At 40.3% G+C, this 461,373-nt stretch carries 433 protein-coding genes, 1 tRNA gene, 3 pseudogenes, 1 riboswitch and 1 other annotated feature (2 of these 439 only partly in view); of the genes and pseudogenes, 317 read left to right on the top strand and 120 right to left on the bottom strand.

All coding sequences use genetic code 11. From position 1 onward, the window contains the following. The 3 genes from HED61_RS12975 to HED61_RS12965 form a co-directional block, all read left to right on the top strand. Positions 1-1,593, top strand: the 3' portion of a protein-coding gene (locus tag HED61_RS12975) for a heavy metal translocating P-type ATPase (RefSeq protein ID WP_138372088.1). Its footprint begins 240 nt before the window's first position; the window shows 1,593 of its 1,833 coding nt (coding positions 241-1,833); its start codon lies beyond the left edge, outside the window; the stop codon is at positions 1,591-1,593. A gap of 356 nt (positions 1,594-1,949) precedes the next feature. Continuing rightward, positions 1,950-2,339: a DUF7006 family protein gene (locus HED61_RS12970; protein WP_003126117.1), complete on the top strand. Its 390-nt coding sequence runs from the start codon at positions 1,950-1,952 to the stop codon at positions 2,337-2,339. Between the two features lie 249 nt (positions 2,340-2,588). After that, on the top strand, positions 2,589-2,966 hold the full coding sequence (locus HED61_RS12965) for a hypothetical protein (protein ID WP_021149994.1): 378 nt from the start codon (positions 2,589-2,591) through the stop codon (positions 2,964-2,966). A gap of 109 nt (positions 2,967-3,075) precedes the next feature. Here HED61_RS12965 and HED61_RS12960 read toward each other — a convergent pair whose 3' ends face one another. Together HED61_RS12960 and HED61_RS12955 are read right to left on the bottom strand one after the other, a co-directional pair. After that, the gene (locus tag HED61_RS12960; RefSeq protein WP_003126119.1) at positions 3,076-3,507 is read right to left on the bottom strand and encodes a MarR family winged helix-turn-helix transcriptional regulator; all 432 of its coding nucleotides are present in this window, start codon (positions 3,505-3,507) and stop codon (positions 3,076-3,078) included. A gap of 57 nt (positions 3,508-3,564) precedes the next feature. Beyond that, a complete protein-coding gene (locus HED61_RS12955; protein ID WP_219644980.1) occupies positions 3,565-3,975 on the bottom strand; it encodes an Ohr family peroxiredoxin in 411 nt (136 codons plus the stop codon). Positions 3,976-4,209: 234 nt separating this feature from the next. Here HED61_RS12955 and HED61_RS12950 point away from each other — a divergent pair, with 234 nt between their 5' ends. Both HED61_RS12950 and HED61_RS12945 read left to right on the top strand, forming a co-directional pair. After that, complete coding sequence (locus HED61_RS12950) at positions 4,210-4,422, top strand: hypothetical protein (RefSeq protein WP_060814083.1); 213 nt, start codon at positions 4,210-4,212, stop codon at positions 4,420-4,422. Beyond that, positions 4,419-5,375: an SPFH domain-containing protein gene (locus HED61_RS12945; RefSeq protein WP_060814082.1), complete on the top strand. Its 957-nt coding sequence runs from the start codon at positions 4,419-4,421 to the stop codon at positions 5,373-5,375. The genes HED61_RS12950 and HED61_RS12945 overlap by 4 nt, the downstream gene beginning before the upstream one ends. A gap of 145 nt (positions 5,376-5,520) precedes the next feature. On the opposite strand, the gene mprF is transcribed toward HED61_RS12945, so the two are convergent. Beyond that, on the bottom strand, positions 5,521-8,067 hold the full coding sequence (gene mprF / locus HED61_RS12940; RefSeq protein WP_003126123.1) for a bifunctional lysylphosphatidylglycerol flippase/synthetase MprF: 2,547 nt from the start codon (positions 8,065-8,067) through the stop codon (positions 5,521-5,523). A gap of 1 nt (position 8,068) precedes the next feature. Beyond that, a complete protein-coding gene (locus HED61_RS12935; RefSeq protein WP_003126124.1) occupies positions 8,069-8,794 on the bottom strand; it encodes an alpha/beta fold hydrolase in 726 nt (241 codons plus the stop codon). Between the two features lie 625 nt (positions 8,795-9,419). Here HED61_RS12935 and HED61_RS12930 point away from each other — a divergent pair. Continuing rightward, positions 9,420-10,289, top strand: a complete 870-nt coding sequence (locus HED61_RS12930) for a cation diffusion facilitator family transporter (RefSeq protein WP_021149989.1) — start codon at positions 9,420-9,422, stop codon at positions 10,287-10,289. Positions 10,290-10,441: 152 nt separating this feature from the next. Beyond that, on the top strand, positions 10,442-10,606 hold the full coding sequence (locus HED61_RS12925) for a hypothetical protein (RefSeq protein ID WP_003126127.1): 165 nt from the start codon (positions 10,442-10,444) through the stop codon (positions 10,604-10,606). Positions 10,607-10,859: 253 nt separating this feature from the next. Here the strand turns inward: HED61_RS12925 and HED61_RS12920 are convergent, their stop codons facing one another. Beyond that, on the bottom strand, positions 10,860-11,180 hold the full coding sequence (locus HED61_RS12920; RefSeq protein WP_081131659.1) for a DMT family transporter: 321 nt from the start codon (positions 11,178-11,180) through the stop codon (positions 10,860-10,862). 439 nt (positions 11,181-11,619) lie between these two features. On the opposite strand from HED61_RS12920, the gene HED61_RS12915 reads away from it, so the two are divergent. The 8 genes from HED61_RS12915 to HED61_RS12880 all read left to right on the top strand — a co-directional run bounded on the left by HED61_RS12915 (position 11,620) and on the right by HED61_RS12880 (position 19,136). Then, a complete protein-coding gene (locus HED61_RS12915) occupies positions 11,620-12,111 on the top strand; it encodes a GNAT family N-acetyltransferase (protein ID WP_219644981.1) in 492 nt (163 codons plus the stop codon). Between the two features lie 135 nt (positions 12,112-12,246). Further along, positions 12,247-13,545, top strand: coding sequence for a PTS sugar transporter subunit IIC (locus tag HED61_RS12910; RefSeq protein WP_081131657.1), 1,299 nt, complete (start codon positions 12,247-12,249; stop codon positions 13,543-13,545). 271 nt (positions 13,546-13,816) lie between these two features. Continuing rightward, the gene (locus HED61_RS12905) at positions 13,817-14,068 is read left to right on the top strand and encodes a hypothetical protein (RefSeq protein ID WP_216661509.1); all 252 of its coding nucleotides are present in this window, start codon (positions 13,817-13,819) and stop codon (positions 14,066-14,068) included. After that, entirely contained in the window at positions 14,065-15,159 is a 1,095-nt protein-coding gene (locus HED61_RS12900) for a DUF871 domain-containing protein (protein WP_219644982.1), read from the top strand. Before HED61_RS12905 ends, HED61_RS12900 begins: the two co-directional genes overlap by 4 nt. A gap of 1 nt (position 15,160) precedes the next feature. Beyond that, positions 15,161-16,276, top strand: a complete 1,116-nt coding sequence (locus HED61_RS12895; protein WP_103299626.1) for an amidohydrolase/deacetylase family metallohydrolase — start codon at positions 15,161-15,163, stop codon at positions 16,274-16,276. Beyond that, positions 16,257-17,369, top strand: coding sequence for a DgaE family pyridoxal phosphate-dependent ammonia lyase (locus HED61_RS12890; RefSeq protein WP_113849549.1), 1,113 nt, complete (start codon positions 16,257-16,259; stop codon positions 17,367-17,369). Before HED61_RS12895 ends, HED61_RS12890 begins: the two co-directional genes overlap by 20 nt. Next, the gene (dagF, locus tag HED61_RS12885; RefSeq protein WP_021149981.1) at positions 17,366-18,106 is read left to right on the top strand and encodes a 2-dehydro-3-deoxy-phosphogluconate aldolase; all 741 of its coding nucleotides are present in this window, start codon (positions 17,366-17,368) and stop codon (positions 18,104-18,106) included. Before HED61_RS12890 ends, dagF begins: the two co-directional genes overlap by 4 nt. Positions 18,107-18,122: 16 nt before the next feature. Next, entirely contained in the window at positions 18,123-19,136 is a 1,014-nt protein-coding gene (locus HED61_RS12880; RefSeq protein ID WP_208774089.1) for a sugar kinase, read from the top strand. A gap of 194 nt (positions 19,137-19,330) precedes the next feature. Here the strand turns inward: HED61_RS12880 and HED61_RS12875 are convergent, their stop codons facing one another. The 7 genes from HED61_RS12875 to HED61_RS12845 all read right to left on the bottom strand — a co-directional run bounded on the left by HED61_RS12875 (position 19,331) and on the right by HED61_RS12845 (position 25,110). Continuing rightward, positions 19,331-19,909 (bottom strand): TMEM175 family protein, encoded by a 579-nt coding sequence (locus HED61_RS12875; protein WP_081131650.1) that lies wholly within the window; start codon positions 19,907-19,909, stop codon positions 19,331-19,333. Positions 19,910-20,110: 201 nt separating this feature from the next. Beyond that, the gene (locus tag HED61_RS12870; RefSeq protein ID WP_081131649.1) at positions 20,111-20,359 is read right to left on the bottom strand and encodes a hypothetical protein; all 249 of its coding nucleotides are present in this window, start codon (positions 20,357-20,359) and stop codon (positions 20,111-20,113) included. Between the two features lie 46 nt (positions 20,360-20,405). Beyond that, a complete protein-coding gene (locus HED61_RS12865; protein ID WP_005471088.1) occupies positions 20,406-20,954 on the bottom strand; it encodes a TetR/AcrR family transcriptional regulator in 549 nt (182 codons plus the stop codon). Further along, on the bottom strand, positions 20,944-21,834 hold the full coding sequence (locus HED61_RS12860) for a phytoene/squalene synthase family protein (RefSeq protein ID WP_003126141.1): 891 nt from the start codon (positions 21,832-21,834) through the stop codon (positions 20,944-20,946). Before HED61_RS12860 ends, HED61_RS12865 begins: the two co-directional genes overlap by 11 nt. Then, a complete protein-coding gene (locus HED61_RS12855) occupies positions 21,824-23,311 on the bottom strand; it encodes a phytoene desaturase family protein (protein WP_219644983.1) in 1,488 nt (495 codons plus the stop codon). Before HED61_RS12855 ends, HED61_RS12860 begins: the two co-directional genes overlap by 11 nt. A gap of 34 nt (positions 23,312-23,345) precedes the next feature. Next, a complete protein-coding gene (locus HED61_RS12850; protein ID WP_219644984.1) occupies positions 23,346-24,035 on the bottom strand; it encodes an ABC transporter ATP-binding protein in 690 nt (229 codons plus the stop codon). 10 nt (positions 24,036-24,045) lie between these two features. After that, entirely contained in the window at positions 24,046-25,110 is a 1,065-nt protein-coding gene (locus tag HED61_RS12845; RefSeq protein WP_103299638.1) for an ABC transporter permease, read from the bottom strand. A gap of 310 nt (positions 25,111-25,420) precedes the next feature. Between HED61_RS12845 and HED61_RS12840 the strand changes: the two genes are divergently transcribed. Then, positions 25,421-25,867, top strand: a complete 447-nt coding sequence (locus HED61_RS12840) for a DUF305 domain-containing protein (RefSeq protein WP_003126146.1) — start codon at positions 25,421-25,423, stop codon at positions 25,865-25,867. Positions 25,868-25,889: 22 nt separating this feature from the next. On the opposite strand, the gene HED61_RS12835 is transcribed toward HED61_RS12840, so the two are convergent. Further along, positions 25,890-26,531 carry an HD domain-containing protein gene (locus HED61_RS12835; RefSeq protein WP_113849554.1) on the bottom strand — a complete coding sequence of 214 codons (642 nt, stop codon included), beginning with the start codon at positions 26,529-26,531 and terminating at the stop codon, positions 25,890-25,892. A 160-nt stretch (positions 26,532-26,691) separates the two neighbouring features. Continuing rightward, positions 26,692-28,305, bottom strand: coding sequence for an ABC transporter ATP-binding protein (locus tag HED61_RS12830; protein WP_219644985.1), 1,614 nt, complete (start codon positions 28,303-28,305; stop codon positions 26,692-26,694). A gap of 101 nt (positions 28,306-28,406) precedes the next feature. Between HED61_RS12830 and HED61_RS12825 the strand changes: the two genes are divergently transcribed. The 5 genes from HED61_RS12825 (at position 28,407) to HED61_RS12805 (ending at position 32,251) form a co-directional block, all read left to right on the top strand. After that, positions 28,407-29,309: an Rgg/GadR/MutR family transcriptional regulator gene (locus HED61_RS12825; protein WP_103299642.1), complete on the top strand. Its 903-nt coding sequence runs from the start codon at positions 28,407-28,409 to the stop codon at positions 29,307-29,309. A gap of 67 nt (positions 29,310-29,376) precedes the next feature. Next, complete coding sequence (locus HED61_RS12820) at positions 29,377-30,357, top strand: aldo/keto reductase (RefSeq protein WP_021149965.1); 981 nt, start codon at positions 29,377-29,379, stop codon at positions 30,355-30,357. 42 nt (positions 30,358-30,399) lie between these two features. Next, positions 30,400-30,792, top strand: coding sequence for a MerR family transcriptional regulator (locus HED61_RS12815; protein ID WP_003126151.1), 393 nt, complete (start codon positions 30,400-30,402; stop codon positions 30,790-30,792). Between the two features lie 40 nt (positions 30,793-30,832). Beyond that, positions 30,833-31,441 carry an NAD(P)H-binding protein gene (locus tag HED61_RS12810; protein WP_333473823.1) on the top strand — a complete coding sequence of 203 codons (609 nt, stop codon included), beginning with the start codon at positions 30,833-30,835 and terminating at the stop codon, positions 31,439-31,441. Between the two features lie 168 nt (positions 31,442-31,609). Then, a complete protein-coding gene (locus HED61_RS12805; protein ID WP_219644987.1) occupies positions 31,610-32,251 on the top strand; it encodes a YitT family protein in 642 nt (213 codons plus the stop codon). Between the two features lie 163 nt (positions 32,252-32,414). Here HED61_RS12805 and HED61_RS12800 read toward each other — a convergent pair whose 3' ends face one another. The 4 genes from HED61_RS12800 to HED61_RS12785 are packed head-to-tail and all read right to left on the bottom strand — an operon-like array spanning position 32,415 to position 35,492. Then, positions 32,415-33,179, bottom strand: a complete 765-nt coding sequence (locus HED61_RS12800; RefSeq protein WP_219644988.1) for an ABC transporter permease subunit — start codon at positions 33,177-33,179, stop codon at positions 32,415-32,417. Then, a complete protein-coding gene (locus HED61_RS12795; protein ID WP_219644989.1) occupies positions 33,176-34,084 on the bottom strand; it encodes an ABC transporter ATP-binding protein in 909 nt (302 codons plus the stop codon). The genes HED61_RS12800 and HED61_RS12795 overlap by 4 nt, the downstream gene beginning before the upstream one ends. Further along, positions 34,081-34,302, bottom strand: a complete 222-nt coding sequence (locus tag HED61_RS12790; protein ID WP_003126159.1) for a PLD nuclease N-terminal domain-containing protein — start codon at positions 34,300-34,302, stop codon at positions 34,081-34,083. Before HED61_RS12790 ends, HED61_RS12795 begins: the two co-directional genes overlap by 4 nt. Continuing rightward, a complete protein-coding gene (locus HED61_RS12785) occupies positions 34,299-35,492 on the bottom strand; it encodes a helix-turn-helix domain-containing protein (RefSeq protein ID WP_219644990.1) in 1,194 nt (397 codons plus the stop codon). Before HED61_RS12785 ends, HED61_RS12790 begins: the two co-directional genes overlap by 4 nt. A 184-nt stretch (positions 35,493-35,676) precedes the next feature. Between HED61_RS12785 and HED61_RS12780 the strand changes: the two genes are divergently transcribed. Beyond that, on the top strand, positions 35,677-36,837 hold the full coding sequence (locus tag HED61_RS12780) for a glycerate kinase family protein (protein ID WP_219644991.1): 1,161 nt from the start codon (positions 35,677-35,679) through the stop codon (positions 36,835-36,837). A 124-nt stretch (positions 36,838-36,961) separates the two neighbouring features. After that, positions 36,962-39,526, top strand: a complete 2,565-nt coding sequence (locus HED61_RS12775) for an HAD-IC family P-type ATPase (RefSeq protein ID WP_081131640.1) — start codon at positions 36,962-36,964, stop codon at positions 39,524-39,526. A gap of 1 nt (position 39,527) precedes the next feature. On the opposite strand, the pseudogene HED61_RS12770 reads toward HED61_RS12775, so the two are convergent. Both HED61_RS12770 and HED61_RS12765 read right to left on the bottom strand, forming a co-directional pair. Continuing rightward, positions 39,528-40,982: pseudogene (locus HED61_RS12770) on the bottom strand (helix-turn-helix domain-containing protein). A gap of 204 nt (positions 40,983-41,186) precedes the next feature. Next, complete coding sequence (locus tag HED61_RS12765) at positions 41,187-42,059, bottom strand: helix-turn-helix domain-containing protein (RefSeq protein ID WP_113849560.1); 873 nt, start codon at positions 42,057-42,059, stop codon at positions 41,187-41,189. A 270-nt stretch (positions 42,060-42,329) separates the two neighbouring features. Here HED61_RS12765 and bsh point away from each other — a divergent pair, with 270 nt between their 5' ends. Beyond that, on the top strand, positions 42,330-43,304 hold the full coding sequence (gene bsh, locus HED61_RS12760) for a choloylglycine hydrolase (protein ID WP_081131637.1): 975 nt from the start codon (positions 42,330-42,332) through the stop codon (positions 43,302-43,304). 395 nt (positions 43,305-43,699) lie between these two features. Here the strand turns inward: bsh and HED61_RS12755 are convergent, their stop codons facing one another. The 4 genes from HED61_RS12755 to HED61_RS12740 form a co-directional block, all read right to left on the bottom strand. Then, positions 43,700-44,176, bottom strand: a complete 477-nt coding sequence (locus HED61_RS12755; protein WP_219644992.1) for a DUF3139 domain-containing protein — start codon at positions 44,174-44,176, stop codon at positions 43,700-43,702. A gap of 14 nt (positions 44,177-44,190) precedes the next feature. Then, a complete protein-coding gene (locus tag HED61_RS12750) occupies positions 44,191-45,309 on the bottom strand; it encodes a hypothetical protein (RefSeq protein ID WP_219644993.1) in 1,119 nt (372 codons plus the stop codon). A 508-nt stretch (positions 45,310-45,817) separates the two neighbouring features. Next, a tRNA-Arg gene (locus HED61_RS12745) sits at positions 45,818-45,891 on the bottom strand. An 89-nt stretch (positions 45,892-45,980) separates the two neighbouring features. Further along, positions 45,981-46,676 (bottom strand): O-methyltransferase, encoded by a 696-nt coding sequence (locus HED61_RS12740; RefSeq protein WP_003126170.1) that lies wholly within the window; start codon positions 46,674-46,676, stop codon positions 45,981-45,983. A gap of 618 nt (positions 46,677-47,294) precedes the next feature. On the opposite strand from HED61_RS12740, the gene HED61_RS12735 reads away from it, so the two are divergent. Genes HED61_RS12735 through leuD form a run of 4 tightly spaced genes read left to right on the top strand, consistent with a single transcriptional unit; the run spans position 47,295 to position 51,819 of the window. Further along, positions 47,295-48,815: a 2-isopropylmalate synthase gene (locus HED61_RS12735; protein ID WP_219644994.1), complete on the top strand. Its 1,521-nt coding sequence runs from the start codon at positions 47,295-47,297 to the stop codon at positions 48,813-48,815. Further along, on the top strand, positions 48,812-49,849 hold the full coding sequence (leuB, locus tag HED61_RS12730) for a 3-isopropylmalate dehydrogenase (RefSeq protein ID WP_103299661.1): 1,038 nt from the start codon (positions 48,812-48,814) through the stop codon (positions 49,847-49,849). Before HED61_RS12735 ends, leuB begins: the two co-directional genes overlap by 4 nt. Further along, positions 49,850-51,229, top strand: a complete 1,380-nt coding sequence (gene leuC / locus HED61_RS12725) for a 3-isopropylmalate dehydratase large subunit (protein ID WP_113849564.1) — start codon at positions 49,850-49,852, stop codon at positions 51,227-51,229. It begins immediately after the preceding gene. Continuing rightward, a complete protein-coding gene (gene leuD, locus HED61_RS12720) occupies positions 51,229-51,819 on the top strand; it encodes a 3-isopropylmalate dehydratase small subunit (protein WP_138372066.1) in 591 nt (196 codons plus the stop codon). Before leuC ends, leuD begins: the two co-directional genes overlap by 1 nt. A 19-nt stretch (positions 51,820-51,838) precedes the next feature. Here the strand turns inward: leuD and HED61_RS12715 are convergent, their stop codons facing one another. Beyond that, entirely contained in the window at positions 51,839-52,486 is a 648-nt protein-coding gene (locus HED61_RS12715) for a uracil-DNA glycosylase (protein ID WP_003126176.1), read from the bottom strand. Between the two features lie 145 nt (positions 52,487-52,631). Further along, positions 52,632-52,703 (top strand) — a sequence feature (ribosomal protein L21 leader region). Between the two features lie 19 nt (positions 52,704-52,722). Here HED61_RS12715 and rplU point away from each other — a divergent pair. The 43 genes from rplU to HED61_RS12500 all read left to right on the top strand — a co-directional run bounded on the left by rplU (position 52,723) and on the right by HED61_RS12500 (position 96,655). Further along, complete coding sequence (gene rplU, locus HED61_RS12710) at positions 52,723-53,031, top strand: 50S ribosomal protein L21 (protein WP_005225751.1); 309 nt, start codon at positions 52,723-52,725, stop codon at positions 53,029-53,031. A gap of 26 nt (positions 53,032-53,057) precedes the next feature. After that, on the top strand, positions 53,058-53,402 hold the full coding sequence (locus HED61_RS12705; RefSeq protein WP_003126178.1) for a ribosomal-processing cysteine protease Prp: 345 nt from the start codon (positions 53,058-53,060) through the stop codon (positions 53,400-53,402). Between the two features lie 12 nt (positions 53,403-53,414). Further along, positions 53,415-53,708: a 50S ribosomal protein L27 gene (gene rpmA, locus HED61_RS12700; RefSeq protein WP_003126181.1), complete on the top strand. Its 294-nt coding sequence runs from the start codon at positions 53,415-53,417 to the stop codon at positions 53,706-53,708. A 90-nt stretch (positions 53,709-53,798) separates the two neighbouring features. Further along, complete coding sequence (locus HED61_RS12695) at positions 53,799-54,251, top strand: GNAT family N-acetyltransferase (RefSeq protein WP_003126182.1); 453 nt, start codon at positions 53,799-53,801, stop codon at positions 54,249-54,251. 524 nt (positions 54,252-54,775) lie between these two features. Beyond that, positions 54,776-55,702, top strand: a complete 927-nt coding sequence (locus HED61_RS12690) for a phosphate/phosphite/phosphonate ABC transporter substrate-binding protein (protein ID WP_003126183.1) — start codon at positions 54,776-54,778, stop codon at positions 55,700-55,702. Positions 55,703-55,783: 81 nt separating this feature from the next. Beyond that, positions 55,784-56,572, top strand: coding sequence for a phosphonate ABC transporter ATP-binding protein (phnC, locus tag HED61_RS12685; protein ID WP_005471132.1), 789 nt, complete (start codon positions 55,784-55,786; stop codon positions 56,570-56,572). Further along, positions 56,569-57,351: a phosphonate ABC transporter, permease protein PhnE gene (gene phnE / locus HED61_RS12680; protein ID WP_081131634.1), complete on the top strand. Its 783-nt coding sequence runs from the start codon at positions 56,569-56,571 to the stop codon at positions 57,349-57,351. The genes phnC and phnE (HED61_RS12680) overlap by 4 nt, the downstream gene beginning before the upstream one ends. Beyond that, entirely contained in the window at positions 57,348-58,133 is a 786-nt protein-coding gene (gene phnE, locus HED61_RS12675; RefSeq protein WP_171917336.1) for a phosphonate ABC transporter, permease protein PhnE, read from the top strand. Before phnE (HED61_RS12680) ends, phnE (HED61_RS12675) begins: the two co-directional genes overlap by 4 nt. Before the next feature lie 151 nt (positions 58,134-58,284). Next, positions 58,285-59,193, top strand: coding sequence for a diacylglycerol/lipid kinase family protein (locus tag HED61_RS12670; RefSeq protein WP_081131633.1), 909 nt, complete (start codon positions 58,285-58,287; stop codon positions 59,191-59,193). A 96-nt stretch (positions 59,194-59,289) separates the two neighbouring features. Beyond that, complete coding sequence (locus HED61_RS12665) at positions 59,290-59,826, top strand: GNAT family N-acetyltransferase (protein ID WP_219644995.1); 537 nt, start codon at positions 59,290-59,292, stop codon at positions 59,824-59,826. A 231-nt stretch (positions 59,827-60,057) separates the two neighbouring features. After that, positions 60,058-62,883: a sigma-54-dependent transcriptional regulator gene (locus tag HED61_RS12660; protein WP_005471136.1), complete on the top strand. Its 2,826-nt coding sequence runs from the start codon at positions 60,058-60,060 to the stop codon at positions 62,881-62,883. A gap of 227 nt (positions 62,884-63,110) precedes the next feature. After that, the gene (locus HED61_RS12655; protein ID WP_029486684.1) at positions 63,111-63,605 is read left to right on the top strand and encodes a PTS system mannose/fructose/N-acetylgalactosamine-transporter subunit IIB; all 495 of its coding nucleotides are present in this window, start codon (positions 63,111-63,113) and stop codon (positions 63,603-63,605) included. Positions 63,606-63,675: 70 nt separating this feature from the next. Next, positions 63,676-64,665 carry a mannose/fructose/sorbose PTS transporter subunit IIB gene (locus tag HED61_RS12650; protein WP_003126193.1) on the top strand — a complete coding sequence of 330 codons (990 nt, stop codon included), beginning with the start codon at positions 63,676-63,678 and terminating at the stop codon, positions 64,663-64,665. A 29-nt stretch (positions 64,666-64,694) separates the two neighbouring features. Next, positions 64,695-65,498, top strand: a complete 804-nt coding sequence (locus HED61_RS12645) for a PTS mannose/fructose/sorbose transporter subunit IIC (RefSeq protein ID WP_003126194.1) — start codon at positions 64,695-64,697, stop codon at positions 65,496-65,498. 20 nt (positions 65,499-65,518) lie between these two features. Beyond that, positions 65,519-66,430, top strand: coding sequence for a PTS system mannose/fructose/sorbose family transporter subunit IID (locus HED61_RS12640; protein ID WP_003126195.1), 912 nt, complete (start codon positions 65,519-65,521; stop codon positions 66,428-66,430). Between the two features lie 113 nt (positions 66,431-66,543). Continuing rightward, positions 66,544-66,909: a DUF956 family protein gene (locus HED61_RS12635; protein ID WP_005471141.1), complete on the top strand. Its 366-nt coding sequence runs from the start codon at positions 66,544-66,546 to the stop codon at positions 66,907-66,909. A gap of 72 nt (positions 66,910-66,981) precedes the next feature. Further along, positions 66,982-67,221, top strand: coding sequence for a GlsB/YeaQ/YmgE family stress response membrane protein (locus tag HED61_RS12630; RefSeq protein WP_005471142.1), 240 nt, complete (start codon positions 66,982-66,984; stop codon positions 67,219-67,221). Between the two features lie 80 nt (positions 67,222-67,301). Next, entirely contained in the window at positions 67,302-67,814 is a 513-nt protein-coding gene (locus HED61_RS12625) for an RNA polymerase sigma factor (RefSeq protein WP_005471145.1), read from the top strand. Further along, positions 67,807-68,865, top strand: a complete 1,059-nt coding sequence (locus HED61_RS12620) for an anti sigma factor C-terminal domain-containing protein (RefSeq protein ID WP_219644996.1) — start codon at positions 67,807-67,809, stop codon at positions 68,863-68,865. The genes HED61_RS12625 and HED61_RS12620 overlap by 8 nt, the downstream gene beginning before the upstream one ends. A gap of 108 nt (positions 68,866-68,973) precedes the next feature. Then, a complete protein-coding gene (locus HED61_RS12615) occupies positions 68,974-70,038 on the top strand; it encodes a M24 family metallopeptidase (protein ID WP_138372060.1) in 1,065 nt (354 codons plus the stop codon). 202 nt (positions 70,039-70,240) lie between these two features. Continuing rightward, positions 70,241-70,666 (top strand): Asp23/Gls24 family envelope stress response protein, encoded by a 426-nt coding sequence (locus tag HED61_RS12610; protein ID WP_003126202.1) that lies wholly within the window; start codon positions 70,241-70,243, stop codon positions 70,664-70,666. Next, on the top strand, positions 70,659-71,111 hold the full coding sequence (nusB, locus tag HED61_RS12605; RefSeq protein ID WP_003126203.1) for a transcription antitermination factor NusB: 453 nt from the start codon (positions 70,659-70,661) through the stop codon (positions 71,109-71,111). The genes HED61_RS12610 and nusB overlap by 8 nt, the downstream gene beginning before the upstream one ends. 250 nt (positions 71,112-71,361) lie before the next feature. Beyond that, a complete protein-coding gene (locus HED61_RS12600) occupies positions 71,362-71,679 on the top strand; it encodes a cupin domain-containing protein (protein ID WP_113849571.1) in 318 nt (105 codons plus the stop codon). Positions 71,680-71,693: 14 nt separating this feature from the next. Continuing rightward, positions 71,694-73,334 (top strand): peptide ABC transporter substrate-binding protein, encoded by a 1,641-nt coding sequence (locus tag HED61_RS12595; RefSeq protein WP_138372059.1) that lies wholly within the window; start codon positions 71,694-71,696, stop codon positions 73,332-73,334. A gap of 261 nt (positions 73,335-73,595) precedes the next feature. Beyond that, positions 73,596-74,447, top strand: a complete 852-nt coding sequence (locus HED61_RS12590) for a bifunctional methylenetetrahydrofolate dehydrogenase/methenyltetrahydrofolate cyclohydrolase (protein WP_005471160.1) — start codon at positions 73,596-73,598, stop codon at positions 74,445-74,447. A 1-nt stretch (position 74,448) separates the two neighbouring features. Then, on the top strand, positions 74,449-75,801 hold the full coding sequence (gene xseA / locus HED61_RS12585) for an exodeoxyribonuclease VII large subunit (protein ID WP_003126207.1): 1,353 nt from the start codon (positions 74,449-74,451) through the stop codon (positions 75,799-75,801). After that, on the top strand, positions 75,782-76,000 hold the full coding sequence (locus HED61_RS12580) for an exodeoxyribonuclease VII small subunit (RefSeq protein WP_003126209.1): 219 nt from the start codon (positions 75,782-75,784) through the stop codon (positions 75,998-76,000). The genes xseA and HED61_RS12580 overlap by 20 nt, the downstream gene beginning before the upstream one ends. Before the next feature lie 8 nt (positions 76,001-76,008). Then, positions 76,009-76,893, top strand: coding sequence for a polyprenyl synthetase family protein (locus tag HED61_RS12575; protein WP_175413577.1), 885 nt, complete (start codon positions 76,009-76,011; stop codon positions 76,891-76,893). Continuing rightward, positions 76,893-77,723 (top strand): TlyA family RNA methyltransferase, encoded by an 831-nt coding sequence (locus HED61_RS12570; protein ID WP_003126211.1) that lies wholly within the window; start codon positions 76,893-76,895, stop codon positions 77,721-77,723. The genes HED61_RS12575 and HED61_RS12570 overlap by 1 nt, the downstream gene beginning before the upstream one ends. A gap of 93 nt (positions 77,724-77,816) precedes the next feature. Next, positions 77,817-78,266 (top strand): arginine repressor, encoded by a 450-nt coding sequence (gene argR / locus HED61_RS12565; RefSeq protein ID WP_003126212.1) that lies wholly within the window; start codon positions 77,817-77,819, stop codon positions 78,264-78,266. A 12-nt stretch (positions 78,267-78,278) separates the two neighbouring features. Beyond that, the gene (recN, locus tag HED61_RS12560; RefSeq protein ID WP_219644997.1) at positions 78,279-79,949 is read left to right on the top strand and encodes a DNA repair protein RecN; all 1,671 of its coding nucleotides are present in this window, start codon (positions 78,279-78,281) and stop codon (positions 79,947-79,949) included. A gap of 122 nt (positions 79,950-80,071) precedes the next feature. Continuing rightward, entirely contained in the window at positions 80,072-80,800 is a 729-nt protein-coding gene (locus HED61_RS12555) for an alpha/beta hydrolase (protein ID WP_138372056.1), read from the top strand. Between the two features lie 410 nt (positions 80,801-81,210). Then, positions 81,211-82,065, top strand: a complete 855-nt coding sequence (locus HED61_RS12550; protein ID WP_003126216.1) for a phosphate ABC transporter substrate-binding protein PstS — start codon at positions 81,211-81,213, stop codon at positions 82,063-82,065. Positions 82,066-82,183: 118 nt separating this feature from the next. Continuing rightward, complete coding sequence (pstC, locus tag HED61_RS12545; protein WP_003126217.1) at positions 82,184-83,104, top strand: phosphate ABC transporter permease subunit PstC; 921 nt, start codon at positions 82,184-82,186, stop codon at positions 83,102-83,104. Continuing rightward, positions 83,104-83,988, top strand: a complete 885-nt coding sequence (gene pstA / locus HED61_RS12540; protein ID WP_003126218.1) for a phosphate ABC transporter permease PstA — start codon at positions 83,104-83,106, stop codon at positions 83,986-83,988. Before pstC ends, pstA begins: the two co-directional genes overlap by 1 nt. 13 nt (positions 83,989-84,001) lie before the next feature. After that, the gene (gene pstB / locus HED61_RS12535) at positions 84,002-84,808 is read left to right on the top strand and encodes a phosphate ABC transporter ATP-binding protein PstB (RefSeq protein ID WP_003126219.1); all 807 of its coding nucleotides are present in this window, start codon (positions 84,002-84,004) and stop codon (positions 84,806-84,808) included. 31 nt (positions 84,809-84,839) lie between these two features. Further along, positions 84,840-85,598, top strand: coding sequence for a phosphate ABC transporter ATP-binding protein PstB (gene pstB, locus HED61_RS12530; RefSeq protein WP_003126221.1), 759 nt, complete (start codon positions 84,840-84,842; stop codon positions 85,596-85,598). 12 nt (positions 85,599-85,610) lie between these two features. Then, positions 85,611-86,288: a phosphate signaling complex protein PhoU gene (gene phoU / locus HED61_RS12525; RefSeq protein WP_003126222.1), complete on the top strand. Its 678-nt coding sequence runs from the start codon at positions 85,611-85,613 to the stop codon at positions 86,286-86,288. A 408-nt stretch (positions 86,289-86,696) separates the two neighbouring features. Then, on the top strand, positions 86,697-88,265 hold the full coding sequence (gene liaX / locus HED61_RS12520) for a daptomycin-sensing surface protein LiaX (protein WP_005471173.1): 1,569 nt from the start codon (positions 86,697-86,699) through the stop codon (positions 88,263-88,265). Between the two features lie 51 nt (positions 88,266-88,316). Beyond that, positions 88,317-88,622, top strand: a complete 306-nt coding sequence (locus HED61_RS12515; RefSeq protein WP_003126224.1) for a PspC domain-containing protein — start codon at positions 88,317-88,319, stop codon at positions 88,620-88,622. Next, positions 88,622-88,981 (top strand): phage holin family protein, encoded by a 360-nt coding sequence (locus tag HED61_RS12510; RefSeq protein ID WP_003126225.1) that lies wholly within the window; start codon positions 88,622-88,624, stop codon positions 88,979-88,981. The genes HED61_RS12515 and HED61_RS12510 overlap by 1 nt, the downstream gene beginning before the upstream one ends. A 602-nt stretch (positions 88,982-89,583) precedes the next feature. Continuing rightward, complete coding sequence (locus tag HED61_RS12505) at positions 89,584-90,309, top strand: LytTR family transcriptional regulator DNA-binding domain-containing protein (protein WP_081131622.1); 726 nt, start codon at positions 89,584-89,586, stop codon at positions 90,307-90,309. 28 nt (positions 90,310-90,337) lie between these two features. Further along, a complete protein-coding gene (locus tag HED61_RS12500) occupies positions 90,338-96,655 on the top strand; it encodes a bacterial Ig-like domain-containing protein (RefSeq protein ID WP_234981393.1) in 6,318 nt (2,105 codons plus the stop codon). Positions 96,656-96,882: 227 nt separating this feature from the next. Here the strand turns inward: HED61_RS12500 and HED61_RS12495 are convergent, their stop codons facing one another. Further along, a complete protein-coding gene (locus HED61_RS12495; protein WP_103299684.1) occupies positions 96,883-98,583 on the bottom strand; it encodes a M3 family oligoendopeptidase in 1,701 nt (566 codons plus the stop codon). 161 nt (positions 98,584-98,744) lie between these two features. Between HED61_RS12495 and hprK the strand changes: the two genes are divergently transcribed. The 6 genes from hprK to HED61_RS12465 all read left to right on the top strand — a co-directional run bounded on the left by hprK (position 98,745) and on the right by HED61_RS12465 (position 103,856). Next, positions 98,745-99,680 carry an HPr(Ser) kinase/phosphatase gene (gene hprK, locus HED61_RS12490; RefSeq protein WP_003126230.1) on the top strand — a complete coding sequence of 312 codons (936 nt, stop codon included), beginning with the start codon at positions 98,745-98,747 and terminating at the stop codon, positions 99,678-99,680. Positions 99,681-99,695: 15 nt separating this feature from the next. Continuing rightward, a complete protein-coding gene (gene lgt, locus HED61_RS12485) occupies positions 99,696-100,526 on the top strand; it encodes a prolipoprotein diacylglyceryl transferase (RefSeq protein ID WP_103299686.1) in 831 nt (276 codons plus the stop codon). Positions 100,527-100,600: 74 nt separating this feature from the next. Beyond that, the gene (locus HED61_RS12480; protein ID WP_113849577.1) at positions 100,601-101,623 is read left to right on the top strand and encodes an NAD(P)H-dependent glycerol-3-phosphate dehydrogenase; all 1,023 of its coding nucleotides are present in this window, start codon (positions 100,601-100,603) and stop codon (positions 101,621-101,623) included. A gap of 18 nt (positions 101,624-101,641) precedes the next feature. Continuing rightward, positions 101,642-102,562: a UTP--glucose-1-phosphate uridylyltransferase GalU gene (gene galU / locus HED61_RS12475; protein ID WP_003126234.1), complete on the top strand. Its 921-nt coding sequence runs from the start codon at positions 101,642-101,644 to the stop codon at positions 102,560-102,562. Positions 102,563-102,735: 173 nt separating this feature from the next. After that, complete coding sequence (locus tag HED61_RS12470; protein ID WP_113849578.1) at positions 102,736-103,161, top strand: DUF948 domain-containing protein; 426 nt, start codon at positions 102,736-102,738, stop codon at positions 103,159-103,161. Between the two features lie 14 nt (positions 103,162-103,175). Beyond that, a complete protein-coding gene (locus HED61_RS12465; RefSeq protein WP_003126236.1) occupies positions 103,176-103,856 on the top strand; it encodes a YtxH domain-containing protein in 681 nt (226 codons plus the stop codon). A 166-nt stretch (positions 103,857-104,022) separates the two neighbouring features. On the opposite strand, the gene HED61_RS12460 is transcribed toward HED61_RS12465, so the two are convergent. Both HED61_RS12460 and HED61_RS12455 read right to left on the bottom strand, forming a co-directional pair. After that, positions 104,023-104,889, bottom strand: coding sequence for an NAD-dependent epimerase/dehydratase family protein (locus HED61_RS12460; RefSeq protein ID WP_219644998.1), 867 nt, complete (start codon positions 104,887-104,889; stop codon positions 104,023-104,025). Positions 104,890-104,904: 15 nt separating this feature from the next. Then, positions 104,905-106,005, bottom strand: coding sequence for an aminopeptidase P family protein (locus HED61_RS12455; protein ID WP_156247409.1), 1,101 nt, complete (start codon positions 106,003-106,005; stop codon positions 104,905-104,907). Positions 106,006-106,200: 195 nt separating this feature from the next. Between HED61_RS12455 and ccpA the strand changes: the two genes are divergently transcribed. After that, the gene (gene ccpA, locus HED61_RS12450) at positions 106,201-107,199 is read left to right on the top strand and encodes a catabolite control protein A (protein ID WP_060815299.1); all 999 of its coding nucleotides are present in this window, start codon (positions 106,201-106,203) and stop codon (positions 107,197-107,199) included. A 134-nt stretch (positions 107,200-107,333) separates the two neighbouring features. Here ccpA and HED61_RS12445 read toward each other — a convergent pair whose 3' ends face one another. Next, entirely contained in the window at positions 107,334-109,793 is a 2,460-nt protein-coding gene (locus HED61_RS12445; protein ID WP_219644999.1) for a transglycosylase domain-containing protein, read from the bottom strand. 193 nt (positions 109,794-109,986) lie between these two features. On the opposite strand from HED61_RS12445, the gene tyrS reads away from it, so the two are divergent. From tyrS to HED61_RS12425, 4 genes are all read left to right on the top strand, one after another. Then, positions 109,987-111,249, top strand: coding sequence for a tyrosine--tRNA ligase (tyrS, locus tag HED61_RS12440; protein ID WP_081131618.1), 1,263 nt, complete (start codon positions 109,987-109,989; stop codon positions 111,247-111,249). A gap of 89 nt (positions 111,250-111,338) precedes the next feature. Beyond that, on the top strand, positions 111,339-112,250 hold the full coding sequence (locus HED61_RS12435) for an AEC family transporter (RefSeq protein ID WP_219645000.1): 912 nt from the start codon (positions 111,339-111,341) through the stop codon (positions 112,248-112,250). Positions 112,251-112,351: 101 nt separating this feature from the next. Beyond that, positions 112,352-113,242 carry a deoxyribonuclease IV gene (locus tag HED61_RS12430; protein WP_219645001.1) on the top strand — a complete coding sequence of 297 codons (891 nt, stop codon included), beginning with the start codon at positions 112,352-112,354 and terminating at the stop codon, positions 113,240-113,242. Positions 113,243-113,332: 90 nt separating this feature from the next. After that, positions 113,333-113,719, top strand: a complete 387-nt coding sequence (locus HED61_RS12425; RefSeq protein ID WP_029486697.1) for a cytidine deaminase family protein — start codon at positions 113,333-113,335, stop codon at positions 113,717-113,719. A 93-nt stretch (positions 113,720-113,812) separates the two neighbouring features. Here the strand turns inward: HED61_RS12425 and HED61_RS12420 are convergent, their stop codons facing one another. Continuing rightward, positions 113,813-114,430, bottom strand: a complete 618-nt coding sequence (locus HED61_RS12420) for an FMN-dependent NADH-azoreductase (RefSeq protein ID WP_005471177.1) — start codon at positions 114,428-114,430, stop codon at positions 113,813-113,815. A gap of 158 nt (positions 114,431-114,588) precedes the next feature. Here HED61_RS12420 and HED61_RS12415 point away from each other — a divergent pair, with 158 nt between their 5' ends. From HED61_RS12415 to HED61_RS12350, 14 genes are all read left to right on the top strand, one after another. Further along, complete coding sequence (locus tag HED61_RS12415) at positions 114,589-115,284, top strand: response regulator transcription factor (RefSeq protein ID WP_003126248.1); 696 nt, start codon at positions 114,589-114,591, stop codon at positions 115,282-115,284. After that, positions 115,281-116,228, top strand: a complete 948-nt coding sequence (locus HED61_RS12410; RefSeq protein WP_219645002.1) for a sensor histidine kinase — start codon at positions 115,281-115,283, stop codon at positions 116,226-116,228. The genes HED61_RS12415 and HED61_RS12410 overlap by 4 nt, the downstream gene beginning before the upstream one ends. A gap of 90 nt (positions 116,229-116,318) precedes the next feature. Further along, a complete protein-coding gene (locus HED61_RS12405; RefSeq protein WP_003126250.1) occupies positions 116,319-117,092 on the top strand; it encodes an ABC transporter ATP-binding protein in 774 nt (257 codons plus the stop codon). Continuing rightward, the gene (locus HED61_RS12400; RefSeq protein ID WP_219645003.1) at positions 117,064-119,148 is read left to right on the top strand and encodes an FtsX-like permease family protein; all 2,085 of its coding nucleotides are present in this window, start codon (positions 117,064-117,066) and stop codon (positions 119,146-119,148) included. Before HED61_RS12405 ends, HED61_RS12400 begins: the two co-directional genes overlap by 29 nt. A gap of 187 nt (positions 119,149-119,335) precedes the next feature. Next, positions 119,336-120,796 carry an LPXTG cell wall anchor domain-containing protein gene (locus HED61_RS12395; RefSeq protein WP_219645004.1) on the top strand — a complete coding sequence of 487 codons (1,461 nt, stop codon included), beginning with the start codon at positions 119,336-119,338 and terminating at the stop codon, positions 120,794-120,796. Positions 120,797-121,106: 310 nt separating this feature from the next. Next, a complete protein-coding gene (locus HED61_RS12390; RefSeq protein ID WP_081131612.1) occupies positions 121,107-121,640 on the top strand; it encodes an adhesin in 534 nt (177 codons plus the stop codon). Positions 121,641-122,052: 412 nt separating this feature from the next. After that, positions 122,053-123,576 (top strand): helix-turn-helix domain-containing protein, encoded by a 1,524-nt coding sequence (locus tag HED61_RS12385; RefSeq protein ID WP_175413559.1) that lies wholly within the window; start codon positions 122,053-122,055, stop codon positions 123,574-123,576. Positions 123,577-123,882: 306 nt separating this feature from the next. Next, positions 123,883-124,791, top strand: a complete 909-nt coding sequence (locus HED61_RS12380; RefSeq protein ID WP_113849585.1) for an ABC transporter ATP-binding protein — start codon at positions 123,883-123,885, stop codon at positions 124,789-124,791. Position 124,792: 1 nt separating this feature from the next. Continuing rightward, positions 124,793-125,596, top strand: a complete 804-nt coding sequence (locus HED61_RS12375; protein ID WP_219645005.1) for an ABC transporter permease — start codon at positions 124,793-124,795, stop codon at positions 125,594-125,596. Between the two features lie 107 nt (positions 125,597-125,703). Continuing rightward, a complete protein-coding gene (locus tag HED61_RS12370; RefSeq protein WP_029486708.1) occupies positions 125,704-125,922 on the top strand; it encodes a YneF family protein in 219 nt (72 codons plus the stop codon). A 529-nt stretch (positions 125,923-126,451) separates the two neighbouring features. Next, positions 126,452-128,203 carry an ABC transporter ATP-binding protein gene (locus tag HED61_RS12365; RefSeq protein WP_081131609.1) on the top strand — a complete coding sequence of 584 codons (1,752 nt, stop codon included), beginning with the start codon at positions 126,452-126,454 and terminating at the stop codon, positions 128,201-128,203. Then, positions 128,203-129,984, top strand: a complete 1,782-nt coding sequence (locus HED61_RS12360) for an ABC transporter ATP-binding protein (RefSeq protein WP_003126260.1) — start codon at positions 128,203-128,205, stop codon at positions 129,982-129,984. The genes HED61_RS12365 and HED61_RS12360 overlap by 1 nt, the downstream gene beginning before the upstream one ends. Before the next feature lie 415 nt (positions 129,985-130,399). Next, the gene (gene licT, locus HED61_RS12355; RefSeq protein WP_003126263.1) at positions 130,400-131,242 is read left to right on the top strand and encodes a BglG family transcription antiterminator LicT; all 843 of its coding nucleotides are present in this window, start codon (positions 130,400-130,402) and stop codon (positions 131,240-131,242) included. 114 nt (positions 131,243-131,356) lie between these two features. Next, complete coding sequence (locus tag HED61_RS12350) at positions 131,357-133,276, top strand: beta-glucoside-specific PTS transporter subunit IIABC (protein WP_003126264.1); 1,920 nt, start codon at positions 131,357-131,359, stop codon at positions 133,274-133,276. A 75-nt stretch (positions 133,277-133,351) separates the two neighbouring features. Here HED61_RS12350 and HED61_RS12345 read toward each other — a convergent pair whose 3' ends face one another. Further along, positions 133,352-134,272 (bottom strand): MurR/RpiR family transcriptional regulator, encoded by a 921-nt coding sequence (locus HED61_RS12345; RefSeq protein ID WP_003126265.1) that lies wholly within the window; start codon positions 134,270-134,272, stop codon positions 133,352-133,354. A gap of 260 nt (positions 134,273-134,532) precedes the next feature. Here HED61_RS12345 and HED61_RS12340 point away from each other — a divergent pair, with 260 nt between their 5' ends. The 3 genes from HED61_RS12340 (at position 134,533) to HED61_RS12330 (ending at position 138,907) form a co-directional block, all read left to right on the top strand. Continuing rightward, on the top strand, positions 134,533-135,909 hold the full coding sequence (locus tag HED61_RS12340; protein ID WP_003126266.1) for a 6-phospho-beta-glucosidase: 1,377 nt from the start codon (positions 134,533-134,535) through the stop codon (positions 135,907-135,909). Between the two features lie 33 nt (positions 135,910-135,942). After that, the gene (locus HED61_RS12335) at positions 135,943-137,376 is read left to right on the top strand and encodes a 6-phospho-beta-glucosidase (protein ID WP_060815317.1); all 1,434 of its coding nucleotides are present in this window, start codon (positions 135,943-135,945) and stop codon (positions 137,374-137,376) included. A 73-nt stretch (positions 137,377-137,449) separates the two neighbouring features. Continuing rightward, positions 137,450-138,907 carry a family 1 glycosylhydrolase gene (locus HED61_RS12330; protein WP_219645006.1) on the top strand — a complete coding sequence of 486 codons (1,458 nt, stop codon included), beginning with the start codon at positions 137,450-137,452 and terminating at the stop codon, positions 138,905-138,907. Positions 138,908-139,011: 104 nt separating this feature from the next. Here the strand turns inward: HED61_RS12330 and HED61_RS12325 are convergent, their stop codons facing one another. Then, a complete protein-coding gene (locus HED61_RS12325) occupies positions 139,012-139,485 on the bottom strand; it encodes a glutathione peroxidase (RefSeq protein WP_103299715.1) in 474 nt (157 codons plus the stop codon). Between the two features lie 380 nt (positions 139,486-139,865). Next, the gene (locus tag HED61_RS12320; protein WP_103299717.1) at positions 139,866-141,251 is read right to left on the bottom strand and encodes an MATE family efflux transporter; all 1,386 of its coding nucleotides are present in this window, start codon (positions 141,249-141,251) and stop codon (positions 139,866-139,868) included. A gap of 186 nt (positions 141,252-141,437) precedes the next feature. Between HED61_RS12320 and trxB the strand changes: the two genes are divergently transcribed. From trxB to thrB, 6 genes are all read left to right on the top strand, one after another. After that, the gene (gene trxB, locus HED61_RS12315; RefSeq protein WP_003126271.1) at positions 141,438-142,370 is read left to right on the top strand and encodes a thioredoxin-disulfide reductase; all 933 of its coding nucleotides are present in this window, start codon (positions 141,438-141,440) and stop codon (positions 142,368-142,370) included. A 146-nt stretch (positions 142,371-142,516) separates the two neighbouring features. Beyond that, positions 142,517-144,244: a phospho-sugar mutase gene (locus tag HED61_RS12310; RefSeq protein WP_005471201.1), complete on the top strand. Its 1,728-nt coding sequence runs from the start codon at positions 142,517-142,519 to the stop codon at positions 144,242-144,244. Positions 144,245-144,474: 230 nt separating this feature from the next. Continuing rightward, a complete protein-coding gene (locus tag HED61_RS12305) occupies positions 144,475-144,768 on the top strand; it encodes an ArsR/SmtB family transcription factor (RefSeq protein ID WP_003126275.1) in 294 nt (97 codons plus the stop codon). Between the two features lie 116 nt (positions 144,769-144,884). Beyond that, positions 144,885-146,120, top strand: coding sequence for a homoserine dehydrogenase (locus HED61_RS12300; RefSeq protein ID WP_219645007.1), 1,236 nt, complete (start codon positions 144,885-144,887; stop codon positions 146,118-146,120). A gap of 3 nt (positions 146,121-146,123) precedes the next feature. Continuing rightward, positions 146,124-147,182: a threonine synthase gene (gene thrC / locus HED61_RS12295; RefSeq protein ID WP_219645008.1), complete on the top strand. Its 1,059-nt coding sequence runs from the start codon at positions 146,124-146,126 to the stop codon at positions 147,180-147,182. Continuing rightward, the gene (gene thrB / locus HED61_RS12290) at positions 147,179-148,048 is read left to right on the top strand and encodes a homoserine kinase (RefSeq protein WP_219645009.1); all 870 of its coding nucleotides are present in this window, start codon (positions 147,179-147,181) and stop codon (positions 148,046-148,048) included. Before thrC ends, thrB begins: the two co-directional genes overlap by 4 nt. 99 nt (positions 148,049-148,147) lie before the next feature. On the opposite strand, the gene HED61_RS12285 is transcribed toward thrB, so the two are convergent. Further along, positions 148,148-148,996, bottom strand: a complete 849-nt coding sequence (locus HED61_RS12285; protein ID WP_003126279.1) for a pyruvate, water dikinase regulatory protein — start codon at positions 148,994-148,996, stop codon at positions 148,148-148,150. Positions 148,997-149,089: 93 nt separating this feature from the next. Here HED61_RS12285 and HED61_RS12280 point away from each other — a divergent pair, with 93 nt between their 5' ends. The 9 genes from HED61_RS12280 (at position 149,090) to recO (ending at position 156,426) form a co-directional block, all read left to right on the top strand. Next, a complete protein-coding gene (locus HED61_RS12280; RefSeq protein ID WP_003126280.1) occupies positions 149,090-149,521 on the top strand; it encodes a Fur family transcriptional regulator in 432 nt (143 codons plus the stop codon). A 168-nt stretch (positions 149,522-149,689) separates the two neighbouring features. Beyond that, positions 149,690-149,866 (top strand): 30S ribosomal protein S21, encoded by a 177-nt coding sequence (rpsU, locus tag HED61_RS12275; RefSeq protein ID WP_002356740.1) that lies wholly within the window; start codon positions 149,690-149,692, stop codon positions 149,864-149,866. A 33-nt stretch (positions 149,867-149,899) separates the two neighbouring features. After that, positions 149,900-150,349 (top strand): GatB/YqeY domain-containing protein, encoded by a 450-nt coding sequence (locus HED61_RS12270; RefSeq protein ID WP_003126298.1) that lies wholly within the window; start codon positions 149,900-149,902, stop codon positions 150,347-150,349. Between the two features lie 211 nt (positions 150,350-150,560). Next, positions 150,561-151,535 (top strand): PhoH family protein, encoded by a 975-nt coding sequence (locus HED61_RS12265; RefSeq protein ID WP_003126299.1) that lies wholly within the window; start codon positions 150,561-150,563, stop codon positions 151,533-151,535. A 21-nt stretch (positions 151,536-151,556) separates the two neighbouring features. After that, the gene (locus tag HED61_RS12260; protein ID WP_003126300.1) at positions 151,557-153,758 is read left to right on the top strand and encodes an HD family phosphohydrolase; all 2,202 of its coding nucleotides are present in this window, start codon (positions 151,557-151,559) and stop codon (positions 153,756-153,758) included. Then, the gene (ybeY, locus tag HED61_RS12255) at positions 153,758-154,234 is read left to right on the top strand and encodes an rRNA maturation RNase YbeY (RefSeq protein ID WP_219645010.1); all 477 of its coding nucleotides are present in this window, start codon (positions 153,758-153,760) and stop codon (positions 154,232-154,234) included. Before HED61_RS12260 ends, ybeY begins: the two co-directional genes overlap by 1 nt. Beyond that, positions 154,218-154,607, top strand: a complete 390-nt coding sequence (locus HED61_RS12250) for a diacylglycerol kinase family protein (RefSeq protein WP_029486721.1) — start codon at positions 154,218-154,220, stop codon at positions 154,605-154,607. The genes ybeY and HED61_RS12250 overlap by 17 nt, the downstream gene beginning before the upstream one ends. A gap of 27 nt (positions 154,608-154,634) precedes the next feature. After that, positions 154,635-155,534, top strand: coding sequence for a GTPase Era (gene era / locus HED61_RS12245; RefSeq protein ID WP_219645011.1), 900 nt, complete (start codon positions 154,635-154,637; stop codon positions 155,532-155,534). A 115-nt stretch (positions 155,535-155,649) separates the two neighbouring features. Then, a complete protein-coding gene (gene recO, locus HED61_RS12240; RefSeq protein ID WP_219645012.1) occupies positions 155,650-156,426 on the top strand; it encodes a DNA repair protein RecO in 777 nt (258 codons plus the stop codon). Here the strand turns inward: recO and HED61_RS12235 are convergent. Further along, positions 156,417-157,223: an AraC family transcriptional regulator gene (locus tag HED61_RS12235; RefSeq protein ID WP_081131598.1), complete on the bottom strand. Its 807-nt coding sequence runs from the start codon at positions 157,221-157,223 to the stop codon at positions 156,417-156,419. The genes recO and HED61_RS12235 overlap by 10 nt on opposite strands. Before the next feature lie 110 nt (positions 157,224-157,333). On the opposite strand from HED61_RS12235, the gene HED61_RS12230 reads away from it, so the two are divergent. From HED61_RS12230 to glyS, 5 genes are all read left to right on the top strand, one after another. Then, positions 157,334-159,346, top strand: coding sequence for a beta-galactosidase (locus HED61_RS12230; protein ID WP_219645013.1), 2,013 nt, complete (start codon positions 157,334-157,336; stop codon positions 159,344-159,346). Then, positions 159,343-161,097 carry a glycoside hydrolase family 35 protein gene (locus tag HED61_RS12225; RefSeq protein WP_219645014.1) on the top strand — a complete coding sequence of 585 codons (1,755 nt, stop codon included), beginning with the start codon at positions 159,343-159,345 and terminating at the stop codon, positions 161,095-161,097. The genes HED61_RS12230 and HED61_RS12225 overlap by 4 nt, the downstream gene beginning before the upstream one ends. A gap of 484 nt (positions 161,098-161,581) precedes the next feature. After that, positions 161,582-161,821: a hypothetical protein gene (locus HED61_RS12220; RefSeq protein WP_003126309.1), complete on the top strand. Its 240-nt coding sequence runs from the start codon at positions 161,582-161,584 to the stop codon at positions 161,819-161,821. 12 nt (positions 161,822-161,833) lie between these two features. Continuing rightward, positions 161,834-162,748, top strand: a complete 915-nt coding sequence (gene glyQ, locus HED61_RS12215; RefSeq protein WP_162787489.1) for a glycine--tRNA ligase subunit alpha — start codon at positions 161,834-161,836, stop codon at positions 162,746-162,748. Position 162,749: 1 nt separating this feature from the next. Beyond that, positions 162,750-164,822, top strand: a complete 2,073-nt coding sequence (gene glyS / locus HED61_RS12210) for a glycine--tRNA ligase subunit beta (RefSeq protein ID WP_219645015.1) — start codon at positions 162,750-162,752, stop codon at positions 164,820-164,822. 99 nt (positions 164,823-164,921) lie between these two features. Here the strand turns inward: glyS and rlmD are convergent, their stop codons facing one another. Continuing rightward, positions 164,922-166,298, bottom strand: a complete 1,377-nt coding sequence (rlmD, locus tag HED61_RS12205) for a 23S rRNA (uracil(1939)-C(5))-methyltransferase RlmD (protein WP_003126313.1) — start codon at positions 166,296-166,298, stop codon at positions 164,922-164,924. 115 nt (positions 166,299-166,413) lie between these two features. Between rlmD and recX the strand changes: the two genes are divergently transcribed. The 3 genes from recX (at position 166,414) to ntdP (ending at position 168,973) form a co-directional block, all read left to right on the top strand. Beyond that, positions 166,414-167,208 carry a recombination regulator RecX gene (gene recX / locus HED61_RS12200; protein WP_219645016.1) on the top strand — a complete coding sequence of 265 codons (795 nt, stop codon included), beginning with the start codon at positions 166,414-166,416 and terminating at the stop codon, positions 167,206-167,208. Continuing rightward, the gene (gene mutY / locus HED61_RS12195) at positions 167,201-168,346 is read left to right on the top strand and encodes an A/G-specific adenine glycosylase (protein ID WP_219645017.1); all 1,146 of its coding nucleotides are present in this window, start codon (positions 167,201-167,203) and stop codon (positions 168,344-168,346) included. The genes recX and mutY overlap by 8 nt, the downstream gene beginning before the upstream one ends. Positions 168,347-168,439: 93 nt before the next feature. Then, positions 168,440-168,973, top strand: coding sequence for a nucleoside tri-diphosphate phosphatase (gene ntdP / locus HED61_RS12190; RefSeq protein ID WP_003126316.1), 534 nt, complete (start codon positions 168,440-168,442; stop codon positions 168,971-168,973). Positions 168,974-169,180: 207 nt separating this feature from the next. Here ntdP and HED61_RS12185 read toward each other — a convergent pair whose 3' ends face one another. Next, a complete protein-coding gene (locus HED61_RS12185) occupies positions 169,181-169,621 on the bottom strand; it encodes a GNAT family N-acetyltransferase (protein ID WP_003126317.1) in 441 nt (146 codons plus the stop codon). Between the two features lie 139 nt (positions 169,622-169,760). On the opposite strand from HED61_RS12185, the gene HED61_RS12180 reads away from it, so the two are divergent. From HED61_RS12180 to HED61_RS12145, 8 genes are all read left to right on the top strand, one after another. After that, a complete protein-coding gene (locus HED61_RS12180) occupies positions 169,761-170,885 on the top strand; it encodes an AI-2E family transporter (protein WP_003126318.1) in 1,125 nt (374 codons plus the stop codon). A 101-nt stretch (positions 170,886-170,986) separates the two neighbouring features. Next, positions 170,987-172,363 (top strand): hemolysin family protein, encoded by a 1,377-nt coding sequence (locus HED61_RS12175; RefSeq protein WP_103299734.1) that lies wholly within the window; start codon positions 170,987-170,989, stop codon positions 172,361-172,363. A gap of 192 nt (positions 172,364-172,555) precedes the next feature. Then, on the top strand, positions 172,556-173,569 hold the full coding sequence (locus HED61_RS12170) for a lipoate--protein ligase (protein WP_003126320.1): 1,014 nt from the start codon (positions 172,556-172,558) through the stop codon (positions 173,567-173,569). A 32-nt stretch (positions 173,570-173,601) separates the two neighbouring features. After that, positions 173,602-174,324 (top strand): methionine ABC transporter ATP-binding protein, encoded by a 723-nt coding sequence (locus HED61_RS12165; protein ID WP_219645018.1) that lies wholly within the window; start codon positions 173,602-173,604, stop codon positions 174,322-174,324. Beyond that, positions 174,311-174,979 (top strand): methionine ABC transporter permease, encoded by a 669-nt coding sequence (locus HED61_RS12160; protein ID WP_219645019.1) that lies wholly within the window; start codon positions 174,311-174,313, stop codon positions 174,977-174,979. The genes HED61_RS12165 and HED61_RS12160 overlap by 14 nt, the downstream gene beginning before the upstream one ends. Before the next feature lie 8 nt (positions 174,980-174,987). Continuing rightward, positions 174,988-175,794, top strand: a complete 807-nt coding sequence (locus HED61_RS12155; RefSeq protein ID WP_003126324.1) for a MetQ/NlpA family ABC transporter substrate-binding protein — start codon at positions 174,988-174,990, stop codon at positions 175,792-175,794. 226 nt (positions 175,795-176,020) lie between these two features. Beyond that, entirely contained in the window at positions 176,021-177,601 is a 1,581-nt protein-coding gene (locus HED61_RS12150; protein ID WP_081132170.1) for a peptide chain release factor 3, read from the top strand. A gap of 221 nt (positions 177,602-177,822) precedes the next feature. Continuing rightward, entirely contained in the window at positions 177,823-178,365 is a 543-nt protein-coding gene (locus HED61_RS12145; protein WP_081132171.1) for a DUF3267 domain-containing protein, read from the top strand. A gap of 71 nt (positions 178,366-178,436) precedes the next feature. Here HED61_RS12145 and HED61_RS12140 read toward each other — a convergent pair whose 3' ends face one another. Then, positions 178,437-179,054, bottom strand: a complete 618-nt coding sequence (locus HED61_RS12140) for a GNAT family N-acetyltransferase (RefSeq protein WP_081132172.1) — start codon at positions 179,052-179,054, stop codon at positions 178,437-178,439. A gap of 141 nt (positions 179,055-179,195) precedes the next feature. Between HED61_RS12140 and HED61_RS12135 the strand changes: the two genes are divergently transcribed. From HED61_RS12135 to HED61_RS12115, 5 genes are all read left to right on the top strand, one after another. After that, complete coding sequence (locus HED61_RS12135; RefSeq protein WP_081132173.1) at positions 179,196-179,756, top strand: TetR/AcrR family transcriptional regulator; 561 nt, start codon at positions 179,196-179,198, stop codon at positions 179,754-179,756. Positions 179,757-180,101: 345 nt separating this feature from the next. Next, complete coding sequence (locus tag HED61_RS12130) at positions 180,102-180,539, top strand: hypothetical protein (RefSeq protein ID WP_103299739.1); 438 nt, start codon at positions 180,102-180,104, stop codon at positions 180,537-180,539. A 912-nt stretch (positions 180,540-181,451) separates the two neighbouring features. Continuing rightward, positions 181,452-181,910 (top strand): hypothetical protein, encoded by a 459-nt coding sequence (locus HED61_RS12125; protein ID WP_113849597.1) that lies wholly within the window; start codon positions 181,452-181,454, stop codon positions 181,908-181,910. A gap of 55 nt (positions 181,911-181,965) precedes the next feature. Further along, positions 181,966-182,955, top strand: a complete 990-nt coding sequence (locus tag HED61_RS12120) for a DUF916 domain-containing protein (RefSeq protein ID WP_176333519.1) — start codon at positions 181,966-181,968, stop codon at positions 182,953-182,955. 466 nt (positions 182,956-183,421) lie between these two features. Further along, positions 183,422-184,891 carry a helix-turn-helix domain-containing protein gene (locus tag HED61_RS12115; RefSeq protein WP_219645020.1) on the top strand — a complete coding sequence of 490 codons (1,470 nt, stop codon included), beginning with the start codon at positions 183,422-183,424 and terminating at the stop codon, positions 184,889-184,891. A gap of 155 nt (positions 184,892-185,046) precedes the next feature. Here the strand turns inward: HED61_RS12115 and HED61_RS12110 are convergent, their stop codons facing one another. Both HED61_RS12110 and HED61_RS12105 read right to left on the bottom strand, forming a co-directional pair. Further along, the gene (locus HED61_RS12110; protein WP_029486733.1) at positions 185,047-185,358 is read right to left on the bottom strand and encodes a DUF1827 family protein; all 312 of its coding nucleotides are present in this window, start codon (positions 185,356-185,358) and stop codon (positions 185,047-185,049) included. Positions 185,359-185,521: 163 nt separating this feature from the next. Then, positions 185,522-187,774, bottom strand: a complete 2,253-nt coding sequence (locus HED61_RS12105; protein WP_219645021.1) for an ATP-dependent Clp protease ATP-binding subunit — start codon at positions 187,772-187,774, stop codon at positions 185,522-185,524. Between the two features lie 250 nt (positions 187,775-188,024). Between HED61_RS12105 and HED61_RS12100 the strand changes: the two genes are divergently transcribed. The 7 genes from HED61_RS12100 to HED61_RS12070 all read left to right on the top strand — a co-directional run bounded on the left by HED61_RS12100 (position 188,025) and on the right by HED61_RS12070 (position 194,118). Continuing rightward, on the top strand, positions 188,025-188,207 hold the full coding sequence (locus HED61_RS12100) for a hypothetical protein (protein ID WP_156233465.1): 183 nt from the start codon (positions 188,025-188,027) through the stop codon (positions 188,205-188,207). Between the two features lie 171 nt (positions 188,208-188,378). Further along, entirely contained in the window at positions 188,379-188,645 is a 267-nt protein-coding gene (locus HED61_RS12095) for a phosphocarrier protein HPr (protein WP_003126335.1), read from the top strand. Then, a complete protein-coding gene (gene ptsP, locus HED61_RS12090; protein WP_003126336.1) occupies positions 188,645-190,372 on the top strand; it encodes a phosphoenolpyruvate--protein phosphotransferase in 1,728 nt (575 codons plus the stop codon). The genes HED61_RS12095 and ptsP overlap by 1 nt, the downstream gene beginning before the upstream one ends. A gap of 206 nt (positions 190,373-190,578) precedes the next feature. Then, complete coding sequence (locus HED61_RS12085) at positions 190,579-191,598, top strand: glycosyltransferase family 4 protein (RefSeq protein ID WP_208774014.1); 1,020 nt, start codon at positions 190,579-190,581, stop codon at positions 191,596-191,598. A gap of 22 nt (positions 191,599-191,620) precedes the next feature. Further along, positions 191,621-192,853 (top strand): glycosyltransferase family 4 protein, encoded by a 1,233-nt coding sequence (locus HED61_RS12080; protein ID WP_021149858.1) that lies wholly within the window; start codon positions 191,621-191,623, stop codon positions 192,851-192,853. 74 nt (positions 192,854-192,927) lie between these two features. After that, on the top strand, positions 192,928-193,803 hold the full coding sequence (locus tag HED61_RS12075; RefSeq protein ID WP_219645022.1) for an NAD(P)-dependent oxidoreductase: 876 nt from the start codon (positions 192,928-192,930) through the stop codon (positions 193,801-193,803). 84 nt (positions 193,804-193,887) lie between these two features. Further along, positions 193,888-194,118, top strand: a complete 231-nt coding sequence (locus HED61_RS12070; RefSeq protein WP_003126341.1) for a YkuJ family protein — start codon at positions 193,888-193,890, stop codon at positions 194,116-194,118. Between the two features lie 90 nt (positions 194,119-194,208). Here HED61_RS12070 and HED61_RS12065 read toward each other — a convergent pair whose 3' ends face one another. Further along, positions 194,209-195,165, bottom strand: coding sequence for a GIY-YIG nuclease family protein (locus HED61_RS12065; protein WP_219645023.1), 957 nt, complete (start codon positions 195,163-195,165; stop codon positions 194,209-194,211). Between the two features lie 302 nt (positions 195,166-195,467). Here HED61_RS12065 and fabT point away from each other — a divergent pair, with 302 nt between their 5' ends. From fabT to HED61_RS11945, 24 genes are all read left to right on the top strand, one after another. Continuing rightward, a complete protein-coding gene (fabT, locus tag HED61_RS12060; protein WP_005471259.1) occupies positions 195,468-195,908 on the top strand; it encodes a fatty acid biosynthesis transcriptional regulator FabT in 441 nt (146 codons plus the stop codon). 9 nt (positions 195,909-195,917) lie between these two features. Next, a complete protein-coding gene (locus HED61_RS12055) occupies positions 195,918-196,880 on the top strand; it encodes a beta-ketoacyl-ACP synthase III (protein WP_029486739.1) in 963 nt (320 codons plus the stop codon). Positions 196,881-196,927: 47 nt separating this feature from the next. Continuing rightward, positions 196,928-197,152 carry an acyl carrier protein gene (locus HED61_RS12050; RefSeq protein ID WP_003126345.1) on the top strand — a complete coding sequence of 75 codons (225 nt, stop codon included), beginning with the start codon at positions 196,928-196,930 and terminating at the stop codon, positions 197,150-197,152. A 125-nt stretch (positions 197,153-197,277) separates the two neighbouring features. After that, positions 197,278-198,201 (top strand): ACP S-malonyltransferase, encoded by a 924-nt coding sequence (gene fabD, locus HED61_RS12045; RefSeq protein ID WP_113849601.1) that lies wholly within the window; start codon positions 197,278-197,280, stop codon positions 198,199-198,201. 9 nt (positions 198,202-198,210) lie between these two features. Continuing rightward, a complete protein-coding gene (gene fabG / locus HED61_RS12040; RefSeq protein WP_003126347.1) occupies positions 198,211-198,948 on the top strand; it encodes a 3-oxoacyl-[acyl-carrier-protein] reductase in 738 nt (245 codons plus the stop codon). A gap of 13 nt (positions 198,949-198,961) precedes the next feature. Beyond that, positions 198,962-200,200 (top strand): beta-ketoacyl-ACP synthase II, encoded by a 1,239-nt coding sequence (gene fabF / locus HED61_RS12035; RefSeq protein ID WP_003126348.1) that lies wholly within the window; start codon positions 198,962-198,964, stop codon positions 200,198-200,200. Continuing rightward, positions 200,201-200,680, top strand: a complete 480-nt coding sequence (gene accB / locus HED61_RS12030; RefSeq protein WP_113849602.1) for an acetyl-CoA carboxylase biotin carboxyl carrier protein — start codon at positions 200,201-200,203, stop codon at positions 200,678-200,680. A gap of 12 nt (positions 200,681-200,692) precedes the next feature. After that, positions 200,693-201,112: a 3-hydroxyacyl-ACP dehydratase FabZ gene (gene fabZ, locus HED61_RS12025; RefSeq protein WP_029486743.1), complete on the top strand. Its 420-nt coding sequence runs from the start codon at positions 200,693-200,695 to the stop codon at positions 201,110-201,112. 7 nt (positions 201,113-201,119) lie between these two features. Continuing rightward, complete coding sequence (locus tag HED61_RS12020; RefSeq protein WP_113849603.1) at positions 201,120-202,484, top strand: acetyl-CoA carboxylase biotin carboxylase subunit; 1,365 nt, start codon at positions 201,120-201,122, stop codon at positions 202,482-202,484. Between the two features lie 11 nt (positions 202,485-202,495). Next, on the top strand, positions 202,496-203,365 hold the full coding sequence (accD, locus tag HED61_RS12015; RefSeq protein ID WP_081132187.1) for an acetyl-CoA carboxylase, carboxyltransferase subunit beta: 870 nt from the start codon (positions 202,496-202,498) through the stop codon (positions 203,363-203,365). Beyond that, positions 203,358-204,143, top strand: a complete 786-nt coding sequence (locus HED61_RS12010; protein WP_113849604.1) for an acetyl-CoA carboxylase carboxyl transferase subunit alpha — start codon at positions 203,358-203,360, stop codon at positions 204,141-204,143. The genes accD and HED61_RS12010 overlap by 8 nt, the downstream gene beginning before the upstream one ends. 200 nt (positions 204,144-204,343) lie before the next feature. Then, complete coding sequence (locus tag HED61_RS12005; RefSeq protein ID WP_005471269.1) at positions 204,344-205,183, top strand: transporter substrate-binding domain-containing protein; 840 nt, start codon at positions 204,344-204,346, stop codon at positions 205,181-205,183. Between the two features lie 17 nt (positions 205,184-205,200). Beyond that, positions 205,201-205,890 carry an amino acid ABC transporter permease gene (locus tag HED61_RS12000; RefSeq protein ID WP_005471270.1) on the top strand — a complete coding sequence of 230 codons (690 nt, stop codon included), beginning with the start codon at positions 205,201-205,203 and terminating at the stop codon, positions 205,888-205,890. Positions 205,891-205,901: 11 nt separating this feature from the next. Then, complete coding sequence (locus HED61_RS11995) at positions 205,902-206,633, top strand: amino acid ABC transporter ATP-binding protein (RefSeq protein ID WP_003126356.1); 732 nt, start codon at positions 205,902-205,904, stop codon at positions 206,631-206,633. A 422-nt stretch (positions 206,634-207,055) separates the two neighbouring features. Then, complete coding sequence (locus HED61_RS11990; protein WP_003126357.1) at positions 207,056-207,580, top strand: YqeG family HAD IIIA-type phosphatase; 525 nt, start codon at positions 207,056-207,058, stop codon at positions 207,578-207,580. 2 nt (positions 207,581-207,582) lie between these two features. Continuing rightward, positions 207,583-208,695 (top strand): ribosome biogenesis GTPase YqeH, encoded by a 1,113-nt coding sequence (gene yqeH / locus HED61_RS11985; protein WP_003126358.1) that lies wholly within the window; start codon positions 207,583-207,585, stop codon positions 208,693-208,695. A gap of 16 nt (positions 208,696-208,711) precedes the next feature. Next, on the top strand, positions 208,712-209,023 hold the full coding sequence (gene yhbY, locus HED61_RS11980; RefSeq protein WP_060813376.1) for a ribosome assembly RNA-binding protein YhbY: 312 nt from the start codon (positions 208,712-208,714) through the stop codon (positions 209,021-209,023). 12 nt (positions 209,024-209,035) lie between these two features. Next, on the top strand, positions 209,036-209,674 hold the full coding sequence (locus HED61_RS11975) for a nicotinate-nucleotide adenylyltransferase (RefSeq protein ID WP_003126360.1): 639 nt from the start codon (positions 209,036-209,038) through the stop codon (positions 209,672-209,674). After that, entirely contained in the window at positions 209,667-210,251 is a 585-nt protein-coding gene (yqeK, locus tag HED61_RS11970; protein ID WP_003126361.1) for a bis(5'-nucleosyl)-tetraphosphatase (symmetrical) YqeK, read from the top strand. The genes HED61_RS11975 and yqeK overlap by 8 nt, the downstream gene beginning before the upstream one ends. Positions 210,252-210,278: 27 nt before the next feature. Continuing rightward, complete coding sequence (gene rsfS / locus HED61_RS11965; protein WP_071870132.1) at positions 210,279-210,620, top strand: ribosome silencing factor; 342 nt, start codon at positions 210,279-210,281, stop codon at positions 210,618-210,620. 2 nt (positions 210,621-210,622) lie between these two features. Beyond that, positions 210,623-211,354 (top strand): class I SAM-dependent DNA methyltransferase, encoded by a 732-nt coding sequence (locus HED61_RS11960; protein ID WP_021149847.1) that lies wholly within the window; start codon positions 210,623-210,625, stop codon positions 211,352-211,354. Between the two features lie 69 nt (positions 211,355-211,423). Then, positions 211,424-212,587, top strand: a complete 1,164-nt coding sequence (locus HED61_RS11955; RefSeq protein ID WP_156247440.1) for a nucleotidyltransferase — start codon at positions 211,424-211,426, stop codon at positions 212,585-212,587. Between the two features lie 80 nt (positions 212,588-212,667). Continuing rightward, on the top strand, positions 212,668-213,393 hold the full coding sequence (locus tag HED61_RS11950) for a YebC/PmpR family DNA-binding transcriptional regulator (RefSeq protein WP_003126366.1): 726 nt from the start codon (positions 212,668-212,670) through the stop codon (positions 213,391-213,393). A 162-nt stretch (positions 213,394-213,555) separates the two neighbouring features. Further along, complete coding sequence (locus HED61_RS11945; RefSeq protein WP_081132191.1) at positions 213,556-214,215, top strand: hypothetical protein; 660 nt, start codon at positions 213,556-213,558, stop codon at positions 214,213-214,215. 153 nt (positions 214,216-214,368) lie between these two features. Here the strand turns inward: HED61_RS11945 and helD are convergent, their stop codons facing one another. Further along, positions 214,369-216,633, bottom strand: a complete 2,265-nt coding sequence (helD, locus tag HED61_RS11940) for an RNA polymerase recycling motor HelD (protein WP_195957176.1) — start codon at positions 216,631-216,633, stop codon at positions 214,369-214,371. A gap of 136 nt (positions 216,634-216,769) precedes the next feature. Between helD and HED61_RS11935 the strand changes: the two genes are divergently transcribed. From HED61_RS11935 to rbfA, 11 genes are all read left to right on the top strand, one after another. After that, positions 216,770-217,633: an aminoglycoside 6-adenylyltransferase gene (locus HED61_RS11935; protein WP_195957177.1), complete on the top strand. Its 864-nt coding sequence runs from the start codon at positions 216,770-216,772 to the stop codon at positions 217,631-217,633. Positions 217,634-217,758: 125 nt separating this feature from the next. After that, the gene (locus tag HED61_RS11930) at positions 217,759-217,935 is read left to right on the top strand and encodes a 2-hydroxymuconate tautomerase (protein ID WP_005471289.1); all 177 of its coding nucleotides are present in this window, start codon (positions 217,759-217,761) and stop codon (positions 217,933-217,935) included. A 322-nt stretch (positions 217,936-218,257) separates the two neighbouring features. Then, complete coding sequence (gene thrS, locus HED61_RS11925) at positions 218,258-220,198, top strand: threonine--tRNA ligase (RefSeq protein WP_195957178.1); 1,941 nt, start codon at positions 218,258-218,260, stop codon at positions 220,196-220,198. Between the two features lie 307 nt (positions 220,199-220,505). Beyond that, positions 220,506-220,922 (top strand): DUF4234 domain-containing protein, encoded by a 417-nt coding sequence (locus HED61_RS11920; protein ID WP_003126374.1) that lies wholly within the window; start codon positions 220,506-220,508, stop codon positions 220,920-220,922. Further along, entirely contained in the window at positions 220,907-221,260 is a 354-nt protein-coding gene (locus tag HED61_RS11915; protein WP_034704326.1) for a DUF2752 domain-containing protein, read from the top strand. The genes HED61_RS11920 and HED61_RS11915 overlap by 16 nt, the downstream gene beginning before the upstream one ends. 246 nt (positions 221,261-221,506) lie before the next feature. Continuing rightward, positions 221,507-221,980, top strand: a complete 474-nt coding sequence (gene rimP / locus HED61_RS11910; RefSeq protein WP_003126376.1) for a ribosome maturation factor RimP — start codon at positions 221,507-221,509, stop codon at positions 221,978-221,980. 21 nt (positions 221,981-222,001) lie between these two features. Further along, a complete protein-coding gene (nusA, locus tag HED61_RS11905; protein WP_003126377.1) occupies positions 222,002-223,198 on the top strand; it encodes a transcription termination factor NusA in 1,197 nt (398 codons plus the stop codon). A 17-nt stretch (positions 223,199-223,215) separates the two neighbouring features. Beyond that, on the top strand, positions 223,216-223,512 hold the full coding sequence (gene rnpM, locus HED61_RS11900; RefSeq protein WP_003126378.1) for an RNase P modulator RnpM: 297 nt from the start codon (positions 223,216-223,218) through the stop codon (positions 223,510-223,512). Beyond that, positions 223,505-223,807: a YlxQ-related RNA-binding protein gene (locus tag HED61_RS11895; RefSeq protein ID WP_005471295.1), complete on the top strand. Its 303-nt coding sequence runs from the start codon at positions 223,505-223,507 to the stop codon at positions 223,805-223,807. Before rnpM ends, HED61_RS11895 begins: the two co-directional genes overlap by 8 nt. 12 nt (positions 223,808-223,819) lie before the next feature. Beyond that, a complete protein-coding gene (infB, locus tag HED61_RS11890) occupies positions 223,820-226,486 on the top strand; it encodes a translation initiation factor IF-2 (RefSeq protein WP_219645024.1) in 2,667 nt (888 codons plus the stop codon). A 28-nt stretch (positions 226,487-226,514) separates the two neighbouring features. Beyond that, positions 226,515-226,865, top strand: coding sequence for a 30S ribosome-binding factor RbfA (gene rbfA / locus HED61_RS11885; RefSeq protein WP_005471299.1), 351 nt, complete (start codon positions 226,515-226,517; stop codon positions 226,863-226,865). A 101-nt stretch (positions 226,866-226,966) separates the two neighbouring features. Here rbfA and HED61_RS11880 read toward each other — a convergent pair whose 3' ends face one another. Then, entirely contained in the window at positions 226,967-227,536 is a 570-nt protein-coding gene (locus HED61_RS11880) for a phosphatase PAP2 family protein (protein WP_219645025.1), read from the bottom strand. A gap of 124 nt (positions 227,537-227,660) precedes the next feature. On the opposite strand from HED61_RS11880, the gene truB reads away from it, so the two are divergent. The 5 genes from truB (at position 227,661) to iadA (ending at position 234,788) form a co-directional block, all read left to right on the top strand. Further along, positions 227,661-228,590, top strand: a complete 930-nt coding sequence (gene truB / locus HED61_RS11875) for a tRNA pseudouridine(55) synthase TruB (protein ID WP_219645026.1) — start codon at positions 227,661-227,663, stop codon at positions 228,588-228,590. Between the two features lie 2 nt (positions 228,591-228,592). Then, positions 228,593-229,528, top strand: coding sequence for a riboflavin biosynthesis protein RibF (gene ribF, locus HED61_RS11870; RefSeq protein ID WP_103299759.1), 936 nt, complete (start codon positions 228,593-228,595; stop codon positions 229,526-229,528). A 692-nt stretch (positions 229,529-230,220) separates the two neighbouring features. Then, positions 230,221-231,645: an APC family permease gene (locus HED61_RS11865; RefSeq protein ID WP_003126386.1), complete on the top strand. Its 1,425-nt coding sequence runs from the start codon at positions 230,221-230,223 to the stop codon at positions 231,643-231,645. 250 nt (positions 231,646-231,895) lie between these two features. Beyond that, positions 231,896-233,587, top strand: coding sequence for a putative basic amino acid antiporter YfcC (gene yfcC, locus HED61_RS11860; protein ID WP_227760841.1), 1,692 nt, complete (start codon positions 231,896-231,898; stop codon positions 233,585-233,587). 16 nt (positions 233,588-233,603) lie between these two features. Further along, complete coding sequence (gene iadA / locus HED61_RS11855) at positions 233,604-234,788, top strand: beta-aspartyl-peptidase (protein WP_003126388.1); 1,185 nt, start codon at positions 233,604-233,606, stop codon at positions 234,786-234,788. A 70-nt stretch (positions 234,789-234,858) separates the two neighbouring features. Here the strand turns inward: iadA and HED61_RS11850 are convergent, their stop codons facing one another. Beyond that, positions 234,859-235,677 (bottom strand): aldo/keto reductase, encoded by an 819-nt coding sequence (locus HED61_RS11850; protein ID WP_029486755.1) that lies wholly within the window; start codon positions 235,675-235,677, stop codon positions 234,859-234,861. A gap of 187 nt (positions 235,678-235,864) precedes the next feature. Here HED61_RS11850 and HED61_RS11845 point away from each other — a divergent pair, with 187 nt between their 5' ends. Continuing rightward, complete coding sequence (locus HED61_RS11845; RefSeq protein ID WP_029486756.1) at positions 235,865-236,515, top strand: hypothetical protein; 651 nt, start codon at positions 235,865-235,867, stop codon at positions 236,513-236,515. A gap of 217 nt (positions 236,516-236,732) precedes the next feature. On the opposite strand, the gene HED61_RS11840 is transcribed toward HED61_RS11845, so the two are convergent. Further along, positions 236,733-237,926: an AraC family transcriptional regulator gene (locus tag HED61_RS11840; protein WP_219645027.1), complete on the bottom strand. Its 1,194-nt coding sequence runs from the start codon at positions 237,924-237,926 to the stop codon at positions 236,733-236,735. Positions 237,927-238,091: 165 nt separating this feature from the next. On the opposite strand from HED61_RS11840, the gene HED61_RS11835 reads away from it, so the two are divergent. From HED61_RS11835 to HED61_RS11760, 16 genes are all read left to right on the top strand, one after another. Further along, on the top strand, positions 238,092-239,258 hold the full coding sequence (locus tag HED61_RS11835) for a beta-galactosidase (protein WP_234981392.1): 1,167 nt from the start codon (positions 238,092-238,094) through the stop codon (positions 239,256-239,258). Beyond that, complete coding sequence (locus HED61_RS11830) at positions 239,251-239,547, top strand: DUF5597 domain-containing protein (RefSeq protein ID WP_234981391.1); 297 nt, start codon at positions 239,251-239,253, stop codon at positions 239,545-239,547. Before HED61_RS11835 ends, HED61_RS11830 begins: the two co-directional genes overlap by 8 nt. A gap of 175 nt (positions 239,548-239,722) precedes the next feature. Next, positions 239,723-240,889, top strand: coding sequence for a radical SAM family heme chaperone HemW (gene hemW / locus HED61_RS11825; protein WP_430993120.1), 1,167 nt, complete (start codon positions 239,723-239,725; stop codon positions 240,887-240,889). A 191-nt stretch (positions 240,890-241,080) separates the two neighbouring features. After that, entirely contained in the window at positions 241,081-242,124 is a 1,044-nt protein-coding gene (gene hrcA, locus HED61_RS11820) for a heat-inducible transcriptional repressor HrcA (protein WP_003126395.1), read from the top strand. A gap of 34 nt (positions 242,125-242,158) precedes the next feature. Beyond that, the gene (gene grpE, locus HED61_RS11815; protein ID WP_003126396.1) at positions 242,159-242,725 is read left to right on the top strand and encodes a nucleotide exchange factor GrpE; all 567 of its coding nucleotides are present in this window, start codon (positions 242,159-242,161) and stop codon (positions 242,723-242,725) included. Positions 242,726-242,761: 36 nt separating this feature from the next. Beyond that, positions 242,762-244,591 (top strand): molecular chaperone DnaK, encoded by a 1,830-nt coding sequence (gene dnaK, locus HED61_RS11810; protein ID WP_003126397.1) that lies wholly within the window; start codon positions 242,762-242,764, stop codon positions 244,589-244,591. 126 nt (positions 244,592-244,717) lie between these two features. Next, positions 244,718-245,884, top strand: a complete 1,167-nt coding sequence (gene dnaJ / locus HED61_RS11805) for a molecular chaperone DnaJ (RefSeq protein ID WP_060813350.1) — start codon at positions 244,718-244,720, stop codon at positions 245,882-245,884. A 109-nt stretch (positions 245,885-245,993) separates the two neighbouring features. Continuing rightward, positions 245,994-247,103, top strand: a complete 1,110-nt coding sequence (locus HED61_RS11800) for a glycerol dehydrogenase (RefSeq protein ID WP_219645029.1) — start codon at positions 245,994-245,996, stop codon at positions 247,101-247,103. A 407-nt stretch (positions 247,104-247,510) separates the two neighbouring features. After that, on the top strand, positions 247,511-248,443 hold the full coding sequence (locus HED61_RS11795) for a PLP-dependent cysteine synthase family protein (RefSeq protein ID WP_096711058.1): 933 nt from the start codon (positions 247,511-247,513) through the stop codon (positions 248,441-248,443). 2 nt (positions 248,444-248,445) lie between these two features. After that, positions 248,446-249,609, top strand: a complete 1,164-nt coding sequence (locus HED61_RS11790) for a cystathionine gamma-synthase (RefSeq protein WP_029486761.1) — start codon at positions 248,446-248,448, stop codon at positions 249,607-249,609. Next, the gene (locus HED61_RS11785) at positions 249,599-250,249 is read left to right on the top strand and encodes a class I SAM-dependent methyltransferase (RefSeq protein ID WP_113849621.1); all 651 of its coding nucleotides are present in this window, start codon (positions 249,599-249,601) and stop codon (positions 250,247-250,249) included. Before HED61_RS11790 ends, HED61_RS11785 begins: the two co-directional genes overlap by 11 nt. Further along, complete coding sequence (locus tag HED61_RS11780; protein WP_003126404.1) at positions 250,246-250,701, top strand: S-ribosylhomocysteine lyase; 456 nt, start codon at positions 250,246-250,248, stop codon at positions 250,699-250,701. The genes HED61_RS11785 and HED61_RS11780 overlap by 4 nt, the downstream gene beginning before the upstream one ends. 181 nt (positions 250,702-250,882) lie before the next feature. After that, on the top strand, positions 250,883-251,347 hold the full coding sequence (locus HED61_RS11775) for an RNA polymerase sigma factor (RefSeq protein WP_003126405.1): 465 nt from the start codon (positions 250,883-250,885) through the stop codon (positions 251,345-251,347). After that, positions 251,340-252,365, top strand: coding sequence for a hypothetical protein (locus tag HED61_RS11770; protein WP_219645030.1), 1,026 nt, complete (start codon positions 251,340-251,342; stop codon positions 252,363-252,365). The genes HED61_RS11775 and HED61_RS11770 overlap by 8 nt, the downstream gene beginning before the upstream one ends. Before the next feature lie 3 nt (positions 252,366-252,368). After that, entirely contained in the window at positions 252,369-252,686 is a 318-nt protein-coding gene (locus tag HED61_RS11765; protein ID WP_219645031.1) for a hypothetical protein, read from the top strand. A gap of 17 nt (positions 252,687-252,703) precedes the next feature. Further along, positions 252,704-252,970, top strand: coding sequence for a hypothetical protein (locus HED61_RS11760; RefSeq protein ID WP_003126408.1), 267 nt, complete (start codon positions 252,704-252,706; stop codon positions 252,968-252,970). Positions 252,971-253,011: 41 nt separating this feature from the next. Here HED61_RS11760 and HED61_RS11755 read toward each other — a convergent pair whose 3' ends face one another. Both HED61_RS11755 and HED61_RS11750 read right to left on the bottom strand, forming a co-directional pair. Beyond that, positions 253,012-253,749 carry an amino acid ABC transporter ATP-binding protein gene (locus HED61_RS11755; protein ID WP_003126409.1) on the bottom strand — a complete coding sequence of 246 codons (738 nt, stop codon included), beginning with the start codon at positions 253,747-253,749 and terminating at the stop codon, positions 253,012-253,014. Then, positions 253,750-255,906 carry an amino acid ABC transporter substrate-binding protein/permease gene (locus tag HED61_RS11750; RefSeq protein ID WP_103299776.1) on the bottom strand — a complete coding sequence of 719 codons (2,157 nt, stop codon included), beginning with the start codon at positions 255,904-255,906 and terminating at the stop codon, positions 253,750-253,752. A 273-nt stretch (positions 255,907-256,179) separates the two neighbouring features. Here HED61_RS11750 and uvrB point away from each other — a divergent pair, with 273 nt between their 5' ends. From uvrB to whiA, 7 genes are all read left to right on the top strand, one after another. Then, complete coding sequence (gene uvrB, locus HED61_RS11745; RefSeq protein ID WP_005471338.1) at positions 256,180-258,171, top strand: excinuclease ABC subunit UvrB; 1,992 nt, start codon at positions 256,180-256,182, stop codon at positions 258,169-258,171. 14 nt (positions 258,172-258,185) lie between these two features. Next, positions 258,186-261,002: an excinuclease ABC subunit UvrA gene (gene uvrA, locus HED61_RS11740; RefSeq protein ID WP_003126412.1), complete on the top strand. Its 2,817-nt coding sequence runs from the start codon at positions 258,186-258,188 to the stop codon at positions 261,000-261,002. A 299-nt stretch (positions 261,003-261,301) separates the two neighbouring features. Beyond that, complete coding sequence (locus HED61_RS11735) at positions 261,302-262,555, top strand: carboxylate--amine ligase (RefSeq protein ID WP_103299778.1); 1,254 nt, start codon at positions 261,302-261,304, stop codon at positions 262,553-262,555. 3 nt (positions 262,556-262,558) lie between these two features. After that, complete coding sequence (locus HED61_RS11730; protein WP_021149805.1) at positions 262,559-263,263, top strand: amino acid racemase; 705 nt, start codon at positions 262,559-262,561, stop codon at positions 263,261-263,263. Between the two features lie 113 nt (positions 263,264-263,376). Further along, positions 263,377-264,267, top strand: coding sequence for an RNase adapter RapZ (gene rapZ / locus HED61_RS11725; RefSeq protein ID WP_003126416.1), 891 nt, complete (start codon positions 263,377-263,379; stop codon positions 264,265-264,267). After that, positions 264,264-265,265 carry a gluconeogenesis factor YvcK family protein gene (locus HED61_RS11720; protein WP_005471344.1) on the top strand — a complete coding sequence of 334 codons (1,002 nt, stop codon included), beginning with the start codon at positions 264,264-264,266 and terminating at the stop codon, positions 265,263-265,265. Before rapZ ends, HED61_RS11720 begins: the two co-directional genes overlap by 4 nt. A 15-nt stretch (positions 265,266-265,280) precedes the next feature. After that, entirely contained in the window at positions 265,281-266,216 is a 936-nt protein-coding gene (whiA, locus tag HED61_RS11715) for a DNA-binding protein WhiA (protein WP_060813334.1), read from the top strand. Between the two features lie 155 nt (positions 266,217-266,371). On the opposite strand, the gene HED61_RS11710 is transcribed toward whiA, so the two are convergent. Next, positions 266,372-266,887, bottom strand: coding sequence for a DsbA family protein (locus HED61_RS11710; protein WP_003126419.1), 516 nt, complete (start codon positions 266,885-266,887; stop codon positions 266,372-266,374). A 226-nt stretch (positions 266,888-267,113) separates the two neighbouring features. On the opposite strand from HED61_RS11710, the gene nifJ reads away from it, so the two are divergent. From nifJ to HED61_RS11685, 5 genes are all read left to right on the top strand, one after another. Next, positions 267,114-270,809 (top strand): pyruvate:ferredoxin (flavodoxin) oxidoreductase, encoded by a 3,696-nt coding sequence (nifJ, locus tag HED61_RS11705; protein ID WP_195957195.1) that lies wholly within the window; start codon positions 267,114-267,116, stop codon positions 270,807-270,809. Positions 270,810-271,021: 212 nt separating this feature from the next. Further along, the gene (gene cdaA, locus HED61_RS11700) at positions 271,022-271,903 is read left to right on the top strand and encodes a diadenylate cyclase CdaA (RefSeq protein WP_005471347.1); all 882 of its coding nucleotides are present in this window, start codon (positions 271,022-271,024) and stop codon (positions 271,901-271,903) included. Next, on the top strand, positions 271,900-272,991 hold the full coding sequence (locus HED61_RS11695) for a CdaR family protein (RefSeq protein ID WP_156247455.1): 1,092 nt from the start codon (positions 271,900-271,902) through the stop codon (positions 272,989-272,991). Before cdaA ends, HED61_RS11695 begins: the two co-directional genes overlap by 4 nt. A gap of 16 nt (positions 272,992-273,007) precedes the next feature. Next, a complete protein-coding gene (gene glmM / locus HED61_RS11690; RefSeq protein ID WP_003126423.1) occupies positions 273,008-274,363 on the top strand; it encodes a phosphoglucosamine mutase in 1,356 nt (451 codons plus the stop codon). Positions 274,364-274,536: 173 nt separating this feature from the next. Continuing rightward, entirely contained in the window at positions 274,537-274,848 is a 312-nt protein-coding gene (locus tag HED61_RS11685) for a DUF3784 domain-containing protein (RefSeq protein WP_230322252.1), read from the top strand. A 248-nt stretch (positions 274,849-275,096) separates the two neighbouring features. Here HED61_RS11685 and glmS read toward each other — a convergent pair whose 3' ends face one another. Continuing rightward, entirely contained in the window at positions 275,097-276,899 is a 1,803-nt protein-coding gene (gene glmS / locus HED61_RS11680; RefSeq protein ID WP_219645032.1) for a glutamine--fructose-6-phosphate transaminase (isomerizing), read from the bottom strand. A gap of 447 nt (positions 276,900-277,346) precedes the next feature. On the opposite strand from glmS, the gene HED61_RS11675 reads away from it, so the two are divergent. From HED61_RS11675 to yihA, 7 genes are all read left to right on the top strand, one after another. Next, on the top strand, positions 277,347-277,637 hold the full coding sequence (locus tag HED61_RS11675) for a hypothetical protein (RefSeq protein WP_060813438.1): 291 nt from the start codon (positions 277,347-277,349) through the stop codon (positions 277,635-277,637). 14 nt (positions 277,638-277,651) lie between these two features. Continuing rightward, on the top strand, positions 277,652-278,677 hold the full coding sequence (gene sppA, locus HED61_RS11670; RefSeq protein WP_195957198.1) for a signal peptide peptidase SppA: 1,026 nt from the start codon (positions 277,652-277,654) through the stop codon (positions 278,675-278,677). Between the two features lie 2 nt (positions 278,678-278,679). Then, positions 278,680-279,465, top strand: a complete 786-nt coding sequence (locus HED61_RS11665) for an RDD family protein (protein WP_219645033.1) — start codon at positions 278,680-278,682, stop codon at positions 279,463-279,465. 149 nt (positions 279,466-279,614) lie between these two features. Further along, positions 279,615-280,559: a tetratricopeptide repeat protein gene (locus tag HED61_RS11660; protein ID WP_219645034.1), complete on the top strand. Its 945-nt coding sequence runs from the start codon at positions 279,615-279,617 to the stop codon at positions 280,557-280,559. Between the two features lie 141 nt (positions 280,560-280,700). Further along, on the top strand, positions 280,701-281,984 hold the full coding sequence (gene tig, locus HED61_RS11655; RefSeq protein WP_219645035.1) for a trigger factor: 1,284 nt from the start codon (positions 280,701-280,703) through the stop codon (positions 281,982-281,984). A gap of 287 nt (positions 281,985-282,271) precedes the next feature. Next, the gene (gene clpX, locus HED61_RS11650; RefSeq protein WP_219645036.1) at positions 282,272-283,516 is read left to right on the top strand and encodes an ATP-dependent Clp protease ATP-binding subunit ClpX; all 1,245 of its coding nucleotides are present in this window, start codon (positions 282,272-282,274) and stop codon (positions 283,514-283,516) included. Positions 283,517-283,597: 81 nt separating this feature from the next. Further along, entirely contained in the window at positions 283,598-284,185 is a 588-nt protein-coding gene (gene yihA, locus HED61_RS11645) for a ribosome biogenesis GTP-binding protein YihA/YsxC (protein ID WP_003126435.1), read from the top strand. 114 nt (positions 284,186-284,299) lie between these two features. Here the strand turns inward: yihA and HED61_RS11640 are convergent, their stop codons facing one another. Then, on the bottom strand, positions 284,300-284,482 hold the full coding sequence (locus tag HED61_RS11640; protein WP_029486767.1) for an SPJ_0845 family protein: 183 nt from the start codon (positions 284,480-284,482) through the stop codon (positions 284,300-284,302). 131 nt (positions 284,483-284,613) lie between these two features. Between HED61_RS11640 and HED61_RS11635 the strand changes: the two genes are divergently transcribed. Beyond that, positions 284,614-285,945, top strand: a complete 1,332-nt coding sequence (locus HED61_RS11635) for a hypothetical protein (RefSeq protein WP_219645037.1) — start codon at positions 284,614-284,616, stop codon at positions 285,943-285,945. Positions 285,946-286,067: 122 nt separating this feature from the next. Here the strand turns inward: HED61_RS11635 and HED61_RS11630 are convergent, their stop codons facing one another. From HED61_RS11630 to HED61_RS11620, 3 genes are read right to left on the bottom strand one after another with little or no spacing between them, the layout of a single operon-like run. Continuing rightward, entirely contained in the window at positions 286,068-287,972 is a 1,905-nt protein-coding gene (locus tag HED61_RS11630) for a PTS fructose transporter subunit IIABC (protein WP_103299792.1), read from the bottom strand. A gap of 22 nt (positions 287,973-287,994) precedes the next feature. Further along, the gene (pfkB, locus tag HED61_RS11625) at positions 287,995-288,909 is read right to left on the bottom strand and encodes a 1-phosphofructokinase (protein ID WP_219645038.1); all 915 of its coding nucleotides are present in this window, start codon (positions 288,907-288,909) and stop codon (positions 287,995-287,997) included. Continuing rightward, positions 288,906-289,661, bottom strand: coding sequence for a DeoR/GlpR family DNA-binding transcription regulator (locus tag HED61_RS11620; protein WP_003126440.1), 756 nt, complete (start codon positions 289,659-289,661; stop codon positions 288,906-288,908). Before HED61_RS11620 ends, pfkB begins: the two co-directional genes overlap by 4 nt. A 203-nt stretch (positions 289,662-289,864) precedes the next feature. Between HED61_RS11620 and HED61_RS11615 the strand changes: the two genes are divergently transcribed. Beyond that, positions 289,865-291,331, top strand: coding sequence for an alpha-amylase (locus HED61_RS11615; RefSeq protein WP_081132025.1), 1,467 nt, complete (start codon positions 289,865-289,867; stop codon positions 291,329-291,331). Between the two features lie 175 nt (positions 291,332-291,506). Here the strand turns inward: HED61_RS11615 and HED61_RS11610 are convergent, their stop codons facing one another. After that, positions 291,507-293,054 carry a ClC family H(+)/Cl(-) exchange transporter gene (locus HED61_RS11610; RefSeq protein ID WP_176333551.1) on the bottom strand — a complete coding sequence of 516 codons (1,548 nt, stop codon included), beginning with the start codon at positions 293,052-293,054 and terminating at the stop codon, positions 291,507-291,509. A 167-nt stretch (positions 293,055-293,221) separates the two neighbouring features. Between HED61_RS11610 and pcrA the strand changes: the two genes are divergently transcribed. The 27 genes from pcrA to coaE all read left to right on the top strand — a co-directional run bounded on the left by pcrA (position 293,222) and on the right by coaE (position 324,438). Continuing rightward, positions 293,222-295,462, top strand: coding sequence for a DNA helicase PcrA (pcrA, locus tag HED61_RS11605; RefSeq protein ID WP_113849634.1), 2,241 nt, complete (start codon positions 293,222-293,224; stop codon positions 295,460-295,462). A 12-nt stretch (positions 295,463-295,474) separates the two neighbouring features. Beyond that, entirely contained in the window at positions 295,475-297,505 is a 2,031-nt protein-coding gene (ligA, locus tag HED61_RS11600; protein WP_103299797.1) for an NAD-dependent DNA ligase LigA, read from the top strand. Then, the gene (locus HED61_RS11595) at positions 297,495-298,592 is read left to right on the top strand and encodes a CamS family sex pheromone protein (protein ID WP_103299798.1); all 1,098 of its coding nucleotides are present in this window, start codon (positions 297,495-297,497) and stop codon (positions 298,590-298,592) included. Before ligA ends, HED61_RS11595 begins: the two co-directional genes overlap by 11 nt. Before the next feature lie 105 nt (positions 298,593-298,697). Beyond that, positions 298,698-299,003 carry an Asp-tRNA(Asn)/Glu-tRNA(Gln) amidotransferase subunit GatC gene (gene gatC, locus HED61_RS11590; RefSeq protein ID WP_003126448.1) on the top strand — a complete coding sequence of 102 codons (306 nt, stop codon included), beginning with the start codon at positions 298,698-298,700 and terminating at the stop codon, positions 299,001-299,003. Continuing rightward, positions 299,003-300,475 carry an Asp-tRNA(Asn)/Glu-tRNA(Gln) amidotransferase subunit GatA gene (gene gatA, locus HED61_RS11585; RefSeq protein WP_003126450.1) on the top strand — a complete coding sequence of 491 codons (1,473 nt, stop codon included), beginning with the start codon at positions 299,003-299,005 and terminating at the stop codon, positions 300,473-300,475. The genes gatC and gatA overlap by 1 nt, the downstream gene beginning before the upstream one ends. Next, positions 300,472-301,902 carry an Asp-tRNA(Asn)/Glu-tRNA(Gln) amidotransferase subunit GatB gene (gatB, locus tag HED61_RS11580; RefSeq protein ID WP_003126451.1) on the top strand — a complete coding sequence of 477 codons (1,431 nt, stop codon included), beginning with the start codon at positions 300,472-300,474 and terminating at the stop codon, positions 301,900-301,902. Before gatA ends, gatB begins: the two co-directional genes overlap by 4 nt. A 10-nt stretch (positions 301,903-301,912) precedes the next feature. Continuing rightward, positions 301,913-302,947: a diacylglycerol kinase gene (locus tag HED61_RS11575; protein ID WP_003126452.1), complete on the top strand. Its 1,035-nt coding sequence runs from the start codon at positions 301,913-301,915 to the stop codon at positions 302,945-302,947. Positions 302,948-303,323: 376 nt separating this feature from the next. Beyond that, positions 303,324-303,623 (top strand): YlaN family protein, encoded by a 300-nt coding sequence (locus HED61_RS11570; protein WP_003126453.1) that lies wholly within the window; start codon positions 303,324-303,326, stop codon positions 303,621-303,623. A gap of 2 nt (positions 303,624-303,625) precedes the next feature. Further along, positions 303,626-304,789: an FtsW/RodA/SpoVE family cell cycle protein gene (locus HED61_RS11565; RefSeq protein WP_003126454.1), complete on the top strand. Its 1,164-nt coding sequence runs from the start codon at positions 303,626-303,628 to the stop codon at positions 304,787-304,789. A gap of 21 nt (positions 304,790-304,810) precedes the next feature. Then, a complete protein-coding gene (locus HED61_RS11560) occupies positions 304,811-308,239 on the top strand; it encodes a pyruvate carboxylase (protein WP_219645039.1) in 3,429 nt (1,142 codons plus the stop codon). Positions 308,240-308,255: 16 nt separating this feature from the next. Continuing rightward, the gene (locus HED61_RS11555) at positions 308,256-309,386 is read left to right on the top strand and encodes a CAP-associated domain-containing protein (RefSeq protein WP_003126457.1); all 1,131 of its coding nucleotides are present in this window, start codon (positions 308,256-308,258) and stop codon (positions 309,384-309,386) included. Next, the gene (locus HED61_RS11550) at positions 309,376-309,819 is read left to right on the top strand and encodes a YlbF family regulator (RefSeq protein WP_219645040.1); all 444 of its coding nucleotides are present in this window, start codon (positions 309,376-309,378) and stop codon (positions 309,817-309,819) included. Before HED61_RS11555 ends, HED61_RS11550 begins: the two co-directional genes overlap by 11 nt. After that, positions 309,791-310,138 carry a YlbG family protein gene (locus HED61_RS11545; RefSeq protein WP_003126468.1) on the top strand — a complete coding sequence of 116 codons (348 nt, stop codon included), beginning with the start codon at positions 309,791-309,793 and terminating at the stop codon, positions 310,136-310,138. The genes HED61_RS11550 and HED61_RS11545 overlap by 29 nt, the downstream gene beginning before the upstream one ends. A gap of 100 nt (positions 310,139-310,238) precedes the next feature. Beyond that, the gene (gene rsmD, locus HED61_RS11540; RefSeq protein ID WP_219645041.1) at positions 310,239-310,793 is read left to right on the top strand and encodes a 16S rRNA (guanine(966)-N(2))-methyltransferase RsmD; all 555 of its coding nucleotides are present in this window, start codon (positions 310,239-310,241) and stop codon (positions 310,791-310,793) included. A gap of 1 nt (position 310,794) precedes the next feature. Further along, positions 310,795-311,289, top strand: a complete 495-nt coding sequence (coaD, locus tag HED61_RS11535) for a pantetheine-phosphate adenylyltransferase (protein ID WP_003126473.1) — start codon at positions 310,795-310,797, stop codon at positions 311,287-311,289. Next, positions 311,279-312,322, top strand: a complete 1,044-nt coding sequence (locus HED61_RS11530; RefSeq protein ID WP_021149767.1) for a SepM family pheromone-processing serine protease — start codon at positions 311,279-311,281, stop codon at positions 312,320-312,322. Before coaD ends, HED61_RS11530 begins: the two co-directional genes overlap by 11 nt. 210 nt (positions 312,323-312,532) lie before the next feature. Then, entirely contained in the window at positions 312,533-312,952 is a 420-nt protein-coding gene (locus HED61_RS11525; RefSeq protein WP_005471385.1) for a DUF1149 family protein, read from the top strand. Between the two features lie 5 nt (positions 312,953-312,957). Further along, on the top strand, positions 312,958-313,329 hold the full coding sequence (locus HED61_RS11520; RefSeq protein WP_103299805.1) for a VOC family protein: 372 nt from the start codon (positions 312,958-312,960) through the stop codon (positions 313,327-313,329). Positions 313,330-313,597: 268 nt separating this feature from the next. After that, a complete protein-coding gene (locus tag HED61_RS11515) occupies positions 313,598-314,332 on the top strand; it encodes a metallophosphoesterase family protein (RefSeq protein WP_138371996.1) in 735 nt (244 codons plus the stop codon). Between the two features lie 382 nt (positions 314,333-314,714). Then, a complete protein-coding gene (locus HED61_RS11510) occupies positions 314,715-316,898 on the top strand; it encodes a Tex family protein (protein WP_219645042.1) in 2,184 nt (727 codons plus the stop codon). Beyond that, the gene (locus HED61_RS11505; protein WP_176333557.1) at positions 316,895-317,335 is read left to right on the top strand and encodes a SprT family protein; all 441 of its coding nucleotides are present in this window, start codon (positions 316,895-316,897) and stop codon (positions 317,333-317,335) included. The genes HED61_RS11510 and HED61_RS11505 overlap by 4 nt, the downstream gene beginning before the upstream one ends. Positions 317,336-317,473: 138 nt before the next feature. Then, entirely contained in the window at positions 317,474-318,808 is a 1,335-nt protein-coding gene (gene murC / locus HED61_RS11500) for a UDP-N-acetylmuramate--L-alanine ligase (protein ID WP_003126484.1), read from the top strand. A 269-nt stretch (positions 318,809-319,077) separates the two neighbouring features. Next, positions 319,078-319,545, top strand: a complete 468-nt coding sequence (locus HED61_RS11495) for a MaoC family dehydratase (RefSeq protein ID WP_003126486.1) — start codon at positions 319,078-319,080, stop codon at positions 319,543-319,545. Next, positions 319,526-320,218, top strand: a complete 693-nt coding sequence (locus HED61_RS11490; RefSeq protein ID WP_219645043.1) for a Bax inhibitor-1/YccA family protein — start codon at positions 319,526-319,528, stop codon at positions 320,216-320,218. Before HED61_RS11495 ends, HED61_RS11490 begins: the two co-directional genes overlap by 20 nt. A 126-nt stretch (positions 320,219-320,344) precedes the next feature. Further along, positions 320,345-322,990, top strand: coding sequence for a DNA polymerase I (gene polA / locus HED61_RS11485; protein ID WP_219645044.1), 2,646 nt, complete (start codon positions 320,345-320,347; stop codon positions 322,988-322,990). A gap of 15 nt (positions 322,991-323,005) precedes the next feature. Beyond that, complete coding sequence (gene mutM / locus HED61_RS11480) at positions 323,006-323,848, top strand: DNA-formamidopyrimidine glycosylase (protein WP_113849642.1); 843 nt, start codon at positions 323,006-323,008, stop codon at positions 323,846-323,848. Further along, positions 323,845-324,438 carry a dephospho-CoA kinase gene (gene coaE, locus HED61_RS11475; RefSeq protein WP_103299815.1) on the top strand — a complete coding sequence of 198 codons (594 nt, stop codon included), beginning with the start codon at positions 323,845-323,847 and terminating at the stop codon, positions 324,436-324,438. The genes mutM and coaE overlap by 4 nt, the downstream gene beginning before the upstream one ends. Before the next feature lie 140 nt (positions 324,439-324,578). Here coaE and HED61_RS11470 read toward each other — a convergent pair whose 3' ends face one another. Then, the gene (locus tag HED61_RS11470) at positions 324,579-325,376 is read right to left on the bottom strand and encodes an ABC transporter ATP-binding protein (RefSeq protein ID WP_113849643.1); all 798 of its coding nucleotides are present in this window, start codon (positions 325,374-325,376) and stop codon (positions 324,579-324,581) included. Between the two features lie 128 nt (positions 325,377-325,504). On the opposite strand from HED61_RS11470, the gene HED61_RS11465 reads away from it, so the two are divergent. The 12 genes from HED61_RS11465 to HED61_RS11410 all read left to right on the top strand — a co-directional run bounded on the left by HED61_RS11465 (position 325,505) and on the right by HED61_RS11410 (position 336,050). After that, positions 325,505-325,837 carry a CsbD family protein gene (locus HED61_RS11465; protein ID WP_135172123.1) on the top strand — a complete coding sequence of 111 codons (333 nt, stop codon included), beginning with the start codon at positions 325,505-325,507 and terminating at the stop codon, positions 325,835-325,837. 306 nt (positions 325,838-326,143) lie between these two features. Then, positions 326,144-326,785: a FusB/FusC family EF-G-binding protein gene (locus HED61_RS11460; protein ID WP_113849644.1), complete on the top strand. Its 642-nt coding sequence runs from the start codon at positions 326,144-326,146 to the stop codon at positions 326,783-326,785. A 200-nt stretch (positions 326,786-326,985) separates the two neighbouring features. After that, positions 326,986-327,486 carry a transcriptional regulator NrdR gene (nrdR, locus tag HED61_RS11455; protein ID WP_003126495.1) on the top strand — a complete coding sequence of 167 codons (501 nt, stop codon included), beginning with the start codon at positions 326,986-326,988 and terminating at the stop codon, positions 327,484-327,486. A gap of 14 nt (positions 327,487-327,500) precedes the next feature. After that, complete coding sequence (locus HED61_RS11450) at positions 327,501-328,862, top strand: replication initiation and membrane attachment family protein (RefSeq protein ID WP_219645049.1); 1,362 nt, start codon at positions 327,501-327,503, stop codon at positions 328,860-328,862. Next, positions 328,862-329,794 carry a primosomal protein DnaI gene (dnaI, locus tag HED61_RS11445; RefSeq protein ID WP_138371988.1) on the top strand — a complete coding sequence of 311 codons (933 nt, stop codon included), beginning with the start codon at positions 328,862-328,864 and terminating at the stop codon, positions 329,792-329,794. Before HED61_RS11450 ends, dnaI begins: the two co-directional genes overlap by 1 nt. Before the next feature lie 18 nt (positions 329,795-329,812). After that, on the top strand, positions 329,813-330,247 hold the full coding sequence (locus tag HED61_RS11440) for a hypothetical protein (protein ID WP_003126500.1): 435 nt from the start codon (positions 329,813-329,815) through the stop codon (positions 330,245-330,247). Positions 330,248-330,616: 369 nt separating this feature from the next. Further along, positions 330,617-331,312, top strand: coding sequence for a tRNA (adenine(22)-N(1))-methyltransferase (locus tag HED61_RS11435; protein WP_103300798.1), 696 nt, complete (start codon positions 330,617-330,619; stop codon positions 331,310-331,312). Then, complete coding sequence (locus tag HED61_RS11430) at positions 331,312-332,427, top strand: Nif3-like dinuclear metal center hexameric protein (RefSeq protein ID WP_103300799.1); 1,116 nt, start codon at positions 331,312-331,314, stop codon at positions 332,425-332,427. Before HED61_RS11435 ends, HED61_RS11430 begins: the two co-directional genes overlap by 1 nt. Positions 332,428-332,439: 12 nt before the next feature. Then, the gene (pepT, locus tag HED61_RS11425) at positions 332,440-333,669 is read left to right on the top strand and encodes a peptidase T (RefSeq protein WP_003126503.1); all 1,230 of its coding nucleotides are present in this window, start codon (positions 332,440-332,442) and stop codon (positions 333,667-333,669) included. Positions 333,670-333,800: 131 nt separating this feature from the next. After that, positions 333,801-334,709, top strand: a complete 909-nt coding sequence (locus HED61_RS11420; RefSeq protein ID WP_103300801.1) for a diacylglycerol/lipid kinase family protein — start codon at positions 333,801-333,803, stop codon at positions 334,707-334,709. Positions 334,710-334,729: 20 nt separating this feature from the next. Beyond that, positions 334,730-335,002 carry a DUF1294 domain-containing protein gene (locus tag HED61_RS11415; RefSeq protein WP_005471409.1) on the top strand — a complete coding sequence of 91 codons (273 nt, stop codon included), beginning with the start codon at positions 334,730-334,732 and terminating at the stop codon, positions 335,000-335,002. A 10-nt stretch (positions 335,003-335,012) separates the two neighbouring features. Continuing rightward, entirely contained in the window at positions 335,013-336,050 is a 1,038-nt protein-coding gene (locus tag HED61_RS11410; RefSeq protein WP_219645045.1) for a lysylphosphatidylglycerol synthase transmembrane domain-containing protein, read from the top strand. A 115-nt stretch (positions 336,051-336,165) separates the two neighbouring features. Here the strand turns inward: HED61_RS11410 and HED61_RS11405 are convergent, their stop codons facing one another. Next, a complete protein-coding gene (locus HED61_RS11405) occupies positions 336,166-337,689 on the bottom strand; it encodes an ABC-F family ATP-binding cassette domain-containing protein (protein ID WP_005471413.1) in 1,524 nt (507 codons plus the stop codon). Positions 337,690-338,096: 407 nt separating this feature from the next. On the opposite strand from HED61_RS11405, the gene clpB reads away from it, so the two are divergent. Both clpB and lepB read left to right on the top strand, forming a co-directional pair. After that, on the top strand, positions 338,097-340,700 hold the full coding sequence (gene clpB / locus HED61_RS11400; protein ID WP_219645046.1) for an ATP-dependent chaperone ClpB: 2,604 nt from the start codon (positions 338,097-338,099) through the stop codon (positions 340,698-340,700). A 360-nt stretch (positions 340,701-341,060) separates the two neighbouring features. Next, positions 341,061-341,630, top strand: coding sequence for a signal peptidase I (lepB, locus tag HED61_RS11395; RefSeq protein ID WP_113849647.1), 570 nt, complete (start codon positions 341,061-341,063; stop codon positions 341,628-341,630). Positions 341,631-341,696: 66 nt separating this feature from the next. Here the strand turns inward: lepB and HED61_RS11390 are convergent, their stop codons facing one another. The 4 genes from HED61_RS11390 to HED61_RS11375 form a co-directional block, all read right to left on the bottom strand. Next, on the bottom strand, positions 341,697-341,882 hold the full coding sequence (locus HED61_RS11390; RefSeq protein ID WP_003126511.1) for a hypothetical protein: 186 nt from the start codon (positions 341,880-341,882) through the stop codon (positions 341,697-341,699). A 302-nt stretch (positions 341,883-342,184) separates the two neighbouring features. Further along, positions 342,185-342,853 (bottom strand): hypothetical protein, encoded by a 669-nt coding sequence (locus tag HED61_RS11385; RefSeq protein WP_219645047.1) that lies wholly within the window; start codon positions 342,851-342,853, stop codon positions 342,185-342,187. Beyond that, positions 342,854-343,339 (bottom strand): nucleoside 2-deoxyribosyltransferase, encoded by a 486-nt coding sequence (locus HED61_RS11380; RefSeq protein ID WP_113849648.1) that lies wholly within the window; start codon positions 343,337-343,339, stop codon positions 342,854-342,856. It abuts the gene before it with no gap. 29 nt (positions 343,340-343,368) lie between these two features. Continuing rightward, entirely contained in the window at positions 343,369-344,583 is a 1,215-nt protein-coding gene (locus tag HED61_RS11375; protein WP_005471423.1) for a GNAT family N-acetyltransferase, read from the bottom strand. A 145-nt stretch (positions 344,584-344,728) separates the two neighbouring features. Here HED61_RS11375 and lepA point away from each other — a divergent pair, with 145 nt between their 5' ends. Further along, a complete protein-coding gene (lepA, locus tag HED61_RS11370) occupies positions 344,729-346,564 on the top strand; it encodes a translation elongation factor 4 (RefSeq protein WP_003126516.1) in 1,836 nt (611 codons plus the stop codon). Between the two features lie 515 nt (positions 346,565-347,079). On the opposite strand, the gene HED61_RS11360 is transcribed toward lepA, so the two are convergent. Next, positions 347,080-347,964, bottom strand: a complete 885-nt coding sequence (locus tag HED61_RS11360; RefSeq protein WP_176333566.1) for a hypothetical protein — start codon at positions 347,962-347,964, stop codon at positions 347,080-347,082. A 128-nt stretch (positions 347,965-348,092) separates the two neighbouring features. Here HED61_RS11360 and HED61_RS17015 point away from each other — a divergent pair, with 128 nt between their 5' ends. The 3 genes from HED61_RS17015 to HED61_RS11345 all read left to right on the top strand — a co-directional run bounded on the left by HED61_RS17015 (position 348,093) and on the right by HED61_RS11345 (position 349,021). Beyond that, complete coding sequence (locus tag HED61_RS17015; protein WP_176333567.1) at positions 348,093-348,245, top strand: peptidoglycan amidohydrolase family protein; 153 nt, start codon at positions 348,093-348,095, stop codon at positions 348,243-348,245. After that, complete coding sequence (locus HED61_RS11350; protein ID WP_176333568.1) at positions 348,242-348,682, top strand: peptidoglycan-binding domain-containing protein; 441 nt, start codon at positions 348,242-348,244, stop codon at positions 348,680-348,682. Before HED61_RS17015 ends, HED61_RS11350 begins: the two co-directional genes overlap by 4 nt. A gap of 156 nt (positions 348,683-348,838) precedes the next feature. Continuing rightward, positions 348,839-349,021: a hypothetical protein gene (locus tag HED61_RS11345; protein WP_103300809.1), complete on the top strand. Its 183-nt coding sequence runs from the start codon at positions 348,839-348,841 to the stop codon at positions 349,019-349,021. A 26-nt stretch (positions 349,022-349,047) separates the two neighbouring features. Here HED61_RS11345 and HED61_RS11340 read toward each other — a convergent pair whose 3' ends face one another. Together HED61_RS11340 and HED61_RS11335 are read right to left on the bottom strand one after the other, a co-directional pair. Continuing rightward, entirely contained in the window at positions 349,048-349,602 is a 555-nt protein-coding gene (locus HED61_RS11340; protein ID WP_176333569.1) for a hypothetical protein, read from the bottom strand. 793 nt (positions 349,603-350,395) lie between these two features. Further along, positions 350,396-350,527: a hypothetical protein gene (locus HED61_RS11335; RefSeq protein ID WP_230322254.1), complete on the bottom strand. Its 132-nt coding sequence runs from the start codon at positions 350,525-350,527 to the stop codon at positions 350,396-350,398. Between the two features lie 124 nt (positions 350,528-350,651). On the opposite strand from HED61_RS11335, the pseudogene HED61_RS11330 reads away from it, so the two are divergent. Beyond that, positions 350,652-350,771, top strand: a pseudogene (locus HED61_RS11330) (site-specific recombinase); the annotation flags it as partial. A 448-nt stretch (positions 350,772-351,219) separates the two neighbouring features. Further along, entirely contained in the window at positions 351,220-351,810 is a 591-nt protein-coding gene (locus HED61_RS17055; RefSeq protein ID WP_234981389.1) for a peptidoglycan-binding domain-containing protein, read from the top strand. A 113-nt stretch (positions 351,811-351,923) separates the two neighbouring features. On the opposite strand, the gene HED61_RS11320 is transcribed toward HED61_RS17055, so the two are convergent. Both HED61_RS11320 and HED61_RS11315 read right to left on the bottom strand, forming a co-directional pair. Then, positions 351,924-352,418 carry a hypothetical protein gene (locus HED61_RS11320; protein ID WP_113849652.1) on the bottom strand — a complete coding sequence of 165 codons (495 nt, stop codon included), beginning with the start codon at positions 352,416-352,418 and terminating at the stop codon, positions 351,924-351,926. Between the two features lie 20 nt (positions 352,419-352,438). Then, a complete protein-coding gene (locus HED61_RS11315) occupies positions 352,439-353,557 on the bottom strand; it encodes a hypothetical protein (protein ID WP_219645360.1) in 1,119 nt (372 codons plus the stop codon). A gap of 970 nt (positions 353,558-354,527) precedes the next feature. Between HED61_RS11315 and HED61_RS11310 the strand changes: the two genes are divergently transcribed. From HED61_RS11310 to HED61_RS11220, 19 genes are all read left to right on the top strand, one after another. After that, the gene (locus HED61_RS11310; protein WP_234981388.1) at positions 354,528-354,929 is read left to right on the top strand and encodes a YoaK family protein; all 402 of its coding nucleotides are present in this window, start codon (positions 354,528-354,530) and stop codon (positions 354,927-354,929) included. Beyond that, a complete protein-coding gene (locus tag HED61_RS11305) occupies positions 354,916-355,215 on the top strand; it encodes a DUF1275 family protein (RefSeq protein WP_234981387.1) in 300 nt (99 codons plus the stop codon). The genes HED61_RS11310 and HED61_RS11305 overlap by 14 nt, the downstream gene beginning before the upstream one ends. Positions 355,216-356,291: 1,076 nt before the next feature. Continuing rightward, positions 356,292-357,164, top strand: a complete 873-nt coding sequence (locus HED61_RS11300; RefSeq protein ID WP_113849654.1) for a lytic exoenzyme target recognition domain-containing protein — start codon at positions 356,292-356,294, stop codon at positions 357,162-357,164. Next, the gene (locus tag HED61_RS11295) at positions 357,151-358,098 is read left to right on the top strand and encodes a Cof-type HAD-IIB family hydrolase (RefSeq protein WP_234981386.1); all 948 of its coding nucleotides are present in this window, start codon (positions 357,151-357,153) and stop codon (positions 358,096-358,098) included. Before HED61_RS11300 ends, HED61_RS11295 begins: the two co-directional genes overlap by 14 nt. Positions 358,099-358,332: 234 nt before the next feature. Continuing rightward, positions 358,333-358,749: a PTS sugar transporter subunit IIA domain-containing protein gene (locus HED61_RS11290; RefSeq protein WP_219645359.1), complete on the top strand. Its 417-nt coding sequence runs from the start codon at positions 358,333-358,335 to the stop codon at positions 358,747-358,749. 32 nt (positions 358,750-358,781) lie between these two features. Further along, positions 358,782-359,273 carry a PTS system mannose/fructose/N-acetylgalactosamine-transporter subunit IIB gene (locus HED61_RS11285; protein ID WP_138371924.1) on the top strand — a complete coding sequence of 164 codons (492 nt, stop codon included), beginning with the start codon at positions 358,782-358,784 and terminating at the stop codon, positions 359,271-359,273. A 12-nt stretch (positions 359,274-359,285) separates the two neighbouring features. Further along, positions 359,286-360,095: a PTS mannose/fructose/sorbose/N-acetylgalactosamine transporter subunit IIC gene (locus tag HED61_RS11280; protein WP_113849656.1), complete on the top strand. Its 810-nt coding sequence runs from the start codon at positions 359,286-359,288 to the stop codon at positions 360,093-360,095. Further along, complete coding sequence (locus HED61_RS11275) at positions 360,092-360,919, top strand: PTS system mannose/fructose/sorbose family transporter subunit IID (protein WP_060814759.1); 828 nt, start codon at positions 360,092-360,094, stop codon at positions 360,917-360,919. The genes HED61_RS11280 and HED61_RS11275 overlap by 4 nt, the downstream gene beginning before the upstream one ends. Next, a complete protein-coding gene (locus tag HED61_RS11270) occupies positions 360,913-361,617 on the top strand; it encodes an HAD family hydrolase (RefSeq protein ID WP_103300815.1) in 705 nt (234 codons plus the stop codon). Before HED61_RS11275 ends, HED61_RS11270 begins: the two co-directional genes overlap by 7 nt. Before the next feature lie 142 nt (positions 361,618-361,759). Then, positions 361,760-364,270, top strand: a complete 2,511-nt coding sequence (locus HED61_RS11265) for a sigma 54-interacting transcriptional regulator (protein ID WP_219645358.1) — start codon at positions 361,760-361,762, stop codon at positions 364,268-364,270. Positions 364,271-364,806: 536 nt separating this feature from the next. Continuing rightward, positions 364,807-365,883: an Ig-like domain-containing protein gene (locus HED61_RS11260; protein WP_219645357.1), complete on the top strand. Its 1,077-nt coding sequence runs from the start codon at positions 364,807-364,809 to the stop codon at positions 365,881-365,883. Between the two features lie 116 nt (positions 365,884-365,999). Continuing rightward, positions 366,000-366,983, top strand: a complete 984-nt coding sequence (locus HED61_RS11255; protein WP_219645356.1) for an alcohol dehydrogenase catalytic domain-containing protein — start codon at positions 366,000-366,002, stop codon at positions 366,981-366,983. A 607-nt stretch (positions 366,984-367,590) separates the two neighbouring features. Then, entirely contained in the window at positions 367,591-368,409 is an 819-nt protein-coding gene (locus tag HED61_RS11250; protein ID WP_195957220.1) for an ABC transporter ATP-binding protein, read from the top strand. Positions 368,410-368,424: 15 nt separating this feature from the next. Continuing rightward, positions 368,425-369,126, top strand: a complete 702-nt coding sequence (locus HED61_RS11245; protein ID WP_195957221.1) for a hypothetical protein — start codon at positions 368,425-368,427, stop codon at positions 369,124-369,126. Positions 369,127-369,360: 234 nt separating this feature from the next. After that, positions 369,361-370,836, top strand: a complete 1,476-nt coding sequence (locus HED61_RS11240) for a helix-turn-helix domain-containing protein (protein ID WP_176333400.1) — start codon at positions 369,361-369,363, stop codon at positions 370,834-370,836. A 134-nt stretch (positions 370,837-370,970) separates the two neighbouring features. Continuing rightward, on the top strand, positions 370,971-371,642 hold the full coding sequence (locus HED61_RS11235; RefSeq protein WP_138371919.1) for a WxL domain-containing protein: 672 nt from the start codon (positions 370,971-370,973) through the stop codon (positions 371,640-371,642). Beyond that, positions 371,629-372,675, top strand: a complete 1,047-nt coding sequence (locus tag HED61_RS11230) for a DUF916 and DUF3324 domain-containing protein (protein ID WP_103300823.1) — start codon at positions 371,629-371,631, stop codon at positions 372,673-372,675. The genes HED61_RS11235 and HED61_RS11230 overlap by 14 nt, the downstream gene beginning before the upstream one ends. 15 nt (positions 372,676-372,690) lie before the next feature. Next, positions 372,691-372,999: an LPXTG cell wall anchor domain-containing protein gene (locus HED61_RS11225; protein WP_103300824.1), complete on the top strand. Its 309-nt coding sequence runs from the start codon at positions 372,691-372,693 to the stop codon at positions 372,997-372,999. Further along, the gene (locus tag HED61_RS11220; protein ID WP_219645355.1) at positions 372,996-375,098 is read left to right on the top strand and encodes a hypothetical protein; all 2,103 of its coding nucleotides are present in this window, start codon (positions 372,996-372,998) and stop codon (positions 375,096-375,098) included. Before HED61_RS11225 ends, HED61_RS11220 begins: the two co-directional genes overlap by 4 nt. 615 nt (positions 375,099-375,713) lie before the next feature. Here HED61_RS11220 and HED61_RS11215 read toward each other — a convergent pair. The 3 genes from HED61_RS11215 to HED61_RS11205 all read right to left on the bottom strand — a co-directional run bounded on the left by HED61_RS11215 (position 375,714) and on the right by HED61_RS11205 (position 377,383). Next, a complete protein-coding gene (locus tag HED61_RS11215) occupies positions 375,714-376,196 on the bottom strand; it encodes a tetratricopeptide repeat protein (protein ID WP_113850305.1) in 483 nt (160 codons plus the stop codon). Between the two features lie 43 nt (positions 376,197-376,239). After that, on the bottom strand, positions 376,240-376,644 hold the full coding sequence (locus HED61_RS11210; RefSeq protein ID WP_138371916.1) for a cytidine deaminase: 405 nt from the start codon (positions 376,642-376,644) through the stop codon (positions 376,240-376,242). Between the two features lie 196 nt (positions 376,645-376,840). Further along, on the bottom strand, positions 376,841-377,383 hold the full coding sequence (locus tag HED61_RS11205; RefSeq protein ID WP_230322257.1) for a hypothetical protein: 543 nt from the start codon (positions 377,381-377,383) through the stop codon (positions 376,841-376,843). A 230-nt stretch (positions 377,384-377,613) separates the two neighbouring features. Here HED61_RS11205 and HED61_RS11200 point away from each other — a divergent pair, with 230 nt between their 5' ends. Beyond that, positions 377,614-377,925 (top strand): hypothetical protein, encoded by a 312-nt coding sequence (locus tag HED61_RS11200; RefSeq protein ID WP_219645354.1) that lies wholly within the window; start codon positions 377,614-377,616, stop codon positions 377,923-377,925. A 124-nt stretch (positions 377,926-378,049) separates the two neighbouring features. Here HED61_RS11200 and HED61_RS11195 read toward each other — a convergent pair whose 3' ends face one another. Then, a complete protein-coding gene (locus HED61_RS11195) occupies positions 378,050-378,904 on the bottom strand; it encodes a LysR family transcriptional regulator (RefSeq protein ID WP_138371914.1) in 855 nt (284 codons plus the stop codon). Between the two features lie 116 nt (positions 378,905-379,020). Here HED61_RS11195 and HED61_RS11190 point away from each other — a divergent pair, with 116 nt between their 5' ends. The 12 genes from HED61_RS11190 to HED61_RS11135 all read left to right on the top strand — a co-directional run bounded on the left by HED61_RS11190 (position 379,021) and on the right by HED61_RS11135 (position 391,106). After that, positions 379,021-379,932: an ACP S-malonyltransferase gene (locus HED61_RS11190; RefSeq protein WP_219645353.1), complete on the top strand. Its 912-nt coding sequence runs from the start codon at positions 379,021-379,023 to the stop codon at positions 379,930-379,932. Positions 379,933-379,937: 5 nt separating this feature from the next. Further along, positions 379,938-381,584, top strand: a complete 1,647-nt coding sequence (gene mdcA / locus HED61_RS11185; protein WP_219645352.1) for a malonate decarboxylase subunit alpha — start codon at positions 379,938-379,940, stop codon at positions 381,582-381,584. 16 nt (positions 381,585-381,600) lie between these two features. Beyond that, positions 381,601-381,900 (top strand): malonate decarboxylase subunit delta, encoded by a 300-nt coding sequence (locus HED61_RS11180; protein ID WP_219645351.1) that lies wholly within the window; start codon positions 381,601-381,603, stop codon positions 381,898-381,900. Next, a complete protein-coding gene (gene mdcD, locus HED61_RS11175) occupies positions 381,890-383,566 on the top strand; it encodes a biotin-independent malonate decarboxylase subunit beta (RefSeq protein WP_219645350.1) in 1,677 nt (558 codons plus the stop codon). Before HED61_RS11180 ends, mdcD begins: the two co-directional genes overlap by 11 nt. A 3-nt stretch (positions 383,567-383,569) precedes the next feature. Further along, on the top strand, positions 383,570-384,163 hold the full coding sequence (locus tag HED61_RS11170) for a malonate decarboxylase holo-ACP synthase (protein ID WP_103300832.1): 594 nt from the start codon (positions 383,570-383,572) through the stop codon (positions 384,161-384,163). A gap of 24 nt (positions 384,164-384,187) precedes the next feature. Next, positions 384,188-385,273 carry an acyltransferase family protein gene (locus tag HED61_RS11165; protein ID WP_103300833.1) on the top strand — a complete coding sequence of 362 codons (1,086 nt, stop codon included), beginning with the start codon at positions 384,188-384,190 and terminating at the stop codon, positions 385,271-385,273. A gap of 21 nt (positions 385,274-385,294) precedes the next feature. Next, positions 385,295-386,155, top strand: a complete 861-nt coding sequence (locus HED61_RS11160; RefSeq protein ID WP_219645349.1) for a triphosphoribosyl-dephospho-CoA synthase — start codon at positions 385,295-385,297, stop codon at positions 386,153-386,155. Between the two features lie 310 nt (positions 386,156-386,465). Beyond that, positions 386,466-386,600: riboswitch (FMN riboswitch) on the top strand. A 120-nt stretch (positions 386,601-386,720) separates the two neighbouring features. Beyond that, positions 386,721-387,800, top strand: a complete 1,080-nt coding sequence (ribD, locus tag HED61_RS11155; protein WP_219645348.1) for a bifunctional diaminohydroxyphosphoribosylaminopyrimidine deaminase/5-amino-6-(5-phosphoribosylamino)uracil reductase RibD — start codon at positions 386,721-386,723, stop codon at positions 387,798-387,800. Beyond that, a complete protein-coding gene (locus tag HED61_RS11150) occupies positions 387,769-388,389 on the top strand; it encodes a riboflavin synthase (RefSeq protein WP_219645347.1) in 621 nt (206 codons plus the stop codon). Before ribD ends, HED61_RS11150 begins: the two co-directional genes overlap by 32 nt. Next, the gene (ribA, locus tag HED61_RS11145; RefSeq protein ID WP_195957228.1) at positions 388,382-389,560 is read left to right on the top strand and encodes a GTP cyclohydrolase II; all 1,179 of its coding nucleotides are present in this window, start codon (positions 388,382-388,384) and stop codon (positions 389,558-389,560) included. Before HED61_RS11150 ends, ribA begins: the two co-directional genes overlap by 8 nt. Positions 389,561-389,579: 19 nt before the next feature. Continuing rightward, complete coding sequence (ribH, locus tag HED61_RS11140) at positions 389,580-390,041, top strand: 6,7-dimethyl-8-ribityllumazine synthase (RefSeq protein ID WP_003126533.1); 462 nt, start codon at positions 389,580-389,582, stop codon at positions 390,039-390,041. Between the two features lie 114 nt (positions 390,042-390,155). Continuing rightward, the gene (locus tag HED61_RS11135) at positions 390,156-391,106 is read left to right on the top strand and encodes an FAD:protein FMN transferase (protein ID WP_219645346.1); all 951 of its coding nucleotides are present in this window, start codon (positions 390,156-390,158) and stop codon (positions 391,104-391,106) included. Between the two features lie 241 nt (positions 391,107-391,347). Here HED61_RS11135 and HED61_RS11130 read toward each other — a convergent pair whose 3' ends face one another. Then, positions 391,348-392,262, bottom strand: coding sequence for a LysR family transcriptional regulator (locus HED61_RS11130; RefSeq protein WP_041120131.1), 915 nt, complete (start codon positions 392,260-392,262; stop codon positions 391,348-391,350). 299 nt (positions 392,263-392,561) lie between these two features. Between HED61_RS11130 and HED61_RS11125 the strand changes: the two genes are divergently transcribed. From HED61_RS11125 to HED61_RS11115, 3 genes are all read left to right on the top strand, one after another. Then, positions 392,562-393,167 carry an NADPH-dependent FMN reductase gene (locus HED61_RS11125; RefSeq protein WP_219645345.1) on the top strand — a complete coding sequence of 202 codons (606 nt, stop codon included), beginning with the start codon at positions 392,562-392,564 and terminating at the stop codon, positions 393,165-393,167. Between the two features lie 18 nt (positions 393,168-393,185). Then, positions 393,186-395,609 carry a flavocytochrome c gene (locus tag HED61_RS11120; protein WP_219645344.1) on the top strand — a complete coding sequence of 808 codons (2,424 nt, stop codon included), beginning with the start codon at positions 393,186-393,188 and terminating at the stop codon, positions 395,607-395,609. A 125-nt stretch (positions 395,610-395,734) separates the two neighbouring features. Next, positions 395,735-396,961: an L-lactate MFS transporter gene (locus HED61_RS11115; protein ID WP_219645343.1), complete on the top strand. Its 1,227-nt coding sequence runs from the start codon at positions 395,735-395,737 to the stop codon at positions 396,959-396,961. A 574-nt stretch (positions 396,962-397,535) separates the two neighbouring features. On the opposite strand, the gene HED61_RS11110 is transcribed toward HED61_RS11115, so the two are convergent. Beyond that, positions 397,536-398,117 carry a hypothetical protein gene (locus tag HED61_RS11110; RefSeq protein ID WP_113849682.1) on the bottom strand — a complete coding sequence of 194 codons (582 nt, stop codon included), beginning with the start codon at positions 398,115-398,117 and terminating at the stop codon, positions 397,536-397,538. 170 nt (positions 398,118-398,287) lie between these two features. On the opposite strand from HED61_RS11110, the gene HED61_RS11105 reads away from it, so the two are divergent. The 9 genes from HED61_RS11105 (at position 398,288) to HED61_RS11065 (ending at position 410,224) form a co-directional block, all read left to right on the top strand. Beyond that, positions 398,288-399,823 carry an ABC transporter permease/substrate-binding protein gene (locus HED61_RS11105; RefSeq protein WP_103300842.1) on the top strand — a complete coding sequence of 512 codons (1,536 nt, stop codon included), beginning with the start codon at positions 398,288-398,290 and terminating at the stop codon, positions 399,821-399,823. After that, positions 399,824-400,786 carry an ABC transporter ATP-binding protein gene (locus tag HED61_RS11100; RefSeq protein ID WP_103300843.1) on the top strand — a complete coding sequence of 321 codons (963 nt, stop codon included), beginning with the start codon at positions 399,824-399,826 and terminating at the stop codon, positions 400,784-400,786. Continuing rightward, the gene (locus tag HED61_RS11095; RefSeq protein ID WP_176333389.1) at positions 400,773-402,101 is read left to right on the top strand and encodes a dihydrolipoyl dehydrogenase family protein; all 1,329 of its coding nucleotides are present in this window, start codon (positions 400,773-400,775) and stop codon (positions 402,099-402,101) included. Before HED61_RS11100 ends, HED61_RS11095 begins: the two co-directional genes overlap by 14 nt. Positions 402,102-402,324: 223 nt before the next feature. Next, positions 402,325-404,079 carry a 1-deoxy-D-xylulose-5-phosphate synthase gene (locus HED61_RS11090; protein WP_219645342.1) on the top strand — a complete coding sequence of 585 codons (1,755 nt, stop codon included), beginning with the start codon at positions 402,325-402,327 and terminating at the stop codon, positions 404,077-404,079. A 464-nt stretch (positions 404,080-404,543) separates the two neighbouring features. Continuing rightward, complete coding sequence (locus tag HED61_RS11085; protein ID WP_219645341.1) at positions 404,544-405,596, top strand: AI-2E family transporter; 1,053 nt, start codon at positions 404,544-404,546, stop codon at positions 405,594-405,596. Positions 405,597-405,725: 129 nt separating this feature from the next. After that, positions 405,726-406,418: a response regulator transcription factor gene (locus tag HED61_RS11080; RefSeq protein ID WP_103300846.1), complete on the top strand. Its 693-nt coding sequence runs from the start codon at positions 405,726-405,728 to the stop codon at positions 406,416-406,418. Then, positions 406,411-407,394, top strand: a complete 984-nt coding sequence (locus HED61_RS11075; RefSeq protein WP_219645340.1) for a sensor histidine kinase — start codon at positions 406,411-406,413, stop codon at positions 407,392-407,394. The genes HED61_RS11080 and HED61_RS11075 overlap by 8 nt, the downstream gene beginning before the upstream one ends. A 94-nt stretch (positions 407,395-407,488) precedes the next feature. Then, complete coding sequence (locus HED61_RS11070; protein WP_219645339.1) at positions 407,489-408,247, top strand: ABC transporter ATP-binding protein; 759 nt, start codon at positions 407,489-407,491, stop codon at positions 408,245-408,247. A 3-nt stretch (positions 408,248-408,250) separates the two neighbouring features. Next, positions 408,251-410,224 carry an ABC transporter permease gene (locus HED61_RS11065; RefSeq protein ID WP_156247505.1) on the top strand — a complete coding sequence of 658 codons (1,974 nt, stop codon included), beginning with the start codon at positions 408,251-408,253 and terminating at the stop codon, positions 410,222-410,224. 201 nt (positions 410,225-410,425) lie between these two features. Here the strand turns inward: HED61_RS11065 and HED61_RS11060 are convergent, their stop codons facing one another. The 9 genes from HED61_RS11060 to HED61_RS11020 form a co-directional block, all read right to left on the bottom strand. Continuing rightward, entirely contained in the window at positions 410,426-410,677 is a 252-nt protein-coding gene (locus HED61_RS11060; RefSeq protein ID WP_003126551.1) for a hypothetical protein, read from the bottom strand. 33 nt (positions 410,678-410,710) lie between these two features. Continuing rightward, a complete protein-coding gene (locus tag HED61_RS11055) occupies positions 410,711-410,893 on the bottom strand; it encodes a hypothetical protein (protein ID WP_003126552.1) in 183 nt (60 codons plus the stop codon). Positions 410,894-410,980: 87 nt separating this feature from the next. Continuing rightward, entirely contained in the window at positions 410,981-411,631 is a 651-nt protein-coding gene (locus HED61_RS11050) for a hypothetical protein (RefSeq protein ID WP_176333386.1), read from the bottom strand. Positions 411,632-411,679: 48 nt separating this feature from the next. After that, on the bottom strand, positions 411,680-412,462 hold the full coding sequence (locus HED61_RS11045; RefSeq protein ID WP_103300850.1) for a hypothetical protein: 783 nt from the start codon (positions 412,460-412,462) through the stop codon (positions 411,680-411,682). Continuing rightward, on the bottom strand, positions 412,452-412,994 hold the full coding sequence (locus HED61_RS11040; protein WP_103300851.1) for a sigma-70 family RNA polymerase sigma factor: 543 nt from the start codon (positions 412,992-412,994) through the stop codon (positions 412,452-412,454). Before HED61_RS11040 ends, HED61_RS11045 begins: the two co-directional genes overlap by 11 nt. 100 nt (positions 412,995-413,094) lie before the next feature. Beyond that, positions 413,095-413,556, bottom strand: a complete 462-nt coding sequence (locus HED61_RS11035; protein ID WP_103300852.1) for an HIT family protein — start codon at positions 413,554-413,556, stop codon at positions 413,095-413,097. Positions 413,557-413,570: 14 nt separating this feature from the next. Next, on the bottom strand, positions 413,571-413,936 hold the full coding sequence (locus HED61_RS11030; RefSeq protein WP_103300853.1) for a hypothetical protein: 366 nt from the start codon (positions 413,934-413,936) through the stop codon (positions 413,571-413,573). A 353-nt stretch (positions 413,937-414,289) separates the two neighbouring features. Next, entirely contained in the window at positions 414,290-414,769 is a 480-nt protein-coding gene (locus HED61_RS11025) for a GNAT family N-acetyltransferase (RefSeq protein ID WP_219645338.1), read from the bottom strand. A 49-nt stretch (positions 414,770-414,818) separates the two neighbouring features. Then, positions 414,819-415,184, bottom strand: coding sequence for an HIT family protein (locus tag HED61_RS11020; RefSeq protein WP_103300855.1), 366 nt, complete (start codon positions 415,182-415,184; stop codon positions 414,819-414,821). Between the two features lie 172 nt (positions 415,185-415,356). Between HED61_RS11020 and HED61_RS11015 the strand changes: the two genes are divergently transcribed. Further along, complete coding sequence (locus tag HED61_RS11015; RefSeq protein ID WP_003126561.1) at positions 415,357-416,379, top strand: Gfo/Idh/MocA family oxidoreductase; 1,023 nt, start codon at positions 415,357-415,359, stop codon at positions 416,377-416,379. Positions 416,380-416,461: 82 nt separating this feature from the next. Here the strand turns inward: HED61_RS11015 and HED61_RS11010 are convergent, their stop codons facing one another. Beyond that, positions 416,462-416,794 (bottom strand): helix-turn-helix domain-containing protein, encoded by a 333-nt coding sequence (locus HED61_RS11010; RefSeq protein WP_138371894.1) that lies wholly within the window; start codon positions 416,792-416,794, stop codon positions 416,462-416,464. A gap of 194 nt (positions 416,795-416,988) precedes the next feature. Between HED61_RS11010 and HED61_RS11005 the strand changes: the two genes are divergently transcribed. Continuing rightward, positions 416,989-417,246, top strand: coding sequence for a LexA family protein (locus tag HED61_RS11005; protein WP_103300856.1), 258 nt, complete (start codon positions 416,989-416,991; stop codon positions 417,244-417,246). 52 nt (positions 417,247-417,298) lie between these two features. Here HED61_RS11005 and HED61_RS11000 read toward each other — a convergent pair whose 3' ends face one another. Beyond that, positions 417,299-418,291 (bottom strand): DNA/RNA non-specific endonuclease, encoded by a 993-nt coding sequence (locus tag HED61_RS11000; protein ID WP_219645337.1) that lies wholly within the window; start codon positions 418,289-418,291, stop codon positions 417,299-417,301. 697 nt (positions 418,292-418,988) lie between these two features. On the opposite strand from HED61_RS11000, the gene rsgA reads away from it, so the two are divergent. Further along, positions 418,989-419,942 carry a ribosome small subunit-dependent GTPase A gene (rsgA, locus tag HED61_RS10995; protein WP_219645336.1) on the top strand — a complete coding sequence of 318 codons (954 nt, stop codon included), beginning with the start codon at positions 418,989-418,991 and terminating at the stop codon, positions 419,940-419,942. 258 nt (positions 419,943-420,200) lie between these two features. Here the strand turns inward: rsgA and HED61_RS10990 are convergent, their stop codons facing one another. The 4 genes from HED61_RS10990 to HED61_RS10975 form a co-directional block, all read right to left on the bottom strand. After that, complete coding sequence (locus HED61_RS10990; RefSeq protein ID WP_103300859.1) at positions 420,201-420,551, bottom strand: DUF2200 domain-containing protein; 351 nt, start codon at positions 420,549-420,551, stop codon at positions 420,201-420,203. An 89-nt stretch (positions 420,552-420,640) separates the two neighbouring features. Continuing rightward, positions 420,641-420,925 carry a hypothetical protein gene (locus HED61_RS10985; protein ID WP_005473131.1) on the bottom strand — a complete coding sequence of 95 codons (285 nt, stop codon included), beginning with the start codon at positions 420,923-420,925 and terminating at the stop codon, positions 420,641-420,643. Further along, entirely contained in the window at positions 420,922-421,200 is a 279-nt protein-coding gene (locus HED61_RS10980; protein WP_005473132.1) for a hypothetical protein, read from the bottom strand. Before HED61_RS10980 ends, HED61_RS10985 begins: the two co-directional genes overlap by 4 nt. A gap of 87 nt (positions 421,201-421,287) precedes the next feature. Then, positions 421,288-421,650, bottom strand: a complete 363-nt coding sequence (locus HED61_RS10975) for a hypothetical protein (RefSeq protein WP_029486803.1) — start codon at positions 421,648-421,650, stop codon at positions 421,288-421,290. Between the two features lie 369 nt (positions 421,651-422,019). Here HED61_RS10975 and HED61_RS10970 point away from each other — a divergent pair, with 369 nt between their 5' ends. Beyond that, a complete protein-coding gene (locus HED61_RS10970) occupies positions 422,020-422,256 on the top strand; it encodes a glutaredoxin domain-containing protein (RefSeq protein ID WP_103300860.1) in 237 nt (78 codons plus the stop codon). Positions 422,257-423,071: 815 nt separating this feature from the next. Here HED61_RS10970 and HED61_RS10965 read toward each other — a convergent pair. The 21 genes from HED61_RS10965 to HED61_RS10865 form a co-directional block, all read right to left on the bottom strand. Beyond that, complete coding sequence (locus tag HED61_RS10965) at positions 423,072-423,926, bottom strand: sce7725 family protein (RefSeq protein ID WP_219645335.1); 855 nt, start codon at positions 423,924-423,926, stop codon at positions 423,072-423,074. Positions 423,927-423,930: 4 nt separating this feature from the next. Beyond that, positions 423,931-424,605, bottom strand: a complete 675-nt coding sequence (locus tag HED61_RS10960; RefSeq protein WP_219645334.1) for a hypothetical protein — start codon at positions 424,603-424,605, stop codon at positions 423,931-423,933. 92 nt (positions 424,606-424,697) lie between these two features. Beyond that, complete coding sequence (locus HED61_RS10955) at positions 424,698-426,332, bottom strand: hypothetical protein (protein ID WP_041120117.1); 1,635 nt, start codon at positions 426,330-426,332, stop codon at positions 424,698-424,700. Beyond that, a complete protein-coding gene (locus HED61_RS10950; RefSeq protein ID WP_219645333.1) occupies positions 426,316-427,035 on the bottom strand; it encodes an ABC transporter ATP-binding protein in 720 nt (239 codons plus the stop codon). The genes HED61_RS10955 and HED61_RS10950 overlap by 17 nt, the downstream gene beginning before the upstream one ends. A gap of 958 nt (positions 427,036-427,993) precedes the next feature. Further along, positions 427,994-430,264 (bottom strand): AAA family ATPase, encoded by a 2,271-nt coding sequence (locus tag HED61_RS10945; protein WP_219645332.1) that lies wholly within the window; start codon positions 430,262-430,264, stop codon positions 427,994-427,996. A 16-nt stretch (positions 430,265-430,280) separates the two neighbouring features. Next, positions 430,281-430,760, bottom strand: coding sequence for a DUF6530 family protein (locus tag HED61_RS10940; RefSeq protein WP_003126580.1), 480 nt, complete (start codon positions 430,758-430,760; stop codon positions 430,281-430,283). Between the two features lie 211 nt (positions 430,761-430,971). Beyond that, positions 430,972-431,820, bottom strand: a complete 849-nt coding sequence (locus HED61_RS10935; RefSeq protein WP_005473140.1) for a DegV family protein — start codon at positions 431,818-431,820, stop codon at positions 430,972-430,974. A 96-nt stretch (positions 431,821-431,916) separates the two neighbouring features. Continuing rightward, positions 431,917-433,173 carry an LCP family protein gene (locus HED61_RS10930; RefSeq protein ID WP_219645331.1) on the bottom strand — a complete coding sequence of 419 codons (1,257 nt, stop codon included), beginning with the start codon at positions 433,171-433,173 and terminating at the stop codon, positions 431,917-431,919. 131 nt (positions 433,174-433,304) lie between these two features. Continuing rightward, positions 433,305-433,769 carry a GNAT family N-acetyltransferase gene (locus HED61_RS10925; RefSeq protein WP_195957246.1) on the bottom strand — a complete coding sequence of 155 codons (465 nt, stop codon included), beginning with the start codon at positions 433,767-433,769 and terminating at the stop codon, positions 433,305-433,307. Then, positions 433,732-434,607: a prephenate dehydratase gene (pheA, locus tag HED61_RS10920; protein ID WP_219645330.1), complete on the bottom strand. Its 876-nt coding sequence runs from the start codon at positions 434,605-434,607 to the stop codon at positions 433,732-433,734. Before pheA ends, HED61_RS10925 begins: the two co-directional genes overlap by 38 nt. After that, complete coding sequence (locus HED61_RS10915) at positions 434,608-435,114, bottom strand: shikimate kinase (protein WP_219645329.1); 507 nt, start codon at positions 435,112-435,114, stop codon at positions 434,608-434,610. It lies immediately after the preceding gene. Next, positions 435,111-436,397, bottom strand: coding sequence for a 3-phosphoshikimate 1-carboxyvinyltransferase (gene aroA, locus HED61_RS10910; RefSeq protein ID WP_219645328.1), 1,287 nt, complete (start codon positions 436,395-436,397; stop codon positions 435,111-435,113). Before aroA ends, HED61_RS10915 begins: the two co-directional genes overlap by 4 nt. A gap of 10 nt (positions 436,398-436,407) precedes the next feature. Further along, a complete protein-coding gene (locus HED61_RS10905) occupies positions 436,408-437,493 on the bottom strand; it encodes a prephenate dehydrogenase (protein ID WP_003126587.1) in 1,086 nt (361 codons plus the stop codon). A 78-nt stretch (positions 437,494-437,571) separates the two neighbouring features. Then, positions 437,572-438,738 carry a chorismate synthase gene (gene aroC, locus HED61_RS10900; protein WP_219645362.1) on the bottom strand — a complete coding sequence of 389 codons (1,167 nt, stop codon included), beginning with the start codon at positions 438,736-438,738 and terminating at the stop codon, positions 437,572-437,574. 22 nt (positions 438,739-438,760) lie between these two features. After that, the gene (aroB, locus tag HED61_RS10895; RefSeq protein ID WP_103300870.1) at positions 438,761-439,813 is read right to left on the bottom strand and encodes a 3-dehydroquinate synthase; all 1,053 of its coding nucleotides are present in this window, start codon (positions 439,811-439,813) and stop codon (positions 438,761-438,763) included. An 83-nt stretch (positions 439,814-439,896) separates the two neighbouring features. Continuing rightward, positions 439,897-440,922, bottom strand: a complete 1,026-nt coding sequence (gene aroF / locus HED61_RS10890; protein WP_003126590.1) for a 3-deoxy-7-phosphoheptulonate synthase — start codon at positions 440,920-440,922, stop codon at positions 439,897-439,899. Positions 440,923-440,955: 33 nt separating this feature from the next. Beyond that, positions 440,956-441,825 carry a shikimate dehydrogenase gene (aroE, locus tag HED61_RS10885; protein ID WP_113849704.1) on the bottom strand — a complete coding sequence of 290 codons (870 nt, stop codon included), beginning with the start codon at positions 441,823-441,825 and terminating at the stop codon, positions 440,956-440,958. A 418-nt stretch (positions 441,826-442,243) separates the two neighbouring features. Beyond that, the gene (locus tag HED61_RS10880; RefSeq protein WP_103300872.1) at positions 442,244-443,002 is read right to left on the bottom strand and encodes an ABC transporter ATP-binding protein; all 759 of its coding nucleotides are present in this window, start codon (positions 443,000-443,002) and stop codon (positions 442,244-442,246) included. Further along, complete coding sequence (locus HED61_RS10875) at positions 443,002-443,886, bottom strand: ABC transporter permease (protein WP_219645327.1); 885 nt, start codon at positions 443,884-443,886, stop codon at positions 443,002-443,004. The genes HED61_RS10880 and HED61_RS10875 overlap by 1 nt, the downstream gene beginning before the upstream one ends. A gap of 173 nt (positions 443,887-444,059) precedes the next feature. Further along, the gene (trpX, locus tag HED61_RS10870; RefSeq protein ID WP_219645326.1) at positions 444,060-445,118 is read right to left on the bottom strand and encodes a tryptophan ABC transporter substrate-binding protein; all 1,059 of its coding nucleotides are present in this window, start codon (positions 445,116-445,118) and stop codon (positions 444,060-444,062) included. Between the two features lie 352 nt (positions 445,119-445,470). Next, entirely contained in the window at positions 445,471-446,043 is a 573-nt protein-coding gene (locus HED61_RS10865) for a hypothetical protein (RefSeq protein ID WP_103300875.1), read from the bottom strand. Positions 446,044-446,184: 141 nt separating this feature from the next. Here HED61_RS10865 and HED61_RS10860 point away from each other — a divergent pair, with 141 nt between their 5' ends. Together HED61_RS10860 and efbA are read left to right on the top strand one after the other, a co-directional pair. Beyond that, complete coding sequence (locus HED61_RS10860) at positions 446,185-446,574, top strand: DUF1622 domain-containing protein (protein WP_003126597.1); 390 nt, start codon at positions 446,185-446,187, stop codon at positions 446,572-446,574. A gap of 200 nt (positions 446,575-446,774) precedes the next feature. Then, positions 446,775-448,472, top strand: a complete 1,698-nt coding sequence (gene efbA, locus HED61_RS10855) for a fibronectin-binding protein EfbA (RefSeq protein WP_103300876.1) — start codon at positions 446,775-446,777, stop codon at positions 448,470-448,472. Positions 448,473-448,723: 251 nt separating this feature from the next. Here the strand turns inward: efbA and HED61_RS10850 are convergent, their stop codons facing one another. From HED61_RS10850 to HED61_RS10790, 13 genes and pseudogenes are all read right to left on the bottom strand, one after another. Continuing rightward, positions 448,724-449,212: a pyridoxamine 5'-phosphate oxidase family protein gene (locus HED61_RS10850; protein WP_138371873.1), complete on the bottom strand. Its 489-nt coding sequence runs from the start codon at positions 449,210-449,212 to the stop codon at positions 448,724-448,726. Further along, positions 449,199-450,143, bottom strand: coding sequence for an AraC family transcriptional regulator (locus tag HED61_RS10845; protein ID WP_005473157.1), 945 nt, complete (start codon positions 450,141-450,143; stop codon positions 449,199-449,201). The genes HED61_RS10850 and HED61_RS10845 overlap by 14 nt, the downstream gene beginning before the upstream one ends. A 253-nt stretch (positions 450,144-450,396) precedes the next feature. Continuing rightward, positions 450,397-450,765 (bottom strand): iron chaperone, encoded by a 369-nt coding sequence (locus HED61_RS10840; protein ID WP_003126601.1) that lies wholly within the window; start codon positions 450,763-450,765, stop codon positions 450,397-450,399. 30 nt (positions 450,766-450,795) lie between these two features. Continuing rightward, complete coding sequence (locus tag HED61_RS10835) at positions 450,796-451,473, bottom strand: carbonic anhydrase family protein (RefSeq protein WP_034704506.1); 678 nt, start codon at positions 451,471-451,473, stop codon at positions 450,796-450,798. 149 nt (positions 451,474-451,622) lie between these two features. Next, positions 451,623-452,258, bottom strand: a complete 636-nt coding sequence (gene pyrE / locus HED61_RS10830; protein ID WP_005473159.1) for an orotate phosphoribosyltransferase — start codon at positions 452,256-452,258, stop codon at positions 451,623-451,625. Continuing rightward, positions 452,255-452,974 (bottom strand): orotidine-5'-phosphate decarboxylase, encoded by a 720-nt coding sequence (gene pyrF, locus HED61_RS10825; RefSeq protein WP_005473160.1) that lies wholly within the window; start codon positions 452,972-452,974, stop codon positions 452,255-452,257. Before pyrF ends, pyrE begins: the two co-directional genes overlap by 4 nt. Before the next feature lies 1 nt (position 452,975). Next, positions 452,976-453,896, bottom strand: a complete 921-nt coding sequence (locus tag HED61_RS10820; protein ID WP_071870113.1) for a dihydroorotate dehydrogenase — start codon at positions 453,894-453,896, stop codon at positions 452,976-452,978. Continuing rightward, positions 453,897-454,685: pseudogene (locus HED61_RS10815) on the bottom strand (dihydroorotate dehydrogenase electron transfer subunit); the annotation flags it as partial. Between the two features lie 10 nt (positions 454,686-454,695). Further along, a complete protein-coding gene (gene carB / locus HED61_RS10810; RefSeq protein ID WP_219645325.1) occupies positions 454,696-457,878 on the bottom strand; it encodes a carbamoyl-phosphate synthase large subunit in 3,183 nt (1,060 codons plus the stop codon). Continuing rightward, entirely contained in the window at positions 457,879-458,958 is a 1,080-nt protein-coding gene (locus HED61_RS10805; RefSeq protein ID WP_219645324.1) for a carbamoyl phosphate synthase small subunit, read from the bottom strand. It lies immediately after the preceding gene. Next, the gene (locus HED61_RS10800) at positions 458,955-460,244 is read right to left on the bottom strand and encodes a dihydroorotase (RefSeq protein WP_005473168.1); all 1,290 of its coding nucleotides are present in this window, start codon (positions 460,242-460,244) and stop codon (positions 458,955-458,957) included. Before HED61_RS10800 ends, HED61_RS10805 begins: the two co-directional genes overlap by 4 nt. A gap of 41 nt (positions 460,245-460,285) precedes the next feature. Further along, complete coding sequence (locus HED61_RS10795; protein WP_003126612.1) at positions 460,286-461,212, bottom strand: aspartate carbamoyltransferase catalytic subunit; 927 nt, start codon at positions 461,210-461,212, stop codon at positions 460,286-460,288. Between the two features lie 41 nt (positions 461,213-461,253). Continuing rightward, on the bottom strand, positions 461,254-461,373 hold the 3' portion of the coding sequence (locus HED61_RS10790) for a solute carrier family 23 protein (protein ID WP_003126613.1). Its footprint extends 1,161 nt past the window's final position; 120 of the gene's 1,281 nt are visible here — the last part of the coding sequence; its start codon lies beyond the right edge, outside the window — the gene reads right to left on this strand; the stop codon is at positions 461,254-461,256.

Below are 461,373 nucleotides of genomic sequence, written 5' to 3'. Positions count from 1 at the left end.
TTGATGGTTTTGATCATGCTGACAGGCGGCGATAGTTTGGAAGAATACGCCAGCAAACAAGCCAGCCGAGAACTTCGGCAACTGTTGCAACGTTCTCCACAGACCGCCCATCGGCTAAATGATAAAAAAGATGTTCCGGTTGAAGAACTAGCTATTGGTGATCTGGTCATCGTCCGCCCGGGAGAAATCGTTCCCGTAGACGGCTGTGTCACTGAAGGAAATACCCTTGTCGATGAATCATCCTTGACTGGTGAGTCACGACCTGTAGAGAAAAATCCTGGTGATGAATTGATGTCTGGCTCAGTCAATGGGGAAACTGCGATTACTTTTGAAGTGACGAAAAAAGCAGCAGATAGCCAATATCAAATTCTTGTTCGTTTAGTCAAAGAATCTGAAGCAAAACCTGCGCGCTTTGTTCGTTTAGCGGATCAGTATGCCGTACCATTTACGTTGGCAGCCTATGTGATTGCGGGGATTGCTTGGTTTGTATCAAAAGATCCTGTCCGCTTTGCGGAAGTCCTAGTAGTGGCGTCACCTTGTCCATTAATCTTGGCAGCACCAGTAGCTTTAGTAGCAGGCATGAGTCGCTCAAGCCGCAATGGGATTGTCATGAAAAACGGCACCACGATCGAAAAATTAGCCAAAGCAAAAACGATCGCTTTTGACAAAACAGGCACATTGACAGAGGGAAAGTTGCACGTTGAAAAAATAACTGTGACTGCTGATCAACTATCGGTCGAAGAGCTTTTGCGCATTGCGGCTAGTGCTGAGCAGGATTCCACTCATATTCTCGCCCGCTCTCTGGTTGCTTCTGCTATGGAACGAAAGCTGACTTTGCTGCCAGTCACCAACTTGAAAGAAGTGGTAGGGCAAGGGATCGAAGCAACAGTTGCTGGACACAAGATCAAAATCGGTAAACCTGAATTTGTTGGAGCAGTTGGTGTAGATGAAGCTAAAACCAATGTTTGTGTTGGGAAAGATGACCAATGGATAGGAACGATCTTTTTTGAAGATACATTACGCAAGGAAGCCAAACAAACGGTTGAGCAGTTGCGTCATCAAGGATTGAAAAAGACGATCATGTTGACAGGTGACCAAGCATTCGTTGCTCGGAAGATCGCAGCTGAATCAGGGATCGAAACCGTTCTAGCAGACTGCTTGCCGGCAAAAAAAATTGCCGTTATAAAAGAAACAGAACCAGCTGAACGCCCGATCATCATGGTGGGGGATGGGGTCAATGATGCCCCAGCTTTAGCAGCAGCTGATATAGGCATTGCTATGGGAGCCCATGGTACTAGTGCTGCAACAGAAGCAGCAGATGCGGTAATACTACAAGATGATCTCAGCAAGGTCTCTCAAGCCGTACAGATTTCTCAAGACACGATGAGAATCGCCCGCCAATCCGTGTTGCTAGGAATCTTCATTTGTATCGTTTTAATGTTGATTGCCAGCACGGGTGTGATCCCAGCGTTGTTTGGCGCTTTGTTACAAGAAGTGATCGATACAGTATCCATTCTATCTGCACTTCGTGCTAAGAATGATCATTCTACTAGCACAGCATCATCTCTTTCAGTCAATCATCAGGCACATTAATAGGTGCAGGTCCGTGACTAAGAGCAAACAAACCCGATAACTGTGATTTTTGTGATAGCAGATGCAAGACACTTAGATTATCTGGCTATGTTTGCCTTATAAGTTACGGGCCTTTTTGATTCTTAAAGCAGGTCCGTAAAAATCCTCCTTTTTTTTAATAATACTACCGTTATATATAACAAATTTTTCTTAGCTAAAATCATTGTTTTGTTGAGTATAATTCAGCTTCACTCATACTTTGTGATGTTATTCTCATTTTTTTCTTCGTTATTCCCTCAAAATGAGAATAATTTTAGCCGATTTTATGATATATATATACGTAGGAAGTTTCAGTAGATTGACTGTGAACTGTCCGCATGAAAGGATTGATAATTCGCGTGATTGATTTAATGCTCTATAAAGAAACAGCCGACTATTTGGAGAAAGTGATCGATAAAGAGGTGCTTGACCTTGTGGAAGTAGAGTACCCTAAGGTATATACTTACATCCACCAATTGATTGATTCTTTCAAATGTGCTGTCCAACAAATAGATGGTTCAAATTTTTGGGAACTTTTTCCAGAAATACTTGGGTATGATTCACGGTTTGTTTTATTGAACTCATTGATTCTAGTAAGAGATGAATTCTTGACAGAAGAAGAAATCATCCAAATGATCGAAACCGATTATACTCATTTAAATAAAGAATCTTGCGGTTATTCTTTGAAAGATCAGGAACATGAAAGCCTTATCTTCAATATCAAATAAATGATTTCCTAAAATCGCAAGGAGCAGCCGACCAGCATCAGTGGTCGGCTGTTTATTTGTTTAAATTTACGCTTAATTTATTCAATAATCTTAAAAATATTTTGAAAAAATGGTAAATATAGATTATCATTGATGTATGAATAAAGAATAACTGAAAAATCTTTTCAATTCAGCGTTACAGTTAGACTGGATTCAGGAAATTAGCTATATAACATTGTTCATGGAATGAGCAAAGAGAAAGGGGCATATATGGATTATTTGAATTTTTCAAAAAAAGAGTGGGAGATTCTGATTTGTTTTTGGAATGCTCAGGAACCACTATGTTGCAGTGATTTTAGTGAGCGTTTTAACTTGAATCGCAACACTTCGTTATCAGTCATCAGAAAATTAGTCAATAAAGGCATACTGGAAGTTGCGAGCATCAAAATGAGCGGTTCGGTTTTAGCACGTCGTTTTCAACCCAAAGTGACTGAATTAGAAGTACTGCAGTCGATTCTTAATCAAGATCAGATTTTTGCTATGCTTCAGGTGGCGATTGGTCGTCTCGAAGAAAAGCAGTTAGCGATGTTAATGGACAAAATTACTGCCAAAAAACAAGAGCTTTCAATGCCAAAAGACCATCAGTGATCTTGCTTGTCCAAAGAGAGCCAACAAAAAAAGATCTGACTTATGGACTGCGCTTAAGAAGTTAGTTTTTCGGCTAACGTTTCGAGCAATCCGGTAAGTCGGATCTTTTTTAGCTAGTTTTCTGAAACTGATGCAGCATTTTTGTCGTCAAGCGATGTAAATCAGCTAGTTCTGTAGGAGACAATGGCAGGAAGTCTTTGACTTTACTGGGAATATTCACCGCAGAATCATGGAGCAGCTGCCCTTTTCCTGTCAATGACACATTTAAAGAACGTTCGTCCTCTTGATTGCGAGTTCTTGAAAGATAACCTTTCATTTCGAGTTTCTTTAAAACCGGAGTCAAAGTTCCAGAGTCCAGACACAGAGAATCGCCCAATTCTTTTACTGTCAATGTTCCTTGCTCCCATAAGACGAGCATCACGAGATATTGCGTATAGGTCAAGTCCAGAGGGTCCAGTAATCCTTTATAATGCTTGATAATTTCTTTCGAAGCGGCGTATAGAGGAAAACATAGTTGGTTTTCAAGTGCTAAGTCATTCATGTCCTCACTCCTTTTTATACTGACGCTTCTTATCATAGCTTTTTTGTATCGGAAAGTCTACTCACTAACAGCTTTGACGGTTACTTCAATATTGCCGACTGTTGCTTTTGAATAAGGACATACGGTATGAGCAATTTCTAGTAATTCTTGTGTTTCATCTAATGAAAGACCTTCTATAAATCCCTCAATCTCTACTCCTAGAACAAAACTACTTTCATTTTCGGCATAAAGTGAAACTTGTGCACTTACGGTTGATGCGCCCTCAATTCCTTTACTTTGCTTTACAAGTTCAAGAGCACTGTTGAAACAAGCACTAAAACCAGCGGCAAAAAGTTGTTCTGGGTTAGTGGCATTTTCGACCCGTTTACCAGGTGCTGCGATGGATAATTCGAAGGAATGATCAGGACTATGAACTTCTCCTGAACGGCCACCTGTGTTGATCATCTTTGTAGAATACATTTTTTTCATCTAACTTCACTCCTGTTTTTTTGATTTTGTACAATTAGATTGTACGCAATTTAATTGTGGAAAGCAATTAAGTTGCTTGCAAAAGCAGGTTTTTTTATTTTTACTTGTTTTTACATTAAATTGAAAGTAAAAGTTTAAATAATTACTGTGTAGCAAGGCAAAACATGATATGATGATAGCACAGAATCTAAGGATAGTTGGTTAGTGAAGAGGGTGACTAAAATCGTAGAATATATGGAAAACCGCGCAGTCGGGAAATATTTTCGTTCCGCGACAGATCATTATGCCGGATTCATTCGAATCTTTGGTACGTATACTGAATATCGGGTTGTTGCCGGTATTCCAGCAGAGAATGTGATGCTGGAGATCATCGGCGTTGAAAATGGGATCTTGCTGACACAAGTGAACAATACATTATTTGAAAATGGAAGAGGGTATATTCAATGATCATCGTACAAATTATCTTAATCGTTCTTGTCATAGCGATCGTGATTTGGCTGTTGGCAAGCACTGCTGTTATCGTTCGACAAGGTGAAGTAAAAGTAGTTGAGAGTTTTGGGAAGTATGTTAAGACACTTGAACCAGGTCTACACTTTTTAGTCCCTATTTTATATACAGTCAGAGAACGAGTATCACTTAAACAGATTCCTTTAGAAATTGAACCACAAAGTGCTATCACGAAGGATAATGTTATCGTTCAAATTGATGAAGCCATCAAATACCATGTCACAGATGTCCGGGCGTTTGTTTATGATAATGAAAACTCGGTCGTTTCTATGATCCAAGATGCGCAATCCAATTTGCGAGGAATCATTGGGAAAATGGATCTAAATGAAGTTCTCAACGGAACAGAAGAAATCAACGTGGCGTTGTTTACTTCCATTAAAGATATCACAGCGGGGTATGGGTTGGCGATCGACCGAATCAATATTGGTGAGATCAAAGTTTCGCAAGAAATCATTGAATCAATGAACAAACTGATCACTGCTTCACGGGATAAAGAATCCATGATCACGCGGGCACAAGGGGAGAAATCTTCTGCTGTCTTAAGTGCGGAAGCCAAAGCTTCTCAAATGACGATCGATGCCCAAGCCAGAGCGGAACAAACTCAGATTGATGCGGAAGCTCGTGCTAAACGTGTACGGATCGATGCAGACGCCGAAGCAGAACGAATTGCTAAAATTACTGAAGCAGAACGTAAACGGATCTTAGCCATCAATGAAGCAATCAAAGAAAGTCAATTAGACGAACGTTCACTCTCTTACTTGGGCATTGAAGCCTTTAAAGATATTGTCAACAGTAAGACGAATACAGTCATTCTACCATCAAACATGACAGAATTAGGCAATATTCCAGTTGTGAAACAACTCTGGGAACAAACAGACAAAACCAGCGAATAACAAACTAACTGAATCAACCAACATAAATGAGCTTCACCCATTGTTTGATAAACATGGGTGGAGCTCGTTTTTGATTTGTTGAACAATAGTTTGATTACTGGATAGTTGTTGTCTTATTGGTACTTGTGGCGCAGTCTTTTTTATCCTAAAGAGAAGACGTAGTAATAGTTCGATTGTCTACTATCAACAATGCGATCATCACATAACCGATCCAACTATCTCTGGAATAGAGAATATAACGAGGAGACCAATAAGCTGCATACTTGCTCTTGTACTCCCGCAATCCCTCAAAGGAATAAAAGTGAGAACCAAAGTTATAGATCAAATAGGCGATCCGTTCTTGAATGAAACTGCTTCTGAACGTCCCTACATTCGCCAGCGGGGCCATCCCTAAGTCGAACTGTTCGAATCCTTGGTTTTTAAAATAATCGAAGAGATTGATGAACAAAAAGTCCATTGTGCCATTAGGTGCTTTTTCAGGATCATGACGCATTAAGTCGATTGACCCACAACCTGTCTGATAAGTAGGCATAAAAGAAGCAAATGCCACAATTTCTTGCTGTTGGTTCTTGACGACAGCGATTGGGACGGTGCTCAAGTAATCTTCAGAGAAAAATCCTAATGAGAAACCTTTCTCTTTGCGACCATCTAGCCAGCGATCAGAAATATCTCGTAGCTTGGCAAATGTTTCCGCATTGTACGGTGGTTGTAGGACATCGAAAGTAAAGCCTTCTTTATTGATTTTGTTGTTTAATGCCCGTTGACCCTTCATTTTTTTGCCAGACAAGGTGAAATTCTGTAGGTCCACGAAGGCTTTCTCACCAAATTTGATGAAGTCATAGCCGAATTCATGAAGCAGCATGACCATTTCTTCACTGCTTTCATAGAAGACAGGCAAATAATTCCACTGATCCATTTCTGTGATAAAGGCTTCTAGTGCAGCAGCAAAATCCTCTTGCTTACCAGCTGGGTCCCCCATGACCAAACATTTATTGTTATAGGTCGTAAACTGGAAAAAGACGGTAGGATCGGTCTCGTTCGGATAGAAATAGACTTCTTTATCTTTCAAAAAGACAAGATGGCTATCACTAGTACCACCGTAGGTCTCTAAAAGAGTCAAGATTTTTTCATTCTCAGGTCTCTGTCCAATTTGATGTTTGGGTCCCATTAAATAGCGTGAGAAAAGCAAGACCGCGATAGCGACGATCATGATAGCCAGAAAGCCTTGCAACCATAACTTTTCAGAAGGAAACAAAAGAAAATCAATGGAACGATGGGCGGGATGACGATTTAAATGGGGCATGTTATAGACCCCAATAATCACATAAAGGACAGTCAAAGATCCCATCAAAAGGCCATCGATCGTCAGCCATTCCCAAGAATAAACCAGTTGCTTACGAAATAGTTCACTTTTGGAAAGGACCATAATCGCCAATAAGAAGAGCAAGAAACACATGGTTGAAAAGCGGAAACCGGCTAAGACCGCATAGCCGATCGTTGCTGCAATCAACAGCAATGTTGGAAAATAAGCGCGCGAAACACGAGCTGAAACCCCACGACCAGCAATGATGAAAAGATAACCTAAGAAAATACTTGGGTATTGCATGACAAAGTTCAAGCGAATCGGATTAAGATGTGCTAACCATTGAATGTGGTCAAATGCTTCCGGAATCGTTGCTGACAAAACCAGCATCGTACCAGTCAAATAGAGCAACAGTACTTCAATCTTATGGAATACTTCTAAAAGCAATCCTTTAGGAATACCAGAAAAGCGTGTGTTGAGCGTTACACTGACATTTTTAGAGAACAAAAGCACCCCAATCAAAAACGGAATGATGTAATAGAATAGCCGGAATAGCAGAAGCCACGCTACGACGCTTTCTCGGGGAATATTCAATGAACCCATTCCCATGATCATCATGACATCAAAGGTTCCTAATTCTCCGGGAATCATTGATACGATCCCTATCACAGATGCAGCAATAAATAATGGCAGTATTTGAAAAATATCCACAGAAATCCCCATCAGCATACCGGTGGTGATAAAGGCCGTAAATACCCCTACCCATTCCAATAATGAAACCAAAATCAGTTGACCGCGGTCAGAAGGGGTCAGACCGCCTAAATAGCCGTTCTTCTTCGACAAACTTAAGACATAGACCACTGGAAAGTACAAACTTCCTCCCAATAGCCAAATCCAATATTGCTGCAGATAATCAGTTGTTGGTCCAAAGACGACGAACCCTAATGCCAGTAATGACAAAAGCGATAACCCAGACATCAGATAAATAAAAATTTTCGAAATTGCTTGAGCAACATCTTTGCCATTTTTTTCTTTGCCATAGAATTCGGAGCGAAGACCAATGCTGATAAAACCGCCGAAACCTACAAGATTATTCATGGTATTGATGATCCAGCTTGTTTCACTTAAATAACGGGCAGAAAGCTTTTGTCCTAAGAGCCGATTTAAGATAATGTCATAACCAATCATTGGCGCAATACAAAGCAAACTAATCAAAAGCATCAATGCAACGCGCCAAACCGCTAATTCGGAAAACAGTGTCGTCAATTGATCGACGGAAATCGTCTTGCTTAAGGAAAGCAATTCACCTAAAACGATCACTGCTACAGCGATCAAAAAGAGTCCTTTGAACAAGGAGAGATGGTTACGAATCCATGTAAAAAGTTTCATTTTATTGTCCCACCTTATCTAAGAAAGAAAGAACTTTCTGATTGAATATATTTGGATTTTTGCGAGCAAAACTATGTCCTTGTCCCTTTACTACCATGAAATTGGCATTCGGAATATGATTGGCTAAATAAAATGAATGAGACAATTTGATTGAATCTCTTTTTCCTACCAAAATCAGTGTTGGGACAGTAATTTTTTTTAAATCGGTGGCTGATAAACCGATGTTACGAAAGAGTAGTGCAAGAATCGGTAAAAAACCACGCATGCCTTTATCGAAAGGCGCGCAAAGCCAAACGACTGCATATTGGATCAGACTGCCGATCCGTGCAAACAGCCGAACCCCTTTAGGATCCGTATTGCCGGAATTTAAAATCAGACAACTCACTAATTCCGGATATTTAAAACAAAACACCATAGCTAAATTAGCGCCATCACTAAATCCTAGAAGAGCCACCTTTGACAGGTGTTCTTTTTGAATAATGGCATACAAGTCATCAGCCATCAAGAAAAAATCAATTTTTTTGCGGGTATTCGTTGATTTGCCATGCCCACGGCTGTCTATCAAGTACAGCTGATGTTTCTGACTTAATTCAGCTATCTGATTAGCAAAGTAAGCACTGCTCCCGCCATTGCCGTGCAATAAGAATAATGGCTTGCCTTTTCCAATTTTCTCATAGTAAAGGACCGAGCCATCTTGCATTTTGGCATAACACTTTTCAGATTCCATTTTTTCACCTACTTTCTTTGAGTATACCTTGAAGCTCGCGATTGATAAAATCAAATGGTGATTTTTCACTAGAAATAATCATCGTTTATTCATTTTTGTCTTAGAAAACTGCTATCTTATTATATTAAGAAATCAGACAGATGCTGCTCTTTAGATTCATTTCTAGCCATATCTTAGGAGATCACTTCGAAATGGAACAGAAAACTTTGCCAAAATAGAAAATTTTCACATTTTCCCCCGTATTTTTCCTTCTTATTTCTTTAGAAGGAAACTATAGAAGAAAACCATAGAAGAAAACTATAGAAGAGAACTATAGAAGAGAACTATAGAAGAGAACTAAGCAAAGCAGCAAGGATACCCCATAGTGTCTCCCATTCAGTGACAATGGTTTTCATTAAACGGGGAAACAATGAATGATTTAAAGCTTGTTTAACATGTCTAAATGAAATCAACAAGGTGCCTTCTGAATTTTTTTTCATTCAGTTTGACCTGCAAGATGCATTCGTGGCGCAGAAAGCAAATGTTTGTTATTCCTAAAAGATTATATCTCTCCAATAATTACTGCAAAGTTTCAGGAATTCAGTTATTATTTTCAAGTTGTTATCTTGATGCTGGAGGGAAATAAATGAGAGAGACTAGATATGAAGAATTGAAGCGAGCAGAAAAGGGCGCTCTGCTTAGTATCATCGCCTATCTATTGATTTCATTCGTTAAATTATTGATCGGTAAAATAGCTGGGTCGGAAGCTTTATGGGCAGATGGTTTAAATAATGCCACCGATATAATCGCTTCAGTGGCTGTTTTGATAGGTCTACGCTTAGCTCAAAAACCGGCTGATGAAGAACATAAGTATGGACATTGGAAAGCAGAGAATGTAGCAAGTTTGATTACGTCATTGATCATGCTTGCTGTAGGGCTGCAAGTACTTTATTCCTCTGTCTGGTCCTTGATCCAAGGGGAGACAGAAAGTCCTGATATGCTTGCGGCAATTATAGGTGTGGTCTCGGCTATTCTCATGTATGGTGTGTATACCTTTAATCGAAGATTGGCTGCACAAGTAAAAAGTTCCGCACTGCTTGCTGCTGCCAAAGACAATCGCAGCGATGCTTGGACCAGTATCGGAACCGCCATTGCCATTTTTGCCGCTTCTTTTGGCTGGGGGTGGCTTGATAGTCTAACAGCGATCGTTGTCGCTGTTCTGATCCTAAAAACGGCCATTGATATTTTTAAAGAAAGTGCCTTCTCATTGTCAGATGGTTTTGATCAAACATTGGTCAACGAGTACGAACAAGTCGTAGCCGATTTTCCGGAAGTAAAATCTGTCAAGAGTATTCGCGGCAGAATGTATGGCGCAAATGTGTTTCTTGATATTGTTATTACGATGGACAAATATTTGACAGTTGAAAAAAGTCATGCAGTAGCTGATGCCATAGAAGCATTGCTGTCTGATCGTTTCAATGTCTATGATACAGATATTCATATTGAACCAGATTAATCGCCGATTTATTTTTAAGGGTCATTTTGTGTTGTGTAAGTTAAAAAAAACAGTGTAAACACCACGTTTCTAGCATGTAAACATCCCGTTGCTTCTTTTTTTATTGAAAGAATGGCAAACTATTCTTATCAGAAAAAGAAAGTAGGGATCGTATGGAGACGATAAATATCACTGACCTTCAAGCAAAGAAAATTAATGAAGTGGGACAACCTGTCCTTTTAGAAATTTGTAAAAATTATATTTTATCAGTAGAAGATAGACAGATATTAGCTCTTCTTCAGAAACAAATTACAGAAAAAAAAGCTGAACTCGTTTGAGATTCAACTCGTCTTAGTCAAGTACAAAAAGAAAAGCAGCAGTTTGATCCATCAATGATCAAGCTGCTGCTTTTTTAGCCTTTGAGAAAAGAAAGAATGAAGGTAATCCAACTTTTCTTTTGTAAGAGAAGATCAGTAGTCTGAGGATATCCTAGAGGAAAGCAAAAGTAGAAATAAGAAAGATCTCGGTAGAAAGAAGTGATTCGATTTTTATAAAAGTCTTTTAAAAGACTTCAAAAAAACTTTTTTGAGGTTAGTGACCGCTAGTCATTTTAATGCCTACAATACTGATCAATAATAATCCAACAAAAAGCCAAGTGGCTGGGTTTATCTTGTCATGGAACAATACCACACCAATGATGACTGAACCCACCGCACCGATCCCAGTCCAGATAGGGTAGGATAAACTCATTGGCAGTTGTTTGATTGCTTGCGACAAAAAGAAAAAACTGGCGATCATACCAATAATGGTGTAAATCGTAAAATTGATTTTTGTAAATCCTTCACTCCATTTCATCGTTGTGGACCAGAATACTTCCAGTACGCCAGCTAATAATAGTTCGAGCCAAGCCATTCTATTTCCCTCCTTTTTGATTATTTAGAAAACAAAAAGAGGAAGACCATTCCTTCTAAGACCTACTGGAATGATCGTCCTCTTTTAACTACCCGGTGGCAGTCTCTATTTTCTTGTAACCAGTATAGCACACTCGGATTTTTTGGGGGAATGAAAAAAACTTATCGAAAAAATGAGGGGTAGCACTTTCGGATAAAAATTGAAAGAAAGAGAAACTGTTCCAGAAAATGAGCTGGTCCTGTTTCTCGTCATCGCATCTAATTTTTCCTAACAAACTTGATGCGATCAGCAGAACTTTCTGATGGTGCTAAATCTTTCTTTCAATTGCGGATAGACAACATTATCAATAGTTAAGACAAAGAAAGACTTTTCTATTTATTTAAAAAACATTCCGATATAATAAAGATATGTAGGGATACATCTTTGAAAGGAGTCCACCATGAAAATTACATTTCAACCAGTCCGATCTTTAGAGGAGATTCAAGAATTAGAGCTTGTCGTTAAGGAGATTTGGTCAGAAGTCTTTACACCTATCATCGGGTCTGCTCAAGTCAGCTATATGCTAGAAACTTATCAATCTCCAGAAACGATCCAACAAGAAATCAAAGAAGGCGCCGCTTATTTTATTCTTCGATTAGAAGATGAGATTATTGGCTACACAGCTTACGAAGAAGAGACAGACCGTCTGTATTTGAGTAAACTTTATTTAACACCTGCTATGCGAGGAAAAGGCGTCTCCAGCAAAGTATTTGATTGGGTTGAATCTTTAGCCGCTGGCAAAACACTCTTTTTGAACGTCAATAAAGGCAATCAACAAGCGATTGCCGTCTACGAACACCGGGGTTTTGTCCGGGTCGGGGAACGAAAGGTTGATATCGGTCAAGGTTTTGTAATGGATGACTATATCTACGAAAAAACATTCAAACAATGAAAGACATAAGCTTTTTTCCATCGCTCAGTTTGTGGGAAGAAAGCTTATTTCCTATTAAAAAAACGTTTACACACCTTTTTAACTGTGTTATATTGTCCTTGTAAAGATTATAATGTTATAATTAGGAGGGCTAAAATGAATGGATTTGTAGGGTTTATTGAACAAAAGTTAATGCCAGTGGCAAATAAGGTAGGTATGCAGCGACATATGGTGGCCATACGTAAAGGAATCATTGCCACATTACCATTGACGATCGTCGGTTCCTTTTTCACGATATTATTGAATTTTCCTATTGAGTCAGTTGCAGCATTTATTGAACCATATCGTGAAGTTCTAGACATTCCGTTTCGCTATACTGTTGGTCTACTTGCACTTTATGCGACCTTTGGTATCGCATCTTCATTGGCAAAAAGTTACAAACTAGACTCATTGACAGCAGGTATTTTGGCAACAATGTCCTTTTTGATCACGGCAGCACCACCAATTCGGGTTCTTGAATCGGTAGAAGGTGTGATCGATGCTGGACGTTTCATCAATGTTGCTAACCTTGGTTCTGGATCACTATTTGGTGCAATTGTCACAGCTATTTTGTCAGTGGAAATCTATCGCTTCTTTATTGTCAAAAATATCACGATCAAAATGCCTGATGGTGTACCCCCTGAAGTGACCAATTCCTTCATGGCATTGATTCCCGGGGGAGCGATTCTTGTTTTGTTTTGGGTCATTCGTCATATCATCGGTTTTGATATCAATGGCTTCTTAAGTAACCTTTTGATGCCGCTGAAAGATGTTTTAGCAGGAAACAGTTTGTTTGGCGGCTTATTGACAGTTTTCTTGATTTGTTTCTTTTGGGTTCTTGGAATTCATGGACCAGCAATCATGGGTCCGGTGATCCGTCCTTTCTGGGATATCTCGATTGCAGAAAATATGGAAGTTTTTCAATCATCCGGCAATGCGCATGAATTACCAAACATCTTTACAGAACAATTTCTGCAATGGTTTGTTTGGATTGGTGGGGCAGGAACGACGCTTGCGCTGGTTGTCTTGTTTTTATTCTCAAAATCAAACTATTTGAAACAATTAGGACGTCTTTCGATTTTGCCAGGTATTTTCAATATCAATGAACCGGTCATCTTTGGAGCTCCGATTGTGATGAATCCGATTCTTGGGATTCCGTTTCTTGTAGCACCTTTGATTACAACGACAATTTCGTACTTTGCTACGACGACAGGGATCGTTCCAATGATGGCTGCCCGTCTAGGATTTGCCATTCCAGCACCCATTGCTGCTTGGATGAGTACAAATTGGAGTGTTGCCGCTGGAATCTTAGTTGTGGTGAACTTTTTGATTACATTGGCGATCTATTACCCATTCTTTAAAGTCTTTGAAAAACAACAATTAGAACGTGAAGAAGAACAAGCAACTCAAGAATGAAGGGTCTCTTTATCAAGAAGTCAAACGAGACGATGGGATAGGAGCAAAGAACGATCCATAAATGACAACCAAATGAGCTCTCTGGGAAATACCGAGTTCTTCTAGGTGAACAGAAACAATTCTACGGGATCATCCCAGTAAACACCTCAATCCCAGAGTGCTTTCTAGATGGTTCTTTTGAGTGAAGCAATTAGGGTTCATTTGTTGCTTAAACAGTGGTGCATGCGCGAGGATCTGCGTTTGATGATCGAAAGGAGACTAAGTGCATAAAATGATGCTGATGTATGCATGTTTATTATTTATCGGATTACAAATTTGGCTAACCAGACATGGAGCATTTATCCAGCAGATTCGCTTCCGCACACTGATAGCCGGATCCTTATTAGTATTAGTCATTGCCGTTATGCTATTTGGCAGGACAACGATTGCCCCGGTGATCTTGACAACACTGACTGTTGGTTGCAGTACGTTGCTGATCACAAAATTTTCTCAAATTGGTGCGCAGAAGGAGTGGACAAAATGAAAAGACAACTAGGAATCTCTATTTATCCAGACCACAGCAGTAATGACGAAGACAAAGCTTATTTAGAATTGGCTCAACGCTATGGATTTAGTCGAATTTTTATGAGCATGTTAGAAGTGACAGAAGGCAAAGAAATTGTTCGCAAGAAATTCTCAGAATTATTAAGATTTGCCAAATCACTTGGCTACGAAACGATTTTGGATGTTGCACCGGCAATTTTTGAAGAGCTGGAAATTTCTTATGATGATTTGACGTTTTTCCACGAATTGGGTGCGGATGGCATCCGCTTGGATTTAGGTTTTGACGGCAGCAAAGAAGCAATGCTGACTTATAATCCGTTTGGATTGGCGATCGAGCTAAATATGAGCAACGACGTCGCTTATTTAGACAATATTTTGACGTATCAAGCAAACTTGCCTTTCTTAAATGGCTGTCACAATTTTTATCCTCAGGAAGGTACCGCACTACCTTATGAGTTCTTCGAAAAATGCAGCCAGCGTTTTAAAGCCAAAGGAATTCGAACTGCCGCTTTTATCACTTCACAGTCTGGAACGATCGGTCCATGGGATATCAATGACGGATTACCGACATTAGAGATGCATCGGCATTTACCTGTAGAGATCGCAGCAAAACATCTCTTTGCAACAGGATTGATCGATGATGTAATCATTGGGAATGCCTATGCCTCAGAAGCAGAACTTGCAGCACTTGGCGCAATCAATCGTTACCAAACAGAATTTTCGGTGACTTTTACACCGGAGAGCACTTCATGCGAACGAAAGATCGTTCTGAAAGAGCAGCATTACCGTCGAGGGGACATTACTGATCGGATGATTCGATCAACAGAAGTCCGAAAAAAATACAAGCAATTTGATAACCCAGCCCACGATAATCTGGAGGAATTCCAACCTGGAGATATTGTGATCGGCAACGATGATTTTGGCAAGTACAAAAACGAATTACAGGTGGTGTTGACCCCTCATTGCGATCCGCGAAAAAATAAAGTTGGATCAATTGTCGCAGAAGAACGGCTGTTGTTGTCGTATATTCATCCGTGGACCAAATTTAAATTTACCGAGAGGAATGATTAACATGTTGGATATGATTATCCGCCAGGCACGTACACTCAATGAAGAGATTTTCGATATCGGGATCCAGCAAGGGAAAATTTGCCAGATCGCAAAAACGATCGAAGAATCCGCACAAAAGGAGTGGACACTTCTTCCGAATCAGTATCTTTCGGCAGGCTGGATTGATGATCATGTCCATTGTTTTGAAGAAATGAGCTTGTACTATGATTATCCCGATCAGATCGGTGTGGCAAAAGGTGTAACGACAGTAATCGATGCGGGGACTACTGGCGCCGAAAATATTCATCGTTTCTACGAATTTGCACAAGCAGCCAAAACGAATGTCTTTGCGCTTGTCAATATTTCAAAATGGGGCATCGTCGAACAAGATGAATTAGCCGATCTTTCTAAGATCAAGGGGGATCTGATCACAAAGGCCCTAAATGAATTTCCTGACTTCATCGTGGGGTTAAAAGCGAGAATGAGCAGGACAGTGATTGGCGAAAATGGCATCACTCCATTGAAATTAGCCAAAAATATCCAAAAAGAACACCCAGGCCTACCATTGATGGTTCATATTGGTTCAGCACCACCAGATTTGGCTGACATTTTGTCTTGTTTAGAGAAAGGCGACGTTCTGACCCACTGTTTCAATGGCAAGGAAAATGGTATTTTAGATCGTCAGTCAAATACCATCAAATCGTTTGTTTTTGATGCTTATGGCAAAGGTGTTGCTTTTGATATTGGTCATGGTACAGATAGTTTCAATTTTTCGGTGGCAGAAAAAGCCTATGCCGCCAATTTGAAAGCTGCTTCTATCAGCACCGATATTTATATACGTAACCGTATGAAGGGTCCGGTATATGATTTGGCTACTACTATGGAGAAATTAGCCGTTGTCGGTTATAGTTGGCAAGAAATCATCGAGAAAGTAACATTGGCACCAGCTCGTCAGTTTCAACTAAAAGGAAAAGGTGCGATCGAAGAAGAAATGGATGCTGATTTCACGATCTTTGAATTCAAAGAAGCAGCCAAAGTACTGATTGATTCAAATGGGAACAAGCGAAGTATTGATCGACAGATCATTCCGCTAAAGACTATAATTGGAGGACAAGTATATGACATTGAATCTGACTAAACTTGGCTTGAAGCAAGTCATCAATGCTTCTGGTAAAATGACGATTCTCGGTGTTTCTAAAGTGAGCGAAGGTGTCTTAACAGCCCAACGCTTTGGTGGGGAACACTTTTTTGAGATGAGCGAGTTAGCAGTCAAAACAGGGGCCTATTTGGCCAAACTACTTCAAGTTGAAGATGCTCAAATCGTCTCTTCAGCTTCTGCTGGAATTGCTCAATCTGTGGCAGCAGTCATTGGACAAGGCTCATCATTCCATCTTTACCATCCTTATTCAGAAAAGATTCAGCGTCGAGAGATCATCTTGCCGAAGGGACACAATGTGGATTATGGCACACCTGTTGAAGTGATGGTTCAACAAGGTGGAGGCCAAGTTGTTGAGGCAGGCTATGCCAATATGTGCTCTGTTGACCATATTGCTCAGATGATCAGTCCCCAGACAGCTGCGATTCTCTATATCAAAAGTCATCATACAGTACAAAAAAGCATGCTTTCAGTAAAGGAAGCTGCTCAAGTCGCAAAACAGTCGGGCATCCCTTTGATCGTGGATGCGGCAGCGGAAGAGGATCTTTTCAGGTACATTCAGGAGGGTGCCGATTTAGTGATCTACTCCGGAGCCAAGGCTTTGTCTGGGCCAAGTGCTGGTTTAGTGATCGGTCGTAAAGAACTAATAGAATGGGTGAGACTGCAATCCAAAGGCATCGGGCGTTCCATGAAGATCGGTAAAGAAAATATGATGGGGCTTACGCAAGCAGTAGAAGAGTATCTGGCTGAAGGAAGTGAGTCTGGCGCTTCCATGAAGCATCGTTTGGAACCCTTCATCGCAGCGCTCAATCAAATTACTGGCTTGTCTGCAGATATCGTCCAAGATGGTGCAGGGCGAGACATTTATCGCGCCCGGGTTCGGGTCCAAAATGGGCCATCGGCGATGGAAGTGATCCAGAAATTAAAAGTAGAAGAACCAGCCATCTACACGAGAGAATATCAAGCAAATCACGGCATTATTGAATTTGATATTCGGGCAGTCACAGAAACTGAAATGCATGTGATTGTCAATCGATTAAAAGAAATCATGAATCCGGAGGAACCAAAAGAATGAAAAAATCCCCGACTTATTTAGAAGATCGAATTTGTTTAAACGTTTTAGCTAACTCAGTGGAAAACGCCAAAGAATGTTTTGAAGCAGCCGAAGGGAAAATCTTATTAGGCGTTCTTTCCAAAAATTATTCCACGGATGAAGCAGCGATTGAAGACATGAAAAAATACCAAGCAGAAATAGAAAATGCATTATCAGTTGGTCTCGGTGCCGGTGATCCGAATCAGAGCGAGATGGTCTCTCGAATTTCTGCTGTGTTGCAGCCGCAACATGTCAATCAAGTATTCACGGGAGCTGCAACGTCTCGGGCGTTGTTAGGACAAGAAGAAACTATTGTTAATGCATTAGTTTCTCCGACAGGCAAAGTCGGCTTTGTCAATATTGCCACTGGCCCGTTAAGTTCACAGGAAGAACCCACTGAGGTTCCTCTTGAAACGGCGATTGCATTACTCAAGGATATGGGCGCTAGTTCAATCAAATATTTCCCTATGAAAGGATTGGCGCACAAAGAAGAATATCAAGCGGTGGCAAAAGCTTGTGCAGCTCATGACTTTTATCTTGAACCGACCGGTGGGATTGATTTGGATAACTTTGCAGAAATCTTGCAGATTGCTGTGGATGCAGGAGTCAAGAAAATCATTCCTCACGTGTATAGCTCGATCATTGATTCAGAGACGGGCGATACCCGTCCGGAAGATGTGAGACGATTACTGAAGATGATGAAAGATTCATTGAAGTAAGAGTGAAGGAGGAATTGTGATGCGAATCGGTGCATACGGTGAAGTCATGCTGCGCTTGACACCGCCTGAATATCGGACATTAGAACAAACCCATTCGCTGCGGATGGATTTTACAGGAACGGGCGTAAATATTTTAGGAAATCTGGCGCACTTCAATCTTTCAGCATCCTTATTGACGAAAGTACCAAAAAACCGTTTGGGTGATGCGGCCAAAGCGAATTTGCAAACTTATGGTATCAAGACAGAATTTATTGGTCAGGCACACAATCATATCGGCAGTTATTTTGCTGAAGTTGGTTTTGGCGCTCGCCCCACCTATGTGACGTATCAGAACCGCCGCGGTAGTTCATTTGGGGTTTCCGGACCTGCAACTTATCCCATCGCTGAATATTTAGAAACGATCGATCTTTTGCATATTTGTGGTATTTCGTTGAGCTTGACCGAAGAAACGTGGCAAACCGCGATAACATTGGCAAAACAAGCTACTTTGAAGAACATCAAAGTTTGCTTCGATTTTAATTTTCGTCCCAGTCTGAATTTGGAAGAAGGACAGCGAGAAATCTTAAAAAAACGTTACGAAGCGATTCTGCCTTATTGTGATTTGGTATTTGGGTCTGTACGAGATTTGCACGGTCTTTTGGGATTTGGTGAGCAGCTGCCTATTGATGGACTAGAGGAACAGCAAATCGTTCAGGCCTTTATGGCGCAGTACGGGATTGAATGGTTTACAGGAACCAGACGGATAGCCAGTGAAGACAAACAGTTTATCAGCGGGATGATCTACACTAAAGAAGAAACTGTTGAAACTGCACCTCAATTGTTACAAGTGCTAGATCGAATCGGTGCAGGGGATGCATATGCAGCAGGTATTCTTTTAGGATATGCCGAGAAATGGCCACTAAAAAAAACCGCGGATTTTGCTATCACCAATGCTGTATTGGCCCATACGATGTTAGGAGATGTTCCCTTGATTACACGGGAACAAGTAGAGCAAGTGCTAAAGAATCCTGGGGTAGATTTATTTCGTTGAGTATTATTCGCTAGGATATACAAAGCACGCGTAAACAATAATAAATCATCCAACAAAGAGCGTTTGATGGCGAATCAGTGACTGCCGTCAAAAGGGCTCTTTGTTGGATGATTTTTGTTTTATTCGACAGGTAAGAAGACGAACAACAAGTGAATGGATTGTCGAGGGGGATATCAAGCAGTCGTTTTCATTGATTATTGATTCAGGTAGCGTTCGGCTTTCTTTTCAGGAATCACCCAAAGAAGTAGAACGAGACTATCGAGACTGATCACAAAAAGCGGATGAATCAACCAGCCAAGGAGCAATGCCACAATGTTGACAAAAAGAGTAAAGGTTAATTTCTGATAGCGTTGAAATAGTTTCCTAATGGTTGGATTATTTTGGCTTTCCCGGCTTAATGCTCGTCCTAACAAATAATAGCTAAAATCAGTCAAGAAAATCACAGCACCATAGAGCATTTGAGGAGCGAGGGACAGCGGGTATTGACTGACCCACGAAGTAACAAAAGGAAAAAGCGACAACGAGAGTATCAGCAAATGATTGGCCCATAATGTCCATCCATCAATATGTTCTGCAACTTGAAAGAGATGATGATGATTGTTCCAATAAATGGCCAGCATCACAAAACTGATCAAATAAATGATAAACTGATGTTCAATGCCTAGAAACGCTTGAAAGGTATCGTTTTTTGGTTGGTGAAGTTCTAAGACCAGCAAAGTCATCACGATAGCAATCACTGCATCTGTAAAGGCCTCGATTCGGTTCTTTGACATAACATGCTCCTTTCAGAATAGTAAATCAGTGTTAGTTTACGTCAATAGATACGATTCGTCTATCAAAGAGAATTGCAATAAAAAAAGGACAGTGATATAAGATCAAAGCTAACTCAAAAGGCAACGGTGAGTATGCCTTTGTGTCTGAAACTTCTCATTGCGAGAAGCATTAGCAGTATCTTATTTCATCGTCCTAATGGATTATTGTTTGACAGTGAATGTCAAATCAAATTGAGAAGGGTGGATGTAACGAAATTTTGGTCCTTGGCTATCGTCGATGATCAATTCGATCAATTCGCTGTTGATTTTTTTGACCTCAGTGATTTGATGCCCTTGGTCGTCACAAAGTTCAATCACCGCTTCTGGATAAGTTGATTTGAGCTGATTGTATTTTGTGATAAAGGCGTTGACGATAGCAGCAGACGCAGTCAAGTCAGTATATTCTGGCATATTCTTCCTCCTTATTTAGTAATCAAGAATGAGTGGATACGTTTGTCTAGTTAGACTCTTTATCTAAAACACCATATAAAAATAAATCAATGGCCTGATAGAGTTCAGTTTCTTTCTCTGCTGAATCTAAGTATGAAGCAATGAGAATAAACATTTGGCTGACAATAAACTGATAGGAAAGTTCGTTTCGTAATCGTAGTTCACTTGTTTGAAAAAGGCGAATAAATGGTTGCTGATAGTTTTCTTTCCAAATCAAGTAGAGTTTTCTGGCGGTTTCTTCAGAGACGGTATGTTTGATATCATCCATCATTAAGTAGAAATTGAAAGGGTGACGTTTTTGCAGAAATCGAGCCATCCGTTGCAGTTTCTCTGCTAAGGAGTCATTGGGATCATTAACGATCTGATATAAGTTTTCAGATACATCTATCGCTAACCGCGCAAGAACACCGTAATAAATATCTTCTTTTCTTTTGAAATGATAATACAAATTAGGCTGAGTAATGCCTAACAACTCCGCGATTTGTCTTGTTGAAGTTCCTTTATACCCTTGTTGCATGAACAACTGTTCAGCCACGTCTAAAATCTCATCTTGCATTATTTTCACTCCGGTTGGTTTTTATCTGCTGTTTTACAGAACGTAATAAAAAAGCTTTTCTTTGGATAGAGACAGCATTTTTTTTGAGAAAAACCTGGTAATTTTTCTCACGAATGACCGTCAATAGTTCGCGATAGATCAATAAAGCAGCCATAAGCGCTTCCTGGCAGTCTTCATCGATCTGAGGCATCATGGACAAGGCTTCATCGTACAGTTTTTCTGCTAGCAGAGCTTCAAACTCCCAAAGCTGGATAAAGGATTCAGTGACCTTTTTTTGTCTGAGGTGTTGAATGGTAATCTCAAACCGCTGCATCGTTTCTTTTGGTAAATAAATTCGATTCATCGCAAGATCTTCCCCAATATCCCGGAGAATATTCGTTCGCTGCATAGCTTCCCCTAGCTTCTTGGCCGGTTCTTGGATCTTGCCTGCCTGACTAGATAAAATCGGCAGCAACATCAACCCGACACTTCCAGCAACAAAGTAGCTGTAGCTACTCAAATCAGCCTCCGTTTCAGGTGGCTGAAAATTTAGATCCATCCTCTGTCCTGCGAGCATATCATAAAATGGCTGGAACTGTAAATCATATTTCGCAAAGACAACAGAAAGAGCCCGCCATAAAGGGGTATCCAGAACCTTTCCGCAAGCCATTTGTCGTAACCCGTGTTCTAGTTCATTTAATTTAACGATGTCTTGATAACGATCGATGGCATCATCTGCTTGCCGACAAAAGGCATAGACGGCAAATACGGAACGTGCTTTTTCTGGGGGTAATTGCGAAAAAGCACTGTAGAAACTTTTCGAATGTTTTTTGATGATTTGCTCGCAATAAGCAAAGTCTTCCTTATATCGTTCAAAAAGCGTGCTTTCCTTATTGATCATCTTTTAGTAACTCCTCTACGGCAAGCTTTGCACTTTGCATCACGATTGGAACACCGGCTCCTGGGTGAGTGCTGCTGCCACAAAAATACAAACCTTCTGCGTAAGCAAACTTATTATGAGGACGATAGTAATTGCTTTGAGATAATGTCGGTTTCAATCCGAAAGTCGCCCCGTTATAAGCGTTGTAGTGGTCTTTGAAATCTTGTGGTGTATAGTAGGTTTCAAAAACGATATGCTCATCGATATCATTGAAAATTGTTTTTTCTTTTAGCGTGTGGATAATTTTGTTGCGGTAATTCGTGATTGTATTAGGTTGCCAATCATTAAACTTGGACAGCTCGGGAACTGGCACCAACACATACAAGCCTTCGTGACCCTCGGGTGCTAGTGAGGCATCTTTCAATGTGGGACGATAGAGATAAAAGGAAGGATCTTCTGGCAAAACACCATACTTAAAAAGGTCATCGACATTTTTTTTGAAGTCTTCGGCAAAGTAGATGCTATGCAAGCCATTGGCTTCATATTTTTTATCCAGCCCTAGGTACAAGAGAAAACACGAACAAGAATAGGCCATTCGGCTGATTTTTTTATTGGTGTATTTGCCCCGATTTTTTTCATTAGGAATCAATTCTTGCATCGCATAAGGAAAATCAGCCGCACAGACAATCGCATCTGCTGAATGGATGTGCCCATTTAGACGAATCCCTGTTGCTCGCTTGTTTTCAATGATCAATTCTTCGATCGGTGAGTCATAATGAATCACGCCGCCTAATTCTTCAAATAAGCGAGCCAGCGAAGTCGCTAATGTATACATACCTCCTTTGATGAAATAGACGCCATAGAACAACTCGATCATAGGGATGATCGTATAAAGAGAGGGCCCTTGATAGGGAGAAACCCCGATATACAATGTTTGAAAGGCTAGCGACTTGCGCAAGCGGTCATCTTTAACAAACTTTGAGATCGAAGTGTAGGCATCGTTGAATGTTTTCAATTTCATTCCTGCCCAAAGGGATTGAGGATTATAAAAATCCCAGAATCCTCGAAACGATTTAGTGATGAAAGCTTCTTTTGCAATCACGTAGCGTTTATAAATATCTGCCAGAAAGGCGAAATAACCTTGGGCATCTTCTTCAGAAATCCCTTCTAATGTTTTAGTGAGTTCAATCAGATCATTGGAAAAGGTGAGAGGTGCTTCATCAGCAAAGTAGAGCTGCAGCATAGGATCAACCTTTTCCATCGGGATATAGTCATCTGGATCGACACCGCATAGTTCAAAAATCTCGCGATAAATCTCCGGCATCATAACAATGGTCGGGCCGACATCAAATGTAAAACCAGCTTGCTTGATTTGGTTCATTTTGCCACCGGGCTGGCTTTCTTTTTCGTATAGTGTGACCGCATAACCTGCTTGTTGCAATCTGACAGCGGCGGATAGTCCTGCGACACCGCCGCCGACAACGATAATTTTTTTCATGAGAACTCCTTATCAAATATTTCTTGGCTTCAGATTAATCGTGTTGTGTTTTTGTGTGTTCTTTTTCCTTTAAGACACCGTCTTCCATTACAAGCACCCGATCACAATAATCAGTTAGTCGGGTATCATGGGTCACCATAATCGTCGCTTTATTTTTTTCCTTTGTTTCTTGCGCAAGAATTTTGACTACTTCATAGGCTTTTTCGGAATCCAGACTGGCTGTTGGTTCATCCGCCAAAATAATTGTTGGGTCATGATACAAAGCTCTAGCGATCGCCACCCGTTGACGTTCACCACCGGAGAGATCTTCGGGGTATTTGTTTTGCAATTTATCGATTCCTAATTGGGTAAATAAATCTTGGGCAGATTGGGTTTTATTCTTTTTGCTGACTTTGTCGACTAGTTTCAGTTGCTTTTTAACGGTCAAGAATGGGACAAGATTGGAAGCTTGAAGAATAAAACCGATCTCTTTGAATCGTAATTTGGCCCGATTTTTTTCTTTCTGGTCACTAAAAGGCTGATCGTTGATCAAAACTTCACCAGCTGTAGGTGCTTGTAATCCTCCCGCAATAGTTAAAAAAGTACTTTTACCTGAACCAGAGGGTCCAATGATGGCGACAAATTCTCCTTTTTCAACGGAAAAGTTTGTCTCTTTCAAAGCCTCAATCATCGTATCTCCATCTTTGAAGGTTTTCTTCACATCTTTAAATTCAATGGCACTCATTTATATCCTCCTATCCAATAGCTTTCAATGGGTCAATCTTAACAATCGTTCTTACTGAGAAGAAAGCACCGACAATCGCAATCAAAATCATCAACACACTAATACCTGCAAAAAAGAGGCTGTTTACTTGAAAGGGCACAGCTTGCGGCAAGACCAACGCCGTTCCGATCGTCGCCGCTAATCCTACCAATACGCCCACCGTTGCTAAAAGGAAAGTTTGTGCGATGACAGAAAATGCGATGTAACGACTAGAAATTCCTTGTGCCTTCATGACACCAAAAATATCAGATTTCTGCATAGTCAAGACATAAATAAAGATCCCAATAACGATGGCAGCAATGACGATCAAGAAGCCGATCATAAACCCAAAGGTTAGCACTTGAGCACTATAACCAGGCAATTCATTGATGAAATCACTAATTTTGGTTGCTGTTAATTCATCCGGTACTTCTTCAACTGTTCCTCGCGTAACGATGGCATTGATGCGGGCTTTATCGCTGGTATCTTTTGTTTCAAAGCGAATTTCTTGATAGGCACCAATCGTCGTGTAGAGAACAGGTGCGACATTGAAGCGAGCATTTTCTGTAAAGCCGACGATCTTCAGTTTCTTTTCATTGCCAGCTAATTTGACGGTATCGCCGATCTTAATGTCGTATTCCTCTTTCAAACTGCTGTCAGCAACTGCCTCATCGTCGTTCGCGAAAAGTTCGCCTTCCGTGAGTTTAGGAGCCAAGAATTGATCTGGTTCGATCCCAAAAAAGCTGACATCAACTTTTTCACCACCGGAATCCTTGGTGATCACACCCGCAGTTTGAGCCAATACAGCTTTCTCATCTGCTTTGACTTCATCATAGAGATTACGAGGGATCATGGACATATTCAAATTGTTATTCGCTTCCTCGGCTAATAAAATCTCTGATGCCGACCATTTATCGACAGCAGTTCGGTTTTCTTGGGCAAGACCATAGGCTAGCCCCGTCAAGAAAAAAACTAAGTAAGCGATCAAAAACATGACACCGGTAACCAGTGCATACCGCAATTTAGAATGGCGGATTTCATTTATTGCTAAAAACATACAACTTCCTCCTAGAAATTTTATCAGGTGATAAAATCAAGTTACCACATTCTTATTCAGCTGCAAAATTTATTGCTTTGGCATGGATTCTTCCTTCCTGCAAAGATCTGACAGAAAAGCTGAAAAAAAGCCTAGGAAAAGCGATAGAACAAAAATCCTGATACCTGGCAATCCATAGAGGAAACAGGAAAAAACTTGCAAGAGTGAACAATGCTTCGTCTCCTAATCACAATTAAGCGTTTCGTTTGAGTAGGAACAATCAATCCTGATAGACTAATAGTGGATATTTTTATGGAAAGAGGAGATAGAAATGAAACAGTATGTGCGTTTTGGTGTGATGATTTTAGTATCGACGGTCGTGATGTTTGGGATGATGTACCTGAATGTTTTTCAATGGGATCATATCTTTTATAGTCAGACTCGATTATTTATGGCGTTGATGATGGGGGCCGTGATGGCGATGATCATGCTCTTATTTATGTGGAAAATGTACGAAAATAAGAAATGGAATCTAGCGATTTTAGCTGTCAGTGTACTCGTATTCTGTGGTTCACTTTTCATGGTGCGCTCCCAAACGGCTGTTGATGATGTGAAATGGATGAAAGCAATGATTCCTCATCATTCGATTGCCATTTTAACCAGTACCAATGCTGCCATCAAAGATCCTGAGGTCAAAGAACTAGCGGATGATATTATCCAAACTCAAAAAGAAGAAATTGAAAAGATGAAAGAAATGATCGAACGACTAGAAAAATGAAACAAAGCCGGATCTTGACGTCTTAGCTCAAGAAGTCGGCTTTTTTCATTCGTTGTTCATAGCAATCAGAAAAAGCGCTGTTAAATTTGATCGGATCTGTGAGCATTTCATGGATCTCTGCTAAGCCTGCGATATTTTTTGAATAGCCGAGCCAAAAGGTCAAGTGATGGTGGGGACCGTATTTTTGCTGAATGTATTCAAATGCCTCTTGGCAAAGATTATCAGGATCAGAAAGACTCTTTTTTTCGATGGCAAAGTAAATCGTGCGTTCGAGAATCCGATAAAAATCAAGATCACGATCAGCTTCTGAAATGATTTTGCCATAGATGGATCGTGGCTCATAGGAGAGGGAAGCACGATGGTCTTCGACGGCTTCTCCGATTATTTTACGCTGTTCTTTGGTAAAGTAATCCGCCAAAAAAGCATCTGATTCTACCATAGATCTTGAAGCGCGTTCATGATTTTTTCGTCCTTTTAATAGACCAAGATCATGAAAGACAGCAACAGTAGAGACAATGTCTAAGTCAACCGATAATGGGGCAGCGATTTCTATACTGTTTTCGAGCACTTGATAGACGTGCTCAGGGGAGTGACTTGTGTCTAATTGCTTGTATTGTGGAATGATTGTTGTTTCTAAATAATGCATTAGCTGTGGGTTGACCATCAAAAACCTCCATTGGCTCATTTCTTGTTTAGCAGACAAAAAGTCATCACAACAAAAGTCAATGCTTTATTAAGAATCAAAGCATTGATTTTTGTTGAATCAGCTACTTTCAGTATAGCAAATAGGACCTATTGATAAAAGAGTCATCGCGATCAATTTGCTAGGAGGGGGTAAGTGAGAGAACACCATCTAACTTTTGGACGATTTCGTCTCGAAGGTGGTGGGTAATAAACAGGACGGTTTGCGGTTGTTGCAACAGTAATTTCTCGATCTTTTTAGCATTTTCTTGATCAAGATTAGAGGTTCCTTCATCAACTAACAAAATAGGTTTTTTCCATAGGAAGCCTCTAGCTAGTGCAAGACGCTGCAATTGTCCCCCTGAAAGATTACCGCCTGTTTCGGTAAGAACTGTGTCTAACTGCTCAGGTAGTTGTTCAATAACTGCAAAGAGTTCCGCTTTTTTTAGCGCTTGCTCGATTTCTTCATCGGGAAAAAATTGTCCTAATGTCAGATTCTCGCGAATCGATGCTTGATAGACAAAGGGACGTTGATCAATAACTGTCACATTGTCTTGCAATTCTTCTAAAGGGAATTCTTTTATTTCCGTTTCTCCCAAGCGGATCGATCCGCTATAGTCTTTGCGCCGTCCAGTCAACAAACTGAATAATGTTGACTTGCCTGAGCCGCTTTCCCCCACGATGGCATACTTTTGTCCAGCTTTAAAAGTGGTTGAGAGATTGAACAACATTCGTTGCGGTTTTCCATCGGTCGTTTGATAACAATAAGAAGCTTGTGCCAACACAAGATCTTTTGCATCGTTTGTTTTTTTGCTGGGTAGCGAAATCTCATGCGTTGGCTTCTCATAAGCAAATGCATCGAATAAAGGGAATGTGCCTTGTATTTTTGACAGATAGGAACTGATATTTCCTAATGTATTAAAGATTGTCGAAGCAAGATTTCCTGTTGCTGTAATCGCTCCGATGGGAACGATTTGCAGAAAAGCCAAGTAGCCAGTAAAACCTAAGACACTCAATTGACCAGTCACATTACCAACTCCGCCAGTTACAGAGACAGCAGCCATCACTTGTGCTTGTTTTAGCTTTGCAGACTGGATCCTTTGTGCGGAACCCAAGAGTTTATTTCTAAGAAAATCAAGACGCTGGAAATTTAGGAAAGTATCAAATCCAGCTAACAGTTCGTTGGTTTTACTCAAAAAAGCTTCATTTGCCTGAGCGGTAGCGACAGCAGATTGTTTCATCTTTTTTTGGAAGATTTTCGGCAACAAAAGCAACAAACAGGACTGACCTAAGGTGAGCACGATCAATGACCAATGAAATTGGGCTAATGCGATAACGGCAAATAGTGAAGACAATACACCTTGCATGACCTGATAGATATTGGCGAAGCCATCTGTTTCGATCATGGTTATATCGTTACTCAATTTTGAGGCATAGTTGCCTACGGTAACTTTGTGGAATGTCTGATAATCACTGTATCGTAGCCGAGTCAATAATTGATCTCGCAAATAAAGGGACATCTTCTGAGATGTATAGGCTGTATAACGGATTTGCAGATAAATAAACATCAGAAAACAACTATAGGCTAAGACCATCCCTACAACACCTTGGATAAATCCTTTTTGATCGAATTGGATGAGACTGTTTAGAACCTGCACATTTTGCAAGCTGGCTATCGTTTGTGAAAGTGCGACTCCTGCCATTAAAAGCAGGACGACCCCCTGATTTTTCCAATGTACCAATAACACCTTTTTCATTATTTTTTGCTCCTTTCTTATTACCTTTCTTGATACCTTTATTGTAAAAGGGTAAAGTAAAAGCGAAGGAATAATTACATATATGTAAAGAGGTGCTGTGAATGGACTATGGAGCGACATTTAAGAAACTGCGTTTAGAAAAAGGGATTACTTTGAAGGAAGCATGTCAGCAAGGGATATCAAGTGCACAACTTTCACGTTTTGAAAATGGAAAATCAATGTTGACAGTCGATCAGTTTTTTACATGCTTGCAAAATATCAATGTGACGATCGAGGAGTTTCAATTTGTTGGGAAACAGACTTTTAAAGACCGTTTTGAAAAGTCTATCGAGCAGATGCAGGAGTATCTTAATACGAATCAAGAAGAGGCGGCTCGTTCGTTGGCACAACGTTTTTTTGCTGAAAGTCAGAGTCCGTATGATTGGCCGCAGTTTTTAGGCTGTTTCATTGAAGATGTACTCAATGCAGGAAATAATCGTCCATTCATTCATTCTCAAAAAGTACTCAGCTATCTCCAGCAAGTCAATAATTGGGGTGAGATGGAGTTGCGTTTGATCAGTATTTTTACCTTTGCATTGGACACAGAACAGATGGATCTATTACTGAAAAGCATTTTGAAAAAAGCCAAGCTGTACCAAAGTGTTCCGCAAACCAATGCCCTTTATTATGATCTGTTGGAGAACTTTTTTTCTAAATATGTGTTTCACCGCAATCTTCCAGCAGCCAGAAAGATCCAGAAACTGTATCGGCAGAGTCTGGACGAACGCACAATTTTATTGCGCCCCAGAATCACCTATATTTTTAACCAAGGAATTCTTTTTTATCTGGAAAAACAACCAGAACAGGGCAATGGATGCTTTGACCAAGCAATTTCTTTAGCGAGAATTTTTTATCAGAAGGAAACCGAACACTATTTTGAGAAGCGGGCCAAGAATTGGCGGGAAAATTATCAAGATACGAATTATCGTGAGCTGACGATCAATCTGAATTTTTTTAATTATTAAAAAGGGGTTGACTTGGAGTTCACTCGAAGGCGTATGCTAGAAGTATCAATCTTAAGGAGGAACGACAATGGATTATGTAAAATTTGGACATACTGGATTAGAAGTCTCCCCCCTTTGTTTAGGGGCAATGGGCTTTGGTGATCCGAAAAGCGGCTTTCATGAATGGGTATTGGAAGAAACGGAAAGTCGAGAAGTCATCAAAAAAGCCCTTGATCTAGGAATCAATTTTTTTGACACAGCGAATATCTATTCCTATGGTGCCAGCGAAGAAATATTGGGAAAAGCGTTGAATGATTTTGCCCCACGAGATGAAATCGTCGTCGCAACCAAGCTCTATTCTAAAATGAAAAAAGCCCCCAATAGCGGTGGGCTTTCGCGCAAAGCGATCTTTTTTGAAATTGAACAAAGTTTAGAACGATTACAAATGGACTATGTAGACCTCTACATTATTCATCGCTGGGATTATACAACACCGATCGAAGAAACGATGGAAGCACTTCACGATTTAGTGAAAACAGGGAAAGTTCGCTATATTGGTGCTTCAGCAATGTACGCTTGGCAATTTGCCAAAGCACAGGCGGTTGCAGATAAACATGGCTGGACCAAATTTGTTTCCATGCAAAATCATTTGAATTTATTGTATCGAGAAGAAGAGCGGGAAATGCTCCCCCTTTGTGATGATCAAAAAATTGCGGTCACACCCTACAGTCCATTAGCTGCCGGTCGTTTGACTCGTGATTGGGATGCACAAACGAAACGTTTTGCGACAGATAAAACAGCACAATCAAAATATGATCAGACTAAAGAACAAGATCAATTGATCGTTCGCCGTGTGGCAGAGATTGCTGAGACACGTCAAGTCAAACGAGCACAAGTGGCCTTGGCATGGCTATTGCAAAAAGAATCAGTCGTGGCACCAATCATTGGGGCGACAAAAGAAAGTCATTTACTGGATGCTTTGCCAGCCATTGAGTTGAAGCTATCCACAGAAGAAGTTGCTTACTTAGAAGAACCTTATCTTCCGCATGCGGTTGTAGGCGCCAATTGATTTTACTAGAGAAATATCGTAGGAATAGCAGGAGGAATCTATGTGAATATCAAAAAAATAAGTGAACTTAGCGGTCTTTCTGCAGATACGATCCGCTACTATGAAAAGATTGCCCTTCTACCACCAGTCAAACGCAATGCTCATGGTGTTCGAGTCTTTGATGAAGAAGATCTCAAGTGGATCGAGTTTACCAGTAAGATGAGAAAAGCAGGACTTTCGATTGAGGCTTTGTCAACCTATTTGGCGTTATTTCGTGAAGGGAGTCAGACAGTTCCTCAAAGAAAACAATTGCTAGCAGAGCAAATCGCAGCGTTGCATGAACGAATTGCAACCATGACAGAAGCGGTAGAACGATTGGAATACAAATTGGAACATTATGATGACCACATCATTCCTGCTGAAGCTCGGTTACGCAAAGAAACGTTTACGAATTAATTTTGCAATTACACGCAATCCCTTTTAGGATACAGCCGAAATAGGAAAGGAATCGTATGACAAAAGTAATGATTTTCGGTACCCAAGATCTTCTTCTGTTATCAGAAAACAATTATTAGCGAGAGACGAGACGCTTGTTTTGTACGTGCCAAAAAAGAATCAGACGACATTGCTTGATCCTCAACGAGAAAGCATGTTTCAAGGTGATTTACTAGATCTAGGCAGGATCTTGCGAGGAATGATTGGTTGTGAAATCGTTTGCCTTTGTGAGATGCCTGAGCCACAAGTCACCTGGCGAATCATAGAAGCGATGAAACTACTTGACTTAACCCGAATCGTTTGCCTGGTGAAACCAGAGGAAAGCTTCCTGTCAGATCAAATTCCGGAAACAAAAACGACGCACAAGAAAGCTCGAAGCAGTCAAATGACATTATCTATTCGGATGATTGAAGAAGCGATGTGTGACTATACGATTTTGCATCTTCCTGCTTTTTTGCATGAGTGTTCACCTGAATCTGATCTGGAAACGAGCAAGGACAATCAGCTAAGAGCAGTCGAATTACAAGTAGCAGATCTACTTGCGCAAATCAGTGAGCAGCCAACCTTCTTGGCTAAGAGAACTTTGTTTATTTCGAATCATTTGTTATAAAAAAATCCGGTGAATTAAATAAAGGTTGTCGTTTTAGCGATTACCAGAAGAGTCAAATTTTTCATAGCGACATGAAAAATTTGACTCTTCTTTCTGCTGCTTTTTTTGTTAAAATGGCAGCAATATCAAGAAGATCGATAGATTGAAATACAGAAAGGAAATAGGTGGATGACTATCAAACGAATAGGCTTGATTTCATTAGGGGTGTTATGGATCTGTATTGCATTGAACTTCTTTCTTTTACCTCACAGCATTGCCTCGGCCGGGGTGGGCTCAATCGGGTATCTTATAGAAACAGGATTAGCCATTGATCGCCATCTGATTGTCTGGGGAATCAACTTGATTATGTTAGGACTAGCGTTTCTTTTTTTAGAGCGGAAAGTCTTTATCAATACCGTCTTTGGAAGCCTGTTGTTTCCTGTCATATTAGCATGGATTCCTGAATGGATGGTTTGGGAATTTTACCCAGCCTCTTTGATTCTAGGAAGCTTCTTCTTTAGCTTAGTGATATTTACCCTTTACTGTATCGGTGCATCCAATGGGGGAGTCACGATCCCACCGTTGATTTTTGAAAAATATTTCGGCATAAAAAAAGCAGTCGGGATCTTCTTGACCAATACAACGATCATTGTTTTGAACTTTCTGGTCTTTGGACTGAGAGAAGCGATCATTTCTGCTTGCTCGATCTATCTCATTGCTTTCTTTATGAATATCTTGCTCAAAGGGCAGCGTCAATTTGTCAAAAGAAAGGAAGCAAAGGAGTCCACACTTGCATCCGCTCCTGTCAAAGAAAAAAGAACGGCTGGATGAGGGAACCTCTCTTCGATTCCCTTTGTTGATAATCGCGTTCGCGAAGAGAAATTGAGATTACTGTCGGGACTAAAAAATATCACTTATTCAAAATAACAGCCTCTCTGACATCAATTGTCAGAGAGGCTGTTATTTACTACTTCCCAGAAATAATCAAATTAGTCTAAAGCTTTCTTTTTTGAAAAATCGAACGACTAATGATTAATGACAGAAACGATCCGACTACAGCTATCAGAACAGCTGGTAAGAAGTCCATCAGCTCTGAATTTCCTTGAATATAAGCAATTGTCTGGCTGGACAATGAAAAAGGATTGATCTTTTGGAGAGATTCAAAGAGACTACCCAATACGCCAATACCATAAAAAGCAGCTAAAAAGAGTAAGACTTGGTAAACATTTTTAGCAAATGCGGAGCTTAACAGCAGTAAGCTGATTGACAATAGCCCAAATAACCAATAACTAAAACCCGCACTGATAAGATGATGGGTCAAAGAGTCATTGAAATAAATTCTTGTATAAAGAAGACAAATGAGAAAAGCGGCAGCATAGAAAAGTGTCCAAAGGAAATAAAGATAAAGTGTTTTTGCTAAAAGAATCGTTTGTCTTGGCAATCCCTTTGTGATTAGATTGATCAGAGTTCCTTGCTCAATTTCCGCACAAATCGTATCTGCAAAGAGTATCACAAAAACCAAGAGACCCAATGAACCGATATTGCCATAAAATTGCATCCACGAATCGACAGATGTCGGCGTGGAAACAGTGATTTGGATCCCATCTGTCACCATGGAAGAAAAGATATCCGGCATTATTTTTGCCAAAAAAGGCGAGAGCATGCCCACCATCAGAAAAATCACTCCACAAATGATGATCTTTTTATTCCGCCAGCCGCCTAATACTTCTTTTCTTAAAAAAACTGTTAGCTGCGTCATTTAACTACCTCCAAATAGATTTTTTCTAGCGAGGATTCATTTTTTTGGAAGAGTAAGGGGACCAATTCATTTTCAGCCATGAGTTGCAGCACTTTTTGGCCTTGTTGAAAAGTTTGATTTTCTGGAATAATCAGTTGATGTTTTTCCCTCGTCCAATTAATCGCCGCACCTTTCGCGAGCTGACAGAAATGCTCTGTTTCTTGTGAGGTGGCAAATTGAAGAAGATAATCTTCTTGGCGAAATTGTGTCTTTAATTCCTCTATTTCACCAAAGAGTTTGATCTTTCCCTGATGTAAAATCGCCACGTAATCCGAAATTTGTTCAACATCCGATAAAATATGTGAAGAAAAAAGAACTGTCGTTTCTTGTTTGATGGCAAGTAAAAGATCTAGAAAGGCTTTGCGTCCCAGCGGGTCCAGCGCAGAAGTCGGCTCATCACAAATCAATATTTCTGGTTTTGACAATAAAGCTTGTGCTAGACCCAGCCGTTGCTTCATCCCCCGTGAGTAGCTGCTGATTTTTTTGGTATTTTTTTCAAGATTGACCAGCTGAAGAATCTCATCGATTCGGCTAGTCAGCTGTTTGCCAAGACCGCTTATTTTTCCGCAAAAATGCAGGTATTCTGTTGCGGTCATGAAAGAATAGAATTGGGGAACATCCGGTAAGTAGCCTATCTTACGGTTTGTTTGAGCATTTCCATAGACAACCGGCTCATCGCAGACCGTGATCTGCCCACTATCTGACTTTAGCAAGCCTAAAATCAGCTTCATCGTTGTTGTTTTACCAGCACCATTTTCCCCGACAAAGCCGACAACACTCCCTTTGGGAACGACAAAAGAAATGGCATCTAGAATTCTTCTTTCGCCAAAAGACTTAGATAATTGATTGATCTCAATGACGTTCATTCTTTTTCTCCTTTCCCAAAAGTGAAATACAAAATTGGTCCGATAATACTAATCAAACAAGAAACAAGTATCCATAACGTGCGGTTGCCGAATTTAAAGTGTTTCTGTTTAACGATATCTAAAACAGCAACAAGTATCAACCCGAATTGCAAAAGTGCTAATGGGATCAGAATGGGTAGATAGTCACCAATATTTTCTGGAATGCTCGTGGTCATCATCGTGTTTCCTCCTTTCCATGAGTGTCATCTGCAGTATGGGCGGCTACTGCTTGCAAGCGCTGGAATAATTCTGTAAATGATTGTTGATCTTTGAAGGGCTGCAATAGGGGTGATTCAAGAATCAGCCCTATCAATTGTTTTTTTACCATATTAGAACTACGGGGCATCTGATTTCCAAGTTCCAACTCATCAATCCAACTTTCGATCTGATCAAAGTACGCATCACCATGAAGGAGATAAGGATCTTCTGTTTTTTCCAGCAATGAGACATAACGAGTCAAAGCGCAAAGCAAGCGGGCACTATTGCCTTGTACAGCAAAAGTGGTCAAACAGGCAGCCAAAAAATTGAGCATAATGACTGGATGTAGTCTGGATAAGTCAAATGTTTCACAAAAGGCCAGCCCTCGTTGGTAAGTTGCTTCCATAGCTTGGGGTTTTTTGGTCAGCAAAAGCGTGTAGTTAGTCAACAGACTGAGTAAAACTGTGACATATTGATAAATGGCACTTTGAAGAACAGTTTCTGCGGCTGAGCCATCTGCCATTTGTTGGTGCGCAGCTGCAATCAAAGATTCCACAGGCAAGAAAACGGGTGTCTTATTTCCTAATACACCTAAAACGTTCTCTGCCTGACCAAGCATAAGCATTGAATAGGCTTCATAATAGCTAGCTTGTTGCAGGAGGTCAGCGGAACCGTTAGTTTTGACTAATTCAAATAATTTAACCGCCTCTTGTAAGTAATACTTTCGTTGATCCTCAACAATTTTCTCATTATTTGGTACTTGTTCTGTCCTAGTAACTTGAGCTGGAATAGGCAACAGATCCCAATGATTCAGATAAAAAAGTCCCATCTGCAGCAGAAATGGATAGCAGGAATAATAACGGCGAATGAGTCCTCTCAGCATAAGTAACACGTCATCAGCGGATTTAGTTTCAAACGAGTCTTTCAACAACTGGTAAATCCGCTTGATTTCTTGAGTTGTTAGCTGAGAATTGATCACTAAAAGATCATCGACGCTGCAATCAAAGAAAGCAGCCAAGAGTGGCAACAAGGTAATATCTGGATAAGATTGGCCCGTCTCCCATTTAGAAACCGAGGCCTTAGAAACACTCATAAAATCAGCTAGCTCTGTTTGAGTGATTTGTTTGTCCTTTCTTCTCTTGGCTATTTCCTGTCCAATTGGTAATTCCATGACGCACCTCCATTGAATTGGCTAGCTTTATTGTAGAACAGGAAAGAGAGGAGCACAATGGAGAACAAGTTAACTTTTGATTGATAAAGTTAACCATGGGTTGATAAAGAGTAGCAACACTCTTTTTTCTTGTTGTAAGACGTATTTCAGTGTTTAATGAAAGAAAACGAGGTGAGGGTTCGATATGAAAGTGATAGCAATGATTGACTCATTTAAAGGGAGTGCTACCTCGGAAGAATTAAATCAGGCAGCACTTAAAGGGTTTCCAGTACAATGGGAAAAAGAATCAATCCCCATCGCAGATGGTGGAGAAGGAACAATGGCTGCGTTATTTGCTGCCTATGGAGGACAGTATAAATCCGTAACAAGTGTCGGTCCCCTAGGAGAAGAACGAGTAGTTTCGTATTTACTGACAACAATCAATCAAAAGCGAATAGCGATTATTGAATGTGCAGCAATCATCGGTATCCAATTACTTGATCCTTCAGATCAAACAACCAGACAGGCTAGTTCCTACGGGCTAGGTCTTTTGATCGCAGATGCAATCAATGAAAAAGTAGCACAGATCTATGTAACGTTAGGTGGCAGTGCAACAACAGATGGCGGACTGGGTTTACTGGAAGCATTAGGTGCGGAACTAATGTATCAACCTGCGGCAGATGCGCGCAATCCTTTGTTGACCATAAATTATTTTTCGATAACAGCAGTGCAGAAACTGCTTTCTGGTATCGAACTGTTGGTTTTAGCAGATGTAACTAATCCTTATACTGGAGCTGAAGGATTTGCAACTACTTTCGGACCTCAGAAAGGTGCTTTACCTCAAACGGTACAGGTATTGGAGCAGCAAGCAAAAAAAGTAGCGTATTTCGTGCAGCAAGAATACCAAATTGATTTAAATGGGATCGCTGGAACGGGTGCTGCTGGAGGTATCGGCGGTGCGATGGTCTTACTAGGGGGACAGATCTGTTCTGGATTTATGACCATTGCGAAACTGTTGAAATTAGAGACTAGAATCAGTGATGCTACGTTGATCATCACCGGTGAAGGCCGTTTTGACCGTCAAACTGCAGCCGGAAAAGTGCCATTAGGTGTGGCCAAAATCGCACAGCCCCATGCTATTCCAGTTGTTGCATTGTGTGGGCAAAGGGAGCCTGATCTAGGAGAGATCGGTCAGTATTTTGCTGGTATTTTCAGTATTCAACCAGGCCCACTTCTCCTTGATGAAGCAATGAAAAAAAGTGTAACGCTCGCAAATATGGCAGAAACCGCACAGGCTATCGCGATGTTTCATGAAAAAATCATAAGAGCGAATCCTGGTGATGGTGGAGGAAATGGATCTTTCTAATAGAACGTTTTTTTTAATGGGCATTTTTTTCATATTAGACTGAAATAATCGACCGTTTATTTTTAAGAATCCCCCCTATACTTATAGACAAGCGAAAGCTAAAAAGACATTAGGGGGAATGACAATGAAGTGGTATCAAATTTCAAAAGAACAATTGATGAAGCAGCTACAGTCCGATCGTCAGGGACTTTCAAATAAAGAACGTCAGGCACGGTTAGAAGCAGATGGTGCAAATCGCATTGCAGAAAAAGTTCAAATCAAAACTTGGCAAAAAATCGCAAAACATTTTACGGATCTGTTGATGATCGTGTTGATGGTTGCTGCAGCTTTAAAGGCTGTTACAGGTGATTATGTAGAAAGTGGCATCATTCTTCTAGTTGTTATCATCAACGGCATTGTGGGTTACTGGCAGGAACGAAAAGCGGAAGAATCTTTGGACGGCTTAAAACAAATGATGGGCCAAGAAGCCGTAGTCATTGTGGAAGGACTGCAGCAAACTGTTGCCGCAGAGTCGATCGTTCAAGGAGATTTAGTCTCATTGAAGGCGGGCGATGTCGTACCAGCGGATATGCGATTGATCGAAAATCATGGATTGGTCGTAGAAGAGTCGATCTTAACTGGAGAATCTGAGCCAGTCAAGAAAACAGAACACGTCATCACAGAAAACAGTATTATTGGAGATCAAAAGAACATGGTCTTCTCTGGTACACTTGTTCAAAGTGGGTCAGCTATCGGTGTGGTAGTAGCAACTGGCGACGAGACAGAAATCGGTAAGATCAATCAAGCTTTGCAGTCAGTGAAATCACAAGAGACACCGTTGGTAAAGAAAATGCATCAGTTAAACAAGCAGATTTTTCGCGGTATTGTCGCGCTGATTCTCTTCTTAATTTTCTTTACCGCATTCCGGTATGGTCTAGAACTAAACGTGTTGTTTTCCTCAGTGATCGCGTTAATCGTAGCAATGGTTCCGGAAGGATTACCAGCTGTTTTAACCATGATTTTGTCAATGGGTGTCAAAGAAATGGCAGATCAGCAAGCAATCATCAAGACGATGCCGTCGGTGGAAACGCTTGGTGCAATGACAGTCATTTGTTCGGACAAAACAGGAACATTGACAAAAAATGAAATGACCGTTGTAGATACTGTCACTGTAACCGAAAAAGAGCAAGCGCTCATGTACGATATCATGGCAAATTGTCAAGATCTGAAACAAGATAGTTCTCAGCGGGCAGCAGATTTGCAAGGTAATCCTACTGAGCGGGCGCTGCTGCAGTTTGTGGAGACTCAGGAATTACCCTTGCAACAAGTTGCAGCAAAAATTCCTTTTAGCTCTACTTACAAGTACATGGCAACTTTGCATCCTTTGCAAGAGGATCAATCAATCTTATATGTAAAAGGCGCTCCAGAAGTTTTGCTAAATAAAAGTCAGCTATCAGAAGATCAAGTATCCTATTGGCAGCAAGCGGCTTCTGAGCTAGCACAGAAAGGACAGCGGGTCTTAGGGTTCGCATACAAGACAGTTCCAGCATCCAGTCAAGTTGCTCATGAAGAAGTCACTGATTTAGTCTTCATAGGTCTTGCAGGAATCATTGATCCGCCAAAAGACAGTGCAATCAAAGCAGTGAGAGAGTCCTTACAAGCGGGGATCAGAGTCAAAATGATCACAGGAGACCACAAAGAAACGGCGCAAGCCATCGGCGAGCAAGTCGGGTTGAAACATACGAAGAAAGTTCTTGAAGGATTAGATATCGACCAAATGACCGATGAGGAGTTGGCACAGCAAGTCAATCACGTGGATGTTTTTGCTCGGACGACGCCAGAGCACAAGCTACGAATTGTGACCGCTCTACAAAATAATGGTGAGATCGTAGGCATGACCGGAGACGGTGTCAATGATGCTCCCGCATTGAAAAAAGCAGATATCGGGATCGCTATGGGGATCAAAGGAAGTGAAGTAAGCAAGCAAGCAGCCGATATGGTTTTGGCAGATGATAACTTCCATACAATCGCGAATGCAGTCAAAGAAGGGCGACGGATCTTTGACAATCTGAAAAAAACTATCAACTTCTTTTTGCCAACAGCATTAGCGCAAGGATTGATTGTCATTTTTGCTCTCTTGTTAAATCGTCCATTACCTTTGACTCCAGTTCAGATCCTCTGGGTCAATATGGTAACAACAATTACATTGTCTTATGCACTAGGATTCGAAAAAGCGAGTAAAGATGTGATGGATCGGCCGCCACGTCCAGTCAATGAAGGAATTCTTTCCATGTACAGCATGTTCCGAATCGTCTATGTTTCTCTACTGATCATGATTCCTGCTTACTTTTTGTCCATGCAATTTGAAGGGCAAGCAGTCCAGCAAACGATTCTCCTGCAGAACATCGTATTAGGACAAGCAGTATACATGTTGAATTGTCGGGAGCTTTTAGAGCCAGCATTGAACAAGAGTATGTTCCAAAATCGGGCACTGTTCATTTCTCTAGGAATCTTGGTGATCTTGCAAGGAATGGTTCTGGTGTTGCCAGTTGCGCAGCAACTGATTGGGACAACTACATTGACGCTTGTACAGCATCTTAGTATCGCAGCAAATGGCTTCTTACTCTTTGCGGTGGTTGAAGTTGAAAAGCATCTAATGAAGCGGCGCGCCAATCGGCAAAATACAAAAACAACCAATGAACTAAGCTAAGTCATTGGTTGATCAGATAATATGTTTGGATGAGCTCAGTCAATTGATTGAGCTCATTTTTAGTTGGCAGCATTGAAAGTTAGAAGACTGGTAATTTGGGATCATCCAAAGGGACGTTCGAAATAATGAAGTCGTCATTTCGAGTAGTCATCCCTGCGAATTCAGCTGGTTCGACTGGGACTAATTCGATCCTAGAACCCAAATAATCACTTATTTCCTGTTGCAAGAAAACTTTCCATGCTGGTTCTCCTTGAAAGAAGAAGAAAGCTCGGGTCGTTACTGGTCGTGCCTGAAGCACAGCTTGTTGTACGAGGAGTGAAGCCATATTCAAGATATACTTAGGTTCATCGGTTACAATGGCAAATTTTGGATCTAAGATAAATTTCCGTAATCGTTCAAAAATTGCTTGATAGTTGTGTTGACGAATGTGCATCATTTCTTGATACTCTAATTGAAATTGTTCAGACAGTTTTGCGGATTCATTGAATTTTAAGACCAAAAGCAGCAAATTGTCCGCTAACTGGGTTTCAGAAAGTAGGGGAATCGCCAATTCTTGCCCAAGTTCTTGAACAAATCGCTGGACGGATTGTTTGATTTCCTGATAGGCATCTAGTGTGACAGCAATTTTGCTTGTCCACTGATTGTTGTAATTCCAACTTTCCAGAAAACAATAGAAACTAAAGAAACACTCCTCCTGATTCAAATAGACGCCTTCTTTTTGATAAACTTGCTGGAGCGACTGCTGATATTGTAAAAAAAGCGGATCTAAAGGATCAAAAGCGAGTGCATTGACCCGACAATTGGCTTTGATTCGGATTGTATTGATGAAGAACCAGCAAGTGCCAAAAATTTCTTCAGAAAGAACGTCCAACTCTTGACGTTTCAGTGACTGTAAAAAGATAAGATAATGTGATTCATGAATAGCATAATCTTCAAAGAAATAATTATTGTGGGTAAAAGGCAGCAGCAGACGATGGAAGAAAACTCGAATGCTGATCTCACTACCTGACAGTTTGGCTTGCTTGGCGTTCAACTGAATTCGAATATTGTATGGTTTAATGCCACGGTTGATTTTTGTAACATGACGTTTCAATGTTTCAAAAGAGATACCACTGTCATGCAAGAAAGATTGTGTTGAGATTCCTTTTGCAAAGAATAACTGTTTGATCAACATAGCGCCAATTGAAAGCGGCAAGAAGCTTTCCCATAATTGATTGGTTAGTTGGGAATCTTTTTTAAGTAAAGAAAAGCCATTACTTGTCGCTTCGATTTCCCATCCGTCAGGCAATTGCTCTCGAATATACTGAATATCTGTAAAGACAGTCCGCTCTGTAGTTTGAATCGAAGCAGCCAATGCCTTTGCCGTAATCGTTTTGTGATTGGATAACTCTTCGAGAAGCAGGATCTGCCGTAATAAATCTTTTTCTGTAATGATACTTTTCATCATTGTATCCATAGAAAGCTTCCTCTCCGATTCAGAATAAGCTGATTGGTAAAAAGTTTTCTTTTATTTTACCTCGCATTGATTCAGAATGCTATTTCTTTTTCGTATAAGAAAAGGAGGGGAGCAGGATTTTTGCTTGGATCCTTCAAGCACAGTAGTATTCCATAAGGTCTTGTGGCATCTTGAATTCTACTGTAGCTCATTTATTAACTTTTCTTATTCCGAAAACGACAAGTTTTGGGGTTCCGTTGGGTAATACTGGTCACTATTAAATTCGGTTGTTTGAATATCATTGGGAACGATTTCTAAACAAAAATCATCAGCCCACAAAGTGCCTTTTCCCTGCAACAAAAACCCAAAATTTAAAACTTCAGCTTCCTGTGAGACATCTAAGACAGAAGAATAATAATTCCAATCATTTGTGCCTGTTACTGGACGATTCTGCATATTATCGAACGCTAATTGTTCAAAATTCTTGCCATCAATTCTCAACCAAATTCCTCCCCAACCTTCAATTGATTCTGATTTTAGGTATGCGCTTAATCGCACACGTTGATTAATGTAATTTTTTGCACTCACTTGTTGCATAACAGTTGCAAAATTCTCTGTGTATAAGCTCTCTGTTTGGCTCATTTTTACTGACTGATTTCCACTATGAAAATTCATTTGATCAATTGTCACTTCATATTTGTCAAAATTATTTCCAGAAAGCAACCAGCCATTTATTTTTGTCTCACTCATTTTTTGATTCCCCCTAAAAAAATTTTTAAATTGGATTCTATATTGTCGAGGAGGGAGTTGATAATAGGACTTAAAAACTCTGGAAAACGCCTCTTGTGAGGAAAAACCGCTGATCAGAGCAATTTCGATAATCTTCAATTCGCTCTTCAAAAGTAGTAGGGAAGCATGGGCCATACGTCTTTTTTGAAGATATTTATATACTCCCATGCCCAGTTGTTTTTTAAATACACGCTGAAAATGAAATTCTGACATGCCGGCTTTTTTTGCAATTTCTTTTGAGGAGAGATCGCCAGTCAAATTATTTTCAATGTAGAGTAATGCCAGTTGAATGTCTTTTGTATAATCCATAAATCACCTCACTGCCTCCTTGTATGTAGAATACATCTTTTATTGGAAGGTTTTTTGATAATTAATGCTTTTTTACGATAGGTATGAAATCTAGTGTAACAACGATAAGTTTTATTGAAAAGTACGAATAGAGTACTTGTTAACGTTCATTTTCCTAGAGATGATTATAACCAATAAAAGAACTGAGTTCGAGACACAATCATTTCTTTTGAAAAAAAAGTGAATAGGAGTAAAATATAAGTGAAAAAATGAACATTAGGAGGAAAAAATATGTGTACATCAATTACTTATTCAACGCGAGATCACTATTTTGGTAGAAACTTTGATTATGAGCTGTCTTATGAAGAAGTAGTCACGATTACTCCTAGGAACTATAGGCTGTCTTTTCGAAAAGTTGGTGAGTTATCACAGCATTATGCGATGATCGGGATTGCTGCTGGTATAGCGGATTATCCGCTGTATTATGATGCTACCAATGAAAAAGGTTTAAGCATGGCTGGGTTAAATTTTGCTGGTTTTGCAGATTACAAAGAACCGGTTGAGAATAAAGACAATGTCACACCATTTGAATTCATTCCCTGGATATTAGGGCAATGCAGCACAGTAGCTGAAGCAAAAGAATTGTTGAATAAAATCAATTTGGTTAATATCAATTTTAGCGAAAATCTTCCGCTATCGCCTTTACACTGGTTATTAGCGGATAAAGAATCTTCAATCGTTGTAGAAAGTATGAAAGACGGACTTCATATCTATGATAATCCTGTTGGTGTCCTAACGAACAATCCTTCTTTTGACTATCATTTGTTCAATTTAAATAACTATCGTTCTTTATCTAGTAAAACGCCAACCAATACCTTCTCAGATGCAATCGAATTGAATGAGTATAGTCGAGGAATGGGCGGAATTGGGTTGCCTGGGGATTTGTCCTCGATGTCTCGATTTGTGAAGGCTGCATTCACGAAACTGAATTCTGTATCTGGTGATTCAGAATCAGAAAGTATCAGCCAATTTTTCCATATTTTAGGGTCTGTCGAACAGCAAAAAGGATTATGTGATGTGGGAGACGGGAAATATGAATATACCATTTATTCTTCTTGCTGCAATGTCGACAAAGGAATTTATTACTATCGGACCTATGAAAATAGTCAAATTGTCGCTGTAGATATGCATAAAGAAGACTTAGACAGTGAAAAACTGATTAGTTATCCGTTAGTTGAACAACAGCAAATACACGTTGCTAATTAATCGGTAAATAACTTTCAGAGAAGAACGGTAGCGTACGTATCGCTTGGATGAAGTGATCGAAAGAGAAGGTGGTTTTTATTGCTAAGAAATACGACAGAAGATGATTGATGACTAGCAACAATGACCAACACCTTTAGATAATTGATTTATGAATCCATGTGTTACAGTTTTTTCGCGATAACTCGGACATTCGTGAGATGAAAAATAAAAGAACTTGCTAGTTTGATAAGATGCACTTTTTGGTTGAACAAAGAGTGCATCTTTGATTTATATTTGGCACAGATTGGGTACAAAGCAAAACAAAAACCGCTAAGGTCAAGGGTCCTTAGCGGTAAAATAACGTTTTTTGAATATGGGTTCACCTAAGTAATTTCGATCAAGGAAGTTCATGAGTTTTATTCTTCTGGATAATCGAAAGGGATATCAGGATAGGCAAAATTTTCTTTGATTACTTTTTTACTGTTTATATAACCAGTTCCAGTGATCACGTAAGTAAATTCAACTTTTTTAACTGGGAGACGACACACAAAATTATAAATTAATTCACAATCTTCTACTTTCGGTAAATAGTTTTTAGGTAGGCGATCTCCATTATAAAATTTTCCATTTTTTTTAATTTCTTTTTTCCATTTTTCAAAATCTTTTTTAGTAGTGATTTTTTTTGAAAAATTTGTTTCCTGTTTGGTTGATTGTCGATAAGTATCTTTTACCAATAGGATTTCTTTTTTAGGAATTTTATCTATTCGGGCTATAAAGTCATCAATCTTTTTGTCAGATGTATATTCATGATATTTAAAATAACTGACATATAACAATAATCCAACTATTACAAAAAGAACAAACCCTATTAAAAAGAACCTAATTTTTTTCATAAATAAACACTCCTTCAATAGGTTCCAACTTTATAGGGTTTGTAGGAACTAGTAAATAAATTAGGCAAAGCACTCGGAGCAATGAAAGTAAGTCCTGAAGCAAAGCTTTGCATGACTGGAGATGAACCACTACCATACCAAAAAGCATGAAAGACCAATTTTGAACAGTAAGTTGGATTCATAGACAACGTGTTAGGTCCAATGAAATAGTCATAGTAACGATTCTTTTTGTATCCACCAGATGAGTTCCAAAATGTTTTATCGGCATAATTTGCACACTGATTAGCCATTCCTTTATTAGGGATACGCCAGATTTGTATCCACTTATCTATATTTTTGCTAGGACTCACACCTTCTTGATCCTCATTTCCCCACAGCCAATTATGCTTTGAATATTGATGGTTATTATTTTTCATGACTCCAGTAGGCCATTTATCTATTACTTTTCCCCCAGTCATTTCCAAGATATAGTTATCACTAGTGGCGATTGCTGCATGCCCCATACCACCACTGACAACAATAATATCTCCTTTACGAAGATCACGTTTGAAACGGTCTGCGTTTTGTTTTTGGGTTGCACGTTTTTGCCGTTGATTATTGCGAGGAGAATGTCCTTCTCCATCCGGGAAGGCACTGTAATTTAATATTTCTCCAAACCAGTTATCATAGGTTAATCCAGCGCCAACAACTTCTTTCATTTCTTCATAAGTTGTTTTATTTACTTGATAATTCTCTTGAAAAGCTTCATAGGAGTATAATTCTCGATTAACTTTTCCTTCAGCGATTCCTTTTTCATATAATTCTTTGATTTTCGTTGCTTCTTGATCTGTTAGTTCTGGAGAATTTGTTTGATCAGAATCATATTTTACTTTGTTTTCGTCTTCAATATCCCAAAGAGATGTTCGAGATTCTTGCTCTGATGAAGTGGCTGCAGTAGGTGCTGTTTCTTTTTCAAGTGAGTTTGTTAGTATTGGATCAGAAATATCAGTTGATGAAACAGTTATGAAGGTGTTGTTTGTATCGGTGGTAGTAGTTGAAAGCGTTGAGTGTTCTTCTGAATAAGCGTTTCCAATGCAGCTTAGACCAATGAATAACAAAGAGAGAATGGAGAGGACGATAAATAATCTTTTCATTTAATTCACGCCTTTCTGTAGTGTTTTTAATTGTATAGATATTATATTTAAGTGGAGATTAACATTAACAATGTAAAAAAACAACTTACGCTTTTGTCACGTGCTTATTGAACAAGCGAAAAAGGTTTTTGCACTAAGACTTTTTTACTTAAAATCGAGGAGGAGATTTTTTCTTTAATGATGGTTAGTTTCAATTTTTTTTAACCTACAAGCTTAGTAGGATAGTGAATAAAAGATAGGCTACATGAGATGAGCGCTTCTCCTATAGATATTTTTAGCGTCACCTTAGCTCAGAAAAATTTATGATTTCACGTGACAAAAAGTTCAAATTCTTGTCGCCCGATAAATACAAGATTTGACAAGCTTAATTTCGATAGATTCGTGTAATCTGTGTGCTTATAAAACTAGTATGACGTAAAAAGGTCCCGGGATGTCCATAAACGGTAAACAAAAACCGCTAGGAATTCATATTCCTAACGGTTTGTATATAGAACGTATGATAATATAACGTCACAGGAGGGATTCGAACCCCCGACCGTCCGCTTAGAAGGCGGATGCTCTATCCAGCTGAGCTACTATGACAAGTCAGCAACAAATAACATTATAGAAAAAGGAGCGCCTAATGTCAATCGCTTTTCGCTATTTTTGCCAACTTTCTTTAAAATGACTCGTTACTCGCTGGTTGTAGCCACGTCCACATGATCTGCTTCTTTCGTAATAAGAATAACGCCATCTCCTAAGGGAATTAAGCTAGAAGTCAGTTGGGGATGATCCATCACTGTATTGAGGAAAAGGTTTAGTTTACGGTGGATGGCCCGTTGTCCTCGTGGAATGTCTTCTATAGGATCTAAAATCGTTCCTGCCTGAAAGACGTCATCGACCATTAACACGCCGCCTTTACGTAAAAGTCGTAAGCATTCCGGTAAAAATTCGATGTATTTAGACTTTGCACTATCCATGAAAATAAAATCGTAAGGGCCATCAAGTGTCGGCAAAACGTCTGCTGCCTGTCCCTCTAAAAGAGTGACTTTATCCTCAAGGCCCAATTGTTTGTAAGTTTCTCTGGCTTTTTTGATCATGACATCATAGCGATCGATGGTAGTTACGTGACCATCACCTACATACTGTGCCATCAAACTTGAAGAAAAGCCGATTGCTGTACCGATTTCTAATATTTGCTTGGGCTTCATTTGTCCTAATAAAAATTGCAGGAACACCACTGTCTCATGCGGAATAATAGGAACTTCTTTTTCATGAGCTGCCTGTTCGATTTGACCTAATTTCCCAGTTAATTGCTTTTGTTTTTCCCGCATAAACGCCACTAGTTCTTTTTTTACTACTGGACGATGCATCATTTCGTTACGCATCCTGATCCTCCTAAATAATTTCTGTTACTTATTATACGGATAACTCTCTTTGAGTTCAATCCTTTCTACTTGGGAAAAGAACAGATCTTTTGCTCAGTAAGACAAAAAAACCAGTCGAATGACTGGTAGGGGAGAAAGGTTGAAAAATAATTTTTGGTATACAATGATACTAACAGAGCAATGTTTAAATTGTGTTAAGAGTCTGTGAAGATATAACCAGTATTCGCTGAAAAAAATCTGTTTTAAAGGAACGTATTTCAAAATAATTTCTTACTTCTAAGAGATATGAAGAGAGAAAAGGACACTTTTATTTCTTTTTCTCTAATATTATCTATCTAAATATTCAGAAAATTCAATTAAAAGCATTGACAGATGCAGTGTCTTTCGGTATCTTCTTATATAAGGTAACGAGAAGCAGAAAGTGACAGGTGAATAAAATGAATAGAAATAGGCCGATGAACACTAGCAACTTATTATTACCGTGAGGACTCTTTTTTGTATTTCATGATCTGATGACGTGAAACAGAAGAGTCCTATTCGCATTGCATAAAGGGAAGACCTTTATGGAGTGCTTTTTTTATACCCTAAAAGAATAAATGAGCCAGAGGAGGAATTAGTTTGAGACAGATCCAGTTTTTTGACACCACACTTCGAGATGGAGAACAGACTCCAGGAGTGAATTTCAATATGAAAGAAAAGGTACAGCTTGCTTTACAGCTGGAAAAATGGGGAATTGATACAATTGAGGCAGGTTTTCCAATTGCTTCGGAAGGAGACTTTGCAGCGGTTCAAGCAATCGCAACTGCTGTATCCACGATGACAGTGGCAGGTCTGGCACGCTGTCAAATTAAAGATATTGATCGCGCTTATGAGGCATTAAAGCAAGCAGTAAGTCCCCAGATCCATGTGTTTTTGGCAACCAGTGAAGTCCATCGCCGTTATAAATTAGCCATGACTAAAGAAGAAGTAATCCGAGCAATCAAAGAACATGTTACCTATGCTAGAACCTTATTTGACAAGGTTCAATTTTCTCCAGAAGATGCGACCCGCACAGAAAAAGATTTTCTGTTAGAAGCGGTCCAAACAGCGATCGATGCCGGGGCGACCATCATCAATATTCCAGATACCGTTGGCTATAGTAATCCCACTGCCTATGGCGAATTATTTGCCTATTTGATTGCCAATACCAAAAGCAAGGAACCGATTATGTTTTCCTCCCACTGTCACGATGATCTGGGAATGGCAACGGCGAATGCTCTGGCAGCTATTGAGAACGGAGCCACTCGTGTGGAAGGAACGATCAATGGCATTGGTGAACGGGCCGGAAACACGGCGTTGGAAGAGGTGGCATTAGCATTGCATGTGCGTCAAGATTTCTATGACTGCATAACGAATATTCAGTTAGGCGAAACCAAACGAACCAGTGACCTAGTCGCTCGACTATCAGGGATCGCTGTTCCTAAGAATAAAGCGATCGTTGGAGGAAACGCCTATGCACATGAATCGGGCATCCATCAAGACGGCGTCTTGAAGAATCCTGAGACATACGAGATCATTACGCCGCAATTAGTCGGTGTTCAAACAAATTCGCTACCGCTGGGAAAATTATCTGGTCGGCATGCGTTTATAGAAAAGATGAATCAATTAGGCTATCAGTTTGACTCTGAGGAAACAAATGCATTGTTCAAACGATTCAAAGAACTGGCAGACAAAAAGAAACAAGTAACGGAGCAGGATTTGCTGGCGTTAGCAGCGGATCAAGGTCGCACGCAAACAGAGGGCGTTGAATTAGAGGCTGTTCAGCTACAATATGTCTCCAATGGTCATCAAGGTGCCGTGGTATCGATCACAAAAGATCATCAATCTTATGTTGCCTCAGCAATTGGCGCTGGGAGCATTCAAGCAATCTATAATTCGATCGACCAGATTTTTGATCAGCAACCGCGACTGCTAAATTATGAAATCACGGCTCTTACGAGTGGAGAAGATGCGCAAGCAGAAGTTCATGTAGCTATCGAATGCGCAGAGACAAACCGACAAATCAGTGGGATCGGTGTTGATTTTGATGTGTTGCAAGCTTCTGCAAAAGCCTATGTACAAGCCAGCGCTGCTTTGAAGAATCGAGGCGAGAATAAATGAAGAAAATCGTCGTTCTTGCTGGTGATGGCATTGGACCGGAGATCATGACCAGTGCATTGCAAATTGTAAAGGCGTGTTTGCCAAGCAACCCGTATTTCTCTTTTGAGTCTTATGCATTTGGCGGACAAGCCATTGAGCAGTATGGCACACCACTGCCAAAAAAAACATTGCAAGCTTGTCAGCAAGCGGATGCCATTTTGCTCGGAGCCATTGGAGATCCCAAGTGGGAAAATGCAGCTTATACACCGGAAAAAGGTTTATTGGACTTGCGGCGCGCGCTTGATCTTTATGCCAACATTCGCCCCATCAAAGTAACGGATGCTTTTTTACCCTTTTCTCCTTTGAAAGAGCAGATCGTTAAAGGAACCGATCTGGTACTGGTAAGAGAATTGACGAGCGGCATCTATTTTGGAGAAAAAAAGCTATCGGCAACAGAGGCTTCGGATCTGAATTATTACCATAGGGAAGAGATTCGCCGTATCTTACGAAAGGCGTTTCAGATCGCACGAACTAGACAACGGCGAGTAGTGTCCGTGGACAAGGCCAATGTTTTGGCAACAAGCAAATTATGGCGAAAGGTGGCGAATGAAGTAGCGCAAGAATTTCCCGATTGTCAGTTAACACACCAATATGTTGATTCTGCCGCTATGAAGATCTTGCAACAGCCAACTGCATTCGATGTGATTGTGACTGAAAATCTTTTTGGCGATATTCTCAGCGATGAGGCGTCAGTCCTACCAGGATCATTAGGTGTTTTGGCTAGTGCAAGTCATAGTCTTTCTGGGGTTTCACTGTATGAACCGATTCACGGTTCAGCACCGGATATTGCCGGCAAAGATATTGCTAATCCCATTTCAATGATTCTGTCTGTGGGGATGATGCTAACTTCTTTTGGGATGAAATCAATTGCTGATCAGATGGAGCAGGCGTGCTATCAAGTGATGGAAGATGGGGTCGTGACTTGTGATCTTGGAGGGAATACTACTACAACAGAATTTACGGATGCGGTAATCAAAAAATTAGGGGGCTACTGAATGGGGAAAACATTATTTGACAAACTCTGGGAACGTCATGTAGTGCTGGAAGAAGGTGAGGCACAGCTGTTATATATCGATCTGCATCTGATCCATGAAGTGACTTCTCCTCAAGCTTTTGAAGGACTGAGGCAAGCTGGCCGGCGTGTTCGGTGCCCTGAAAAGACCTTTGCAACGATGGACCACAATATCCCGACTAAAGATATTTTTACGATCACGGATTTGGTTGCGAAGAAACAGATTGATACACTGCGCAACAACTGCCAAGCATTTGGGATACAGTTATGTGACAATGGCTCAGCCCGACAAGGAATCGTACACATGGTTGGCCCGGAAACCGGTCTGACACAACCGGGGAAGACGATCGTTTGTGGAGACTCACATACAGCCACACATGGCGCGTTTGGAGCTATCGCTTTTGGTATTGGCACAAGTGAGGTGGAGCATGTTTTTGCAACTCAAACGATTTGGCAAACGAAACCAAAACGTATGGGGATTGAGATCAAGGGAACTTTGCAACCAGGCGTCTACGCTAAAGATATCATTCTTGCCCTGATCGCCACTCACGGTACGGATTTTGGAGTAGGTCATGCCATTGAATTTTATGGAGAAACAATCCGGAATCTGTCAATGGAGGAGCGCATGACGATTTGTAATATGTCGATTGAAGGTGGGGCGAAGATAGGGCTGATTGCCCCTGATGAAACAACCTTTGCTTATGTCGCGGGTCGGGAATATGCACCCAAAGAGCTCGCTGACGCAATTGCAGACTGGCAAACGCTAAAAACCGACGAAGATGCTGTTTTTGATACCCAACTGACACTTGATGCCTCTCAGCTGGAACCTTATATTACGTGGGGAACCAATCCTGAGATGGGAGTGCCTATCAGTGGAGTCTTTCCTGAAATTCGTGACCATAATGATGAACAAGCTTATCAATATATGGCATTGCACCCTGGACAGCGAGCCGAAGATATTCCAATTGAATATATTTTTATCGGTTCCTGCACAAATGGTCGACTCTCTGACTTGCAAGAAGCCGCAACTATTTTGGAAGGAAAAAAAATCAAAGATGGGGTCACTGGCATCGTGGTTCCAGGATCACGTCCAGTTAGAAAAGCGGCAGAAAAACTGGGGTTAGATCAGATCTTTAAAGATGCAGGTTTCGAATGGCGAGAGCCTGGTTGTTCCATGTGCCTAGGCATGAATCCAGATAAAGTACCAGCGGGCGTCCATTGTGCTTCTACATCAAATCGGAACTTCGTTGGACGTCAAGGTAAGAATGCCCGTACCCATTTATGCAGTCCAGCAATGGCTGCGGCTGCCGCTGTTTATGGCCGCTTTGTAGATGTTCGAGAAATCGTCGGGAGGAAAAATTAATGGAAGCCTTCACTTACTATCAAGGGAAAACGATCCCATTAATGAATGATAATATTGATACGGATCAAATTTTACCGAAAAATTATTTAAAACGGGTTGAAAAGACAGGATTTGGTCAATACCTTTTTGATGACTGGCGCTATTTACCAAATCGCCGTTCAAATCCTGAATTTATTTTGAACTTTCCAGAATACAAAGAAGCATCTATCCTCATTTCTGGAGATAATTTTGGTTCTGGTTCTTCGCGTGAACATGCGGCTTGGGCGCTGATGGACTACGGCTTTCGTGCAGTGATTGCCGGCAGTTTTAGCGATATTTTTTATATGAATGCAACGAAAAACGGCTTGCTGCCTATCGTTTTATCGCTTTCTGCTCGTCAAGTATTGGCAGCATTGGCTCCTGATGAGAGGATCGCTATTGATCTTCCCAAACAGCAAGTAACTGTCAAACAAACGGTCTATCCTTTTGAGATCGATGCAACATGGAAGCATAAACTGGTCAATGGATTAGATGAGATTGGCATCACGTTGCAAGAAGAAGAAAAAATCACTGCTTATGAAAAAACAATCCCTCATTATCGCCGCAACTAAAAGACAGAATTGCGAGATGTTAGTGCAAGCCATGCTCTCTGATGCGATTCAAGCCAGACCAATCTTGATGGATCCGCTCAGCCAATGTTCGATTATAAAAAATGGCAGCGGGATGATACATTGGAACAATCAGGTATTGTTTGTCAGACCACGTATAACCATTTTTTTCAGCATTCAACTGTTGGATCGCACTTCTGATTGGCTGCCCATGAACATTTGTAATGGAATAGCGATTGCCTAATAATCTTTGTAACCCGATGTTTCCAACCGTAGCAATCAAAGGCGGATCCACCTTTTGGATTTCGTAATCCAATAAAGGCGCATGCAACAAGACTTCTTTTTTTGTTGGCGTTCGATTGGGGTGCACTACTTCATGTGCGCCACTTCGTTTGTTGATTCGTTCTTTGATCGAATAGGGACGGCTCCGTACTGCACTCGTGATATATACCTCTTCACGTGTCAGTCCGACTAACGCCAAAGAGGCCATCAGTTCTTTGCCCGCTTGGCCACTGAAAGGAATAAAATTCTCGATTTCGGTCCGTCCAGGTGCTTCACCAACGATCATTAATTTGGGATGAAGCGGTCCTTGACCAGGAACAAAACCTTCAAGCTGATAGGCTTTTGATTGTTCAATGATTGGCTCAGCTAGTTTTTTTGGGTAGTTCATTTTAACACCTCATTTGTTTCTTTCTTCTATAGTAAAACAACTTACTTAAAAAAAATAGTAAAGCGGCATGACGAAAATAAATCATTATTTTTCATTGACTTTACGGAAACATTTTGATAAAGTTAATCTGTTGTAATTGTGGACTCCACAGCTACAACCGCACAGAACAAGTTATTAAGTACGAAAGTCACTTGGGATGGCGAGTCTAAGTATAATAGAAGGAGGTGCTTTAGAGCATGTACGCAATTATCAAAACTGGTGGTAAACAAGTAAAAGTTGAAGTGGGTCAAGCAATCTATGTTGAAAAATTAGATGTAGAAGCTGGACAAAAAGTTACTTTTGATGAAGTGATCTTAGTAGGTGGCGAATCAACAAAAGTAGGTGCCCCAATCGTTGCTGGTGCAACTGTTGAAGGAACTGTAGAAAAACACGGCAAACAAAAGAAAGTCGTAACTTTCAAATACAAACCTAAAAAACATTCACACCGCAAACAAGGTCACCGTCAACCTTACACAAAAGTTGTTATTGACGCAATCAATGCATAATTCTTACGAAAAGTAGGGTAACGAATATGATCAAAGGGACATTCAAGCGTAATGACTCTGGTCGGATTGTTTCTTTTGAACTTACCGGTCACGCGCAAGCAGGAGAATATGGCAAAGACATCGTCTGCGCAGCTGCTTCAGCATTAGCGATCAGTGCGGTAAATGGGATCGATGCTTTGGCTGGTGTAACACCAATCGTTGAAGCGAACAATGAAGAAGGTGGCTACCTTCTTGTTAAACTTGTTCCTCGTTTGACCCAAGAGCAGTCGAATATCTCTCAGATTCTTTTAGAGAATCTATTGATTGGTCTGCAATCTGTTCAAGAAGAATACAGCGATTATATCCAAATCAAAACAATCAAAGAAAACTAGGAGGTGCATCTCATGTTGATGAAAATGAATTTGCAATTCTTCGCTCACAAAAAAGGGGGCGGTTCTACTTCTAACGGACGCGACTCTCAATCAAAACGTTTAGGTGCTAAACGTGCTGATGGTCAAACTGTTTCAGGTGGATCAATCCTTTATCGCCAACGCGGTACTAAAATTTACCCAGGAGTAAACGTAGGTATCGGTGGAGATGATACATTATTTGCAAAAGTTGACGGTGTTGTTCGTTTCGAACGTAAAGGCCGCGACAAAAAGCAAGTTTCTGTATACCCAGTAGCGCAAGAAGCTTAATAATACAGTTAGATGATTTACTATATCCTTAGTAAGTCATCTTTTTTTATTCGGTTTGTTTGAAAGCGATTTAATTAGAGGAGGTCTGAAATGATCCGGTTAAAACCAATCACAAAAGAGAATTATCGTGGTTGTATTGAACTAAAAACAACCAAAGAACAAGAAAAATTTGTTGCGCCTAATTGGTATTCTTTGCTGGAAGCTGTATATGAAGAAGCTCGGCAGGCTTTTGCGATTTATCATCAAGAAGAAATGATCGGTTTCTTATTGTTTAGTTATTACGAAGCGGATGAAGATTATGCAAAAGAATCATGGTGGATCGAGCGTTTTATGATTGATCATCGCTTTCAGCAAAAAGGATATGGATCACAGGCAATGGAAGCAGCGATTGAATGGTTCCGGCAGGCGATCCAAGCAAAAGAACTACGAATTTCTTCCGTTAAAGAAAATACGATCGCTAAACAAATGTACGAAGGTTTTGGATTTGTTGCAACTGGAGAGTTTGTAAATGATGAGACCGTGTTGTTGAAAGAATGGAGATAATCTAGTTGAAAATAAACTCATGGTGGTGTTGGATGTGAGGAGCCGACAGCCATGAGTTTTTTTGCACTTGAAAGACTGCTGTTGTAAGTCCGGGGAAGAAAAGGCGATCATCTTTTCGATCTGTCTCTTCAAACTTTTGTTTTGGTAATCTTGGTCAAACTAGTTACCGGTAGATGTGAAGAGAGAATTGTAGCCTCAAAAGTAGAGAATTTCCTGATTGATGACATGTCCAATAGATCACAACTATCTTCGAGAGGATTAACAGAAACTTTACGTGTTGTAAATACAAACAATAAATTGCTTTGGTACTCTTTTTAAAGTAGAGCAAAGCAATTGACAGACTGTGAAATACTCTTTGATTGAGAAAAGGCACACAAGTTAATGTTCGTGATTAGATTGATTTTACTAAAAAAATATCCATTTATAGCGAAAAATAGTTGTAATTAAATGTACGTTTTTCTATAATCAAAAAGGTAAAGTTCGTTAATTGGTTGTTCTGATTTTTAACACAAAGGAGAAGAAGAATGAAGCTTTGGAAAAAGGTAGGAATCGTTGGATTAGGGTTAGCAACTGGATTGGCATTAGCAGCTTGCGGAGCGGGAGAATCTAGTTCGAGTGCAGAGGAACAATATGTTCCAGAAAAGTTGACAGTTCAATTTGTGCCCTCGCAAGCAGCAGAAACGTTAGAGGCTAAAGCGAAACCGCTTGAAAAGCTGCTAAGTGATAAATTAGGAATTCCAGTTACCGTAAGTGTTTCAACAGATTACAATACGATCGTCGAAGCAATGGCTTCTAAGCAAGTGGATGTAGGCTTTTTGCCTCCAAATGCTTATGTTTTGGCTCATGAACAAAGCAATGTAAAAGTATTACTGCAGGCACAGCGATATGGAATCAAGCAGCCTGGTGGTGAAGCGACAGATGAATTGGTGGATAGCTATCGATCAATGGTTGTGGTCAAGAGCGGCAGCGATATCAAGGAATTAGCTGATTTGAAAGGGAAAACGATCGCTACACAAGATGTAACCTCTTCGGCTGGGTATGTTTGGCCAGTTGCGGAACTTCAAAAAGAAGGGATAGACATCAATAAGGATGTAACGACAGTTCAAGTCAAAGGTCATGACCAAGCAGTTTTGGCTGTCTTAAACGGAGATGTAGATGCGGCTTTCGTTTTTGAAGATGCGCGAAATACAGTGAAGAAAGATTATCCTAAAATCATGAATGACGTGGAACCTATGTATTTCACAGAACCAATCCCGAATGACACCATTAGTGTTCGCAGTGATATGAGTGAGGAATGGGACAAAAAAATCCAAGATGCCTTTATCGAAATTGGTAAAGATGAAGAAGGTCATCAAATCATTTCAGATATCTACTCTCATGAAGGCTATGTAGTCTCCCAAGACAGTAATTTTGATATCGTTCGTGAATATGCAGAACAAGTAGGACAATAAGCGGCAGAGAAAGGGTATCGTATCAGCAGATACCCTTTTCAATTTTATAAAAGTAGTTTAATGAGAGAAAGTAGGAGAACCATGGCGTTAGCAAATAAAAAGATCATTTCGTTTAGAAATGTGACAAAAGAATATCCAAACGGTGTGCTGGGGTTAAAAGATTTGAATATTGACATCGATCAAGGGGAGTTTGTGATCGTTGTTGGGTTGTCTGGTGCGGGGAAATCAACCATGCTGCGTTCCATCAACCGCTTGCACGAAATCACCAGTGGCGAAATTTTGATCGATAATCGCTCCATTACAAAAGCAAAGGGCAAAGAATTACGTTTGATTCGCCGAGACATTGGCATGATTTTCCAAAGCTTCAATTTGGTAAAACGTTCGAGTGTCTTAAGGAATGTTCTCACTGGAAGAGTCGCTTATCACCCCACTCTTCAGATGCTTTTGGGATTGTTTCCGCAAGCGGATAAGGAACTAGCTTATCAATCGCTACAAAGAGTGAATCTAGCCGAAAAAGTTTATTCAAGAGCCGATCAATTGTCTGGTGGGCAGCAACAACGGGTCTCGATTGCACGGGCATTGACTCAGGAACCAAAAATCATTTTAGCGGATGAGCCGGTAGCTTCTCTGGATCCTATGACAACGGAGAAGGTCATGAGTGATTTAAAGCGGATCAATCAAGAGTTAGGTATTACGATCGTTGTCAATTTGCATTCCGTGCAATTAGCGCGAGAGTATGGTACACGGATCATTGGGTTACGTGATGGTTGCCTTGTTTTTGATGGACCAGTTAGCGAAGCCACTGACCGAAAATTAAAAGAAATCTACGGCAGTGAGATTATCGAAGAGCAAGGAGGCACAGAAAAATGACCACTCAATTGTTGCCTAAACGAAGCGGACTATGGAAGAATATTCTTTGGTTGGTGCTTTTTTTGCTCGTTTTGATTTTGAGTGGATCGATTACGGGAGTCGATCTTCGCCGTTTTTTTGAAAATGCGGATCAAATGAACGTGATACTGATAAAAATGCTGCGACCAGATTGGTCGTATAGTACGATCATTGTGGAGCCTCTTCTTCAAACCATTCAAATGGCAATTGTCGGAACAACGTTTGGGGCGCTCATTGCTTTGCCTTTTTCTTTGCTGGCAGCCAGAAATATCCTAACAATTCCTTGGCTATCGGGGATTTTTCGCTTTCTTTTGAATATCGTGCGAACGATTCCTGATTTGATGTTGGCGGCGCTGTTCGTAGCAGTTGTCGGTATTGGTCCGGTAGCTGGTGTGATTTCAATTTCCATCTTTTCTTTTGGGATGATCACGAAATTATTTTATGAGTCGATCGAAACAATTGATGCGGGACCGATCGAGGCTGTCACCGCTTCAGGGGGATCAAAACTGGCGATTATCCGTTACGCAGTACTTCCGCAGGTAACGAGTCATTTTTTAAGTTATCTTTTGTACGCCTTTGAGATCAATGTTCGCGCCTCAACGATCTTAGGGTATATCGGCGCGGGAGGAATCGGTGTCTTTTTGCAACGATCATTGAGTCAATTTCGCTACGACCAAACGGCAATTATCGTTTTGGCGATTTTTATCGTTGTTCTTCTTATAGATACCATCAGTAATAGAGTAAGGGAGCGATTGCTATGATGTTGCCAACGGAACCCCAGAAAAAAAGAAAATGGCTTTTCGTGCTCGTTCTGGTTGCTATTTATATTTGGGCATTTGCAGGAATCCCCTTAGCTGCTATCAAAGAAAACGTTGGTCAAATCTTAGGGGCAATTTTCTACGGATTGATCCATCCAGATTGGAGTTATGTCTATACCGGGGATGGCGAAGATTTGTTCAGTTTAATGATTGAAACGGTAGCCATCGCTTTTGTTGGTACATTTATTTCTTCTTTATTAAGTATTCCTTTTGCGTTTTGGGCAGCTCGAAGCAAAAATACACCTAGATTCTTGTCGAGCACAGGAAAAGTCGTCTTAACAGCGATTCGCACGTTTCCTGAGATTGTTCTAGCCATCATGTTTATTAAAACTGTTGGTCCAGGATCTTTTGCGGGCGTTTTAGCCGTCAGTGTCCATTCCATAGGTATGTTGGCCAAGTTATATAGTGAAGCGATCGAAAATATGGATCAGGGACCTTCTGAATCTGTTGTGAGTGCTGGCGGAAATCGCTGGGCGGTTTTGGGATTTGCGACTTTACCGCAGTTGATTCCAGAATTTTTGTCGTTTACTTTATATCGTTTTGAATTAGCTGTTCGCTCTGCATCGATTCTGGGAATAGTGGGAGCAGGAGGGATTGGTACACCGATGATTTTTGCTATCAATGCACGATCTTGGAGTCGTGTGGGCATCATTTTGCTTGGTATTATTTTGACAGTTACCTGTATTGATTTTATTTCGGGGCGTTTACGCAAACGATTGGTCTAAGAATAAGAAATACGGCAATTACACACAGCCCTATTCGATTCAATTGGAGATTCGGTCAGAGTTATTCGCGGTGGTTTGCAAAAAAGACAAATCTGGTGGCTCTTTGTTATACTAAAATGTGAAACGAAGTAGCATTAAGGAGGCAGAGGAGATGAAAGCACTATTGATCGTCAATCCTAGTTCAGGAGGCGAAAAAGCTGCAGAATACGAGGAATTAGCAACAAAAAAATTGCAGGAACTATTTGATGAAGTGGCTGTTGCACACACAGAAAAAGCGGGTGATGCCGAGCGGTTCGCATCTGAAGCTGTCGGCTCCGTGGATAGCGTGTTTGCAATGGGAGGTGATGGTACAGTTAATGAGGCGATCAGCGGAATTGCTAGTCATGAGGAGCGTCCGCGTTTTGGCTTTTTCCCTCTAGGTACAGTCAATGATTTGGCTCGTGCATTGGCCATTCCTCTTGATCCTGAAGAAGCAATCGAATCATTTTCGTTGAATCATTCTCGCAAAATCGATATTGGGAAAATCAATGACGATTATTTCATGAATGTAGTGGCGATCGGCATCATTCCAGCAGCTATCAACAATGTTGAAGTTGAAGAAAAAACGAAACTTGGAAAAATGGCTTATTTCCTTTCCGGGTTACGGGAAGTACGCAAAAATGAAAGCCATCAATTTGAAATTATCACTAGTGGTCAGGAAGCAACAGAAACCAAAATTGAAAGCAGCACACTGATCGTAGGATCGTCGAATACGATCGGTGGTTTTGAATCGCTGTTACCAGAAGCGAGTACGAATGATGGGAAATTGCATCTTATCTACATTAAAGACAGCAATCTTTGGGAAACCATCAAGAGTATTCCCGAACTGCTAAAAGGAGTGACGGAATCCAACGAATCCCTTGGATATCTAACGTTTGAAAAAGCGCAGATCAAACTACTGGATGATACAACGATCGAAACCAATGTCGATGGAGACCCTGGTCCAAGTCTGCCGGTTGAGATCCAAGTATTACCACAACATATTACTGTGTTTTGCGGGCAAGAAAAAAATCAAGCATAAGCTAGTGGGTAAAGATGATCCTTGTTTTTAGACAAGGATTGTCTTTTTTTTATTAGAAAGGTATACTGATAAAAATTTGAAGAAAGAAGGGAATATATGAACATTCGAAAGGCTGCTGTTGCAGATACCAAATCATTGTTAAAAATTTATGCGCCTTATGTAGATCATACGGCTATTACTTTTGAAACAGAGATACCAACTGAGGAAGAGTTTGCGCACCGGATCACTCAAACGCTTCAGCGTTATCCATACTTGATTGCTGAAGAAAATGGTGTCATTCTTGGCTATGCTTATGCCACCACTTACAAAATACGAGCTGCCTATGACTGGACGGCGGAAGTGACGGTTTACATCGATCGAGAAGTAAAAGCAAAAGGGATAGGAACGATGCTTTATCATCATTTGGAGTCAGAGTTGAAAAAACAAAATATCGTAAATTTGACCGCTTGTATCACGGCTGGGAATGAAAGCAGTGTGAGGTTCCATCAAAAATTTGGTTACAAAGAAGTTGCATATTACCCACAAATTGGCTATAAGTTTGAGCAGTGGCACGATGTTTTATGGATGCAAAAAGAGTTGCAGCAGTTTGATGGTGACGTGCCAAAATTTATTCCCTACCCATTGACACAATAATCATAGCATTAGATTGTCTTTTTTTTGCTAAATGCTTTATTCTTAAGTTAATCAAAAGGTGCTATGAAAAAATGGTTAGTGCTGTATGCTGCAAGATTTTTCAAGGGGCGTGTTTAAGGGTGGCTAGGTTATTGGCTGGTTTGAGTAGGGAAAGTATTCAGAAAAGATTTGCAATTTTTATTCAAACCCATTAAAGTATTCAAGGATAAAACTTTCAAGGAGGCGGAGCTGTTGGGGAAACGGATTGAGCGTATTTATCAATTTTTATTGGAAAATACAGAAAATGGCTTGAATGAAAAGGGAACGACGACATCAGAGGTCGCTGATCAATTGATGATCCAACGAAGCAATGCCAGCAAAGATTTGAATCAACTTGTCAAAGAAGGCCGCGTTCAAAAGAGTGATACCCGGCCAGTGAGGTATTGGGTAGCTCAAGATGCACGGTCTGGGCCTGAGAAATATGTTCCAAGTTATAAAGAGAACCGCCCCCAAAGAGAGAAAGCTACGCCGCAGCGAGTGGATGTCAAATTGGGAAACCGTGATATTTTTTCAACGATCATTGGTGTGAACGGCAGCATGAAAAATGCTGTCGAACAAGCCAAAGCGGCAATTCTGTATCCTCCTAAGGGGCTGAATTGTTTGATCACTGGACCAACAGGTTCAGGGAAGACGTATTTTGCTCACGCCATGTTTCAGTTTGCGAAAAGCAATCAGGTGATCGAAGAGGAAAAAGAGTTGATCGTTTTCAACTGTGCCGATTATGCCAATAATCCAGAGTTGCTTATGAGCCATTTGTTCGGTTATGTTCGCGGTGCTTTTACCGGAGCGGATCAGGAGAAAACTGGAATCATTGATCAGGCGGATGAAAGTATGCTATTTCTAGATGAAATACATCGATTGCCGCCTGAAGGACAAGAAATGATTTTTTACTTTATGGATCATGGAACCTTTAGTCGATTAGGTGAGACTGGTAAAAATCATCAAGCCAATGTTCGCATCGTCGGAGCAACTACTGAGGATCCCAATTCGACATTGTTGGACACTTTTACTCGGAGAATTCCGATCAATATCCAACTGCCGTTTTTTGAAAAACGACCTGCCTCAGAAAAAGTGGATCTTGTTCGGGTACTTGTAGGACAAGAAGCAACACGAATCCAACGCACGATCACATTGACTGAAGATGTCGTTAAAGCGTTGATTGGCAGTGTCAGCTTCGGAAATATTGGTCAATTGAAGTCCAACGTTCAGTTGGTCTGTGCACGAGGGTTCTTGAATCATATGCAACAAGATGAAATCGAGATTGATTTGGACGAACTTCCCGAAGGAATCCGCTCAGGATTAATGGTCTTGGGGAATCGCCGAGATGAGTTAGCAGAGCTGTCCAAAATTCTTGAGCCGACTGTGCGTGTTCAACCAAACCAAAATCTTAATAATATTCAATCCGATTCTTATGAATTACCGTATAATCTTTACGATATTATCGGCGATAAAGCTGCTTTATTAAAAGCGGATGGGCTGGATCAAGAAGCCATCAATCATTTCATATCTACAGATATCAATGTTCATTTGAAATCATTTTACAAAGATCACGGCTTTTCTTTCAATTCAGAAAACAAATTGAGCGAGTTTGTGGATCAAAAAGTGATCACAGTGACAAATCGTATTTATGATCTGGTACGCACAAGGCTGAACTATGAATTTCAGCAAAATTTTGTGTATGCGATGAGCTTACACATTAGTTCTTTTTTGAAAAAAATTCATCTGGGAGAAGAACGGCATACCAATGACAATATTCGTCAAATGGTCGCCGACTATCCGAAAGAGTTTGAAGTTGCTAAAGAAATTCGTACATTTATTGGTGATAGTTTCAAAGTATCGATTCCTGAAAGTGAAACCTATTATTTGGCTGTTTTACTCGTATCTTTGCGGACTGCCCATTCCTCTGGAAAAATTGGTGTAGTTGTAGCAGCCCATGGGAACAGCACGGCAAGCAGTATGGTTCAAGTGGTTCAACAACTTTTAGAAGTGGATCAAGTGGCAGCAGTAGACATGCCTTTGGACATGCCGCCTACCGTTGCATTGAAAAAGATCGAAGAAAGTGTTCAAGCAGTTAATGATGGTAGCGGCGTGATTTTATTAGTAGATATGGGATCTTTAGCTACCTTCAACAATGAGATTCAGAGGGAAACAGGTGTGATTGTACGGACTGTCGATATGGTGACGACATCAATCGTTTTGGAAACAGTCCGAAAAGCCTCAGTTATCGGCACGGACATCGATAGTTTGTATGAATCGCTTAGAAAATTTCGCGGCTATGGTTCCGTTGAACAGCCGGAGGGTCACTTAAGCAATCATCATCGCAAAGCCATCTTAGCCATCTGTGCCTCGGGTAAAGGAACGGCTCAGAGGATCAAAGAACTAATTCAAAGTTCCCTCTCGAAACGTCAAAATCAGAATGTAGAGGTTGTGACACTTTCAGTGGCTGATTTAAAGACTGAGTTAGAACCCATACAAAGACAGTATCAACTGATCGCCACGACAGGGATCATAGATCCAAAAATCGATGCGCCTTTTATTTCTCTGGAACGATTCATTGATCAAGATGTAGATCAATTGTTGGAAGAAATTTTGTTAGAGAATGATCTGAGTTTTGAACAAGATGTTGAACTTGGTGAAGAACAAGCAGAAGAAATTTGTTTTAAATATATGGAGCAAAACCTGACTTTTGTCAATCCGCGAAAAGTTATCGAGCCATTGTGGCAATTTGGCCATCAATTGATCAATGATTTAGAATTGACGGATGCAATACCAGGGTTTCAAATCAATTTTGTGCTCCACTCTGCTGGAATGATCGAACGGATCGTATTAAAGCAACCTTTAACTGTCGATGAACCCCTTGTTTCTGAACTGAAGCAAGAGCCGATGTACAAAAAACTTCACATCCATGTTCGCTCGTTCTCGCGCTTGTTAAATGTAGAAATACCAGAAAGCGAAGAATATTACTTAGCAGAGTTGATTAAAAATCATCAAGAAAAAACGGTTTTGGCTGATCAATAATACATTAAGAATAGAATACACTAAAAAAGATACACTGTTTTTCAGTGTATCTTTTTTAGTGTATCATCAAGAGGCCGATTCTTAAGCCTTTCCAAAGATTAGTGTATTGTATAAAAGTTGGCACGCTTCTTGCTTCTATATAAGTGGATACAGGAGGTGAATGAAAAAAGTAAGGGATCCACAAATAGCCAGCGGATCGATGGATGTAGGAGGTTTTTACGATGGGAATGGATATACGTCTTGCTCGGATCGATGATCGTTTGATTCATGGTCAAGTAGCAACAGCCTGGTCGAAAATGACTGGTATTAACCGAATCATCGTTGTCAGTGACGAAGTCGCAAATGATCAGCTTCGCAAATTTCTTTTGAAAGAAGCCGCTCCGCCAGGAATCAAATCCAATGTCGTCACAGTGGCGAAAATGCTTGAGGTTGCACATAACGCATTATTTGATACCCAAAAAGTCATGTTATTATTTACCAATCCTCAAGATGTTGTCACACTAGTCAAAGGCGGATTACCGATTCATTCAATCAATATTGGAGGAATGAGCTTTTCGATAGGAAAGCGGATGATCACTAATTTTGTTTCTGTCAATGATCAAGACCTCGAATCACTGCTTTATTTGCAGAAACAGGGCATTGAAGTCGAGATTCGAAAAGTTCCTGCTGATCGTAAAATCTATTTGATGGATATTTTGGAAAAAGAGGGTAGTCACACTTGATTTTTCGTCGTTGCTTTTTTTCTTTCATTTAAGTGTCACATTTATCAATTTTGAAATAGGAGGTAAAAAGATGGTAGGAATTATCCTAGCAAGTCATGGAGAATTTGCAAACGGCATTTTGCAATCTGGTTCAATGATTTTCGGCGAACAAGAAAATGTTAAAGCTGTAACATTGATGCCAAGTGAAGGCCCAGATGATATCAAAGCAAAAATGCAAGAAGCAATCGCCACATTCGACGATCAAGAAGAAGTGTTATTCTTAGTTGATCTTTGGGGCGGTACACCTTTCAACCAAGCAAACAGCTTGTTTGAAGACCACAAAGACAAATGGGCAATCGTAGCTGGTATGAATTTACCGATGGTCATCGAGGCTTACGCTTCACGTTTTTCAATGAATACAGCACATGAGATTGCTGCACATATCATTGAAACAGCTAAAGAAGGGGTCAAGGTGAAACCAGAAGAACTTGAACCGGCAGAAGCTGCTGCTCCAGTTGTGGCTGACGATCAACCTAAAGGATCACTTCCTCCAGGTACTGTACTGGGCGATGGCAAGATCAAAATTGTATTGGCTCGTGTTGACTCTCGTTTGCTTCACGGACAAGTAGCTACAGCATGGACAAAATCAGTGAATCCATCACGGATCATCGTAGTATCAGATGCAGTTGCAAAAGACGACTTGCGTAAAAAATTGATCGAACAAGCAGCTCCTCCAGGAGTAAAAGCCAATGTTATTCCAGTAGAAAAAATGATCGAAGTGTCAAAAGACCCTCGTTTTGGTAATACGAAAGCATTGCTATTGTTTGAAAATCCAGAAGATGTATTGCGAGTAGTAGAAGGCGGCGTAGACATTCAAGAAGTCAACGTTGGTTCAATGGCTCACTCAGTCGGAAAAGTTGTTGTAAGTAAAGTATTGTCTATGGGTACTGAAGACGTTGAAACGTTCGAAGAACTAAAATCACGGGGCATCAAATTTGATGTGCGTAAAGTACCAAACGATTCACGCGACAACATGGATGAAATTTTGCGTAAAGCGAAAAACGAATTGTCGAACAAGTAAAAAGTATACAACTAAATAGGAGGTCTATCATGTCTATTATATCTATGGTATTAGTAGTAGTCGTTGCCTTTTTAGCTGGTATGGAAGGGATCTTGGATGAATTCCAATTCCACCAACCGCTAGTGGCATGTACATTGATCGGTCTAGTGACCGGTAACTTAGAAGCATGTATTATTTTAGGTGGATCATTACAAATGATCGCGTTAGGTTGGGCAAACATTGGTGCCGCTGTCGCACCGGATGCTGCATTGGCATCTGTTGCATCTGCAATTATTTTAGTTTTAGGTGGACAAGGACGTGGCGGTGTTGACACAGCCATTGCCGTTGCGATTCCTTTGGCTGTAGCTGGTTTGTTCTTAACAATGATCGTACGTACATTAGCTGTACCAATCGTTCACTTTATGGATGCAGCTGCTGAAGAAGGTAATATCCGCAAAATCGAAATGTGGCATGTGATTGCCGTATGTATGCAAGGGATCCGTATTGCGATTCCAGCAGCAGCATTGCTAGCAATTCCAGCTGCAACTGTTCAAAACTTCCTAGAATCTATGCCAGCTTGGTTAACAGATGGTATGGCTATCGGTGGTGGTATGGTTGTTGCCGTAGGTTACGCAATGGTTATCAACATGATGGCAACTCGTGAAGTATGGCCATTCTTCATCATTGGTTTTGTGATTGCAGCGATTTCTGAATTGACATTGATTGCGATCGGTGCATTGGCAGTAGCTATTGCATTGATTTACTTGAACATCACCAAAATGGGCGGATCATCAAATGGAGGCGGCGGCAGCAACACTGGCGACCCTCTAGGCGATATCTTGAATGACTATTAGAATCGAAGGAGGAGAAAAAAATGGCAGAAAAAATTCAATTAAGTAAAAAAGATCGTTTAGCCGTAGCATGGCGCTCTACCTTCATTCAAGGTTCATGGAACTATGAACGTATGCAAAATGGTGGTTGGGCATTCTCAATGATTCCAGCAATCAAAAAATTATACAAAACAAAAGAAGACCGTGCCGCTGCTTTGAAGCGTCATTTGGAATTCTTTAACACTCACCCATATATTGCTTCACCAATTCTAGGGGTAACTTTAGCATTGGAAGAAGAACGTGCCAATGGAGCCGCTGTCGATGATGTAGCGATCCAAGGGGTAAAAGTTGGTATGATGGGTCCTTTGGCTGGTGTCGGTGACCCTGTATTCTGGTTTACTGTTCGTCCGATGTTAGGAGCTCTAGGTGCTTCTCTAGCGTTAGGAGGAAACATCTTAGGCCCAATCATCTTCTTCTTGGCTTGGAATATCATTCGTTGGGCATTTATGTGGTATACACAAGAATTTGGCTACCGTGCCGGATCAAAAATCACAGATGACCTTTCAGGTGGTTTGCTGCAAGACGTAACAAAAGGTGCTTCAATCCTAGGGATGTTCGTATTAGGATCGCTTGTTCAACGTTGGGTATCAATTTCATTTGCACCAGTTGTATCTCGTGTCCCTCTTGATGAAGGAGCATATGTGGATTGGGCAAAATTGCCATCAGGTCCAGAAGGGTTACAACAAGCATTCCAACAAGTCGCTGAAGGCCGTGCATTAACAGATACGAAAGTAACAACCTTGCAAAACAACTTGGATCAATTGATTCCTGGGTTGGCTGCACTATTACTTACTTTGTTATGTATGTGGTTATTGAAGAAAAAAGTTTCTCCAATCATCATCATTATCGGTTTGTTCTTAGTCGGTATCGGTGGACACTTGATCGGATTGTTCTAATCTTTCAACTAAAAGTGCTTGGGGAAACCCAAGCACTTTTTATCTATTCGCCAAAAATCATCAGAACAAGTATAATAAGAAACAATAAGACGTAGAAATGGAGCAAACAAATTATGGTACAATCCCTGAACACCAAAGTTGATTTGACGATCGATGCGACCTCATTTTTGGGTATCAACGAATATGGCAAAATTATGATCGGCGACAAGGCTTTTGAATTTTACAACGACCGTGACCAGCGGAAGTTTATCCAGATTCCTTGGGAAGATGTAGATTACGTGATTGCCTCTGTCATGTTCAAAGGTCGTTGGATCCCAAGGTACGCTATTCGGACGAAAAAAAATGGCACCTATACTTTTTCTTCGAAAGAGCCCAAGAAAGTTTTGCGGGCGATTCGCGTCTATGTTGATCCGGATCATATGGTTCATTCTCTTGGCTTTTTCGATGTGCTAAAGCGGGCGTTCACTCGCAGAAAATAACATGCAGGCATATTTTTGTTCAAACCATAATTGATATGGTACCCTTTTATTAGAAAGTTTAGGAGGGGTATTATGCATTTTTTATGGACATTGATCGTAGGTGCGGTTATCGGATCAATCGGAGGCGCAATCGCTGGTGAGAAACGCGGTTGTATCTTTGATATCGTAGCCGGGCTAGTTGGGGCATCGATTGGTCAAGCACTATTTGGAACATGGGGACCACAGATTGCTGGAATGGCAATTGTTCCTGCCATTATCGGAGCGGTCATTTTTGTCGCTGTTGTTTCGTTCTTCTTGGGACGTAGAAAATAACTTACAGCCATTCATTTTTTAATGAATGGCTTTTTTTTTGTGACTTTTTCTCTGTGAGTTCGTATAGTAGGTATGGAGGGGTGACTGAGTTGGGAGATGAACTGTTAGCAAAAATATATAAAGATTACTCGCAAGACTGTTATTTGTATGCGTTTTATTTTACAAAAAATAAAGAGCAGGCCCAAGATTTAGTCAGTGAGGCGTTTCTCGTCATAGCGGAATCTCTCGATGAGCTAAACGAAAAGCAAATCAACTATTTTTTACTAAAAATAATCAAAAATCGCTTCATTGACTGGACGCGTAAACAAACGGTGGCACATCGATGGCGAAAGTTTCCTTCACACGTTTTTCAAGCAGAAAGCCAACAGTTGTCTACCCCATTGGAAGAAATAATAGGACAAGAGAGAAAAAGAGCATTGTATCGCAGTATTGAGAAATTACCTAAAGATACGCGAGAAGTGATTTTACTATACTATTTTTTGGAGTGGCGAATTGAGGAAATTGCAACGTATAAAGAATGGAGCTACACGCAAGCGAAGAATCGTTTGTATCGAGGAAGACAATTACTTAAGGAGGAATTAACAAATGAATGAACCATTTCACTTTGAACAATTGCAAAGGAAAATCAAACAACAACGTTACAAACGAGGGATTTTCTTTCTTTTTTCAGCTGTTGTACTGACAATTGCAGTTTTACTTGTAATGCCAAAATTTGTTGACCTCTTTTTCTATGATCCTCGGCAAAGTAGTCTACAAGTAAATCAAGATAGTTACATCATGAATCGTCAAATCAATAACGAGTTAACGACGCAAAATCATTTTCTTTCGAAGTATGAAATACGTTCATTAGGTTTTGGCAGTTATGAGGTGACAGAAGTTTATCAAAATCTCGATCAGAATCATTCTACGATTCAGACAGTAACGATCGATAAAAATCACTTGCTGAAGAATTATCAATCTAATTCGCAAAAAAAAGATTTTCTTTTTGAATCATGTATGCGAGATTCATCGAGTCTTGAATTCTCTGAGAATCAGACAATGAAGCAGAACCTTTTGAACAATTTAAAAAAATTGCCCAAAAGCACTTCATTGATCACCACATTAATTTTTGAGAAAGACTTATCTTTGGAAGAATTGAGAGACTGGCAGATGTATCAAATACCCAAAGGAGAAATTCTCTGGACAGCTGTTCGAACAGGGGGGGCAACTGGAAATCAAGATTTTCAGCCGCTTGGGTTTTCCAATAGTTTTTCTCGTGTAGTCCCAGAAGAAAAGACACTTGAAGAGAGTTTTTTAAAAGACTTTCCTTTTCTGGATTTATCTGAAGCAACTAGCAAACAACAATCAGACTATTCAGAAACAGAACAATCCGCTGCGCATTTTGAATCGATGTTGAAATACTTACTAACCCAGAAAGACTTTTTAGCCTTGGAATCGAATGACGCGCGTGATATTTTATCTGTTGAACAAATTGAAACAGCGTTGACCTACATTCAAAAAAACGGTGTACAAACCTATGGAATTTCAGCACGCATGTCCGTAGATGCACTGATTACCCTTCTAGAAGACGGTGAAAACATTTTAACAGCGCGTGTGATGGAGACGAATTTGTTTTCTTTGATAGACCAGATTAACGAGGATTAAAGAATGTCTAAAAGCAATCTGTCTTTTTTTGTATAAATTTTTTTCATTCTTTTCGCTTTTCTGGGAAGTTTGCTATAATAATACAGAACAAGAAAGTGGGGAGAAAGAATGTTAAGAGTTGAAAAATTAAGAGAAGCAATGAGAAAAGATGCCATTGATGGCTTTTTGATCACGAGCCCATACAATTTGCGTTATTTGACCAATTTTACCGGCACGACTGGTTTAGCTGTCATTACATTGGACAAAGCTTTTTTCGTTACTGATTTTCGTTATACAGAGCAAGCGGCTGCTCAAGCACAAGGATTTGAAATCGTAAAAAATAGCGGACCGATTTTTGAAGAAGTTGCGGCTATTTGCGAAAAAGAAGAGATCAATGTTTTGGCTTTCGAAGAAAGTTACGTCAGCTTTTCTGATTATTCGGTCTTGGAGGAGATTATTGAAGAATCTTCATTGGCTCCTGTTTCAGGTATGATCGAAGCATTGCGGGAAGTCAAAGATGAGTCAGAAATCGCGTTGATTCAACAAGCTTGCCATATTGCGGATCAAGGATTTGAACATATTTTGAAAATGATCCGTCCCGGAATGTCAGAAATAGAAGTAGCCAATCAACTTGACTTTTTCATGCGTTCTTTGGGCGCTACAAGCGTTTCTTTTGATACAATCGTTGCCAGTGGATTACGTTCAGCTATGCCCCATGGGGTAGCTAGTGAAAAAGTAATTGAACAAGGAGATTTGATCACTCTGGATTTTGGTTGCTACTATCAAGGATATGTTTCTGATATGACTCGGACGTTCGCCGTAGGTGATCCCGGAGACAAATTAAAAGAAATTTATCAAATCGTCCTTGAAGCTCAAGAAAAAGTTTTAGCTGCAGCCAAACCGGGCATGACAGGAATTGAATTAGATGCAATCGCACGTGATCATATTGCTTCATTCGGCTATGGAGAAGCTTTCGGACATTCAACGGGTCACGGAATCGGTCTAGAGATCCATGAAGGACCAAACGTCTCTTTCCGAGCAGACAAAGCATTTGTTACGGGCAACGTCATTACAGACGAACCGGGAATTTATCTTCCAGGTATCGGCGGCGTTCGAATCGAAGATGATTTGTTGATCACAGAAACTGGTAATCAAGTTTTGACGCATTCTCCTAAAGAATTGATCATCTTGTAAATCAACATCCTCGTTTATTTCAGAAAATTCATTGAGAATAGTGGGTTATTATAGATTCTCAGTGCAGAAAATGATAAACTTAGAGCGAGAAGAAACCTCTATACAAATGAAACTGTCTATCCAAGTCATGACTTATTGAGACGAAACATATCGTGAAGGGATAGATAACAATGTGTGGAAGTTTAGAATGGAGGCAAAACTTATGAATGAAGATAAAAATCTAGTCTTAGACGCAAGTCCTGAATTAGGCGAAATCGTGATCGCACCAGAAGTCATCGAGATCATTATTGGTATCGCAGCATCTAAAGTGGAAGGTGTCTATGGGATGCGGGGGACATTAGCCAATAGTGTGACTGAATTGCTTGGACGCTCCGCGCATGGCAAAGGGGTCTACTTGACAATCGATGAAACTGGGATCAAGGTTGATCTTTATTGCTATCTAAGCTATGGCGTTTCAGTGCCTAAAGTAGCAATGGAAATTCAAGATCGAGTGAAACAGCAAGTATTGTTCATGACAGATGTTCACTTAGCGGAAGTCAATGTCCATGTGGTAGCTGTAGTACCAGAAAAGATTGAGCAACCTGATATTGAAGAATTATTCGGAAACGACGAGGAAGAAAATGAGTAAAGAATTATCACGTCACGAGATTCGGAAAATGGCTCTGCAAGCCTTATTTCCTTTAGATTTTAATAAAGATTTAACGAAACAAGATGCGATCATGCATGCAATTGAGTTGGAACACCATGAGCTGATTGATGAAGAACAGGAACACTTCGTTCCAGCGTATTTGGATCAACTTGTAGCAGGGGTATGTCAGTACAAAGAAGCGTTGGATGAAGTGATCCAGTCCCATTTAAAATCCGGTTGGAAGATCCAACGATTATCAAAAATGGATGTAACGATTTTACGAATTGCATTATATGAAATGGTGTATGTTGACAATGTTCCTAATCGAGTCGCGTTAAATGAAGCCATTGAATTAGCCAAAACATTCAGTGATGACCAATCAAGAAAATTTGTGAATGGTATTTTGTCTAATGTGAACAGTGAAATTGAAAGTAAGAATGACTAGTTAATCAAAACAGCCTCAGCTAAAAGCTGAGGCTGTTTTTTGGTTATTTGCGATACAATGCCATAGTTGTTATTAAGTTGGTTGAGGTGAAAAAACTGGATCTTTCTACAGAGAGAAGTGTTAATAAAAGTAATTTTTTCAAAAAAACAGCTGAAAAATAAAAATAAAAGCGATATTTTGAATAAAAGTATTGACTTTAGAATATTCTGACGATTTAATTGAAAGTAATAATTGAAAGGAGTCAGAAAAAATGAAAATTATTTCAGTGGATAATGGGAAAGAATTTGAAACGATATTTGATTCATTGAATCAAACCAACGGAAAGGTTCAAATGGGAGTGGTTCGGTTAGCTCCAGGTGAGAAAAGACCATTAGAGGGATTTGCACGTCACACACAAGATGAATTTTCCTATGTGATCAAAGGAAGCGCTCATACAGTTTTAGAAGACGGAACAGATCTCACTGGAAATCCGGGAGACTGTCAATGGATCGAAGCCGGAGAAGGGCATATCAACTACAATGATGGCACAGAAACGGCTGAGGTTGTGTGGTTTTTGGTGGAACGATAAAAAGGAGGAAAAGAATGAGAAAAGGATTTAACAGATTGTTGGGGTTGATAGTAGCAATGATATTTTTGACTGGATGTACAGCAGGTACAACAACAAAGCAGAAAGAAGATTCAGCCTCTCAAGTGATTCGACTAATGTCTATGACAGAGCTAACTTCATTGGATCCGGCTGCCATGTTGGACTTCCCAGATGCAATTATTCAAACAGCCACTTTTGAAGGCTTATATCTATTGGATGAAAAGGATGAAGTGCAGCCGGGTGTAGCAGTTGATTTACCGGAAATTTCGTCTGACGGCAAAACTTATCGCTTTAGGTTACGCGAAAATGCACAATGGAGCAATGGGGATCCGGTGACAGCGAATGACTTTGAATATGCTTGGAAACGGATGATTGATCCTGAAAATGCATTTCAGTATAGTTTCTTGATGAATGGATTGATCGAAAATGCGGAAGAAATTGCCCGTGGCGATCAGTCGGCGGATACGCTAGGTGTTGAAGCAAAGGATGACTATACATTAGAAGTCCGTCTTACACAACCAGCTCCGTATTTTACTTCCTTGATGGTTTTTCCGATTTTCTTTCCTCAAAATCAATCGGTTGTCGAAAAATTTGGACAGGAATATGGGACAGCCAGCGACAAAATTGTTTATAATGGACCATTTGTTGTAAAAAACTGGCAGCAAACTGAAATGAATTGGGATTTAGCCAAGAATGAATCTTATTGGGATCAAGAAGCTATTCTGGCAGAAGAGATCCATTATGATGTGGTAAAAGAATCTGCAACCGCGCTAAATCTTTATGAAGATGGACAGTTGGATGTCGCGATCATCAGTGGAGAGATCGCCAAACAAATGCAGTCAAGTGACCAATTTGCCTCTTATCCTTCGGCAACGATGAATTATATCCGGTTAAATCAAGAAAGAAAGGGACAACCGACACCTTTACAAAATGAAAATTTACGAAAAGCTCTCGCATTGGCCATTGATAAAGAGAATCTTGTCAATAATATTATGGCAGATGGATCCAAACCCTTGAATGGCGCGATCACAGAAGGCTTTGTCGCTAATCCTGATACTGGCGTGGACTTTCGTGAGGAAGCTGGTGATTTGATGGCCTATGATAAAGAAAAAGCGCTAGCCTATTGGGAACAGGCAAAAGCAGAATTAGGCGATGAAATCGAGCTTGATCTGTTAACGACTGATGATGGTTCCTACAAAAAAATGGGTGAGAGTATCCAATGGAGTTTGGAGGACCTCTTTACTGGTTTGAAGGTCAATATGCGCTCGCTGCCAGCCGAAACAGCGTTGAATCTTGCTAGTGAAAGCGACTATGATTTGTTCCTAATTTATTGGACTCCCGATTATCAAGATCCTTATTCTACACTTAAGATGATGTATAGCGGAAACAATCGCCATTACTCGAATCCTGTTTATGACCGCTTATTGGATGATGCCAGCACTACCTATGCTCTTGATAAGAACAAGCGATGGGAAACGATGATTGCAGCCGAAAAAGAACTGATGGAAACAACTGCCGGTATGATCGTTATCAGCCAAAATCAAAACTCAGTGTTACAAAATCCTTCAATCTCAGGATTAAACTATCACACTTTTGCGGCACCGATGACTCTCAGAAACCTTGTGAAAAATGAGTGAAGAATAGCTGATCAATCAGACTCATTATATCAAAACTGCGGATTTTGAATTGATTAGGTTTCTACAAACAAATAGTGAAAACTAGGCAGTCCTTTTGCAAAAGAGGCTGCCTTTATTGTTCTGTGTGAGTCTTTGGTTAAGCAGTTGCAATGAGAAAATGCTATGATACTAGAGATGGGAAACTATGATTTTCCTACCAGAAATCATTTTTCTTCAAAGCGAACTATGCTAGAATAGAAAAAAGTCAGAGGAGTTGTCAAGATGGGTATTTTGATTAATGGAAAAGAATTAGCAGAAAAAATGCAAGCAGATCTTACTGCAGAAACCGCCCTTTTAAAAGAACAAGGAATTGTTCCCGGCTTAGTTGTTTTACTGGTAGGGGAAGATAAAGCAAGTCAAACGTATGTGCGAAACAAAGAACTGGCTGCGGCAAGAATCGGCATACGATCTAAAGTTGAACATTATCCCGAGTCGATAACTGAAGAAGAACTACTTAGTGAAATCGACAAGTACAATCAGGACCCAGACTTTCATGGTATCTTAGTCCAGCTGCCACTGCCAAAACAAATCGATGAAGAGAAAGTGTTGCTAGCTATCCGACCTGAAAAAGATGTCGATGGTTTCCATCCTATCAACCTTGGTAAATTGTTTGCTGGTGTTCCCGATCGAATCCCTTGCACCCCTTACGGTATTATGAAAATGTTTGAAGCGTATGATATTCCACTTGAAGGTAAAAATGCATTAGTGATCGGCCGAAGCAATATCGTAGGCAAACCGATGGCACATTTGCTTCTCGGTAAAAATGCTACCGTCACGATCGCACATTCAAAAACACAGAATTTACCAGCATTGGCTAGACAAGCCGATATCTTAGTGGTTGCGATTGGACGCGGTCATTTTGTAACTAAAGAATTTGTGAAAGAAGGAGCAGTCGTTATTGATGTAGGAATGAATCGTGATGAGGCAGGAAAATTGATTGGGGATGTGAAATTTGCTGAAGTTGAACCTATCGCAAGCTATATCACGCCAGTTCCACGAGGCGTCGGACCAATGACGATCACGATGCTGATGGCACAAACCTTAGCAGCGGCAAAGGAGACTGTAAAGAGATAACATGGCACAACAATATTTAACTGTGACCGCATTGACCAAATACTTGAAACGCAAGTTTGATGCTGATCCTTACTTGGAACGAGTCTATTTGACTGGAGAAATCTCCAATTTTCGCAGACGGCCAAACCATCAATATTTTAGCTTGAAAGACGATGGCGCAAAAATTTCGACAGTCATGTTCAAGGGAGCTTTTGACAAGCTGCGATTTCAGCCGGAAGAAGGAATGAAAGTGTTGGCTGTTGGCCGCATTTCACTCTATGAGGCCAGCGGAAATTATCAGATGTACATTGAACACATGGAACCTGACGGAGTGGGGGCGTTGTATCAAGCCTACGAACAACTTAAGAAAAAATTAGCAGAAGAAGGGCTATTTTCAGCTCCCAAAAAAATCCTTCCACGATTTCCAAAACGAATCGCGGTACTTACAAGTCCCAGTGGCGCAGTGATTCGGGATATTATCACCACTGCGCAGCGGCGCTATCCGATTGCCGAAATCGTCTTGTTTCCAACCGTAGTCCAAGGAGACAAGGCAGCAGATGATGTAGTAAAAAATATCCAACGAGTAGAAGCAGATGGCACCTTCGATACAATGATTATTGGCCGCGGCGGAGGTTCTATCGAAGATCTCTGGCCATTTAATGAAGAACGCGTTGCACGTGCCATATTCGCTGCCGAGACACCAGTCATTTCTTCTGTGGGACATGAGACAGATACCACCATCGCTGATTTAGTGGCTGATGTACGAGCAGCCACACCAACTGCTGCTGCTGAATTAGCAGTGCCAGTTCTTTCAGAAGAAATTTTACGGATCGAAGAGAAGCAAACAAGGCTTGAACAAGCATTTATGTATCAAATCCAGCGGAAACAAGAACGTTTCCAACGGGCAGTAGGTTCTTATATTTTTCGTCAACCAGAGCGCTTATATGAGGCCCAAGCGATTAAGCTGGATCAGTTGCAGCAACGAATGAATCAATCGTTGCAAACACAGCTCTATGATAAAGAGAAGGTGGCCAGTCAGTTGATTCATCGTTTGGAACAACAGCTACCTAAGGCACGGCTATCAGCTGCAGGACAAGAAGTTACTTATTTAACGCAACGACTAGAAAAAGCCATTCAACTTAGCGTTGAAAAAAAAGAACAGCGATTTTTAAGTGCTCTCCAATCGTTAGATCTTTTGAGCCCTCTAAAAATCATGGGACGAGGCTACAGTTTTACGACGAAAGACGAGCAAGTCGTTAAAACCATCGCAGATATTGAAGCTGGTGATGAGTTGAACGTCCATTATCAAGATGGTCAAGCGCTTGTTAAAGTTATTGCAACAGAAGGAGAAGATCATGGCAAATCCAACATTTGAAGAATCATTACAAGAATTAGAACAAATCGTTACTCGGCTGGAACAAGGCGATGTACCATTAGAAGAAGCTCTTGACGCTTTTCAAAAGGGAATGGTGTTAAGCAAACAGTGCAAAGATACATTGGCTAAAGCAGAAAAATCATTAACAAAAATGATGACTGAAAACAATGAAGAAGTTCTTTTTGATGAGGAAGACTAATGGATAACATGCAACAATTTCAAGAAAAATATCTTTCGGAGATCGAAGCTGTGATTGTTCGATTTCTAGAAGAGCATACAAGTGATCAAACGTTGAAAGATAGTATGCTCTACTCCATTCATGCTGGCGGTAAACGAATTCGTCCATTGCTGTTGACAGCGACCGTTGCTTCTTTCTATAAGTCAATGACTTTGGGAGTATACCAGACTGCAGCAGCCCTAGAGATGATTCATACCTATTCACTGATTCATGATGATTTGCCGGCGATGGACGATGACGCCTTGCGACGAGGCAAACCAACAAACCATAAAGTCTATGGAGAAGCACTAGCGATCCTTGCTGGGGACGGTCTATTGACTGCTGCGTTTCAGTTGTTATCGTTAGCTGATCTTGAACCAGATAAGAAAATCTTGCTTTTGCAGCAGCTTAGTCATACGGCAGGCACAGCAGGGATGGTGGCTGGACAGGCAGCAGATATCCAAGGGGAAAATCAGCAACTCACACTTGATGAGCTGATCAGCATTCACGAACGCAAAACAGGTGAACTGATTCGTTTTGCAGTGATTGCAGGTGGTATTTTAGCGGATCAGACAGAAGAAGTTATCCAGCTGCTCGATCAATTTGCTCGTCATATGGGCTTAGCCTTCCAAATCCGCGATGATCTTTTAGATGTCACCAGTACAACAGAAGTATTGGGCAAGATTGTCCATCGAGATGATGCACTAGCTAAAAGTACTTATCCGGCTTTGCTAGGACTTGATGGCGCTAGTGAAGCGTTGAAGGATGAATTGAATCAAGCGTATGCTGTGTTAGATGAACTGAGCAGTTATGGTCATTTCGATCAACGATTGCTCGCATCCGTTGTCAAACAATTCGAGATTAGAGGAAAGTAATGAAAAAAGAACGAGTAGATGTTTTAGCGGTCCAACAAGGACTTTTTGAAACCAGAGAACAAGCGAAACGCGGTGTCATGGCTGGATTAGTTTACACAGAGAAAAATGAACGTTTAGACAAACCAGGTGAAAAAATCAGCGGGGAGACACAGTTGCAAATCAAAGGCAAAAAGCTGCCTTATGTTTCCCGTGGTGGCTTAAAACTTGAAAAAGCTTTGAAAATCTTTGACTTTGAGGTGAAAGACCAAATTCTGCTGGATATTGGTGCGTCTACCGGCGGCTTTACTGATGCAGCTCTGCAGAATGGGGCAAAAATGAGTTATGCCTTAGACGTTGGCTACAATCAGTTGGCGTGGAAACTACGTCAAGATCCGCGAGTAGTCGTGATGGAACGTGTGAATTTTCGTTATGCCAAACCTACTGATTTTTTAGAAGGATTACCAGAAAGAGCAACCATCGATGTGTCATTTATCTCTTTGAAGTTGATCTTGCCGCCGTTACATGAAATTCTCGTAGACCAAGGAGAAGTCATAGCGCTGATCAAGCCCCAATTCGAAGCAGGGAAAGCATCTGTCGGAAAAAACGGCATTGTTCGTGATCCTGCAGTCCATCAAAGGGTTCTCGAAGAAATCTTGGACTTTGCCCAATCGAATGGCTTTAATATTCTTGATCTTAGTTTTTCACCGATCACGGGCGGTGAAGGCAACATTGAATTTTTGGTTCATCTACAGAAAGTGCAGAATGGTGATGGCACAAGGAAAGCCGAAATCTCTGTCCCTCAGATCGTTGCTGAAGCACATGAAACCTTTCATCATCCAAAAACTTACTGATTTTGCAGAGCTGGTATTTTACATGCCGGCTCTCTTTCTTTCTGTCTAAAAATAGGATAAAATTAGTAGGAATTCAATCAGGAGGAACGAGAGATGAGAAAAAAAGAGCGTCATCGTTTGATAACACGATTGCTTAGTGAGCAAGATATTCAAAAACAGGAAGAATTTGTCGAATTGCTTCAGGAAAAAGGGGTGTCGGTCACACAAGCGACAATTTCCCGCGATATCAAAGAAATGAAGCTAGTCAAAGTCCCTTCACAAAAAGGTGGCTACCGCTACAGCATTCCTCAAGAAACGTCAGAAGATGTCATTGCCAAATTAGAAAAGATTTTGAAAGCTGCCTTTGTTTCTGTTGATCGAATGGATAAATTTGTTATTTTACGCACATTGCCGGGAAATGCTTCCGCTTTGGCAAATTTGATCGATAAACAATATGCAAAGGAACTGTTTGGTACCTTAAATGATGATGACAATGTATTGATGATCACTAAAACAGAAGCAGATGCAGAAACTTTGTTTAAAGATTTTCAACGATTTATGTAGAGGAGGCAATCCATGCTTTTAGAGTTGACCATTCAAAATTTCGCAATTATTTCCCACTTACACCTTTCTTTTCATGAAGGAATGACAGCTTTGACAGGTGAAACAGGTGCCGGGAAATCAATCATTATTGATGCGATGGGCTTGTTAGCCGGCGGACGCGGATCTACTGACTACTTGCGTCAAGGAGCAGAGAAATGCCGACTGGAAGGCCTTTTTGAATGGCCGCAGCAGCCTGAGTTTCAAGAACTGACAGAAGAATTAGGCATTGATCAAGAAGATGTGCTGATCGTCCAACGGGATATCACACAAGCAGGAAAAACAATCTGTCGTGTCAATGGACGTACGGTCACCTTGGCAAGTCTGCGAAAGATTGGTCTTTTTTTAGTTGATATTCAAGGACAAAACGAACATCAAGAGTTATTACAGCCGGAAAGGCATCTTAGCTTGGTAGATGGGTTTGGCGATGATGGTTTCAAAGCAGAACTGCTGCACTATCAGGATGCCTATCAGGAATACCGCAATTTAGAAAAACAGGTTCGCAATATTCAGGAAAATGAACAATTATATGTTCAACGGATGGATATGCTGCGATTCCAACAAGAAGAAATCGCACAGGCTGAATTAATCGAGGGCGAAGAAGAAAATCTGATCGAAGAACGTGAGAAGTTAACCAACTATCAGAAAATCGTCGATGCACTGGGGCAAAGTTATGGTGCGCTCTCTTCAGAAGAAATGAGCAGTGTCGACGGTGTAAGTGTGGCACTGTCCGAGATCCAATCTATCGCCCACTTAGATCAAGCCTATGAAAAAATCACTGAAACGATCCAGAGCGCTTATTATTTGTTGCAGGATGCTGCTTCTGATATTTCACGACAATTAGATAACCTTGAACTTGATGAAGGACGTCTAGAAGAAGTTGTCAACCGACTGGAAACGATTCGTCAATTGAAGCGCAAATATGGCGAGTCCATCTCCGTCATCCTAGCTTATTATGAAGAAATTAGTAAGGAGATCTCTGAATCTGCCTATACTGAAGGCCAGCTGGAACAGTTAGAAGAGCAATTGACAGCTAAGGCCGATGCTGTTTGGGCTCTTGCTGAACAACTCCATGTCAAGCGGCGAGAAATCGCACATCGATTAGAAAAAGAAATTGTGCAAGAATTGAACGACCTCTATATGGAACATGCACAGTTTGAAGTTCGTTTTGCAAATGGCAAGCAGTTGACAGCTACTGGATTTGATAGTGTGGCTTTTTATCTCACGACCAATCCTGGGGAAGGCATGAAGCCGTTGGTTCGGGTAGCATCTGGTGGTGAGCTGTCTCGTATCTTATTAGCATTGAAATCGATTTTTTCACGGAAACAAGGGATCACGAGTATTGTTTTTGACGAAGTAGATACCGGAGTCAGTGGCCGCGTGGCGCAAGCAATTGCTGAAAAGATCTCAAAAATTGCGTTGAATTCCCAAGTATTGTGTATCACTCATTTGCCGCAAGTAGCCGCAGTAGCTGATTATCAATATTTTATTGAAAAAGCGATCCAAGAAGGACGGACGGAGACTCGAGTTCGTCAGTTATCCTATGAAGAACGAGTGACTGAGATTGCTCGTATGTTATCAGGAGCAGAAATCACAGAACTGACAGTAGAGCATGCGCGTGAATTGTTAGCCTTGGCTCATCAGTAAATGCTTGAAAGAAGTTACCCACAAAATGGAAACGCGAACGCAAGTGCCGCTCCCTTCAAACTAGTTAAGAAGCGACTGCTTGGTTCAGGCGGTTCCATTTTGTTGATTTTGGAGGATGGAAAATGAAAAAATATCAAAAAATACTACTTGGTCTAGTGATCGGCCTACTGTTGATCGGAGCAGGTGGATGGTTGGGCTGGCAAAAATTACACTATCCGGCAAGTGAAGCCGCTCAAGCAGCTCTTTCGAAAGGGCAAGAGAAACGAGATGCGCTTTATTTCTCTGGAGACCCTGAAAAACCACTCGTTGTTTTTTATCCGGGAGCATTAGTAGATGCAGAAAGTTACAGTATTTGGGCAAAAGAGGTGTCTGAAAAAGGATACTCGGTTGCAATCGTCAAGATGCCCTTTGATATGGCGGTCCTTGGGGGAAATCGAGCAGAGAATATTTTAAACGAATTTCCACATAATGGCTATGTGATTGGCGGGCATTCATTGGGTGGCGTGATGGCAAGCCGTTATGCCGCTAGTCAAAAGAATGGGTTAAAGGGAGTCTTTTTCTTAGCGAGTTATCCAGATGAAAAAGGCAGTTTAGCAGAGACTAATTTGCCTGTGCTTTCTCTCACTGCTAGCAATGACGAGGTATTGAATCAAGGGAATTATCAAGCAGCAAAAACCTATTTGCCGGATTCAGCTATTTTCGAAACAATCTCAGGAGGCAATCACGCTGGTTTTGGTAGTTACGGCTCACAGCGTGGTGACGGAGCTGCCGAGATTTCAAATGAGGAACAACAACAACAGATCGCTGAGAAACTCACACAATGGTTAGATAACCTGGATAAAACACAATAATCCGTTATTTTGGACAAAAAAAGACGGCAGAAGCTGGTACATAAATGACCACTTCTGCCGCTGTTTTGATTCAACATACATTTGGGGAAATGTTGATGAAATCACGAAAACGTCGAACATAATTTGGGGCTATTCTTGATTGGGGAAGCAAGAAAGGTTATTATGTTCTTTTAATAATTGTTTTCTTATCCAGTATAGCACAGTAAGAATTGACAATATACTTCTTTTTACTAATTGAAAAAAATTTTTACTTTTTTACTTTTAGTTATTTTCTGTAAGTGATTGTAGGAAATGTAGTAAATTTTTGTCAGGAGTGAGAAATATTAGCAAATAATAATTTTCAACAATTTCATAAAATGGTAAAATGGAAATAATTGTATTTAACTTTGGAGAGAACAAGGAGCGTTATCATGAAAAAATTGAAATTTTTGGGACCAGTTTTAGGCTTGGTCATTCTATTATCAGGATGTGCAAAATGGATCGATCAAGGGGAATCGATCACCGCTGTCGGCTCATCCGCATTACAGCCGTTAGTAGAGACTGTGGCAGAAGAATTCCAAAATGAAAACCCAGGCAGATTTATTAATGTTCAAGGTGGCGGTAGTGGTACAGGATTGAGTCAAGTTCAAGCAGGTGCTGTAGATATCGGCAACTCAGATCTGTTTGCAGAAGAAAAGTCTGGTATCGATGCTAAAGCACTTGTGGATCATAAAGTAGCTGTAGTAGGAATCACTCCTATTGTAAATAAAAATGTCGGTGTATCTGATATCTCTACAGAAAATTTACGAAAGATTTTTCTAGGCGAAATTACCAACTGGAAAGAAGTAGGGGGGAATGATCAAAAAATCGTTCTATTGAACCGTGCGGCAGGAAGCGGAACAAGAGGAACTTTTGAAAAATGGATCATGGATGGAGAAACAGCAATCCCATCGCAAGAACAAGATTCAAGTGGAATGGTTCGTTCGATTGTTTCGGATACGCCGGGAGCTATCAGTTACGTTGCATTCTCTTATGTGACAGATGATGTCAATGTTCTTTCTATTGATGGCGTAGCACCGACAGACGAAAATGTGACGACAAATGACTGGAAAGTCTGGGCGTATGAACACATGTATACGAAGGGAGAACCTACAGCACTGACAGCAGAATTCCTAGAGTATATCCTTTCGGATGAAGTTCAAGAGCACATTGTTGGGGATCTTGGTTATATTCCTATTTCAAGAATGCAAGTTGAACGCGATTGGGAAGGAAACGTCATCAAGTAACCTTTACACAAAATTTACAATGTTGCCGAAAAATTTACAAAAGGTTTAACAGAAATTGATGTTCGAGCGATAAACTAATATTTGTGAATTTAGTTTGATTTTTGAGGAGGAATCCCTCGTGGAAAATGTAAAAGAAGTGTTAACGAAAAAATCTAAGCGAGCAAAAATGGAGCAGCGGGGAAAGCTCATTAGTTTTCTTTGTATCGCATTGATCGTTTTGGTTGTGATTTCAATTTTTTATTTTGTAGCAAGTCGTGGGCTTGCCACGTTTTTCGTTGATAAAGTAAATGTGTTTGATTTCTTGTTTGGTACACAATGGAACCCTAGTGCTGTTGGTCCAGATGGACAGCCGCTTGTCGGCGCATTGCCGATGATCGTCGGCTCATTTGTGGTAACTTTCTTATCAGCGATTATCGCAACACCATTTGCGATTGGTGCAGCTGTCTTTATGGTAGAAGTTTCCCCTCGCAACGGTGAAAAGATTTTGCAGCCAGTTATCGAGTTACTAGTGGGGATCCCATCCGTTGTTTACGGATTTATCGGACTATCCGTGATTGTTCCAGCGGTCCGTTCTGTTTTTGGCGGTACTGGTTTTGGGATTCTGGCAGGGACATTTGTTCTGTTTATCATGATCTTGCCAACTGTGACGACAATGACTGTCGATGCGTTGCGAGCAGTCCCAAGACACTATCGCGAAGCCTCACTTGCTCTTGGAGCAACAAGATGGCAAACGATTTACAAAGTTGTTTTGCGGGCAGCAGTTCCAGGGATTTTAACAGCAGTCGTCTTTGGAATGGCTCGGGCATTTGGTGAAGCATTGGCCATCCAAATGGTGATCGGGAATGCGGCATTGATGCCGTCTAGCTTGGTGACACCTGCTTCAACATTGACATCGATTCTAACGATGGGAATCGGAAATACGATCATGGGGACTGTTGAAAATAACGTGCTATGGTCATTAGCGCTGATCTTATTATTAATGTCTTTATTGTTCAATATTGTGATTCGATTGATTGGTAAGAAAGGAGCGTTGAAATAATGAATGCAAAACGCTCAGATAAAATTGCGACTGGTGTGCTTTATGCTGTAGCAGGAATCATTGTTTTGATTTTGGCTTCTTTATTGCTTTATATCTTAGTACGAGGGATTCCTCATATTAGTTGGGAATTTTTGACCTCACCTTCCAAAGCTTATCAAGAAGGTGGTGGGATTGGGATTCAGCTATTCAACTCATTGTATCTTTTATTGGTTACAATGATCATTAGTTTCCCGATTTCATTAGGTGCCGGAATCTATTTATCCGAATATGCGAAAAAGAATTGGTTTACAGATGTAGTGAGAACATCGATTGAGATTCTTAGTTCGTTGCCTTCAGTTGTAGTCGGTCTTTTTGGTTTTTTAGTCTTCGTTATCCAATTCGGTTACGGATTCTCGATTATTTCAGGAGCCCTAGCACTAACGTTTTTCAACTTACCATTACTAACAAGAAATGTAGAAGAATCATTGCAAGCCATCCACTATACACAGCGTGAAGCTGGGTTGTCGCTTGGATTGTCACGCTGGGAAACAGTCATGCGAATCATCGTTCCTGAAGCAACACCAGGGATATTGACTGGTGTGATCCTAAGTTCGGGACGTATTTTCGGGGAAGCCGCAGCATTGATTTACACCGCAGGTCAGAGTGCACCAGCGTTAGACTTTTCAAATTGGAACCCGCTGAGTGTTTCCAGCCCGATCAGCATTTTCCGACAAGCGGAAACATTGGCTGTCCATATTTGGAAAATCAATACAGAAGGAACGATGCCTGATGGAATCCAAGTTTCAGCTGGCGCTTCAGCTGTCCTGATCATCGCTGTTCTATTGTTTAACTTTGGCGCTCGTGCAATCGGTAAACGATTGTATAAGAAAATGACGTCAGCATAAGGAGAATCACTGTATGAATGATTATAATTGGGAAGAACGCAATATCATTACCTTTGATCGACCAGAAGACGTCGCTCTTTATACAAATGATCTGCACGTATGGTATGGAACGAATGAAGCGATCAAAGGAATCGATCTGCAATTTGAAAAAAACAAAATTACCGCATTGATTGGACCTTCTGGTTGTGGGAAATCGACCTATCTTCGTTCATTGAATCGCATGAACGATGGTATTGCGAATACGAAAGTAACGGGTCAAATTATGTACAAGGGTGTCGATGTCAATACGAAAGAAGTCGATGTCTATGAAATGCGCAAACGGATTGGTATGGTTTTTCAACGTCCAAATCCTTTCAGTAAATCAATTTATGACAATATCGCATTTGCTTTGCGTCGTCATGGTGAAAAGAACAAGAAGAAATTAGACGAGATCGTTGAAACAAGTTTGAAACAAGCCGCTCTGTGGGATCAAGTCAAAGACAGCCTGGATAAAAGTGCTTTAGCATTGTCCGGGGGGCAACAACAACGTCTGTGTATTGCTCGTGCCATCGCTATGAAGCCGGATATTTTACTTTTGGATGAACCAGCGAGTGCGCTAGATCCAATCTCTACCGGAACGGTTGAAGAAACATTGGTCAACTTAAAGCAAGATTATTCGATTATTATCGTGACGCACAACATGCAGCAAGCTGCACGGATCAGTGACTATACCGCGTTCTTTTACTTGGGAAATGCAATTGAATATGATCACACACGAAAAATATTCACGCGTCCTAAAATCCAAGCAACAGAAGATTATGTATCAGGTCACTTTGGCTAATCTGATCCGATCAGTAAACGGAGGCTAAGAAATGGCAGAAGAAATTATCACATCAAAAGATCTGCATTTATATTATGGAAAAAAAGAAGCACTAAAAGGAATCGATCTTTCCATCAATAAAGGAGAAATTACTGCAATGATCGGTCCTTCCGGCTGCGGCAAGTCGACTTATCTTCGTTCGTTGAATCGGATGAATGATTTGATTCCTGGTGTCACGATCACAGGGAGTGTCGTATATAAAGGAAAAGACATCTACAGTCCGCAACAAGATACAGTAGATTTACGGAAAGAAATCGGTATGGTTTTCCAACAACCGAATCCATTTCCCTTTTCGATTTACGAAAACGTTATTTATGGGTTAAAATTAAAGGGTGTCAAAGACAAAGAGATTCTCGATAAAACCGTGGAAGAAAGCTTGAAAGCTGCCTCAGTATGGGATGATGTCAAAGATAAGCTTCATCAAAGTGCGCTTTCTTTGTCTGGCGGCCAGCAACAGCGGGTTTGTATTGCCCGAGTATTGGCTGTCGATCCGGAAATCATTTTATTAGATGAACCAACCAGTGCGTTGGATCCTATTTCATCAGGTAAAATCGAAAATACCCTTTTGACACTAAAAGAACGATACACAATGATCATTGTGACTCATAACATGTCTCAAGCTTCAAGAATCTCTGACAAAACAGCCTTCTTCTTAGATGGCAACTTGATCGAATTCAATGATACCAAGAAAGTATTCTTGAGTCCGAGGGAGAAAGAAACAGAAGACTATATTTCAGGAAGATTTGGTTAGGAGGAAAAAGCAATGTTGCGTACACAATTTGAAGAAGAATTACTGAATCTTCACAATCAATTTTATGAAATGGGGATGCTTGTAAGTAGTGCGATCCATAAATCTGTTCGCGCTTATGTGAAGCATGATAAAGAGATCGCTCAAGAAGTAATAGAAAACGATGAAGCAATCAACAATATGGAAGTTCGACTTGAGAAGAAAAGTTTCGAAATGATTGCCTTGCAACAACCTGTAACGACTGATTTGCGAATGATCATCACTGTGATGAAAGCTAGTTCCGATTTGGAACGAATGGGAGATCACGCGGTATCTATCGCAAAGTCAACGATTCGTGTTAAAGGCGAGACCCGAATTGCAGAGATTGAGAAAGAAATTTCCGATATGTCTGACTATGTCAAAAAAATGGTGGACAATGTTTTGGTCGCTTATGTAAAAACGGACCAAGAAGACGCCCGGATGATTGCACAAATGGATGAGCGGGTAAATGATTACTATCGAGATATCTATTATAAAACGATTGATAGCATGAAAGCCAATCCTGAGACAGTTGTCAGTGGTACGGATTATCTTTCTGTGGCCCAATATCTCGAGCGGATTGGTGATTATGTCACAAATATTTGCGAATGGATCGTTTATTTGGCTACTGGTAAGATCAGTGAGTTAAATAGTAATCGTTCTGAGCTGATGTAGTGAGTATATCTTTGTTCAAAATATAGATTTAGCTCATCAGCTTTCACATGAATGTATATTATTATTGTACGGACTGTACTGTAAGAAGAGAGATAAAAAATAGCGTATCATTGATCTGGGATCATGGATAAACTATTGGAAAACGTGTGAGGTTATTCTTGCGCTATTCTGTTCTTCTGTAGTACAGTTTTTTTGTAGTTTTTTTAGATAAAGCTGATAAGCACAAGTTTTCCTTTCACAAAGAATCATCTTCTCTGATTTCAAGCAGAACAATTACTCTTTTATTGAAAGAACTTCGGATTGATAAAAACTTGGTACTTAAGACCTATGACAGTTTGCGGAAAAACAGGCATAATAGGTTCGTAAGCTAAACTTGCAAACAAAAATTTGCTGAAGGAGGCAATTTCCATGAACGAAAGAGAACGTGTATTGGATTTAGTGAAAAAAGGTGTGCTTTCTACAGAAGAAGCATTGGATTTGCTGGAAGGAATGGCAAAAGCCAAAGACGAGAATCAAATCAACAAAGCTGCAGCTGAAGTATCCGCTGATAAGACAAATAATGACTTTTTTGAAGAAGTTGAAGAAGCCCACGAGAAAGAAGAAGCTTCTTTTGATGGTGAAGAAAAACTTCGTCAAAATGAAGCACAAGATAAAGAAAATCTTGAAAAAATCTTGGACGGATTGGCAACTGAGGCAAACCAAGCTTCTGCTGAATTAGATGAGATCAATGTAGAAATTCAAGGTGTAAAAGAGGAACTGAAAGAAGCACAAGAAGTCCTCATGCAATTGAACACAAAAGAGGAATTGGATCAATTATCTGAAGAAGAACTTGCAACACGGCAAGAGACGGAAGCGACAATCGCTTCTCTAGAAGATTCATTAGATAGTTTGAGCGAAGAAAAAGCGACATTGGATGCGAAGTTGAAAAATATTCGCAAAGACCAATGGTCACAAACAAAAGAAAAAATCAGCCAAAAACTTGATATTCCAGATGACTGGAAAGAACAAGCCTCTGATACATTTACTCAAGTCAGTGAAAAAATGGTTGATGCAGGTACTCAATTTGGCCAATTCTTGAAAAAAACAGTTCGTGCTGTTTCAGAATCAGTGAATGACAACATGGAATGGAAAGATATCAATCTGAAAGTTCCAGGAGTAGCAGCAACGAAATTTGAACATACCTTTGAATATGCTGAAACAGAAGCAACATTGATCGATGTGAAATTAGCAAACGGAAATGTTGAATTCCGCTTGTGGGATCAACCGGGTGTGAAAGTGGATGCTAAAATCAAACTCTATGGTAAAATGGATGCTGCAACACCTTTCGATGCTTTTGATGCACGAAGCCAAATTGATGTTGACGATGAACGCATTTCATTCCAAATTCCAAACAAGCGTATCCGCGCTGATCTGGTTTTCTATCTGCCGACACGTACCTATGATCATGTTGCAGTGAAATTGTTGAACGGGAATGTAACATTTGACGAATTGGTGGCAAGAGATGTTTATACGAAATCAACCAACGGTACGATCGATTTCCGCAAAGTAGATGCTACGATGTTGGAGATTGAAGGTGTCAATGGAAATATCTTGGTTCAAGATGGAGATATCCTTGATGCTATCATTGAAACTGTCAATGGGGATGTTACTCTTACCGCGACACCACAAAATACTGGAATTTCTCTAGTGAACGGGAATATCCGAATCACTTACAAAGAAGACCGACTACAAAAATTAAATGCTAGCTCAGTCAACGGAAATGTCAAAGTAGCATTACCACAATCAGTTGGATTTGAAGGCTTGGCAAAAACCAGCTTAGGAAGTATCAATCAACGGCTGAGCAATTTTGAAATCGTGCGTGAGAAAAAAGAACGTATGAACCAATTATTGCAATTCCGCCGCGTAGCTGATAAAGTAGCACAAGTCGATCTTTCAACAACGACTGGGAATGTCTTTATCAAAGACACAGAACAATAATCTGATTCCATCAGATCTATAGATAGATTGTCAGAAGGAAGGTGAAGGTAAATGAACAAACGATTAACGAAATCAACCAATAATGTAGTGATTACAGGTACTCTGGGAGGTTTAGCAGAATACTTAGGAATCGATCCAACGATCATCCGTGTGATCTATGTCTTTCTATCATTAGTGACAGCTGGTTTCCCTGGGATCACCCTTTATGTCATCATGGCGATCTTGATCCCTTCTGGACGCAAAAGCTCTGGTGGATATGGACACGACAATCAGTACTACAAAGCGAACAACAAAGAAACAAATCGTCCGCGCAAAGAAGCAGATAAAGTCGAGGATGAGGACTGGAGTGACTTCTAATGTCCTACTTTCAACGACTGATAATGAATACACTCACCTTTGTTGCTCTGGCAGTATTGCTGCCAAACATGGTCCATGTACGTAGCATCATGATGGCATTAGTAGCCAGCTTTGTTCTCTCTATTTTAAATGCGTTGATCAAACCAATCTTGAGTATCATCTCATTTCCATTAACGCTGTTGACATTTGGGCTTTTCAGTTTTGTCATCAACGCTTTAATGCTAAATTTGACTTCAACTTTTGTAGGAGCTGCTAACTTTGGCTTTTCCTCATTTGGTGCAGCGATTCTGGTTGCTTTGATTATGTCAGTGATCAATATGATTGTGACTGAACACCATATTGAAAAATATACAAAATAAAACATCCACACGTTTCTGATACATAGCTAGCTATGTTGAAAGAACGTGTGGATGTTTTTGTTTTTTAATATTAAAGAACAATGTGAACAAACAAACTGTAATAATAAGAAAAGCAAAACATCTTTTTTTGTAATATTTATAAAAGAAAGACAAATCCGCCAATTATTTCTTCGAAATAACCATTTTTTGTCATGTTCATCTAGCTGTGTCATGTTAAATTGAGTAGAAAAATCTGTGAAAATACTCGTGTCTATTAGTTCCATTTGTTATTGTTTCGCAGTGATAAATATTGATAGAAGTAGTATTTTATGAAGGGGATCGATGGGAATACGAGCAGTATCATCGCACCACTTTTTTGACTAATAGCTATTCACTAAAACGAATAGTCTAAGCAGTTAAGCCGCCCACGCTAGAGTACCATTCTAAAATCTACGGAAACAATTCTTGCTGAATATCCACTATGACTAACTAAGTGAATAGTTACATTGTTCTTAAATACAGCTGAATTTTTGCACAAAGGTTCTTTTAATGCGCTTGAAAGTGCAAGCGGGCATTTTTGATTAATAATACAATTAAAAATGATGTAAAAAAGGAGAACTTAGATGTCTGCAAATTTAAGCAACTTTGCTGTTTATGTAGTAGATGATAATTTTTTTAATGGAGAGTGGCTAAAAAAAGCGATCCAAGAATGCCAACTTCCGTGTGCTTCAGTAGAAATTTTCCTGCCGGACCAATTTGAGCGTTTTATTAATGAACACCTTACCGATATCAATGATTTATTCTTATTTTCCACTGATATGAAAGGATATGATCGAGGTTTTCAATTAGCAGGAAGATTGAGAAGCCAATGTAAAAAATGTCAAATAGCTTTTTATGGAATAGATGCTTCAAAGATACAGATGAAAAAAATGAACCTCCTGTGCCCATTAGGGATCATTGATACAAAAGAAGCGTTTAAACACCAACTAAGAAACTTGTTAATTGAAGCAATAGAAGTAAAGCAATCATTATTAGGCAAAAAGCACTTATTAAAGCTTGAAAACAAACGAGAATTGATCGTTATGGATGCAGAATCAATCAACTATATCACAACGGTCAAAGAAGAGCGCAACCAAATCGTTCTTCACCAAAAGAAGTCGATCGAATACATTGAGATGTCCTTGAAAGTCATCAAGCAATTGGACCTACCCGCTTATTATAAAGTGTTTAAATCCTACATTATCAATACAGGACAAATCAGGAAAATTGATCGAACAAACAACATTCTTTCTTTTTTTAGCGGTGAAGAATTAGAAGTGGGTAAGAAAATAAGAAAAGCGATTGATTAAAAATACATATATAAATTGGAGGAGAATAATGAAGAAAATCACTAAAAAAATAGAACAAAGTATGGTTGTTATTGCGTTGAGTCTTACCCAGATCACAACGCCAATACTGGTAATTGCTGAAACATCTGAGGCTGATCAGCCAGCTGAAACAACTAGTAAAATAGACAAAGAAAAAGATCCTATCTTGGCTTCATCTGAAAAAGAAGCTTCCTCATTCACTTCAAGTGCTAGTAGTCAAGAAGAAGCTGATACTTCTTCCAGTGAAGAGAACGAAGTGGATCAAAGTGAGGAAACATCAGGTATAAAAGATTCTAGTGTTGCAGAAACTGAAACCAACAAATCTTCTACTGATCCCAAAATAGCTAAGAAAGAAGAAAATGCTTCTCGTTCCAATCGACAAATAAAGGCGCAAGAACTTTTAAAGAAAGGAACACTGCTTACGATGGCTGATGAAGAGTACAGCCAAACACAGGAAACAAGAGTGCTAAATAATACACCAGTTAAACTAAAATTGGATTTTGAAATCATTGACGAAGATTACTTAGCTGGAACAACTGTTGTTTTTAGTTTGCCGGACACCCTTGGATTTACCGATAATCAAGGGACGATTCAAGGCATCGATGCGACTTGGCAAGTAGACAGTGCCAATCGTCAAGTAACGATCACTTTTAATCAAGCTATCCACGATGCAACATTTTCCCTTGAATTAAAGAGTTATCTTTATTCAGAAAGTACCCCGCAAATCAAAGTGACAATTGATGATCTAAATAAAACCAGTTATGCGATCGATCTTTATGAAGATGTCGAATCATTGAAGTACGAGCAACAAAAAAACATTTTTGGTCTAGATGGTACAGTGTATTATAATTTAGACCGCAAGCTCTCGGGAACGGAAACACTCTCTTTGCAACTTATTGACATCCCAGGAGCAGTTTTCAAAAAAATAGAATCGCAACCACTAAAGGTTTATAGCTATGATGTAGATATCAAAGGAAATATCAAGCCAGAAACGCAAACGGAGCTAGTCGCTGGCACAGATTATACAATTACAGCTAATGACTTACAAAATACAGCAGTTGAGATCAAACAAATGGATCAGCAAAAGGCTTATGGTGTTGTCTATCAATTCACGATGAGCTTATCTGAAATTAGTGACCATCAGTATTCTTATTACAAAAACTATCCAACCACCGGTTTTGGATCAGTAAATCTTGAACCATCGGCTGGGGAGTACCGTGGAATTTCTTTTGTGGCAAAAACTAGTCAAACTGAAAAAGAAATTTCATCAAGGTATTATACAGCTGTTGCCGGTGGAAATTTATATTCCAATGAAAAGGGATCCTACTATTTAACATTACATGGCATGCCAACTGAAATGAAAAAAGGACAGCAGATAACGATATCCGCTGAAAATGGACAGGAACTTACAGTGAAGCAACTAATGGTCAATGATGCTTTTTATCAAAATGTACCTTTAGATGAATACTTTAAAGTCGAAAATTCTAACGGCATGTTGACCTTGACGGCAACCAAAGACAGTAACCTAGCATTTTCCATGATTCATCTTACGGTTCCTTTTGATCAAAAAGACATCGTCATGAATGTCACGACTCCTTTGATTCCCAATGAAAAATTCAAAGTGATTGGGGATGATTATGTACAACCGATCTCAGTTTTATATCCTAATTCAGCTGAGACAGCTTGGGGGAACTACAACCAAAATGGTGCCTATGCAAATGATACTTCAGTCAACGTTGAAGGAAGCACAACACAACCTGTCGAAAATCTTAAAATCTTCGTCGAACATCCAGATTATTTGACACTTAGAAAAGTTCCAGAAGTGAACTATTATTACAAGATCGATCAAGATTACCGTATCGAGAAGGTTGAGGGAGGGTCCTTAGTTACTTTTATTACGCCAATCAATCGTTCAATTCAATTTGACATTGGATTTAATTATGTGCCAGACAGTCTCGCTTCTACAACGCGGATCCCAGTAGATAAAATTCCGATTAGTATCTCAGCGGATGGCTTGGATACTGTCAATACAACAGTTACCACTGGAAGAAAAAACTATTCAGAACAAACGTTGCAAGGAAGCAAAAATCAATTTTTAGTTAATGCCCGGCAAGATACCATCAAAGATCTGAAGGTACAAACACATGTACCAATGAATACAGATGTCGTATTTTCCATTATCGATGTCTCCAATGATCAAGTGGACGGGATTTATCCTCAATACTGGGATCGGGGGCAATACAATACGCAAGTCATGAAAGAAACAGATCCGAATTACCCTACCATCACGCATGATGAAGCGACGAATTATTATACGTTCGATTTTGGGACAACTAATCACAGATACATCATTGCCTATCATTATGCAAATGGTTGGCAGGAAATGAAATCAATTCTGATACCGGGATTTTCTAAAGAACCACTGTATGGTAATCAACAAGGGTCATCGACGGTCACTGTCTCTAATACCGCAACAGACATTATCGATATTAGTCAAAGGACAGTTACTAGCGCAAAAAACGTAACCCAAGTCACTGTGAAAACGAAAAACATTGATGATGGAACAAAGAAAGTTGTAAATCCAACGTTCAGCTTAAAATCTATTGGTAACACCAATGGAGAAATCGATCCAAACTCCATCAGAATCTCAAATGTTCCTGATGATAGTTATAAAGTAGAGAAAGTTAATGGTGAGATTCAGCTGGTTTTTGCAAACTATGTGCTTAAGGAGAACGTGGAGATCAGCTATACCGTCCTTTCTCAAAACGCTGGTCAAATTTCTGCATCAGCCACCATCTCATCCGAGACGATTGATACATTGTCCGAAGCAAAGCGCACCGCGACATCCACTATCGCAAATCTGCAATTTTCAGCAGGTGATTCGGAAGGGATTATCTATAAAACGTCTGCTTTACTTGATGTCTTTGATACAGAAAGGCCGACAAAAAAGATTGCTGGAGTTTCATTAATGTTAATCAATCAGTTGACTGGAACTGTGATCAACACCACCACTGATCAAGTAGGCGAGTCACAGTTGACAGATATTTATACAGGTAAATACAAGGTATACGTTTCAAAAGTCCCTGAAGGATATGTTGTTCCAGAAGATATTCAATCTGGTATGGATGTAAAAGTCAATCGAACGGGTAACCAGATATCTATTGGAATCACACCAGAAAAAGATTTATCCAGTATTTCAGTAAAAGACAGCACATTGTATGTAGGAGACACATGGCAAGCTGAGGACAACTTTGTTTCTGCGACGGACAAACAAGGCAATAACGTAACATTTTCAGAAGTAACTGTTAGCGGCGATGTTGATACTTCAAAAGCAGGTAGTTATCAAGTGACCTACAAAAATGGAATAGCTAAGTCAGTGGCAACGATCACCGTCGTGTCTGATCAAGCAACCGTGGTAGCCAAAGATAGTACGCTCTATGTGGGAGATTCGTGGCAGGCGGAAGACAACTTTGTATCCGCCACAGATAAAGATGGAAAAGCAGTATCACTCGCTAATGTAACCGTCACAGGTACGGTAGACACTACGACACCCGGAAAATATGAAGTCAGCTACCGCAATGGAAAAATCGAAGCAGTAGCTACGATCACAGTTTTAGCAGATCAAACAAGCGTCAAAGCAAAAGACAGCACATTGTATGTAGGAGACACATGGCAAGCTGAGGACAACTTTGTTTCTGCGACGGACAAACAAGGCAATAACGTAACATTTTCAGAAGTAACTGTTAGCGGCGATGTTGATACTTCAAAAGCAGGTAGTTATCAAGTGACCTACAAAAATGGAAACACCGAGTCAGTGGCAACGATCACCGTCGTGTCTGATCAAGCAACCGTGATAGCCAAAGATAGTACGCTCTATGTGGGAGATTCTTGGCAGGCGGAAGACAACTTTGTATCCGCCACAGATAAAGATGGAAAAGCAGTATCACTCGCTAATGTAACCGTCACAGGTACGGTAGACACTATGACACCCGGAAAATATGAAGTCAGCTACCGCAATGGAAAAGTCGAAGCAGTAGCTACGATCACAGTTTTAGCAGATCAAACAAGCGTCAAAGCAAAAGACAGCACATTGTATGTAGGAGACACATGGCTAGCCGAAGACAATTTTGTTTCTGCTACAGATAAAGATGGAAAATCATTGTCAATCGCTGAAGTAACTGTTAGCGGCGATGTTGATACATCAAAAGTAGGTAGTTATCAAGTGACCTATACCAATGGAACAGCTAAGGCAGTGGCAACGATCACCGTCGTGTCTGATCAAGCAACCGTGGTAGCCAAAGATAGTACGCTCTATGTGGGAGATTCTTGGCAGGCGGAAGACAACTTTGTATCCGCCACAGATAAAGACGGAAAAGCAGTATCACTCGCTAATGTAACCGTCACAGGTACGGTAGACACTACGACACCCGGAAAATATGAAGTCAGCTACCGCAATGGTAAAGTTGAAGCAATAGCTACGATCACAGTTTTAGCAGATCAAACAAGCGTCAAAGCAAAAGACAGCACATTGTATGTAGGAGACACATGGCAAGCTGAGGACAACTTTGTTTCTGCGACGGACAAACAAGGCAATAACGTAACATTTTCAGAAGTAACTGTTAGCGGCGATGTTGATACATCAAAAGTAGGTAGTTATCAAGTGACCTATACCAATGGAACAGCTAAGGCAGTGGCAACGATCACCGTCGTGTCTGATCAAGCAACCGTGGTAGCCAAAGATAGTACGCTCTATGTGGGAGATTCTTGGCAGGCGGAAGACAACTTTGTATCCGCCACAGATAAAGACGGAAAAGCAGTATCATTCGCTAATGTAACCGTCACAGGTACGGTAGACACTACGACACCCGGAAAATATGAAGTCAGCTACCGCAATGGTAAAGTTGAAGCAATAGCTACGATCACAGTTTTAGCAGATCAAACAAGCGTCAAAGCAAAAGACAGCACATTGTATGTAGGAGACACATGGCAAGCTGAGGACAACTTTGTTTCTGCGACGGACAAACAAGGCAATAACGTAATATTTTCAGAAGTAACTGTTAGCGGCGATGTTGATACTTCAAAAGCAGGTAGTTATCAAGTGACCTACAAAAATGGAATAGCTAAGTCAGTGGCAACGATCACCGTCGTGTCTGATCAAGCAACCGTGGTAGCCAAAGATAGTACGCTCTACGTAGGAGACACATGGCAGGCAGAAGATAACTTTGTCTCTGCGACGGATAAAGAGGGAAAAACGTTGTCAGTAGCTGAATTGGATATAACAGGGGATGTCGATACTACGACACCTGGCAAATATGAAATCAGCTACCGCAATGGTAAAGTTGAAGCAATAGCTACGATCACAGTTTTAGCAGATCAAACAAGCGTCAAAGCAAAAGACAGCACATTGTATGTAGGAGACACATGGCTAGCCGAAGACAATTTTGTTTCTGCTACAGATAAAGATGGAAAATCATTGTCAATCGCTGAAGTGACTGTTAGCGGCGATGTCGATACTTCAAAAGCAGGTAGTTATCAAGTGACCTATACCAATGGAACAGCTAAGTCAGTGGCAACGATCACCGTCGTGTCTGATCAAGCAACCGTGGTAGCCAAAGATAGTACGCTCTACGTAGGAGATTCTTGGCAGGCGGAAGACAACTTTGTATCCGCCACAGATAAAGATGGAAAAACAGTATCACTCGCTAATGTAACCGTCACAGGTACGGTAGACACTACGACACCCGGAAAATATGAAGTCAGCTACCGCAATGGAAAAGTCGAAGCAGTAGCTACGATCACAGTTTTAGCAGATCAAACAAGCGTAGTTGTTAAGGACTCAGTAGTGTATGTAGGCGATCAATGGGAGGCTAAGAACAATTTTGTTTCAGCAACTGATCGTGAGGGCAATACCCTATCAATTGAACGACTTCTTATTGAAGGATCTGTTGATACCAGCAAGGTCGGTACTTATCAGGTGAACTATTCTGTTGTTTCAGATGAGAAAGTAGCAAATCCAGCGCTGTTTGAGCGCATATTTGGGACAACCAAACAATTGGCTGTTACGGCAACGGCTACGATTCAAGTGATCGAAAAACAACCAGCAACGGACGATGGAAAAAAATCTAACAACAACGATCAAACTAAACCAGTTGATCCAAAGTCAAATGATGGAAGTAAGCTGATCAAAGCAACTGCTAAAGATCGTCAACAGCGAGTTTTGCCAAAAACTGGTTCGAGTGACAATCAAGTTTATCCATTAGTGGGGATTGCATTCATTGGGCTTGTTGTTACCTTCTTCTTTAGAAGAAAGAAAAAAGCGAACGAATAAGCTTATAAAACTGGCTCAATAGCCAAGCAAGAAAGCAGCGAGTATTCGTTGCTTTTTTGATGGTCCTTAGTAAGTTAGTCCTAGCAGCTGGCAAAAAAAGAGCTGACTATTCTTTTAACGTACCTGGTTGACTAGTTCGTGACTGCATGTCGTTTATTTAAAGGACTGCAATGAAAAATGGAACGAACAAATCAATGATGATTCGTTCGTTCCGTGGATTGTGTGGTCTATTTTAGTTGTTCTTCGGAAACATTCTCTAGGTAATCATCAACAGCCTTCAGAGTATCATCTAACGCACCTTTTTCAAAGGGCGAACGTAAGTGAGCTGTTTCGAGAATTTCAAGAAATGTTTGTGTGCCGCCGACTTGACAAATGGCCAAATAATCTTGCCAAGCAGTAGGATCTTGGGCTACGATCGAACGATACCAAAATTGAAAGGCACAAACTTGAGCTAACGTATAGTCGATATAATAAAAGGGTGACTCAAAAATATGTCCTTGTCTAAACCAGTAAAGCCCGCGATCCAAATCAGGAAATTCACTGTAGTCACGTTCTGGACAATAGCGGCGTTCCAGGTCTCTCCAACAAGTTTTGCGTTGCTCTGGAGTCCAATCAGGATTTTCGTAGACTTCTTGTTGGAAGTGATCAACTAACACGCCGTAAGGTAGAAATTGTAGACTGCTAGCCAGATGAGCGAACTTGTACTTTGCAGTTTCCTCTTCAAAAAAAGCATCCATCCAAGGCCAAGCGATAAATTCCATTGACATGGAATGAATCTCACAAGACTCGAAATTTGGAAAAAGAATTTCTGGCTCTTTGATCCAACGAGACTGAAACGCTTGAAATGCATGACCAGCTTCATGAGTCAAGACATCTACATCAGCAGCAGTCCCGTTGAAATTCGCAAAAATAAAAGGAGATTGATATTCCTGGATAAAGGTACAGTAACCCCCAGATTGCTTGCCTTTTTTGCTTAAAAGATCCAAGAGCTCATGATCAACCATGAAGTCAAAGAATTCACCTGTTTCTTGAGACAGTTCATGATACATGGTACGGGCTTTCTCCACTAATTCGTTTGCGGTGCCTTTCGGTGTTGCATTTCCGTTCGGATAGACCAATGGCAAATCCGCAAAAGTGGCTTTTGATAGCTGATTACGTTTTGCTTGGCGGGCATACAGCTTTTGAGTGATTGGGACAACTTTTTCTAAAATTTCCTTTCGATAGGTTTCGATCATTTTGCGATCATAATCCCAGCGGTTCATTTGGACATCTGCAAAAGCAACATAATTTTCGAAGCCTAATTTATGGGCGATTTCTGTACGCACTTTGATCAATTCATCATAAATTGTGTCGAATGTCGTTTCATTTTCAGCAAAAAATGCTGTTTGAATGTTTATTGCTTCCAAACGAATTTCACGATTTTTGTGTTCAGTAAAAGGGCGTAGTTGTGCAAGGGTATAGCTGTCTCCTTGGAACTCCAGCTGGGCGGAAGCAATCAATTTGCCGTAATCAGAAGTCAGTTGATTCTCTTTTTGGAATAATTCGATCAGTGATTCATCAAATAACTTCACGCGACTTTCAGCAAATAAAAAGAACGTTTCTGGATAGATAGTTTTTAATTCTTCCACTAGCGGTGAAGCGAGTAGACAACGGTAGAAACGAAAATCCAGTGATTCAAAATGAGGCTGGTACTCATTCCAAAATGTATCTTCTGCTTCATAATACGGATCCGTCGTATCAATTGAGTGTCGAATTGAAGCCAAGTTGACTGCCGTGTCGATCGTTCCCCGCAAATAATTCAATTCATCGATGGCTGCTTTCGCAGATTCAAGGTTGGCTGCTTCCTCAAGGTTGTGTAACGCTTCCAAATAATTGTGTTTGTAAGAATCAAAATCTGGTCGTACGTAAGTATAGTCTGAAAATTTCAATTAAATCCCTCCTCTTTAAAAATAATAGCATAAAATAAAAAGAAATAGGTAGTTCCAATAACACGTGTAGTAAGTTTTAAGATAGAATGATAAAATAGAGAGGAACAGTTTGCGAAAAAGAAGCAGCTGAAGAATCAATGGAGATGAAGAGAGGGACTATTATGACAGAAACCGTCAAGGTCAATGAGTTGGCTGAGGCTTTGAACTTAGAGATCGTCCAAGGGGATGAAACAAGTTTGGAACGGACAATCATCACCGGGGATATTTCGCGACCGGGGTTGGAATTGACCGGCTATTTCAATTATTATTCCCATGATCGATTACAACTATTTGGAAGTAAAGAAATTACTTTTGCTGAACGAATGATGCCGGAAGAGCGGTTGATGGTCTTGCGTAAAATGTGTTCAGAAGATACACCTGGATTCATTGTTTCCAGAGGATTGGCTATCCCAGAGGAAATGATCCAAGCTTGTGCAGAGCACAATATCGCAATTTTGCGTTCGCCTATTTCAACTTCACGATTGCTAGGTGAACTTTCGAGCTATTTAGATGGACGATTAGCAGCTCGAACAAGCGTACATGGAGTTTTGGTAGATGTTTATGGATTAGGTGTCTTGATTCAAGGAGATAGTGGCATCGGGAAAAGCGAGACGGCATTAGAGTTGATCAAGCGTGGACACCGGCTGATTGCTGATGATCGAGTAGATGTTTATAAGCAAGATGAACTGACACTGGTGGGAGAACCGCCCAAAATCCTCCAACATCTAATTGAAATTCGCGGAATCGGAATTATCGACGTCATGAACTTATTTGGTGCCAGTGCAGTCAGAGGCTATATGCAAGTGCAGTTGGCAGTTTACCTTGAAGCGTGGGCTAAAGATAAAAAATATGATCGCTTAGGTACGGATGATACAACTGTTCAGATTGGTGAAGTAGATATCCCGCAAATCAAGATTCCAGTAAAAACCGGACGAAATGTCGCCATCATTATTGAAGTTGCAGCCATGAATTTCCGGGCAAAAACAATGGGTTATGATGCGACACAAACGTTTGAGAATCGATTGACACAGTTGATCGAAGAAAATTCTGGAAATTAGAGAGGAACAGTTTATATGTTAGCTTTAGTAAATCGTGTTGCTTTTGAGTTGTTCGGTCTGCCAATCTATTGGTATGCGATCATTATTGTCTCCGGTGTCATCATTGCGATGTGGTTGAGTACGAGAGAAGCAGTCCGTGTGGGATTGAAGGCCGATGATGTAACGGACTTTATGTTGATTGGCTTGCCAGTTTCAATTATCGGGGGCAGACTGTATTACGTCCTATTTGATTTAGAACCTTATTTGAAAGATCCAATTCAAATTTTCAATACTCGTTCTGGGGGATTGGCAATCTATGGGGCTTTGATCGCTGGAGGAATATGGCTGTATTTCTTTTGCCGACGCAATTTTATTTCACCAGTGACCTTTTTGGATATTGCAGCACCTAGCGTGTTGTTGGCACAAGGAATTGGACGTTGGGGGAATTTCATGAATCATGAAGCTCACGGCGCAGAAGTCAGCCGTTCCTTTCTAGAAAGTCTCCATCTACCTAATTTTATTATTGATAATATGAATATCGATGGAGCTTATCGACAACCAACATTCTTATACGAATCTGTCTGGAATGTTTTAGGTTTTATTGTTTTGGTCTTACTCCGTAAGAAAAAAGGACTTTTAAAAGAAGGCGAAGTCTTCCTAGGGTATCTGATCTGGTACGGTTTTGGACGCTTCTTCATTGAAGGAATGAGAACGGATAGTTTGTACTTGTTTGGACCGATCCGAGTATCGCAAGTCTTATCAGCTGTGTTATTCTTTGGTGCAATCATCGTCTTGATCTGGCGCCGTAAAAAAACAAAAGTAAAAGATTACAACCGTTCCTATGGAGAAAATGAATATGTAATCTAGCAGTTATTTTTCAGCAACTATGGTAAAATGATTGAGTGAAGTTTTATTGTAAATGAACAGAGGAGGTTTCCATCGTGAAACAAAAAATAGCCGTATTAGGCCCTGGCTCTTGGGGGACTGCGCTTGCGCAAGTGTTATCCGAGAATGGTCATGAAGTGAAAATTTGGGGCAACAATCCAGCTCAAATCGATGAAATCAATACGTACCATACGAATCGTCATTATCTGCCGGATTTGAAGCTACCAGAAAATATTTTAGGTGTTAAGGCTCTTGAAGAAGCGATCATTGATGCAGATGCCATTCTTTTCGTTGTACCGACGAAAGCAATTCGGGCGGTCGCTAAAGAGTTTGCCGAAAAGGCAACCAATCGTCCCGTGATCATCCATGCATCGAAAGGATTAGAGCAAGGAAGTCACAAGAGAATATCTGAAATTTTGGCAGAAGAGATTCCTACAGAGAAACGACAAGATATTGTTGTGTTATCTGGACCTTCTCATGCAGAAGAGGTGGCTGTCCATGATATTACTACCATTACTGCAGCGAGTGAAAATGAAGAATCAGCAAAATATGTGCAGGAATTGTTCATGAATGACTATTTCCGTATTTATACGAACAATGATGTAATCGGGGTTGAGACTGGTGCAGCATTAAAAAATATCATCGCAATCGGTGCGGGAGCAATTGCTGGTTTAGGCTTTGGAGACGACGCAAAAGCGGCGATCATGACCCGCGGGTTAGCTGAAATCAGCCGACTAGGAGTAGCTATGGGAGCCAATCCATTGACCTTTATCGGTTTGAGTGGTGTCGGTGATTTGATTGTGACTTGTACGAGTGTTCATTCACGAAATTGGCGTGCGGGAAACTTACTTGGTAAAGGACACAGTTTGGATGAAGTATTAGAAAACATGGGAATGATCGTTGAAGGTGTAGCGACGACAAAAGCAGCGCGAGAACTGGCAGCAGCTTTAGGTGTTGAAATGCCGATCACCGAAACCATTTATTCTGTTCTTTATGAAGGAAAAGCAATCGAACAAGCAGCCAAAGAAATCATGCTGAGAGATGGCAAAGAAGAGAACGAGTTTACGCTTGAAAAGTAACGATAAGGAGAGAGACAAATGAATGTAAAAAAAGCAGTTATTCCAGCAGCAGGATTAGGGACCCGTTTTTTACCGGCAACAAAAGCAATGGCTAAGGAAATGTTGCCGATCGTTGATAAACCAACGATCCAATTTATTGTTGAAGAAGCTTTACAATCAGGGATCGAAGATATTTTGATCGTTACCGGAAAAGCAAAACGCCCAATTGAAGACCATTTCGATGCAAACTTAGAACTAGAAATGAATCTGCAAGAAAAAGGCAAAACTGAATTATTGAAATTGGTCGAAGAAACCACAGATGTTAATCTTCACTTCATTCGTCAATCACATCCTAAAGGGTTAGGGCATGCTGTCCTACAAGCAAGAGCCTTTGTAGGAAATGAGCCCTTCGTGGTAATGCTTGGCGACGACTTGATGGAAGATGAAGTCCCATTAACGAAGCAATTGATCGATGATTACGAAACAACGCATGCTTCAACGATTGCTGTGATGGATGTTCCGCATGAAGACACATCAAAATATGGGATTATTGATCCTGGCATGCAAGTTGATAAAGGATTATACAACGTGAAGAACTTTGTGGAGAAACCTGCTCCAGACAAAGCGCCTAGTGATTTGGCAATTATTGGCCGCTATTTGTTGACCCCAGAAATTTTTGATATCTTAGCTAATCAAAAACCAGGTGCCGGCAATGAGATTCAGTTGACTGATGCTATTGATACGTTGAATAAAACACAACGCGTATTTGCTCGCCAATTTACTGGTAAACGGTATGATGTTGGTGATAAATTTGGTTTCTTGAAGACAAGCATTGAATATGGCTTGAAACACCCAGAAGTCAAAGACAGTCTAAAAGAATACTTGATTGAATTGAGTAAAGAATTAACACCAACTGAAAAAACAGCAACCCAGCCAAAACCAACAAAAGAGAACAAGTAAGAAGAACGCTTGCCGAACAACTGACGATCAATCAAAGTTGTTCGGCATTTTTTTGGTTTTGTATGAAAGCGGATAGATTTTAGTAAAAAAAACAAAATTCGCTAGTCTTTTATTTGTAGAACGCCGTTTGAAATGCTATTCTTAATATAAGTAAAAGGGGAAGGAGACATTTTATGACAGGAGGAGAGATTGCAGCATTGATCGCTGCGATTGCATTCGTCGTACTTGTCGTTTTTGTTGTACGATTATTGATGCAAGTAAGCAAAACGATGACCAAAGTGGACAAAACAGTGGAAGAAGCCAATACCACGATTCGAGTCATCACCCAAGACGTAGATATCCTTTCAAAAGAAGTGGAGGGATTGTTGGTTAAGACCAATGAATTGCTGCAGGATGTAAATGGCAAAGTTGCGACCATTGATCCGCTCTTTACTGCAGTAGCAGATTTAAGTACCAGCGTCTCTGAATTGAATAGTTCAGGAAAGAACTTGGTCTCGCGAGTTGGCAGTTTAGGTCGAACAACGGCTAAAGCAACTGTTGCTGGTAAAGTAGGTCAAACAGCAATGAAGTTTTTCAAAGACCGTAACAAAAAACAATAAGAGGAGGAATTTCAATGAGTAAAAAAGGTGGATTTCTATTAGGTGCAGTAATTGGTGGGACAGCAGCAGCGGTAGCAGCCCTGTTATTAGCACCCGAGTCAGGTAAAAACTTGCGAAACAAACTAGCCAAACAAGCCGATGATTTATTGGATAAAGCTTCTGATTATGGTGATATGGCTAAAGATAAAAGTACCGATTTAGTGGAGATCGCTAAAGATAAAGCAGCTAAACTTGGCGAACAAGCTTCAGGTTTTACTGATTCATTGACTGCAAAAGTAGATGACTTAAAAGATAATGCAGCTAGTTCTTCTAGCGATACAGTTGAAGAATTAAAAAAACAGGCAGGAGATTTATCTGAGCGCTTCAAAAAATCTGCTGACGAAGTCAAAAATTCTGCTAGTGATCTTCATGAAGACGTCCAAGAAACAGCAGAAGACATTTTTATTGATGCAAAATCTTCCGCTGCAGACATGAAGGAAACGGTAAAAGAAGGGGCAGAAGAGGCTAAACCAATCGTAGATGATGCTGCAAAAGAAACAAAATCAGCAGCAAACGAATTGAAACATGAAGCAAATAAAAAAGCGGCTGATGTAAAAGCAACAACAAAATCAGAAGCCAAAGATGCGAAAGAAGATTTTGAAGAAGTCAAAGAAGAATTAAAAGATAAAATGGAAAAAAATAATCCAGAAGCATAATCTTTCTCTTTTGAAAGTTAAAGGAGCTGCTTTTAATCGGTAGCAAAAAAACATCCAAACGAAGATAAAATGCCGAGCCGTGACAACACGGTTCCTGCGATCAAACAGATCACAGACGCATTTATTTCTAGTTTGGATGTGTTTTTTTTAGCGAAGGCGCACATAGTTAAGCATTTTTGATCTCTTGATCACATAGTGAGTAGATCCAATCAGATAGTTGGGAGAATTGAAAGCCGTTTGCTTCAGCTAGTGCTACATTTATCGAATATTCAGGCGTGCCATTGTATTTTCCGGCTTCTCCGGTAGGTGATAAAAGTGGGTCAATGCCAGTTTCTTTTGAGACATAAGCTAAAATTTCTGCCAGTGAGAGGGTACCTTTAGCAGCAGCGTTGACGGGGCCTGTAAAGGAACTGGTTCCTAAAAATGCTAAAAATTTTCCTGCTTCTTTAGAATCGATAAAACTCATTTGATGGGAAAGATTGTCAATAAACATGGCTTTTTTTTGACAAACGGATTGAATATAGAAAGAGAATCGTTTGGTATAGTCATCAATTCCCACCACATAAGGAAAGCGGACAAATGCCGAATTTTGTGAGTATTTTTGGCTTAAAATCTCCTCGACACTGCGTTTTCCTTCTGCATAGTTCACTTGTTCTGAGGTCACAAGACGATAAGCATGTGCTGTTGGATCAAAATCTTTCTCGACCAGATTGTCATGGAAAGTTGGATAAACAGACATAGAGCTTGTGACAATATAGCGTTCGGTAGTGACATGACGCATCAAAATATCAATATCATTGGAGGTATAGGCGATATTATCGTAAATCACATCATAAGTTTCTTTTGTCAAAACAGATCGGATACTGTCTTCATCTTCTCTGTCAAAAATCAATCGAGTTACCTTTGGACCAAATGAGTCTGGTGTTTTTCCACGAGTAGCAATCGTTACGTTCGCATCCTGTGTAAGCAGTTCATTGACGAGATGTTTGCCAAAAAAGCGTGTCCCACCTAAAACCAATACATTTTGCGTCATAATCCATCTCCTTTTTTAATTCAATACTAGTAGCTCTTTTGCAGTTTTTGTAAACGGCACACAACCAGTTTCAGTAACATAGATACAATCTTCGATACGAACACCGACTTGTTCAGGAATGTAAATCCCAGGTTCGATGGAGAAACACATGCCTTCTTCAATCACCAAATCATTCCCGGTAATCAATGATGGAAATTCATGAACCGTTGTGCCGATTCCGTGACCCAATCGATGATTGAAGTATTCACCGTATCCATGACTTTCGATGACCCCACGAGCAATTTCATCCAGTTGACCCGCAGTAATGCCTGGTTTAACAGCTGCTTGGGCAGTCAGTTCCGCTTCAAGGACGATATCATAGATATTTCGTTGCAATTCAGTCGGCTCGTGATAGGCAATGGTACGCGTTGCGTCGCTGCAATAGCCATTCCAGATCACACCTAGGTCGAAGAGAATTAGTTCATTTGGTTTGATTTGTTGTTTACCTGGAACCCCATGAGGGCTTGCAGCATTGGCACCTGCTAAGACCGTCGTATCAAAGGACATGTGGGAAACGCCGCGTTTTTTGAGTTGATATTCAATCTCTGCAACGATCTCCATTTCAGAAATACCTTCTTTGACAGCAGAAAAACCAATCTCAAAAGCGACGTCTGCCCAATTACCTGCTTCAAGCAATGTGTCGATTTCCGCTGCTGTTTTGGTTAATTGCATTTTCTGGATCACAGGAGTGATATCAAGTGAAAAATCAGTTCCTGGAAGGAAACCATTCAATGCTTCGAAACGTTCAACAGTCAAATCATTCTTTTCTAGTGCTAATCGTTTGAGGTGATAACGAGATTCTAGCTCTGAACAGATTTTTTTCCAAGGATCTTCACTATCTAAATAACCAATCACATCGTAGGGCCAGCCACTATTTTTAGCTTCTTCAACTTCTAAAGCTGGTGTAAATAGGAAAGGGTCATTATCAGGTGAGAGAAAGAGTGCTAATACGCGTTCATGAGGTTCACTCTTGAAACCTGAAAAATAGGCAATCGTTGAAGGATTTGAGATATAAGCGACCTCAGCTTGATTGCTGGCTAACCACGTTGTCATTTCTTGTATTTTTTCTTTATTCATGAAAAAACCTTCTTTCAAGTATTCTTTCTCCATTTTAGCACGCTTTACTGGAGAATGCTTGTCCGTAAATATGTAAAATTGACTAAGTTTTCATGAAAGCGGAATTAAAACGGTTGCATATTCGCAAAAAGTTTGCTATTCTATCAAAGAAATGTAAATAAGATTTTCTGAAAACAGAATAAAGGGAGATATATCATGGAAAAACAAACAATTACGATTTATGATGTTGCTCGTGAGGCAAATGTTTCGATGGCGACGGTTTCTCGTGTCGTGAACGGCAATCCAAATGTTAAGCCAGCGACACGTAAGAAGGTTCTGGAAGTCATTGACCGCTTAGATTATCGTCCAAATGCTGTTGCACGAGGATTGGCTAGCAAAAAAACAACTACAGTCGGTGTAATCATTCCCGATGTCAGCAATATGTTCTTTTCTTCATTGGCTCGTGGGATCGATGACGTAGCAACGATGTACAAATACAACATTATCTTGGCGAATTCCGATGGCGATAGTATGAAGGAAGTAAACGTACTGAACAATCTTTTGGCAAAACAAGTAGACGGTGTGATTTTCATGGGTCATCGGATCACTGATGAAATCCGTGGCGAATTTTCGCGTTCAAAAACACCAGTGGTACTTGCTGGCTCAATCGATCCCGATGAACAAGTGGGGAGCGTGAACATTGATTATACAGCAGCTACGAAAGATGCAGTAAGTTTACTAGCCAAAAACAATCAAAAGATCGCTTTTGTCAGCGGTGCATTGATTGATCCAATCAACGGTCAAAACCGGTTGAAAGGGTATAAAGAAGCGTTAAAAGAAAACAACTTAGACTATTCAGAAGGCTTGATTTTTGAAGCGCCTTATAGCTTTAAAGAAGGCTTGGCATTAGTTGAACGAATCATGAACAGTGGAGCGACAGCGGCATATGTAACAGACGATGAACTTGCTATCGGTGTTCTAGACGGTTTGATTGACCGAGGTGTCAAAGTACCTGAAGAATTTGAAATCATTACAAGCAACAATTCTTTATTGGCAGAAGCTGCCCGTCCACGTTTATCTAGCGTGACACAGCCTTTATATGACATGGGTGCTGTAGCGATGCGTTTACTAACGAAAATGATGAACAAAGAAGAAGTAGAACAAAAAACAATTGTTTTACCCTATGGTATCTCTGAAAAGAGTTCAACGAAATAAGTGAGAAAAAAGAAGAAACCGTTCTTAGGAGCGGTTTTTTTATTTACATATAGATATAAAAAAGAACAGGAGCAACGATGTGCTTCCCGTTCTTCAGGTAAAACAGATTTTGGCAAATGACTGTGATGACGTAATCAGTCATCCTCTTTCTGCTCGTTTTTCCTTTCTTCCGTTTTTTCTGCTTCTTTTTGATTATTGTTATTGTTCGTGGCGTTTTCTTCTTTATTGGTACTTCTAGAGCCATTGTTCGTGGCTGTATTGGTAGAAGTAGATGTTGTTGTTCGGCTAGGGGCGATTTTCTTCCAATAATCTGCATAATTGGCATTCGATCCGCCAATCCCAAATTCAAAGGATGCTTCTTTGGGACCGCCTTTTGTCCAATACGAAGTGACTGTGTCGCTTGGATTGGTTCTTCTTGTGTTATCTACTGTGACCGTGCCGCCTGGAAGTGTTCCTGTAGCCTTAGACACTTTGACCTTTTTGACATCATCGGATAACTCGAATTTTTTATCTACTCCAAAGACCTTCTGGTCGGATTGATAAATGCGATTGATCAAATAAGCCATGTATTGAGCGGTACGTGTTCCGGCACTACTATCGGTGGCTTTGTTGTCATCACGACCGGACCAGCTACTGATGGTAATGGAAGGAGTTGAGACTACGAGCCAAGAATCGGACCAATTGTTTGTCGAACCTGTTTTACCGACCCAATCGGCATTTCCAAGGTTCCAATCCAGACCGCTAACAACGGATTTAAAGTTAGACGTCTTTTGTTCGTCAATTACACTGCGCATCATGTCATTCATGATTGATGCTGTTGCTTCAGAGAAGACTTGAACTGGTTTTTGTTCATGCTGATACAAGACTTCGCCTTCGTTGTTCTTGATCGATTCAATCACATAACCTTCCTGGTAAACGCCTTTGTTTGCTAACGTTTGGAATCCATTGGTCTGAGTTAAAACAGTTACATTGGTGACCCCTAAAGGAGCAGACTCATAAGCCCAACTATTGTCTTCAGGATAGTTCATCTTGCTCAAATAATTCTTATAAGAGAAGAATGGGTCACCTTCTTGCTCCCAAATGTCTTGAAAAATGTTTGTCGCAGCGATATTACTAGAGACTTCTAATGATTCTCGAATCGACATAAAGGTATTGGTTCCCTTATTTGTCGCGTTAACGATTGGTTCATCCGCATTTTCACCAGTGCGCCATTTAGCTGCGTAATCAGAGACCATTGATTCAGAACCCATCAAGCCTTCATCGATGGCAGGACCGTAAACGAGCATTGGCTTAATACTTGATCCAGCTTGTCTTTGGGCATCGAACGCATGATTGAATTGATTTTGCTGATAATCGCGACCACCAATGAACCCAAGCACACGGCCTGTTGCATTATCCATCATGACATTCCCAACTTCAATGGGCGCATCGCCCCAGTTATCCAGCATATAGCCATATTTGGACACAGCGTCTTGCATGGCATTATAGATGTTTTTATCAATGGTAGAGGTAACTGTGTAACCACCATTGACTAATTTTTGTTGTGCTAATTCTAAATATTTCTGATAGGTTTCTTCTTTACTGTATTCTTCTGCGCTAACTTTATCTTCGTCCGCCAATTGTTTAGCGATGATATCTTTGGCTTCATTGAGAACCGTATAATAGAGGAAACTCTGATCGGTCTGCTCAATGGCTTCTTGTTTTTTGAAGTCTTGTTTCAAATCATAAGCCATTGCTTCGTCGTATTCTTTTTTTGAGATGTCATGATTACGATACATACTAAAGAGGACGAAGTCTTTTCGATCTAAACCGGCACTGAGATTTTCTTTGATTTCACCAGTATTCGTGTACGGACTATAGACGATCGGGCTTTGTGGCAATCCAGCAATAAAAGCAGCTTGGGGCAGTGTAAGATCGGCAGCATTGACGCCAAATATTCCTTGGGCCGCTTCTTGCACGCCGGCAATATTTTGCCCTTTATTATTTCTACCAAATGGTGAAATATTTAAGTACATTGTGACTATCTCATCTTTAGAGAAAAACTTTTCGACTTCCATCGCCAAGAGAATCTCATTGGCTTTGCGTTTAAAAGTAGTTTCGCTTGAGAGAATTTGCTGTTTGACTAATTGCTGAGTTAATGTCGATCCACCGCCACCACCAAAGCCAGTTGCTTCAGAGAGGAGGGCACGGACGACCGCTTTAGGAACGACGCCATTATGCTGATTGAAATATTCGTCTTCTGTTGCAATGATCGCTTTTTTGAGATAATCAGAAATTTTATCTGAAGAAACCGATGTCCTCATCAGATCTGATCGAATCGTGGCGATTTTACTACCATCCGCATAAGCTAGCTGTGAAGTCTCTGTGATGTCAGTTAATTCTTGCTGCAGTTCTTCTTTTGACGGGGCAGCGGTATCTTCTACTAAAAATGCAAAATAGCCAACACCGATACCTAGTGCGAGTGAACCGCCCAGAATCAAAAAGGAAATTGCGACTAAAAAGAGCGAATGGAGCACGCGCAAGCTGATATTGAAATAAAACCAGCTCTTTTTCGTACTTGGAGATTTTGGTTGTTTTTTCTTATTTTGGGGCAAAAATGGTCACCTCAATGATATTAGAATAGATTCCGTTGTATTATAGCAAAAATCAACGCACTTGGATAGTTTTGCTCGTTATCACAATCAAATTATAACAAATACGGGATTGATCCAAAATGGGATTAAGGCTTTTCTTTAGGCGGATTTTCAGTTAATATGAACAGTGAGTAATGATTTAGGAGGAAAAAAAATGAGTTCAGACTTTTTTGAAGAATTAAAAGGTCGTGGTCTGGTTCATCAGACTACTGACGAAAGTGCATTGATCAAACAATTAAACGAAGAGTCTGTGAAACTATATATTGGGTTTGATCCAACCGCTGATAGTTTGCACATTGGCCATCTTTTACCGATCTTGATGCTGCGCCGTTTCCAACAACGAGGACATGTTCCTATTGCATTAGTAGGCGGAGGAACAGGGATGATTGGGGATCCATCTTTCAAGGACCAAGAACGGCAATTAAATACATTAGATACCGTCAAGGAATGGTCTCAAAGTATCAAAAATCAATTGTCTCGTTTTATTGACTTTGAGGATCAAACGAATCCAGCAATTTTAGCCAATAATTATGACTGGTTAGGCGAATTAAAATTGATCGATTTCCTACGTGATGTGGGGAAGAACTTTACCATCAACTACATGATGAGCAAAGAAAGCGTAAAACGCCGCATTGAAACGGGAATTTCTTATACCGAATTTGCTTACCAATTGCTGCAAGCCTATGACTTCCTAAATCTTTATGATGAACATGGCTGTCTATTGCAACTTGGAGGCAGTGACCAGTGGGGAAATATCACGTCAGGAATTGAACTGCTACGTCGCGAACGAGAAGTCCAAGGGTTTGGTTTGACGATGCCTTTGATTACTAAGGCAGATGGTACCAAGTTTGGTAAAACTGAGGGGAATGCAGTTTGGCTAGATGCCGACAAAACAACACCTTACGAATTTTATCAGTTTTGGATCAATACGGATGACCGTGACGCTGTGAAATTCTTGAAATACTTCACTTTCTTATCCCTTGAAGAAATTGCAGCAATTGAAAAAGAATTCTTAGCTGCACCAGAAACACGAGTTGCCCAAAAAGCGTTGGCCAAAGAAGTGACCACATTAGTTCATGGTGCAAAAGCATATGAGCAAGCTGTTCATATTTCTGAAAGCTTGTTCAATGGGGATATCAAAGGACTGTCTGCTGACGAAATTGCACAAGGATTCAAAGGGGTCCCAACCTATCAAGTCTCGAATGATGATGAGTTAAACATTGTAGAATTGTTGACTACTTCGAAAATCGAAGCATCGAAACGACAAGCCCGGGAAGATATCCAAAACGGGGCAATCTATGTGAATGGCGAACGCCAACAAGACTTAAATTACGTGATCAACGAAGAAGACCGTATCGGCGGCAAATATGTTGTTATTCGCCGTGGGAAGAAAAAATATTTCTTGTTGACATTTTAGCCAGTTGCTAGAGAGTGAAATGAGTAAAAAGCGAACCGCTGAGTGGGTTCGCTTTTTTTCAAATCAATAGAGGAGGAAACAGATCGTTTATGGGACAATTATTTTTGAATGCCGCTGGTCTCTTTGCAATGATCTTTTTGGGGTATTTTCTTAAACAGCTAAAGGTCCTATCAAAAGCGGATGGATCTATTCTGTCTCGGGTGATCCTCAATGTCACTCTGCCAGCAGCAATCATTCTTAATCTTGCCGATATGCAGATCCAAATGGACGCACTGGCATTAATTTTAATTGCGGTAATCATCACGTTCGTGCAGATTATGACTGCCTTTTTCCTAACCAAAAAAGAGAATGATGTGTTACGTCAGTTTTCGATGTATTGTGGCTCCGGATTCAATATCGGAAATTTCGCGATTCCTTTTGCACAAAGTTTTTATCCATTAGGAATCCCCTTGATTTCATTGTTTGATATGGGTAACAGTATTATGTTGGCAGGAGGCACCACCATTTTGATTGAGTATCTAATCGGGAAACGGACAGTTTTTGAGCCAGGAAAAATCATTCTTAATTTATTACGATCGCCAACCTTTACTTGCTATTTATTCATGTTGCTGATTCGCAGCTTTGGGCTCTCATTACCGCAAGGGGTGATCCAGCTAGTCCAACCTATCGGTAATGCCAATACCTTTCTATCGATGTTCATGATTGGTTTGTTTTTAGATTTTCGTTTACCGAAACATGCTGCTGCAACGGTAGGAAAGATTTTGAGTTTGCGTTATGGAATCGGTTTGCTATTATTTCTCTGCTTTTTCTTTTTACCTCTTCCCGCTTTTTTGAAGCCCGTGTTGTGTTTACTGGTATTTGCTCCAATTCCTTTATTCGGTGTGATCAATTCTGTATTGGCAGGTATGGAGGAAGAGGCAGTCGGCTATGTGTCTTCTATCAGTTTCTTGATTAGTTTGCCTCTCATGACACTCGTACTGATTTTATTTGGATTGGCTTAATATAGTGGATAAAATCAAAGAAAACGGCAAGCAAAAAACTAGCATGAATGAATGTTTTTTCGCATAATAGACAAGACTTATTTTTAGGAGGAAGACAATCAATGTTAATTGGATCACATGTTTCCATGAGTGGAAAAAAAATGTTGCTGGGAGCGGCAGAGGAAGCAGCAAGCTACCAAGCAACTACCTTTATGATTTATACGGGGGCTCCACAAAATACCCGTCGTAAGAAAATTGAAGAGATGAATATTGCTGCTGGACAAGATTTCATGACGAAAGCAGGCATTTCGAATATTGTTGTCCACGCACCTTATATCATTAATTTGGGAAATACCATCAAACCAGAAAATTTTGGCTTTGCGGTGTCGTTTTTACAAGCGGAGATTCAACGAGCACAGGCATTGGGCGCAACGCAAATCACATTGCATCCAGGAGCTCACGTTGGTGCAGGGCCAGAAGCAGGTATCAAGCAAATCATCAAAGGATTGAACGAAGTCTTGGAAAAAGGGCAAACGGCTCAGATTGCTTTAGAAACGATGGCTGGTAAAGGAACGGAAATCGGACGCAGTTTTGAAGAAATTGCTGCAATTATTGATGGTGTTACGCTGAATGAGAAGCTTTCGGTGACGTTTGATACTTGCCACACCAATGATGCTGGATATAACGTCAAAGAAGATTTTGATGGTGTCTTAAATGAGTTTGATAAGGTCATTGGACTGGATCGTTTAAAAGTAATCCATGTCAATGATTCCAAAAATCCCCAAGGCAGCCATAAAGATCGGCATGCGAATATTGGTTTTGGAACGATTGGTTTTGAAGCATTGAGTAAAATCGTCCATCATGAACAATTGAAACAACTCCCTAAAATTTTAGAAACTCCTTATGTTGGAGAAGACAAAAAGAATAAAAAAGCTCCTTATGGTTTTGAAATCGCCATGCTGCAGCAACAAACGTTTGATCCAGACTTGTTGACTAAGATCATGGAGCAATGAACCACATTATCCTATGGCGTAAAAACAGTCTAACCTAGTCTGGAACTGTTTCGATTATTGAAGAAAGAATGGGTTTAGCAGGAGGAATAGATGGAGTTTGATGAATTGATTACTTTCGCCCAAGCGAAGATTGCACCAAGAAAACTGTCTCCCTGGGCAGAATCCGGCGGTGTTGCAGCAGCCATCCTTACCAGAGAAGGGAACGTTTTTACTGGAGTGTGCATTGACACTAGTTGTTCTATGGGTTTTTGTGCAGAACATGCAGCTGCAGCAGCTATGATCACTGCGGGAGAACATCACATTGCAAAAGTTGTGGCTGTGGACTGGCAGGGGCATCCGATCTCACCTTGTGGTCGTTGCCGCGAGTTTCTCAGTCAGCTGTCTGAAGACAATCTTTCTGCGCAAGTCTTGACGAAGGCGGGCAGTCTGCCGCTTGCTCAGCTTTTACCACTTGATTGGAAAGACGGTCTTGTTTAACAGTAATAAAAAAATCTCAGGAATAAAGCTGTCCCATAACTGCTAGTTCGCATTGTTGGTTCGCTTATCATTCCTGAGATTTTTAATTTTTTATTAGAATTTTTTTGCTGCTTCTGCCACTTTTTCTAGGCCGGCTGCAATGATTTCTTCTGTTTTTGAAGGGTCTGCATTGTGACCTTCAATGATTACTTCATCGCTGATCGTCATGCCAAACATACCACCAAATACTTTTTCCATAAATGTAACAGCACTTTCCATGCCGCTCATTTCACCTGAGTAAACACCGCCACGGGCATTTAACAAGACAACTTCTTTGTCTTTCAATAATTGGTTCATAGATCCATCTTCATTGTAGGAGAAAGTGAAACCGGCTTGGAAAATATAATCGATAAATGTGTGCAATGCCGCAGGAATCGTCAAGTTCCACATAGGAAATGCAAAGACAATCGTATCTGCTGCTGCAAATTTATTCATGACGTCTTGACGGACGGTCATCAATTCTTGTTCTTCTTGGTTTAAATCTTGTTCTTGTGCTAATTTTCCGAATGCTTCGAACAATGTTTGTCCGATATAAGGCATTGGTTGTGCGTAAACATCAAAAGTAACTACATCTACTGCTGTTCGATCTAGATTTTCTACAAAAGTATCGAACATTTTTGCAGATACTCCGTCAGGACGGTTATTTGCTTTTACAACTAAAACATTTTTCATCAATTTTCCACCTTTTAGATATATTTAACATGTCACGAGAAATAGTATACTATAAAATCATTTTGCTTACAATAAATAAGTAGACAATCTTTTTCTGATTTTTTTAAGGAAGTGATCCGTTGCTTTTGGTAAACTAGAAGTACTTCAGGAGGTGCACTGTGAAAATATTTCTAATTGAAGATGACAAGTCATTAGTCAAAATGATTGAAAGTCAGCTGTCTCGCTATGCCTTCGAGACCTTTATTCCGCAGGATTTCGAAAAGATCTTGGAAGAATTTCATAGAATAGAGCCAGATTTGGTTTTGTTAGATGTTAATTTACCTTTTTTTGATGGTTTTTATTGGTGTCAAAAAATCCGCGAGCAATCCTTGGTACCCATTTTGTTTATTTCGGCTCGTGACGGTAATATGGATCAAGTGATGGCACTTGAGTATGGAGCAGATGATTTTCTGATCAAACCGTTTTCTTATGAATTACTCTTAGCAAAAATAAAAAGTCATATTCGGCGAGTATATGGAGACTATGCACAGAGCAATCGTGCTCGCCAACTAAAAGCTGGGGAATTGATTTATTATCCTGAGGCTTTAAAGATGAATTATCTAGAAAAGGAAGAAGTGTTAACTGTTCGTGAAGGAGAATTGCTTACTTTACTAATGATGGCTTATCCAGAAATGGTCTCCAGAGAACAGATCTTGAATAAATTATGGGACGATGAACGTTTTGTAGATGATAACACATTGTCAGTAAATGTTGGTCGTCTGCGAAAAAAAATGGTAAGTCTCGGTCTTGATGAACCAATCCAAACGATTCGTGGAAAGGGTTATGCTCTTTTTATTGCAGGGAGACCAGAATGAAAGAATATTTGAAAGTTCAATTACCAGCAATTGCTTTATTTGGGATGTCGATTGCTTTGATCCTTTTGCTCGTTTGGTTAGATGGGTATCGCAATGGTTTTGTGATCGGCTATGGCTTACTATTAGTGGGCTTGTTAGCGATAGGAGTTTTCACGATTGATTATCTCGCCAATCGCAGTTTCTACCACTATCTAAAAACAGGATTATCTGGAAGAAGCGCTGGTTACTTAGCTAGAAGAGTCAAAAAGCTTTTAGATGACGACCATCATCATGTACAAGAGCAACTAGCAGCGATTGATGCCCATCATCAAACCCATATCAAATTTATGAATATCTGGGTCCATCAAATGAAAACACCAGTCTCAGTCCTAGAACTGATGGCAGAGAGTAGTCAAATTGACCCTTACGATCTTTTAGCAGAGACGGATCGTTTGAAAAGCGGATTAGCCACAGCCTTGAATTTTGTTCGTCTGGAAGATTTTGAAGAAGACTTTTTGATTGAATCAACCTCCTTATTAGCATTGATCAAGCAAAGCATCGGTGAACAGAAGCGCAATTTCATCCGGCATGAAATTTATCCGAAAATTAAGGATGAGACTGATTTTTGGATAACAACAGACAAAAAATGGTTGCAGATTCTACTTTTTCAATTGATCAGTAATGCCGTCAAATACTCGAATCCCAAAGCAACAGTCACTTTTGCATTAGATGATGCGAACAGAAGTCTGACGATTACAGATACAGGTTGTGGCATTTCAGCGGCAGATTTGCCACGAGTGTTCCGACCTTTTTATACCGGTGACAATGGACGGCAGCGGGGAGAAGCTACCGGTATGGGACTCTATTTAGTCTCTCTCATTAGTCAAAAACTCTCGATTACGGTTACGATTGCTTCTGAAGTCGGTCAAGGGACTGTCCTGCAATTAGAATTTCCCGAGAGCTAACGAAACTTACAAAATTGTAAGTTATCTTTCAAACAATCGATAAGTTTGTTTCAGAAAACCTGTTACACTGACAGCAAAGGAGTGAGTGCTATGGCTTTACTAGAGTTGAAAAATATCACTAAAACGTATACTGGTGAAGTATCTGTGGAAGTGTTGAAACAAATTGATCTCAAAGTGCCTGCCGGAGAATTTATTAGCATTATGGGTCCTTCTGGCAGTGGTAAAACCACCATGCTGAATTTAGTTGCGACTCTGGATCAACCAACATCCGGCTCGGTCATCATCAATGGCGCCCAACCGCTGACATTGCCAAAACAACAGCTTGCTGAGTTTAGACGCCGACAGTTAGGTTTCGTGTTTCAAAATTATAACTTATTGTCTCCGCTAAATGTGGCAGAGAATGTTATGCTGCCCTTAACATTGGATCGAGTACCGGTTGATGAGATGAAACGGCGCTGTGAAGCGCTTTTGACAGAGTTAGGAATCAATGACAAAAGAAAAAAACGGATCTATCAGTTGTCCGGTGGAGAACAGCAGCGTGTTGCGATTGCTCGAGCGCTGATACATCAGCCAGAACTGTTGCTTGCGGATGAGCCGACAGGTAATCTAGATTCTAAAGCAGCCCGTGATGTCATGGAAATTTTGAGCCGAATGAACAAACAGCGACAAGTGACAACGATGATGGTTACCCATGATCCCTATTCCGCAAGTTTCTCTGATCGTGTTGTTTTCATCAAAGACGGCAAACTTTACAATGAGGCCTATCGCGGAAGTGATCAGCAACAATTTTACCAAAAAATTCTTGATGTTCTTGCACATCTAGGAGGTCGCCGTCATGAATTTCAGACAGTTGATCATTCGTAATTTAAGAGGTAACTTCCGCACCTATGCTGCTTATTTCGTAAGCAGTACATTTGCTGCCATGGTTTTTTATATATTTAGTCTGCTTTTGCTCCATCCGCAACTAAAAGAAAACTTGTCAGCGAGCGATACCATTTCCAGTCTAGCTAAGATGGGATTAGCGGTTGCTTTAGTAGTAATTGCATTTTTATCTTTGATGTTTCTTTGGTACACCTTTGTTGTTTTCTTAAAACGTCGCAAACGCGATCTCGCGATCTATCTCATTTTAGGGATTGAAGAGAAGGATTTGCGAAGGATTCTATTTATTGAAAATGCGCTATTAGGATCGCTGGCCACCTTTCTAGGGGTTGGCTTAGGAATTTTGGGAACAAAGCTATTATTGCTTGTTGCTCAGAATGTGATGCATCTCAATCGCGGATTGTCTTTTATGGTTCCATTGACTAGTTTGGGATTAACAATCGGCGTGTATCTTTTGATGTTCCTGCTGATCTCATTTTTTAGTACGCGTGCTTTACAAGGGGAAAAGATCATATCATTGATCAAAGAAAACGAGAAGCCCAGGCCGGAGCCTGTGAGTCGTCGGATCTATGCATTCCTTGGGGTGCTTTTGCTCTTTGTCGGCTACGGATGTGTGTTTTATTTTTCTTTCAAAGCTGACGGTTTTTTGATTCTTTTATTAGGCGTTTTGTTGACGGTAGCAGGCACGATCTTGTCCTTCTATCAGTTTAGTGTTTACTTATTGAAACAACTTAAAAGAAGTCCTTCTTTTTTACAAGGAACACGCTTGTTAACGATTAGTGAATGGATTTTTCGTATGCGGGACAATGCGGCAATGTACAGTCTGATCGCCATTAGTACATCAGTGGCTTTTGTAGGAATAGCAGTAATGATGGCGATTGGCAACACTTCGTTTTCTTCGATTCAAGGAATTAGTGTAGCGTATGTTTTTTCGGAATACGAAAAAGATGAAATAGGTAAAACGAAGGCTTTTGAAGTGAAAGAAAAATTGGAAGCGCAAGGCTATCATCCGGTTATGGAACAAGTGGATCTCATTGAGACCTACACAAATCTTGAAAATCCAGCGATTGCTACTGATCCATATTACATGAACAATGCATTTTCATTGATGCGAGAAAGTGATTATCGCAAATTGATGAGCCAAATCGGAGAAAAAGCTGAACCTGTTATGGATGATCAAGTGCTTGAACTTAGCAGCAATTATTCAAGACGTAAAGAACTGTTGTCGGTTGACCAAAGCCAACGACAACATGTGTATCCGCTGGAAATTGGCGGAGATAGCGATTTTCAGCAAGATATGACGATCGTTCATAGTCCCTCAATGCTTTCGTTGAACTATTTTGGCCTTGGTGTTGTAACTGATCAAACTTTTGAGAAGTGGCAAAAAGAAATTGATGATTCTGAAGATTCGGGAGGATTTGTTTGGTTAGATTACCCCGAGTGGGCAGACGATCCTACGTTAATGGATGGTATCAATCAGCAAATCGATCAAGAAAATAAAGAAACAGATGAAAAAGTATCCGCTATCTACGATGAATTAGGAGCAGACAAAGTCAACGAGATGTCCGATGAAGAGTGGTCAAAAGCACTTGAAGGCATTCCGTCTCATATTGGTTATCAATCAAAATACAAAGTTTTCCAGGAAACACGTCAAGGCAATGGTCTCATTTTAATGATCACTGTTTTACTGGGCTCCGTTTTCTTTATTTTCTCTGCATCAATCATCTATTTCCGCCTGTTTGCGGATCTTGACAAGGACGGCGCTTACCATCGCTCCTTGCATGTGCTTGGTGTTTCACCAAAAGAACGGCATAAAATTCTGCGTCATCAGCTACAAGTTATGTATTTTTTGCCAACTATCGTGGCAATGATTCATTTTGCTGTTGCGATGACCGCACTGCGTTTATTAGTTGAATTGCCCGTTTGGCAGTTCTATGGTGAAATCGTAGGTATTTACTTATTGTTCCAAGTTATTTTTTATATTTGTTGTCAACTACGTTATAATCAACAAATTGATCGCTATGCAGATCCAACAGAATAATCAGTCAGTCTTTTTCCAAAACCTATCGCTTTGTTTGAGTGATAGGTTTTTTTCTGTGCAAAGCAGATGATTAATTTGAAAGTGAAGCCCTGCCTTGTGATATAACTCGCACAGTTCGTATGATTTGCTTCTGAATTTTCCATAAATTATACTGACGGTGACCTATTAACTATCAGGGAGGGATCACATGCTTTCAAAGATTGCAAAAGTACTTGTTGCTCTGTTGCTAACTATCCCCATTTTTACCGGTATGGAAATCGTATATGGAGAGACGGATGTGGGGGCAAACTTAATCACTGATGTATCCGTTGTCAATAGTCAGAATCAAGAAGTGACGACTTTAGATGAAGACGAATCTTTCAGAATTGATCTCAAATGGAGTCTCGAAGGATTAGGTGACTTAAAGGCCGGGGACAAAGCGACGATTATCCTCCCAGTAGAGATTGAAGGTGTCAATAATAGCTATGAACTGTATGATGAGAACGGTCATTTAGTAGTAAATGTCACCCAAGTTGGGAATCAGCTTACTTTTGTATTTACTGAGTTTGTTGAGCAGAACAACAATGTGCATGGAGACTTTTACTTTTGGACAAAATTTAGTGAAGACATTACTGTCGATCAGATCAATCAACTCGATTTTGAAACAGTTAATGGAATTAAGACAATTCCTTTATTTATTCGAGGGGTTGAGGATACTGGAACAGGTGCATTACTTACGAAACAAGGGCTGTATCTAGGCACACAAGAACCCAAACGAACGATTGATTGGCGTATTTATATCAATTCTTATGATACGAATAAGGTTTCAATTAAAAATGGGAGATTCGTTGATACTCTTGGACCCCATCAAGCATTGATCAGCACCATGGCACGAGTGGTGTATGGTCCAAGCGTAACTAATCCCACTTATGTTGACCAAGTCCCAATTATGCTTAATTCAGACGGCACTTTTGAAATTCCTTTGCGGGATACGAGTGAGAGAATCTATATCACCTATAAAACAGAAACTGATGGGTCTTTGGAGCAATATACAAACAAGGGAACCATTCAAGCATTGATCAATGATTCAGCAGCAGTCCACACAACTACTGGCTACACGCCGAAATATGGAGGCGGGGGCAGTGGTACCGGAGAAACGAGCACTTCAAGCGAAAGCACGACCGCAAGCAGTGAGAGTACAACAAGTAGCACAAGTAGTGAAAGTACGACCGCAAGCAGTGAAAGCAGTGAGAGTACAACAAGTAGCACAAGTAGTGAAAGTACGACCGCAAGCAGTGAAAGCAGTGAGAGTACAACAAGTAGCACAAGTAGTGAAAGTACGACCACAAGCAGTGAAAGCAGTGAGAGTACAACAAGTAGCACAAGTAGTGAAAGCACGACCGCAAGCAGTGAAAGCAGTGAAAGTACAACAAGTAGCACAAGTAACGAAAGTACGACCAATAGTATAAGTAGCGAGAGTGCGACTTCCAACAGTAATGGTAATAGCGTGGACAATTCTTCATTATCCGTTCCTAAAGTAAGTCAGAGTGGGGCACCGCCAAAGAATGGAGGGAATCCTCAATTACCGCAAACCGGAATGACCAATGATAAATGGATGATTCTCGGGGGCATGCTTTTGATTTCTTACGTTATCTATAAACGAAAATAAAAAGAAAAAATGAATTGGAGATTGGATGAACGTGTGAATGTATCGCTTCAAATCTAATATCCTTACAGATTTAAAAGGCTGAACATAAGAAGAGACAAAATATTGATCTAGTTAGTGGTAGTTTGCTGCTGGATTTTTCGAAGAATTCACTGCGACTTTTTGTCTTTCTTGTGTCAGTCTTTTTTGGTTGTTTTCTGAAAAATGCCAATTTCCACCTGATTCTGTCTTTTTTTTGGCGCGTGGTTACCTAAAAAAACTACTATAATCTCATTATCAAGTTAACCTGAAATAGATTTAGGAAGTGAGGCAAATGAATAAAATCCCCTTGTTGATTGCTTTTTTTATTATTTTATTTATTGTTTTCTTTAAAATAGATAGTTTGGCAAATGAACGAGCTCCCAGTAAACTATCTTTGACTTTACGAACGAACCGTATCATTTATGATGAGCAGTCAAAGTGGATCACGATACCTATTCGTCCGAATAAAACACGATCAGCCAAATCGGTTCGAGCAGTGTTAACTTATGGTTGGGATGGTAAGGGTACTGAGAATAAGGTCATTGGTGAAACGACTTTAACGAATGTAGAATGGGTTTCCGGTATTGAGAATTTTTTAAGAATTCGTGGAGATTTACCAATGTCTGAGATCAAGTGTAAAAACAAAGTGGATTTAGTGATTGTTTACGATGGTGACGTTACAACTATAGAGAATTTAAAGCCAAGTAAATGGATTATTGTTGATCTACCGTCTTCTTCTGAGAGTTCCAGCATTGACACTAGTATACTTAAGGAGACGAGCAATCCCAATAGTCTTTCCTCATACGATAATAATGATGAAAATTAATTGTGGCAGGACAAACACTCAGAACAGAAAAAGACATTTAAGAAGTTCATTTAATATTGTAAATAAAAAAGCAGTCGCTGCTGATAATGAAGTAAATAAAGAATAGACAGATTGGCATGTAAACTCTCTTGAGAGATTGTCGCAAAAAGGCAGCACAAGCAAAATGATTGGAAATTTCTTCCCCAGAAATGAACAGTTACAATTTATTCGGCTCAACAAATCGCAAGATTTGTTGAGCTGATATTTTTTAATAAAAGACTTTGACGGGTAGTTTGACAATCGTCCCTTTGAAGTGGTATGATCGCAAAACATTCACTAACTTACAATATTGTAAGATCTTTTTACTTGTCCAGATGAAATCAAACTTAAATGAAGGCAAAGTTTGAATAACTATTTAAGCGAGGGTCAATCAGTGTTTCATGTATTATTTGACACAACAGAAAAACAAATCAACCAGTTTCTCACCTATTGTTATGAAAGGAATCAAACAACTTATTCAACCAAAGAGCTGATGGCTGTGTTTAACTATAAAACTAGCAAGCTATTGTCTGTTATTCAACAGGTAGAACTATTTCAGGAGCAATATTCTGAGTATACGGTTAATTATCAATCAGAATCAAAAACTATCAAGATAGAATTTTCACCTAGATTTCTGCTAAGCAAAGTTTATGCAATCTTGGTGGAAAGAACTGTCGGATTTACCTTTCTTGATTTGTTGTTTAAGGGAAAGTACCACTCATTAGAGCAATTAAGCCAAGAGACATATAGCAGTTTACGGACGATTCAAAGAAAATTGACTGAATTGAATCAAGTGTTAGCAAATTATCATTTATCATACAGTTTAAGAAAAGGAAATCCACTTGAAGGAAAAGAGTACTACATACGTTATTTTTATCATGTCATGTATTGGCAGTTGTTTGATGAAACGGATTCAGATCTTTTAGCAACGATAAGGGACAAGCAAACTATTGCTACTCAAATTGAGCGTCACGCTCCTTACATGCGAAAAATTGATTGCAATAAATTTTTATCTCTGCTGGCTATTTCATTGCAGCGAATCAAACAGCAACATTTTATCGTAGAAATTCCTGATGAAATAACGACTTTCGAGCATCCATTGATGACTAAAAGAAAGTTCACCGAATGCATACTGGCACCTTTTTTTCAGGCAAATGTTTACGCTGTGAGTGATCTCACGGACGAAGAAATCAGTTTTCTTTATTTTATGTTTGCAGTAATGAATACATATTTGGAAGAGGATCTGACTGAAATCCATCAGGATTGGTTTGATAATGAGCAGTATTCGACTGAGGAGATCATTATTGACAAACTGTCTGCATACTTTGATTTGGCACTCACTTCGAAAGAAAAAAATTATTTATTGGTCAACTTACTCATGATTCATTCCTACTCATCAGTTTTTGGAACAGAACATAAAATAGATGGGTTTGGAAAACAAACGCGGGAAAGTGAGCTTGAAGCTTATTTTCCAGTCATGTACCCAACGATGAGACGATTTTTGATCGCAATAAAAAGAGAAATCCCTCCACTTGTTGGTTTTGCAAAGAAGAATGATCGTCTTATCTTTCAATACTGCATGCTCGTTCGAACAGTCTTTATTAAATATGAGCGTCCAGTAACTTTTTCTATTCAATCGAAATTTGGCAAGACACAAGAATTATGGATCAAAAATCGATTGTTGAACACCTCCCATCGAGCAATCCAGCATGTTCCTTCAGTTGATGAACCAGATATTCTAATCAGTGATTACCCGATCTATCGCCAGCTAGGGGCAAACAAACAAATGGAGATTTTTTATTGGAATGGTCAGCCCACCAGCAGTGACTGGGAACGTTTGAAAGAAAAGATTCATAAAATTCGGAGCGAAAAGCATAAACAGGTTTTTGACAGCCTAAGTTTCCATCAGTTTTCCTAGCAGCAGGTGAATTATTCACATTTCGGAGAAAACACCTCTTTATAAATTTATATGTTCAGTCCAATTCCCTCATTTGTTAAATGATAATTTGATTTCTACTACGTTTATTTTTATTAAATCATGTCATTAATTTAAAATCCCAATTTGATGAAGCTGGCTCGTATTCTTTGAATTTCATTCGGAAGTAAGAAGACCAAATTGAAAAGATCATTCTTTTTCCTGTTGACTTTTTAATACTCTAGTGGGATGGTAGTAATAACTATTATCATGAAAGTAAAAAAATAGCGAATAGGAAGTAGGGATGAAATGACAGAAATACTAACACTGAAAAATGTATCGAAACTGATTGGAACCAAGCAAATCATTGATAATGCTTCTTTCTCAGTGGAAAAAGGGCAAGTGGTCGGGTTATTAGGACCGAATGGTGCGGGTAAGACGACGATTATTCGAATGATCGTTGGCTTAATGAAGCACAATAAAGGCTCAATTACGATCATGGGGAATTCCCTAGAAACGTCTTTTAAAGCAGCCATTGCCTCGGTAGGAGCGATTGTAGAAAATCCTGAGTTCTACAATTATCTGACTGGTTACGAGAATTTGATGCAGTACCAGCGCATGGCGAAGACAAAAATGACGGCAGTTGAGATGGATGACTTGATTCGCCAAGTTCATTTAGAAGAATATATCAATCAAAAAGTCAAAACGTATTCACTAGGGATGCGCCAACGATTGGGTGTGGCGCAGGCATTAATCCATCGTCCTACTCTCTTAGTATTAGATGAGCCAATGAACGGACTTGACCCAAAGGGTATGAGAGAGTTTCGGGAAATGATTCTCATGTTAAGAGAACAGGGTGTTTCTGTTTTAGTATCGAGTCACCAATTAAGTGATATCGAACAGATTGCAGATCATCTGATCGTTGTCCAAAAAGGGAAAGTGACCCATCAAGTCGCGATGGATACCTTGAAGGCAGAAAAAAGCCTACTGATCATCAAAACAGATGACGATCAGGAAGCATTAAATGTCTTGAAGACTAAATTCCAAATCGATGGGCTTGCTTTGACTGATGGATTACAGATTTCACTTGAAACGGATAATCGTTCTGAGATCGCTGCTGCCCTCGTTAATGCAGGGATTGGTTTAAAGGAAATGAAATTGCAGCAATCTTCGCTGGAAGAAACATTTTTGGCTTGGACGGAAGAGGGAGGGCTCTAGAATGAGGACACTAATAAAAAATGAATGGATCAAAGTCACGAAAAAAAAGTCCACATGGATCATGTTGGGACTTTTGGTGGTTTTAACATTCGGACTCACCTATGTGGTCCGCTTAGGCTCGCCTGATACTAAAGCCAACGATCTATTTATTTTTCTAAGCGACATGACGTCATTTTTGAATTTATTTGTTGTTATTGTGGCAGCTTCAGCGGTAGCAGAAGAATTTAGTCGAGGGACCATCAAGTTTTTGTTGATTCGGCCATTTTCAAGAAGTCAGATATTAGCCGCAAAAGCCATCAACACACTCTTATTTGCTTTGCTTGGCACACTGGTTTTATTTCTAATCAGTTTTCTTGCCAGCAATTTGTTTTTGGTAGCTGAATCTCCCTTCACATCAACGGATTATAATCAATTGCCTGCTATAGTTGTGGCTCTTGTCTATGCAGCAACGAATTTACTGTTGATTGTATTTTATATGACCATGACTCTGTTCATCTCTGCCGTCATTCGCTCTCAAAGTATGGCAGTGGGATTAGGAGTAGCTGTGTTGTTCGGGAGCAGCATCATCAACTCCATCATGCTTTTTGCGATAGAAAAATATCCTTGGTTGAAGTGGAATCCATTTAATTTTATGAATATCAAAGATACCGTTCCCACATTATTGCATCAAACGGATATGCAAAATGCAATAATTGATCCGGGTTTGAATTATTGGGAAATGACGGTTGGACTTTTGTTATACAGCTTATTGATCTACTTTTTGACAAACTGGTTGTTCAACAAACGAGATGTGGCATTAAGCTGATATATAGAGGGAAAGTTTTTGGAGAAATCCTGCTTTCTCTCTTTCTTTTTGTATTTTTTTCTAGTAAAATGATTCATTGAGAGTACAAGAGAAAGGAGAGATTTCAAATGGTTAGTTTAGGAATTGTAATCGTGATCGCTGTTATCGCGGTATTATTAGGCGCTGTCGGCGGCTTCTTTTTGGCGCGTAAATATATGCAAGATTATCTGAAGAAAAATCCTCCCGTTAATGAGGATATGTTGCGTTCGATGATGATGTCAATGGGCCAAAAGCCTTCTGAGAAGAAGATTCGGCAAATGATGCAACAAATGAAAAACCAAAAATAGGTTTTTTAGCACAAAAAGCGGGCTGATCCCATCAGCTCGCTTTTTGTTGCGAGTCACTGCGATTGACCGCGTCAGCGAGACATGCAAGTTCATCTTAGTGATTTTCCCTTAGAAGAACTGTAAGCGAAGCAGAGCGTAGATAAGCAGATGAGGAGGAATACCTCGTGTTGCGAGTCACTGCGATTGACCGCGTCAGCGACAAGTTCATCTTAATGCTTTTCGCTTAGAAGAACTGTAAGCGAAGCAGAGCGTAGATAAGCAGATGAGGAGGAATACCTCGTGTTGCGAGTCACTGCGATTGACCGCGTCAGCGAGGCATGCAAGTTCATCTTAGTGATTTTCCCTTAGAAGAACTGTAAGCGAAGCGTAGATGAGCAAATGAATTGTGCCTATCGTTGGGTAGGTAACAAAACGTGTTTCGCGAGGAATTGAAATGTAACTACATCGGAAGGTCAGTCATTGCTAAAATAGTCCGAAAATTTCGATGATTCAAATCATAGTCAACAGGAGTGAATAATAGGAGGGTGTTATGTCGATTTTTAGAAAGTTAGGTTGGTTTTTTAGACAAGAAAGGAAACATTATTATATAGGAGTAGCCGCATTGGTTTTGGTGGCTCTCGTTCAATTAGCGCCACCCAAAGTGATCGGAATCATTATTGATGAGATCGCAGAAAAAGAGATTTCGATAGAAACGATTTTATTTTGGATAGGTATTTTGCTTGCCGCTGCATTAGCACAATATATTTTTCGTTTTGTCTGGCGGATAAATATTTGGGGGAGTGCTGCACGCTTGGAAAAAAGCTTACGTCGTCAATTATTCGATCACTTCACCAAAATGGATCATCTTTTCTATCAAAAACATCGAACTGGAGATTTGATGGCCCATGCCACCAATGATTTGAACGCCATTCAAAACGTTGCTGGGGCGGGTATTTTAACTTTTGCGGATTCGTTTATCTCTGGAGGAGCAACGATCATCGCCATGATCCTTTTTATCGATTGGCGTCTGACCTTGATTGCGTTGATTCCTTTGCCATTTCTTGCGGTCATGGCTAGAGTGTTAGGCAGCAAACTACATGATGCTTTTCGTGATTCGCAAGAAGCTTTTTCAGCGATTAATGACAAAGCGCAAGAAAGTATTACTGGGATAAAAGTCATCAAAACGTTTGGGCAAGAGACAGAAGATATTCAAGATTTTCAAGCCAAAATTGATGATGCCATCATCAAGAACCGTAAAGTCAATTTTTTAGATGCACTTTTTGATCCTTTCATTACATTGATTATCGGTGTCTCATATGTCTTAACGATTATTGTGGGTGGTCGTTTTGTCATGTCAGGAGAGATATCGATTGGCCAATTGGTTTCATTTATTAGTTATATTGGTATGTTGGTTTGGCCTATGTTCGCCATTGGCCGTCTGTTCAATGTTTTAGAACGAGGGAATGCCAGCTATGATCGGGTATCTGAATTGCTGGGGGAAAGAACCCATATTGTTGAAAAAAAACACGCGATCCAAGAGCCGGCTCAAGGTAAAATTGAAGTGGCGTTAGACGCTTTTCGCTATCATGATGCCGAAGAAATCACGCTGCAACAAATAGCATTTACCTTACATGAAGGACAGACATTAGGAATCGTTGGCAAAACCGGTGCAGGTAAAACCTCCATTTTGAAGTTGCTGATGCGGGAATATGATCATTATGAGGGTGACATTCTTTTTGGCGGGCACAGCATCAAAGAATATACTTTGAATGCATTATTGGGCTCTATCGGGTATGTTCCCCAAGATCACTTTCTTTTTTCCATGTCGATTCGAGACAATATCCGTTTTGCGGTACCCCAAGCACCACAAGAAGCGGTTGAAGCGGCTGCTGATTTGGCGTCAATCAATGATGACATCAAAGCATTGCCAGAAGGATACGAAACAATGGTCGGTGAACGAGGGGTCTCATTATCTGGCGGGCAGAAACAGCGGTTGTCCATCGCACGGGCATTGATTGTTGATCCAGAATTACTGATCTTAGATGATGCCTTGTCAGCTGTCGATGCCAAAACAGAAGAAGATATTTTGCACAAATTGCGAGACTATCGAAAAGACAAAACAACGATTATTTCTGCGCATCGGCTAAGTAGTGTGAAGCATGCCGAAGAGATCTTAGTTATCGATGAAGGAAGAATCATCGAGCGAGGGACCCACGAAGCCCTGTTAGCTAAAAATGGCTGGTACAAAAAAATGTGGGACAAGCAACAACTGGAAGCCAAAATTGAAGGGAGTGAAGTATAATGGAACGTCAAGAATCTGAATGGTCAAAATCAATTCCATTTAAAGAGCAAAAATTGATCATCAAGCGGATGTTACAATTTGCAAAACCCTTCAAGAAGACATTTTTTGCAGCCATTTTCTTTGCTTTTCTCTTATCAATTGTCAACATTCTCCTGCCTAGAATTCTGCAGACATTCATGGATAACTATCTGACACAACAGTCAGCAACCAATCAAATCATCTATTTCTTTGCGGGTCTCTATTTCTTTGGGGTAGTCATCAAAGCAGTCATCTGGTTTTTTCAATGGTTTCTATACTCGATGGCTTCCTTGCAGACGTATCAATATGTGCGGACCAAGTTATTCGAGAAGCTGCATAGTTTAGGTATGCGGTATTTTGATCAGACTCCGGCAGGTTCGATTGTGTCGCGGGTCAGCAATGATACCGAAACATTGTATGAATTCTGGTATGTGTTTTTGATGGTTTTGACTGGTATTTTTGCAGTCCTATCTTCTTTTGCCGCCATGTTTCAGATCAACGTAAAAATTGCTTTATTGAATCTGATTTTCTTACCTATTTTGATGATCGTCATCTGGTATTATCAAAAATTCAGCTCCCGAATCTATCGTCAAATGCGAGAAAAATTAAGTCAATTGAATACGAAATTGAACGAGTCGATCTCGGGAATGCAGATTATCCAGCAGTTCCGACAAGAAGCACGTCTGAACCGAGAATTTGAGGAAACGAATGATGAATACCTCAAGACAAGGTATGCAATGATTCGTACTAATTCGTTGCTATTATCGCCGATCATCAATTTTCTCTATGCGATTGCAGTTGCGATGTCATTAACATTGTTTGGGTTTGATGCTTTGCATTCTCCGATTGAAGTGGGGTTGATTTATGCTTTTACCACCTATGTCCAAGGCTTCTTCAATCCTATGACACAGATGATGGATTTTCTCAGCGTCTTTACTGATGGCATGGTGGCTGGTAGCCGTATTCTTAAAATCATGGATAATGAAGAATTTACCCCACAACAACATCCAGATGCGAATCAAGTCATTGAACAAGGAAAGATTGAATTTCGTAATGTCAGTTTTTCTTATGATGGAGAAAATCATGTATTGAAGAATATTTCCTTTACTGCTTATCCAGGAGAAACCGTCGCTTTGGTGGGACACACTGGTAGCGGCAAAAGCTCGATCATTAATGTTTTAATGCGCTTTTACGAATTTGGTGAGGGACAAATTTTGATTGACGATCATGATATTCGCGATTTTACGATCGAAGAATTGCGAAAAAAAGTCGGATTGGTTTTACAAGATGCTTTCATGTTCTATGGAGATATTTCTGACAATATTCGTTTACTGAACCCAGAAATCAGCGAAGAACAAATCCGAGCAGCAGCGAAATTTGTGCAAGCAGATAAATTTATCGAAAAACTGGAGGGCACTTATCATGCCAAAGTGATTGAACGTGGCGCTAGCTACTCCAGCGGGCAACGACAGTTGATCTCATTTGCTAGAACGATGGTGACTGATCCTAAAATCCTCGTTTTAGATGAAGCTACTGCCAATATCGACACCGAAACAGAAGGATTGATCCAGGAAGGGTTGGCGAATATGCGACAAGGGAGAACTACGATTGCCATCGCCCACCGATTATCCACGATTCGGGATGCTGAATTGATTTTAGTTTTAGATAAAGGACGTATCGTCGAACGAGGAAACCATGATTCATTGTTAAAACAGCAAGGCCTTTATGCAGATATGTATAAATTACAGTCCAGTGACGTGTGATCAGTCGGAAATATTTTTTGCTGTTTCCTTCCAGTGGACACTAACTAATTACTAGAATTCCATGTATCCATTACTCCATCACTTTGTTGGTGTTGGCTTGGGAGCGGGTATGTGGGGTTCTTGTTTTTCATCGATTCATTTTATAAAAGGAATCGGGAGGAAGTAAAATAACGAATCCTTTTTTCGGTCAATGTATTGACAGCGTTTTCTCTGTTTGCTATCATAAGGATAAGTTAATCATTCGTATGGATAGTGATTGTTGAATAAACAAGCTAAACCTGATGAAAGTAAGGCTATTTGGTCTGCTCTCATTAGGTTTTTTTTCTGGAAAAAAGGAGTATGGATCAAAATTGATTTGAATGGCTATCTCGTATAAAAATAGGTTAGTACGTCAATAATCAAGTGGGGGTAAAACATGAAAATCAGTAAAGTGTTAAACAATAATGTCGTGATAACTACTGATGAAAAACAAAACGAAATTATTGTGATGGGAAGAGGGATCGCATTCAAGAAAAAAGTTGGTGACGATATCAGTGATCAAACGATCGATAAAGTATATCGTTTAGAAAATCGTACGATTGCTTCCCAATTTCAGGAATTATTGGCCGACTTGCCATTAGAATATTTGGAACTTTCGAACCAAGTAATCGAATATGCAAGAGAAGAGTTGTCCTCACCGATCAACGATTCGATCTATATTTCTTTACCTGATCATTTACATAGTGCAATCGAGCGTGCCAAAAAAGGGATCGTTGTCAAAAATGTTCTTCTCTGGGACATCAAGCGATTTTTTCCAGATGAATTCAAAATCGGAAAACGAACGATTGAAAAAATTAGTGAGCGCTATGGGATTGAGTTGCCGGAAGATGAAGCGGGTTTCATTGCACTGCATTTGGTAAACGCTCAAACAGAAAACAATGATCAAAGCAATCTTTATGAATTGACGAAAACAATGCAAGATATCATCAATATCGTCAAATACTATTTTAAAACAACTTTCGATGAAGAATCGGTTTATTTTTATCGTTTTACTACGCATTTGCGTTTTTTTGTTTCCCGCATGCAGAACCACTCTACCCATGCGGAAGAGACTGACGATGAGCTCCTTGAGATGGTAAAGATAAAATATCGCAACGCCTATCAATGTGTGCAAAAAATCAAATCATTTCTGGTAACGAATTATCGTTACGATATGTCCAATGATGAAAGTTTGTATTTAACGATTCATATTGCGCGATTGGTGCAAAAGAATCGCTAACCATAAAAGAAAGGAGGTCATCCCAGAATAAACTGGGGAATAGTAAAGCATTTTTTGGATAGTGACATTCAGTTGGCTAAACCTTCAATCAAACAAAAATTGGAGGAAACAAAAATGGGAAAATATCATGAATTAGCAGAAAAAATCGTGGCAAATGTAGGCGGAAAAGAAAATATCAATAGTTTGACCCACTGTATCACTCGGCTGCGGTTTAAATTGAAAGACGAAGGAATCGCGAACGATGACATCTTGAAAAATATGGATGGGGTCGTAACAGTGATGAAAAGTGGCGGTCAATACCAAGTAGTTATCGGTAATCATGTGCCAGATGTCTATGCAGAAGTAGTGGATGTTGCGGGGATCAGTGAAAACAGTGAAGAAGAAAGTTCCGGAGGGAATATTTTCAATCGTCTGATCGATATCCTCAGCGGTTGTTTCCAGCCTTTCTTAGGTGCGTTAGCAGCTGCCGGTATGATCAAAGGGTTTAATGCATTATTAGTCTTTTTGGGTACACAGGGTTGGTTCAACTATACAGCAGAATCAGGCACATATGTAATGTTGAATGCGATCGGTGATGCAATATTTATGTTTATGCCGGTTATTTTAGGTTATACTTCTGCAAAAAAATTCCGTTTGAATCCGATGGTCGGTATCGTTATTGGAGCCGCTCTATGCTACCCAACGATTCAAGGCACTGCGCTGCAAACAGCCTTTACCGCAGTTGCCGGAGAAGGAGCAGCAGCACCTTATAGCTTACTTGGACAATCTGCCTATCAAACTTTCTTAGGTATTCCATGGGTAGGGGCAACCTATACAAGTAGTGTCGTACCAGTCATTTTCATTATTGCATTTGCTGCACAGATTCAAAAACTTGCTAAAAAAGTGATTCCAAGTGTCGTGCAAACTTTCTTGGTACCATTTTTCGTCTTACTGATTGCTTTACCTGTTGGGTTCTTGATCATTGGTCCAATCATCAGCATGTTGACAGATCTCTTGAGTGCCGGATTCCAAGCGCTAATGGACTTCTCGCCAGCGGTTTATGGATTGATTCTAGGATTCTTCTGGCAAGTATTGGTTATCTTCGGCTTACACTGGTCGGTTGTGCCACTAGCGATCATGCAAGTTACGCAACAAGGATTCAGCCAAGTGTTGACAGGTTCCTTCGGAGCTAGCTTTGCTCAAACAGCAGTTGTCGTTGCCATGTATTTCAAATTAAGAGACAAAAAGATGAAAGCATTATGTCCGCCAGCGATCATTTCTGGTATCTTTGGTGTAACTGAACCAGCTATTTATGGGATCACTCTTCCTAAAAAGACTCCTTTCATATATTCTATGATCGGTGGTGCTGTCGGTGGACTGTTCTTAATGGTCAATGGTGTAACGGGCTACACGATGGGCGGACTTGGTATTTTCGGGATCTTTAACTTCATCACACCGGATGGAGATGCGAGTGGCATGTGGACTTCACTGATTGCTATCGCCATCTCTGCAGCGATTGGTTTTGGTTTGACGATGGCATTCTGGAAAGACAATACAGTAGTCGAAGAAATTGCTGAAGGCGAACCTACAATGTCTGTACGTAAAGAAATCATTAGTTCTCCTATCGAAGGAACGGTTGCACCTTTAAGCAGTGCCAAAGATGAAGCTTTTGCCCAAGGAATCTTAGGTAAAGGAATCTTGATCCATCCTACAAAAGGGGAAGTCGTTGCTCCATTTGATGGTACCGTTATGACATTGTTCCCAACGAAACACGCCATCGGGTTGATCTCAGATAACGGATTGGAATTGTTGATCCATATCGGTTTAGATACCGTTCAACTCAATGGGCAATACTTCGAAGCGCATGTCAAGCAAGGAGATAGAGTAACTCGAGGTCAAAAATTGATTACCTTTGACAAAGATGCGCTGATCAAAGCTGGTTTCAACATTGAGACCCCTGTTTTGGTAACAAATTCTGCTGATTACTTAGATATTATTGAATCAGATAAAAATGAAGTTGCTTGTTCAGATGATTTGATCACAGCTCTCGTTTAGCGAAAACTTTCTAAAAAGAGCTATTTATGCATAAAAGCGATCGGCCATGTGGGGCGATCGCTTTTTGTCAGCCGTTTAATTCGGAAACAGAGAGTCTTTGTATTGAAGATTTTTATCGTAGGTTGGTTCAGCGATAATCGTTGAGGAAGTAGGACGTTTGTCATAAGCCATGCCAATATCGATCAAATGCTGAAGATTTTTTTCATAATGTTCCGAAAAGACGATTCCATACAGCACATCCAGTAGGTAGCAAACGGACGTATTAATCGTGAAATTTGCGATCTTTGAGTAAAGCCTTTCTCGGGTTGTGATATTTAAGACACAATCACTTAATTTTGCCAATGCGTTCTCGCCAATACTAGTCATTCCAATAATTGAAACTTGACGTTCGGCAAGAATTTTACCGATTTCTTTGATCATCTTGTTTTCACCAGTATAAGAAATCAAGATGGCTGTCGTATCAGAAGTACAGTTGGATGCTTCATAAGCACTTTCGCCAAAAGTGTCACAAACATGGATGTTTTTTCCTAAACGCCGCATCTTCAAAACAAAGTCTTGAGAAATCAAGGTATTGGCATTACTTGCGAAAATCTTGATATGGCTGGCATTGAGTAGCGATTGTTTCGCTTTTTGCAGTTCATCGTGATGGATCAAGGAAAGCGTATCTTCAATCGTTGTTTGTTCGAGTTTCGCTAACTTTTTGGCGATCGTCATAATGCCGTCATGGGAGGAAAAGGGAAAGTTGGCATCAACATCTGTAAAATGACTGCTCATATAGGTTTGCTCTTCCAAAAAGGCTGTCTTTAAGTCGAGCCAACCGTTGAAGCCTAATTTTTTGGCGATCCGAATAAAAGTAGAAGGATGAACGTAGGTTTTTTCAGACAATTCCTTGATGGTTTGATCAGCCATCGCAGTTGGATTGGCTAATAAAAAATCGATCAAAGATCGTTCAGCAGGGGCCAACTTGATTTGGCGCATTTTTTCTTGTAATAACATGGTATCCACATTCCTTTTTACATTTTTATATAGTTGTTTGTAAATAAAATTATCGGAAATTTTTCTTTTTTGAGTATTTGAATAATTGTCGATATGAATATTATTCCTTATATCATTCGATTTGTAAATACTTTTTACAAATCACTCGCAAGATATCCCTAGATTTGCAAACGCTTTTTCTAAATAATAAATTTACATTGAATCTAATTATTTTATAAATGATAATAAGGGTGTAAATAAAATAGCAAAGGAGCAATACAATGACAAAAGGAATCAAAATCGCTACCATTGGTGGCGGCAGTAGTTATACTCCGGAGTTAATGGAAGGCTTTATCAAACGCTATGAAGAACTGCCAATTCGGGAAATTTGGTTAGTAGATATCGAAGCAGGAAAAGAAAAACTGGCAATCGTTGGAGCGATGGCACAGCGAATGTGGGATGCTTCTCCTTATGATGTGAAAATCCACATGACGCTGGATCGAGAAGAAGCCTTGAAAGATGCAGATTTTGTTACGACTCAATTTCGAGTAGGCTTGCTGAATGCCCGGATCAAAGATGAGCGTATTCCTGCCTATTATGGCATGATCGGTCAAGAAACCAACGGTCCTGGCGGGATGTTTAAAGCATTTCGGACAGTACCAATTATTCTGGAAATCGTAGAAGATATGAAACGCTTATGTCCAAATGCTTGGTTGATTAATTTTGCCAATCCAAGCGGCATGGTCACAGAAGCGGTTGTCCGTTATGGGAAATGGGATAGAGTGATTGGACTTTGCAATGTTCCTGTGATGGCGACCATGATCGAACCTGCATTGATCGGTAAAGAGCCGGATGAGTTAATCTACAAATTTGCTGGCTTAAACCATTTCCATTGGCATAAAGTCACTGACTCACACGGAAATGATGTGACGATGGATATTATTGATAAAATGTATCAGGAAGATAATGGTTTGCCGAAAAATATTTTTGATGTGCCGTTTTATCGTGAACAATTAGAACAAATGAGAATGATTCCTTGCGGTTATCATCGCTATTACTATCGTCAAGAAGAAATGTTGAAGCATGCACTGGAAGAATATCAGACTGTAGGAACGAGAGCGCAGCAAGTGAAGCAAACAGAGGCAGAACTTTTTGAACTTTATAAAGATCCAGAATTGGATCATAAACCAGAACAGCTGCAGCAACGTGGGGGAGCCTACTATTCAGATGCGGCTTGCGAAACGATTGCCTCGATTTATGCAAACAAAAATACCCAGATCGTGGTCTCAACCAAAAATGAGGGAGCTGTTCCTGACCTACCGGCTGATTGTGTTGTCGAAGTTACCGCGTATGTTGGGGGACAAGGTGCCCGCAATGTGGCTTTTGGCGAGCTGCCGACTGCAGAAAAAGGCTGGCTACAGGTAATGAAGGCTATGGAGCTTTTAACGATCGAAGCAGCGGTTACTGGTGATTACAATACCGCATTACAAGCTTTCACCATTAACCCATTGGTGCCATCAGGAGAAACAGCTAAACGCGTAATGGATGAATTATTTATTGCTCACAAAGCTTATCTACCAAACTTTAAATCAACGATTGAGCGTTTGGAAAAAGAAGGAATCGAAGTTCAAGACGAACTGGCAAAATCACTTAATTAATCAACAAAATATCAAGAAAGTAGGAATGAAATAATGGGATTTAGAAAAGACTTTTTATGGGGCGGCGCAACTGCTGCCAATCAGTGTGAAGGAGGTTACAACGAAGGTGGGCGAGGCCTAGCCAATGTCGATGTTGTACCGATCGGTAAAGATCGTTTTCCAGTGATCACAGGACAGATGAAAATGTTTGATTTTGATGAGGATCATTTTTATCCTGCCAAAGAAGCAATCGATATGTATCATCGTTACAAAGAAGATATTGCTTTATTTGGAGAAATGGGCTTTAAAACCTATCGTTTGTCCATTGCTTGGAGTCGTATTTTTCCAAAAGGGGACGAACAAGAACCAAATGAAGACGGCTTGAAATTCTATGAGGATCTCTTCAAAGAGTGTCATAAATATGGTATTGAACCACTGGTAACGATCACGCACTTTGATTGTCCAATGCATTTAGTAGAAAAATATGGTGCTTGGCGTTCACGAGAATTAGTAGGCTTTTATGAGAATTTATGCCGAGTTATTTTTAATCGTTACAAAGGATTGGTCAAATATTGGTTAACTTTCAACGAAATCAACATGATTCTTCACGCGCCATTTATGGGAGCTGGCCTCTATTTTGAAGAAGGCGACAACGTGGAGCAGGTCAAATACCAAGCGGCCCATCATGAATTACTGGCATCTGCGATTGCGACGAAAATCGCTCACGAAGTAGATCCGGAAAATAAAGTGGGCTGTATGCTGGCTGCAGGTGCCTACTATCCTTACACAAGTAAGCCTGAAGATGTTTGGGCATCAAGAAAATCAGATCGCGAAAACTATTTCTTCATTGATGTCCAGTCTCGGGGAGAATACCCACAATATGCATTGAAGGAAATGGCCCGTAACGGGATTGAGATCAAAATGGAAGAAGGCGACTTAGAGTTATTGAAGGCCCACACAGTTGATTTTATTTCATTCTCTTACTACTCTTCTCGGGTATCGACAACAGATGCTGAGCTATTGGAACAAACTTCTGGAAATATTTTTGCTTCAGTAAAAAATCCTTATTTGGAAGCAAGCGAATGGGGCTGGCAGATCGACCCGTTAGGTTTGCGGATTACTATGAATGACCTTTATGATCGTTACCAAAAACCATTATTCATTGTAGAGAACGGTTTGGGTGCTGTTGATACACCAGATGCTGATGGCTATGTGGAGGATGATTACCGAATTGATTATCTTGCAGCACATATACAAGCCATGAAAGACGCCGTTGAACAAGATGGGGTTGATCTATTAGGGTATACAACATGGGGATGTATCGATTTGGTCTCTGCGGGAACAGGTGAGATGAAAAAACGCTACGGTTTTATCTATGTTGATCGCGACAATGAAGGCAATGGTACGCTGAAACGGACGAAGAAAAAATCCTTCGACTGGTACAAACAAGTCATTGCTTCAAATGGCGAAGACTTAACAAACAAATAATCATGCTTGCGGCTTCTTCTTGGATGAATTCTAAGAAGAAAGCCGCTGATAGTCTTTACGATGGAGGGATAATATGGGGTTTCCAAAAAATTTTCTATGGGGTGGCGCAACAGCCGCGAACCAATATGAAGGCGGCTATCTTTCTGGCGGGAAAGGGTTAAGCACCCTCGATGCCATTACAGGAGGCAGTATGGATCAGCCGCGAATGATTACCTATAAAACAAAAGACGGCCAGATCGGGAAAGTTACTCGGGATACCGAATTACCTGAAGGTGCCGTTGGATACATCGATCCAGAGCAGTATTATCCTAGTCATGTGGCGACAGACTTTTACCATCATTATCAGGAAGATATTGTGTTGTTTGCAGAGATGGGCTTTAAGTGTTTTCGGATGTCTATTTCCTGGGCGCGGATTTGTCCAAAAGGAACCAGAGAGATCAACGAAGACGGCCTGGCTTTTTATGATGCAGTTTTCGATGAGCTGTTGAAGCATGGCATTGAGCCAGTGGTGACGATCAATCACTTTGATATTCCTATGTATTTAGCGGATGAATATGATGGTTGGTCGAATCGCAAAGTGATCGACTATTTCTTGTTTTTCTGCGAAACGATCTTCACTCGTTACCAAGATAAAGTGAAATATTGGATGACGTTTAACGAGATCAACTTTTTGAGAAGTTGGACACAAATTGGTATTCATAAAAATGATAAGCAGCATAAGTATCAAGCTGCTCATCACTTGTTTGTAGCAAGTGCTAAAGCAGTACAAATGGGACACCGAATCAACCCGGATTTCATGATTGGGATGATGGTGGCGTATATTCCAAGTTATCCGATGACAGCTAACCCAGAGGATGTTTTAGCTGCATTGCAATTCAATCGGGAACAAGAATTCTATATTGACGTTCAAGCAAAAGGCTATTATCCTGCCCACAAGGTAAAAGAGTTCGAACGTGAAGGGATCGAAATCAAAAAAGAAGCTGGAGATGACGCGGTCATTGCGAACGGAACGGTTGACTATATCGGTTTTAGCTATTATATGTCAACCGCTTCTTCAGCAAATCCTGAAACAGTCAAGTATGTTGGCGGCAACCAAATGCCTGCGGTGAAAAATCCTTATTTAGCCGAATCGGATTGGGGCTGGGCGGTCGATCCATTAGGGTTGCGGATCTCATTGTGTCAATTGTCTGATCGTTATCATCTTCCTTTATTTGTAGTAGAGAATGGATTCGGTGCCATAGACAAAGTGGAATCTGACGGCTCGATCAATGACGATTATCGAATTGATTATTTCAAAAAACACATTGCAGCCATGAAAGATGCGATAACTCTTGATGGCGTAGACTTGATTGGCTATACACCTTGGGGATGTATCGATCTTGTATCGGCAGGAACTGGTGAGATGAAAAAACGCTATGGCTTTATTTATGTGGACATGGATGATCACGGGAACGGAACATTGGCCCGGAAAAAGAAAAAATCATTTGATTGGTACAAAGAAGTGATTGCTTCAAATGGAGAACAACTTTAAAGAATAAGAAAACATCCCCGCATTCATGGCGCAAACAGCAGTGAGAGAGTATTCATTGCTGTTGCAAACCGATGAGTGAGTGGATGTTTTTTCTGGTTAGGTCATTAGCCAAGAACCTTTTCAATACTAGGGATCATTTTGGTTGGATTAGTCTGAGGGGCAAAACGTTCAACGACATGTCCCTCGCGATCAATTAAAAATTTAGTAAAATTCCATTTGATCGCTTTCCCCATCGTTCCTGGGGCTTCTTCCTCCAAGTATTGAAAAAGCGGATCAGCTTCTTTTCCGTTGATGACTGTCAATTGATGCATCGGAAAGTCAACACCATAGGTTGTGCGACAAGCTTCGGCAGCTTCACTAGCAGAATGAACTTCTTGTTTGAATTGGTTGGAAGGGAAGCCTAAGACCATCAATCCTTGGTCGCGATATCGTTGGAACAATTCTTCAAGTTCGTTGAATTGGGGGCTCAATCCGCATTTTGTCGCCGTGTTGACGACAATGATGGCTTGCCCCCGATAGCGTTCTAATGAATAGGTTTCACCGTTTTCCAAAGTGGCTTGAAACGCGTAAATTGACATTTTTTTGCTCCTTTCGATAGTTGACAGTATTTTCTAATTGTTGATTGTTCAGTAGTTCTAAACTTGTAATTAGTATAGTTCAATCTGGATGAAAAACCAAAAATAATTGATTTTCTTTCAGCAGTAAATAGACACAAGGCAGCAAAAAGAGGTTGGGATCAGAAGTGTTAAACTTCGATAAATAAGGAGGAATATATGGAAATTGCTTTTCAATTTTTTGGTATTTCGACTTATTTCCGAAGACATTGTTTCGGCTACCGCTGTTTAGACGTGTTTAGAGCGTGAAACAAAAGTATTTTTTACTTTTGTTTCACGCTCTTTTATTCGCTTTGTCATTCGATTGTCTAATTGGCAGAAAAGATGACCTTTTTAGCAAGTCATTAGATTTCTGAAGCGACTTCGCCTTCAATTTCTTTTCCATGGACTACCGATTTGGTTTTCCACACACCGGAATGCCAACGATAAATCATTAAAATACTCCGCAATGCTTCATCAATTGCGTAAGCGATCCAGACACCAATCAAGCCAAATTTAAAGACGATGGCCAAAGAGTACGAGAATGGTAAGCTGATGACCCAAAGAACGATCAAACTGCAGAATAATGGGAATTTAACATCCCCGCTGGCATTTAAAGAGCCCACTAGAATCATATTGACCGCACGTGCTGTCTCTAGGACGATTTCAACGAGAAATACGCCTTTAGCGATTGAGATTACTTCAGCATTGGTAGTAAAGATTCCCATAATCGGTTCGATAAAGAGATAAGTCAATAAACAAATTGTAACAGAAGCGATGATGCCAATAATCATTGTGCGCATGCCCCGTTTTTGTGCTCGCTCAAATTCTCCTGCGCCTACATGACGACCAATCATGATTTGATTTCCCTGACTTAACGCCGAGGCGATCAAATACACAAATTGAGTGATCGCTGTAACATAAGACTTAGCAATCAGCACGCTTGAACCTAATTGCGCAACGATCATCGTTACTACCACTTGTGCTCCTTGATAAGACAAAGATTCTCCTGAGGAAGGTAGGCCATAGGTTAAGACATTTTTCATTACATCCCATGATAAATACTTCAATCGGGCAGAAAGAACAGAAAAACCAACGTGTTTTTTCAGTAAAAATGCCGCAACAATCAAGCCAATCGTATTGCCGAAGACACTGGAGAAAGCTAGTCCTGTTACACCGAAATTAGGTAAGCCAAAAGGACTGTAAAGTACAAAGTAGTTACCAATAACAGCTAGGATACTGGCAAACATCGGTACAAGCAAAGCAGGTTTCGTAAAGCTGTGGCTACGCATGACCGCGATAATGACAGCTGTCAGCGAAGAAATAAACAAGCTTCCGCCATATACTTGCAGGTAGCCGCGACCCAAATCAACCAATGCTTCTTCTAATCCCATAAAATGCAGCAATTGATCAGAGCCAAAGATAAACATCAAGCTGATCAAAATACCTAAAAATAGAGAACCAAAAAGTGCTGTATTGATCACAGTAGGGATTTTATCTCGCTGCTTCGCACCAATTAGTTGAGCAATAATGATTTGCGTACCGACAGTGATGAAACCATAAATAAAGACGGTCAGATTCAGCAATTGATTTGCTGCGCTGACGGCAGCGACTGCTGGTTCAGAATAATGGGAAATCATCCATACATTGACATTCCCAATAATCACACGTAAAAATAGTTCAACAAAAATCGGCCAGCTAAGAAACAATAGTTCCCGATCAGATCTTTTCAAAAGTTTTTTCTTATTCAATTGTAAGGACTCCCCGTTTTCTATATAATAGATGTATCGTGAAAATTTTACAAAAAATGAAAAGAAAGTCAATGTAATTTTCAGAGAAAAAAACGGGAATATCTTATTATTTTTTGTAAGCAGAACATTCGACAGAAATTCTTTTTGAAAGTAAAGTATGGGTAGTCGAAAATGGAGGGAACAATTATGTATGATGTAATTATTATCGGCGCTGGACCTGCCGGCATGACAGCAGCGCTGTATGCGTCACGGTCAAATTTATCTGTTCTGATGATTGAGCGGGGAGCTCCTGGCGGTCAAATGAATAATACTGCTGAGGTTGAAAATTATCCTGGCTTCGATTCGATCTTAGGCCCAGAACTTGCTTTTAAAATGTATGAAAGTGCCATCCGCTTTGGCGTGGAGAATGCCTATGGCATCGTTCAAGGGATCACGGATCATGGAGAGTACAAAGAAGTCTGCACAGAAGACAAGAATTATCAAGGGAAAACTGTGATCATTGCAACAGGCTGTGTACATAGAAAATTAGGAGTCAAAGGCGAGGAAGAATTCGCTGGACGCGGAGTTTCATATTGTGCAGTTTGTGATGGCGCCTTTTTCCGCAACAAACGGTTGATCGTAGTTGGTGGTGGAGATTCTGCAGTCGAAGAAGCGATCTACTTAACACAATTTGCTTCAGAAGTAACGATTGTCCACCGTCGGGATGAGCTACGTGCGCAAAAGATCATCCAAGAACGAGCATTTGCCAATGAAAAGATCTCATTTATTTGGGATTCTGTCGTGGAAGAAATCAAAGGCAACGAGATGGTCGTAACTGGTGTTCAAGTGCGAAATGTCAAAACAAATGAAGTAACGGAAGAAGCGGCTGGTGGTGTCTTTATCTACGTTGGGCTAGATCCATTGACTGAACCATTCAGAGCTAGCGGACTCACGAATGAAACAGGTTGGATCCCAACCAATGAAATGATGGAAACAACTATGCCAGGCGTCTATGCGGTAGGGGATGTTCGAGAAAAAGGCTTACGACAAATCACTACAGCAGTCGGGGACGGCAGTATCGCTGGCCAACAAGTATTTGATTTTATAGAAACACAAAAAGACCAGCAACCAGTTAAATAATTATCGAACGCACTGTTATTTATAAAACGTTATTCGTTTTTGATAGCAGTGCGTTTGCATTTTCGTTTGGTTATTCTTTGAGAAAAACAGAAGTAGTGTTATACTAAAATTATAGTCATTTTAAAGTTAGAAGGAGTGGTTTTTGTATGGGATGGGAACAAATTTATGAGCAATGGAAAAATCATCAACAATTAGAAGCAGGGTTGAAGGATCAGTTAACAGAACTGGAGAAAGATCCAGAAATGTTGCAAGATGCTTTTTATATGCCGCTTGAATTTGGTACTGCTGGGATGCGAGGGATCTTAGGACCTGGGATCAACCGCATGAATATCTATACGGTCCGTCAAGCAACAGAGGGATTGGCGCGCTTCATGGATACACAAGATCCAGAAACCCGTCGCCGCGGTGTCGCAATCGCATATGATTCTCGTCATTTTTCACCAGAATTTGCGATGGAAGCAGCCAAGACATTAGCAAAACACGATATTCCTGCCTTTGTGTTTGAAAGCTTACGTCCAACCCCTGAATTATCTTTTGCGGTACGTTATTTGCATACGTTCACTGGAATCATGATTACAGCATCTCACAATCCGGCAGCTTATAATGGATACAAAGTATACGGCGAAGATGGTGGACAAATGCCTCCAGCAGATGCGGACGCCTTGACAGCTTTTGTTCGAGAAATTGAAAATCCATTAGAAATTCCAGTTTTATCAGAAGAAGAAGCAAAGCATAGTGGATTGATCACGATTATCGGCGAAGAGGTCGATACTGCGTATCTAAAAGAAGTCAAAACAGTGACAATCGATCAAAAATTAATCGAGACAACAGGGAAAAATCTTAAATTAGTTTACACACCATTACACGGAACAGGTCGGATGCTTGGTGAAAAAGCTTTGAAACAAGCAGGGTTTGAGCAATTTATTATTGAACCTTCACAAGCTGTTGCGGATCCAAACTTCAGTACAGTCAAGTCACCGAATCCAGAAGAACATTCTGCCTTTGAATATGCGATTGCTCTGGGAGAAAAAGAAGACGCAGACTTGTTGATTGCAACTGATCCGGATGCGGATCGCTTGGGTGCTGCAGTCCGGATGCCTGATGGAAACTATCAAGTATTGACAGGAAATCAATTAGGCGCATTGATGATCCGTTACATTCTAGAAGCCCACAAGAATGCCGGCACACTACCGGAAAATGCAGCAGTCCTAAAATCGATCGTTTCTAGTGAATTGCCAACAGCGATTGCCCAGTCTTACGACGTTGAAATGGTCAATGTATTGACTGGCTTCAAATTCATTGCCGAAAAAATCCAACAGTATGAAACAGATCATTCCCATACGTTCATGTTTGGTTTTGAAGAAAGTTACGGTTACTTGGTAAAACCTTTTGTGAGAGATAAAGATGCGATCCAAGCACTTGTCTTGTTGGCTGAAGTCGCTGCTTTTTATAAACAATCGGACAAAACACTTTATGATGGATTGCAAGATATCTTTGAGGAATATGGTTATTATGCCGAAAAAACGATTTCTGTTACGATGAGCGGTATGGAAGGTGCAGCCAAAATCACTGCATTGATGAAAACATTCCGAGAAAAAGCACCATCAGTTTTCGCGGGTATACCAGTCGTTCAAACAGAAGATTTCAAAGAATTGACAAGAGTTGGTTTAGATGGTCACATGCAAAAAATGACTACACCACCGTCAGATGTATTGAAATATACTCTTGAAGATGAGAGCTGGATTGCGGTTCGTCCTTCTGGAACTGAACCAAAAATCAAATTTTACATTGGTGTCAAAGGAAACTCTTCTGAAGATGCAGCAAATAAAATTGCTGAACTTGAAGCTGCCATTAATGAAATTACAGAAGTTTAAGCGATAAACAAGAGCTAGATCCTTTTCAAATACTTGGATGAGAAGCAGATAGATTATTTTGCTGATATTCAGTTCTTCTTGGAGAACATATTACAGGAAAATGTGCTGCTTCTTTTCCAGGTATTTGGGTGGATCATGCATATATTTTGACGCCTTGTTTTCAATGGGGCTTGACAAAGAATGCTTGAACCAGCTAGAATTTTATTCACCATCGAGAAAGGAAGACCAGCATGACTCAACCAGATCAAGAAGATATCCAAAAAGTCACTCAAATTTTTAAAATGCTTGGTGATCCTACACGTTTGAAGATATTGCTTTCTTTAGAAGAAGGAGAACGTAATGTAACTTCGATCGCAGAGCAAGTGATGATGGAACAATCTGCGGTCTCTCATCAATTGAAACTATTGAAAGATAATCGGATCGTAAAATCGGAACGACAAGGAAAGACAATTTTATATAGTTTAGATGACAAGCACGTAGTCGACATCTTACAAAAAACATTCGCTCATATCCATCACCGCTGAAACTAGGACGAGAATTTCTCGAAAGTCCTAGTTTTTTCTTATGCTTTTTGGTATGCTAGTAGAAAATTAAAAATGGATGAACGATTTTTTAATAACGTTTTCGGTAAGGAGGCTATATGAAAGAGCAATTAAATATAGGACTACTAGGAATGGGTGTCGTAGGCACTGGAGTCTGCCAACTATTAGCGGAACAAAGAGAGGCAATCGCAGCCCGAACTGGTGTCGAGATTTTTATTACGAAAGCATTGGCCTCTCCTTATGATGATAAAAGCGCAATTGCCCAAAAATACGGGTTTGAACTGACTAGTGATATTCAGGAAATCTATCAGGATGAGTCCATCGATGTCATTGTGGAATTGATTGGCAAGATCGATCCTGCGAAGGATTTTATTCTTGGTGCGTTAGCTCACAAGAAACATGTTGTAACCGCCAATAAAGATCTCTTGGCGACTCATGGCCCAGAACTGACTGCCGCTGCTAAAAAAGCCGGTGTTGCATTGTATTATGAAGCCAGCGTGGGAGGCGGGATTCCTATCTTGCGAACATTAAGCACGCATTATTTACCCGATACGATTACCTCGATTTCTGGCATCGTCAATGGTACGACGAATTATATGCTGACAAAAATGTTAACAGATAACTTAAGTTATGAGGAAGTTCTAGCTGAAGCACAGGCAAAAGGATTTGCAGAATCGGACCCGACCAATGATGTGGACGGTATTGATGCAGCTTATAAGATGGTCCTCTTGACAAAATTTGCATTTGGTATGACGATCGAGATGAAAGATGTTTCTATCGGCGGCATTCGTGGATTAGCAATTGAAGACATCATTTATGCCCAACAACTAGGGTATGAAGTGAAACTTATTGGTACGGCACAAAAGACACCAAAAAATCATGTCGCTGTTTCTGTTGGTCCAGTTCTTGTCCCTAAGCACCATCCGCTAGCCTCAATCAAATATGAGTTTAATGGCGTGTCTATCGAAAGTACGGGCATCGATCGTTCCATGCTTTACGGGCCTGGAGCGGGAGCTCGTCCTACTGCGACGAGTGTGCTGGCAGATGTGACGGAGATCGCTAAAAATAAATCTGCTGGGATCACTGAATCATTTCTAACCTTTGAACAGCCGACTCAGATTGCAGTAGCAGATGAGCTTCGTCAACGTTATTACATTGCGTTGACTGGACCATTAGCAGCGCAGCAACAGACATTGGACTGGATCGACCAAGAATCTATCTTGGAAAAGAAAGCATTTTTGACGAAGCCATTGAGTCCCTCGGAATTAACAGCAGCATTATCGATTTTTGAAGATGGTCGAATTAGCCAAATCATGAAAGTAATGGAGGAGTAGCAGATGTATGAAGGACTATTAAAGCACTATAAAGAGTATTTACCGGTGACAGAAAAAACACCGCTAATCTCATTAGCAGAAGGAAACACACCGCTGATTCCATTGAATAACTTATCAAAAGAATTGGGTATCACATTATATGGGAAATACGAAGGACTAAATCCTACTGGATCTTTCAAAGATCGGGGAATGGTGATGGCAGTAGCCAAAGCGGTGGAAGAAGGCGCAAAAGCAATCGTTTGTGCTTCTACTGGTAATACCAGTGCTGCAGCAGCAGCGTATGCGACACGAGCAGGAATCAAAGCCTATGTGGTGATTCCAGATGGTAAGATCGCAATGGGCAAGTTGGCACAGGCAATCGTTTATGGCGCGGATATTATTTCTATTCCCGGGAATTTCGATGAAGCACTAAAAGCAGTTAGAGAAATTGCCAAAACAGAAGCTGTGGCCCTCGTGAATTCAGTCAATCCTTACCGTTTGGAAGGACAAAAAACCGCTGCCTTCGAAATTTGCCAGCAGTTGGAGAAAGCGCCAGATGTACTAGCAATTCCAGTAGGAAATGCTGGAAACATCTCTGCTTATTGGAAAGGATTCAAAGAATGGCATGACAAACAAGGGACTTCACTACCAAGAATGCATGGATTTGAGGCAGAAGGTGCCGCAGCAATCGTAAAAGGCGCGGTAATTGAAGAGCCAGAAACAATCGCAACAGCGATTCGGATCGGCAATCCAGCAAGTTGGAAGCTAGCAGAAGCCGCTCGTGATGAATCAAAAGGGTTTATCGATGCTGTAAACGACGAAGAGATCTTGAATGCTTACCGAAAGGTAGCTGCACAAGACGGTGTCTTTATTGAACCAGGATCGGCTGCTTCACTAGCAGGCGTGATTCAGCACGTGAAAAACGGGAAAATTCGTCCTGGTGAAACCGTAGTGGCAGTCTTTACTGGAAACGGCTTGAAAGATCCTGATACAGCTATTCAGGCTACCGAAGTAGCGATCCATAAGATGAGTGATCTAGAAGAAATGCGGCAACACCTGCGTAAAGGAGTGTCTCAACTATGAAGATTCGCGTTCCTGCAACCAGTGCAAATTTAGGACCTGGTTTTGATTCTTGCGGGATTGCTCTCTCAAAATATCTATTCATTGAAATTATGGAAGAAAGTGACCGATGGGAGATCTTACATGAACTTGGCAGTGAAATCCCTAATGATGAAAGTAATCTGCTGTTACGTGTCGCGCTGAAGCTTGCACCTACACTTACACCGCGTAAAATCCGCATGTACTCAGATATACCTTTAGCACGGGGATTAGGCAGCAGTTCATCGGTTATCGTGGCTGGAATCGAATTAGCCAATCGTTTAGGACGCCTGAACTTAAGTGATGCACAGAAAGTTGATATTGCAACGGCCATTGAAGGCCACCCCGACAATGTGGCACCGGCAATTTATGGCGATTTTCTGATTACGGCCTTTGATCATGAACATAAACAAACTTATGTTGTTAAACATCATTTTCCGGAATGCGATATTGTTGCTTATATTCCGCAAGAACAATTGTTGACAGAAGCTAGTCGGAATGTCCTCCCTAAAACACTGGACTTTTCAACTGCTGTTGAAGCCAGTGCAATCGCCAATGTGATGATCGCAGCAGTGATCAAAGGGAATCTACCTTTAGCAGGTAAAATGATGCAGGCGGATCGTTTTCATGAGAACTATCGTGAAAAATTAATTCCGCATTTATCCACGATCCGCCAAATTTGTGAAGAAGAAGGCGGCTATGGCTGCTTCCTGAGTGGGGCTGGACCAACTGTCTTAGCGATTGTCCCACCCGAAAAGGCAGATAAGATCTGCCGCCTTCTCCATGCGCTTGAAACCAATGCAGCAATCGAACAGCTGCAGATCGATCGCGAAGGCGTCCAAGTCTTTTAGATTTTTCTGATTTGACACAAGCAAAGATCCCCAGAGTAATGGTACAGTCTAGCTGACCATTACTCTGGGGATCTTTTTGTCTAAAATGTATGTGGCTGGTTATTCTTCTGTTTCTGACGTGTAGTAACTATGGTCTTCCAAATTCAATGCATTCAAAATCATGGAAGCTGTCTCTTCAATTGAAAGAGAGGCAACATTAATGACGATGCAGCCTAATTTTTGATAAAGATCATTGGCAAACTCTAATTCAGCCCGGATTTTTTCAATATCTGAATACGCCGTGTCTGGATTCAATCCGTAAGAACGCATCCGTTCTTTGCGTATGCTGTTTAAAACGTCGGGATCATTCGTTAACCCAACGATTTTGCTCGGTTCGATTTCCCACAACTGCTTAGGAATATGTGCTTGGGGCACAAGAGGCAAATTCGCCACCTTTAAGTTTTTGTTGGCTAAGAAAAGACTTAGCGGTGTTTTTGATGTTCGGGAAACACCTAACAAAACGACATCGGCTTCGAGAAAACCTCGTGGGTCTTTTCCATCATCGTATTTAACAGCGAATTCCATTGCTTTGATACGTTTGAAATAATTTTTGTTTAAATGATGCAATGCGCCGGGTTCTCGCGATGGAGCGACACCTGTGCGTTTTTCTACCTCGGTGACAGGAGGAGTCAATACATCAAAATGATATAGGTCGGCTTCTTCACAAAAGTGATTGGTTAGCGAGACTAGCTCATCGTTAATGAGTGTGTGCAAAATAATGGCATCGTGTTTTTTGGCATCAGTCAACGCCTGGATCAAGTGTTCTTTGGTGTGAATAAAGGTACGCCGAAATAAGTTGAATTCAACACTTGGGTACTGTGCCATCGTTGCTTGAGCTAATTTGGAGGCCGTTTCTCCTGCTGAATCGGACAAGACAAAAATCGTGACAATCGTTTCTTGTGGGTTCATAGTAAAATCCTCTCTTGCATTTTTGATAATTTCATTATACCATACTTACGATCGCTAAAAATCGGAATGATTTTGATTTACTGGAGGGATTCGATGAAAAATCAACCATTGATTGAGCAAGCTATGTCGATATTAAAAGAACATGGCTATAAATATACCAAAAAAAGAGAAGCTATCATTACTTATTTAGTGAAACGCAACCGTTATTTGCCGGCAAAAGAAATCCATGATTTCATGTCTGAAGAATACCCGGGTCTAAGTTATGACACGATCTATCGGAACCTTCATGATTTTTCTGAGATTGGCATCTTGGAAGAGACTGAATTGAATGGAGAAATGAAATTTCGTTATAATTGCTGCGTGGAATTGGAAGATCATCACCATCATCATTTTATTTGCACGGTTTGTGGCAAAACAAAAGAGCTGCATATTTGTCCAATGGATTTCTTTCAAGAACAATTGCCCGGGTGCAGTATCGAAGGCCATCGTTTTGAAATTCTAGGCAGATGTGAAGATTGTCGCTGATTGTTCGGATTCTAAGATTGAATCAGGAAGTTCATCGACTTTTTTACTAGAATACCTTGACACTTTTTCAGGGGTTAGCTATAATTTTCAAAGGACAGTCTTGTTTTTTGAGATTTTATTTCAATGACAAATACGGTTACTTTTTAAGCTCGGAGGGAGGGAATTTACATGTCAAAAACAGTCGTTCGCAAAAACGAATCACTTGACGATGCTCTTCGTCGCTTCAAACGTTCCGTGTCAAAAGCGGGTACTTTACAGGAATCTCGTAAACGTGAATTTTACGAAAAACCAAGTGTAAAGCGTAAGAAAAAATCTGAAGCAGCTAGAAAACGTAAAAAATTCTAATTTTCTACTGTTTTGAGAATTGGAGCTGGTAGTGTGACGCTACTAAGTACACTGAATGATGACATGAAAACAGCGATGAAAGCCAAAGACAAGGAAACGTTGCAGGTGATTCGCATGTTGAAAGCATCGATTCAAAACGAACAGATCAAAAAAGGTGCCGACTTGAACGAAGAGGAAGAATTGACTGTGTTGTCTCGTGAAATGAAACAACGTCGTGATTCTCTGACTGAATTTGAGAAAGCCGACCGTACCGATCTGGCTGAAAAAGTCAAAGGTGAAATTGCAATTGTTGAAAAATACTTGCCGGCACAACTTGATGAAGCGGAAATTCGCCAAATCGTTGCTGGTGCGATCGAAAAAACAGGGGCTTCTTCTCCGAAGGAATTCGGAAAAGTGATGGGCGCTGTGATGCCTCAGGTAAAAGGCAAAGCAGACGGCAACCAAGTGAATGCGATCGTCAAAGAATTATTAGGGCAAATGTAAGGACACGCCGTAAGCATTTTATTGGATGCTTACGGCTTTTTTGTTCTTTCTTAGTGAGTATTTTTAAGTAGAATCAATGATCGAAAAACAAACTATTAATAAATTGCAAAGAACGCTGCCAAAACGCTTCTTGAAGCTTACAAGTAATTTTGCTTTTAGCGATTGTGTGGTATTATAAACTAGAATGCCTAAAAAAGGAGCTGTAACTTATTTGACAGAAGAGCGTATTTCTTTGGAAATCCAACTGACTCAAAATGATGATATTAGTTTGTTGTTGGGTTCCCATGACAAACATATCAAAGTCATCGAAGATGCTACACAAACAACGATCCATACCCGCGGAGAAATGATCCAAATCATTGGTGAAAAGACAGCCGCTGAAAAAGCCCAATCCGTGATCCATGCGTTGCAAGAGTTGATCAAACGAGGGATCAATATCAGTACGCCAGATGTTATTACGGCATTGAACATGGCAAATAAAGGAAACTTAGATTATTTCACAGATATGTATGAAGAAGAAATCATCAAAGATCGTAACGGTAAGCCGATCCGTGCAAAAAATGCCGGACAAAAGAAATATATTGAAGCCATCAGAACTCATGATGTCGTTTTTGGTGTTGGACCAGCAGGAACCGGAAAGACGTTTCTTGCCGTTGTCATGGCCATTGCGGCATTGAAGAAAGGACAAGTTCAAAAAATCATCTTGACCCGACCCGCTGTTGAAGCAGGTGAAAATCTTGGCTTTTTACCAGGTGATCTGAAAGAAAAAGTCGATCCCTATTTGCGTCCCGTTTATGATGCCCTTTATCAAATCTTTGGTATGGATCATACCAATCGTTTGATGGAACGCGGCGTGATCGAGATTGCTCCGCTAGCCTATATGAGGGGGCGGACTTTGGAAGATGCTTTTGTGATTCTTGATGAGGCACAGAATACCACTATTGCCCAAATGAAAATGTTTTTGACCCGCCTAGGATTTAATTCAAAAATGATCGTTAATGGCGATACAAGTCAAATTGATTTACCAAAAGGAACAACGAGCGGACTGATTCATGCGCAACGAGCGTTAGAAGCAATTCCTAAAATTGCGTTCGCGCACTTTGAAGCAGGAGATGTCGTTCGTCATCCAGTCGTTGCAGACATTATACGTGCCTATGAGGAATCCGATAGTAAAGAACAACGTTGATTGTCGGACAGGAGGGGTAAAATGATCATACAACCGTTACGGAATTTTCGAGAAAAATTAGGCCGCTTTTACCTGCCGCTGCTTATGGTGCTCTTTTTTGTTTTATCTATTGGGATTATGTTTTCCAGTGTAAAACAAAACAATGTCGACTATAGCGAGGGGCAGGTTGCGGAAGAGAATATCCGAGCCAACAAAACGATTGAAAACACAACTGCTACTGAACAAAAACGTACGCTAGCCGCTGAAGCCGTCTCGCCTGAATACACGTATCAAGACGATTTGGCACAAGTTCAACATGAACGGATCAATCATTTGTTTGAATTGATTGATACAGTCAACAAGACTGTCAATACGAAATATGAAGCTGCGGTCAAAGCTGCTGGTGAAAATGAAAATGTTCCTAAACCGGATACAGAAGAGTATATCGCCACTTTAAAAAAAGAATTTGAAAAAATGAGTGATGATGAACTTGATTTTTATCAAGCGCTGACCAATAATTTTTTGTCGACATTATTTTCATTGAATAGTGATCAGCTGAACACGGTAAGAGATTATGCGCTGCAGCTTGTTGATGAACAAATGGCTAAACAGATCCGCCAATCTGAATTGAGTACTTTTCGATCAGAAGCCGAAGAAAAGATCCAGTTTTTGGATGTAACTTCTGAAATGGCAACAGCATTACGCTTTTTAGTCAATCAAGGGATCGTTGTCAACGATTTTCCTAATGAGAAACGAACGGAAGAAGCTCGGCAGGCTGCCAAAGACGCTGTTCAGCCTGTTATGATCTATCAAGGTGAGATCATTGTCCGGGAAGGCTCGCAGATTGATTCAAATGCATTAGAAAAATTGCAGCTTCTCGGTCTGACGAGTCAAACCTTCTCTGTATTTCCGTTGATTGCTTTAGTTTTTACTGCTGCTTTACAGATGCTCATGCTCTTTTATTACACACGGCAGACAAAAAACGAAGACAAACGGATGAATGCTGTGACCTTTTATGTCATTGCGATGATTTTTAGTATTTTATTGATGAAGTTTTTCCAACTATTTCAGTCTGAACTCATCGCGTTCATTCCGTTATTCTTTCCAGCTGCCTTTACCCCGCTGATCTTGAATATATTCTCAAGTCGGCGTTTGGGAATTTTAGCTGCGATGTTTCAAGTAATCAATGCGATTTTCATTTATTTTGATTCCAGCGGTACGAATATGCTGACTACTGTCTTGGTAACCTATTTGTTCTCTGGATTGATGGGAACGATGATCAGAAGGGAACGAATCGCCAGTCAAGGACGAACAGCCATTATGTGGGTCATCGTCTTTCCGTTCTTATTAAGTGTCATGTTAGTGATTTTCCAAGGGATGGATTTCGCGAGAGGCAATACCTGGACGACGATCATTTGTGCCTTAGCGGGTTCATTACTTAGCTATCTACTAACGATTGGTTTGCATCAATACATTGAGTTATTGGTCTCAGACAATAGCATGATCGTTCTGAACGAACTAAGTAATCCAAATCACCCGTTACTTAAACAATTACTGGAAGAAGCACCAGGAACCTATCATCATAGTATGATGGTCGCCAATTTGAGTGCTAATGCTGTAGCAGAGATCGGCGGACAAAGTTTACTGACACGGGTCGCTTGTTACTATCATGATATCGGTAAATTAAAGCATGCGAATTTCTTTGTTGAGAATTTACCCGCAGGGGCTGAAAATCCCCATAACTTTTTGCTTCCGGAAGACAGCAAGCAAATCATTTTCGGACATGTGATCGATGGAGCGGTTCTTTTAGAAAATGAGAAAATGCCTCAGATGGTGGTGGATATTTGTCGCCAGCACCATGGAACAACCTTGATGCGTTATTTCTATGTCAAAGCGAAAGAACGTAATCCAGAAGTGACAGAAGCCGATTTTCGCTATCCTGGACCAAAACCACAAACAAGAGAAGCAGGGGTCGTTAGTATCGCGGATAGTTGTGAAGCTGCTGTACGGGCAATGGATAATCCCACAGATCAGAAAATCAAGGAATTTGTTTCGAATTTGATCAATGATCGGATTCTTGATGGACAATTAGATGAGTCCGGACTGACATTGCATGAAATTCGTATCATTGAAAAGTCCTTAGTCAATGGATTGTGTAGTACATTCCATTCACGGATCAAATATCCGAAAATGAAGTCCGAAGCTGAAAAAATGAAAGAAGAACAAGAAAGAAGAGATCGGTAATGGAGATTGCTTTTTTAGATGAAACAAATACAGTGAGTCAAGAGAAAATCAATGAAATTGATGAACTGCTGCAGTATGCGGCAGACTATTTGAAGCTGCCTGAGGATACGGAAATGTCTGTCACCTTCATGGACAATGCCGCTATCCAAATCATCAATCGGGACTATCGTGATAAAGATCAACCGACGGATGTCATCAGTTTTGCTTTAGAAGAAGAAACGGAAGAAGAGTTGCCGATCATCTTTGATGATGAAATGCCAACTATGCCGAGAAATCTCGGGGATATCATGATTTCAGTCGAGCGGGCAAAAGAGCAAGCTAGTGAGTATGGACACAGCTATGATCGAGAATTAGGCTTTTTAGCGCTGCATGGATTTTTGCATATCAATGGTTATGATCATATGACACCAGAAGATGAGAAAGAAATGTTCGGTCTGCAAAAGGAAATATTGGATGCCTATGGACTCAAAAGATAAGAATACAGAAAAAAACAAACAATTTATCACATCCATTGAATTTGCCTTTACAGGAATCAAGACCGTCTTTGACGAAGAGCGCAATATGCGCAAACATGTCTTGTTAGGCATCGTTGCAATCATTGCGGGATTTGTCTTTAGATTAAATCAAATGGAATGGCTCTGGTTGTTATTGTCGGTATTTTTGGTTTGGATCGTGGAAATCGTCAACACAGTCTTTGAAAATGTCGTTGATATGTTTACCGATTTTCACTTCCATCCCATTGGCAAAAAAATCAAAGACATGGCGGCAGGAGCAGTCCTGATGACAGCATTCTTTGCATTGATCGTTGCGGCAATCATTTTTATACCAAAAATTTTAGCGTTCTTTTAGAAAGATAACACACAGAGGAGATCACCTATGACAACACATAAATCAGGCTTTGCTGCCATTGTTGGCCGGCCCAACGTTGGTAAATCCACATTACTTAATCGCGTAGTAGGTCAAAAAATCGCTATCATGAGCGACAAAGCACAAACGACCCGAAATAAAATCCAAGGGGTTTACACAATACCAGATGCACAAATCGTTTTTATCGATACACCTGGAATCCATAAGCCAAAACATCGTTTAGGAGATTTCATGGTGGAAACTGCTTATAGTGCACTTCGTGAAGTCGATGTGACCTTATTTATGATCAGTGCCGATCAAAAACGGGGGAAGGGCGATGACTTCATTATCGAGCGGCTGCGGAAAAACGAGACGCCGGTCTTTCTAGTTATCAATAAAATCGATAAAGTACATCCAGACGAACTTTTAGCTATTATCGAAGATTATGCGGCTCAAATGACGTTTGCGGAGATCGTGCCGATTTCGGCAACGGAAGGAAATAATTTTGAGACATTGATGAGATTAGTCATTGATCAAATGCCGGAAGGTCCCCAATATTTTCCTGAGGATCAAATCACAGACCATCCAGAATATTTCATCGTTTCGGAATTAGTGCGGGAAAAAGTGCTGTTACTGACTAGAGACGAAGTGCCTCACTCAGTCGCTGTGGTGGTTGACTCGATGAAACGGGATGAAAATGATAAAGTTCATATTCAAGCAACGATCGTCGTTGAACGGGATAGCCAAAAAGGAATCATTATTGGGAAAGGCGGCAAAATGCTGAAACAAATCGGAACAAAAGCACGATTAGATATCGAGCATTTGTTAGACGATAAAGTTTACTTGGAATTATGGGTCAAAGTTCAAAAAGACTGGCGAGACAAACAAACCTTCCTGACAGACTACGGTTATCGGAACGATGATTACTGATCTTCTCTAAACAAGATCAGCTAAGAAGTTTGATGAGAGAAAAGACAAAGAAAGCTGGAGCAAGCGAAGGGGATTGAGCTGCTTCAGCTTTCTGGTTTAGAAAGGAGCGTTTTTCATGAATTTAGTTGAAACAAAAGGGATCTTGTTATTTACTAGGGACCATAAAGAAAAAGATAAACTGGTCAAAATATTCACTGAATCGGCTGGAAAGCAAATGTTCTATGTAAAAGGTGCCCACCGCAAGAATAATCCTTTAACGCCAGCTTTGCTTTCGTACACTGAAGCGACCTATATTGGAAATATTCGTTCTGAGGGCTTGTCATTCTTGAATAATGCCAAAGATATCCATTCTTTTCGCAAAATTCAAGCTGATATTTTTCTTGCAGGCTATGCTACGTATCTATTGAATCTGGCTGACTCTGCGATCGATGACCGCGTGTACGATCCAAATCTCTATCATTTCTTACATGAAGCTTTGCAGTTGATGGATACTGATAATGATGCAGAGATCATCACTAATATTTTTGAGATTCAGTTGCTGCAGCGTTTTGGGGTCTCACCGATATGGACCCACTGTGCGGTCTGCGGACAAACAGAAGGCCGCTTTGATTATTCCTCGAAATACAATGGCGTCATATGCGAAAAGCATTGGTCCTTAGATGACCATCGTTATCACGGTGATCCAAGGGCAATCCATTTTATTCGTTTGTTTGCACAAATCTCTTATGAACAAATCGCATCGATCAAGTTAAAACCAGAAACGAAGCAAGCCATTCGTCAGGTAATTGATTTATTGTATGATGAATATGTTGGCTTACATTTGAAAAGCAAAAAATTTATTGATCAAATGGGACAGTGGCAAGATATCCTGAAACCCAAAGATCAACGATAAAGTTGGCGAAACTTCTTTGGAGTAGCGCCAACTTTTTTTTTGAAAAGAGCAGTGAAATGACTTGCATCTGGGATTCCTACCAAGAAAGCGACATCTTGGATGTCCAGATGAGGCTCGCCTACCAATAATTCTTTGGCACGATTCAGGCGATAATTCAGCAAAAATTGGGAGGTTGACTGTCCCAAAAAGCGCTGAAAGAGCCGCGACAAATACTGCGGAGTTACAAAAATTTTTTCCGCAAGTTCAGCGACGGTCAATGGATGAGCATAATTGGTTTCGATTTCTTGTAGTATAGGCGCAATGTAGCGTTGGTACAAATGATGCTTTTCATTTGCGTCAGCATTTTGCTGTTGGATCAATGCCAAAAGAAAGTGATAGCAACTGCTGGAAGAGCGCAATGGGTCTAATATTTTTTCTTGATCGTCGCGGATTCGTTGATTGATCCACTCACTGTAAGAAAATAAAGGGCTATCTTGCCCCATCAAGTAGCGCTTTCCGCCAAAAGGTTTCAACAATTCCTGTACTAAATCTCCTTGCAGCGTAACAAAGTTTGTCTGCCAGTCTCTATGAGGATGGTAACGATGAGGGATGAATGGCAAAATCAAAATGCCAGCCCCAGGAGTTAACACAAAGGATTGATCGTTAAAAAGGACGGTCCCTTGGCCAGCGGTAGTTTGCAACCAGTGATAATATGGATAACCAGTGGGACGAACCACTTCATCTTGTGCCCAATGATTCCCAATGCTCTCGATACTGACAGGGAGCCGAGGGTTGTTCTGATAGAAATAGATAGACATTGAATTCTCCTTGTTTCGAAATATTATAGAATCATGACAATCCTATTATACTACAACTTTTTGAAAAGCCTTACAATAATAATTATCAATGAGAAAAAGGAGCGTCAAACATGAAAAAAGTTTTTGAACGGTTTTTATTCGGTGGCGATTATAACCCTAATCAGTGGCCGCAAGAAATATGGCAAGAAGATATGCGAATTTTTAGAAACGCACACATCAATAGTGCGACTATCAATGTCTTTTCTTGGGCAAAAATCCAACCTTCAGAGCACGATTATTACTTTAATGAGTTGGATGAGATGATTGATATGTTGAGTGAAGAAGGCTACGACATTGTATTAGCGACTTCAACAGCGGCGTTGCCAGCATGGATGTTCAAGCGCTATCCAGAAGTGGCTCGAACTGACTATGAAGGGCGGCACCATAAATTTGGACAGCGGCACAATGCGTGTCCTAACAGCTTAGTCTACCAAAAATATGCACAACGATTAGCTGGGAAATTGGCACAACGCTATGGTGGTAACCCGCAAGTCACTTGTTGGCATATCAATAATGAATATGGAGGTGAGTGTTATTGCGAAAACTGTGAGAAAGCTTTTCGGGTCTGGCTAAAAGATAAGTATCAAACCCTTGAGGCATTGAATAAAGCGTGGAATCTGGAATTTTGGGGGCATACTGTTTATGAATGGGACGAAATCGTTCTGCCGAATGCTCTTTCTGAAGGAATCGGTCATGACAAAACCGCATTTGCAGGAATTTCTATCGATTATCGTCGTTTCAATTCTGACAGTCTTTTAGAAAACTTTAAGTTAGAACGGGATGCTATTCGTCAATTCGATAGTCAAACACCGATTACCACGAATTTGATGGGAACTTTTAAAGGACTCGATTACTTCAAATGGGCAAAAGAAATGGATATTGTTTCTTGGGACAACTATCCTTCATATAATACACCATGGAGTTTCGTTGCAATGACTCATGATTTGATGCGGGGATTGAAACAAGCGCCGTTTATGTTGATGGAACAAACACCATCCCAACAAAACTGGCAACCATATAATTCATTGAAAAAACCTGGCCAAATGCGCGCGCAAAGCTATCAGACGATCGCTCATGGAGCAGATACAATCCAGTTTTTCCAACTTCGCCGCTCCATTGGTGCTTGTGAGAAGTTTCATGGTGCGGTGATAGAACATGTTGGGCATGAGAACACCCGTGTATTTAAAGAAACTGCAGCATTAGGAGAAGAATTGAGCCGACTGAACGAAGTTTTGGGTAGTGAAACAAAGGCTGAAGTTGGTGTTCTATTTGATTGGGATAATTATTGGGCATTGGAATATACGAGCGGACCAACAGTTGATTTGACTTATGTGCAACAAATCCATCAATATTATCGTTACTTTTATGAAAAGAATATCGCAACAGATTTGGTGTCAGTTGATGCAGATTTCAGCAAGTACCAAGTGCTGGTAGCACCGGTTTTGTACATGGTAAAAGCAGGTATGAAAGAAGCTCTTGAATCCTTTGTGGAACAAGGAGGCACCTTGATCACAACGTATATGAGTGGCATTGTTGACCAGTCAGACAATGTCCATCTAGGCGGCTACCCTGGGCCTTTAAGAGAGCTAGCAGGAATCTGGGTAGAAGAGATTGATGCATTAGCACCAGAGCAGACGAACGTTATCCAATTAAAGGGGGGAAGACAGGGAGAAAGTAACTTAGTCAGTGAGATCATCCATTTGGAGACCGCTGAATCTGTAGCGGACTATACGAGTAACTTCTATGCCGGTTCACCAGCAGTGACCAAAAATCGATTTGGTCAAGGGGTCGTTTATTATATTGGGACTCAACTTGAAAAAGATCTTTTAGATACGATCTTGGATGAAGCAACCAATAGCGCAAATCTAACTGCTGTGATTGAAGGAGAAACAAATCTAGAAATCAGCTGTCGTCATACGGAAGAAGCGGTTTACTATTTTATCATCAATTTTCAGAAGCAAGCGCAAAAGGTGCCGGCACAATTTGTAGGAAAGAAGGACCTACTGTCCGGTAAGCATTTGACTGAAGACTCCGTTGCAGATCAATACAGTGTATATGTAATCAAGGAAGGAAGAAGCGAATGACTGCTTTTGTAATCAAAGACGAATTTTATTTAAATGATCAGCCCATGAAAATTATTTCTGGCTCGATACACTATTTTCGAGTTGTGCCTGCATATTGGCGGGATCGCTTAGAAAAATTACGTTTGATGGGTTGTAATACAGTCGAAACGTATGTGCCTTGGAATATGCATGAACCGCAGGAAGGAAAGTTTGACTTTAGCGATAATCTTGATTTGCGGCGCTTTATTCAGCTTGCACAGGAGGTAGGGCTGTATGTGATCCTTCGTCCAGCACCTTATATTTGTGCGGAATGGGAATTCGGGGGCCTTCCTTATTGGCTGTTAAAAGATCCCTTCATGAAGATTCGCTTTGACTATCCACCGTTTATGGAAAAGATCGCTCGATACTTTACACAGCTTTTTTCTCAAGTGAGTGATTTACAGATCACTCAAGAAGGACCAATTTTGATGATGCAAGTTGAAAATGAATATGGCAGTTATGGAAATGACAAAAGTTATTTGCGAAAGTCTGCTGAACTAATGCGTCACAATGGCATTGACGTGCCCTTATTTACGTCAGATGGTCCTTGGCTGGATATGTTAGAGAACGGTTCGATCAAGGACATCGCACTGCCAACCATCAACTGTGGATCAGACATTAAGGAGAATTTTAGAAAACTTCAAGAATTCCATGGGAAGAAGCAGCCATTGATGGTCATGGAATTTTGGATAGGCTGGTTTGATGCATGGGGAGATGACAAGCACCATACCACATCGGTAACCGACGCTGCTAATGAATTGCGGGACTGCTTAGAAGCTGGCTCCGTCAATATTTATATGTTCCATGGTGGCACGAACTTCGGCTTTATGAATGGTGCCAACTATTATGAGAAATTATCACCAGACGTTACTAGCTATGACTATGATGCGTTGTTATCGGAATGGGGCGATGTGACACCTAAGTATGAAGCATTTCAACAAGTCATAGGTGAAATTACCGAAATCCCATCCTTTCCTTTGACTACAAAAATCACCAAACGGGCTTATGGTAGCTGGAAAGTTAGTCAGCGAGTTTCTCTCTTTGAGACACTAGCTAGCATCAGTCAACCAGTCAAGCACAATTATCCTTTAACGATGGAACTGTTAGATCAAGCTACTGGCTATGTCTATTATCGTTCGCAAATTGGCAAATCGCGTGTGATCGAAGACTATCGACTGATCCATTGTCAGGATCGAGCCCATACGTTTATTAATAATCAGCTGCAATTTATTCAATATGATCAGGAAATCGGACAAAAGAAGACTTTCACACTGACGGAGGAGTCAAATGAGTTAGGGATCTTGGTTGAGAACATGGGACGGGTCAATTACTCCGTCCAAATGAATCATCAATACAAAGGTATCAAAGACGGAGTGATCGTCAACGGTGCGTTTCAAAGTGAATGGGAAATATACAGTCTACCGATGGATAATCTTGATCAAGTAGATTTTTCCGGTCACTGGCAAACGGGACAACCGAGTTTCTCCAAAGTGAGCTTTCAAGTGGATGAATGCGCAGATACATTTGTAGAACTGCCGGGCTGGGGCAAAGGATTTATTGTGATCAATGGGCATAATATTGGTCGTTTCTGGGAGAGAGGACCGCAAAGACGGTTATATATTCCAGCTCCTTATTTACGAGAAGGAAACAACGAGGCTGTGATTTTTGAAAGTGACGGTCGGGTATCAGATATGATCATCTTTCACGATCAGCCGGACTTAGGCCCTAATTAATTGCTTTTATATTTTTTGATTGACAAAGTCCCTATACAGCTACTATGATAAGGATAATCAAATAAATACGTTGATCGGAAAAAAGAAAGAAGCCAGAGTCATCCAGCGAGCTTGGGATAGTGAAAGCCAAGTTGAATCCTTTTTTCGCAGGCATCCGGGAGTATGACTCAATGAAGCTGCCGAGTAATCGGAAGTAGGGTGGAACCGCGAGAATATCGTCCCTATATCTATGCGCAAGTATAGGTATAGGGATTTTTTGGTGTGGATCACCATTGCTCGAATCACTGTGATCGACCTGTAAAGCAGGACATGCAAGTCCTTGTTAGCGAACCCTGCTGGTAGAAGTGACTGCAGGAGTAACACAGAAGAGACGAGCAGATGTGAAACAGTAGGCTCGCAGGGAGAACGTAGTACCTGTGTCCTATTTCATGAAAAACTCAACCTTTGCGGTAGAATCAATGACTTAGAAAAGGAGGGGACTCTCATGCCATTTGATATGACGATTGCTGCATCAGAATTCAAAGAAAAAAAATTAAAAGTGTTAGCAAGTATTCCATTGCAAATCTTAGTCAAGCAAGATGACCAACTAGTCAAAGAGTTAACAACAAAACCGGACCAAATGTTGTATGATTTGTCAGATGTTTTGACGGATGACCATGTTGTTGAAGTAAAATTGATTCCAGGTCATGTTGTTGAATTTTATCCAGTAGTCAATGCGTTGTAAGAAAGGAAGAAAATAATGAGTAAATTAACCGTTCAAGAAATGATCTTGACTTTACAGAAGTTCTGGTCTGATAACGGCTGTATGCTAATGCAGGCGTATGATACCGAAAAAGGAGCAGGAACCATGAGTCCGTATACTTTTTTACGTGCAATTGGACCGGAGCCTTGGAACGCCGCCTATGTGGAGCCGTCTCGCCGACCGGCTGACGGCCGTTATGGAGAAAATCCCAACCGTTTGTATCAGCACCATCAATTTCAAGTGGTGATGAAGCCCTCTCCAGAAAATATTCAAGAATTATACCTTGAAAGTCTGCGTTTGCTAGGGATCGATCCGCTAGAACATGATATTCGCTTTGTAGAAGACAACTGGGAAAATCCTTCTATGGGTTGTGCTGGTCTGGGTTGGGAAGTTTGGCTAGACGGCATGGAGATCACTCAGTTTACTTACTTCCAACAAGTTGGAGGATTGGCCTGCAAACCCGTTACTTCAGAGATCACCTATGGACTAGAACGTTTAGCATCTTATATCCAAGAAGTTGAAAGTGTCTATGATCTGGAATGGTCGACAGGGGTCAAATACGGCGAGATTTTCCGTCAGCCTGAATTTGAACATTCAAAATATTCCTTTGAAGTCAGCGATCAAGAGTTATTGTTAAGCAATTTTGACCGCTTTGAGGCAGAGGCAAAACGCTGTATCGATGAAAACCTCGTTCATCCTGCATATGACTATATTTTGAAATGCAGTCATACATTTAACCTGTTAGACGCTCGAGGAGCTGTTTCGGTAACTGAACGTGCTGGATATTTGGCTCGTATCCGTAATTTAGCAAGACAAGTTGCCAAGTTATTTGTCGCTGAACGGGAAAAACTAGGTTATCCATTATTAGCGCCAGAAGAAGCGGAAAAATTGATTGCGGGAGGGAAATAAAATGGCACAAAACCTATTATTAGAAATCGGTTTAGAAGAAATGCCAGCACATGTTGTCACGCCAAGCATGAAACAGCTACAACAAAAAACGGCGGAGTTTTTGACAGCTCATGCACTGCAATTCAGTTCGATCGAAGCTTATTCTACACCTCGACGTTTAGCTGTATATGTGACTGGGATTCCGGAAAGTCAAGCTGATACGCAAGAAGAAGTGAAAGGACCTGCCAAAAAAATTGCAATCGATGCCGATGGCAATTGGTCAAAAGCAGCCCAAGGGTTCGTTCGCGGACAAGGATTGACCACAGATGCAATTACCTTCAAAGAATTAAATGGTGTGGAGTATGTCTATGTCACCAAGCATATTCAAGGTAAACCAGCGCTTGAAGTTTTAACTGGTTTGAAAGAGGTCATTACTAGTTTGGCGTTCCCGGTAACAATGCACTGGGCAAATTTCGATTTTGAGTATATCCGGCCAATCCACTGGATCGTAGCATTGTTTGGCGCGGAAGTCGTACCATTTACAGTCCTTGACGTAGTAACAGATCGGAAATCCCGTGGCCATCGTTTCCTTGGAGAAGAAGTCACCTTTGAAACTGCCGATGACTATTTGAGTCAAATGGAACGCCAATTTGTGATCGCTGATCCATCCAAAAGACAGCAATTGATCGTAGACCAAATTGAGGCAATTGCTAAAGAAAACAACTGGCGGATCGATCTTGATGAAGATCTTTTAGAAGAAGTGAACAACTTGGTAGAATATCCGACTGCTTTTGTCGGTGACTTTGATGAAAAATATCTTTCAGTTCCAGAAGAAGTCTTAGTCACTTCGATGAAAGAACATCAGCGGTATTTTGATGTGCGCACCCCAGAAGGTGTTTTGTTGCCCCATTTCATTTCAGCAAGAAACGGCGATCGGGTAAAAATCGATAATGTAGTCAAAGGAAATCAGAAAGTATTGACAGCGCGTCTAGAAGACGCGGAATTCTTTTACAATGAGGATAAGAAACTTACCATCGATCAATGTGTGGAGAAACTAAAACAAGTCACTTTCCACGAAAAAATCGGTAGCTTATATGAAAAAATGCAACGGGTAGCTGTTATTGCTCAAATCATTGGAGAAACCGTCGGATTGTCTGAAGATGAAAGAACAGAATTGAAACGTGCATCAGAAATCTATAAGTTTGATTTAGTAACGAATATGGTCGGTGAGTTTCCGGAATTACAAGGAGTCATGGGTGAAAAGTATGCACTCTTGCAAGGAGAAACACCGCAAGTGGCACAAGCGATCCGTGAACATTATATGCCTGTCTCTGCTGAAGGTGCGTTACCTGAATCAAGCGTTGGAGCAATTTTAGCAATTGCTGATAAGTTAGACAGTTTACTGTCATTCTTTGCAGTGGGCATGATTCCAAACGGATCGAACGATCCATACGCATTGCGCCGACAAACTTATGGCATCATTCGGATTATTGCTGAGAAACGTTGGTACTTCCCGTTAGCCCGTTTACAGGAAAAAATCCGCACAGCAATCAATGAACAGCCATCAGTCTATGGCATTCAATTGAACGAAGGACAAGAGCAAGTCATTGATTTTGTTGACGGACGTCTGCGTCAATTCTTAGCAACGAAAAACATTCGTCATGATGTGATCGAAGCAGTGATCAACTCTCGTCAAGGCGATATCAGTCTTTTGTTTGAAGCTGCTCAAATGTTGAGAGCACATTTGAATGATTCTGATTTCAAACCTTCGATGGAAGCTTTGACAAGGGTCATTAATCTTGCGAAAAAGGCAGATCTTGAACACAAACAAATCAATCCTGAATTGTTTGAGAACGAATCAGAAAATACGCTTTATGAGGCAGTGGTCGCCATTGAAGATAAGTTCCCGCAACAAACGATGGAACAAAACTATCAAAGCCTAGTTTCATTGAGACCATTGATCGAAGCTTATTTTGATCAGACAATGGTCATGGTAGATGACGAGGCAATACGTCGCAATCGTTTTGCATTATTGGATAAGATCGCCAAAATGAGTTTGGCAGTAGCCAGCCTTGATGCTTTAGTCACAAAATAAGATTTGATCCAGCTAGTGTCCAGCAATGTGTGTTTGGATACTAGCTGAATTCCTAAAAAAGCCTAGCCATCTTCATTTACTTGAAGATGGCTAGGCTTTTTATATACGCGTCAATTTAACGACAACTTCACAACGAGCAGTTTGAGGAAACATGTCAACAGACTGTAGATACTCAATCTTGAAGACAGACGCTAATTTGACCAAATCACGGGCTAATGTTGAAACATTACAAGAGATATAAACCATTTTCTTTGGCGGCTGAGCAACTAACGCTTGCAACAGGTGGTCATCTAATCCAGTTCGAGGGGGATCAACCACAATACTGTCGGGTCTAAAACCAGCAGCAAACCATTTAGGGAGTAAGTCTTCAGCAGTTCCTGTTTCATAATGCGTATTATTTGCTTGGATTCGGCGGGCATTTTCTTTGGCATTTTCGATTGCTTGCGGAATGATGTCCATCCCACGGACTTCCTTTGCATGTTTTGCGAGGCTTAGTCCAATCGTTCCAACACCACAATAGGCATCAACGACGGTTTCATTTTTTGTCAATGCCAGTGCTTTGATTGCTTCGTCATAAAGTATACTAGTTTGTTGCGGATTCAGTTGGAAGAATGCACGAGGAGAAAGGTCGAATGTTAATTCCTGCAATCGTTCTTCAATCGCTTCTTTTCCCCAGAGATGTAAAGTTTCATCCCCCATGATCACCGAGGTCTTCTTGCTTTGGACATTTTGCATGATCGAAACTACTTGAGGCATGCGTTGATTGATTTCTCGAATCAAGGCATTTTTCTGTGGCAGTTTGCTAGAGTTCGTGATAAAAACGACTTGTACTTCGCCGGTCGCTCTGCCCACTCTGACCATCAAAGTCCTCAGGATGCCGCTGTTTTTTCTTTCATCATAGATTGGGAGTTGATACTTGTTCAGTAACTGCACAAGGCCATTGATCACATCTTGGGTTGCTTTTTCTTGAACGAGACAATCATCAATCGCCACTAAACGATGAGAATCCATTTCGTAAAGACCAGCTTCGATTCGTTTTGATTTTGTATCATATCGCAACTGAAATTGCGCTTTGTTGCGATAGTGCCATGGTTCTTCCATGCCAATCGTATCTTTTAAGATATACTTCTGATAACCTTTGGGCTTAAATTTGGTTAATGCTTGTTTTAATAAGTCTTTCTTAAAGTCTAGCTGCTTTTCATAAACAAGATGCTGTAATTGACAGCCCCCACAACGATCATAAAATTTGCAGGGGGGGAGAATACGGTCGCTGCTTTTCTTGATGATTTTGGTCATTCTCGCTTCTGCAAACCTCGGAGTTGCTTTGGTCACTTCTGCAATCACTTCTTCTCCCGGAAGAACTCGCGGGACAAAGACGATCAATTTTTTATAATAGCCGATTCCTTCTCCGTTGATTCCTAAACGTTTGATCGTCAGTTGTAGTTTTTGACCGTTTTTAAGTTGTACGTTTGCCATGATTGCTCCTTATCGATAAATAGTCTCTCTATTTTACCATACTTTTTATAGCTCTTTTGAAGGAATTTCCCCTTTTTTGTGATAAACTAGAATATACGTTCGTGAGGTGAAGAAAATGATAACGATCATTCGTATCAGTAAGGGAAAAGGTCCCTTTTACGAAGTAGACTGCTCTAATGGAGAATCTTTGCGGGTTTCTGAGGATCTTCTGGTTCGTTTCCGTCTTCTAAAAGGAAAAGAAGTGACGGAAGAAGAGTTGACCGAAATCAAAAAAAGCTCCGGTTTTGATATTGGGCTGCAGCAAGCAATGAATTACATTAGCTATCAACTACGTTCCGAAAAAGAAGTTCGTACCTATCTAAAAGACAAAGAAATCAATTTAGAGGATCGCCATTTGGTCGTGCAGCGATTGAAAGAACTAAATTTACTTGATGACCGTACCTACGGAGAAAGCTACTTGCGGACACAAACCCGTTTAGGAGACAAAGGGCCATCAGTCATCAGTCAGCAACTAAAACAAAAGGGGCTGTCTGAAGAAGTGATTCAAGAAGTGATGCCGTTATATACAGAAGAAAAGCAATTTGATGTCGGCTATCATACTGCCGAAAAAGCATTGCGTCGGTTCCAAGGGAAAAGTCACAAAGAGATGATGCAGAAACTATCGCTGCACCTAATGCAAAAAGGGTTTAGACAACCAGTTATCCAATTAATTTTAGATGAACTGCCTACAGATAGAGACGACGAAGAGGAAAACGCAGCTTTGCAAAAAGAGGGTCAACGACTTTTGCGAAGACATCAGCGGTTGCCTTTGAATAAAAGAAAAATGAAAATCAAACAAGGTCTTTACCAAAAAGGTTTCGCTCTGGATGCGATCCAACAATTTTTAGATGAGGAAGTTATGGATGAATAAACAGTGGGAAAAGTGGTCAAAAGAGGACATTCGTTCTTTCCAAGACAAGTTTTTGAATTGGTACCATGATGAAAAAAGGAATCTCCCCTGGCGAGCAACCAACGATCCCTATGCAATCTGGATCTCGGAGATCATGCTCCAGCAAACAAGAGTGGACACCGTCATTGGCTATTATTACCGCTTTATGGAACAATTTCCAACCATCAAAGATTTAGCTGGTGCAGAAGAGCAGAAGCTTTTGAAGGCTTGGGAAGGATTAGGTTATTACTCTCGTGCTCGCAATTTAAAAGCTGCCGCTCAACAAATCATGGCAGAGTTCGATGGAGAGATGCCACAGACCATCACTGATATTCGTTTGTTAAAGGGGATTGGTCCTTACACTGCCGGGGCGATCGGCAGTATCGCTTTTGGATTGCCGGAACCTGCAATCGATGGCAATGTGATGCGTGTAGTGAGTCGTTTGTTTTGTATTGAGGCAGATATAGCTAAAGCGAGTTCTCGCGGAGTCTTTGATGAAGCAATGCGTACAATCATTTCTCACGATGAGCCAGGAGAATTCAATCAAGCTTTGATGGATCTTGGTTCAAGTATTTGTACGCCGACTTCACCATTATGCGAGGAATGTCCACTGCAAGAATATTGTCTAGCCTATCAGCAGGGAACACAAACCGACTTTCCCGTAAAATCAAAAAAAGCGAAGCCAAAAGATGTGTATTACATTGCTGGAGCTATTGAAGAAGATGGCCGCTTTTTATTGGTGCAGCGACCAGAAACTGGCTTGTTAGCCAAAATGTGGCATTTTCCGCTTTTGGAAGTGGATCAGGCGACCTATACGCAATTATTGGCTTATTGGCAAGACCAACAGTTAACATTGGATGCAGTTGCAGAAGAACCAGCTCCGATTTTCCCTGAATTTCCCGTCGTTTGGCAAAAAAGACATCTTGGTGAGGTTACTCACATCTTTAGTCATTTGAAATGGCACATACTGCTTTTTTATGGACGCACACCGTCGGAATTCTCGTTAGAACACAGTCAATGGGCTGCGCCAGAAGAATTTGAACAGTATGTCTTTCCCAAACCTCAGTTGAAATTAGTCGAACAATTGAAGAAAAATCATAAAGTCGATAAACATTTCTAGGCAAAGGGTTGTTTTATTGCTATAATATTTACGATATCGGTGTAATGAACACCCAAACAAAACGCAAGTTTTCTTGCTGAGGGAAGGGTTGCTATGCGAGTTCCAAAAGAAGGAGAGTTTGTCAGCATCCAAAGCTACAAACATGACGGCAATTTGCATCGAACGTGGCGGGATACTATGGTCTTAAAGACGAGCGAATTCTCAATGATTGGTGTCAATGATCATACATTGGTGACTGAATCGGATGGAAGACGCTGGGTTACCCGTGAGCCAGCTATTGTATATTTTCATAAAAAATACTGGTTTAATGTAATCGCAATGATCCGAGAAAAGGGGGTTTCCTATTATTGTAATCTCGCTTCACCGTATTTGCTTGATGAAGAGGCCTTGAAATATATTGATTATGACCTTGATATCAAAGTATTTCCTGATGGTGAGAAACGTTTACTAGATGTGGATGAATATGAGCTTCATAGCAAGATCATGCATTATCCGCAGGACATTGATTTTATTTTAAAAGAAAATGTCAAAATTTTAGTAGATTGGATCAATAATGGCAAAGGACCATTTTCTGAGGGGTATGTGGACATTTGGTATGATCGCTACAAGCAGTTGTCTCAGAAATAGCAAGGAGTAGCCGTAAAGGGTCACTTCAATGTGCAAAAGACTCGACTTTAATTAGAAGTCGAGTCTTTTTGTATCAAAAAATAGTGCCTGTCATCGAGTGATTGATTTGTAAGGCGGGGCTTCTTTAAAGGAGATTCATCCAGTTCTATAAAGAAGCGAAAGTTGTCAATCACGTGAGTTATAAGTGATTGACAGCTTTTAAGATACTTAGTTCTGCAGATATTTACTCATTTTGATGTGGGGCATATCCGCATCAAGAAATTCTTCCCCTTCAGGTTGGTAGCCTAGAGAAAGATAAAAACCTTTTGCGGTTAGCTGAGCACCTAAAGTGATTTTTTGAAACCCTTGTTTCCGAGCAAAATCCTCCGCCCCTTGGATCAAAATTCGTCCGAAGCCTTTTTTGCGATGGGAAACGGGTACGGCCATACGCTGAAGTTTCAATGTGTGGCTATCTATAGGAAGCAGCCGCAAAGTTGCTGTTGCTTCTTTTTGTTCATTATAGAGAACAAAATGGACCGCGTTTGCTTCGTCCTGATCGATCTCAAGACTTAAGGGCACGCCTTGTTCTTTGACGAAGACATCATTACGAATTTTCAACGAGTCCAGATAAATTTCGCTTAATGTATCTTTGGTTTGTGCGACGAACATAAAATCAACCACCTTCTTATTTCATCAATTATTTTCTAAGTATACCATTTTTACGAAAAGAAAAATGGCTTTTGCGGCTAAAGTCGCAAGCTTTTTTTTGCAAAATACTCTATAATAGTGAAAAAAAGGAGGGAATCGTTTGTTCGACAAATTCAAACAATCAAAACTTTTCTTCTGGTCATTAGAAATTCTCGTTCTTGCCACGTTAGCTCTGGTATTGAGCAAAATCAATTTCTTATTTGCACCAGTAGGAACATTTTTTTCGACATTATTTGCGCCGGTCTTAATTGCAGGCTTTTTGTACTATCTGCTTAATCCGATCGTCGTTTTTCTGATGAAGACCACTAAGATCAAAAGAATCTACGCTGTGATTTTAGTTTTACTCTTATTAGTAGCAGCTATTGTCCTAACAGTCGTAAGCGTGATTCCAAATCTGATCAACCAAATTTCACAACTTGCAGAAAATATTCCTACTTTTGCTAAAAATATGGAGACTTGGATTTCTAAAATAGCAGATGACCCAGTATTTAAACAGATCGACTTTGCGCAACAGTTAGAAAATCTCAATCTTTCCTATGGTTCATTGCTGCAACAATTTCTAAGTGGGCTGTCAACAAGTTTGGGATCGATCGTAGGAACGATTGCTTCAGCAACGATGATCATTGTTACAGTACCATTCATCTTGTTTTATATGCTGAAAGACGGCGAGAAACTTGTGCCAAATATTCAATCAGTTTTACCTGAAAAAAGACGAAATCAAATCATCGAGTTATTGGGTGATCTGAATAAAACATTGTCCAATTACATTAGCGGACAAGCGATTGAATGTATTTTTGTCGCGACCTTTACCTTTATCGGCTACTGGCTAGTGGGTGTCAATTACGCCTTTTTATTTGGTGTCATTGCAGGGATCACTAACTTGATTCCTTATTTGGGCCCTTACCTCGGCTTGATTCCGGCAGTTTTAGTGACAATCTTTGATGATCCTTTCCGGGCTCTGTTATGTGGTGTAGTCGTGTTAGTCGTTCAACAATTAGATGGTAATGTGATCTATCCTAATGTAATCGGAAAGTCATTGGCGATTCATCCGCTAACCATTATTTTAGTGTTGCTAGTCGCAGGGAACATCGCTGGATTACTGGGTATTTTCTTAGGAGTACCTTTCTACGCCATTTGTCGTACGATTGTGATTTTTGTGATTCGTTTGATTCGTGACGATAAAAGCAAGAAAAACCAAGAGAAATTGATCGAACTAGATAACTGATGGTTTTTATTGCAAAGAAAAAAGCTTTATGATACGATTTTATCGTGGGTATAGCCCACGATTTTTTTTAGAAAATGTAAAAATAAGGAGAGAATGCTATTATGAATGCTGACCCCGAGAGTCAGTCGCTATTAGCGCAAATTTTATTATTGATCGTTTTGACATTGATCAATGCTTTCTTGGCTGCTTCAGAAATCGCGGTTGTTTCAGTTAATAAGAACCGTGTAGAACAGAAGGCTGAGGAAGGAAATGTCAAATCACAAAAATTATTGAAAATCATTGACAATCCCACCAACTTCTTGTCGACGATCCAAGTTGGGATCACATTAGTCAATATCTTATCAGGGGCCTCACTGGCAGATACGCTATCTACCCGCTTAGCACCCGTTCTAGGTGGCGGAGCTGCAGCAAAAAGCCTGGCTAATATCATTGTATTAGCGATTTTGACCTATGTTTCGATCGTATTTGGTGAGTTGTATCCAAAACGAATCGCAATGAACAAATCTGAAGAAGTTGCTCAATTTACTTCAGGTGTGATACGTGTGATTGGTACGATCGCAAAACCATTTGTGTGGTTGCTTTCCGCTTCAACTAGTTTGTTAGCTCGAATCACACCAATGGAATTTGATGATGAAGATACAAAAATGACTCGTGATGAAATGCGGTATATGTTAGAAACAGAAGGTGTCTTTGAAGAAGATGAATTGGAAATGCTACAAGGAATCTTTTCATTGGATACGAAGGTGGCCCGTGAAGTGATGGTGCCGCGGACTACTGCATTTATGGTCGATATCAATGATTCAGTAGATGAAATTTTGACAGAAATTTTAGCAGAAAACTATTCTCGAATCCCAGTATATAATGAGGACAAAGACAAAGTCGTAGGTATTTTACATACAAAAAACCTGCTGAAATGTGCCTATAAATATGGATTTGAAACATTAGATATTAAACAAATCCTCCAAGAACCATTATTTGTGCCTGAAACTGTTTTTATTGATGACTTACTCTATGAGTTGAAAAAGACTCAAAATCAGATGGCTATCTTATTAGACGAATACGGCGGTGTCGTAGGTCTGGTTACTTTAGAAGACCTCTTAGAGGAAATCGTTGGTGAGATCGACGATGAATCGGATGAAGTAGAAGAATTATATGAACAAGTTTCTGATCATGAGTACATCATCCAAGGGCGAATGTTGATTGATGACTTTAATGAAGCATTTGATATGAGCCTGCACATGAGTGATGTTGATACAATGGCCGGATATTTGATCACAGCTTTAGGATTGATTCCTGATGAAGGAGAGAAATTATCCTTTAAAGTGGATAACGTCACACTGATCACAGAAGAAATGGAAGGGTCACGTGTATTGAAGATCCGCGTTATCTTCCATGATCCTGAAGAAGCAGCTGTCGAACCTGAAGAAGAACGCCGCTATTTCAAAAAAGATTTTGAAGAAGACGAACCTCGTCGATAAAATGAATGCTTGAAGCAAATGCTTCAAGCATTTTTTTGTCTAAAAATAATATATAGAACAGAATGAGTTAATCAAATGATACAGATTTAGCTAGATAAAAAAACTAAAATAACTAAGCATATTTCTTGCTTTTCTTGTGAATTAAAGAGAGGATAAGAGTGCGATAACTAGAAATCATTGTGGGGTGGGAAAATGAGATTTTACCGAATGAAAAGTGATGATATTCGGATGAACTTAGCTACTGAAGAATATTTAATGAATAACGTAGATATTTCAGAACCATGCTTGCTGTTATACATACAAAAGCCTTGTGTTATAATCGGTAGAAACCAAAATGCCTACGAAGAAATAAATTTTGACTATTTACGACATAATGACATCGTTTTAACCCGGAGAACCTCTGGTGGCGGAGCAGTTTATGACGATCTAGGCAACATGAGTTTTAGCTTTGTGACTAAAAAAGATGTGACTCATTTTGGTGATTATCATGGAGCCACCCAACCTATTTTGAAAGCATTGCAGAAGATGGGAGCAAAAGAGGTTGAAGTACGGGGAAGAAATGACTTGTTTGTTGAAGGAAAGAAATTTTCTGGTAACGCCATGTACACAAAAAATGACAGAAGCTATTCCCACGGAACATTGATGTTCGATGTTGACTTAAGCGTTTTGACAAAAGTGTTGAACGTTCCACAGGAAAAGATCGACTCGAAGGCAACAAAGTCAGTGCGTAAAAGTGTGACCAACATCAAGCCTTATCTTTCTGAAGAATATCAACAATTGTCAACGAAAGAATTTAGAGATCAATTGCTCTGTCATATTTATGACGTCGACAACATTGAGGAAATCCAAGAAAAAGAAATCAAATTAACGGCTGAAGATCAACGGAAGATTAATCAGTTGTATCAATTGCGATATGCCAATGATCAATGGATTTATGGGGAAGCCCCGAATTATCAATGGACGAAACGCAAACGTTTTGAAAATGTTGGTATCGTTGAACTACGCTTTTCAGTGGCAAAGGGGAAAATCACAGAAGCACAAATCACTGGAGATTTTTTTGGCGAAGAAGATATCGCTGGTCTCGAAAAACAGCTGATTGGTCTTCCTTATAATGAAGAGTTGCGACAGCATTTTCAAGGGATGGAAGTCGCGAAATATATCCATCAACTGACAAATGAGCAATTTGTATCACTACTTTTCAATTGAGTTTGAAGGCAGAGGAGCGTCAGGAACCAAATATGATCGAAGTAAAAGAGGTTTCACAAGTATATCAGGACAATGTCCTTGATCGAGTATCGTTAACAATCAACAATGAGATCGTCGGTATCGTCGGCAAAAGCGGTTCCGGGAAGTCTACCTTGTTGCGTCTGATTAATTTGATCGAATCTCCTTCAGCTGGCGAAATCGTGATTGATGGCGTGAACACGACAGGATTGACCAAGAAAATGAGACGAAGTCTACAGCAAGATATTGCGATGATCTTTCAACAATTTAATCTGCTCCATAATCTGACTGTCTACGACAATGTTTTTTTGCCTTTAAAATTAGCTGGAAAATCACAACGACAAGTGATGGAAACGTTAGACTTCGTAGGTATGTCTGAAAAGGCTTCGGTTTATCCTGCTTCTTTAAGTGGAGGGGAAAAGCAACGAGTAGCAATTGCCCGTGCTTTGGTCAAAGAACCAAAGATCCTCTTGTGTGATGAACCGACCAGTGCATTGGATGAAGATACTAAGGGAGATGTTTTATCGTTATTGCAAAAGGTTCATGGCACTTTCCAGCCTACAATCGTGTTTGTTAGTCATGAATTGTCAGCGGTTCGACAAGTTTGTGAGCGGGTCTATGTTATGGAACAAGGAAGAATCGTAGCGGAAGTAGCGAATACGCCGCATCTTTTACAAAAAGAAGAATTAAACTATGTCGATCGTGTGATAAGGAGTCTAAAGCATGCCGATAATTGAGAGTATTCAATACTATTTACCAGAATTGATGCAGGCGATGGAAGAAACCCTGATCATGATGAGTATCTCTATCTTCGCCGCTGTTTTGATTGGATTGCCATTAGGTATTCTATTATTTATTAGTCGTGAAAACAACAATCAGGGAACGATTTTGTATCAAATATTAAATTTGCTGATCACGGTCATTCGTTCGTTTCCTTATTTACTGTTTGTTGTTGCGATGATTCCCGTCACTCGTTTTTTGTTAGGCAGCTCGTTTGGGCCGATCCCAGCAAGTATCCCATTGAGTATTGTGTCAATCGTCGTCTATGCTCGTTTAGTCGAGCAGGTATTGTTGGATGTCCCAGAAGATGTCGGACTATTGGCACGCTCATTAGGTGTCTCCACTTATCAATATGTCAAAGAATTTTTGCTCGTGGAAGCAAGAAGCGGGTTAATCCTGTCTCTGACGACAACGATCGTCAGTATGGTGTCTTATTCCACAGTGATGGGAATCGTTGGCGGAGGAGGAATCGGAGACTTTGCCATCCGTTATGGATATCAACGGTACGAATATGGGGTCATGTATTTTGCCATTTTAGTGATGATCGTAGCAGTTTTTAGTATTCAGTTGATTGGGAATGGGTTAGCAAAAAAAGTTGATAAAAGAAAGTAGGAGTAGGAATGAAAAAAGGAATATTTTTTGGGTTAGTACTAGCAGTAATGTTTCTTGGTGCTTGTGGAACAGGGAATGAGTCGCAATCAGAGGATAAAGTGATTAAAGTCGCTTCTCAAACGACCCCTATGACAGATGTTGTCAAAGTAGCAGCCGATGCGGTAGAAGATGGCTGGAAAATTGAATTGGTACAAGTAAATGACAATATTCAATACAATGAGCTGTTGAATAATAAGGAAGTAGATGCAAACTTTGCGCAGCATGAGCCGTATATGCAACGCTACAATGAGGAAAAATCAGCAGATTTAGTGGCTTTAGACAAAATTTATAATGCTAAAGTGGGCTTTTACTCAAAAGAGTATACAAAAATTGAAGACATTCCTGAAGGAACGAAAGTTGCTCTGCCGAATGATGTTTCTAATGAAGGACGAGCATTAGCCATCTTAGCTGAGCAAGGATTGATTGAATTAAAAGATGGAGTTGGAGTCAATGGTACGATCAAAGACATTACTGCGAATCCTAAAAACTTTGAATGGTTGTCTGTGGACTTATTGAATCTAGCAGAAGCCTATAATGAACCAAATGTCTCCCTTGTCTACAACTATCCGACCTATATCGCCAAAATTGGTCTAAAGCCTGACGATGCCTTGTTCTTAGAGAAAACGATAGATGATCGTTTTGCGATCTCTTTAGTTGCTCGCAAGGACAATCAAGATTCAGAAAAAATCAATGTTTTGCGAAAAGCGATGACCAGCGATAAAGTCAAAGAATTTTTGGAAAATGAGCATAGTGATACATTAATTCCAGCCTTTTAGTTTTTTGAGTGTTTTTCATGCTTTCACAGCAGTTCTCGTATAAATACAAATAGCTATCAAGCTGCTTAAACAGTTGCTCTCTAGACTTTCGAATCTGAATGATAGAGAGCATTTGTCTGTAATTTTTCTTTTTTCCGCTCTTGATACATGATATACTGATTTGGTCAGAAAATCTTTGTATAGACACAGAGAGTTCTAATTTCAAGGAATGGAGTAACTACATAACATGGAGAATCCAAATTTAAAACAACAAGTTGAAAGTCGTCGCACCTTTGCGATTATTTCTCACCCGGATGCTGGGAAGACAACGATCACTGAGCAGTTGCTGCTATTTGGAGGAGCAATTCGCCAAGCAGGAACTGTCAAAGGAAAGAAAACCGGTAATTTTGCTAAATCCGACTGGATGGAAATCGAGAAACAACGGGGGATTTCTGTCACTAGTTCTGTAATGCAATTTGATTATCAAGGAAAACGTGTGAACATTTTGGATACACCAGGACATGAGGATTTCTCTGAAGATACGTATCGTACGTTAATGGCTGTTGATAGCGCCGTGATGGTTATTGATAGTGCCAAAGGGATCGAAGCACAGACGAAAAAGCTTTTCCAAGTCGTAAAAAAACGGGGAATCCCGATCTTTACCTTCATCAACAAATTAGACCGTGATGGTCGTGAACCATTAGAACTTTTAGAAGAGCTAGAAGAGTTGCTTCAAATCGAGTCCTACCCAATGAATTGGCCAATCGGAATGGGAAAAGGGCTTGAAGGACTTTATGACATTCACAATCAACGGGTTGAAATTTATCGTCCAGAATCTCATGGCGGTGAACGCCTGATTCCATTTGATCAAAACGGTGAAATTCCCCAAGATCATCCGCTGAATCAAAATGGTGTCTATCAACAAGTGTTGGAAGAAGTCGAATTATTACAAGAAGCTGGCGATTCCTTTGATGAAGAGAAAATCGCTCGTGGTGATCAAACCCCTGTCTTTTTTGGCTCTGCGTTAACAAACTTTGGTGTGCAAACTTTCTTAGAAACATTTTTACAATTTGCACCAGCACCTTACGGACATAAGACAATGACAGGAGAAGAAATTAGTCCATACGAACAAGAGCTTTCAGGATTTGTTTTCAAAATCCAAGCCAATATGAACCCCGCACACCGTGACCGGATTGCCTTTGTCCGCATTTGCTCAGGAACATTTGAACGGGGAATGGATGTCACGCTTGAGCGGACAGGCAAAAAAATGAAATTAAGTAATGTGACCCAGTTCATGGCAGACACTCGCGAAAATATTGAGCAAGCTGTTGCCGGCGACATCATTGGGGTATATGATACCGGAAATTATCAAATTGGTGATACTTTATATGAAGGGAAATTGAAAGTCGCCTATGAAGAATTACCTTCGTTTACACCTGAACTCTTTATGAAAGTAACAGCCAAAAATGTTATGAAACAAAAATCATTCCATAAAGGGATCTATCAGTTAGTGCAAGAAGGAGCCATCCAATTGTATAAAACGTATCTCAGTGATGAATACATTATTGGAGCGGTTGGACAGCTGCAATTCGAAGTATTTCAATATCGAATGCTGAACGAGTACAATGCAGAGGTGATCATGTCGCCAATGGGACATAAGATTGCTCGTTGGATCGATCCTAAAGATTTGGATGAAAAGATGAGTTCAAGTCGCAACATTTTAGCCAAAGACCGTTTCGACCAGCCATTGTTCTTGTTTGAGAACCAATTCGCGATGCGTTGGTTCGCCGACAAATATCCAGATGTCGAATTGAAAAGTTTGATGTGAAAACACTGCTAGTACTTGTGACGGCAAGTGTTCTCAAATGATGGGAGCGAGAAATGAGTTGGTTCTTGTCTAAAAAAACATTCTTATCGTTTTTGATAAGAATGTTTTTTTGTTTTGTATCAGTAAAAAATCGAATTGTTTTGGTCTAAAAAGACTGATATAATAATTTATGACGTGAGACGAGCGCTTATAGTGTTGCAAATAGGAGTAAGGGGGTCATTATGAAATTAATCAAGCGTGTCAATTTGCTTGACGATAAAAAGCTAATCATGAAACTGAATATCTTAACGATTCCTCTATTGGTTATTTTCTTTGCTTTATTTACGCTTTTAACATTAGACAGAAAGTTATCGGAAGAAGTCACTATCGATTTAATGTATCTCGTTATTGCCATTCTATCAATGGCAGGGTTAATCATCGTTCATGAATTGATTCACGGGATTTTTTTTAAGCTGTTCAATAAGGAAGGAAAAGTCAAATTTGGTTTTAAGAATGGTTTGGCCTATGCAACAAGTCCTAATTCCTTTTATTCAAGGTGGCAGTTTTTACTTATTTTGCTTGCTCCTTTTGTCTTGATCACTTTGGTCTTATGGCTGTTGTATGCGTATAGGGAAATTTCTCCTTATGCATTTGTCTGGTTGGCTTCTTTTCATGGGTCAGCCTGTATTGGGGATTTTTATTTTTGTTATTTAGTGACTAAAGCTCCAGCGCATAGTTATGTAGAAGATACCGAACAGGGGATAAATTTTTATTCCAATCATTAGCAAAGCACAGCCATTAGGGCTGTGCTTTTTTGCACTCATTTGAAAAACGCTTTTGTTGCGTAGCATGGCTATCATTTGTCAATCACTTTGCTATAGAGCATGCACTGAAGATCAATTTTTTTGTTGGGCAATTTTAATGAAATCATTTTTTCTTTTTGACGTTGAAAACCGCGCTTTTCATAAAATTGATACGTACAAGCACTATCTGTAAAAAGATAAATTTCTTTTCCTTGCACTCTTTTCTGTAGTTCATCTAGCAGCCGCGTTCCGATCCCTTTGATAGGTATATCAGGATTAGCTGCTAAGAAAATGATTTCCCCATCCGGTGAATGGTCACTTAAATATTCAGAAAGGAGTTGATTGTTTCCGGCATCATATGCTCCGGCACTTTCTTTGGCAAAACTATTCTGTAAGAATTCAAATAGTTTTATGTACATCATTTGTCCAAAAGAAGTATGCGCTTTAGGTGCACCGCTTATTTCCGCTAGTAAAACTCCAGCCAATACATCTTCGTGATAGAGAGCAATAATCTCAGTCGCGCGATTTAATTCCAAGTACCAGAAATATCTGCCGTAAAGATTTAAGAGCAGTTTGTTTTTGATATACCAATCAAAGTGCATTCCTTTGATGGCAAACTGGATGGCTTTATGATAGTCTTTTTTTTCTAAATTTCTGAAAGTTAAAGTCATTTTTTATTCTCCTAATCATTGGTTGTCTGTGATACACTTATATTATAATAGACACTTTGTCGATTATCTATGGACAATCTTACTTGAACTTGTCGTTTAAACGACAAGTCTAGCCATAAGTGTCGAATAGGGGGAAGTAGAATGAATAAAGAGGATCGTCGGTTTAAAAAAACTGAAAGGGCGTTGGCAGAGGCTTTATCAAAACTGATGATGGATAAAAAAATACAATCAATCACTATACGCGAGCTAACAGAAACAGCCGATTTGCATCGATCCACGTTTTATAAACACTATACAGATATTTACGATCTATATGAGCAACTGGAAATGCGATTCTTCCAAGACATCAATCAACTGATTTCCTTTGATAACACTCACAGCTATGAAGACTTGTATATAAATCTAGTTGAGTACGTCTATCATCATTCGTTTGTCTACAAGCTATTCATTACTTATTCAAACGGTTTGGAGGTACAAGAAAAAATGAAACAGTTGATCGAAAAAAATTACTTGGAAATTTGGTTGTATGAAGATAAAAAGAATGTGATTACTGAAGAGATGAGATACTTTACGACCTATCATATTCAAGGTTGTCTTTCCGTATTGAATTATTGGGTAGAAACGAATTTTGCTTACTCAAAAAAGGAAATGCTGGAACTATTACAGAAATTAAACAATCATCTCGAAAGAATCATGCCATGAGAAAAATTATAATTTGTAAACGAGGCATGATCGCTGTAAAAAAGATCGCATCCCCTTTTGATTTGGAACTAGAATTACTTTGACATGATGATTGAACGGAACGGATAATGCGTTAGTTTTCAAATAAAAATTCTGCTAGAAAAAATCCTCTTAAAAAGATCTATAAGCTTTTTAAGAGGATTTTTTGTATCTAATTCTAAGCTGGTTAGTCGATTCTGTCAAAAAAAGATTGTACATAATGTGTAATTTTTTGACAAAAAAAGATAACTAAAAAGGTTATAAATGCTTTATTTTAAAGTGTAGGAAGGTCATTTGCCATAAATAATCTCTGAAGGTGATTTGAAAATGATGGAAATATCAGAAAGTAAAAGTATGAGAGGAAAAATGTTTTCCATACGATTTACAAATAAAAGACACGTATATTTTCTTAGAAAATGTGTTTTTCCTGTAAATTATACTTTAAAACAAGTAGAAAATTACTTGCACAATTCATTAAACATTGTAAAAGAAACATTAGAAATCCTCGATGCAACGAATGTTCTGATTATGGATGGTTTCAAACGTTCTAATGAGAGCACGGATAATACATTAATTGATGCCTATTGGATAGACGCCGAACAATACATAATAGAGTTGAACTATACAAATAAGGTAGATTATATCATTTTAATTGCAAATATAGATACAGAGCTGGATGCTGTCGAAAAATTTGTCAAGAGTGAATACCCAAATTCTCAGTTTACGATCGAACATTATGATGAAGCGTGGATAGTAAAATCGTGAATAGTCTTCGTCAGAGAGATGATTATAGGAAAAAGAGAAAACTCATGCCATAGAAGAATCGAATATCTTTCTAGCAATTGATGAACCAATAAATTTTGATTTTCAAGAAATTGATTTTAGTAAGGAGCTATTAAATCATGAAGGTAGTATAAATGTAGAGATTTCACTGAATGAATTGATTACTGATGACATTTTAGCGATCTCTTCATTTGGTAATGGCTTAAGTGCGGCTTTTGAAAACGCAGAAGAATGGGTAGTTACGCAATCTGCAGATGTCCGTAAGTTTTACGTTACATAAGATCTTAAGAAATTTCTGGCGCATGATCAAGAGAATTATAAAATTGTTTTTACTCTCAGTGAGATGACCTCAGGCGTTACTAATCCTAATTCATCGGACTTAAAAACCGAACTCAGAAATAGTCAAGAAGAAAATGAAGCCTCGACAATGAATGAATGGATGGAGGAATCGCTCTCTGAAACAAGTACTATTTCTTCCTCAAATAGCACCTCAACTGGGAGTGTGTTTCACGGTAGTGAGAGTGCTTTTTTATGGAAGAAGCACAATCGCATAGTACTGTATTTTCATTTTCCCAAGAATCATTCGATTGTCATACTAATTCTCCCATCTAATTGTGAAGCAGGTTAATTCCAGCTATGGCACATAATGAATATCCCAAGATCTGCCTATCAGACGGTCGGGGTTCAGATTTCTGTGTGAAACAAGAATCCGATCTTTGCAAATTAATAACAGGCGCAAAAGATTAAAACATTACTAGATAAAATTAAAAAATACTTTATTCTTATTGTGAATAAAATTGCAAAAAGAAGAGAATATTGTCAAAAAAAATAGTGTATAGTTTTTTTGTAAGACCATCTTCTTACAAAATAAATAATAAAGGAGGAATGAAATTAATGAAAAAGGTTACTTTAGTAACAACATTATTGCTTGCTCTATTTTTTGGAGCATCAGCAAGTGCAGAAGTAGTTACTGTAAATGTCACAGAAGGAGCAGCAACATTTACTTTAGCTACTCCTGTTGAAACAAAAACTGTAGATTTTGCAGATATTAGTTTCACAGAAACGAAAGCGAATCCGCTAACAGGTACTTTCACGTTATCTGGAACATTAACGAATAAGTCATTTGGAGCAAAGCAAGTAGTGATAACAGCAGCAGTTCCTGGAGAAACCTCAGCACCTGGTTTAACGATTGCAACGAGTGAAGTATTCAAAGTTGAAGCAAGTCAAGGCTATGAAACGACTGAAGAAGGTACTTTTGATTATACAATTGATCCTTCAACTTTTGACAACACTAAGGCAAGTGATTACGTAATCACACTAACTGCATCAGAAGTGACAGACGTCACTCCTTAATCGTATGTTATATCCTAGCTACAAGAATGAATCTTATTCTTTTAGGGTGTTTCTTTTGTTCCTGTGCTTAGGAATATTTTTTTTCAGTCCAGAAGCATTGGCAGAAGAATCGATTGGCTCTTCTTTTGAAGTTCAGATCCAAGCAGACAAGAATTCAAGTATAGTAAAAGATATTCAATTTTCGCCTGATCTGAACCAAAAGTATACTTATACAGCAACTGTTACTAATCATGAAAGTCATGCCATTGAAGTATCGGTTTTTCCTAGTATCGCTGTTTCAACTAGGACTTCAATGACTTATGTTGCGGAAACAAACAATTTGCTAAATAAAGATTATGATTTAAAAAAGTACGTAAAACTCTTACCAATTGAAGGTAAATTGGAAGATGGTCTTTTAAAAATAGATGCAAAGCAAAGCAAAAAAATCAAAATCATAATTAATGTAAATAAAAAGATTATTGGGGAAGTATTAGGTGGAATCAATTTCTCTCAAGCAATTGGTTTACAAGAAAATAAAGATTCCGTAAATGTTCAGCAAGTTTATCAAAAAGTAATCGTTGTTCGCTTGAAACAAAATGAATGGGCTCAAGAAACAAAACAGATCATTGGGGACTTTAAATTTACGATTACAGGAAACGCAACGACTCTTTCTTATTACCTTTACAACAAGAATCCACTTGTTACTTATGCAGAAGGTGGCTCCTATCGAGTAATCAATCCTGATCAAGAGATCATAGCTGAAGGGGAGATAGAACAAGAGAAGATTGTGCTTTCACCGTATATAAAAACAATGTTTGAGGCGCCATTGTTAGATAAAGCTGAATTGATGTCTGGGGAGTATCAATTTGTTTTATCCGATGGCGAAGATGAGACGATAACGTATTTTAATTATACGAAAGAAGAAATTGATCAGTTTATAGAGGAGACTACAGATCTTAGTAATAATGTTACAGTGAAGTCAAAAGTCAATCTTTGGTTGATCATCGCCTTATCACTAGTTTCATTTTTGCTTATTTTTTCGCTTGTAAAATTGCTAAAAAAATAAGAAAAGTTTAGGGACGTACTTCGCCTCTAAACTTTTCTTGTTGCTTAAAAGTCCGCTTCTGTCATCTGTTATTAGAAAAGCACTTGCTGAAATTTTACCTGGCAGTTTTTATTTCCTCAAAGAATTGTTTTATTTGTTTGATACAAATTGTCTTCGCGAGTTCTTTTATATCGGAACTGGAGCTTTTTAATTTTGATAAAAGAAAGTGTTCACTCATGAGTAGATTAAATGATTCGCATTCATTGTAGATTAGCTCATTTTAGTTTAAACATACCTATCATCCTAGGGCGACAATTCTCAGCGACGACCAGAGGTTCTTATTTTTTATCACTATTTATCTAAAAAAACTATTTCCACCGATAAAAAGAGTATCTTTTCATCTCAATAGGTAACTGTAGTTAATAATTGTTTCGTTTCAGAGATAGACAAAATTATCGAAGTAACTATCATTAAAAAGGAGAGCGTCATGGATTTATGGAAGTTGTTTCTGACAGAGAGGCAAGAACAAAAATTAAACTTGTTAGAGGATATTATTTCAAAGACTGAAACATCAATTGATGAACTAGCTTGTAAGCATTCGCTGACTAATCGCAAGGTGAAGTCATTGATTATGCAGATCAATGAGGATTACATAGTAGAACTGAATATAACCGACTCACTCATTAAATTTGAAAATAGATTATTTAGACTTTCTGATGTAGAGACCCCAGAAACTTTTACGTCTTTGTATTCAAGTTTAAAGATACAGTATATTAGACAAAGTTCTGTTTTCCAAGTCCTGAATTACTTTCTTAAACATCGAAAAGTAGGGATGGTCAAGTTATCAATGCAATTTAATTATAGTCAGTCCTATTGTTACAAATTAGTCAATAAAGCAAACGATATCATTCGAACGATTGGAGTCGATTGCCAGATTAGAAAGAAAATGAATTATTTAGTTGTGGAAGGTAAGGAAAGCCAGATACGAGTACTTTCTTATATTCTGAATACACATTCTTCGACATTTGCTGAGGACAACTATTATAGTTATCATAACGAAAAGAATGTAACGAGGATCAAGCAAGAGAAACTTTCTAGAATAACTAGAGTTTTTATGGATGCCCATAAAATAGGAAGTTATACTGATATAGATTCAAAAGAGGAGACGGCTATAAGCGACTGTTTATATGAAGAAATCCGACTAGGATTTTGTCAGACTTTTTATCCGTTAGATAAAAAGATCAATCATTCTATTTATCAGTCAGAAAAATTCTTTTACTATCTTTTCGCTATTTATTTCTTTCCAGAGTATTTGACATCTGAAATCTGTGAACGATTGGGGGAGCGATTAATGAAATTATCTGGAAATCCTATCGTAGATCATGCATGTGAAGCTTTGAAGAAAATGGAGGAGAGTTACAGTATTCCTGCCAACCTTCATAGCACATTTTTTTTTCATCTTGTATATCGTTTTTTGATCACGGATAAGCTGAGTTTAAGTTCCTTCTTTTACCACGAAGATAAGAAATTGTTGTTGAACGATAAGTTTCTAAAAATAAAAGAGATGATAAAATCAGTTTACAAAAAAAGCATAGCGGAAAGAGATTTGGATATATTTAGTACACAACTAACAGAGCTACTATACTCCTATGTTGGACATGTGATGGCGGAACCTTTGAATGTCATGATTAATATTACCTATCATGCCAACTATGTAATGTTAGTAAAAAATTATATAACAGGTGTATATAAAAAGGAAACTGTAACTATGGTAGAAAACCTTGCAGAAGCAGATATCGTTATTTCTGATCGATTCGTTGAATCAAAAAAGAATCAGTGTTTTTTCTTTCTTGAGGATATCCATAACATTGAAACATGGAAAAGGTTAGGGATATTTATCAATGGGAGGATCATCGAACGGCGAATTCGATCTGAAAGTGCCCCAAAAATTAGCTAGGATCGATCTGTTGATTGAGTCATGGCACAGATGCTTTTGCTTAAAGATTGTTTGTTTCGCAGGGGCAACGATAAATAAGTCAAAAAAATATATCTATAAAAGAGGGCTGTGACAGTCATCTTTTATAGATATTTTTTATAGTGATTTCATTGGTATTAGGTTTGCGAAGAAAGCGATTTTTGGATAGAAATTTCTACAATATCTGGCATTTCAATAACTGAGATCGTTTCAGGTTCATAAGAACCAGGCGGTAATTTTTTCAAGAAGTAATGTTTGATTTCTTCAATTTCGGTAGGTTTGATTGCGCGTTTTTTGTTGATCAGCAATATTTCGTTGTGATTTGGGGCAGAAGTAAAGATGACTGTGATGTCTCCGGCAGTATATACTTTTACCATTTCAGCATCGGTATTTTCAAGCTGATTCATAACTAATCGAGAATGGCTGTTTGTCACATTGATCAATTTCACCATACTCACCTCACATTCTATGTATTTTTACTAATATTATAGGGCGTTTTTTTTAAAAAGAAAAGCCAGACAGCTTGAAAACCTTGGTTTTTTTGAGGTTATTCAGGCGTCTGGCATATAAATCTAGACAAATAAGGTACGATGTCTGGCTGTTGCGAGGATTTTACTCATCATCAGATGGCTGTTTTTCTTGTTCCTTTGGCTCTTCGGGTGTGTCAACAGTTTTTGCTGTCACAATGATTTTGTCTTCAGAATCCAAAGTTGCTTGTAGATCATGGACTTGAGGATGATCAAGATAAAATTCTGCGATACCATCTTCGATATGATCTTGAATCGTTCGGCGTAATGGGCGAGCCCCCATCGTAGCACTATAACCAAGCTCTACCAATTTTTCTTGGACATTTTCTGGAACTTCAATATGCAATTTTTGATTGGCTAAGGTTTGATTGACATCTGCGAGCATCAAAGAAACGATGGATAACAGATTTTCTTTGCTTAATGCTTTGAATTCAATGATGCCATCAAAGCGATTCAGAAATTCTGGTGTGAAGTAGTTATTTAACTGATTCAAGACAGATCGTGTGACACCTTCCCGGGCTGCTCCAAAACCAACATTGGCTTCTACTTTTCCAGTGCCGGCATTACTTGTCATGATGATCAATGTGTCTTTGAAGCTGACCGTGCGTCCTTGAGCATCAGTTAAACGACCGTCATCCAAGATTTGCAAAAACATATGCAGAACATCAGGATGAGCTTTTTCGATTTCATCTAAAAGAATTAAGCTATAAGGGTTACAACGGACTTTTTCCGTTAACTGTCCAGCTTCTTCATAACCAACATAACCAGGAGGAGAACCAATCAGTTTGGAGACACTGTGTTTTTCCATGTATTCTGACATGTCAAAACGAATCATTGATTCTTCAGAGCCAAACATTTCATAGGCAAGCTGTTTAGCAAGTTCTGTTTTACCAACACCAGTTGGTCCGACAAAAAGGAACGAACCGATCGGACGGCTTTGTTTTCCTAATCCCACACGATTACGACGGATCGCTTTAGCAACTTTATCGATTGCTTCATCTTGTCCGATTACATGCGATTTCAGATCTTGAGCTAAGTTTTTCAACTGAGTTTGTTCTTTTTCTTTGAGTTCGCCAACCGGAATGCCCGTCCGTTCTTCAACGATTTGCTCCATATCCTTTTCGGTGATCACGGGTGTTTCTTCTTCACTGATTTGACGTTCTTTCATTTTTTGCAGCTTATTGATTTGATCTCGGTAGTAAGCAGCTTTTTCAAAGTCTTCTTCTCTAGAAGCAGCTTGTTTTTGTTCTTCTGCTTCTTGCAATTTCTTGTCGATTGTTTTCGGATCAACAATTTGAATAGTCAGATTTTTTTTCGAGCCGGTCTCATCCAGAAGATCGATTGCTTTATCAGGCAAGAAACGGTCTTGGATGTAGCGATTGGAAAGGGTAGCAGCAGCTTTGATTGCCTCATCCGTATATCTTACATGATGGTAATCTTCATATCGAGGCTGTAATCCTTTCAAAATACTGATGGTTTCTTCTACAGAAGGTTCATCGACTCGGACAGGTTGCAAACGACGTTCTAATGCTGCATCTTTTTCAATGATGCGATATTCGTTCAATGTCGTTGCGCCGACCATTTGTAATTCGCCGCGAGCCAATGCTGGTTTCAGAATGTTTCCAGCGTCCATGTTGCCATCACCAGCAGCCCCTGCGCCCACGATCTCATGGACTTCATCAATGAATAAGATGACATTTTCGGCTTGTTTGATTTCTTCAATCAATTTTTGGATCCGCTCTTCAAATTGTCCGCGAATACCCGTTCCTTGAACCAGTGACGCAACATCTAAGCGAATCACTTCTTTATCCATTAGTTTTTGAGGAACGTCACCGTCGACAATTTTTTGTGCCAGACCTTCCACGACAGCGGTTTTACCTACACCAGGCTCACCAATCAATACAGGATTGTTTTTCGTTCGGCGATTCAAGATCTCGATCACCCGACGAATTTCATCGTCACGTCCTACGACTGGATCGATCCCGCCGTCTCGAGCTTGTTGTGTGATATTGATGCCGTATTCGCCTAAAAGACCAGAAGGTGCTTGGCCATTGCGCGGAGGTTGTCCGCCGATTATGCCGTTTCCTCCAGTTTGAGTTGGAGGCGTTTGTTCATAAGGTGAATTTCCTTGTTGCATTTGGCGAGACATTTGTCGAAAAAGGTCATCAAGATTTCCGAAGCCGAAGGGATCCTGAGCCATCATATTTGTTGGATTTCCAGATTGTGCTTTTAATTTTTGGTAACAACTTTGACAATAATCGAGTTGTTTTCTTTGACCATTGACATTGGCATAAAGATGAATAGAAGCTTCATTTTTACCGCAGTTTTGACAAAGCATATGTTCACGACCTTTCTTATCATTTGCTCATCTATCATTCTACCGCGATTTTTACTCATGGTAAAAAGATACACTTGCAGATTCGGTGAATAATTGTCAGCAGCGTCAAAAATTTCATTGACCTTTACTGACCATAACTTTATTATACAATTTTTTTTTCAGACTGCAAGGATTTCAGCTTTGATGACGGAAACAACTTTTCCCTGAAAAAAGAATCGTTTATAATGGAGAAGATGAAGAGGTGATAGAGATGAATGAAAATCGATTTGCTGAACAAATTGAACAGTTGCGCTCTGGAGAAATCGACGAATTGCTGGTAGAACAATCCGAATTTCTGCTATTTCGAGAAGCATGGTTAAAATTGGAAGACCGCATGAAATTTGTCGGCGAGGCTGGCTTGAATGGCAAGATCATCTATCGGTACCAACCATAAAAACAAATATAGGTTCATTTCAGTCGTTTTCTTAAGAGAAAACGGTTGTCTATCAGAGAAAAAAATGGTAATCTTAACAGTTGAAAGGGCGTTTTTTTGAGTCTGACAATTGACTGAGTCAAAAAAAGCCTTCACCACAAAAAAACCGTATCATAAAGGAGATTGATCAATATGGAAAAGAAAGATTTTCACGTAGTTGCTGAGACAGGGATTCACGCACGTCCAGCTACTTTATTAGTACAAACAGCAAGCAAATTCAACTCTGATATCAACTTGGAGTACAAAGGTAAATCAGTAAACCTTAAATCAATCATGGGCGTTATGTCTCTAGGTGTTGGTCAAGGTTCTGACGTTACAATCACTGCTGAAGGTGCTGACGAAGCAGATGCAATCGCTGCAATCGTTGAAACAATGAAAAAAGAAGGTTTGTCTGAATAATGGTTGAGATGCTAAAAGGAATTGCTGCTAGTGATGGTGTAGCCGTTGCCAAAGCCTACCTGTTAGTACAACCTGATTTATCTTTTTCAAAAGTAAATGTTGAAGATACGGCAGCAGAAGAAGCTCGTTTAGATGAAGCACTAGCAAAGTCAACAGCGGAATTGCAACAAATCCGTGACAAAGCAGCGCAATCTTTAGGCGAGGCAGAAGCACAAGTATTTGATGCTCATTTAATGGTTCTGTCAGATCCTGAAATGATCGGACAAATCAAACAAAACATGGCAGATAACAAAGTCAATGCAGAAGCTGCATTGAAAGAAGTCACTGACATGTATATCGGCATGTTTGAAGCAATGGATGACAATGCATACATGCAAGAACGTGCAGCGGACATCAAAGACGTTGCGAAACGTATCTTGGCACATTTGCTAAATGTGACGTTGCCAAATCCTTCAATGATCAACGAAGAAGTTGTTATCGTTGCTCACGATTTGACACCAAGTGATACTGCGCAATTAGACCGCAACTTCGTTAAAGCTTTTGTAACTGATATCGGGGGACGTACCTCTCACTCAGCAATCATGGCTCGATCTCTTGAAATTCCTGCAATCGTAGGATCAAAAGAAATCACAGCTAAGGTGAATGCTGGTGATATTCTGGCAGTTAACGGAATCTTAGGAGATGTTATCATCAATCCTACTGAAGACCAAGCTGCTGAATTTATTGAAGCAGGGAAAGCTTACGCGGAACAAAAAGCAGAATGGGAAAAATTGAAAGATGCTCAAACCGTTACAGCTGACGGCAAGCACTTTGAATTAGCTGCAAATATCGGAACGCCTAAAGATCTTGAAGGTGTTCACAACAATGGTGCAGAAGCTGTCGGTTTATACCGGACAGAATTCTTGTACATGGATTCTCCTGATTTTCCTACAGAAGATGACCAATATGAAGCATACAAAGCAGTTCTTGAAGGAATGGCTGGTAAACCAGTCGTTGTTCGTACAATGGACATCGGTGGGGACAAAGAACTTCCTTACTTGAAATTGCCACACGAAATGAACCCATTCTTAGGCTATCGTGCGTTGCGTATCAGTTTGTCTGAGTTGGGTGACGGCATGTTCCGTACACAACTTCGTGCGCTGTTACGTGCTTCTGCTCACGGAAACTTGCGTATTATGTTCCCGATGGTGGCAACATTGAAAGAGTTCCGTACTGCGAAAAAAATGTACGAAGAAGAACGTCAAAAATTGATCGATGAAGGCGTAACTGTCTCTGAAGATATTCAAGTAGGTATCATGATCGAAATTCCTGCAGCAGCTGTCTTAGCTGACAAATTTGCCAAGGAAGTAGACTTCTTCAGTATTGGTACCAATGACTTGATCCAATACACAATGGCTGCAGACCGTATGAATGAACAAGTTTCATATCTTTACCAACCATATAACCCATCTATTCTACGTTTGATCAAAAACGTAATCGATTCAGCACATGCTGAAGGTAAATGGGCTGGTATGTGTGGAGAAATGGCCGGCGATCAAACTGCTGTGCCACTTCTAGTCGGTATGGGCTTAGATGAATTCTCTATGAGCGCAACTTCTGTACTTAAAACACGGAGCTTAATGAAACGCTTGTCAACAACTGACATGCAAGAATTAGCAAAACGTGCTTTGGAAGATTGCGATACGATGGAAGAAGTAGTCGAATTGATCAATCAATATGTAAAGTAGTTAAAAGTTAGCAGCAAGCGAATTCGCTTGCTGCTTTTTTTGTGGTCTGGGAGCGAACAGTTTTGTCATATTGTTTTGATGACCTTTGATAAACCAGCTTTTTGACGTATGATAGAAATCAATACAAAAACTAGGCCTTGAGTTGGAGGGTGATCTCGTCTAGCTATGTTATACTAGATGTAACAGTTTAGAAGGAGGAATCTCGTTTGAAAGTACTTCTCTATTTTGAAAGTGAAAAGCTTTTAGAGAAATCTGGTATCGGCAGAGCACTTGCGCATCAGCAACGTGCACTGAGCAGTATCGGTGTTGAATATACATTAGACAAACAAGCTGAGGATTATGATATACTTCATATTAATACGTATGGGATCAATTCGTTGAATCAAATCAATAAAGCAAGGAAACAAGGCAAAAAGGTAATTTACCATGCGCATTCGACTGAAGAAGATTTTCGAAATTCATTTATCGGCTCAAACCAGTTATCGCCATTATACAAAAAATATTTGATCAATTTATATTCCCGAGCCGATCAATTGATAACCCCAACGCCCTACGCAAAAGAACTTTTGGAAGGGTATGGCATCAAGGTACCGATCTGTGCGATCTCTAATGGGATTGATTTGGACAAATATCGTCCGGAACCAAAAAAAGAACAGGCTTTTCGCGACTATTTCAAATTGTCGGCGGATCAAAAAGTGATTATTTCTGTTGGCTTGTATTTTGAGAGAAAAGGAATTGTCGATTTTGTTGAGATTGCTCGCCGCATGCCAGAGTATACTTTTATTTGGTTTGGACATACACCTATGTATACGATCCCTAAAGCGGTTCGAGATCTCGTGAAAGAAAACCATCCTGAAAATGTTATTTTTCCTGGCTATATCAAAGGAGATGTCATTGAGGGGGCCTATTCTGGAGCAGATCTGTTTTTCTTTCCTTCCTATGAAGAAACAGAAGGGATCGTTGTGTTAGAGGCGCTTGCTAGTAAGCAGAAAGTTCTAGTGCGTGACATTCCTGTTTACCATGGTTGGTTGCAAGAGAATCAAAATTCTTATATGGGACGGACAGTTGATGAGTTCGTTGAACAAATTGCTAACATCGTAGAAGGTCGTGTACCAGATCTGTCAGCTGCCGGCTATCAAGCAGCTGCAGAACGGAGTATTGAAGAAATTGGAAAAGAGTTAAAGAAAGTTTATCAAAGCGTTTTAGAAGAAAAACCCGTTGATTGACGGCAAGTTTGGAGGTACCGTTGTGAAAATCGGATTTTTTACAGACACATATTTTCCGCAAGTGAGCGGTGTAGCGACATCGATCAAAACATTAAAAGAAGAGTTGGAAAAGAAGGGCCATAAGGTCTATATCTTTACGACTACAGATCCAAATGCAGAAATGGATGAGGAAGATATCATTCGTATGCCTAGTGTGCCTTTCGTGTCTTTCAAAGACCGTAGAATCGTGGTGCGGGGCATGTGGTATGCCTATTTGATTGCGAAAGAGTTGGAACTGGAACTGATTCATACCCATACTGAATTTGGTGCGGGACTACTGGGAAAAATGGTGGGTCGAAAACTACAGATTCCTGTGATTCATACCTATCATACAATGTATGAAGATTATCTGCATTATATTGCGAAAGGAAAAGTTTTGCGACCTACACACGTAAAGTATTTCTCTCGTCTGTTTGCCAATCATTCTACTGGGGTTGTCTGCCCGAGTGAACGGGTCATCGATACACTACGCAGTTATGGCGTTGTGTCGCCGATGCGCATCATTCCCACTGGTATTGAGGTAGAGAAATTTCGCCGCCCGGATATCACTCTGGAAATGAAACGAGCCTTGCGTCAAGAATTGGCGATTGAAGAAGACCAGCCAATGTTATTATCATTGAGTCGTATTTCTTATGAGAAAAATATCCAAGCGATCGTTGATGGACTGCCTGATATTCTAGCAGAAATTCCTTCAGCCAAATTAGTGATCGTGGGCAAAGGTCCTTACAAAGAAAAATTGGAAGAAAAAGTTCAAGAAATGAACTTGTCTGACCATGTTCATTTTGTTGGAGAGGTTGCAAATGATGAAGTCGCCATCTATTATCATGCAGCAGATTTCTTCGTCAGTGCTTCTACTTCAGAGACACAAGGACTGACGTATACAGAAGCAATGGCAGCAGGTACGCCTTTAGTCGTTGAAGGCAATGATTATTTAAATACATTGATCGATGATCCATCTCTTGGTGTGACCTTTGACACCGATCAAGATTTTGCTTCTGCATTTATTCATTATTATCAACAGCAGATTCCTAGGGATGAAAGTGTCTTAGCACGAAAAATGTATGAAATCTCTGCAGCACACTTTGGTGAATCGATGCTTTCTTTTTACCATGATATGATCGCTTACTATGAGACAGAACGCCTAGACAAGGAAACCGAAGAAACATTGAAAAAATTCAAAGTCAAATTGAAATCATTTAAACGAACAATTGATTAAACATTATTGCAGTCAAGTTCACGTTTTTAGCGTATACTAAAGACGTGAATTTTTTTATTTTTGGAGGTATGACTATGAAGCTAGGTTTTATTGGAACGGGTGTCATGGGCCAATCAATGGTCGGTCACTTTTTAGCAAGCGGACATCATGTAAATGTGTATAATCGTACAAAAAACAAAACAGACGAATTAGTCGCTAAGGGAGCGGTTTGGTGTGATACGCCTGAAATAGTTGCTGCTGAAAGTGAAGTTGTTTTCACAATGGTCGGCTATCCTGCAGACGTTGAGGAAGTTTACTATGGAGAAAAGGGGATTTTTCAAACCGATGTCGCGGCAAAATATTTAGTTGACTTTACAACTAGTACGCCAAAATTAGCAGAACAAATCTATCAAACGGCAAAAGAGCATGGTGCGGCAAGTATTGATGCGCCAGTTTCTGGTGGTGACCTTGGAGCAAAAAATGGAACGTTGACGATAATGGCGGGTGGTGACGAGGAAGCCTATCAAAAAGTTGAACCACTATTTGAGATTGTCGGAAAAACGTGTCATCTTCATGGCTCTGCCGGCAAAGGCCAGCACACAAAAATGGCCAATCAGATCATGATTGCTGGTACGATGACTGGAATGACTGAGATGCTCGTCTATGCCGATAAAGCAGGTTTAGAACTTCCGCAAGTCATTGAGACATTATCTGGTGGCAGCGCCGCAAACTGGTCATTGGCCAACTACAGCCCCCGTATTTTGAAAGAAGATTATTCACCTGGTTTTTTTGTCAAACATTTTATCAAAGATTTAGGTATCGCACTTGATGAAGCAGCGAAAATGGGACTGGATTTGCCAAGTACGGCTTTGGCAAAAAAAATGTACGATCGCTTAGCGGAAGCTGGCTATGAAAGTGATGGGACTCAAGCCCTGATTAAGCTTTGGTGGCAAGATGGAAAAAAATCTTAAAATGACAAAATAAATTGTAAAAAATCAATGCAAGATAGAATATGATTTGATACAATATAACGGACAGAAAAAGGAGGCTTACGAATGAAAAGTTCGCAATTAGTCGCTATCATCAAACGTTTAGAAGCGATGGTCGAAGCGCAAGACAACGAGGTTCAAGTTCGCCGTTTCGAAAAAGAAGGCGTAGAAAAATGCACAGTGACCTACGATAACACCACAGAAACGTTTGAGTTAACGGAAGCAGAGTCAAGTCAGCCTTATCAATTTGATAATATTGATATTGTAGCCATGGAAATTTATGATTTGATCCAATAAACGTATCAGCGTTCAGATGAAAAATGCCATACGCATTGCCAGCGTTCCTCTTTAAGGAGCGCTGGTTTTTTGTTGCAATCATTTGAGCGTTTAGGTATTTGAGAGCACAAAATTTAATTGTCTTAACTGGCGCAAAATTATATGTAGAGGATCAAGGTCTGTTGGCAGCAATCGTTTAGCTGTTGTTAAAGGTGCTGGAACAAAAGCATCAGAGGTTGATACAACTTCGCTATGAATGATTTGTCCAAAAGAGAGTTGATAGACTTTTACTTGTGATGAATCGGCAGCAAGAGAAGCTTCAAGAGAGGTTTCAAGAGGAATCTCAAAGCGAACTTCTGGGAGAGCGATCAGAGTATTCACCTCGATAATTTCTCGATAAAAGGATTGAAGCAATTTTTTTTGGTACAGTAGTTGATCAGCCTGTTCAAAAAGTAACTGTTCCGCAAAATAATGCAATCGTTGGTCGAGATAACGAAATATTGTCTTGCTTTCTGCACGAAAGAAAAGTTTCAGCTCATTCAGTTTTTCTTCCAAAGGAATAGTTTGCATCAACGGCAACTGTTTGGACAACGAGAGAAGTTTATAAGGATTGACAGAAGGTAATTGATACGTTTCTGTCAATATCTCAATGATTTCCGGCAATTGCTTGGATCGGCGAAAAGGTCCTATTGCATCCTCTGCCGCCTCATTTGTTCGAACGATGTTTCCTGCATCAAAGCGGATGTATTGGTAATTAAGAAAGTTGGTCATTTGACGGTTATAAATGGGACGATGTTGCTGAATCAACTGACATTCTAACAATAGCGCATCGAGTTCTGTGTCTACGAAAATTGTTTCGAAATCTACGACATTGTGAACTAAACGCAGAATCTTGTTTGTATGCTGTGTATTTTTGCGAAAATAAGAAGAAACTCGTTGTTTCAATTGCTTGGCTTTTCCAACATACAGAATTCCGCCATGAGAATCTTTCATTAAATAAATCCCAGGTTTTTGGGGTAACGCATTTGCTTTTTGCTTTAAGTATTCGATCCGTGCGTTGATGTCCATCACCTCATTTCTACACTGCAACGATACCAAAATTTAAGGTGCAGAACAAGTGATGTTCTGACACGATAATCATTTTCGTGAAATGATGGAAGAAATCTTTGATAATCAAAATAATTTTTAACTACTCGATTCTCTGGTAATTGTCAACTTAAAAACTTGTGAAGGTTAGAAAAGCGTACTGAAAATAAAAATGCGCTTAAAAAAAATAAAAATCAAAAAATTTTCTTGCAATTCTCTAAAAGTTACTTTATAGTTTGACTATCAAATGATTTGATTATCAAACTATTCGGATGGTGAAAGATATGGAACCAAATTTAGAAACGGTCAACGACTATTTAGTCAGTGTCTTCAATGACATTCTCGTGATCGAAGAATCAGAATTAAAGAAATCACAATTTAAAGATCTTTCAATCACAGAAATGCATACGATTGAAGCAATCGGCATGTACAAGAAGAAAACAACTTCAGAAGTCGCTAAAGAGCTTTCTATTACTGTTGGGACCCTCACCATTGCAATCAATCGTTTGGTTAAAAAAGAATATGTAGAACGCATTCGCAGTGAAGACGATCGACGCGTAGTCAAACTTGCGTTGACAAAAAAAGGCAAATTGCTTTATCGGGTACATCAACATTTTCACCGTGAGATGGTCAAAGGCGTTCTAAGCCAGATGTCTACGGATGAAGAGCAAGCTTTACTTAAAGCCTTAAAAAATCTGCATGACTTTTTACAAGATTATAAGTGAGTGTAACGGATGAATATGTTTGGAAAGATTACCGCAACAGCAAGCTATGTTCCTGAACAAATCGTGACGAATCAGCAACTTTCAGAAATTATGGATACATCAGATGACTGGATTTTTTCACGTACAGGAATCAAAGAACGTCGAATTAGTAATGGAGAAAATACTTCCGATTTATGTACGAATGTTGCTACGAAACTTTTGGCATCAAGGGGACTTGCTCCAGATGAATTGGACTTTATCCTAGTAGCGACCATCACTCCGGATTTCAATACACCGGCAGTTGCTTGCCAAGTTCAAGGGAATATTGGCGCCCATCAAGCTTTTGCTTTTGATATCAGCGCAGCTTGTGCCGGATTTGTTTATGCATTGTCTTTAGCAGAAAAATTGATTCGGACCGGTTCTAAAAAAGGGCTCGTCATTGGCGGTGAAGTGCTGTCAAAGGTCTTGGATTGGGAAGATCGTTCAACCGCAGTTTTATTTGGAGACGGGGCAGGCGGGGTGCTTTTAGAAGCAACCAACCATCAGCATCTCTTGAAGGAATCGCTGCAGTCTGATGGAACCAGAGGACTCTCTCTGACATCAGGTTTTGTTGAAAATAAGAATCCTTACGGAAGTTCGTCAACCCAATACAGTGCTTGTATGCAGATGGTTGGTCGTGAAATTTTTGATTTTGCGACACGCGATGTCGTTCAATCCATTCATGCAATCAGTGAGCATGAATCGGTAGATTATTACTTGTTGCATCAGGCCAATTCCCGAATCTTAGATAAAGTGGCTCGGAAATTAAAGGTCCCGCGACATAAGTTTTTGCAAAATATGCAATTTTATGGCAATACTTCAGCCGCTTCAATTCCGATTTTGTTAGATGAAGAAGTGAAACGCGGCACGCTGTCTTTAGGCAGCGGACAAAAAGTGGTGTTCTCAGGTTTCGGCGGCGGATTAGCATGGGGGACCATGCTGGCAGCTTTATAGCCTGTTCACAATCAATATTGAAGAAAACACATTGGAGGAATATACACATGGTATTCGAAAAAATTCAAGAAATCGTAGCAGAAGAATTAGGAAAAGAAAAAGAAGAAATCAAATTAAACACAAACATTCAAGAGGATCTTGAAGCAGACAGCTTAGACCTTTTCCAAATCATTAACGAGATCGAAGATGAATTCGATGTAAAAATCGAAACTGAAGACGGCATCAAAACTGTCGAAGATCTAGTTAAATACGTTGAAAAACAACAAGCATAAAAAACGAGGCTAGGCAAACAGCCTAGCCTTTCCTTGTAATAGAAAGAGTGTGTTTCACTCGCTGTGATCTGCGAGTGAAGATGCCATTTTCTCCAAAATCTTTCAGTTCAAAAAAGGAGTTTAAAATGAAAACAGCATTTTTATTCAGCGGTCAAGGAGCCCAATATGTAGGAATGGGTCAGGAGTTATATCAGCAAGAATCAAGTGTTCAACAAACCTTTGCGGAAGCAAGTGAGATGCTCGGCTATGATATGACTGAACTATGTTTTACTGAAAATGACCGTTTGAATCAAACTGAATATACGCAGCCAGCCATTTTAACCGTCAGTGTGGCTTTTTGGCGTTTGTTAAAAGAAAAAGGTCTCCAGGCCGATGCTTTGGCTGGTTTGAGCTTAGGTGAATATTCCGCATTAGTAGCAAGCGGCGCATTAGACTTTCAAACTGCTGTAGCCCTCGTGCAAAAACGCGGCAAGTTTATGGCAAATGCCGCACCACAGGGTGTGGGTAAAATGGTCGCTGTGATGAATACTCCGGCTGAAACCATTGAGGCGATTTGTAAAGAAGCTAGCCAAGTAGGGATCGTTTCGCCAGCTAATTACAATACGCCGCAGCAAATTGTCATCGGTGGGGAAGTAGATGCGGTTGACCAAGCCGTTCAGTTATTGCAAGCGGCGGGAGCCAAACGAATGATTCCATTAAATGTCAGCGGCCCTTTCCATACGAAACTTTTAGAACCCGCTTCTAAACAACTTGCTCAAGAGCTGGCGAAAATTGAAATCAAAGATTTACAGGTGCCGGTGATCAGCAACACGACTGCGAAACCGATGAAACAAGAACAAGTCAAAGAATTATTAGAGAAGCAAGTCAAATCACCTGTGCGTTTTTATGAAAGCATCGAGCAGTTGAAACAAATGGGAATTGAGCAGATGATCGAGATCGGTCCCGGAAAAGTATTGACCGGTTTTTTGAAAAAAATCGACAAAACCATTGCTGCTTCGAGAGTGGAAGATGCTCAAACACTTTTTGACACACTTTCAAGGTTTGATTAGGAGGAATTTATGGAACTGACAAATAAAAATGTCTTTATTACTGGTAGTTCAAGAGGGATTGGCTTTGGCATTGCAGAAGCATTTGCCAAAGAAGGAGCCAATATCGTATTGAATGGGCGGAAAGAGATACCTCAAACTCTTATAGAGACGATTACCCGTTTTGGTGTGAAATGCATCGCAGTCAACGGTGATATATCCGAATACGATCAAGCTGTTTCGATGCTTGCACAAGCGGAAGCTGAATTAGGACCGATCCACATTTTAGTCAACAACGCAGGAATCACCAATGACAAGTTATTGTTGCGCATGAAACCAGAAGAATTTGAAAGTGTATTGAAGATCAATTTGACTGGAACCTTCAACATGACGCAAGTAGCTCTCAAAAAGATGATGAAACTACGCGAAGGACGTATCATTAATTTGACTAGTGTCGTAGGATTGACTGGCAACATTGGTCAAGCAAATTATGCAGCAAGTAAAGCTGGCGTGATTGGTTTTACCAAATCAGTTGCCCGCGAAGGAGCGGCTAGAGGCATTACCTGTAATGCGATCGCACCAGGATTTATTGAAACGGAGATGACCGCAGTTCTTTCTGATAAGGTAAAAGAACAATCGATCAATAATATTCCGTTGCAGCGATTTGGTGCTGTAGAAGATGTCGCAAAAGCTGCGGTTTTTTTGGCCCAAAGCGCTTATATCACAGGTCAAGTAGTCAGCGTAGATGGCGGAATGGCCATGCAAGGATAGAAAGGAGATACTTATGAATCGAGTAGTTATTACAGGATACGGTGTGACTTCCCCAATTGGGAATGATCCAGAAACATTTTTAGCTAGTTTGCAAAATGGAACCAATGGGATTGGCCCCATCACCAAATTTGACGCCAGTGGAACAGGGATTTCAGTAGCAGCTGAAGTCAAAGAGTTTCCACTAGAAAAATACTTTGTCAAAAAAGATACGAAACGGATGGATCTTTTTTCGATTTATGGGATCTATGCTGCCCTTGAAGCAATGAAAATGGCGGGTTTGAATTCTGAAGCGTTAGATGCCGATCGATTCGGTGTCATGGTCGGATCAGGTATTGGAGGTTTGCCAACTATTCAAGACCAAGTGATTCGAATGCATGAAAAAGGTGCAAATCGTGTGTCTCCAATGTTTGTGCCCATGTCGATCGTCAACATGGTGGCAGGAAACATTGCATTGCGTGTGGGGGCAAAAGGCATTTGTACAACTACGGTCTCTGCTTGTGCATCCGGTACTCATTCGATTGGTGAAGCTTTCCGCAATATCAAACATGGTTATGCAGACGTGATGATTGCTGGCGGATCTGAATCAACGATTTGTGAGATTGGTATCGCTGGTTTTGCTTCTTTAACGGCATTAACAACGGAATCTGATCCAGACAAAGCATCCACACCATTTGACAAAAACCGCAGCGGGTTTGTGATGGGAGAAGGTGCTGGGGTTTTGATTCTAGAATCATTTGAACATGCCCAAAAGCGCGGAGCGAAGATTCTCGGGGAAGTTGTTGGCTATGGTGCCAATTGTGATGCCTACCATATGACTGCACCGAATCCTGACGGTTCAGGTGCTGGAAAAGCAATGAAACTCGCGATGTCTGAAGCAGCGATCACTCCAGCCGAAGTTGGCTATATCAATGCTCACGGAACAAGCACACCAGCTAATGATGTAGCTGAAGCTACATCGATCCAATATGGTTTAGGGGACGACTATCGCAAACCTTACGTCAGCAGTACAAAATCTATGACAGGACATCTATTGGGGGCAGCAGGAGGAATCGAAGCAATTGCCTCGCTTTTAGCATTGCAGCATCAATTTATTCCACCGACCATCAATGTTCGTGAACAAGATCCTGAAATCGACTTAAATATTGTGAAAAACCAAAGCCAGCCAGCAGAAATTACGTATGCAATGAGTAACTCACTAGGTTTTGGCGGACACAATGCAGTCATCTTATTGAAACGTTGGGAGGAAGCTTAATTGGAAACAAATGAAATCAAGGATCTGCTTTCCCAATTTGATCAGTCCTCTTTGACTGAATTGCAGCTCAAAAAAGAAAACATCGAACTTTATTTTAATAAAAATTCGTTCAGTAGCCGTCAAGTATCATCCGAGAGTTCAGATGTCAAAGTTGAAAGCATCCCTGCAGCTACACCAGTACCAAGCGTACAACCAACAGCTGCTGGAACCGTCGAGGTTAGTTCAGAGCCAATTATAGCGGGAACGGAGATCGTTTCACCTTTAGTGGGTGTGGTTTACTTAAAACCTAGTCCTGAACAAAGCCAATTCAAACAAATCGGCGATTCTGTCAAAAAAGGGGATGTCCTTTGTATCGTTGAAGCAATGAAAGTAATGAATGAAATTGTTAGCGATGTTGATGGCGAATTAGTTGAAATCTTAGTTGAAAATGAGCAGATCGTTGAATACGATCAACCATTATTCCGTGTGAAAGAAGGGTAAGCTATGTCAGTTATGTCAATTCAAGAAATCAAAGAAATCATTCCCCATCGCTATCCTATGCTCTTAGTGGATCGCATTGAAGAACTAGAAGAAGGAAAACGGGTGGTAGCAAAGAAGAACGTGACCATCAACGAACCTTTTTTTCAAGGCCATTTTCCTCATGAACCAGTCATGCCTGGTGTATTGATCGTTGAAGCAATGGCCCAAGCGGGGGCAGTTGCACTCTTGTCTTTACCGGATTTTCGAGGTAAAACCGCTTATTTCGGCGGACTTGATAAAGCAAAATTCCGCAAAAAAGTAACACCAGGAGATACATTGATCTTAGAAGTAGAAATACTCAAGGTAAAATCTGCAGCAGGAATCGGCAAAGGGATTGCCTATGTTGATGGCAAAAAAGTTGCAGAAGCAGAACTTACCTTCATGATTGGATAGGTGAAAAATGTTTTCTAAAGTATTGATAGCTAACCGTGGTGAGATCGCTGTTCGCATTATACGTGCTTGCCGCGAACTTGGGATCCAAACGGTCGCAGTTTATTCAGAAGCAGATAAAGAAGCGTTACATGCAGAACTTGCCGATGAAGCCATTTGTATTGGCCCGGCGAAAGCAGCAGACTCTTATTTGAATGTGCAACAAATATTAAGCGCCGCGATCGTTACCAAAGCTGAAGCCATCCATCCCGGATTTGGTTTCTTATCAGAAAATAGCCGTTTTGCATCTATGTGTGAAGAATGCAATATTGTCTTTATTGGTCCTAAGAGTGAAACAATCGATGCAATGGGGAACAAAATCAATGCCCGACGGTTGATGATCGAAGCACAAGTGCCAGTGATCCCCGGCAGTCAAGGAGCGATTTCTGATGTGAAAGAAGCATTGACGATCGCTGAAGAAATTGGCTATCCAGTGATGCTTAAAGCAGCAGCAGGCGGTGGTGGTAAAGGCATACGTAAAGTATTGACAAAAGAAGAATTGCCGCAGCATTTTTCTTCCGCTCAGCAAGAAGCAAAAGCCGCTTTTGGTAATGATGAAATGTATATTGAGAAAATCGTGTATCCCGCAAGACATATCGAAGTCCAAGTTTTAGGAGATTCTTTTGGGAATATCATTCACTTGGGCGAGCGGGATTGTTCTTTACAACGGAACAATCAAAAAGTTTTGGAAGAATCGCCATCGGTCGTAATATCAGCTAGTAAACGTCAAGAACTAGGAGCTGCAGCAGTTCGCGCCGCTCAGGCTGTTGACTATCGCAATGCTGGTACAATCGAATTTCTGATGGATGAAGCTGGCGAATTCTATTTTATGGAAATGAATACTCGCATCCAGGTGGAACATCCGATCACAGAAATGGTGACCAATATCGATCTCGTAAAAAAACAAATTGAGATTGCTAGCGGTGAATCGCTGGATATCAAACAAGAAGATGTCAAAATGCAAGGTGCTGCCATCGAGTGTCGTATCAATGCGGAAAATCCAGCCTTTAATTTTGCTCCTTCCCCTGGAAAAATTCATAATTTATTTTTACCTGGAGGAGGTCTGGGCGTTCGTGTGGATAGTGCCATGTACTCTGGATATACGATTCCTCCTTACTATGATTCGATGATTGCAAAGGTCATCGTTCATGGAGAAAATCGATTTGAAGCATTGATGAAAATGCAGCGAGCTTTGGCTGAATTAGTGACTGAGGGTGTAGTGACGAATGCAGAATTCCAAATGGATCTGATCGGTCATCCAAAAGTGATTGCCGGAGACTACAACACAGCCTTTTTACAAGAGGAATTCTTGCCAAACTGGACGCCTGAACAATAGGAGGGAAGAGAATGGCTTTATTTAAAAAGAAGAATTACATTCGCATCAATCCTAATCGCGGCCAGGCACCTGCCAATGAACCAACAGTGCCCGACAATCTTTGGGCGAAATGTCCCAGCTGTAAACGGACCTTATATACAAAAGAAATGGGCGCAGAAAAAGTCTGTCCTCATTGTGGCTATAATTTCCGTATCAGTGCCTGGGAAAGAATCGCATTAACGATCGACGAAAAAAGCTTGGAAGAATGGGATACAGATGTGAAAACAGAAGATCCTCTCAACTTTCCTGATTATCTCGAAAAAATAGCTTCCGTACAGGAAAAAACTGGTCTTCATGAAGCCGTGTTAACTGGAGAAGCGACAATCAATCAGCAACCTGTGGCAATAGGAATCATGGATTCCAACTTTATTATGGGAAGTATGGGAACTGTCGTAGGTGAAAAAATCACTCGATTGTTTGAGCGAGCGCTTGCGAAGAACTTACCCGTTGTATTATTCACTGCTTCTGGTGGTGCACGGATGCAAGAAGGGATTTTTTCATTGATGCAGATGGCTAAGATCTCTGCAGCAGTGAAGCGTCATAGTGAAGCCGGTTTATTTTATTTGACAGTCTTGACAGATCCAACTACCGGAGGCGTAACAGCAAGTTTTGCAATGGAAGGAGATGTGATTCTCGCTGAACCGCAGGCATTGATTGGGTTTGCGGGGAGACGAGTGATCGAACAAACGATTCGACAAGAACTGCCAGAAGACTTCCAAAAAGCAGAGTTCTTGTTGGAACATGGTTTTGTCGATCAAATCGTTCCACGGACACAATTAAGGGAACGAATTTCCCAATTGCTTAAATTGCATACGACAAAGGGGTGGATGACAAATGATTGAAGCGGCACATGAGATCGTTGAGTTAGCCCGCAGCAAAGATCGTTTGACGGCACTTGATTACTTTGAACATGTTTTTAGCGATTTTCAGGAATTCCATGGGGATCGTCTCTATGCCGATGATGAAGCTGTTGTGGGCGGGGTCGCTACCTTAGATGGGAAACCTGTGACAGTGATCGGTATCCAAAAAGGGCGGAACCTGCCAGAGAACCTTCGACGAAATTTTGGTGCTCCTCATCCAGAAGGTTACCGAAAAGCGTTGCGGCTAATGAAACAAGCGGAGAAATTTCAACGGCCTGTTATCACATTGATCAATACAGCAGGTGCCTATTGCGGCGTCGGCGCTGAAGAGCGTGGCGAAGGAGAAGCGATTGCGCGCAATCTCTTAGAAATGTCAGATTTAAAAGTACCAATCTTGGCAATCATTATTGGCGAAGGCGGCAGTGGTGGAGCTTTGGCATTGGCTTTAGGGGATGAAGTATGGATGATGGAACATTCTATCTATGCGATTTTATCCCCGGAAGGCTTTGCATCGATCCTCTGGAAAGATGGAAGCCGTGCGAAAGAAGCTGCCGGACTCATGAAAATAACAGCGCAAGAGTTGCACAAGCTTGGAGTGATCGAAAAAGTGATTCCCGAGACCATCGACGGTGAACTGTTGTCGAAAGAGACAGTGATCGCGGAAATGCGATCGGCAATCACCAAAAAGATCGCTGCTCTCGCACAAAAGAATATAGACCAACTCCTTGCTGAGCGCTATCAGCGTTTTCGCAAATTTTAATCATAAGTTTGATATCAATGTCGATTTTTGATCCGTCATTGATTTCAAGCTTTTTTATTTGTCCTTGTGAAATTTCTCTAATATAATAAACATCAGCAGATAGTTGTTTGAAATTCAATAACATTGTGGTATTATGTATATATTCTGAATAAAGATGGGAATATATGCATAATTATTTATTTTATAAGGGGAGAAAACAAATGAAGAAATTGATGAGTGGATTTATAACAGTTGCTGCTTTATTAACTTTAGCTGCATGTGGGAATGGTGGATCATCAAGCACTGATTCGTCAAAAAAAGGAGATCAAAATCAGCTAGAAGCTATCAAGTCTGCTGGTGTATTAAATGTAGCGACATCAGCTGATTTTGCACCTTTTGAGTTCCATGCTTTGATTGATGGCAAAGACCAAATCGTCGGCGCGGACATTGATCTGGTAAATGAAATCGCCAAAGAATTAGGCGTCAAAGTCAATGTAATGGATTTGGAGTTCAATGCTGTTCTAACTGCATTGAGCCAAGGAAAAGCGGATATTGCGGTTTCTGGGATCTCAGCAACTGATGAAAGAAAACAAACATTTGATTTTACTGACAACTACTTTACACCTGAACAAAAAATCGTGATCAAAAAGGACAATACGGATGCATTGTCTGCAATCGATGACTTTTCAGGAAAGAAGGTAGGCGCCCAAAAAGGATCGATCCAAGAGGCTGTGGTTCAAAACCAATTAGCTGACTCACAATTGGTTTCGATTGCGAAAGTGCCTAACTTGATCAATGAATTGAAACAAGGATCGATCGATGGGCTAGTACTTGAAAGTGCCGTTGCAGACTCATATGTTGCTCAAAATGATGATTTGGCAGTGGCTGACATTGCTTTGGAAGCTTCACCAGATGATTCTTATGCTATCGCTCTACCAAAAGGCAGCACAGAATTAAAAGATGAATTGAACCGTATTTTGAAAGAATTGAATGATAAAGGGACAATTAATGAATACGTTCAAAAGAATACAGACTTAGCCAACGAAAATGCGGCTGAATAGATCGGAGTAGTAAATTTATGGATTTTTCCTTCTTGTCGACTTATTATCCTTACTTTATCTCAGGGGTATTGATTACGATTGTCATCTCCATTATTACAGTGATCCTAGGCACCATCCTCGGAATCACCTTTGCATTGATGAAGTTATCAAAAGTAAAACCATTACGCTGGATCGCTAATACGTATATCGAAGTGTTACGGGGAACACCGATGCTGGTTCAGATATTGATTGCATTTGGGTTGTTGCAGGGGCTGTTCTCACTGCCGACGATTTCGTTTGGTGTGTTGAATCTTGACTTTGGACGACTATTTCCAGGGATTATCGCCCTTTCATTGAACTCAGGGGCTTACGTTGCTGAAATCGTTCGTGGTGGTATCAATGCAGTCGATTTTGGTCAATCAGAAGCAGCTGGTTCGCTAGGATTGCGTCCTGCACAAGCGATGCGGTATGTTATTTTACCTCAAGCTTTGCGTAATATCTTGCCTCCTCTAGGTAACGAGTTCATTGTTTTGATCAAAGACTCTTCTTTGTTATCTACTATCGGTATCTACGAATTGATGAATAGCGCACAAATTGTTGTGACAAGTTCGTATCAGCCATTAACTCCTTTATATGTTGCCGCTGTAATTTACTTTATTTTAACGTTTACCACCTCCCGCTTGTTGAATCTATGGGAGAAAAAACTCGGCAAAGGTTACCGGCGATAGGAGGAAAAAAGATGGATACAATGATCAAAGTAAAGAATTTACACAAAACATTTGGAACAAATCAGGTGCTTAAAGGTATCAATACTGAAATCAAAAAAGGTGAGGTCGTTGTTGTAATTGGACCTTCCGGATCGGGAAAGAGTACTTTTTTACGCTGCTTGAATTTGTTAGAAGAACCAACAAGCGGCAATATTTACTTTAAAGGGACGGACATTACTGACAAAAAAAATGATATTTATCAAATGCGGGAAAAATTAGGCATGGTTTTTCAAAACTTTAACCTCTTCCCCAATCTGACAGTAATGGATAATATTACATTGTCGCCAATCAAAGTAAAAAAAATGTCTAAAGAAGACGCTCGGAAAATCGGAGAGAAACTGTTGACTGACGTAGGGTTGCCGGATAAAGCAAAAGCTTATCCCCAAAGCTTATCCGGAGGACAAATGCAACGGATCGCTATTGCTCGCGCATTGGCGATGCAGCCAGAAGTGATGTTGTTTGACGAACCGACATCGGCGTTAGACCCGGAAATGGTCGGTGAGGTATTGAGTGTCATGCAGCGTTTGGCTCAAGAAGGGATGACGATGGTGATCGTTACCCATGAAATGGGATTTGCCAAAGAGGTTGGCGACCGCGTTCTTTTCATGGACCAAGGGGTCATTATGGAAGAGGGGACTCCTGCTCAAATATTTGATGCACCGCAAAATCCGCGGACAATCGATTTTCTGGCAAAAGTCTTATGATCTTTTTTAGACCATGAAGTTGGTTAGTGTGATGTGCGTTCATATCGGTCAAGATGAAAAACAATGAATTGTCTGAACGATTCTTGAGGAAGGAAGCTGCCGAAGTAATCTGCATTGATTGCTCACTCCTCTGATCGTTCGGCTTTTTTATTTTTTAAAGAAAGTAGCAGTGGATGATCCGTTGCTTTTTTCAACTAGATGAAAATCTGTTGCTGAGAGTTGTAGCTCAGTCTAGTATTTCACACGATTCTATTGTATAATTACAGGTTGAAAGTAGCATTATAAGTAGGATGCCTTTAAATAATCATCAGTGACCCTGTGGGGACTGATTGACGACTTGTCAGCTGACAAGCTGTTTTTATCTAGACGTGTCAACAAATTGACTATTTTTGTCACATGAATAAAAGAATCAAGGAGAATCTATGTTTTCAAAATTTAAACCGACTTGGATGGTCGATGCCATCTATCAGATCACTCCCCATCAACTTAAGAAGCAAGGCATCAAAGCTGTTCTAACTGACCTTGATAATACCCTGATTGCTTGGAATGATCCTGACGGTAGTGAAGAGCTAAAAAATTGGTTGTTAGAAATGAAGAATGCGGGAATCCCGGTGATTGTCGTTTCAAACAATAATAGTGAACGGGTCGCACGGGCAGTGGCGCCCTTTGGTTTGCAATACGTCCATCGAGCATTGAAACCTTTTTCTCGTGGCATCAAGCAAGGATACCGCCAACTCGGCTTGCAAAAAGAAGATGTTGTGATGATCGGTGACCAAATCATGACCGACATTCAAGGTGCTAATCGAGCAGGGGTCCGTAGTATCTTAGTGAAGCCGATCATTAATACGGATTCATGGAAAACACAATTCAACCGTTTGCTGGAGCGAAGAATTATGAAGTATTTATTGAAACACAATCCAGAAATGAAATGGCGAGGTGGAATTTGATAATGAATGAAGAAATGATTCATTGTATTGGCTGTGGCGCGCTGATCCAGACAGAAAATCCAACAGAGCTTGGTTATACACCGCTCTCTGCATTAGAGAAAGGGTTAGAAACCGGAGAAGTCTATTGCCAACGCTGTTTCCGCTTGCGACATTACAATGAAATCCAAGATGTCTCGCTGACAGACGATGATTTTCTGCGTTTACTGAACGAACTCGGTCAAAAAGATGCATTAATCGTAAATGTAGTGGATATCTTTGATTTTAACGGTTCGTTGATTCCAGGACTTCATCGTTTTGTGGGAGACAATCCTGTGTTGCTAGTGGGCAATAAAGTGGATATCTTGCCAAAGTCATTGAAGAAATCAAAAATGACCCAATGGATGAGAGAGCGTGCCCATGAAGCAGGGCTGCGTCCAATCGATGTTTTATTGACAAGTGCAAAAAAAGCCGCCGAAATGACTGAATTGTTACAGGCGATCGATCATTATCGAGAAGGTCGAGATGTCTATGTGGTAGGTGTTACGAATGTTGGTAAGTCGACATTGATCAATCAAATCATCAAACAGACGGCTGGAGTCCAAGAATTGATTACTACTTCTCGTTTTCCAGGGACAACCCTTGATAAAATCGAAATTCCTCTCGACGACGGTCACTTTTTGATCGACACTCCAGGGATCATCCACCGACATCAGATGGCTCATTACCTTGGAAAGAAAGATTTAAAAATCGTGGCGCCGAATAAGGAAATCAAACCGAAAAGCTACCAATTGAATGCTGGCCAAACACTCTTTTTCGGAGGAGTGGCACGTTTTGACTTTATTCAAGGAGAGCGCAGCTCATTCATTGCTTATGTAGCAAATGATGTGGTGCTGCATCGCACGAAGTTAGAAAAAGCTGATGCCTTTTATCAAAAACATGTTGGTGGTCTTTTACAACCGCCTCGTCCTGATGAGTTAGCTGATTTTCCGGAGTTAGTTCGCTTTGAATTTTCGATCAAAGAAAAAACAGATATTGTTTTTGCAGGTTTAGGATGGATCACAGTCACAAAACCAGGAGTTGTTGCTGGTTGGGCACCCAAAGGCGTTGATGTGATCAAACGGAAAGCATTAATTTAAAGGAAGAAGGCAGAACATGGAATTACGAGGAAAACAAAAGCGGTTTTTACGCAGTGAAGCGCATCATTTAACACCGATTTTTCAGATTGGCAAAGGCGGGTTGAATGAGGCAATGATCAATCAAATCGAAGAAGCGCTAGAAAAAAGAGAATTGATCAAGGTATCTTTATTGCAAAATACCGACGAAGTGGCGGAGGACGCTGCTGCAGCAATCAGTGAAGCGATTCAATGCGAGGTTGTTCAAATCATTGGACGCGTGATTGTGTTATTCAAACCATCTACAAAAGAAAAATATCAAAAAATCTCTGTAAACGTACGTTCATTATAGGAGTGATTTGACATGCAAGGAAATTCGTTTGGCAAAGTTCAGACCTTATATACAACAGAAGCGGCTTATCAAGCGCCTAAAAAACAAGTGGGCATACTGGGGGGGAATTTCAACCCCGTTCACTATACCCACTTGGTCATGGGTGAAGAAGTTGGGCAAGCTTTGGGCTTGGATAAAGTCTATTTTATGCCTGAGTATCTTCCGCCGCATGTCGATGAAAAAAAGACGATCCCGGCTGCTCACCGACTGGCAATGTTACAGTTAGCGATTGCGGATAATCCCCGATTTGCGATTGAAGACATTGAATTGAAACGCAAAGGGAAAAGCTATACTTTTGATACAATGAAGGAACTGACTGAAAAGAACCCTGATACAAGTTATTACTTTATTATTGGCGGCGACATGGTACAATACTTGCCGAAGTGGCATCGGATTGATGAATTGATGGAGTTGGTCACCTTCGTCGGGGTTCGTCGTCCTAGTTATCCCGTTGAAACACCCTATCCGATCATTTGGATCGATGTGCCTTTGATGGATATCAGCTCCACAATAATTCGTAAGAAAGTGCAACAAGGATGCTCGATTCGCTACTTATTGCCGGAAAATGTGTTAAACTATATTCAAGAAAAGGGGCTGTATCTGGATGAATAGCCAACAGTATACGCCTGCTGAACGCGAATTATTGATGCAGGAAGTACAAATGCATATGAGCCAAAAACGATTTCAGCATGTACTAGGTGTGGAAAAAACGGCTGTCGCATTGGCTGAAAAATTCGGTGCTTCACCGGAAAAAGCCAGTATCGCTGCGCTGACTCATGATTATGCCAAAGAGCGTCCAGATGAAGAATTCCAGCTTGTCATTCGGCGAGATGGTTTTGATCTGGAATTGCTCAATTGGAGCAATGCTATTTGGCATGGTATTGTGGGAGCCGATTTTGTTCAGCGAGAGTTAGGCATCGATGACGAAGAGATCCTACAAGCCATTCGTATCCATACGACTGGCGCTGCAGAAATGAGTTTGTTGGATAAGATCATTTACGTTGCCGATTATATCGAACCTGGTCGATCATTTCCTGGTGTGAAAGAAGCCCGTGAATTAGCTATGATTGATCTTGACGCTGCAGTAGCTTACGAAACGAAACATACATTGCTTTATTTGATTGAAAAGGAAGCACCAATTTATCCCAAGACGATTGAAACATACAATCATTGGGTCGCAAACCATTAGGAGGGAATTACCATAGATAGCCAGAGAATTTTAGAAATTGCTGTTAAAGCAGCAGATTCAAAACATGCCGAAGATATTATGGCATTAGACGTTCGTGAAATTTCATTATTAGCCGATTACTTTGTGATTTGTTCAGGGAACAGTGAAAGACAAATCAATGCCATCATTGATGAAGTTCTTGACAAAGAAGAAGAAAACCAAGTGGAGGTTCGCCGTGTTGAAGGAAAAGATGGTGGTAAATGGGTCTTGATTGATCTTGGTGATGTCATCGTTCACGTTTTCAACGCTTCAGAACGTGCGTTTTATAATTTAGAAAAATTATGGTCAGATGCACCGCTTGTTGATCTGAATGAATGGGTCGTGGCTTAATAATGGCCTACGAAACATTTGCTTTTGTCTATGACGAAGTAATGGATTCCAGTCTCTATCAAAAGTGGCTGGATTTTTCTTGCCGTCATTTAGGTGAAAAAAAACAAATCATGGAACTAGCCTGCGGAACAGGTGCATTAGCAGTAGAATTCGCAAAAGCGGGTTTTGATGTAACCGGCTTAGACCTTTCAGAAGAAATGTTGATGATCGCCAGTCAGCGGGCGGAACAAGAGGATACGCCCATCCAATTGGTAGAAGGGGACATGCTGGATCTGACAGATGTGGGAACCTACGAAGCGATCACTTGTTACTCTGACTCAATCTGTTATATGGAAGATGAACAAAGTGTCCAACAAGTTTTCGATGGGGTTTATAACAGCTTGCGTGACGACGGGGTATTTATGTTCGATGTACACTCAACGTACCAGATCGATGAAGTATTCCCTGATTACAGCTACCACTATCAAACAGATGAGTTTGCCTTTCTCTGGGAAAGTTACCAAGGAGAAGTTCCTCACAGCATTGAACATTTTTTGACTTTTTTTGTGCAAAATGAGGATGGAACTTTCCAACGAATGGATGAACTACACCGAGAACGCACCTATTCGCTTGAAAGTTATCAGCGGATGTTAGAAAATGCTGGCTTCTCTGAAATCGAAATGTATGCAGACTTTATTGATAGTCCGCCAAATGAAAAGAGCCGTCGTTGGTTCTTTGTCTGCCGCAAGCTTTGATTGTTTGCGGTTTTTTTTAGATTAAAAAGAACTTAAATTTTTTTGCTGATGGGAGAAAGGAGTGGAGAAATGCAAGCATGCGGTATTGTTGTAGAGTATAATCCTTTTCATAATGGCCATGAATTTCATGTCCAGCAAGCTAGAAAAGCATCTGGAGCGGATGTTGTTGTGGCGGTGATGAGTGGCAACTTTTTGCAGCGAGGAGAACCGGCAATCGTTGACAAATGGCAGCGTGCTCGAGCTGCACTCGAAAACGGCGTGGATCTAATTGTAGAATTACCGCCGGCTTGGTCAGTTCAATCAGCTGATTTCTTTGCAAAAGGAGCAATTAGAATTCTGCAATCATTGGATTGCTCCTTTTTATGTTTTGGAACGGACGCTCCCGAACCGTTTGATTATGAAGCATTTGCGCATTTTGAGCAAAACAATCAAGAAGTCATCGACCAGTTTTTTCAAGAGAATGCTTCTGAGAACCAAACCTATACACAAAAAATGCATGCGGCTTTTGCAGCAGTCTATCCAGACTTTTTGGCAGAGGCTCATTTGCCTAATCACATATTGGGCATGCGCTATGCTCGTGAAACGTGTCAGTATCCATCACCAATGAAACTGTTGCCGATTTCAAGGAAACAAGCGGCCTATCACTCACAAGAATTGTCTGGTGGGATGATTGCCAGTGCGACGGCTATTCGCAAAGCTGTGAAGGCAGGTCAAGAGATTAAAGGGTACGTTCCTGAAAGTGTAAGAAATGATTTATTAGACCAAACGATTGATTGGGAGTTTTTTTGGCCATTGTTGCAGTACCAACTTATCGCAACCCCTCTTGAACAATTGCGAACCCGGTATCAAGTGACCGAAGGATTAGAATATCGGATCAAAGATTGTTTACACGCCACTTCTTTTGCGGAATTTATGGCACTTCTGAAAACAAAACGGTATACTAGAACTAGACTTCAGCGGTTGATGTGTTATCTATTGTTTCAAGCAACCAGTGAAGAAGTCCAACAAGCGCAAAAGAATACCGGGATTCGTATTTTGGGGTTTACAACAGCAGGTCAAACTTATTTAAAGCAAGTTAAAAAGAAGACAGACCTGCCGCTCATTTCTAAATTTGGCAAAAAGGAAAGCGAGCGTTTTGGGTATTCTTTACGGGTAGATCAAATCTATCAGTTGGCATCACCACAGATTGTAGAACAAAATTTTGGTCGTTCCCCTATTTTTCTAAAGAATTGAACTGAAATTACTTCACAGAACAGGAAATCACAAGTATAATGATTAAGGAATTTTGATTATAAAGAAAGCGAAGTGAAATTATGGGTCGTAAATGGGCAAATATCGTAGCAAAGAAAACTGCTAAGGATGCAAACAATAGCCGAGTTTATGCAAAATTTGGAATCGAAATCTACGCGGCAGCAAAATCAGGTGATCCTGATCCTCATGCGAACCAAAAATTGCGCTTTGTTATTGAACGTGCAAAAACATACAATGTACCAAAACACATCATTGACCGAGCAATTGAGAAAGCAAAAGGTTCAGGGGATGAACAATACTCCGAATTGCGTTATGAAGGGTTCGGACCAAATGGTTCAATGGTTATCGTCGATACATTGACGAATAATGTTAACCGTACAGCAGCAGACGTACGAGCAGCTTTTGGTAAAAATGGCGGAAACATGGGTGTTTCTGGCGCGGTTGCTTACATGTTTGATAATACGGCATTATTTGGTTTTTCTGGTACGGATGCAGATGACATCTTAGAATACTTGATGGAAAAAGACATCGACGTGCGCGATGTTCTTGAAGAAGATGGTCAAATCATCGTCCATGGAGAACCTAGTGATTTTCATGTGATTCAAGAAGCTTTAAAAGAAAAAGGAATTACTGAGTTTTCAATTGCTGAGATGCAAATGATTCCTCAAAATGAAGTCACTTTGACTGGAGAAGATCTTGAAAAATTTGAAAAAATGATCGATGCACTAGAAGACTTAGAAGATGTCCAAAACGTTTATCATAATGTAGCAGACAGCGAAGAAGAATAAAAGTAAGACATCCTTGAAAGTTTATCTGTGCTTTCGGGGGTGTTTTTTTACTTTCATTTTTATCGTTTTCAAAAAACAAAGGGGTATTTCTTTTGGTTTAATCGCTTTTTTTATGTTATTATTTAAGTAATTAGCAGTATGAGCAAGAAGGGAGCGGCAGAGTTGGAAGAAAAAATCGTTTTAGAGCCTTTTGATCGGATTTTAAGCGGATACGATAAATTAGCAGAAGTATCTGTCTCAGTTTCTGATTGTTCTGCACTGTGCCGCAAATACAAAAAATACGGTGTAGAGGGATACCGTTTGGGCGGCTTTCGTGGAGCCACCTATTTGAATCGTTACTTGAATGTGACGGTAGATCGTGCGCCTTTACTGATTTATAAACGGAATTTTTTGATTCCGCTGGTTTTTCGAGTATCGGAAGCGTCCCAACGCTTATTTTTGGACAATTATCGGATGGAAGGCTTTTTCTTGTTGTTAGAGTGGCTGCTGCATCATCGTCCAGAAAAAGCAATCATTGATTTTCAGAAAAGTAGTCAAATTGATCCTGAAAGGGAATATGTGATCGACAGTTCTTATATTGCTTTTCGTTTAACAGAAATTCTAGATGGTTCCGGTTTTCCCCTCAGTCACTTTACAGATGTCGAACAATTTATGGAATGGAACCGGATCTATCGATTGATCGACAATGGCAGTATTGGAAAACATAGTAAAATCTTTGATCCTGACAATGAAGAAAATGTTTCAGAACTTCAGATGATTTTGACGATTGTCGCGATGAAATATCCAGAAACGAGACTCTTTATCGGTGAATTGAAGGGGTGATTGAACCCTGTAAAAAAATGACAAAACAAATACCGATCAAACAAGGCTTTTGTCGAGAAGAATATTGTTTGATTGATGATTTATCGCTAAGCAAAAACGAGAGCAAGGGATTGTCCGCTTGCTCTCGTTTTTTTGATGCATCAATCGCTTTCCTTAAAGCAATTGTAATGCGTAGGTTGCGGGATCAGCTTTCTCTAGCAATTGATTGGTGTTATTTTGCAAAACAATCAATTGGTGCATGGCACGGGTCGCCATGGTATAGAAGATCAATTGATCTTGCTCCGTCACAAAAGAAGTCCCATACGTCCATAAGAATACTTGATCAAATTCCAACCCTTTAGCTAAAAAGGCTGGAAAAATCATGATTTTACGTTTCATAAAATCTTCCTCTGAAGTAATTAATTGAACTTGATCCTGCATCTCTTCAGAGAGCTGGGCATAAAGCGCTCGGCAGTCGGCAGCTGTCTTACAGATGATAGCTGTGCGCCAGTGTGACTGTGATTTGGTTAATGCTTGCTGCAAGTAGTCCAGACCAACTGTTTCGTTCTCGGTTTGAATGACTTGAGGGAGAGCCCCTTCGCGTGCTGTCAATTCAACTTGATCGGAACCAGTTAAGAATTGGTTGGCAAAATCCGTGATTTCTTTCGTTGAACGATAGCTGGTTTTTAATTGATACCGAGTCACGCTGTCAGCAGGAAACAACTCTTCCAACGAACCAACGATCGTTTCATTACCGTAGACCTTTTGATTTAAATCACCACATAAAGTAATTCCGGCTTTAGGATATAATTGACGTAAGAGAGCCACTTGAGCAGGCGGGAAATCCTGCATCTCATCAATGAAAATAAACCGTGCTTTTTCATCCACATAGATTGGGTAAAGTTGTTTGATCAGCAAAAAGAATAGCACGGCATCTTCTTGGGTCAATTGGCGTTGCCGCAGACCTTCTCGCAGAAGTCGGAGATGTTGTTGCCAATCTTCGTCACGGATCGCTTGATCGTCTAACAACGTCTTAGAAACTGCCTGTAAGAAATGTAAATACTGCTTGGTTTGGTTGATAAACTGGTATTGTTTGACACCACGAGTTAGTGAGCGAAATTTTTTCTTAACGATTTGCTGCCGGATTTGCTTACGCAATCGGCGTTCATTTTCTTCGGTGTACTCCTGATAAGGATCTTTGGCAAAATGTTGCTGCAACTGCTCTTCGGTTGCTTCTTTGACCCAATCTTTTTTGGCCTCATCTTTTTCAAGACCACCGATTTTTTTCAGTAATTTTGTTTGTAATAATTGACTCCGTTGATACAAAGGAAGCTCTTGATTTGTTTCTTGATACCAACGACGGATTTGTTCTTTCGTAATGTATGTCTGTCCTTGAATTTTTAAATCACGAAATAACGGACCGATCGCAGAAATCTTCTGTACGTATCGTTGAATCAATTTGACAAGTTTCAGACTGCTTTTGATCTTTTCAATCCGATCGTCTGCTCCTGATAAGAAAGTTTCTTCTAGCTGTGTTTCTTTTGTGATTTGGAAATTGGGCAGAGCTCTTTGGATGAAATGGTGGAACGTACGTGTTGGCACTTCACTTTCCCCAAGAGAAGGCAAGACCATTGAAATATAATCGGAAAATAAATGATTGGGAGAGAAAAGCAAGACTTGTTCTTCATCCAGCCATTTGCGGTTGCGATAAAGCAAGAACGCCACCCGTTGCAACAGTGCCGATGTTTTACCACTGCCGGCAATTCCTTCAATCAGCATGAACTTGCTAGTAGTATCACGAATGATCTGATTTTGTGCTTTTTGGATCGTTGAGACAATATTTTTCATTTGAGAAGAAGAGGCTTCGTCTAAAATCTCCAGCAAAAACTCATCATTGATGATTTCTGACGTGTCCACCATAGACAAAATCTGGCCTTCTTGAATTTTGAATTGACGCTTCAGCAACAACTCAACTGTAAAGCGATCGGTTTCTGTTTCATAAAACGTTTCGCCTAATTCTCCTTCGTAATATAAATTTGCGATAGGTGCCCGCCAATCGATGACAATTGTTTCTTCTTGCTGATCCCTTAAAGAGGCGATCCCTAGATAAAGTGTTTCTTTTTCTTGTTCTTCCTGAAAATCAATTCGGGCAAAATAAGGATTGCTAGCCATTGTTTCCAATGTTTTGACCCTTTTCTCTTGAGATTCCGCTGTTCGATATTTTAACAGCAATTCTTGCTCGTGTTGCTGATATTCAACAACAGATTCGTAAAAAGCTTCGCTGTCACCACCACGAATCTTCTTTTCGGAAATCTCTTTTAACTGATCCTCCATTTTTGTAGCCAAGTCCGCTTTTTGCTGCGCTAAGACCATTTGTTCTCTTCGAATCAATGCGATCGTATCATCGACATGTAGTTGTTCTTTTTGACGTTCGTTCACAAGGAATCCTCCTTAAAAAAATTGCGACATAAAATTATAGCATATAATCTTTGCAAATGTCGTCTGAAAAATCGTTCTATGGTAAAATTTAAGTATGCTTTTGAGATCAATTGGATCAAAGAAAGGGAGGATACCTGTGCGGAATGAAGCTGAAATGCTAGCAGTGATTTTACGAGTTGGTCAAAAAATAGGTGTCCAAGCAATCGCAATCTCTGGGTCCCGGCGAGAACCTAATGCAATAAGCGATCGGTTTCAAGATTATGATATCGTTTATATTGTTGACAATATGCAAGAACTAATAGCAGAACCTAGCTGGCTGGAAGAATTCGGACAGATCATGATCATGCAGACACCAGAAAGTTCTGTGCTTTCGAAACCCTCTTTGGGAGGACGTTTTACATTCTTGATGCATTTTGAAGATGGCAATCGCATAGACTTGATGCTTTGCCCGGTTGAATTGATCCATTTGTTGCAAGCTGAACCCTTTCTTGAGCGTCTCTATGATCCAAAAGAACTTCTGCAGGGAATGACAGTTCCTGATGCCTCTATCTTTTGGATTAAACCACCGACAGAAAAAGCGTTTCATGACAGTTGTAACGAATTTTGGTGGGTAGCGACTTATGTCGTCAAAGGGCTTGTCAGAAATCAGCTTTTCTATGCCGCCGACCATTTGTACCAAATTTGCTGGCAAGAGTTGCTTCGGCAATATGACTGGTATCTAGCGCATCAAGCAGACTATCGTCTCAGTACCGGAAAGAACCATAAATATCTTCAAAATTATTTATCAGAAGAAGAGTATGAGCGGTTGACGGCACTTTGTTTTTCATCTGTTGAAACTTGCGGCGAATCATTATGGAAAATCGTTCAACTATTTGATGAGATTGCTCGTTATGTAAGCAGACAACACCAATTTTTGTACCATGAAGAGGAAGCCAGTAAGGTGATGAAGTATGTTCAAAAATGGCATTCGAGAAATTGGCGTGAAGATCCAGCCAAATGAAATGGAAGAATCTTTAGATTGTCAGAAACGCTTATTCTTGATAAGGGACAGTCATTCGATAATAGAGCAGGTTATTGCAGAGCATAATTAAGAAGCGTATACTAATGAACAGAGGAGTGATGACTATGCCATTTATTCATGTAGAATTAGTAGAAGGCCGATCGCAAGAACAATTGACCAATATGATGAAAGAAATCACTGAAGCAGTCCACAAAAATACTGGGGCACCTAAAGAACATATTCATGTCATTATCAACGAAATGAAAAAAGGACAGTATGCAGTTAATGGTGATTGGAAATAATTTACTTGATTTTTTAAGCAGATAGTGGTTAAATGAAGCCATAATTGATTGATGAAAAAGACACCTGAATTTGAGAGTCTTCGATAAGAGAGGGAAATCACGGCTGAAAATTTCCTGGAAGAAAACCAATGGATGACCACTTTTTCAAACCTTTGTTGAAACAAAGGCGGTCGTACCGTTATCCCGTCAAAGAAATACAGCGTTGTTGTATTTGAAATTAGGTGGAACCACGAAATCTTCGTCCTAGTATCGTTATCTGATACTAGGACTTTTTTTGGTTCGAATCATTCATTGATCAAATAAATCAGTAGGGGGAAAACAAATGACACTAACAATTACATTCCCAGATGGGGCGAAAAAAGAATTTGCAGTTGGCATCACAACAAAAGAAATTGCTGAAGGAATCTCTAAAAGTTTAGCGAAAAAAGCCTTAGCAGGAAAGGTCAATGGTCAGTTGATTGATCTTGATCGAGGGATTGAAGAGGATGCACAAATCGAAATCGTCACACCGGATCATGAGGATGCTTTAGGCTTGGTTCGCCATTCAGCAGCTCACTTAATGGCTCAGGCGATGCGTCGCCTTTATCCAAACATTCATTTTGGCGTGGGACCAGCTATCGATACAGGATTCTATTATGATACAGATAATGGAGAAAGCCCTGTAACTGCCGAAGATTTACCAGCAATTGAAGCAGAAATGATGAAAATCGTGAAAGAAAATCTACCGATCGAACGTCGTGTATTATCGAAAAAAGAAGCTTTAGAACTATTTGCTGAAGATCCATATAAAGTAGAATTGATCAGTGAACTACCAGAAGATGAAACGATTACTGCCTATCAACAAGGAGAGTTTGTTGATCTATGCCGCGGGCCTCACGTGCCATCAACAGGACGGATTCAAGTGTTCAAACTTTTATCTGTGGCAGGAGCTTACTGGCGTGGAAATTCAAATAACCAAATGATGCAACGGGTCTATGGAACAGCGTTCTTTGACAAAAAAGAGTTGAAAGATTTCATTCGTTTACGAGAAGAAGCCAAAGAGCGGGATCACCGCAAGCTAGGGAAAGAGTTAGACTTATTCATGCTCTCTCCAGAAGTTGGTGCTGGTCTACCATTTTGGTTGCCAAAAGGTGCAACCATTCGTCGTACCATTGAACGCTACATCGTGGACAAGGAAGTAAGCTTGGGTTACCAACACGTTTATACACCAATCATGGCCAATGTTGATCTTTATAAGACTTCAGGACACTGGGATCATTATCATGAAGATATGTTTCCGCCAATGGACATGGGAGATGGGGAAATGCTCGTTCTTCGTCCAATGAATTGCCCCCATCATATGATGGTCTACAAAAACGATATTCACTCTTATCGTGAATTACCGATTCGAATCGCTGAATTAGGGATGATGCACCGTTACGAAAAATCTGGCGCTCTTTCTGGGTTGCAACGGGTTCGGGAAATGACTCTAAATGATGGACATACATTTGTTCGTCCTGATCAAATCAAAGATGAATTCAAACGGACTTTGGATTTGATGGTTGAAGTCTATAAAGATTTCAATGTAACAGATTACCGCTTCCGTTTAAGCTATCGTGATCCAGAAAACAAAGATAAATACTTTGATGATGATGCGATGTGGGAAAATGCCCAAACCATGCTGAAAGCAGCGATGGATGAATTGAATTTGGATTATTTCGAAGCAGAAGGGGAAGCAGCGTTCTATGGTCCAAAATTAGACGTTCAAGTAAAAACTGCTTTGGGCATGGAAGAAACGCTTTCCACGATCCAATTAGATTTCTTATTACCAGAACGTTTCGACTTAACTTATGTTGGTGAAGATGGTGAAAATACACATCGTCCCGTCGTGATCCATCGCGGGATCGTTTCAACAATGGAACGTTTCGTTGCCTACTTAACAGAAGTTTACAAAGGCGCATTTCCAACTTGGTTGGCACCGATCCAAGCAACGATCATTCCTGTTTCAGTCGATGCACACAGCGATTATGCTTATGAGATCAAAGAACGTCTTCAATCACAAGGTTTACGTGTGGAAGTGGACGATCGCAATGAAAAAATGGGCTACAAAATTCGCGCATCACAAATGCAAAAAATTCCTTATCAGTTAGTTGTCGGAGATCAAGAAGTCAAAGATGCAACTGTCAATATTCGTCGTTACGGCAGCAAAGAAACGAACGTTGAAGAACTAAATATCTTTGTTGATGCAATGGCAGCAGAAGTAAAAAATTATAGTCGCGCATAAATAAATTAAAAGGATTGTAATAAAAGGATTGTAATAAAAGGTTTGTAATAGAAGCAAAAAATGAGACTATCCGAATGACAGTGGGAAAAAAGTGTTTGTCCAGCTGGCGTTATTACTGGTGACTAGTTGGAGATTAACAGCATCCCCAATGTCCTTCAGAGGTTTCGTTTATTAAAAAGCTTAGATTACATCCTTTTTTTTCATTATTATTGAAATAAATTTCCTTTAAAAGGACTTTCTACTTTTTTGGATTGGTGTATAATTGGAAGAAAAGTAAAAAGATTCAATCTTTTAGAAGGAGTAACCGATGTATCAAAATTATCAATCCAAGAAAAAGTCCATTTTAATGGTGATTTTACTAACTATTATTACTTGCGGCATCTATTCACTTTTCTGGCTATACCAAACCACGCAAGATTTGACAGAATATAGTGAAGATTATCGCCTTACCCCAGGCATGTCTGTGTTGTTGACGATCATTACTTGCGGGTTGTACCAAATTTATTGGTGGTATCGAATCGCGGACATTTTTATCACTGCACAGGAAAAAACGAAATTTCCACGTATCAATGATAATAAAGTGTTGTTTGTTGTCTTAGCGATTTTTGGTTTGGACATTATCAATATGGCAATTTTACAATCGGATATGAATCAAGTGTGGGAGTCTGCAGATTCTGCAAGCCAATCAGTTACTCAAGACACTGATGATTGGACCGATTATTAATGTGTCCGTTTAAACTGCTGACGGGGGTTCCTTGCCCTGGATGTGGAATGACTCGCGCCTATTTGCATCTTTTTGAAGGTGACATACAAGGCGCTTTTTATTTTCATCCACTTTTTTGGCTCATTCCTTTGCTAGTGCTACTTGTCATTTTCTGGAAAAAGCCCATGGTTCAGCGTATCAATCAAAATCGCTACTTTTGGCTTGGACTGATGATTGCTGTTCTGGGCGTTTATGGCTACCGCATGTGGCACTTTTTTCCTGATCAAGCGCCGATGGACTTTGATCCGAAAGCTTTGCTTCCACAAGTCATCACGAAGCTTGTCGCCTTCATTGCTTGAATCAAGAAAGACAGCTGCCTATTTTGAGATAGAGGGAACAAGGAAGTATTCTGAAGGAAGAAATCTTAAGAAATAGGATGTAAAATTTTCAGAAAAAGCCACAAAATGCTAGGATACTTGAATTTGTTAGTAAACTATGTTATATTTACATAGTAATGATACTTAGAGTGAGTGAGCGGTTTTTTCGCTCACTCTTTTTAATGGAATGAAGTTCGTTTCGTTGAGAAATAAAGGAGGCGATGTCGTGTGAGTACAGTGGTGGAAACTGTCACAACAATTGTGACCCCCATTCTGGAAGCGCAAAATTTTGAATTAGTTGAGGTAGAATTTGTTAAGGAAGGAAAAAGCTGGTTTCTAAGGGTGTTTATTGACAAAGAGGGCGGAATCGATATTGAAGAATGTGCCTTTGTCAGTGAACAACTGAGTGATAAATTGGATGCCTGTGATCCAGATCCGATCCCACAAGCCTATTTCTTAGAGGTATCCTCGCCTGGTGCTGAACGCCCCCTCAAAAAAGAAGAGGACTATCACCGTGCAGTTGGAGAATATATCCATCTTTCCTTGTATCAGCCGGTGGAAGGCGAAAAACAATTTGAAGGCTTTTTGCAGTCCTTTGATGAAGAACAACTAGTCATTAAGATTCGAATCAAAACAAGAGAAAAAGAACTAACGATCGAACGGAAAAATATTGCCAAAGCTCGTTTAGCAATCCAATTTTAAACACGGAGGAATGGAAGAATCATGAGTAAAGAAATGTTAAATGCACTTGATGCATTGGAAGCAGAAAAAGGCATTTCAAAAGAGATCGTCATTGACGCATTGGAAGCCGCGTTAGTGTCAGCGTACAAACGTCATTATGGTCAAGCGCAAAATGTAGAAGTTGAATTTGACCAGAAAAAAGGCAATATTCACGTTTATGCAGTCAAAGAAGTGACCGAAGAAGTAATGGACTCTCAATTGGAAGTGTCTTTGAAAGAAGCCATGACGATCAATCCTGCTTACGAGATTGGCGATAAGATCCGTTTCGAAGTGACCCCGAAAGATTTTGGCCGGATAGCTGCTCAAACAGCAAAACAGGTCATTTTGCAACGGGTGCGCGAGGCAGAACGGACAATCATCTACAATGAATTCAGTGCCTATGAAAAAGATATCCTGCAAGGGATCGTTGAACGTCAGGACAATCGCTATATCTATGTGAACCTTGGAAAAATCGAAGCAGTATTATCAAAACAAGATCAAATGCCAAATGAATTCTATCAACCTCACGATCGGATCAAAGTATTTGTTTCTCGGGTCGAAAATACTTCGAAAGGGCCTCAAGTTTTTGTAAGCCGTAGTCATCCTGATTTATTACGCCGTTTATTTGAACAAGAAGTACCGGAAGTTTATGATGGTACAGTTGAAATCGTCAGCATTGCCAGAGAAGCAGGAGACCGCTCTAAAGTAGCTGTGCGCTCATTTGATGCTAATGTCGATCCTGTCGGAACTTGTGTTGGTCCAAAGGGACAACGGGTTCAAGCAATCGTCAATGAATTAAAAGGTGAGAACATGGATATTGTTGAGTGGAATGATGATCCAGCGGTATTTATTGCAAATGCATTGAATCCAGCAGAAGTGACTGATGTTATTTTTGATGTGGATAATCCGAAAGCTTGTACGGTGGTCGTACCTGATTATCAGCTATCGCTTGCCATTGGTAAACGAGGACAAAATGCCCGTTTGGCTGCGAAATTGACTGGCTTTAAGATCGATATCAAATCGGAGTCAGACATGGAAGAATTTTATGCAAAATTAGAAGAAGGCGCCTATATCGATGAAGGCGAGGCTGTTGAAAGTCAAGAAAGCACTATCGAAGATAATGAGTCTCACGACGAAATGATCATTGCTTCTGATATGACGGCAGACGATTACGAAAACATGGATTTTGACGAAAAATAAGTCAAGGAGAGATCGCGATGAAAAAACGAAAAATTCCTTTACGAAAATCTGTTGTTTCAGGGGAAATGATTCCCAAAAAAGAAATGCTGCGCATCACCCGTTCGAAAGAAGGAACCGTTGCGATCGATCCATCCGGCAAGATGCCGGGTCGAGGAGCGTACATCGCTATCGAACCAGAGGAAGCGCAATTAGCTTGGGATAAGCGGATCTTGGATAGAGTATTAGAGACGAAATTGTCAGATGAATTTTATCAAGAACTCTTAGACTATGTGACGCATCAAAAAGCCCGAAGAGAGTTATTTGCAAATGAATAAACAAAAAGCATTGAATATGTTAGGACTAGCCATGCGTGCTGGGAAATTGATCACTGGCGAAGAGATGACGTTAAAAGAGATTCGTCAACAACGAGCAGCTCTCGTACTTGTCGCTAGTGACGCTGGTAAAAATACACAAAAGAAAATAAAGGACAAAAGTTCTTATTATGAAATTCCGCTCCTAGATACATTTTCTGCCGATGAAATCAGTTCAGCTATTGGCAAACCGCGAATGGTGGTGGGCATTCTAGATGCAGGATTTGCAAAGAAGGTGCAGGAATTAATATTAGGTTAGGAAGGTGATTGCATGGGAAAAAAAAGAATTTATGAACTTGCAAAAGAATGGAACAAATCGAGCAAAGAGGTTGTTGAAAAAGCACAATCTTTAGGCTTTGATGTGAAAAATCACATGGGCGCGATCTCAGATGGAGAGGCGCAAAAATTGCGGCAGTCATTAGGCGGCAATCCAAATGATCGATCATCAGCAAAACCAACTCCCGCAAATCAGAAACCAGCCAACCAGCCGGAAAAACAAGAGCAAAAGAAATTTAAAACGCAGAGAAATAATCCTAACTTCCAGAACCGACACAATAATCAAGGGCAGCGGAACACGACGAATTCTCGTCCTAATGGTCAAGGACAACCCAACCGCCCAACAAGTCAAAGCAACGGATCAACAAATCAAGGAAGTAATCGACCAAATAACCAAGGAAGTCAAAATCGAGTGAATAACCAAGAAAATCGTAACAATCAAGGACAACAAAATCGTCCAACAAACCAAAATAGAACACAAGGACAACAAAATCGTCCAAATAATCAAACCACAAACAATCGGCAAGGACAGCAAAACCGTCCAACGAATCAATCAAGCAATAAACCCGGACAACAAAACCGTCCTAGCGGTCAAGGGCAACAAAATCGCCCAGCACAGGGACAACAAAATCGTCCGAACCAAGGAAATCAAAGTCAAAATCGCCCAGCACAAGGACAACAAAGTCGTCCAAACCAAGGGGCTAGCAGTCAAGGAACACAAAACCGTCCAGCTGGTGATAACCAAAATCGCGGTGGAAATCAAAACCGTGGTAAGTCAAACTACAACGGACGCAACAATAATTTCAATAACAATAACCGCAACAAGTTTAACAAAAAAGGGAAAAAAGGTCGTCAACAGCAAGAGAAAAAACCACCTGTTCCAGCACGTAAATTCCGTGAATTACCAGAAGTATTGGAATATACAGAAGGCATGAATGTAGCGGATATCGCGAAAAAAATCTATCGTGAACCTGCTGAGATCATCAAGAAGTTGTTTATGATGGGAGTTATGGTCAATCAAAACCAACCATTGGATAAAGATACGATCGAATTGTTAGCAACTGATTACGGTATTGAACCACAAGAAAAAGTTCAAATCGACATCGCGGATATCGATAAATTCTTTGAACCAGAAGAACAAAACAAAGAAAATCTTGTTTCTCGTCCGCCGGTAGTTACCATCATGGGACACGTTGACCACGGGAAAACAACGTTATTAGACACATTGCGCCATTCTCGTGTGACAAGCGGAGAAGCTGGTGGGATCACGCAGCATATCGGTGCTTATCAAATCGATATCGATGGCAAACCAATTACTTTCTTGGATACTCCTGGACACGCGGCCTTCACAAGTATGCGGGCACGGGGAGCAAGTATCACTGATATTACGATTTTAGTTGTAGCAGCAGATGACGGTGTAATGCCACAAACTGTCGAAGCAATCAACCATGCTAAAGCAGCAAAAGTACCAATCATCGTTGCGGTTAACAAAATCGATAAACCAGGTGCGAACCCGCAACATGTCATGCAAGAATTAAGTGAATATGAATTGATTCCAGAAGCCTGGGGTGGCGATACCATCTTTGTAGAAATCTCTGCTAAATTTGGTCAAAATATTGAAGAATTGCTGGAAATGATTTTACTTGTTGCTGAAGTAGAAGATTTGAAAGCAGATCCATCACAACGGGCGATCGGTACAGTGATCGAAGCTCGTCTGGATAAAGGAAAAGGTCCGGTTGCTACCTTATTGGTACAACAAGGAACGTTACATGTAGGTGATCCTATCGTCGTCGGGAACACATTCGGTCGAGTTCGTGTGATGACCAACGATTTAGGCCGTCGGGACAAAACAGCGGGACCAGCTACACCAGTTGAAATTACCGGATTGAATGATGTGCCGCAAGCGGGTGATCGATTCGTTACATTTGAAGACGAAAAGACAGCTCGTGCAGCAGGGGAAGAACGCGCGAAACGCGCCGTGATGGAACAACGCGCTTCCAGCAGCCGGGTAACGCTTGACAATCTGTTTGAAAGCCTAAAAGAAGGCGAATTAAAAGAAGTCAATGTAATCATTAAAGCGGATGTTCAAGGTTCTGCTGAAGCGTTGGGTGCTTCATTGAAGAAAATCGATGTAGAAGGCGTTCGGGTCAATATTGTCCATTCAGCAGTTGGAGCAGTCAATGAAAGTGACGTGACACTTGCAGCAGCAAGTAACGCGATCATTATTGGTTTCAATGTGCGGCCAACTCCGCAAGCTAAACAACAAGCCGAAGCCGAAGAAGTCGATATTCGTTTACACCGAATCATTTACAAAGCTATCGAAGAAATCGAAACAGCGATGAAAGGGATGCTTGATCCTGAATTTGAGGAAAAAATCACTGGTCAAATGATCGTTCGTGAAACCTACAAAGTTTCTAAAGTTGGTACGATCGCCGGTTGTTATGTAACGGAAGGCAGCATTCGCCGTGACAGCGGTGTGCGGGTAATCCGTGACGGCATCGTGATCTATGAAGGAAAATTAGCTAGTTTGAAACGTTTCAAAGATGACGTGAAAGAAGTAAAACTAGGCTTTGAATGTGGTGCCATGATCGAGAAATTCAATGATGTCAAAGTAGACGATGTGATTGAAGGCTACGTAATGGAAGAAGTACCAATGAATTAAGACACTAGTTATCAGGGAGGTTTTTTGAATGGCTAATTATCGTGACCGTAGAGTTGCCCAAGAAATCTTAAAAGAAGTGAATCAAATACTTCGTAAGAAAGTCCGTGATCCTCGTGTTCAAGATGTTACCATCACAGATGTTCGCGTGACAGGGGACTTGCAGCAAGCAACGATTTTCTACAGCACTTTGAGTGATCTTGCATCTGAAAAGCAAAAAGCACAAGCCGGATTAGAGAAAGCAACAGGGTTGGTCCGTCGTGAATTGGGACAGGCACTGTCATTATATAAAGTTCCGGAGTTGCAATTTGAACTAGATGAATCTGTTCAATATGGAAATAAGATCGATGAAATGATTCGCGATTTGCATAAAGGCGAATAAAGAATCACATAAAAAAAGGCCGCGTATATGCGGTCTTTTTTTATTACTGAGAGGTGAGGCTATTCTATAATGATCAAACAGATACTGTGCAAGGCCAAAAATCATAACAAAATGGTGATCAATGCAGCAACTGCTAATCCTAAAAACCACCCACCGATAACATCTGTCAAAAAATGGATCCCTAAATAAACGCGACTGAACCCAATCATAAAACTGAGCAGGACCGCAAGAATGCTCATGGGCAGAACAGCAGGTGGCAAAAGAAAAGCCATATTCATCGCTGCAGTTCCATAAAGTGCGGCAGAAGTAGCAGCATGGACACTAGGGAAGCTGTGGTCTTTTTCTTCGACTAACCGATGATCGTTTGGTCGTTCTCTGCGGACGATCCGTTTAATCAGATAAGCGAATGCAGAGACAAGTAAGACACTCGCTGCTGCTTTCGGCGCTAGGATAGTTTGTGTAGCTGGAAAAACATAAAGCAATAACAATAAGATGATCGTGGGCAATGCTTTACCGAAATTTGTAAAAAAGAGCATCATCCGTGTTAAAGCAGGTGTTCGGCTCTTGATAACAAATAAAGCCAGTGCCTCCTCTTGTTGTTGCAGCGTACCACGTTGAACCAAATATAAAAAAAGTATGAAACCAATCAATGAACAAACGAATACAATCATGTGGCACCTCCTTATAATATAAGTGTATCATGAACGAATATCATTCTGAAAGACTTTAAGACCATACTAAGTTTTTTTAGAATATGGTATAATGGTCAAGTTGAAAAAGAAGCGGAGGGATACTATGGATGGAATTTTGCCATTATGGAAAGAACGTGGTCAAACCAGTCACGACTGTGTCTTTAAACTACGAAAAATTTTACATACAAAAAAAGTCGGACACAGTGGAACCCTAGATCCTGATGTAGACGGTGTATTGCCGATCTGCATTGGCAAAGGAACCAAAGTCGTGGAATACTTGGTGGATTCCGGAAAGATATATACAGGAGAAATCACGCTAGGTTTTTCCACAACGACCGAAGACCGTTCGGGTGAAGTTGTTGAAAGGACGCCTTTAGCAAAACCTTTTACTACAGCAGAAGTCGATCGTGCAATGGCAAGTTTGACTGGTGAAATTACCCAAATTCCGCCAATGTATTCCGCAGTTAAAGTCAATGGGAAACGTTTGTATGAATATGCCCGGGCAAATGAAGAAGTGCAGCGTCCAAAACGGCGAGCTTTGATTCATTCATTTAAGCGGATCAGCGATCCAATCTTTGATGAGACAAGTGGCACCCAATCGTGGCGGTTTCAAGTAAGCTGTGGGAAAGGAACGTATGTCCGTACGTTAGCCGTCGATACGGGTGCTGCTTTGGGAGTAGCCTCTCATATGTCTGACTTGACACGGTTAGCAAGCGGCGGCTTTACCAAAGATCAATCTGTTACGCTTGCAGAAGTTCGTGAAGCAATGGAATCAGGGCGAATCAATGAGTTGCTGCAGCCCATTGAATATGGGGTAAGCGGGTTTCCCAAAATTGCAATTGATGAGAAGTTGTGGCAGAATGTCAAGAATGGCATGCCCTTGCCATATCGTAGTTTTGGTCTTCAAGAACCTCCTGCAACACCTGTGGCATTGTTTTATCAAGATAAAGTCGTTAGTATCTATATGCCGCATCAAAGGAAACAGGGGCTATTAAAACCTGCGAAAGTTATTCGTACAGAAATAGGAGAGTAAGAATGGAAATTATCGAGCTACGTCATCCATATAATAAAGATGTCATTCCATCAGAACCTGTCGTTTTGGTTCTAGGCTTTTTTGACGGTGTGCATCTAGGTCATCAAAAAGTTATTGAAACAGGAAAAGCAGCAGCAAAAGAAAAAGGATTGAAGCTGGCATTGATGACATTCAACCAGCATCCATCTATTGTCTTTCAAAAAGTGGATCCTGAGGCAATGCAATATCTAACCAGCTTATCACAAAAAGAAGCCCATATGGCTGATTTAGGAGTCGACTATCTTTACGAAGTGGATTTCACTTCAGCTTTTGCAAATTTAGCGCCGCAAGTCTTTGTCGATCAATACATGGTAGGTTTACATGCGGAAGTGGTCGTGGCTGGATTCGATTATACCTATGGAAAGAAAGAGACAGCAAACATGGCACTTTTACCTTCTTATGCCCAAGGCCGTTTTGAAGTGATTACCGTTCCCAAGGAAACTTTGGCAGGGGAGAAAGTCAGCTCAACAAGAATCCGCGCCGCTTTGCAGAACGGAGAAATGGCAGAAGCCAATCGACTGTTAGGTTATCCTTATGAGTTTGAAGGAACTGTCGTACATGGCGATGCCAGGGGACGCGAACTTGGCTTTCCGACAGCGAATATTAAAGTCAAAAGTACAGTGCGCCTGCCAAAAGAAGGTGTCTATGTTACCGAGCTTAAAGTAGGTGATCGCTGGTATCCGTCTATGGGATCGATTGGTCATAATGATACCTTTGGTCAAGGCCGACAATTAACAGTGGAGATCTATATTTTAGATTTCCATCAAGATATCTATGGAGAGACTGTTGCGATTCGCTGGCACCACTTTTTGAGAGATCAAGTTGCTTTTAGTGGCGCAGAAGCCTTGATTGAACAACTGCAACAAGACGAGATTGATACTAGGAAATACTTCGAATAAATAAGAGCTACCTTTAGTACTCGTAAAAAATCTTAAGAGGATCGGAAAGTGTCAATCAAACTGATCTAATTAAGATTTTTTGTTATTTTAAATAATAGTTAAAAGAGTTTTATGACGAATGTTATCGTTTTTATTGTAGTCTAGACAAAATATAAGTTGGTTTTTTTCTATTACTGTTCACTTTGTTTAGCGGGATGAGTGGTGTAAGGGGATATCTTGCGTGAATAAAATTATTTTTCTAATCATTAATAGTTAAAAGTCTGAAAAATTCCAAAATTCTGTTTTATCTTTTTTCTAAAAAATTTGTTTAGGTGCTAATTTCCAGTAAAGGAACGGAACGCAATAGAAGTTATTTTAATCTAAATAATGGTTTTTATCTCGTTATTTATATATCGCTTAACCCATTGTTAAAAAACGATGAAAATTGTTATTATTTTCTCTTGACCAAAATAATTTTGGGGTTTATTCTAAAATGAGGTGATGACTGAAACGAAATGAATGGTCAAAAAAAATGATATTCTATTCAATTTCTGGTCAATGTTAATGACAGTTATCGAGAAGTTCGTTAGAAGTGAAAAAGCGTTGTGGACAGCTCATTCGACTTACAAATAAACTTTGCTCGATACATGGAAATCATGATCATTCGAGAATTCGGTTCGATCACTGAAATCATATGTTTAAAGGAGAAAGTAATGAACGAGAAACAATTGCGCTGGTATAATATTGCGCTAATGGCGTTTGTCTCTGTTTGGGGACTCGGGAATGTAGTGAACAACTATGCACAACAGGGATTGACTGTTGTTGTATCTTGGATCTTGATCATGGCATTATACTTTGTTCCCTACGCATTGAGTGTAGGTCAACTAGGATCAACGTTCAAGGAATCAAGCGGTGGTGTATCCTCTTGGATCAAAGAAACTTCAACCAAACGATTGGCCTTTTTCGCTGCTTGGACTTACTGGGTCGTTCACGTCCCATATCTCGCACAAAAACCACAAGGGATCCTGGTATCATTGAGTTGGTTATTTAAAGGAAACGGCTCTTTCGTATCGACTGTCGGATCAATGGAAGTCTCATTAATTTGTTTAGCTATTTTTCTTTTCTTTTTATGGATCGCATCTAAAGGATTGACTACATTGAAGATGATCGGTAATATTGCCGGAACAGCGATGTTTGTCATGTCGATCTTATTTATTATTTTAGCAGTAACAGCACCAGCGATGACTGGAGCTCAAGTAGCAACACCAAATATGACAACTGTTTCAACTTATATTCCTAAATTCGATTTTACTTACTTAACGACGATTTCGATGCTGGTGTTTGCGGTAGGTGGCTGTGAAAAAATTTCGCCTTACGTTAATAACACGAAAAACCCTGCCAAGGAATTTCCTAAAGGAATGATCTTTTTAGCTGGAATGGTCGCTTTATGTGCGTTACTAGGATCAATCGCAATGGGGATGCTGTTCGATGCAAACAATATTCCTAAAGATTTGATGGTAAATGGCGCTTATGAAGCATTCCAACGTCTTGGCAATTTCTATGGGATTGGCAATACATTTGTGATTCTTTATTCGATCGCCAATGCATTAGCGCAAATTTCAGCATTAGCATTTTCTATTGATGCGCCGTTGAAAATTTTGCTTTCTGATGCAGATCCAGAATTTGTACCAAATGGTTTGGCAAAATTGAACAAAAAAGGTACACCGATCAATGGATATATCATGACAGGGATCTTAGTCAGCATCTTGATCATCATTCCTGCGTTAGGTATCGGAAATATGACTGAATTGTATCGCTGGTTGTTGAACTTGAATTCGGTTGTGATGCCATTACGTTACTTATGGGTATTTGTAGCCTTCATGCTGATCAATAAACAAGCCCATCGATTCTCATCAGATTATAAGTTTGTTAAAAATACAAAACTAGGCTTTGGTATTGGTTTGTGGTGTTTCTTATTTACAGCATTTGCTTGTATCTTAGGGATGGTACCAAAATTAGATTATGCTGCTGATCCAAAAGCTTGGTTGTTCCAATTGTCATTGAATATCATCACACCGATCATCTTTATCTTGATTGGACTGATTTTACCAATGATCGCAAAACGTGTGAATAAATAGAAGATGCATCACCTAAAAGTCTTCAAGATATTTTACTGTCTTGAAGACTTTTTCTTGTCTATTACTTGTTTGGTACATCAGTGTTCTCCTAGCTTATTTCGCTAGAATTTACAACAAATTCTAATGGTTTCCCAATGAGTAAAGGGCAAAATTCCGCTATACTAAAAAAGATGGAAAATGATAATTTATGCAGTCAATGTATAAGGTGAAAGGGAGAAAATTGGTGAAAAAGAAAAAAGATTTAACAAAAATGAAAACGCCACACACGTATGTGATCATTTTTGGCGTAGTGCTGGTAGCATGGGTATTGACATTTCTGATTCCTGCCGGAAAATTCAGTACGGAAGAGATTGAATATGTTGATGCAAATGGTGAAGTGAGCACGCGAACGGTTTTGAAACAAGATTCATTCCGTTATGCGTATCCGCTTAATACCGATTTTGTCTTCGAGCAGTTAGAGAATTTAGAAGAAAATCCAGCAGAGCTAGAAGAATTGGGTGTCGATCAAGCAGCACTGCAAAGTGTGCTAGACGAAGGGGAGTCGAAACTTGATCAAGAAAAGCTCGATGAGCTCTCCCTAACGGATGATGTTCTTTATGAGTTATATGGAGATAAAATCTATGATACATCAGAAAAACTTCATAAGACAGCAAAGGTTTGGGGAACAGATGATTTTGGCGGTTTTGGTTTCTTGAACTTTGTGTTTGAAGGATTGGTTTCAGGAGATAAATATGGTTCCGCTGTGGGGATCGCTGCGTTGATCTTAGTAGTCGGTGGCGCATTTGGGATCATTATGAAGACCGGAGCGATTGATGCTGGGATTTTTGCCTTTATCAGTAAGACACGAGGATTAGAACGATTGGCTTTACCGCTTTTATTCTTTGCTTTTTCATTTGGAGGAGCAACTTTTGGGATGGCGGAAGAAGTAATTCCTTTTTCTATGGTCATGGTGCCATTTGTGATCGCACTTGGGTATGATTCGATCGTGGCGGTAACGGTCACCTATGTGGCCTCGCAAATCGGGAATGCAACTTCTTGGATGAGTCCGTTTAGTGTGGCGGTTGCGCAAGGGATCGCGGGTATCCCAGTTCTTTCAGGGGCAACTTTCCGAATTATCATGTGGGTAGTCATTACTGGCTTATCAGCTGCATATTTGATGGTGTATGCAGAACGTATTCGTAAGAATCCGGAGAAATCATTGACTTACAAATCGGATGCCTATTTCCGCGACCATATCCAGAAGACATCTGATGAAAACAAGCCGTTTCTTTTGGGGCATAAACTGATTTTGCTTGAAATGCTGGCAGTTTTGATTTGGATCGTCTGGGGAGTAACACAAAAAGGGTACTATATTCCAGAAATTGCTTCACAGTTCTTCGTGATGGGCTTAGGTGCAGGCCTGATTGCTGTGATCTTTAAGTTAGAAGACATGGGCTTGAACGATGTAGCAAGTGCTTTTCAATCAGGTGCAGCTGATTTGGCCGGAACAGCGATTGTTGTTGGGATGGCAAAAGGAATCCTGCTTGTTCTAGGTGGTTCTGATGCCAATGTGCCTTCAGCGTTGAATACGATCCTACACAGCATCGGCGGATTGCTAAGCGGTGTGCCAGCCTTTATCGGTGCTTGGTTCATGTATATTTTCCAAAGCTTATTTAATTTAGTTGTTACTTCGAACTCAGGTCAAGCAGCATTGACAATGCCGATCATGGCGCCATTAGCTGATCTTGTGGGTGTCTCCAGACAGATCGCCGTTTTAGCTTATCAATTAGGTTCCGGATTCATGGATGCATTCACTCCAGTATCTGCCAGTTTGATCGGTGTGCTTGGCGTTGCCCGAATCGAATGGGCAAAATGGGCGAAGTTCCAAATTAAAATGCAAGGATTTCTGTTTGTGTTAGGTACGATCTTTATCTTTATCGCTGTAGCGATTGGTCTGCAATAAGAGGGGAGCTGCGAGAATGAAACTTATTCGTCAAGCGGAAGTTTATGCACCAGAATATTTAGGAAAGAAAGATATTTTAGTGATCAATGACAAAATTGTTGCCATCGAAGATCAAATCAGTGGCGGCTTTGATCAACTAACTGTCGAAGAAATCGATGGTTCTTCATTGATTGCGACACCCGGATTCATCGATTGCCATTTCCATATCTTAGGTGGTGGCGGGGAAGGGGGCTACCAGAACCGAACGCCTGAAGTAACCCTTAGCCAGCTGACAACTGCTGGAGTCACAACGGTTGTCGGCTGTTTAGGAACCGATGGTGTTGGGCGTGATATGGTGGCATTGATCAGCAAAGCCAAAGGTTTAGAAGCGGAAGGAATCTCGACTTATGTCTATGACGGTTCGTATCGATTGCCTCTTGATCCAGTGACGGATTCATTGATCAAGGACTTTTTGACGATCGACAAAGTGATTGGCATTGGTGAAATTGCGGTCTCAGATCACCGTTCTTCACAACCTAGTTTTGAAGAATTTACTCGTGCTGTAGCAGATGCTCGAGTAGGGGGCATGCTCTCAGGAAAAGCAGGGATCATCAATGTGCATTTAGGTGGTGGCAAGCGACAATACGAACTCTTGCTACAAACTGTGGAGGAGACTGAGATCCCTATTAGTCAATTTTTACCGACTCATGCAAATCGGACAAGTGAGTTGTTTGAAGCAAGTATCGCTTTTGCTAAAATGGGCGGTACCATCGATTTTACCGCAAGTGAAGATCCTGATTTTTGGGAAAGAGAAGATGATGAAGTTCGCTTTAGTAAAGGGCTAAAACGTTTGTTAGACGAAGGTATCGGGTTGGATCAATTCACCATGACATCGGATGGTCAAGGAAGTCTGCCTTACTTTGATGAAAACAATCAATTCATTGGGCTTGGGGTAGGCAGTTCCCGAGCTTTAATGGTAGGAATCAAAGAAGCTGTACAAGTAGAACAGATTCCTTTGGAGATTGCATTGCGTGCAATTACTTCTAATCCAGCAAAGATTTTGAAGTTGGCTCAAAAAGGCCGGATCGCTCCTGGAATGGATGCCGATCTTTGCCTGTTGAATCAAGATACGCTAGATGTTGAAACGGTGATCGCTAAAGGAAAAGTGATGGTCGATAAAAAAGACGTGAAAGTCTGGGGAACCTTTGAACAATTAGTATAAAACAACCGTAAAAAGGCTCACCTGCAAGTTGATCATTTTGCAGGTGAGCGATTTTTTGCGTTAGGGACGTTTAGAGTTGATCTAAAAAGGCCATATCTTCATCGGAAATGGTAAAATCAACTTTTGCATTATCCAAAATATATTCTTCGTGAACGGATTTTGGCAATGGTAAAATGTCCTTTTGCAATAGATAACGAATAGATAATTGAGGGATCGAGCGTTGATAGTTCTCGGCAATTTTCTTGATGTCGGCATTATCCAGCAAGCGACCAGTCGCGATTGGTGAATAACCTTCCACTAAAAGGTCGTTGTCTTTACAGAATTGCAGCAACTCTTCATTTGTTTTTCCAATATGATAAATGATTTGATTGACCATTGGTTTCACATCGCAATGGTCAAAAATATTTTGCAGGTCATCTTGGTCAAAATTGGAAACACCAATCGATTTGATCAAACCACTTTGATACGCTTCTTCCAGTGCTTTCCAGACATCAATGTTTTCTTCGAAATATTTTTTTTGCTCCGGATTATCCCGCATGATTTTCCAAGGTCGTGGAGCATGGATCAAAACAAGATCGATATACTCAGTGTCAAGCTCTGCCATTGAGCGTTTGATGCTATCGACAGCTTCTTGAAAAGACTTCAGTTCAGCAGGAATTTTTGTCGTAACGAATATCTCTTCTCGAGGAACACCAGAATCTCGGAGGGCTTTGCCCACAGCCGCTTCGTTTTTATAGGCAGCAGCAGTATCCACATGACGATAGCCGTTTTCAAGAGCAAATTTTGTCGCATGATAGGCATCTTCCGGAGAGGACTGCCAAGTGCCCAATCCGATCTTAGGTATTTTGATTTGATTCTTCAGTGTGAATGTTTCATTCAGTAGACTCATAGTTTCCCAACTTTCTATTTTTTTTAAAAGCGTTTTCCTATCTATTACTTTAACCCGAGTAGCCTATAAGAAGTCAAGAAAAATGATTCTATTTAAATAAAAAAACGATCACTCGAGAGATAAATTGACATTTTCACAAGATATTGATAAATTGAACCAAATAATCTTTACAGAAAGTGGGACGATCATGAATTTTGTAAAAGATGACTTTGCCTATTATCGGCGATCTTTTGAACAAATGTATCGCAGTTATTTCCAACGAAGAATGATTGTTGTTGGAATCGCTCTTTTGATTATTTGTGCTTACCTAGCGCTGATCCAAGAGGGATTTCTACTAAATTTGTTTTTGATTGCTGTTTTGCTCGTGTTGTTTGCTTGGCTTTATCTACGTTGGCAAGAAGTCGATCAAATAATTGCTGAATTTGAACAAGAAAATAGCGAACCGATCATTTATCAAATCGTAGAATTTGAAGATTATTATGCTGCCAAAAATAAAAACGGGCAGCAAGTGCGAATCAAGAAAAACGGCAATCGGAATTTTCCGTCTGCTAATAAAACGTACACGTTGATGGCAGGATTCAAAAAAGCATTTTTCCCTAAACAACCTCTTTTTATCTTTTACTATGATATGTTGGAGAATACTTATGATGAAGCCTATCGCATTAGAAGAAATGGACAAACTACTTTTAGCAAATGGTCCCGTTACTTTAGTTTCCGCTCGTTTCGTGCCTCCATTGGAAATGGCTTCCGCTTTATTTTAGGTAACCTGTTTTTCTTGTTTTTGATCTATCGATTGATTCGTTATCTGATTTCGCTCTTGCGGATGTTTATTCAATGATAGGAAAACGTATAGCCTGAAGAGCTTTTTTTCTCACTATAGCATGCGAAGGTCAGACCTAGTTAAATAAGTCGTTGTTATCAAAAAAATTACTGTGAGCAGTAGTTAACCCAAAACATGAGTCTTTTAAGGAGTGGAGAAATCCACTCCTTTTTTTATGGAGGACAGAAAAAGACGGTTAACAACCTTGTTTAGAGAGAGTTTATAAGTTGATCCATCAACTGTCAGTTGAACAAAAGACACTTGAGAAATAGTTTTTGCGATATTCTTTAGGAGAAATGATCGCAAATTGCTTGAATACTTGGATAAAGTGGCTTTGATTCGAAAAATGAAGCAATGCAGCTATTTCTTTATAGCTATAATCAGTAAACAATAACAAATGCTTTGCTTCCGCTACTTTCTGCTGATTGATATAGGTGTGGATCGTTTGGCCTACATGTTTTTTGAATTCTGTGCTCAGATGGGTGGGGTGTTTTTCAGTAAATTCAGCCAAATTGTTTAATGTAATTTTATCGTAAATATGCGTATCAATGTAATTGATGAGACTTCTGATCAAAAAACTTTTCTGGGTAGGAAATGCATGAATCAACCTCATGAAATGATAAGTACTTTCCTGAATATGGGTCAAACATTCCTGAACGTCATAAATATTTTGTAGTTTTTGGAGTAGTGTATCGGATAACCCATAGGCTTGACTCACCGGAACGCCTTCATTGATACTGACCCGAGTTAGAATGGTAATCAATCCTGAATACTTGTATTTCAAACTTTCTAGCTTGTTGTTTGCTAGTTCGACGCTGTAGGTGCTGCTCATTTTATGGAATAGCCAAAGAATTTTTTCGGGTTGATTTCGGCGTACAGCCTCTACGTAACGTTTCTCAAATTCAAACGAGTCCAAATAAGGATCCTCTAACCGTCGTTGATAAAGATTTTCTTCTAATAGGGTGGACGTATTGGAATTTGCTTGTTTCTCTGGAACGCTCCAACGAAACTTGTTGGCATCAGGGATGGCTCCTTTTAGGATCGTGTAAAACAATTCAACGAAAGCGACAAAAGATTCTCGACTTTCTTTCGAGTAATGGACCCCAGCAATGTAATCATATCCTTGAAAAGGAAATGATCTTTTGTTAGTACCTAATATCCCGCAAGGTCCAATCAGCACATTGCCAATTGAAGAATCTGGTAGATCACAAGTAAAGCTGCTGAAAAAAAAGTCATCTCCTTCAAAAAACGTCACCACATCCAATTCAGTCGATTGGCTGGTAAGGAAAAAATGTTCCGCCACTTGTTTATCAGTTATGAAGGAATTACGAGGAATCACCACTTGCTGTTTTTCATCGAAGATAAATAAAGGAATCAAATATTTATCGTAGAGTTTTTTCACAATTGATTCTAGTGCTGCTCGATTCATCAAAAACCTCATTTCTGTTTTTTTAGTATGAATTCTCTTTTTTTAGTATACCTTATTTTAGAAGATTCCTATAATAGAATTACGACTAAAAACGCTTGCAACTACCTGAGAGGGATAGTCGATCAAAACGTGACTATCTGTCTGAGAAGAAAAAGGAGGACAATGATGAAACAACGACAGCATTCTCAAAAATTGATACTAGGAGGAGAAGTCCATAACTCCACTGCTTCATCTATCGCTTACATGGAGGAAAAAGTATGGGACAAGATTGACAAAGTTGCGATCAATACCCTTTTGATACCTATTTATTGGGAGCTGATCGAACCACAGCCTAATCAGTTTGATTTTTCATTAATTGATTCCCATTTGGAAAATGCCGCTGAGAAGAAAATCGATGTGATTTTTTTGTGGTTTGGCCTTTGGAAGAATGGCTTATCCACGTATGTTCCTGAATGGATCAAAACGGATCCCAAATATTTTCGCATAGAGGATAGCGACGGAAACAAGATGAATAGTTATAGTCCGCTATGTCAAGATGTGATAGCACAGGCTCATTCAGCCTTTGCCGCCATCTGCGACTACTTGGGAAGCCATCCTTTGCGGGCCTTTATCAGAATGGTGCAGATTGAAAACGAGATTGGTAGTCTTGGCACTAGTCGTGATCATTCGTCAGCAGCAGAAAAAGTCTATCAGATGGCGTTGCCGCAAGAAATCAGAAACCTCTATCCCGGAGCTAAACAATGGTCAGAAGTCCCCTTTTGGGATGAAGTGTTTATGGCATATCATTATGCCGCAGCAATCCAAGACTATGCAAAGATTGCAAGAAAACGTTTAGCGTTGCCGTTATTTACGAATGTATGGCTCAAAAAGCCAGACAGGCGGCCGGGAGAATATCCTAGTGGTGGCGCTGTATCCACCACTTGGCAAGTTTGGAAAGTTATTGCCTCTCAGTTGGATTTTATTGCCCCAGATATTTACGAAGAAGAAATCAAACCGATCATCGCGGAATACGGAAATGATCAGCCATTGTTAATTCCGGAAACCCGAATTGACAAAAGATATATTTCGAATCTATTTTATGCTTTTGGTCAAGGAGCAATCGGCTATTCACCTTTTGGTATCGAAGATCTTCTAACGGATGATACTAGTCAGGATTACCGCTTTTTATCCCAGTTAGGATTAGCGAAAGACGCCTTTGATTCTTCCGATACACTGCCTCATTTAAACCAAGGATATCGAATCATCACCGCCCTTGAGCCACTGTTGCAAGATCAGGAAGCTCAAATCTTCTCATTTAAAAAAAGAAGGGGCTCAGAACCAAATTGTGTATGAAAATGGACAGGATCGCTGGGCAGTCAAATTATTTTCTCGAGACAAAATGATCAATTCCGCAGGTCTGATCATTAAACACAAAGAATATTACTATCTCACCGGTGCTAATTTCGCATTGGATCTGCAAGCGCAGCAGGGTTCTAATCCTTTAGGTATCCTTTCTTTAGAAGAGGGGGTTCTACAAGATGGGCAATGGCGGACAAATCGTCGCCTGAATGGGGATGAAGCCTATTTCCCATTTATCGGTGAAGATTTTAAAATTTTGCGCATGCGATTGTATTCTTATTAACGGATAGCAGTGAGATCTGCTTCTAACTACTTTTAATGCAGAGGCGTTTCGAGATAATCTTACTTATGATAGAATGGGGAGCGGATATACCTCGGATCAGGTTCATTTGCTGCGAGCCGTATTTGTGCAGTTGAACGTTGATTTGATCTCTGAAAGGAATAAAAATATGCAAACCATGAATAAGATTCCAATCAATACACTTCCCACCAGTACTTCTGCCTATATTCACATCCCATTCTGTGAACATATTTGCTATTACTGTGACTTTAATAAAGTTTTTTTAGAAGGGCAACCGGTTGATGAATACATCGAGTGTTTGCTGAAAGAAATCGCTCTAACGGTGAGAAAACAACCAATCACTACTTGTGAGACGATTTATATTGGCGGCGGAACGCCGACTTCCCTTTCGGCTGCGCAGCTAGACCGTCTGATTACGGGCATACATGAATTACTGCCCACGCAAACGACCAAAGAATTTACGGTAGAGGCCAATCCTGGGGATTTAACGGAAGATAAATTGCTAGTTTTGAAAAATCTGGGCATTGATCGGTTGTCGATGGGGGTGCAGACTTTTGATAACCGCTTGTTAAAGAAAATCGGCCGCAAGCACACGGCAGAGGATGTCTATCAAACGATTCGGTTGTTAGATAAACATGATTTTCAAAATATTACGATCGATCTGATTTATGCTTTACCTGGACAAACGATGGAAAGTTTTCGAGATACGCTAACACGAGCGATTGATTTGGGTTTGCCTCACTATGCTATGTATTCACTGATTTTAGAGAACAAAACGATGTTCATGAATTGGGTTAGGCAAGGGAAAATGGAGTTGCCTTCTCAGGAATCTGAGACACAAATGTTTGAAGAAGCCATCACTGCAATGGCTAAAGCTGGCTTATCGCAATATGAGATCAGTAATTTTGCCCGGCCAGGATATGAGTCTAAGCACAATCTTGTTTATTGGAATAATGAACATTATTACGGATTTGGCGCAGGAGCGAGTGGTTATATCGGACAGACGAGATACAAAAACTTTGGACCGATCCAGCACTATCTGCGTCCATTGAGGGAAGATCAACTGCCGATCCATGAAACAGAATCGTTAACGACCAGCAATCAAATGGAAGAAGAAATGTTTCTTGGATTACGGAAGAAACAAGGTGTATCGAAAACAGCCTTTTCAAATAAATTTGCCTGTTCTTTTGATTCGATCTATGGCAATGTCGTTGAAGAACTTTCTAAAAATGGCTGGTTAGTCTCAGAAGGAGACCGCGTTTATTTAACAAAGTCTGGGATGTTTATCGGCAATGATGTATTTGAAAAATTTTTATTAAGTTAAGAATAACCAAGAAGATCGAGCTGTTTTCGATCTTCTTTTTTTGGAGTTAATTGACAATGAAGTGGATTAGCACTCTCTCTATAAGAGTGCTAAAAATCTGTGTCAAATTCTTGACATTCGTAGGAAATATGGTATATTAATAATCGTGTTAGCACTTAATGTGAAAGAGTGCTAACGGAGGAGTGGATAAGATGTTGACACAACGACAACAAACTATTTTACACCTCATCATCCAAAATTATACGGATACTGGTCAGCCTACGGGCTCCAAACGATTGATGGAGGATGGGGTTGAAGCAAGTTCGGCTACCATCCGCAATGAGATGAAGGCCTTAGAAGAAGCGGGTCTCTTATTGAAGACACATTCCTCTTCTGGACGTGTTCCTTCAATGGCCGGCTACCGCTATTACGTTGATCACTTATTAAGACCATCAAAAGTCAATCAAAATGAGATCAAAGCAATTCGCCATTCCTTGGGGAAAGAATTTCATGAAATCAATGAAATCATTCAGCAATCTGCTACGATCCTATCCAACCTTACGAGCTATACCGCATTATCGTTAGGACCGGATGTCAAAGAACGGAAATTAACTGGCTTTCGGATCGTACCTTTGAATGCCCGACAAATTATTGCTATCATTGTTACGGATAAAGGCAATGTTGAAAATCAGATTTTTTCATTACCTTCATCGATGGATAGCAGCGACTTAGAAAAGATGGTTCGGATTATCAATGAAAAATTAGTGGGTGAACCGCTCATGACGGTCTATCATCGATTGCGAACAGAGATTCCGATGATTTTGCACAAGTATTTTCAAACAACAGAAGGAATCATTGATTTATTCGATGATATGTTGAGTCATCTCTTTGAAGAGAAAATTTACGTCGGCGGACGGATGAATCTATTAGATTTTGAACCAAGTCAAGATGTTCGTCAGTTTAAGTCGATGTACTCTTTCATGAAAAATGCAGAAGAACTCACACAATTATTGGCACCGAGAGACTCCACGATTCAGATCCGCATTGGTCAGGAACTAGGGAATGAATTACTCCAAAATATGAGTTTGATTCAAGCAAGCTATGACATTGAAGGTCATGGCCAAGGGACGATTGCTTTATTAGGTCCTTCTAGTATGCCTTATTCGCGAATGTTTGGACTGATGGATGCCTTTCGTCGAGAATTAGCAATGACATTGGCTGATTACTATCGCACACTAGATGCAAACAGTGAATGATCAAATAAGTGAATTATAGAAGGGATGGTAGCAAGTGTCAGAAAAAGAAGAACAGGTAGAAAAAGATCTTGAGACAACTGAAGAGCCTCTGACAGAACCGTCAGAAGAAGAAATCGATGCAGCTGGTCTATCAGAAGCAGAAGTAGAAAAAAGCGAGATCGACAGTTTAAAAGAAAAAAACAATGAACTAGAAGACCAATTTCTGCGCGCACGGGCCGAAATCGCTAATATTACAGCAAGAAACCGTAATGAACGTGAATTGTTGCAAAAATACCGTTCGCAAGATTTGGGCAAAAAATTATTGCCAGCGATCGATAATTTGGAACGCGCTATGGCAGCAAATGTGGAAGAAGACCAAGCGGCTAACTTGAAAAAAGGTGTCGAAATGGTGTTGGAAAGTTTGCGTCAAGCGTTGAAAGAAGAAGGAATCGAAGAAATTCCTGCTGAAGGAGAAACTTTCGATCCCAATCTTCATCAAGCGGTACAGACCGTACCTGCGACAGAAGATGTGCCTGCGGATACGATCGTCACAGTATTGCAAAAGGGCTATAAGCTGCATGATCGTGTCTTGCGTGCAAGTATGGTTATCGTAGCACAATAAATAAAAGAACGATGAATGAAAAGGAGCGTATTACTTATGAGTAAAATTATCGGTATTGACTTAGGTACAACTAATTCAGCTGTTGCTGTCCTAGAAGGCGGCGAAGCAAAAATCATCACCAATCCAGAAGGAAATCGTACAACACCATCTGTTGTTTCATTTAAAAACGGCGAGATCCAAGTAGGGGAAGTTGCTAAACGTCAAGCAGTTACGAACCCTAACACGATTTCATCAATCAAACGTCATATGGGTGAAGCTGGCTATAAAGTAGAAGTTGAAGGGAAATCATACACTCCTCAAGAAATCTCTGCAATGGTCCTACAATATATCAAAGGATTTGCTGAAGATTATCTAGGAGAAAAAGTAGACAAAGCAGTTATCACTGTTCCTGCTTACTTCAATGATGCACAACGTCAAGCAACAAAAGATGCTGGTAAAATTGCCGGATTAGAAGTAGAACGAATCGTCAACGAACCAACAGCAGCAGCTTTAGCTTATGGATTAGACAAAACAGACAAAGACGAAAAAATCTTAGTCTTCGACCTTGGTGGGGGTACATTTGACGTATCGATCCTTGAATTAGGGGATGGCGTATTCGATGTGTTGTCTACTGCTGGGGACAACAATCTAGGTGGAGATGACTTTGATAACAAGATTATCGATCACATGGTTGCAGAATTCAAAAAAGAAAATGGCATTGATTTAGGTAAAGACAAAATGGCATTGCAACGTCTGAAAGATGCTGCTGAAAAAGCGAAAAAAGACCTTTCAGGTGTGACAAGTACACAAATCAGCTTGCCATTTATTACAGCTGGCGATGCTGGTCCATTGCACTTAGAAATGACATTGACACGGGCAAAATTTGATGAATTAACCGCTGATTTAGTCGAACGGACAAAAGTTCCTGTACGTCAAGCGCTAAAAGATGCTGGTCTTTCACAATCTGAAATCGATGAAGTGATCTTAGTCGGTGGATCAACTCGGATTCCTGCAGTCGTCGAAGCAGTTCGCAAAGAAACCAATAAAGAACCAAACAAATCAGTGAACCCAGATGAAGTAGTAGCAATGGGTGCTGCGATTCAAGGTGGCGTGATCACTGGTGATGTGAAAGATGTCGTTTTACTTGATGTCACACCATTATCATTGGGTATCGAAACAATGGGCGGCGTCTTTACGAAGTTGATCGATCGCAATACGACGATCCCAACAAGCAAATCACAAGTCTTCTCAACAGCTGCAGACAATCAACCTGCTGTAGACATCCATGTCCTACAAGGCGAACGTCCAATGGCTGCTGACAACAAGACATTAGGAAGATTCCAATTAACGGAAATTCCACCAGCACCTCGAGGAATTCCACAAATCGAAGTAACATTTGATATTGATAAAAATGGTATCGTAAATGTATCTGCAAAAGATTTAGGAACTCAAAAAGAACAAAAAATCACGATCAAATCTTCTTCAGGTCTAACCGATGAAGAAATTGAACGGATGGTTAAAGATGCGGAAGCAAATGCGGAAGCAGACAAACAACGTAAAGAAGAAGTTGATTTGCGTAATGATGTCGACGCATTACTATTCACTGTTGACAAAACATTGAAAGAGCTTGAAGGCAAGGTAGATGCCGATGAAGTGAAGAAAGCGGAAGAAGCTCGTGATGAGTTGAAAGCTGCTGTCGATGCAAACAATATCGAAGAAATGAAAACAAAACGCGATGCATTGAATGAAATCGTACAAAACTTGACAGTGAAGTTGTATGAGCAAGCTGCACAACAACAAGCACAAGAAAATCCAGAAGCTGCACAAGGCGGCGCAGACGATGTGGTAGACGCCGATTTTGAAGAAGTAGACGGCGACGATAAATAATCGCTGTTTGTGAAAAAGCCAAAGTCACCACTTTGGCTTTTTCTTATGAATTTCTGAAACGTATTTTTCTGAAGCAAATTATATGCTAAAATACGAGGGACGCAAGAAAATAGTGGAGGGAAGCCAATGGCAGACAAAAGAGATTATTATGAGGTCTTAGGTCTACAAAAAGGGGCTTCGGATGACGAAATAAAAAAAGCATATCGGAAGCTTTCCAAAAAGTATCATCCAGACATCAATAAAGAACCTGATGCAGAAGCAAAATTCAAAGAAATTTCTGAAGCATATGAAATACTGAGCGATCCTCAAAAACGAGCTGCTTACGATCAATATGGTCACGCGGGAACTGATCCGAACTACGGTGGTGGTTATGGCGGCGGCTTTGGCGGCTTTAACGGCGGGGGATTCTCCGGTGGTGGCTTTGGTGGATTTGAAGACATCTTTGAATCATTCTTTGGCGGCGGTGGCAGAACGGCAAATCCAAATGCTCCGCGACAAGGAGCTGATTTGCAATATGCTGTCGATCTTTCTTTCGAAGAAGCGATTTTTGGTGTGGAAAAAAATATTCAGTATAACCGCGAAGAAACCTGTCATACTTGTGGCGGTAATGGCGCAAAACCAGGAACACAACCTGAGACCTGTCATAAATGTCATGGCTCAGGTACGATCAATGTGGAACGTCAAACACCTCTTGGTCGTGTCATGAGTCGTCAAACCTGTGATGTATGTCACGGTACAGGGAAAGAAATCAAAGAACCTTGTACGACTTGTCATGGCACAGGACACGAAAAGAAAAAACATAGCGTCAAAGTCAATGTACCCGCTGGCGTGGAAGATGGCCAACAAATGCGCCTATCCGGTCAAGGAGAAGCTGGCAGCAATGGCGGACCTTATGGAGACCTGTATGTCGTTTTCCGTGTTGAGGAAAGTGATATCTTCGATCGTGATGGATCCGAAATTTATTACGAATTACCATTGAACTTTGTTCAAGCAGCTTTAGGTGACGAGGTCAATGTTCCGACTGTTCACGGAAATGTCAAATTGAAGATTCCTGCTGGTACCCAGACGGGCACGAATTTCCGTCTAAGAGGCAAAGGTGCACCAAAATTACGTGGCAATGGCAATGGTGACCAACAAGTCAAAGTTAAGTTGATCACACCAAAGAATTTGAATGAAGAACAAAAAGAAGCGTTACGGGCTTATGCAAAAGCAAGCGGCCATGTAACCAACGAGCAACAACCCGAAGGATTTTTTGATAAAATGAAAGATGCTTTTGGTGGTAAGAAAAAATAATAAGCGGAGCCTGAAGAAAACCACTTTTTCAGGCTGCGCTTTTACTAGTTTTTGTGAAATTTTTAACAAAGTCGGGAATTGGTATAAAAAACTGAAAGTAGGAGAGTTCATGGAAAAAATATTTGTTAGTCCGCAACGCTACATTCAAGGAGAAAACGTATTAAAAAAAGGCTTGCACTATATTAGCTCATTAGGAGATAAATTATTACTAATAACCGATCCATTTGTTTGGAGGATTGCTGGCGAAGAACTGGCAAGTGATTTAGCCCATCTAGGAATCGAAGTAACCTTAGCAAATTTCAGCGGTGAATCCTCCAATGCAGAAATCAGACGTATTGCAAAAGAAGCAGAAAGAGCAGAAGTGGCAGCAGTTGTTGCTCTTGGTGGCGGAAAGGTGATCGATACCGGTAAAGCAGTGGCCCATCAATTGAAGCGAGCGGTTGCTGTCGTACCAACAGTTGCCTCAACAGATGCCCCTACCTCCTCCATCTCGGTTCTTTATTCGGAAGAAGGGAAGTTTGAACAGTATAGTTATTATCCGAAGAATCCAGAACTGGTCTTGGTTGATACAACTCTGTTAGCCAAGGCACCTGCAAAATTATTAACTTTCGGCATCGCCGATGGATTGGCGACGTATGTTGAAGCCAGAGCAGTAGCTAAAAGCAGCGCTCAGAATCTCGTAGGAGGCCGGCCGACTTTAGCAGCTCTGGCAATTGCTGAGAAATGTGAAGCAGTGCTGTTTGCCAATGGGGTCGCTGCCTATAAAGCCAATCAGCAGCAACAGGTAACAGCCGCTTTCGATCAAGTAGTGGAGGCGAATACACTTTTGAGCGGACTAGGATTTGAAAGTGGAGGACTAGCAGCAGCTCATGCGATCCATAATGGGTTGACAGCCGCTACTGGGAAGTTCCACCAACTTTCTCACGGAGAAAAAATTGCCTATACGACGTTGATGCAATTGCTGTTGGAACAAGATACAAACGAGTTGGAACGTTATATTGTTTTATATCAAGCTCTGGGGTTACCAACAACGTTAGCAGAAATGCAGATGGACTCACTTAGCGATCAGGAATTACTAGCAATCGGTATTCAAGCCACTATCCCTAATGAAACGATCCATCGAATGCCCTTTAAGATCACAGCAGAAGAGGTAGCAAATGCGTTTCAGGCTGTCGATGCATATGTCACCAAAAATTTTTCACAAAGAAAAAAAGATTGACTTCTATTTTTTCCCATGCTATTTTGTTTACAAGCTTAAAAAGGAGGGGACATAGACATGACAAACAACAACTTTGCATTGGTATGTTGTTGTATGGTGCTAAAAAGCAGCATACTGATTTGTCATGCCTATTAATCGTTCCCTCATCTGGATAAATCACTCTAAGAGTCTCTTTCGTTGGGAAAGAAGAGTCCTAGAGTCATTCTCTAAGAGGTACTGATTGAATAGTCAGTGCCTCTTTTTGTTTGCTTTGATTTACCTTGCAAAGATCTGTAAACAAAGACAGATCATGCCTTTTTAAGCAGGTGATCACCTAGGAATGACCAATTGTAAAACGCAGTGCCTCTGATTTGCTGCAGCACTTTAGCGGACTGACAACAAAAATTTCATTGAAAAGAAGGTTGCCCATGATCGTATCAGATATTAAAGAATTAATTGGTAAGACACCGATTTTTCAGTTTTTAGCCACTGACTACGGCGGAGAAAGCCAAAGCCGGATCTATGCGAAATTAGAATACTTAAACCCTGGAGGTAGTATCAAAGACCGATTAGGCAGTTATTTGATCTCAGAAGCAGTTGCTGCTGGAAGAATAACGAAAGACACAACCGTGATTGAACCCACCGCTGGCAATACTGGGATTGGCTTAGCTTTAGCCGGTTTGGCATATGGATTAGACATGCTTTTTGTGATTCCAGAGACATTCAGTCAAGAAAAGCAACAACTAATCAAAGCCTTAGGAGCACGAATCATTCACTCGCCTAGTCAAGAAGGCATGCAAGGGGCAATCAGGAAAGCCAAATTTCTTGCTGACCAATTGCCAAACTCTTTTTTGCCGCTACAGTTTGAAAATGAACAAAATCCGGCTGCCTATTATCGAACACTAGGTCCGGAAATCGTTCAAGAAATTCCTGAGAGAATTGACAGTTTTGTAGCAGGAGTGGGGAGTGGCGGGACTTTCGCCGGGACAGGCGCGTATTTAAAGTCGATAGATTCTACTATACGTTTGATTGCTGTGGAACCAGAAGGATCGATCTTGAATGGCGGGCCTGCTCATGAACATGCGATCGAGGGGATAGGCGTTGAAGAGAGGCCGATCTTTTTTAAGAGTCTTATGCCAGACAGCATTGAGACTATCAGTGATCCAGAGGGATTTTATTATACCCGGTTGCTGGCAGCCCGTCATGGTCTATTGGTAGGCAGTTCCAGCGGTGCAGCATTTGCAGCCGCTATCCGAGAAAGCAAGCGACTGCCAAAGGGAAGCACGATCGTCACTATCTTTCCTGACAGTGGAGATCGCTACTTGTCAAAAAATATTTATGGTCAACTAGAGGAGGCATAAACATGGAATTTCGCACAAAATTGATTCATGCTGGGATCAGTCAAGATCAAGAAACGGGGGCTGTCAGTGTACCTATCTATCAAACGTCTACCTACAAGCAAGTAGCTGTGGGACAGCCAAAACAATATGAGTACTCTCGTTCGGGCAATCCTACACGGTTTGCATTAGAAGAACTGATTGCTGAACTGGAAGAAGGCATACGTGGGTTTGCTTTTGCTTCAGGTTTAGCAGCAACCCATACTATTTTTTCTTTATTTCAGTCCGGAGACCATATTTTGTTGGGAGATGATGTCTATGGAGGCACCTTTCGACTGCTTCAGAAAATCTTCAAAAAGAATGGATTGACGTATACATTGGTTAAGACTGATGATCCCCAAGCGATTCAGCGGATTGCCGCAGCGATTCGGCCAGAAACAAGAGGAATCTTTCTGGAGACGCCTACTAATCCTTTGTTGAAAATCACAGATATTCAACAAGTTGCCACGATTGCTAAGAAAAAGGATCTCTTGACCATCGTTGATAACACATTTGCGACACCTTATTTTCAGCGTCCACTGGCATTAGGTGCCGATATTGTCATTCATAGTGCAACGAAATATCTGGGGGGCCATAGTGATGTCGTTGCTGGGTTGGTCGTAACCAATCAAGCGGAACTAGCTGAGCAAATTGGTTTTCTGCAAAATGCTATAGGTGGTGTGTTAGGGCCTCATGACAGCTGGCTAGTTCAGCGGAGCATCAAAACATTGGCTTTGAGGATGGAAGCCCATCAAGCCAATGCACTAAAAATCGCCACATTGCTTCAAGAACATGCAGCTGTAGCCAGAGTTTATTATCCGGGGTTATCAAGCCATAAAGGACATGAGATCGCCAAAAAACAAATGTCTGGTTTTAGCGGGATGATTTCATTTGAATTAAAAGCCGAAAACCGAGTAGCTGCGTTTGTTGAATCGCTAACTATTTTTACACTAGCTGAAAGCTTAGGTGGCGTTGAAAGTTTAGTTGAAGTTCCTGCGGTCATGACGCATGCTTCAATTCCACCTTCAATCAGAGAAAAAGCGGGAATCAAAGATGGCTTGATCCGTTTGTCTATTGGTATTGAAGACGCTGCCGATTTATGGACGGACTTAAAGCAAGGATTAGAAAGGGTGCTGGAAGATGGGGCGTGAATTCATTCCGATTTTTTCTGAGTGGGCCAAGCAATATGACGAGACCGTCAAAGGGAAGGATGAAGAATATCGGGAGGTTTTTCTTCATTATCCAGAATTGTTAGCAAATATTGCTGAAAAAGCAGGAGATTCTGTGATAGAATTTGGTAGTGGTACGGGAAATTTGACGTTGGAGTTGATTCGCAGAAAGAAAACAGTGTTCGCGATCGAGCCATCAGCTGCGATGCGTCAAGTAGCTGAGGCAAAGCCGGAGTTGTCACAGGTAACTTTTATTGATGGAGATATGGAACAATTTCCACAGATCAATTTTCCAATCGATACGATCGTTTCTAGTTATGTCTTTCATCACTTGAATGAAACAGAGAAACAGCGAGTGATCAAAAGATATAAAGCGCTGCTTTCTGAAGGCGGAAAAGTCATTATAGGGGATACGATGTTTTTATCCCCTGAGCATAAAGAAAGCATCCTAAGAAAGGCAATCAAAGCCAATCACTTACGATTAGCAGCGGATCTGCAACGAGAATACTACCCATTGATACCAGATATTGAAACCTATTTTCGAGCCAATGGTTATACCAGTCGCTTTAAACAAATCAATGCTTTTGTTTGGCTCGTCGAAGCGAGAGGAGAAAAAGAATGAAAATGAACGTGGAAAGCTTTAATCTAGATCATACGAAAGTCAAGGCACCTTATGTACGGGTCGCTGACAAAAAACAAGGAACAAAAGATACGATTATCAAATATGATGTTCGATTGAAACAACCGAATCAAGCACATATGGAGATGGCTAGCCTCCACTCATTAGAGCACTTGACCGCAGAATTGATTCGTAATCATGCCGATTACATTGTTGACTGGTCTCCGATGGGCTGTCAAACAGGATTTTATCTAACGGTTTTAAATCATGAAGATTATGATGAAATTTTAACTGTGTTAGAAAAAACGATGGAAGATGTGTTGAAAGCGACAGAAGTTCCAGCTAGTAACGAAGTCCAATGCGGCTGGGCAGCCAACCATACCTTAGAAGGCGCCCAACAATTGGCAAGGGAGTTTTTAGCCGAACGGGAAAACTGGTCAACCGTCTTTGCTTAAATCCATTCTAAAAAGCTGTAAGCCACACGAAACATTTCAGCGTGGTTTACAGCTTTTTTTGTTTTGTTACGTAGAAAGAACCTTCTGAATACGTAAGTAACAGTGATATACTATTCTTACTATAATATTTTTTTTTGCAACTTTTTTGTTGTTCACTCGTCTATATAAGTAAGGAGGGGTAGTGTTGGAGGAGATTTATCAGATCTATTACGAGAAAATTCAGCACTACTTTCAAAAAAGAGTGGGGGATGAGTATCAAGCAGAGGATTTAACGCAAGATGTATTTGTTAAAGTTTTTTTGGCTTTGCCAAAGACAAAGCCAGATGACTTTGAGAGGTGGCTCTTTACGATTGCTAAGTTTACACTATATGATTTTTACCGTCGTAAGCGGTATCTTTTGGTAGCGGAAGAAGTCGATACTTTGATGCAGGAGATTCCTATCGAAGACCAAGATAGTCTTGAAAAAGAAGAAGCGCTCCGTCATGTGAATCAATTGCCTAACAAATTAAGGCATCCTTTGATATTGGCGATTCGCGGCTATAGCTATCAAGAAATAGCAGAAATATTAAATCTAACGTTAAGTACAGTGAAATCTCGTGTTTTTCAAGCGAGAAAACAAGTGAAAAGCAGGTGGTCACATGGATAAAAAACAGTACCAGCGATTACAAAAGTCAGTGGATCGTACAAAGAAAAGCATGGTACTCCAAATGATCTATAGCGTGTTGTTTTGGGGGATGGTAGTGCTTGTTTTATGCTACTTTTTACCATTAGCCTATTATCGTGCAACCGGAAATGACCGCGAGGATTATCAATCGATTCCTTCGGCGATGAATGCTCCATATTCGGAAGATGCGCTTAAGAATGATACGTTAGAGAAGTACCGCTACTATTGGTATGAGATGGGACAGCGAAACCTCCATTACGATCCTATCAATCGGCAATCTCTGCTTGCATTTTTGGGGAAAGAGGACGTTTATCCGGTCATTTCTCGTTTAGGAAATCAGAAGACGGTCGCGTACACAGTCGAAAATCGCTATATTTTTGATCAGGCAGTTCAGACAATTGTTTCCAGCGATACGCTGACCGCATTTGCTCCCTCTGCAACACTATATGAGCCAGGCAATGCGGTTTCGACCTATGACTCCTTTCTCGCCTATTTACGTTCACTCGGCGAGTACAAGCAGGCTGAAATTTCTATTACTTTAAAAAATCCTCAAATTCCTAGTGAGCTAAGGGAAAAACTGGCTGATTTGTCTGTTCAACATTATAGTATTGATTATCATTCAGGCAATATTTTTGGTTATTCAGATGAAATGGTTCGTCAGACAACAGGAAATAATTATGATCGGCAAGTAACAGAAAGCGTCGCGCAAGGACTGGTTTTTTTGGAAAAATATTATCCGACTTTTGGGAATCTAGGCTGGGATAGTCCTGACAATCTCCATTTTACCAATGATCTTACCAATCAAATCAATTTCTATGATTTCGGCGACATTCTAAATTATGTCAAAGATAATGGTGTGAAAGTAAGTGCCGTTCATGTATCGGCCTCTTGCACTGAATTAGCTCGATGGTTAGCGGAGAATCGGTTGCTTGTCATGAGAGTCCAGCTGCAGCAGCTCTCAGATATCATGGTCCAAGATGTAATCACGGAAGGAGAATGAGTATTGTTGAAAAAAATTCCATTTAGCAAACTATTCCGTTGGTTTGCAAAAGGGTATTCATTGGTGTTTTTGTCTTGTTATGTTTTCAGTCGTTTCATTCTTTTTCGTTTCAGTTCTTTTAGGTTAAGCACAGGGAGTGATCAACTAACGACCAGAACCTATTCAAGTAATTTGATTGGCTTATTCTTTGAACCGACTATTTTATTGCTGATCATTGGCGGTTTGCTGTATCTTGCTTGGAAAGAAAAACACTGGATCAGAGAATTGATGTATCCAGTTGTTGTTTTGTTATTAATAGTCATTGGAACAATTCTTTATTGATCAAAGGAGGGTATGGGATGAGTTTTTTTAAGGAAATAAAGGAGCAGCGGCAGCAAAAGAAAGAAGCGAAGAAACAAGAATTGCGTAAAAAGAACGCTGAATTAAGGAAACAAGGAAAAGATCCGCTGAAAGGCTGGGGGCAAATGATGGATACTGGTGCTGGGGGATTCAACAAAGCCAATCCAATCGATACAAAAGTTTATTTTGGTGAAAAGCAGAAACGAATCGCTTTAGAAGCACAGTACAAAAAGCAGCAACGAGAAACTAAAATGTCAGATGAATAACAAAATCCGCAGAAAACGACCAAGTTTTCTGCGGATTTTGTTTAGATATTCAAGACTTTGTCTAAAAAGTCTTTGGTCCGTTCGTTTTTCGGACTAGTGAAAATTTGTTCTGGTGTGCCGTCTTCTAGGAAATTTCCGCCATCGATAAACATGACGCGATTGGCTACTTCTTTAGCAAAACCCATCTCATGGGTAACGATAACCATCGTCATGCCTTGTTTTGCCAATTTTTTCATAACATTCAAAACATCACCGACCATTTCAGGGTCCAACGCAGATGTAGGTTCATCAAACAGCATAACATCAGGATTCATAGCTAATGCACGGGCGATGGCTACCCGTTGTTTTTGACCACCAGATAGATTGTCTGGATACATGTCTTTTTTGTCAGCTAAACCCACTGTGTCCAGCAATTGAATGGCTTTTGATTCAGCTTCATTACGGGACATCTTTTTTAAATCCATCGGTGCTAAGATAATATTCTCTAGTACAGAAAGATGAGGAAACAGATTGAAATGTTGAAAAACCATGCCTATGTGTTGACGGACGGCATTGATATTGGTGTTTTTATCCATTAGATGAGCACCATCGATAATGATATCACCACTAGTAGGTTCTTCTAAACGGTTCAAGCAACGCAGGAAAGTAGATTTTCCTGAGCCAGAAGGACCGATAACACAAACGACTTCGCCTTCTTGGATCGAGACATTGATATCATTTAAAACAGTGTTATCCCCATATTTTTTTACAAGATTTTCGACTAAGATTTTTTCCTTCATTTATTTCACCTTCTTTTCTAAAACTTTAGCAAGTTTTGTTAAGGCTGTGATAACAATTAGATACATGACAGCAACGATTAGATAAACATAGGTACTTTGTGTGGTTCTTGCGACAATGATCTTACCAGTTTGCAGCAGCTCCACAACACCAATAACCGAAATGATTGTCGTATCTTTCAGCGAGATAACGAATTGATTGACGAAAGATGGGATCATGATCTTGATGGCTTGCGGCAAAATGATTTTTTGCATGGTTCGGGTATAGGTCAATCCCAAACTGCGGGAAGCTTCCATTTGGCCTACAGGAACAGCCTTGATCCCTCCGCGAACGATCTCTGCGATATACGCACTAGCGTTCAGTGTCAAAGTGATGACTCCTGCAGCAAAGTCGGGGATTGTAATCCCAATTGCATCCGAAAGGCCAAAGAAAATGAAGAAAGCTAACACCATCATTGGTATCCCGCGAATAATATCGACATAGATACCGGCGAAGATACGCAAAGCTCGGATTGGGGACACGCTGAAGAGTCCCAAGATGATCCCAATGATCAACGCTAAAGCAAAGGAGATCAATGCAAGCAGCAGGGTATTCCATAAACCTTTTAGCAAAACTTTGTAATTGTTTTTGATTAAACCAGCGACTGTTGATTCATCGGCTTTCTTTTCTGTAGCCGAACCGTCTTTGATATAACGGCCGACGATTTCATCGTATTCGCCAGTTCGTTTCATTTCTTTTAACGCTTCATTGAACATTTGGATCAATTCAGGATTTTGGCCTTTTTTGACGGCAAACCCATATTGTCCGCCCACTTCTTTTTCAATCGGCGTACTTAGTTTTTGTCCTTGACTGATGGCGTAGCCAATGACTGGGTAATCATCCATCATGGCGTCGATCTGACCGCCACTGACTGCAGCATAAAGTTGATCAGCTGCGTCATAATACTTAATGGTATAGCCGTATTTGTCTTCATTTTCAATCAAGAAGTCTGCACTCTCGGTACCAACTTTAGCACCAACTGTTTTTCCTTCTAAATCTTCATAAGACTTGATACTATCGTTTCCTTCTTTGACCGCAATTTGAATACCACTTTCAAAGTAGGAGTCTGAGAAGTCATACGCTTTTTTGCGTTCATCATTGATACTCATCCCAGCAATCATACCATCCGCTTGATTCCCATCTAACGCTTGTAGCGCTCCTGAGAAACCAATGAAATTAAACTCAATGTTGAATCCTTGCATTTCCGCCGCTCTAGTTAAGAGATCAACATCGATTCCGACATATTCATTGTCTTCATTTTGAAACTCGAAAGGTGCGAATGCAGAGTCACTTGAGATTCGATAGACGTCTTTTTTCGGTTCAACTTTAACCATTTCACTTGCTTCATCAGAAGTGCTTTCTGATGAAGCAATATAAGTAGCAATGATTTCGTCGTATTTACCACTGGATTTCAACTCTTTTAGACCAGCGTTGAATTTAGCCAGTAATTCAGGATTTTGGCCTTTTTTGACTGCGAACCCGTAAGATGCCCCTTTTTCAGGCTCACCCACAAGTTTCATAGCTTCACCATTACTAATCGCATAACCTAAGACTGGATAGTCATCAAAGATGGCCACAACTGTTCCATTGCGAACGGCACCATAAAGCCCGCTAGCATCATCATAGTTTTTGATAGAGTAGCCATATTTTTTTTGATTGGTTTCTAGAAAACGAGCACTCTCGGTACCAACTTTAGCGCCAACTGTTTTATCTTTCAAATCAGCGTAAGTTTTGATATCTTGGTTGTCTTTTGCGACAGCCATCTGAATCCCACTGTCGAAGTAAGGATCTGAAAAATCAAAGGTTTCTTTCCGTTCGTCTGTAATACTCATCCCAGCGATCATCCCATCAAGTTGATTGGATTGGACGCCCTGTAACGAGGAATCAAAGCCTAATGGGCGCAAATCAACAGCAAAGCCTTGATCTTCAGCAATAGCATTTAACAGATCAATGTCGATCCCTACATACTCATTTTTTTCGTTTTGAAATTCGAAAGGAGCAAATGTCAGGTCTGTTCCGATTTTATACGTTGTTTCTGCTGCACTGACTGGCTTGTTCGCAAAAGCGAAAAAGCAGAAAATCACTGAAAACAGTGCACAAAACATATATTTTCTTTTCAAGAAAATTCCCCCTTTTGATTTTAACGTATTTTTAGATTATAGGTATTTTTGTAAAAACACACAAGTCTTTCGGTCAATATTTGCAAAAAACAGCGCTATTTCTGACATTGGGTGTTAGAAAAACTGACATCTTAAGTAAAGTTAAACTAGCAGAATAAAAAGTACAAAAGATGGCGAAAGTATGTTCGCTATGGTATACTATTCTATGGAAAAGCGTCAGCTTTCTTTTTGTTTCACGGACGCTTCGCAAATATAAATACAGGGGGAATGAAGATGATCGAAAGAACGACTTCCCATGAATTTGAATTAATCTCAAAATATCAGCCGGCAGGAGATCAGCCAGAAGCCATCCATCAATTGGTCGATGGCGTCGTTGGGGGCAAGAAGGCGCAGATTTTGTTGGGGGCAACTGGAACAGGGAAAACCTATACTGTTTCAAACTTGATCAAAGAGGTCAATAAGCCAACACTGATTATCGCACACAACAAAACATTGGCGGGTCAATTATACGGTGAGTTCAAGGAATTCTTTCCTAATAATGCAGTAGAATATTTTGTCAGCTATTATGACTATTATCAACCAGAAGCATATGTACCTTCCAGTGATACTTACATTGAGAAAGATTCAAGTATCAATGATGAGATCGACAAGCTGCGGCATTCGGCGACCAGTTCATTACTGGAACGCAACGATGTGATCGTGGTTGCATCAGTCTCTTGTATTTTTGGTTTGGGTTCACCAATCGAATATGCTAAGCAAGTGGTTTCTTTACGAGTAGGAATGGAAAAACCGCGGGATCAACTACTGAAAGAAATGATCGACATACAATTTGAACGCAATGATATCGATTTCCAACGGGGACGCTTTCGTGTTCGAGGAGATGTGGTAGAAATTTTTCCGGCATCGCGGGACGAGCGGGCATTACGCATCGAGTTTTTTGGCGATGAGATCGATCGAATTCGAGAAGTGGATGCGTTGACTGGGGAGATTTTAGGGGAAACGGAACACGTTTCTATTTTCCCAGCTACTCACTTTGTGACCAACGAAGACCATATGGAACATGCTATCGCTTCGATACAAAAAGAACTCGAAGATCGATTAGCTGTTCTTCGAAGTGAGAACAAATTATTGGAAGCACAACGTTTAGAGCAACGCACCAATTATGATATCGAAATGTTGCGGGAAATGGGCTACACATCCGGGATCGAAAACTATTCACGACACATGGATGGGCGCAAAGAAGGCGAACCACCTTACACGTTGCTGGACTTCTTTCCTGATGATTTCCTGATCGTGATTGACGAGTCTCACGTAACGATGCCCCAGATTCGTGGGATGTACAACGGCGACCGTGCCCGCAAACAAATGCTGGTGGATTATGGCTTTCGTTTACCGTCTGCGTTAGATAACCGGCCGTTACGTTTAGAAGAATTTGAAGAACATGTGAATCAGATCGTTTATGTCTCAGCAACGCCGGGACCTTACGAGCATGAACAAACGGATACCGTTATCCAACAGATCATTCGTCCAACAGGGTTATTGGATCCAGTAGTAGAGGTTCGCCCGATCATGGGGCAAATTGATGATCTTGTAGGAGAAATCAATGAGCGGGTAGAGAAAGATCAACGGGTCTTTGTTACCACATTGACGAAAAAAATGGCAGAGGATCTGACCGATTATTTTAAAGAGTTAGGAATCAAAGTCAAATATCTTCACAGTGACGTCAAGACACTTGAGCGGACAGAGATCATTCGCGATTTGCGGCTTGGTGAATTTGATGTATTAGTCGGGATCAATCTGCTTCGAGAAGGGATCGACGTTCCTGAAGTTTCTCTCGTAGCGATCTTAGATGCGGATAAAGAAGGATTCTTGCGTAGTGAGCGTTCTTTGGTCCAAACAATTGGTCGAGCTGCTCGGAATTCTGATGGTAAAGTGATCATGTATGCGGATAAAATGACTGACTCTATGCAGCGAGCGATTGATGAAACAAGTCGCCGCCGCAGTATCCAAGAGGCGTATAATAAAGAGCATGGCATCGAACCAAAAACGATCATTAAGGAAATTCGCGATTTGATCGCTATTACGAAAGTTGCGGAAGAGTCAGGCGATTATACAACCACTTCGTATGAAGACATGACTCGTGAAGAGAAAGCAACTCTCTTATTGAAACTGGAAAAAGAAATGAAAGATGCCGCAAAAGCATTAGACTTTGAAACTGCAGCTACTTTACGAGACACGATCTTGGAATTGAAAGCAGCTGAGTAAAAGGAGACAAGAGAATGGCAAATGATAAAATCGTAATCCATGGCGCTCGCGCACACAATTTAAAGAACATTGATGTGACGATTCCTAGAGATAAACTGGTTGTTGTGACCGGTTTGTCTGGTTCAGGAAAGAGCTCTTTGGCGTTTGATACCCTTTATGCAGAAGGACAGCGGCGGTATGTGGAAAGCTTGTCTGCATATGCACGACAATTTCTAGGACAAATGGATAAGCCAGATGTGGATAGTATCGATGGACTGAGTCCAGCGATCTCCATTGATCAGAAAACGACGAGTAAGAATCCTCGCTCAACGGTCGGTACGGTGACCGAGATCAATGACTATCTGCGTTTGCTGTACGCCCGTATTGGACACCCGATCTGCCCGAATGATCATATTGAGATCACTAGTCAATCAGTGGAACAAATGGTCGACGAAGTACTGGCATTGCCAGATCGGACAAAGATCCAGTTGTTGGCACCGATCGTTTATCAAAAGAAAGGCCAGCACAAAAAAGTTTTTGAAATGATTCAACGAGAAGGGTATGTGAGGATTCGAGTAGACGGTGAAATCTATGATGTTTCTGAAGCGCCTGAACTGGAAAAAAATAAAAAACACGACATCGCCATCGTGATTGACCGGATCGTTGTCAAAGAGGGCATTCGTTCGCGATTGTTTGATTCTTTTGAAGCCGCATTACGTTTGGCAGATGGCTACGCTGTAGTAGATGTGATTGGTCAAGAAGAAATGTTGTTTAGTGAACACTATTCTTGTCCTTATTGCGGATTCACAGTAGGCGAGTTAGAACCACGTTTGTTTTCTTTCAATGCACCTTTTGGGGCTTGTCCGGATTGTGATGGATTAGGGGTAAAATTAGAAGTTGATACTGATCTAGTGATTCCTGATACTAGCAAAACGTTGCGTGAAGGTGCGATCGTTCCTTGGAATCCCATCAGTTCACAATATTATCCACAAATGCTGGAACAAGCTTGCTTGGAATTCAATATTGACATGGACACGCCTTTTGAAGAATTGCCAGAAGAACACCAAGCAATTATTTTGAATGGTTCCAATGGCGAAATGTTCCATTTTCATTATGAAAATGATTTTGGCGGTGTACGGGACGTTGAAGTACCCTTTGAAGGAATTCTTCCTAATATCAAACGTCGCTATCATGAAACCAATAGTGATTTCACCCGGGAACAAATGCGTCTGTACATGACAGAATTGACCTGTAAAACCTGTCATGGCTACCGGCTAAACCCGCAAGCATTATCCGTCAAAGTGAATGGCAAGCATATTGGTGAACTTAGTGAGATGGCAATTAACAACGCCTTATCATTTGTCGAAAAATTAACGCTCTCTGAACAAGAAAAGATGATCGCAAAACCGATCGTCAAAGAAGTGGATGACCGGTTAAGCTTTTTGCGCAATGTGGGATTGGATTATTTGACTTTAAGTCGGGCTTCTGGCACTTTGTCCGGGGGCGAAGCTCAACGTATTCGCTTAGCGACACAAATTGGTTCCAATCTTTCTGGTGTGCTTTATATCTTGGATGAACCTTCGATCGGTCTTCATCAGAGAGACAATGACCGCTTATTGGATTCATTGCGTAAAATGAGAGATCTTGGCAATACATTGATTGTGGTCGAACATGATGAAGACACCATGCGTTCTGCCGATTATTTGATTGATGTAGGTCCGGGAGCTGGACATGCTGGCGGCGAGATCGTTGCAGCAGGGACCCCAGAGGAAGTTGCGGCTAATGAACATTCGCTGACTGGACAATATCTTTCAGGAAAACGGGAGATTCCAACGCCGGCAGAACGTCGAGCAGGAAATGGACAGTCCATTCGCTTGACTGGCGCAGCTGAGAACAACTTGAAAAATGTCAGCGTTGATTTCCCTCTTGGAAAGTTTATTGCTGTGACTGGGGTATCTGGTTCGGGAAAATCAACATTAGTGAATGAAATTTTGAAAAAAGCTTTAGCACAAAAAATCAACCGCAATTCGAACAAACCGGGAAAATATAAGAAACTAACCGGATATGAAGCAATCGAAAAGCTAATCGACATTGACCAAAGTCCCATCGGGCGAACCCCTCGAAGTAATCCGGCAACTTATACAAGTGTTTTTGACGACATTCGTGATTTGTTTGCAAAAACCAATGAAGCCAAAGTCCGCGGTTATAAAAAAGGTCGCTTCAGCTTTAATGTCCGCGGCGGTCGCTGTGAGGCGTGTAAAGGAGATGGGATCATCAAGATCGAGATGCATTTCTTGCCGGATGTCTATGTTCCTTGTGAGGTTTGCCACGGCAAACGATACAATTCAGAAACCCTCGAAGTGCATTACAAAGGGAAGAATATAGCAGAGATCCTTGAGATGACGGTCGAAGATGCTGTCGAATTCTTCAAACATATTCCTAAGATCCATCGAAAATTACAAACGATCGTTGATGTAGGTCTAGGGTATGTCACGATGGGGCAACCGGCAACCACTTTGTCAGGTGGGGAAGCACAGCGAATGAAACTTGCCAGTGAACTCCACAAAAATTCTCATGGAAAAAGCTTCTATATATTAGATGAACCTACAACTGGTTTGCATACGGATGATATTGCTCGTTTATTGAAAGTCTTGGAGCGTTTTGTTGATGCAGGGAATACAGTTCTAGTGATCGAGCATAATCTTGATGTGATCAAATCAGCAGATCATGTGATTGATTTAGGTCCAGAAGGCGGCGAGGGCGGAGGAACGATCCTTGCAACTGGTACACCTGAAGAGATAGCAGCAGTTCCTGAAAGCTATACCGGAAAATACCTCAAGAAAGTCTTATGAGAGAGGTAGGATAAAGGCGGAGATAAAGGGGATTTTAGCAAAATTTAATATTTACTGTAATAATTCTGCAAATTCTCAAATAACTCTTGTAATGCACCGTTTATTTGTTAAAATAGCAATAGGTAAATGTCTATTCGTAACAGAATAAACGACCTATAAGTTCTATCCGTTCAAAGAAGAGGAAGGCAATCAGAGGTACATACTTTGATTGCTTTTTTCTTTATGGTATTATAGGTCTGTTGTAACAAAGTAAATAGGTAAAAATCTAAATTTATATATGCAAAAGAGAGAGTGGTTTTATGAATCCGGAAAAATTCGTTCCTATTTTGTTAGGAAGCGATATGAATGTCTATGGTATGGCAAGAGCCTTTCACGAAGCATATGACATCCAGTCAATTGCTTATGCTGGGACACAGCTTGCCCCCACCCGCTATAGCAAAATCGTCAAGGTCAATCAAGTAGCAGGATTTGATCATGATCCTGGTTTTTTAGATACATTGATTGATTTGGCAAAAACCACTTATAACGATCCCTCTATGACTTATTTGTTGATTCCTTGCGGGGATGGTTATGCTGAATTGTTAGCGAAACATAAAGCAGATTTAGCGTCATATTACACATTTATTGCGAATGATTATTCTTTGTTGAAACGATTGATCAATAAAGTGAGTTTCTATGAAGTGTGTGAAGAGTTTGGCTTACCTTATCCAAAAACTTTTATTTTGACACCAGATCTATTAGAGGATGGCCGCTTTACTCAAGAACTGCCATTTGAGTTTCCCGTGGCATTAAAACCGGCAAATAGTGTCGCTTGGTTATCTGTTGATTTCGAAGGACGGAAGAAAGCCTTTATTATTGAAGATCGTGCCGAGTTCGATAAGATTGTTGAGCGGATTTATCAAGCTGGCTATAATTACGAGATGATCGTGCAAGATTTTATTCCAGGGGATGACAGCAATATGCGTGTGCTGAATGCCTATGTTGACAAAGACCATAATGTACGAGTGATGGCATTGGGTCATCCACTTTTAGAAGATCCAACTCCTGGAGCAGTCGGCAATTACGTGGTTATTCTGCCGGATGAAAACCAACAAATCTATCAAATGATTTCGACGTTCTTAAAACAAATTCAATATGTTGGCTTTGCCAATTTTGATTTGAAATATGATAGCCGAGATGGGCAATACAAATTATTTGAAATCAATCTTCGTCAGGGGAGAAGTAGCTTTTTCATCACATTAAGTGGATTGAATCTTGCTAAATTTCTGACAGAAGACTTAGTATTTGATGTGCCTTTCCAAGAAACTGTTTATGGGAAAGCAGATGCTCCAACAGCGAAGCTTTGGTTGGGTGTACCGAAAAACATCTTTTTGGATTATGCCAATGAAAATGAAGAAAAAGAACGGGCTAAAAAGCTGCTAGCCGAAAATCGCTGGGGGACTACCGTTTTTTATGACAAAGATCTCTCCATCAAACGTTGGATTCTACTAAAAAGAATGTTCTATCTTTACAACAAACGATTTAAACTGCATTTCCATTCGAAAGAAGGCTAGTCTATGGAAAACTTCTTTAGTATCTTAGGTGGAATGGGAACGATGGCGACTGAAAGTTTTGTACGAATCTTGAACCGTCGAACCGTTGCTCATAAAGACCAAGATTATTTGAACTATGTGTTATTCAATCATGCGACAGTGCCAGATCGCACTGCGTATATCTTGAACAACGATTTAGAAGATCCTGTTCCTTATTTGCTTGATGACATCGCTAAACAGAACTTATTACAGCCAAATTTTATTGTACTGACATGCAATACTGCGCATTATTTCTTTGATCAGTTGCAAGAAGCCACACCGATTCCGCTGCTTCACATGCCGCGGGAAGCTGCTAAATCTTTGCAAAAAGAAGGTGTTACCGGGAAAGTGGCCTTTTTAGGAACAGAAGGTAGTATCAAGGCTGGGATTTATGAAGCCGAGTTACGTGCTTGTGGCTTTGATGTCTACTTGCCTGAGCCGCAATTACAACAAAAAGTAAATACATTGATTTATGATCGGATCAAAGAATCTGATACATTAGACCAAGATCTTTATTTTGAGATCTTAGAAGAAGTAACGCATAAAATTGGTTGTGAGAAAGCTGTCCTAGGCTGTACCGAACTTTCATTGATGGAAGAATTCACGGAAAATAATCCTTATCCGGTAGTCGATGCGCAATCGATTTTAGTCGATCGAACAATTGAAAAAGCGTTAACTTATCGAAATTGAGCGAGGCATTGACATGGGAGTCAACTCTCATGTTGATGCTTTTTTTGTGCGGTAGTGTTTAAATGATACGCCCGGCATGATATACTGTTAATGAGTGAGGAAGGAGTTTTACGATGACAGAAGTAGATAATTTAGAACTAGTGATCATCACTGGTATGAGTGGAGCAGGAAAAACCGTTGCTATTCAAAGTTTTGAGGACATGGGCTATTTTTGTATTGACAACATGCCGCCGAGTTTAATTCCTAAATTCTGGGAATTGATCAAAGAGTCAGGGAAAGTGACCAAAATTGCATTGGTCGTTGATTTGCGTTCGCGTTCCTTTTTTGAAGAAATCCAAAGCATGCTGATCGATATCGAGAATACTCGATTCATCGATACAAAAATATTGTTCTTAGATGCTACAGACAATGAGTTGGTTTCTCGTTATAAAGAGACACGCAGAGCCCATCCCCTTGCGATGGACGGCTTAATAACGGAAGGGATCCGTAAAGAGCGTGCGATCTTGGAAGACTTGAAGACAAAAGCGAATATCGTGATCGACACGACAACTTTAACACCAAGACAGCTGCGAGAAAAGATCAATCAAGAATTTCGTTCTTCCCATGAACATGGATTTCGGGTGGAAGTTGTTTCCTTTGGCTTCAAATACGGATTGCCTATCGATGCGGATATCGTGATGGACGTGCGATTCTTACCAAACCCACATTATATACCCGAATTGCGTCCGCTAACGGGAAAAGATGAAACCGTATATGACTATGTCATGTCTTTTCCAGAAACTGAAGAGTTTTATCAGCAATTTGAGACATTGCTTGAAACTATAATGCCTGGGTATATCAAAGAAGGAAAAAGCAGTTTGACGGTCGCAATTGGTTGTACGGGCGGACAACATCGTTCAGTCGCTTTATCTGAACGGATCAGCGCTGCTTTAGCAAAAAATTACAAAGTCAATGTGACCCATCGTGACAAAGATAAGCGCAAAGAGACGGTGAATCGATCATGAAAATGAAAACCTATCGAATCCGTAAACCTAAGATCGTTGTCATTGGGGGCGGAACTGGCCTGCCGGTCATTTTAAAAAGTTTGCGGAATCAAGGTGTTGATATCACAGCAATTGTGACGGTCGCAGATGATGGTGGCAGCAGTGGTGAGATCCGCAACCTAGTTTCGTCTATTTCGCCTCCAGGTGATTTGCGCAATGTGCTGGCTGCTTTGTCAGATATGCCGCAACTCTATAATGATATTTTTCAGTATCGGTTCAAGAAAGAAGACAAATTTCTTGCAAACCATGCCTTAGGTAATTTGATCATTGCCGCCATTGCGGAAATGCGCAACAGTACCTATGAAGCGATCCAGATACTTTCAAAAATCATGCACATTGATGGCCATGTCTATCCCTCTTCTGACCAACCTTTGATTTTGCACGCTGTTTTTAAAGACGGGACAGAAGCAGTGGGAGAATCCAAAATTGCCTTGGATCGTAAAACCATCGATCACGTGTTTGTGCGGAATCAAGATGACGAAAATGAACCCAAAGCTGCACGTAAAGTTGTGACGTCGATATTAGAAGCTGATATGATCGTATTAGGACCGGGTAGCTTGTTTACGAGTATCTTGCCGAATTTGATGATCAGTGAGATCGGACAGGCGTTGCTGGAAACGGCAGCGGAGACTGTTTACATCTGCAATATCATGACGCAAAAAGGGGAAACAGAACACTTTACTGATGCAGATCATGTTCGAGTTTTGCATCAACATTTAGGGAAGTCTTTTATTGATACCGTGTTAGTCAATACAGAGAAGGTCCCAGAAGGCTATATGGATCCAGAAATCTACGATGAATACCTTGTCCAAGTGAAACATGACTTCCAAGGACTGCGGAATGAAAGTTGTCGCGTGGTTTCAGCGGATTTCTTAGAGTTACGTGATGGCGGTGTCTTTCATGACGGTGATAAAGTGATCGATGAATTACTGCGGATCGTCTACGGTGCCAAAATCTAGAAAGGAGGCGACGCTATGTCCTTTGCAGCAGAAGTCAAAAAGGAACTGACATCACTAGAAGTACATCGGGAACATGCAAAAGCAGAATTAGCTGCTTTGATACGAATGAATGGATCGTTAAGTATTAATAACCAGCAGTTCGTTCTCAATGTGCAAACAGAAAATGCTGCCATTGCTCGGCGGATTTATTCCTTATTGAAAGATCACTACAATGTCCGAAGTGAGCTGTTGGTTCGTAGAAAAATGAAGTTGAAAAAGAACAATGTTTACATCGTTCGCTTAAAACAAGAGACCAAACGTGTATTGCTAGATTTGGATATTATGGATGGATTGATGTTTCATAGTCATGTATCGGATGAAATTATGGGGAATGCCCAAAAAATGCGTTCCTATTTACGGGGGGCATTTATGGCATCAGGTTCAGTCAACAATCCAGAGACCAGCCGCTATCATTTAGAAATCTATTCGATCTATGAAGAGCACAATCAAGATATCTGCGATATGTTGAACTATTATGGATTGAATGCGCGATCCCTTGAACGACGAAATGGCTTTATTTCTTATTTAAAGGGCGCAGAAAAAATCGCCGATTTTCTCACACTGATCGGCGCGACCAATTCGATGCTCAAGTTTGAAGATGTTCGGATTGTCCGCGACATGCGCAATTCAGTCAATCGTTTGGTGAATTGTGAAACAGCAAATATGAACAAGACCATCGATGCAGCTTCCAAACAGATTGACAATATTGAATTTATTCAACAACGGGTGGGGCTGGGAGCTCTTCCAGAGAAGCTGCAGGAAATTGCCGAATTGCGATTGGAACATCCTGAAGTCAGCTTGAAGGAGTTGGGAGAGATGATTCCTTCTGGAGCGATCTCCAAATCAGGCATCAACCATCGAATCCGTAAAATCAATGAATTTGCGGATCGTTTGCGAGATAAAGTCAGTTAAACTAACCTGTGCCACAGGTCATAACAAGACAACAGTTGAAGGGATAGAATGAAGCTAAAACGGCTAAGTATCAAGTAGTTTTGGCTTCGTTGGACCGCATGTGCGAGTCGATTATCCTTCAAGAGTGGGTTGCTGTTAGAACTGTGGCACAGGTTTTATTCATTGATCAATTGTGTCAACTCATCCGCTGAGATTGATTCATCGAAAATGTGACTGCCTACGATAACGGTCGGCACAAATTGAATATTTGCTTTTCGGGCTTCTTCCACGATTTCACCAGCATACGTGGAATGGTTATGTTCGGTTAATCCTAGCTGGTTTTGCGCAAATTCTGCAACCTCCTCTAAAGTTAAATGTCCCCATTGATCTTGTGTTTGATAGATTTTAGTAATATCTGCGATCGTTTGAGCAGGATTATCCGTTGCTACAAACCGATGCATCACATTTCCCCGTTGAAGAGACTCTTTTTCTTTATCGAATAATTTGATCACTCGTTGAACTTTTCCCGCAGCAACAGCTTCGGTTAGGATCGGCAATGACTCTTCAAACCATTTGCGGCAATAAGGACAACGAAGATTCATGAATTCAATGATTGGCTTAGCATTTTCATCACCAATCTTGATTCCAGTAGTCGTATTTGTTTCTTTAGCTTTGATAATTGAAATATCCATGTTTCATCCTCCTTTTTTTTAAGTTTAACAGAATTTCAACTAGAAAGAAAAGGAGAAACAACCAAATGAAATTTGTGAAAAAATCTTAGATTAGATAGAAACTGTATCGTTTGCTCTTTCACTAAATCGCTGCTATTTTGATTTGCAGTATTTATTCAAGTAGATTTTTCAGCTATAATGGATTGTGTGAGAATGCTCAAAATGGAAGATAAAGGAAGTTAGAGAGATGCGCAAGAAAAAAACAATGGACGGAAATACAGCGGCAGCCTACATTTCTTATGCTTTTACAGAATTAGCCGCAATCTATCCTATTACCCCTAGTTCAACAATGGCGGAATTGGTAGATCAATGGTCCGCCAGCGGAAAGAAAAATATTTTTGGACAACCAGTGAAAGTGGTTGAAATGCAGTCAGAAGCCGGAGCAGCTGGTGTAGTACATGGTTCATTAAAGACTGGAGCTTTAACGACGACTTATACAGCTTCGCAAGGATTGCTGTTGATGATTCCAAATATGTACAAAATCGCGGGAGAACGTTTGCCTGGCGTATTTCACGTTGCCAGCCGAGCAGTCACTACGAATGCATTGAATATTTTTGGTGACCATACAGACGTGATGGCGGCTCGCCAAACAGGCTTTGCGATGTTGGCGGAAAGCAGTGTTCAAGAAGTTATGGATCTTGCACCTGTGGCTCATTTAGCGGCGATTGAAAGTGGGATTCCCTTTCTGAATTTCTTTGATGGTTTTCGAACCAGCCATGAAATCCAGAAGATTGATGTACTTGAATACAGTGAATTGGCTCAATTGATTGATCAAGAAAAATTAGCAGCTTTTCGCGAAAAGGCAATGAATCCAAACCATCCAACGGTTAGCGGAACGAATCAAAACCCCGATATTCATTTTCAACAGCGAGAAACGGTCAATGCCCATTACGATGCGTTACCGGCAACAATTCGCAAATACATGAAAGCCATTAATGATTTGCGCGGAACCAACTATGATTTGGTCGATTATTATGGCTGTGCTGATGCAGAAGAAGTAATTGTAACAATGGGTTCTTCGGCTCAGACTGTACAACAGACGGTGGATCATTTGCTCAAACAAGGAAGAAAAGTCGGGGTCTTGACAATTCATTTGTATCGACCATTTCCATTAGAAGTCTTTTTGGAAAAACTTCCATCAACGGTCAAAGCAATTGCCGTTTTAGACCGTAGCAAGGAGCCGGGAGCAAACGGTGAGTCTCTGCTTTTAGATGTCCAAAGTGCCCTTTATGATGCAGCGATCCGGCCAGCTGTCATTGGTGGTCGCTATGGATTGGGTTCAAAAGATGTAACGCCAGATCAAATCGTTGCTGTATACGAAGAACTGACGAAACCAAAAAGTGAGCAAAAAAGACGGTTTACGATTGGGATCATGGATGATGTTACCCATCTCTCGTTGAACACGGAAGCTACTTTGGACTTGACCAATCCCAATACATTTCAGGCGAAATTTTGGGGATTTGGCTCCGATGGAACCGTGGGTGCCAATAAATCAGCGATCAAAATTATTGGCGATCACACAGATAAGTATGTTCAAGGTTATTTTTATTATGATTCCAAAAAATCAGGAGGATTAACAGTCTCCCATTTGCGTTTCGGAGACACACCGATCCGCTCGACTTATTTGATCGAGCATGCTGACTTTGTCGCATGCCATACCCCTGCGTATCTGCATACATATGATTTGCTGAAGGGGCTAAAAAAAGGCGGTACCTTCCTACTAAATACCACCTGGAATGAGCAACAAATTGCAACTAGTCTTCCTAAACACATCAAGCGTTACATTGCAGAAAATGACATCCGTTTTTATACCATCAATGCCATGCAATTAGCGATGGAGACTGGGCTCGGCAGACGCATCAACACGGCAATGGAAACTGCCTTTTTCTATTTGTCTGATATTATGCCTTTCGACGAGGTTCTGCCGATTTTAAAAGCGGAGGTATTAAAGAATTACGGACATAAGTCCATGGAAATTGTCGAAAAAAACTATTTAGCGATTGATCGGACCCTTGAATTGCTTTGCGAGATTCAAGTGCCAGCTGAATGGGCCTTCATTGATGTGCCTGAACGGAAATCAACTGCAACATCCCGTTATGTTCGGGAGATCGTTGAGCCAATCAATCGACAGGAAGGCAATCAATTATCAGTGGGGACGCTCGTTCGGAATCAAATGACGGAAGGAGCGATGCCTCTAGGGACCACTGCAGTGGAAAAACGAGGGATTGCTTTAGAAGTGCCAGAATGGTTATCCGACCGTTGTACGATGTGCAATGAATGTGCATTTGTTTGTCCGCATGCAGCGATTCGACCTTTCTTAGTGGATGAAGATGAACTGACAGAGGCACCAGAAGGGTTTATTGTTCGAGAAATGCGAGGAAAAGATGGTCAGAAGTATCGTATCCAAGTTTCAATCGAAGATTGTACTGGCTGCGGGCTTTGTGTTGAAGCGTGTCCCGCAAAGGACAAAGCTTTGGTCATGCGCTCTTATGAAAGCCAAAAAGAGCAAGCAATGAATTGGGCCTTTGCTATGACACTACGTCAGAAAGAGAATCCGGCAAAACCGGGTACCGTAATGGGCACCCAATTCAATAAACCGCTTCTAGAATTTTCAGGAGCCTGTGCAGGATGTGGCGAAACTCCGTATGTCAAACTGTTGACTCAAATGTTCGGGGACCGCATGATGATCGCAAATGCCACCGGCTGCTCATCGATTTGGGGCGGCGCTGCTCCGGTGTCTCCTTATACGACCAACGACCAAGGGCAAGGACCGGCATGGTCCAATTCACTATTTGAAGACAATGCCGAATTTGGTTATGGGATGTTTCTAGCAAATCAAACACGAAGAGAAGCCTTAGCAGCAAAAATGCAGGCAGCCTTAGTCACTGTTCCGATAGATCTACAAGGAATTATGCAAGACTGGATCGATCATCGGGAAGAAAGTGCAGGAAGCCAACAGAGGGCGGCAAAATTACAGGCTGCTTTACAGCAAGAAATTCATCAACAGCCAAGTTTGCAAGCGATTCTTGACGACAGCGACTTGTTTGTTAAGCCAAGTCAATGGATGATTGGTGGCGATGGTTGGGCTTACGATATCGGATTTGGCGGAATCGATCATGTCTTGGCCTCAGGCGCGGATGTAAATATTCTGGTTTTAGATAATGAAGTCTATTCAAATACTGGCGGGCAAGTCTCTAAAGCAACCCCAACTTCAGCGATTGCTAAGTTTGCAGCTAGTGGGAAATATGTGTCGAAAAAAGATTTAGGGATGATGGCTATGACATATGGTCATGTATACGTGGCGCAAATTGCTTCCGGAGCCAATCAAATGCAGACGATCAAAGCTTTCGAAGAAGCGGAGAAATTCCCTGGACCGTCTTTGATCATTGCTTATACACCATGTATCACCCATGGATTAGCAGGTGGTATGAGACAATCCATCAAAGAAGCAAAAGAAGCGGTAGCTTCCGGTTATTGGTCTCTATACCGTTACAACCCATTAATGACTGAAAAAGGTAAGCCAGCAATGACACTAGACTATAAAAAACCTGATTTTTCGTTGATGCCAACGTTTATGAAAACACAGGTTCGTTTTTCAGCCTTAGATGCAGCTAACCCAAGTGCTGCTAGTGCATTATTCACAAAAACAGTCTTGGATGCCAAAAACCGTTTCTATAATTATGCGCGTCTTGCTGGACAAGAAGAAAAGATTCGAGCAAAATTAGAAAAAGAGCCATTGTCTGAAGCAGAACCTCAATCGGTGGAAAAACAAGGAGATTCTGTTAGAACTAAACAGCGTAGATCAGTCTCTGATCCTGAAGTCGAAGCAGCTCGCGCGGCAAGAAGAGCTGCCAGAGCGGAGCGGAGAAAAAAATCAGAATAGACAAGTGTCACAGCTCTAGCCAGTATCTGGCAGAGCTGTTTTTTTTAAGCTCCATTACGTAAAGATCAACCGTGTTATCCAATAATCGAGAGTCCAGAAAAAAGTGAGATTTTTTTTGGAAAAATGAGATAAATTTGCTTTTTTTCAACGTGTTAAAAGAAGTCCTATGTTATACTATTATTTGAAGTCTTAAGAATAAAGGAAGGCTGTTTATGTCGATGAATTTCAGTGATTTTTTTAATTTTGATTATTGGAGAGAAGTTTTCTCGTTTAATATATTTTCTATTTCGTTTTTAATCAATGTTTTGGATGTTTTAGTTGTCTGGTATGTGGTCTACAAATTGATTCAGTTAGTCAGAGGGACCAAGGCGATCCAGCTATTCAAAGGGGTCGGGCTGTTTATCGTCTTACGTTTTTTAGCGGGTTTGATTGGTTTGAGAACTCTCTCATGGCTGATGGATCAAGTAATCACCTATGGGGTGATCGCTGCTATTGTCATTTTTCAACCGGAGATTCGGCGAGGTTTGGAACATTTAGGTCGGAGTTCGCTATTCAAGACCTCTAAGTCTGAAAAGCACGAAGACGAAGTGATGGTCCAATCTTTAGATAAAGCGATCCAGTATATGGCGAAACGCAAAATAGGTGCCTTGATTACAATTGAGCGAACTACCGGTTTGGAAGAGTATGTCGAAACTGGGATTGCCTTGGATGCCGATATTACCGGAGAACTATTGATCAATATTTTTATTCCCAACACACCTTTGCACGACGGAGCAGTCATTATACGAGACGGCAAAATTGCGGTTTCGAGTGCGTATCTGCCCCTTTCAGAAAGCTTGTTGATTCCTAAAGAATTCGGGACTAGGCATCGGGCGGCAGTGGGGGTGTCAGAAGTCAGTGATGCTTTGACGATCGTTGTGTCTGAAGAAACTGGGGATGTCAGTATCACTATGAACAACCAATTGTTATCTGGGTTATCTCGAGAACAATACTTGGATATTTTGAATCGAGAGCTTGTGCCTGAAGAAAAAACAGCAAAACGTAATCTACTGCAATCTTTCCTTGACGGTGTGAACAAAGGGGGAAGAAAATGATTAAGAAAGAACGCCAACGAAATATTTTTTATGGTATACTAGCGCTGTTCTTTAGTTTGGTGTTGTTTTTTATTGCTAGTGGTTCCACACTGCAAGTCAATCTATCCGGCTCTACTAGTGGTTATGAAGAACATCTTAGCAATGTTCCCATCCAAACGACGTATGATACAGATAGCTATTTTATCCAAGGGTATGAAACCACCGTGAATGTCACCTTGAAAAGTCGAAATCGTATCCAGTTGAATGCAGAAAAAAATGATGAGACACGAAACTTTCGCGTGATGGCGGATCTCTCTGAATTAGGGGAAGGAACGCATGAAGTTCCTTTAGAAGTTCAGAATTTGAGTTCGGGTGTAACAGCTGAAATCGAGCCGAAGACCATCACAGTGACTATTGAAAAGAAAGTAACAAAAACATTTACTGTTGAACCAGTCATATCGGGCGCAGATTTAAAAGAAGGGTATTCTATCGCTTCTCTAGAGGCAGATCCTCAGAAAGTAGCGATCACAACGGGTGATCGCACCTTAAATGATATCGATCGTGTGGTGGCTGTCATTGATCCTAATGAGATCGGAACGTCCTCTTCAACAGTCAAAGGAACGATACAAGCGTGGGATACCGCTAAAAATGCATTAGCAATTTTGCCAGATCCCGAAACTGTTAACGTAACGGTAACATTAGAAGCCCCGACAAAACAAGTGGAATTATTCGTCACCCAGCAAGGAACAGTTCCTAACGGCATCTCCCATTTTATCTACAGAATGAGTGCAATCAGCGGAACGATTTCTGGTAGCCAGTCTATTTTAGATACATTAGATCAAATTGGCGTACCAATCGATATTTCAAGAATCACCTCAACTGTTGAGCGAACTGTTGAAGTGCCAGTGCCAGATGGTGTGACGGTTGATCCTAAAGTAGTGACGATCCAAGTGACACCTGTTTTCCAATCAACGGAAACGAATGGTCAAACTGGCAACGATTCATCTGCCGAATCTCGATCAGATGAAACTAGTGAATCATCTAGTGAAGAAAACCGTGATTCAGAAAGTGAAACAACTGTTACAACTTCAGATGAGAGTAAAGAATAAGAGAGGGTAATACATTATGGGAAAATATTTTGGTACAGATGGTGTTCGTGGAGAAGCAAATAAGGAACTTACACCAGAATTAGCATTTAAACTTGGCCGCTATGGCGGATATGTATTGAGTCAACATGAAACAGACGATCGTCGACCTCGCGTCTTAGTTGGTCGAGACACACGAATCTCTGGTCAGCTATTAGAAAATGCACTGATCGCTGGTTTGCTATCTGTGGGAATCGAAGTGTTTCAACTAGGCGTCATCTCAACGCCGGGTGTGGCTTATCTGACACGGGTCCAAAAAGCTAGTGCTGGAGTAATGATCTCAGCATCACATAATCCAGCACAAGACAACGGAATTAAATTCTTCGGTAATGATGGCTTCAAATTGGTGGACGAACAAGAAGCGGAGATCGAAGCTTTATTAGATGCTGCAGAAGATACGTTACCACGGCCGTCAGCTGAAGGTTTAGGAACCGTTGATGAATTTCCAGAAGGTCTTTTGAAGTATTCCCAATTTCTCCGTCAAACGATCCCGGGTGATCTAGAGGGCATCACCGTCTGTGTAGATGCAGCCAATGGGGCGACTGCTACAAGTGTCAATCGGTTGTTTGCAGACTTAGAAACTGATTTTTATACTATGGGAACTTCGCCGAATGGTTTGAACATCAATGATGGTGTTGGTTCCACTCATCCTGAGAAATTAGCAGAGTTTGTTGTCGAAAAAGGGGCCGATGTTGGACTAGCCTTTGATGGAGACGGTGATCGGGTGATCGCTATTGATGAACAAGGTAATATTGTTGACGGCGATAAGATCATGTACATTTGTGCAAAATACTTAGCTGAACAAAAACGTTTGAAACAAGATACCATTGTTACAACTGTGATGAGCAATTTAGGTTTTCATAAAGCTGTTGAAGCCATTGGTTTGAAAGATGTGATTACTCAAGTGGGTGATCGCTACGTTGTAGAAGAAATGCGCAAAAATGACTACAACTTTGGCGGGGAACAGTCCGGACACATGATCTTCTTAGACTTCAATACGACAGGGGATGGAATGCTGTCTGGTATCCAGTTATTGAATATCATGAAGCAGACTGGGAAAAAACTTTCTGAGCTGGCAGGGGAAGTTACGATCTATCCGCAAAAATTAGTTAATATTCGTGTGACAGATAAAAATGGCGCGATGGATGTACCGGCAATCCGAAAAATCGTCGAAGAAACAGAAGCAGAAATGAATGGGGAAGGTAGAATCTTAGTACGTCCTTCTGGAACAGAGCCACTATTGCGCGTGATGGCTGAGGCACCAACAACAGAAAAAGTAGATTACTATGTCGATAAAATCGCAGCTGTCGTACGGGAAGAAATCGGTGCGGAATAAATGAGATCAAAAACCAACGAAAGTCGTTTTCGTTGGTTTTTTTATCTTGTGAAAATATAATGATAATCCAAATAATGATTTTCATGTGGTATACTCACTGTATAAAGCGCAAGAAACCGATTGGTTGAATGGATCTAAACGTTAGGCAGATGTGTAGAGAGGATGAATGTGTGATGGGAAATACAACAGGATGGTTAGTCGTGGGTTTGTTTTTTATTACAGGTATCCTATTTTTAAGCAGACATGGATGGCAATTGATTGCTGGATACAATATGGCTTCTGAAGAAAAAAAGGCACAGTATGATTTAGATCGTTTGTATGTAGCGAATGGCATCGGTATGTTGGTTCTGGGTGCTTTCATCCTGCTTTCATTACTTTTTAGTGATCACTGGTCATTAATGGGGAATATTTTATTCGTTGCAACTATTTTACTGACGATAGTAGGGATAATCATCATAAATGGCACGTGGTGTGTAAAAAAATGATACATTTCTCCTATGTTGATCAACAGAGGTGCAATGAATCTGGGATGAATGCTGTTTGCTGTTTTGTGCATTACTTAAAAGACTTTAAAAAAATTGAGGGACGAGAAAAGAAAGGATGATCAAAATAGGCAGTTCCAAGCAGTTTCAGCTTGTCTAAAAAAATTGCTTTTAATTGGTTGTACGAATAAAAGAGCTGCGACAAGACGATTGTCGCAGCTCTTTTTTCTGCCTAAAAACTTTTAAAAGTTTTATTCGACAGTCACTGATTTAGCTAAATTTCGAGGTTTATCCACGTCATACCCTCGTTGCAATGTTGCAAAGTAAGCCAACAGTTGCGTAGGAATCACGGCAACTAAACTAGTAACCAATGGATGGACCGAAGGCAAAACAATGTGATCCGTCGCTTTCGCTAGTTCTTGGCTGACGATGACTAAAGTATGAGCGCCACGAGACTCAACTTCTTTCAAATTTCCTCTCGTATGGGAGCCGGTCACTTCTTCAGTGATGATTCCGATGACTGGGGTTCCTTCTTCGATCAGTGCGATGGTTCCATGTTTCAATTCGCCAGCTGCAAATCCTTCTGCTTGAATATAAGAAATCTCTTTTAGCTTCAGTGCAGCTTCCATGGAAACATAATAGTCATTGCTTCGACCAATATAAAACGCATTGCGACTAACAGACAAATAATCTTCTGCTAATTGACTGATGACCGCTTTTTCATCAACTAATGTTTCCATAGCAGAGGCAACAATACTTAATTCATGGAAAACATCGAAGTCCTGTGCAGCAGCAATACCTTTAGCATCACCGATTGCTTTTGCTAATAAGGTTAAAACTGCGATTTGAGCAGTATAGGCCTTGGTAGAAGCTACGGCGATTTCAGGTCCGGCATGAAGTAACAATGTATGGTCAGCTTCACGAGAAAGAGTCGAGCCTGCTACATTTGTAATAGTCAGACTAGGCAAATTCAGTTGATTGATTTTTACCAAGACTTGTCGGCTGTCGGCTGTTTCTCCACTTTGTGATAGAAAAATAAAGAAAGGTTTTGCAGACAGCAAAGGCATGTTGTAGCCGAATTCACTTGATAAATGTACTTCAACAGGAATCTGTGTCAGAGATTCTAGAATCGCTTTTGCGGCCCAACCAGCGTGATTACTGGTTCCGCAAGCAACGATGTAGATGCGGTCGCTCGCAATCATTTGATCCTTTAATGCGTCATCGATCGTCACTTCTCCTGTGCCTTGATACTCTTGAACGAGACGACGCATCACAGCTGGCTGCTCGTCGATTTCTTTCAGCATATAGTAAGGATACGTTCCTTTTTCGATGTCTGTTAAATCAAGTTGTGCTTCATAAGACTCGCGATAAACAAGATTTCCTTTTAGGTCTTCGATTTCAATCGTTTCTGCCGTCACAGTTACCATTTCACCGTCTTCAATTTCAACGAAATGAGTAGTCTGATCCAACATAGCCAATGCATCACTACAAATAACGTTAAACCCATCCCCAAGCCCAATCAATAACGGACTTTTATTTTTTGCTACATAGATGGTTTCAGGGTCATTTTTATCAACTAATGCAAAGGCATAAGAACCACGAATCAATGAGAGTGCCTTTTTGAACGCTTCTTTAGTCGAAAGGTCTTTTTTCAATACTTCGATCAAGTGGACGACAATCTCTGTATCTGTCTGTCCTTCGAAGTGATGATCACTTAAATAGTTTTGATGCAATTCTTCAAAATTCTCGATTACTCCGTTATGAACCAGTACTAATTCTTGGTTAGAAGAAGTATGAGGGTGGGCATTTTTTTCTGATGGTTTACCATGAGTTGCCCAGCGAGTGTGTCCGATACCGATCGTTCCTGTTACTTCTGGTGTGACTTTGTCTTCCAAGTTTTTGATACGCCCTTGTGCTTTGACTAAGTGGCCAGAAGTACGATCAGCAACATATAAACCTGCTGAGTCATACCCACGATATTCTAAACGTTCCAAACCATTCAAAATGACTTGTTCAGCATTTGATTTTCCTACAATTCCTACGATTCCACACATAATGACAAATCCTACTTTCCACTACTTATTTACGATTCGTTATGTATTTCTACCTGCGCAGCAAGAGGTTTGTTTTCATCTCACGATGAGGTTTTGTTCTTGCTTATAGAGTGCAGTCCCTAGAGTTACCCGCCGAAAACTTCGATAAACTCTTTCCTCGTCATCTGTTGTACAGATCTGGCGCTATTCCTATTGGTCTATCTATCCTCCTTAAATTATTTTGTAGAAATACATGCATTATCATAATATTTATAAGGACGTTAGTCAAGAGAAAAAGCTAAAAAAAATAATTGGTATAGATGTTATTAGAGGCAATGTTTGTTCTGTAATGGAGATTTAAAGAAGGAGAATTGCGGATGATCCAATTCGTAAAATTGGAATTGTCGTTTTTGACTATCCTTTTTTTTTTAATTTCGATACAATGACAGAAGAAAGTGAGGGATGAAGATGTCAGAAGCTGTACAATGTATGACGTTTTCCGAGTTAAAGGAAATAGTGGAAAGATTAGAGAAACAAGAAAATGTCAATGATGATACAAAAATCATGTTAGACACTGGTTGGGACAGCCTGCAGGAAATTCTTCCGGGTGCAATCTCTGTTCAAGAAGCACAAGCGTTTCGAGTGCAAGATGAATTAACTAAAGAATATTTCGGCGGCTACGCATTGAAAGAAAAAAGCGAAAAATTCGATGCAAGTGGACTAGTTGAAGCGGTAATTGTGATTGAGAACCGCTATTAAAAAGGAGTGGAAAAATGAATAAGAGAAGATGGGTGGCTGTTGCGATTGCAATTGGATTGTTTGCGTGCTCAGGTGTTTTTGCTTTGATGGCTCCGCCAGCAAATGAAGAGTCGTCACTGGACGGATTGAATGCTCTTTTATACGGAAGCAATGAATTGGAGGAACATCAAATAGCGGCTGGAGATAGCAATAACCGTATCCTTCGCTTAACTTTGGAAGGGACGATTGCGAATACTTCAGGTGGTGGATTGTTCTCATCAGAAGGATATGATCATCAATTATTTCTGGAAGAATTACGTGCCGCGCAAGAGGACCCAACGATCAAAGGGATTCTATTTGAAGTGAATTCGCCTGGGGGCGGAGTTTACGAAAGTGCAGAGATTGCTCGTGAAATGAAAAAGATCAAAGAAATTGGAATTCCTGTCTATGTCAGTATGAAGAACACCGCAGCTAGCGGTGGTTATTATGTCTCAGCGGGTGCGGACAAAATCTTTGCCACAGATGAAACTGTGACAGGTTCTATCGGAGTTATTATGTCTGGATTGAATTATTCAGGTTTATTGGATAAATTAGGGATCGAAGATAGCACCTATAAAAGTGGTGCCTTGAAAGATATGGGTTCCTCTACAAGAGCCGCTACCGATGAGGACAAGAAAGTTCTGCAAACTTACGTGGATAATGCATACGGACGCTTTGTTTCCATTGTAGCTGAAGGACGAGGCATGTCAGAAGAAGCTGTTAGAAAAATTGCTGACGGACGGATTTATGATGGTCAACAAGCAGTGGAGAACGGGTTAGTTGACGAAATTGGGTTTCCTGAGGACGCCTTCGCTGCATTAGAAGCAGATCAAGGGTTAGAGGATGCGGAAATTTTTGAATATGGTGTCGGTTCCACAGGGTTCGCTTCTACATGGCTGGGTTCTAAGCTGGCAGAGTTTCAAGGGCTGAAGGCATCTGAGTCTAGTCGTCTTTTGCAAGTAGTGGAAAGCCTAGGTACGATGGATGCGCCGAAACCTCTTTATTATTATGGAGGTGAATAACTATGCCTGAAAAAGAAACGAAAGAGCCACGAATCGAACAACAACCTGTTGAACAGGGAGCAGAAAACGTAACTCTGGAAAATCTAGAGTCGACCTCTGGAATTTCTACAGAGCAGGCGAATCAAGAAGCACAACTAGCTGTGGATACCCCAAATCAAGAGGCCGCTGCGACGAATCATCCAGATGATTTCTATCAACAAGTATTGGGCTCGTTTAAGAGAAAAGAATTTAGCGAGGAAGAGATTGATCAGCGTCAAAAAGAATGGCAACGGTATGAGGGGATAGAAGACAAACAGAAAGAACGCAGACGAGTGAATGATTTTCCAGATTACTTTTTTGCTGGGTTTTGGATTCGGCTATTTGCTTATCTCGTAGATGTACTTTGTATCGGAGCTATTACAGGAATTACTCTGGATACGATCTATCACTTAGGTGGTTGGTCAAGTAGCGGGCATCCTTTTGGACTCTACCAGTTACTCTCGTTGGCCATCTACTTAGGCTATTTTGTTTTATTAACAAAGTTCAATCAGGGACAAACGGTAGGTAAGATGATTTTCGGTATTCGGGTCGTGTCATTTACAGAAGCTGATTTGAGTTGGAAAACAGTTCTGACAAGAGAACTGTGTATGCGCTACGTTTTGCAATTCAATCCTTTCTTTTATTGCGGTTATTTGCCAGTGATTTTTACTAAAGAAAAGCAGCATGCCGGAGATTATTTTTCTGAGACCAGTGTGGTTACTATCAATTTGATTAAAGCATTCAATAAACAGGCAAATGCCAATATATAACAAGAATAGACAATAACGTAATGAGCGGTCAGTCTCTATTTGAGGCAAACGAAGACTGACCCGTTGAAAAGCGGTCTTGCTACCAGAAGATTGCACCATACAAGCGGAAGTGCGATTGCAGATCGATTACAGATAAAGGAGAATGAGATATGGGAGACACGATCCAGTTTCCAAAACCTGAAGACCGCCTGCGTCATTCAGCAGAAAAAGCATATCAGGCAAAAGATTATCTGAAGGCTTACCATGATTACCAGGAAATTTATACTGAGCATTCTTCTTTTGAGATCAATCAGTCTCTCGTTAAGTGCTTACAGCAACTGTCTGATTTTGCAAAAGCGTTGGAAGTGGCAGATGATTTCTTGGATGAATACCTACAAGATCCAAATGGTTTTGTTCAAATTGGTCATTTGTTGATTCTTGATGGTCAATACTTGCAAGCGAGAAAATGGATAAGACTCGCAGAGGAATTTCCGGTGATCTCTGAAGCGGTAAGCGAAAATTTAGTGAAAGAATTGGATAAAGTAGAAGAAGTTCAACAAATACTTGGTTTGGAAGATTTTTTAGGAAAAAAACAGTCATTGCTTGCAATGGACAGCAGCAACCAACCAGTTAGCGGGCACACATGGCACGTTTTTTCCCAAGGACTCACAAAGGATCAGTTTGTATCGTTGATGACGGAGCTGCTTCCTCAGTTAACGAATCCTTTTTTGTTACCAAAACTAGTAGAAGAGCTTGTCCGTTTAGGAAGTTCACAGCAGTTTGAATTGATAGACTACATGGGGGATCAACGGCAGATCATTCCCAATCAGTTATCTTTATTGAGGGAAGTGCCAGTTTTCAGCCAAATGCGACAAGCTGTGAATGAACGAATCGGGCAAGAAAATCCAACCTTAGCAGAAGGCATTTTAGAAGAGTTGAATGATCATTTTGCTTTAAGCTATCCGTTCTTGCCAGAAACCCAAGAGATTGATCGCTGGGTACAAAGCTATATCGCTGAGTATCAAGATCTTTTTGCAAAAAGCGAACCACAAGCGATCGACGAGGAGATCCAACGTAAGAAAACAAGATTACGAAAGATTTTGGGTTCTTTCTAATTCTGAAAGCAGATCACTCAAGAAAAAAACGAGAAGTTTCTAGGTAAAATGTTTACAATTAAAGAACGTTAGTGTACTATTTAAAGGTATGCATGAAACTATTTCATATGTAAAATATAATTGTTATTCGGAGGGAAATAAATGACTGCAAAATGGGAAAAAACAGGCACCAATGATGGTGTATTGACATTTTCGATCGAGCAAGCTGAAATCCAAAAAGGCTTGACGACTGCATTTAATAAAGTGAAAGGCAACTTAAACGTACCTGGCTTCCGTAAAGGAAAAGTATCCCGCCAAGTGTTTAACCGTATGTACGGAGAAGAAGCATTGTATGAAGATGCATTGAATGCTGTCTTGCCAGAAGCTTATGAAGCAGCAGTTAAAGAAGCTGGTATTGATCCAGTATCACAACCAAAAATCGATGTTGACAGCATGGAAAAAGGTCAAGACTGGGTGATCAAAGCAGAAGTGACTGTGAAACCAGAAGTTAAACTTGGTGATTACAAAGAGTTGACTGTTGAAAAACAAGATCGTGAAGTAACAGAAGAAGACGTAGATGCTCGCATCAAACGTGAACAAGAAGCACAAGCTGAGTTAGTCATCAAAGAAGACGAAGCTGCTGAAAATGGCGATACAGTCGTTATCGACTTTGAAGGTTTCTTAGGTGAAGAAACATTTGAAGGCGGCAAAGGCGAAAACTATTCATTAGAATTGGGTTCTAACTCTTTCATCCCAGGTTTTGAAGATCAATTAGTAGGAGTGAAAGCTGGCGAAAGCAAAGAAGTCAACGTCACTTTCCCTGAAGATTATCAAGCAGAAGATCTAGCAGGTAAAGATGCGGTCTTTAAAGTAACTGTTCACGAAGTCAAATCAAAAGAATTGCCTGAATTAGATGATGAATTTGCGAAAGATGTTGATGATAGCGTTGAAACACTTGCTGAACTAAAAGAAAAATACCGCAAAGAATTGACAGAAACAAAAGAAAAAGCTGCTGAAGATGCAAAAGATGAAGCAGCGATTCGCCAAGCAGTAGAAAACGCAGAAATCGTTGAATTACCACATTCAATGGTCCATGACGAAGTTCACCGCTCAATGGATGAGTTCTTGAACAACATGCAACGTCAAGGAATTTCACCAGAAATGTACTATCAATTGACTGGTTCAACGGAAGCTGACTTGCATCAACAATTTGAAGGCGAAGCAGAAACTCGTGTGAAAACTAACCTTGTGATTGAAGCAATCGCAAAAGCAGAAGGTTTGGAAGCAACTGAAGAAGACATCGAAAAAGAAATTCAAGAGCTTTCAGAAGCTTACAACATGCCTGTTGATCAAATCAAACGCGTCTTGACAGAAGATATGTTGAAACATGACATCACAATGAAGAAAGCCGTTGAAATCGTAACTGGTACGGCGAAAGAAGCTTAATTTTCATCAAAAGAGCGGCAAACGTCTTTTCCGATGTTTGCCCTTTTTGATTGATCAAAAAGCAATGGTGTGTATATTTCATACGATCGTTTTTGCTTACTTTGCCTTTTTGAGCAGGAGGATCTTGACTTATTTTGTGGACGTGGTCAATTGCTAAGAAAACGTAACGGCCATGAGAAATAGCTTTTTCTTTCAAATGAGTTATGATAAGATGATTAAAGACTGTAAAGATAGTAAAACCAATTCCACTCCTTTACAGGTTAGAAATTTATCAAGGGGTGAACAGTATGTACGACAACACAAATGGAAATGACGCTGTTCGTTGTTCTTTTTGCGGGAAGACGCAAGAGGAAGTAAAGAAGATCGTTGCCGGTCCTGGTGTATACATATGTAATGAATGTATCGACTTGTGCAAGGAGATCATTGACGAAGAGTTCTACGAAGAAGCCATTCGTGAATTTACCGAGGTACCTAAACCACAAGAATTGCTGCATATATTAAATGATTACGTCATCGGACAAGATCGTGCGAAAAAGACACTTGCTGTAGCGGTTTACAATCATTACAAACGAGTGAACGTTGAGCCGACCGCAGAAGACGTTGAGTTGCAAAAAAGCAATATTTGTCTAATTGGACCAACTGGCTCTGGGAAGACGTTCCTTGCTCAAACATTGGCCCGTTCATTGAATGTGCCATTTGCTATCGCCGATGCCACCAGCTTGACGGAAGCTGGATATGTCGGAGAAGATGTAGAAAATATTTTGCTGAAACTTCTGCAAGCAGCGGACTATAACGTTGAAATGGCAGAAAAGGGTATCATTTATATTGATGAAATCGACAAAATCGCTCGTAAAAGCGAAAATGTTTCGATTACGCGAGATGTATCGGGTGAAGGGGTGCAACAAGCGTTGCTGAAGATCTTGGAAGGGACACAAGCAAGTGTACCGCCTCAAGGTGGACGGAAGCATCCTCATCAAGAAATGATTCAAATCGATACGACGAATATTTTATTCATCGTTGGTGGTGCATTTGATGGGATTGATACCATCGTTAAAAACCGGATGGGTGAAAAAACGATCGGTTTTGGAACGAACAACAAACGGTTCTCAGAAGATGAAAGCATCATGCAACATATCATTCCTGAAGACTTGTTGAAATTCGGCTTGATCCCAGAATTTATTGGCCGTTTGCCGGTTATGGCAGCTTTAGACAAATTGACGACCGATGACTTGGTCCGTATTTTGACGGAGCCGAAAAATGCGCTAGTCAAACAATACCAAAAACTGTTAGCATTAGACGATACTGAGCTTGAGTTTGATCCAGCTGCTCTACGCGCGATTGCGGATAAAGCGATCGAACGCAATACGGGTGCTCGTGGTTTACGTTCGATTATCGAAAATATCATGATGGACGTGATGTTCAATGTTCCTTCTGATGAGTCGATTGAAAAAGTCATTATTACCGAAGATGCAGCCAAAGAAATCGGTGAACCGACAATCATTTATAATGAAGAAACAAAAAAAGCAGTTTGATTTTAGTAAGTCGGATAGTTTGATGACTATCCGACTTTCTTTCTGAAAGCATATGAGATTTTATTAGAAGGGAGCGAGCAGATGAAAGTACATGATGCAGAAATTGTGATCAGTGCTGTTTCACCGGCACAATATCCGGATACGCATTTACCGGAAATCGCGTTAGCGGGTCGTTCCAATGTTGGGAAGTCTTCCTTTATCAATACATTGATTAATCGAAAAAATTTAGCGCGAACGTCTTCGAAACCTGGTAAGACCCAAACATTGAATTTTTACTTGATTGAAAACACCTTGCATTTTGTGGATGTGCCAGGATATGGCTATGCAAAAGTTTCAAAAACGGAGCGGGCAAAGTGGGGGAAGATGATCGAGACGTATCTTGCAGAGAGACAGCAGCTGCGGGCAGTCGTCTCTCTAGTGGATCTGCGCCATGCGCCTTCTCAGGAAGATATTCAAATGTATCAGTTTTTGAAATATTATGAGATTCCAGTAATCGTGGTGGCCACGAAAGCAGACAAGATTCCTCGCGGGAAATGGAACAAGCATGAAAGTGTGATCAAAAAAGCGCTGGAATTCGATCCAGCAGACACCTTTATTCTTTTTTCTTCCATCACTAAACAGGGGAAAGAAGAAGCTTGGCAAGCGATAGAAGCGGCCATCAAGCAATAATAGATAAGAGGTAAGATGCATGGGGCAATCTCTCAGGACTAGAAAATAAACGGAGAAAGTTTGCTCCGGAACATCTCTTATCGGAAAAATTCTGTGCAAACAAAAAAACATCGATTAAGATGTTTTTTTTGTTTGTTTTTTAAGATCCGTATTTTTTTCAGTTTCTTCTTTATCTTCTTTCGCATTCAAGAAGCGTTCGATGTCGGGTTTGTTTTCTTTTTTGTCATTGTCGGGAAGAATAGCAAACTCATCGAACATTTTATCAAGAGAATCTTCACGTTGGAATTTTAATCCCATATTCCCACCTCCAAGCGCCTCTAGTTTACCATGAAAACCAAAGTTTTTCATCTCAAAAGTAAGCGAAATAGTGTTCAATCATGAATCCCTTTACTATAATAAAATAAGAAGTACATAAAGAGGTGAGAAAGATGATCAAAACGAAGAAAATCTATGCCTTTATTCAATCGGCACAACTCGCCGATGCTCTGATGCGTGAACAAATAGCCAACTGGTTCGCTTTGGTCCGTCTTTCCTTTACCCCCACCAGCTACTATTTAAATCAAAAGGAAATCCATTCCTATGATATCGCTGAAGTACGCTCATTGCTGGAGGGAAGTATTGATGAGGTCAATTTTGAACTGATTTTAACCGATGGACAAAATGAATCCAGTATACACGTTGTCCAAGAAGCCGTACTGCAACGACATCTTTTTACATTTGATGTTTTTCAGGGATCGCGAGAACTATTACTGAGTTATATAAAGACCACAATGGAACAAGGCGGTCTCTTTAGTTATATTCGAGCTTATGATGAATTCCTCAATCATAATGTCGAAAGTGTAGAGAAACGCTATAACTTTCAGAAACCAGAAGAAATCGCTGAATTACCAAAGCGAAAAAACCATGCCAAAGAAATCGTGATCGATTGCAATCAATTTGCCGGATATGATGTTTTTTATAACGGATTTTGTTTAACTTCCTGTTGGCGCATGTATTTCTCAGAGTACTATGAGCGAGTATTACCGTTAGTGATTATTAAAGATGCGCAACAAGTAGAACAAATCCAAACGATGGAGGAAGGGGTTGTCATGGTGGAGCTTTACCGTGATCCGTTTCAATGGGATCATCCTGCCAACCTTTCTTATCAACGTTTGTTTCGGGACCAAATCGGGGTGGATCAACTTACTTGGGATAACGGAGTAGGGATTTTGCGAGAACCGTTTATTGAATACGCGTTTGGCCATCAGTTGATCCAAACGATCCAATATCAAAATGATCGTTTACAGCCCACCGTCAAACGCAAAGCGACCCATTTTATCACTCGGAACTTTGATTTAGTTCGTGAGATTTACCAAGAACGTCGGGTGAGGGGATTGTTGAATGCACAGGCTTATTTCCCTTGGATCGACCAAGAAGGCATGCGGATGATGGATTACATTGTCTTAAAACCACAGTTAACGCTCGATAATGGCTTAGATGCTTATGAATTTTATATTCGCAGTCATTTAGAGATGGATTACACTACGGAACATTTTGAAGAATACACCGTCTGTTTGCAGTTCTATTTGCCGCAAGAGGCGATGACAGATATACCTATTGACGAATTGAAAGATCGTATGTCAGATGTTCGCTTTGGTTTTTTGCATCGCAGCAAAAAATATACCTGGGTCAATCTAAAAAAAGAAACCCATCGCTTGCGGGTCTATTTTATGAATATGGAACGCTTAGCTGAACACCAATCCATTTCCGGAAATAAATAGAGCCATATAAAATAGCAAAGACAAGAAAGTTGAATGATTCTCGCAAAAAAATCTCCAGTGTGTTTCAAACACACTGGAGATTTTTTTGCATAGGAGACGCTAGTTGTTTCACACAACACGTATTAAGCGGTAGTTACTTCTTTTTTTAACAAACCGAAGATGATTCCTGAAACAATCGCACCAATTAATATGAACAATAGGAATAATAATGGTTTTGATAGCAAAAGGACCACAAAGATCCCGCCGTGAGGAGCCATCAATTGAATATTGAATGCACCGACTAGGGCACCAGTTAAAGCAGAACCAATCACGAAACTTGGAATGGCCCGAAGAGGATCAGCTGCTGCAAAAGGAATCGCACCTTCAGTAACAAAAGATAAGCCCATCACGATATTCGTCAAACCTGCTTCTTTTTGATCTTTAGTAAATTTATTTTTGAATAAAACTGTTGCGATAAAGATCGCCAATGGCGGCACCATTCCACCAGCCATGACTGAGGCCATTACGACACTACCACCTTCGGCAACCGTTGTGGCAAGTGTTGCTGTACCGAACACATAGGCAGCTTTGTTGATTGGACCACCTAGATCGGCTGCCATCATAGCTGCTAACAGAGCACCTAGTAAAGCGGCATTTGTTCCACTCAATCCTGTTAAGAAGCTGTTTAAGCCGTCATTGATCGCTTTCATTGGGACATTGATCATTAGCATGAGGAACCCAGTAATCAACAAACCAAAAACAGGGTAAAAGAGAATCGTTTTGATTCCGTCTAATGACTTAGGCAAACCTTTGAAAAGATTGCGCAAGAATTTGATGACATATCCTGCTAAAAATCCACCAATCAATGCACCAAGGAATCCTGCGCCACCACTGTTTGCCAATGCGCCAGCAGCAAAACCAACGATCAAACCTGGGCGATCACTGATACTCGATGCAATAAATCCAGCCAAGACAGGTAACATGAATCCGAAAGCGGCATTACCGATTTGATTGAACCAAGCAGCTTGTTGATTATAACTACCTAATTGATTTAAAGCGTCTTGCGGTACACCCATGAATTGATCGACCATAAAGGAAATAGCGATCATGATTCCGCCTGCAATAACGAATGGCAACATATGGGAAACACCATTCATCAAATCTTTATAGATTCGTTGACCAAACGTACCATCAGCAGAAGATTCTTCTGCAACTGTTTGTCCGCTACTGTGAAAGACAGGAGCATCACCGCTTAAAGCTTCATTGATCAGTTGTTCCGTCTTACGAATCCCGTCACTAACAGGACGATTCACTAGATGTTTGCCGTTGAAACGATCCATCTCGACCTTTTTATCAGCAGCGACAATGACGCCAGCTGCTCGCGCAATGTCCTCTTCTGTTAATCGATTTTTAATGCCTTCCGAACCATTCGTTTCAACTTTGATTTCTACGCCTAGTTCTTTGGCTTTTTTCTTTAATGCATCTTCAGCCATGTAAGTATGAGCAATACCTGTTGGACAGGCTGTAACAGCAACGATATAAGGGCGATCACTCACTGACTCTGTAGTTGTGACATCTGTCTGTTCTTCTTTTTGTACTTCTGCTTCAGCAAATAGTTGTTGGACTGCATCCGCAGTTGGTGCTTTCTTTAATTTCTCAACAAATTCTGGATCAATCAACAAGCGGGAAAGAGCAGCTAAGGCTTGTAAATGGGTATCATTAGCCCCTTCAGGAGCAGCAATCATGAAGAAGAGGTAAGTAGGTTGACCATCCAGTGCCTCATAATCCACACCGGTTTTACTTTTAGCAAATAAAACAGTCGCTTCATTGACTGCTTGATTTTTCGCATGAGGCATTGCGATACCGTCGCCAAGACCGGTTGATGTTTGGGCTTCGCGAGCCAAGATCCCTTCTTTGTAGACAGCAATATCTGAAATGCGGCCAACTTCATAAAGTTTGGCAACCATTTCGTCAATCGCACCTTTTTTATCCGTTGCTTGAAGGTCCATGATCATGGCATCTTTTAAGAGTAAATCGTTGATTTTCATTATTTATCCTCCTTATGTTAAGTCAAAGTATCTTTTCAATAACAACTTCTGGCAATAATTCTTGAATAAATGCTGATGTGGCTAAATCATCTGAAAAAGCAGTGGCGCTGCCGCAAGCAACTCCCCATTTAAAGGCTTCCAGTGCATTTTTTGTTGCTGTATATTGTCCGATAAAGCCAGCAATCATTGAGTCGCCAGCTCCAACCGAGTTTTTCAGTGAACGCTTCAGAACATTCGAGCGGTAGATTTCGTTTCCAGTAAAGAAAATGGCTCCATCTCCGCCAAGGGAGACAATGACATTCTTGGCGCCATCAGCGATTAATTTTTGTCCATAAGGTAAAATATCTTCGAAGGAGTGGAATGTCGTTTGATACAATTCCGCTAATTCATGATTGTTGGGTTTGATCAGCAACGGTTGGTCGGGTAATGCTGCGAACAACTCTGGACCCGTTGTGTCAATGACGAAATCGGCTCCAGCTTCTTTGACGATGGCGATCAACTCTTGATAGTAGTCAGCCGTCAGTCCATTTGGTTTGCTACCAGAAAAAATGACGATATCTTCCTTGGTAAGAGAAGACAGTTTGTCTTTCAATTGCTGACTTTCATCCTTTGAGATTGTTGGCCCTAATCCGTTGATTTCAGTTTCTTCGCCAGATTTTAATTTAATATTGATCCTTGTATCGGCAGCAACTTGTGTGAAATCGGTCGTGATTCTTTCATTGATCAGCCAATCTTCAATGAAACGTCCAGTGAATCCGCCAATAAATCCAAGTGCAGTGGAAGGGATCTGGATCCGCTGTAAAATACGAGAAACATTGATGCCTTTGCCGCCAGGAAGTTTAAAGTCTTGCTTCATTCGATTAAGTTCGCCCAATTGTAATGCTTCGACGTGGACAATATAGTCAATTGATGGGTTGAGTGTGACAGTATAAATCATTCGGATACCTCCATAATAGTTGTTTGTGTTCGAAATTTAGCCGCATAGTTTTTCGGACAGAAGTCTGTGATAATCTCTGCGTCTTCAATGGCAGCAACTTGAGCAAAAGTAGTTTGTTGAAATTTAGAATGGTCCAGTAATACATAAGCTTTTTGACTATTTTCAATCGCGATTTTTTTGATCATTGCTTCTTCAGGATCTGGAGTCGTAAAGCCTGCGTCTACATGAGCACCATTCATTCCAATAAAACAGCGATTGAAGCGCAGTTTTCGCAATTGCTCACTGGCACCGCTCCCCAAGACAGCGTTCGTACTGATTTTGATCGTTCCTCCTAAAATCAATGTCTCGATTCCTTGATCGATCAGTAATGCCGCATGTTTGACAGAGTTGGTTACAACCTTCACATTTGAGATCGATGACAAGAAAGGGATCATTTCTAAAGTTGTGGTTCCAGCATCCAAGTAAATGACCTCATCCTTTTTGATCAATGAGACGGCATATTGGGCGATTTTTTGTTTCTCTACTTGGAACTTTTGCGTTTTTTCTTTCATATTGGGTTCAAATCCAAGGTGCTGGATCTTTTTGGCACCTCCATGGATTCGGACCAAAACTCCCTGTGCTTCAAGTTCTTGTAAATCGCGACGGATAGTGGACTCAGATGCTTGTAATTGATGGATCAATTCGCTGACTTTCACGATATCCGTTTCTTCTAAAAGGGCTAAAATCCTTTGATGACGCTCTTCTGTAAGCATTTACATCACCTCTTCAATTGTTATGATAGCACATAAAACAGTCATAATCAATCATAAATGGTTAAAAACAGTCAAAATGTAAGGGTAATACATTCTTAAACGGTCAAAAACGGTCGGCAAATCATTCAGAAAAGAATCGAAATGGGTTAATGTTTGACAAGAATGGCTATTCTTTGGCTTAATTATTTTAAGGGGGGAATTATATGAAGAATGAAGTGATATTGCAAGGCTTCGAATGGGACTTGCCTGCAGACAGTCAACATTGGAATAGATTGAAAGAAATGAGTAGTGAGCTTAAAGATTATGGATTTACAGCGGTATGGTTGCCTCCTGCATATAAAGGTACAGCGGGCGTCGAAGATGTTGGCTATGGTGTCTACGACTACTACGATCTTGGAGAATTTGATCAAAAGGGATCAATACCAACCAAGTACGGAACCAAAGATGAATATCTTGAAGCAATCAAAGCGTTGCAAGATCAGGGGTTGGAGGTTTACGCAGATATTGTATTCAATCATTTGATAGGAGCCGATGAAAAAGAAACGGCACCAGCGGTCAAATACAGTTGGGACAATCGCAACAAGCCGATAAGTGATGAAGAAGAGATCGAAGCTTGGACGAAGTTCACTTTCCCTGGAAGAAAAGGGAAATACAATGACTATGTCTGGACGTGGAAAAATTTTTCTGGCGTTGATTATGATGACCGAACCAACGATCATGCCTTGTTTAACTTTGCCCAAAAAGGGTGGGAAGATCAAGTGGATGATGAGATGGGCAACTATGATTATCTAATGGGCTGTGATTTGGATATGGAGAATCCAGAAACTATCGAACAGCTGGATAAATGGGGCAAATGGTATCAAGAGTTAACGAATGTGGATGGCTATCGCCTAGATGCTGTCAAACATATTGAGTTTAATTATTATGTTAATTGGCTTTTGAATCGCCGGGAAGAAAAAGGCAAAGATTTATTTGTGGTGGGAGAATATTGGTCGGGTGATCTGCCGAAACTAGAAGAGTATCTCGATTCTTCCGGAAATCTGATCCATCTATTCGATGTGCCACTGCATTACAATTTCTATGAAGCATCTCATTCGAATGGTGCGTACGATATGAGTCAAATCTTTGCAGGTACATTGACTGCTTCTCGAGAAGACTACGCTGTGACTTTTGTCGATAATCATGATACGCAAGTCGGTCAGAGTTTACAGTCATGGGTAGATGGCTGGTTTAAAGTGCATGCCTATGCGTTGATCTTGTTGCGAAAAGCTGGAGTACCAGTTGTTTTCTGGGGGGATCTATTCGGTATTCCTGAACAAGGTATTGAACCAGTTGGAGAAGATTTAGAAAATCTCCTGAAATTGCGTGAAAAAATCTCCTTTGGCAATCAAGTTGATTATTTCGATGACCCAAATTGTATCGGTTGGGTACTGACAGGAGACTATGAGCACGAACTGTCTGGCTTGGCCGTGGTCATGACGAATGCCCAAGGTGCTGAGAAAGAAATGACCATCAGCGCCATTCATGGTGGTGAAACTTACGTAGATATTTTGAAAAATAATGAAGCAAAAGTTGTCTTAGACGAAACAGGTAAAGGAATTTTCCCAGTCAATGACGGTCAAGTTTCCGTTTATGTGGATGAACGTTTGGTGGAAAAATACTATAGCTGATTTCAGAAGCTGATTTTAGAAAGAACCGTTTGGCAATATTATACGACAGCGATTGTATGGCAATGAAAGAAGGAGCAAAACTGCAGAACATGTGTCTGCAGCTTTGCTCCTTCGATTTTTTTCTGATCGATAAATAAAGACAGGAGGATGTTGACGGCAATTTGGCAGCCAATGTTTAAGTCAGAGGACCATCAGCTAAATAGCTGATTTTTTTCTTCACTTCCGAAACACTATTCGAATCCGTTAAGATCAAAAGTGCATCACCAACTTTCATGATCGTATCTCCGCGGGTCAAAATTTCGTTTTCGCCACGACGAATGGAAATCAGCAACATGTTTTCTGGCCAAGGAAAGTCTCGAACGGCCATCCCATCAAATGAACTTTCTGCGGTTACCGGATACTCGATCACTGTTTTCGTTCCTCGGATATTCACAGCGGGTTCTTTATGCATCTTTTCAAGGAGAGACTCATAAATAGGATGACCACCAAGACCATCGACCACGATATAAGCTACTAAACTAACTAGTCCTAACGGCATTAGGTGATTGATTGATCCAACCATCTCTGTTACTAAAATAATAGCAGTTAAAGGAGCCTTACCGATCGCTGTAAAATAACCAGCCATTGCTACGATCACGAAATTCTTGATATAAATAGGATCCAGACCGATCGACTGTGCCAAAAAGGTACCAAAGATCGCACCAATCAGCGCACCTAATGTTAAGATAGGAAGGAAAATCCCCCCAGGCAGTCCAGCTCCATATGAAATCATGGAAAAACAGTAACGCAAAATCAGCAACATGACCAAAAACAACAGGGGAGCCCCGGTTTCTCCTAAAGTCAAGATAATTTGATTCCCGCCGCCTAAATAGTCTGGTAAAAATAGACCGATTGGAATAATCAGCACAAAAGGAATCAATCCATACCAGTCAGAGGATATGGGTAGTTTTCCATACCATTTAGGCAAAGACAGCAATGTCCACTGGTAAAATCGTCCTAAGATCCCTAGTAAGATACCTAAGATGACTAAAGCACCGTAATATTTCAAAGGCAAGTCATTGATCTTTCCTTGGTAAAGGACAGGTTTCAATCCAAAAAAATTTAAAGAGACAAAGTTAGCAGTAATCACTGAAGCAAAAGATGTCAGCCATACAAGAGGTGAAAAGGAATGATGGATCTCTTCTAAAATGAACAGCAAACCGGCAATCGGTGCATTGAAAGCCGCCGACAATCCTGCACTGGCACCACTGGAAATCAATATTTTTTCTTCTGACTTTGGGGCTTTGAAGAACTGACTTAAACCTTGTCCGACAGCAGCACCTAGTTGAATCGAAGGACCTTCCCGCCCCAAAAAAAGACCCGATCCGACGGATAAAATGCCCCCGATAAACTTTTTCCAAAGGACAGAGAACCAATTATAATCAATCTCGCCACTTAACTTCCCTTCAACTTGAGGAATACCGCTGCCTTTGATTTGAGGTTCTGATTTTACTAAAAGGATCACAATAATTGCAGTGATGATAGAGAGAATTACCCACAGTATGATCTGATCTGGATGATCAGCAAGGTATCGATAGACAGCAGCAACTTTTTCGCCTATCCATTCAATCGCAAGGCGAAACAAACTAACCACGATCCCCACAAATGCTCCTACCAAGATTCCTTTGCCTATAAAGGCCAGGCGGGTTGTATCTAAATAATGGATTTCATGTTTCTTCATCAAACTCCTCACTTTCCTTATTTAATTTAGCCCTTTTTTGAATAGATAACAAGGAATTTTTTTGAAGGACAAAAAAGAAAAATTTAGCAACTTTTCAAGGCGTTCGGTTTTCCCTACAATCGGATAATGCTATAATTGAATGGATTGAGAAAGAAAGGATGGTTAAAACCATGTCATCCAAAAATGAATTACTTGCGAATATGAATCCCCGGCAAAAAGAGGCCGTGATGCATACAGAAGGACCTCTGTTGTTAATGGCCGGAGCCGGTAGTGGCAAAACGCGGGTCTTAACCCATCGGATTGCTTATTTGATTGAAGAAAAAAACGTCAATCCTTGGAATATTCTAGCCATTACTTTTACGAATAAGGCGGCTAGAGAAATGAAAGAACGGGTGAATCAGCTTCTTGGATCTGGGGGAGAAGATGTTTGGGTCTCTACGTTTCACTCGATGTGTGTCCGGATTTTACGAAGAGATGTTGATCAGATCGGCTACTCTAGAAACTTTACGATCATTGATACCTCTGAACAAAACACTTTGATGAAACGAGTCTTAAAAGAGTTAAATATTGATCCAAAAAAATATGATCCGCGTTCCATTTTAGGAGCGATCTCCAATGCCAAAAATGAATTGTTGACTCCGGCAGATTATGAAAATCAACAAGGGAGCTTGTTTGAACAGATCGTAGGCCGCTGTTATGCGCTGTATCAAAAGGAATTACGAAATAATCAATGTATGGATTTTGATGATCTGATCATGAATACCATTCGCTTGTTTAAGGAAAATGAAGATGCACTGCAGTTTTATCAACGAAAATTTCACTATATCCATGTGGATGAATACCAAGATACGAATCATGCCCAATATACGCTTGTTAATTTATTAGCGGACCGCTTCAAAAATCTTTGTGTCGTGGGAGATGCGGATCAAAGTATCTATGGCTGGCGGGGTGCCAATATGCAAAATATTTTGGACTTCGAAAAAGATTATCCGGATGCAGCAGTGATTTTGTTGGAACAAAATTACCGCTCAACTCAGACGATTTTGAACGCTGCGAATCAAGTCATCAAAAACAACCGCAACCGTCCAGACAAAAATTTGTGGACTGAAAATAGAGCCGGTGAAAAAATCACTTACTATCGCGGGGATAGTGAACGAGATGAAGCTCGTTTTATAGTCAGTGAGATGCAAAAACAAATTGCAGATAAAGGACGTAAATTCGGCGATTTTGCTGTTTTGTATCGGACCAATGCTCAATCTCGGGTGATTGAAGAAATGCTATTAAAAGCAAACGTGCCTTATACAATGGTGGGCGGACGCAAATTCTATGATCGGAAAGAAATCCGTGATATCTTGGCTTATCTTTCGGCCATTGCTAACCCAAGCGATTCTCTAAGCCTAGAACGGATCATCAATGTGCCTAAACGTGGTATCGGGGCGACTTCTGTCGAAAAACTTCGTGAGTTTGCTTCGCTTCATGAATGGTCCATGTTAGAAGCTGCGATGAATGTCGATTTAGCCAATATCTCAGGCAAGGCCGGCAAAGAACTTGGTAGCTTCGGCATGATGATGGACCAGTTTGCCCAAATGATTCCTTATCTGTCAGTGACAGAACTGACGAAAGAAATTTTGGATAAAACAGGTTACAAACAAGATTTGATCAATCAGAACAATCTGGAATCACAATCCCGGCTGGAGAACTTGGAAGAGTTCTTAACAGTGACCCAAGAATTTGACAAACGCTTTGAGGCACAAAATGAAGATGATGCCGATGCGCCAGAAGAAAAATTGACTGTCTTCCTCAATGACCTCGCTTTACTTTCCGATGTTGATTCCTATGAAGAAGAAAGCAGTCAAGTGACATTAATGACATTGCATGCGGCAAAAGGATTGGAATTTCCTGTGGTCTTTTTGATTGGGCTAGAAGAGAACATCTTCCCGTTATCTCGAGCATTGATGGAAGAAAGCGAACTGGAAGAAGAACGTCGTTTGGCTTATGTGGGGATTACTCGTGCAGAAGAAGAGCTATTCTTGACAAACGCATTTTCTCGTACATTGTATGGACGCACTCAATACAATCGTCCTTCTCGATTTGTGGAAGAGATTGAACAAGATCTTCTGCAGTCACTGGGAGAAAGAACTCAGCCGAAAGGGGCAGCTGCTTCCTTTCAGCCTAAAGTTTTCAAACCAACGTATACCCAACCTCGTCAGTCCACTGTTTCGTCGAGACAAACCACGACTGCAGCCGGCAATCAATGGCAAGTGGGGGAAAAAGTCAACCATAAAAAATGGGGTGTCGGCACGATCGTTCGGACCACAGGGGCCGCCCAGGATCTAGAATTAGATGTCGCTTTTCCCCAACAAGGAGTAAAACGGCTGCTTGCAGCATTTGCTCCGATCGAAAAACTATAAGGAGGAATCGAAATGGCTGTGCCATCAACTGAAGTTCAACAACGAGCGGAAGAATTAAGAACCACTTTGAATCAATATGCCTATGAGTATTATGTGAAGGATCAGCCGTCTGTCGAAGATTACGTCTATGATCGACTTTATAAAGAACTTGTTCAATTAGAAACGGATTACCCGCAGCTGGTCACAGAAGATTCTCCTACTCAGCGAGTGGGTGGAATCGTTCTGCCTGGATTTGAAAAGGTCATCCATGATATTCCTCTGTACAGTTTGAATGATGTGTTTGATAAAGAAGAAATCATCGCTTTTGATGCGCGAGTCCAAAAAGCGCTAGGTCGTGCCGTTGATTATGTCTGTGAATTGAAGATCGATGGGCTATCAATCTCTTTGAAATATGAGAATGGACGGTTTGTGCGTGGTGCAACACGGGGTGACGGAACAGTCGGCGAGAATATTACGGAAAACTTGAAGACAGTCAAGTCAATTCCATTAAAATTGAAAGAACCTGTTTCATTAGAAGTCCGAGGCGAATGTTACATGCCTAAAGCTTCTTTCATCCGTTTGAATCAAGTACGGGAAGAAGAGGGCTTAGAGGTATTTGCCAATCCTCGAAATGCCGCAGCAGGAAGCTTGCGGCAACTGGATACACGGATTGCTGCCAGCCGTAATTTGAGCACATTCTTATATACTCTGGCAGATTTCGGTCCTATCGAGGCACACGATCAATTCTCAGCGCTTGATGAATTAGACAGTTTGGGTTTCCGGACAAATCATGAACGGCGTTTGTGCCGAACGATCGATGAAGTTTGGGCGTATATCGAAGAATTTCACGAAAAACGCAGTGAGCTGCCTTATGAAATCGATGGCGTTGTCATCAAAGTCAATGACTTCTCCGATCAAGATACACTAGGATTTACGGTTAAAGCTCCTCGGTGGGCGGCAGCTTATAAATTTCCACCCGAAGAAGCAGAAACGACCATTGAAGATATTGAATGGACAGTTGGACGCACAGGTGTTGTGACACCAACAGCGGTCATGACGCCGGTTCGAGTAGCTGGTACAACAGTAAGTCGTGCCAGCCTGCATAATGTCGATTATATTCGCGCCAAAGATATTCGCTTGAATGACTCTGTGATTATCTATAAAGCAGGAGACATCATTCCAGAAGTTGCCAACGTATTGACGGATAAGCGGTCAAAAGCCAGTGAGCCCTATCCGATTCCTACCCATTGTCCCATTTGCGACAGTGAATTGGTCCATTTAGATGAAGAGGTGGCACTGCGCTGCATCAATCCGAAGTGTCCTGCACAAATGAAAGAAGGATTGAGTCATTTTGTTTCCCGAAATGCTATGAATATTGAAGGGTTAGGCCCACGAGTTCTTGAACAAATGTATGAAAAGCACTTAGTTGCTGATGTTGCAGACCTATATTATTTGACGGAAGAACAATTGTTGACATTAGACAAAATCAAAGAAAAATCGGCAAACAATATTTTGTCAGCAATCGAAGCCAGTAAAGAAAATTCCGTTGAGCGTTTGATATTTGGCTTAGGGATTCGCCATGTCGGATCTAAAGCAGCAAGAATTCTTGCGGAACATTATCGCAATCTGCGTAATCTAAGTAAAGCGGATGAGTCGGAGATCGTTTCTTTAGAAACGATTGGGCAAACCATCGCGGATAGTGTTGTCACTTATTTCAACAACGAAGAAGTCCATGATCTTTTAGATGAGTTGGAGAAAGCAGGGGTCAATTTTGATTACCTTGGTTTAAAAAATGAGGAGCTCTCGGCTATTGACTCACCCTTTAAAGGTAAGACAGTTGTCTTAACAGGAAAGTTGACTCATTTCACTCGGGAAGAAGCAAAGGAAAGAATTGAGAACCTTGGCGGCAAAGTGACGGGAAGTGTCTCAAAGAAAACAGATATCGTCGTAGCGGGAGAAGAGGCTGGTAGTAAATTGACGAAAGCGCAAAGCTTGGGCATTACAGTTTGGGAAGAGAATCAAATGGTGGCAGCGATTGAAGGGAGCCATAACCATGAAGATTAAACACTTCTTGATCGTCGCGATGTCGTTAAGCTTTTTGTCAGGTTGCGGCAATCTCAACAAAGGAATCACGAATATCAACGAAGGTGAAGAGACGGCCAGCGGTAATATTACCACTGGCCGTGTCGATAATTCAGTCTATCAGGCAGTCATGACAGACGGCAAGTACCAACCGAGTGCTGCTAGAGGATTGAATGCAGAGCAAATGAACAGCGGGTTCAATCAAACCAATTTTGAGAATGGCTTGCTGAGGCTGTCCAAGCAGACTTTTTCTGTCGATACGTGCTACTTTCAAGAAGGTCAAAAAATTCCTGCTGATACGATCAAGAATTGGCTGAAACGTGTCTCTGATGATAACCCGCAAGGTCTTAACCCTGCCGGTTCAGATCAGCCGCTTATTTTTCAACAATTGATGGAGCAAGATTTTATTAAAGAAGACGGCAAAACATTGGCAGGTATTAGTTTAGGCTTTGCCTTTAATACCGTCTACTATGGCAGCGACGAGACCATTTCTATCTCTCGTGATGAGTGGATGGCAAACGCGCGGAAGACAGTCAATGCTGTTTTGACACAAGTAAGAAAAATCAAAGGGTTGGAGACTATACCTATCGTGATCGGTTTATTCGAACAAGCTGCTAAAGATGATATCGCCGGAGGCAATTATGTTTATCAAGCAGTCAGCCAAGATGGAGGAACAACTATCGATCAGTATGAGAAAGTAGCAGAGGCCCACATTATTTTACCTGTAGCTGCGGGGGTCACCAATGCTGCCACCGATGATGGTTTGGATAATAAGTTCAAAACATTTCGTGATGCTGTCATTAGTTTCTTTCCTGACTTGAGTGGTGTGACCGGCAATGCGTATTACGTAGATGATCAACTCCAAAAACTTGTTTTGAAAGTCGAGTCGAATTATTACAGTAAAACCGAGATCACCAGTTTTGTTCAGTATAGCGCAAAGCAAGTCGAATCTGTCTTCAAAGGAGTTCCTGGCGAGATCGAAGTCCAAGTTGGCTCTCTAGGGAAACAGCAAGCTTTTATTGCCCGTAAAGATGGGGCAGAAAAAATCGAGACCTACATTTTCAATTAAGTATGATAATTTTCAAAATGTATTTCATGATTTGCTGGAAAAGTGATACAATACATTGGAAAAACGTAAACGTATTTTTATGGATGCGAGAAAGAGGAGGATTTTATGGCGATAAGCGAAGAACAAGTCAAACACGTTGCCAAGCTAGCAAAATTATCATTCTCAGATGATGAATTACATGAGTTTACCTCTCAGCTAGGAAAAATTATTGATATGGTAGAAACCTTAGAGGAAGTAGACACAGAAGGTGTGCCATTTACATCAAACGTTGCTGAAACAATCAATGTGATGCGTGAAGATATCGCAGCAGAAGGCTGGAACCGACAAGAATTGATGCGTAATGTGCCGGAATCAGAAGATGGTTTCATTAAAGTACCAGCAATTATTGATAATGGGGAGGCCGGTGCGTAATGACAGAATTAGTAAGTAAAAGTTTGGAAGAGCTCCATGGCATGCTTGTTTCCAAAGAAATTTCAGCTGTCGATTTGACAGCAGAGACATTCGAGCAAATCAAAGCGACTGAACCAAAAGTGGATTCTTTTATTACATTGAACGAGTCAAACGCGATGGCATTAGCCAAAGCAATTGATGAGAAGGGTATTTCTGAAAGCAATGTTTTGGCAGGGATTCCGATTGGGATCAAAGACAATATCGTGACCAAAGACCTACTGACTACAGCTGCATCTAAGATCTTGGCTAACTTTGAACCAATATATGATGCAACTGTGATGGAAAAAGTCTACCAAGCAGACATGATACCAGTCGGTAAATTGAACATGGATGAATTTGCCATGGGAGCAAGTACGGAAACTTCCTACTTCAAAAAAACAAAGAATGCGTGGGATCATACCAAAGTTCCTGGCGGTTCTTCTGGTGGTTCTGCAGCTGCAGTAGCTGCTGGGCAAGTACCAGTCTCATTAGGGAGTGACACAGGTGGTTCGATCCGGCAGCCTGCTTCTTTCAATGGAATCGTAGGAATGAAACCAACATATGGTCGTGTTTCACGTTTTGGTCTGATTGCGTTTGCTTCTTCATTGGATCAAATCGGACCAATGACTCGTTCAGTAAAAGATAATGCACTGGCATTGTCTGCCATTAGTGGATTTGACGCCAAAGACAGCACTTCTGCTGGAGTAGCAGTACCAGATTTTGCTGCAGGGTTAACTGGCGATATCAAAGGTATGAAAGTTGCGCTGCCAAAAGAATATATGGGTGAGGGGATTCAACCTGGTGTCCGTGAAGCTGTGTTGAAAGCGGCAGAAACATTCCGAGCATTAGGAGCAACAGTCGAAGAAGTCAGCTTGCCTCATTCTAAATATGGCGTTTCCGTTTATTATATTATTGCCTCTTCTGAAGCAAGCTCTAACTTGCAACGTTTTGACGGAATCCGTTATGGCTACCGTTCAGAAAACGTAAAAAATCTAGACGATGTGTATGTCAATTCTCGTAGTGAAGGATTCGGAGAAGAAGTAAAACGCCGGATCATGTTAGGGACATTCTCATTAAGTGCTGGATATTATGATGCTTACTTCAAAAAGGCTGGACAAGTCCGTACATTGATCAAACAAGATTTTGACAAAGTATTTGCAGATTACGATTTGATTATTGGTCCTGCATCTCCAACCGTTGCTTTTGGACTAGGTGAAAATATCAATGATCCAATCACAATGTACATGAATGATATCTTAACGATTCCAGTCAATTTGGCTGGATTGCCAGGTATGTCTGTACCAGCAGGATTTTCTGAAGGATTACCAGTCGGTTTGCAAATCATTGGTAAACATTTTGATGAAGCAACGATGTATCAAGCGGCTTATGCGTTTGAACAAGCAACTGATTTTCATACGAAAAAACCAGTGATTTTAGGAGGGAATAACGCATGAACTTCGAAACAGTCATTGGGCTTGAAGTCCACGTAGAATTAAAAACCAACTCAAAAATCTTTTCACCGGCGCCAGCACATTTTGGTGCCGAGCCAAATAGCAATACGAATGTGATTGACTGGGGTTATCCAGGGGTATTACCGGTGATGAATAAAGCCGCGTTAGAATTTGGGATGAAAGCAGCACTAGCGTTAAACTGTGAAATTTCCAAAGATACTCATTTCGACCGCAAAAACTATTTCTATCCGGATAATCCGAAAGCCTATCAAATTTCTCAATTTGACCAACCAATCGGTCATGATGGTTGGATCGAGATCGAAGTAGCAGGCAAAAAGAAAAAAATCCGTATTGAGCGGGTTCATCTTGAAGAAGATGCTGGGAAAAATATGCATGGCATCGGCGGCTATTCCTATGTGGATTTAAATCGTCAGGGCACGCCGTTGATCGAGATCGTTTCTGAAGCAGATATGCGCTCGCCAGAAGAAGCCTATGCTTATTTGGAAGCTTTGCGCTCTATCATCCAATTTACAGAAGTATCTGATGTGAAGATGGAAGAAGGATCCATGCGTTGTGATGCCAATATCTCTTTACGTCCTTATGGTCAAGAAGCTTTTGGTACCAAAACCGAATTGAAAAACCTAAACTCTATGTCCTTTGTCAAAAAAGGCTTGGCTTTCGAAGAAAAACGCCAAGCAAAAGTATTGCTTTCTGGCGGTGAGATCCAACAAGAAACACGTCGTTTTGATGAAACCACTAATAAGACAATCTTGATGCGGGTCAAAGAAGGATCATCTGATTACCGTTATTTCCCAGAACCAGATATTCCTAAATTTGTTATCGATGACGAATGGATCGAACGAGTACGGCAAACATTGCCAGAACTTCCACAAAAACGCCGCCAACGGTACATCAACGAACTTGGATTGCCAGAATACGACGCAATGGTCTTGACACTGACCAAAGAAATGTCCGACTTCTTTGAAGCAACCATCGATGCTGGGGCAGAACCAAAACAAGCATCAAACTGGTTGATGGGTGAAGTTTCGGCCTACTTGAACAGTGAAAAATTGGAATTAGAAGAAACCAAATTAACGCCGGATAATCTTGCAGGAATGATCCAACTGATTGCTGATGGAACGATCAGTTCTAAGATTGCGAAAAAAGTCTTTAAAGAATTGATCACCAATGGCGGCGATGCCAAAGAAGTTGTCAAAGCGAAAGGATTGATCCAACTATCCGATCCAGCACAACTTCTGCCAATGATCAATGAAGTCTTAGATAAGAATCAACAATCTGTTGATGACTTCAAGAACGGAAAAGACCGAGCAGTTGGGTTCTTAGTTGGTCAAATCATGAAAGCAACTAAAGGACAAGCGAACCCTGGCGTTGTGAACAAATTACTTCAAGAAGAATTAGCAAAACGATAAGAGGCGGAATATGAAAAGAGCCAGAGTCATTTATAATCCAACATCAGGAAAAGAACTGATTCGTAAACATCTTGCCGATATATTAGAAGTCTTAGAGAAAGCCGGTTATGAAGCCAGTGCTTTTGCGACGACTGCTCTCCCATTCTCTGCTCGCGATGAAGCGAGTAGGGCAGGGAGAGCCGGATTTGATCTGGTTGTTGCAGCCGGAGGCGACGGAACCATTAATGAGGTAGTTAATGGTATCGCTCCGCTAAAAAAGCGCCCCAAAATGGCGATCATCCCAGGCGGAACAACCAATGATTATGCTCGTGCATTGAAGATTCCTAGAAACGATGTGAAGGCTGCTGCAGAAGTCATTCTCAAGGAACAAACGATCAAAATGGATATTGGAAAAACTGATCGGGATTATTTTATCAATATCGCTGCAGGTGGACACCTGACTGAGTTGACCTATGATGTTCCTTCAGAGTTGAAGAGTGTGTTCGGTTATTTGGCATATCTTGCAAAAGGCGCAGAATTGTTGCCGCGAGTCAAACCAATCAAGATGCACTTTAAATATGACGATGGAGAATATATTGGCGGCGCTTCGATGTTCTTCCTAGGATTGACGAATTCAGTGGGAGGTTTTGAACAAATCGCCCCGGATGCGAAACTTGACGATGGGAAATTTTCGCTGATCATAGTGAAAACGGCAAATATTTTTGAGATCGTTCATCTGATTGCATTGATGATGAACGGTGGCAAACATATCAATGACCGACGCTTGATCTATACAAAAACGTCTCGTTTAGAAGTCGATGCGCCAGATGCAAAAGATCGTTTGATGATCAATTTAGATGGTGAATACGGCGGCGATGCCCCGATGATCTTTACCAACTTGCATAATCATATTGAATTTTTTGCTAACCTAGATCAAATTCCAGATGACGCAGTTGTTGGAGAATCTTACGAAGAACTTAGTCAGGGATTCATCAAAGAAGTCGAACGGTTATCAGATGAGGACATCAACGGTGATGGCTTTATCGGTGAAAAGCAGAAACAGTAGTAATCAAAAGAACATGAAGCGGTGCGCTTCCTGTTCTTTTTTTGAAAGGAAAAAAGAACATGTGGACAATTCCACTTCTTTTTTTTCAATAAAGGCTGCTGGATCAATCTTTTGTCTTTTTCCTTATTAAGAGAATCGCAAAGAATGTTTCACAATTGGTTCGTGTTTCACGATTTACAAAGCAAAGCGGAACCCAATGAAACAGAAAAAAACGAATGAAAATACTTCTTTTTTTTATATCAGTCGATAATTCGCTTTTTTTGTTAGCAAAAAAAAATTTATGTTCGTTATTTACGGTTGAATTTATGGCATCCTACTGTGCCAAATCGGTATAGAATATGCTATAATAATGAAACTAAGAAATGGGGGGACCAGAATGGCGCAGATTGATTCAGAAATGGCATTGAATCTGCTTTTAGAGGATGCCGAACGAATCAAACGATTGATTCGCAATCAAGAAAATAGTTTGTGTATTGCTCAGTGTAAAGCATTCGAGGAAGTCGTTGACACACAAATGTATGGCTTATCACGACAAGTCGCTTTCGCAACACGCTTGGGTATTGTAGACAATGCTGCTGGCCAACAATTGATGGCAGATCTGGAAAAAGACCTAAATCAATTGTATAGCGAAGTATATGAAGAACAAAAATCTACTGAAATCGGCAAGGAGGCATAATCTTGCCAGAAAAAGTTAAAAAAAGACACCTTTTAGACTATAGCATTTTAATACCTTACCTTATTTTATGCGTAACTGGTTTGATGATGGTTTACAGTTCGACCTCATATGTCGCAATGACAGCAAAGCCACCGACTACTTCAGCAGCTTATGTGATCAATCAAGCCGTTTTTTGGGTGGTAAGTTTGATTATGATCACGATCATGTACAAGATGAAAACTGATGTCTTTCGCAATAAGAAGTTTGTCCAAATTGCCATGATCGTTATTTTCTTTCTTTTGATCGCCGCCTTTTTCTTCCAAAAAAGGAATGGTGCATGGGGCTGGCTCTCGATTGCAGGATTCTCTGTTCAGCCAGCGGAGTACTTAAAGTTTATTATCATTTGGTTCTTGTCGGTCACATTCTCTTATCGCCAAGAGGGCATCCAGCAAGACTTCTGGGGTTCTGTGAGAAGACCAATGGCGATCGTATTGGCTTATACGGTGATTTTGGCCTTCTATCCCGATTTCGGGAACGCTGTTATTATTTTCATGCTGGCTTTTGTGGTTTTGCTGGCTAGCGGATTAAACTATGTGTATACCCTGATATTAGGTGGGGCCACAGTTCTCTTTAGTTTTTTGGCGATTACTTTTGTCAATTTGACAGGTGGGAAATTTCTGCCTGAATATATCTACAATCGATTTGCCGCTTTCACCAATCCTTTTGCCGATGAATTTGATACAGGACATCAAATGGTCAATGGATATTATGCCATGTTCAATGGCGGATTATTTGGTCGCGGATTAGGAAATAGTATTCAAAAACGAGGCTTCTTGAATGAAGCCCATACCGATTATATTTTTTCAATCGTGATGGAAGAACTTGGCTTGATTCCCTCAATCGTTTTGTTGGGGATTCTCTTTTATATGGTAGGAAGAATGTTTTTGATTGGCATTCGATCAAGAGATTCCTTCAATTCCATGATGTGTATTGGGATCGGGACATTATTTATGTCACAGATCTTTATCAATTTAGGTGGGATCACCGGCTTGATTCCGTTAACGGGGATCACTTTTCCTTTTTTGAGTCAAGGAGGATCAAGTTTGTTAATGTTGTCGATTTGTATCGGCTTTATTTTGAACATTAGTGCAGAAGAAAAGAGGAAACAATATAGTTTGAATTATTGATCAATGGAATGGAGTGGTATGATGAAAAAAGTATTAGTCGCTAATCGTGGAGAAATCGCGATTCGAGTTTTCCGTGCGTGTGCAGAGTTGGGCATCAAAACAGTGGGGATCTACGCTGCAGAAGATGAATATTCAGTCCATCGTTTTAAAGCGGATGAAGCGTATCTTGTCGGAAAAGGCAAGCGCCCCATTGAAGCCTATCTGGACATAGAAGATATTATTCGCACCGCGAAAAAGGCCGGTGCCGAAGCGATTCATCCCGGTTACGGATTTTTATCCGAGAATTTAGCGTTTGCGCAACGCTGTGAAGAAGAAGGCTTGATTTTTATTGGACCTTCGACACACCATCTGGATATCTTTGGCGATAAAATCAAAGCCAAAACAGCTGCAATCGAGGCTGGTATCCAATCCATTCCAGGTTCCGACGGACCCGTCAACACTATTGATGACGTTTTGCTGTTTGCTGAAACCCATGGTTATCCAATCATGATCAAAGCAGCCTTAGGCGGTGGTGGCCGCGGCATGCGGGTCGCTCACGATGAGAAAGAAGCCCGTGAAGGTTACGAACGAGCGAAAAGCGAAGCGAAAGCGGCATTTGGTAGTGATGAAGTCTATGTAGAGAAATACATCAGTAATCCAAAACATATCGAAGTGCAAATATTGGGGGACAGTCATGGCAATGTTGTCCATCTATTTGAAAGAGATTGTTCTGTCCAACGTCGACACCAAAAAGTGGTGGAAGTCGCTCCATGTGTATCAATGAATGCTGCCCAACGAGAAAAAATTTGTCAAGCTGCGGTACAGTTGATGAAACATGTCGGGTATATCAATGCGGGAACCGTAGAGTTTTTGGTAGAAGGAGACAACTTTTACTTTATCGAAGTGAATCCTCGGGTTCAAGTAGAGCATACCATTACTGAAATGATCACTAACTTGGACATTGTAACGACACAAATTTTGATTGCTCAAGGGAAAGACTTGCACAAAGAAATCGGTATCCCGCAACAAAAGGATATCCACTTTGAAGGGGTTGCGATCCAGTGTCGTGTAACGACAGAAGATCCTGCCAATAACTTTATGCCTGATACTGGAAAAATCGATACTTATCGTTCACCTGGTGGTTTTGGCGTTCGGCTAGATGTTGGTAATGCCTATGCTGGCGCCGTTGTAACTCCCTATTTTGATTCATTGCTGGTAAAAGTTTGTACCCATGCAGCGACATTTGATCAAGCGATTCAAAAAATGATGCGCTGCTTGAAAGAATTTCGGGTTCGTGGAGTCAAAACCAATATTCTCTTTATGCGTAATGTTGTTTCTCATCCGCAATTTCGTTCTGGCGAAGCGAAAACGACATTTATTGATAATACTCCTGAATTGTTTGAGTTTCCTCGCATTCGCGACCGCGGAAATAAAACAATGAAATATATCGGTGAGATTACGATCAATGGCTTTCCGGGAATCGAGAAACAGAAAAAACCATTTTATAATGATCCAAGAATCCCGCAACAGATCGAGACATTGCCTGATTTCGTATCGGCTAAAACCATTTTAGATACTCAAGGTGCTGATGGTGTCATTCGTTGGATCAATCAGCAAAAAAATGTTTTACTAACGGATACGACTTTCCGTGATGCGCATCAAAGCTTGCTGGCTACACGAGTTCGCACCCAGGACTTCAAGAAGATCGCTGCGTTGACAGAAGAGGGGATTCCTCAATTATTCTCCAGTGAAATGTGGGGCGGAGCAACGTTTGATGTTGCTTACCGTTTCTTGACAGAAGATCCATGGGAACGGCTGCGTATGTTTCGTAAGAAAATGCCGAACACATTGTTACAAATGCTGTTTCGAGGATCAAATGCGGTGGGATATTCAAATTATCCAGATAATGTGTTAGAAGAATTTATCAAAGAATCTGCTGCGCAAGGAATCGATGTCTTCCGAATTTTTGATAGCTTGAACTGGGTTCCGCAAATGGAAAAAAGCATCCAAGCAGTAAGGGACGCAGGCAAAATTGCAGAAGCAGCGATCTGTTATACCGGAGATATTAATGATCCGATTCGTCAAAAATACTCGATCGATTATTATAAGGATATGGCCAAGGAGTTGCAAAATCTTGGTGCACATATCATTGCGATCAAGGATATGGCAGGATTGCTGAAACCACAAGCGGCGTATCGCTTGATCAGTGAACTGAAAGCGAGTATAGATGTACCAATTCATCTGCACACCCACGACACAAGTGGCAATGGCATCATCACTTACTCTGCCGCAACCAAAGCGGGTGTCGATATTGTCGATGTTGCTATGTCTGCAGTCAGTGGAGCAACTAGCCAGCCAAGTATGAGTAGCCTTTACTATGCGTTAGTCAACGGCGAACGTTGTCCAGAAATTAATGTCGATAATATCCAGCAGTTGAATCATTACTGGGAAGATGTGCGTATGTATTACCATCCTTTCGAGAATGGGTTGAATGCTCCTCAGACAGAAGTGTATAAACACGAGATGCCTGGTGGTCAATATTCGAACCTGCAACAACAAGCAAAAGCAGTGGGACTTGGGGAAAAATGGGACGAAATCAAAGAAGTTTATCATGAAGTCAATATGATGTTCGGTGATATCGTCAAAGTCACGCCATCATCAAAAGTGGTTGGCGATATGGCTCTTTTCATGGTACAAAACGGGTTATCTGAACAAGACATTTATGATAAAGGTGAAACCTTAAGTTTTCCAGAATCAGTCGTTACTTTCTTCCAAGGTGAACTAGGTCAACCAGTCGGCGGTTTTCCAAAAGAATTACAACGGATCATTCTGAAAGGTCGGCCAGCATTCACAGAACGTCCTGGTGCGTTTGCTGAACCAGTAGATTTTGAAAAAGTCAAAGCCGAATTAGCAGAAAAGATCGGCTACCAGCCTAAAACAGAAGAAGTATTGAGCTATTTGATGTATCCGCAAGTCTTTTTAGACTACCGAAAAGCATATGAACAGTTTGCCGACGTCAAGGTCCTAGATACACCAACATTCTTTAATGGGATGCGATTAGGTGAAACGATCAATGTTGAACTTGAAAAAGGGAAAATCTTGATCATCCGCTTGGATGAAATCGGCGAACCAGATATTGAAGGCAACCGCACGTTGTTCTTTAACTTGAATGGACAACGTCGGGAGATCTTAGTCAAAGATTATTCGATCATCAGCTCCGTTCAAACAAAACGCAAAGCTGAGCCAACAAATAAAGAACAAATTGGTGCAACGATGTCAGGTTCTGTTCTACAAGTATTAGTCAAAAAAGGGGATCGGGTAGCGAAAGGACAAACCGTTCTAGTAACTGAAGCGATGAAGATGGAAACAGCGATCGAAGCTCGTTTCTCAGGTGTGGTAGAACACGTCTATGTTGCAGAAGGAGAAGCTATCACATCAGGTGATTTGCTGATCGAAATCAAAGAGAAGTAGGAAGTAGGTCTTGAAGATGAAACGTAGAGGAATTTTATTTTGCTGCTTGTTTATTTTGGCGCTGGTCGTCGTCTATCTGCAGCCAGTATTTTTTCAGCGGGTTTCTCCTTCAAGACCTCTTTTTGATAATCCTGTAAAAGCGCCTACCAATTTGAATTATGAACCAATCAAAGCAGATGGCTTAGCAAAAGCGATCGGTGAACCTCTTTCTGATTTTGAAGAAGATTTTGGCTCGCCGATACGCACGTATCGCACAGGATATGACTTTGAAGTTCGCGTATATAATCACCTAGATGATCAACAATATCTCGAAATCAACACCGACGGCGAAAGTGTTCAGGCAATCAAAGTGATTGGCCAGGGCGGCGCATCCTTAGCCCCATTTTCGATTGGGATGACAATGACAGATCTTACAGAGCTTACGATGATCTATCCGAATTTTACATTGAGTCAAAATGATCGTTCAGTGAGTTTTGAACTTATGGAACAAGATATGAACTATCGTCCCTTAGTGGCGTTTGACAATGGCACTTTCGCGGTTTTGTTTTTTGATCAAAAGACATCGGAATTAGCAGCAGTCACTTATCTGGATCAAACGACATTATTGAAGCTGTCTCCTTATCAATTAACAGAAGGGGAGCTGCCGCTGTTTCAAGAGTCTCAAACAGTGAACCAAGAAACAGCTGCTCTTGAAAAAGAAACGTTAGCTTTTGTGATCATCCAAAAAATGCGTGATCAAAAAGAGCTGGAAAGTTTTGGGATGGCTTTAGATACTCATAGTGAAGCCAAAGATCTCCTTCAAGAAATCACGGAGAATCTTTCGGATCACTTAACATCTCAACGGATTCATGCCTATCAAAAAGCATTGACAGCAGAACGAACCAGCACCTTCACTCTGACCCAAGAAGAATGGCAGGATATTTTAAAGGAAAAGGAAATTTCAACCGTTTCTTCCATCTTTGAAGCACCTGTCTACGATCCGACATTTACGATTTTATCATGGTATAGTGATCCTTCGGTTTACAATGTTTTATCGAATCAAACCCCTGAGAAGATAGGAATTGCTTTTTCTAAAGCAAATATGGTAGTCTTAATCCAAGAAGATGAGAATGAACACACAGAGGATAGCACATCAGATGATTTATAATGACCATTTATATGCAATTGAAGACCAAATTGAGCAATTAATTTCCAGTATCAAGAACAGTCAGTTGTTTCGCTCTTATTGTTACAACAAGAAGGCGATGTACCAAGACCAAGAAGTATTGGGATTAATTGATTCATTTGTACATAAAAAGACCGATTTTGAAAAAATAGCTGCTTATGGCACGTTTGCTCCCGGGTATAAAGAACAGCAGCGGGCATTACGCAAAGCCAAAAGGGCACTTGATTTGAATTCTCAAGTCGGAGAATTTCGACACAGTGAAAACCAGCTGCAAGTCTTGCTTGATGAGATCACAGTGTCGATTGCTGATTGTTTCTCAGAGGAAGTCAAAGTGGACGCTGGAAGTCCTTTTTTTCAATCGAAATCAACATGTGGAGGAAGTTGTCATGCAAGAGGAGACGAAAGAAACGTTTGAGATCCAAAAACGACGGGGATTGATCGTATGGGTCTATAGTTTACGCCAATTAAAAAATTTACGCAGATTCGGATTTGTCCATTATGTGTCACGCAAAATGAAATATGTGGTCATGTACTTGAATGAAGAAGACTATGAAATGAAAAAAAATAAAATCGAACAATTTCATTTCGTACGGCAAGTGGAACCTTCATATCGACCAGATGTTGAGATGAATTTTGCGGAAAAAATCGGCACTGACGCAGCATATCAAGTGAGTGATGATGGATTTGATGTGGAAGAAAAAAATACGACGATTCGACTGGCAGAAAATGTATAACAAAAGTTTGGGTGCCAATCGCACCCATTTTTGTTGCTCAAAAAGATGACGGTCACTGGAATACTTTTTAAGAAATTATGGAACCTTTGGAGGAACGCATATGCGTGTTGTTGCAGGAGATTATCGAGGAAGAAAATTGAAGAGCTTAAGCGGGGATAATACCCGACCAACCACCGATAAAGTGAAAGAATCGATTTTTAATATGATTGGTCCTTATTTAGATGGCGGCTTAGTATTGGATTTATTTGCGGGCAGTGGCGGATTAGCTATTGAAGCTGTTTCTCGCGGCGCCGCACATGCCATCTGTGTCGATCGCAGTTATCCAGCGATTAAGATTATTCGAGAAAATATTGGCATCACAAAGGAGCCCGAAAAGTTTACTGTTTTAAAAATGGATGCCAAACAAGCCCTAAAAGAATTTGTGAGCACTCAACAGCAGTTCGACTATATTTTTTTGGATCCTCCTTATGCGAAGCAAGAGCTGGTTTTGCAGCTGGAACAAATGGTACAAGCAGATCTTATGGCAACTCATGCGGTCATTGTTTGCGAAACAGCAAAAGAAGTGGATTTGCCAGAGAGGATTGGCACATTGGTCCAAAGTAGACGGCAGGTTTATGGGATTACGGCAGTCACGATTTATAGAAATGAGGGATAAGATGAAGAGAATAGCATTATTTCCGGGCAGTTTCGACCCATTGACTGCTGGTCACGTAGATCTGATCGAACGGGGAGCTTCCCTTTTTGATGAATTGATCATTGGTGTCTTTGTGAATACTAGTAAAGTCAACTTCTTTACCGGTGGCGAAAAAGTGGAATTGATCACTGAGGCACTAGCGCATGTCCCGAATGTTCGCGTTGTTGCGCAAGAGACGGAATTGACCGTTACGGCTGCCAAAAAAATGGGTGCCCAATTTTTACTGCGAGGAATTCGGAGTGTCAAGGATTATGAGTACGAACGAGATATCATGGAAATGAATCACCACTTAGATCCGACGCTCGAAACAGTCTTTTTATTGGCAAATGCCAAATACAGTTATATTAGTTCAAGTTTGCTAAAAGAAATCTTGCATTTCGGTGGCGATGTGGAAGCCTATTTACCACCAAATATTTACCAAGCAATCGTAAAGAAGCGTGATGCTCATGAATCTTAAATCAACCGTTAAATATACCTTATTACTTGTTGCAGCATTAGTAGTTGCCGCCTGTGCCTTTTTACCAATCCCTTATTATATTGAACAGCCTGGGGCAACGATCAATTTGAAAGAACTAATTACAGTCAATGACCAAAAAGATCAAAACGATGGCTCGTTTTCATTGACCAGTGTCGGTATTCGGCAGGCAACCGTTTTTACGGCAATTGGCAGTAAATTTAATCAATTTCAAGACTTGGTTTCTGAAGAAGAACTTTTTGGCGGTGCAACGGATGAAGAGTACAATCGGATCCAACGTTACTACATGGAATCCTCTCAAAATAGTGCCATTGAGCAAGCACTGAAGCTAGCAGATATTCCCTACACAATGAACTATAAAGGTGTTTATGTTATGGGTGTAGAATCCAACTCTAGCTTCAAAGGAAAAATTTCTGTTGGTGATACAGTAGTAGCTGTCAATGGAAAACGATTTGACAACAGTCAAGATTTTATTGATTATGTTCAAAGTCAAAAAGTCGGTGATAAGATCCAAGTGACGTATCTCCAAGATGATGTAGAAAAAGAAGCAACCGGATCGCTGATTGAATTGCCATCGAATAAAAAAGCCGGCATCGGCATTTCGTTAGTTGACCATACGGAAATTAGTTCAGATCAAGATATTGTTATTGATGCAGGAAATATCGGTGGGCCATCAGCAGGCTTGATGTTCACATTAGAAATCTACGAACAATTGACGCAGCAAAACCTGCGTAAAGGGCATAATATTGCCGGTACTGGAACGATTTCCAGTGACGGAACCGTTGGCCGCATTGGTGGTATCGATAAAAAAGTAGCAAGCGCAAGTGAAAGTGGTGTAGAAATCTTTTTTGCACCAGAGGATGAAATCACGAAGGAAGAAAAAGAAGTTGATCCTTCGATCAAAACAAATTATCAAGAAGCTTTAGCAGCTGCGAAGAAACTAGGGACTGACATGAAGATTGTACCAGTCTCAAATGTGCAAGACGCACTAGATTATCTCAAAACGCTTAAATAAAAAATTTTACTTAACGAAATAGAAGCAAGAACCCATCAGATAGAAAAACAATTTATCAAGTCAAGATTGTATCCTAACGATCCAATTGTAACGACGGAACAAGTTTTCTAGCATGGAGGAGATCTTGCTTCTTTTTGTCTGGATTTTTTTAATGAAGGTAGGCTGGATGTCATCGGTATGCTATACTTTTAATCAAGGAGTGTGAAGACTGTGGAAATCAAACGACAACAACCAATCGTCGAAGCTTATCATTTCGATATGAAGCCTAAAGACAAAGAAATGGAAACCAAATTGAATGTTGGCTTTGCCCCGTTGAAGGTACAAGATGAAGAGTATATGAAACAAAATAGTATTATTGGCGCCCGCTTGGAATTTCAACTCGTTTTTCCTGAATATGTGCTGTCCGGTCGGGTAGGGCAGGTCAACCACATCTTGAACCGGCAAGTCCGTTCAGGTGAAGACTTAAGCAAAGCGGAGACAGACCGCTTAGTGGAGCCGCTGTTTGATATTATCAAACGCTTAACCTATGAAGTAACAGAAATCATTACCGACAAACCAGGTCTGCAATTGAATTTCAATACGTCAAATGAAGCCTCAGAAACATCAGAATCATCAACAACAGAGGAGTGAGAGATATGTTTGCGAATCAAATGCAGATCATGTTATATGTAGAGGACGTGCCCAAATCCGTTGCGTTTTGGCAATCATTGGGATTTGAAATCATTGATGAGCAAACGGCAGATGGGACTTCTGTCGTTGAAATAGCACCAAGCAGAGAATCAGATGCTCGTTTTGTGCTTTATGATAAAGGCTTTATTGAAGCCCATTCTCCTGAAGTAGCATTGAACTCACCATCGATCATGTTTTTTTCAGAAGATATCACAACGCTTTACAAGAAATTACTAGATACAAATGTAGAAGTTGGCGACCTGATCCAGATGGAAGAACGAATGGTCTTTAATTTTGCAGATCCAGATGGTAATTACTTTGCTGTTTCTGGAAAATAAAAAAAAGAGAATTCCCAGTACTTAACTGGAGAATTCTCTTTTTTTTATTCAATCAATTAACGTTCAAAATTCAAACTATTTCTTACCATGTGCAGCGATAGCTCCTGTATCAAAAGCTTCTCGCATGTCTTTTTTAAAATGGATCCATTGTTGATGCAGCCAATTCATCTTCTCGCTCCTTTAGTTGGTTTTATTATAAGGAAAGGGCTAACAGTTGTAAAGTTTCGCTGGCTTTTTTATAATAATTTAAAGAAGGGGATGAACCCAAATGAAAAAACTCATTTACGTCATTAGTGATATCCACGGGATGTATGATCTTTTTAAAAAACTTTTATTGGATTACGATCCATCACTGCATCAGCTTGTTCTGATTGGGGACTTGAATGATCGAGGGCCACGAAGTAAAGAGTGTCTCTTGTTGGGTAAACAATTGGTGGAAGAGACAGGAGCGATTTATTTGCGCGGGAACCATGAAGAATATTTTCTGCAATTTTTGAACGCACCAGAAGACTGGTATTCCGCTTATGTCCGCAATGGAGGCAAGGAGACGATGGAAAGTCTTTTACATCCGGGAGCAACAGAAGAGTACTCGCCAACTGAGATTGCATTAATGATCCGGAGTCGCTACCGTGACTTAGTGGCGTTTTTGATGGCAAGGCCGCTTTCTTATGAATGGCAAAAATATCTTTTTGTTCATGCTGGTGTTGATTTGACCAAGAGGCATTGGCAGGATACTTCTGACCATGATTTTATCTGGATCCGAGAGCCATTTCATACTGGAGAAAATCATACGGGAAAAACAATCGTCTTTGGGCATACCATCACACCCATGCTTCATGGTGACATGGAAACAACGGATTTATGGTTTCATGATAATAAGATTGGTATCGATGGAGGGGCAGTTTTTGGTGGTTCTGTTCACGGCGTGATTTTTGATGAAGACGGCATTGTACAAGATATTGAATACCAAAATTTAACTGGCCCTTGGCATCCAGACTTTTAAAAAACTCTTCTAATCATAGAGGAATCTATGTGTCATTATGACTATTGGGTCTAAAGGTCCTTGGAAAAAGATAGGGTATACAAACTATTTCCAAACAGATTAGTTAAGATGGATCCGCATAGTAAAAAGGAAACATCCATGCTTGGTAATAACTAAGGCTTTCGAGGACGTTGAAGAAAGATTTTGAATGTAGATGACACTTCCTGCTGATGATTCAGCGGAAGTGTTTTTTGCTGGTTTATACCTTGAGCTTTAATTTCGCACCTCATGTTCTGTATGTTCTATTTTTAGCCTGTTACTTACGTCTCTTTTCTGAGGTGTCTTTTTTATGTTAAACTTTTTATGTTAAACTTAGAGCAGTTAAATTGAAAGGTGAACGAATATGGCAGAATTAAATCATGATGTGTTGCACTTACTAATGCAGGAAACCACATCTTACAATCAACGACAAATCACGAAAGTACTGGAACTGCTCCATGAAGGAAACACCGTTCCGTTTATCGCTCGCTACCGCAAAGAAATGACTAGCGGTTTAGATGAGGTACAAATTCGTGAAATTGAAGAGCGCTATCAATATCTGGAGAATTTGGAAAAACGCAAGCAAGAAGTTGCTCGGTTGATCGACGAACAAGGAAAATTGACTAGTGAATTGGCGCAATCGATTCAGCAAGCAACAAAAATGCAGCAGGTCGAAGATCTTTATCGTCCTTACAAACAAAAACGGCGTACGAAAGCAACTATTGCAAAAGAAAATGGCTTGCAGCCGTTAGCTGACTGGATAGCGGCATTTCCAACAACAGGAGATGTCTATGCAAAAGCGGCAGAATTTACCAATGAAGCCATCCCTGACCCTGAATCTGCGTTACAAGGTGCCCACGAGATCATTGCTGAAACCATTGGTGATGAGCCGATCTATCGTTCTTGGATCAGAAGTTATTTTGCAAATAAGGGAAGTTACACGAGTACACTTCGCGATGCTGAAAAGGATGAGAAAGGTGTTTATGAAATGTATTACGATTTTCAGCACCCCATCAATAAAATGGTTTCTCATCGTATTTTGGCAACGAATCGCGGTGAAAAAGAAGATGTTTTAAAGGTTGCCTTAGTTGTCGATGAGTCAAAAATCACTGATTATTTTGAACGGCAACTCATTAAGCTCGCCAATTCACCAGCAACTCCATTTGTTCGTGAGGCTTATCTTGATGCTTATAAACGATTCATTGCACCATCGATTGAGCGGGAAATCCGCAATGAATTAACAGAGAAAGCAGATGAACAAGCAATTGCCATCTTCGGTGTAAACTTGCGAAATCTTTTGCTGCAGCCACCTTTAAAAGGAAAAATCGTCTTAGGGTTTGACCCGGCTTACCGAACAGGTTGTAAATTAGCTGTGATTGATGAAACTGGGAAAGTATTAGCCATCGAAGTTATTTACCCTCATAAACCGGCACCGATGAATAAACGCCAAGCAGCTGGTCCAGCACTGCAACGTTTGATCAATCGATACGGTGTCCAAATGATCGCTATTGGGAATGGGACGGCAAGTCGTGAATCAGAACAATTCGTTGCCGAACAATTGAAACAAATCGATCATGAAGCATTTTATGTGATTGTGAATGAAGCGGGTGCATCCGTGTATTCCGCCAGCCCAATCGCCCGTCAAGAATTTCCGGATCTACAAGTGGAAGAACGCAGCGCCATTAGTATCGGGCGTCGACTCCAAGATCCTTTAGCTGAACTGGTCAAAATCGATCCTCAATCTGTAGGGGTTGGTCAATACCAGCACGATGTTTCACAAAAACGATTGAGTGACCAACTTGATTTTGTGGTCGAAACTGCCGTCAACCAAGTAGGGGTCGATGTCAATACTGCTAGTCCTCAACTGCTGCAGCATGTCTCAGGATTGAATAAAACGACTGCACAAAATATTGTTGCTTACAGAGAAGAAAACGGTAGCTTCACGCAAAGAAGCCAATTAAAAAAGGTGCCTCGTTTAGGACCTAAAGCTTATGAACAAGCGATTGGATTTTTGCGGATCCCTGGTGGGAAGAATATTTTAGACAACACTGGAATCCATCCGGAAAGTTATACTGCAGCCAAAGAAATTTTAGAAGTTGCTGGAGTTAAACTAACTCAACTAGGAGCCCAATCAGCAGAAGCCAAAGAACGACTTGCACAGTTAAATGTTGCTGATCTTTCTAAACAACTAGCGATCGGAAAAGAAACGATCACAGATATCTTGAAATCACTGATGCAACCTGGAAGAGATATGCGAGATGAGATGCCGGCACCATTATTGCGTAAAGATGTCCTGAGCATGGAAGACCTTAAACCAGGAATGGAATTGATGGGAACTGTCCGGAATGTGATTGACTTTGGTGCGTTTGTTGATATTGGTGTCAAACAAGATGGTTTGGTTCATTTATCAAAATTAAGCCGAAATTTTGTCAAGCATCCGAAAGACGTTGTCGCTGTCGGAGATATCGTTACTGTCTGGATTGAACAAGTCGATACCACGAAAGGCCGAATCAGCCTGACAATGGTTGATCCAACACACGGAAAATGACCACCAAAGAATTGCAGCAGCTCGTTGAAAAAGTTTCTCTAGAATCGTTTGGCAAACCATTTCAACATGAGGCGTATTTCAATGGGCGGCTAAAGACCACCGGTGGACGTTATCACTTAAGCGATCATCATTTAGATTTCAATCCGCATTTATTAGCTGAATTTGGTGTAGATACATTCATTCAAATCATCAAGCATGAGTTGTGTCACTATCATCTGCATTTAGCTGGCAAAGGCTACCGACACCGAGATCCAGAATTCAAAGCTCTTTTGGCAGCTACTGGTGGACTTCGTTATGCCCCAAGTATGATGAAAAATGCGAAGCATCAGTACCAGTGTCAACAATGTGGAGCTGTGATCAAGCGAACGAGAAGGCTGAACACTAAACGTTTTGGCTGTGGAAAGTGCCGCGGACGCTTGAAAGAAATAGCGATTTGAGCAAAAAGTCAAGCCCAAAAACAAAACTCGTTGCTATTTTTTTCATTTTGTATGATAATGTAGGACGTGCAACAAATCTAAATGTTAATAAACATGCGTTTATTGTAATGTGAACTTGAGAAAAGAGGATTTTAAAAAATGGAAAATCAAGACAAAGTATATCATTTTGTTGGAATCAAAGGTTCCGGCATGAGTTCATTGGCTTTGGTTCTGCATGAAAAGGGCTATCATGTACAAGGTTCAGATGTGGAAGAGTACTTCTTTACACAGCGTGATCTGGAAAAAGCCGGAATCACATTACTGCCTTTCGATAAAGAGAATATTCAGCCAGAAATGGTGATTATCCAAGGAAATGCCTTTCCGGATACCCACGAAGAAATCCTTCGTGCGAAGGAATTAGGGTTAGAAATTACGCGTTACCATGATTTTATTGGTAAATTCATCCAACCTTACACAAGTATTGCAGTCACTGGTTCTCATGGTAAAACCAGTACGACAGGTCTATTGTCCCATGTGTTGAGCGGTGTTCGTCCAACTAGTTTTCTGATTGGCGATGGAACAGGTCATGGAGACCCTAACGCAGAGTTCTTCTCATTTGAAGCCTGTGAATATCGTCGTCATTTTTTAGCGTATTCTCCAGATTATGCGATCATGACGAATATCGATTTTGATCACCCTGATTATTATCAATCGATCGACGATGTTTTCTCAGCTTTTCAATCGATGGCCAAGCAAGTCAAAAAAGGAATCTTTGCGTTTGGTGACGATGCCTATTTAAGAAAATTAGAAGCAGATGTACCGATCTATTATTATGGTGTGAATGATGATGATGATGTACAAGCAAAAAACATTCAGCGTACAACGACAGGTTCTGAGTTCGATGTCTATATCCATAATGAAAACATCGGTCATTTCGTGTTACCGGCATTTGGCCAACATAATATCAACAACGCTTTAGGGGTCATTGCAGTAGCCTATAAAGAAGGGCTGGATATGACAGAAGTTGCGGAAGAAATGTTGTCATTTCCTGGTGTTAAACGTCGTTTCAGTGAGAAGAAAGTCGCTGATATGACAATCGTTGATGATTATGCTCATCATCCGGCAGAAATCAGAGCAACAATTGACGGCGCACGCCAAAAATACCCTGAAAAAGAAATTATCGCTGTTTTCCAACCCCATACCTTTACCCGAACGATTGCATTGATGGACGAATTCGCAGAGGCATTGGATCTAGCCGATAGCGTTTATCTATGCGATATCTTTGGCTCGGCTCGGGAATCTCGCGGCGATGTGAAAATTGAAGATCTTGGGAACAAGATTCAAAAGGGTGGACAAGTGATCAAAGAAGAGAATGTGTCACCATTATTGGATCATCAAGATGCTGTGATCATTTTCATGGGTGCCGGGGACGTACAAAAGTTTGAATCAGCCTATGAAAAGTTGTTGAGTAATACGACTCGAAACGTGTTATAAAAAATACGGAGCGATGACCAAATCAAATCACCCGAGCAGATCAACGAAACAAATGATATCTCATTTGCACTGGCTGTCAACAGAACTATGATACAAAATCAACCAGTGAGACCTACTATTTAGCCTTCGTTGCTATTGCTCGCATCGATTTGACAAAAGTCAGCGCCCCGTTTTTGCTTTTTTGGGACATCGCACCACGAACTTGCACTTTTATCTGCATCTGATAAAATGAAATCAGAGTAAAATTATTTATTTTGGAGGAAATAAATTTGAACATTGGTAAACCGCGAAAACTAGGTAAGAAAATTGATGAAATCGAGGAAGGCGATTCGTTATCTTTAACAGAATCGATCGAAGACAGTCAGCTTTTGTTGTATCTCGGTTTGACAAATGATGCCAATCCGCTTTATATTCAGCATGACTATACCCAAAAAACAGAATACCAACGGCCAATCGTGCCTTCGGTAATGTTGATGGGGATTATTACAAGTGCGATTTCTAAACATTTGCCAGGACCAGGTTCTCATGTGGTGAATTTTTCGGTGAACTTTATTGAACCTGTTTTTCATTATGAGACGTTGACCTTCGATTTCGAAGTGATCAAAGTCGATAAGATGAAAGACGTAGTGACGATCTCTGTTGAAGCTGTCAATACGCAAGAAGATCGTGTGTTGGATGCAGTAGTGATGGTCCAACCTCCAAAAATCGTAGAGGAAGGTGAAGAAAATGAACAATGAAGTAGTTAATGCCCAAGGGCTCAATCGTTTTTATTCCAAAGTCTATCTATTTTTTGCTGTAGGACTAGGAATCAGCGCAGTGTCTGCCTACTTTTTCGGACAAGTATTTGCAGAACAAACAATGAATTTTATCCGTAATTTTCCACTAGGCTTTACAGGGTTATGGATCCTTCAAATTATTTTGGTCTTGGTCTTAGGCGCAAAAGCGCAAAAGAATCCTTCGCTGACCATAGCAGGATATCTGGTTTACTCCCTTTTAAATGGGGTGACGCTGTCAGTTACACTAATGTATTATGACTTCGGATCGATCGCAGGTGCATTTGTTTCCGCAGCGATCACTTTCGGCGTAATGTCAGCATTTGGTATCATGACAAAACGTGATTTAAGTGTTGTGGGACGAATCGGCTACGGCATGTTGATCGGGATCATCATTTCGACATTGCTGAATGTGTTTATTTTGCATAGTGGTCCAGTTGACTTTTTCTTGTCGATCGTGACAGTATTTGTCTTTATGGGAATCACTGCCTATGACAACCAACAGATCCGTAATCTATACCAAGCAACGAATGGCCAAGCAAATACTGGAATGGCTGTCTTCATGGCATTACAGTTGTATCTTGACTTTATCAACTTGTTCTTAGCGATTTTGCGAATCTTTGGTAAAAACAACTAATGAGGAAATGCGAGGAAACTCGCATTTTTTTTTGCAATTGGCTTAATCGAACAAAGGCAATCCATCGCTTTTCATGGATTTCTTTGATAGAATAAGAGAGAACTTTTGAGGTGAGGAGTTATTCAAATGACAAAAAATAAATTATTGCTAGTTGACGGAAATAGTGTCGCATTTCGGGCTTTTTTTGCACTGCACAATTCATTGGAACGTTTTAAAAACAACAATGGTTTGCATACCAATGCGATTTACGCTTTTCACACCATGTTTGAAAATGTAATGGCAAAAGAACAGCCAACTCATGTCCTGGTGGCTTTCGACGCGGGCAAAACAACTTTTCGGACTGCGATGTATGAGGAATATAAAGGCGGCCGTTCAAAAACGCCTGGAGAATTCAAGGAACAAATGCCCTATATTCGCGAACTGATCACCGCTTTAGGTGTTCAGTATTATGAACTGGACAATTATGAAGCGGATGATATTATCGGCACATTGGCACAAAAAGTTGACAAAGAGCAATTTGATGTTGTGGTATTATCTGGAGATCGCGATTTGACCCAATTGGCTACCGACCATGTGAAGGTTGATATCACAGTAAAGGGTGTCAGCGAGATCGAAAGTTATACGCCAGAACACGTTGCAGAAAAATATGATGGTTTAGCGCCATTACAGATCATTGATATGAAAGGATTAGCTGGAGATGCCTCTGACAACATTCCCGGTGTCACAAAAATCGGTGAAAAGACGGCCATCAAACTTTTGAAAGAATATGGTTCAGTTGAAGGAATCTACGAGCATATCGATGAGATGAAACCAAGCAAGATGAAAGAAAACTTGCTCAATGATAAAGAGATAGCCTTTTTGTCAAAAAAATTGGCAACGATCGATTTGGATGCGCCAGTGGATGTGGCCATTGATTCATTGAAGTACGAAGGAAAAGATCTGGATAAATTGATTCCATTCTATCAAGAAATGAACTTCAATTCTTTCTTGGAAAAATTAAATGTGGTGACTGAACCGGAAGAAATGGAAGATATTCTTTTTGACGTTGTAACAGAGGTCACTCCGGAAATGTTTACTGAGGATATGGCTCTTTATATCGAGATGCTGGGCGATAACTATCATTTAGAAGATATCGTTGGTGTCGCTTGGGGGAATCAGCAAAAAATTTATGTGACCAATCAAGATGATCTCTTTGAAAATGAGTATTTTATTGCTTGGCTAAAAAATGCCTCTTCACAGAAGAAAGTCTATGATGCAAAACGAACGTATGTGGCGCTGAATCGTTATGCGACTGCACCACAAGGGATTGTCTTTGATACATTATTAGCTGCTTACTTGCTAGATACCAATGATTCAAATAATGATATTGCTGGTGTTGCTAAGCATTATGGATTTGATGCGATTCAATCGGACGAAGCTATCTATGGCAAAGGTGCGAAACGAGGACTACCGGCAGATGAAGAAGTCTTTTTCGCTCATTTAGCTCGAAAAGTTGCGGCGATCAACTACCTTTCTGTCCGTTTGGCGAAAGAGCTAGCAGAGAAAAATCAGACTGCACTCTTTACTGATATGGAATTGCCATTATCAAAAATTTTAGCAGAGATGGAAATCACTGGGATTCGCGTGGACGCTTCTCGTTTGCATCAGATGAAGGGCGAATTTGCAGAACGTTTGCATGAAATCGAACAAAAGATTTATCAAGAAGCTGGCGAAGAGTTCAATTTAAATTCGCCAAAACAATTAGGCGTGATTTTATTTGAAAAAATGGGGCTGCCAGTGATCAAGAAAACTAAGACTGGCTATTCAACGGCAGTGGATGTTTTGGAACAGTTGAAGGAACAGGCACCGATCGTCGAAGACATTTTGATCTATCGTCAAATTGCCAAAATCCAATCCACCTATGTGGAAGGACTGCTTAAAGTGATTCAAGGAGATGGCAAAGTCCATACCCGTTACGTGCAGACTTTAACACAAACTGGACGTTTGAGTTCCGTTGATCCAAATCTGCAGAATATCCCAATCCGATTAGAAGAAGGGCGGAAAATTCGAGAAGCCTTTGTTCCAAGAGCCAAAGATTGGGTCATTTATTCTTCGGATTATTCTCAGATCGAGCTGCGGGTTTTAGCCCATATCTCGAATGATGAGCATTTAAAAGCGGCCTTTGTAGAAGGACAAGATATTCATTCAAGTACCGCTATGCGAGTCTTTGGGATCTCCACTCCAGAAGAAGTTACACCAAACATGCGACGTCAAGCAAAAGCGGTCAACTTTGGGATCGTTTATGGTATCTCTGATTATGGTCTCTCCCAAAATCTTGGGATCACTCGCAAAGCGGCGCAGCAATATATTGATACCTACTTTGAAAAATATCCAGGGGTCAAAACTTATATGGAAGAAGTTGTCCGTGAAGCGAAAGACAAAGGCTATGTGGAAACATTGTATCATCGTCGTCGCTATTTACCAGATATCAATTCCCGCAATTTTAATTTGCGGACATTCGCAGAACGTACAGCAATCAATACACCGATCCAAGGCAGTGCCGCAGATATTTTGAAAATTGCCATGATTGATTTGGATCGTCGTCTAAAGGATGAAAAATTACAAGCAACGATGCTTTTACAAGTCCACGATGAACTTGTCTTCGAAGTACCAGAAGATGAATTAGAACGCTTAGATGCTCTTGTCAAAGAAGTCATGGAAAATGCTGTCTCACTGCATGTGCCATTGTTGACAGATAGTAACTGGGGCAAAACGTGGTATGAAGCAAAATAAATGAGGTGAAATGTTGTGCCGGAATTACCAGAAGTGGAAACAGTTCGCAGAGGACTAGAGAAACTGATTTTAAATAAAACGATCAAAGAAATGGAGATTCGTTGGCCCCGGATCATTGAATCTCCAGAAGTACCGATTTTTGCAGCGATGCTAAAAGGACAACAATTTCAAGCTTTTGATCGTCGAGGCAAATTCTTGATTTTCAAATTGACCGATTATGATCTGATTTCCCATTTACGCATGGAAGGCAAGTATGAATTTTTTGAAAAAGAAGGGGTGCCGGACAAACACACGCATGTGATTTTTCATTTCACTGATGGCAGTGAATTGCATTATCGGGACGTGCGAAAATTTGGACGTATGACTTTAGTTGAAAAAGACCAGAGCAGTACGTATAAAGGAATCATGCAGTTGGGGCCGGAACCATTGCCGGAACTGTTTCTGTTGACAGACTTTACTCGTGACCTAAAGAAATCAAAAAAAGCCATCAAGCCGCTGCTTTTAGATCAAAAGCTTGTGACAGGTTTAGGCAATATCTATGTGGATGAGGCTTTATGGGAAGCAAAGATTCATCCTGAGCAATCGGCAGCGACACTGAATGAAGCCGAAATTAACTTGTTGCATCGGGCGATCATTGATGTCTTAGCCCGAGCAGTGGAGGCAGGAGGCACAACGATTCGGACCTATTTGAATGCGTTAGGCGAAGCGGGGCATTTCCAAGTCTCTCTACACGTTTATGGTCAAACCGGCAATCCTTGTGTCCGCTGTGGTACCCCGATCGTAAAAACAAAAGTTGCACAACGAGGGACCCACTATTGTCCATTCTGCCAGCAATTACACGCGGGGACAGAAAGATGAGCTTGGTTGTAGGTGTAACGGGCGGGATTGCTACTGGCAAGAGTACCGTTGTCAAGTGCTTTGAAGAAGCTGGTATCCCAATCATCGATGCTGATATCGTTGCTCGTGAAGTGGTGGAGCCAGGGATGCCAGGGCTTGAAAAAATCAAAACTGTTTTTGGGCCAGAGGTCATCAATCCCGATGGGACACTAGCTCGGAAAAAATTAGGAAAAATCATTTTTGCGGATGACAATAAACGGGAATTGCTGAACCGCACATTAGGGCCCTTTATCCGTAAAGAAATCCTACGACAGATTGAAGTCATGAAAGCAAAAGCTGATCTTGTGATCGTAGATATTCCTTTGTTATACGAAACTGGTTATGAATCCCTGCTAGATCAAGTAGCGGTCGTCTATCTTCCGGAATCGATCCAGTTGCAGCGACTGATGAAGCGAGACCATTTAACCAGCATCGAAGCCCAACAACGTATCAATAGTCAAATGCCAATAGAAGAGAAGCGCAAACGGGCAGATATCCTCTTTGACAATCAAGGAACCATTGAAGAAGTTAAGACGCAAGTTCAAGAATGGCTTGCTAAAAGAAAGAATTAAGACAGAGACACCGGCACAAAGGAGCCCCCTTTATTTCTGAAAAGCTAACAGTTGACGCATTATTTTGTCGTTTGCTGGAAACTGAAGTTAGAAAGGATATCTGGAAAGAGGCTTTGGTTGTCGCTGTCTCTTTTTTTGTTTCATTTTTTGTTTAGTGAGTTGCTTTTTGGTAAAACTGCCAGGCGATCGGAAGTGACTTCATGGAAAAAAACAGGTTTCCCATAAAAAGCAGATAACGTTTTTTCGTTAAAAATTTGCTGGCGCTTGCCAGAAGCGTGGATTTTACCATTTTTCAGCATCATGATATGGTCAAAAATCGGTAAAATCTCTTCTGTATGGTGGGTCACATAAATCAACGTAGGTGATTCCTTGTGCGCCATCTCGCCAATTCGACTTAGCAATTCTTCTCGAGCAAAAAGATCCAATCCATTACAAGGTTCATCTAAAATCAACAATTCGGGATTTGCCATCAAAGCGCGGCTGATTAAGACTAATTGACGTTCCCCTTGAGATAACTGATGAAATGGCTGGCCAATCAGTTGACTGCCGCCAGTTGAACAAAGAATGGCAATAGCTTGGTTCAAGTCTTTCATTTGGTAGTCTTGATAAATACCGATACTAGCATATTTTCCCGATAGAACGACCATTTCTGAGAGCTCCTGAGCAGGAATCTTCTCTTGCAAGGTCGCACTTATCCAACCAATTCTGCGCTGAAGGTCTGGCACAGATGTTTTTCCGTAGACTTGACCTAGAACTTGCCGTTTGCCAGAAGTCGGCCAGATCATCCCAATGATCAGTTGTAATAAAAGTGTTTTGCCAGCACCATTTAATCCTAAAAGTGCCCAATGCTGATTTTTAGCAATTTGCCAGTTGATGTCTTGCAACAAAACAGTTTGCTTGCGAACCAACTGGATGTCTTCAAAATTTAAGATGTCCATAAACTGCTCCTTGTCAAAGAATATTCTGAAAATTTGATTCAGTATACCATATCTTTAAATGAAGCGCATACGTATCTTTTGTCAATCGAAGAAATTCTTGCTATGCTAATAAAAAAGGAGGAATCATCATGGGATCATTGAAAGACGAAAAAGATGTAATTGTTGGTTCTGCAAAAGAAAAAATTGGTGAATGGATCAATAATGAAAAAATGGAACAAGAAGGAAAAGAACAGGCAAATGAAGCAAAAGCCAAAAAAGATCACCGTCAACAACAGGTAGACGAAATTGAGGATCGGCATGATGAATTAGATGCTCAACCAGGTGATAAAACATCAGAAACACTTGGTCGGGACCGATTGTTAAACGAAAATGAAGACACAGATGCTGCAAAGATCTCTTCAACCGAACGACGGGATGCTGATCATTTGAAACATTATACAGGAATCGAAGAAAAACTCTAGACAGGATCTGGAGTTTTTTTATGATAAACCATATTCGTCAATCAATATAAATAGATAAAAAAGAAGGAAATCCTGTTTTAAAAGGTATCAATAATTCCACTTTGACAAGAAAAGGATGCTGTCTGCGGACAATGATTGACAACCCCTGAAGGAAAAACTATAATAGCCAATGACTTTCCATAAAAAAAAGGGAAGTCCAGGAGGTGGTCAACAAATGCTGAATTCTGCATTGTCCTTGACTGTGGTCAGAGGAATTTATCAGTAATATCTTTTGTTTTTTCATTAAAGAGAGGATCGATATCTATTATGACCACCATTGAACCCTATCAATTTCATTTCATCAAACATCAAGTCCAACAATTAGTTCGGACTTATCAGTCTGTTAATGATCGCCATACGATTCGCACAGTTGAAATGTTAACTGAAGAAGCCATTCAACCATTTTTTTCTGAGGAGGACAAAGAAGCACAGTCTCTGATTCGTCAATTTTTTGATTCATCTTTGACGATGTCAAAGAGCTTGACCATTCTTGAAGCACTAAAAAAGAATGTCCGACCTTTTCAAGTGCCTTCAGTCAAACAAACAGAGAAACTGTTTCGTAAAGTAAAAAAATTAAAAGTACCTGATTTTTCCCAAACAGACCTTCGTGATTATACGTATTTGGCTTGGGATGACATCGGCAGTCAAAGTAAATTTATGATCGTAAATACTCAAAAAGGCTACCAAGGAATCTATGGTCATTTATCTACAGAAGTAAAAAAAGGAATCTGTCCTTTATGTCAGCATGAGTCTACTGTCTCCATGTTTTTATCGTTGACAAAAAGTGGTGGCGATGGAACATACACCAAACGAGGAAATTACATTTGTCGCGACAGTGAGCAATGCAACCAACAAATGGAACAACGGGAAACTCTGGATGAGTTTGTGTCACTGTTACAAATGAGATAAGGAGGAGAACGACAGAATTGATTCTGTCGTTTTTCTTTTGTGGCTAAAAAAACAACCGTCACATTATTTAAATTTGTAATATTTCTTTCGCTTGAAAGACTTTACCTATTAGATAAAAGAATTTCATGTTATAATTAAGCATATAAATCATCGCTGTCTCGCCATCATTCGAGACACGGAAGAGAGAACGGGGTGGAACTATGCAATGTCCAAAATGTCATCATAACAATTCTCGAGTGATTGATAGCCGCCAAGCCGACGATGGTCGCGTGATTCGCCGCCGCCGCGAATGTGAAAACTGTGGTTATCGATTTACCACATTTGAACGAATTGAAGAAGCACCATTATTAGTTATTAAGAAAAATGGCGCTCGTGAAGAATTTAATCGTGAAAAGATATTAAGAGGGTTGATACGCTCTGCTGAAAAAAGACCCGTTACAATGGAACAAATGGAAAAAATTGTTGATCATGTGGAGAATCGTGTGCGAGCACTAGGTGAAAATGAAGTTTCGACAACGATGATTGGCGAATATGTCATGGAAGATCTAGTCGACTTAGATGAGATTGCTTACATTCGGTTTGCTAGTGTCTACCGCCAATTCAAAGATATGTCAGTCTTCTTAAAAGAATTGCAGGACATCGTTGAAAAGGCAAAAGAACCAAGTGATCCGCAAGAAACAGCAGACAATCAAGAGGAATAGGAGGTCCCTGAATGGTGGGCAACATATTACCAAATCAATTGTATCGTGTCTTCAAAAGTCGTCCACTAACAACTGAAGGGAAGGATGCGCTGATTCATCTTTATCAGCCAATCATCGAAAGTGATGCCTTAGCACTCTATCTGACACTGACTGCGGATCAGCAGGATCCGCAAGAAAGTGAGTTTATTCATCTAGATATTTTGAATGCGATGAATGTAGGGTTACAGCGTTTTATTCAAGCACGAAATAAGTTAGAAGGAATCGGCTTACTCAAAACGTTTGAAAAAGAAGATGACGAGTTAGGAATCACATTTTTGTATCACCTGCAAGAGCCAGTTCATGCGAGCGATTTCTTTCAAGATGAACTCTATAGTTTCTTATTGCTTAACCATGTTGGAGAGCGAAAGTTTCGACAACTTGTTTCGTTGTTCCAACCAGCAAAATGGCAAGCAGAAGGCTATCAAGAAGTTACGGCTTCTTTTATGGATGCTTATCGCTTGGATACACAACAATTTGCAGCCAATGAAGAGGAATTACAGGAAGTCAATGGCAAATTCCAAGACACTCAAAGCAGACTGGTGTTAGATGAACAACAACTAGATTGGGATTTTCTTCTTTATGAAGCTCAACGTCGCTACATCCGTGCAGACAATTTCGATAAAGATTTTCGGCAAAAACTACTCCTATACCATTCATTATACGGCTATGATGTGATGGAGCTGTTGGATCTGATGACAGATTCGGTTTCTTTAACTACTGGGAAAATCGATCAGAAGGCATTAGAACAATTGATTTTACAAAAAACACGGACGCGTTTTACCAAAACTGTAAATAAAGTGGATCCCACTTCAGATGAAGAGATCCGACGATTTAATACATTAAAACAAAATGGGTATAGTGATAACGATCTAGCATTGATCCGCGAAAGTGAGAATAATGCGCCGATGGCATTCTTGAAAGCAATCAAAGCTGAAAAAAAGAGCTTTGTCACAGACTCCGAACAATGGCTGCTAAAAAGCTTAGTGGAACGCTCGCCATTATCCAATAGTGTGATCAATGTTCTTATTCATTATGTGTTAGTGGTACAGAACAATGCGGCTTTGCCAGCAAGTTATGTCAATAACATTGCGGCACAATGGTCTGAATTGCAAGTAAAAACCGCGGAAGAAGCGATCAAGCATGTACGGGACTTAGTTAAAGAAGCAAAAGAAAAACGCACACGGCCGCAAAGCCCGTCTAAAAAGATCATTCGTGAAGAAAAACTGCCAAGCTGGGCCGAAAAACCAGTTGAAGAAACGACATTATCCCCAGAACGTCAGGCAGAGATCGACAAAAAACTGCAAGCCTACTTGCAAAAGAAAGCAGGTGACAATTAATGGAAGATGTTGGGAAGAATCTATCAAAAATTTTAGACAAACGAAACTATCGCGATCGTTTCTCAGAAATGATGGGGGACGTATTGAAAGATCCGGATGTCAAAGAATTCATTGCAGAACATCGGGAGGAACTGACAGATGCAGATATCCAAAAAAGTTATGCGAAACTCTATGAATTTGTTCAAGAAAAACGAAAGTTTCGTTTGAATGACCCTACGATGATCGCACCTGGATATGAGCCACGACTAGCGTTGAACTTTCATTTTATCGATGTCACTTATGTGCCCACGCAAGAGCTTTTAGCGCATCAACGACAAGAAGAGATCCGTAGTCGCATCAAAGCAATGGATATGCCGAAAGATATTCAAGAGGCCAATTTTGCTCAGTATGAAAGTACTCCCGGCCGGGGCGAAGCTTTGATGGCTGCAGTCGAGTTTATTGAAAACCTAAAAAACGATCCAAGGGCTTTTCACAAAGGATTATATCTGGTGGGAAGTTTTGGGATCGGCAAAACTTATTTACTAGGGGCAATTGCCCGGGACCTTGCGGAAGCAGGTTATACGACGACCCTTGTTCACTTCCCGACATTTGCTGTCGAAATGAAACAAGCAATCGGCAAAGACTTGGTTGGCGACAAACTCAATGCAGTTAAAAAAGCCCCCATCCTAATGATGGATGATATTGGTGCAGATGCCATGAGCAGCTGGATCCGTGATGAAGTCTTTGGTGTCATTCTGCAATATCGGATGCAAGAACAACTGCCAACGTTCTTTTCCTCTAACTTTTCCATGCAAGAGTTAGAGAAGCATCTATCCGTTACTCAACGTGGAGAATCAGAGCCATTGAAAGCCAAGCGGATCATGGAACGAATTCGTTACTTGACAAAAGAGATCCAAATGACTGGCAAAAATCGCCGGAATTCGGAAATATAGAAGAGAGGAGAACTTCTTATGAAGAAATTGACGATTTTAGGTTTGGCTTTGACAACCTTATTATTAGCTTCCTGCGGTTCGCCGTCAGATAATGATTCGATGAGTGAAACAACTAAAAACGATGAAAGCACGACAAATAGCACTGTCGAAAGCGAGGCAACGACTATTTTTACAGGAGTTCTTCAAGAAAATGCAACAGCTGGCGACAACGAAACGATACAGATTTTTCTAAATGATATCGAAGCAGTCGACGATCAAGAAACGATTGTTCCTAACTTTCAAACAGACGGCGTGATCCTACACGCACCGCAAGAATCATTTGAAGGTCAAGTTTCTGAGTTGACCAAAGGAACAACGGTCCAAGTCACATTGTCAGGCTTGCCAGTAATGACTATGTCAATCCCACCTCAAGTTCCAGGAAATTCAATCAAAACAGTTGAAATTGTGCAATAACCCCACGCGTTGTCCCAACGGACAACGCGTTTTGCTGCGAATCACTGCGATTGGCTTGCGAAGCAAGACAGAGCAGATGATGAGCAGTACTAGGTAACCGAAGGGAGCGCAGTAACCTTCGTATGAATCACTGCGATTGGCTTGCGAAGCAAGACAGAGCAGATGATGAGCAGTACTAGGCGGCCGAAGGGAGCGCAGTAACCTTCATATGGATCACAACGATTGGTTTGAAAAGCAAGATATGCAAGTTTTCTTTACGAAAAGTGCAAAAGTAACTCTAGGCGAAGTAAAGCCGTAAATAAAAGGAGTAAAAACTCTCCCTTTAAAATGCAATAAAGAATGATATACTATTTCTGAAGGAGTGACGTTATGAACGAACAATCATTATCCCTGCGATTGACTCGTGTTGGCGAACAGATTCCGGATCAAGCCCGCTTGGCAGATATTGGATCAGATCATGCCTATTTACCCGTGGCATTGATGCTACAAAATAAAATTCAGTATGCAGTAGCAGGTGAAGTTGTAAAAGGACCATTCGAATCTGCTTCACGGCAAGTCGAAAAAAATGGCTTGAGCGACAAAATCACTGTTCGCTTAGCAGATGGGTTAGCTGCAATCCAACCTGATGATCAGATTGATACGGTGGTTATTGCTGGTATGGGTGGCACTTTGATTCGAACAATTTTAGAAAATGGAAAATCTCAGCAGAAAATTACTGGGAAGGAGCGCCTTGTCTTGCAACCCAATGTGGGGGAGCGGACTTTGCGAGAATGGCTTCAGGAGAATAATTACATGATTTTACACGAAGAACTGATTGAAGAAAACCATAAAAACTACGAAATCATCGTAGCTGAAGAAGGCAGTAAAATCTATACACCACAAGAATTATTTTTTGGCCCGTGTTTATTGAAAGAAAAAAATCTCGTTTTTTATAAAAAATGGGCCCATGAATTGCAGCAGCGAGAAATCGTTTTGCAAGAACTAGAGAAAGCGGCAATTCCTCCTCAAGATAAAATAAGTGAGTTAAACGAACAGATTGATTGGATCAAGGAGGTGCTGGAATAATGTTAGCTAGAACGTTTATTGAACGTTTCGAAAGATATTGTCCGCAATGGTTAGCAGAAGATGGTGATCCAGTGGGATTGCATATCGGAACGTTGGACAATGAGATCCAACGGGTAATGATGACACTAGATGTTCGTCCAGAAGTCGTTGCAGAAGCAATTGAAAAACAAGTAGACTTCATTGTTGCCAAACATCCACCGATTTTTCGTTCCATACGTCGTTTGAGAGCCGATGATCCGCAACAAAAAATGTATATGGATTTGATCAAACATAATATTTCAGTCTATGCTGCGCATACGAATATGGATATTATTCATGATGGGCTGAATGACTGGTTTTGTGAAATGCTTGGAATAGAAGAAACCACGTATCTCGTTCCCACCCATACAATCAAAATGAAAAAATTGGCTGTTTTTGTTCCAATTGAGCAAGGCGCATCAATGAGGAAAGCTTTAGGAAAAGCTGGAGCTGGACAGCAAGGAAATTATCAAAACACCAGCTATTCTCTGATTGGTACCGGCCGTTTTACTCCTCAAGAGGATGCGCATCCTGCGATTGGTGAAATTGGGGAAGAAGAGTCGGTACAAGAAGCAAAAATCGAAGTGATTTTCCCAGAAACCATCACCGAAAAGGTGTTGCAAGCGATGGTTGAGGCGCATCCCTATGAAGAACCCGCCTATGACCTTTATTCCTTGGATAACTTGTCTCAGCATTATGGGATCGGGCGAGTAGGTCAATTAAAAGCACCTGTTTTGTTGGAAGATTTCATCGATGAAATCAAAAGTGTTTTTCAGTTAGAGGGGTTGCGTTTGATCGAACCAAAAGCAAAGCGGCAAAACGTTCAACGGATTGCTATATGCGGCGGCAGTGGCGAACAGTTTTATCAAGAAGCCGTGAAGGCCAAAGCAGATGTGTATATTACTGGAGACATCAGTTATCACACCGCTCATGATATACAAGCAAACAGCTTGACGGCAATCGATCCAGGTCATAACATTGAACGGGAATGTATCCCTCGTTTTATCAAAAAATTCAATGAATGGAAAGCGGAAGAAGGTTGGCAGGTAGACTTTATTCCTTCAGAGACTTCCACAAATCCATTCCAATATAAATAGGAGTGATCAATTATGTACGAAAATTTATTACCGCGTTTTTTAAGATATGTAAAGACGGAAACTCGTTCTGATGCGACAAGCCAAACAACACCCTCCACACAAACGCAAGTGGCGTTTGCCAAGACATTGCAAAAAGAAATGGAAGAATTAGGACTTCATGATGTCCATTATAATGAGGAAAATGGTTTTGTGATTGGTACGTTACCAAGTAATGTTTCCGAACCAGTTCGTTCCATTGGATTTATCGCACATATGGATACGGCGGATTTTAACGCGGTGAATGTGGATCCCCAAATTATTGAAAACTATGACGGTGAGTCAACGATCAAATTGGATAAAGAGGGCAAATTTACACTGAATATCAAAGACTTTCCTAATTTGAAAAATTATCGTGGAGAAACATTGATTACGACAGATGGCAGCACGCTTTTAGGAGCCGATGACAAAGCAGGTATCGCAGAGATTTTGACGGCGATGGAAATTTTGCTTAACCATCCTGAAATCAAACACGGAGAAATCAAAATCGCCTTTGGACCAGATGAAGAAATTGGGGTGGGGGCTGATAAATTTGATGTGGCTGATTTCAATGTTGATTTTGCTTATACCATGGATGGCGGTCCAGTGGGTGAGTTGCAATATGAAACTTTCAATGCTGCCCAAGCTGAACTGACGATCCAAGGGAAAAATGTGCACCCAGGAACCGCAAAAGATACGATGATCAATGCTTTGCAATTGGCGATTGATTTTCATAATCAATTGCCAACAGATCAAGTGCCGGAAAAAACCGATGGTGCGGAAGGCTTTTTCCATCTGATGGCGTTGAATGGAACCGTCGAAGAAGCAAAAATGGCGTATATCATTCGTGATCATGATCGTGAAACGTTTGAAAATCGTAAAAAACAATTGCTTACAATCCAAGAAAAAATGAATGCCCAATTTGACGAAGCAAGAATCCAAATGGATTTATATGATCAATACTACAACATGAAAGAAATCATTGAAAAAGACATGAGTATTATTGAGTTAGCTAAGTCTGCAATGGAAGATCTGGGTATCGAGCCAGTGATCGAACCAGTTCGAGGCGGAACAGATGGATCGAAGATCTCTTATTTAGGGATTCCGACACCAAATATTTTTGCCGGTGGTGAAAATATGCATGGACGCTATGAATTTGTTTCCTTGGAATCAATGAAAAAAGCAACTGATGTAATCGTGAAGATTGCCGAAAAAAACGCACAGTAGAACTTTATTTTGTTTCGTTTTCAAGTAGAAAAATATCGCTTGATAATGAAAAATGAGTTGAATAATGGGCTGAGACTTGATGCAGAAGTCTGCACCATTCGCAGCCCTATTTTATTTAGGAAGTGAAAAATATGAAGATCATGGTTTTATATAATGATACGGCTGGTAAAAGCGATGCCAAGGATACTGCAGAGTCTTTTAAGAACTATCTAGAAGAACATGATCCTAAAAGTGAAGCAGTCTTGCAACCTTCCAATCCTGATATTGAGCCGGAAACAATCCAAAAAAATGCGAAAGAACATCAAATCGATACGATTGCAATCATTGGTGGAGACGGTACAATCCATCATGCGCTGCAAACATTTGTGGATCAGTTAGATAAGCTGACAGTGGCAATTATTCCAGGCGGAACGGTCAATAACTTTGCCCGTATGTTAGGGATTCCTCTCAAACCTGAAGAAGCATTTGAAACGATATTGAATGGGACTGATCGACAAATTGATTATGGATTGGTCAATGACTCCATGATGATCTCGACGATGACCATCGGATTGCTGGCCGATACGGCAGCGGCTACTTCGCAAGAAGAAAAACAACAGTTCGGACCACTCGCTTTTACCAAGCGGTTTTTCCATTATTTATTCAAAAAGAAACAATACAAATTAGAAATTATTGCAGACGGAAAACGCTGGCGTGGCAAGAGTCAATTGTTAACAGTAGTCATGTCCAATTCAGCTGGCGGATTTACCAATTTCGACGAGTTGGCACGACCAGATGACGGGCTGTTTCACATGATTTTATTGCCAAAACTCAATCTATTGGAATTCATTATTTATTTGCCCCGGATCATACGTGGTCGTATTGCGAAAGTGCCAGGTGTCGAGTACTTTACTGCAAATGAAATTGAGATTCGTGCTCAGGAAAAAACTGTTTATACACGAACTGATGGCGATCCGACAGATAATCTGCCTGTTAAAATGAAGGTGATGAAACAGGCACTTCGTGTCCGTGTTCAAGAAGAAGACTTGGATGCTAAATAATATCAACCAGAGGAGAAATGATGACAGAATTTATACAAAATCCATTGTGGTTTTATTTACTTATAGCGAATCTTTATCTTTTTGGCTTGATGGGGTATGATAAATACCAAGCCGTAAGAAAAAAATGGCGTGTCCCTGAATGGAATCTGTTGTTTATGGGATTGATTGGCGGCGGAATCGGTGGATTGATCGCGCAACGCGTTTTTCACCATAAAACACGCAAACGTAAATTTTATATTTTTTTTGCTTTCGGTGTGATTGTAGATCTTCTATTGTTTATTAAGTTTGCCTAAGGAGTTAAAAATGAAAGCAAAAGTGAAATTTGCCTTAAACCTGCTATTAATGGTCGTGATCTTAGGTGCGATGTACTATTTTATTCGCAGCTCTATGACTGATATTTTGGCGGAATTAAGACAAACCAGTCTGTCGATCGTTACAGCAGTGATGGCGTTAGGAACAATTTACTTATTTATTGAAGGACGTTCCGTCAAAGAGATCGCTGTAGGATTTCAACCGGAGTTTACAACGAAAGACGGCTTATTTACCGTTTGTTACTCTGGATTCTATCGAATTATTACTTTTGGTGCTGGGACGTTGATATCAGAAGTCAATTTTTATCGTAAAAATGGATTGAAATTGTCACAAGGTGTAGGTGTGACTACGCTGCATATGGTCATGTATAAATTGGCGGTCTTGACTTATGCTATCGCAGGGCTAGTGATTCAATTTTCTTTATTCTTTGAGAAAGCCCCAAATATGATTTGGGTGATATTAGCTGGTATGGTCGTTACTTTTCTGATTATTGCCTTTTTACTTGCACTTTCTGTAAGTGTCAACGTTCAAGTCGCTTTTGTGGTAATCAGCGACAAACTTTTCAAAAGTAAGAGCATGCGCAAAATCATCGATACTTGCAATACGCAGATTTACTCGTTACGGGAGACAGTCTATTCGATTCTCCGTGATCGTACGGCTTTTTTACGGATCTATTTCTGGAATGTCGTTAAATTGGCTGCTTGGTATGTGATTCCTTATGTAGTATTGGCACCTAAACATCCAGAAATCGACTTCTTACTGACGCTTTCTTTTGTCAGTTTTGCAGTGATCCTATCGGGTGTTATTCCTACGCCGGCTGGAATCGGTTCGTTTGAATTTGTTTATATGTTACTTTTTGGACCAATGGTAGGGACTGTTGATGCAGCGTCATCGATGTTGCTTTATCGATTTGCTACTTTTATTTGGCCATTCGTGATCGGTTTCGTCTATGTCATTTTGGAAAAACGCAAAACCATGAGTGCTGAGTTGGAAGAGTTGAAGAACGAAAAAGCGTCAGCAAAGGAATGAAACTTTTTCTTTCTCCTATTAAATCTAAATCAAAAAAATCTCGAAGGCATGCCTCAAAAACTTCAGCTAGTTCGCTGAAATTTCGGCACTTCTTCGAGATTTTTTAGTGTCGTACTTATTCACTTAATTCAATAATTCGATCTGCAAAGTCTTCGTAGAAATCGGCTTCGTGGGAAACCACTAAGACAGTTCCTTGAAAATCAGCCAGTGCTGCATTCAGATTATCTTTGGTTGCTTGGTCAATATGATTAGTAGGCTCATCCAATAGAAGAAAATTGCTTTTGATCATCATCATTTCAGCAAGTTTGACTTTTGTTTGTTCGCCACCACTCAATGATTTTAGCGCTTCTTGTGCCAGCTGACTCGGCAATCCTGCACGGGATAATTGGCGGCGTAGTTCTTTGATTGTAGCTTTAGGAAATTTATCGCTCATATAGTGCAAAGGATTTTGTAATGGTTGTTCCCAAGTTAAGTCTTGCGAGAAATAATTGAATTTTGTGTGTTGGGGAAATGAAACCGATCCATTGATAGCCGGTATCTGACCTAAGAGTGTCTTGATCAACGTTGATTTCCCAATTCCATTAAACCCGCGAATAGCGATTTTTTCACCGTAGCGTATCGTCAAATCGATCGGTGACAAAAGCGGTTTGTCATAGCCAATTTCTAAGTGTGTTGTTTCCAACGCCAATGTTGTGACGATAGGGGCATAAGGAAAAGCAATATGCGGTGTCGGCGCATCTGTTGGTGGCGTTAATCGTTCGATTTTCGCTAATTGTTTTTCTCGGCTTTTAGCCATCGTAGAACGAGAACCCGCTTTATATTTTCGAATATAGGCTTCCGTTTTCTTGATATGTGCCTGTTGGGCTTCATATTGTTTCAAATAACTTTCATTTTGCAACGCTTTGAGCTTCAGTGATTTTTCGAGATTGCCGGTATATTTCGTTAATTTGCCAAACTCGATATCGATGATATGCGTCGTGATCTGGTTGAGAAACTGTTGGTCATGAGAAACCACCAAATAGGTGCCATTGAAATCTTGGAGAAATTGAACCAGCCACTTGATGTGCTCATCATCTAAGTGATTGGTTGGTTCATCCAAGATCAGCATATCGGGTTTTTCCAATAACATTTTTGCTAAGATTAATTTTGATCGCTGCCCACCACTTAAATTGACCAGTGGGGTCTCCATACCAAGAATGGCAATGCCCAGACCTTCCGCTAAGTCAGCAATCAGTGTGTCCATTTGATAGAAGGAACCTTGATCCAATTGATTTTGTAATTCACCGGCTTTTTCAAGTAACTCATCATCCAATGTTTCAGCATATTCACCATATAGTGAAGCAATTTTTGCCTCTTTTTCAAAATCAGCAGCAAAGGCTGAGCGTAAGAAATCGCGAATGGTTTGGGTTTCGTCCACATTGACATATTGATCCAAATAGCCCATTTTCAGATTTTTTGGGAAAGTGACCTGGCCTTCATCAGGAAGAATCTCCCCGGTAATGATTTTGATCAAGGTACTTTTTCCGGCACCGTTTCGTCCAATCAGTCCGACTTTCTCGCCACGATTGATTTGAACGCTGACTTCTTCATACAAGATTTTGTCGCCGAATTGTTGCGATAGATTTGATAGTGTTAACATGATTTTCCTCCATATAAAAAAGCCATAGACAGTCATTGTCTACAGCTTACAATCTTTTTAGTATCCATCAAAAACCAGGGCATGAGAAAGAAACCTCACTCCGAGTCTTTGATGAAGCAGATGCGCTCGGCGCTTGTAGGCTCTTAACAATGCTTCATCGTGTTCTTGTTAAGAGCAGATTTTCTGATAAATTTAAAGATAAATTTAAAATAGTAGCGTGACATCTGCTTTTCCTCCGTAGAAATTGTTCATTAAGCATAACATCTTAGCTTTCCTCGTGTCAACTTTTGCTGATAGTTTGCTAAAAAAGAAAGTCAAAAAGTGCTTGCATATCTTTTGACCATTACTGACCAAAGTGGTATACTACAATGTAGGAGAAATCCTAGAAATGACGGGGAGGTAGAACAATGAACCCAGAAAAAATGACAACAACTTTACAAAGTGCCATTGCAGAAGCACAACAAGTAGCGGTAACACGCCATCATCAGGAGATCGATATCGCTCATTTATGGAAAATTATATTGCAAGCCAATCAATTTGGCCGCAATTTTTATACGGACGCTGGTCTTGATGTCGATGCTTTCGAGAAGGAAGTTGACCGACTATTGGATGAAATCCCATCTGTTGAAGGTGGCAATGTTCAATACGGACAAAGCATGAGTCAAAACTTATTTCGTTTGCTTTCTGAAGCAGACCAACTAAAAAAAGAGTTCAATGATGAGTATTTATCGACTGAAGTCGTTTTACTCGCATTAATGAAACTAAAAAACCATCCATTGACCAATTACTTAAAAGGTCAAGGAATCAATGAAAAAGAATTAAAAGCAACCATTGAATCTTTGAGAGGGGGAGAACGTGTGACATCTCAAAACCAAGAAGAACAATACAAAGCCTTAGAAAAATATGGTGTGGACCTCGTTCAACAAGTCCGCAGTGGAAAAATGGATCCGATCATTGGCCGGGATGAAGAGATCCGCGATGTGATCCGTATTCTTTCAAGAAAAACCAAAAATAATCCTGTTTTGATTGGAGAGCCTGGTGTCGGTAAAACAGCGATCGTTGAAGGACTGGCGCAACGAATCGTTAGAAAAGATGTACCGGAAAACTTAAAAGACAAAACGATTTTCTCTTTAGACATGGGCGCATTGATCGCTGGAGCAAAATTCCGTGGTGAATTTGAAGAACGGTTGAAGGCGGTCTTGAAAGAAGTCAAGAAATCTGAAGGACGGATCATCTTATTTATTGATGAGATCCACAATATCGTGGGTGCCGGCAAAACGGAAGGCAGCATGGATGCTGGTAATTTACTAAAACCAATGCTGGCTCGTGGCGAACTTCATACGATCGGTGCAACAACATTGGACGAATACCGTCAATATATGGAAAAAGATAAAGCTTTGGAACGTCGTTTCCAAAAAGTTTTAGTCAAGGAACCAACGGTTGAAGATACCATCTCGATCTTGCGGGGACTAAAAGAACGCTTTGAGATCCATCACGGGGTCAACATTCATGACAATGCACTAGTTGCTGCAGCGACATTGTCTGATCGATATATTACCGATCGCTTTTTACCGGATAAAGCAATCGATCTGATTGACGAAGCGAGTGCAACGATCCGCGTAGAAATGAATTCAATGCCAACTGAACTCGATCAAGTCACGCGACGTTTAATGCAGCTGGAAATTGAAGAAGCCGCATTGAAAAAAGAAACGGATGATGCTTCTAAAAAACGGTTGGCAAACCTGCAAGAAGAATTAGCTGATTTGCGGGAAGAAGCCAATACCATGAAGATGCAATGGGAAACTGAGAAAGATGAAGTCAATGCGGTTTCCAATAAACGGGCAGAAATCGACAAAGCCAAACATGAATTAGAAGATGCTGAAAATAATTATGATTTAGAGCGCGCTGCTGTTTTACGCCATGGAACGATTCCGCAATTAGAAAAAGAACTTGCCGAATTGGAAGCAAAAAACCAAGCGGAAGGCGTTCGAATGGTGCAAGAATCTGTGACTGAAAACGAAATTGCACTAGTTGTTGGTCGCCTAACAGGCATTCCGGTTGCGAAATTGGTAGAAGGCGAACGGGAAAAACTACTGAAATTGAATGAAACACTCCATCAACGCGTGATTGGCCAAGACGAGGCAGTCGATGCAGTAAGTGATGCGGTGATCCGTTCCCGTGCAGGTCTCCAAGATCCGAATCGACCATTAGGTTCTTTCCTATTCTTAGGGCCAACAGGAGTCGGTAAGACCGAGTTAGCCAAAGCGTTAGCCGTCAATCTGTTTGATTCAGAAGATCATATGGTGCGGATTGACATGAGTGAGTACATGGAGAAACATTCTGTGTCACGTTTAGTCGGAGCACCTCCAGGTTATGTTGGTTTTGAAGAAGGTGGCCAACTGACAGAAGCTGTTCGCCGTAACCCTTATACGATCGTCTTATTGGATGAGATCGAAAAAGCCCATCCAGATGTTTTCAATATTTTATTGCAAGTATTGGATGACGGCCGATTGACGGATTCAAAAGGTCGAGTGGTAGATTTCAAGAACACGGTCTTGATCATGACGAGCAATATTGGCTCGCAAATACTATTAGATGGTGTGACTGGGGAAGGAACGATTCCAGAATCGGTGGCTGAAAATGTTCGTTCGCTATTACGCGGTCATTTTAAACCAGAGTTCTTGAACCGTATCGATGATACAATTTTGTTCACGCCACTAAGCCTAGCCAATGTTACAGGTATCGTGGATAAAATTATTGCTCAATTGTCTCAACGATTGGAAAATCAAGACATTCAGTTATCCATTACAGAAGAAGCCAAAAAATGGATCGCAGAGCATTCGTACGAACCCGCTTATGGCGCAAGACCATTGCGACGTTTCATTACACGGGAGGTAGAAACACCTCTGGCTAAAGAAATCGTTGCAGGACGTGTTCTGCCGAAAACAAAAGTGACGATAGAAGTGTTGAATGACCAGCTTGTTTTTGAAAATACACCGATAAGTGAATAAGAGATTTCTTAGTCATCTAACTTAAATGAGAAAAATAACCCTTGAATTACCTGAATGATAGACGGAATGATACTGTGGGAAAGACCTGAATAAAGTCTTCTGCCTATTCCGCTATTTTTCAGGTTTTTTCTTTTGAATAAAAAAATCATCATGTTATTATGCTACGTCAATGTGGTTTAAGAACTTCCTTTTTATTAAACAAAGATTGGTAAATTTCTCGTAAAAAAAAACTTTCGTAAAAAGATTTTACTTGCCGAAAAGGCAAATTAAACGTAAGATTGAGAAGTAAACGTAAAACGCAGGTCTATTTTCTAATGAAGGATCTACTGAGAAAATAGTTGAAGGAGCAAATAAAATAAGATGCAGAAATTTTTAAAAGAGAATTGGTTTATTCTCGCTTTTATTGTGGTGATTGTTGTCGTTCGATTGTTTATTTTAACGCCTGTCAAAGTCAGCGGGCATTCAATGGATCCGACTTTGGCTGATGGGCAACGCTTGATTGCTTCCAAGATTTCAAGTTATCAGCGGCAAGACGTGATTATTTGCGTAGAACCGGATGATACCAGTAAAATTGCGGTGAAACGCCTAATTGGTTTGCCTGGAGATAAAATCGAGATGAAAAATGACGTCCTGACAATCAATGGCAAAGAGTATCACGAAGAGTACTTAGAAGATTTTAAGAAGCAATTTGCGGATGATCAGTTGCAAAAGGAATATAGCTACCGGGAATTATTCCAGCAAATCGCGGCCAGTGCAACCCAATTCACTGAAGATTTCTCTATTACCGTCCCTAAGGGAAAATATTTTGTTATGGGAGACAATCGTCTGATTTCAAGAGATAGCCGTTCTTTCGGTGTGGTGGATGCCGATCAAATGCAAGGAAAAGTTATCTTGCGTTACTGGCCATTAAGTGAAATTTCATTATTTTAAAAGCACAGTAAAAAAGCATTCTTGCACAGGAGCGAGTCTTCACTCGAAACATGCAAGAATGCTTTTTTAAACGACCCAAGCTACTAGTGCAATCACGGAAAAGAACATTGTCCAAACGGCAATCGCCGCAGAAGCAATGAAAATGATTTTAATAGGCAGGGGTTGGACGAATTTTCGTGCATCTTTAGAAAAGGCATAGGTAATAGATGAAAAGATCATGCAGCACAAAAGAAAAAATACCGTCAAAATCATGGCGATCTCCTTACTGACTTCCAGGTCGACTTATTGTTAAATATTATAACAGACCTTTTGAGAATCGTGAAATCAAATACACTGCATTTCAGGCAATTCTTTTTGCAATTATTGGTATAAAGAGGACTCGTCCAATAACATAAATTATTAAATAACGTTTATTCCTTTATTAATGAAAGCGGGTTCAATGAATTTGGGAGATTTTTGCTAAAAAAAGATCATTGTCAAAATTAGTTTTTGCGAAATCATTCGGATAAAAAACTGTCTGAACTAATTTTATTAGTTCAGACAGTTGATAAAAATCACTGTTCAATTTTTTTGATACGATAGCTTTCAAAATAATCAGGCTTGCCTCGCCCTTGGAAGTAAGCAATCAATCCCATCAATACAGCTCCGATCGTGTTGGTCAAAAGATCACCCATCGTATCCATCAATGCCTCGCGGCCAATGAATGGGGTGCCTTCTAGCGTCGCATAGCGCTGCAGATTCATTCCACCAAGCGAATCGCAGATAAACTCCCAGAACTCCCAAAAAACACCACACAGGCCTGCAAAAGCAAATCCCATCAGAAGAAAAAGCCATGGAGAAACTTTTCGTACTGGAACATCTTTTAGGAACATACAGATCAGCCCATAACCAACTGCTGTCAGAACCATCGGACTAACTGTGTGCAGTACTTTATCCCAGAAGGAAATAATTTCAATCAGATGCAAAATCGTTCCCATAAAGACCGAGATCAACAGAAAGAACCAATAAAAGTAAATAGTCGCATTGGGAAGTTGAATACGGAACAGCTTTTTACTGAATTCAGGTACATAGATCAACAAAATACCTAGTAATGCTTGAACTAGAAAAATCAGTGCTTGCTGTTTAGGATAGACACCTTGAAAGAATTCCCAAACAGAAAATGCGAAAACAAGGAAGCCAAATAGTGTAAATAGTTTTAATAAACGTTTATAATTACCACCCATTTATTGTTCCTCCCCGAGATAGGCAGCCAAGCCTTCTAGTAAAGCAGTTTCTGAAGAATAGATCTCTCCATTCAGTTTGATCAAACCGACTGTATAGAGATTCAAATAATGAAACTGATTTTCGGCTACAGTTTTCAGTGCAGTAATCTTTTGCTGATTATCTGCTCCTTGTTGGCGACTGTCTGTATATAGCCCCAAGACAGGGATTTCTTTGGCAAAAGCCACGCCGATTTCTGAAGCTACGCCTGGATCGATCGTTAGACCATCTAATAATGCAATCATTAGGTCACTTTCCAATACTTTTTCTGTATCAGCTTGAGCTATCATTTTACTATCAGCATAAGCAGACTTATCATTAATGGATGCATTTTCTTGTGGCAAATAGATATCTGCTTGTGGATAGGTGCTTCGGATTTGATTGACTAGATCGGCATTATAAAGCAGATCACTTTTAGCAAAGAGGGGGGCTGCAAAGTAAATATTCATTTTCATTCTCCTTCATTTTATCAACATGATTAAAAATAGTCGCCAAAATAAGCTTCCATATCAGGAATAATAGTCTCCAATAACTGTAACGTATCCGAATCGGTATGGAGACGCTCGATTCGAGCCAAATACGCAGGTCTTCGATAATTCATCAGTACGCAAGTTAACGTTTGGATATCTAATTGGACCGCTTTTCCGATCGGATCATTCGAAACGATGACTTCACCTTTAGCATAGTTCAATCCAAAAATACCATTATTCCATTCAGCAACAGGATCGGAGACAACGAAATGAAAAGGCTGATCGAATGCTTTAAAGGGGAATTTTTTCAAAAACTCTGTTACGTCAACGATGCGTGCCATATAGTAAGGTTCGATCGTTTCTTTGATTTGGCTGTCTTCCAACAAGAAAGCCAAAGGTTCATTTTTATAAATATCGCCTTTGACCCAGTAGACCATAGAGAAATGAGCCGAGATAAAGTTCCATAATCCATTGCGGGCTTCTTGATTCAAGTAAAACATTTCTTTTACGTGAAAGACTTCTTCGGCGACCCAATAAAAAAGCACACCAGTGGGGTGACCACTTTTATTATAATAGACAGCTGCTGTTCGGCTTTCTTCGTTTTCGTAGCGCCAGTATTCTTCCCAGTGAAAAGCGGTCCGCTGTAATGCGCCATGATTTTCTCTTGAAAATTGATTATAGACAGTAAAAACGTCAGGATCATCTACCTCTTTTCGTTCAACGATCCCTGGAACTTCCACCGTTTTTGGTAACTGGGTATCACGTATTTTGAAGGTTAATTTATCTGACATCATCTCCCAGCCCTTACGACGATAATAAGGGACATTATAAGGATAGAGATAAGAGATCCATTGCTGATCTGCTCGCATCGTTTCAAGAGCGAGTTTGATCAAGTCTTTCATCAGTCCATGTCCCGCATATTCAGGGTAAGTTCCGACACCGGTCACGCCGCCCATTTTGTAAAGAGTTCCATGAATGTTCACTTCACAGGGATAGACAGCAATTTGTGAAACAAGCTGATCACCGTTGAACCACCCGAACACTTTAGATAATTCCAAGATTGGTCGTTTTGATTTGATCATTTCACGCTTGCTTTCATAACCGCTTTCCTCGATGTCCGACTCAGTGATTTGAAAAACATAGCTTAGAAGCTCATTGAACTGATCGACATCTTTTTCTTCTACTGGTCGAATATGCAAATCTTGATGAAAATTATTGTCCATTCTTTCAACTCCAATTTATTTACTAGCTATAGTATAGCAAAACCTGAACAAATTTGTTTAGATATCGGTCAAGAAAAATACTTTAATTATCAGCATTTCGTTGGTATAATAGAAAAGCTGACTAAAAGAAATGAGGAACGTATCCATGAATATAGAAGAAATGAAAAAACGACAGGAAAAGATTCGTAACTTTTCCATTATCGCTCATATTGACCACGGAAAGTCTACGCTAGCCGATCGGATTTTGGAACAAACTCATACGGTAACGTCCAGAGAAATGCAAAATCAATTATTAGACTCCATGGACTTAGAACGGGAACGGGGAATCACCATTAAATTGAATGCGGTTGAGTTGAATTATACCGCAAAAGATGGTGAAACCTATATTTTCCATCTGATCGACACACCAGGACACGTGGATTTCACTTATGAAGTATCGCGGAGTTTGGCTGCGTGTGAAGGTGCTGTATTGGTTGTGGATGCAGCTCAAGGGATTGAAGCTCAAACATTAGCCAATGTTTATTTGGCTCTGGACAACGACTTAGAGATCTTACCAGTCATCAATAAAATCGATCTGCCAGCAGCAGACCCAGAACGAGTACGTACAGAAATCGAAGACGTTATCGGTATTGATGCAAGTGAAGCGGTTTTAGCTAGTGCCAAAGCCGGAATTGGCATCGAAGATATCTTAGAACAAATTGTCGAATATGTACCGGCACCAGCTGGAGATATTGAAGCGCCATTGAAAGCATTGATCTTTGATTCTGTCTACGATTCTTATCGAGGGGTTGTTCTGAACGTCCGTATCATGGATGGGATGGTCAAACCTGGGGATAAAATTCAAATGATGAGTAATGGAAAAACCTTTGATGTCACCGAAGTTGGGGTGTTTTCACCTAAAGCGATCCAACGGGATGCATTGATGGTGGGAGATGTTGGTTATATCACAGCAGCTATCAAAACAGTGAAAGATACACAAGTAGGGGATACTGTGACACTAGCAAATAATCCAGCCCAAGAAGCTTTGGAAGGGTATCGTCAAATGAATCCAATGGTGTATTGTGGACTCTATCCAATCGATACTTCTCGTTACAATGATCTGCGGGAAGCATTAGAGAAGCTGCAATTGAATGATGCGGCACTCCAATTCGAGCCTGAAACTTCTCAAGCGCTAGGCTTTGGTTTCCGTTGTGGTTTCCTAGGTCTCTTGCATATGGATGTTGTTCAAGAGCGTTTAGAACGTGAGTTCAATTTGGAATTGATCACGACAGCGCCTTCTGTTATCTATCATGTCAACAAGACAGACGGAACAACCGTGACAGTCGATAATCCAGCAGATTTCCCTGAACCAGGTACTATTGAAAATGTCGAAGAACCTTTTGTCAAAGCACAAATCATGGTACCAAATGACTATGTAGGTGCAGTTATGGAACTCTCACAGCGTAAGCGGGGAGATTTTGTCACCATGGACTATCTAGATGATTATCGGGTCAATGTCGTCTATGAAATTCCATTATCTGAAATCGTCTTTGATTTCTTTGACAAACTGAAATCCAGCACAAAAGGTTACGCATCACTGGATTATGAAATGTCCGGTTACCGTACCAGCAAGTTAGTTAAAATGGACATCTTGTTGAACGCTGAAAAAGTCGATGCATTAAGCTTTATTGTTCACCGAGATTTTGCCTACGAACGCGGAAAAGCCATCGTAGAAAAATTGAAAAAACTCATCCCGCGTCAACAATTCGAAGTACCGATACAAGCAGCGATCGGCCAAAAAATCGTGGCTCGCTCCGATATCAAGGCTCTGCGCAAAAATGTTTTAGCGAAATGTTATGGTGGGGATGTTTCTCGTAAACGGAAACTCCTAGAGAAACAAAAAGAAGGTAAGAAACGCATGAAACAAATCGGTTCAGTAGAAGTTCCGCAGGAAGCCTTCATGGCCGTTCTGAAAATGGACGAGGATGAACCGAAGAAATAGCAAGGGATTTTTGAAAATGAATTAAGTTTTTCATGTCCAAAGATATATTTTGTCTACCATTTGCCTACGATTAGATTAGCTCGTAGGCAAATTTTTTTTACTTTATTTGCTGACCATTTAATAGAGTTAGGTGTAACTTGTTCACCATTTCCATTGTGCAAACAAATGACGTCAGCAGGAATTCAGAAGCTTGTAAAATAATTAGGGAAGCGAGCAGGAGTAGTAAACGTCCAGCCTCATAGTTTCAGACGTACTGCGGCAACTTTAGCAAGAAGACATGGAATACAGACTGAGACACAAAAGAACATAGAGAACAACTAAACTATTTAATTGGTACAATTAATATGTGGGCTTATATGCCAGAAAGATTTTCACCATCCATGTATGAGTCTCTTAACCTTTGTGAAGGTAAGTACAAAGTTTATCTGTATTCAACAAATCTGATTTGAAGATTCAATCAAAATGTTATTTTATGCCGATTCATTTATCCACCGAAATAGTTGACTTTGAAGCGGTCATAAAATAATGGACCCTAACCAGGTAGAGAATAATGCAGTTATCCATTCAGAATCTTTTCTTCTGTTATCAAATGGAGTATAGCCGTTATAAGAATAGTTATAATCAGTTTTCCATCCGCCAGAAGATGTTTGTTTTTTTCGGAGCACTTCCAACAGTGGGGAAACTTCTGGGCGATTAAAACTATTTGTTTTACTGACTATATAAACAAGATCCGTAAAGGAGAGCATATAACTTTGAGGAAACATAATGTCGGTAATATGAGCACTAATCGGTTGACGATTACTTAGGCGTTGGAACATATTGTGCTGTAACATATATTCTAATCCGATATGAATTAAATGATTTACCTCTTTATCTGGAACAGGAGAAAATTCAAGATAGGTATTTAATGCTCGAATTGTTTTACCTATACCAATATAACAAGGAACATTCTTCATACATCCGCCATGTTTACAAATACCACTGTAGGGCCAAGTAGTTTTCGTAACACGATCAAAAACTTGATAGTTTTTAATCCAATAAAGCGCATTTTGAGCCTCTGTAGATTGATGTAAACCAAGTCGGCAGTAAGCTTCAAAAATCATTGCATTGTAACAAGGAACAATATCATTAATTGATCCGGTGTAAGAAAAACCTTTGTCAGTGGATAAATTTTTATTAATAAAGAGCATTAAGTTTTGTGTGTGTTCTAGGTAAATTGAATTCGGTATTTCTGCTATTCCGATTAAATTCCAGATATAACTCAATAGATTTTTATGTTCAATACTCGTCAACTTTTCAATAAGCTTTGAGTCTGTTAATAGACGCATCACTTCTATATGAGTTTGGTTTTTGAGTAAATTTTTTTCTTTAAGCAATCGAAGTTTTAATGCAGTATCCATTCTTTACACCTGCTTTTTACTTAAATTATAGCAAATAAAAGATGTTTTAAAAGTCAGTTATCCGACGAAATAAAAAACTACATTCTAGTATCCAGGCTGAAACGTGTGAAACAGAAACGCTATTTGCCATGAATGGAACAGTGCTCAAAAAAATTAGTCGTGCAGAAGTGAGAAGAGGGGATATCTTTATCGTCGGAACTCCTGGGGCTTCTCATGGATCAGAAGGGCATACCGGTATTATTGGAACGGAATCCATACTGATAGTCATGATTCATACATGAGCACTCGATTAACGCATCATTTCTATCGAATTGTTACGATCGGCAATTCTGATGCAAATATTGACAACAGTGCTCAAATGATTAAATTGGCAATCGATGAGCAATGGGGACCACTTGTCACTCTACGTTTGCAAGAATACTACAATACAACTAGAGATAAAGTGATTAGTCATCAATACAAACAAAAGTACAATCAAAATATCTATTCCGCAGAATTTGATACTACTTTGATCGGATCCGACGTGATTCGTGCAATCCAGATGGGTCTCAAAGCAAGAGAATATTATTCTGGTGTAATTGATGGTCTATGTGGTGAAGCAACAATCAAAGCGATGCAAAAAGCATTAGGAACAACGGTTGATGGTATTATCAGTCCGCAATCCGATATGGTTAAGGCATTACAGAGAGCATTGAATAGCAATAAACTTCCATGGTAAACAAATAGCCCGCTTCGGCGGTCAATACATATGTTGCAGTAAAAAAACAAATCGTATATTAAATAAAAATTAATTTGAGAAAAATTTACTATTAATTTTTATATATTTCTTATAGACTAAAATAAAAAGATTCCATAAACAATTGGAGGGTTAAGAATGCTAATAATCATTTCTATTATATCCATTTTAGTAGCGGCTGTTTTAGCTTATTTTTTCTATGGTATTTTTGCAGTTCATATTGGTGAGATGCTAAGAATAAAAAAAGAAACAGGAATTCCGGTAACGGAGCAATTAAAAATTTTTTATTCACAATTAAAAGACAAAATAAAAAAGCAGTGATTTTCACTGCTTTTTTAGACTGTAGACTAAAAGCCTCTTCCTCCACCACCCATTTGGGTCCGACTAGATATAATTCTCCAAGGCTTAGTACCAATTTCCCATTGATGACCACGGTTGCCATTTACGGATTTTAATTGATTATGCATTCCATTTGCCACCATTGCATCCAAAGGGAGTCCTACAACTGCTCCATAAGCTTGGATAGCATAAATAGCTGCTCGTCCACCATACTTCCATGTTTTTACTATTGCTGAGTTTACTCCAATTGATATTCTTGTTTCTTTGCCAACCTTATAAGTTTTGATCCAAGAGCTACCTGTACGGAGCATATCTTGTCTTAGAGCGGCTTTGTATTTATCTTCGCCTAAAATACTCTTCACATTTATACCTGCAGATTCTGCTGCGTGGAATGCTTGTTGATTTGAGATGAAATAAAATTGTACATCTGTTTCTTCAACTTGTGCAGAAGTTGCTTGTTGAGCAGGGGGCACAGTAGTTGCTTTTGCTACACTAGGACCTGACAATAAAAAAGTTGAAAGGAGCGTGAAAATAGAAAAAGTGGTGACTGACAGTTTCTTCATAAAAATACCCTCTTTCTTTATTTTATTAGTACAAATATATTATAAAACGATGTAGATGTAAAATAAACGGCTAAAAACATGAATACAATATTTATTTATTGATTTATTAGTAGTGTCTTTAATCCTCATACAATTATATCTGCTATAGGAAGCCTAGGAAAACGCTTGTTTTCGAGGCTTCCTTTTGGTTTAATTTATTTAGCAGATATGAATCAGAAGAGGCGGAGTTTATGTAAAATATTATACAAGAAAGCACAATAAGAAATTTACCACAGTTTGATCCGAACACTAAATACTGGCTTGTAAGAGGCGAAGGCGGAATATTTTATGATGACTTTCTTATCAATAACTATATTGCGATAGGATGGAACGAAATTTCTGCAGAAGAAGTTGATCAGAACGTTTGGAATTCAGATACAATTAGGGCTAAATTGATAAGTGAAAATGGACTTGTGTTCAACTCTAGAAACAAAAGAAAAATGGGATCTGCTGCTAAGCAAATGATTAAGTTTCAAAATGAAATAAGGCCCGGACATATAATTTTAGTACCCTCGCAAAATTCCGAAAGATTTTCTGTAGGGGAAGTCGTGGGGGAAGTCTATTCTGAAGAAAAAGAATAGAAACTGCTTGCTTGTCCCTACGTAAAAAGAAGAAAAATAAAATGGATCGGTAAATTCAACAGATTTAAAGCAGATCCATTATTGCAAAAGGTAGTTTACGCTGCGCATACTGTATCTGATATTACACAATATAAAAGCTACATAAATAGAGCAACTTTTGATACTAGCGATTCTTAGAAGAGATCAACTGTCTCGCTTTTCATTTGTTTTGTAACGTGTACATATTTATCTAAAGTGGGTGAGATTCTTGAATGACCCAATTGCTTTTGAACAGCTTTCGGCTTTGTTCCTACTTTTAATAGCATAGTCGCATGAGTGTGTCTCAATGAATGATAATGGAAATCGAGAGCCAAATTTTTTTGACTTTATTTGCTGACCATTTAATAGAGTAAGGTGTAACTGGTTCACCATTTTCCTTTGTGCAACCAAATGACGTCAGCAGGAATTCAGAAGCTTGTAAAACGGTTAGGGGAGCGAGCAGGAGTAACAAACGTCCATGCTCATAGGTTCAGACGTACTACAGCAACTTTAGCAAGAATGCGTGGAATTCCGAATTTACGAGAACCCCACACTACTAAAACAAGCCGATGAATCGTAGACAATCCATTATTATAATTGACTGTTTTTGAGCTAAGTTAACTATCCTATACAATTACTGATAAGCAACAGGCTATGTTTCGCTAATTTGGGACAGGTCTAGTCGGTAAAGCTAGACCCAAAGACTTGCCAGACGAAGTCACACCAATTTATTCGCAAACAGCATGGTTTATACCAGCTCAAGATGTTGCGGTTGACTTGAAAGCTATATACGGTATTCCTCATGTAATTGTCCAAGGTACAGACTTCTATATTACCAAGTGACAGCCAACAGGTCCGTTCTTTTATCCTTCTTTGATGGATTTGATCGGTGAAGCGCCAGAAGTATACAAAGAGCATGCACAACGGAAGTTAATGGAATTAAAGTGTTAAAACGTGTGAAACAGAAACGCTATTTGCCATGAATGGAACAGTGCTCAAAAAAATTAGTCGTGCAGAAGTGAGAAGAGGGGGATATCTTTATCGTCGGAACTCCTGGGGCTTCTCATGGATCAGAAGGGCATACCGGTATTATTGGAACGGAATCCATACTGATAGTCATGATTCATACATGAGCACTCGATTAACGCATCATTTCTATCGAATTGTTACGATCGGCAATTTTGATGCAAACACTGACAACAGCACACAAATGATTAAATTGGCAATCGATGAGCAATGGGGACCACTTGTCACTCTACGTTTGCAAGAATACTACAATACAACTAGAGATAAAGTGATTAGTCATCAATACAAACAAAAGTACAATCAAAATATCTTTTCCGCAGAATTTGATACTACTTTGATCGGATCCGACATGATTCGTCCAATCCAGATGGGCCTCAAAGCAAGAGAATATTATTCTGGTGTAATTGATGGTCTATGTGGTGAAGCAACAATCAAAGCGATGCAAAAAGCATTAGGAATTACGGTTGACGGTACTATCAGTCCTGTTTCTAATATGGTTAAGGCCTTGCAACGAGCACTGAACAACAATAAGTTGCCATGGTAAACAAATAGCCCGCTCTTGTTGAGGGGGCTTGTACATAGATAACAAAGACAGTATTAAAACAGGCATTTTTTAGTTGTAAAATTGAGTTAGCACGCGAAGGATAAGCTGGATTTTTATTCTTCTGGGTAATCGAAGGGAATATTTGGATAAGCAAAATTTTCCCTAATTATTTTTTTGTTTCCCGTAGCATCTCCAGCTATCTCGTATACAAAACTTATTGTTTTTCTATTTGAATTATAGGAAAAGGTATAAATTAATTCGCAGTCTTCTAATTTAGGAGTGTAATTACTAGGTACTATTTCTTCGTTGTAGAATTTACCTGTCTCTTTGATTTTTTGTTTCCAAGTTTCATAATCTGATTTTGTGGTGATCTCCTCTTGAAATCCGTCAATAGAAAGGAGTCCGATGGAGTATTGTTCTCCATTCAAAATAATTATTTCATCATCAGGTATATTTATAGATTGGATATAATGAGCAATCTCCTCCTTACCTTTTGCCTCAATCGTTAACCCTTTTATAAAGAAAAATAACAGTAAACTAATGAATAAGATAAACGGAAAGAGTATTATTAGTATAAGCCACTTTGATTTTTTCCATATTCTTTTCATTCTAAGTCCTCCACTATAATCTAATAACTGCCCACTTTGTAAGGTTTGTACGAACTAGTAAATAAGTTAGGTAAAGCGCTTGGTGCAATAAAAGCAAGTCCTGATGCATATCCTTGTACGACAGGAGCGTTGCCACTGCCATACCAATACGCTTGAAAAACTAGTTTGGAACAATAGTTTGGATTGGTACTAAGTGTACCTGATCTAAGTAAATAATCGATTTTGCGATTTTTTTTGTAACCCCCTGAAGAATTCCAAAACGTTTTATCAGCATATGTTCCGCATTTATTAGCCATAGTTTTGTTAGGGACACGCCATATTTGTATAGGTTCATCTATTCTTGGTTTTACTTTTACCCCTTGTTCTCGGTTTCCCCACAACCAATTATTCTTATTGAACTGATTATTATTATTAGATATGCCTGTCAAAAACCAATTTACAGGATTATCTCCCCCAGTCATTTCAAGAATATAATTATCACTGGTCGCGATAGCAGCATGTCCAAATCCTCCACTATTCACAATAATGATGTCTCCCTTTCGAATATCACGCTTAAAACGATTGGCATTTTGTTCTTTTGTTGCTCTTTTTTCTCGCTTTGTTTCACTAGGTGAATGACCTTCACCATCTGGAAAAGCAGCATAGTTCATTATCTGAGCAAACCAGTCACTATAAGAGTGATAATCGGGAAATATATCTTTCATTTCTTCATAAGTTGTTTTATTTGCTTGATAATTTTCTTGAAAAGCTTTATAGGAATACAATTCTCGAGTAACTTTTCCTTCAGATATCCCTTTTTCATATAATTCTTTGATTTTCGTTACTTCTTGCTCTGCTAGTTCTGGCGAATTTGTTTGATCAGAATCATAGTTTACTTCGTTTTCATCTTCAATATCCCAAAGAGAAGTTTGAGATTCTTGCTCTGATGAAGCGGTCGTAGGGGGTGCTGTGTCGTATTCAAGTGAGTTTGTTACTATAGGATTAGAAATATCATTTGATGAAGCAGTTATGAAGGCGTTACTTGTATCAGTGGTAATAGGTTGATCCTTTGGATGTTCTTCTGAATAAGCGTTTACAATGAAGTTTAGACCAATGAATAACATAGAGAGAACGGAAAGACTTATAAATGATTTTTTCATTTAATTCACAACTTTCTATTTTTTAATTGTATATAAATTATTATCTGATTGGAAATTAACACTAATGGTGAAAAAAAACAACTTACGTTTTTGTCACCTGATTATTGATCAGAAGAAAAATAGTATTGTACTAAAAAACTTTTGCACTCAGAATCGAGTAGGGCCTTTCTTCATTGCTTCAAATTCAATCATAATCTTCGTTTTACTAATCACCGAATACTTCTTCGCAACAAACTACATTAGTTTTAATCATCTGTGAATTTATTTATCGATCTTTTTAATAAATAGTAATACCAAGATATCATTGGAATAAAAATAAAACTTAGTAGGTAAAAGAGGTAATTTTTTTGAATAAATAAAATAATCGTAGCAATAGAGAAGAACACTAGTAACACTAAGAATAGATTGATGGCCGTATTACATGTCTCTTAAAGTTTTTACTCATAACTTTCCTGCTTTCATTTTAGTGAAAGTATATCATTTTCCATAAATTCACTTGATGCTTTTTGAATTGTAGTGGGCTTTGTTTACAATAGAGACTTGTTAATTGATTCATATAACAAGTAATATTTTTTTAAAACATTTTTGCATACTTACTTATTGAAAACAATTTATAAAATCACTTTCATTTTATAAATAACTGGATTTTTATCAAATAAAAGTTCAAAATACTTATAGAATATAATAGGTTTTTTCATCAAAAAAGCTAGAGACTTCAGAATATTTTAGCGAAAACTCATTATTATCCCCATTTATTAACAATTCTGAGGAGTATACTGCTTCTGTTAAATGAAAACCACGAAAGAAAATTAACTGATTTCCCTAAGAATAGAGGAGAACATTTTAGCTCACATGAATGAATGCTAAGTGGATGCTTTCTTTGATGAGACAGCCTCCTAATGGTGTGTTTCTGTAGAATAGTTAAGTGTAAATCTGGTTACAAAATTTAAAAAGTGTTGAGGAGTCCACTATGCAAAAAATTTTTCCCAAAGTTCCTGCTGTTTCGAACAATAGTCGTTTGTTTGCTATTCTAATGGCTTTTTCAGGAGGAGCAATAGATGTCTATTGTCACAATTATTTCCATGGACTAGTTGCTACACAGACCGGAAATATAATATTGATGGCGTCGAATTTATCTCAAAATGATTGGCAGCAAATGCTTCCTAAAATCCTATCTATCATCATGTTCACAGTAGGTTTTTTATTAGGGATTCTTCTTAAACGGAGTAACTTCAGTGACTACTGGCGAAGTTACACCATGTTGCCTGCGATTTTATCTAGTTTTGTCATTCCATTATTACCTCAAGATCTTCAGCTTTTTAAAATTGGTATTCTTGCTTTCGGGAGTGGGTTTACTTATGCTGACGTTTAGCGGTACTCAAATTGAAGGAAATCCTTATACGATTATGATGACCTCGGGGAATTATCGTAAGATGCTTAACGAGTGGTACTTGTATTTGACCTCAAAAGATAAATCTTCCATGCAAAAACGGAATGCACACAACTATACTATAGTCGTTGTCTTTTTCATAGTTGGTGCATGTTTACTAGCCTTTATCAGCCAGTCTTTAAAAATGTATTCGATTTGGATAGTAACGATCACATTTACCATTTCTTTTTTTATTGAAATTTACCATGCCAAGAAGACGAATAAATAAAACGTCAAAGCAACATGTATGTTAAACAAGCTAAGTCTTATTTTTAAACATATGACCACTAAGTATTATTGATGAAAAGAGAAATTAGTGGATGAAATTCGTACAAAAGAACAAGTGAGATAGTTATGGCAATTGGGGAGTTTAAAAAAGCGCAAAATAATTTCTGTCTTTCTGGCTTTTCAAAAAGACTGTTGAACCAACTGATTATAAATACACTACCTAATTGATCAGATAAGGCACAAGATAATGTAATCGGGCCCGTATCAAATTTGTTAATAGGGTCTCACGAAAAGTTATATTTTTAAGTTTAATCTATTAGCTAGTGTCTCCAAGTATTTGCTTTTTGATGGATGAGCCATAGAGCCATAATAGTTTATCAGTTTTCTCTCAAAAGAGTCACATAATAACCAAAAAAGTAAATATTATTTACAGAATGATTATTGTGACTAAAAATCTCTCTTACACGGAATTAAGTAGGAGAGATTTTTACGTTCAATTCAATTTTTCCTTAGTTCGTTAATAATAGGTGATTATTACATTAATCTTTAGTATCGTTATCAAACAGTCGTCAAACTAAAGAAGTGTCATACTTCTTTAGTTTGACGACTGTTTGATAGCAAGCCGAATGATCCAGTATAAGACAAAGCCAATAAAACCATACCAAACAAAACTGAAAAGCCACATTTTGAACTTCTCCTTTTTCCTAAATTATACCACGATAAAAAATAGTCACATACAAATATTTAGAAAAGAGAAAAGAGGATAATTTGTCTTCATGTCTCTCCAAAGCACCATTGCTCATTAAAATAACTTCTCTTAAAAAAAATAATACTTAAAAATAAGGATTTTTCCATTTTGGGAAGATCTTTTTTGTCAAACAAAGCAACAAATATTCTTTTGATAATAAAATAATCTATGAATAAATTATTGATTCAAAGAAACGAGCATAGTATAATTAAGAAAATAAAAAATATATTTTTACTAATTTATTAATTGCTATTTAATCTGACTTAGGATAAGGTATTAAGCCATCATGATGGGTTTTAATATAAAGAAACGAAGGAGTGTGGAGATAGATGAACATGAAAAAATTTCGTAAGAGTCTTTTGTTTGTTGCGGGCTTATTTGTTGTTACTTTTGGTGGTCTTTTCTTCTCTGAAAATGCCTCTGCCACATCGACTTCTCAGGCAACATCCTGGGTAAATAGCTCTATTGGTAAATCTTATGATTTTGATGGCGTGTACGGGGCGCAATGCTTTGATTATATCAACAAGTATGCCTATGATCTATTTGGAACAAGTTTTTCGGGGGCTGGCGCAATTGATTTATTGAATACGGGTAATAAGAATGGTTTCAAAGTTATCAGAGATGGCGCTAATCTTTATCCTCAGACAGGAGATATTTTTATATATCAGGTATATGGCTCACCTTGGGGACATACAGGAATTGTTATTAATGCTGATAAGAATGGGATGACGGTAGCGGATCAAAACTTTAACAATGTTCAACGAGTTCAAAAGCATTATATTAAATACAATGACTCATGGGGTGTTATCAAAGGGTGGATCAGACCACCGTTCAACAATCAAAACAATCCGAATCCTACACCCAACCAAAGGCTAAAAGTTTATAAAGTAGATGATCTACAGCATATAAATGGGCTTTGGCAAATCAAATCCAATGATCTCGTACCGACTGGCTTTAATTGGACAGATAATGGGATTGCTGTAGGTGATGTGATTGAGGTTGATCGAAATGGGAACAAAACTAGCGATCAAGTGATTGAAAAAGGCAGCTATTTCGTTTTTGATTCAGCAAAAGTGATCAGTGCGACGAATGCCCAAAAAGGAACAGGTGGCTGGTTCTGGTCGAATGTTCATTTGAAAGATAGCGGGTCGATTTGGTTATCCGTATGGAATAAAAATGATTTACTCTATGGAAAAAAATAGCAAAATTAGCCGCCTTATCCTAGGCGGCTTTAAAATTTTGAAGATCATGATTAAAAATTTACGTTTGCTTATTTTTCTTGACATGGAACGCGTTTCATTGACTATAATCACCTTGAAGGGTGGTATAAAAATGACAATAAAAATGATCGCTGTTGACATGGACGGGACGTTCTTAAATGATGAAAAGAAATATAATGTCGTTCAATTCAATCAGATTTTTCAGGTCCTAGAAGAAAAGAAAATTAAATTTGTGGTAGCAAGTGGCAATCAGTATTTTCAGTTACGTTCCTTTTTTCCTTCTCATTATGAAAGAATGGCTTTTGTAGCAGAAAACGGCGCAAATATTTTAATTGGAAGGAAACATATTTATAATGCAGAAATCCCGTCTGAGAATATCAAGAATACATTGGCAATTCTTGAAAAATTACAACCGAAAAATTTGATTTTATGCGGCAAAAAAAGCGCTTATATTTCTGAAACGATATCAGACTCCGCGCTAAATGAAGCAAAATTTTATTATCCTGTACTAAAAAAAATCGCTAACCTATATGATATAGGTGATGAAGATGATGCGATTTTTAAGCTGGCTCTTTCATTTGATGAAGAGGACGCGAATGAAAAATTACACATTCTAAAAAAATCCTTAGCCGGTAGACTGATTCCAGTGTCAAGTGGACATGGAGACATCGATTTAATCCTCCCGGGAGTTCATAAATTGAACGGACTAAAAATTTTAGGAGAAAAGTGGGGAATCGGCTTAGACGAAATGGCAACATTCGGAGATAGCGGCAATGATTTAGAAATGATCAGGGGTGTCAAAAATAGTTTTGCTATGGAAAATGCGCAACAAAAGATTAAAGAAGCAGCGACAACTGTGATTGGAACGAATAACTCTGGTGCTGTTTTGGATACCATCCAATCTCTGATAAATTAGAATCAGAGACAATTTTTCTTGTTACAATCCATTCCATTTACAATAAAAAGTCATTAAGTGATACTTTTTGGGACTCAAAGTCAATGGACTAGAAGGTGAAGAAAAGTATCATGTGTTTAAAATAAAAAAAACTGTTTAAACAGACCAAAAAGGGTAAAAAGCTTGTAGTTTAGGGCTTTTTACCCTTTCCTTTTTTGGCATGAATCTTGCTTTTAATAGAGTGAGGTGAAGGATATGAAAAAAAAATTTTTAGTGGCAACACATGGAAAACTAGCCAGCGGTTTTCAAAATTCGTTGACAATATTAGCTGGTCGAGGCGCTGATCTTATCGTTGTTGATGCATATTTGACAAATGAGGATTATACGCCAATCATTACTGATTTTATCAACTCGATCAACGCTGATGAACAAGGCATTATCTTTACTGACCTGTATGGTGGTAGTGTCAATCAAACAGCGGTGACCGAGATGATGAGAAACAAGAAGGAGCAGATCTTTGTCATTTCTAACAGTAATTTGGCAATTATTTTATCACTAATTCTGACTCCTGAAAGTGAAATTTTCACTCACAATAGTATCAATGAAGCAATTAATGATTGTCAGGTTCGCTTAGTGTCCACTCAATTACCAGAGGAAGAAGCACTTTTTTAGATAAATAAGAAGAATTTATAGGAGGAAAAAAGATGATAACACAAATACGCGTAGATGATCGCCTGATCCATGGACAAGTGGCTGTCGTTTGGACAAAAGAATTGAATGCTCCCTTATTAGTTGTTGCCAACGATGAGGCAGCAAAAAATGAAGTGATGCAAATGACATTGAAAATGGCGGTGCCTAATGGAATGAAGTTATTGATTCGATCCGTCGAGGAGGCCATTCAACTATTTAATGATCCTAGAGGAGCTGATAAACGAATTTTTGTGATTGTAAACAGTGTGAAAGATGCCAACAAAATTGCTCAAAATGTTGCAACCGTTGAAACTGTAAACATTGCTAATGCTGGTCGATTCGACAAATCAGATAAAGCAACAAAGACGATGGTTTTTCCGAGTGTGCAATTAAATCCTGATGAGTTGGCTGCGGCAAGGGAATTGGTGCGTTTGGACCGTGTTACCTGTTATAACCAAGTTTTGCCGTCTAATCCGCAATTAAGTTTAAAAGATGCTTTAAAATAGGAGGGGAAAGAAATGTTAATGCATGCAACGATGGCAGCTCTGGCGGTCTTTATCTGTTTTGCCGGAAATTATTTGACTGGTCAAAGTATGTTGGAGCGCCCATTAGTGGTAGGGCTTGTAACTGGTATATTGATGGGAGATATGAAAACTGGAATTCTAATGGGTGCATCATTAGAGGCGGTCTTTTTAGGAAATGTAAATATTGGTGGGGTAATTGCTGCAGAACCGGTGACAGCGACAACGTTAGCAACAACTTTTGCAATTATTTCGAATGTGGAACAAAATGCAGCAATGACATTAGCGGTTCCTATCGGTATGCTAGCTGCATTCGTAGTGATGTTCTTAAAAAATGTATTCATGAATATCTTTGCTCCATCCTTGGATAAGGCGGCTCGCGAGGATAATCAAAGAATGATCGTGCTTTTGCATTATGGAACGTGGCTTATTTATTATTTGATTATCGCTTCTATCGCTTTTATTGGTATTTTAGTTGGCAGTGGTCCGGTCAATACATTTGTTGAAAATATTCCTCAAAATTTGATGAACGGGCTTAGTGCAGCAGGAGGTTTGTTGCCGGCTGTGGGATTTGCTATGTTGATGAAACTTTTGTGGGACAAGAAGCTGTCGGTCTTTTATATTTTAGGTTTTGTCCTAACCGCTTATTTGCAATTGCCGGCAGTTGCGGTTGCAGTTATTGGTGTAGTGATCTGCGTGGTCAGTGCGCAACGAGACTTAGAGATCCGCGACGTGAACAATGGAGGAAACAGTCGCCATGTTGGACCGATGACAAAAGCGGAAGAAGAGGAGGACTTTTTCGCATGAAATTTCAAGAGAATTTATCCAAAGAAGAAAAGAAAATGATGCGCTCCGTCTTTTGGCGTTCATGGACGATGAACGCCAGTCGTACAGGAGCAACGCAATACCACGCAGTAGGTGTGATCTATACGTTATTGCCAGTAATCAATCGTTTCTATCAATCGAAGGAAGAGCGTGCAGAGGCGATCGTCCGTCACACGACCTGGTTCAATGCAACGATGCATATCAACAATTTCATTATGGGATTAGTTGCATCTATGGAAAAACAAAATAGCGAAGATGACCAATTTGATCCGAGTTCGATCACAGCGGTAAAAGCTTCATTGATGGGACCTATTTCTGGGATCGGTGATTCTTTCTTTTGGGGCATTTTGCGGGTCATTGCAGCTGGAATCGGTATTTCACTCGCGGCGACTGGCTCACCATTAGGTGCTATCTTATTTCTAGTGATCTATAACGTTCCTGCCTTCTTGATTCACTATTATGCACTTTATAGCGGATACTCGGTTGGCGCTAGTTTTATTCAGCGGATGTATGAATCCGGTGGTATGAAGATTTTAACGAAAGCATCTAGCATGCTTGGTTTAATGATGATGGGTTCAATGACAGCATCCAACGTGAAGTTTAAAACCATTCTCGAAGTAAGCGTTGAAGGAAGTAAGGAAGCAATGAAGATCCAAGATTATTTGGATCAGTTATTTGTGGGGATTGTCCCATTAACAGTCACATTGATTGCTTTTTGGCTCTTACGGAAAAAAGTGAACGTCAACGCCGTGATGTTTGGGATTATGTTTCTTGGTATTATTTTGGGACTGTTAGGAATATGTTAGATAAGCAAGCTGTTTTTTTCGATATTGATGATACATTATTAGATAACTATTGCGCCTTCAAGGAGACGATCCAGGAATTCTTTCCTGGATCTCTGAATGAATTCGCTTTGAAACGGTTGTATCGGAACTTTCGCCAAAACAGTGAAAAGATCTATCAAAGCTACTTAGATGGAAACAGGAAGCACAAGGCTGATCGCTGGCGGTTAGTTCTTCAAACATTACAGCCAACTTCAATCGTTAATACTTCTGAGTTAGACGACTATTACCATCTACGCCAAGGAAAACAACTCCTATCAAAAGAGATGCAACTTCTTTTGCGAAGCTTAAAGAAAAGCGGAATCTTATGTGGCGTGCTGACCAATGGATTTACGTTGCAACAGCAGAATAAAATCGATCAATTGATGCTTAATCAATTTATTGATCCAAATTGGCAGTTTATCTCAGAAGAGATCGATGATGCGAAGCCCAATGTAAGCTGTTTTCAGAAAGTGGCAAAGCAATTACCAGAGCAAATACAACGAATCTATTATTTAGGAGACAGCTATTCGAATGATATTATCCCCGCTCAAATGGCAGGCTGGCGGCCAATCTGGCTAAATCGCTTTGGCGATAAGGGAGAATCAGCTATTATTCAAGCAAAAAATGCAGAAGAAGCTGTCGTTTTACTTTTGTCACAATTGCTTTCTAATCGGGTATAAATCGGGGAATCAATCAACGTTTTTAAAAAGTACAGGAATTTTTATCCCCTAACAAGAAAGTTTATAGCAGAACTAATTCTCTTACAGAGACGGAGTGACTTTTTTTCTTCTATGCTGTATTTTTTATGGGGGAGGTAAAGATATGCGAAAAGAAACACGAGAACAGATACTACAGCTAGTAGTACAAGAAAAGGCCATGACGACGCAAGAAATTGCCAACGCTATTGGGTTGAGTCGCTCAGCAACCAGCTTGTACTTAAATGAACTGCTAAATCAAAACATCGTAAGTAAAGTTGGAACGAAGCCTGTCTACTGGGAGCTTGTTTCAGATGACACTTTTGTGGAAGACGTCTTTTCTCAGTATATAGGCAGTACTGGTAGTGCAAAAAATGCCATTGAAAAGTGTAAGTCAGCCGTTTTATACCCTCCATTAGGATTGCCCTTGCTCTTACATGGGGCGAGCGGTGTAGGTAAAAGTTTTTTGGCGGAGTTGATTTTTGATTATCTTCAAATGAAAAAATATCCAGGCGCACAAAAGTTTTTGGTCTTTAATTGCGCTGATTACGCGAATAACCCCGAACTATTGTCTTCCATTCTATTTGGGCATACGCGAGGAGCTTTTACTGGAGCAGAAAAGGAAAAAAGCGGACTTTTAGCTTTGGCAGACAATGGGGTATTGTTTTTAGATGAAGTTCATCGACTCTCGCATGAGAATCAGGAGAAGCTTTTTCAATTTATGGATACCGGGAGATTTCGTCCAGTTGGCGAAGAAGCAGAGATGGTCCAAGCAAATGTGCGACTCTTATTTGCGACGACAGAAGCGCCTGAAGAAGTTTTACTGCCTACTTTTTATCGTCGAATTTCAGTAATTGTGGATTTACCTTCTTTTCATGAACGACCCATTTTCGAAAGAGTAGATTTGGTCACCCATTTATTTGAGCGGGAGGCAAAGCGCATCAAGAAAAGTATCGTCATTTCAAATGATGTTTTTTCTGAATTAACCCACCAAGAACTTCCAGGTAACATTGGCAGCTTGTCAAACCAGGTAAGAATGGATTGCGCCAATGCATTACGGATAGCGCCAAACAGTTCAACATTATTTATCGGATCGGACAAGGAACATACTATTCAAATCTCTTATCCACCATCACCAAAGGCAACTTCGGCCAATCTTCATCTTTTGAAGCAGAAACTGATTTCATTACTTGATATAAGTGATTTCATTGTTATGAAAGAAAAGTTACAAGATTTTGATAACAAGTATCTTGAACGAACTATATCCTGGATGAACGATAGTCTTTCAATAAACATTATCACTAGCATTCAACAGCAAAACCGATTAGTGATTGATAATGAGTCTTTGACAGAGGATGCTGCTTCCTTAGTTTGTCGGCTAATACAAGTATTACAAACCGAGACTACTACGAAAAAAATAACAGAGAAACGTCATCTTCTTTCAAAAGAATACCCAAGAACCTTGCTTTTATCAACAAATTTAACAAAGACATTACCCGATGAGATTCAACCAATAGCAAATTTTCTTCTGGCAGTGCTGCTTATTGGCAAAGTTACAGAAGATATTTACTATCAAGCGCTTCTTGTTGCTCATGGAAATACCACCGCTAGTAGCATCCAAGCTGTGGCAAATAAAATGTGCGGTGACTATGTTTTTGATGCCATTGATATGCCTTTGTCTTCTTCCGCAAGAGATATCGTTTTGAAAGTTAGCGATTGGCTATCAGAAAGAGATACTTCTGAAGGGGTTATCATGCTAGTAGATATGGGCTCATTGACACATTTGTATAAAAGTTTAAAACCTCAGATTCTTGGTGAACTATTAGTGATCAATAATTTAACCACCTCTTTCGCATTAGAGATCGGACAGCAGCTAATAAATGGGCATTTTTTTTACGAGATTGCCAAAACGGCAGAGCAGGATTTTGTTACGAATATTCAATATTTTGAAGGGTTTGCTGTAGAAAAGAATGTCATCATAGCCAGTATATCTGGCCGAGACGTCGCCAAACAAATCAAAGCCATTTGCGAGAAATATTTTAATCCTGATATCAAGCTGATTGTATTGAATTATAGTGAACTAGTGAATACATTAGAGCGCGCCTCATCAGAAGAAGGTTACTTGAAAGAAACCGCATTGATCGTAACCACTTCTTACCTAGATAATTCGGCGGCTGTTCCTAGTATCAACTTGATTGATGCACTAGATGAAGATGCAGAGGGACATTTGAATAAACAACTGAAAAACTTGATTCACCCAAGTAGCGTGCCATTATTAGTCAAAGAGTTCATCCATTTTTTCTCAAAAGAAGGACTGTCAGAAAAGCTAGAGTTCCTGAACCCTGATGTCATTATTCGTCAAGTAGAAGATGTGGTAGAGAAGTGCGAGAAAAGGTTCAACTTAAGATTGAATGCAAAAATGAAATTCAACTTGATGATGCATTTGGCGTTGATGGTGGAACGAACAATTCTTGGAGCCGAAGATTATCCTGTACCGGAAGACATCAATAAGTTAAAAATAAACCAGAAACCTTTTTATCAGAATGCACAGATGATTTTTTATACTCTAGAGCAATTTTATAAAATCAAAGTATCGACTTGGGAACTGTATATCGTGTATGAGATTTTGTTAGGATAAAGCTTGATAAAAATGATCAACTGAAACCTTTGAGAATATTCAACAGGTGTTTTTAACAAATTGCATAAAAACGAAAAAAGATCTGAGATGGTAGTTACCGTTCAGATCTTTTTTCTATGGGCTCAGCTATAGATAAAAGGAAAGAGCGTTCCCTTTAACCATTTTTGTTTATTATTTTATTAACAGCATTTTTTCAGCTCCCAAGAAAAACATTGCACTAGAAGCGACAAATTGTTCATGAGAGAATAAAAATATATGGTGATCCACTTTATATTAAAGAGAAAGTTTTAAATGCTCGCATCTCAGACTAATCGAAGTGTTGGATGATTGCGGTAGGTGGAACAATTACGGAACCAATGATAGCTATGATTTAAGAAATTTAGTTATGCAAAGTGATAATTAAAAGATTGTTGTATCAATTGGGAAATGGGAACGTGATGCTTGCCTCTTTGCACAATATGTGATTCTTTCCGACGAAAAGTAACGGATGTACCGATGAAAAATGGAATAACTAAAAAAGATGAAGGAGTATTGATATGAAAAAGAAAGCAAAAATCTATTGTTTACTAGTTCTGGTCGTATTTACAGCTGGATGTATCAGCAAAACTGAAATAGGATTTGCTGAAGAGAAAGGAACAATTTCTGCTAGTTCTGATAGTTCAGCTTTTATTGATTCATTCAAGAATGATTCATCCAAATGTTCAATAGCGGCATCGCAATGTCCAAATTCTGAGTCTTCATCTTCAAGTACTGAAGTTAAAACTAGTGACGAACAACCATCCAATGATAAAAAAACTCTAAATACAACTGAAGATTCGATATCAGAAGAACCAGATGCTGTTTATGAAGGTCCCTTAACCGCAAGTTTTGTTCTAGATACCTATACAACTGGCCAACGAACGTTAGACTTGGAATCAACTAATGCAGCTTTCTTAAAGAATTTTGATTCAGGAAAAGTTGGGAAAATTGTTGGCGGCAGTTTTTCAAAGAAAACAGAGATCGCCCCAACTACGATTGAGGCATTGACCACTGAAAGTACGCAAGTAAGTGGAACGGCTGAACCGAAAGCGGAAATTGTAATCAAAGTGAATGATAACGAAATCGCAAAAGGAACGGTCAACAAAAACGGAAAATATCTGCTGCCAATTCCACAACAAAAAGAAGGGACGAAAGTTGTTGCAGTGGCAACATTGAATGAATTATCATCCGATGCAAGTACAATAGTCAAATACGTTGGACCTCGCTTCGAAATACCAGATACCCTCGATTTCAAAGAGCAAGAAATTCCAGCTTCGGATGAGTTTGTGAATCTGCCAAGTAACCAAGAAATACGAGTGAATGATACTAGCAGTAAAAAGAAGGAATGGTTCCTGTCTGTTCGCGAAGAACAACCTCTGCAGAATAGTCACGGAGATCAGCTAAAACATCGATTGAGCATTGTTGAACAAGAACAGATAACTCAAATCAACTCAACGTACCAACCGGTTTTTGAAGGCAAAGGAGCTGCCAAGATTAAACTCGCAGAATGTATTCGAATGACGGTTCATCCGACAGATCAAAAAGGAACATATGAAGGACAATTAACTTGGACTTTGACAAATGGTCCTCAATAATAAAGTGATTTTCAAAACGAAAACAAAGCTTTTAACGTTTGTTCTTGTTATGCCGCCAAGAACGAACAATAAGTATTCATTTAAGCCGTCATAAGGATAAAAAGGAGATAAGAAACATGAAAGCAGCAGTGATTAAACACATTGGATCGCCGGAAAAAATAGAAATTTTAACGTTGCCAGATCCGAAAATTTCGCCAAATGAAGTTTTGATTGAAGTATGCGGTGTTGCTGTGAATCATGTCGATACCTTTATTCGTTCTGGAAGTTACCAAACACCCATTCCTTTGCCTTTTATTATTGGACGTGATGCAGTAGGAAAAGTCATTGATGCAGGTGAGAAAACCAGGAAGTTTAAAGTGGGAGAATGGGTTTGGACCAATAGCATGGGCTATGGAGGCCGTCAAGGAATTACCAGTACACTCGCTGCCATTCCAGAGGAGCGCTTGTTTCGCGTGCCGGAAAACTGTGATCCATTGCAACTTGTTGCTTCTGTACATTCAGCAGCCACTGCTGCTATTTTGCTGAAGGATGTACTAAATCTATCTGGTGAAAGAACACTATTGATTGAGGGAGGCGCGGGGCATTTAGGAAAGAAGTTGATTCAGATTGCTTGTGACTTAGGTGCTCATGTTTTAACAACGAGCCTTCCTGATTCCTTTGGTGGACTCCGAAGTTTAGGCACCCAAGAGTGTTACAGTTATCATACAGATGATCTAGTTCAGCTGATTCATCAAAAGCATCCTCAAGGGGTCGATTTTGTGATTGATACTTCTGGACAAGTCTCTTTACAAACAAACCTGGACTGCTTATCTGTTAATGGTGTCCTAGGACTCATCACAGCACCGATTCAACCAGCTGCTTTTTCCGTGCAGTCTTTCTATACCCAGAATAAACAAATCAAAGGATTTGTGATTAGTTTAGCTACAATTTCTCAACTTCAGTCTGCTGGGGAACAGATAAATCGCTATTTTGGTCAGGGAAAATTACTGGAAAACAATATTCTCATCAAACATTTTTCCGATGCCTCTTGGGCTCATTCGATCCTCGAAAGAAATGAGGAAAAACGTAAAATCGTTCTAATCCCTGGAGATGAACAATAAAGGAGGACTCTTTCAAATCCGATAATTCATACACGGTGCTAGTTGAAAACCGCTGTTTTTAAAATCTAAAGTAATCATTTTATTAGAAAGGACTGGTTTACATAAGAAAGTAAGCTGGTCTTTTTTATTTTGTCCCTACACGTTCATTTTTATTCGCTTCTCGCGAAATTTATTAAACTAGAAAAATTTTGCCTATCATGGGAAAATAATTTTTGGTCGATTTTGGACCCTAGTTTCTGTAATAAGTTGTACAAAGAGAAAATGACAATTTTTCATTAAAAGAGGTTATCAATTGACGTTTCTTAAAGATCGTCTCATCATATAATTAAGACATCACTGTTTATTCATAAAAGGTATAAAAATTAAAAGGCCTGATTCTAAAAAATTGTTGTGGGAACTTTCATGTCTTTAGATTGTAGATGAGGGTTATTTTTTTCCTCTCAAGAAGGTAATGGCGGACTTATCCGCTTCAGAAAGAAAACATTTCTTTCTAAAGCATTAGGAATTACAAGTCTGAACAAGTTAGCGGAAGAAATATTTTAAGAAATTCGTTTAAAAGGCGTGATTTTAACGGTTGGTGATAGTAAATGAAAAGGAAGTGGGTAGAATGGAATTAAAACAAATTTCTAAAACGATTGAGAACAAACCGATTTTGAACAATATCGACCTCGACGTTCGACCGGGAGAAATCGTTGGTTTGATCGGTCCGAATGGTGCGGGTAAGACCACCACGATGAAGATAATGAGCGGTTTAACGGTTAACTATACAGGGGAAGTGACTGGCGATGAACGAGTGGGGATGTTGATTGATGGACCAAAGTATTTTCCAAACAAGACAGCAAGAGAAAACTTATCTTATTTTCAGGCTATGTCTAATGATAGTTACCCGCTAGAATATATCGAATCGCTTTTTAACATGGAAGGCTATCAAAACAAAAAGGTAAAGAACTTCTCTTTAGGCATGAAGCAACGTCTAGGGATGGGAATCGCACTCATTAATAAGAATGATTTATTGATTCTGGATGAACCGATGAACGGTCTTGATCCAGATGGAATTCAAGCAACCATTGACACACTGAAACACCTTGCGAAAGATTTAAATCTCTCGATAATCATATCGAGCCATATTTTAAGAGACTTAGAGAAACTTTGTGACAGAGCTTATTTCATCAAGAATGGCGAAATTGTCTATCATGCGGAACTCGGCGCAAAAGAGCGTTATCAATTTGTTTTCTCAAAAGAAGACATAGTCAACGTTGAGAAATTGATCGGCCAAATTGGAGAATATGAACAATTGAATGAAACCTTTATCGTAGACGCTTCGGTAAGAGTTGAATTAATGAAATTACTTGTTCGTTTTGATTTATTTCCAACTGAAATAAAAAAATACCAATCAAATTTGGAAGAGCTGTATTTTTCAATGTAGGAAGGAGAAAGAATGATGAATGTATCCGTATTAACAAGAAAAGATATTCGAAGACGCGTCGTCTCTTTTGGCAGCAAGTATTTAATTGCAGTTAGCCTGGTTTGTTTAGCATTGCCATTCCTAAACTATTTCATGGGAGATCCTTTGGATTTCACTGATTATCTGAGCGCGGTTAACTTTATTTTCCCTATTTTATTGCCTATACTAGCTGTTAATTTCCTAATAGACGATCAAAACACGCATATTGGCGATTTCTTCTTTAAAACAAAGAAAGGCAGAAGAAACTATCTTCTTTCGCTTTTGCTCTCTGCATTTGCTCTAGGTATTGTGGCAGGAATGTTATTATTGATTTTTAGTTTAGTCTTTCAATTTGGCTTTCAAGTGACAGTTCCCTGGGAACCAGTTCTGCTTTCGATAGGGGCTTATCTCTTGTGTCCGCTTTTCTATTTGAGCATTGCGTTGATTTTAGCGTTTTTTGTTAAATACGAAGGGGTAACACTGATGACCATCACGATTTTATTGCTGATCCTGTTACCAATTTTGATCTCGATTGGTGCTGCCAATATCGGGCTTTCTTTTCTATTTGAGACACCATTGTATTTACTTAGTTTTTTAGGAGTAGGGTCCTTTGCAGCAATCGATCTTGTGTATACAGCGTTTATGATCCTTATTCTTTATCTGATAGCTAATTGGAGAATCAAAAAGATTGATTTCTAAATGGGGGCTTCAGCAAAAAACTTAGCGTGACAATATATGTTCATAGACGAATGAACATCAGTCTGTAAAAAGATTTTTTAAATGATTAATTTCAGTATTCGCCTACGTCCATAAGATATGTAGGTGATTTTTTTAAGTTCCAGAAGCTGTTATTTTTCTCTGACCTTACTTGATCGGCTAGAATGAAGAACTTCAGAGAATAGCAAATAATTCAAAAGATTTGAGGTGCGAACAATGCAAACTTTTTTAACAAAAACATCCTTGAAGAAAATCGTTCTACTAGATTATTTACTTGAACAGAACACTCCCTGTGAAATCGACGAATTAAAAAAGATCCTCCATGTAACAGATCGATCAATCTTAAATTATATAGACGAACTAACAGAATTATTCGAAAAATATGATAGCAAAATCTTGTTGCTGAATGATAATAATAAACGATTTCAAATCCAAAAAGAAGAAGATTTTCCGATATACACTATCTATCTTCATTTTTACAAAGCATCCTATAATTATCATTTGATTCAGTTCATGTACAATCACCCAGAAAAAACCTTGAAAGACTTTGCTGAAAAACAATTTACTAGTGTCTCGACTGTTCTTCGTTATGCGAAACTTCTTGAACAGTACTTTAATCGTTACCGAATACATTTCCATCCATATCGATTGCAATTAACTGCAGATGAGAGAAAAATCCGCAGCTTTTTCTATTACTTCTATTGGAATGCTACTAGAGAAAATGGTGACAAATGGCCTTTCCAAACAACTTTAAGCAAAATAGAGCATCTGATAAGTTCTTTTGAAAAAAACTATCAGATCACATTAGAACCTTTACAAAAAAGAGTCTTTTCTTATTGGCTGGCGATCAATTTAGAGCGAAGTCAAATCAAAAAGGTCGTTGTCACTGTTGATGATCAGTCAGTGATCCAAGCAGATCCTAATTTTGAGCGATTGCAAAAATGGAACAATCAGTCAGGTTTGTTTCTTGATGAAAATGAACTCTTTTTTCTTTATCAAGTAATTTATTCTTTTGGTATTATCGATGGAAATAGCCAATATGAAAATAGTTATGCTACTGTTCAAAAAAAACATCAAACCCGTTCTTATAAAATTGTTTTACATTTGGATAAAGTATTAAGAGAGATGTTTAAGTTTAATCTAGCAGTTGATGATCAAGAATTAATTTTTAATTTTATTGCGTTTCATGAGCGTAGTTCCTTTTTCTTTGGAAATACGGATCTTTTTTTTAATCGTTCCTACATCGATGAAGTAAAAGAAGAAAGCCCAAAGAAATATCGCATTATTGAAGAATTCCATCAGCGATTGACTGACACAACAGATCAAGATTTAGCACTTCTTTTGCAGAACTGGGAACAATTATTCTTAAATTATTATTTTATTCTCGATTACTACGATCTTTTCTCATTTTATATTGATCCGATAAAAATTTTAGTTCATGATGATTTGCATCATACTCACCGGCTGTGGTTGATGAATAAAATCAATGCGCTTTTCGGACATTCTTATACCTTTGCATTTTATGATTACCAAACAAATATTAGGGAGGTTGATTTAGTGATTTCAAATTACTACTTCAACACTGGTGAAATTCCATTGATTTTAATGAAAAACATTCCTACAGAGCGCAACTGGCGCCAACTTGGAGAAGTGTTATTTCAGTTAACAACTATCAAAGCAAGTTTGCGTTAAACGCAGATTTGCTTTTTTAAATCGTAATTTCTTCTCGAAACAAGAAAATTCTTGAACTAGAAAAAGCAATCCGGGCATGGCAAAATATTCTTAGATCTTAATTAGATCAATTATTATTTAGGAGGAATTACAAAATGAAAAAAACTTTGGTTGCTACAACCGCGCTAGGACTACTCGCACTTAGCGCAACAAGTATGACTGCTTTAGCAGACAGTCAAGAAAGTCCTTTGACAAGCATTACGAACAAAACTGACGTAACATTTACACCTGGATCAGGAGAAGATGTAGACCCAATCGTTCCTGATGATACCCATGATGACGATCCAAGCACAGGAGATACCGGTTCATTATCGATTCCTTTCGCTTCGAACATCACATTTGGTCAACATGAAGTCTCTCAAGGAGACGAAACGTACTTTGCATTGAACCAAAAACCACACGTACAAGTAAACGACACCCGGGGCGGAGCAAAAGGTTGGTCACTTGGTGTGACATTGAAACCATTTGTTGGTGAAAATGGGAACGAACTAACTGGAGCCAAAATGACATTGTCTAATGGTAAAGTTGTCACTAAAAACAACAAATCTCCTATGCCTAAGATGGCAGACACATCATTCGAATTGAATGAACAATACCAAGACTTAATGCTTGCTAAAGAAGGGCAAGGTGCTGGTGGCTTTGCTGCTGTTTTTGAAGGGGAAGACGGCAATAACCAAAACGTGAAGCTTTATGTTCCACGAGCAGGAGTTGAGGCACAAGCTTATACAGCAGATCTAACGTGGGTGTTAACTGATGCGCCAGCCTAAGAATCACGGAGGATGGGGAATAGCATTCTCCATCTTTTTTATTTTTTCTATTTTCTTCTTGTTAGGTACATCTCCCTTAAATGGCTTTGCTGAGGACGATTCGAAAACAGACAATAAAGTTTCTTTTGATGCACAAGCTGTTTTACCGGAAAATCAACAATCAGAAGCAAGTTATTACGATTTGAAAGTTGCTCCTGGAAGTTCACAAAAGTTAGTTCTTAAACTGCGAAATACCAGTACAAAGGACATCAAGGTCAATGTAGAAGCAAACAATGGAGTAACCAATCAGAATGGGGCAATTGACTATTCTAAACATGGGGAAAAACTTCTTGGAGGACCTTCTTTTGAAGAACTGATTTCAAAGTCACAAAAAATCTCCTTAAAACCGGAAGAAGAAAAAGATGTTACTTTTGAACTGAAAATTCCTAAAGCAGGGTTCGATGGAACTGTGCTAGGCGGATTTTATTGCTATGAAGACACGGAAGGAAAAGAAGAACAATCCAAAGGGTTTACTCTAAACAACAAATTTGCCTATACGATTGGAGCGAAATTGATTTGTTCTGGTAAAAAAGTGCAACCAGACTTTGCTTTGACAAAGGTTACGCCGGGTTTAGATAATGGCTATTTAACAGTTTTTGCTGACCTGGAGAATTCGCAACCTATACTCATGAGCAAATTGGATATGCATGCTACGGTCACTAAAAAAGGCCAAAAAGATGTGCTAAAAGAAATGAATAAAAAAGTCTCTTTTGCTCCTCGGACTAAATTCAGTCTGCCAATCAGCTGGAACAATGATCCATTAAAAAAAGGAACCTATGAATTAGTCATTGATTTGAAAAATGACGAAGGAAAAACATGGCAATTGAAGAAAGACTTTGAAATCAAGGGGAAAGATGAAGAACTTAACACGAAAGCAGTCGAAGTAAACAAAGAAAAAGACAACACCTTCATTTATGTGATTGCTGCACTGTTCTTAGTGATCATTCTGGTATTAGTCGGCTATATTTACAATATGAAACGTAAAAAGCAATAGAATGGGGGAAGAACAATGAAAAAAATCTTTAGTCTATTCTTATTGATGGTATTACTTGGGGGAGCAGTATCAGTATCAGCAAGTGAACAAGTCAAAAGCGAAGTAGGAATCTCTTTCTATCAGCCTACCAATAAAAATCAAGTAATCCCAATGGAAAAAGTAGCTGTTGGGGATAATGGTGTGGCTGTAGGACCTAAAACATTGCCAAAAACTGGAGAAGAAAGACCGTTTTTCTTACAAGGATTCGGTGTACTATTACTAGGCACAGCTATTACGCTTTACTTATTGAAGAAGAATCAGAAGGATAAAAGGGATGCTTTATGAGAAGATATAAGCATCTAATCTACTGGTTGATACTATTTTCCGGCATTTTTTTAGGTGCAGTTACAGCAGAAGCTGCACCAAGACCTTTAACTGATCTAGGCTACTTTCATTGGGCCAATCAATCAGTGACACCAGCTGAGAATACATTTGTCATGCACTACAATGATCGTTTGTCAGTTACACCTCTAGAAGGAAAAGCGAGTAAGAGTTTCATAGAAGTTAACCGAAATACGAATCGAAGTAAAGCATTAGTAAAAAATGTCGGCTTCTATAAAGGGCAAGAAGTTAATCTGATGATAACACTTGAAAGAAATAAAGGAAATCTAGATGGAGGATCGATTTATTTCACGAAAAAAGATTTTTTGCGAATCTATATTTATGGGGAAATGATCGTTAACTATGATTTTTTGGATAAAAACGGGAACCCACTATTTTTGGAAACAACTTTAAATTATTATGGCTTAAATCAAAATAAATATGTCGGCTTTTTGTCTCCAAGTTCTCTGATCAAAGGATTGTACGCCAACAATCCTACAAATGTCAGGTATGATGTTTGGGATGGAGGAGCAGATGATTATTGGGTATATTTCAAAAATCCAGCAGGCGGCGGGGAATGGGCAGTTGATCCAAGGCAAAGTTTTGAAATAACTACCAAGGCGATTTCTAGTATGAAATTTGTGATCCATAATAATGATGCCACTACTTCGTCGGTAAAGTATGATACCAAATTTTTAGCAAAACCAGAATTTCCTGCTGCATACGGCGTTCAATCATCTTTTAAAAAAGCAAATCAGGATGTCTACTTGAAAGCGCAGCAAACTATTCCAAATATAGAAAATTGGCAAAAAAATAATTCTATCCAAGTTTCTTTCAATTTAAAAGATATGTATGATACAAAACAATATTCCATCAGAAATGCCAAAGTCGTCAATTTTAGCGGGGAAGATGTGACAAAATATTTTACCATTGAAAATGTTTCAGATAGTGATGTTATCAGTTTTAAAATTAAAGATTTTAATTCCCCAGAGTTATATGATACTGTTTTGTCCTATTTTGTAGATCTAACATGGGAAGGTGCATCATCCCCAGTAAATGTTGACCTCGTCAAAGAGGGGAAGCTATCACTGCCGTTTAGCACTCAAACATTCCGAAATGAGCAAAAAATAGGAGAGCATCCTGGAGAATCTTTGGTGAATTATCTAGGGAAAGTGACTGTCCCTTTCCTAGATGAGAATGATAATATTTTGCAGGCGCCATTTGTTAAAGAGGGGATCGTTACAACCTCCTTTGATTTTTCTGATGAATATCCGCAAATAGAAGGGTACTATCCAATAAAAAGGACAGAAAAAGATAGAGGACTTTTTTTGCCAGATGAACAAGTGATTGCTCATTATTACAAAAAAGGACAACCTTTACACTTTGAACTTCTTAATAAAGAAAGTCCCCTACTGGTCTCAAGGTTTAACAACAAAAGGGAGTTAGCTATCCAATACTCTCAAGACCCTTCAAAAGAGAAAGCGTCAACTCTCTCTTTCGTTGCCAAGTATCAGGATGAAGAAAAAGTTGTAAAAGAAATTCCGTCTGCTCCTCAAAAAGGGGCTGCTAAAATTACCTTCGCATTTCCTGAAGAATGGATTGGTCATGAGGTTTCTTTTTACATGAAAGATACAGATGGTCAAGAATCGAATATGGAAACGCGGATCATCGAAAAGGAAAAAGGCCCTAGCTTATCTCTTCCCGATGAAATCAGTTTCGGTGAAGTTGCTATTCCTACAGAGGACAAAGTCGTCTTTCCAATTACTAAAGATAAGGCACAAATCGAAGATCATAGTAAGCTAGATCGAAGTCGCTGGAAAGTGAAAGTCAAAGAAGAACAACCACTTACGAACGAAGATCAAAAAATACTAGCTCAGCGTTTAATCATAAAAGGGAATAAGACGGACTGGCAAATCAATGCTGATAACCAAGAAATCTGGTCAGGAAGTGGAAGTGCTTCTTTTGATTTATCGAAAGATCTAAAATTGGCTGTCCATCCTTCTGATAATATAGGAAGCTATCATGGTTCTCTACGCTGGACCTTTGAAGATGCACCAGACTAGGTAATTTGAGCAACAAAATCCATCGCTAAATATTAGAGGAACATTGGCTCCTTAATAATTAGTGATGGTAGAGAAAAAAACTTTAAAATTTTGGTAAGACAACATTATTGACCCAGAGTCAGATAATGTTGTCTTGTTAATTTGCCTCAAGAAAAGGAGAATCAACAATCTTCTTGTGTTGATATGTCAGAATATCTTAGCGCTACAACTAAACGATCATCATTTAAGATCAGAATAGGTAGGTGACATGAAAAATTATAAATTTTTTTTGGTTCTTTTTTTAGCCGGGTTGCTTTTGAATTTGGGACTATCTATTCTAATCGATAGACCTTTCAAATGGTGGATAACTGGGGGGCTTATTTATAGGTTTTTCAGTTGCTTACCATGTTAGTTCAGAGAACAAAAAAACTACAGAGAAAGGTACTCCTAGTAAGTAAGATTACTATCGCAAGACCAAATGACTTTTTGCTAAAAAACTTGGTATTTTCACTTAGAAAGACTGGCACTTTACCAATAAGGAGTAATAGTTGTGTGAGATCATTTCTGATTCAACTAGTTCCATAAATTCTATAGAAAAAGGACTAGCTGTTTCGCTAGTCCTTTTTCTACGGAATTCTATTCCCAAGTTTGATTCATTTTGTCAGCATAAAAAGCAATCGCTTTGTGATAATCTCTGATATTTTGATCCGATGAAGTTTGTGCCAGCAGTTCTAATAAAATCTGATTGGATTGGCTGTATTGCTGAAGGTTAAATAGAGCCATCGCATAAAACACCTTTAGCGCATTATTAGTCGGGAATTTATCTTGTGCTTCACTTAAAACTTGTTCCGCTTTTTGATAGTTCCCTAAAGCCCGGTAAGTACTGCCTAATCCCAGGTAGGCTTCTTCCAGATCTGGCTCAGTCAATCCTAATTGAATCGCTCGTTCATAATAAGGCACCGCTTGAGATTCTTTTCCTAAGACATCAAAGCTCCAAGCAATTTGATAATTTAGATAGGCATTCTCAGGATTAGTTGGATAGATTTTTAGCAATAAGTCATTTGAATCTTGAAATTTTCCAGCTTTTCTTAACTGGATGGCTGTTTCGATTATATTCATTTGGTTTTCCATCATCTGTTATAAACACCCTTCGATTATATCCTTATTTCTGATAAGCCTCAAGCCAATGATGAGGCTGTAAGCTTCTCAATTCTGCAAATTCAATCCTGTCAACATCTTTTGTGGTCAATGCACACAACACATCACCACCCCAAAGAGCCAGCCGTTCTTGACATATGCCGCAGGGAGAAAGAATTTTGAAGGGAGCATTTTCGTCCTCTCGAACCAAACAGAGGGTATGGGTGATTCGTGCATTCATTTTAGCCGCTTCCAACATACAACCTAGTTCCATACACACACTGGAACCGGCATTCGGAAAGTCTGGCGAGATGCCAATTACTATTTCATCAGTATCTAAATAGGCACCGGCAACACCACCCCAACCTGTCGGATACCGCTGAAGTAACTCCGATTTAACCGTTTCAAAAAGTCTTGTTTCAGCTTTCATAAAAATCTCCTTTTCTTAATCGTGTCCTAGAAAAGCTTCTTTAGCGCTAAAAAGTAGAAGGGGACAAGCTTATGAAAGGAGAAATGCTTAGTTCGCCTCTACTTTTATGTGGCACTCTCTTTAAGTACTAAACCCATTTAAATAAGAAACTTCTAAAGAAAATCAAACAGGCAATGTTGCTGTTCGCCTTCTTTTATTAACTGGCTGTTCCGTATTCCCGATGCAGTTTACTGATTCTTTGTTTCTGCTTATCTGTCAGGTGCGGTAGGTTTTCTAACTTGGAGAACAGAGCAGGCAATGCCTCAAGAGGGGTAATTTGAGCAACACGCATCGCATTTTGAAGCATAATCAGCAAGTTGCTGATTTTTTCAGTTTCAATCATCCGCAGGTAATCGTCTTTGATATTTGAAAACTTATTCTCAACATCACAAGCAACTAAATGACTGACCAGATCATGGGCGATTCGTCGATGATAGGAGTTTTTATGGGCATGCAGTTGCCAAAAATCCTCCCAGTATGGATAAAAAAGTGTTGGTTCTAACAGAGAAGCTCGTTCAATAATCAAGTAACTATTGAAATAATAATTAATGTGATTCTTGCCATCAATGACATTTTTAACTAATTTTTCTCTTAACGAGTGGTCCAGCAAAGTGCTTTTTATATACGGTGTTGGGTCAAAACTTGTCGTATCAAATTTTGATTCAATCATTTCATAGGTAAACCGTTCCGAGTAAGTCATAACAGCGCTCCTTTATAAGTAGTTGAGAGAAGTGAATCACTATTGTGGATTACTATTATAGTATCAAAGAATGAAAAGAATTACTTAAAAAAATTGATCTTCTTCAATTAGCCCTTTTTGTTCTCTTTACTATTGAAGGATTTGATTGGAGATGACAAAAATGATAGTTACTGACTGGCATTTTTCGTGCTATATTGTGTAAACCCTATTAGTGAAAGAAGGAATTCTCGATGCCAGTCATCGCTATTTTAATTGATTTGATTACTTGTGCTAGCTACTTTTTTCAATTGCATTCCATACCGTCACAATCCTTGTACTTGTTGGGAATGATCTTACAAGTATTCTTTGCCCTCATTTTATTGATTATCGCTTTCACCTATAGCGGTAAAAAATTTGCTCGTATCCAGCCCCATCTTTTTTACCGGGTCGTTTCTATTAGGTATGGGATTATTTTGGTCTCTACATTCATCAACGGAGCAGTCCTGTTTTTGTATGTCCTGAATTACTTAGGTATCAATGATGTAGTCTTTTCCAACTTCTAATCAAGCAAAACAGTAAAAATCACAAAAAAAATCCACTCGTATAAAGTGGATTTTTTTTGTGATTTTCATTTAAATTAGGTGGCAGACGAAAAGGCAATTAGCACTTCGTCTTTTTATTTCGATCTTAGGAGAGATAAAACTCTTTCAACGTTTTCGCGATCATTTTTGCGATGGGATGGCCCTCGGTAAAGCTGGAAGACAGATAAATCGTACGAGAGAGCGGGAAATCATCCAAGGTGCGCAATACGAATGGGGCACTTTCTTTGTAGCCCCAGGTCACTTTAGGAAAGAAGGTGATCCCTAATCCCTGATTGATTAATGAACGCAATGTTGCCGGATCATCTGTGGTGGCGCCAATACTCAAAGCAATTTTCCTTGATTCAAATGCTTCATCAATAGTACGTCGTAATGGTGTATTCGATACCAGCATGATTAACGGCAAATCAACGATATCAGCGGTCAATAGCGCTGCTTTTTTCGCTAATGGATGATTTTTAGGAATGGCCAACAAAATCGGTTCGGTAAAAATGGGTAAATTCGTCATTCCAGTTTTCGGTTCAGAAGTAATGTAAAAGACCCGACCTTTTTCCTTTTCTGCTTTTCCGTGTTGTTTGATTGAAAGTTGAATATCTGGGTGCTTCTCAACAAAAGTTTTGACCAAATTGGGAATTGATACCGAGGCAACTTCAGAATAGATCGTGATGGAAGGAATGATTTCTTCATTAAGAGATCGAATCGCTTCTAATCCCTGGTCATATTGTTCCAGTGTTTTAGTGACATAAGGGTAAAATTCTTCCGCATACATCGTCAGTTCAATGTGACGGCCAGTATGATAGAACAAAGGCACGCCTAAATCACTTTCTAAATGTTTCATGGCCCGGCTCAATGCCGGTTGCGAAATATACAGTTCTTGCGCAGATTGAGTAATATTTTTAGATTCCGCGACTTTTTGGAAATAACGTAAATGTTCGAGGTTCATAGGACACTCCTTATTCCATACCTTTTTGTTATGGATACTCATCAAATTGGTATTTTTTATTATAACAAACTTTGACTAGAATAACAGTGTAAGAGAAATTGTTAAGGAGGTTCTTCATGAGTACAGGTTTCTTATTCCCAGGTCAAGGCAGTCAAACAAGCGACATGTTGCATGATGTACCAGATGATTACTTCATTCGCTTGGAACAAGCTACTGGCTATCAATTGAAAAAGGCATCGAACATTGAAAATGACACTGTCTACATTCAATTAGCTATGCTTGTCAAAGCTGCTTATTATACCGACCAGATCAAGAAAGCAGGCATTTATCCTGATTTGGTCGCAGGTCATTCAATCGGCGCTTTTTGCGCAGCATTGGCTAGTGAATGTCTGAGCTTTGAAAATACTGCCAGTCTGGTCTATCATCGAGCGACACTGATGAAAGAAGCGTATCCTACGGACTATGCGATGGGTGTAATCGTTGGGCTGACAAGATCAGAAGCGGAAAAGGTAGTTGCAGAAAGTTTTGACATCAATTTTCCCGTGTATCTATCTAATGAAAATTGCCCAATGCAACATACCTTATCTGGACATATCAAGGGTTTGCAGCAAGCATTAGACCATGCGAAAACGTATCATGCCCAGACCGCAAAGCTACTAGCAGTTCCTGTTCCATCTCATTGTGAATTGATGGACGAAACCGTCAAAAAGTTTGAGCCCTTCTTGCAGAACGTCACGATCAATTCGCCAGCTTGTCCTTATGTCAAAAATATTGACGGACGATTGACAACTGATCCAGCAGAGATCCGCAAAGATCTGTTACAAAATATTGCTCATCCAGTGCAATGGAACAAAATGATGGATGTCATAAAAGAAATGGGAACCGATATCGCTCTTGAATTTCCTCCCGGCAATACCTTAACAAAGCTGATTCATGCGAAATTTGGTGAAAACAAGGTGATCCGAACCATCAACTTGGACCAACACGGTATTGATGATGCCATATTCCTATATCAAAAATGGAGATGAACACAATGGAAAAACCAGCAAGAAACTGGGCCAGCAAACGCGAGCAAAAAGCCCAAACAATGAAAAAAATCGAACATTTGCTTGATGGAAAATATGTACCAACTGAAACCATTATCGAAGTGTTAGAAACGGTTATTCAACCAGGTGACAAAGTCGTTCTAGAAGGAGATAACCAAAAACAAGCAAGCTTCCTTTCAAAAAGTTTGGAACAAGTCAATACAGATAAAGTCAATCAATTGCATATGATCATGTCGAGTATTTCTCGTCCAGAACATTTAACTATTTTTGAAAAAGGCATCGCAGCAAAAATCGATTTTTCATACGCTGGTGCGCAAAGCACACGTGTCGCTCAAATGATCGAAGACGGCACAATGAAATTAGGCGATATTCATACTTATTTAGAATTATACGGACGTTTGTTCGTTGATTTGATTCCTAATGTCGTTCTTGTCGCTGCAGACAAAGCCGATAAACAAGGGAATCTTTATACAGGCTACAATACAGAAGAAACACCAACTATCGTTGAAGCTGCTGCTTTTAAAGATGGCATCGTCATCGTGCAAGTCAATGAAGTGGTAGACGAATTGCCACGGGTCGATATTCCAAGTGATTGGATCGACATCGTTGTCTTGGCTGATCAACCTTATCAATTAGAAGCATTATTTACTAGGGACCCTCAAAACATCACCGAATTACAAATCTTGATGGCAATGATGGCATTAAAAGGAATTTATGCCGAACATGAAGTTCAATCATTGAATCATGGGATTGGGTTCAACACTGCCGCGATCGAACTACTTTTACCAACCTATGGCGAAACGTTAGGAATCAAAGGGAAAGTTGCTAAAAACTGGGTCTTAAATCCACATCCAACAATGATTCCTGCTATTGAATCTGGTTGGGTCGAAAGCATTCACAGTTTTGGCGGCGAAGTAGGAATGGAAGAATATATTGCTGCTCGTCCAGATATTTTCTTTGTTGGGAAAGACGGTACGATGCGTAGTAACCGTGCTTTGTCGCAAACAGCTGGACAATATGCGGTTGATATGTTCATCGGTTCCACTCTGCAATTGGATTATGAAGGAAATTCTTCAACCGTAACCAAAGGACGTTTATCTGGTTTTGGCGGTGCGCCAAACATGGGTCATAACCCTGGCGGTCGTCGTCACTCAACACCGGCATGGCAATCATTGCGTGACGAAAAGGATCCATTAGGCAAAGGTCAAAAATTAGTTGTTCAAATGGTCGAAACTTACAGCTCAAACAAAAAACCTGTCTTTGTTGAAACACTAGATGCATTGGATGTTCAAAAACAAGCGGGATTAGCCAACGCCCCTGTAATGATCTACAGTGATGACACAACTCATATTGTGACCGAAGAAGGAATTGCTTACCTTTATAAAGCCACTTCTAAAGAACAAAAACAAGCAGCAATCGCAGCAATCGGCGGTGTCACCCCATTAGGTATAACGAGTACCAAAGAATCATTGGATCAATTGCGTGCTGCTGGCATTGTAAAATTACCAGAAGATCTTGGTATCAAACGCAGCGATGCGAAACGTTCATTACTAGCTGCGCAAACCGTGGATGATTTGATTGAATGGTCTGATGGCTTGTATCAACCACCTATGAAATTTAGAACTTGGTCATAAAGGAGAGAAGAATAAAATGGAACAATTAGCATATACCTATAAAACAACCAAACCCATCAAAGAAAAAATCCATGTTGGTGTGGTGGGTTCAGGCGATTTAGAAATTTTACTTTTTCCAACAAATAAAGCGGAAACTTCAGTGAAGATTTGTACCGGAAGTGACGGCTTTGGCGATGTTTGGCAAAATGTTTTGACACGCTTCTTTGAACGTTACCCAATCACCGCAGACATGGTTATCAATGACTTTGGTGCTACTCCTGGAGTTGTCTATCTTCGATTAACACAAGCAATGGAGGAACTTTCAGATGAAAAATAGTTTTGTTGAATTAAATGCCCGCGAACGTGTCAATGCGTTAGTTGATAATGGCCGTGAATTGATTGATCCCTTTGATCAAATGATCGCGCCTAATTTGGTCGCACAAGATATTGTTCCCCAAAGTGATGACGGGATCGTGGTTAGCCGCGGTAAAATTGCTGACAAAGAAGTTGTCGTTATTGCTATGGAAGGTAAATTCCAAGGTGGCGGTATCGGTGAAGTTTCCGGTGCGAAAATCATTGCCGCTTTGACCCATGTACTGGAAGAAAACCAAAACGGCCACGAAATCTATCCAATCATTGTATTGGATACTGGTGGTGTCCGTTTGCAAGAAGCCAATTACGGGTTGCTCTCGATTTCTGAAATTGGTAATTTGATCGTCGCTTTGAAAAAATATGTTCCAGTCATCGGCTTAGTTCCTGGTCGTGTTGGTTCATTTGGGGGGATGTCCATCACTTCAGCCTTAATGAGCTATTTGATTGCTACCAAAAAAGCCCGGATCGGTTTAAATGGACCAGAAGTGATTGAACAAGAAGCGGGTGTTCGCGAATTTGATTCCAGTGATAAAGACTTGATCTGGAACACGATCGGTGCCCGGCAACGGTTGAATGCGCAAATCGTTGATGAATTAGTAACAGATAGCGTTGAGGCAATCAAAGCAGCTGTGATTGCAGCAATCAACGAAAAGAAAGACAGCCATCGCAGCGAAAACGCCGACTTTTATCTTTCTTTGTTGGCAAAAATAGATTTATCCAAACCATTGGCGATTGACAAGTACAATCAAGCATTAGCCGCTCACAAATCAGCAGCTGTGAAGGAAATCAGCGTAACAGAAGGGACAGAAGATGCTGCTACAAGTGTTGGTTACGACTGGTTTGCGGCATTGACAGGGTTGAAACACCCAACTTCTACAAGTGCCACGGTTTATGCTGCAGCTTCAAACTTATTCAACGAAGATGCGGTTGTCACAGCCATTGTCCCAAATGCACAAAACCCAATGTACCGTGTTCGTAATGGGGAAGTTGGCTTGATCGAAGGTTTTGAAATGGCTCATGTCTTAGAAACCGTTTATCAAGAAGACAAAGAGAAGGCCGTGAAACGTCCGGTTGTTGTCGTGATCGACGTACCAAGTCAAGCTTACGGTTATAACGAAGAATTGATTGGAATCCACGTAGCCTTAGCAAATAGTGCTGCAGCTTATGCAAAATTGCGTCAAGCAGGTCATCCAGTGATTGGCTTTATCGCTGGGAATGCGATCTCTGGTGCATTCTTAGCCCATGGCTTACAATCTAGTCGCTTGATCGCTTTGAATAGTACCAATATCACTGTTCAAGCAATGTCTAAAGAAAGCGCCAGCCGTGTAACAAAACGGTCAATCGCAGCGATCGAAGCAGCAGCAGAAAAAGTGCCAAGTATTGCCTACGACATCAAAAATTATACGAAGCTTGGTGCGATTTTCACTTTCTTAGAATCAATTACGGATCAAGAAACCAGCGCTGCCCATGTCAATGCGGTGATCGATGCCATCAATGCAGCGATTCTTGATGTTCGTCAAACAAACGACACTATGTTGACCAACCGATACACCAACGAGATTGCTGTTAAAGGCGGTCGTTTAGAAACAAATAAAGTTTTTGCCCGTATGAATGAAGAATGGACTGATTAAACAATGAACTTTGCCCACGATATTGTATTGATCGATAACCAAGCGCTTGCTGATCTCGTTTTACCAGATTGGCTGCAACAAAGGGAAAAAATGTATGCGACTGTCCGTAGAGGCATTCCTCAAAGCCCACAACATATCCTTGTCGGTTTTCGAGGAACAAAACGGGAACAGCGCTTCGGCACCGAGATACTTTCCAAGTATGTGATGGCGACCATTCATCCATGGCAGCTGATTGCCAAAGAAAGTTTTCGCCAAAAAGACATTGCAGATTATCCTGTTTATCGCCAATATCGTGAGGCACAACGATTGTTGTGTGATTGTCAGTGGGGTGTGGGTGGCAGTTTGGGGTTTGAATTGGCTTCAGACCAAACCGCGATCAAAGTAACCAGTGACTTGGATCTCTTGCTTTATGCTGATTCTGCCACTCAACTTCCTTTACAACTCATTCAGGACAATAAAGATTTTTTCAATGATTTAGATATTCAAGTAATAACTAAAAAAGGCGGTTTTTCCTTAAAAGAATATTTGAGGAACCCCCAAAAGAAACTATTACTTAAGACAGACGAGGGGCCAAAACTCACCAACGAGATTTGGTAAATAGAAGAAAAGTGAGCGAAAACAATGTTCGAAAATAAAGAAATCAAAATCAATATCAGCGACTTCCTAAAAGTCTTTGCTGTGACCGCCGTTATGATGCAGACTGTTTTGAGTTTTGCTTTAGCAAATGTCCAAAACGAAAAAACCGCCGCCTTTATTGGTATATTTTATGTCATCGTGAAATACACCGCACCAATGTTTATTTTTGCAATTGTTTATAATATGGTAAAAACAAGCCAACATCTTTCTTATTGGGAATTTCTGAAAGAAAAATTCTTTGAATTAGTGGTTCCTTATCTGTTGTGGACGACTGCATACTTATGGCTCTTTCCAGCTGTTCAACAAGGTCAACCCTACACAGATACTGCTTCATTCTTATTGAAATATATTACCGGTGACGGCGCACCCCATCTATGGTATACCGTGATGATGCTTCAAATTCAATTATTGATGCCGTTTTTCGTATGGTTAGGCTACAAAGTCTTTTCAAACAAGAAAAATGTTTGGCCTGTCCTAATCGTTGCGACAGTTTTATATGTAGCTTGGTATTTATTCTATGATGTGCAAGTTTTTGCCGGACCTCATCATGACAACTGGTACTTATTGGATCGTTTCGTTGCTAGCTTTGTGATTTATGGTATTTATGGCGAAGCGGCATTGATGTATCATGAAGCCATTTACCGCTTTTTATATAAAATGCGCTATGCACTATTGCCAGTTGGCTTAGTATTAGCTTTATTTTCAGCTGATCATTTATTACACTTTAGCGGAGATCTTTCTTTCGCTCATGCACCTTATTTGAATACATTACAAAGTCTTTATAGCTTAGTGGTGATCTTCGGCGTCTTTATGTTAGGCTCAACTATGATCAAGAACAATGCACCACAGCTTCGTGCATTCAAATGGTTATCTGTATATGCGTACCGTACCTATTTAGCCAATGTATTTGTATTTCAAGTTATTCTAGTTTGTTTCAAAGATACACTATTACAATTGCCAACGGGAATCATGATTCTTGTTGCCTACTTAGCTACTGCCAGCTGCAGCTTTTTATTAAGCTATCTTCTGCATGTGATTTGGTCAGGGATCAAAGGACCATTTAGTAATTAATTCATAAAAAGAGGGGATCTTATGGAAGAACAATCTGCCTTCGCTACCTGTCATCAACTGGCAAAACTAGTTGAAAAAGCGCTGATCGATGAAGTGGAACTCTCACCCAAGCCAGGCTTAGTCGATCGTTTTACAACTGGTTCACATAGCGATATGAATCACGAACTATTTGTCTTATCTGCACAAACGCTGACACCATTTTTTGAAGAAATGGCGCTGGCTTCTTGGCAAAAAAAACCGAGCCAAGCCGTCAGAGAAGCGATCGCTGAGATTGGTCGCCGTGCTGAAACAGCCATGTTTGCAGCTACTGGTGGAGTCAATACCCATAAAGGGGCCATTTGGGCAATGGGATTGTTTATCAGTGTGATCAGTAGCCAATACAGCTGTGATCGTCAGTTGTTTTTACCAAAGATTTTTACAGAGATTCAACAACTGGTCGCTTATCCAGATCGTCGGATACAAGTTGCGGCTACTGGAAGTCACGGAAACAAAGTCAAACAAAAATATGGTTATACGGGTGCTTTTGGGGAAGCAGCAGCAGGTTTTCCTCATGTTCAAGTGGCATTATCTGATTTTTTGTCACGACAAATAAAAAATTCACCAGAAAAAAGACTCCATATGCTCCTAGCGATCATGGCCACTCTTGATGATACTTGTATTTTGTATCGCAGCGATCAACAAGTGCTGAACCATGTTCAACAGTTGGCAAAGCAAGCCAATAAACAGCCCATTCCTAGCGCCGCTTTTGAAGCATTGAACAACTATTGTCAACAGCAAAATGTTTCACCCGGCGGAAGTGCCGATTTATTAGCTGCCAGTTTCTTTCTGCTTTCTTTGAAAAACTTAACGAGTCAGAAACTTTATTTCACTACAGCAAAATAACATATTTATTCCATTCACAAGACTTTTAAAGAGATTGTTTCTTAAACTCTTTAAAAGTCTTTTTTTATCTGTTCAAAAAACGTGTTATTCAATCGAAATAAATAAAATATAAAAAGAGAAATAATTTATCCGAAAAACCTCTTTTAATTGTTTGCTTGGAGGTCGCTAAATTCTAAAAAAACTTTTTAAAGTCTTCTCAGATAACGGCGAATGTTGGACTTAAACATTTGTTTTAATTGTTATTTAAAAAGGATAGAAGAGGGGTTTGACACCTGAATTAAAAAATAGTAGTATCTAACGTGAATTGAATATGTTTCTTCGGGGCAGGGTGTGATTCCCGACCGACGGTGACAAGCAATGCTTGAAGTCCGTGACCCGCATTCGTGCGGTTGATCCAGTGAAACTCTGGAACCGACAGTTAAAGTCTGGATGGGAGAAGAAAAACTTACAAGAATATTGACGGGAGGAGTCTATCCTTTTGGTCATCGTTTCTTTGAGTTTGTCTAATCAAGACCTCGTGTACTTATGCACGAGGTCTTTTTATTTAAAGAAAGGAGGAATGTTTATGCATGAAACGTATATGAAGCGCGCCATATCCGAAGCACTAAAAGGCAAAGGACAAACCTTCACGAACCCTTTAGTCGGTGCTGTCATTGTGAAAGATGAGGAAATAATTGCTGTAGGCAGCCACATGGCTTATGGCCAGCCACATGCGGAAAAGAACGCCATCGATTCATGTAGTTCCCCCGAAAAACTAATTGATTCAACCATTTATGTGACCCTTGAGCCTTGCCACCATTACGGAAAACAGCCACCTTGTACAACTGCTATTCTACAAAGCGGCATCAAAAAAGTGGTAATTGGTCAATTGGATCCCAATCCGTTGGTATCTGGCAAGGGCAAAGCGTTTTTAGAATCACAAGGAATAGCAGTGATCACAGGTGTTTTAGAAAAGGAGGTACGTGAAATCAATCGCCACTATAATACGTATCACGAAGAGCAACGTCCTTTTGTGGCTTTAAAGCAAGCAACCACACTCGATGGAAAAATCGCTTTAGCTGGTCAGCGAACAAGGATAACCGGTGAAGCTGCATTGCGCCGGGTTCGTCAGGAACGTTCAGACTATCAGGCTATTTTGATAGGGAGCCGCACTGCCTTAATCGATAATCCTACTTTGCGGACAGAGGCTGCCTTTCCGACTTATCGAGTGGTCCTAGATCGTAAAGGAGAAACCTTGAAACAGCAACTAACTCTTTTTGAGGATACCAGTAGTCCTGTACTGGTCTTTACTACGAAAAAAGTCCAAACTGTTTTCTCAAATCACGTGAAAATCATTACCACGCCTTCACTGACTCTCTCGTTTGTCATGAAAGAATTGTATCGACGCAAGATTCAATCGGTTTATGTTGAAGGCGGAAGCAGCATTCATGATGCCTTTCTGGCGAATGGTTATTGGGACCAAGTTATCACCTATCTTTCGCCAAAACTTATCGGCGGCAATGGAACAGCGAGTTTTGCTAGTTCTCGAGAAGTGAATCAGATGTTTGCGCTAACGGAAGTCACTGTTGAACCGGTCGGAGAAGAGTTAAGGATCGTTGGAAGGAGGCAGGAAAATGTTTACCGGACTCATTCAAGAAAAGGGTAAGATCACACGGATCGTGCCTAGTGGTCGCACCATTGCATTGACTTGTCATGCTTCTGAAGCATTGTTAACGGATTATCGGGTTGGCGATAGTATGGCGATCAATGGCGTATGTTTGACAGCGATCAAGACTGGCAAACAAGAATTCACTGTCGAGATCATGCCGGAAACTTATCAACGAACCACCTTTTCGACCGCAAAAATCAATGACGAAGTCAATTTGGAACGAGCGTTAGCTTTCAACGGCCGCTTGGAAGGACACTTGGTGGCAGGTCATGTAGATACTACGACAACGCTGCTAGAAAAGCGTGTGTTGGAGAATGCGCTGATTCTGACATTTGCTTATCCCGACGAACTGAGAAATGAGATCATTCCACAGGGCTCTATCGCATTGAATGGGGTTAGTTTGACGATTATCGAGACCACACTGCGCTATTTCTCCGTTGGACTGATTCCTCATTCCAAAAATCAAACCAATCTGGGGCGACTTAACCGCGGTGAAGCAGTGAATGTTGAAACAGATCTATCAGGAAAATATGTCAAAGCCAATCAACTGATCCGTGGCGGAAGAAAGGAAATGTCCTATGAGTAAAAATAAAATCGAAACAGCACTAGACTATTTAAGAAATGGGCAATTAATTATTGTTGCTGATGATGACGACCGGGAAGCGGAAGGAGACCTTGTTGGGATCGCTAATCTAGCTACGATGGAAAGCGTGAATTTTATGACGAAATTTGCTCGAGGGTTGATTTGCGCACCTATCTCAGCTCAACTAGCTGACCGCTTGCAGCTAACTGAAATGGTCGCGCAAAATACGGATACTTTCAAAACAGCCTTCACTATAAGTGTCGATCACCGTTCAACGACAACAGGAATTTCTGCTGAAGAACGCGCGCGAACGATCCGAGCATTGGCTAATCCTCAAACTAAGGAAGAGGACTTTCAAAAACCAGGTCATATTTTCCCGTTGATCGGAAGGATAGGCGGGGTACTGGAAAGAAGGGGCCATACCGAGGCTGCATTGGATTTAGCAAAATTGACCAATCAAAGTGAAGCGGCCTATATTTGTGAGATTCTAAATGAGGATGGCACGATGGCTCGCCGCCCACAATTGGCTCAACTCGCGGAAAAATGGCAGCTGCCGATGATCACTATCGAAGAGTTAGCGACTTATATGGCAACAAGTCAGTTAACCGTTCAATTGCCAACCGCATTTGGATCCTTCGATTTAACCTTATTTGAAGATCAGCATCATCTTGAGCACTTAGTATTAGCAAAAGGGGATTTGACTAATCCCGCAAAACCATTATTGGTTCGTCTTCACTCAGAATGCTTGACCGGAGATGTTTTTGGATCCCAGCGGTGCGATTGCGGGGAACAACTACATGAAGCCATGCGTCAAATCGAAAAAGAAGGTACCGGAGCCATCTTGTATTTGCGTCAGGAAGGCCGAGGTATCGGCTTGAAACAGAAACTGCAGGCGTATCAATTACAGGAAAAAGGCTTGGATACGTATGAAGCCAATGTTGAATTAGGTTTTCGTCCAGATGAACGGGATTATGGTTTTGCGGCGATTATTCTGAAGTCTCTTGGCATCGATACGATTCGCTTGCTGACAAATAATCCAGAAAAAATCACCGAGTTAGAAGCTCATGGCATTCATGTTGCTGAAAGAATTCCGCTGGAAATAACTCCAGTTGCAGAAAATAATCGTTATCTTCAAACAAAAAAAGAAAAATTCCATCATTTATTATCACTTTGAGAAAGAAGGAGAGCACAACATGACACAATTTGAAGGAACATTTGACGGACAAGGAATGAAAGTAGGGATCGTGGTTGCGCGTTTTAACGAGTTTATTACGGCGAAACTTTTGAGTGGCGCCCAAGATAATTTGATACGGCATGGAGTAAAAGAAGAAGACATTGATGTTTACTGGGTACCCGGTGCCTTTGAAATTCCCTATATAACAAAAAAATTAGTCAACGTGAAGCAATACGATGGCTTGATCACACTGGGTGCAGTTATCCGCGGTGCGACTACCCATTATGAGCTTGTTAGCAATGAAGTCGCGAAAGGCGTGGCCCAAGTTGGATTAGCGGCAGACATTCCAGTCATGTTTGGCGTTCTAACTACAGAAACTATCGAACAAGCCATCGAGCGGGCCGGAACCAAAGCGGGCAATAAAGGTTCAGAAGCGGCGCAAGGATTGATCGAAATGATTTCATTGAACCGGGTGATTTAATGTTTTAAAGCCTGTCCGCGACTTTCTTATAGTTGCATTTATTTGCTAAAGGCATTCAATTTTTTCTGAAAAACTGCTATGATGAACAAAAAAAACTAGGGGCGAAACGAACGGATGCAAGAAGGAAAAAGACAAGTCAAAGCGATGGGAACGATCATTCAGCTTTGGATCCAACATGAAGATCCCACACCAATTTTGGAAGCAGCAGTCCAACAAATCAGAGCGTTTGAAAAACGGTTTAGTGCCAATGATCCTGCTTCAGATCTGATGAAAGTCAATCAAAACGCCGGAATTCAGCCGACCAAAGTAGCCAAAGACTTGTTTGCTTTGATCGCCTTAGCAAAAGAGCACAGCTTGCCAGAGGATAGTTTCTTGAACATCGCGATGGGACCCCTGATTCAGGAGTGGCGTATTGGTTTCTCAGATGCCAAAGTGCCGACTGCCGAAAAAGTGATGGAATTACTACAGGTGACCGATCCTCAACGAATCGAATTGGATAACAAACAGCAGAGCGTTGCCTTAGCTGCCGGTATGTCAATAGACCTAGGTGCTGTGGCCAAAGGCTATTTCGCAGATCAGCTGGCAGATTTTTTTAAGCAATCTGGTGTCAGTGCCGCTTTGATTGATCTGGGCGGGAATGTTGTTACCTTTGGTGAAACACCAAATCATGCGGATCACTTATGGCGTATCGGAATTCAGAATCCTTTTTTGCCAAGAGGAAATTTCGTGGCAGCCTTAAAAATCCGCGATCGTTCTATCGTAACCTCAGGGATCTATGAACGTTCCCACACCGTCGACGGTAAGACCTATCATCATATTTTCAATCGTAAAACCGGTTATCCGATAGAATCAGCGTTAGCAAGTATCACGATTATTTCCGATCGTTCAGTGGATGGCGAAATTTGGACCACACGTCTCTTTGGTAAAAAACCTGAAGAAATCATGAAACAACTCAGCCAACTCGATGGCATCACTGGATTAATCGTAACCCGACAAGGCCAATTGCTTTATCCCTCTACGCTACAACCACTGATTGAGTTACCTGAAACGAATCAAAAAGCCTAATTGAAACATACTCAAAGATAGAGACGAAACTGCCTTGACAAAGCAGCTTTCAGAGTCTGGTAAATGAAGTAAAATGAAGTATTTAAACTGGTGAAACAAGATAGCAGAACGACTGCGCCCCCTGGCAATTGCACGATCTTAAAGTGCCTGCTTAATCTGTTTAGCTCGTTTGACATACCATTACTTCTGACTCTTTCTTCTTTGAGTATGTTTTTTTTACTTTTGATGGCGGTTTTAGCGATCATACTTTTTCTAGAAAATAGCGAATCAAGTTTTGATCAGCTATCGATAACGGACGCTCTGCTTGATGAGCGATAAAATAATTTAACGTTAGCATTTCTTCAGGTATCGGATAAAGGTTGAAAGGCGTCATTGTCGCTGCTTGCAAGACACTTTCAGGAACGATGGCCAACCCGAGATTGTTTTCAGCAAGTGCTGCTGCAGTATAAATATTGCTGCTTTCTACGAGAATGGTTGGTTCAACTTTGTACTTTTTCAATAATTGATCAATTTGCCGACGAATCGCGGAGCCGCTTGTCGTCAATATCAACGGGCTTTGTAACAGTTCTTTCATTGAAACACTGTCTTGAGAGAGAAATTTTTTGTTTGCTTGATACAAAGGCGAAATAGGGGGGATGATCGCAAAATAATTTTCACTCTTTGTGGCGTAAGTCGTCAAATTAGGTGAAATAGTCTCCGGGTTCTGGCCAACAAAAAAATCCAATTGATTACTTAATAAACGTTTCTCATTGTGCTTTGGCAAATCTTCACGCAAAAAAACGGTCACATCCTGGTGTTCTGCCAAATAGTCAGGTAAAAAAAGTGGGAGCAAGAACGAGCCCAGACTGGGCAAGATACCCAATCGCAATGTTTTGGTTTCTGGTGATGTGTAGCGCAGTAACCGATGACGAAATTTCGCGGAAGCGGTTTCCAATGTTTCAAGGTATTGATAATAGATTTTACCGGCTTCAGTCAAATGCAAAACACCTGACTGACGAATAATGATGGCCGTTCCCAACTCTTGTTCGACTTTTTTGATGGCTTGCGTAAGATAAGGCTGAGAAATAAATAGGTCTTTCGCTGCTTTGGTATAGTTATTGTACTTTAGTAATGTGTCGATGTACTGCAGCATCAAATGGGAATCTTTAAGAGACATAGAAGTTGCTCCTTCCGTAGAAATATGTCTATTATAACAAAAAAGTTATCATAATATAATTAAATAAATATTTCACAAATGTGAATGGTCAGACTAAACTGTAGAAGTACTTAATTGGAACAAATAAATTGTCCTTCAGATCCTTCTATCGGAATGAAATCAGAGAGATTTAAGCTGAGTTTGACCATTTTTATCTTTCTAAGACGACTATTTGTACGATTAACTTTTGAAACAATTGATCTAAAAGCGAGTTATAATCGAATCAATTGTTAAATTTATCACATTTAGGAGAGATGAGTATGAAACTGATCGGAATCGTTGGCACTAACTCTGCACGTTCGACCAATCGCCAGTTATTGCAATTTATCCAAACCCATTTCAAAGATCAGGCAGAAATCGAGCTTTGCGAAATCAAAGATCTGCCAGCATTCAATGAACCAGAAGACAGAACAGCACCTGAAGCAGTTCGAGAATTAGCAGAAAAAATCGAGGCTGCTGATGGCGTGATTATCAGTACACCTGAATACGATCATTCCATTCCAGCAGTACTAAAAAGCATGATTGAATGGCTTTCTTATACGACCCGTCCCTTGATCGACAAACCAGTGATGATCACTGGTGCCTCACTTGGTGCTTTAGGTTCTTCCCGAGCGCAAGCACATCTTCGCCAAATTCTTGATGCACCGGAAGTCAAAGCACGAATCATGCCTAGTGCCGAATTTTTACTCGGTCATTCGATGCAATCCTTTGATGAAGAAGGATGCTTAAAAGATGAGGAAAAAGTCGCTGAATTAGAAGATTGCTTCAATGAATTCAAATTATTCGTGGAAATCACGAATCGTCTCGTCAGTGAATATTCGACTGCCAAAGAGCGCTCAAAGAAATTTTCTTGGGAACAGGTATAAGAAAGAGAGGAAATGTCCATGAAATTTGTCGGTATGATCGGTACAAATGCAAAGAAATCGACTAATCGCCAACTGGTGACATATATGCAACAAGCATTTGCCGATTTAGCAGAAATCGAAATTTTAGAAATTGATCAAGTTCCTATGTTCAATGAAACAGAGGATCAAACCAATAGTGAAGTCATTCAAACATTAAATCAAAAAATTTTGGCTGCCGATGGCGTGATTATCGCGACACCAGAACACAATCATTCCATACCATCCGCACTAAAAAGTGTCTTAGAGTGGTTGTCCTTCAATCTACACCCGTTTGATGGCAAACCAGTGATGATCGTGGGTGCTTCTTATGACGTCCAAGGTTCTTCACGGGCACAACTACACTTGCGTCAAATTCTTGATGCACCTGGTGTCAATGCAACGGTTATGCCTGGTAATGAATTTCTTTTAGGTCGTGCGCATCAAGCATTCGATGAAAATGGGCAGCTGAAAGATCAACGGACTGTTGACTTTTTGGAAAGCTGTTTTAGAAAATTCATTCGCTTTACAGAAGTTGCTAATATCTTGAATGTTCCCGAAGAAGTAGTTTATCAGCCTGGGAATTATACTGTCACGGCACCAGGACACAATGGTGATTTACCAATGGTGGTTACATTAAGTGAAGAACGGATCGAAGCAATCAATATCGATACTTCCGGTGAATCGGAAGGAATCGCAGATGTGGTCTTTGCGCGTGTTCCACAAGAAATCATTGAAGGCCAAACATTGAACGTCGATGCGATCTCAGGTGCTTCCGTTACCAGTAACGGTGTCGTTGATGGTGTCGCGAAAGCAGTGAAAATGGCTGGTGCAAACCCAGATGTTTTAAGAAAACGTCCTAAGGCAGCCAGTGCGCTAAAAACGGAAGATGAAACTTACACCACGGATATCATCGTTGTCGGTGGTGGTGGGGCAGGATTGAGTGCCGCAGCAAGTATCCTTCAAGAAGGCAAAGAGGTGATTTTAGTTGAAAAATACCCAGCCATCGGTGGAAATACCGTTCGCACGGGTGGACCAATGAATGCCGCAGATCCGGATTGGCAAAAAACATTTGCTGCGCTTCCAGGTGAACGGGCTGCGCTAGAAGAAATCATTGCCGTAGATGAAGCAACCATTGATGCAGAATACTTGGCTGATTTTCGATTGTTGAAAGAACAAATCACAACGTATTTACAAGCAACGACTCCAGAAAAAGAATTCTTATTTGACTCTGCCATCTGGCATCGTATCCAAACTTATTTAGGCGGCAAACGGACCGACTTAGAAGGAAATGTGATTTACGGTCAATATGACTTAGTAAAAATCCTAACTGATCGTGCACTAGAGTCTGTGAAATGGCTAGAAGAAATCGGCGTTGAATTTGATTACAAACATGTCGATATGCCAGTTGGAGCAAAATGGCGCCGAGGCCATAAACCATTGAAAAATGAAGGGTACGCTTTTGTTTCTGCCCTACACAATTTCGTCAATGAAAATGGTGGAAAAATTCTTACCGACACACCAGTCAAAGAATTGATCATCGAAGAGGGACAAGTCGTAGGGATCATTGGGGAAGGTCGCAATGGACAAAAAGTAACGATCCATGCCAAAGCAGTTATCTTAGCTTCTGGTGGCTTCGGTGCGAATACACAAATGCTGAAGCAGTACAACACATATTGGACTGAAATCGAAGATGACATCAAAACTTCCAATTCGCCGGCAATCACAGGGGATGGTATCAAACTAGGGGAAAGTGCCGGTGCGGATCTAGTTGGAATGGGCTTCTCACAAATGATGCCGGTATCTGATCCGAATACAGGAGCATTATTCAGCGGTCTGCAAGTACCTCCCGCAAACTTTGTGATGGTCAATCAAGAAGGCAAACGTTTCGTCAATGAATATGAAAGCCGTGATGTATTGACACAAGCAGCAATCGATAATGGTGGCCTATTCTATTTGATTGCTGATGAAGAAATCAAGAAAACAGCGTACAATACGTCCCAAGAAAAAATCGACAAACAAGTAGCTAACGGAACATTATTCCGCGCCGATACCCTTGAAGAATTAGCAGAACAAATTAATGTTGATCCAACCATCTTGAAAGAAACGATCACTGCATACAACGCCTATGTCGATGCAGGAAAAGATCCTGAATTTGGCAAAGATGTGTTTGATCTTAAAGTAACGACTGCTCCATTTTATGCAACTCCAAGAAAACCGGCAGTACATCACACCATGGGGGGGTTAAAGATCGATACACAAACCCATGTGTTATCAAAAGAAAATCAAGTGATCAAAGGTCTATATGCAGCTGGTGAAGTAGCAGGAGGAATCCATGCAGGAAATCGCCTTGGTGGTAACTCATTGACTGATATCTTTACCTTTGGACGGATCGCTGGTAAGACAGCAGTTGCAGAAAATCTTTAATAGGTTAAAAGAAATGTGCAGAAGAATCGCACTGCACATTTTCTTTCAAAACGTTATGTGAAATAAGTAACATGAGGTGTATTCATTCAATTTATTTAAACAAAACTATTTTTTGGGGGTAAAACATGGAAACAAAACTCAACCGTTGGCTAGTCTTGATTGCTTCAACTGCTGTTCTGTTATGTACAGGTGCCGTTTATGCATTTAGCGTTTTCGCTGGACCGCTTAGTCAACTAAAAAATTGGACAATGGAAGAAATCATGCTGGCATTTACAATCAATGCTGCTGTCGGACCTATCACAATGATTTTAGGAGGATTCTTGACCGACCGTGGATTGGCAAAATGGACGATTATTTTTGGTGGTTTATTATTTGCGCTAGGTTTCTTCTTAACTGGATTTGTGGAATCACCTGGGATGCTCTATCTAACTTATGGTGTGCTTTCAGGTCTTGGTCAAGGATTTGCTTATTCTGCTTGCTTAAGTAATACGATTCGTTTATTCCCAGACAAACGTGGACTTGCTTCAGGATTGATCACTGCAGGTATGGGCGGTGCAGCCATCATCGCCGCACCGATCGCGAATGCAATTATTGAATCAAGAGATGTGTTGACTGCTTTTCGTTTTATCGGTATTGGTTATATGATCGTCGTTGTAATGGCAAGTTTCTTTATCAAAAAAGCCCCTGCAGATTATCGTCCAGCAGGATGGGTCCCACAAACTTCTGCGGCTAAAGGAACCGCAGCAAATTATTCCTGGCAAGAGATGATGAAAACACCTGCTTTTTATTTGATTATTTTGATGCTCGGAGTTGGTGCATTTTCTGGTTTGATGATTGCTTCCAATGCTGCTGTGATTGGGCAGGAAATGTTCGGATTAACAGCTACAACAGCCGCTTTTTATGTTAGTCTATATTCTTTAAGCAATTGCTTAGGTCGAGTGATTTGGGGAACAGTTTCTGATAAGATTGGGCGCTCCAATACATTGATGATCATTTACGGTGTCGTTGCGTTATCTTTACTCGTTTTGACACTTTCAAGTGCAGCGATGATCTTTGCAGTGGGAATCATTGGGCTAGGACTCTGCTTTGGCGGAGTGATGGGGGTTTTCCCATCGATCGTAATGGAAAATTACGGACCAGCTAACCAAGGAGTCAACTATGGAATCGTCTTTGTTGGTTATTCTACTGCTGCTTTCTTTGGACCACGAGTAGCAGCAGGAATGGCTGCCAGCAACAATGGAGATTTTACAAACGCATTCTATACAGCAATTGCTTTGGCAGTCGTCGGCTTTATTTTGAATATTGCTTATGTTCAACTAAAAAAATCACATAACGTTTCAATCGCCAAATAAACAGCGCAGCATTGAAAAGGCTATAAGTCTCTATAAGAGGATAAATAATCAGTAGTACTAATATAGATATATGCGGATTGACAGACTTGATTGACCATGATCATGGTCAATGAACTTAGAAATGCTTTTACCGGTGACAGGAGTTAGTACGATTGATTGATCAGTTAGATGGAGTAGCTTTTCAAGTACTGAGAATAAAAAAGTGGTAAAGTCTTTAATTTCTTTTTTTTCATGTTCCAGTGCAAAAAGTGATTATACTATTTTTTCCCTAAGTGATAGGATATCAGGTAGAAAGATGATTTTATAGAAGGAAACTCGAATCAGCTGATTATTCATTTTTATACGATAGTCATAATATTCATGAAGGAATGAAAAAATAGATTTGGTAGTGTCAATACACGTCGCTTATCATAAAAAGGCAACGTGAATTTTAATAACCATCAGTAATAGAAGTGCTTGGGGAAGTCTTTTCTTTTGCTGATGGTTTTTTCACAGCGACATCGGATGTTTGACTAAAATAAGAATAAAGAAGGACACTAATCTGCTTTCCTAAGATTAGTGTCCTTCTTATCTTTCATTCAAGTTGGAAGTTAGCAATAATTTTCTGGCTGACCATTTCGGGTGACAACTCAGTATTATCGATTTTCATCGTTTTTACTTTTGGAAAAAGGGATGCCAATTCCGTCGAATGGCTTTCCAAACGGTATTTTTCATTAAAAGTAAGAAGTTCTTGATGCGAAAAAGCAAGATCCCGTTTTGACGGCTTCGCTTTTAAACGTGCTTCCTGACGGTTACGTGCGATGCGCTCCTCTAATTGCGCAACAAGTTCAACAAAATAAACCGGTTGTCCAGCGCTTAAAAAGATCTCAGAAATTTTGTGTAAAAAAGCAATATCTTCTTTCTGATCAAATCCCACTAAAACAGTAAATATGATTGTCTTAACTGTATTCTGTTCACCAGCCACAAATGCTTTGAAAAGTTCGATCCTAGTGGAATCAGACAACTTAAATGCCGCAGGCGTATACCCAAGATAATTGGCAAATAAATCAATAGTTTGATGATTAAATAGTAATTTACCATCAATTCTTTTTTCAAGTTCGCGACCGACAGTCATTTTTCCAACAGCCTGAGCACCAATCAAAACCAGTAATGGCATAGAAGCACCTCATTCTTTTAGACTTATTGTAACAGAATGTCAGGAAATAATGGATCCTATTTAGATGCGAAAGTCCAACTTTTCTCCCAATCCTGCTGAGCGAATCTTTTTGTTGCGTTTGGGCATTCAGCTATACTTAAGGCAGACTAGAATAGTGGAGGATGGAATATATGAATGAAATCATTCAAACGTTTAGCGAGCGAAAGGAGGAGTTGCTGCGGGCAATCTTTCAACACTTGGCCATTTCGCTGAGTGCGTTGATTTTAGCCATTTTAATTGCTATTCCATTAGCAATTCTGTTGAGCCAAAAGAAACGAATGGCAGAATTTGTTTTACAGATCACAAGTATTCTACAAACAATTCCATCATTGGCATTATTGGGTTTATTGATTCCTTTTGTTGGTATTGGTACCGTCCCCGCTCTAATAGCATTGGTAGTTTATGCGTTACTGCCCATTTTTCAAAACACGTATATTGGGCTTTCCGAAATCGATCCGTCGATTGAAGAAGCGGCGGATGCATTTGGTATGTCTCGCTTGCGAAAACTCTTCAAAGTTGAGTTACCTATTGCAATGCCTGTCATCATTTCTGGGGTACGTACAGCATTGGTGTTGATTATTGGAACGGCCACGTTGGCAGCATTGATTGGTGCTGGTGGATTGGGAACCTTTATTTTGTTAGGGATCGACCGTAATGATCCGAGTTTGACACTCATAGGGGCGGTTAGTTCGGCTCTATTAGCAATCTTATTCAGTGGACTGATTCGTTTTTTACAAAACCGCAGTATGAAAACCACACTGATCTCTTTAGGTGTTATCTTTCTTGGAATCGGCGGAATTCTTTTCGCACAGTATAATCCTATTTCAAATAAAACGGTAACGATTGCTGGTAAACTCGGTTCAGAACCAGATATCCTTATCAATATGTATCAAGCAGTGATCGAAGAAGAAGATCCTAGTTTAACCGTCGAGATCAAACCAAACTTTGGTAAAACAAGTTTCTTATTTAGCGCTCTTGAAAATGACCAGATTGATATTTATCCCGAGTTTACGGGAACAGTATTAGAAAGTCTAGTCAAAGTCCCAAAAAATACCCAAATAGATGGTTCTCCAGAATCAACTTATCAAGAAGCAACAAAACTGCTAAGTGACCAGTTTAATATGCGCCTGTTAGAGCCGATGACCTACGAAAACACCTATGCTTTAGCCATGCGTCGTGAACAAGCAGAAGAGTTGGGTATAACGAAGATTTCTGAATTAGTTGCTCATGAGTCAGAGCTTCGGGCTGGTTTTACTTTAGAGTTTATTGATCGGGAAGATGGCTATCGCGGGATCCAAAAACAGTACGGGCTGACTTTTGATTCTGTCCAAAGTATGGAACCGGCACTGCGCTATCAAGCGATCCAAAGCAAGGATGTCGATGTGATCGATGCTTATTCGACAGATAGTGAGATCAAACAATACGATCTCGTCGTTTTAGAAGATGATCGACAGCTCTTTCCACCTTATCAAGGAGCCGCATTGATGAAAGATGAGTTTGCTGCAGAACATCCGCAAGTCGTCAAAGCATTGGAAAAACTATCAGGAAAAATCACAGAGGACCAGATGATTGACATGAACTATCAAGTGAATGTAGAAGGAAAACAACCGGCTGATGTTGCTCGTGAATTTCTAAAAAAAGAAAAGATTTTTGGGGAGGGAAACTAAATGGAACCAATTATCGAATTTAAACAAGTTGCCAAAGAATTTGAGGGGCAAGTCGTATTAAAAGAATTGGATCTCTCCATTCATCAAGGAGAAATCTTTGTCTTAGTAGGTCCCTCAGGAAGCGGAAAAACAACCTCCCTTAAAATGATCAATGGGCTGATCGAACCGACGGAAGGCAATGTTTACTTCAAACAAAAACGAGTGAAAGACTATCAACTCCAAAAGTTACGTTGGAAAATTGGTTACGTGTTGCAGCAAATTGCTTTGTTTCCAACGATGTCCGTCAAGGAGAATATTGAAATCATTCCAGAAATGCTCGGTTGGGATAAAAATCGTCGCAATCAACGTGTCGATGAACTACTCACTGAGGTTGGACTTGAACCAGAGACGTTCAAAAAACGGATGCCGGCTGAACTTTCAGGTGGTCAAAGTCAGCGGATCGGAATCTTGCGAGCGTTGGCTGCAGAACCAGACATCATCTTGATGGATGAACCTTTTAGCGCCCTTGATCCGATTTCTCGAACCAATCTTCAGGATCTCGTATTAGATTTGCATAAAAAATTAGGCAATACGATCGTCTTTGTTACCCATAATATGAATGAAGCCTTAAAATTGGGAGATCGAATCGGTGTGATGAATGAAGGCAGACTGGTACAATGTGATACGCCTGAAAAAATACGGACAGAGCCAAAAACGGATTTCGTTCGCGCCTTTTTTGACGAAACACAAGGAGCACAGCAAGAACAACGTCTTCAAGCGATTATTGATGCTGGTTACTACCAACAATCAACTACACAAGAGGGAATGTCCCTCGATGTGAAGGTCCCTCTTTCACAAGTATATGAAGTCTTGGCCAACCACGAACATTTGGTTGTTACAGAACAAGGACAAGCGATTGGTGAAGTTACCCGTACAGATATCTTTCATTTTCTAAGTCAGGAGGAGCAAGATGCAAAACTATGATGTAATCGTTGTGGGTGGTGGACCAGCCGGAACTGCTGCGGCCTATTCTTTCAGCGAGCAAGGGAAGACTGTCGCAATCGTTGAAGCCGATCTCTGGGGAGGAACTTGCCCCAACCGCGGGTGCGACCCCAAGAAGATTTTAATGAGTGCCGTTGAAGCAAAGGCGAAGGCTGCTCACTTAGCAGGAAAAGGGATCACTGGAGAGCTGGGTATTGACTGGAAAACTTTGATGGCTTTCAAGCGCAGTTACACGGACACTGTTCCCACACAGACGAAGCAGGGCTTAGTGGATACTGGAATCACGACCTATGAAGGAGAAGCGGAATTTATCGATGAACAAACGCTGCGGATTGGTTCAGAAATCGTTTCAGCTGATCAGTTCTTGATTGCTACAGGACAACGACCTGCGCTACTCCCGATTAAAGGACAAGAATATTTGCATACAAGCACCGATTTTCTTGCAATGGAAAAAATGCCCGCGAAAATCACTTTTTTAGGAGCGGGGTATGTTGCTTTTGAACTTGCGACAATCGCTCAAGCAGCAGGAGCAGAGGTACACATTATTCATCATAACGACAGACCACTGAAAGCATTTGATCAGGAATTGGTGAATGCCTTTATTGAGCAATTACAAAAGCAAGGAATTTTCTTTCATTTCAATGTAGAGATTGAAAGCATCAGCCAAATCAATGAAGGATACACGCTGCAAGGTACAGGCTTTGAGCTGGACACCGATTACGTGGTAAGTGCTGTTGGACGCATCCCAAATGTTGAATCCTTGCACTTAGAAAATGCAGGAGTTGATTATTCCAAACGCGGGATCAAAGTCAATGACTATTTACAAACATCGAACCCACGAGTTTTTGCCTGTGGAGATGTATTGGATAAGGAACAACCTAAACTGACGCCTGTTTCAAGTTTTGAAGCAAAATATGCGGTCGCTTCAATGAGCCAAAAAGGTTCTCGTTCTGCAATCACGTATCCCCTGATTCCTACAATCGTCTTTGGTGGGTTGAAATTGGCTCGGATCGGTCAAAGTGAAAAACAGCTCGCTCAAAATCTGCAGATCCATAGTGAAACAATCAACCTTGCCGATTGGTTTACGTACCGTCGCATCAACGATCCTGTTGCGATGCTTAAACTTGTTTACAATCAAGAGGGACAAATCATTGCGATTACCTGTCTTTCAAGTATCGCAGATGAATTGATTAATTTGTGCTGCTTGATTCTGGAAAAACAGCTCACTCACCAAGAAATTGAAGCGCTGATCTTTGCTTATCCAACTCCTGCAAGTGATTTGACTTACATCATTTAACGCTGGAAAACGATCGTGTCTCATAACGAATGCTTTTGAAAGAGTCTCTCCTTCAACTTTTCTGCTGATAAAACAGATCACCATGACAAGTTGAAGGGTGGGCTTTTTTGTGTTCATGTGTTCTACCTGTCTGTTGCTTACTTTCGTGAAAAAGTTTCAAAAGTTTCTTGACTTAAAGTGAAGGTGAAGCAGTATACTATCAAACAGAGAAGGGAGTTTTTTGATGTTATTAAAATCAATTACAGATCCAGCAGATTTAAAGAAGCTATCCGCTGCAGAACTACAACAAGTTAGTGAGGAAGCAAGAACCGTGTTATTAGAAAAAATCAGCCATCATGGAGGACATAACGGACCGAATTTGGGCGTTGTCGAAATGACAGTTGCTTTACACGCTGTCTTTGATTCTCCAAGAGATAAAATGATTTTTGATGTTTCTCACCAAACCTATATTCATAAAATGCTGACTGGGCGAGGTCAAGCCTTCTGGGATCCAGCGCATTATAGCGATGTCTCTGGTTATACCAATCCAAAAGAAAGTGACCATGACTTGTTTACAGTGGGGCATACATCCACGTCATTGTCTTTAGCAAATGGGGTTGCCAAAGCACGAGACTTAAAAAATGAAGAAGGGAACGTAATTGCGGTCATTGGTGACGGCTCGTTATCTGGTGGTCTGGCTTATGAAGGATTGAACAATATCGCGGAGACTGGAACAAACACTATCGTGATTGTAAATGATAACGACCAGTCGATTGCGGAAAACCACGGAGGTCTCTACAATAACTTACGAGCATTGCGAGATACGAATGGTCAAGCGGAAAACAATTTCTTTAAGTCATTAGGGTTTGACTACTATTATCTTGCTGATGGCAATGATCTGACAGCCTTGATGCATCTATTCAAACAAGTGAAAGACAGCGATCATCCTGTTGTCCTTCATATTCATACCGTTAAAGGAAAAGGCTTCAAATTTGCCGAAGAAAATCGCGAGAAATTCCATGCTGGTGGACCATTTAGTCTTGAAACAGGGGATTATCTTGCAAATTCTGGTGGAGAAACTTATTCAACGGTAACGACCGATTATCTTTTAGAAAAAATGGCACAGGATCCAACAGTCGTTGCAGTAAATGCTGGCACGCCGATGATCCTTTTTACCCCTGAACAACGAAAAATCGCCGGCAGTCAATTTGTTGACGTCGGGATCGCAGAGGAACATGCTGCAACCATGACTGCCGGTCTGGCAAAAAATGGGGCGAAACCCGTTTGGGCAGTTTTTTCAACCTTTATGCAACGAAGTTTTGACCAAATCTCACATGATTTGTCTTTGAACAATGTGGCGGGAACTATTTTAGTTTATGGCGCTTCAGCTTATGGCATGAATGATGAAAGCCATTTAGGGATCTTTGATATTCCATTTTTGAGTCATATTCCGAATCTTGTTTATCTTGCACCGACCAATAAGGAAGAATATTTAGCGATGCTGGATTGGTCTATTGACCAATCCCAACACCCGGTGGCAATTCGCGTTCCTGTCGGTCCATTAGAATCAGGTCGTGTCGATCAAACAGATTACAGTCAACTAAACAAAAATCAACTCATTCAAGCGGGCAGCAAAGTTGCCTTACTTGGTGTAGGAAATGCTCTTGGCCTGGCAAAAAAAGCAGCTGCCATGATAGAAACCGAGCTTGGGATCACACCTACGGTCATTAATCCTAGATTTATTTCTGGATTAGATACTGACACATTGTCTGGTTTAATTGCTACACATCAATTGTTGCTCACTCTTGAAGATGGCCTTCTTGAAGGAGGCTATGGACAAGCTGTCGCTAGTTATTTAGGAAAAGCTCCGATCAAAATTGTCAATTTTGGTTTAGATAAAGCCTTTCATGACCGTTATCAAGCAAATGAGTTGCTACAAGAAAATGGGTTGACCGTTGATGCCATTCTTCGAGAAGTTCGTCAAGAATTGTCTCTTTAGTCATAGTGAGCTAGTCGCATAGTGAGCGTCCTTTTAAGGAAAGCAGACAATTCGTCTAGGAGTAACAACTGATAAGAATAAATATAGAATCGTTTAAACTGCCCTTTGTTCGATACAAACAGAACAAAGGGCAGTTTTTGATAAAAAAAGCGTCTGCCTTAGTTTCCGCTAAGACAGACTGTAAATTATTATGTCAAGGTCTATTGTGTCATAGTAACCTTAAAACAACCATAAACTTTTCGAAAAAATAGGCATTTATCTTTTGAAAATAATCATCAGTCCTTCATTCACGATACTTGGTCCAGTTGCCACTGACAGCAGGCTGCTTTTGCTTTAGCATATGACTCTACCCACAATAGTCTTCTTAATTGATTTGAGTTGATAATTGCTTCAAAAAGTGGTTAGATTAATTGGGGAATGAAGTAACAGTCGTTGATTGACGACTTGAAAAAAGGAGCGTGTTCATGAATTACTACCATCGGTTTGTTGCCAATGTTCCATTAAGACGTTGGACAGTGCTGATCTTTCTTTGCGGGATCTTATTTCTGCTTCGCAGTATGATGACTATTATTTTATTAACCTTTATTTTTACTTATTTGATTTACAAACTGGTCCAGCTAATACGCAAGAAAGTGAATGTGTCAATCAAACTTCTTTCAATCGTGTTGTACTTGATCGTTGTCGCTTTGGTTTACTTAGTCATTACCAAGTATGCACCGATTCTTTTGAACCAATCCGCGCAACTGGTCAAGTCAGTGACCGATTTTTATCAAAAAGCAGACTCTAACAATGAGTTATTAGAGTATTTGCTACATTTGGTGCAAACAAGCGATTATGTCCAAAAAATCCAGAATGGAGTCGTCGTCGTCATCAATTATCTTTACAACTTCGGTGAATTGGCTTTGACTGTATTGATCTCTTTCTTATTGAGTTTTTTCTTTATGATTGACAACAAAAAAACAGTGGCATTTTCTCAGCTCTTTTTGCAAGGGAGTGCTTCCTGGTTTTTTGAGGATGTTTACTATCTCGCAAGGAAATTTACCCGCGCATTCGGAAGTGTGATCGAAACCCAGCTATTGATTGCTATCGTTAATACAGTGATCACAGTGCTTGCTTTAGCTGTCATGGGCTTTCCTCAGCTGTTAAGTTTGGCCATGATGATTTTCTTCTTAAGCTTGATTCCAGTAGCAGGAGTCATCATTTCTTGTATTCCATTAACTTTTATTGCCTATACGATTGGCGGACTCAATGATGTTGTCTATGTTTTATTAATCATTATTTTTGTTCATGCTCTCGAGTCCTATGTTCTCAATCCGCGGCTGATGTCCCATAAAACAGAGATTCCCATGTTCTATACGTTCATTGTTTTATATCTGGGTGAGCATCTCTTTGGTATCTGGGGTCTGATCGTGGGGATCCCACTATTTACTTTCTTATTAGATCTAATGAAAATCAAGCAAGTCCCATCAATCCGCAATGCACTAAAAAAAGTGAGTCGAGTGAAAAAGTGTAAATAAATGCCAACCAGTACTCAGATTAGAGGACTGAAGAAACGTCTAGAATGATTTATCTCAACTAGACGTTTCTTTTTATTTTCTGGTACACTGTCTGTGATAGCTTCACCAATTTAGTGATAGGAGAGAATCATGCAAAAAATATACCTTGTAGAAGATGATGCTACGATCGTTTCAGTACTGGCTGATTATTTAAGACAATGGGGATATGAGTGTTATCCCGCCAAAAAATTTGCTGAAATTTTGCAGGAATTTCGTGCGGTAAGTCCCGACTTGGTTCTTTTGGACATTTCTTTGCCTTATTACAACGGGTACCATTGGTGCCAAGAAATTCGTAACATTTCTGAAGTGCCAATCATTTTTCTTTCTTCAATGGATCAACAAATGAATCAAATCATGGCAATGAACATGGGAGCCGATGATTATCTAACAAAACCTTTTGATTTGGCGTTTGTTTTGGCTAAGATCCAAGCACTGTTGCGCCGCAGTTACCAATATACCCATCAACAAGTCCAGACGTTTTCATTAGGAGAAGTCACTTTTCATCCAATAGAAAATTTGCTGAAAAGTAAAACGGAATCTTTGCCGCTGTCGCCAAACGAATCTCGAATCCTTTCCTTACTCTTGCAACAGCAAGGGAAAATCGTTCCCAAAGAAACGATTATTGAAATGCTTTGGAATAGCGAAGAGTTTATTGATAATAATACATTAGCCGTTAACATGACCCGCTTGCGAAAGAAATTAAGTCAAACTGGATTGTCTGATTTGATTCAAACAGTGAAAAACAAAGGCTATTTGATTGAAAAGGAACAAGCCTATGATTAACTTAAAAGAGTATTTTTTGCTTTACGGCAAGCTCTATTTGTTTTTGATTTTGTTTAGTAGCGGTCTTTTAGGCTTGTTCTTTCTCCATGAGCTTCCTTTAGAGCCCTTCATCGATTATGTGATTTTCACGGGAGTGATTTTAGGTATTTTCTCTGTTTGGCAATATATGCGTTATCTACAAAAAAGACGTCAATTACAAAACTTATTAGCCAAGAAAATGATCACTGAAGCAGCTTTGGCTTTCATGCCGATTGCGCGAAACAGTATCGAAGAAGAATACCAGCAGCTAATCAAACGACAAGCTAAAGAAAAAACCGCCTCCGAGTATCAAGCAGCCTTGAAGAATGAAGAAATCTACGAAGACTTCGGATTATGGCTGCATCAGATCAAAACACCATTAGCAGCGATGGATTTGTTAGTGCAAAGTGATGGCCTATCGCCCACTGAAGTCAAAGCAGAACTATTTAAAGTAAATGATTATTTGCAGATGATGCTGAATTATTTACGACAAAACTTGAAAAATGATGACTTTGTTTTTGAACCGATTGTGTTAGCACCTCTCATTCACCAAGCAATCAAAAAATATGCCTTGTTTTTTTCAAAAAAAGACTTGCAACTGGATTTGGCTATCGACTTGACCGTTACTTCGGATCGAAAATGGCTGACTTTTATCTTTGAGCAGTTGCTTTTTAATAGCCTGAAGTATACAGAAAAAGGCGGAATCCGGATTTTTACCGAAAACAATTGTCTTTTGATTCAAGACACAGGGATCGGTATTCGTCAAGAAGATTTGCCGCGGGTTTTTGAAAAAGGTTATACAGGACAAAATGGACGCTTTCAACAGCGTGCTAGCGGATTAGGATTATATTTGAGCCAGCAAGCAGCAGAAAAAATCGGCTGTCAGCTAACGATTGACTCCGAAGTAGGGAAGGGAACTACGGTGACGATCCATTTTCCCACTAAAAATTTTATTTGAACGCAAACTTTCAACACTGTAAGTTTGCGTTTTTTATTGTAAGTCGCTTTTTTCTTCTAAACAGCTTATGCTAAAAAAGAAGGGGGAGAGAACAATGCCACTATTAAACATTCAACAAGTAAAAAAAGTGTATCAAAGTCAGTTGAACGGCCAGCCGGTCGAAGCATTGAAGAATATCACGTTTTCAGTAGAAGAAGGCGAATATGTCGCCATTATGGGAGAATCAGGATCTGGGAAAAGCACCCTACTGAACTTGATGGCCACGTTAGATCAACCGACAGCGGGAGAATTAGCGCTTAATGGTATCGATTTGACGACCATCAAAGAAAAAGACGCTGCAAGTTTTCGCCGAGATCATTTGGGCTTTGTTTTTCAAGATTTCAATTTATTGGATACTTTTTCTGTCAAAGACAATATCTTATTACCATTAGTCTTATCGAAAGTGTCGGTCAAACAAATGGACCAACGACTGCAACCATTAGTGCGAACACTGGGAATTACCGACTTGTTGCAACACTATCCCTATGAATTATCCGGCGGCCAGAAACAACGGGTAGCTGTCGCACGCGCGATTATCACAAAGCCGGATCTCTTACTAGCAGATGAACCAACTGGGGCGTTAGATTCAAAAACTTCCGATCAATTGCTGACGTTGTTTCAGCAAATCAATCAGAATGGACAAACGATCATCATGGTTACTCATAGTTCCATTGCTGCAAGCCGCGCGCAACGAGTATTATTCATCAAAGATGGTCACGTCTTCCATCAGCTTTATCGCGGGGAACGAACGAATAGCGCTTTTCTAGAAGCAATCTCGGAAACCATGACAGCTGTCTTTGCAAGGGAGGAGTAAGGAATGTTCTTTCAAAAAATCGCCTTTTCCAATTTGCGAAAAAACACCAAAGCTTATACTCCTTTTTTACTGTCCATGAGTCTTCTAGTTGCAGTGATAATGATGACACAAATCATTGTAAATAATCCAGGGATGAATAAACTGCCAAGCAGTCAAAGTGCTATTTTTATGTTTCGACTAGGAAATATCATTTTAATGGTTTTCGCCGCCATTTTTTCGTTTTACACCAATAACTTTTTGATCAAACAACGAAAAAAAGAATTTGGACTTTACAATGTTCTAGGATTAGGGAAACGAGAAATTGCGTTAGTGGTCTTTTGGGAACTTTTTTATAGCTGCCTCATCAGTCTGGCCGCAGGGCTAGTTGGAGGTCTTTTGTTTGCACGATTGGGGTTCTTGATTTTAAAAAGAATTCTAGAGGTGGGAGAATCCTTCGTCTTTGAACTTTCTGTAGAAAGTATCGGTCTTGTGATCCTTTACTTTTTGATGGTCTATGGCTGCCTTTTTCTATTCAATATGCTGCAAGTCCGGCGAACCAAGCCGATCGAACTGCTGCAAGGTAGTAAGCGCAATGAACAAGAGCCGCGAGCAAAAGGCTTTTTAGCCCTTCTAGGGATCATTTGTTTAGCGGTAGGGTATACGATTTCTGTCACAATCAAGTCGCCCATCAGCGCCTTGGCACTCTTTTTTGTCGCTGTGATTCTTGTGATCATCGCCACGTATCTGTTGTTTATTTCTGGCAGTATTAAAGCGTTGCAGTTTTTAAGAAAGCGATCCACTTATTATTATCAGACGACCCATTTCATCAATGTATCAACGATGCTTTATCGAATGAAACAAAATGCAGCAGGTCTAGCAAGTATTTGTATTTTGTCAACAATGGTTTTAGTGACTGTTGCCACAACAGCTAGTCTTTATTTCGGACAGAAGAATGTGGTGGAAACACGCTTTCCTTATGACTTTCAGATCGAGTCAGAGGCGAATCTGCAACAATTGAACCAAGCCATCGATAGTCTTGAAAATAAAGTAACGCTCAAAAACCGGAAACAAGTCACTGCTACTAGAGACTTACTTTTTACGGTTGAGGGAAACACACTTACTCCTTCAACAACTTTTGAAGATAACAGCGAGAATTTAGAAAAAGCGGTCTTTCTCACATTTGTTACTAGTACGGAGTACCAAAGAATCACAGGAAAAGAAGGACCAGAAAAAGATGAATTGTTGGTCTTTCCAGAAACTTGGACCCATCAAGCGTTGCCTAAAGAGCTGACGATCGATCATAGTCAGTTCACTCTTCGATCACTAACTGAGCTGCCACCTTTTACTCAAGTGGAGAATCCTGTTCAACAACTTGTGGTGGTAGTCGATGATACTTGGCTTTCTGAGAAATTAACTAGTTGGTATCAGGAAAAAGAATTCCTCATCTATCAACAACCAGTGATCACTACTGTTTTTGACTTCCAAGTGCCTGAAACCAGTGATCGAGAAACAATGGGCAAAGAGATACGAAAGGACCTTCAAGCAGCTGATCCGAATGCACGCATTGAATCAAAAGATCTCTTCCAAGTACAGACCAAAACGTTTACGGGAGGATTCTTTTTCTTAGGGTTGATTTTTGGACTGATCTTTATTTTGGCAGCTACATTAATCATCTATTACAAGCAAGTCTCTGAAGGAATAGAAGATAAAGAACGTTTTGAGATCTTACAGAAAGTTGGCTTAAGTCATAAAGAAGTCAAGCAAGTGATCCAACAACAAGTATTGATGATTTTTTCTTTTCCATTGGTAGCTGCGATCATCCACCTTGCATTCGCGTTTCCGATGATTCGCAAGCTGCTTTTGCTTTTCGGGTTGACCGACCGCAATCTGCTGATCAGTGTGACTGTTGTATCAGTTGCTCTTTTCGCAGTCATTTATCTGTTGGTATACCTTATCACAGCAAAAGTCTATTACCGACTTGTTGAACGAGAGCAATAATTGTTTGTCACTCACTAAGTTAAATTAGTTAAATTGAACAAAAAATACCCAAAGGAATAGAGCCCTCAGTGTTTGCATTACTGCAAAGACCTATCGTCAATGACAACGTCATGACTTGCTCTTTCCTCAGGGTATTTTTTTAAGAAAATTCTCTATGCTAGCTTCTCCGATTCACTTTCGATACGAATAAATGAAAACTAATCACCGAAGCACGAAAGGTAGCATCCAGATACCATAAAGCAGACATGCAACTAGAACACTGCCTAAAAAAGAATTTTCTGAATGCCACATAAATGCAAGTTCGATTGCAAAAAGAACGAGAAGAATAGCGACAGCAAGTACCGCAGACTGATCAGTAAACAACAACCAGCCATAAATAAGTATCAGACAGATAAGATAGAGAATGTACCATTTTCTTAACTTTCTTGGTAGATAACGAACATTGCCAATCATCTGATGCTCCTTTCAACAAATCCACTCTCGGAACTATTTGTTTTTCTTGATCGTCATGACTACTAACGGGATCGTTAATGTGATATACCCAATAATAGAGGCCACCAACAAATAAAATGGCATAGTTGAAATATTGAATAAGTTGGTCAGTAAAACAGCAACCACCATAGATACGAAATAGCAAATAAACAATTGTACAAAACGTTTGAGATTCATCGATTTTCCTCCACAACAAATTTTTGATTATTCCTGCAATATTGTAGTCAAGCTAAGGTTCTGAAAGTTAGGTTCTTCTGAAGTGATTTAGGGAAGAACTTCCTGCATGACATCCATCTGATCTGCAGGAACGTTGCCAGCATAGTTCGGCGTTGCTAGGGAAAGCACACCATCATGGTTGTAAAACAAATACATTGTACCATGGTAGTCTTTACGATCTTGGGTTCCACCCAGTATTTTACCGATTGAGATTTGTGTATTCACTTTGACTTCACGAATTTGATTCGTTCCTACACTAAAAACGCGAATTGTTTTTGTGGGAACCGTTGCGATTGTTGCTCGGTAGCGGCTAGTCACGGAATCATCGGGTGTAGAACTTTCAAAAGTAACTTCCTCTTTGCTCTGATCAATAGTAACAGTGTCAGGAACGTTGAATCCTTCAAAAGAAAATGTCAGGACATTGGATTGTTGTGACATATCTACTTGATAGGGATATGCGCTTGCTGTTTCTGGAGTCTTTGGTGACTCCGTCTCTGATACCGATTCACTGGTAGACCCACTAGCAGAAGCCCTCGTAACAGTTTTTGTATCTGAAAGAGAAGATTGCGATGATTCTACGGTTTCGCTAGGCATTTGTTTTTGGCTGCTCGAAGATGTGGTTGCTTCTTCTGGTACGTTTGCAGAACAGCCGCTTAATAGCAAGGATAGCAGCAATGGGACTAGTACCTTTCTTTTCATAAAACGGGTAAGACCTTCTCTCGTTAATTTTTGACTATTATAACATAATTATCGGACAAAAAATGATCTCTGATCAACAAACCCAATCAAATCACGATAGTACCAGTCTTTAAAAATCCCGATTCCAAAGACGATCCCCAAGACTAACCCAATAGCTAAAAGAATTAGTAAAAGATTGACGAATATCATCAATCGATAATTGAAATGCCAATTACTGATTATGTAATCTAAGGGATTTTTACGGTGGATTTTTTCAGTGATTGGAATTTTTTTGAGTGCAGGAATCGTGTCATGGAAATGTTGAAACAGTTGATAGTCTTTCTTTGTCAATACATCACTAAAAATATGGCTATCCGATTGAAAATCAAAGTAAGCCCAAAACATGATTTCCTCGTCTTCTGGTTTCTCAAAGCGATTCAGTTTACGCGTCTTCAAAGAAAATGCCGGAATCGAGGAGTAGGGGTAACTGAAATAGGTTTGATCATCTAAAAAGTCGATGATCACAAGAAAAAGGATCCGTTTTTCTGTAAAAACAAATAGACGATTACTCCGAGTATCATTGAACTGTGCGACATATTGCTTTGCTCTTTCTGTACGTGCATAAGACAAACCAGCTATCCCTTGATTACTGATTGCAAGGTTGCCTGAAGTTGAGAGAGGGAGATAGCCTTGAACTGTTTCGTCTTTATCTAAGAGTGATTGAATTTCAGTCATCAATTCTTGAAAAAAGATATATGTTTTGCCATTAGCTAAAAGACGATTTTTTTCATCTTGCGTTACTTCATTTCTGAGACGACGATTTTCTGAATCAACGATCTGTTTAAAATTCATCACGATTCATCCTTTCTTTCCAAATCTTTTTCAACAATTTTCTGCCGCGAGATAAGTGATTATAAATAGCTGTTGTCTGCAAATCCAGTTGTTGCGCGATCTCTTCTGGACTTTCTTGATAAAAATAATATAAAAGAAAAATTTGTTGATCGACTTGGGATAACTCTTCGAGCCAAATCAGAAATTCTTCTTCACTTAACGGGGATTCCGTAATAGCTAGCTCTTGATATTCTTCAATACTTTCTTGTTGAAATGCTTTATTTAACTTACGCTTGCGATCGATTCCGCGACTTCGAGTAATCAGCAAGATCCAAGTGATAAAACTACTTTTCTCAGGATCATAGGCCTCGATTTTTTGCCAGATTTCATAAAATACTTCATTTGCTACATCTGACCATTCACTTTGTTCATGAGGGGCTTGTAAGATTCGATGGATGGTCATAAGAATACTTGACCCGTAGCTATCAATTAGTTGTTCCAAGCCGGTATAATCTTTGTTCTTGATCAAATGAATCATTTGATGATCGTTCATTTTTTCACCTCTTTGTCTATTATACGGACGTCTCAACTGTTTTCTATCAGAGTTGTGAAAAATTCTTTTATCAACAAAAAAAGCTCCTGGTCAAGAGCTCTCATTGATCACCGGGAACGGATTCAGTCAAAGAAGTCGTGATTCGCTGACGTATGAGGTGATGTTTCTCTTCATCATAGGTATTCTGCGGACATGTCCAATATGTTGCTGGATATAGCCAAACAGGTTTTGAACGACGCACTTCGGTCTCCCAAGAATATCGTGGAAAAACGTGTGCATGAAGAAATTGATCCGTGTTGCCAAGAATATCGTAATTGACTCGCAGTGGCGAACAGGCGGCTAAAATGGCATCACCCAGCACACTCATCGAGACGAGAAATTCTTGTCTTTCTTCCAGTGATAAATCATTTAGGCTTCCGACTGATTTTTTAGGTAACAACACACAGTAGCCTGGTAAAAATTGGGTATCGCCAAAAACCGCAAAACCACCCGATAATTCCTTCATTAACATGGGATTTGTTCCATTTTGACAAGCTTTGATCCGATCATTGCGCCAATCCATCGAAATTCGCTCCTTTAACGAATTATTTTATCAGTAAACCAACGAAGTCTAAATCGTTGACAAAAATGATCCCACAAAAATGTACCAAAAAACGCACCCACGAAGTAGAGTGTCCATGAAGCAAGTTCAAAGGGATTTCCAAATAAAAGAGACATGATTCCACCGATAATAAAAAGATAAGTACCAATCAGAATCTTTCGCAAGGTAGAAGGTAACTGGCGAATGAAAAAGGAGAGTAGAATAAATATTAGGAAATTCATTAATTGCAGCACGTCTAACCAAGCGAAATGATGAACGATAACCTGTTTCATAAGATCTGCTCCCATAAAAATCAAAAAGAAAAAAAGCAGTTTTATCCAGGATGGTTGATGTTGTTCCATAAATCCACCTTCTCTTATAGTAATTATCTAGTTTTAAAATACATAATTAATTATAACATAAGATCAGCAACATTATAGAAAGATGATGAAAAGGAACTAGGAAATAAATTGCATAAATAAGGAAAGAAACTGATAAAAGCTAGTTGAGAAAAACGAATGAGTGGCTCCAAAAAACGCTTGTATGAGACCTTTTCGTCAAACTCGTTTGAACTTTCTCTCGAAAAGTATCAAGGAAACAAGAAGTGTTTTTTATTTACCAGTATAATATTATGTAAACAAGATTACCTATGACAGTCGCTCTTTAAGAGACTCTGTCATAGGTAATGGGGAGAAAAGACAATAAGTAATGAGTTTTAGTGGATATGTTTGGTAAGAAATACACGATCCATACCAGTCACAATCGGACTCGTACGATCTGATAGCTGATAACCGAGTGTTTGATAAAATGAAAGTAGGCGGGTTTCTTGCAAAATCGTACTTAGCTGCCATGTCTTAATAGACGAGAATCTAGCTTCGGCTAACTGAATGGCCATTTTACCAATCCCATGATTTTCATTAGCAGGCAAAATACAGATGGGGGCCACTCGTTCTACCAGCGCCGGGGCTTCTGATAGAACGATTCGTACAAAACCTACTGCTGATCCGTCGGCTTGGATCAAATAGAAATAATTATTCTCTCGTTGGTACTTTTTAGAGAAATTCTCATACGTTTCCAGATAAGGGGAGGTTTCTGTATCCTGATAGTGTTCAAACAACTGTTTAAAACTTTCTTTTTGTATCCGATACGCTATCGGTAATGTTTGGTAGGTAACTTTTTCTAACTGAATATCCATTGATCATTCTCTCTTTCATTGTTCAATTGACGACTCGTTAATAACCTTCTTACTTTTTACTGTCATGAAAATCGGGCCAAGCATTGATGCCGTCGCCTTCTTTTCGAGGAATCAAATGGATATGCAGATGATTAACGGATTGTTGGGCAGCAGCGCCATGGGCACTTAAGAAATTGATACCTTCAAAGTTACCAGATTTCACGCAATCTGTTGCCACCTTTTTTGCTGTCTTGGTAACTTGCACCCATATTTCTTCGTCACAAGCAAGAATAGAAGTTACATGTTGTTTCGGTATAACTAAGAGGTGACCGTCTACAGCGGGATTTTTAGGAAGAATCGCCATTGTCCATTGATTTTCATAAATGATTGTTGCAGGAAGCTGTCTGGCTGCGATCTGACAAAAAGGACATCTCATCGTTTTCTCCTTTTTGAATCAATCATAGTCTATTTGTTTCAAAATGATAAGCGCTTTGTTTCATTAGTTAATTAAGGAGACATACAAATCGGCGGCGAGAAGGATTCTTGCTTCCATCTAATCGTTTGTTTGACTATAATGGAACTATCATGAAAAATGGGGGCTTTAAACTATGCTAACAATTGCTTATATTGGCAATGGAAAAAGCACTAATCGCTATCACTTGCCGTTTGCTACTAAATTATCCGACAAAATCCACGTGAAAACAATCTATTCCCGAGTGATTCGCGATACTTGGGCAAAACTTCCTGGAACGACCTACACAACAGATATCAACGATATCTATGATGATCCAGCGATTCAATTAGTCGTTGTGACTACTCCTAACCATCTGCATTTTGAAACTGCCAAGGATGCATTGCTTCACGGAAAGAATGTATTGCTAGAGAAACCTTTTACTGAAACATATGCACAAGCTCAAGAACTTTTTGCTTTGGCTGCAGAAAAAGGACTGTTGATTCAATGTTATCAAAATCGCCGCTACGATTCTGACTTTCTGACTGTCCAAAAAGTTATTGAAAGTGGCGTTCTAGGGGATTTACTTGAAGTAGAAATGCACTATGACTATTATCGCCCCGAAATTCCAGAAAATACACAAGAATTCTCATTAAATAGTAGTTATCTTTATGGACATGCTTGTCATACCATCGATCAAGTGCTGTCTTATTTCGGCGAACCAGAGACATACCATTCAGAAGTTCGCCAACTTTTAGGTCCGAATCGCATGAACGATTATTTCGATCTGGACTTCTTCTATGGCCCTTTAAAGGTATCGATCAAATCAAGCTATTTCCGAATCAAAGAACGACCAAGCTTTGTCGTTTATGGTAAGAAAGGCATGTTTGTCAAACAAACCAAAGATCGCCAAGAAGAGCATTTAAAAATGTTTTATATGCCTGATCATGCGGACTTTGGAATTGATCTTCCTGAACATTATGGCTGTCTGACGTATTATGATGATGAAGGAATCTATCATGAGGAAAAAGTAGTTTCTGAAGTAGGGGACTATAGCCGTGTTTATGCCGGACTGTATGAAGCTATTATTAATGGAAAGCCTAAAACAGTCAAAGACGAAGAAACCCTAGTACAAATGAAGATTCTTGAAGACAGTATCCAAGCAGTTTATCCACGATAATTTCATTTCTGGTAATTCTCGTCAGAGAGCAGGCCAAAAGCCATCTGATTCTATTTTTTTAGAGACAGATGGCTTTTTTCAATTAGCGTTTTCTATTTTTTTGCTTAACAAAAGCGATATATTCTAAGATATCCGTGATTTCTTCCTCGGTCATATCTTTGATTTGATGGGCCACTCGCCGTTGATTTTCGTCATAATCCCATTCATCATATGAAACGGAATCACCAATCAATAAAGGCAATGGGACTGAGAGTGCTTTTGCCAATTTTTTTGCAGTATCCACATGGGGTGTCTTACGCTTACCATTTTCAAAGCGGGAAATTTGCGCTGCACTGACTCCAGATTTCAAAGCCAACTGATTGACGCCGAGCTGTTTTTCTTCTCGGAATTTTTTTAGATTTTCGCCAAAACTCATACCAACGCCTCACTTTTTTCTTCTACTCTTTTCATCATAAAGTCAAAAGAAAACAAATGCGATGAAAAGCCAGCGACTTCTTCAAAAACTGTTGTTCCAAGGGAATTTTTCATTTATAATATTACCTATAGGAAATAAACGCTTAGGTTTTTCAATTGTCCGTTGCTTTTGTCTTCTACCCCCTGGAGGAAAATATGATTAGAAGAGATCGGATCTTATTATTTATTGATGCTTATCAGCAAGAACAGAAACGAGCACCATCTATTCGAGAAATTTGTGCCCATGAAGGAATCAAATCAACTTCTCTCATTCACCGTCATCTACTTCGGATGGAAAATAGAGGCCTAATCACGAGAGAAAAATTTCCAAAATCACGCACATTGCGTTTAACAGAAGCAGGAAATAACTATTTGACAGAGTTACAAAAATCAAGGTACGAGCAAGCGCTATAAGGTTAACGTGTCGAATAGGGATGCTCTCAAAATAAAAAAGCCTATGGCTTTTTTATTTTGGTGCTCGATAACCAGCAGCTTTGGCTTCCGCAATCGTTTTGAACCATTCTTTTGGATTTGTCGTCTGTTCATAGCCTCTCGTACCTGGCAGATGATAAATGCCATTTTTTGACCCTTTGATCAGACCATTTCCCTTCGCATCTACATATTCTTTTTCATCTTCAGCAACATTCGATGTAGTATTTTTTGTCGAAGTGCTAGTCGCATCCGATGCTTCTTCAGAAAGCACACTTGTCCCATCTTGGTAATGGATCGTCACACCATCTTGAATATTGAATATATAAATATTGAAGCGGATCGTATTATCGCCAATCGATTGGGCTTGCATTTGAACGCCTCGTGCCACTAATTCATCACCGCGGTAAATAGGAGTCACCGAATAACGAACATAATGGCTGGGATCTTGTTCTAAATAGTATTTGATATCCATTTCATAGCGTAACATTTCGGGATTATTCAACTGTTGTGTACCTGTGATCAGATTTTTCCAGTTGGCATTTTCTCCCGCCAGAGCAAAGCCGATCAAATGAGTTCGATTATAAAGATAACCTTTTTTCAGCTTTTTATTGTGCCAGCCTGTAGGCGTGACACTAGAGATATCCCCGCGTTTTTCAGTAGGCATCAGGGATTGATTCAACATAGCTTCCGCAGAAGTGGCTCGATTTAAGTGATCGAGATCACCATATTTTTCCCATGCACCATTTTTTGTAGAGAGGGTATCTTGTGAGAAACAGGGGACATTGTTGTTGATAGTAATGGTTTGTGTCCCTTGATACGTCAATGCAGCGAGATTATTTGCTGACTGGGTTTCTTTTGTATGCGAATCTGATGCTTTAGAAGACTCCGACTGTTTCACCTGTATAGTAGATGAGTGTCCAGGTGATGAAGTGGGGTTCGGGTCTTTTTGGGTTTGCGTGTACAAGCTGATACCAAGTACAGCAGCAATCAAAAGACCACTGATTGTACCAAGAAGTTTCTTTGCCATGATTTTCTCCTAACATATGGTTTGCTCCTTTGTAAAATCGCGAGCGTAAGATGTGGTTGCGAGTTTCAATAAAGGAGGAAAAAATAAATATTCTGCTGCTATCATACCATTTTTTAAATAACAGTTGAAAAGAAAAAAACTTTTTTTACCAAATATTTCTTATATGAATAAATAGAAAAGAGAATATTATATAACGAATCATTCACAAAAGAACTAAGATTATTCACTAATGGGTAAAGGAGAATGGTCAAAAGTTAATGAACATAGGAAAGATAGGGCAAGAATGGGGATCTCAGAAGAAGATAGGAAGGAACAACGATAATAGTAGAACAGTGATACAAGGGGAGGCTTATTGCTTAATGAGCGAGGAGCTATCTTGCTTGAAAAAATCGTAGAGGATGAAGAGAGTTTAAAGGGGACTGTCTATCGTGTGAGTTTCAGCTTTTTCGTTTTAGTGGTTTTGAAGCCATTGACAGGGGATATTCAACGCTCCATAGTACTTCTTGCGGCTAATCATTATTGAGCCATAAAAGAAAAGCTAGTCTGACAATCGCAAGAAATGCTATACTAGGGATACATCAATCGATGAATTTACTCACGAAAGGGGAAATGTCATATGAATACTTATAATGGACGTCAAGATCATGGAGGTTTCCCTTTATAGAGTGGCACCTCCAAACATAAATGGAGGGAATTCATGGAAAATCAAGGAATTGTTATCTTTCAAGCGAAAGATCTGGCAAAAGTATTCTTGTCTTCAGGAGAAGAACGTTATGCCCGTGTCTCCGGAAAGTTTCGCCAGCAAGCAACAGCATTGAAAGACTATCCGATCGTAGGCGATCGGGTAATGGGGCATTGTTATGATCAAAATCAATTTTTGATTGATACCGTCTTGCCGCGAAAAAGTTTTTTACAGCGGAAAGTAGCTGGAAATCGACCAGACGAACAAGGAATCGCTGCTAATGTGACGACTGTCTTTCTTACAACAAGCGCCAATGAAGAGTTTAATCTCGCTCGCTTGGAGCGGTTCGTTACGATTGTTTGGAACAGTGGAGCCAATCCAGTCATTGTATTAACAAAAATCGATCAGATGGACACAACAGAAACAGAAGCAATCATCAACCAGCTGAAGCTGACATTCGCTTTGCCGGTTTTAGCTACCACCATCTACAAAGATGAGCGGACGCAATTCGAACCATTTTTGACGCCAGAAAGCGTGGTAGCCTTTATTGGTTCTTCAGGGGTTGGTAAATCTTCTTTACTCAATCAATTACTAGGAGACGAACGGCAGACAACCAAAGCCATTCGTGAAGAAGATGGGCGTGGTCGTCACACTACCACGAGTAGACATTTGTTCCGCTTGCCAAATGGGGCAATGGTCATCGATACTCCTGGCATGAGAGAAATCAGTTTGGAGACGGTTGCTGCGTCTTCATTAGATCGGCATTACCAGATGATTGAACTTTTAGCAGAAAAATGCCGCTTCAAAAATTGTCGTCATGAATCAGAGCCAAATTGTGCAGTCAAAGAAGCGTTAGCTTCTGGAGAACTCTCGCAAGATCTATTTAAACGTTACCGTAAAATGGAGAAAGAATTGGCCTATTTGAGACACAAAGAACACCTGCAAGCACGTAAAAAAAGAGAAAGATAGCAATACTAAAAGCGCTGTGACCTGAATGCTATATACATTTTGACTCGTTTTCCTAATCACATTAAGAAAGGGAGGTACCAAAATGGGATTCCTGCAAAAGAGCCACAGCGCTTTTTTTAGACTGAATTTAAATAAAAAAATCCGTCGGACAGGAATGCCCAACGGATCGAAGCAAACGATTTGCCCCTGCCAAGGTAGTCTCATTATACGTAATGGACCAATGAAACGCAATAATTATAGAATAGGACCACTTAAAAACTAACCTCGCAAAATTTTTTCAATTGTTTTTCCTCTGGCTAATTCATCAATCAATTTATCCAAGTATCGAATTTCTTGCATTAAAGGTTCCTTGATCTCTTCTACACGAACGCCGCAGATAACTCCTTTGATCATTTTTCTTTTCGGATTCAAGTCAGGCGCCTCTGCGAAGAAACGTTCCATTGAAACTTCTTCTGCTAATTGTCGGGACAGACCTTCTTTCGAATAACCAGTTAACCAAAAAATAATCTGATCCACTTCATCTCGGGTGCGATTTTTGCGCTCCGCCTTCTGTACATAGAGGGGATAGACACTTGCAAAAGACATGGTGTATATGCGCGGATTTCCCATTTTTTACCTCCGTTGAAAATGTTTTCTTGATCTATAGTATACCATGAATGAAAAGAAGAATGATTGGTTGGTATCTCACAGAAAAAAGATCAGAGAATGATCTGTCGATCTTCTTCACGAAACCCATAGACCTTTTGTCGTTCTTCACCGTCCCAATAGAGCAAAGGTAAGTTTTTGTGCAACATTAAACTCGTGTAAAGTTCTTTGATGGATAGTGGGGGACGATTAGGTTCAAAAAATAAAATCAAGTTCCCAGAAGCATCTTGTGCAATCGTCGTGAAAGGGACCAAGGTTTCCTTACGGCTTAAGTAAATTCCCTGATACTCTTGTTGTGTCGTTGTCGTTAATGCTGTCAGCAAATCCCGCGCTCTCATGAAAGAACCGCCTTTCCTCGTTGTTGAGACAATTGTTCGATGTCCATCATAATTTTCGTTTTCCCCCGAACAGCATATTTACGGACAATAAATTGCTTGCGCGCATTCCACTCGCCAACAGCCACCAAAGACATGCCTTCCGTGACATCTGCTAAAAAAGATAAGCTATGGCGATTGATCAAACAATTCGTCGTTCCTACTGTAAAACGGACGAGGGGAGAAGAAGTAAACGTCAGCAATCGAATCTTTGTCACTGTTCCTTTAATCGTTTGCATAGGGGAAACCTCCTTTAAAAAAATAGATTTGCACATTCCGTAAAAAACTTTCCGATTGTACGCTTGTCGTGGCTCATCGCCTACGATTCATTCATCCAGTGCGAACCATTTCGTCTCTTCGAAAAAGGAAATATGCCGGATCTCATCGTAATGTACTTTACGTCCATCAATATAAATGCCTAAAGAATCGTAGCTTTGGATCATGCCGACCACGTCAGGAGGGTAGAGACCGTCTTCATTGACTTCTTCACATTGGATCGCTACTGCTCGACTTTTGATCCTAGCTAAAGTCAACACTTCATTGATCTCTTCGCTAGTCATGGCTGGCTTTGCAGGCCACACAAAGTGACGCTGGCGCTCATCCTGTCCGACTTCTGTTGTATGTTCCGATAGAAAGAATCCCTGCCATTTTAATTTTTTCCGATCTTCGTAGGGTTGGAGCATGCCCATAAGAATCACCTCTCACCACTATAATACAAACATTCGTTCGCATTTGTAAAGCGAACAGTTCTTTAAATTTTGCCGCAAAAATAGAGAAGAGTGAGGGCGATCTTAAACTCAAACAGGACAGGGATGGATGGATACACTTTTTTAATGACTTTTATCAGCAAAATCTTTTTCCCGCAACTCACATCAGGTCAGTATTAAACCAACACGATAAAAAAACGCGTATCATAACAATATAAAAAAATAAAACAAAACAATCTATTTTATTTATATGTTGATAAGTAAAGATTGTTGAATTAAACAAGAATTAAATTTACAATAAAAATAACGCACAAACCAATAAAAATAAAAAGGATTGAGAAATAATATTATATGATAACGCTTTATTGCAAAACTAATTGTATTCAATGCAAAAAGACAAAATTATTTTTAGACGCTCATCGAATCCCATATATCGAAAAGAACATTGAAGAAAAAGAAGAATTTCGCGAAGAAGTGAAACTATACGGATTCCAGTCCGTACCAGTTTTAATCCCTAATGCCTCAACTGGTTTGAACCCGTGGTTTGGCTTTCGCCCAGATGAATTAAGAAAACTCAAACAGAAATGATCGTCGCAGCCGCCAGACACAACCACAGGAATGCATTTTATAGCAATCGATCGCTATTTTTTGAAGTAAACCCAAGAATTGATTTTAAGGAAATTAACTCAGCTTAATCTGATACCTGATAAACTTATAAACTTATAAACGAAACATATACAGCAACAGCAACAATTTTATGAAATCAAACAAATGAGTCACTTAGTAACAAACGAAAGATCTTAATGACGAGACCCAATCAAATGAAATCGATGTATTAAACTAGTGATCAGTGACAATACACCAAGACAATACATCAATTAGCAGCCAAATAAACACCAATGACAGGAAAATTGGCGAATCGCTGTTGATTTCAACATTCATAAGGGGAAAAAGACAGCGAGAGAGGGTCAAAATGCAAAAATCAAAAACATTTTGACCCGTCTTTTTCCAAATGCAACTTTGTATAATATATATTATGTAAACTAAAATAAATAATTTTTAAAGTTCTGAAAAAATCTGGTGAATTTACTTCTCCTCCCTCTGATTGAGCTGTATTTTTCCTTAAAAACAGCGATTTTTCTTAAAGTGAACCATTTTGAGTAAAAAATGAGTCTTTGCCGCGCAGATTGATGATTTTTATGTATTGAATGCCAGTATTGTACAGTTGGCTTCCTAAAACAAATTTTAGCGTGCTTCAGCTGCTTATTAGGATTTTTGATGCATGACTGATTGGTGATTTCAGTGATGATTGAACTGCAACCAAAATCTATGATTATAGCTGCAGTTAGATTTCAGCTCCTGAGAGAAACTTTTCTTTATATGACTGATGACATAACTAACAATCATGTAAAATGATAACGGCTGATTAATTCCAAGTGGTTCATGACAGCAGCTTTCCGCAAAACACCCATACCTGGAAACTTATCCTTTTTGTATGCTTCAAGTAATAACTCTAAGCCTGATGTTTGAGTTGGATAGATTTCTTCATGTTGCAAAACTTGTGACATGAGCTGTAGAAACTTTTCTTTTTGAGTTTCTAATGATTCGTCCGAAACAAAATGAGTGATTCGCAACTTCTGCTGCTGATCAATAAATAGCCAGTGTAAAACAATTGTTTTAGAGGGATAACTATGTGCATAATAGATTTTGCTGTCGATAGAAAAATCACTATAGCCGAAAAATCCTTGCTGCTCGTAGTGCTGATAAACGGTTGGTAACACTTCTTCTGGTACTTCCTGATAGAAGCTGTTTCTAGGCAGTCTAGTAAAAAAATCATGCATGAGAATCTTTGGTCCCTGGATTTTTTTCAATAAACGGAATTCTTGTCCAACTAAGATCGGTGTCTGATTTTTACTCCAGTCACTGGCCAACGCTGGAGCAGATCCATGAACAACCCAAAGGTCCGGCTGACAGTCAATGGTTTCAATTGGCTGATCGATGATATAGGCTTTAGCGTTAGGCAGTGTTTGTAATAAACGACTTCCTTCTTCCGTCAGAAAGTCCCCCGCCTGTGGATTGACGATAACAAAAAAAGGATGCGCTTTTTTCTGAAACAGCTCAACTGTATCCCAAAAAGTCTTGGATTGCCGGATAGGCTCAATGACGGGTTGAACTTCTAAAGACAGCTGTTCCATTTCTAATAGACTTTTTAATGCCAACAAGTCAAATTGTTTGCCGCGAAAATATGGATAATACATAGTGCTACTCCTTTTCTTGTGTCAAAAAACGCTGTTCCAATTCGAAATAAGCTTCTCGCGTTGCAGCCAGTTCTTCTTTTAGCGCTTCAATAGCTTGTAGCTGCGTATCTTCAATAAAACGGTCGTAGTAATTGACCCCGCCGCCAAATAAATCGTATTCTGGTTCCCTTTTCTTTAGTTCTTTGTACAATCGTTCCGTCGAGAAAACGCGCAAACCTCGTGCTGTTTGCTTGGCCTTCCCCACTTCTCGTGCTTGTGCAGAGATCAAACGATACAACAATGCGTTTTCGTTGACGAGTAAAGATTGCCGCTGCGGTTTTTTCTCGACGCTAAAATAACCAGGGCTCCCCTTTTCTTGATCAGCAAATGCATGGTAAACCAATACACCGATGGTAGCAGGAATCTCTTCCTTGACCTTTACATATAATGCATGCGGCAAAACAAAATAATTATAATGCCCAATAAATGACAGCTTCGCTTTTGAACGAAAATCCGCCAGGCTGACTTTTAATTCATAACAGCGCCATTCAAACAAATTTTCTGGTGTTAAGCGACAACTTAGAGTATCAACGATTCCTTGATCGTCCGGCATGATTACCTCTTCGATGACAATATCACTGTTTTCGCGACAGTAATAATAAAGGGCTTCTTCCATTTCAAGAGTCAACGTAGTTTTCATCTGACTAGACCCTCCTATTCACAACTTTCTCTCATTATAAAACATATGTTCGCATTTGTGAATAGGTTTTATAATGCAGTCCTGATTCTCTCCTATTCTTTGATTTTAAAGGTCTTCGGCGCGAAGCGAATGATTAGTACATATCCGACAAAAACATAGAGTAATAAGACCATTGAGACAACGATCGAGTAAGCAAATCCAGAAACATGCAGGCGCAGGTTGATATAGCTGATCCAATACAATACTCCACTGACAAATTTGTAGACCGGATTGACCACTCTCATATCTCCAGTAAAAGGTTGTAGCAAGTAATAGATAAATAATTCATGAAATGAGAACAATGCTGTCAAACTCGTCAATAATAAAAATAAGACCCCAATGAAATACCAGCTAGCTTGCAATCCATTTAGCAAGTCCCATAATAAGAAGCCGACAAAAATACTTCCCGCAAAGACTCCGTTGTAAAACATTGATTTGATAAAACGGTAATTAAACCCACTGAGGATCGTTTCTTTCTCCCGATAAAAAGGATAGTAAAGCATGGAGATGTCACAGTTAACAAAAACCATTTGGACGATTGCTTTTCCCAATGAACCAAAATACATAACTAAAAATAGCGCTGGCAGTAGTGCTGTCAGATCCTCTTCATTAGGATATGGAACAATCTTCAAAAAGGATAATAAAATCAATCCTAGAAATAGAATAGACACAATACCGACACGGTTCAGCAATTTTTTGCGCAACAGTTTACGGTATCTTTGAAAGAGCAATCCGTTGAGGTATTCTGATCCTTGCAAATGAGTGAGTGGCTTCTCCTGATCCAAAGAAAGTTTTTTCTGCATTTCAATCCCTTCATTGAGATATTGACTTGAATCTGAACTGATGGTTTCTAGCACACTAAATTGCTGATAGCTTTTTTCAACAGAATAAAGGAAAAAATCATTTTCTTGTGTAAAGTGTTTTAGGTAGTAAAAACAGCCAGTGCCGGCAATCAGAAAGAACGCCAAAAGTCCCAACCCGAATGTCATAGTTGGAATAATCTGTTGAAGCAATAAGCCGTAGAGCGACGCTAAAATCAGCATAGATATGGCTAGTCGCCAACCGATGCGCCAGCCACTGCCCCATTGCTTTTGGAATCCCCAGCGAATTAGACTGGCAGCTGCCACACAAGCAAAGCCAGCACCAAAGATACCAACGAGGGTCAGCCAACTATTGCCAGCAAAAAAGCTGTACAACAAAAATGCTGGTAGATAATAAATAATGGATTGGATCGTCTTAAAGAAAAGATTCATTCGCAAATACTGTCGTTTTGACACCATGAAGTAATCCGTGAATTCAATCGCTTTTTGATCTAATGTAAATGAGAACAAAGAAAAAAAATTGCTGGCTAGTGCAACGACCACTAGCCAAGTATAAAAACCAGCAATCATTATTTGTTCTTCAAACTGATCAAAAGAGCCAAATAAATTCTCCCAACCATGAAAAGCAACCAAGGCAATTGCATAATAAAAAAGCAGCCAAATAATTTTTGTGAAAAATGGCAAGATCAAGCGCAAGCTAAATAATACAGTAAAAAGCATTTTTTTGAGACCGTATTGCCCATAAAGATCATGGGGAAGATGTTTTCCAATCAAAGGAATTTTGGTCAAAAAATAGAGAAATCCATTCGCTTTCGTTGAAAAAATCGTCTCTTCATAAAGCCAATAAAGTTTAATCCATTGCAGCATCGGGCTCCCCCTCCGTCAGCAAAGTAACGATTTCTTTCTCAAAATCTGGTTCATGAATGTGAGAAGGATCAATCCCGGTCAATTGATGATTATTTAGTAGGACCACTTCATCACATAAATCTTGTGCAAGCTGTAAAATATGAGTGGAAAACAGTATGATCGAATCCTCTTTTGCTGATCGGATCATTTGTTTGATTTCATGGGCAGCTACAACATCGAAAGAGGTCAATGGTTCATCAAACAACATGATTGGTGGCTGCACCATCAAAGAAAGAAGCATTTGTACTTTGTTTTTCATGCCATGGGAATAATCTTTCATTAAACGATGCTGCTCTTCTGAAGAAATTCCTACAGACATTAAAAATTCTTCTGGAGAAAGCGACTGTTTGATGCGCTCCCGATTGACATCCATAAAAAAGCGCAAAAACTCAATCGCCGTCATAAAACCTGGCAGATGCGGTTGCGTGAATGTAAATCCGACATCTGTATTTTCATAGGTTCGTTGATTGCCGTCTTCAACTAAATAAATACTCCCGCTATCAACGGTCATATTCCGAGCGATACATTGGAATAACGTCGTTTTCCCTGCCCCATTGCGCCCTAAAATACCATAGATTTTTCCGGTTTCAAATTGATAATTTGCCTGATCAAAAATTTGTTTCTTGTCAAAGCTTTTGGAAATAGCATTGATCTCTAAAAACAAAAAAACACCCCTTCTCTTTAAAAACAAAGATTATTAACTAGAGATCCCGCTTGCAAGGTTTTCTAAGTGAAACGATTTACGTTGGTAGCCGTCATCATCTTAGCAAGCAAGTGCAAACGAGACTCGTTCATTTTTTTCTCATCGATAGAACATTATCCTTTCACATCAACTTACTTCATGGCGATTGACGATTTCAGGCAACCGGCTCCTGTAGCCAAGCCAACAGCCTAGGACCACTGCAAACCAATTAGTAAATGCCATGCCCAAGGTATCACTGAAGAACCGCTATTCAGTAATCCAGCAGGCAACTGATAAAAACTGGCTAAAATCATGAAAGGCTCGTTCAAAAACAATCCCACCTAATGAATCGCCAATCTAAAAAGCCAAACCAATCCCGTTCTAGGAAAAAAGAGTCTCCTCGATAACCATCAAATGAAGCGATTGTCCTACTAAAAATCGGATCGTCACGGATTTTTCCCCTTCGGAAAAAGGAATTGTTTGTAACATGAACGACTATATAGGAAAAAGATAACTGCCATGCCGATCCATAGAATACCGACCACCCCTAGGAAAATAAGGAGTAAAAAGAGCCAACTTTGAAAAGAACTGTCTTGTGAAGTCTGTTTTAAACGCCGTTCAAGAGCATACCAACGAAAAAAAGAATGTCCACTTTTCACAAAAAAATAAGAGCGAACTCACAAATGTAAATAGTCCATAACTCATCCACAATGTTCTTCTTCGAATGAAATAAGCTCCTGCAGTAGAGAAAGGATAGATATAACGCCAATTCAAAGTCATTGTTGTTCCTCCTTTGTGATCAGTTTAGCATACGAAGCAGAAATTGAAAACGTTCGTTTAATTTAGTTTACATATTCTTTTTATAAGAAACAAATAACATCCGCCTCCCACTTCTATGCAAGACGGATGTTATTTAAAAAGCAGCCGAATGAATCGTAATTTAGAAATAACGGCTGATCAGTGTTAGTAATTGTTTGGGAAATTCTTTAAGATTGCTGATATCGATATATCTTTCCGCGCCATAGATTTCTTTGATGACGTCTTTGTCTTGTCCGATGGCAGCGGACAAAAAGATGATTTCCTGGCGTTCATACTCTTCGATGACTGCTTGAATATCCGCTTTCGCCTTATTGCCCGTATAATCTGGCATCGCCTTTGGCTGACCATCACTAATCGTCAATAGTAATTTTGTCGTAGCAGATTGTTGGGAAAGTTTTTCAGCTAGTACCCGCAGCACTGCCCCATCACGATTGTTTTGTCGGGGTTGAAGAGACATCAGCTTTGCCGGCACATAATCAAAAGGTTCAGCAAATTCCTTATAAGAATAGAGAGAAGTCTTCTCTCGTACAGACAAATCGGCTGTGTCGCCATAAATCATCAGCGGAAGATCTAGGCGTTGTGCAAACGCACTCACTGCGAGTGCAGCTTGTTGTGCAGCGGTGATCCGTCCCTCCCGTACCATGGACCCTGATTCATCGATTCGTAAAGCGATCACTAATGAAGGCTGTTCATGAGGAGGATTTTTCTTATCAAATGTTCGAAAGTCGCCATAAGCAACACGACTTGCATCAAAGCGTGTCCCGCTATATTTTCCTTTGCCATAAGAAGAAGCTGCTTCATTTTCTAATAATTCAAGCAACTGTTTTGTTATTGTTTCAACCACCGGCAACAACGGTGCTAGAAGTTGCTGGGCTTTCTGAGAAGCATTTTCTTGGAGTTTTGGCCGATGCACAATCAATCCTTCTTTCGCATGGATAGATTGTTTTAGCGCTTGCCGCGCTTCTTGATTTGCTTGTTTTCTTACTTCTTTATCCAATTGCCTGAATTCTTCGATCGAAAGATGCTGACTGGAAGGTTCTTGAGCAGATTGTTCACTTCCTTTCTTTGTGTGTCCCTCATCAGACGAATGTTGGCTCTCTAAAGAGTCTCCATCTATAGTGTCTTGAGGCACCGCTTCCTGATCATCTTGGTTTGTTTCCTGTGTATCTAGCACCTCAGGTGTCTCCAGTGTTTCTGCTGTTTCTTCAGTACTAGCTGCTGTCCCCATCTGCAAGGATGCTTCTTCAATATTTCGCGCATCCGCCTCTTCAGCAGATACGATGCGTCCTTGTATTGGTTGTCGATGACTCATTTTCTGTCCTTGATACAAACGTCTTAGCTCTAAGAGCAATTCTGATTGATCGAGGGCTTCTTGCAGCAGGCGCAATTCGTCTGGATCTGTCGTTAACTTGTATAAGACTTTGACCGCTAACGTATTTAAAGGTGATTGCCCATTTTTAACCGTATTCAGCCAATAAAAATAAGATCGCATACCAGCCACACCCTTGATGGCATTTGCTCGTGCAGAAGTATCGAGAAGTCGAATAATCTCTGCCATTTTGCTAGCGATCGCTTGATCTTGAAAGCCAGTTTTAGCAAGTCCCCGTGCGACCATCACAGATAGTTCAGGAAGGTCCATTTTTTCCGCATGTTGCATCCGATCTCTAAGAGATTCATTCAATGGACGATTGCCCTGATAGTTCCGATTTGTTGTGATAATGACGACACAATCCGGATGGCGCCTGACAACGCCAGTTGGCAGATTCAGCATCCCATTTTGCTCCAATGCAGAGTTGAGAGCGACGAGTACCGAGGCATCCCGGATGACTGTTGGTTCTTGGATTTCTAATAGATACCCTTTTTCCATCGCACGAACGATTTCCGAAGGATAAAATTTATAATGAACGACATCGGTCGTATCTGTTTCTTCAATTCGTCGAATCAAGTCTGCTAATTTTTCTCGGGCACCCTCACTGGTGAGCGAATAGTGATCCGCAATCACTTGAATGACCTGATCTAAGCTATCACTCAAATAGATCGCTTCTAACAATTCACTGTCTTCTTCTTGATCTGTTGCTACGATCGGCAACAATGCACCAAAAACATCTGATTTATCCATATCAGCAAAACAGGTGATTTTGGTATAAGGCAATTGAAGATCATAGGAGAGAGCTTTGGCTAATTGCGTTTTTCCAGAGCCAGCATCTCCTTCCAATAAAACATTGAAAATCTTCATCTCTGGATCTTGCCAGTTTAGCTTGATTTCTTGAGCGATCCGCAGTTCTTCTTGACTTGTCTGATGACTCGCTGGTTTTTGCCAAATCATTTGCTGTTCTAACTTGCTGAACTGTCGACCTTCTGTCAAAGTAAAAGGGGTACGATTGATCCCCATGTAGATTCCTCCTTTCTTAATAGCCCAATTCGTTTAACAACCGACTTAAAATTCGAAAACGTTCACCGATCAATTCACCATCTTTTTGCAAGGCATCATAGAACAATAGAATATCCTCATCAATTTTAGGATTGTCTGTATCAACTTCTACTGTCATCCGATTTCCTTGCAGTCCAATAATATCGATGAGTGGGTTTTCTGGATCATAAAACTTTTCATGACGATAGGCATCTTGAAAATAGAGGCTAGATTGCGCGACAAGGATCGCTAAGTCAAGAATCCGTGATAATGGGAGTTCTTCTGATTGACGAGACCACTTTTCCCCCGTGTGCCGCCATACTTTCCCTGAGATATCTACTTTACCTCGATCATTCCATTGTGCCAGACCCAACGATAAGCCTTTCGCATCCGTATGAAGCGCATAGCGTCCGTCTACTGTATCATAGTCTTCAACTTTGATGACGGGTTTGTGTTTTAAGTTTTCTGGTATTTTCATTTTCCATCCTCCTGTTTAGTAATTTACTAAAGTAGTAATTGGATTAAGTATAGTCAGTGTGAATCAGATAAACAAGCAAGATGCTTTTAAAGCAAAAAAAATACCCATGTGACCAGAAACTAGCAAAAGGAATCCCTTGACAAGCTTCTAAGTAACATAGGTATTTTTATAAAAATCAAATAATTGCATAGGAATAAATAACTCACTTTTATTATTGCGCTGCGATGGCAATCCCAATCGCTTTTTCACCCAAATGAGAACCAATCACAGGACCAAAATGACCCACTTCGATTTCGGCATCAGGGTATTTCTTTTGCAGCTTCGCCTTTTCCTCTAAAGCCACAGACAAGTTATTGGCATGGATCACATAGAATTTCACTGGGTAAGCGATTTCTGATTCTCTTTGACCAATAATGTCTTCTGCGCGATTAAAAGCTTTTTTACTGGAACGAATCTTCTCATAAAGCACGATTTTTCCTTCGTCAAAAGTCAAGATCGGTTTGATTTTCAATAATCCGCCGATCAATGCAGCACCATTTGTTAAACGTCCACCTCGCACAAGATTGTTTAAGTCATCTACGATCAAATAAGCATACGTATTATCGCGGATGCGATCGATGTGGGTCACGATCTCTTCAATGGTTTTGCCTTGTTGGTTCAGATCCAATGCAGCTTCTACCATATGTCCCATTGGCATGCTGGTGATTTTAGAATCATAGGGAATAACCCGCGCGCCTTTGATATCATCTTTGATACCATATAACGTATTGATAAAGCCAGAAATGCCGCTAGAAAGGTGAATACTTAAGATCGTATCATAACCTTTCTGGGCAAGGGTTTCGTATAATGCAATCACTTCACCAAGGACAGGTTGAGAAGTTTTAGGAAATTCTTTACTGTTTTTCAGCAAAGAGTAATATTCATCTGGCTGAATGTCGATCCCTTCGTTATAGCTTTTTCCATCTAAAATAACAGGTATTGGGATAACGAACAAGTCAGCGTGATCCTGGATGCGTTCAGGCAAGTAAGCTGTACTGTCAGTAACAACGGCTAATTTCATTTCTTTTCCTCGTTTCAACATATTTCAAACGTCATTAATAATATAGCATAAACCAGTAAGCTTTCAAAACTCTTTTCAAAAAGTTTTCAGTTAAACTTACTGATTTAAGAAACTTTCGATGGCTTGTTTATTGGTATCAAAGTTGATGACCAGCACACTTCCTGCTTCATAGGTTGAGCCATACTGCCATGAATCATCGACAGGAACAGTTAAGCGATCAATGCCCCCTGCGCCTTTGGCAATCGAAAATGTGTTTCTCAGCAAGAAGCTAACTGGCAGATTAGTAGAAGCATACCCTAGGACTTTCCCTGCTGCGTATGGCAATTTAACGATGGATAAAGGATTTTTCATGGCATTAAACACAGCATCCATCACTTGTTGTTGTCGACGCACACGCCCAAAGTCGCCTTCTTCATCCATACGGAACCGCGCATATTGCAATAATTCTAAACCGTTCATATTCTGTTGCCCTTTCTTGATAGGGACTTCAAGGTTTTTACTCATATCTTTCTCAGCGTTGATCGGTACACCACTAGGAAAAAGGGTGTCAATCACTTTTTCGAAAGATTGAAAGTCTACTTTGACATAATAATTCGTTTGGATTCCGAAATTTTCAGCTAACGTTTGCCGAACTAACTCTGCCCCGCCAAATGCATAAGCTGCATTGATCTTGTTTTCTCCATATCCCGGAATCGTGACTAGCGTATCCCGCATGAAAGAAAGCAGCTTCGGTTTCTTTGAAGGGCCATCCAATTGCAGCACCATGATCGTGTCTGCACGACCAGTTTCGCCTTTACGGCTGTCGCTTCCTAAAAGCAAAATATTTTTTGCTCCGTTCGCAGATGCTACACCATTAAACGTTTCCGTCTCTGAGACTTGTGCATCGCTTTTGGCCACCTGCTGCCCTGCCACAAAAGCCACGATCGAGTAAGCAAGTACAAACACTAGCACATACAGGATGAAACGCAAAATTGGCCGTTTCTTACGTTTAGCTTCTTTTGATTTTACTTTCTGCTCTTGTTTCGCTGGCTTCTTGTTAACTGACTGACCATTGTTGCCGAAATCCTTTTGTTTACCAAAGGATTTTGGCTTGGTTTTTTTGCCAGTTAACAGATTCGGCCGCTGAAGGGTTGTTTTTTTTGACGAATGATTGCCAGAAGACCGCTTCTGACTTGTTTGGTCGTTCTCCCTTTGTTGTGCAAAATCGTTTTCTGCTGAATATTCTTCTTCCTTTTGAGGTCTTCTCACAGATTTTGTTTCTCGACGAGCAAAGATCGTTTCTTTATGAGCAGCTCGTTGCTCTTCTTTCGCTAATTGTTCATGCAATTTTTTGTTGCGGTCCATTCGACTCATAGGACAGTATCCTCCAAATAAAAAAAGCTTTTCTTTCTTATAAGAATACCTTACGAAAAAAAGAAAGAAAGCTATTTTTTTAAATTTTAAGATTTTCCTAGCAACTTTTTGATAGAAAGATGAAAAGCGGCTCATAAAATCTTGCTTGCTCTGTAACGTTCAACTTGAAAACCATTTCGTTGGTAAAAATCAGCCACTTGGTTTTTGGTCCAGAAATTCAGAGTGAGGGTTGCAAACTGCTTTTCTCGAGCAAAATCTGCGGCATGGGTTAATAAGGCTTCACCGACCCCTTGCTTCTGGTACGCATTTTCAACCGATAACGCTTCGATCTCAAGTCGACGTTGAGAGACCATCAGCGGTGTATCCGATAACTCAATCTCTTTTAGATGAATAAATCCGCAAGGTTGTTTTTGCCAGGCTACAAAAAAATGATGCGTTTCTGTGGCAAGCAAATCCTGTAACAAGTCGCGGAATGCCTCGTAGTCAAAGGATTTGAAAACGTTAGGTATCAATTGATGATGGACCTCTTGAACACTTTGATAAAGTTTAGCTAATAAATCAGCATCCTCGCAAGGACTGATTTTCCTCTCTTTCATTTCCTTCACCTATTTTCTTCACAGCATACGAACCTAGAAGATGGACATTACAATTTAACATCCTGATTTCTTCTAAGGCATTCTCAACCAAGGCCCAAGGCCGATTTAGCACTAAATCTATCACAAAAAAATATTCCCCTAGACTCGTTTTTAATGGTCGGGATTCGATTTTGCTCAAGTCAATGCCGCGCCAGCCAAAAGCGGCCAAAATCTGATGCAGACTACCTGGTCGATTGGTAGGCAAGGTCACATAGATCGTAGCTTTCGTTGCCTTATCATGGAAAACGCTCGATTCGTTTGTGTCTTTTTGCAAGATCCAAAAACGAGTTTGGTTGCTAGTCGTATCCTGGATATTTTTTTCCTGAATGAATAGACCATAAGCATGGGCTGCTTCTTTGGAAGCAATGGCTGCTACCGGCTCCGCTGGATGCTCTGCGACAAAGACGGCAGCAGCAGTCGTCGATGCCACCGCTTCAATAGGAACATCTGTAAAGTTATGTTGCAAAAACTCCGCACATTGGGCCAAAGCCTGTGGATGAGAAATGATTTTGGAAATCGGCTGTCCTGACTGAATGGTCAGTAGCTGATGGTTGATAGGCAAAATCACTTCTTGTTCAATGATCAGTTCCTTTTGTCGGAAAAGTGTATCGATTGTTGCATGAACCGAACCCTCTAATGAATTTTCATTGGGGACTACCGCTCGTTGGATGTCCCCTGCTACTAATGCTTGAATACATAATGGGATCGATCCAAAAGGAACCATTTCTTCATTTAAAAAAGATTCACAGGCGGCTCGATAAGTGAAGGAGTTTTTTGGGCCTAGATAACCAATCTTCATTTATTCACCTGCTTTTTGAATGATTTCAGTCACGATCTCTGCTGGAGATTTGCGGGTGGTATCGATCACTACTGTCGCACTTTCTTCGTATAGTGGCATTCTTGGACGATAAATATCAATGATTTCTGCCGGCGATTTCGAAACGACAAGCGGACGAATATTGACCGTATCCTTTTTCAACCGATTGAGCAATTCTTCTGGCTCCGTTTTTAAATAGACGACTTTCGGAAACTGCTGCAATAGTTGTCGATTTTCTTCTTTTAGGATGATGCCGCCACCAGTAGAGATCACTTGATCAAGTGTTAATGAATGAGTCAAAATCTCCGTTTCTTTTTCTCGAAAAGCGGCTTCCCCGTAACGATCAAAATAGTCTTGGATCGTCATGCCGATCGATTCAACGATCAGATCGTCAAAATCAACATGTGCCAACTGTAATCGTTCTGCTAACAAGCGACCAATAGTTGTTTTACCAGCACCCATAAAACCGATCAAAACGATTCCTTTCATTCAACATCACCTCCAGTTAATTGGCGGAGATCCTCAAAGAAGTGGGGGTAGGAGACCGCTACTGCTTCCGCCTGTTCTAATTCCACATCTTCTTGCGTCAATAAAGCAGCTACTTGCAGCATCATACCAATTCGATGATCGCCGCGACTGGACACGTTACCACCATGAAGGGGTGTCGGACCATTAATAATCAGTCCATCTTCCGTTGCCGTGATATCTGCTCCCAGTTTCGTTAATTCTTCTGCGGTCGCATCGATTCGGTTCGTCTCTTTGACTTTCAATTCTTCAGCATCACGAATCACCGTTTGGCCGACAGCTTGTGTAGCTAACAAAGCGATGATTGGTAATTCATCAATGAGTCTAGGAATGATCGCGCCTTGGATTTCGATTCCTTTTAATACAGAAGAACGAATAGTAATCGTAGCTGATTGATTGTTCTGATCGATCGCTGTCAGTGAAATCTGAGCACCCATTTGTTCCAGCACATCTAAAATTCCTGTTCGCGTCGGGTTAATCCCAACATTTTCTAGCGTGATTTCACTATTGGGTAAAACAGCTCCTGCGGTTAAGAAAAAAGCAGCTGAAGAAATATCACCTGGTACAATCACTTCTTGTCCAACAAAGGATTGAGGACCTGTAATTTGAATCTCCTTTCCTTTAACCGTGATCTCGCCGCCAAATTGACGAATCATTTCTTCCGTATGGTTGCGGCTCGGTTCTTTCTCGACGATTCGGGAGGTACCCTGTGCTTGCAATGCGGCAAAAAGTAACGCTGATTTGACCTGTGCACTAGCAACAGGCATTGAATAATCGATTGTGCTTAAATCGCGTGTACCTTGAATAGTAATCGGTGGAAACTCACTTTCATTGCTGCCGTTAAGTCTCGCACCCATTTGATTCAATGGCAACATCACTCGATTCATTGGTCGCTGATTCAACGAATCATCCCCCAGTAAAGTAGTCGTGAAAGGTTGCCCGGCTAAAATACCCATCATTAAACGAATCGTTGTGCCTGAATTTCCTACATCAATCGGACGGTCAGCAGCTTTCAAACCGCCAAACCCTTGACCAGTGATCGTGATCGTCTCGCCGTCATCTTGAATGGGGATTCCCAATTCTTGAAAAGCGTGAAGGGTACTAAGACAATCTTCCCCTCTTAAAAAATTACGAACCGTCGTCGTCCCTTCTGCTAATGCACCAAACATGATGCTGCGGTGAGAAATAGATTTATCTGAAGGGACTGTCAGTGTGCCTCTTAGGTGGTTAGCTTTAAGTAGTTTCATCATTGTTCTCCTATTTTATCCGACATTGATAGGTCGTATTTTCAGTGATCAGCTGCTGGGCTTGCTGCAGCTCTTTTTGACTTTTGAAAGAAATCTGCAAGACACCAAGTATATCTTCACGCGTCTCTAAAATTTTTAAATTGATCAATGAGAGATTGCCTGTGCTTAACAGCTGGGTGACCTCTGCTACCACACCCGGATGATCCGGAACATCGATCAATAGATCATAGAACGCTGGAATTGCTCCAGTTTGGTGGATAGGTAAATGGTCTCTTGTTTCTTTAGCATCTTCAAAAAAACGGAATATTGCTTTTTCATCTTTAGTCAGCAACCACTGTGATACTTGCTCCATTTGTTTTTGCCAGGTTGCGATTAGCTGCAAAAGCTCCTGTCGATTACTTAATAAAATATCCGTCCACATGCGGGGATCGGAAGAAGCAATGCGAGTGATGTCCCGAAACCCTCCTGCGGCTAGTTGCTGAGCCCTAGGCTGTGATTGATTAAACGTATTCGCCTGATTGACTAACCCGGAAGCAATAATATGAGGTAAATGACTTAGCATTCCAGTGATTTGATCATGCTCGTTTGGTGCCAATTCGACGTATTTTGCTCTGGTCCCTTGAAACAATCGCTGCAGTTCATTCATGCGGTTGCTAGTAGTCGGGGTGAAAATGTAGTAGGCATTTTCGAATAAATTCTCATCTGCTGCTAAAATACCCGATTTATGAGAGCCAGCCATAGGATGACCGCCAATAAAATCAAAGGAGAATTGCTGCGCAAATTGAACAATCTCTGCTTTTGTACTACCAGTATCCGTTACTAAGACATTTGACTTTAAAGTTACTCTTCCCAATTCAGCCAAATAAGCTTTCGTGATCTCCACTGGAAGTGCCAAAATGATGATATCTGATTGGATCGCTCCTTCAGTAAATGAAGCTGGCACGAAGTCAACAATCTGTGACTGTATGGCAATTTCGTTGGTCGATTCACAATGATCCCAACCAATCAGATAGCTGTCAGCAACAGCTTTTTTGATGCATTTTGCCAACGAAGCACCGATCAATCCTAGACCAGCGATCATGATTTTTTGTGACATTGGAATGTCCCTCGTTTCCTTTTTCTCAAGATATTTTTTTAGTAGTGGGATAAACTCCACTACTTTTAGTAATGAATTTTAGTAATGAAGCAAGTAGTCACGGTATTCTTGGACAGCTTTTTGTAATTCTTCAAAGGAGTCACTCGGAAATTTTTCGAGTATTTCATTGGCTACTACTGTAGCAACGACATTTTCACAAACCACACTGGCTGCAGGAACTGCCGTACTATCTGAACGTTCAACACTTGCTTTGTAGGGCTCTTTGCTATCGATATCAACGCTTTGCAACGGTTTGTATAATGTTGGAATGGGCTTCATCACTCCACGAACGACAATCGGTTCTCCATTTGTCATTCCTCCTTCAAATCCGCCCAAATTATTGCTGCGACGCGTGTATCCTTTTTGCTGATCCCAGAGGATTTCATCCATCACTTGCGAACCGGGTAAGACTCCTGCTTCAAATCCGACACCAAATTCAACACCTTTAAATGCATTGATACTAACCACGGCCTGCGCAATTTTGGCATCCAATTTTTTATCCCACTGCACATAGCTGCCTAGACCAGCGGGGACACCCCCGATTAGAACTTCTACGACGCCACCAATCGTATCCCCATTTCTCTTGGTTTGGTCGATCAATTGCTTGATTTCTTCTTCGACAGAAGGGTCCAACACCCGAACTTCAGATGCTTCGGAGCGCTCGGCAATTTCTTGAACAGTCAAACCATCAGGAATAGCTGCTTTGATGCCGCCAAGCATTGTCACATGGCCAGCCACTTCAATCCCTAATTCCTTTAAGATTTTTTTGGCAATTGCACCAATGGCCACTCGCATCGTTGTTTCCCGCGCAGAGGAACGCTCTAAGACGTTTCGCAAATCCTGATGACGGTATTTCATGCCTCCGACCAAGTCTGCATGTCCTGGTCTAGGCCGAGCCACTCGTCGTAATTTCCGATCTTTTTCAGGAACTTCCTCGATTGCCATCACTTTCGTCCAATTTTTCCAGTCTTTATTTTCCACAACCAATGTCACAGGCGACCCTAATGTTTTTCCATGTCGGATGCCGGAAGTAATACGGACTTGGTCTTTTTCAATCAGCATGCGACCGCCGCGGCCATAACCCGTTTGTCTTCTCGCTAGTTCGTGATTGATATCTGCTGCTGTTAAGGGTAATCCCGCTGGTAAACCTTCAATAATTGCGGTCAATTCAGGTCCGTGGGATTCACCTGCTGTAATATAACGCATCATCCGCCGCTTCCTCTCTTTTTTATAAATAATTTTTGATTTCTTCTGTAGGGATCGTAACGATCTTCGCTTGACCGATTTTTTCTAACAAAATAATCTTCAATTGGTTTCCTCGGGTCTTTTTATCATGAGTGATCGCTTGATACAACTGATCTTTGTCAACCGATTCTGACTGAGTAGGCAAATGAAACTTGCTGATCATTTCTATTAATTGGGCCGTAGTTCCTTTTGGAGATAATCCTATGGACTCCGCGTGTTGGGTGATCATCACCATGCCGATTGCTACTCCTGCACCATGGCTGATTTCAAACGCTGCTGTTTTTTCTAGCCCATGTCCGATGGTATGGCCGAAATTCAACATCAAGCGACTGCCATGATCGAAAGGGTCTTCCTCGACAACTTTTCGTTTGACCGTTAAAGCCGCGGTGATCACTTGTTCTGCATGGTCCAATAATGCCGTCTCATCTTGCAATTCGGCTAGTTTTTGCCATAACTGGTCATCAGCGATTGCTGCCGACTTAATGATCTCTGCAATTCCTTCTTGTACGCGATAAAGTGGTAATGATCGTAAGAGTTCTGGATCGATCAAAACACCAGCGGGTTGGGCAAAGGTTCCAACCAAATTTTTAGCATTTCCAGTATTGACAGCTGTTTTGCCGCCAATACTAGAATCTACTTGCGCCAATAAAGTCGTGGGAATCTGAAGAAAATGGATTCCTCGCATATAGGTCGAAGCCACGAAACCTGCTAAATCTCCGATTACTCCGCCGCCCAGCGCAATTATTCCATCGCTTCGGGTCAGCCCAAGTTCTGCTAAACGATCATAAAGAATCGTCGCTTGCTCAAGAGACTTGCTCTTTTCTCCCGCTGGAACAACAAGTAATTTTGCTGCAAATCCTTCATGAGTAAGCGCATCAATAATGACTTGTCCATAGATTGGGGAAACGTTACTATCCGTAATAACTGCGATCCTTTGAGGTTGCCAAAGTCCTTTGACCCATTTCCCTACTTCTTGAAAGGCACCTCGTTGAATGACAATATCATACGAATGTTCTGCTAAATTTATGTGTAACATCAAATGGTACACTCCTTTTTTTAGACTTCACAATGACTTGATTTCTTCTGAAATAGCTGTCACTCTCAGCTGAAAAACGACGATTATTTTTGCAGTGCTTTGATTTCTTTCATCGCTTTTTCCATGATATGGACTTCATTCATCATATTCATGTAGGTTTTTTCGTTCAATGATTGAGGACCATCAGACCAAGCATTTGCCGGATCTGGATGGATCTCAACGATCATGCCGTCTGCGCCCGCAGCAACCCCAGCTCTAGCCATTGGCGGAACTAGATCCCAGATACCCGTCCCATGACTAGGATCAACGATAATTGGGAAATGACTCAACTTTTTGATGATCGGTACAGCACTAAGGTCGAATGTATTCCGCGTTGCTGTTTCGTATGTTCGAATTCCCCGCTCAATGAAGATCACTTCACTTTTATCTTGAACAGCAATGTATTCTGCAGCATTCAACCATTCATCAATTGTTCCTGAGATTCCCCGCTTTAATCCAATAGGTTTTCCTGTTTTACCGACAGCCGCTAATAGTTTGAAATTCTGCATGTTACGAGCACCGATTTGCAAAATATCGCTGTATTCCGCAACCATATCGATATGTCCTTCGTCCATTACTTCAGTGATGACTTTCATCCCTGTTTCATCGGCAGCTTGACGGATGTATTTCAGCCCTTCTTCTTCCAGACCTTGGAAAGCGTAAGGAGAGGTCCGAGGTTTGAAAGCACCTCCTCGTAAGATTTGAGCACCGCCAGCTTTGGCGATCCGTGCACATTCACGGATTTGTTCTAATCCTTCGATCGAACATGGGCCAGCCATTGTTACGAAATGTCCATCTCCGATTTTGACACCATCAACATCAACTACCGTGTCCTGCGGATGAAATTCCCGCGAAGTCAATTTATACGTATTGGAAATACGAATTGCGTCTTCTACACCATCGTAGCTGCGAAAAGCGACATCTTGGATCAGACGCGTATCTCCTTTAAGTCCAATGACGATTTGTTCCTTCCCTTGATTGACCTGTACATCTAATCCTTCTTTTTTGATTCGTTTCACAACAACTTCTACTTGTTCTGCCGTGGCATTTGGTTTCATAATTACGATCATTTTTTCTTCCTACCTTCATAGTTATTAGTTTTTTTACATTTTTTCAATCAGTGTTTTAACTTTCTCAATCGGCATTTTTTTATCAGTCCATAGCTCAAAAGCCGCCGCGCCTTGGTAAAGCAACATACTTAACCCATTGGCTGTTTTTGCTCCCGCGGCTTTTGCTTCACGCAACAGCCGTGTTTCTCGCGGATTATAGATCACGTCATAAACTGCCAACGATTCTCGTAACATTCCGCGGTCTTTTAATGGGCTGGCATCTTCCTGCGGCTTCATTCCAACACCAGTCGCATTTACTAGCAATTGGCTCTCTTTGATCGCCAGACCCAATGCTTGCTGATCATCTAGATCACCAAGTGTGATGTTGCAGGTAGTAGCCGCCGCGATTTGTTGCAGCTTGCTTTCAATCACTGGATAAAATTCATCGTTTCGATTAAAAACATGAATGGTTTCTACCCCATCTAAGGCAGCTTGACTAATAATTGCTGTAGCAGCACCACCAGCGCCGATAACTGTCATGGTACCGCCAATAATCGAGACTTCGATGTCTCCTAGCGCTCGCATAAATCCAATCCCATCCGTATTGTGACCGATCAAATGACCTTTGTGGTTGACGATTGTATTGATAGCACCAATCAGTTCTGCGGCAGGAGATAATTCATCGACTAAAGGAACAGCTGCCATTTTGTGCGGCATCGATAAATTGACTCCTAACAAATCAAGCTGACGAATACTTTGGATACTTGCTGCTAAACTTTCTGGTTCAACATCAAAAGCTAGATAGACAGCATCCACTTTTTGATCTTCAAAAGAAAGATTATGCATGGCTGGCGAGATGCTGTGTTTGGCAGGTTTCGCAAACAACGCTGCTAAACGGGTGTGTCCAGTGATTAATTGGTTCATCCTATTCATTCCTTTCAACAAAAAAAGATGTCCACTGTAAATTGATAGAATCTACAGTGAACACCTTCAAACATTACATATCAGCTGATATGTGAATATAAAAAATAGCCACTATAGATTTTACGATCTACGTGGCTTTAAAGTCATTACGAAATGCCTTAGCCATCATAGATACAAACGAGTGTTTGTACCCATGTCTTTCATGAATACAAACCTATCTAAAATAGCTAAAGTAATATTTATTCAGTTGTGAGGGGTTCGCTTGCAATTGTTTCATGATTGTTCGCTCCAAACTGATGTAAGATTGTCCTAAGTATAGGTTGAACTTTGAAAGTTGTCAATGATTTTTTCTTATTTTTTTCATTTCACTGGTTTTCATTTATTTTTTTCTGCGATTTTCACTGGTAGATTCGGTTTTCTAAAGGTCGTCTTCAAAGAATAGTAATAGATCTTGCAAACGAAGCTGCGCTTTTTCTGCTGCGGATAAATCTTTCACGATCTGCCCTTTACGAAGCAAGATCAATCGGTTGCCATATTTTAGAGCATCTTCCATGCGATGAGTGATCATCAAGCAAGTCAACTGTTGTTGTTCCACTCGATCTGCAGTGATTTGCATCAACTGTTTAGACGTTTTCGGATCCAATGCCGCAGTATGCTCGTCTAAAAGCAGCAATTTTGGGGTCTGGATCGTTGCCATCAAGAGACTCAATGCTTGGCGTTGCCCACCAGATAAATTTCCTGTTGGTGTATCCAAATGTTGTTCGAGCCCGTTGCCCACTTCTTGACATAATTGATAATAAACATCTTTTTGTGCTTGTAATTGGCGCAAATGCAAATTCCTTTTCTGTCCACGACGTTGCGCCAACAATAGATTTTCAGCGACGGTCATTCGCGGCGCAGTGCCCATTTTAGGGTCTTGAAAGACTCTTGACAAGTAAGCAGCTCTTTTTTCTTCTGACAACTGCGTGACATCTTGGTCATCGATCAAGATCTGACCACTAGTAAGTGGCAGTGAACCGGATATACAATTAAACAATGTACTTTTTCCAGCACCATTGCCGCCGACTACAGTCACAAATTCCCCTGGTTGCAGTTTTAAATCTACTTTCTGTAAGAGCGTCTTCTTTTCATGAGGACCATTGCCAATGATTTTGGTTGCTTTATTGATCGTTAACATCATTCATCCTCCTTTTCGAAACCCGTCCGCAAGTGCAGTGCATTTTTGAATTGCGGGATCAACAGACAAAGCGTCAAGACCATCGCCGAAAAGATTTTTAAGTAAGTAGTATCAAAGCCAGCTCTGATCACAAATAGGATCAACAGCTGATAAATGATACTGCCCACAACAATCGCTACGAGCCGCTCCAATAATGTTAGTTCGCCAAATAATACTTCACCGATGATAATCGATGCTAACCCTATTACAATGACCCCGATTCCTTTACTAACATCTGCGTAACCATCATTTTGGGCGATCAATGCCCCAGATAATGCAATCACTCCATTGGAAACAACTAAGCCAATGATCTTCATAGTGTCTGTGTTGATCCCTAGTGATTTAGCCATATGCTCGTTGTCTCCTGTGGCAATATAGGCTTGCCCAAGATTGGTATGGAAAAAGAATAGCAAGATAGCCCCGATCACTAATACCATCACTAATCCGATCAACACAGTATCAAAGTAATTAGGCAAATTTAGCTTCGTGAAGAAATCTTGGATTTTTGGTTGATTCAATAGAGAAAGATTTGGCGAGCGCATCACAAACAGCATCACTGAATTTAGTCCCGACATCACAAGGATTCCAGCTAGAATTACTGGGATCTTGCCTTTCGTATATAAAAGACCAGTTACTAATCCGGCACACATCCCCGCACCTACCCCTAAAAGAGTAGCTACTATCGGTGAGACACCTTGCGTGATAGCAGTCACACAGACCGCGCCGCCAAGAGGAAAAGAGCCCTCAGTAGTCATATCTGGAAAATTTAAAATTCGATACGTCATAAAAATACCTAACCCAAGAATCCCCCAAAGGAATCCTTGCCCAATCGCTGAAACGATCATTTTTTTTCCTCCTCGTTACTTGTTTTTCTATCTGTCTTCCAAACCCCTGTCCTGACAACAAGAAGTTTCTGTCAGGACACATACTCCTTAAAAGCAATAGATTTTTTTCTTGTTTCTTTATGAAACGTTAGTTAGCATTGCTATAACCCTTTTAAGAGTAGCTGTTTCAATGGTTAGTCTGTGCTTGATGTTGTTTCGATCGCTTCGTCAGAAATGAGTCTGGCTTTTTCTTTGAGTGCTTCTGGAATAGTGATGCCAAGAAATTCAGCTTGCTTTTCATTAATGACCGTATCGCCATCTTTAAAAGTATAGATGGGGGTTGTTGCTGGATCAGATTCCCCTTTTAAGATCGCAGCTGCCATTTTACCTGATTGGACACCTAAGCTAAACTGATTTTGACCTACAGTCGCCAAGCCACCTTGTTGCACCATGGTTTCTGCTGAGGTGATGATTGGTGTTTTCGTTTTGTTTGCTTCTCCGACAACGGTCTGCATCGCATTGGCAATCGTATTATCTAATGGGATAAAAATGAAATCGACGGTTTCTGCCATCACCTGTACCGTCTGAGCAATTTCATTGCTTGAAGGAACTGCATATTTTTTTGACGTCAATCCATATTTTTCTGCGGCCGCTTCTGCTTCTGCTGCTTGATACTTGGAGTTATCCTCTGTTGAAGAATATAAGATACCAACTGATTTTGCCTCTGGCATCAATTCTTGGGCTAATTCAAACTGAGCAGCTACTGGTGTTTTATCTGATACTCCAGTGATATTTCCTCCAGGTTTATCCATATCAGCTACTAGATTGGCCCCAACCGGATCGGTCACTGCGCCTAAAACGATTGGCACATCCTTAGTAGTATTAGCCAATGCTTGAGCAGCAGGTGTTGCTATCCCTACTAATACATCAGCGCCTTTGTTCAGCAATTGCTGACTCATGGTCGCTAATTTACTTTGATCCGCTTGGCCATTTTGAAATTCGATTGTTAAATTATCCCCTTCGGTATAACCCGATTGTTTTAACCCTTCTTTGACGCCTCGAGTGATTTCGTCGAGCGCTTCATGACTGACAAATTGCAGAATACCCACCGTTTTGTGTTCTTTTTTTGCTGTTTGATCCGTAGGTTGTTCAGCGGATTCTCCTGTTTGTTTTGCTCCCATTTGGTACCCAAAAGCCGCCAATAAAAATCCAAAAATAACAATAACTGCAGCAATTAATCCTTTGTTTTTCATTTTTAACTCTCCTCGCTTCTTTCTCATTTTTTTGTTTATACTTGAGAACTAAAAAAAGCAACTGCCGACAATCCGGCAGTTGCTTCAAGCAAAAACCGCATAGACTAATCGTTCTATGCGGTGAAAGATTCATTTACCAGCATAGATACAGCACTTTAGAAGGTTCTCTAAAAAGTTGTATCTATGGATTGAGGACCACCAATACAACTATCTACGCCAGTTTTGCCATGAATTTGATTGCAATGCGTAAAATAGTCTCATATTAGCTCCTCCTTTTTCCATTTGTTTAACTTAGTTTAGCGTATTGATAAAAGAACGTCAATAACTTTTATTCAAATTGTCAGATTTTTTCTTACTCTGCTAATTTGCGAATATTCCACATTGGTAACCGATTCAATTCAGGAATAAATTCTTCTGCAGGATCTTTAAGTGATTGATAAGTAAACCGATTTTTCTCTTGTCCGTTTTCAAAGAAAACAAAGGTGATTTCATTTGCTTTTACACCGTAAGTATCTAAAAAAGACTGTGTATCATATACGATCGGATAATAGTACACGGATCGATTCATTTCACTCTCTTTATCATTAAACAATTGAAACACTTCTGCCAACTCTTCGCCATTCGGTTTACTAAACATCACAGAAATGGCTTTTGTGTCACGAATCGTCTGATCTGCTTCTGCATATTCTAATGGTTCGATCTTATCAGAAGGCAATTCTTCAAAAGCCATCTTGTGGATCAGCGATGTTTTGATCCTCGTTTGAGAAGTAATAATCACTACAGCAAATAGCACAGCAAGTAGAATACCCGTACCTAAATAATACATGGTCTTACGCTGATTTTGGTAGACACTTTGGACAAAAGCTTCCCAGCTTTCTCGCATCTTCTCTTTTACCAACTGAAAAAAATTCTCGAATCGCTCCATCCTAAACCCCGCCCTTTTCATCTGCCATCAACCTTATCTTTATACTAGCAAGATGTCTTGGGAGCGTCAAGAAACTTCCCATATAACTTCCCATATTAAGTAAAATTCGATAAGATAGAGAAAAAACCAAAGGAGTTAGTCATGGCTGATCTTGCTGAACTTTTAATGGATAATGCAATCCCCATTTTAGATTTAATCGTCGTTTGTCTGAATCTGCTTTCAATTTTAGTGCTTGTGTGGGGAGTTGTAAAAGCTGGTTTTGATTTTATTCGTTTTGAAATAAAAGCGAAAGACCGTATGAGTGCGGCCAGAGAAAACAATTTTATTCGAAATTTTCTCGGCAGTTATGTTTTGCTTGGTTTGGAGATCTTGATTGCTGCAGATATCATTGAGACCATCATCCATCCGACATTTGCCGATATCGTCCGATTAGCAGTAGTCGTAGTCATTCGAACAGTCATTTCCTATTTCTTGAATATGGAGATTGAAAAAGCCCTAAAGGATGCACAAAACAATAAAACGGACTCTTAGTGAATGCTTCAATATATCCTAAATCTGATGGGGTATGTCCTGCTTGGATCAGGATTGGTCTTTCTGGTTTCTTTTCGTTATAATAGAACTACTCGATTCAATCTGGATTCGTTAATTTTACTTACCTTTATCGGTCAAATGACTTAACCTCAAAAATTGAATGAGAAAAAAGTTTGATAAAACAGAAATGAGGGAAACAAATGTCCTTCGATGGCATCTTTACCCACTTGATGGTTCAGGAATTACAAAATGAACTCGTCAATGGTCGAGTGAATAAAATTCACCAGCCTTATGAGAACGAAGTGATCTTCGTGATCCGTTCTCAAGGGAAAAATCACAAATTATTGCTATCTGCCCATCCGAGCTATGCTCGGATTCAATGTACACAAGCTACCTATACCAACCCAGAAACACCTCCAACATTTTTGATGATGTTACGGAAGTATTTAGAAGGCGCAATCCTGGAAACGATTGAACAAGTTGCGAATGATCGAGTCGTTCATTTCCATTTTACTCGTCGTGACGAATTAGGCGATTTACAGAACTTTGTTTTGATCGTTGAATTGATGGGCAGACACAGCACGATTCTCTTAATGAATCGGGCAACCGGTAAAATCGTTGATACGATCAAGCACATTGGCCATTCGCAAAATACGTATCGTACCTTGCTGCCAGGGTCCCTTTATGTTGCTCCGCCAAAACAAGACACTGTTGATCCGTATACACTCAATCAAACAAAAGTCTTTGAAATGCTGTCTCGTCTAGAAGAATTGTCGCCCAAAGTCTTGCAGCAGACTTTTCAAGGATTTGGCAGGGATACGGCAGATGAGCTGGTATCTCGTCTGAAAGAACGGCCAAATGAAAAAGTAACCGTTTGGGAAGAATTTTTTGCCGAGCTAGCGGATCCTGTTCCTACCTACTTAAAATCCGGGAACAAAGAATTCTTTACTCCGGTCCCCTTTCATTCACTGATGGAACAAGCGGACTGGCAGGAAACTTACCAGAGTCTAAGCGAATTGCTTGATGCGTTTTATCATGAAAAAGCTGACCGTGACCGAGTAAAACAGCAAGGCAGTGAATTACTGAAAAAAATCGACAATGAGCTGAAGCGAAACAAGCACAAGCTAGAAAAAAGACAGCAAACTTTGCGAGAATCTGAGAATGCGGAAGAATTCCGTCAAAAAGGCGAGCTTTTAACGACTTTCATGGCGCAAGTCCCTCGCGGTGCAGGCGAAGTGGAATTAGCCAATTACTATGATGAGAACAAACCAATAAAAATTGCCTTAGATCCGGCCTTGACACCCAACCAGAACGCGCAAAAATATTTCCAGCGTTATCAAAAGCTGAAAAATGCTGTCAAACTGATTCATCAGCAAATTGCTGAAACAAAAGATGAGATCGCCTATTTGGAATCAGTTGAAGCACAGTTGGAAATTGCCGCACCGAAAGATCTTTTGACGATTCGCGAAGAACTTGCTGCCCAAGGATATGTCAAAAATCGAACGAAACAACGGAAAAAACAAACGCCCTCGCAACCGGAACGTTTTCTCTCTTCTGATGGAACGGAGATTCTGGTAGGCAAAAACAATCTGCAAAATGATCAGTTAACATTAAAAACGGCACGTAAAACAGATTATTGGCTCCATACGAAAAATATCCCCGGGTCTCATGTGATCATTCGGTCGGATTCACCTAGCGAAGAAACAATCTTGGAAGCCGCAGAATTAGCTGCCTACTTCTCGAAATACCGCCACTCCGCACAAGTACCTGTGGATTTGGTACAAGTCAAACATATTCGCAAACCAAATGGTGCAAAACCAGGCTTTGTGATTTATGAGAACCAGACGACTTATTATGTAACGCCTGAGGAAACAATTTTGGATTTAAAACAAAACTAACGCTGTTCTTTTGCTGATTTTCCAAAAAAATGGGCGAAGAACAAAAAAATGACCCGCTTACATGTCTCTAACACACAGCCTTCTCGTCAATCGCTGAGAATGGGTGGATAGAACAAATCCGTAAGCGGCTCATTTTTTATGGAAAAATACTTGGAATCGCTAAGAAGCTCTCGGACACATCAGCCAAGCCATTTCATCGAAACAACGCTAGTCCAGATGACTGATCAATGGAATCGATGCATTGTTGGTGGTTAAAAAGTATCATTTTGATCAATCATGCGCTTATTTTCAAAATCAAAATGATAGAGCTTTTCCCAGTGATTGATATTCAATGTCCCTTTCGTTAACCGAATGGCAAGAAAACAACAGCCTTGATCCGCTTCATCATTAACTTCATCGTACCAAACAAACGCCTTGCGAATTTTCTTTCTCAATTCCGCATTTTTTGGGTCCAAGACCCATCCTAGATTTTCTCCGAAGCCATTAGCGGTAAACCATTCGCCACAGACTGCGATAGAAACTTCGGGATTTTCTTTGATTTGCTGGATTTTGTTGGAGCTTTCATGGGTCGATACATAAAAGACACCATTCTCATAATAAGCATCGACATCCCGCACCATAGGACGAGGCAGCCCATTTTCACCGCAATTGCGCGCAATCGTTGCTAAAGAGATCAAATTGTCTTTGTCGTTACCAAACTTTTCTTCCAGTAATGTCAGGCCCTCTTCATAATTCATCATTTGTTTTTCCTCCTTGAAAATTTTCTCTTGTTTTAAAAGGAATCCATAATTCGACAATCATGATCTCCGCTTGCGATTGTCGATAAAGCTCAGGAAAAAAGCCATCCGCTATCAAACCGTGTTTTTTTAGCCAAAAACGAGTATACCTCATTGCCTTACCCATCCCGACGATCATTTGTGCTTTAGTCGTCTCAAAGCTGCAAACAACATAGTCACGGGCCGGTAATGTCCAGCTTGTCAGATGGCTCAGGTCTTTCTCATATCTTCCAGTGACAGATTCTGCCCCGACAAAATAACTGGAATGACCTGCTGGTGCCTCTCCTGGATAGGAAACACCAATGAGCGTCTCTGCTCGCAAAAATGGATGATTGGCGCAAGCGTGAAAAAAGTCTTGCCAAATCTTTTCAACTGGATCTACGCCGGTTCTTTCTCCTAGCATTTTGCCGTACTTGAAAGGATAATAACCAACGATACCATTGAAAACCCGCGGCTGATCCATTGTTTTCTGCTGTATTGCTAAGACGACCCCTTCACTGATCAACGGTTCCCCTTCCTCTACCACAATATGGCTCAGGGATAAATCTGGTTTATCGAAATTTTGTAATGGGAGCAACTGTTTCTGATAGTGTGAAGGTGAAATGCCATAAACTTCTTTAAACGATCGCGAAAAAGAAATAGGATTATTGAATCCAACCTCCAGCGCAACATCAATGATTCGCCGTTGCTGTTCTTGTAAATAGGTGGCTGCTACAGCCAAACGGCGTAACTTGATATACTCTCTGACTGAGGATTTGACTAATCGCGTGAATAAACGCTGATAATAAAACGGCGACAAAGCAGCAACTTTGGCTAACTCATCAATTTCGATTGTCTCAGCTAAATTTGCTTCAATATGGTCCAATGTTTTCTGTATGGCTTCCCATGCATGCATAGAAGTCTCCTTTCTCACACTATAAAACAACTAAAAGAAAAAAGCTTAACGGCCTCTGCTCTTTTTCCTAAAAAAGATTCGATTGTGCTTTTGTTCACAATAGTTGGTATTTTTAAAAGGATTTTCGTGTATTTTCCACTATTTTAGCATAATTCGGTCGCTATTGTCTGATGATCCCGGATTTAAACCAAAAAAAAAGACGAATAAATCGTCTTTTTTGTTGGCCATTAAAATTTATTTTCAGAACGACTATCTAGCGCCAAAAGGTTTGACAATCCGCTTTGTCTTCCATATTAAAACGGATAATGTCGAAGATCAGCTTTTCGTCAACCGGCTGATCCCATAAAATACGAAAAATGTTTTTTGTTTGTGAATAGCCACTTGCTTCAATGCGGGTATTGAACAAGGCCATCGTTTTCACTTCTGGCGAGACTGAGAAATGTTTCTTCGAACTGCTAATCCCCAAGATGAAGGTTCCATGATCCGTAAACATCGGCTGGTTCCAAGCAATTCGGGTCTGCAAATCCGGGAATTCAGTTAATATATGTTCAAATAATGGCTCCAGGACTTTTCGCTGTGCCTCTGACAATTCTTTTGTTAGGTACTCTTGAAACTGATCCATTTCGTAGCCTTCCTTTCGTTCGCTAGACCATCAGTAAAAGTAGATTGGTCGGTCTTTTCGATCCTGCAATGGACGATTATTGTTTTCCAAAACTTCTTCACGAAATTCCAGAATAAAGCGACGACTCATCTCGCCTACCCAGTCAAATACAAACCAGTTGATTGGACCTTTAGTTGGAGGAGTTGTCAAAGAACCTACATAGTGAAAATGGTGGGTCATTTCCGGTAAAAACATCGATGGGTCAAACCATTGGGTATGGTTTTTGAAATCCCAAATACTATCATCTTGCTGATTACAGATCCAGTTTAATTTATCTGTTAACCGGAACAAAATACCGACGACTAAGTTTTCTCCTTGTTCATTCATATGTACCAAATGAAATTCAAGTTCTTGCTGCTCATCATCGATGATATGCTCAGAAGGCATATGAAAATGAATATCCGTTAGGTAGTAATTGATGCCTTGAAAGGTCACGTAACTTTCTTTATTGTATGGAACAAAATGAATCGTATTTTTAAATTCTTTTTCAGTAAAGCGTTCCCGATGGTAATGGAAGCTTAAATCCTCATCGACAGGTTCCTCTGTATCGTCATGGTAAAGCGCAATGGGCGATTGCAATGGAAACTTCGCTCCTTCAGCATACCAGTCACACAATGTGTGCCAATACTCAGGACCATTCTCCCCAGAATAACTCCATGGAACATCCATATTTCTTTTCAATAAAACTGCCTCCCTATTGAAACTGGCTGCCTTTCAACTGCCAGATAACTTTTGATGAATCGTCTCAAATCGTATCAGAAAAAAGATAAAAATAAAACGAATATGCTCTTGGATCACTCCAGGCATATTCGTTGTTCTTATTTACCAGTCCAAGTTTGAGGTGACTGTTTCCATTGCTGCAGCAATGCAATATCTTCTTTTCCGATATAGTCCATCTCTAATGCAGTATCGATCATTGTTGAATAGTTGGTCAACGTCACTAATGGCAACTGGGCCTTTTCAAAGTTGGTTAATCCCTGCGGCAATTCATAGGTAAAGATCGCTGCCACCCCCAGAACATTTGCCCCTTCGCGAGCGGCTGCTTCGCAAGCTTCTAACACACTGCCGCCAGTAGAGATCAAATCTTCGATCACAACCATTTTCTGACCTTCTGTGATACGTCCTTCGATTTGGTTTCCTTTGCCATGATCTTTGGCTTTGCTGCGGATATAGACCATTGGCAAATCAAGAATATCTGCCACCCAAGCGGCATGTGGGATCCCAGCAGTAGCTGTACCCGCAATTACTTCGACGTCTGGAAAGTGTTCTTTGATTTGCGCAGCCAAACCACTGGCAATCGCTTTACGTACAGCAGGGTAACTCATTGTCATACGATTATCACAATAAATCGGGCTTTTGATGCCGCTTGCCCAAGTAAAGGGTTCATTTGGACGTAAAAATACTGCTTCAATCGTTAAAAGGTCTTTGGCAATTGCTTTACTGATTTCTGTCATTGAATAGCTTCCTTCCATGCTTGTTTAATTTCCTGGTAAGTATCAAAAGGTGTTGCAGATTGTGTGATTGGTCGACCGACAACAATCGCAGAAGAACCAATTTGTCTTGCTTTTGCTGGTGTGACGATTCGTTTTTGATCTCCGGCATCACTACCAGCCGGACGAATTCCTGGGGTTAAGCACATAAATTCAGGATTGGTAGCTACCTTGATGGCAGCAGCTTCTTGGGCGGAACAAACCACGCCAGCTAATCCTGCTTTTTCTGCACATTGAGCATAATGACGCACGCTTTCTTCTAAAGAAACAGAAATTAGCTGTTCTTGCTGCATTTGTTCTTCGCTAGTAGAAGTCAGCTGTGTGACAGCAATCAATAGCGGCACATTTTGGCCTTCCTTGGTTCCATTTTGCAGTCCCCGCTTTGCTGCTATCATCATCTCAATACCACCCGCCGCATGAACATTGGTGATCGCGACCCCAAGATTTGCCAAACGTGTCATGGCCCGCTCGACAGTATTGGGAATGTCGTGAAGTTTTAAGTCTAAGAAAATATCATGGCCTAAATCTTTTAACCAGCTGACGATTTCTGGTCCTTCTTGATAAAAGATTTCCATACCGACTTTGACGAATAATTTTTCTGTTTTAGGAAATTTCTCTAAAAAAAGCTCAATTTCTTTTTTGCTTGGAAAATCCAAAGCAATAATTGGTCGTTCAATCATCTTAATGCCCCTCTCTTACTTCCTTGATCAACTGTGCCAAAGATTCGATACCTAATTCTGCCATTCGTACAGGCAATTCTTCGATCAACTTGGGACAAATATAAGGATCGGTAAAATTTGCGGTACCAACTGCTACCGCACTCGCTCCAGCTAAATACATTTCTAACACATCATCAACCGTCATCACACCGCCCATGCCAATGATTGGCAACGAAGAAACTTGTGCCACTTGTTTGATCAAACGAATCGCCACTGGCTTGATGGCTGGGCCTGAGAGCCCCCCGGTCTGGTTGGCCAAAATAGGACGTCGTGTCTTCAAATCAATGCGCATACCCAATAACGTATTGATCATCGTGAAACCATCGGCACCCCCCGCCTCGATTGCTTTTGCAATGGGTACGATATCGGTCACATTTGGCGATAGTTTGACATAGATTGGCACTTGCGAAACTGCTTTGACCGCTTGGGTCAGTTCTTTCGCCACTTGAGGATCGGTACCAAAAGTAATACCACCATGTTTGACGTTTGGGCAGGAAACATTTAATTCAATGGCTTTTACATTCGGCGCTTGACTGATTTTTTGACAGACAGTGACATAATCTTCTTGAGTGGAACCAGCCACGTTTGCGATGATCGGCAGATCTGGATGCTTTTGCGCTAACTCTGGCAAAATGTCTTCCATGACTACTCGAAGGCCAGGATTTTGTAAGCCAATCGCATTCAACATGCCGCTTGGTGTTTCAGCCACTCGCGGTGTTGGATTGCCAAAGCGTGCTTCTGGGGTCGTGGCTTTGATCATGACGGCACCGAGCTGACTGATATCATAATACTTGTTGTATTCTGCGCCAAAACCAAAACAGCCACTAGCCGGCATTATGGGGTTTTTGAGAGACAACCCCGGTAATTCAACAGCTAAAACCACTTAAATAACCACCTTTCCAGCTTGAAAAACAGGGCCTTCGTCACAGACTTTGACACTTTTGGTCCCTGTTGGATCATCGGCTTTATGACAAACACAAGCATAACAAGCACCAATCCCGCAAGCCATGCGAGATTCCAATGAAAGTTGCACATTCGGACAGTCTTGGAAAAGTTGTTCAACCGTTTTTAACAAGCCATTGTTGCCGCAGGCAAAAACAGCCGCAGGTTTGCTATCGGCTGCTAACAATAGATTACCGACATTCCCTTGAACGCCATAGGTGCCATCATCCGTTGCGATTCGTGTATCCCCTAGAGCTTGAAACGCCTTTTCGTAATACATGACTTCCGAACTAGCAAATCCCAAAAAATGAATCGTCCGTACACCTTTTGCGACTAATTGTTTGGAAAGTTCGTAGAGTGGCGGAACTCCGATACCACCACCTACGATAAAAACAGTCTCATCTTTTTGTAAATCTTCGATATGAAAGCCATTCCCTAGAGGGCCTAAAACATCCAGTTGATCCCCGCTTTGCAGATGGGCAAACCGCTTGGTCCCCTCCCCTTCTGTCCGATAAATGATGCGACAACTTTGGCTTTCTTGATCGATCCAGCTAATACTGATTGGTCGTCTTAAGAGAAAGGCATCATCCGGCACTCGAATATGCAGAAATTGTCCCGGTGTGGTCATTTCTTGAACGAGAGCACCAGAGAGAGTCATCTCGTAGATTCGCGGTGCGAGCATTCGCTGTTTTGTAATGGTCATTCGTTCTTGTTTCATGAGCTGTTTTCCTTTCTGACTGCTAGATTGCTTTCGTTGAAAAACCTCTTGATTCCATTACTTGAAGAATGGCATCAGCGGTGTCTAACGAGGTGAAGAGCGGCACCCCATGCTCGACTGCTTCCCGGCGAATAATAAATCCGTCTTCAGTGGCTTTTTGCCGATTTTTGTCCATTGTATTGATCACCACTTGTGTCACGCCTTTTCTGATGAGATCAACGACAGTTTCATCTTCTGTTTCCGAGATTTTCGCTACCCGGGTGACTGGCAAGCCATAGCCTTCAAAGTAATCGGCTGTTCCTTTTGTCGCTAAGATCGAGAAGCCGATTTCGAAAAAGCGCGCAGCCAACACGGCGGCCTCTGCTTTGCTTTCATCCGCTACGGTAAAGAGAACTTTCCCGAATTCCGGAATATGCAAACCAGCTGCTTCAAAAGCTTTATATAAAGCTTTTTCTAAGTTTTTGTCTGAACCCATGACTTCACCGGTTGATTTCATTTCCGGACCTAAGTAAGTATCAACTTTTTGTAACTTGGTGAAAGAAAAGACCGGTGCTTTGATATGAACTTCGTTTGGTGTTGGATAAAGGCCATCACGGTAGCCCAGATCCGCCAATTTTTCTCCTAAAATCGCTTTTGTCGCGATCTGTGCCATAGGAATCTCTGTGACCTTGCTCAAAAATGGAACGGTTCGGCTGGCCCGAGGATTGACTTCAATGACGTAAACTTTTTCCTCGTGGATAACAAATTGAATATTCATCATTCCGACACAATTCAATCCCAATGCTAACCGTTTCGTATAGTCTTCGATGGTGGCAATCGTTGCGTCAGAAAGGTTTTGCGGTGGATAGACTGCCATCGAGTCACCTGAGTGGACCCCTGCTCGTTCGATATGTTCCATGATTCCCGGAATCAGAACCGTCGTGCCATCACAAATTGCGTCAACTTCACATTCTTTCCCTACTAAGTACCGATCGACTAAAACAGGATGTTCGGGAGAAGCTTTTACTGCATGCTTCATATAATCTTCCAGATCCGCTTGGTTCTCAACGATTTCCATTGCCCGACCACCTAAGACATAACTCGGACGAACAAGGACCGGATAACCGATGCGATTAGCGATCGCCACTGCTTCCGTGGTATTTGTAGCAGTATCTCCTGGGGGTTGCGGAATAGCTAATGCCTGTAGCGCTTGTTCAAAGAGATCACGGTTTTCAGCACGATCGAGGTCTTCGATACTCGTACCTAAGATGCTGACTCCTGCGGCAACTAATGGCTCCGCCAAATTGATCGCTGTTTGACCGCCAAATTGAACAATGACCCCAATTGGTTGTTCCAGTTCGATCACATGCAAGACGTCTTCTAGTGTCAATGGCTCAAAATACAATTTATCGGAAATCGAGAAGTCTGTCGAAACGGTTTCCGGATTGCTGTTCATAATAATGGCTTCATAGCCCGCAGCCTGAATTGCTTTGACCGAGTGTACTGTTGCATAATCGAATTCCACACCTTGACCGATGCGGATCGGCCCAGAACCTAAGACTAAAACAGATTCTTTTTCACTGCGAACACTCTCGTTCTCAAACTCATACGTACTATAAAAGTAAGGCGTTGCCGACTCAAACTCGGCAGCACAAGTGTCTACCATTTTGTAGACGGGAAGCAACTGATTTTCCTTACGGATGTCTCGAATCTCTTGTTCTGTCATCTGCCATAATTCAGCAATTTTTTTATCGGTAAAGCCGTTTTGCTTCGCTCGTTTTAATGTTGTAAAATCTTGGCTGTTGGCAGCAAGTTCTTGTTCGATTTCATAGATGTGCAGCATTTTATCCAAGAAGAAAAGATCGATTTTAGTCATTTCATTCAATTCTTCAATAGCATAGCCGCGGCGAATGGCTTCCATGACATAAAATAAGCGATCATCTTGCGCTTTGATCACCTTATCGATCAAGTCATTGTCTGAAAGCTGTTCTAATTCTTTCATTTCAATATGATGTGTGCCGATCTCCAATGAACGCACAGCCTTCAGCAAAGATTCCTCGATATTCCGACCGATAGCCATCACTTCACCGGTTGCTTTCATCTGTGTCCCTAAACGGCGTTCGCCGGACTCAAATTTGTCAAAGGGCCAACGAGGGATTTTGGCTACCACGTAATCCAATGCCGGTTCAAACTCGGCATAAGTTGTTTCTGTGACAGGGTTTTTCATTTCATCTAATGTCAACCCAACAGCAATCTTTGCTGCTAGCTTCGCAATCGGATAGCCAGTTGCTTTACTTGCTAAAGCAGACGAACGGGAAACCCGGGGATTGACTTCGATCACATAGTAATTAAAGCTGTGGGGATCAAGCGCTAATTGAACATTACAACCGCCCTCGATTTTCAATGCGCGAATGATTTTTAGAGAAGCATCACGCAACATTTGGTACTCATAATCGGAGAGTGTTTGACTCGGTGCAAAAACGATCGAATCACCTGTATGGATCCCGACAGGATCAAAGTTTTCCATGTTGCAGACAACGATCGCATTATCGGCTGAATCCCGCATGACTTCATATTCGATTTCCTTATAGCCGGCAATACTGCGTTCGATCAGACATTGCGTCACTGGTGACAGTTTTAGACCATTCTCAGCAATCACTCGCAATTCCTCTTCATTATTACACATACCGCCTCCAGTACCGCCAAGGGTAAAGGCTGGACGAACGATGATTGGATACCCAATCTTAGTTGCAAAAGTAACTGCTTCTTCCACTGTTGAAACGATCTCCGATTCAGGAATCGGTTGATTTAACTCTTCCATTAATTGCTTGAATAGATCACGGTCTTCTGCTTGATCAATCGCAGCTAATTTGGTTCCTAACAACTCGATTTCCAACTCATCCAAGATGCCTGAATTGGCTAATTCCATTGCCATATTCAAGCCGGTTTGACCGCCTAATGTTGGCAAGATCGCATCCGGACGTTCTTTCCTTAAAATCCGGGAGACAAATTCGAAAGTGATTGGCTCAATATAGACTTTGTCGGCAATTTCTTTATCAGTCATGATCGTTGCAGGGTTCGAGTTGACCAGCACAACTTCATAGCCTTCTTCTCGCAACGCTAAGCAGGCTTGCGTTCCTGCATAGTCAAATTCGGCTGCTTGGCCAATAATGATCGGTCCAGAACCGATAACCATGATTTTCTTAATATCTGTACGTTTTGGCATTTAGTTCTGCTCCTTCCATGCATCGATCATTTCTAAAAATTCATCAAACAAATGTACGCCATCATGAGGTCCCGGTGCAGCATCTGGATGATACTGAACACTAAATGCTGGGTAGCGACGATGACGGACACCTTCAATGGTTCCATCATTGACTTCCACATGAGTGATGATCAGTTTCTCTTGATCAATCGATGCTTCTGCTACTGCAAAACCGTGATTTTGTGAGGTGAAATCAATTCTTCCTGTAGCGATTTCTCGAACGGGATGGTTCAATCCTCGGTGACCGAATTTCATTTTGTAAGTATCAGCGCCATTAGCTAAAGCAAACAACTGATGTCCTAAACAGATACCGAAAATCGGTACTTTTCCTTGGATTTCTTGAATCATTTTGATGGCTTCAGGGAGGCTTTTCGGATCACCAGGTCCGTTGGTCAGCATGACACCATCTGGCGCGAGATCCAAAATTTCCTGTGCGGTGGTATTGTAGGGTAAAATCGTCAGATTACAATTTCGTTGAGAAAGTTCTCTTAGAATGCTGTGTTTCAAGCCAAAATCGATCACGACGATATTCCGTCCTGTTCCTGGACTTGGATAAGGCTTTGAAGTTGAAACTTGTGCCACTTGATTGGTGGGCAAAACGGCTGCTTTCAATTGATCAAAGGCATGAGCAAATTCATCATTGGCATCCACAATACTAGCTTTCATCGATCCAAATTGGCGGATTTTACGAGTCAAAGCCCGAGTATCGATTCCTGCGATTCCCGGAATGTTTTTGCGCTTTAGAAATTCGTCTAAGGTCAATTGTTTCCGCCAGTTGCTGGCTACACGAGCATGTTCTTTCACTACAACACCTTTACAAGTGGGAGCGATTGATTCATAGTCATCGCGATTAACACCGTAATTTCCCACCATTGGGTAGGTAAAGGTGATGATCTGACCGTTGAAACTTTGATCCGTAATGGTTTCTTGATACCCTGTCATACTAGTGGTAAAGACAATCTCGCCATAGACATTGATCTCTGCGCCAAATCCCTCACCTTCAAATAATGTGCCATCTTCCAAAATCAACCAGCGTTTCATAAAATCCCCCTACCTTTTTGCCAAACTAATTTTCCATTGACCAATGTATGGGTGGTATCCCCATATAATGGCCAGTTATTAAATGGTGTGTTTTTTCCTTTTGAAAGGAATTGATCCGAATCGACAGTATAAGATGTCTCTAGATCAAAAATCGCGAGATCTGCCGGAGCTCCCACCATTAATCTGCCAGCTTTCAATCCAAAGATTTCAGCAGGCTTCTCGGTCATCCAAGCCACCGCTTGTTGGAGTGTAAAGCGGCCCGTTTTGACAAAATGCGTATAAATCAATTGAAAAGCATATTCTGAACCGACGATTCCAAATGGTGCTTTTAAAAAACTTTGCATTTTTTCGTCATAGCCATGTGGCGCGTGGTCTGTTGCGATACAATCGATCGTCCCATCCAGTAATCCTTCGATCAATGCCTCGCGATCTGCTCTACCTCTAAGCGGCGGATTCATTTTCCAAAATCCTTCATCGCCAGGGATATCTTCATCGATCAAAAGCAAGTGATGGGGGGAAACTTCTGCCGTCACATGGATTCCTGCTTGTTTGGCTTCACGTATGACCCGCACACTTTCTTTTGTCGAAACATGGCAGACATGGTAATGGGCCCCGGTTTCTTCTGCCAGCAGTACATCCCGGGCAATTTGTGATGCTTCTGTGGCACTAAGAATCCCCGGCAAGCCTAATTCTGCTGCTCTCTTACCCGCATGCATCACACCGCCAAATAACAGAGAGTCATCTTCTGTATGCGCCACTAATGCCATTTGGTTTTTGGCCGCTTCTTTCATCGCCAAGTACATCGTACCAGCAGTTTGGACGCCAACGCCATCATTGGTGAATGCAAAAGCGCCGGCTTCTTTCAATGCTTTTTGATCCGTTAAAACTTCACTACGTAATTCTTCTGTGATCGGTGCATACTGCAAAACATGAACCACGGCGTCTTCTTGGATACGCTGGTAGACTTGTTGCAATTTTTCTGCGGTATCTGGCACAGGATTTAAATTTGGCATGGCACAAACCGTAGTGAAACCGCCACGAGCGGCTGCCATACTTCCTGTTTTGATCGTTTCTTTGTATTCAAATCCTGGCTCTCTGAAGTGAACATGAACATCCACTAATCCTGGAGTGATCAGTTGTTGCTTTGCATCGATCACTTGATCGAACCCTGTTTCTGAAAAAGTCGTTCCGATCGCTTGGATGATACCATCTTCGATCCAAATTTCTGCAGGGATACAATGATCACCGTCAGCGATGATCTTTCCGTTCTTAATGAGTGTTTTCATGTTGCTTCCTCCTCTATCTCTATTGGTCGCGTTTCTTATAATTAAGCTTTGCCATTCAATACCGCTTCTAAAATTGCCATCCGGACAAACACGCCATTCGTCATTTGCGTGACAATTCTTGAACGCAGCCCTTCAACTAATGGATCTGCCAGCTCAACATCACGATTGACTGGAGCCGGATGCATGATGATGGCATGGTCTTGCATTTTTGCTGCACGTTCCACTGTCAATCCATAATCCCGTAAGTAAGCCTCTTTTGAGAAACTTTCTGAGCCATCATGGCGTTCGTGTTGGACCCGAAGCATCATCATCACATCGACTTGATTCACTAATTCATCTAGAGGCAACCAGTGTCCATACACTTCAAATTCATTGTCATACCATTGTGGCGGGCCAGAAAAATACACTTTGGCGCCTAATCGTTTGAGCATTTGCATATTTGATTTGGCGACACGGGAATGGGTGATGTCTCCGACGATCGCTACTTTCAGTTGATCAAAGTGGCCAAATTCTTCATAGATCGTCATCAAGTCTAATAAGCATTGCGTGGGATGCTGTCCGCTGCCATCGCCTCCATTGATGATGCTGCATTGGATCGTTTTACTTTGGATCAGCTCGTCATAATAATTCTCGTCTCCGTGGCGGATTACAGCGACATCCACGCCTAGTGCTGACATTGTCAGCACGGTATCATAAAGGGTTTCGCCCTTTTGCACAGAACTCGTTGAGGAGTCAAATTCAATCACTTCAAGACCTAATTTCTTTTCGGCTACATCAAAACTTTTGTGGGTTCTGGTACTATTTTCAAAGAAAAGGTTCGTAGCAAAGTATTGTTCTTTTTGCGGCATCCATTTGGCCCCTCTTTTAAATTCCTGCCCTCTGCGGATAAGCCCCATCACTTCTCGATCTGTTAATGCTTCAACGGTCAAAAGATGCTTTAAACTGATTCTTTCTGATTGGATGATCATGAATAATACCTCCTAGTTTTTCCCTTTTAGTTGACGACTAGTTATTGTTCTTCACTGCGTGATGTTTCTGGCAAAATTAGATTTAAAATGATTCCTAAGACAGTTGCTAATGCCATGGCTGATAAGGTGAATGTTCCGACCGTAAAGACAAGGCCGCCGAT

Source organism: Enterococcus gallinarum, assembly GCF_021496385.1.
Classification (GTDB): domain Bacteria; phylum Bacillota; class Bacilli; order Lactobacillales; family Enterococcaceae; genus Enterococcus_D; species Enterococcus_D gallinarum.
This window is presented reverse-complemented; position numbering and strand designations above follow the sequence as displayed.

What these genes read in the sequence shown, in the direction of transcription:
- HED61_RS12970 (WP_003126117.1), top strand. Translation starts at nt 1,950, where the DNA reads ATGAAAGGATTGATAATTCGCGTGATTGATTTAATGCTCTATAAAGAA.
- HED61_RS12965 (WP_021149994.1), top strand. Translation starts at nt 2,589, where the DNA reads ATGGATTATTTGAATTTTTCAAAAAAAGAGTGGGAGATTCTGATTTGT.
- HED61_RS12960 (WP_003126119.1), bottom strand. Translation starts at nt 3,507, where the DNA reads ATGAATGACTTAGCACTTGAAAACCAACTATGTTTTCCTCTATACGCC.
- HED61_RS12955 (WP_219644980.1), bottom strand. Translation starts at nt 3,975, where the DNA reads ATGAAAAAAATGTATTCTACAAAGATGATCAACACAGGTGGCCGTTCA.
- HED61_RS12950 (WP_060814083.1), top strand. Translation starts at nt 4,210, where the DNA reads ATGGAAAACCGCGCAGTCGGGAAATATTTTCGTTCCGCGACAGATCAT.
- HED61_RS12945 (WP_060814082.1), top strand. Translation starts at nt 4,419, where the DNA reads ATGATCATCGTACAAATTATCTTAATCGTTCTTGTCATAGCGATCGTG.
- mprF (WP_003126123.1), bottom strand. Translation starts at nt 8,067, where the DNA reads ATGAAACTTTTTACATGGATTCGTAACCATCTCTCCTTGTTCAAAGGA.
- HED61_RS12935 (WP_003126124.1), bottom strand. Translation starts at nt 8,794, where the DNA reads ATGGAATCTGAAAAGTGTTATGCCAAAATGCAAGATGGCTCGGTCCTT.
- HED61_RS12930 (WP_021149989.1), top strand. Translation starts at nt 9,420, where the DNA reads ATGAGAGAGACTAGATATGAAGAATTGAAGCGAGCAGAAAAGGGCGCT.
- HED61_RS12925 (WP_003126127.1), top strand. Translation starts at nt 10,442, where the DNA reads ATGGAGACGATAAATATCACTGACCTTCAAGCAAAGAAAATTAATGAA.
- HED61_RS12920 (WP_081131659.1), bottom strand. Translation starts at nt 11,180, where the DNA reads ATGGCTTGGCTCGAACTATTATTAGCTGGCGTACTGGAAGTATTCTGG.
- HED61_RS12915 (WP_219644981.1), top strand. Translation starts at nt 11,620, where the DNA reads ATGAAAATTACATTTCAACCAGTCCGATCTTTAGAGGAGATTCAAGAA.
- HED61_RS12910 (WP_081131657.1), top strand. Translation starts at nt 12,247, where the DNA reads ATGAATGGATTTGTAGGGTTTATTGAACAAAAGTTAATGCCAGTGGCA.
- HED61_RS12905 (WP_216661509.1), top strand. Translation starts at nt 13,817, where the DNA reads ATGATGCTGATGTATGCATGTTTATTATTTATCGGATTACAAATTTGG.
- HED61_RS12900 (WP_219644982.1), top strand. Translation starts at nt 14,065, where the DNA reads ATGAAAAGACAACTAGGAATCTCTATTTATCCAGACCACAGCAGTAAT.
- HED61_RS12895 (WP_103299626.1), top strand. Translation starts at nt 15,161, where the DNA reads ATGTTGGATATGATTATCCGCCAGGCACGTACACTCAATGAAGAGATT.
- HED61_RS12890 (WP_113849549.1), top strand. Translation starts at nt 16,257, where the DNA reads ATGACATTGAATCTGACTAAACTTGGCTTGAAGCAAGTCATCAATGCT.
- dagF (WP_021149981.1), top strand. Translation starts at nt 17,366, where the DNA reads ATGAAAAAATCCCCGACTTATTTAGAAGATCGAATTTGTTTAAACGTT.
- HED61_RS12875 (WP_081131650.1), bottom strand. Translation starts at nt 19,909, where the DNA reads ATGTCAAAGAACCGAATCGAGGCCTTTACAGATGCAGTGATTGCTATC.
- HED61_RS12870 (WP_081131649.1), bottom strand. Translation starts at nt 20,359, where the DNA reads ATGCCAGAATATACTGACTTGACTGCGTCTGCTGCTATCGTCAACGCC.
- HED61_RS12865 (WP_005471088.1), bottom strand. Translation starts at nt 20,954, where the DNA reads ATGCAAGATGAGATTTTAGACGTGGCTGAACAGTTGTTCATGCAACAA.
- HED61_RS12860 (WP_003126141.1), bottom strand. Translation starts at nt 21,834, where the DNA reads ATGATCAATAAGGAAAGCACGCTTTTTGAACGATATAAGGAAGACTTT.
- HED61_RS12855 (WP_219644983.1), bottom strand. Translation starts at nt 23,311, where the DNA reads ATGAAAAAAATTATCGTTGTCGGCGGCGGTGTCGCAGGACTATCCGCC.
- HED61_RS12850 (WP_219644984.1), bottom strand. Translation starts at nt 24,035, where the DNA reads ATGAGTGCCATTGAATTTAAAGATGTGAAGAAAACCTTCAAAGATGGA.
- HED61_RS12845 (WP_103299638.1), bottom strand. Translation starts at nt 25,110, where the DNA reads ATGTTTTTAGCAATAAATGAAATCCGCCATTCTAAATTGCGGTATGCA.
- HED61_RS12840 (WP_003126146.1), top strand. Translation starts at nt 25,421, where the DNA reads ATGAAACAGTATGTGCGTTTTGGTGTGATGATTTTAGTATCGACGGTC.
- HED61_RS12835 (WP_113849554.1), bottom strand. Translation starts at nt 26,531, where the DNA reads ATGGTCAACCCACAGCTAATGCATTATTTAGAAACAACAATCATTCCA.
- HED61_RS12830 (WP_219644985.1), bottom strand. Translation starts at nt 28,305, where the DNA reads ATGAAAAAGGTGTTATTGGTACATTGGAAAAATCAGGGGGTCGTCCTG.
- HED61_RS12825 (WP_103299642.1), top strand. Translation starts at nt 28,407, where the DNA reads ATGGACTATGGAGCGACATTTAAGAAACTGCGTTTAGAAAAAGGGATT.
- HED61_RS12820 (WP_021149965.1), top strand. Translation starts at nt 29,377, where the DNA reads ATGGATTATGTAAAATTTGGACATACTGGATTAGAAGTCTCCCCCCTT.
- HED61_RS12805 (WP_219644987.1), top strand. Translation starts at nt 31,610, where the DNA reads ATGACTATCAAACGAATAGGCTTGATTTCATTAGGGGTGTTATGGATC.
- HED61_RS12800 (WP_219644988.1), bottom strand. Translation starts at nt 33,179, where the DNA reads ATGACGCAGCTAACAGTTTTTTTAAGAAAAGAAGTATTAGGCGGCTGG.
- HED61_RS12795 (WP_219644989.1), bottom strand. Translation starts at nt 34,084, where the DNA reads ATGAACGTCATTGAGATCAATCAATTATCTAAGTCTTTTGGCGAAAGA.
- HED61_RS12790 (WP_003126159.1), bottom strand. Translation starts at nt 34,302, where the DNA reads ATGATGACCACGAGCATTCCAGAAAATATTGGTGACTATCTACCCATT.
- HED61_RS12785 (WP_219644990.1), bottom strand. Translation starts at nt 35,492, where the DNA reads ATGGAATTACCAATTGGACAGGAAATAGCCAAGAGAAGAAAGGACAAA.
- HED61_RS12780 (WP_219644991.1), top strand. Translation starts at nt 35,677, where the DNA reads ATGAAAGTGATAGCAATGATTGACTCATTTAAAGGGAGTGCTACCTCG.
- HED61_RS12775 (WP_081131640.1), top strand. Translation starts at nt 36,962, where the DNA reads ATGAAGTGGTATCAAATTTCAAAAGAACAATTGATGAAGCAGCTACAG.
- HED61_RS12765 (WP_113849560.1), bottom strand. Translation starts at nt 42,059, where the DNA reads ATGGATTATACAAAAGACATTCAACTGGCATTACTCTACATTGAAAAT.
- bsh (WP_081131637.1), top strand. Translation starts at nt 42,330, where the DNA reads ATGTGTACATCAATTACTTATTCAACGCGAGATCACTATTTTGGTAGA.
- HED61_RS12755 (WP_219644992.1), bottom strand. Translation starts at nt 44,176, where the DNA reads ATGAAAAAAATTAGGTTCTTTTTAATAGGGTTTGTTCTTTTTGTAATA.
- HED61_RS12750 (WP_219644993.1), bottom strand. Translation starts at nt 45,309, where the DNA reads ATGAAAAGATTATTTATCGTCCTCTCCATTCTCTCTTTGTTATTCATT.
- HED61_RS12740 (WP_003126170.1), bottom strand. Translation starts at nt 46,676, where the DNA reads ATGCGTAACGAAATGATGCATCGTCCAGTAGTAAAAAAAGAACTAGTG.
- leuB (WP_103299661.1), top strand. Translation starts at nt 48,812, where the DNA reads ATGAAGAAAATCGTCGTTCTTGCTGGTGATGGCATTGGACCGGAGATC.
- leuC (WP_113849564.1), top strand. Translation starts at nt 49,850, where the DNA reads ATGGGGAAAACATTATTTGACAAACTCTGGGAACGTCATGTAGTGCTG.
- leuD (WP_138372066.1), top strand. Translation starts at nt 51,229, where the DNA reads ATGGAAGCCTTCACTTACTATCAAGGGAAAACGATCCCATTAATGAAT.
- HED61_RS12715 (WP_003126176.1), bottom strand. Translation starts at nt 52,486, where the DNA reads ATGAACTACCCAAAAAAACTAGCTGAGCCAATCATTGAACAATCAAAA.
- rplU (WP_005225751.1), top strand. Translation starts at nt 52,723, where the DNA reads ATGTACGCAATTATCAAAACTGGTGGTAAACAAGTAAAAGTTGAAGTG.
- HED61_RS12705 (WP_003126178.1), top strand. Translation starts at nt 53,058, where the DNA reads ATGATCAAAGGGACATTCAAGCGTAATGACTCTGGTCGGATTGTTTCT.
- rpmA (WP_003126181.1), top strand. Translation starts at nt 53,415, where the DNA reads ATGTTGATGAAAATGAATTTGCAATTCTTCGCTCACAAAAAAGGGGGC.
- HED61_RS12695 (WP_003126182.1), top strand. Translation starts at nt 53,799, where the DNA reads ATGATCCGGTTAAAACCAATCACAAAAGAGAATTATCGTGGTTGTATT.
- HED61_RS12690 (WP_003126183.1), top strand. Translation starts at nt 54,776, where the DNA reads ATGAAGCTTTGGAAAAAGGTAGGAATCGTTGGATTAGGGTTAGCAACT.
- phnC (WP_005471132.1), top strand. Translation starts at nt 55,784, where the DNA reads ATGGCGTTAGCAAATAAAAAGATCATTTCGTTTAGAAATGTGACAAAA.
- phnE (WP_081131634.1), top strand. Translation starts at nt 56,569, where the DNA reads ATGACCACTCAATTGTTGCCTAAACGAAGCGGACTATGGAAGAATATT.
- phnE (WP_171917336.1), top strand. Translation starts at nt 57,348, where the DNA reads ATGATGTTGCCAACGGAACCCCAGAAAAAAAGAAAATGGCTTTTCGTG.
- HED61_RS12670 (WP_081131633.1), top strand. Translation starts at nt 58,285, where the DNA reads ATGAAAGCACTATTGATCGTCAATCCTAGTTCAGGAGGCGAAAAAGCT.
- HED61_RS12665 (WP_219644995.1), top strand. Translation starts at nt 59,290, where the DNA reads ATGAACATTCGAAAGGCTGCTGTTGCAGATACCAAATCATTGTTAAAA.
- HED61_RS12655 (WP_029486684.1), top strand. Translation starts at nt 63,111, where the DNA reads ATGGATATACGTCTTGCTCGGATCGATGATCGTTTGATTCATGGTCAA.
- HED61_RS12650 (WP_003126193.1), top strand. Translation starts at nt 63,676, where the DNA reads ATGGTAGGAATTATCCTAGCAAGTCATGGAGAATTTGCAAACGGCATT.
- HED61_RS12645 (WP_003126194.1), top strand. Translation starts at nt 64,695, where the DNA reads ATGTCTATTATATCTATGGTATTAGTAGTAGTCGTTGCCTTTTTAGCT.
- HED61_RS12640 (WP_003126195.1), top strand. Translation starts at nt 65,519, where the DNA reads ATGGCAGAAAAAATTCAATTAAGTAAAAAAGATCGTTTAGCCGTAGCA.
- HED61_RS12635 (WP_005471141.1), top strand. Translation starts at nt 66,544, where the DNA reads ATGGTACAATCCCTGAACACCAAAGTTGATTTGACGATCGATGCGACC.
- HED61_RS12630 (WP_005471142.1), top strand. Translation starts at nt 66,982, where the DNA reads ATGCATTTTTTATGGACATTGATCGTAGGTGCGGTTATCGGATCAATC.
- HED61_RS12620 (WP_219644996.1), top strand. Translation starts at nt 67,807, where the DNA reads ATGAATGAACCATTTCACTTTGAACAATTGCAAAGGAAAATCAAACAA.
- HED61_RS12615 (WP_138372060.1), top strand. Translation starts at nt 68,974, where the DNA reads ATGTTAAGAGTTGAAAAATTAAGAGAAGCAATGAGAAAAGATGCCATT.
- HED61_RS12610 (WP_003126202.1), top strand. Translation starts at nt 70,241, where the DNA reads ATGAATGAAGATAAAAATCTAGTCTTAGACGCAAGTCCTGAATTAGGC.
- nusB (WP_003126203.1), top strand. Translation starts at nt 70,659, where the DNA reads ATGAGTAAAGAATTATCACGTCACGAGATTCGGAAAATGGCTCTGCAA.
- HED61_RS12600 (WP_113849571.1), top strand. Translation starts at nt 71,362, where the DNA reads ATGAAAATTATTTCAGTGGATAATGGGAAAGAATTTGAAACGATATTT.
- HED61_RS12595 (WP_138372059.1), top strand. Translation starts at nt 71,694, where the DNA reads ATGAGAAAAGGATTTAACAGATTGTTGGGGTTGATAGTAGCAATGATA.
- HED61_RS12590 (WP_005471160.1), top strand. Translation starts at nt 73,596, where the DNA reads ATGGGTATTTTGATTAATGGAAAAGAATTAGCAGAAAAAATGCAAGCA.
- xseA (WP_003126207.1), top strand. Translation starts at nt 74,449, where the DNA reads ATGGCACAACAATATTTAACTGTGACCGCATTGACCAAATACTTGAAA.
- HED61_RS12580 (WP_003126209.1), top strand. Translation starts at nt 75,782, where the DNA reads ATGGCAAATCCAACATTTGAAGAATCATTACAAGAATTAGAACAAATC.
- HED61_RS12575 (WP_175413577.1), top strand. Translation starts at nt 76,009, where the DNA reads ATGCAACAATTTCAAGAAAAATATCTTTCGGAGATCGAAGCTGTGATT.
- HED61_RS12570 (WP_003126211.1), top strand. Translation starts at nt 76,893, where the DNA reads ATGAAAAAAGAACGAGTAGATGTTTTAGCGGTCCAACAAGGACTTTTT.
- argR (WP_003126212.1), top strand. Translation starts at nt 77,817, where the DNA reads ATGAGAAAAAAAGAGCGTCATCGTTTGATAACACGATTGCTTAGTGAG.
- recN (WP_219644997.1), top strand. Translation starts at nt 78,279, where the DNA reads ATGCTTTTAGAGTTGACCATTCAAAATTTCGCAATTATTTCCCACTTA.
- HED61_RS12555 (WP_138372056.1), top strand. Translation starts at nt 80,072, where the DNA reads ATGAAAAAATATCAAAAAATACTACTTGGTCTAGTGATCGGCCTACTG.
- HED61_RS12550 (WP_003126216.1), top strand. Translation starts at nt 81,211, where the DNA reads ATGAAAAAATTGAAATTTTTGGGACCAGTTTTAGGCTTGGTCATTCTA.
- pstA (WP_003126218.1), top strand. Translation starts at nt 83,104, where the DNA reads ATGAATGCAAAACGCTCAGATAAAATTGCGACTGGTGTGCTTTATGCT.
- pstB (WP_003126219.1), top strand. Translation starts at nt 84,002, where the DNA reads ATGAATGATTATAATTGGGAAGAACGCAATATCATTACCTTTGATCGA.
- pstB (WP_003126221.1), top strand. Translation starts at nt 84,840, where the DNA reads ATGGCAGAAGAAATTATCACATCAAAAGATCTGCATTTATATTATGGA.
- phoU (WP_003126222.1), top strand. Translation starts at nt 85,611, where the DNA reads ATGTTGCGTACACAATTTGAAGAAGAATTACTGAATCTTCACAATCAA.
- liaX (WP_005471173.1), top strand. Translation starts at nt 86,697, where the DNA reads ATGAACGAAAGAGAACGTGTATTGGATTTAGTGAAAAAAGGTGTGCTT.
- HED61_RS12515 (WP_003126224.1), top strand. Translation starts at nt 88,317, where the DNA reads ATGAACAAACGATTAACGAAATCAACCAATAATGTAGTGATTACAGGT.
- HED61_RS12510 (WP_003126225.1), top strand. Translation starts at nt 88,622, where the DNA reads ATGTCCTACTTTCAACGACTGATAATGAATACACTCACCTTTGTTGCT.
- HED61_RS12505 (WP_081131622.1), top strand. Translation starts at nt 89,584, where the DNA reads ATGTCTGCAAATTTAAGCAACTTTGCTGTTTATGTAGTAGATGATAAT.
- HED61_RS12500 (WP_234981393.1), top strand. Translation starts at nt 90,338, where the DNA reads ATGAAGAAAATCACTAAAAAAATAGAACAAAGTATGGTTGTTATTGCG.
- hprK (WP_003126230.1), top strand. Translation starts at nt 98,745, where the DNA reads ATGACAGAAACCGTCAAGGTCAATGAGTTGGCTGAGGCTTTGAACTTA.
- lgt (WP_103299686.1), top strand. Translation starts at nt 99,696, where the DNA reads ATGTTAGCTTTAGTAAATCGTGTTGCTTTTGAGTTGTTCGGTCTGCCA.
- galU (WP_003126234.1), top strand. Translation starts at nt 101,642, where the DNA reads ATGAATGTAAAAAAAGCAGTTATTCCAGCAGCAGGATTAGGGACCCGT.
- HED61_RS12470 (WP_113849578.1), top strand. Translation starts at nt 102,736, where the DNA reads ATGACAGGAGGAGAGATTGCAGCATTGATCGCTGCGATTGCATTCGTC.
- HED61_RS12465 (WP_003126236.1), top strand. Translation starts at nt 103,176, where the DNA reads ATGAGTAAAAAAGGTGGATTTCTATTAGGTGCAGTAATTGGTGGGACA.
- HED61_RS12460 (WP_219644998.1), bottom strand. Translation starts at nt 104,889, where the DNA reads ATGACGCAAAATGTATTGGTTTTAGGTGGGACACGCTTTTTTGGCAAA.
- HED61_RS12455 (WP_156247409.1), bottom strand. Translation starts at nt 106,005, where the DNA reads ATGAATAAAGAAAAAATACAAGAAATGACAACGTGGTTAGCCAGCAAT.
- ccpA (WP_060815299.1), top strand. Translation starts at nt 106,201, where the DNA reads ATGGAAAAACAAACAATTACGATTTATGATGTTGCTCGTGAGGCAAAT.
- tyrS (WP_081131618.1), top strand. Translation starts at nt 109,987, where the DNA reads ATGAGTTCAGACTTTTTTGAAGAATTAAAAGGTCGTGGTCTGGTTCAT.
- HED61_RS12435 (WP_219645000.1), top strand. Translation starts at nt 111,339, where the DNA reads ATGGGACAATTATTTTTGAATGCCGCTGGTCTCTTTGCAATGATCTTT.
- HED61_RS12430 (WP_219645001.1), top strand. Translation starts at nt 112,352, where the DNA reads ATGTTAATTGGATCACATGTTTCCATGAGTGGAAAAAAAATGTTGCTG.
- HED61_RS12425 (WP_029486697.1), top strand. Translation starts at nt 113,333, where the DNA reads ATGGAGTTTGATGAATTGATTACTTTCGCCCAAGCGAAGATTGCACCA.
- HED61_RS12420 (WP_005471177.1), bottom strand. Translation starts at nt 114,430, where the DNA reads ATGAAAAATGTTTTAGTTGTAAAAGCAAATAACCGTCCTGACGGAGTA.
- HED61_RS12410 (WP_219645002.1), top strand. Translation starts at nt 115,281, where the DNA reads ATGAAAGAATATTTGAAAGTTCAATTACCAGCAATTGCTTTATTTGGG.
- HED61_RS12405 (WP_003126250.1), top strand. Translation starts at nt 116,319, where the DNA reads ATGGCTTTACTAGAGTTGAAAAATATCACTAAAACGTATACTGGTGAA.
- HED61_RS12400 (WP_219645003.1), top strand. Translation starts at nt 117,064, where the DNA reads ATGAATTTCAGACAGTTGATCATTCGTAATTTAAGAGGTAACTTCCGC.
- HED61_RS12395 (WP_219645004.1), top strand. Translation starts at nt 119,336, where the DNA reads ATGCTTTCAAAGATTGCAAAAGTACTTGTTGCTCTGTTGCTAACTATC.
- HED61_RS12390 (WP_081131612.1), top strand. Translation starts at nt 121,107, where the DNA reads ATGAATAAAATCCCCTTGTTGATTGCTTTTTTTATTATTTTATTTATT.
- HED61_RS12380 (WP_113849585.1), top strand. Translation starts at nt 123,883, where the DNA reads ATGACAGAAATACTAACACTGAAAAATGTATCGAAACTGATTGGAACC.
- HED61_RS12375 (WP_219645005.1), top strand. Translation starts at nt 124,793, where the DNA reads ATGAGGACACTAATAAAAAATGAATGGATCAAAGTCACGAAAAAAAAG.
- HED61_RS12370 (WP_029486708.1), top strand. Translation starts at nt 125,704, where the DNA reads ATGGTTAGTTTAGGAATTGTAATCGTGATCGCTGTTATCGCGGTATTA.
- HED61_RS12365 (WP_081131609.1), top strand. Translation starts at nt 126,452, where the DNA reads ATGTCGATTTTTAGAAAGTTAGGTTGGTTTTTTAGACAAGAAAGGAAA.
- HED61_RS12360 (WP_003126260.1), top strand. Translation starts at nt 128,203, where the DNA reads ATGGAACGTCAAGAATCTGAATGGTCAAAATCAATTCCATTTAAAGAG.
- licT (WP_003126263.1), top strand. Translation starts at nt 130,400, where the DNA reads ATGAAAATCAGTAAAGTGTTAAACAATAATGTCGTGATAACTACTGAT.
- HED61_RS12350 (WP_003126264.1), top strand. Translation starts at nt 131,357, where the DNA reads ATGGGAAAATATCATGAATTAGCAGAAAAAATCGTGGCAAATGTAGGC.
- HED61_RS12345 (WP_003126265.1), bottom strand. Translation starts at nt 134,272, where the DNA reads ATGTTATTACAAGAAAAAATGCGCCAAATCAAGTTGGCCCCTGCTGAA.
- HED61_RS12340 (WP_003126266.1), top strand. Translation starts at nt 134,533, where the DNA reads ATGACAAAAGGAATCAAAATCGCTACCATTGGTGGCGGCAGTAGTTAT.
- HED61_RS12335 (WP_060815317.1), top strand. Translation starts at nt 135,943, where the DNA reads ATGGGATTTAGAAAAGACTTTTTATGGGGCGGCGCAACTGCTGCCAAT.
- HED61_RS12330 (WP_219645006.1), top strand. Translation starts at nt 137,450, where the DNA reads ATGGGGTTTCCAAAAAATTTTCTATGGGGTGGCGCAACAGCCGCGAAC.
- HED61_RS12325 (WP_103299715.1), bottom strand. Translation starts at nt 139,485, where the DNA reads ATGTCAATTTACGCGTTTCAAGCCACTTTGGAAAACGGTGAAACCTAT.
- trxB (WP_003126271.1), top strand. Translation starts at nt 141,438, where the DNA reads ATGTATGATGTAATTATTATCGGCGCTGGACCTGCCGGCATGACAGCA.
- HED61_RS12310 (WP_005471201.1), top strand. Translation starts at nt 142,517, where the DNA reads ATGGGATGGGAACAAATTTATGAGCAATGGAAAAATCATCAACAATTA.
- HED61_RS12305 (WP_003126275.1), top strand. Translation starts at nt 144,475, where the DNA reads ATGACTCAACCAGATCAAGAAGATATCCAAAAAGTCACTCAAATTTTT.
- HED61_RS12300 (WP_219645007.1), top strand. Translation starts at nt 144,885, where the DNA reads ATGAAAGAGCAATTAAATATAGGACTACTAGGAATGGGTGTCGTAGGC.
- thrC (WP_219645008.1), top strand. Translation starts at nt 146,124, where the DNA reads ATGTATGAAGGACTATTAAAGCACTATAAAGAGTATTTACCGGTGACA.
- thrB (WP_219645009.1), top strand. Translation starts at nt 147,179, where the DNA reads ATGAAGATTCGCGTTCCTGCAACCAGTGCAAATTTAGGACCTGGTTTT.
- HED61_RS12285 (WP_003126279.1), bottom strand. Translation starts at nt 148,996, where the DNA reads ATGAACCCACAAGAAACGATTGTCACGATTTTTGTCTTGTCCGATTCA.
- HED61_RS12280 (WP_003126280.1), top strand. Translation starts at nt 149,090, where the DNA reads ATGAAAAATCAACCATTGATTGAGCAAGCTATGTCGATATTAAAAGAA.
- rpsU (WP_002356740.1), top strand. Translation starts at nt 149,690, where the DNA reads ATGTCAAAAACAGTCGTTCGCAAAAACGAATCACTTGACGATGCTCTT.
- HED61_RS12260 (WP_003126300.1), top strand. Translation starts at nt 151,557, where the DNA reads ATGATCATACAACCGTTACGGAATTTTCGAGAAAAATTAGGCCGCTTT.
- ybeY (WP_219645010.1), top strand. Translation starts at nt 153,758, where the DNA reads ATGGAGATTGCTTTTTTAGATGAAACAAATACAGTGAGTCAAGAGAAA.
- HED61_RS12250 (WP_029486721.1), top strand. Translation starts at nt 154,218, where the DNA reads ATGGACTCAAAAGATAAGAATACAGAAAAAAACAAACAATTTATCACA.
- era (WP_219645011.1), top strand. Translation starts at nt 154,635, where the DNA reads ATGACAACACATAAATCAGGCTTTGCTGCCATTGTTGGCCGGCCCAAC.
- recO (WP_219645012.1), top strand. Translation starts at nt 155,650, where the DNA reads ATGAATTTAGTTGAAACAAAAGGGATCTTGTTATTTACTAGGGACCAT.
- HED61_RS12235 (WP_081131598.1), bottom strand. Translation starts at nt 157,223, where the DNA reads ATGTCTATCTATTTCTATCAGAACAACCCTCGGCTCCCTGTCAGTATC.
- HED61_RS12230 (WP_219645013.1), top strand. Translation starts at nt 157,334, where the DNA reads ATGAAAAAAGTTTTTGAACGGTTTTTATTCGGTGGCGATTATAACCCT.
- HED61_RS12225 (WP_219645014.1), top strand. Translation starts at nt 159,343, where the DNA reads ATGACTGCTTTTGTAATCAAAGACGAATTTTATTTAAATGATCAGCCC.
- HED61_RS12220 (WP_003126309.1), top strand. Translation starts at nt 161,582, where the DNA reads ATGCCATTTGATATGACGATTGCTGCATCAGAATTCAAAGAAAAAAAA.
- glyS (WP_219645015.1), top strand. Translation starts at nt 162,750, where the DNA reads ATGGCACAAAACCTATTATTAGAAATCGGTTTAGAAGAAATGCCAGCA.
- rlmD (WP_003126313.1), bottom strand. Translation starts at nt 166,298, where the DNA reads ATGGCAAACGTACAACTTAAAAACGGTCAAAAACTACAACTGACGATC.
- recX (WP_219645016.1), top strand. Translation starts at nt 166,414, where the DNA reads ATGATAACGATCATTCGTATCAGTAAGGGAAAAGGTCCCTTTTACGAA.
- mutY (WP_219645017.1), top strand. Translation starts at nt 167,201, where the DNA reads ATGAATAAACAGTGGGAAAAGTGGTCAAAAGAGGACATTCGTTCTTTC.
- ntdP (WP_003126316.1), top strand. Translation starts at nt 168,440, where the DNA reads ATGCGAGTTCCAAAAGAAGGAGAGTTTGTCAGCATCCAAAGCTACAAA.
- HED61_RS12185 (WP_003126317.1), bottom strand. Translation starts at nt 169,621, where the DNA reads ATGTTCGTCGCACAAACCAAAGATACATTAAGCGAAATTTATCTGGAC.
- HED61_RS12175 (WP_103299734.1), top strand. Translation starts at nt 170,987, where the DNA reads ATGAATGCTGACCCCGAGAGTCAGTCGCTATTAGCGCAAATTTTATTA.
- HED61_RS12170 (WP_003126320.1), top strand. Translation starts at nt 172,556, where the DNA reads ATGAGATTTTACCGAATGAAAAGTGATGATATTCGGATGAACTTAGCT.
- HED61_RS12165 (WP_219645018.1), top strand. Translation starts at nt 173,602, where the DNA reads ATGATCGAAGTAAAAGAGGTTTCACAAGTATATCAGGACAATGTCCTT.
- HED61_RS12160 (WP_219645019.1), top strand. Translation starts at nt 174,311, where the DNA reads ATGCCGATAATTGAGAGTATTCAATACTATTTACCAGAATTGATGCAG.
- HED61_RS12155 (WP_003126324.1), top strand. Translation starts at nt 174,988, where the DNA reads ATGAAAAAAGGAATATTTTTTGGGTTAGTACTAGCAGTAATGTTTCTT.
- HED61_RS12150 (WP_081132170.1), top strand. Translation starts at nt 176,021, where the DNA reads ATGGAGAATCCAAATTTAAAACAACAAGTTGAAAGTCGTCGCACCTTT.
- HED61_RS12145 (WP_081132171.1), top strand. Translation starts at nt 177,823, where the DNA reads ATGAAATTAATCAAGCGTGTCAATTTGCTTGACGATAAAAAGCTAATC.
- HED61_RS12140 (WP_081132172.1), bottom strand. Translation starts at nt 179,054, where the DNA reads ATGACTTTAACTTTCAGAAATTTAGAAAAAAAAGACTATCATAAAGCC.
- HED61_RS12135 (WP_081132173.1), top strand. Translation starts at nt 179,196, where the DNA reads ATGAATAAAGAGGATCGTCGGTTTAAAAAAACTGAAAGGGCGTTGGCA.
- HED61_RS12130 (WP_103299739.1), top strand. Translation starts at nt 180,102, where the DNA reads ATGATGGAAATATCAGAAAGTAAAAGTATGAGAGGAAAAATGTTTTCC.
- HED61_RS12125 (WP_113849597.1), top strand. Translation starts at nt 181,452, where the DNA reads ATGAAAAAGGTTACTTTAGTAACAACATTATTGCTTGCTCTATTTTTT.
- HED61_RS12115 (WP_219645020.1), top strand. Translation starts at nt 183,422, where the DNA reads ATGGATTTATGGAAGTTGTTTCTGACAGAGAGGCAAGAACAAAAATTA.
- HED61_RS12105 (WP_219645021.1), bottom strand. Translation starts at nt 187,774, where the DNA reads ATGCTTTGTCAAAACTGCGGTAAAAATGAAGCTTCTATTCATCTTTAT.
- HED61_RS12100 (WP_156233465.1), top strand. Translation starts at nt 188,025, where the DNA reads ATGAATGAAAATCGATTTGCTGAACAAATTGAACAGTTGCGCTCTGGA.
- HED61_RS12095 (WP_003126335.1), top strand. Translation starts at nt 188,379, where the DNA reads ATGGAAAAGAAAGATTTTCACGTAGTTGCTGAGACAGGGATTCACGCA.
- ptsP (WP_003126336.1), top strand. Translation starts at nt 188,645, where the DNA reads ATGGTTGAGATGCTAAAAGGAATTGCTGCTAGTGATGGTGTAGCCGTT.
- HED61_RS12075 (WP_219645022.1), top strand. Translation starts at nt 192,928, where the DNA reads ATGAAGCTAGGTTTTATTGGAACGGGTGTCATGGGCCAATCAATGGTC.
- HED61_RS12070 (WP_003126341.1), top strand. Translation starts at nt 193,888, where the DNA reads ATGAAAAGTTCGCAATTAGTCGCTATCATCAAACGTTTAGAAGCGATG.
- HED61_RS12065 (WP_219645023.1), bottom strand. Translation starts at nt 195,165, where the DNA reads ATGGACATCAACGCACGGATCGAATACTTAAAGCAAAAAGCAAATGCG.
- fabT (WP_005471259.1), top strand. Translation starts at nt 195,468, where the DNA reads ATGGAACCAAATTTAGAAACGGTCAACGACTATTTAGTCAGTGTCTTC.
- HED61_RS12055 (WP_029486739.1), top strand. Translation starts at nt 195,918, where the DNA reads ATGAATATGTTTGGAAAGATTACCGCAACAGCAAGCTATGTTCCTGAA.
- HED61_RS12050 (WP_003126345.1), top strand. Translation starts at nt 196,928, where the DNA reads ATGGTATTCGAAAAAATTCAAGAAATCGTAGCAGAAGAATTAGGAAAA.
- fabD (WP_113849601.1), top strand. Translation starts at nt 197,278, where the DNA reads ATGAAAACAGCATTTTTATTCAGCGGTCAAGGAGCCCAATATGTAGGA.
- fabG (WP_003126347.1), top strand. Translation starts at nt 198,211, where the DNA reads ATGGAACTGACAAATAAAAATGTCTTTATTACTGGTAGTTCAAGAGGG.
- fabF (WP_003126348.1), top strand. Translation starts at nt 198,962, where the DNA reads ATGAATCGAGTAGTTATTACAGGATACGGTGTGACTTCCCCAATTGGG.
- fabZ (WP_029486743.1), top strand. Translation starts at nt 200,693, where the DNA reads ATGTCAATTCAAGAAATCAAAGAAATCATTCCCCATCGCTATCCTATG.
- HED61_RS12020 (WP_113849603.1), top strand. Translation starts at nt 201,120, where the DNA reads ATGTTTTCTAAAGTATTGATAGCTAACCGTGGTGAGATCGCTGTTCGC.
- accD (WP_081132187.1), top strand. Translation starts at nt 202,496, where the DNA reads ATGGCTTTATTTAAAAAGAAGAATTACATTCGCATCAATCCTAATCGC.
- HED61_RS12010 (WP_113849604.1), top strand. Translation starts at nt 203,358, where the DNA reads ATGATTGAAGCGGCACATGAGATCGTTGAGTTAGCCCGCAGCAAAGAT.
- HED61_RS12005 (WP_005471269.1), top strand. Translation starts at nt 204,344, where the DNA reads ATGAAGAAATTGATGAGTGGATTTATAACAGTTGCTGCTTTATTAACT.
- HED61_RS12000 (WP_005471270.1), top strand. Translation starts at nt 205,201, where the DNA reads ATGGATTTTTCCTTCTTGTCGACTTATTATCCTTACTTTATCTCAGGG.
- HED61_RS11995 (WP_003126356.1), top strand. Translation starts at nt 205,902, where the DNA reads ATGGATACAATGATCAAAGTAAAGAATTTACACAAAACATTTGGAACA.
- HED61_RS11990 (WP_003126357.1), top strand. Translation starts at nt 207,056, where the DNA reads ATGTTTTCAAAATTTAAACCGACTTGGATGGTCGATGCCATCTATCAG.
- yqeH (WP_003126358.1), top strand. Translation starts at nt 207,583, where the DNA reads ATGAATGAAGAAATGATTCATTGTATTGGCTGTGGCGCGCTGATCCAG.
- yhbY (WP_060813376.1), top strand. Translation starts at nt 208,712, where the DNA reads ATGGAATTACGAGGAAAACAAAAGCGGTTTTTACGCAGTGAAGCGCAT.
- HED61_RS11975 (WP_003126360.1), top strand. Translation starts at nt 209,036, where the DNA reads ATGCAAGGAAATTCGTTTGGCAAAGTTCAGACCTTATATACAACAGAA.
- yqeK (WP_003126361.1), top strand. Translation starts at nt 209,667, where the DNA reads ATGAATAGCCAACAGTATACGCCTGCTGAACGCGAATTATTGATGCAG.
- HED61_RS11960 (WP_021149847.1), top strand. Translation starts at nt 210,623, where the DNA reads ATGGCCTACGAAACATTTGCTTTTGTCTATGACGAAGTAATGGATTCC.
- HED61_RS11955 (WP_156247440.1), top strand. Translation starts at nt 211,424, where the DNA reads ATGCAAGCATGCGGTATTGTTGTAGAGTATAATCCTTTTCATAATGGC.
- HED61_RS11950 (WP_003126366.1), top strand. Translation starts at nt 212,668, where the DNA reads ATGGGTCGTAAATGGGCAAATATCGTAGCAAAGAAAACTGCTAAGGAT.
- HED61_RS11930 (WP_005471289.1), top strand. Translation starts at nt 217,759, where the DNA reads ATGCCATTTATTCATGTAGAATTAGTAGAAGGCCGATCGCAAGAACAA.
- thrS (WP_195957178.1), top strand. Translation starts at nt 218,258, where the DNA reads ATGACACTAACAATTACATTCCCAGATGGGGCGAAAAAAGAATTTGCA.
- HED61_RS11920 (WP_003126374.1), top strand. Translation starts at nt 220,506, where the DNA reads ATGTATCAAAATTATCAATCCAAGAAAAAGTCCATTTTAATGGTGATT.
- nusA (WP_003126377.1), top strand. Translation starts at nt 222,002, where the DNA reads ATGAGTAAAGAAATGTTAAATGCACTTGATGCATTGGAAGCAGAAAAA.
- rnpM (WP_003126378.1), top strand. Translation starts at nt 223,216, where the DNA reads ATGAAAAAACGAAAAATTCCTTTACGAAAATCTGTTGTTTCAGGGGAA.
- HED61_RS11895 (WP_005471295.1), top strand. Translation starts at nt 223,505, where the DNA reads ATGAATAAACAAAAAGCATTGAATATGTTAGGACTAGCCATGCGTGCT.
- infB (WP_219645024.1), top strand. Translation starts at nt 223,820, where the DNA reads ATGGGAAAAAAAAGAATTTATGAACTTGCAAAAGAATGGAACAAATCG.
- rbfA (WP_005471299.1), top strand. Translation starts at nt 226,515, where the DNA reads ATGGCTAATTATCGTGACCGTAGAGTTGCCCAAGAAATCTTAAAAGAA.
- HED61_RS11880 (WP_219645025.1), bottom strand. Translation starts at nt 227,536, where the DNA reads ATGATTGTATTCGTTTGTTCATTGATTGGTTTCATACTTTTTTTATAT.
- truB (WP_219645026.1), top strand. Translation starts at nt 227,661, where the DNA reads ATGGATGGAATTTTGCCATTATGGAAAGAACGTGGTCAAACCAGTCAC.
- ribF (WP_103299759.1), top strand. Translation starts at nt 228,593, where the DNA reads ATGGAAATTATCGAGCTACGTCATCCATATAATAAAGATGTCATTCCA.
- HED61_RS11865 (WP_003126386.1), top strand. Translation starts at nt 230,221, where the DNA reads ATGAACGAGAAACAATTGCGCTGGTATAATATTGCGCTAATGGCGTTT.
- yfcC (WP_227760841.1), top strand. Translation starts at nt 231,896, where the DNA reads ATGAAAACGCCACACACGTATGTGATCATTTTTGGCGTAGTGCTGGTA.
- iadA (WP_003126388.1), top strand. Translation starts at nt 233,604, where the DNA reads ATGAAACTTATTCGTCAAGCGGAAGTTTATGCACCAGAATATTTAGGA.
- HED61_RS11850 (WP_029486755.1), bottom strand. Translation starts at nt 235,677, where the DNA reads ATGAGTCTACTGAATGAAACATTCACACTGAAGAATCAAATCAAAATA.
- HED61_RS11845 (WP_029486756.1), top strand. Translation starts at nt 235,865, where the DNA reads ATGAATTTTGTAAAAGATGACTTTGCCTATTATCGGCGATCTTTTGAA.
- HED61_RS11840 (WP_219645027.1), bottom strand. Translation starts at nt 237,926, where the DNA reads ATGAATCGAGCAGCACTAGAATCAATTGTGAAAAAACTCTACGATAAA.
- HED61_RS11835 (WP_234981392.1), top strand. Translation starts at nt 238,092, where the DNA reads ATGAAACAACGACAGCATTCTCAAAAATTGATACTAGGAGGAGAAGTC.
- hemW (WP_430993120.1), top strand. Translation starts at nt 239,723, where the DNA reads ATGAATAAGATTCCAATCAATACACTTCCCACCAGTACTTCTGCCTAT.
- hrcA (WP_003126395.1), top strand. Translation starts at nt 241,081, where the DNA reads ATGTTGACACAACGACAACAAACTATTTTACACCTCATCATCCAAAAT.
- dnaK (WP_003126397.1), top strand. Translation starts at nt 242,762, where the DNA reads ATGAGTAAAATTATCGGTATTGACTTAGGTACAACTAATTCAGCTGTT.
- dnaJ (WP_060813350.1), top strand. Translation starts at nt 244,718, where the DNA reads ATGGCAGACAAAAGAGATTATTATGAGGTCTTAGGTCTACAAAAAGGG.
- HED61_RS11800 (WP_219645029.1), top strand. Translation starts at nt 245,994, where the DNA reads ATGGAAAAAATATTTGTTAGTCCGCAACGCTACATTCAAGGAGAAAAC.
- HED61_RS11795 (WP_096711058.1), top strand. Translation starts at nt 247,511, where the DNA reads ATGATCGTATCAGATATTAAAGAATTAATTGGTAAGACACCGATTTTT.
- HED61_RS11790 (WP_029486761.1), top strand. Translation starts at nt 248,446, where the DNA reads ATGGAATTTCGCACAAAATTGATTCATGCTGGGATCAGTCAAGATCAA.
- HED61_RS11785 (WP_113849621.1), top strand. Translation starts at nt 249,599, where the DNA reads ATGGGGCGTGAATTCATTCCGATTTTTTCTGAGTGGGCCAAGCAATAT.
- HED61_RS11780 (WP_003126404.1), top strand. Translation starts at nt 250,246, where the DNA reads ATGAAAATGAACGTGGAAAGCTTTAATCTAGATCATACGAAAGTCAAG.
- HED61_RS11770 (WP_219645030.1), top strand. Translation starts at nt 251,340, where the DNA reads ATGGATAAAAAACAGTACCAGCGATTACAAAAGTCAGTGGATCGTACA.
- HED61_RS11760 (WP_003126408.1), top strand. Translation starts at nt 252,704, where the DNA reads ATGAGTTTTTTTAAGGAAATAAAGGAGCAGCGGCAGCAAAAGAAAGAA.
- HED61_RS11755 (WP_003126409.1), bottom strand. Translation starts at nt 253,749, where the DNA reads ATGAAGGAAAAAATCTTAGTCGAAAATCTTGTAAAAAAATATGGGGAT.
- uvrB (WP_005471338.1), top strand. Translation starts at nt 256,180, where the DNA reads ATGATCGAAAGAACGACTTCCCATGAATTTGAATTAATCTCAAAATAT.
- uvrA (WP_003126412.1), top strand. Translation starts at nt 258,186, where the DNA reads ATGGCAAATGATAAAATCGTAATCCATGGCGCTCGCGCACACAATTTA.
- HED61_RS11735 (WP_103299778.1), top strand. Translation starts at nt 261,302, where the DNA reads ATGAATCCGGAAAAATTCGTTCCTATTTTGTTAGGAAGCGATATGAAT.
- HED61_RS11730 (WP_021149805.1), top strand. Translation starts at nt 262,559, where the DNA reads ATGGAAAACTTCTTTAGTATCTTAGGTGGAATGGGAACGATGGCGACT.
- rapZ (WP_003126416.1), top strand. Translation starts at nt 263,377, where the DNA reads ATGACAGAAGTAGATAATTTAGAACTAGTGATCATCACTGGTATGAGT.
- HED61_RS11720 (WP_005471344.1), top strand. Translation starts at nt 264,264, where the DNA reads ATGAAAATGAAAACCTATCGAATCCGTAAACCTAAGATCGTTGTCATT.
- whiA (WP_060813334.1), top strand. Translation starts at nt 265,281, where the DNA reads ATGTCCTTTGCAGCAGAAGTCAAAAAGGAACTGACATCACTAGAAGTA.
- HED61_RS11710 (WP_003126419.1), bottom strand. Translation starts at nt 266,887, where the DNA reads ATGGATATTTCAATTATCAAAGCTAAAGAAACAAATACGACTACTGGA.
- nifJ (WP_195957195.1), top strand. Translation starts at nt 267,114, where the DNA reads ATGCGCAAGAAAAAAACAATGGACGGAAATACAGCGGCAGCCTACATT.
- cdaA (WP_005471347.1), top strand. Translation starts at nt 271,022, where the DNA reads ATGTCGATGAATTTCAGTGATTTTTTTAATTTTGATTATTGGAGAGAA.
- HED61_RS11695 (WP_156247455.1), top strand. Translation starts at nt 271,900, where the DNA reads ATGATTAAGAAAGAACGCCAACGAAATATTTTTTATGGTATACTAGCG.
- glmM (WP_003126423.1), top strand. Translation starts at nt 273,008, where the DNA reads ATGGGAAAATATTTTGGTACAGATGGTGTTCGTGGAGAAGCAAATAAG.
- HED61_RS11685 (WP_230322252.1), top strand. Translation starts at nt 274,537, where the DNA reads ATGGGAAATACAACAGGATGGTTAGTCGTGGGTTTGTTTTTTATTACA.
- glmS (WP_219645032.1), bottom strand. Translation starts at nt 276,899, where the DNA reads ATGTGTGGAATCGTAGGAATTGTAGGAAAATCAAATGCTGAACAAGTC.
- HED61_RS11675 (WP_060813438.1), top strand. Translation starts at nt 277,347, where the DNA reads ATGTCAGAAGCTGTACAATGTATGACGTTTTCCGAGTTAAAGGAAATA.
- sppA (WP_195957198.1), top strand. Translation starts at nt 277,652, where the DNA reads ATGAATAAGAGAAGATGGGTGGCTGTTGCGATTGCAATTGGATTGTTT.
- HED61_RS11665 (WP_219645033.1), top strand. Translation starts at nt 278,680, where the DNA reads ATGCCTGAAAAAGAAACGAAAGAGCCACGAATCGAACAACAACCTGTT.
- HED61_RS11660 (WP_219645034.1), top strand. Translation starts at nt 279,615, where the DNA reads ATGGGAGACACGATCCAGTTTCCAAAACCTGAAGACCGCCTGCGTCAT.
- tig (WP_219645035.1), top strand. Translation starts at nt 280,701, where the DNA reads ATGACTGCAAAATGGGAAAAAACAGGCACCAATGATGGTGTATTGACA.
- clpX (WP_219645036.1), top strand. Translation starts at nt 282,272, where the DNA reads ATGTACGACAACACAAATGGAAATGACGCTGTTCGTTGTTCTTTTTGC.
- yihA (WP_003126435.1), top strand. Translation starts at nt 283,598, where the DNA reads ATGAAAGTACATGATGCAGAAATTGTGATCAGTGCTGTTTCACCGGCA.
- HED61_RS11640 (WP_029486767.1), bottom strand. Translation starts at nt 284,482, where the DNA reads ATGGGATTAAAATTCCAACGTGAAGATTCTCTTGATAAAATGTTCGAT.
- HED61_RS11635 (WP_219645037.1), top strand. Translation starts at nt 284,614, where the DNA reads ATGATCAAAACGAAGAAAATCTATGCCTTTATTCAATCGGCACAACTC.
- HED61_RS11630 (WP_103299792.1), bottom strand. Translation starts at nt 287,972, where the DNA reads ATGAAAATCAACGATTTACTCTTAAAAGATGCCATGATCATGGACCTT.
- pfkB (WP_219645038.1), bottom strand. Translation starts at nt 288,909, where the DNA reads ATGATTTATACTGTCACACTCAACCCATCAATTGACTATATTGTCCAC.
- HED61_RS11620 (WP_003126440.1), bottom strand. Translation starts at nt 289,661, where the DNA reads ATGCTTACAGAAGAGCGTCATCAAAGGATTTTAGCCCTTTTAGAAGAA.
- HED61_RS11615 (WP_081132025.1), top strand. Translation starts at nt 289,865, where the DNA reads ATGAAGAATGAAGTGATATTGCAAGGCTTCGAATGGGACTTGCCTGCA.
- pcrA (WP_113849634.1), top strand. Translation starts at nt 293,222, where the DNA reads ATGTCATCCAAAAATGAATTACTTGCGAATATGAATCCCCGGCAAAAA.
- ligA (WP_103299797.1), top strand. Translation starts at nt 295,475, where the DNA reads ATGGCTGTGCCATCAACTGAAGTTCAACAACGAGCGGAAGAATTAAGA.
- HED61_RS11595 (WP_103299798.1), top strand. Translation starts at nt 297,495, where the DNA reads ATGAAGATTAAACACTTCTTGATCGTCGCGATGTCGTTAAGCTTTTTG.
- gatC (WP_003126448.1), top strand. Translation starts at nt 298,698, where the DNA reads ATGGCGATAAGCGAAGAACAAGTCAAACACGTTGCCAAGCTAGCAAAA.
- gatA (WP_003126450.1), top strand. Translation starts at nt 299,003, where the DNA reads ATGACAGAATTAGTAAGTAAAAGTTTGGAAGAGCTCCATGGCATGCTT.
- gatB (WP_003126451.1), top strand. Translation starts at nt 300,472, where the DNA reads ATGAACTTCGAAACAGTCATTGGGCTTGAAGTCCACGTAGAATTAAAA.
- HED61_RS11575 (WP_003126452.1), top strand. Translation starts at nt 301,913, where the DNA reads ATGAAAAGAGCCAGAGTCATTTATAATCCAACATCAGGAAAAGAACTG.
- HED61_RS11570 (WP_003126453.1), top strand. Translation starts at nt 303,324, where the DNA reads ATGGCGCAGATTGATTCAGAAATGGCATTGAATCTGCTTTTAGAGGAT.
- HED61_RS11560 (WP_219645039.1), top strand. Translation starts at nt 304,811, where the DNA reads ATGAAAAAAGTATTAGTCGCTAATCGTGGAGAAATCGCGATTCGAGTT.
- HED61_RS11555 (WP_003126457.1), top strand. Translation starts at nt 308,256, where the DNA reads ATGAAACGTAGAGGAATTTTATTTTGCTGCTTGTTTATTTTGGCGCTG.
- HED61_RS11550 (WP_219645040.1), top strand. Translation starts at nt 309,376, where the DNA reads ATGATTTATAATGACCATTTATATGCAATTGAAGACCAAATTGAGCAA.
- HED61_RS11545 (WP_003126468.1), top strand. Translation starts at nt 309,791, where the DNA reads ATGCAAGAGGAGACGAAAGAAACGTTTGAGATCCAAAAACGACGGGGA.
- rsmD (WP_219645041.1), top strand. Translation starts at nt 310,239, where the DNA reads ATGCGTGTTGTTGCAGGAGATTATCGAGGAAGAAAATTGAAGAGCTTA.
- coaD (WP_003126473.1), top strand. Translation starts at nt 310,795, where the DNA reads ATGAAGAGAATAGCATTATTTCCGGGCAGTTTCGACCCATTGACTGCT.
- HED61_RS11530 (WP_021149767.1), top strand. Translation starts at nt 311,279, where the DNA reads ATGAATCTTAAATCAACCGTTAAATATACCTTATTACTTGTTGCAGCA.
- HED61_RS11520 (WP_103299805.1), top strand. Translation starts at nt 312,958, where the DNA reads ATGTTTGCGAATCAAATGCAGATCATGTTATATGTAGAGGACGTGCCC.
- HED61_RS11515 (WP_138371996.1), top strand. Translation starts at nt 313,598, where the DNA reads ATGAAAAAACTCATTTACGTCATTAGTGATATCCACGGGATGTATGAT.
- HED61_RS11510 (WP_219645042.1), top strand. Translation starts at nt 314,715, where the DNA reads ATGGCAGAATTAAATCATGATGTGTTGCACTTACTAATGCAGGAAACC.
- HED61_RS11505 (WP_176333557.1), top strand. Translation starts at nt 316,895, where the DNA reads ATGACCACCAAAGAATTGCAGCAGCTCGTTGAAAAAGTTTCTCTAGAA.
- murC (WP_003126484.1), top strand. Translation starts at nt 317,474, where the DNA reads ATGGAAAATCAAGACAAAGTATATCATTTTGTTGGAATCAAAGGTTCC.
- polA (WP_219645044.1), top strand. Translation starts at nt 320,345, where the DNA reads ATGACAAAAAATAAATTATTGCTAGTTGACGGAAATAGTGTCGCATTT.
- coaE (WP_103299815.1), top strand. Translation starts at nt 323,845, where the DNA reads ATGAGCTTGGTTGTAGGTGTAACGGGCGGGATTGCTACTGGCAAGAGT.
- HED61_RS11470 (WP_113849643.1), bottom strand. Translation starts at nt 325,376, where the DNA reads ATGGACATCTTAAATTTTGAAGACATCCAGTTGGTTCGCAAGCAAACT.
- HED61_RS11465 (WP_135172123.1), top strand. Translation starts at nt 325,505, where the DNA reads ATGGGATCATTGAAAGACGAAAAAGATGTAATTGTTGGTTCTGCAAAA.
- HED61_RS11460 (WP_113849644.1), top strand. Translation starts at nt 326,144, where the DNA reads ATGACCACCATTGAACCCTATCAATTTCATTTCATCAAACATCAAGTC.
- nrdR (WP_003126495.1), top strand. Translation starts at nt 326,986, where the DNA reads ATGCAATGTCCAAAATGTCATCATAACAATTCTCGAGTGATTGATAGC.
- dnaI (WP_138371988.1), top strand. Translation starts at nt 328,862, where the DNA reads ATGGAAGATGTTGGGAAGAATCTATCAAAAATTTTAGACAAACGAAAC.
- HED61_RS11440 (WP_003126500.1), top strand. Translation starts at nt 329,813, where the DNA reads ATGAAGAAATTGACGATTTTAGGTTTGGCTTTGACAACCTTATTATTA.
- HED61_RS11435 (WP_103300798.1), top strand. Translation starts at nt 330,617, where the DNA reads ATGAACGAACAATCATTATCCCTGCGATTGACTCGTGTTGGCGAACAG.
- HED61_RS11430 (WP_103300799.1), top strand. Translation starts at nt 331,312, where the DNA reads ATGTTAGCTAGAACGTTTATTGAACGTTTCGAAAGATATTGTCCGCAA.
- pepT (WP_003126503.1), top strand. Translation starts at nt 332,440, where the DNA reads ATGTACGAAAATTTATTACCGCGTTTTTTAAGATATGTAAAGACGGAA.
- HED61_RS11420 (WP_103300801.1), top strand. Translation starts at nt 333,801, where the DNA reads ATGAAGATCATGGTTTTATATAATGATACGGCTGGTAAAAGCGATGCC.
- HED61_RS11415 (WP_005471409.1), top strand. Translation starts at nt 334,730, where the DNA reads ATGACAGAATTTATACAAAATCCATTGTGGTTTTATTTACTTATAGCG.
- HED61_RS11410 (WP_219645045.1), top strand. Translation starts at nt 335,013, where the DNA reads ATGAAAGCAAAAGTGAAATTTGCCTTAAACCTGCTATTAATGGTCGTG.
- HED61_RS11405 (WP_005471413.1), bottom strand. Translation starts at nt 337,689, where the DNA reads ATGTTAACACTATCAAATCTATCGCAACAATTCGGCGACAAAATCTTG.
- clpB (WP_219645046.1), top strand. Translation starts at nt 338,097, where the DNA reads ATGAACCCAGAAAAAATGACAACAACTTTACAAAGTGCCATTGCAGAA.
- lepB (WP_113849647.1), top strand. Translation starts at nt 341,061, where the DNA reads ATGCAGAAATTTTTAAAAGAGAATTGGTTTATTCTCGCTTTTATTGTG.
- HED61_RS11390 (WP_003126511.1), bottom strand. Translation starts at nt 341,882, where the DNA reads ATGATTTTGACGGTATTTTTTCTTTTGTGCTGCATGATCTTTTCATCT.
- HED61_RS11385 (WP_219645047.1), bottom strand. Translation starts at nt 342,853, where the DNA reads ATGGGTGGTAATTATAAACGTTTATTAAAACTATTTACACTATTTGGC.
- HED61_RS11380 (WP_113849648.1), bottom strand. Translation starts at nt 343,339, where the DNA reads ATGAATATTTACTTTGCAGCCCCCCTCTTTGCTAAAAGTGATCTGCTT.
- HED61_RS11375 (WP_005471423.1), bottom strand. Translation starts at nt 344,583, where the DNA reads ATGGACAATAATTTTCATCAAGATTTGCATATTCGACCAGTAGAAGAA.
- lepA (WP_003126516.1), top strand. Translation starts at nt 344,729, where the DNA reads ATGAATATAGAAGAAATGAAAAAACGACAGGAAAAGATTCGTAACTTT.
- HED61_RS11360 (WP_176333566.1), bottom strand. Translation starts at nt 347,964, where the DNA reads ATGGATACTGCATTAAAACTTCGATTGCTTAAAGAAAAAAATTTACTC.
- HED61_RS17015 (WP_176333567.1), top strand. Translation starts at nt 348,093, where the DNA reads ATGAATGGAACAGTGCTCAAAAAAATTAGTCGTGCAGAAGTGAGAAGA.
- HED61_RS11350 (WP_176333568.1), top strand. Translation starts at nt 348,242, where the DNA reads ATGAGCACTCGATTAACGCATCATTTCTATCGAATTGTTACGATCGGC.
- HED61_RS11345 (WP_103300809.1), top strand. Translation starts at nt 348,839, where the DNA reads ATGCTAATAATCATTTCTATTATATCCATTTTAGTAGCGGCTGTTTTA.
- HED61_RS11340 (WP_176333569.1), bottom strand. Translation starts at nt 349,602, where the DNA reads ATGAAGAAACTGTCAGTCACCACTTTTTCTATTTTCACGCTCCTTTCA.
- HED61_RS11335 (WP_230322254.1), bottom strand. Translation starts at nt 350,527, where the DNA reads ATGCTATTAAAAGTAGGAACAAAGCCGAAAGCTGTTCAAAAGCAATTG.
- HED61_RS17055 (WP_234981389.1), top strand. Translation starts at nt 351,220, where the DNA reads ATGAATGGAACAGTGCTCAAAAAAATTAGTCGTGCAGAAGTGAGAAGA.
- HED61_RS11320 (WP_113849652.1), bottom strand. Translation starts at nt 352,418, where the DNA reads ATGAAAAGAATATGGAAAAAATCAAAGTGGCTTATACTAATAATACTC.
- HED61_RS11315 (WP_219645360.1), bottom strand. Translation starts at nt 353,557, where the DNA reads ATGAAAAAATCATTTATAAGTCTTTCCGTTCTCTCTATGTTATTCATT.
- HED61_RS11310 (WP_234981388.1), top strand. Translation starts at nt 354,528, where the DNA reads ATGCAAAAAATTTTTCCCAAAGTTCCTGCTGTTTCGAACAATAGTCGT.
- HED61_RS11305 (WP_234981387.1), top strand. Translation starts at nt 354,916, where the DNA reads ATGCTGACGTTTAGCGGTACTCAAATTGAAGGAAATCCTTATACGATT.
- HED61_RS11300 (WP_113849654.1), top strand. Translation starts at nt 356,292, where the DNA reads ATGAACATGAAAAAATTTCGTAAGAGTCTTTTGTTTGTTGCGGGCTTA.
- HED61_RS11295 (WP_234981386.1), top strand. Translation starts at nt 357,151, where the DNA reads ATGGAAAAAAATAGCAAAATTAGCCGCCTTATCCTAGGCGGCTTTAAA.
- HED61_RS11290 (WP_219645359.1), top strand. Translation starts at nt 358,333, where the DNA reads ATGAAAAAAAAATTTTTAGTGGCAACACATGGAAAACTAGCCAGCGGT.
- HED61_RS11285 (WP_138371924.1), top strand. Translation starts at nt 358,782, where the DNA reads ATGATAACACAAATACGCGTAGATGATCGCCTGATCCATGGACAAGTG.
- HED61_RS11280 (WP_113849656.1), top strand. Translation starts at nt 359,286, where the DNA reads ATGTTAATGCATGCAACGATGGCAGCTCTGGCGGTCTTTATCTGTTTT.
- HED61_RS11275 (WP_060814759.1), top strand. Translation starts at nt 360,092, where the DNA reads ATGAAATTTCAAGAGAATTTATCCAAAGAAGAAAAGAAAATGATGCGC.
- HED61_RS11270 (WP_103300815.1), top strand. Translation starts at nt 360,913, where the DNA reads ATGTTAGATAAGCAAGCTGTTTTTTTCGATATTGATGATACATTATTA.
- HED61_RS11265 (WP_219645358.1), top strand. Translation starts at nt 361,760, where the DNA reads ATGCGAAAAGAAACACGAGAACAGATACTACAGCTAGTAGTACAAGAA.
- HED61_RS11260 (WP_219645357.1), top strand. Translation starts at nt 364,807, where the DNA reads ATGAAAAAGAAAGCAAAAATCTATTGTTTACTAGTTCTGGTCGTATTT.
- HED61_RS11255 (WP_219645356.1), top strand. Translation starts at nt 366,000, where the DNA reads ATGAAAGCAGCAGTGATTAAACACATTGGATCGCCGGAAAAAATAGAA.
- HED61_RS11250 (WP_195957220.1), top strand. Translation starts at nt 367,591, where the DNA reads ATGGAATTAAAACAAATTTCTAAAACGATTGAGAACAAACCGATTTTG.
- HED61_RS11245 (WP_195957221.1), top strand. Translation starts at nt 368,425, where the DNA reads ATGAATGTATCCGTATTAACAAGAAAAGATATTCGAAGACGCGTCGTC.
- HED61_RS11240 (WP_176333400.1), top strand. Translation starts at nt 369,361, where the DNA reads ATGCAAACTTTTTTAACAAAAACATCCTTGAAGAAAATCGTTCTACTA.
- HED61_RS11235 (WP_138371919.1), top strand. Translation starts at nt 370,971, where the DNA reads ATGAAAAAAACTTTGGTTGCTACAACCGCGCTAGGACTACTCGCACTT.
- HED61_RS11230 (WP_103300823.1), top strand. Translation starts at nt 371,629, where the DNA reads ATGCGCCAGCCTAAGAATCACGGAGGATGGGGAATAGCATTCTCCATC.
- HED61_RS11225 (WP_103300824.1), top strand. Translation starts at nt 372,691, where the DNA reads ATGAAAAAAATCTTTAGTCTATTCTTATTGATGGTATTACTTGGGGGA.
- HED61_RS11220 (WP_219645355.1), top strand. Translation starts at nt 372,996, where the DNA reads ATGAGAAGATATAAGCATCTAATCTACTGGTTGATACTATTTTCCGGC.
- HED61_RS11215 (WP_113850305.1), bottom strand. Translation starts at nt 376,196, where the DNA reads ATGAATATAATCGAAACAGCCATCCAGTTAAGAAAAGCTGGAAAATTT.
- HED61_RS11210 (WP_138371916.1), bottom strand. Translation starts at nt 376,644, where the DNA reads ATGAAAGCTGAAACAAGACTTTTTGAAACGGTTAAATCGGAGTTACTT.
- HED61_RS11205 (WP_230322257.1), bottom strand. Translation starts at nt 377,383, where the DNA reads ATGACTTACTCGGAACGGTTTACCTATGAAATGATTGAATCAAAATTT.
- HED61_RS11200 (WP_219645354.1), top strand. Translation starts at nt 377,614, where the DNA reads ATGCCAGTCATCGCTATTTTAATTGATTTGATTACTTGTGCTAGCTAC.
- HED61_RS11195 (WP_138371914.1), bottom strand. Translation starts at nt 378,904, where the DNA reads ATGAACCTCGAACATTTACGTTATTTCCAAAAAGTCGCGGAATCTAAA.
- HED61_RS11190 (WP_219645353.1), top strand. Translation starts at nt 379,021, where the DNA reads ATGAGTACAGGTTTCTTATTCCCAGGTCAAGGCAGTCAAACAAGCGAC.
- mdcA (WP_219645352.1), top strand. Translation starts at nt 379,938, where the DNA reads ATGGAAAAACCAGCAAGAAACTGGGCCAGCAAACGCGAGCAAAAAGCC.
- HED61_RS11180 (WP_219645351.1), top strand. Translation starts at nt 381,601, where the DNA reads ATGGAACAATTAGCATATACCTATAAAACAACCAAACCCATCAAAGAA.
- mdcD (WP_219645350.1), top strand. Translation starts at nt 381,890, where the DNA reads ATGAAAAATAGTTTTGTTGAATTAAATGCCCGCGAACGTGTCAATGCG.
- HED61_RS11170 (WP_103300832.1), top strand. Translation starts at nt 383,570, where the DNA reads ATGAACTTTGCCCACGATATTGTATTGATCGATAACCAAGCGCTTGCT.
- HED61_RS11165 (WP_103300833.1), top strand. Translation starts at nt 384,188, where the DNA reads ATGTTCGAAAATAAAGAAATCAAAATCAATATCAGCGACTTCCTAAAA.
- HED61_RS11160 (WP_219645349.1), top strand. Translation starts at nt 385,295, where the DNA reads ATGGAAGAACAATCTGCCTTCGCTACCTGTCATCAACTGGCAAAACTA.
- ribD (WP_219645348.1), top strand. Translation starts at nt 386,721, where the DNA reads ATGCATGAAACGTATATGAAGCGCGCCATATCCGAAGCACTAAAAGGC.
- HED61_RS11150 (WP_219645347.1), top strand. Translation starts at nt 387,769, where the DNA reads ATGTTTACCGGACTCATTCAAGAAAAGGGTAAGATCACACGGATCGTG.
- ribA (WP_195957228.1), top strand. Translation starts at nt 388,382, where the DNA reads ATGAGTAAAAATAAAATCGAAACAGCACTAGACTATTTAAGAAATGGG.
- ribH (WP_003126533.1), top strand. Translation starts at nt 389,580, where the DNA reads ATGACACAATTTGAAGGAACATTTGACGGACAAGGAATGAAAGTAGGG.
- HED61_RS11135 (WP_219645346.1), top strand. Translation starts at nt 390,156, where the DNA reads ATGCAAGAAGGAAAAAGACAAGTCAAAGCGATGGGAACGATCATTCAG.
- HED61_RS11130 (WP_041120131.1), bottom strand. Translation starts at nt 392,262, where the DNA reads ATGTCTCTTAAAGATTCCCATTTGATGCTGCAGTACATCGACACATTA.
- HED61_RS11125 (WP_219645345.1), top strand. Translation starts at nt 392,562, where the DNA reads ATGAAACTGATCGGAATCGTTGGCACTAACTCTGCACGTTCGACCAAT.
- HED61_RS11120 (WP_219645344.1), top strand. Translation starts at nt 393,186, where the DNA reads ATGAAATTTGTCGGTATGATCGGTACAAATGCAAAGAAATCGACTAAT.
- HED61_RS11115 (WP_219645343.1), top strand. Translation starts at nt 395,735, where the DNA reads ATGGAAACAAAACTCAACCGTTGGCTAGTCTTGATTGCTTCAACTGCT.
- HED61_RS11110 (WP_113849682.1), bottom strand. Translation starts at nt 398,117, where the DNA reads ATGCCATTACTGGTTTTGATTGGTGCTCAGGCTGTTGGAAAAATGACT.
- HED61_RS11105 (WP_103300842.1), top strand. Translation starts at nt 398,288, where the DNA reads ATGAATGAAATCATTCAAACGTTTAGCGAGCGAAAGGAGGAGTTGCTG.
- HED61_RS11100 (WP_103300843.1), top strand. Translation starts at nt 399,824, where the DNA reads ATGGAACCAATTATCGAATTTAAACAAGTTGCCAAAGAATTTGAGGGG.
- HED61_RS11095 (WP_176333389.1), top strand. Translation starts at nt 400,773, where the DNA reads ATGCAAAACTATGATGTAATCGTTGTGGGTGGTGGACCAGCCGGAACT.
- HED61_RS11090 (WP_219645342.1), top strand. Translation starts at nt 402,325, where the DNA reads ATGTTATTAAAATCAATTACAGATCCAGCAGATTTAAAGAAGCTATCC.
- HED61_RS11085 (WP_219645341.1), top strand. Translation starts at nt 404,544, where the DNA reads ATGAATTACTACCATCGGTTTGTTGCCAATGTTCCATTAAGACGTTGG.
- HED61_RS11080 (WP_103300846.1), top strand. Translation starts at nt 405,726, where the DNA reads ATGCAAAAAATATACCTTGTAGAAGATGATGCTACGATCGTTTCAGTA.
- HED61_RS11075 (WP_219645340.1), top strand. Translation starts at nt 406,411, where the DNA reads ATGATTAACTTAAAAGAGTATTTTTTGCTTTACGGCAAGCTCTATTTG.
- HED61_RS11070 (WP_219645339.1), top strand. Translation starts at nt 407,489, where the DNA reads ATGCCACTATTAAACATTCAACAAGTAAAAAAAGTGTATCAAAGTCAG.
- HED61_RS11065 (WP_156247505.1), top strand. Translation starts at nt 408,251, where the DNA reads ATGTTCTTTCAAAAAATCGCCTTTTCCAATTTGCGAAAAAACACCAAA.
- HED61_RS11060 (WP_003126551.1), bottom strand. Translation starts at nt 410,677, where the DNA reads ATGATTGGCAATGTTCGTTATCTACCAAGAAAGTTAAGAAAATGGTAC.
- HED61_RS11055 (WP_003126552.1), bottom strand. Translation starts at nt 410,893, where the DNA reads ATGAATCTCAAACGTTTTGTACAATTGTTTATTTGCTATTTCGTATCT.
- HED61_RS11050 (WP_176333386.1), bottom strand. Translation starts at nt 411,631, where the DNA reads ATGAAAAGAAAGGTACTAGTCCCATTGCTGCTATCCTTGCTATTAAGC.
- HED61_RS11045 (WP_103300850.1), bottom strand. Translation starts at nt 412,462, where the DNA reads ATGAATTTTAAACAGATCGTTGATTCAGAAAATCGTCGTCTCAGAAAT.
- HED61_RS11040 (WP_103300851.1), bottom strand. Translation starts at nt 412,994, where the DNA reads ATGAACGATCATCAAATGATTCATTTGATCAAGAACAAAGATTATACC.
- HED61_RS11035 (WP_103300852.1), bottom strand. Translation starts at nt 413,556, where the DNA reads ATGGATTGGCGCAATGATCGGATCAAAGCTTGTCAAAATGGAACAAAT.
- HED61_RS11030 (WP_103300853.1), bottom strand. Translation starts at nt 413,936, where the DNA reads ATGGAACAACATCAACCATCCTGGATAAAACTGCTTTTTTTCTTTTTG.
- HED61_RS11025 (WP_219645338.1), bottom strand. Translation starts at nt 414,769, where the DNA reads ATGGATATTCAGTTAGAAAAAGTTACCTACCAAACATTACCGATAGCG.
- HED61_RS11020 (WP_103300855.1), bottom strand. Translation starts at nt 415,184, where the DNA reads ATGAGATGTCCTTTTTGTCAGATCGCAGCCAGACAGCTTCCTGCAACA.
- HED61_RS11015 (WP_003126561.1), top strand. Translation starts at nt 415,357, where the DNA reads ATGCTAACAATTGCTTATATTGGCAATGGAAAAAGCACTAATCGCTAT.
- HED61_RS11010 (WP_138371894.1), bottom strand. Translation starts at nt 416,794, where the DNA reads ATGAGTTTTGGCGAAAATCTAAAAAAATTCCGAGAAGAAAAACAGCTC.
- HED61_RS11005 (WP_103300856.1), top strand. Translation starts at nt 416,989, where the DNA reads ATGATTAGAAGAGATCGGATCTTATTATTTATTGATGCTTATCAGCAA.
- HED61_RS11000 (WP_219645337.1), bottom strand. Translation starts at nt 418,291, where the DNA reads ATGGCAAAGAAACTTCTTGGTACAATCAGTGGTCTTTTGATTGCTGCT.
- rsgA (WP_219645336.1), top strand. Translation starts at nt 418,989, where the DNA reads ATGGAAAATCAAGGAATTGTTATCTTTCAAGCGAAAGATCTGGCAAAA.
- HED61_RS10990 (WP_103300859.1), bottom strand. Translation starts at nt 420,551, where the DNA reads ATGGGAAATCCGCGCATATACACCATGTCTTTTGCAAGTGTCTATCCC.
- HED61_RS10985 (WP_005473131.1), bottom strand. Translation starts at nt 420,925, where the DNA reads ATGAGAGCGCGGGATTTGCTGACAGCATTAACGACAACGACACAACAA.
- HED61_RS10980 (WP_005473132.1), bottom strand. Translation starts at nt 421,200, where the DNA reads ATGCAAACGATTAAAGGAACAGTGACAAAGATTCGATTGCTGACGTTT.
- HED61_RS10975 (WP_029486803.1), bottom strand. Translation starts at nt 421,650, where the DNA reads ATGGGCATGCTCCAACCCTACGAAGATCGGAAAAAATTAAAATGGCAG.
- HED61_RS10970 (WP_103300860.1), top strand. Translation starts at nt 422,020, where the DNA reads ATGATAACGCTTTATTGCAAAACTAATTGTATTCAATGCAAAAAGACA.
- HED61_RS10965 (WP_219645335.1), bottom strand. Translation starts at nt 423,926, where the DNA reads ATGTATTATCCATATTTTCGCGGCAAACAATTTGACTTGTTGGCATTA.
- HED61_RS10960 (WP_219645334.1), bottom strand. Translation starts at nt 424,605, where the DNA reads ATGAAAACTACGTTGACTCTTGAAATGGAAGAAGCCCTTTATTATTAC.
- HED61_RS10955 (WP_041120117.1), bottom strand. Translation starts at nt 426,332, where the DNA reads ATGCTGCAATGGATTAAACTTTATTGGCTTTATGAAGAGACGATTTTT.
- HED61_RS10945 (WP_219645332.1), bottom strand. Translation starts at nt 430,264, where the DNA reads ATGGGGATCAATCGTACCCCTTTTACTTTGACAGAAGGTCGACAGTTC.
- HED61_RS10940 (WP_003126580.1), bottom strand. Translation starts at nt 430,760, where the DNA reads ATGAAAATACCAGAAAACTTAAAACACAAACCCGTCATCAAAGTTGAA.
- HED61_RS10935 (WP_005473140.1), bottom strand. Translation starts at nt 431,820, where the DNA reads ATGAAATTAGCCGTTGTTACTGACAGTACAGCTTACTTGCCTGAACGC.
- HED61_RS10930 (WP_219645331.1), bottom strand. Translation starts at nt 433,173, where the DNA reads ATGAGTCGAATGGACCGCAACAAAAAATTGCATGAACAATTAGCGAAA.
- HED61_RS10925 (WP_195957246.1), bottom strand. Translation starts at nt 433,769, where the DNA reads ATGAAAGAGAGGAAAATCAGTCCTTGCGAGGATGCTGATTTATTAGCT.
- pheA (WP_219645330.1), bottom strand. Translation starts at nt 434,607, where the DNA reads ATGAAGATTGGTTATCTAGGCCCAAAAAACTCCTTCACTTATCGAGCC.
- HED61_RS10915 (WP_219645329.1), bottom strand. Translation starts at nt 435,114, where the DNA reads ATGAAAGGAATCGTTTTGATCGGTTTTATGGGTGCTGGTAAAACAACT.
- aroA (WP_219645328.1), bottom strand. Translation starts at nt 436,397, where the DNA reads ATGAAACTACTTAAAGCTAACCACCTAAGAGGCACACTGACAGTCCCT.
- HED61_RS10905 (WP_003126587.1), bottom strand. Translation starts at nt 437,493, where the DNA reads ATGTCACAAAAAATCATGATCGCTGGTCTAGGATTGATCGGTGCTTCG.
- aroC (WP_219645362.1), bottom strand. Translation starts at nt 438,738, where the DNA reads ATGCGTTATATTACAGCAGGTGAATCCCACGGACCTGAATTGACCGCA.
- aroB (WP_103300870.1), bottom strand. Translation starts at nt 439,813, where the DNA reads ATGTTACACATAAATTTAGCAGAACATTCGTATGATATTGTCATTCAA.
- aroF (WP_003126590.1), bottom strand. Translation starts at nt 440,922, where the DNA reads ATGATCGTAATTATGAAACCAAATGCCACGGCAGAACAAGTAGAAGTT.
- aroE (WP_113849704.1), bottom strand. Translation starts at nt 441,825, where the DNA reads ATGAACCAATTAATCACTGGACACACCCGTTTAGCAGCGTTGTTTGCG.
- HED61_RS10880 (WP_103300872.1), bottom strand. Translation starts at nt 443,002, where the DNA reads ATGTTAACGATCAATAAAGCAACCAAAATCATTGGCAATGGTCCTCAT.
- HED61_RS10875 (WP_219645327.1), bottom strand. Translation starts at nt 443,886, where the DNA reads ATGATCGTTTCAGCGATTGGGCAAGGATTCCTTTGGGGGATTCTTGGG.
- trpX (WP_219645326.1), bottom strand. Translation starts at nt 445,118, where the DNA reads ATGAAAAACAAAGGATTAATTGCTGCAGTTATTGTTATTTTTGGATTT.
- HED61_RS10865 (WP_103300875.1), bottom strand. Translation starts at nt 446,043, where the DNA reads ATGGAGCGATTCGAGAATTTTTTTCAGTTGGTAAAAGAGAAGATGCGA.
- HED61_RS10860 (WP_003126597.1), top strand. Translation starts at nt 446,185, where the DNA reads ATGGCTGATCTTGCTGAACTTTTAATGGATAATGCAATCCCCATTTTA.
- efbA (WP_103300876.1), top strand. Translation starts at nt 446,775, where the DNA reads ATGTCCTTCGATGGCATCTTTACCCACTTGATGGTTCAGGAATTACAA.
- HED61_RS10850 (WP_138371873.1), bottom strand. Translation starts at nt 449,212, where the DNA reads ATGATGAATTATGAAGAGGGCCTGACATTACTGGAAGAAAAGTTTGGT.
- HED61_RS10845 (WP_005473157.1), bottom strand. Translation starts at nt 450,143, where the DNA reads ATGCATGCATGGGAAGCCATACAGAAAACATTGGACCATATTGAAGCA.
- HED61_RS10840 (WP_003126601.1), bottom strand. Translation starts at nt 450,765, where the DNA reads ATGGATCAGTTTCAAGAGTACCTAACAAAAGAATTGTCAGAGGCACAG.
- HED61_RS10835 (WP_034704506.1), bottom strand. Translation starts at nt 451,473, where the DNA reads ATGGATGTTCCATGGAGTTATTCTGGGGAGAATGGTCCTGAGTATTGG.
- pyrE (WP_005473159.1), bottom strand. Translation starts at nt 452,258, where the DNA reads ATGACAGAAATCAGTAAAGCAATTGCCAAAGACCTTTTAACGATTGAA.
- pyrF (WP_005473160.1), bottom strand. Translation starts at nt 452,974, where the DNA reads ATGATTGAACGACCAATTATTGCTTTGGATTTTCCAAGCAAAAAAGAA.
- carB (WP_219645325.1), bottom strand. Translation starts at nt 457,878, where the DNA reads ATGCCAAAACGTACAGATATTAAGAAAATCATGGTTATCGGTTCTGGA.
- HED61_RS10805 (WP_219645324.1), bottom strand. Translation starts at nt 458,958, where the DNA reads ATGAAACGCTGGTTGATTTTGGAAGATGGCACATTATTTGAAGGTGAG.
- HED61_RS10800 (WP_005473168.1), bottom strand. Translation starts at nt 460,244, where the DNA reads ATGAAAACACTCATTAAGAACGGAAAGATCATCGCTGACGGTGATCAT.
- HED61_RS10795 (WP_003126612.1), bottom strand. Translation starts at nt 461,212, where the DNA reads ATGATCATCCAATCAGAAAGAATCAGTTTAAAGCATCTTTTGACCGTT.